Source organism: Chloracidobacterium sp. (genome assembly GCA_016720705.1).
Classification (GTDB): Bacteria; Acidobacteriota; Blastocatellia; order Pyrinomonadales; family Pyrinomonadaceae; genus OLB17.
On record JADKKB010000007.1, the window covers coordinates 115,343 to 576,715 of the forward strand.

389 protein-coding genes, 7 tRNA genes, 1 other RNA gene and 2 riboswitches (2 of these 399 only partly in view) are annotated in these 461,373 nt (G+C 51.8%); of the genes, 197 read left to right on the top strand and 200 right to left on the bottom strand.

Annotated features, from left to right (window positions below):
• The 6 genes from mutL to larE all read right to left on the bottom strand — a co-directional run.
• On the bottom strand, positions 1-1,695 hold the 5' portion of the coding sequence (gene mutL, locus IPQ00_07770) for a DNA mismatch repair endonuclease MutL (GenBank protein ID MBL0240455.1). The gene continues 261 nt to the left of window position 1, outside the view; 1,695 of the gene's 1,956 nt are visible here — the first part of the coding sequence; it begins with the start codon at positions 1,693-1,695; its stop codon lies beyond the left edge, outside the window.
• Positions 1,696-1,713: 18 nt separating this feature from the next.
• Positions 1,714-3,396 (bottom strand): bacillithiol biosynthesis cysteine-adding enzyme BshC, encoded by a 1,683-nt coding sequence (bshC, locus tag IPQ00_07775; protein MBL0240456.1) that lies wholly within the window; start codon positions 3,394-3,396, stop codon positions 1,714-1,716.
• A 104-nt stretch (positions 3,397-3,500) separates the two neighbouring features.
• Positions 3,501-5,690, bottom strand: coding sequence for a hypothetical protein (locus IPQ00_07780; protein MBL0240457.1), 2,190 nt, complete (start codon positions 5,688-5,690; stop codon positions 3,501-3,503).
• Between the two features lie 259 nt (positions 5,691-5,949).
• Positions 5,950-8,403, bottom strand: a complete 2,454-nt coding sequence (locus IPQ00_07785) for a hypothetical protein (GenBank protein ID MBL0240458.1) — start codon at positions 8,401-8,403, stop codon at positions 5,950-5,952.
• Between the two features lie 306 nt (positions 8,404-8,709).
• Positions 8,710-9,999: a Glu/Leu/Phe/Val dehydrogenase gene (locus IPQ00_07790; GenBank protein MBL0240459.1), complete on the bottom strand. Its 1,290-nt coding sequence runs from the start codon at positions 9,997-9,999 to the stop codon at positions 8,710-8,712.
• 47 nt (positions 10,000-10,046) lie between these two features.
• Positions 10,047-10,883, bottom strand: coding sequence for an ATP-dependent sacrificial sulfur transferase LarE (gene larE / locus IPQ00_07795; protein ID MBL0240460.1), 837 nt, complete (start codon positions 10,881-10,883; stop codon positions 10,047-10,049).
• A 162-nt stretch (positions 10,884-11,045) separates the two neighbouring features.
• Here larE and IPQ00_07800 point away from each other — a divergent pair, with 162 nt between their 5' ends.
• From IPQ00_07800 to tnpA, 15 genes are all read left to right on the top strand, one after another.
• Positions 11,046-12,482 carry a tetratricopeptide repeat protein gene (locus tag IPQ00_07800; protein MBL0240461.1) on the top strand — a complete coding sequence of 479 codons (1,437 nt, stop codon included), beginning with the start codon at positions 11,046-11,048 and terminating at the stop codon, positions 12,480-12,482.
• Positions 12,479-13,054 (top strand): hypothetical protein, encoded by a 576-nt coding sequence (locus IPQ00_07805; GenBank protein MBL0240462.1) that lies wholly within the window; start codon positions 12,479-12,481, stop codon positions 13,052-13,054. The genes IPQ00_07800 and IPQ00_07805 overlap by 4 nt, the downstream gene beginning before the upstream one ends.
• A 4-nt stretch (positions 13,055-13,058) precedes the next feature.
• Positions 13,059-13,640 (top strand): hypothetical protein, encoded by a 582-nt coding sequence (locus IPQ00_07810; protein ID MBL0240463.1) that lies wholly within the window; start codon positions 13,059-13,061, stop codon positions 13,638-13,640.
• Positions 13,641-13,919: 279 nt separating this feature from the next.
• Positions 13,920-15,035 (top strand): glycine cleavage system aminomethyltransferase GcvT, encoded by a 1,116-nt coding sequence (gcvT, locus tag IPQ00_07815; GenBank protein ID MBL0240464.1) that lies wholly within the window; start codon positions 13,920-13,922, stop codon positions 15,033-15,035.
• A 43-nt stretch (positions 15,036-15,078) separates the two neighbouring features.
• Complete coding sequence (gene gcvH, locus IPQ00_07820) at positions 15,079-15,468, top strand: glycine cleavage system protein GcvH (protein MBL0240465.1); 390 nt, start codon at positions 15,079-15,081, stop codon at positions 15,466-15,468.
• Positions 15,469-15,725: 257 nt separating this feature from the next.
• On the top strand, positions 15,726-17,048 hold the full coding sequence (locus IPQ00_07825) for a hypothetical protein (protein ID MBL0240466.1): 1,323 nt from the start codon (positions 15,726-15,728) through the stop codon (positions 17,046-17,048).
• Between the two features lie 172 nt (positions 17,049-17,220).
• The gene (gene gcvPA, locus IPQ00_07830) at positions 17,221-18,564 is read left to right on the top strand and encodes an aminomethyl-transferring glycine dehydrogenase subunit GcvPA (GenBank protein ID MBL0240467.1); all 1,344 of its coding nucleotides are present in this window, start codon (positions 17,221-17,223) and stop codon (positions 18,562-18,564) included.
• A 131-nt stretch (positions 18,565-18,695) separates the two neighbouring features.
• The gene (locus IPQ00_07835) at positions 18,696-19,949 is read left to right on the top strand and encodes an aminotransferase class V-fold PLP-dependent enzyme (GenBank protein ID MBL0240468.1); all 1,254 of its coding nucleotides are present in this window, start codon (positions 18,696-18,698) and stop codon (positions 19,947-19,949) included.
• A gap of 5 nt (positions 19,950-19,954) precedes the next feature.
• Complete coding sequence (gene gcvPB, locus IPQ00_07840; GenBank protein MBL0240469.1) at positions 19,955-21,478, top strand: aminomethyl-transferring glycine dehydrogenase subunit GcvPB; 1,524 nt, start codon at positions 19,955-19,957, stop codon at positions 21,476-21,478.
• Between the two features lie 88 nt (positions 21,479-21,566).
• Positions 21,567-21,956: a hypothetical protein gene (locus tag IPQ00_07845; GenBank protein ID MBL0240470.1), complete on the top strand. Its 390-nt coding sequence runs from the start codon at positions 21,567-21,569 to the stop codon at positions 21,954-21,956.
• A gap of 246 nt (positions 21,957-22,202) precedes the next feature.
• Positions 22,203-22,784: a TVP38/TMEM64 family protein gene (locus tag IPQ00_07850; protein ID MBL0240471.1), complete on the top strand. Its 582-nt coding sequence runs from the start codon at positions 22,203-22,205 to the stop codon at positions 22,782-22,784.
• A gap of 304 nt (positions 22,785-23,088) precedes the next feature.
• The gene (locus tag IPQ00_07855) at positions 23,089-23,586 is read left to right on the top strand and encodes a hypothetical protein (protein MBL0240472.1); all 498 of its coding nucleotides are present in this window, start codon (positions 23,089-23,091) and stop codon (positions 23,584-23,586) included.
• A gap of 285 nt (positions 23,587-23,871) precedes the next feature.
• Positions 23,872-25,452 carry a Re/Si-specific NAD(P)(+) transhydrogenase subunit alpha gene (locus IPQ00_07860; protein MBL0240473.1) on the top strand — a complete coding sequence of 527 codons (1,581 nt, stop codon included), beginning with the start codon at positions 23,872-23,874 and terminating at the stop codon, positions 25,450-25,452.
• A complete protein-coding gene (locus IPQ00_07865) occupies positions 25,449-26,843 on the top strand; it encodes an NAD(P)(+) transhydrogenase (Re/Si-specific) subunit beta (protein ID MBL0240474.1) in 1,395 nt (464 codons plus the stop codon). Before IPQ00_07860 ends, IPQ00_07865 begins: the two co-directional genes overlap by 4 nt.
• Before the next feature lie 135 nt (positions 26,844-26,978).
• Complete coding sequence (gene tnpA, locus IPQ00_07870; protein ID MBL0240475.1) at positions 26,979-27,416, top strand: IS200/IS605 family transposase; 438 nt, start codon at positions 26,979-26,981, stop codon at positions 27,414-27,416.
• Positions 27,417-27,689: 273 nt separating this feature from the next.
• Here the strand turns inward: tnpA and IPQ00_07875 are convergent, their stop codons facing one another.
• Positions 27,690-28,196, bottom strand: coding sequence for a ferredoxin (locus IPQ00_07875; GenBank protein MBL0240476.1), 507 nt, complete (start codon positions 28,194-28,196; stop codon positions 27,690-27,692).
• Positions 28,197-28,208: 12 nt separating this feature from the next.
• Positions 28,209-28,610, bottom strand: a complete 402-nt coding sequence (locus IPQ00_07880) for a (2Fe-2S) ferredoxin domain-containing protein (GenBank protein MBL0240477.1) — start codon at positions 28,608-28,610, stop codon at positions 28,209-28,211.
• Positions 28,611-28,698: 88 nt separating this feature from the next.
• Here IPQ00_07880 and IPQ00_07885 point away from each other — a divergent pair, with 88 nt between their 5' ends.
• The gene (locus IPQ00_07885) at positions 28,699-30,351 is read left to right on the top strand and encodes a trypsin-like peptidase domain-containing protein (GenBank protein MBL0240478.1); all 1,653 of its coding nucleotides are present in this window, start codon (positions 28,699-28,701) and stop codon (positions 30,349-30,351) included.
• Positions 30,352-30,384: 33 nt separating this feature from the next.
• Here the strand turns inward: IPQ00_07885 and IPQ00_07890 are convergent, their stop codons facing one another.
• Positions 30,385-32,061, bottom strand: coding sequence for an MFS transporter (locus IPQ00_07890; GenBank protein MBL0240479.1), 1,677 nt, complete (start codon positions 32,059-32,061; stop codon positions 30,385-30,387).
• Positions 32,061-32,942 (bottom strand): 1-acyl-sn-glycerol-3-phosphate acyltransferase, encoded by an 882-nt coding sequence (locus IPQ00_07895; protein ID MBL0240480.1) that lies wholly within the window; start codon positions 32,940-32,942, stop codon positions 32,061-32,063. Before IPQ00_07895 ends, IPQ00_07890 begins: the two co-directional genes overlap by 1 nt.
• 210 nt (positions 32,943-33,152) lie before the next feature.
• Between IPQ00_07895 and IPQ00_07900 the strand changes: the two genes are divergently transcribed.
• Positions 33,153-36,089: a VCBS repeat-containing protein gene (locus IPQ00_07900; protein ID MBL0240481.1), complete on the top strand. Its 2,937-nt coding sequence runs from the start codon at positions 33,153-33,155 to the stop codon at positions 36,087-36,089.
• A 71-nt stretch (positions 36,090-36,160) separates the two neighbouring features.
• Here IPQ00_07900 and IPQ00_07905 read toward each other — a convergent pair whose 3' ends face one another.
• The 3 genes from IPQ00_07905 to IPQ00_07915 form a co-directional block, all read right to left on the bottom strand.
• Positions 36,161-37,291, bottom strand: coding sequence for a saccharopine dehydrogenase NADP-binding domain-containing protein (locus IPQ00_07905; GenBank protein MBL0240482.1), 1,131 nt, complete (start codon positions 37,289-37,291; stop codon positions 36,161-36,163).
• A 107-nt stretch (positions 37,292-37,398) separates the two neighbouring features.
• Positions 37,399-40,944, bottom strand: a complete 3,546-nt coding sequence (metH, locus tag IPQ00_07910; GenBank protein ID MBL0240483.1) for a methionine synthase — start codon at positions 40,942-40,944, stop codon at positions 37,399-37,401.
• A gap of 48 nt (positions 40,945-40,992) precedes the next feature.
• Positions 40,993-41,067, bottom strand: a riboswitch (SAM riboswitch).
• A gap of 42 nt (positions 41,068-41,109) precedes the next feature.
• A complete protein-coding gene (locus tag IPQ00_07915; protein ID MBL0240484.1) occupies positions 41,110-42,789 on the bottom strand; it encodes a M1 family metallopeptidase in 1,680 nt (559 codons plus the stop codon).
• A 276-nt stretch (positions 42,790-43,065) separates the two neighbouring features.
• Between IPQ00_07915 and IPQ00_07920 the strand changes: the two genes are divergently transcribed.
• Both IPQ00_07920 and IPQ00_07925 read left to right on the top strand, forming a co-directional pair.
• Positions 43,066-44,337, top strand: coding sequence for a VWA domain-containing protein (locus tag IPQ00_07920; protein ID MBL0240485.1), 1,272 nt, complete (start codon positions 43,066-43,068; stop codon positions 44,335-44,337).
• 106 nt (positions 44,338-44,443) lie between these two features.
• Complete coding sequence (locus IPQ00_07925; GenBank protein MBL0240486.1) at positions 44,444-46,333, top strand: radical SAM protein; 1,890 nt, start codon at positions 44,444-44,446, stop codon at positions 46,331-46,333.
• A 2-nt stretch (positions 46,334-46,335) separates the two neighbouring features.
• Here the strand turns inward: IPQ00_07925 and IPQ00_07930 are convergent, their stop codons facing one another.
• From IPQ00_07930 to glmM, 3 genes are read right to left on the bottom strand one after another with little or no spacing between them, the layout of a single operon-like run.
• Complete coding sequence (locus tag IPQ00_07930; GenBank protein ID MBL0240487.1) at positions 46,336-46,743, bottom strand: hypothetical protein; 408 nt, start codon at positions 46,741-46,743, stop codon at positions 46,336-46,338.
• A 43-nt stretch (positions 46,744-46,786) separates the two neighbouring features.
• Entirely contained in the window at positions 46,787-47,938 is a 1,152-nt protein-coding gene (aroB, locus tag IPQ00_07935; GenBank protein ID MBL0240488.1) for a 3-dehydroquinate synthase, read from the bottom strand.
• 23 nt (positions 47,939-47,961) lie between these two features.
• Positions 47,962-49,314, bottom strand: a complete 1,353-nt coding sequence (glmM, locus tag IPQ00_07940; GenBank protein ID MBL0240489.1) for a phosphoglucosamine mutase — start codon at positions 49,312-49,314, stop codon at positions 47,962-47,964.
• A gap of 212 nt (positions 49,315-49,526) precedes the next feature.
• On the opposite strand from glmM, the gene IPQ00_07945 reads away from it, so the two are divergent.
• The gene (locus IPQ00_07945; GenBank protein MBL0240490.1) at positions 49,527-50,786 is read left to right on the top strand and encodes a hypothetical protein; all 1,260 of its coding nucleotides are present in this window, start codon (positions 49,527-49,529) and stop codon (positions 50,784-50,786) included.
• A 75-nt stretch (positions 50,787-50,861) separates the two neighbouring features.
• On the opposite strand, the gene IPQ00_07950 is transcribed toward IPQ00_07945, so the two are convergent.
• Positions 50,862-51,422 carry a hypothetical protein gene (locus IPQ00_07950; protein ID MBL0240491.1) on the bottom strand — a complete coding sequence of 187 codons (561 nt, stop codon included), beginning with the start codon at positions 51,420-51,422 and terminating at the stop codon, positions 50,862-50,864.
• A 57-nt stretch (positions 51,423-51,479) separates the two neighbouring features.
• Here IPQ00_07950 and IPQ00_07955 point away from each other — a divergent pair, with 57 nt between their 5' ends.
• Positions 51,480-52,046: a hypothetical protein gene (locus IPQ00_07955; protein ID MBL0240492.1), complete on the top strand. Its 567-nt coding sequence runs from the start codon at positions 51,480-51,482 to the stop codon at positions 52,044-52,046.
• A gap of 171 nt (positions 52,047-52,217) precedes the next feature.
• A complete protein-coding gene (locus tag IPQ00_07960; GenBank protein ID MBL0240493.1) occupies positions 52,218-52,823 on the top strand; it encodes a hypothetical protein in 606 nt (201 codons plus the stop codon).
• An 81-nt stretch (positions 52,824-52,904) separates the two neighbouring features.
• Here IPQ00_07960 and IPQ00_07965 read toward each other — a convergent pair whose 3' ends face one another.
• Positions 52,905-54,131 carry an acyl-CoA dehydrogenase family protein gene (locus IPQ00_07965; protein ID MBL0240494.1) on the bottom strand — a complete coding sequence of 409 codons (1,227 nt, stop codon included), beginning with the start codon at positions 54,129-54,131 and terminating at the stop codon, positions 52,905-52,907.
• A 119-nt stretch (positions 54,132-54,250) separates the two neighbouring features.
• Here IPQ00_07965 and IPQ00_07970 point away from each other — a divergent pair, with 119 nt between their 5' ends.
• The 8 genes from IPQ00_07970 to uvrA (IPQ00_08005) all read left to right on the top strand — a co-directional run bounded on the left by IPQ00_07970 (position 54,251) and on the right by uvrA (IPQ00_08005) (position 62,855).
• Positions 54,251-55,600: a M24 family metallopeptidase gene (locus tag IPQ00_07970; GenBank protein ID MBL0240495.1), complete on the top strand. Its 1,350-nt coding sequence runs from the start codon at positions 54,251-54,253 to the stop codon at positions 55,598-55,600.
• Between the two features lie 3 nt (positions 55,601-55,603).
• The gene (locus tag IPQ00_07975; protein ID MBL0240496.1) at positions 55,604-56,821 is read left to right on the top strand and encodes a molybdopterin molybdotransferase MoeA; all 1,218 of its coding nucleotides are present in this window, start codon (positions 55,604-55,606) and stop codon (positions 56,819-56,821) included.
• A 5-nt stretch (positions 56,822-56,826) separates the two neighbouring features.
• On the top strand, positions 56,827-57,558 hold the full coding sequence (locus tag IPQ00_07980) for a methyltransferase domain-containing protein (GenBank protein MBL0240497.1): 732 nt from the start codon (positions 56,827-56,829) through the stop codon (positions 57,556-57,558).
• Positions 57,555-58,034: a cyclic pyranopterin monophosphate synthase MoaC gene (gene moaC, locus IPQ00_07985; protein ID MBL0240498.1), complete on the top strand. Its 480-nt coding sequence runs from the start codon at positions 57,555-57,557 to the stop codon at positions 58,032-58,034. The genes IPQ00_07980 and moaC overlap by 4 nt, the downstream gene beginning before the upstream one ends.
• A 75-nt stretch (positions 58,035-58,109) precedes the next feature.
• Positions 58,110-58,898, top strand: a complete 789-nt coding sequence (locus IPQ00_07990; GenBank protein MBL0240499.1) for a M50 family metallopeptidase — start codon at positions 58,110-58,112, stop codon at positions 58,896-58,898.
• 3 nt (positions 58,899-58,901) lie between these two features.
• On the top strand, positions 58,902-59,663 hold the full coding sequence (locus IPQ00_07995; GenBank protein ID MBL0240500.1) for a hypothetical protein: 762 nt from the start codon (positions 58,902-58,904) through the stop codon (positions 59,661-59,663).
• Complete coding sequence (locus IPQ00_08000) at positions 59,639-59,911, top strand: hypothetical protein (protein MBL0240501.1); 273 nt, start codon at positions 59,639-59,641, stop codon at positions 59,909-59,911. The genes IPQ00_07995 and IPQ00_08000 overlap by 25 nt, the downstream gene beginning before the upstream one ends.
• An 88-nt stretch (positions 59,912-59,999) precedes the next feature.
• Positions 60,000-62,855, top strand: coding sequence for an excinuclease ABC subunit UvrA (uvrA, locus tag IPQ00_08005; GenBank protein MBL0240502.1), 2,856 nt, complete (start codon positions 60,000-60,002; stop codon positions 62,853-62,855).
• 2,459 nt (positions 62,856-65,314) lie between these two features.
• Here uvrA (IPQ00_08005) and IPQ00_08010 read toward each other — a convergent pair.
• The 5 genes from IPQ00_08010 to IPQ00_08030 form a co-directional block, all read right to left on the bottom strand.
• On the bottom strand, positions 65,315-66,382 hold the full coding sequence (locus tag IPQ00_08010) for an IS110 family transposase (protein MBL0240503.1): 1,068 nt from the start codon (positions 66,380-66,382) through the stop codon (positions 65,315-65,317).
• 85 nt (positions 66,383-66,467) lie between these two features.
• Complete coding sequence (locus tag IPQ00_08015; protein MBL0240504.1) at positions 66,468-66,773, bottom strand: DUF2695 domain-containing protein; 306 nt, start codon at positions 66,771-66,773, stop codon at positions 66,468-66,470.
• Positions 66,774-67,128: 355 nt separating this feature from the next.
• Complete coding sequence (locus tag IPQ00_08020; protein MBL0240505.1) at positions 67,129-68,391, bottom strand: MFS transporter; 1,263 nt, start codon at positions 68,389-68,391, stop codon at positions 67,129-67,131.
• A 7-nt stretch (positions 68,392-68,398) separates the two neighbouring features.
• The gene (locus IPQ00_08025; GenBank protein MBL0240506.1) at positions 68,399-69,727 is read right to left on the bottom strand and encodes a hypothetical protein; all 1,329 of its coding nucleotides are present in this window, start codon (positions 69,725-69,727) and stop codon (positions 68,399-68,401) included.
• Positions 69,728-69,735: 8 nt separating this feature from the next.
• Complete coding sequence (locus IPQ00_08030; GenBank protein ID MBL0240507.1) at positions 69,736-71,031, bottom strand: putative DNA binding domain-containing protein; 1,296 nt, start codon at positions 71,029-71,031, stop codon at positions 69,736-69,738.
• Between the two features lie 231 nt (positions 71,032-71,262).
• Between IPQ00_08030 and IPQ00_08035 the strand changes: the two genes are divergently transcribed.
• The 5 genes from IPQ00_08035 to IPQ00_08055 all read left to right on the top strand — a co-directional run bounded on the left by IPQ00_08035 (position 71,263) and on the right by IPQ00_08055 (position 76,634).
• A complete protein-coding gene (locus tag IPQ00_08035) occupies positions 71,263-73,569 on the top strand; it encodes a tetratricopeptide repeat protein (GenBank protein ID MBL0240508.1) in 2,307 nt (768 codons plus the stop codon).
• A gap of 191 nt (positions 73,570-73,760) precedes the next feature.
• Positions 73,761-74,306 (top strand): 2-amino-4-hydroxy-6-hydroxymethyldihydropteridine diphosphokinase, encoded by a 546-nt coding sequence (folK, locus tag IPQ00_08040; protein MBL0240509.1) that lies wholly within the window; start codon positions 73,761-73,763, stop codon positions 74,304-74,306.
• Positions 74,307-74,344: 38 nt separating this feature from the next.
• On the top strand, positions 74,345-75,205 hold the full coding sequence (gene panB / locus IPQ00_08045; GenBank protein ID MBL0240510.1) for a 3-methyl-2-oxobutanoate hydroxymethyltransferase: 861 nt from the start codon (positions 74,345-74,347) through the stop codon (positions 75,203-75,205).
• Positions 75,206-75,212: 7 nt separating this feature from the next.
• Positions 75,213-76,067, top strand: coding sequence for a pantoate--beta-alanine ligase (locus tag IPQ00_08050; protein ID MBL0240511.1), 855 nt, complete (start codon positions 75,213-75,215; stop codon positions 76,065-76,067).
• 60 nt (positions 76,068-76,127) lie between these two features.
• Entirely contained in the window at positions 76,128-76,634 is a 507-nt protein-coding gene (locus IPQ00_08055) for a TlpA family protein disulfide reductase (protein MBL0240512.1), read from the top strand.
• Positions 76,635-76,647: 13 nt separating this feature from the next.
• Here IPQ00_08055 and maf read toward each other — a convergent pair whose 3' ends face one another.
• Positions 76,648-77,220, bottom strand: a complete 573-nt coding sequence (gene maf, locus IPQ00_08060) for a septum formation protein Maf (protein MBL0240513.1) — start codon at positions 77,218-77,220, stop codon at positions 76,648-76,650.
• 69 nt (positions 77,221-77,289) lie between these two features.
• Here maf and IPQ00_08065 point away from each other — a divergent pair, with 69 nt between their 5' ends.
• Genes IPQ00_08065 through gatA form a run of 4 tightly spaced genes read left to right on the top strand, consistent with a single transcriptional unit; the run spans position 77,290 to position 79,899 of the window.
• Positions 77,290-77,754: a DUF721 domain-containing protein gene (locus tag IPQ00_08065; protein MBL0240514.1), complete on the top strand. Its 465-nt coding sequence runs from the start codon at positions 77,290-77,292 to the stop codon at positions 77,752-77,754.
• 10 nt (positions 77,755-77,764) lie between these two features.
• The gene (gene gatC / locus IPQ00_08070) at positions 77,765-78,046 is read left to right on the top strand and encodes an Asp-tRNA(Asn)/Glu-tRNA(Gln) amidotransferase subunit GatC (GenBank protein ID MBL0240515.1); all 282 of its coding nucleotides are present in this window, start codon (positions 77,765-77,767) and stop codon (positions 78,044-78,046) included.
• 36 nt (positions 78,047-78,082) lie between these two features.
• On the top strand, positions 78,083-78,499 hold the full coding sequence (locus tag IPQ00_08075) for a DUF3828 domain-containing protein (protein ID MBL0240516.1): 417 nt from the start codon (positions 78,083-78,085) through the stop codon (positions 78,497-78,499).
• Between the two features lie 5 nt (positions 78,500-78,504).
• On the top strand, positions 78,505-79,899 hold the full coding sequence (gene gatA, locus IPQ00_08080; protein MBL0240517.1) for an Asp-tRNA(Asn)/Glu-tRNA(Gln) amidotransferase subunit GatA: 1,395 nt from the start codon (positions 78,505-78,507) through the stop codon (positions 79,897-79,899).
• 14 nt (positions 79,900-79,913) lie between these two features.
• On the opposite strand, the gene IPQ00_08085 is transcribed toward gatA, so the two are convergent.
• Together IPQ00_08085 and IPQ00_08090 are read right to left on the bottom strand one after the other, a co-directional pair.
• Positions 79,914-82,139, bottom strand: coding sequence for an EAL domain-containing protein (locus IPQ00_08085; GenBank protein MBL0240518.1), 2,226 nt, complete (start codon positions 82,137-82,139; stop codon positions 79,914-79,916).
• Between the two features lie 335 nt (positions 82,140-82,474).
• Entirely contained in the window at positions 82,475-84,607 is a 2,133-nt protein-coding gene (locus tag IPQ00_08090) for a S9 family peptidase (GenBank protein ID MBL0240519.1), read from the bottom strand.
• Positions 84,608-84,752: 145 nt separating this feature from the next.
• Between IPQ00_08090 and IPQ00_08095 the strand changes: the two genes are divergently transcribed.
• The 5 genes from IPQ00_08095 (at position 84,753) to IPQ00_08115 (ending at position 89,691) form a co-directional block, all read left to right on the top strand.
• Positions 84,753-84,995, top strand: coding sequence for a hypothetical protein (locus tag IPQ00_08095; GenBank protein ID MBL0240520.1), 243 nt, complete (start codon positions 84,753-84,755; stop codon positions 84,993-84,995).
• 138 nt (positions 84,996-85,133) lie between these two features.
• Positions 85,134-86,288, top strand: a complete 1,155-nt coding sequence (locus tag IPQ00_08100) for a type IV pilus twitching motility protein PilT (GenBank protein ID MBL0240521.1) — start codon at positions 85,134-85,136, stop codon at positions 86,286-86,288.
• A 354-nt stretch (positions 86,289-86,642) separates the two neighbouring features.
• Positions 86,643-88,862, top strand: a complete 2,220-nt coding sequence (locus IPQ00_08105; GenBank protein MBL0240522.1) for a 30S ribosomal protein S1 — start codon at positions 86,643-86,645, stop codon at positions 88,860-88,862.
• Between the two features lie 42 nt (positions 88,863-88,904).
• Positions 88,905-89,183: an integration host factor subunit beta gene (locus IPQ00_08110; protein ID MBL0240523.1), complete on the top strand. Its 279-nt coding sequence runs from the start codon at positions 88,905-88,907 to the stop codon at positions 89,181-89,183.
• A gap of 16 nt (positions 89,184-89,199) precedes the next feature.
• Positions 89,200-89,691: an HIT domain-containing protein gene (locus IPQ00_08115; GenBank protein MBL0240524.1), complete on the top strand. Its 492-nt coding sequence runs from the start codon at positions 89,200-89,202 to the stop codon at positions 89,689-89,691.
• Positions 89,692-89,739: 48 nt separating this feature from the next.
• Here the strand turns inward: IPQ00_08115 and IPQ00_08120 are convergent, their stop codons facing one another.
• Both IPQ00_08120 and hflX read right to left on the bottom strand, forming a co-directional pair.
• Entirely contained in the window at positions 89,740-92,163 is a 2,424-nt protein-coding gene (locus IPQ00_08120) for an HDIG domain-containing protein (GenBank protein MBL0240525.1), read from the bottom strand.
• A 7-nt stretch (positions 92,164-92,170) separates the two neighbouring features.
• Positions 92,171-93,910, bottom strand: a complete 1,740-nt coding sequence (gene hflX / locus IPQ00_08125) for a GTPase HflX (GenBank protein MBL0240526.1) — start codon at positions 93,908-93,910, stop codon at positions 92,171-92,173.
• A 113-nt stretch (positions 93,911-94,023) separates the two neighbouring features.
• On the opposite strand from hflX, the gene IPQ00_08130 reads away from it, so the two are divergent.
• The 3 genes from IPQ00_08130 (at position 94,024) to IPQ00_08140 (ending at position 96,959) form a co-directional block, all read left to right on the top strand.
• Entirely contained in the window at positions 94,024-94,653 is a 630-nt protein-coding gene (locus IPQ00_08130; GenBank protein ID MBL0240527.1) for a hypothetical protein, read from the top strand.
• Positions 94,654-94,788: 135 nt separating this feature from the next.
• The gene (locus tag IPQ00_08135; GenBank protein ID MBL0240528.1) at positions 94,789-96,228 is read left to right on the top strand and encodes an NAD-dependent malic enzyme; all 1,440 of its coding nucleotides are present in this window, start codon (positions 94,789-94,791) and stop codon (positions 96,226-96,228) included.
• Between the two features lie 62 nt (positions 96,229-96,290).
• Positions 96,291-96,959, top strand: coding sequence for a hemolysin III family protein (locus IPQ00_08140; protein MBL0240529.1), 669 nt, complete (start codon positions 96,291-96,293; stop codon positions 96,957-96,959).
• On the opposite strand, the gene IPQ00_08145 is transcribed toward IPQ00_08140, so the two are convergent.
• Positions 96,941-97,624 carry a response regulator transcription factor gene (locus IPQ00_08145; GenBank protein MBL0240530.1) on the bottom strand — a complete coding sequence of 228 codons (684 nt, stop codon included), beginning with the start codon at positions 97,622-97,624 and terminating at the stop codon, positions 96,941-96,943. The genes IPQ00_08140 and IPQ00_08145 overlap by 19 nt on opposite strands.
• Before the next feature lie 42 nt (positions 97,625-97,666).
• A complete protein-coding gene (locus IPQ00_08150; protein ID MBL0240531.1) occupies positions 97,667-99,475 on the bottom strand; it encodes a HAMP domain-containing histidine kinase in 1,809 nt (602 codons plus the stop codon).
• A gap of 271 nt (positions 99,476-99,746) precedes the next feature.
• On the opposite strand from IPQ00_08150, the gene IPQ00_08155 reads away from it, so the two are divergent.
• On the top strand, positions 99,747-101,006 hold the full coding sequence (locus IPQ00_08155) for a hypothetical protein (protein ID MBL0240532.1): 1,260 nt from the start codon (positions 99,747-99,749) through the stop codon (positions 101,004-101,006).
• Positions 101,007-101,060: 54 nt separating this feature from the next.
• Here the strand turns inward: IPQ00_08155 and recQ are convergent, their stop codons facing one another.
• The 7 genes from recQ to IPQ00_08190 all read right to left on the bottom strand — a co-directional run bounded on the left by recQ (position 101,061) and on the right by IPQ00_08190 (position 107,577).
• Positions 101,061-103,232 (bottom strand): DNA helicase RecQ, encoded by a 2,172-nt coding sequence (gene recQ, locus IPQ00_08160; protein ID MBL0240533.1) that lies wholly within the window; start codon positions 103,230-103,232, stop codon positions 101,061-101,063.
• On the bottom strand, positions 103,229-104,212 hold the full coding sequence (locus IPQ00_08165) for an NAD(P)-binding domain-containing protein (GenBank protein MBL0240534.1): 984 nt from the start codon (positions 104,210-104,212) through the stop codon (positions 103,229-103,231). Before IPQ00_08165 ends, recQ begins: the two co-directional genes overlap by 4 nt.
• Positions 104,205-104,456: a hypothetical protein gene (locus IPQ00_08170; GenBank protein ID MBL0240535.1), complete on the bottom strand. Its 252-nt coding sequence runs from the start codon at positions 104,454-104,456 to the stop codon at positions 104,205-104,207. Before IPQ00_08170 ends, IPQ00_08165 begins: the two co-directional genes overlap by 8 nt.
• Positions 104,457-104,530: 74 nt before the next feature.
• Positions 104,531-105,436 (bottom strand): hypothetical protein, encoded by a 906-nt coding sequence (locus IPQ00_08175; protein MBL0240536.1) that lies wholly within the window; start codon positions 105,434-105,436, stop codon positions 104,531-104,533.
• A 46-nt stretch (positions 105,437-105,482) separates the two neighbouring features.
• The gene (locus tag IPQ00_08180; GenBank protein ID MBL0240537.1) at positions 105,483-106,076 is read right to left on the bottom strand and encodes a uracil-DNA glycosylase; all 594 of its coding nucleotides are present in this window, start codon (positions 106,074-106,076) and stop codon (positions 105,483-105,485) included.
• A gap of 8 nt (positions 106,077-106,084) precedes the next feature.
• Positions 106,085-106,837 carry a pyridoxine 5'-phosphate synthase gene (locus tag IPQ00_08185; GenBank protein ID MBL0240538.1) on the bottom strand — a complete coding sequence of 251 codons (753 nt, stop codon included), beginning with the start codon at positions 106,835-106,837 and terminating at the stop codon, positions 106,085-106,087.
• Positions 106,834-107,577, bottom strand: a complete 744-nt coding sequence (locus IPQ00_08190; GenBank protein MBL0240539.1) for a glycosyltransferase family 2 protein — start codon at positions 107,575-107,577, stop codon at positions 106,834-106,836. Before IPQ00_08190 ends, IPQ00_08185 begins: the two co-directional genes overlap by 4 nt.
• 124 nt (positions 107,578-107,701) lie before the next feature.
• On the opposite strand from IPQ00_08190, the gene IPQ00_08195 reads away from it, so the two are divergent.
• The 8 genes from IPQ00_08195 to IPQ00_08230 all read left to right on the top strand — a co-directional run bounded on the left by IPQ00_08195 (position 107,702) and on the right by IPQ00_08230 (position 114,186).
• Complete coding sequence (locus IPQ00_08195) at positions 107,702-109,336, top strand: S41 family peptidase (GenBank protein MBL0240540.1); 1,635 nt, start codon at positions 107,702-107,704, stop codon at positions 109,334-109,336.
• 77 nt (positions 109,337-109,413) lie between these two features.
• Positions 109,414-110,499 carry a 6-phosphofructokinase gene (locus IPQ00_08200; protein ID MBL0240541.1) on the top strand — a complete coding sequence of 362 codons (1,086 nt, stop codon included), beginning with the start codon at positions 109,414-109,416 and terminating at the stop codon, positions 110,497-110,499.
• 45 nt (positions 110,500-110,544) lie between these two features.
• Complete coding sequence (locus IPQ00_08205; protein ID MBL0240542.1) at positions 110,545-111,015, top strand: transcription elongation factor GreA; 471 nt, start codon at positions 110,545-110,547, stop codon at positions 111,013-111,015.
• A 21-nt stretch (positions 111,016-111,036) separates the two neighbouring features.
• Positions 111,037-111,681 carry a CDP-alcohol phosphatidyltransferase family protein gene (locus IPQ00_08210; GenBank protein MBL0240543.1) on the top strand — a complete coding sequence of 215 codons (645 nt, stop codon included), beginning with the start codon at positions 111,037-111,039 and terminating at the stop codon, positions 111,679-111,681.
• Positions 111,678-112,106 (top strand): hypothetical protein, encoded by a 429-nt coding sequence (locus IPQ00_08215; protein ID MBL0240544.1) that lies wholly within the window; start codon positions 111,678-111,680, stop codon positions 112,104-112,106. Before IPQ00_08210 ends, IPQ00_08215 begins: the two co-directional genes overlap by 4 nt.
• 2 nt (positions 112,107-112,108) lie before the next feature.
• A complete protein-coding gene (locus IPQ00_08220) occupies positions 112,109-112,396 on the top strand; it encodes a hypothetical protein (GenBank protein MBL0240545.1) in 288 nt (95 codons plus the stop codon).
• A complete protein-coding gene (locus IPQ00_08225; protein ID MBL0240546.1) occupies positions 112,397-113,890 on the top strand; it encodes an acetyl-CoA carboxylase biotin carboxylase subunit in 1,494 nt (497 codons plus the stop codon).
• A gap of 86 nt (positions 113,891-113,976) precedes the next feature.
• Positions 113,977-114,186, top strand: coding sequence for a hypothetical protein (locus IPQ00_08230; GenBank protein MBL0240547.1), 210 nt, complete (start codon positions 113,977-113,979; stop codon positions 114,184-114,186).
• 72 nt (positions 114,187-114,258) lie between these two features.
• Here IPQ00_08230 and IPQ00_08235 read toward each other — a convergent pair whose 3' ends face one another.
• The 5 genes from IPQ00_08235 to IPQ00_08255 form a co-directional block, all read right to left on the bottom strand.
• Positions 114,259-114,957, bottom strand: coding sequence for a C40 family peptidase (locus tag IPQ00_08235; protein ID MBL0240548.1), 699 nt, complete (start codon positions 114,955-114,957; stop codon positions 114,259-114,261).
• Between the two features lie 388 nt (positions 114,958-115,345).
• Positions 115,346-115,702, bottom strand: coding sequence for an iron-sulfur cluster assembly accessory protein (locus IPQ00_08240; protein ID MBL0240549.1), 357 nt, complete (start codon positions 115,700-115,702; stop codon positions 115,346-115,348).
• A 322-nt stretch (positions 115,703-116,024) separates the two neighbouring features.
• Positions 116,025-118,031: a hypothetical protein gene (locus IPQ00_08245; protein ID MBL0240550.1), complete on the bottom strand. Its 2,007-nt coding sequence runs from the start codon at positions 118,029-118,031 to the stop codon at positions 116,025-116,027.
• 695 nt (positions 118,032-118,726) lie between these two features.
• Positions 118,727-120,598, bottom strand: a complete 1,872-nt coding sequence (locus tag IPQ00_08250; GenBank protein MBL0240551.1) for a S8 family serine peptidase — start codon at positions 120,596-120,598, stop codon at positions 118,727-118,729.
• Between the two features lie 373 nt (positions 120,599-120,971).
• The gene (locus IPQ00_08255; GenBank protein MBL0240552.1) at positions 120,972-122,054 is read right to left on the bottom strand and encodes an Mrp/NBP35 family ATP-binding protein; all 1,083 of its coding nucleotides are present in this window, start codon (positions 122,052-122,054) and stop codon (positions 120,972-120,974) included.
• A 468-nt stretch (positions 122,055-122,522) separates the two neighbouring features.
• On the opposite strand from IPQ00_08255, the gene IPQ00_08260 reads away from it, so the two are divergent.
• Entirely contained in the window at positions 122,523-123,653 is a 1,131-nt protein-coding gene (locus IPQ00_08260; protein ID MBL0240553.1) for a hypothetical protein, read from the top strand.
• Positions 123,654-123,708: 55 nt separating this feature from the next.
• On the opposite strand, the gene IPQ00_08265 is transcribed toward IPQ00_08260, so the two are convergent.
• The 6 genes from IPQ00_08265 to IPQ00_08290 form a co-directional block, all read right to left on the bottom strand.
• Complete coding sequence (locus IPQ00_08265) at positions 123,709-123,855, bottom strand: hypothetical protein (protein ID MBL0240554.1); 147 nt, start codon at positions 123,853-123,855, stop codon at positions 123,709-123,711.
• Between the two features lie 135 nt (positions 123,856-123,990).
• Positions 123,991-124,833 carry a hypothetical protein gene (locus tag IPQ00_08270; GenBank protein ID MBL0240555.1) on the bottom strand — a complete coding sequence of 281 codons (843 nt, stop codon included), beginning with the start codon at positions 124,831-124,833 and terminating at the stop codon, positions 123,991-123,993.
• The gene (locus IPQ00_08275) at positions 124,820-125,446 is read right to left on the bottom strand and encodes a hypothetical protein (GenBank protein MBL0240556.1); all 627 of its coding nucleotides are present in this window, start codon (positions 125,444-125,446) and stop codon (positions 124,820-124,822) included. Before IPQ00_08275 ends, IPQ00_08270 begins: the two co-directional genes overlap by 14 nt.
• A 95-nt stretch (positions 125,447-125,541) precedes the next feature.
• Positions 125,542-126,285, bottom strand: a complete 744-nt coding sequence (locus tag IPQ00_08280; GenBank protein ID MBL0240557.1) for a hypothetical protein — start codon at positions 126,283-126,285, stop codon at positions 125,542-125,544.
• A 369-nt stretch (positions 126,286-126,654) separates the two neighbouring features.
• Positions 126,655-126,951, bottom strand: coding sequence for a hypothetical protein (locus IPQ00_08285; GenBank protein ID MBL0240558.1), 297 nt, complete (start codon positions 126,949-126,951; stop codon positions 126,655-126,657).
• A 277-nt stretch (positions 126,952-127,228) separates the two neighbouring features.
• Positions 127,229-129,412: a winged helix-turn-helix domain-containing protein gene (locus IPQ00_08290; GenBank protein ID MBL0240559.1), complete on the bottom strand. Its 2,184-nt coding sequence runs from the start codon at positions 129,410-129,412 to the stop codon at positions 127,229-127,231.
• Positions 129,413-129,521: 109 nt separating this feature from the next.
• On the opposite strand from IPQ00_08290, the gene IPQ00_08295 reads away from it, so the two are divergent.
• The 3 genes from IPQ00_08295 to IPQ00_08305 are packed head-to-tail and all read left to right on the top strand — an operon-like array spanning position 129,522 to position 131,724.
• Positions 129,522-130,304: a hypothetical protein gene (locus tag IPQ00_08295; protein ID MBL0240560.1), complete on the top strand. Its 783-nt coding sequence runs from the start codon at positions 129,522-129,524 to the stop codon at positions 130,302-130,304.
• Positions 130,305-130,319: 15 nt separating this feature from the next.
• A complete protein-coding gene (locus IPQ00_08300; protein MBL0240561.1) occupies positions 130,320-131,144 on the top strand; it encodes a hypothetical protein in 825 nt (274 codons plus the stop codon).
• Between the two features lie 10 nt (positions 131,145-131,154).
• Positions 131,155-131,724 (top strand): hypothetical protein, encoded by a 570-nt coding sequence (locus IPQ00_08305; protein ID MBL0240562.1) that lies wholly within the window; start codon positions 131,155-131,157, stop codon positions 131,722-131,724.
• A 138-nt stretch (positions 131,725-131,862) separates the two neighbouring features.
• Here the strand turns inward: IPQ00_08305 and uvrA (IPQ00_08310) are convergent, their stop codons facing one another.
• From uvrA (IPQ00_08310) to IPQ00_08370, 13 genes are all read right to left on the bottom strand, one after another.
• Complete coding sequence (gene uvrA / locus IPQ00_08310) at positions 131,863-134,766, bottom strand: excinuclease ABC subunit UvrA (GenBank protein ID MBL0240563.1); 2,904 nt, start codon at positions 134,764-134,766, stop codon at positions 131,863-131,865.
• Between the two features lie 52 nt (positions 134,767-134,818).
• A complete protein-coding gene (locus IPQ00_08315; protein MBL0240564.1) occupies positions 134,819-135,760 on the bottom strand; it encodes a putative sulfate exporter family transporter in 942 nt (313 codons plus the stop codon).
• Positions 135,761-135,769: 9 nt separating this feature from the next.
• The gene (locus tag IPQ00_08320; protein ID MBL0240565.1) at positions 135,770-136,447 is read right to left on the bottom strand and encodes a DUF4197 domain-containing protein; all 678 of its coding nucleotides are present in this window, start codon (positions 136,445-136,447) and stop codon (positions 135,770-135,772) included.
• A 42-nt stretch (positions 136,448-136,489) separates the two neighbouring features.
• On the bottom strand, positions 136,490-137,110 hold the full coding sequence (locus tag IPQ00_08325) for a hypothetical protein (GenBank protein MBL0240566.1): 621 nt from the start codon (positions 137,108-137,110) through the stop codon (positions 136,490-136,492).
• 69 nt (positions 137,111-137,179) lie between these two features.
• A complete protein-coding gene (gene gpmA, locus IPQ00_08330) occupies positions 137,180-137,926 on the bottom strand; it encodes a 2,3-diphosphoglycerate-dependent phosphoglycerate mutase (GenBank protein ID MBL0240567.1) in 747 nt (248 codons plus the stop codon).
• A gap of 3 nt (positions 137,927-137,929) precedes the next feature.
• The gene (locus IPQ00_08335; GenBank protein ID MBL0240568.1) at positions 137,930-139,147 is read right to left on the bottom strand and encodes a bifunctional folylpolyglutamate synthase/dihydrofolate synthase; all 1,218 of its coding nucleotides are present in this window, start codon (positions 139,145-139,147) and stop codon (positions 137,930-137,932) included.
• A gap of 66 nt (positions 139,148-139,213) precedes the next feature.
• A complete protein-coding gene (locus IPQ00_08340; GenBank protein MBL0240569.1) occupies positions 139,214-139,657 on the bottom strand; it encodes a DinB family protein in 444 nt (147 codons plus the stop codon).
• Positions 139,658-139,659: 2 nt separating this feature from the next.
• Positions 139,660-140,526, bottom strand: a complete 867-nt coding sequence (locus IPQ00_08345; protein ID MBL0240570.1) for an acetyl-CoA carboxylase carboxyltransferase subunit beta — start codon at positions 140,524-140,526, stop codon at positions 139,660-139,662.
• Positions 140,527-140,919: 393 nt separating this feature from the next.
• Positions 140,920-141,684 (bottom strand): inositol monophosphatase, encoded by a 765-nt coding sequence (locus IPQ00_08350; GenBank protein ID MBL0240571.1) that lies wholly within the window; start codon positions 141,682-141,684, stop codon positions 140,920-140,922.
• Between the two features lie 128 nt (positions 141,685-141,812).
• Positions 141,813-142,262, bottom strand: coding sequence for a hypothetical protein (locus tag IPQ00_08355; protein MBL0240572.1), 450 nt, complete (start codon positions 142,260-142,262; stop codon positions 141,813-141,815).
• Between the two features lies 1 nt (position 142,263).
• Positions 142,264-143,154, bottom strand: coding sequence for an esterase family protein (locus tag IPQ00_08360; protein ID MBL0240573.1), 891 nt, complete (start codon positions 143,152-143,154; stop codon positions 142,264-142,266).
• A 16-nt stretch (positions 143,155-143,170) separates the two neighbouring features.
• Positions 143,171-143,461, bottom strand: coding sequence for a zf-TFIIB domain-containing protein (locus tag IPQ00_08365; GenBank protein ID MBL0240574.1), 291 nt, complete (start codon positions 143,459-143,461; stop codon positions 143,171-143,173).
• 29 nt (positions 143,462-143,490) lie between these two features.
• Positions 143,491-144,399 (bottom strand): DUF2270 domain-containing protein, encoded by a 909-nt coding sequence (locus tag IPQ00_08370; GenBank protein ID MBL0240575.1) that lies wholly within the window; start codon positions 144,397-144,399, stop codon positions 143,491-143,493.
• 166 nt (positions 144,400-144,565) lie between these two features.
• Between IPQ00_08370 and IPQ00_08375 the strand changes: the two genes are divergently transcribed.
• The 10 genes from IPQ00_08375 (at position 144,566) to IPQ00_08420 (ending at position 152,225) form a co-directional block, all read left to right on the top strand.
• A complete protein-coding gene (locus IPQ00_08375) occupies positions 144,566-145,000 on the top strand; it encodes a nucleoside deaminase (GenBank protein ID MBL0240576.1) in 435 nt (144 codons plus the stop codon).
• Between the two features lie 50 nt (positions 145,001-145,050).
• Positions 145,051-145,140: transfer RNA gene (locus IPQ00_08380), tRNA-Ser, on the top strand.
• 107 nt (positions 145,141-145,247) lie between these two features.
• Positions 145,248-146,000, top strand: a complete 753-nt coding sequence (gene aqpZ / locus IPQ00_08385; protein MBL0240577.1) for an aquaporin Z — start codon at positions 145,248-145,250, stop codon at positions 145,998-146,000.
• Between the two features lie 48 nt (positions 146,001-146,048).
• Positions 146,049-146,139 (top strand) — tRNA-Ser (locus IPQ00_08390).
• A 5-nt stretch (positions 146,140-146,144) separates the two neighbouring features.
• Positions 146,145-146,243: signal recognition particle sRNA small type (gene ffs / locus IPQ00_08395), an RNA gene on the top strand.
• Between the two features lie 159 nt (positions 146,244-146,402).
• Positions 146,403-147,716 carry a dipeptidase gene (locus IPQ00_08400; GenBank protein MBL0240578.1) on the top strand — a complete coding sequence of 438 codons (1,314 nt, stop codon included), beginning with the start codon at positions 146,403-146,405 and terminating at the stop codon, positions 147,714-147,716.
• 179 nt (positions 147,717-147,895) lie between these two features.
• A complete protein-coding gene (gene dnaX, locus IPQ00_08405; protein ID MBL0240579.1) occupies positions 147,896-149,812 on the top strand; it encodes a DNA polymerase III subunit gamma/tau in 1,917 nt (638 codons plus the stop codon).
• Positions 149,813-149,866: 54 nt separating this feature from the next.
• Positions 149,867-150,769 (top strand): TPM domain-containing protein, encoded by a 903-nt coding sequence (locus IPQ00_08410; GenBank protein ID MBL0240580.1) that lies wholly within the window; start codon positions 149,867-149,869, stop codon positions 150,767-150,769.
• A gap of 3 nt (positions 150,770-150,772) precedes the next feature.
• On the top strand, positions 150,773-151,489 hold the full coding sequence (locus tag IPQ00_08415; GenBank protein ID MBL0240581.1) for a nucleotidyltransferase domain-containing protein: 717 nt from the start codon (positions 150,773-150,775) through the stop codon (positions 151,487-151,489).
• A 46-nt stretch (positions 151,490-151,535) separates the two neighbouring features.
• Positions 151,536-152,225 (top strand): LemA family protein, encoded by a 690-nt coding sequence (locus tag IPQ00_08420; GenBank protein MBL0240582.1) that lies wholly within the window; start codon positions 151,536-151,538, stop codon positions 152,223-152,225.
• 92 nt (positions 152,226-152,317) lie between these two features.
• Here IPQ00_08420 and IPQ00_08425 read toward each other — a convergent pair whose 3' ends face one another.
• The 7 genes from IPQ00_08425 to IPQ00_08455 all read right to left on the bottom strand — a co-directional run bounded on the left by IPQ00_08425 (position 152,318) and on the right by IPQ00_08455 (position 155,101).
• Positions 152,318-152,647: a hypothetical protein gene (locus tag IPQ00_08425; protein ID MBL0240583.1), complete on the bottom strand. Its 330-nt coding sequence runs from the start codon at positions 152,645-152,647 to the stop codon at positions 152,318-152,320.
• A gap of 2 nt (positions 152,648-152,649) precedes the next feature.
• Positions 152,650-152,937 carry a EutN/CcmL family microcompartment protein gene (locus tag IPQ00_08430; protein ID MBL0240584.1) on the bottom strand — a complete coding sequence of 96 codons (288 nt, stop codon included), beginning with the start codon at positions 152,935-152,937 and terminating at the stop codon, positions 152,650-152,652.
• 9 nt (positions 152,938-152,946) lie between these two features.
• The gene (locus IPQ00_08435) at positions 152,947-153,222 is read right to left on the bottom strand and encodes a EutN/CcmL family microcompartment protein (protein ID MBL0240585.1); all 276 of its coding nucleotides are present in this window, start codon (positions 153,220-153,222) and stop codon (positions 152,947-152,949) included.
• A gap of 27 nt (positions 153,223-153,249) precedes the next feature.
• Positions 153,250-153,528 carry a EutN/CcmL family microcompartment protein gene (locus IPQ00_08440; GenBank protein ID MBL0240586.1) on the bottom strand — a complete coding sequence of 93 codons (279 nt, stop codon included), beginning with the start codon at positions 153,526-153,528 and terminating at the stop codon, positions 153,250-153,252.
• Positions 153,529-153,585: 57 nt separating this feature from the next.
• Positions 153,586-153,864 carry an ethanolamine utilization microcompartment protein EutM gene (eutM, locus tag IPQ00_08445; protein ID MBL0240587.1) on the bottom strand — a complete coding sequence of 93 codons (279 nt, stop codon included), beginning with the start codon at positions 153,862-153,864 and terminating at the stop codon, positions 153,586-153,588.
• 48 nt (positions 153,865-153,912) lie between these two features.
• Positions 153,913-154,713, bottom strand: coding sequence for a class II aldolase/adducin family protein (locus IPQ00_08450; protein MBL0240588.1), 801 nt, complete (start codon positions 154,711-154,713; stop codon positions 153,913-153,915).
• A gap of 70 nt (positions 154,714-154,783) precedes the next feature.
• Positions 154,784-155,101, bottom strand: coding sequence for a hypothetical protein (locus IPQ00_08455; protein ID MBL0240589.1), 318 nt, complete (start codon positions 155,099-155,101; stop codon positions 154,784-154,786).
• A gap of 528 nt (positions 155,102-155,629) precedes the next feature.
• Between IPQ00_08455 and ruvA the strand changes: the two genes are divergently transcribed.
• The 5 genes from ruvA to IPQ00_08480 all read left to right on the top strand — a co-directional run bounded on the left by ruvA (position 155,630) and on the right by IPQ00_08480 (position 161,925).
• The gene (gene ruvA / locus IPQ00_08460) at positions 155,630-156,241 is read left to right on the top strand and encodes a Holliday junction branch migration protein RuvA (protein ID MBL0240590.1); all 612 of its coding nucleotides are present in this window, start codon (positions 155,630-155,632) and stop codon (positions 156,239-156,241) included.
• A gap of 10 nt (positions 156,242-156,251) precedes the next feature.
• On the top strand, positions 156,252-157,013 hold the full coding sequence (locus IPQ00_08465) for a CPBP family intramembrane metalloprotease (GenBank protein MBL0240591.1): 762 nt from the start codon (positions 156,252-156,254) through the stop codon (positions 157,011-157,013).
• Positions 157,014-157,033: 20 nt separating this feature from the next.
• Complete coding sequence (ruvB, locus tag IPQ00_08470; GenBank protein MBL0240592.1) at positions 157,034-158,056, top strand: Holliday junction branch migration DNA helicase RuvB; 1,023 nt, start codon at positions 157,034-157,036, stop codon at positions 158,054-158,056.
• A 76-nt stretch (positions 158,057-158,132) separates the two neighbouring features.
• Entirely contained in the window at positions 158,133-159,785 is a 1,653-nt protein-coding gene (locus IPQ00_08475; protein MBL0240593.1) for a hypothetical protein, read from the top strand.
• A 397-nt stretch (positions 159,786-160,182) separates the two neighbouring features.
• Entirely contained in the window at positions 160,183-161,925 is a 1,743-nt protein-coding gene (locus IPQ00_08480) for a carboxypeptidase regulatory-like domain-containing protein (GenBank protein ID MBL0240594.1), read from the top strand.
• Positions 161,926-162,002: 77 nt separating this feature from the next.
• On the opposite strand, the gene gyrA is transcribed toward IPQ00_08480, so the two are convergent.
• Positions 162,003-164,543, bottom strand: a complete 2,541-nt coding sequence (gene gyrA, locus IPQ00_08485) for a DNA gyrase subunit A (GenBank protein MBL0240595.1) — start codon at positions 164,541-164,543, stop codon at positions 162,003-162,005.
• Between the two features lie 602 nt (positions 164,544-165,145).
• On the opposite strand from gyrA, the gene IPQ00_08490 reads away from it, so the two are divergent.
• From IPQ00_08490 to IPQ00_08510, 5 genes are all read left to right on the top strand, one after another.
• Positions 165,146-165,676, top strand: a complete 531-nt coding sequence (locus IPQ00_08490) for a PilZ domain-containing protein (protein MBL0240596.1) — start codon at positions 165,146-165,148, stop codon at positions 165,674-165,676.
• The gene (locus IPQ00_08495; protein ID MBL0240597.1) at positions 165,571-166,350 is read left to right on the top strand and encodes a PilZ domain-containing protein; all 780 of its coding nucleotides are present in this window, start codon (positions 165,571-165,573) and stop codon (positions 166,348-166,350) included. Before IPQ00_08490 ends, IPQ00_08495 begins: the two co-directional genes overlap by 106 nt.
• 244 nt (positions 166,351-166,594) lie before the next feature.
• Positions 166,595-167,350 (top strand): PilZ domain-containing protein, encoded by a 756-nt coding sequence (locus IPQ00_08500; GenBank protein MBL0240598.1) that lies wholly within the window; start codon positions 166,595-166,597, stop codon positions 167,348-167,350.
• 70 nt (positions 167,351-167,420) lie between these two features.
• Positions 167,421-168,320, top strand: a complete 900-nt coding sequence (locus IPQ00_08505) for a PilZ domain-containing protein (protein ID MBL0240599.1) — start codon at positions 167,421-167,423, stop codon at positions 168,318-168,320.
• A gap of 41 nt (positions 168,321-168,361) precedes the next feature.
• Positions 168,362-169,009, top strand: coding sequence for a 1-acyl-sn-glycerol-3-phosphate acyltransferase (locus IPQ00_08510; GenBank protein ID MBL0240600.1), 648 nt, complete (start codon positions 168,362-168,364; stop codon positions 169,007-169,009).
• Between the two features lie 18 nt (positions 169,010-169,027).
• On the opposite strand, the gene IPQ00_08515 is transcribed toward IPQ00_08510, so the two are convergent.
• From IPQ00_08515 to IPQ00_08525, 3 genes are all read right to left on the bottom strand, one after another.
• The gene (locus IPQ00_08515) at positions 169,028-170,719 is read right to left on the bottom strand and encodes a serine/threonine protein kinase (GenBank protein ID MBL0240601.1); all 1,692 of its coding nucleotides are present in this window, start codon (positions 170,717-170,719) and stop codon (positions 169,028-169,030) included.
• 117 nt (positions 170,720-170,836) lie between these two features.
• Complete coding sequence (locus IPQ00_08520; protein ID MBL0240602.1) at positions 170,837-171,328, bottom strand: hypothetical protein; 492 nt, start codon at positions 171,326-171,328, stop codon at positions 170,837-170,839.
• A gap of 155 nt (positions 171,329-171,483) precedes the next feature.
• The gene (locus IPQ00_08525) at positions 171,484-172,377 is read right to left on the bottom strand and encodes a Fe-S cluster assembly protein HesB (GenBank protein ID MBL0240603.1); all 894 of its coding nucleotides are present in this window, start codon (positions 172,375-172,377) and stop codon (positions 171,484-171,486) included.
• A 135-nt stretch (positions 172,378-172,512) separates the two neighbouring features.
• Between IPQ00_08525 and IPQ00_08530 the strand changes: the two genes are divergently transcribed.
• The 4 genes from IPQ00_08530 to pgsA all read left to right on the top strand — a co-directional run bounded on the left by IPQ00_08530 (position 172,513) and on the right by pgsA (position 178,360).
• Positions 172,513-173,529: a VCBS repeat-containing protein gene (locus tag IPQ00_08530; protein ID MBL0240604.1), complete on the top strand. Its 1,017-nt coding sequence runs from the start codon at positions 172,513-172,515 to the stop codon at positions 173,527-173,529.
• Between the two features lie 212 nt (positions 173,530-173,741).
• Positions 173,742-176,042 carry a DUF1800 domain-containing protein gene (locus IPQ00_08535; protein ID MBL0240605.1) on the top strand — a complete coding sequence of 767 codons (2,301 nt, stop codon included), beginning with the start codon at positions 173,742-173,744 and terminating at the stop codon, positions 176,040-176,042.
• A gap of 5 nt (positions 176,043-176,047) precedes the next feature.
• Complete coding sequence (locus IPQ00_08540) at positions 176,048-177,553, top strand: DUF1501 domain-containing protein (protein MBL0240606.1); 1,506 nt, start codon at positions 176,048-176,050, stop codon at positions 177,551-177,553.
• 111 nt (positions 177,554-177,664) lie between these two features.
• Positions 177,665-178,360: a CDP-diacylglycerol--glycerol-3-phosphate 3-phosphatidyltransferase gene (pgsA, locus tag IPQ00_08545; protein ID MBL0240607.1), complete on the top strand. Its 696-nt coding sequence runs from the start codon at positions 177,665-177,667 to the stop codon at positions 178,358-178,360.
• A 59-nt stretch (positions 178,361-178,419) separates the two neighbouring features.
• Here the strand turns inward: pgsA and IPQ00_08550 are convergent, their stop codons facing one another.
• Entirely contained in the window at positions 178,420-179,400 is a 981-nt protein-coding gene (locus IPQ00_08550) for a hypothetical protein (protein ID MBL0240608.1), read from the bottom strand.
• Between the two features lie 227 nt (positions 179,401-179,627).
• Between IPQ00_08550 and IPQ00_08555 the strand changes: the two genes are divergently transcribed.
• The 4 genes from IPQ00_08555 (at position 179,628) to IPQ00_08570 (ending at position 186,082) form a co-directional block, all read left to right on the top strand.
• Positions 179,628-179,703: transfer RNA gene (locus tag IPQ00_08555), tRNA-Thr, on the top strand.
• Between the two features lie 155 nt (positions 179,704-179,858).
• On the top strand, positions 179,859-181,502 hold the full coding sequence (locus IPQ00_08560) for an NAD(P)-binding protein (protein ID MBL0240609.1): 1,644 nt from the start codon (positions 179,859-179,861) through the stop codon (positions 181,500-181,502).
• On the top strand, positions 181,499-185,071 hold the full coding sequence (nifJ, locus tag IPQ00_08565; protein ID MBL0240610.1) for a pyruvate:ferredoxin (flavodoxin) oxidoreductase: 3,573 nt from the start codon (positions 181,499-181,501) through the stop codon (positions 185,069-185,071). The genes IPQ00_08560 and nifJ overlap by 4 nt, the downstream gene beginning before the upstream one ends.
• A gap of 12 nt (positions 185,072-185,083) precedes the next feature.
• A complete protein-coding gene (locus IPQ00_08570) occupies positions 185,084-186,082 on the top strand; it encodes a dihydroorotate dehydrogenase-like protein (GenBank protein MBL0240611.1) in 999 nt (332 codons plus the stop codon).
• 15 nt (positions 186,083-186,097) lie between these two features.
• Here the strand turns inward: IPQ00_08570 and IPQ00_08575 are convergent, their stop codons facing one another.
• The gene (locus IPQ00_08575) at positions 186,098-187,369 is read right to left on the bottom strand and encodes a hypothetical protein (protein ID MBL0240612.1); all 1,272 of its coding nucleotides are present in this window, start codon (positions 187,367-187,369) and stop codon (positions 186,098-186,100) included.
• A gap of 429 nt (positions 187,370-187,798) precedes the next feature.
• On the opposite strand from IPQ00_08575, the gene IPQ00_08580 reads away from it, so the two are divergent.
• The gene (locus IPQ00_08580; protein MBL0240613.1) at positions 187,799-188,578 is read left to right on the top strand and encodes a hypothetical protein; all 780 of its coding nucleotides are present in this window, start codon (positions 187,799-187,801) and stop codon (positions 188,576-188,578) included.
• A 75-nt stretch (positions 188,579-188,653) separates the two neighbouring features.
• Here the strand turns inward: IPQ00_08580 and IPQ00_08585 are convergent, their stop codons facing one another.
• Positions 188,654-191,272: a hypothetical protein gene (locus IPQ00_08585; protein MBL0240614.1), complete on the bottom strand. Its 2,619-nt coding sequence runs from the start codon at positions 191,270-191,272 to the stop codon at positions 188,654-188,656.
• Between the two features lie 345 nt (positions 191,273-191,617).
• On the opposite strand from IPQ00_08585, the gene IPQ00_08590 reads away from it, so the two are divergent.
• From IPQ00_08590 to IPQ00_08610, 5 genes are all read left to right on the top strand, one after another.
• Positions 191,618-192,496 (top strand): hypothetical protein, encoded by an 879-nt coding sequence (locus IPQ00_08590; protein MBL0240615.1) that lies wholly within the window; start codon positions 191,618-191,620, stop codon positions 192,494-192,496.
• Between the two features lie 17 nt (positions 192,497-192,513).
• A complete protein-coding gene (locus IPQ00_08595; GenBank protein MBL0240616.1) occupies positions 192,514-193,083 on the top strand; it encodes a hypothetical protein in 570 nt (189 codons plus the stop codon).
• Positions 193,084-193,131: 48 nt separating this feature from the next.
• Complete coding sequence (locus IPQ00_08600) at positions 193,132-193,905, top strand: hypothetical protein (protein ID MBL0240617.1); 774 nt, start codon at positions 193,132-193,134, stop codon at positions 193,903-193,905.
• 105 nt (positions 193,906-194,010) lie between these two features.
• The gene (gene sucC, locus IPQ00_08605; protein ID MBL0240618.1) at positions 194,011-195,171 is read left to right on the top strand and encodes an ADP-forming succinate--CoA ligase subunit beta; all 1,161 of its coding nucleotides are present in this window, start codon (positions 194,011-194,013) and stop codon (positions 195,169-195,171) included.
• A gap of 189 nt (positions 195,172-195,360) precedes the next feature.
• On the top strand, positions 195,361-197,640 hold the full coding sequence (locus IPQ00_08610; protein ID MBL0240619.1) for a hypothetical protein: 2,280 nt from the start codon (positions 195,361-195,363) through the stop codon (positions 197,638-197,640).
• A gap of 363 nt (positions 197,641-198,003) precedes the next feature.
• Here the strand turns inward: IPQ00_08610 and IPQ00_08615 are convergent, their stop codons facing one another.
• The 13 genes from IPQ00_08615 to IPQ00_08675 form a co-directional block, all read right to left on the bottom strand.
• The gene (locus tag IPQ00_08615) at positions 198,004-198,624 is read right to left on the bottom strand and encodes a hypothetical protein (GenBank protein MBL0240620.1); all 621 of its coding nucleotides are present in this window, start codon (positions 198,622-198,624) and stop codon (positions 198,004-198,006) included.
• 591 nt (positions 198,625-199,215) lie between these two features.
• The gene (locus IPQ00_08620; protein ID MBL0240621.1) at positions 199,216-200,514 is read right to left on the bottom strand and encodes a DUF5009 domain-containing protein; all 1,299 of its coding nucleotides are present in this window, start codon (positions 200,512-200,514) and stop codon (positions 199,216-199,218) included.
• Between the two features lie 109 nt (positions 200,515-200,623).
• A complete protein-coding gene (gene bstA, locus IPQ00_08625) occupies positions 200,624-201,151 on the bottom strand; it encodes a bacillithiol transferase BstA (GenBank protein ID MBL0240622.1) in 528 nt (175 codons plus the stop codon).
• A 21-nt stretch (positions 201,152-201,172) separates the two neighbouring features.
• On the bottom strand, positions 201,173-202,534 hold the full coding sequence (gene dnaB, locus IPQ00_08630) for a replicative DNA helicase (protein MBL0240623.1): 1,362 nt from the start codon (positions 202,532-202,534) through the stop codon (positions 201,173-201,175).
• 170 nt (positions 202,535-202,704) lie between these two features.
• On the bottom strand, positions 202,705-203,253 hold the full coding sequence (locus IPQ00_08635; protein MBL0240624.1) for a 50S ribosomal protein L9: 549 nt from the start codon (positions 203,251-203,253) through the stop codon (positions 202,705-202,707).
• A gap of 86 nt (positions 203,254-203,339) precedes the next feature.
• Complete coding sequence (locus IPQ00_08640; protein ID MBL0240625.1) at positions 203,340-203,600, bottom strand: 30S ribosomal protein S18; 261 nt, start codon at positions 203,598-203,600, stop codon at positions 203,340-203,342.
• Positions 203,601-203,648: 48 nt separating this feature from the next.
• Complete coding sequence (gene rpsF, locus IPQ00_08645) at positions 203,649-204,047, bottom strand: 30S ribosomal protein S6 (GenBank protein ID MBL0240626.1); 399 nt, start codon at positions 204,045-204,047, stop codon at positions 203,649-203,651.
• A 107-nt stretch (positions 204,048-204,154) separates the two neighbouring features.
• Positions 204,155-204,718: an aminoacyl-tRNA hydrolase gene (locus IPQ00_08650; protein MBL0240627.1), complete on the bottom strand. Its 564-nt coding sequence runs from the start codon at positions 204,716-204,718 to the stop codon at positions 204,155-204,157.
• 16 nt (positions 204,719-204,734) lie between these two features.
• Entirely contained in the window at positions 204,735-205,379 is a 645-nt protein-coding gene (locus IPQ00_08655; protein MBL0240628.1) for a 50S ribosomal protein L25, read from the bottom strand.
• 66 nt (positions 205,380-205,445) lie between these two features.
• Entirely contained in the window at positions 205,446-206,402 is a 957-nt protein-coding gene (locus IPQ00_08660) for a ribose-phosphate pyrophosphokinase (GenBank protein ID MBL0240629.1), read from the bottom strand.
• A 58-nt stretch (positions 206,403-206,460) separates the two neighbouring features.
• Positions 206,461-206,535 (bottom strand) — tRNA-Gln (locus tag IPQ00_08665).
• 32 nt (positions 206,536-206,567) lie between these two features.
• The gene (gene ispE, locus IPQ00_08670; protein MBL0240630.1) at positions 206,568-207,464 is read right to left on the bottom strand and encodes a 4-(cytidine 5'-diphospho)-2-C-methyl-D-erythritol kinase; all 897 of its coding nucleotides are present in this window, start codon (positions 207,462-207,464) and stop codon (positions 206,568-206,570) included.
• A 96-nt stretch (positions 207,465-207,560) separates the two neighbouring features.
• Positions 207,561-208,142 (bottom strand): CAP domain-containing protein, encoded by a 582-nt coding sequence (locus IPQ00_08675; GenBank protein ID MBL0240631.1) that lies wholly within the window; start codon positions 208,140-208,142, stop codon positions 207,561-207,563.
• Positions 208,143-208,152: 10 nt separating this feature from the next.
• Positions 208,153-208,229: riboswitch (cyclic di-GMP riboswitch) on the bottom strand.
• Positions 208,230-208,349: 120 nt separating this feature from the next.
• On the opposite strand from IPQ00_08675, the gene cadA reads away from it, so the two are divergent.
• Positions 208,350-210,659, top strand: coding sequence for a cadmium-translocating P-type ATPase (gene cadA / locus IPQ00_08680; protein ID MBL0240632.1), 2,310 nt, complete (start codon positions 208,350-208,352; stop codon positions 210,657-210,659).
• A gap of 126 nt (positions 210,660-210,785) precedes the next feature.
• A complete protein-coding gene (locus tag IPQ00_08685; GenBank protein MBL0240633.1) occupies positions 210,786-211,715 on the top strand; it encodes an isoaspartyl peptidase/L-asparaginase in 930 nt (309 codons plus the stop codon).
• A gap of 201 nt (positions 211,716-211,916) precedes the next feature.
• Here IPQ00_08685 and cphA read toward each other — a convergent pair whose 3' ends face one another.
• From cphA to IPQ00_08725, 8 genes are all read right to left on the bottom strand, one after another.
• On the bottom strand, positions 211,917-214,559 hold the full coding sequence (gene cphA, locus IPQ00_08690) for a cyanophycin synthetase (GenBank protein MBL0240634.1): 2,643 nt from the start codon (positions 214,557-214,559) through the stop codon (positions 211,917-211,919).
• 8 nt (positions 214,560-214,567) lie between these two features.
• Positions 214,568-215,422 carry a cyanophycinase gene (locus IPQ00_08695; protein ID MBL0240635.1) on the bottom strand — a complete coding sequence of 285 codons (855 nt, stop codon included), beginning with the start codon at positions 215,420-215,422 and terminating at the stop codon, positions 214,568-214,570.
• A gap of 95 nt (positions 215,423-215,517) precedes the next feature.
• Entirely contained in the window at positions 215,518-218,748 is a 3,231-nt protein-coding gene (carB, locus tag IPQ00_08700; GenBank protein ID MBL0240636.1) for a carbamoyl-phosphate synthase large subunit, read from the bottom strand.
• Positions 218,749-218,822: 74 nt separating this feature from the next.
• Entirely contained in the window at positions 218,823-220,640 is a 1,818-nt protein-coding gene (locus IPQ00_08705; protein ID MBL0240637.1) for a tetratricopeptide repeat protein, read from the bottom strand.
• A gap of 67 nt (positions 220,641-220,707) precedes the next feature.
• Complete coding sequence (locus IPQ00_08710; GenBank protein ID MBL0240638.1) at positions 220,708-221,739, bottom strand: UDP-N-acetylmuramate dehydrogenase; 1,032 nt, start codon at positions 221,737-221,739, stop codon at positions 220,708-220,710.
• Between the two features lie 18 nt (positions 221,740-221,757).
• A complete protein-coding gene (locus IPQ00_08715; protein ID MBL0240639.1) occupies positions 221,758-223,593 on the bottom strand; it encodes a tetratricopeptide repeat protein in 1,836 nt (611 codons plus the stop codon).
• Between the two features lie 215 nt (positions 223,594-223,808).
• Entirely contained in the window at positions 223,809-224,591 is a 783-nt protein-coding gene (locus IPQ00_08720; GenBank protein ID MBL0240640.1) for a class I SAM-dependent methyltransferase, read from the bottom strand.
• 115 nt (positions 224,592-224,706) lie between these two features.
• Positions 224,707-227,745 (bottom strand): VCBS repeat-containing protein, encoded by a 3,039-nt coding sequence (locus IPQ00_08725; protein MBL0240641.1) that lies wholly within the window; start codon positions 227,743-227,745, stop codon positions 224,707-224,709.
• 316 nt (positions 227,746-228,061) lie between these two features.
• On the opposite strand from IPQ00_08725, the gene IPQ00_08730 reads away from it, so the two are divergent.
• On the top strand, positions 228,062-230,167 hold the full coding sequence (locus IPQ00_08730) for an elongation factor G (GenBank protein ID MBL0240642.1): 2,106 nt from the start codon (positions 228,062-228,064) through the stop codon (positions 230,165-230,167).
• A gap of 153 nt (positions 230,168-230,320) precedes the next feature.
• On the opposite strand, the gene IPQ00_08735 is transcribed toward IPQ00_08730, so the two are convergent.
• The gene (locus IPQ00_08735) at positions 230,321-230,812 is read right to left on the bottom strand and encodes a hypothetical protein (GenBank protein ID MBL0240643.1); all 492 of its coding nucleotides are present in this window, start codon (positions 230,810-230,812) and stop codon (positions 230,321-230,323) included.
• A gap of 237 nt (positions 230,813-231,049) precedes the next feature.
• Between IPQ00_08735 and IPQ00_08740 the strand changes: the two genes are divergently transcribed.
• The gene (locus tag IPQ00_08740; protein ID MBL0240644.1) at positions 231,050-232,015 is read left to right on the top strand and encodes a DUF2911 domain-containing protein; all 966 of its coding nucleotides are present in this window, start codon (positions 231,050-231,052) and stop codon (positions 232,013-232,015) included.
• A 72-nt stretch (positions 232,016-232,087) separates the two neighbouring features.
• On the opposite strand, the gene IPQ00_08745 is transcribed toward IPQ00_08740, so the two are convergent.
• From IPQ00_08745 to IPQ00_08775, 7 genes are all read right to left on the bottom strand, one after another.
• A complete protein-coding gene (locus tag IPQ00_08745) occupies positions 232,088-232,678 on the bottom strand; it encodes a cytochrome c3 family protein (protein ID MBL0240645.1) in 591 nt (196 codons plus the stop codon).
• A 179-nt stretch (positions 232,679-232,857) separates the two neighbouring features.
• Positions 232,858-233,829, bottom strand: a complete 972-nt coding sequence (gene bla / locus IPQ00_08750) for a class A beta-lactamase (protein MBL0240646.1) — start codon at positions 233,827-233,829, stop codon at positions 232,858-232,860.
• Positions 233,830-233,862: 33 nt separating this feature from the next.
• Positions 233,863-234,891, bottom strand: a complete 1,029-nt coding sequence (locus tag IPQ00_08755) for a gluconolaconase (GenBank protein ID MBL0240647.1) — start codon at positions 234,889-234,891, stop codon at positions 233,863-233,865.
• Positions 234,892-235,020: 129 nt separating this feature from the next.
• Positions 235,021-236,157 (bottom strand): citrate synthase, encoded by a 1,137-nt coding sequence (locus tag IPQ00_08760; protein ID MBL0240648.1) that lies wholly within the window; start codon positions 236,155-236,157, stop codon positions 235,021-235,023.
• Between the two features lie 343 nt (positions 236,158-236,500).
• Entirely contained in the window at positions 236,501-237,559 is a 1,059-nt protein-coding gene (locus IPQ00_08765; GenBank protein ID MBL0240649.1) for a hypothetical protein, read from the bottom strand.
• 248 nt (positions 237,560-237,807) lie between these two features.
• A complete protein-coding gene (locus IPQ00_08770) occupies positions 237,808-240,435 on the bottom strand; it encodes a carbohydrate binding family 9 domain-containing protein (GenBank protein MBL0240650.1) in 2,628 nt (875 codons plus the stop codon).
• A gap of 125 nt (positions 240,436-240,560) precedes the next feature.
• Entirely contained in the window at positions 240,561-242,468 is a 1,908-nt protein-coding gene (locus tag IPQ00_08775) for a DUF4097 family beta strand repeat protein (protein MBL0240651.1), read from the bottom strand.
• Positions 242,469-242,676: 208 nt separating this feature from the next.
• Between IPQ00_08775 and IPQ00_08780 the strand changes: the two genes are divergently transcribed.
• The 6 genes from IPQ00_08780 (at position 242,677) to IPQ00_08805 (ending at position 249,200) form a co-directional block, all read left to right on the top strand.
• Positions 242,677-243,897: a hypothetical protein gene (locus tag IPQ00_08780; GenBank protein ID MBL0240652.1), complete on the top strand. Its 1,221-nt coding sequence runs from the start codon at positions 242,677-242,679 to the stop codon at positions 243,895-243,897.
• A gap of 63 nt (positions 243,898-243,960) precedes the next feature.
• A complete protein-coding gene (locus IPQ00_08785) occupies positions 243,961-245,160 on the top strand; it encodes a glycosyltransferase (protein ID MBL0240653.1) in 1,200 nt (399 codons plus the stop codon).
• On the top strand, positions 245,153-245,767 hold the full coding sequence (locus IPQ00_08790; GenBank protein MBL0240654.1) for a hypothetical protein: 615 nt from the start codon (positions 245,153-245,155) through the stop codon (positions 245,765-245,767). The genes IPQ00_08785 and IPQ00_08790 overlap by 8 nt, the downstream gene beginning before the upstream one ends.
• Positions 245,768-245,911: 144 nt before the next feature.
• Positions 245,912-247,267, top strand: a complete 1,356-nt coding sequence (locus tag IPQ00_08795) for a glycosyltransferase (protein MBL0240655.1) — start codon at positions 245,912-245,914, stop codon at positions 247,265-247,267.
• A 10-nt stretch (positions 247,268-247,277) separates the two neighbouring features.
• Positions 247,278-248,096 (top strand): hypothetical protein, encoded by an 819-nt coding sequence (locus IPQ00_08800; protein ID MBL0240656.1) that lies wholly within the window; start codon positions 247,278-247,280, stop codon positions 248,094-248,096.
• 3 nt (positions 248,097-248,099) lie between these two features.
• Entirely contained in the window at positions 248,100-249,200 is a 1,101-nt protein-coding gene (locus IPQ00_08805) for an ABC transporter permease (GenBank protein MBL0240657.1), read from the top strand.
• A gap of 81 nt (positions 249,201-249,281) precedes the next feature.
• Here the strand turns inward: IPQ00_08805 and IPQ00_08810 are convergent, their stop codons facing one another.
• Entirely contained in the window at positions 249,282-251,192 is a 1,911-nt protein-coding gene (locus IPQ00_08810; protein ID MBL0240658.1) for a lysine--tRNA ligase, read from the bottom strand.
• 88 nt (positions 251,193-251,280) lie between these two features.
• On the opposite strand from IPQ00_08810, the gene mfd reads away from it, so the two are divergent.
• On the top strand, positions 251,281-254,805 hold the full coding sequence (gene mfd / locus IPQ00_08815) for a transcription-repair coupling factor (GenBank protein MBL0240659.1): 3,525 nt from the start codon (positions 251,281-251,283) through the stop codon (positions 254,803-254,805).
• Here mfd and IPQ00_08820 read toward each other — a convergent pair.
• On the bottom strand, positions 254,802-255,455 hold the full coding sequence (locus IPQ00_08820; GenBank protein ID MBL0240660.1) for a hypothetical protein: 654 nt from the start codon (positions 255,453-255,455) through the stop codon (positions 254,802-254,804). The two genes, mfd and IPQ00_08820, sit on opposite strands and share 4 nt — an antisense overlap.
• A 189-nt stretch (positions 255,456-255,644) precedes the next feature.
• Between IPQ00_08820 and IPQ00_08825 the strand changes: the two genes are divergently transcribed.
• Entirely contained in the window at positions 255,645-256,697 is a 1,053-nt protein-coding gene (locus IPQ00_08825) for a peptidyl-prolyl cis-trans isomerase (GenBank protein ID MBL0240661.1), read from the top strand.
• Between the two features lie 73 nt (positions 256,698-256,770).
• On the opposite strand, the gene IPQ00_08830 is transcribed toward IPQ00_08825, so the two are convergent.
• The 7 genes from IPQ00_08830 to IPQ00_08860 form a co-directional block, all read right to left on the bottom strand.
• Positions 256,771-257,223, bottom strand: a complete 453-nt coding sequence (locus IPQ00_08830) for a hypothetical protein (GenBank protein MBL0240662.1) — start codon at positions 257,221-257,223, stop codon at positions 256,771-256,773.
• A gap of 9 nt (positions 257,224-257,232) precedes the next feature.
• Positions 257,233-258,072 carry a hypothetical protein gene (locus IPQ00_08835; GenBank protein ID MBL0240663.1) on the bottom strand — a complete coding sequence of 280 codons (840 nt, stop codon included), beginning with the start codon at positions 258,070-258,072 and terminating at the stop codon, positions 257,233-257,235.
• A 41-nt stretch (positions 258,073-258,113) separates the two neighbouring features.
• Complete coding sequence (dusB, locus tag IPQ00_08840) at positions 258,114-259,205, bottom strand: tRNA dihydrouridine synthase DusB (protein MBL0240664.1); 1,092 nt, start codon at positions 259,203-259,205, stop codon at positions 258,114-258,116.
• 60 nt (positions 259,206-259,265) lie between these two features.
• Positions 259,266-259,790 (bottom strand): DUF4920 domain-containing protein, encoded by a 525-nt coding sequence (locus IPQ00_08845; protein MBL0240665.1) that lies wholly within the window; start codon positions 259,788-259,790, stop codon positions 259,266-259,268.
• A 283-nt stretch (positions 259,791-260,073) separates the two neighbouring features.
• Positions 260,074-261,585, bottom strand: a complete 1,512-nt coding sequence (locus IPQ00_08850; GenBank protein ID MBL0240666.1) for an amidohydrolase — start codon at positions 261,583-261,585, stop codon at positions 260,074-260,076.
• Complete coding sequence (locus tag IPQ00_08855) at positions 261,582-263,237, bottom strand: amidohydrolase (protein MBL0240667.1); 1,656 nt, start codon at positions 263,235-263,237, stop codon at positions 261,582-261,584. The genes IPQ00_08850 and IPQ00_08855 overlap by 4 nt, the downstream gene beginning before the upstream one ends.
• 7 nt (positions 263,238-263,244) lie before the next feature.
• The gene (locus IPQ00_08860; protein MBL0240668.1) at positions 263,245-264,159 is read right to left on the bottom strand and encodes an energy transducer TonB; all 915 of its coding nucleotides are present in this window, start codon (positions 264,157-264,159) and stop codon (positions 263,245-263,247) included.
• 78 nt (positions 264,160-264,237) lie between these two features.
• Here IPQ00_08860 and IPQ00_08865 point away from each other — a divergent pair, with 78 nt between their 5' ends.
• The 3 genes from IPQ00_08865 to IPQ00_08875 are packed head-to-tail and all read left to right on the top strand — an operon-like array spanning position 264,238 to position 266,965.
• Positions 264,238-264,732 (top strand): hypothetical protein, encoded by a 495-nt coding sequence (locus IPQ00_08865; protein ID MBL0240669.1) that lies wholly within the window; start codon positions 264,238-264,240, stop codon positions 264,730-264,732.
• Complete coding sequence (locus IPQ00_08870; protein MBL0240670.1) at positions 264,732-265,454, top strand: hypothetical protein; 723 nt, start codon at positions 264,732-264,734, stop codon at positions 265,452-265,454. Before IPQ00_08865 ends, IPQ00_08870 begins: the two co-directional genes overlap by 1 nt.
• On the top strand, positions 265,451-266,965 hold the full coding sequence (locus IPQ00_08875; protein MBL0240671.1) for a hypothetical protein: 1,515 nt from the start codon (positions 265,451-265,453) through the stop codon (positions 266,963-266,965). The genes IPQ00_08870 and IPQ00_08875 overlap by 4 nt, the downstream gene beginning before the upstream one ends.
• 4 nt (positions 266,966-266,969) lie before the next feature.
• On the opposite strand, the gene IPQ00_08880 is transcribed toward IPQ00_08875, so the two are convergent.
• From IPQ00_08880 to IPQ00_08895, 4 genes are all read right to left on the bottom strand, one after another.
• A complete protein-coding gene (locus IPQ00_08880; GenBank protein ID MBL0240672.1) occupies positions 266,970-267,791 on the bottom strand; it encodes a hypothetical protein in 822 nt (273 codons plus the stop codon).
• A 5-nt stretch (positions 267,792-267,796) separates the two neighbouring features.
• Complete coding sequence (locus IPQ00_08885) at positions 267,797-268,429, bottom strand: sigma-70 family RNA polymerase sigma factor (protein MBL0240673.1); 633 nt, start codon at positions 268,427-268,429, stop codon at positions 267,797-267,799.
• A 102-nt stretch (positions 268,430-268,531) separates the two neighbouring features.
• On the bottom strand, positions 268,532-269,137 hold the full coding sequence (locus tag IPQ00_08890; protein ID MBL0240674.1) for a hypothetical protein: 606 nt from the start codon (positions 269,135-269,137) through the stop codon (positions 268,532-268,534).
• A 73-nt stretch (positions 269,138-269,210) separates the two neighbouring features.
• Positions 269,211-270,203 carry a hypothetical protein gene (locus tag IPQ00_08895; GenBank protein MBL0240675.1) on the bottom strand — a complete coding sequence of 331 codons (993 nt, stop codon included), beginning with the start codon at positions 270,201-270,203 and terminating at the stop codon, positions 269,211-269,213.
• A gap of 11 nt (positions 270,204-270,214) precedes the next feature.
• Between IPQ00_08895 and IPQ00_08900 the strand changes: the two genes are divergently transcribed.
• Both IPQ00_08900 and typA read left to right on the top strand, forming a co-directional pair.
• On the top strand, positions 270,215-270,673 hold the full coding sequence (locus tag IPQ00_08900) for a tRNA (cytidine(34)-2'-O)-methyltransferase (protein ID MBL0240676.1): 459 nt from the start codon (positions 270,215-270,217) through the stop codon (positions 270,671-270,673).
• A 67-nt stretch (positions 270,674-270,740) separates the two neighbouring features.
• The gene (typA, locus tag IPQ00_08905) at positions 270,741-272,552 is read left to right on the top strand and encodes a translational GTPase TypA (protein ID MBL0240677.1); all 1,812 of its coding nucleotides are present in this window, start codon (positions 270,741-270,743) and stop codon (positions 272,550-272,552) included.
• A 56-nt stretch (positions 272,553-272,608) separates the two neighbouring features.
• Here typA and IPQ00_08910 read toward each other — a convergent pair whose 3' ends face one another.
• Entirely contained in the window at positions 272,609-272,785 is a 177-nt protein-coding gene (locus IPQ00_08910) for a hypothetical protein (GenBank protein MBL0240678.1), read from the bottom strand.
• Between the two features lie 44 nt (positions 272,786-272,829).
• Here IPQ00_08910 and IPQ00_08915 point away from each other — a divergent pair, with 44 nt between their 5' ends.
• The 6 genes from IPQ00_08915 to IPQ00_08940 all read left to right on the top strand — a co-directional run bounded on the left by IPQ00_08915 (position 272,830) and on the right by IPQ00_08940 (position 279,011).
• The gene (locus IPQ00_08915) at positions 272,830-273,678 is read left to right on the top strand and encodes a 5'-nucleotidase, lipoprotein e(P4) family (GenBank protein ID MBL0240679.1); all 849 of its coding nucleotides are present in this window, start codon (positions 272,830-272,832) and stop codon (positions 273,676-273,678) included.
• Positions 273,679-273,687: 9 nt separating this feature from the next.
• Positions 273,688-274,014, top strand: a complete 327-nt coding sequence (locus IPQ00_08920; GenBank protein MBL0240680.1) for a hypothetical protein — start codon at positions 273,688-273,690, stop codon at positions 274,012-274,014.
• 6 nt (positions 274,015-274,020) lie between these two features.
• Entirely contained in the window at positions 274,021-276,333 is a 2,313-nt protein-coding gene (locus IPQ00_08925) for a S9 family peptidase (protein MBL0240681.1), read from the top strand.
• A gap of 105 nt (positions 276,334-276,438) precedes the next feature.
• The gene (locus IPQ00_08930; GenBank protein ID MBL0240682.1) at positions 276,439-277,377 is read left to right on the top strand and encodes an SDR family oxidoreductase; all 939 of its coding nucleotides are present in this window, start codon (positions 276,439-276,441) and stop codon (positions 277,375-277,377) included.
• Between the two features lie 4 nt (positions 277,378-277,381).
• Positions 277,382-278,368: a GDP-mannose 4,6-dehydratase gene (locus IPQ00_08935; GenBank protein ID MBL0240683.1), complete on the top strand. Its 987-nt coding sequence runs from the start codon at positions 277,382-277,384 to the stop codon at positions 278,366-278,368.
• Entirely contained in the window at positions 278,361-279,011 is a 651-nt protein-coding gene (locus IPQ00_08940; GenBank protein MBL0240684.1) for a carboxypeptidase regulatory-like domain-containing protein, read from the top strand. The genes IPQ00_08935 and IPQ00_08940 overlap by 8 nt, the downstream gene beginning before the upstream one ends.
• A 590-nt stretch (positions 279,012-279,601) precedes the next feature.
• Here IPQ00_08940 and IPQ00_08945 read toward each other — a convergent pair.
• Complete coding sequence (locus tag IPQ00_08945) at positions 279,602-280,027, bottom strand: hypothetical protein (protein ID MBL0240685.1); 426 nt, start codon at positions 280,025-280,027, stop codon at positions 279,602-279,604.
• Positions 280,028-280,183: 156 nt separating this feature from the next.
• Here IPQ00_08945 and IPQ00_08950 point away from each other — a divergent pair, with 156 nt between their 5' ends.
• Positions 280,184-280,465 (top strand): hypothetical protein, encoded by a 282-nt coding sequence (locus IPQ00_08950; protein MBL0240686.1) that lies wholly within the window; start codon positions 280,184-280,186, stop codon positions 280,463-280,465.
• Here IPQ00_08950 and IPQ00_08955 read toward each other — a convergent pair.
• The 3 genes from IPQ00_08955 to IPQ00_08965 are packed head-to-tail and all read right to left on the bottom strand — an operon-like array spanning position 280,462 to position 283,386.
• The gene (locus tag IPQ00_08955; GenBank protein MBL0240687.1) at positions 280,462-280,755 is read right to left on the bottom strand and encodes a Smr/MutS family protein; all 294 of its coding nucleotides are present in this window, start codon (positions 280,753-280,755) and stop codon (positions 280,462-280,464) included. The genes IPQ00_08950 and IPQ00_08955 overlap by 4 nt on opposite strands.
• 7 nt (positions 280,756-280,762) lie before the next feature.
• Positions 280,763-281,905, bottom strand: coding sequence for a hypothetical protein (locus IPQ00_08960; GenBank protein MBL0240688.1), 1,143 nt, complete (start codon positions 281,903-281,905; stop codon positions 280,763-280,765).
• Entirely contained in the window at positions 281,902-283,386 is a 1,485-nt protein-coding gene (locus IPQ00_08965) for a hypothetical protein (protein ID MBL0240689.1), read from the bottom strand. Before IPQ00_08965 ends, IPQ00_08960 begins: the two co-directional genes overlap by 4 nt.
• Positions 283,387-283,656: 270 nt before the next feature.
• Here IPQ00_08965 and purH point away from each other — a divergent pair, with 270 nt between their 5' ends.
• The 3 genes from purH (at position 283,657) to IPQ00_08980 (ending at position 287,676) form a co-directional block, all read left to right on the top strand.
• Positions 283,657-285,342 (top strand): bifunctional phosphoribosylaminoimidazolecarboxamide formyltransferase/IMP cyclohydrolase, encoded by a 1,686-nt coding sequence (gene purH / locus IPQ00_08970; GenBank protein ID MBL0240690.1) that lies wholly within the window; start codon positions 283,657-283,659, stop codon positions 285,340-285,342.
• A 157-nt stretch (positions 285,343-285,499) separates the two neighbouring features.
• Positions 285,500-286,504 (top strand): nuclear transport factor 2 family protein, encoded by a 1,005-nt coding sequence (locus IPQ00_08975; protein ID MBL0240691.1) that lies wholly within the window; start codon positions 285,500-285,502, stop codon positions 286,502-286,504.
• Between the two features lie 224 nt (positions 286,505-286,728).
• Complete coding sequence (locus tag IPQ00_08980; protein MBL0240692.1) at positions 286,729-287,676, top strand: nuclear transport factor 2 family protein; 948 nt, start codon at positions 286,729-286,731, stop codon at positions 287,674-287,676.
• Positions 287,677-287,740: 64 nt separating this feature from the next.
• Here the strand turns inward: IPQ00_08980 and IPQ00_08985 are convergent, their stop codons facing one another.
• The 8 genes from IPQ00_08985 to IPQ00_09020 all read right to left on the bottom strand — a co-directional run bounded on the left by IPQ00_08985 (position 287,741) and on the right by IPQ00_09020 (position 298,993).
• Entirely contained in the window at positions 287,741-287,890 is a 150-nt protein-coding gene (locus tag IPQ00_08985; protein MBL0240693.1) for a hypothetical protein, read from the bottom strand.
• Positions 287,891-287,912: 22 nt separating this feature from the next.
• Positions 287,913-290,480 (bottom strand): ComEC/Rec2 family competence protein, encoded by a 2,568-nt coding sequence (locus tag IPQ00_08990; GenBank protein MBL0240694.1) that lies wholly within the window; start codon positions 290,478-290,480, stop codon positions 287,913-287,915.
• Between the two features lie 124 nt (positions 290,481-290,604).
• A complete protein-coding gene (locus IPQ00_08995; GenBank protein ID MBL0240695.1) occupies positions 290,605-290,835 on the bottom strand; it encodes a helix-hairpin-helix domain-containing protein in 231 nt (76 codons plus the stop codon).
• Between the two features lie 143 nt (positions 290,836-290,978).
• On the bottom strand, positions 290,979-293,462 hold the full coding sequence (locus IPQ00_09000; protein ID MBL0240696.1) for a DNA translocase FtsK 4TM domain-containing protein: 2,484 nt from the start codon (positions 293,460-293,462) through the stop codon (positions 290,979-290,981).
• Positions 293,463-294,605, bottom strand: a complete 1,143-nt coding sequence (gene prfB / locus IPQ00_09005; protein MBL0240697.1) for a peptide chain release factor 2 — start codon at positions 294,603-294,605, stop codon at positions 293,463-293,465.
• A gap of 262 nt (positions 294,606-294,867) precedes the next feature.
• Positions 294,868-296,406: an apolipoprotein N-acyltransferase gene (gene lnt / locus IPQ00_09010; protein MBL0240698.1), complete on the bottom strand. Its 1,539-nt coding sequence runs from the start codon at positions 296,404-296,406 to the stop codon at positions 294,868-294,870.
• A 642-nt stretch (positions 296,407-297,048) separates the two neighbouring features.
• Positions 297,049-298,839, bottom strand: a complete 1,791-nt coding sequence (locus tag IPQ00_09015) for a tetratricopeptide repeat protein (protein ID MBL0240699.1) — start codon at positions 298,837-298,839, stop codon at positions 297,049-297,051.
• Positions 298,840-298,918: 79 nt separating this feature from the next.
• Positions 298,919-298,993: transfer RNA gene (locus IPQ00_09020), tRNA-Glu, on the bottom strand.
• 194 nt (positions 298,994-299,187) lie between these two features.
• On the opposite strand from IPQ00_09020, the gene polA reads away from it, so the two are divergent.
• The 4 genes from polA to IPQ00_09040 all read left to right on the top strand — a co-directional run bounded on the left by polA (position 299,188) and on the right by IPQ00_09040 (position 304,906).
• Complete coding sequence (polA, locus tag IPQ00_09025) at positions 299,188-301,926, top strand: DNA polymerase I (protein MBL0240700.1); 2,739 nt, start codon at positions 299,188-299,190, stop codon at positions 301,924-301,926.
• A gap of 47 nt (positions 301,927-301,973) precedes the next feature.
• Positions 301,974-303,218 (top strand): MFS transporter, encoded by a 1,245-nt coding sequence (locus tag IPQ00_09030; GenBank protein MBL0240701.1) that lies wholly within the window; start codon positions 301,974-301,976, stop codon positions 303,216-303,218.
• Positions 303,215-303,649 (top strand): hypothetical protein, encoded by a 435-nt coding sequence (locus IPQ00_09035; protein MBL0240702.1) that lies wholly within the window; start codon positions 303,215-303,217, stop codon positions 303,647-303,649. The genes IPQ00_09030 and IPQ00_09035 overlap by 4 nt, the downstream gene beginning before the upstream one ends.
• A gap of 155 nt (positions 303,650-303,804) precedes the next feature.
• A protein-coding gene (locus IPQ00_09040; GenBank protein MBL0240703.1) for an IS3 family transposase occupies positions 303,805-304,906 on the top strand; the annotation gives its coding sequence in 2 pieces (ribosomal slippage) (positions 303,805-304,067 and positions 304,066-304,906; 1,104 coding nt in all).
• A 30-nt stretch (positions 304,907-304,936) separates the two neighbouring features.
• Here IPQ00_09040 and IPQ00_09045 read toward each other — a convergent pair.
• The 3 genes from IPQ00_09045 to IPQ00_09055 form a co-directional block, all read right to left on the bottom strand.
• Entirely contained in the window at positions 304,937-306,253 is a 1,317-nt protein-coding gene (locus tag IPQ00_09045; GenBank protein ID MBL0240704.1) for a hypothetical protein, read from the bottom strand.
• A 447-nt stretch (positions 306,254-306,700) separates the two neighbouring features.
• Positions 306,701-307,048 (bottom strand): DUF86 domain-containing protein, encoded by a 348-nt coding sequence (locus tag IPQ00_09050; protein MBL0240705.1) that lies wholly within the window; start codon positions 307,046-307,048, stop codon positions 306,701-306,703.
• Entirely contained in the window at positions 307,038-307,325 is a 288-nt protein-coding gene (locus IPQ00_09055; GenBank protein ID MBL0240706.1) for a nucleotidyltransferase family protein, read from the bottom strand. Before IPQ00_09055 ends, IPQ00_09050 begins: the two co-directional genes overlap by 11 nt.
• Positions 307,326-307,507: 182 nt before the next feature.
• Between IPQ00_09055 and IPQ00_09060 the strand changes: the two genes are divergently transcribed.
• Together IPQ00_09060 and IPQ00_09065 are read left to right on the top strand one after the other, a co-directional pair.
• Positions 307,508-308,617, top strand: coding sequence for a tetratricopeptide repeat protein (locus IPQ00_09060; protein MBL0240707.1), 1,110 nt, complete (start codon positions 307,508-307,510; stop codon positions 308,615-308,617).
• Positions 308,618-308,683: 66 nt separating this feature from the next.
• Positions 308,684-310,477 carry a peptidase M14 gene (locus IPQ00_09065; GenBank protein ID MBL0240708.1) on the top strand — a complete coding sequence of 598 codons (1,794 nt, stop codon included), beginning with the start codon at positions 308,684-308,686 and terminating at the stop codon, positions 310,475-310,477.
• Between the two features lie 49 nt (positions 310,478-310,526).
• Here IPQ00_09065 and IPQ00_09070 read toward each other — a convergent pair.
• From IPQ00_09070 to IPQ00_09090, 5 genes are all read right to left on the bottom strand, one after another.
• Positions 310,527-310,602: transfer RNA gene (locus tag IPQ00_09070), tRNA-Ala, on the bottom strand.
• Positions 310,603-310,669: 67 nt separating this feature from the next.
• Positions 310,670-310,924 carry a hypothetical protein gene (locus IPQ00_09075; GenBank protein ID MBL0240709.1) on the bottom strand — a complete coding sequence of 85 codons (255 nt, stop codon included), beginning with the start codon at positions 310,922-310,924 and terminating at the stop codon, positions 310,670-310,672.
• A gap of 56 nt (positions 310,925-310,980) precedes the next feature.
• On the bottom strand, positions 310,981-311,349 hold the full coding sequence (locus IPQ00_09080; GenBank protein ID MBL0240710.1) for a hypothetical protein: 369 nt from the start codon (positions 311,347-311,349) through the stop codon (positions 310,981-310,983).
• Between the two features lie 56 nt (positions 311,350-311,405).
• On the bottom strand, positions 311,406-312,623 hold the full coding sequence (locus IPQ00_09085; protein ID MBL0240711.1) for an endonuclease/exonuclease/phosphatase family protein: 1,218 nt from the start codon (positions 312,621-312,623) through the stop codon (positions 311,406-311,408).
• Positions 312,624-312,705: 82 nt separating this feature from the next.
• Positions 312,706-313,938 carry an ATP-grasp domain-containing protein gene (locus IPQ00_09090; GenBank protein ID MBL0240712.1) on the bottom strand — a complete coding sequence of 411 codons (1,233 nt, stop codon included), beginning with the start codon at positions 313,936-313,938 and terminating at the stop codon, positions 312,706-312,708.
• 126 nt (positions 313,939-314,064) lie between these two features.
• Between IPQ00_09090 and IPQ00_09095 the strand changes: the two genes are divergently transcribed.
• From IPQ00_09095 to IPQ00_09140, 10 genes are all read left to right on the top strand, one after another.
• On the top strand, positions 314,065-314,763 hold the full coding sequence (locus IPQ00_09095; GenBank protein MBL0240713.1) for a site-2 protease family protein: 699 nt from the start codon (positions 314,065-314,067) through the stop codon (positions 314,761-314,763).
• 3 nt (positions 314,764-314,766) lie between these two features.
• Positions 314,767-315,870, top strand: coding sequence for a tryptophan--tRNA ligase (gene trpS / locus IPQ00_09100; protein ID MBL0240714.1), 1,104 nt, complete (start codon positions 314,767-314,769; stop codon positions 315,868-315,870).
• Between the two features lie 33 nt (positions 315,871-315,903).
• Positions 315,904-316,296: a hypothetical protein gene (locus IPQ00_09105; protein MBL0240715.1), complete on the top strand. Its 393-nt coding sequence runs from the start codon at positions 315,904-315,906 to the stop codon at positions 316,294-316,296.
• 168 nt (positions 316,297-316,464) lie between these two features.
• Positions 316,465-316,662, top strand: coding sequence for a hypothetical protein (locus IPQ00_09110; GenBank protein MBL0240716.1), 198 nt, complete (start codon positions 316,465-316,467; stop codon positions 316,660-316,662).
• Between the two features lie 146 nt (positions 316,663-316,808).
• A complete protein-coding gene (locus tag IPQ00_09115) occupies positions 316,809-317,321 on the top strand; it encodes a DUF3060 domain-containing protein (protein ID MBL0240717.1) in 513 nt (170 codons plus the stop codon).
• Positions 317,318-317,731: a DUF2237 domain-containing protein gene (locus tag IPQ00_09120; protein ID MBL0240718.1), complete on the top strand. Its 414-nt coding sequence runs from the start codon at positions 317,318-317,320 to the stop codon at positions 317,729-317,731. The genes IPQ00_09115 and IPQ00_09120 overlap by 4 nt, the downstream gene beginning before the upstream one ends.
• Positions 317,732-318,036: 305 nt before the next feature.
• Positions 318,037-318,666 (top strand): hypothetical protein, encoded by a 630-nt coding sequence (locus IPQ00_09125; protein ID MBL0240719.1) that lies wholly within the window; start codon positions 318,037-318,039, stop codon positions 318,664-318,666.
• Between the two features lie 55 nt (positions 318,667-318,721).
• On the top strand, positions 318,722-319,492 hold the full coding sequence (locus tag IPQ00_09130) for a segregation/condensation protein A (GenBank protein ID MBL0240720.1): 771 nt from the start codon (positions 318,722-318,724) through the stop codon (positions 319,490-319,492).
• A gap of 184 nt (positions 319,493-319,676) precedes the next feature.
• Complete coding sequence (gene scpB / locus IPQ00_09135; protein MBL0240721.1) at positions 319,677-320,186, top strand: SMC-Scp complex subunit ScpB; 510 nt, start codon at positions 319,677-319,679, stop codon at positions 320,184-320,186.
• A gap of 84 nt (positions 320,187-320,270) precedes the next feature.
• Positions 320,271-321,020, top strand: coding sequence for an rRNA pseudouridine synthase (locus IPQ00_09140; protein ID MBL0240722.1), 750 nt, complete (start codon positions 320,271-320,273; stop codon positions 321,018-321,020).
• 7 nt (positions 321,021-321,027) lie between these two features.
• On the opposite strand, the gene IPQ00_09145 is transcribed toward IPQ00_09140, so the two are convergent.
• Positions 321,028-321,465, bottom strand: coding sequence for a CoA-binding protein (locus IPQ00_09145; protein MBL0240723.1), 438 nt, complete (start codon positions 321,463-321,465; stop codon positions 321,028-321,030).
• A gap of 163 nt (positions 321,466-321,628) precedes the next feature.
• Here IPQ00_09145 and IPQ00_09150 point away from each other — a divergent pair, with 163 nt between their 5' ends.
• The 16 genes from IPQ00_09150 (at position 321,629) to IPQ00_09225 (ending at position 333,938) form a co-directional block, all read left to right on the top strand.
• The gene (locus tag IPQ00_09150) at positions 321,629-322,774 is read left to right on the top strand and encodes an acyl-CoA dehydrogenase family protein (protein MBL0240724.1); all 1,146 of its coding nucleotides are present in this window, start codon (positions 321,629-321,631) and stop codon (positions 322,772-322,774) included.
• Positions 322,775-322,949: 175 nt separating this feature from the next.
• Positions 322,950-323,420: a DinB family protein gene (locus tag IPQ00_09155; GenBank protein MBL0240725.1), complete on the top strand. Its 471-nt coding sequence runs from the start codon at positions 322,950-322,952 to the stop codon at positions 323,418-323,420.
• Positions 323,421-323,516: 96 nt separating this feature from the next.
• A complete protein-coding gene (gene meaB / locus IPQ00_09160; GenBank protein MBL0240726.1) occupies positions 323,517-324,461 on the top strand; it encodes a methylmalonyl Co-A mutase-associated GTPase MeaB in 945 nt (314 codons plus the stop codon).
• The gene (gene mce, locus IPQ00_09165) at positions 324,458-324,856 is read left to right on the top strand and encodes a methylmalonyl-CoA epimerase (protein ID MBL0240727.1); all 399 of its coding nucleotides are present in this window, start codon (positions 324,458-324,460) and stop codon (positions 324,854-324,856) included. Before meaB ends, mce begins: the two co-directional genes overlap by 4 nt.
• An 86-nt stretch (positions 324,857-324,942) precedes the next feature.
• Entirely contained in the window at positions 324,943-326,427 is a 1,485-nt protein-coding gene (locus tag IPQ00_09170; GenBank protein MBL0240728.1) for a peptidylprolyl isomerase, read from the top strand.
• Positions 326,428-327,282, top strand: coding sequence for an MBL fold metallo-hydrolase (locus IPQ00_09175; GenBank protein MBL0240729.1), 855 nt, complete (start codon positions 326,428-326,430; stop codon positions 327,280-327,282). It abuts the gene before it with no gap.
• Positions 327,279-327,794, top strand: coding sequence for a hypothetical protein (locus tag IPQ00_09180; GenBank protein ID MBL0240730.1), 516 nt, complete (start codon positions 327,279-327,281; stop codon positions 327,792-327,794). Before IPQ00_09175 ends, IPQ00_09180 begins: the two co-directional genes overlap by 4 nt.
• Before the next feature lie 9 nt (positions 327,795-327,803).
• Positions 327,804-328,673: an S-methyl-5'-thioadenosine phosphorylase gene (gene mtnP, locus IPQ00_09185; protein MBL0240731.1), complete on the top strand. Its 870-nt coding sequence runs from the start codon at positions 327,804-327,806 to the stop codon at positions 328,671-328,673.
• Positions 328,674-328,727: 54 nt separating this feature from the next.
• Entirely contained in the window at positions 328,728-329,183 is a 456-nt protein-coding gene (bamD, locus tag IPQ00_09190; protein ID MBL0240732.1) for an outer membrane protein assembly factor BamD, read from the top strand.
• A gap of 131 nt (positions 329,184-329,314) precedes the next feature.
• Entirely contained in the window at positions 329,315-329,716 is a 402-nt protein-coding gene (locus tag IPQ00_09195; GenBank protein MBL0240733.1) for a VOC family protein, read from the top strand.
• Between the two features lie 240 nt (positions 329,717-329,956).
• The gene (locus IPQ00_09200) at positions 329,957-330,892 is read left to right on the top strand and encodes a bifunctional hydroxymethylpyrimidine kinase/phosphomethylpyrimidine kinase (protein MBL0240734.1); all 936 of its coding nucleotides are present in this window, start codon (positions 329,957-329,959) and stop codon (positions 330,890-330,892) included.
• 69 nt (positions 330,893-330,961) lie between these two features.
• Positions 330,962-331,180, top strand: a complete 219-nt coding sequence (locus IPQ00_09205; GenBank protein ID MBL0240735.1) for a hypothetical protein — start codon at positions 330,962-330,964, stop codon at positions 331,178-331,180.
• Positions 331,152-331,721 (top strand): hypothetical protein, encoded by a 570-nt coding sequence (locus IPQ00_09210; protein MBL0240736.1) that lies wholly within the window; start codon positions 331,152-331,154, stop codon positions 331,719-331,721. Before IPQ00_09205 ends, IPQ00_09210 begins: the two co-directional genes overlap by 29 nt.
• 40 nt (positions 331,722-331,761) lie before the next feature.
• Positions 331,762-332,526 carry an enoyl-ACP reductase gene (locus IPQ00_09215; GenBank protein MBL0240737.1) on the top strand — a complete coding sequence of 255 codons (765 nt, stop codon included), beginning with the start codon at positions 331,762-331,764 and terminating at the stop codon, positions 332,524-332,526.
• A complete protein-coding gene (locus tag IPQ00_09220) occupies positions 332,526-333,335 on the top strand; it encodes a TIGR00730 family Rossman fold protein (GenBank protein MBL0240738.1) in 810 nt (269 codons plus the stop codon). The genes IPQ00_09215 and IPQ00_09220 overlap by 1 nt, the downstream gene beginning before the upstream one ends.
• 78 nt (positions 333,336-333,413) lie before the next feature.
• Complete coding sequence (locus IPQ00_09225) at positions 333,414-333,938, top strand: hypothetical protein (GenBank protein MBL0240739.1); 525 nt, start codon at positions 333,414-333,416, stop codon at positions 333,936-333,938.
• Positions 333,939-334,003: 65 nt separating this feature from the next.
• Here IPQ00_09225 and IPQ00_09230 read toward each other — a convergent pair whose 3' ends face one another.
• The 10 genes from IPQ00_09230 to IPQ00_09275 all read right to left on the bottom strand — a co-directional run bounded on the left by IPQ00_09230 (position 334,004) and on the right by IPQ00_09275 (position 347,465).
• On the bottom strand, positions 334,004-334,303 hold the full coding sequence (locus tag IPQ00_09230) for a divalent-cation tolerance protein CutA (protein ID MBL0240740.1): 300 nt from the start codon (positions 334,301-334,303) through the stop codon (positions 334,004-334,006).
• 17 nt (positions 334,304-334,320) lie between these two features.
• On the bottom strand, positions 334,321-335,310 hold the full coding sequence (locus tag IPQ00_09235; GenBank protein MBL0240741.1) for a M48 family metallopeptidase: 990 nt from the start codon (positions 335,308-335,310) through the stop codon (positions 334,321-334,323).
• A 276-nt stretch (positions 335,311-335,586) separates the two neighbouring features.
• Complete coding sequence (locus IPQ00_09240) at positions 335,587-339,678, bottom strand: SBBP repeat-containing protein (GenBank protein MBL0240742.1); 4,092 nt, start codon at positions 339,676-339,678, stop codon at positions 335,587-335,589.
• 105 nt (positions 339,679-339,783) lie between these two features.
• Positions 339,784-340,782, bottom strand: a complete 999-nt coding sequence (locus tag IPQ00_09245) for a hypothetical protein (protein MBL0240743.1) — start codon at positions 340,780-340,782, stop codon at positions 339,784-339,786.
• 25 nt (positions 340,783-340,807) lie between these two features.
• On the bottom strand, positions 340,808-344,032 hold the full coding sequence (locus tag IPQ00_09250) for a VCBS repeat-containing protein (protein MBL0240744.1): 3,225 nt from the start codon (positions 344,030-344,032) through the stop codon (positions 340,808-340,810).
• A 510-nt stretch (positions 344,033-344,542) separates the two neighbouring features.
• Positions 344,543-344,674, bottom strand: a complete 132-nt coding sequence (locus IPQ00_09255; protein ID MBL0240745.1) for a DUF4339 domain-containing protein — start codon at positions 344,672-344,674, stop codon at positions 344,543-344,545.
• Between the two features lie 30 nt (positions 344,675-344,704).
• Complete coding sequence (locus tag IPQ00_09260) at positions 344,705-345,100, bottom strand: hypothetical protein (GenBank protein ID MBL0240746.1); 396 nt, start codon at positions 345,098-345,100, stop codon at positions 344,705-344,707.
• Between the two features lie 10 nt (positions 345,101-345,110).
• Entirely contained in the window at positions 345,111-345,668 is a 558-nt protein-coding gene (locus IPQ00_09265; protein ID MBL0240747.1) for a hypothetical protein, read from the bottom strand.
• A 225-nt stretch (positions 345,669-345,893) separates the two neighbouring features.
• Positions 345,894-346,256 carry a hypothetical protein gene (locus IPQ00_09270; protein ID MBL0240748.1) on the bottom strand — a complete coding sequence of 121 codons (363 nt, stop codon included), beginning with the start codon at positions 346,254-346,256 and terminating at the stop codon, positions 345,894-345,896.
• A 24-nt stretch (positions 346,257-346,280) separates the two neighbouring features.
• Complete coding sequence (locus IPQ00_09275) at positions 346,281-347,465, bottom strand: hypothetical protein (protein ID MBL0240749.1); 1,185 nt, start codon at positions 347,463-347,465, stop codon at positions 346,281-346,283.
• A 154-nt stretch (positions 347,466-347,619) separates the two neighbouring features.
• Here IPQ00_09275 and IPQ00_09280 point away from each other — a divergent pair, with 154 nt between their 5' ends.
• Positions 347,620-349,716, top strand: coding sequence for a PD40 domain-containing protein (locus IPQ00_09280; GenBank protein ID MBL0240750.1), 2,097 nt, complete (start codon positions 347,620-347,622; stop codon positions 349,714-349,716).
• Here the strand turns inward: IPQ00_09280 and IPQ00_09285 are convergent.
• The 4 genes from IPQ00_09285 to IPQ00_09300 form a co-directional block, all read right to left on the bottom strand.
• A complete protein-coding gene (locus IPQ00_09285; GenBank protein ID MBL0240751.1) occupies positions 349,708-350,913 on the bottom strand; it encodes a class I SAM-dependent RNA methyltransferase in 1,206 nt (401 codons plus the stop codon). The genes IPQ00_09280 and IPQ00_09285 overlap by 9 nt on opposite strands.
• Positions 350,910-351,236 (bottom strand): hypothetical protein, encoded by a 327-nt coding sequence (locus IPQ00_09290; GenBank protein ID MBL0240752.1) that lies wholly within the window; start codon positions 351,234-351,236, stop codon positions 350,910-350,912. The genes IPQ00_09285 and IPQ00_09290 overlap by 4 nt, the downstream gene beginning before the upstream one ends.
• Positions 351,237-351,307: 71 nt before the next feature.
• Positions 351,308-351,997, bottom strand: coding sequence for a hypothetical protein (locus IPQ00_09295; protein MBL0240753.1), 690 nt, complete (start codon positions 351,995-351,997; stop codon positions 351,308-351,310).
• 8 nt (positions 351,998-352,005) lie between these two features.
• Positions 352,006-352,683, bottom strand: a complete 678-nt coding sequence (locus IPQ00_09300) for a hypothetical protein (protein ID MBL0240754.1) — start codon at positions 352,681-352,683, stop codon at positions 352,006-352,008.
• A 152-nt stretch (positions 352,684-352,835) separates the two neighbouring features.
• On the opposite strand from IPQ00_09300, the gene IPQ00_09305 reads away from it, so the two are divergent.
• The 11 genes from IPQ00_09305 to IPQ00_09355 all read left to right on the top strand — a co-directional run bounded on the left by IPQ00_09305 (position 352,836) and on the right by IPQ00_09355 (position 367,593).
• On the top strand, positions 352,836-354,431 hold the full coding sequence (locus IPQ00_09305) for a methylmalonyl-CoA mutase family protein (protein ID MBL0240755.1): 1,596 nt from the start codon (positions 352,836-352,838) through the stop codon (positions 354,429-354,431).
• A 1,001-nt stretch (positions 354,432-355,432) separates the two neighbouring features.
• Entirely contained in the window at positions 355,433-356,500 is a 1,068-nt protein-coding gene (locus IPQ00_09310) for a type IV pilus twitching motility protein PilT (protein MBL0240756.1), read from the top strand.
• A gap of 243 nt (positions 356,501-356,743) precedes the next feature.
• Positions 356,744-359,509: a CHAT domain-containing protein gene (locus tag IPQ00_09315; GenBank protein MBL0240757.1), complete on the top strand. Its 2,766-nt coding sequence runs from the start codon at positions 356,744-356,746 to the stop codon at positions 359,507-359,509.
• A 106-nt stretch (positions 359,510-359,615) separates the two neighbouring features.
• Entirely contained in the window at positions 359,616-360,905 is a 1,290-nt protein-coding gene (locus IPQ00_09320) for a S8 family serine peptidase (protein ID MBL0240758.1), read from the top strand.
• Positions 360,906-360,984: 79 nt separating this feature from the next.
• Positions 360,985-361,539, top strand: a complete 555-nt coding sequence (locus IPQ00_09325) for a sigma-70 family RNA polymerase sigma factor (protein ID MBL0240759.1) — start codon at positions 360,985-360,987, stop codon at positions 361,537-361,539.
• Positions 361,540-361,615: 76 nt separating this feature from the next.
• Positions 361,616-362,197, top strand: a complete 582-nt coding sequence (locus IPQ00_09330) for a carboxypeptidase regulatory-like domain-containing protein (GenBank protein MBL0240760.1) — start codon at positions 361,616-361,618, stop codon at positions 362,195-362,197.
• Positions 362,198-362,406: 209 nt separating this feature from the next.
• Positions 362,407-362,889, top strand: a complete 483-nt coding sequence (locus IPQ00_09335; protein MBL0240761.1) for a Rieske (2Fe-2S) protein — start codon at positions 362,407-362,409, stop codon at positions 362,887-362,889.
• Between the two features lie 12 nt (positions 362,890-362,901).
• Complete coding sequence (locus tag IPQ00_09340; GenBank protein ID MBL0240762.1) at positions 362,902-364,428, top strand: cytochrome b N-terminal domain-containing protein; 1,527 nt, start codon at positions 362,902-362,904, stop codon at positions 364,426-364,428.
• Between the two features lie 119 nt (positions 364,429-364,547).
• Complete coding sequence (locus IPQ00_09345) at positions 364,548-364,826, top strand: c-type cytochrome (protein MBL0240763.1); 279 nt, start codon at positions 364,548-364,550, stop codon at positions 364,824-364,826.
• A gap of 64 nt (positions 364,827-364,890) precedes the next feature.
• The gene (locus IPQ00_09350) at positions 364,891-366,345 is read left to right on the top strand and encodes a hypothetical protein (GenBank protein MBL0240764.1); all 1,455 of its coding nucleotides are present in this window, start codon (positions 364,891-364,893) and stop codon (positions 366,343-366,345) included.
• 84 nt (positions 366,346-366,429) lie between these two features.
• Positions 366,430-367,593: a hypothetical protein gene (locus tag IPQ00_09355; GenBank protein ID MBL0240765.1), complete on the top strand. Its 1,164-nt coding sequence runs from the start codon at positions 366,430-366,432 to the stop codon at positions 367,591-367,593.
• Positions 367,594-367,675: 82 nt separating this feature from the next.
• On the opposite strand, the gene IPQ00_09360 is transcribed toward IPQ00_09355, so the two are convergent.
• The 3 genes from IPQ00_09360 to IPQ00_09370 form a co-directional block, all read right to left on the bottom strand.
• Positions 367,676-369,088: an insulinase family protein gene (locus tag IPQ00_09360; protein MBL0240766.1), complete on the bottom strand. Its 1,413-nt coding sequence runs from the start codon at positions 369,086-369,088 to the stop codon at positions 367,676-367,678.
• Positions 369,088-370,494, bottom strand: a complete 1,407-nt coding sequence (locus IPQ00_09365) for an insulinase family protein (GenBank protein MBL0240767.1) — start codon at positions 370,492-370,494, stop codon at positions 369,088-369,090. The genes IPQ00_09360 and IPQ00_09365 overlap by 1 nt, the downstream gene beginning before the upstream one ends.
• 94 nt (positions 370,495-370,588) lie before the next feature.
• Positions 370,589-370,927, bottom strand: coding sequence for a winged helix-turn-helix transcriptional regulator (locus tag IPQ00_09370; GenBank protein ID MBL0240768.1), 339 nt, complete (start codon positions 370,925-370,927; stop codon positions 370,589-370,591).
• 235 nt (positions 370,928-371,162) lie between these two features.
• Between IPQ00_09370 and IPQ00_09375 the strand changes: the two genes are divergently transcribed.
• The 4 genes from IPQ00_09375 (at position 371,163) to IPQ00_09390 (ending at position 378,051) form a co-directional block, all read left to right on the top strand.
• On the top strand, positions 371,163-371,354 hold the full coding sequence (locus IPQ00_09375; protein MBL0240769.1) for a DUF2892 domain-containing protein: 192 nt from the start codon (positions 371,163-371,165) through the stop codon (positions 371,352-371,354).
• A gap of 91 nt (positions 371,355-371,445) precedes the next feature.
• Positions 371,446-372,777 (top strand): TolC family protein, encoded by a 1,332-nt coding sequence (locus IPQ00_09380; GenBank protein MBL0240770.1) that lies wholly within the window; start codon positions 371,446-371,448, stop codon positions 372,775-372,777.
• Between the two features lie 12 nt (positions 372,778-372,789).
• On the top strand, positions 372,790-373,989 hold the full coding sequence (locus IPQ00_09385) for an efflux RND transporter periplasmic adaptor subunit (GenBank protein MBL0240771.1): 1,200 nt from the start codon (positions 372,790-372,792) through the stop codon (positions 373,987-373,989).
• A gap of 3 nt (positions 373,990-373,992) precedes the next feature.
• Entirely contained in the window at positions 373,993-378,051 is a 4,059-nt protein-coding gene (locus tag IPQ00_09390; protein ID MBL0240772.1) for an efflux RND transporter permease subunit, read from the top strand.
• Between the two features lie 51 nt (positions 378,052-378,102).
• Here the strand turns inward: IPQ00_09390 and IPQ00_09395 are convergent, their stop codons facing one another.
• The 3 genes from IPQ00_09395 to IPQ00_09405 are packed head-to-tail and all read right to left on the bottom strand — an operon-like array spanning position 378,103 to position 381,945.
• Positions 378,103-380,526, bottom strand: a complete 2,424-nt coding sequence (locus IPQ00_09395) for a S9 family peptidase (protein MBL0240773.1) — start codon at positions 380,524-380,526, stop codon at positions 378,103-378,105.
• Positions 380,527-380,540: 14 nt separating this feature from the next.
• Positions 380,541-380,936, bottom strand: coding sequence for a hypothetical protein (locus IPQ00_09400; protein ID MBL0240774.1), 396 nt, complete (start codon positions 380,934-380,936; stop codon positions 380,541-380,543).
• A 4-nt stretch (positions 380,937-380,940) separates the two neighbouring features.
• Complete coding sequence (locus tag IPQ00_09405) at positions 380,941-381,945, bottom strand: serine hydrolase (protein MBL0240775.1); 1,005 nt, start codon at positions 381,943-381,945, stop codon at positions 380,941-380,943.
• A gap of 75 nt (positions 381,946-382,020) precedes the next feature.
• On the opposite strand from IPQ00_09405, the gene IPQ00_09410 reads away from it, so the two are divergent.
• Together IPQ00_09410 and IPQ00_09415 are read left to right on the top strand one after the other, a co-directional pair.
• Positions 382,021-383,337: an amino acid permease gene (locus IPQ00_09410; GenBank protein ID MBL0240776.1), complete on the top strand. Its 1,317-nt coding sequence runs from the start codon at positions 382,021-382,023 to the stop codon at positions 383,335-383,337.
• 193 nt (positions 383,338-383,530) lie between these two features.
• On the top strand, positions 383,531-383,944 hold the full coding sequence (locus tag IPQ00_09415; protein ID MBL0240777.1) for a hypothetical protein: 414 nt from the start codon (positions 383,531-383,533) through the stop codon (positions 383,942-383,944).
• 40 nt (positions 383,945-383,984) lie between these two features.
• Here the strand turns inward: IPQ00_09415 and IPQ00_09420 are convergent, their stop codons facing one another.
• The 8 genes from IPQ00_09420 to IPQ00_09455 form a co-directional block, all read right to left on the bottom strand.
• On the bottom strand, positions 383,985-385,016 hold the full coding sequence (locus tag IPQ00_09420; protein ID MBL0240778.1) for an NAD-dependent epimerase/dehydratase family protein: 1,032 nt from the start codon (positions 385,014-385,016) through the stop codon (positions 383,985-383,987).
• Positions 385,017-385,155: 139 nt separating this feature from the next.
• Positions 385,156-386,562, bottom strand: a complete 1,407-nt coding sequence (locus IPQ00_09425) for a glycoside hydrolase family 47 protein (GenBank protein MBL0240779.1) — start codon at positions 386,560-386,562, stop codon at positions 385,156-385,158.
• A gap of 8 nt (positions 386,563-386,570) precedes the next feature.
• On the bottom strand, positions 386,571-389,393 hold the full coding sequence (locus tag IPQ00_09430; GenBank protein MBL0240780.1) for an insulinase family protein: 2,823 nt from the start codon (positions 389,391-389,393) through the stop codon (positions 386,571-386,573).
• A gap of 71 nt (positions 389,394-389,464) precedes the next feature.
• Positions 389,465-393,886, bottom strand: coding sequence for an AMP-binding protein (locus tag IPQ00_09435; protein MBL0240781.1), 4,422 nt, complete (start codon positions 393,884-393,886; stop codon positions 389,465-389,467).
• 97 nt (positions 393,887-393,983) lie between these two features.
• On the bottom strand, positions 393,984-394,502 hold the full coding sequence (locus tag IPQ00_09440) for a hypothetical protein (protein ID MBL0240782.1): 519 nt from the start codon (positions 394,500-394,502) through the stop codon (positions 393,984-393,986).
• Positions 394,503-394,531: 29 nt separating this feature from the next.
• A complete protein-coding gene (locus IPQ00_09445) occupies positions 394,532-396,133 on the bottom strand; it encodes a DUF2088 domain-containing protein (GenBank protein ID MBL0240783.1) in 1,602 nt (533 codons plus the stop codon).
• A gap of 23 nt (positions 396,134-396,156) precedes the next feature.
• Entirely contained in the window at positions 396,157-396,603 is a 447-nt protein-coding gene (locus tag IPQ00_09450; GenBank protein MBL0240784.1) for a hypothetical protein, read from the bottom strand.
• A complete protein-coding gene (locus tag IPQ00_09455) occupies positions 396,600-397,274 on the bottom strand; it encodes an HAD-IB family hydrolase (GenBank protein ID MBL0240785.1) in 675 nt (224 codons plus the stop codon). Before IPQ00_09455 ends, IPQ00_09450 begins: the two co-directional genes overlap by 4 nt.
• A 159-nt stretch (positions 397,275-397,433) precedes the next feature.
• Between IPQ00_09455 and coaD the strand changes: the two genes are divergently transcribed.
• Both coaD and IPQ00_09465 read left to right on the top strand, forming a co-directional pair.
• The gene (coaD, locus tag IPQ00_09460) at positions 397,434-397,928 is read left to right on the top strand and encodes a pantetheine-phosphate adenylyltransferase (protein MBL0240786.1); all 495 of its coding nucleotides are present in this window, start codon (positions 397,434-397,436) and stop codon (positions 397,926-397,928) included.
• A gap of 207 nt (positions 397,929-398,135) precedes the next feature.
• A complete protein-coding gene (locus tag IPQ00_09465) occupies positions 398,136-399,338 on the top strand; it encodes a pyridoxal phosphate-dependent aminotransferase (GenBank protein MBL0240787.1) in 1,203 nt (400 codons plus the stop codon).
• An 81-nt stretch (positions 399,339-399,419) separates the two neighbouring features.
• Here IPQ00_09465 and IPQ00_09470 read toward each other — a convergent pair whose 3' ends face one another.
• The 6 genes from IPQ00_09470 to IPQ00_09495 form a co-directional block, all read right to left on the bottom strand.
• Positions 399,420-400,916, bottom strand: a complete 1,497-nt coding sequence (locus IPQ00_09470; protein ID MBL0240788.1) for an ABC transporter ATP-binding protein — start codon at positions 400,914-400,916, stop codon at positions 399,420-399,422.
• Between the two features lie 5 nt (positions 400,917-400,921).
• Positions 400,922-401,980, bottom strand: coding sequence for a BMP family ABC transporter substrate-binding protein (locus IPQ00_09475; protein ID MBL0240789.1), 1,059 nt, complete (start codon positions 401,978-401,980; stop codon positions 400,922-400,924).
• Between the two features lie 6 nt (positions 401,981-401,986).
• Positions 401,987-403,300 carry a thymidine phosphorylase gene (locus tag IPQ00_09480; GenBank protein ID MBL0240790.1) on the bottom strand — a complete coding sequence of 438 codons (1,314 nt, stop codon included), beginning with the start codon at positions 403,298-403,300 and terminating at the stop codon, positions 401,987-401,989.
• Positions 403,301-403,382: 82 nt separating this feature from the next.
• Positions 403,383-403,868, bottom strand: coding sequence for a 2-C-methyl-D-erythritol 2,4-cyclodiphosphate synthase (locus IPQ00_09485; GenBank protein MBL0240791.1), 486 nt, complete (start codon positions 403,866-403,868; stop codon positions 403,383-403,385).
• Entirely contained in the window at positions 403,865-404,545 is a 681-nt protein-coding gene (gene ispD / locus IPQ00_09490) for a 2-C-methyl-D-erythritol 4-phosphate cytidylyltransferase (protein MBL0240792.1), read from the bottom strand. Before ispD ends, IPQ00_09485 begins: the two co-directional genes overlap by 4 nt.
• Before the next feature lie 26 nt (positions 404,546-404,571).
• Complete coding sequence (locus IPQ00_09495; GenBank protein MBL0240793.1) at positions 404,572-405,720, bottom strand: TRAM domain-containing protein; 1,149 nt, start codon at positions 405,718-405,720, stop codon at positions 404,572-404,574.
• A 270-nt stretch (positions 405,721-405,990) separates the two neighbouring features.
• Here IPQ00_09495 and IPQ00_09500 point away from each other — a divergent pair, with 270 nt between their 5' ends.
• Entirely contained in the window at positions 405,991-409,011 is a 3,021-nt protein-coding gene (locus IPQ00_09500) for a glycoside hydrolase (protein MBL0240794.1), read from the top strand.
• 43 nt (positions 409,012-409,054) lie between these two features.
• On the opposite strand, the gene IPQ00_09505 is transcribed toward IPQ00_09500, so the two are convergent.
• Together IPQ00_09505 and IPQ00_09510 are read right to left on the bottom strand one after the other, a co-directional pair.
• Positions 409,055-409,129 (bottom strand) — tRNA-Val (locus tag IPQ00_09505).
• Between the two features lie 6 nt (positions 409,130-409,135).
• Positions 409,136-409,615: a prepilin-type N-terminal cleavage/methylation domain-containing protein gene (locus IPQ00_09510; GenBank protein MBL0240795.1), complete on the bottom strand. Its 480-nt coding sequence runs from the start codon at positions 409,613-409,615 to the stop codon at positions 409,136-409,138.
• Between the two features lie 253 nt (positions 409,616-409,868).
• On the opposite strand from IPQ00_09510, the gene IPQ00_09515 reads away from it, so the two are divergent.
• The 5 genes from IPQ00_09515 to IPQ00_09535 all read left to right on the top strand — a co-directional run bounded on the left by IPQ00_09515 (position 409,869) and on the right by IPQ00_09535 (position 414,905).
• Complete coding sequence (locus tag IPQ00_09515) at positions 409,869-410,867, top strand: MoxR family ATPase (protein MBL0240796.1); 999 nt, start codon at positions 409,869-409,871, stop codon at positions 410,865-410,867.
• 41 nt (positions 410,868-410,908) lie between these two features.
• Positions 410,909-412,345 carry a DUF58 domain-containing protein gene (locus IPQ00_09520; GenBank protein ID MBL0240797.1) on the top strand — a complete coding sequence of 479 codons (1,437 nt, stop codon included), beginning with the start codon at positions 410,909-410,911 and terminating at the stop codon, positions 412,343-412,345.
• 69 nt (positions 412,346-412,414) lie between these two features.
• Entirely contained in the window at positions 412,415-412,990 is a 576-nt protein-coding gene (locus tag IPQ00_09525; GenBank protein MBL0240798.1) for a sigma-70 family RNA polymerase sigma factor, read from the top strand.
• The gene (locus IPQ00_09530) at positions 412,987-413,859 is read left to right on the top strand and encodes a zf-HC2 domain-containing protein (protein ID MBL0240799.1); all 873 of its coding nucleotides are present in this window, start codon (positions 412,987-412,989) and stop codon (positions 413,857-413,859) included. The genes IPQ00_09525 and IPQ00_09530 overlap by 4 nt, the downstream gene beginning before the upstream one ends.
• A gap of 20 nt (positions 413,860-413,879) precedes the next feature.
• Positions 413,880-414,905, top strand: a complete 1,026-nt coding sequence (locus IPQ00_09535) for a hypothetical protein (GenBank protein ID MBL0240800.1) — start codon at positions 413,880-413,882, stop codon at positions 414,903-414,905.
• Positions 414,906-414,909: 4 nt separating this feature from the next.
• Here IPQ00_09535 and IPQ00_09540 read toward each other — a convergent pair whose 3' ends face one another.
• Entirely contained in the window at positions 414,910-415,206 is a 297-nt protein-coding gene (locus IPQ00_09540) for a hypothetical protein (protein ID MBL0240801.1), read from the bottom strand.
• Positions 415,207-415,329: 123 nt separating this feature from the next.
• Here IPQ00_09540 and IPQ00_09545 point away from each other — a divergent pair, with 123 nt between their 5' ends.
• From IPQ00_09545 to IPQ00_09555, 3 genes are all read left to right on the top strand, one after another.
• Positions 415,330-417,972: an SMC family ATPase gene (locus IPQ00_09545; GenBank protein MBL0240802.1), complete on the top strand. Its 2,643-nt coding sequence runs from the start codon at positions 415,330-415,332 to the stop codon at positions 417,970-417,972.
• 4 nt (positions 417,973-417,976) lie between these two features.
• Complete coding sequence (locus IPQ00_09550; GenBank protein ID MBL0240803.1) at positions 417,977-418,435, top strand: ribonuclease HI; 459 nt, start codon at positions 417,977-417,979, stop codon at positions 418,433-418,435.
• Between the two features lie 124 nt (positions 418,436-418,559).
• Positions 418,560-420,482, top strand: coding sequence for a hypothetical protein (locus IPQ00_09555; GenBank protein ID MBL0240804.1), 1,923 nt, complete (start codon positions 418,560-418,562; stop codon positions 420,480-420,482).
• Here IPQ00_09555 and IPQ00_09560 read toward each other — a convergent pair.
• The 5 genes from IPQ00_09560 to IPQ00_09580 form a co-directional block, all read right to left on the bottom strand.
• Positions 420,479-421,348 carry a 50S ribosomal protein L11 methyltransferase gene (locus IPQ00_09560; GenBank protein ID MBL0240805.1) on the bottom strand — a complete coding sequence of 290 codons (870 nt, stop codon included), beginning with the start codon at positions 421,346-421,348 and terminating at the stop codon, positions 420,479-420,481. The genes IPQ00_09555 and IPQ00_09560 overlap by 4 nt on opposite strands.
• A 38-nt stretch (positions 421,349-421,386) precedes the next feature.
• Positions 421,387-422,292, bottom strand: a complete 906-nt coding sequence (gene era, locus IPQ00_09565) for a GTPase Era (protein ID MBL0240806.1) — start codon at positions 422,290-422,292, stop codon at positions 421,387-421,389.
• Between the two features lie 48 nt (positions 422,293-422,340).
• Positions 422,341-424,131 carry a hypothetical protein gene (locus tag IPQ00_09570; GenBank protein ID MBL0240807.1) on the bottom strand — a complete coding sequence of 597 codons (1,791 nt, stop codon included), beginning with the start codon at positions 424,129-424,131 and terminating at the stop codon, positions 422,341-422,343.
• Between the two features lie 174 nt (positions 424,132-424,305).
• On the bottom strand, positions 424,306-424,653 hold the full coding sequence (locus IPQ00_09575) for an STAS domain-containing protein (protein ID MBL0240808.1): 348 nt from the start codon (positions 424,651-424,653) through the stop codon (positions 424,306-424,308).
• Positions 424,654-424,739: 86 nt separating this feature from the next.
• Positions 424,740-425,150, bottom strand: coding sequence for an ATP-binding protein (locus IPQ00_09580; GenBank protein ID MBL0240809.1), 411 nt, complete (start codon positions 425,148-425,150; stop codon positions 424,740-424,742).
• 74 nt (positions 425,151-425,224) lie between these two features.
• Here IPQ00_09580 and aroA point away from each other — a divergent pair, with 74 nt between their 5' ends.
• From aroA to IPQ00_09620, 8 genes are all read left to right on the top strand, one after another.
• Entirely contained in the window at positions 425,225-426,517 is a 1,293-nt protein-coding gene (gene aroA / locus IPQ00_09585; GenBank protein MBL0240810.1) for a 3-phosphoshikimate 1-carboxyvinyltransferase, read from the top strand.
• A gap of 6 nt (positions 426,518-426,523) precedes the next feature.
• Positions 426,524-427,039 (top strand): shikimate kinase, encoded by a 516-nt coding sequence (locus IPQ00_09590; GenBank protein MBL0240811.1) that lies wholly within the window; start codon positions 426,524-426,526, stop codon positions 427,037-427,039.
• 174 nt (positions 427,040-427,213) lie between these two features.
• The gene (locus IPQ00_09595) at positions 427,214-427,687 is read left to right on the top strand and encodes a BON domain-containing protein (GenBank protein ID MBL0240812.1); all 474 of its coding nucleotides are present in this window, start codon (positions 427,214-427,216) and stop codon (positions 427,685-427,687) included.
• A gap of 18 nt (positions 427,688-427,705) precedes the next feature.
• A complete protein-coding gene (locus tag IPQ00_09600; GenBank protein MBL0240813.1) occupies positions 427,706-428,080 on the top strand; it encodes a LysM peptidoglycan-binding domain-containing protein in 375 nt (124 codons plus the stop codon).
• 98 nt (positions 428,081-428,178) lie between these two features.
• Positions 428,179-429,762 carry an L-aspartate oxidase gene (gene nadB / locus IPQ00_09605; protein ID MBL0240814.1) on the top strand — a complete coding sequence of 528 codons (1,584 nt, stop codon included), beginning with the start codon at positions 428,179-428,181 and terminating at the stop codon, positions 429,760-429,762.
• 43 nt (positions 429,763-429,805) lie between these two features.
• Complete coding sequence (locus IPQ00_09610) at positions 429,806-431,398, top strand: long-chain fatty acid--CoA ligase (GenBank protein ID MBL0240815.1); 1,593 nt, start codon at positions 429,806-429,808, stop codon at positions 431,396-431,398.
• 45 nt (positions 431,399-431,443) lie between these two features.
• Complete coding sequence (locus tag IPQ00_09615; protein MBL0240816.1) at positions 431,444-431,800, top strand: cytochrome c; 357 nt, start codon at positions 431,444-431,446, stop codon at positions 431,798-431,800.
• Between the two features lie 86 nt (positions 431,801-431,886).
• On the top strand, positions 431,887-432,780 hold the full coding sequence (locus IPQ00_09620; protein ID MBL0240817.1) for a TIGR01777 family protein: 894 nt from the start codon (positions 431,887-431,889) through the stop codon (positions 432,778-432,780).
• Between the two features lie 88 nt (positions 432,781-432,868).
• Here IPQ00_09620 and IPQ00_09625 read toward each other — a convergent pair whose 3' ends face one another.
• The 7 genes from IPQ00_09625 to IPQ00_09655 form a co-directional block, all read right to left on the bottom strand.
• The gene (locus IPQ00_09625; protein ID MBL0240818.1) at positions 432,869-433,666 is read right to left on the bottom strand and encodes a cyclase family protein; all 798 of its coding nucleotides are present in this window, start codon (positions 433,664-433,666) and stop codon (positions 432,869-432,871) included.
• Entirely contained in the window at positions 433,666-436,605 is a 2,940-nt protein-coding gene (locus tag IPQ00_09630) for a hypothetical protein (GenBank protein MBL0240819.1), read from the bottom strand. Before IPQ00_09630 ends, IPQ00_09625 begins: the two co-directional genes overlap by 1 nt.
• A gap of 65 nt (positions 436,606-436,670) precedes the next feature.
• Positions 436,671-438,059: an FAD-dependent monooxygenase gene (locus IPQ00_09635; GenBank protein MBL0240820.1), complete on the bottom strand. Its 1,389-nt coding sequence runs from the start codon at positions 438,057-438,059 to the stop codon at positions 436,671-436,673.
• A gap of 35 nt (positions 438,060-438,094) precedes the next feature.
• Positions 438,095-440,770 carry a formate dehydrogenase subunit alpha gene (fdhF, locus tag IPQ00_09640; GenBank protein MBL0240821.1) on the bottom strand — a complete coding sequence of 892 codons (2,676 nt, stop codon included), beginning with the start codon at positions 440,768-440,770 and terminating at the stop codon, positions 438,095-438,097.
• Between the two features lie 43 nt (positions 440,771-440,813).
• Positions 440,814-442,079 carry a kynureninase gene (gene kynU / locus IPQ00_09645; protein MBL0240822.1) on the bottom strand — a complete coding sequence of 422 codons (1,266 nt, stop codon included), beginning with the start codon at positions 442,077-442,079 and terminating at the stop codon, positions 440,814-440,816.
• Between the two features lie 118 nt (positions 442,080-442,197).
• On the bottom strand, positions 442,198-443,136 hold the full coding sequence (locus IPQ00_09650) for an alpha/beta hydrolase (GenBank protein ID MBL0240823.1): 939 nt from the start codon (positions 443,134-443,136) through the stop codon (positions 442,198-442,200).
• Positions 443,137-443,151: 15 nt separating this feature from the next.
• A complete protein-coding gene (locus IPQ00_09655) occupies positions 443,152-443,754 on the bottom strand; it encodes a molybdenum cofactor guanylyltransferase (protein ID MBL0240824.1) in 603 nt (200 codons plus the stop codon).
• Between the two features lie 135 nt (positions 443,755-443,889).
• On the opposite strand from IPQ00_09655, the gene ric reads away from it, so the two are divergent.
• From ric to IPQ00_09670, 3 genes are read left to right on the top strand one after another with little or no spacing between them, the layout of a single operon-like run.
• Entirely contained in the window at positions 443,890-444,621 is a 732-nt protein-coding gene (gene ric / locus IPQ00_09660; GenBank protein ID MBL0240825.1) for an iron-sulfur cluster repair di-iron protein, read from the top strand.
• 20 nt (positions 444,622-444,641) lie between these two features.
• Positions 444,642-445,457, top strand: coding sequence for a YwiC-like family protein (locus IPQ00_09665; protein ID MBL0240826.1), 816 nt, complete (start codon positions 444,642-444,644; stop codon positions 445,455-445,457).
• A 43-nt stretch (positions 445,458-445,500) separates the two neighbouring features.
• The gene (locus IPQ00_09670; GenBank protein ID MBL0240827.1) at positions 445,501-446,874 is read left to right on the top strand and encodes an aminotransferase class V-fold PLP-dependent enzyme; all 1,374 of its coding nucleotides are present in this window, start codon (positions 445,501-445,503) and stop codon (positions 446,872-446,874) included.
• 5 nt (positions 446,875-446,879) lie between these two features.
• Here IPQ00_09670 and IPQ00_09675 read toward each other — a convergent pair whose 3' ends face one another.
• The 8 genes from IPQ00_09675 to IPQ00_09710 form a co-directional block, all read right to left on the bottom strand.
• Positions 446,880-447,887: an amidohydrolase gene (locus IPQ00_09675; GenBank protein ID MBL0240828.1), complete on the bottom strand. Its 1,008-nt coding sequence runs from the start codon at positions 447,885-447,887 to the stop codon at positions 446,880-446,882.
• A 40-nt stretch (positions 447,888-447,927) separates the two neighbouring features.
• Positions 447,928-448,128: a hypothetical protein gene (locus IPQ00_09680; GenBank protein MBL0240829.1), complete on the bottom strand. Its 201-nt coding sequence runs from the start codon at positions 448,126-448,128 to the stop codon at positions 447,928-447,930.
• Positions 448,115-448,573, bottom strand: a complete 459-nt coding sequence (locus IPQ00_09685; protein ID MBL0240830.1) for a hypothetical protein — start codon at positions 448,571-448,573, stop codon at positions 448,115-448,117. Before IPQ00_09685 ends, IPQ00_09680 begins: the two co-directional genes overlap by 14 nt.
• Before the next feature lie 174 nt (positions 448,574-448,747).
• Positions 448,748-449,272: a 3-hydroxyanthranilate 3,4-dioxygenase gene (locus IPQ00_09690; GenBank protein MBL0240831.1), complete on the bottom strand. Its 525-nt coding sequence runs from the start codon at positions 449,270-449,272 to the stop codon at positions 448,748-448,750.
• Positions 449,273-449,287: 15 nt separating this feature from the next.
• The gene (locus IPQ00_09695; GenBank protein ID MBL0240832.1) at positions 449,288-450,412 is read right to left on the bottom strand and encodes a WG repeat-containing protein; all 1,125 of its coding nucleotides are present in this window, start codon (positions 450,410-450,412) and stop codon (positions 449,288-449,290) included.
• A gap of 3 nt (positions 450,413-450,415) precedes the next feature.
• Positions 450,416-450,943, bottom strand: coding sequence for a DUF1697 domain-containing protein (locus IPQ00_09700; GenBank protein MBL0240833.1), 528 nt, complete (start codon positions 450,941-450,943; stop codon positions 450,416-450,418).
• Positions 450,944-451,044: 101 nt separating this feature from the next.
• Positions 451,045-452,097 (bottom strand): NAD(P)-dependent alcohol dehydrogenase, encoded by a 1,053-nt coding sequence (locus IPQ00_09705; GenBank protein MBL0240834.1) that lies wholly within the window; start codon positions 452,095-452,097, stop codon positions 451,045-451,047.
• An 18-nt stretch (positions 452,098-452,115) separates the two neighbouring features.
• The gene (locus IPQ00_09710) at positions 452,116-452,535 is read right to left on the bottom strand and encodes a RidA family protein (GenBank protein ID MBL0240835.1); all 420 of its coding nucleotides are present in this window, start codon (positions 452,533-452,535) and stop codon (positions 452,116-452,118) included.
• 130 nt (positions 452,536-452,665) lie between these two features.
• Between IPQ00_09710 and msrA the strand changes: the two genes are divergently transcribed.
• Positions 452,666-453,280, top strand: a complete 615-nt coding sequence (msrA, locus tag IPQ00_09715) for a peptide-methionine (S)-S-oxide reductase MsrA (GenBank protein ID MBL0240836.1) — start codon at positions 452,666-452,668, stop codon at positions 453,278-453,280.
• A 74-nt stretch (positions 453,281-453,354) separates the two neighbouring features.
• Here the strand turns inward: msrA and pepT are convergent, their stop codons facing one another.
• Complete coding sequence (gene pepT / locus IPQ00_09720) at positions 453,355-454,587, bottom strand: peptidase T (GenBank protein MBL0240837.1); 1,233 nt, start codon at positions 454,585-454,587, stop codon at positions 453,355-453,357.
• Between the two features lie 212 nt (positions 454,588-454,799).
• Positions 454,800-456,260, bottom strand: coding sequence for an aldehyde dehydrogenase (locus tag IPQ00_09725; GenBank protein MBL0240838.1), 1,461 nt, complete (start codon positions 456,258-456,260; stop codon positions 454,800-454,802).
• A gap of 186 nt (positions 456,261-456,446) precedes the next feature.
• Between IPQ00_09725 and IPQ00_09730 the strand changes: the two genes are divergently transcribed.
• Genes IPQ00_09730 through IPQ00_09740 form a run of 3 tightly spaced genes read left to right on the top strand, consistent with a single transcriptional unit; the run spans position 456,447 to position 459,737 of the window.
• On the top strand, positions 456,447-456,881 hold the full coding sequence (locus IPQ00_09730; GenBank protein ID MBL0240839.1) for a hypothetical protein: 435 nt from the start codon (positions 456,447-456,449) through the stop codon (positions 456,879-456,881).
• Complete coding sequence (locus tag IPQ00_09735) at positions 456,881-458,335, top strand: M48 family metallopeptidase (GenBank protein ID MBL0240840.1); 1,455 nt, start codon at positions 456,881-456,883, stop codon at positions 458,333-458,335. The genes IPQ00_09730 and IPQ00_09735 overlap by 1 nt, the downstream gene beginning before the upstream one ends.
• Positions 458,325-459,737, top strand: coding sequence for a hypothetical protein (locus tag IPQ00_09740; protein MBL0240841.1), 1,413 nt, complete (start codon positions 458,325-458,327; stop codon positions 459,735-459,737). Before IPQ00_09735 ends, IPQ00_09740 begins: the two co-directional genes overlap by 11 nt.
• On the opposite strand, the gene IPQ00_09745 is transcribed toward IPQ00_09740, so the two are convergent.
• Positions 459,730-460,899: a P1 family peptidase gene (locus IPQ00_09745; GenBank protein MBL0240842.1), complete on the bottom strand. Its 1,170-nt coding sequence runs from the start codon at positions 460,897-460,899 to the stop codon at positions 459,730-459,732. The genes IPQ00_09740 and IPQ00_09745 overlap by 8 nt on opposite strands.
• Positions 460,899-461,373, bottom strand: partial view of a dCTP deaminase gene (locus IPQ00_09750; protein MBL0240843.1) — the 3' portion only. The gene runs 119 nt beyond the window's last position; the window shows 475 of its 594 coding nt (coding positions 120-594); its start codon lies off the right edge, out of view; its stop codon occupies positions 460,899-460,901. Before IPQ00_09750 ends, IPQ00_09745 begins: the two co-directional genes overlap by 1 nt.

The window sequence follows — 461,373 nt, forward strand, 5'->3', positions numbered from 1 at the left end:
GGCTTCATTGGCTGGCAGGTCGGTCGGAACGCTCTTGATCGCGACGGTTCGGCCGGACAATCTCATCATCCCGAATCCCAGTGATTCGAGGTCATTCTCGATCAACCGATATGCTTCAGATTGAGCAGGAGACAGGTCTATGGTCTCGGGCAAAAGCAGATTTTGCGACTCGATACTGCGGTCCGCCTCCATTCGTCGATATTTATCAAACAATATACGCTCGTGTGCTACGTGCTGATCGATCAGCAGCAGGCCTTCGTTGTCGACGGCGATGATAAAACTCTCGTGAAGTTGCCCTATGGGCTGTATTCCCGCCGACGAGAGGTCTTCGACGTCGATCTTAACAGGGATCTTGATCGCCGAGTCCACCGGTGGCAGTTCGGCGTATCCACGAGGCTGAGACGCAGGCATTGTTTCATTGGCGACTGCCGCGATCCTTTCAAGATCGGAGGAGTCGGCCGCGTCAAATAGCGGAACTGCGTCGTGCTGACCGAATGTATCACCGGATATTTCGGGCGTCACTTCAATAGATGCCGGCCGATCGCTCCAGCTTTGCGGTTCGTTGATCTGGTGATCCGAAAATTCGATCGTCGACTGTACGGCGGGCACCTCGACCGGGGCGTGAACCGTTTCGATCTCCGCTACCGATTCCGAGTCGGACGGACGTTCGATCGCCTCAGGCACGATTCCAGCCCTTGCGAGAGCTTCTCGTACGGCTTCGGCTACGACGTCCTTGACGGCCTCGCCACGACGAAATCGGACCTCGGTCTTGGCCGGATGGACATTTACATCGACCTCGTCGTGCGGGATGTCGATAAATAGGAATGCGACCGGATATACGCCGTGCGGCAGGACTGAGCGAAAGCCTTCGAGCAGTCCGCCTGTGATCGTCTTGTCGCGGACAAATCGATTATTGACGAAAAAGTACTGTGAATCGCGACTTGTCCGCCGCTCGCGGGGAGCAGAGACAAATCCGCTCACCTTTGCCACATACTCACGTCCGCCGCTAACGGGCAAAAGGCTATCGAGCAATCCGGCACCAAATATCTGAAACGCTCTTTCGCGCAAGTCTTTTGCGGCGGAAACGCGCATTACTTCACGGCCGTTGTTTGTAAGTTCGAAAGCGATTTCCGGATGAGCAAGAGCGTAATGCGTGACGATCGCCGTCAGATGGTAATTCTCGGTCGCCTCCGATCGCATAAATTTGCGGCGGGCCGGCGTATTAAAGAAAAGGTCACGGACCGTGATCGTCGTACCCCGGTCGCGTGCGGCATCCTTAACGTCGATCAATTTTCCGCCTTCGACTAAGACCTTCGAAGCCTCGACCGCCGACTCTTGTTTTGTCAAAAGCTCGACCTTGGCGACCGACGCTATCGAAGCCAGTGCCTCGCCGCGAAACCCAAGTGTCGCGATCGCCGCAAGGTCTTCGAGGCATCGGATCTTTGACGTCGCGTGGCGTTCGAACGCCAATATTGCGTCATCGCGACCCATTCCCTGACCGTCGTCCACGACACGCATAAGCCTTCGGCCACCGAGTTCGATATCTACGTTTATTCGCGTTGCTCCGGCATCGATCGAATTTTCGACCAGTTCTTTAATGACGGATGCGGGACGCTCTACCACCTCACCGGCAGCGATCTGGTTTGCCAGATTATCAGGCAATATCTGTATTCTGTTTAGCGAGGTATCTGACATTTTCGAATTGGTGGGGGCCTAAAGCCGAATGACCCGGTGTGCCCGATCATCAAGATCGACTGCATTGTATATCCAATCAATAAAGTTCAGTCCGAAACGATCCAGAAAATACGTGATATTTAGGGCACGCTCCTGCAGATGCTTGTGCGGCAGAAGGGCCGTAAAAAGGCCCTCGATCTGCTGCCTGATCACAGCATCCTTGCGAACCTGCACATTATAAAACTTATTACGTAGCGCTCCGATATGGTATATGATCTTTCGCCTGCGTTTCGCGAGATTTTCAGCGAGTGTAGTGTCGATCTGCGATAGATCCTGGTCGAGCCGGTTCAATTGCGTATTTATCGCCTCTTCGACCTCAGCAAATACGCGGGCCGAGTCCGAATTTAGATATTTCTCGACGATACCGGGCAAAAGCTCCTCAAATCCCTCAAATAGCCTTGCCAATTGCAACCCGTATTTCGAGAGCGTTTTGGCGTGCTTTGATTCGACAAAAGTGAAGCTCTGGCGGTGGAGGATAAGCGTCGGAGTGCGGTCCAAAATACGATAAACCTCGCCACTTTGTGCAAAATATGCGATCTCCGCCGCCCCGCCAAAGTAACATACGGTCGGCAAAATATAGTCCTGAGCGACCGATCGCAAAACCACACTCGGACTAAACCGTTCCGGTTCCGATTCGGCGATCTGAGCAAGTTCCTCGAGAGTAAACTCACGCGATCCGTCCTTTTTACGGAATGTCCCCGCGTCGGTCCGCTTCAGGGCATTCCGTGTGTCATTTTCCGCTTGCCAAAAAAGCGGAAAGTAATCCTCGCCGACCAGAACCTGTGCCGCGTAGCCACTTTCAACAAGTTCGTCACTGCGCTTGCGCAGTGCATCGACTATCTCCGCCGAGCTCCGGATCGCTTCCACATAAATAGGTGCCGCGAGGCGTTTCAATTTAGGGTGTAGCGGGCAAAGAATGATCAGGCCGTAATCACCAAGCAAATGTGTCAGCAACTTGCCGAATGCATCGCCAAAATAATCGTCCGGACGCCAACTGTCCTCGATCAAATGTCTGACTTCGGCGGTAAACTCCGTCGGCGAAAGAGCAGCAATCAGATCGGCGATTCCCTCTTTGATGCTGGAGTCAAGCTTTACATAGCCGACCGGCAGATCCTCGTAGCAATGACTAGGTTCGGTCTTCGATTCATAAAGCTCGCCCTGACGATCGATGACGTAGGTCTTCGAGACTTCTTCGAAATCGTGGTCCTCGGTTGCGACCCAGAAGACCGGAACCGCGTTGACGCCTTGCTCCCTAAGCCTCTCGACCTGCCGGATCGCCGACATCGCCTTGTAGATCGTATATAGCGGCCCAGAGAATAGTCCCGCTTGCTGGCCTGTCACAACTGCGACTGTGTCCGGCGAGCGTAGTGACTCGATATTTTTAAGCGTCTTGTGGCCGGCACCAAACTTGATATTTATTTCCGCAAGGGCATCAGCCAGCACATTCCGGTCAGCTTTATGATTTGCAAGTACGCCCGGAACGAGTGAAGCAATATCATCCTGAGACGCGATCGCCTGCGGATAGTACTTTTTCAGCGACAGTGGATCCGTCTGGTAATCAATAAAGAGCCGCGATTGTCCCGGAAAGTCTGAGAAAGGTATACTCTCAGCTCGCAGGGTGACGGCTCCGCTTCGGCTCTGACAGGCGATTTCTTGCTCCATTCTTGTATCTATCAGATTATAGATTCCCGATCGCCACTTTCCAAACATAAAACGAAAAGAGGCGGCCCGAAAGCCGCCCTCTTTGTATCCGGATAGAGAGCTATCTAATTATTAGTGATCCGCGGACGGTCACCCGGGGTCGATGCGGCAGCACCCGCCTGTCGTGAAATGCGATAAACGCCCGACGAGTGAGTCCCTGCAAAAATACGGTTCGAATCATTCGGGTCCATCGTCATCGACCACACACGGCGACTAGGCAGTTTCATCTCCTTGGTATCGATGCGGCGCCACTTATCGCCGGCGGTAGTCGTCTGATAGATGCCGCCGTCGGCCTCGAGTGAGCTCGATACGATCACCTCGTCAGTATTGTCAGGATTAATCAGAATGCTGGTGTAATTGCCAAGCGGTAGATTGCCACCGCGACGGGTCCACGTCAAGCCGCCGTCACGACTGGCGTAAAACGTCTGCGAAGTGCCGACATAAATATAGTCGGGTCTTTTGGGATCTGAGTTGATAGAACTGATCGGCACTATGTCCGCTGCCCCACCCGCCTTTTGCCACGTCTTGCCGTCGTCACGCGACACAAGCACGCCCGAAGTCGCGGTACCTACCCAAACGACATCAGGCCGCAACGGCGACGTGTGAACGGCAAAAATATTTTCATTTATACCCGCACCGAATGCCATTTTTTCCCAGCCCTTCGTTAGATCGTAACTGCGATACAGTCCCTTGTCCGTGCCTGCTAATATTCCGTTCTTGCCATCCTCTGTAAAGGCGAGCACCTTCACCTTGCCAATGATCGCGGGAACTAGCTTTCCGGTTGCTACGGTATCAACCGACGGGATTGCATTTGTAGCCTTGGTCGAAGCCGTCTTTTTCACGACTTTTTTCGGCGCCGGCTTTTTAGTGATCGGGCGTGCAGCGGGCTTTGCAGCCACAAGTTGCGACCAGTTGGCTCCCCGATCGAGCGAACGGAATATTCCCGCGTTGGTACCGAGGTACATCAGATTCACGTTGGCCCGATCCTGAAGTAGAGCAAACGGGACGATCCGGCCTGAGTCCAAATTTTTCGCCGGAGCCCAAGTGCGGCCTGCATCCAGGCTCGTAAAGAAGAATCCACCGCCGGTCGCGGTATTTTGCGTCGTAGCGTAAAGCCTGTCCGATGATTTGTTGTCAGCGGTCACGGAATATGTGAATCGGCTGCTGAACCGATCGTTGGTAGGCGCAAAATTACGGCCGCCGTCATTCGATACCATCACGCCGTAATTGTTAGTTCCGATAAAAACTCTATTGGGTTCAGACGGATGGACTGCGATCGAGTTGATCTCGAGATTTCGCTGAGTCGTAAGTGCCCAGGACTTGCCGCCGTTCGTAGTCATCCAGAATCCCTCAGTCGTAGCAGCATAGACTGTACCGGGAATAGTCGGATGTTGCAGAATGTCACGCGTTCGGCGCGACTGTGACGGGATTCCCTGTATCTTTGACCACTTCTCGCCACCGTTCTGCGATTCGTAAATACCGCTGCAGGCCGAGGCAATAATATTCTCAGGGTTTCGCGGATTAATGGTGATCGCAAATACGTCGGAATCATCGATCATTCCGTCCTTGATCAATCGCCAACTCTTGCCGCTGTCGACCGTCTTATAAGCACGCCACCAGGTGCCGGCATACATCGTATCGTTACTTCGCGGGTCGATGGCCAAGGAATCGATGTTAACCGGTGCCGTCGATGATTTAAGCATTTCCCAACTCTCGCCTGAGTTCTTTGAGATCCAGACACCGTGCGTGGTGCCGACCGTAATGATATTTGGGTCGGTTGGCGACTGCGTCATCGCGTGAATGGATTCCTCCTTGAGTTCCTTGGACTCTTTCCAAGTCGAGCCTCCGTCGATCGAACGAAAGAAACCGCCCGGGGCCTTGTGCCTGTGGCCCGACGTATAAATGATCTTGGAATCACGCGAATCGACGAACAATTGATCCAGGATAAGTTGGGGCTTGTTAAGATTGACTAATAGCGACCACGTTTTGCCGCCGTCCGCTGAAGTGTGGATCTGGCCGTCGAGCGTCGTGATATACAACCTGTTCTTATCTCTGGGGTCAATTGCTACTACACGCACGTCGCCGCCGTCAGGTCCCATAACGGACCAATCGTCAAACTTCTCAGTATCGACCGGCGTATCTGCGGCACGAACCGCTGATGTAAGCACAGTCGAATTGACCACGAAAGCGAATGCAACAATTAAAAGCAAGGCACTATTTTTCCGCAGATTGAACATATTATCCTTAATTCCCATAACGAGCTTCTTTGGCGGGCCAACAAACAGATAAACCGGGCGATCCTGCAGTCCTTGAATTGGATGCGGATTTGTCGATGACGGTTGGCAACATCCAAAATGCAAACATTGAATCGTCGACTTGGCTAGTTTACCGAAAAGATCCTCGTATTCCAAATATCACACCAAGGCGCGGAAAAAACGGCTGAGGTCTTGTGATGGAAACCTCAGCCGTTTTGAAATGTTCACACACCTTGCGGTGATGCGAAGCTATGCGTAATTAGGGAGCGTCAGCACCAGCCGGCACGAGCCAGAACTTGGTGTTGATTCCCGCTCCAGTATTATTGCCGTCGACAAACGTAACACGATTAACATCGTACTTACGGAAGTTGATAGCCTTCATGATCTGGGTTTTACGCTTCTTGATCTCTACCGGCGTACCTTCGTTGACGATGTAGCCCTGAGCACTCGGATTGTTGTTCAACTGGATATAGAAGTTGTCAACACGAGCCTTGACGTCATCATCCGGAGCCTTGCCGAATTCATCGATAAGTGTCTTGGACGGTTTCGGAGCAACCGGAGCACTTTCACTTGCAGTGGTCACACAATTACAGGTCGGATCGATTCCGCCCACCTCAGCCGTAGCTGTGATGTTCGAAACACTACCGTCTGCAGGCGTGCGAACCGTGATCGACGATGTTCCCTGTCCTGATTCGATCGAACCGGCAGATACTGCCCAGTTGACCGAGTTAGAACCGGCACCGCTCAAGGTAAAGGTCATCGTTGCACCAGGATCGGTCGTTCCGGCCGGTCCGCTGACCGACAATGTCGGGCAGGAGCAAACCTGAACACAATCTGCACACTCTTCGATAGTTATTGTCTTGGTTTCGGTCTTGCCGCAAACGCCGCAACCATCATCAACACCTGTTGTGATCGTGTACGTTCCCTTGCCAACTCCCGAAAGATCCCACTGAACGTTTGCACCGCTGCCGACAATGCGTCCGCCCGAAACTGTGTAGTTATAGGTAAGGACATCATTTTCTGCATCGCTTGCACTCGTTGCAACGTTGACCGTACGGTTGTCGTTACAAGCACCCGATCGTGATTTGAATCCAGGAGCACATCCAAGCGTGATAACCGTGTCACTGATCGTGACCGAGTTAACTACCGCCGGGATATTGACAATTTCCGTCTGACGCTTCGTGCGGCGTCCCAACGTCAACTGTGCAATGTATCCGTTTCCATCACTCGATGTGACAAATCCATTAGGAGCTCCAGTCCAGCTTGAGGTGATAATAACCGGATTACAAACCGTATTGCCTTCACCGCCTACTGTGCCGCCACCAGTTGTAACTGAGCGGCAAGGAATCGTTACGTTACTAGAGAAACTAGCGTTCGGATCAAAGCTATCCAGATCCTGCTGGTTAAAGTTGTAGCGATATGCAAGTCCGAGGCTGGCCCAACGTACCGGGAAGATCCTGGCACCGATGATGCCGTCCATCGGGTGATTCTCAAACGCGTTCGGAGTGCGTCCGCCTACATAGTAGAGCGAGCGGAACTCAGCGATCGGCTGGAAGAACTTGTTAAGCGGGAAATCGACACCGATCGACGACTGGAGTTCATCCGGTCGGTCGAGAGCTGTGAATGTGCCGCCCGGCAGGTCCATCTTGGTCTTGCTGGTATAGCGGTAGCCAATGTTGGCCGACAGATTAGCCCACTTGGCGAGACGTGCGTCCGCAAAGAAGGTCAAGGCAACGTCGCCCATATTGCCGCCTGCACTCGCACCACGCTGCAACTGGTTAAATCCGGCAGCATCGTTAGCGTTGTCAGCATAATAGGTGTATGAAGCAACGAGGCCGTATCCGACCGCATTGTGAATGTTGTTCATTCTCCACTTGAAACCAACGTCAAATGAGTTGAACGCTGATTCGCCGTAGCCGCGATTAATGAACGGAGCATCCGGAAGGTATGACGGAGCCTGTGAAAAGACCAGCGGGCCTTCGCCAGCAGGGGCACCGGTAACACCTACCAAAGCCGTGCTTCTAAGCACAACGCCCGGGAGGATGCTGCCATAGACAGAACCGATACCCGGGAAGAGCGACGCACCGTTACCGCCAGCGGCGGCGCCATATGTCGCATTCGTGCCAGCTGCAAATCCGAATACCGGACCCGAGAAGAACGGCGGCAACAGTCCGAATGTGCCGGCATTGCCGCCGACGAACGGATATGTCACATACGGAGCACCCGTTGGGCGATAGACTGCCGAATTAATGAAGGGGTTAGCACCCGGTCCGCGCGGAGCCAAAACGATTGCCGGTGCGCGAGTCAAACCCGGTCCAGGAATAAAGAACTGCGAGTTCGGCAGATAGTTGCTCGAAAGGTTACGCCGTGAGTTAACCTTGATCGCACGATAAGCTTCTGTATTAAAGAAGAGTTCGACCTTATTGGTCAAACCGATCTGGAAGCTGGCCGGCACCGACGTAAAGTCCGCATCACCGGGATCTCGATCGTAGTTGCTCATTGCCAAGCTTATGGTGTATTCACCCTTGCGAAGCGTCTGGCCATCATAAACAGTAAATAAACCGGTAGCGCCGCCAACCGGACCGCCCGTTCCCACGGTCGGTGCAGTGTTACGCGGATCTGAGTCCGGTCTGCCGTTGCTCTGGGCCATCGCCGCAAAAGCAAGAGTTAAAAGTAAAAGTGTCGCAATGTACACCTTGTTAGCGAGTTTCATCACATTCCTCCGCCGAAATAAAAAAATTAAATTCAAAAGGCCAGCAATTGAGAACAATTAAGTTTCTAAAATCCACTTACCTCAAAGCTACCCAAGTATTACATACGCCTAACTGCTTTGCCAACCGCAAATACGCACAAATCAAGCTATGTGCTAATCGTTAGTTCTTTAACTACAATAATTTGTAGGGGAAAATCCGTTCAAAGTCAATTTGACCGAAATCAAATAGAATTATCCCCGCTTTAGACGATACCGCAATCGAAAAACAAAATCAAGTGTTTTTAAGCTTGCGGTAACGCCACCAATTTATGCATAAATACCGCGCATCCGCGTATCGTATGCAACTCGATCGATCGCAAGCATATAGGCTGCAGTGCGAGTATCCACGTCGTGCTTTTCAGCATAGTGGCATAATTCGTTAAAGCTAGCCACCATTTTGTCCTTGAGGCGGGCGTTGACCTCGTCCTCGGACCAGAAATATCCCATACGATCCTGCACCCACTCGAAGTACGAAACCGTTACACCGCCGGCGTTTGCAAGAATGTCCGGAATTACGAAGATTCCCTTGTCGTGCAATATCTTGTCAGCTTTCGGGGTCGTCGGGCCATTTGCTCCCTCAGCCAGGATCTTACACTTGATGCGGTCAGCATTTTCCGATGTGATCTGGTTTTCGGTGGCACACGGTGCAAGCACGTCGCATTCGAGCTCAAGTAATGCTTTGTTATCGACGAACTCGACATTCGGATAGCCGTCAAGCGTTTTGTGCTCTCTTAAATAGGCGAGAACGGCAGGAATGTCCAAACCGTCCTTATTATAGATACCGCCGCCGACATCAGATATGGCGATCACCTTGTATCCGTGTTGGTGCATAAGTTCCGCACCGATACCGCCCACATTTCCCGACCCCTGAACAACGACTGTCGTCTCTTCGGGAGTCAGGTTAAATCTCTTGATCGCCTCTGACATAGAAATAAGTATGCCGCGGCCCGTTGCTTCACGTCGGCCGAGCGAGCCGCCGAGAGCAACCGGTTTACCGGTGACAACCCCAGTGACGGTGTGGCGTGCGTGCATTGAGTACGTGTCCATTATCCACGCCATCGTCTGCTCGTTGGTCCCCATATCCGGGGCGGGCACATCCTTGTCGGGGCCAATGAAATCGATCAATTCCGACGTATATCGACGAGTCAATCGTTCGAGTTCGCCGACCGACATCTGTGACGGGTCGCAAATAATGCCCCCCTTGCCGCCGCCAAAAGGAACGTTGACGACCGCACATTTCCAGGTCATCCAGGCAGACAATGCCTTGACCTCGTCTAAGCAAACATCGGGAGCGTATCTAATACCGCCCTTTGCCGGACCGCGTGCAAAGTTGTGCTGAACTCGAAAGCCCTCAAAAACCTGTATATGCCCCGTGTCCATTCGGACAGGTATATAGACCTTGATCTCGCGACTCGGTACACGCATCAATTGGTACAGATCCTCGTCCAGACCCAAAAGGTTTGCGGCGCGGTCAAAGCGCTCACTCATTGCCTCAAACGGATTCTTTTCGTCACTTCCCTTAAATCGACGCATTTCGTCAGCCATTGGATTTGCCATTTTATACACTCTCCAAAAAAATAATATTAACTAACCTAATTTATATACTAATTCATCGACCCCGAACGAAAGCCTTCGAGATCGAGCGTAACGTACTTAAAACCAACACTCCGAAACTCACGCCGAACCCGGCCCACCATCTCCGGCGAAAGGATCGAGTCCAGCTCGGCCGGAGCGATCTCGATCCTCGCGAGTTCGCCGTGCACCCGAACACGAAATTCCTTGAAACCCAAGCGCCGCAAAGCATCCTCGCCGCGCTCAACCTTGGAAAGTCGGTCGATCGTAACGGGTACGCCGTGGGCAATTCGCGACGAAAGGCACGGACTGGCCGGCTTATCCCAACCGTCAATGCCGTTAGCAAGGCTAAATGACCTGATATCGTCCTTGGACATACCGACATCCGCCAGAGGGCTCACGACCCGGTTTTCGCCCGCCGCGATACGCCCCGGGCGATGATCCGAAAGGTCGTCTGCATTGGTGCCGTCAAGCACGAACGCGACCGCCATCTCATCGGCCATCGCACGCAATCTCGTGTATAACTCACTTTTGCAAAAGTAACACCTATTCGAAGGGTTTGCAGCGTAATTTGGATCCAATAATTCGTCGGTATTTGCCTCGATCAGATTCAAACTGTTTTCTGCGGCGATTCGGCGAGCCTCGGTTCGCTGAAACTCGGAAACGCTTGGTGATATCCCCAAGACGCACACCGCGTCCTTGCCAAGTTCCTGCGTTGCAATGACCGCGAGATAGGAACTGTCCACTCCGCCGGAGAACGCTACCAACACCTTTCCCATTTCACGCATCATACTCCGCAGTCCATCCTCTTTAACATCGCGTATCTCGACGTCCGGCGATGCAATGGTTGGTTGGGGATATGAACTCATTTTATAGTGATTTGGCTGGGTAGGCCTGTTGTGACCCGTAAACAAAATGGTAGCCTACCAATATGAATGAAGCAAATGTTTGAAACCACATTGTAACTTCTTAAACGCTAAATAAATATGGACTCGAAATGGCTCGAGTGATAATATTCGGAACAATACTTAATGCTTACTTGTAGTTCCCGTTTTACCGGTTTCATCGCCCTCAAGATCGGCATCGCCATTTTAGCGGTCATTGTGATCGTGTCGAACGCAGTGCCTCCAGCAAATGCTCAGGAAATAGATGACCCCGCCGAAGACGCGGTCGCTATTTTTAACCAAGCTCAGGAACTTCACGAGCAAGGAAAGATCGCCGATGCGATCGAACTTTATAAGAAAGCTATAAAGGTTTTTCCGGAATTTCCGGAGGCTGAATATCAATGCGGCACGGCACAACTGAGCCTTGGCCGCACCGCCGAAGCAGAAAAGGCATTCAGGCGGGCGATCGAACTGCGGCCCGATTGGACGTTGCCTATGACGAACCTTGGGACACTCTTGCTTACCAAAGGCGATCTCGCGGAAGCCGAAAACGTTCTGTCCAAGTCGATCGAACTCGACGACCAGAGTTTCCCTGCCCTCGCGGCAATGGCTGAATTGAAGTTACGCACAAAGGCCTCGGCGGCGGTCCTTTCGGAGCTTTTAACAAAAATAAGTGCTCTTACCGGAAAGGCGAAGCCCACTGCATCGCTCTGGACTGCCCGCGCGGCGCTCGAGAATGCCCTTGGCCGAACGCAGAATGCAAAGGCCAGCCTGAGCAATGCTCTCGCTATTGACCCGAGTAACCGCTTTGCTCTTTCAGAATTGACTGAGATCGCTCTTGCCGAGGGTGACACTCTAAAAGCGTCGGAAACGGTCGCTTTGCTGGAGAAGATAGCTCCCGTAACCGTTGAAACAAGGCTTTTACGAGCGAGGGTGTACGCGGCAAACGGCAATAATAACGACGCACTCAAGACCCTTGAGACGCTACCAGCTCCGCTTTCGGCAGAAGCAGCCGCATTTCGCACACGCCTGCTCGCCGCGACATCCGATAACGCCGGCGAACTGGAAAAGCAATTGTCCGCGACTCCGGGTGACGCTGCGATTCTAGGCCGACTGTGCTCGCTCTACCGTGTCGATGCTCCGGCGAAGGCCCTCGATTATTGCCGCCGGGCATCTGAGGCCGAGCCCAATAATATCAATCACGTCGTCGGCTTGGGCGCCGCATTGGTGCAGGCAAAAATGTATGAGCCGGCGATCGGGCTTTTTCGCAAGCTCCTGACGATCGCCCCCGACAATTCAACAGTGCACGCAAATTTAGGCACAGCTCTATTTCAGTTAAAGCGTTACGCGGAAGCAAAACAGGAATATGGATGGTTGGTCTCAAAACAGCCTGACCTGCCGATTGCATACTTTTTCCTTGCTATATGTCACGATCAGCTTGCGGAGTATCTTGACGCTATGGCAAATTACCAGCAATTCCTTCGAATAGCCGATCCTTCGAAGAGTCAACTCGAGATCGACAAGGTCCAGTTGCGAATACCGATACTCCAAAGGCAGATAAACGAAAAGAAGGGAAAGAAATGAAGCTTTTGCGGAACAACATCATCGGTCGAAAACAACCTTGGCATTCCTTCGGCAGGATTGTCGGCGTGGCTTTTGTTGCGGTTGTCGTTTTTACGGTTTCATCGCCCTTTGTCAAAGCACAGAGTGATCCCGACGAATCTGCGCCACCGCCCGTTCGTGCCGTCTCACGTGACGAAGGCATTGCCCTAAAGCGGGAAACGGACGTAAAGTCGAGAACGCTCGTAGCTTTGGATCTAATGAATGCGCGTATCAGTGCAGCGGAGAAAGCCGCCGCTCTCCAAGAATTCGAACAAATGTACACTGAGCTTGGCGGCTTTTTGGGCGTTATCGACAATACGATCGAGTTTCTCTCGAACAGTGACAGTAACAACAGCAAGGTTCTCGGCAATTTCAAGCGTTTTGAGATCGGATTGCGAGGATTTGTACCGCGCATCGAATTGATTCGCCGCGAGTTGCCGCTCAGATACGAACCTTTTGTAAAATCAACTATCAAATATATCCGCGACGCGCGTTCGCGAGCCCTCGAACCGCTCTTCGGCGACAAAGTCGTTAGAGAACCTCGAATTAATTAGCTTTATGCCGTTTTTAGTAGCTATCTTTACCGCCGCAGTCTTTCTCCTGTCATTCGCACCGGCAACGGCTGATGCTCAGCGCCGCGATTACCTGACCGACGAGGAGATCGAGATGGTCCGTGATGCCCAACAGATGGATGAACGCATCAGCGTACTCGTCCACGCAGTTGACCGTCGAATGGCCGTGATCGGGATCGCAACTGCCCCGGCCGGAAAGGTGGTGAAGGAAAAAGATACGTGGGGTCCGACGCCGTCAGGCTCACGCATCGAACTGCTCAGCGATATTAAACGGATCATCCAAAAGGCAATCGATGACATCGACAATCTAGCTGCCCGGCCGGATTCGGGGTTCATTGATCAAGACGAAAGTAAAAAGCCACAGGATCCGAAAGCAATATTTTCTAAGGCGGTTCGAACCTTGGGATCTGCCGCCGACCGATATCGACCGCTATTCAATAACGAACTTTCAAAAACGGAAGTTACGACTGAACGCGGTTTGTTGCTCGACATTATCGAAAGCTGTGACCAGATCATCGAGGCCGCTTCGAAAATACCGGCCGAGGTCAAAAAGGGTAAGAACGAGTAACTGATCTGCTCCGAAAATTGGGAAGTAAGCGGGCCGCGATGCCGTTTCAGACGAGTTCGGCTCATCAACCCCTCAAAGAGCCGGCCTCGAACTCACACAGAATCGCGACCTCACCTACTTAATGTCATTTTTTCGAAAAACATTACATTTCTGAACGGTCTTTTTTACACAAGTTTAGATGTTGCTGCCTCAACGAACCGAACGGCGAGTGGCCATTGCCACCAAACTATACCCGGATGACTTGTAGCGCGCCGCAAATGTACCTTACACTCACCATATATGACAGCAGAAGCTTTGAAAAAGACACCATTGAATGATGTTCACCGCACGCTGGGCGGACGGATGGTTGATTTTGGCGGTTGGGATATGCCCGTCCAATACACTGCCGGCGTTATCGAAGAGCATATGGCGACCCGAACACACTCGGGACTTTTCGACGTGTCGCATATGGGCGAGATCTGGGTCGAAGGGCCGGACGCGATCAGCTTCGTCAACGGATTGACCACAAACGACGTTTTGAATCTGGTTGACGGACAAGCTCACTATTCGGCAATGACCAACGACGAGGGCGGCATTGTCGATGATCTGCTGGTATATCGATTCAGTCAGGAGAAACTTTTGCTGGTGGTAAATGCCGGCACGACCGAAAAGGACTGGGCCTGGATCACCTCGCATAAAAAAGATGAGCGGGTCGAACTGTTAAATGCCAGTGCGGAATATTGTCAGATCGCGGTTCAGGGGCCGGACGCGACGGCCATCGTGCAGAAACTGACGGAGACCGACCTTTCCGCGATCAAGTATTATCATTTCACCACGGGCCGCGTTGATGGCGTCGATTCGATCATTTCGCGTACGGGTTACACCGGAGAGGACGGTTTTGAGGTGTACGCGGCAGCGGACGCGGCCATTCAACTCTGGAACAAGATACTCGAAACCGGAAAATACGGAACCGACGGCGGAATCATTCCCTGCGGCCTGGCGGCGCGCAACACGCTGCGACTGGAGTCGGCAATGTCGCTCTACGGCCACGAACTCGGCGACGACATCTCGCCGCTTGAGGCCGGACTCGGTTGGATCACCAAATTTCAGAAAGGCCCATTTACAGGCTCAGAGATACTTGCTAAACAGAAGGAAGTCGGAGTTACCCGCAAGATCGCAGGCTTTGAAATGACCGAACCGGGCATCGCACGCGATGGCTGCGACATTTATCTGGATGGCGAAAAGATAGGCGTTGTCACATCGGGAAGTCCTGCCCCGTTCCTGAAAAAGAACATCGGACTTGCATTTTTGCCTCCGCAATTTGCAATTGTCGGTCAAGAAATTAAAATCGATGTTAGAGGTCGCCAGATCGCGGCGAAAGTGGTTTCGACGCCATTTTACAAGCGGTCAAACTAGTTCAAGTTTTCGAACAATTTTAATGAGGTCAGTTTCATAACTTATGTCAAACATTCCTGAGAATCTACGCTACAGCAAAGACCACGAATACGTGAATGTCACCGGTGACGTCGCAACGCTCGGTATCACCGATTACGCACAGCATAATTTGGGTGATGTCGTGTATGTCGATATGCCGCGTGTCGGCGACAAATTTGGGGCTCACGAGTCATTCGGGTCGGTCGAGTCTGTAAAGGCCGTTTCCGAGATCTTTACACCTGTGGCAGGTGAGGTCGTCGAGGTCAATGACGGTCTCAACGACACCCCGGAAGCGGTCAACAATGATCCGTACGGCGCAGGTTGGATGGTAAAGGTCAAAATGGACAATCCGGGCGAGGCCGACGCTTTGCTGTCCGGCGAAGAGTACGAGGAATACCTCAGCACGGTCGGCTAGTAACTATCAGTTTAATGACGATTTGATCTAATGTGCGGCGTCTGCCGTTAGATGTGGTCGGGTTTTGGAAGGGTCCGGGGATTTTCTCCGGACCTTTTTGCGTTTATGCTACAAAAGATAGTTTTGGTGACGCTAGATATTAGTTAAGCGGTGATATCTCGCATATAATAATGTTGTCAAACTCCGGCGCATTTTGTTGAATTGTGGTTCCAGTAGATCTGGATTAACAGGTTCTATTTCGACATTCGGGAGGCAATATGAAATCAGTTGCGACGCTATTTTTCGCTTTAGTTGTGATTTTGGGCAATTCCCTCGCCACTCCGGCCCAAAACTACAAGATCAAACAGACAACCTCGCTAAACGGACAGAACATCACGTCCACCATTTACGTCAAGGGTTCGCGTAAGCGATCCGAGAGCAGTGGAATTATGGGAATGACGGCCGATGTCGCGACAATCGAGCAGTGTGATCTGAAACGCACTGTTCAGTTAAACGACAAACGGAAGATGTATTTTATTGAACCGTTTGCCACCGACGAAACTGCGGCAACGCCTCCGGTCAAGCCCGTTAGAACGCAACCCGGAAATGTGACCAAGGGCGGCACGGTCACTATAACCACCTCGATCAACGACACCGGCGAGCGAAAGCAGATGTTCGGCCTGACAGCCCGTCATATCAAAACGACTATGACGTCCCGATCTTCGCCTGACGCCTGCTCAAAAAGCGATATGAACATCGAGACCGACGGTTGGTATGTCGACCTTCCGTTATTTTCCTGTCCGGTATCAGTTCCGCGAAATCCGATGGGTGCGACTAGCCAACCGAAACAGGGTTGCCAAGACCGTATGATCATCAAAACCTCGGGCGGTGGCAAACTGGGCTTTGCTCTTCAGCTAACGACTACGATGAAAAGCGGTGACGGCGACGGAATGGCTTTCTCGCAGTCCCTCGAAACCGTTGAATTTACCAGATCGGTGCTTGCCGATGCACTATTCGATCTGCCGGCAAACTATACTCCGGCCAATTCTGCTCAGGACCTATATAGCCGTCCTGACTATTCATCGATCATGCGCGGCCAGGACAACCCTCAGCGTCAGACATCGCGCACCGAGAGTACAGTTCGATCGCAGTCCCCGCCGCTGTCGCAGGTAAAACGACCGGGGACGATCCGGATCGGTGTGCTTGCTCCGACGAACAGATCCCAGGAGAATTTCTCTTCGGACCAAATGCAGTCATTTTTGGTCGGGAAACTAACGTCCGGTAATACCGAGGGATTTGCTGTAAGTAGCGAGGCCCAAGCCCGTGAGGCGGGATGTGATTATATTCTGTCCAGTGATTTCTCAAAGTTGAAACAATCGACGGCGAGCAAGATCGGAGGTATCTTCGGCAAGGTCACAAACACTGACACATCATCCGCTCAGAAAATTGAAGCTCAGGTCGATTTTAAGTTGGTCTCGCTTAAAACCGGCCAAACAATGCTCCAAAACAAGGCTGCGGGCAAAACTGAAAGCAGTGTGGACGGAGCGGTCGAAGGAGTTCTGGCGACCGAAGCGATTTCCGTTCTCGCCGTCGCCAGGTAACGTTTGCGGTGACGAGAAGTCTTGAGGGCGTGGAAGAGTAATTATTGCATTTTCACGCCCTCTTATTTATGCATAAGCTCAATTTCTTTAATCGCTTTTCTTTTTCAGATAATAAGTTTGATATCATCGTGTTTTCGCAGTACTTTTGTATTTACGGCACTTAATTAACCATATTCCAATGAGATATATACCCAATTCACCCGAAGAACGTGATGAAATGCTGGCTACGGTCGGCCTTTCCAGTGCAAAAGACTTGTTCCGCTCGATACCGGAGGATGTCCAGTTAAATCGTGCACTCGATGTGACCGAACCTCTGGCCGAATCCGAGGTGATCGCAGCAATGGAGGCGATGGCCGCGAAAAATACCGGAATATCAAAACCGTCATTCCTCGGCGGCGGCGTTTACTCGCATTATTCGCCGACGGTCGTCGATCACCTGATCCAGCGATCGGAATTTTTTACATCTTACACACCGTACCAACCGGAAATATCACAGGGCACGCTTCAATATATTTTCGAATTTCAGACACTGGTCTGCCAACTGACCGGAATGGAGGTGTCGAATGCGTCAATGTACGACGGATCGACCGCGATGGCCGAGGCGTATCTGATGGCACAGCGTGTAACACGCCGCGACAAGATCGTTGTCGCCAAGAGCGTTCATAAGGAATATCGCGAAGTTGCGACGACCTACGCCCAACACGGTGACACGGAGATAGTCGAGATAGATTTTGATGAAAGCACCGGTAGGGTTGCCGACACATCCGCTCTTGATGACAAGACGGCGGCTTTGGTCGTCCAGTCGCCTAACTTTTTCGGCTGCGTCGAGGACCTCGAATCCTTGGCCGCTGCAGCCCACGCGGTCGGTGCACTCTTTGTAGTGGTCGTGACCGAGGCTATATCTTTCGGAATGCTGAAAACTCCGGGGGCTTGCGGGGCAGATATCGTCGTTGGCGACGGACAGTCGTGGGGTGTTCCGATGAGCTTTGGCGGCCCGCATCTCGGGCTATTTGCAACCCAGGATAAATTCGTGAGGCAAATGCCGGGCAGACTCTGCGGCGTGGCTTACGACAAGAACGGCAAGCGCGGCTTCGTGCTGACGCTTTCGACCCGCGAACAGCACATCCGCCGCGAAAAGGCGACGTCGAACATCTGCACGAACCAAGGCCTGATCGCCCTCGCCGCGACCATTTATATGGAAACAATGGGTAAAAAGGGCTTGCAGGAAGTCGCAATGCAAAACGCCCAAAAAGCTGCATACGCAAAACAACAGATCGCCGCGATCGAAGGTTACTCGATTCCCTTTTCATCGCCGACATTTAACGAATTCGTCGTCCGCGGTCCGAGATCCGCTGACGAGATGCTCGAGGCGGTGCGGGGCAACGGCGGCATCATCGGCGGGATTTCGCTGTCGAAGTATTACGCCGGGCGGCCAAATGAATTCTTGGTTTGTGTAACCGAAACCAATTCGAAAGCTCAGATCGACGCACTTGTCACCGCCTTGGCGGCGGCATAACGATTTCTATCGTTTACGTATGTTTTTCAGACCCGTTTGAGAGGCGATAAGAGGAGGACAGTGGCTTGGACATTTCAACCGCATTCGATCGCAGGCGATTTCTAGCGTCGGCCGGCAAGGGTCTCGGCCTTATGGCTTTGTCATCCACTGTCGTCGGTTCGCTTTTCGAACAGGTCAATGCTGCGGGTCGAAGGATCAACCACTTGAGACCTTTGGAAGCGGCGATGGACGAAGATTATTGGGCAACGATCCAGCAGGCGTTCTCGGTGACGCGGAGTATGGTCAATCTCAATAACGGCGGCGTCTCGCCGAGTCCGCGAATGGTGACCGAGGCATTTGTCCGCTACACCTGGCAGCAAGAGGATGCGACAGCCTACATAATGTGGCATATACTCGAGCCTCAGTCCGAGACCGTCCGAACCGGGCTTGCCGAGATATTCGGATGTTCGCCGGAGGAGATAGCGATCACGCGCAACGCCTCGGAATCGCTCGAGATCGTGATGATGGGGCTGGATCTAAAGTCCGGAGACGAGATCCTGACCTCGACGCAGGATTATCCGCGAATGCTCACGACCCTTCGCCAACGCGAACTACGCGAGGGCCTGAAACTTAATCTCGTAAAGATCCCGATCGCACCGAAAAACGTTGATGACATCGCCGCCGCATTTGAGCGTGCCGTGACACCGCGAACCAAGCTTATTTTGATCTCACAGCAGATCAACCTGACGGGACAAATACTGCCGGTCAAACAGATCTGCGATATGGCCCGATCAAAAGGTATCGAAACCGTGGTCGACGGCGCCCACGCCTTTGCTCAGTTTGATTCCAAACTCTCCGATATCGGTTGCGATTATTACGGCACCTCCCTGCACAAATGGCTGTATGCTCCGAAGGGCACGGGGATGCTCTATGTAAAACGCGACAAGATCAGCAAGATCTGGGCACTAATGGCGTCGGAGGACAGGAACAAGAACGACATCCGGAAGTTTGAAGAGATCGGAACACATTCGGCAGCGATGCGACTCGCGATCGGCGAAGCGATACTGTTTCACAACGCGATCGGCGGCAAACGAAAAGAGGAACGCCTGCGTTACCTCTCGCGATATTGGATGAACAAGCTGAAAGATATACCAAAGGTCGGATTTAACACATCTTTCGACCCGCAACAATCGTGCGCGATAGCTAATTTTAAGATCGACGGCATCGACCCGGTCGCGATCGGCAGTTATCTGATGTCCAAGCACAAGATCATCACGACGCCGATCGTTCACGATGAATTTACCGGCATTCGCATTACACCGAATGTTTACACAACGCTATGGGAACTCGACCGATTTTGTGAGATCGTCGCGGACATAGCCAAAAAGGGATTACCCAAAGCCTAAGTTATATGAGCATCAAAAAAGTTACACAACACCCGACTCAGAATGAAGGATTGATCTTCGAGCGTTCGCAAACCGGACGTATCGGATATCGTTTGCCAAAGCTCGATGTGGTCGCCATAGATCTTGACGAAATAATGCCGGCCGCATTGCGCCGCGACGATGACCTGAATGAGGTCCCTGAGGTGTCTGAAGTGGACGTTATCACGCACTTTACACGCATCTCGACGTGGAACTATTCGATCGATCTCGGTATGTACCCTCTCGGCTCTTGTACGATGAAGTACAATTCCCGGCTTAACGAAAAAACGGCTCGGATCGGCGGTTTTGCAGGGCTTCATCCGATGGCTCCCGAATCCGAATCGCAGGGCGCATTGGAACTGATGTACCGTCTGCAACAGGATCTGGCCGAGATCACCGGCCTACCCGGTGTCTCGCTCCAACCGGCTGCGGGAGCACAGGGCGAGATGACGGGAGTTATGCTGATTCGTGCCTTTTTGGATCAACGGGACGGCGAGGCATCCAAGGATCGCCGGGTAATGCTTATTCCCGACTCGGCCCACGGCACCAATCCGGCTTCGGCGGCCATGGCCGGATTCACGGTCAAGACCATCCACTCGACGCCCGAGGGGTTCACGGATATGGACCACCTCCGTCAGCTTTGTGACGAAGGCGGTGTCGCCGGATTGATGTTGACGAATCCAAATACGGTCGGCATCTTTGAAAAAAACATTAAAGAGATCTGCGATGTGATCCATACGGCAGGCGGGCTGGTGTATATGGACGGAGCAAATATGAACGCTCTCGTCGGTATCGCACGGCCGGGCGATATGGGCGTCGACGTGATCCATCTCAACCTGCACAAAACATTTTCGACACCGCACGGCGGTGGCGGTCCGGGCTGCGGGCCTTGCTGCTGTTCGGCTGAGCTGATGCCGTTTCTGCCAGTTCCGCGGATCGAAAAGATCGGCGACCAATATGCCTTGAACAGTGATTACCCCGCTTCGATCGGACGAGTAAAGGCGTTTTATGGCAATTTTGGAATGATGGTCAGGGCACTTTCGTATATTTACACGCACGGTGCCGAGGGGCTCAAAGAAGCGACCGAGGCGGCCGTATTGAATGCCCGATACATTTCTGACAAACTTGCCGACGCATTTGATAAGCCGTTTGACGCGGATTGTATGCACGAAGCTATCTTTTCGCACAAAAATCAATCCAAACGCGGCGTCGTGACGCTCGACATCGCCAAACGACTGATCGACTATGGATTTCACCCGATGACCGTATATTTTCCGCTCGTGGTCGAAGGAGCGATGCTTATCGAACCGACGGAGTCCGTCGGACGTGTCGAGCTTGATGCGTTTGTGGACGCTATGATCGACATCGACCGCGAGGCTCAGGAGGATCCTGAACTCGTGATCAATGCTCCGCATTCAACCCGTATCGGCCGACTCGACGAGGCATCAGCGGCGAGAAAGCCGGTTCTGCGTTGGAGGCCGGATATGGAAACGATGAGTCAAAAGGCCTAAGTGACGAGCGTTTGCCGAAGGTATTCGGTGGCGAAGATATCGGATCGGTTCGCCGGGCGCTTTAGAAACGAGCAATTGAGTTATGTTTATGAAAAAGAGAATTTTTATCATTCTCCCGCTACTTGCGGTTGCACTTGTTGCCGCGATCTCGACGCAGGCTGACGGCGTTACGAAACGCATCAAGTTTGCAAAGGGCAAGCACTCTGCAACCGTTTCCAACAGCGTCATCCGCGGAGAGGTCGATACTTATATCGTTGGCGCAAAAGCCGAGCAGATGATGACAGTTCGCGTAACCGCGATCGAGAACAACGCAGCATTCACGGTTCAGGGACCGGACGGCGAGTATTTGCAAGACGCCGGTGAAGAGGACGAAGCTCGGCAGGTAACCAACACCTTGCCGTACAATGGCGATTACAAGATTATTGTCGGAGGCACGCGAGGCAACGCAACCTATCGTCTGACCGTAACGATCCGCTAACACGGATTAACACCTCTGGCCGGAAAATTAGAAGCAGTTCCCTATCGTTGAATTCAGCCATACTTGCCAAAACGGGATCGACATCAACCTTGTAAACGGTGACGCACTTATCGATATGGGCCGCGAACTCATTCACTGTCTCCCCTTATTCAGCCAAGCTCCAGGTTTCACATCGCTTTTCTATCATCTTATTGCTGCAGATTTTCCGGGTTCGCTCGACTAGAACTTAAACGCTAATTTCCACTTATGAAAAAGCCGGTCCTGATCGTCAGATGGATCCTTATCAGTGTCTGGCTCTCGATACCGATCGGATTTCTATCGTTCTATCTTTACGATCCGCCGGCGTTTTCGGCTGAGGGTATCACAGAGTTTTTACACAACTTCAAACACGGAGTTTGGTTGATCTATATCGCATTGTCCGCATTTCGCGGCTTTACATTGCTGCCGAGTACGCCTTTGGTGCTAGCGGGCACGATGCTATTCCCATCGCACCCATTCGCAGTCTTGGCGGTGTCGATGGCAGGAATACTTTTGTCTTCGACGATGATCTACTATTTCTCTGAATTTTTGGGCTTTGACGATTACTTTGAGGAACACAAACCCGAGCTTTCACACAATATCAAACAACGCTTGGAGCAGCCTTTTGGCTTTTTGATCGTCGCGGGATGGGCGTTTTTCCCATTTATCCCGACCGACCTTGTCTGCTATCTTGCGGGGACGACCCGTATGCATTTCGGCAAATTCATTTCGGCGGTCGCAATCGGCGAATCGATACTCTGCTCGATCTACATATTTTTTGGCGGCTCGATCTTGCGTTTTTGGAATTAGCGAAAGGTGCCGATAACTTTTCCGTCAGACTGACGTATAATGCAGACTCGGTTAAATCTTGATGTCGCATTTTCGTAGGCCAAATGTTTAGCCGGAGCGATCGGCCATATTTTTGATGCAAACTTACCGTCGTCACGTGAATTTGTGGACTTTTGATTGCGTGGCAGTATTTTGATGTATATAATTTCGCTCGATTGCACCTCTCCCTTTGGTTTGTACGTTAAGAATATTTTTTGAGATCGTCGGCGCGTCGATGATTTGCACTCCCTAGAGCAATATTGTAATTATACGGAGATCTTTTGTAATGAAACTTATCGGGATTTTGGCGGCGTTCACTGTCGCATTGGTTGTATTTGGCGGGTCGCAGCTAACGGATTCATTTTGGGCATCGGCCGCCGCGGTCGATCCTACTGCGATGCCAACCCCGGAAGACCCTCAGCCTGTTTACACGTCGTATAAAGGTGTCACGGTCGGGATGTCACAGGACGATGCCCGTGCGAAACTGGGCGAATCAAGTCAACGATCAAATTCCGGTGACTTTTACACGATCTCCGACACCGAATCAGTCCAGGTACTCTACGATAAGTCGCAAACGGTCAAGTCGATAACCGTAAACTACTCGGGAAGCCTCAAAATGGCTCCGACCACCAAAGCTGTTCTTGGCGAGGACGTCAAGAAAGAATCTGACGGCTCTATATATAGACTCGTGCGCTATCCGTCCGCCGGTTTCTGGGTTTCGTATAATCGTACTGCCGGCGGTGATGCGACGATCATTATCACAATGCAAATGATCCCCAAATAGGGAGCATTTATGCGGATAGGCCAAAAGACGAAATACTTTTTCTAACAAAACCGGATTTCTATTTCAAACTGTGATTAGCGTCACATAACGAGCCCCGCATATCGGCGACTATATTTAAGTACGCTACGAGCGGGCGGTCACTTTGGATGGAGGTAACTCCTATTTTCCAAGTGGCATTTGTCGCATACTGAGACGCGGGCGGCAACGGATATTTAGCACGGTACAACTGAAAGTCAGGCGGCGTTTTGCAGGTGCCGTCGATGTTCTATATATTTAACTCTTATTATGACCACAATCGGTATCCCCAAAGAGATCCATCCCGGCGAAAAGCGCGTTGCTGCGACGCCGCAAACCATTCTTAAGCTAAAAAAGCTCGGATTTGAGGTCGTCGTCGAGTCACACGCCGGACACGGCATCAATTGCATCGACAGCGAATATCGTGAGGCCGGAGCGACCGTAATTGATGGTACCCGGGAACTCTGGGCAGCCTCAGACCTGATAATGAAGGTTCGCCCACCGGAACAAAATAAGGAACTTGGTGTCCACGAGGCAGATCTGATCAAAAAGGGTGCGTGGTTGATCGGCTTTATCTGGCCGGCGCAGAATCGCGAGGTACTCGACCTGCTGGCAAAGCGAAAGGTGACGGTATTCGGTATGGACTGCGTGCCGCGCATATCGCGTGCGCAGAAAATGGATACGCTCTCGGCAATGGCAAATATTGCCGGCTATCGAGCGATCATCGAGGCGGCAAACAACTTCCCTCGTTTCTTTACCGGACAGATAACTGCCGCGGGCCGGATCGATCCGGCCAAGGTCTTGGTCATTGGTGCGGGCGTTGCCGGACTCTCGGCGATCGGTGCCGCCAAAGGACTCGGAGCGATCGTGCGGGCATTTGACCCGCGATCAGCCACCAAGGAACAAGTCGCGTCGATGGGAGCCGAGTTCCTCGAGCTCGAGGTCAAGGTCAAAGAAGAGGGTGAGGGCAAGGGCGGATACGCCAAGCAGATGTCCGACGACTTTCTCAAAGCGGAAATGGCACTATTTGCCGCCCAGGCGATGCAGGTGGACATCATCGTCACCACCGCATTGATCCCCGGAAAACCTGCACCCAAACTCATCACACAGGGTATGGTCGAATCGATGAAGCCCGGTTCGGTGATCGTCGATCTGGCGGCCGAACAAGGCGGTAATTGCGTTTTGACAAAGCCCGGCGAGATCGCCAACCATAAGGGCGTGACGATCGTCGGCTACACGGATCTGCCATCAAGAATGGCGAGTATGTCGAGCCAATTGTATGGTGCGACCATAGTCGCCCTGCTCGGAGATCTGACCAAGGGCGAGGAGATCCACGTTGATCTCGATGACGAGGTCGTTCGAGGTGCGATCGTCCTCCACGAAGGCAAAATGATGTGGCCTCCGCCGGCACCACCGACACCGCCGGCACCGCCTGAGCCCGGCGTGCCGACCAAGAGTATGGCAAGCGTCGCCGTGGCCAAGGCAACGGCCCACGGGCACGGCGAAGGCGAAGGTATCAGCCCGGTTACGATGATCTTCATCGGACTCGTATTACTCGGTCTCGGCCTCGTGGTCCCTGAGGGCAAACTATCACATTTCACGGTGTTTATGCTGGCGATCTTTGTTGGATTCCAAGTCGTTTGGAACGTCAAACCGGCATTGCACACTCCACTGATGAGCGTAACCAACGCCATCAGCGGCATTATTCTCGTTGGCGGAATGCTCCAGCTTTCGGGTACCACATTTAACGCGACGGCCGTGCTCGGTGCGGTCGCTGTTTTGCTCGCCTCGATCAATATTGCTGGCGGCTTTTTAGTCACCAATCGCATGTTGGCGATGTTTAGAAAATGAAAGAGAGTTTAATCACAGTCGCATACATCGCCGCGAGTGCGTTGTTTATCCTAAGCCTCGGTGGCCTTTCCAGACAGGAAACCGCTCGCCGCGGAAATATATACGGCATCATCGGTATGTTGATCGCTCTGGTGGCGACGGTCTTTGCCATTAAGGACGGCAATTACATCCTGTTGGCGGGAGCCCTGATCCCGGGCCTTGTCATTGGAGCCGTTTTGGCTGCCCGCGTTCAAATGACGTCGATGCCTCAGCTCGTCGCAATGCTGCACAGCTTTGTCGGCCTCGCGGCCGTGCTGGTCGGTTTTGGCACGTATCTGGGCACGACCGAGATCGCTAAGGACGAGATCACGGTCCACCTTGTCGAGACATTTATCGGAGTTGCGATCGGTGCGGTTACGTTTACCGGATCGGTGATCGCATACTTAAAACTGCAGGGCACGCTCTCCGGCAAACCTTTGATGATCCCCGGACGCCATTTTATAAATCTTGCGATGCTTATCGCAACGGTCGTCCTCGGCGTACTTTTTGTAACGTCGCCGGACACCGCAGGCCTCAATTACCTGATCGCCGCGACGGTAATTACGTTTATTCTAGGACTCCATTTCGTAATGGCGATCGGTGGAGCCGATATGCCGGTGGTCGTTTCGATGCTCAACAGCTATTCGGGTTGGGCGGCGGCGGCGGCGGGCTTTATGCTCAGCAACGACTTGCTCATCGTCACCGGTGCACTCGTAGGGTCAAGCGGAGCGATCCTCAGCTACATTATGTGCAAGGGCATGAACCGCTCGTTCGTCAGCGTAATGCTCGGCGGATTCGGCACTGAGGGCGGCACCGTCGCGACAAAGAGCGGCGAACCCGTCGGCGAAGTTCACCCGATCGAATCCCCCGGAGCATCCGAACTACTTCTGCAGGCTCGCAAGATAATTATCATTCCGGGCTACGGACTCGCTGTCGCACAAGCACAGCATTCGCTCGCTGAAGTCTGCAAGATCCTTAAGGAAAAGAATATCGAGGTCAAATTCGCGATCCATCCGGTCGCCGGCCGTCTGCCGGGACATATGAACGTCTTGCTGGCTGAGGCAAATATTCCGTACGACATCGTATTTGAAATGGACGAGATTAACGAGGAGTTTAAGGGCACTGACGTCGCTTGGGTCATCGGTGCCAACGACATCGTCAATCCGTCAGCTCTCGACGATCCGGGTTCGCCCATCGCCGGAATGCCGGTCCTCCACGTTTGGGAAGCCCGCGACGTGATCGTTATGAAACGCTCGATGGCCAGCGGCTACGCCGGCGTCGATAACCCACTCTTCTACAAAGACAACACGCTGATGCTCTTCGGCGACGCTAAAAAGGTCGTGGATGAGATACTGACGGAGATGCGGAGTTAAGGGTTAAAAGGAGCTTTCCTCTCAGAAAGTCTGCGGAGCAGACGAAATAACTTTAGCTACACATGCAGCCGAAGGCGGAATGTGTGGTTGGGCAAATATACAACCCCAAGCGTGTGGAACACGCGAGATCGACATATGTCGCACACTCATTTCCTTTACCACATCGTTTTTGGAACAAAGGATCGCATACCTTTGATCGCGGAATCCTGGGAGACCGAACTACACAAATATCTCGGCGGCATCATTAAGAATCATGGCGGCGAAGCGATTGAAATTAATGGAATGCCGGAACATGTTCATCTGCTTGTACGTTTGAAACCTCTACCGCCTTTTCCTGACTTTATGCGGGAACTAAAAGCAGGCTCCTCTAAATGGGCGAAAAGACACCAACCTAAGTTTTCATGGCAGAGGCGTTACGGCGGATTTACCGTTAGCGAGTCCGCATCCGAAGCTGTTCGAAAATATATCAGAGATCAGAAAGAGCATCATAAACACAAGAGTTTCGAAGTCGAATATAAAGAATTGCTTCGCCTGCACAATGTCGAGTTTGACGAGCGGTATTTATGGGATTGAGGTATGTATGCCGCGTGTTCCACACGCTCGGTCGATCTCCGGCCATAAACCCCACGTTTCGCTTCGCTCCACATGGGGCTAAAGTTATTGGCGTCTGCTCCGCAGACTGAATCCATCTCGCTTGCTCGGCGGTCATTACGGCGCAATGGGCTTCGTCCGCAAATCCGCACGCAAATCCGGCCTCACCAAGAAAAAGAAAACCCCGTAGTTTTCGATACCTATCGTCGTTGATAATACCGAAGTTGGTGTATTATCAACGACGTTTCGCATTTACTAATTGGACGTTTGGAGAACTTTGTCCGTTCCCGTGTCACTGATTGCTCCTACGGGGCAACCATTCATCGCCTCCCGCAAGTCGTCAACTTCTTTGGGGGTTTCCGGCTGACGGTAAACGTACGCTGTGTAATTCCCGTCATAGTCTTCTCGACAAATATTGTTCGGAGCTTCGTATGAACACGAATCACAGGACACACACGTATTTGCATCTATCCAGTATTTGCCGGGGACTTGCTTCGGATGGAGCGTTGGCACAAATATCGACTCGTAAGGTTCTGCTTTTATGCGCCAGCCTTTGCGACAAATCACATATGCGGCCCCTGCGGAAAGCGGTGCGGCAAGCACTCCGAGAAATAATCCGATCTCAGTACAACCAGCCTGAGTGAAGAAGTCCGGTTTGCACTGGCCGGAGTAAAGAAAAGGTGCCACTAAAACGCATACACACAACGTCAGTAGCACCGCTATCGCCGCAATCACCAATGAACTCAGCACAGATCTTTGCATTTCCCACTCACCTCAGTCTTGATCTGTTGGAATTTCCATCAACGCCAGCCTTTTGACCACATTTCCCTTCTCAAGATGTTCTTCGATGATCTCGGGGACGTCTTCGGGCATTACTTGTCCGTACATTGTGCCGTCGGGGTGGACCATAACGGCGGTGCCGATCGAGCAGAATCCGATGGAGCCGCATTCGGTGAGGACGATCTCGCCCATCGGGTTGCGACCTTTCGATTCTTTGCCGTTTCGCAAGCTTTTTTCGGTTAGGATCCGATCGAATTCCGCCATTACCTTCTGTCCGCCGACTGCCGAACAGGATTTGCCCGTGCAAACAAATACCTGCCTTTTGATCCGAGCCTTGAGCATCGGGGCGAGCTTTTCGAGTTGCTCGCGGTCTTCAATAAATTTCGGTTTTCCCATACATATTTATTTTGCCACGCCGTACGCAAATTCACATCCGACGCGCGTTCAATTATGTTAGAATTTCATCAAAGCGGACGCGCGGAAAATGGCTGTCGGAATTATCATTCACATCGCTGTCGGGACAGAAAAACGCACAGAATTTTTCTCCCAAGATAGGATCAGGATCGGGTCAGACGAAACCTCTGATCTGCAGATACGTTCGCGCCTTTCGGATGCGGCGGCGGTCTGGTTCGAGATCGAAAACACCGACGGCGTGTACCGCGTCATCGAGTTTGACCCTTTGCTCGAACTTTCGATCAACGACAAACCCATCCGGCGTTATATTGCCGTAAGCGACGGTGACATTGTGAAGGTCGGCGAATCAGACGTATCATTTGCTTTCTTTTCGCTCGAAAACAAATCGGCGCTGATCACGACCAATCGGGACCAACCATTTATCTCACGCTTTATCGAGGACGCCGCGATGGAGTCGGCATCTTCGGCTAAACGCGATGACGCCAAGGCTTTCTTACGCGAATTCTCGCGTGAATTGATGCGTGAGGTGTCGGTCACCACTAAGCTCATCACGCTCGTTCTTATCGTTGCATTTCTGACGGGGCTCTTTTACATCGGCTTTGCCGTGAATCGCGAACTCCGTGAGAGCCGCAAACAGTCCGAACAGCAGAGCGATATCATCCGAAAGCTTGAGGCAAAGCTCGGCCAGACGAACGACCAACTTGGCCAACTCGATAAGACCAATAAGGACCTGATAAAGACCGTCTCGCTAGCCCCGAATCTGAGGGTCGAATATGGTGGCGCGGTTTGTCTGGTCGTCGGCGTCTATGACCTCGTTGATAAACGCAGCGGCAAGGTGCTGCGTTATGCCGATCCGCAGGCCTTTCGCCCCAATCCATACGAACCGAACCAATCGGAAGACCCGTCGGCGCCACCGATCTCGCCCGCTATCGGGCTGACGACCGAAGGCAACGGTTCGCCGGTAGAATACGACTTTATCGGCACGGGCTTTTACGTCGGCGGCGGATATATCGTCTCAAATCGCCACGTTATGCAACCGTGGGAAGAAGACGACCAGGTCAAGCAGATGATGGCTATCGCAAATGGCCGTGCTCGTGTAAAGCGCCTTGTCATCTATTTCCCAAATATCGCCCAACCCTTTCCGTTAAAGGTCAAAGAACTTGGTAATCGTGAGGATATTTCGATCAGTATGATCGATCCGACATCGCTTCCGGCCGCGTTTCCGGTGATCCCGATCGACGTCGATACCGATTCGGCGGCGATCGGCAAAACGGTGGTGACGATGGGATACCCGAGCGGACCCGACCGCCTGCTGGCGATGGTCGATGACGACGAAGCTAAGTCGATAAATTCACGATTTGGCAACTCGCGGCAAAATCTGATCAACTTTCTGGCTCAGTCGCAAAAAATAGTACCGCTCACAACGCAAGGTGCGATCACCGACCTCGACGCTAAACGCATTGTCCACGATGCCAAGACGGCCGAGGGCGGTTCCGGTGCTCCGCTGTTTGGGCAATCAGGTAAGGTCATCGGTGTGAATTTTGGTATTTTTACTGAAAACACTGCAGCGAATATGGCTGTACCGATAAGGTACGCGGTCGAACTGCTCAGAAAGGCGGGTTGGAAAACACCCGAAGAGATCCAGAAGGAAGCCGACTCTGACTCGCACCCCACATCAACGGATTCAAATGCGAATACCGCCGCGTCCGGAAAGCCACAATAGAAGTGTCGCAGTTCGCACTAATCGCTTTCTCGATCAGGGCTGTTCGCCGCCACTACTTCTAACCGGCTTCACGCTGACCTGATTTCTGGAGTTAATTGTCGTCTGCTCGGCCATTAAGAGTGTCTCGCCGCAATTTTCGTCGGACTCACTCTCAGCATCTTCGGGTCGATGACCCGGCAAGAAAAAGACGACAAACAACCCGACGACACACACGCCCGCACCAACTATAAAGACCGGTTGCATCGCCGCCGCCATAGAATCTTGGAGAACGATCAAAATATCGTCGGGTACGCTAGCCCTTGCGGCCGGGTCGATCAATGCACTCGGATTCGACGCAAAGCGTTCGGCCTGTTCGGCGGTCAAAAGGTGCTCAGCACCGCTGGCCGCGGCCCTTAGCTGGGACGCAAGCCCTGCCGTCAAAACTGCTCCCATTACGGCAACTCCGATCGCTCCGCCGATCGCCCTGGTAAATTGGTTTAGTGATGTGGCGACTCCCAATTGCGTACGTACGACGGCCTGCTGTACGGCGATCAATAGTGTCAGCATCGTCAGCCCCAGCCCGGAACCGATCATCATCAGGTAGATATAGAGCCAAAAAGTGGCCGTTTCGCGATGAAATGTGGAGATCAGCACAAATCCGGCGGTCATTGTCAGAAAGCCTGCGATCACCATTACACGATATCCGACCCGCAAGAGAATTCGGCCGCCGATGATCGACATCAGGACCCAACTCAGCATCAGCGGTGTCAGCAGCGAACCGGCCTTGGTTGCAGTCATACCGAGTGCTCCCTGAGCAAAAAGCGGTATAAATGAAATTCCGCCGAACATCGCAATACCGGCTAAGAATCCCGCGGTGATCGAAACAGATATCGTTCGATTGCGAAACAAACGAAACGGAATGATCGGATCCGTCGCCCGCATTTCGAAGAAAACGAATAGAGCAAGCAGGCTAATGCCGCCGGCTATCGTCAACAAATTTAACGGTGCAAGGATGGTCTCGAGTGTCGACCCGCCCTCGACCAGTGACAGCATCAATAGGCTGATCGCCCCCATCAGGGTCGCCGCACCGAAATAGTCGATCGATGGCCGTTCTTCGAGTTTAGGTTCTTTAAGCGACAGTCCGATGATGAGTGCAGCCAGGATCCCGACCGGGACGTTGATAAAAAACACCCAACGCCACGATATCTGGTCAGTAACAAATCCACCGACCACCGGGCCGACAATGCTTGAGAGTCCCCATACACCGCTGAAATAGGCCTGCATCTTGGCTCGCTCTCTAAGCGTGAAAATATCACCGATGATCGTCATCCCGAGCGGCACCAGAGCTCCGGCGCCGAGCCCTTGGATCGAACGAAATATGATCAATTGAGTCATCGACCCCGCGAACCCGGAAAGCAGTGTACCAAGCAAAAAAATGCCGATGCCCACCTGATAAAGCAATCGGCGGCCGTACAGATCCGACAATTTGCCCCAGACCGGAACCGTGACCGTCGAGGTGACCAGATATGCCGAAAATACCCAACTGTAATAACTGATCCCGCCCAGTGCGGCGATAACGGTCGGCATCGCGGTCCCGACGACCGTAGCCTCGAGAGCGGCGATCGCCATACCGGTCATAACACCGATCGTCACTGCCCAACGCCGACGAGGAGACATCTGCAGACGCGGGAGGTCGTTATCTATAATTTGCTTTGAATATTTCGCCGGCATTAGTTTGGTACTTCAAATTCGGCCCGATCTTTGTCAGCAAGCTCGCTTATCTTGGCCATCAGTCGGTCCGATATCTCTTTGTGGGTTCGCAATCGGTCTGTTTTGGCGTAAAACTCGCTGAGATCCACTTTTTCACCAAACCAGATACGCACCTTTTCACCGCCGGTCCAGTTTCCAAATATCTGCTTCGGGAGATCGTTGCCGAGGCCCGCGATAAATACGGGTATCACTTGCGGTCTGGCTGAGTAAATAACCTTGCCGATACCGGGTTGTGCGGGCAAAAATTCGTATGGCCCGCCGGTTAGGTTCCGCTTCCCTTCGGGGTGAAAACCAATGACGTGGCCGGTGCCGCTCTGGCAAAGCTGAACGAGCCTTCGCATCGAGTACTTGTCGAATTCGCGTTTAACTGCCTCGCGTTCCTCACGGAAAAACGGAGGATACATCGAAAACCAGCCCATAACGAGGTTAACAACCCAACCGAGCGGGCTGGTATAAAAGAATTTGGCCCTGACCGGAAAATACAGCGTGATCGGGCGCCGCATTCGTCGAAAGAGCACGCTCGACACCGTGTACATATCAAAAAATGAACGATGATTAGCGACTAGCACCAGCGGGACTTCGGGATCGGCATCTTCCACGTTTTCGAGGCCGAAAACGTTCATAAGATTGTAGGTCGCAAGGTAGATCCAAAGCGATCCGATATGTCGCTGACCGAATGTCATCAACCGTTTCCAACGGCCAAGATTCATACGGTGTGTCAACCAAAACCCGGCACGATCGACGGTACCGATCGCCCCGATCTCGGCCGGTTCCGGCACAAGCGGAGCCATTTCGGCCGCAGGCATCTTTTCCAAACTGGTATTTTCGCTGATCGGAGCCATATGCAAAGCGTAAGTTTAGCACCCTTGAGGCTGACAAAAAACCCGATACCCATTGATTTTTGTGGACTTTTTACTCAGATTCTAATACGATATTCCGATAATTAATTTTGACACTACAATCTACAAAGCTCTAGTAATCAGAACGTTTTCGCCATCCTCCGACTCGAGTGTCGGCATTGTTACTGCAAAATCACTAGCTACTTTAAATTTATGAAGATTATGAAATTCGGCTCTGCCTCGCTAATTCTGGCAGCGATCCTTACATTTACGAGCTCGATCTTTGCGGTCGAACCGGTCTCGGCCGACAAGGTTTGGACCAAGATCGACGACTCTCCGATCAAGCTAACGGGAGCCAACCGTCCGGTCGAGATCAAATCGTATGGGGCATTCAGTGTCAACGCCTCCGCATTAAAGAGTATTCTCAAGAGTGCACCGGAAGAGTTCTCGAGTGCACCGTCGGAGGTCATTCTGACCTTGCCGATGCCCGACGGTTCGTTTCAACGGTTTCGGATAGAACATTCGATGGTCGTCGAGCAGGGTTTAGCAGATAAATATCCTGAGCTTACTGCGACATATCGCGGACAGGGCGTCGACGATCCGACCTCGACGGTGCGCTTCGACATGCTGCCCACAGGATTTCACGCTTATATAATGACACCTCGAGGTTCGATAGTGATCGATCCGTATTCGGTAGGCGATGCTGAAAACTACATAAGCTACCGCAAGAATGATGCCCGGTCGACGGAGCAATTCATCTGCGAATTTGTAGGCAAAGATTTTGACCAAGCGATCAGGCCCGGCGACTTTGACGCGACACAATTTATGTCGTCAATGGCTCCGGAGGTAACTTCCGGAGCAACCCTTCGCACCTATCGACTTGCTCTGGCAGCAAATTGGGAATACTGCTCTGCCGCCGGTGGTAACACCGTCGCGGGATGCCTCGCAGCTCAAGTTTTAATAATGAATCGCGTAAATGGCGTATATGAGCGCGACCTCGCACTGCGAATGGTCGTTGTCGCAAATAACGACCTGATCGTTTACGCAGGCAACAACACAACTTGCCCGGTCGCTACTGGCGGCACTGCGTGCACGTCTGCAAATGACCCGTACGCCAACTCGTCGTCGGACATCGACGTCAATACCGGAAACCTTAACACAGTCATCGGCACGGCAAATTACGATATCGGCCATGTTTTCACCACCGGCAGCGGCGGTGTTGCACAGCTTAACTCACCGTGTGGCGGATCAAAGGGAGCGGGAACGACTGGCTTGCCCAATCCGGTCGGTGATCCTTTTGCGATCGATTATGTTGCTCACGAAATGGGCCACCAATGGGGCTCCAATCACACCTTTAACGGTAATGTCAGCAGTTGCGGCGGCGGCAACCGGAGTAACTCCAATTCATTTGAGCCCGGCAGCGGAGTTACGGTGATGGCGTACGCAGGCATCTGTGGCAATCAGAACCTGGCCGCGCACAGCATCGACACGATGCACGTCCGCAGCCTGGAAGTCATCGTTGCATTCAGTCAGGTAAACAATGGTAACGCTTGTTCGGTACAGACACCGACGGGCAATACGCCTCCGACCGTGACCATTCCTGCCGGCACCACCTATGACATTCCGAAACAGACGCCTTTCTCGCTAACGGCCGCCGGAGCTGACGCGAATGGCGATACGCTCACGTACGACTGGCAGCAGTACAATGCCGGCGGAACCACGGGAGCTGCATCAACTGTTCCGAATAGCGATGCCGACGGCATTGCTCGCCCGCTTTTCCGCAACTACGATCCGACAACCGACCCGACGCGTTACTTCCCTTCGCTCCAGTACATTCGGACCAATGCAAACGTACCGCCGAGTACGACCGGCGGATATTTGACCGGCGAACTGATGTCGGCGATGACGCGTTCACTTACGTTCCAGGTCGTTGTCCGCGACAATCGTGCCAACGGCGGCGGTATCAATACAGCAACCGCAACCGTCAAAGTTGACGGCAATTCCGGACCGTTCAACGTCACTGCCCCAAATACAGCCGTCACTTGGGCAGGAGGTTCATCACAGACTGTAACGTGGAGCGTTAGCAACACGACTGCCGCTCCGGTCAGTGCCGCTACGGTCAAGATCTCTTTCTCGACGGACGGCGGCCTGACATTCCCCACGACCATTCTAGGCAGTACCGCCAATGACGGCACGGAAACCGTCACAATTCCAAACGTGACGACGTCACAGGCCCGAATAAAGGTCGAAGGTGAAGGTAAGATATTCTTCGATATGTCAGACGTTAACTTTAGCGTCAATGCGGCGACGAGTAACCTCAAGGCTCCGTTTGATTACGATGGCGATGACAAAACGGATCTCTCCGTTTTCCGTCCGGGCCCGGGCGAATGGTGGTATCTGAAATCATCGACGGGCGGCAACGCTGCCGCGGCTTTCGGCACGTCCACTGACCGCATCGTCCCCGGCGACTACACCGGCGACAACAAGACGGACTTTGCATTCTGGCGTCCATCCACCGGACAGTGGTTCGTACTGCGCAGCGAGGACTTCTCGTTTTACGCCTACCCGTTTGGCTCGAGCACGGACACACCAGTTCCCGCCGACTATGACGGCGACAACAAGACGGACTCGGCGGTCTTCCGCCCGTCAACCAACACCTGGTACATTCAGAAATCGACCGGCGGCACAGATATCATCGGATTCGGCGCCTCGGGCGACAAACCCGCGATCGCGGACTATGACGGTGACGGCAAAGCCGACATCGCCATCTTCCGTCCGGCTTCCGGCCAATGGTGGATCAGACGCAGTTCGGATCTGACTGTAGTTGCATATGCATTCGGTAGCTCGACCGATCGGCCTGTTCAGGGTGATTTCACGGGTGACGGAAAGGCAGATGCGGCATTCTTCAGACCGTCGACAGGTGAATGGTACGTTCTCAGAAGCGAGAATTTGACCTTTTACGCTTTTGCGTTCGGGTCCACCGGTGACTCACCGGTACCGGGAGACTATGACGGCGACAACAAGATTGACGCCGCCGTTTTCCGCCCATCGACCAACACGTGGTACGTCAACCGCACCACGGCAGGCGTCCTGATCCAGGCCTTTGGTATCGCCGGTGACCTCGCGACACCTAATGCATATATCCCGTAGGCGGGTCTCAAAAGCAGAAAAGCGGGGCGAATCAGATTCGCCCCGCTTTTTTATTTCACTTAAGCCAATGGTTACCCGTATATCTTCGACACGAACTTGCCGGCCATAAACGCCTTTGGATCGATCTGACTTTGAAGTACCACGCCCTTGTATTCTCCGGTCAGCAACATCATCGCTGATTGACAGAGCGGCGCCGCGGTAGTCGTCTGGATCGCTCGCAGATTGTGACCGTTTATCTCGAGCGGTTCGACAAAGTACGCCTTCTCGATCATTCGCCGTCTGCCGGTTACATCAAAACCGTCAACGGACGCGTGAACAAGAACCAGATCATCCTCGACCGACGGAACCGCCTGCATCATCGCCTCCTGCAAACGGTGCGGGAGGTCGGTGTCCTTCGGAAGCGTCTCAATTATTGATTCGACCCATCCGTAATGCCCAACATATCGGAGCGTCTTGTAATCCAATTGCCGGGCTTTCCCTTCAAAAAAGTCCGGCAGATCCGCCGCTCCGCCCGATGTCAGATCCGCCTCGTATGTTCGGGCTCCGATAATGATCAATTCGCGAGACGAAAGAGCGGGACGCTCTGTGATCGCAAAATCGCGGATCACTCTTGAGTTTTTAACATACTCCGTCGCAACGCCTATCGGCGACCACGTAAATCCGTAAAAGTGCGGTGTGTGGGCGTGGGCCGTAAGGGCTCCGACCTTCATTCCAAGGCGTTCGATCTTTTCGTTTTCAAATTTAGCAACGAACTCATTATAGAGTTCCATCGCCTTAACATTGATAAACCCAGGTGCTAGGCCCGTCTGCAGGATAAATCCCGTGTCGGCATTTTTAGCCAGGTTGATGATCTGGTCAGTTTCGGCAACGTACTCAGTCAGATTGGCATAATGCATCTTGAATTCGACAGCATAGCCCGCCATCCGCGGAGCCTGTCCACCCGGTGAGCAGTCGAGCAGGACATCTGCCCGCTCAAATGCCGATCGCATCTCGTCATTCGTCCCCTCTCGGTCCATCACGACGGTTTCGACCGCAGTCTGCTTTTCAGAGTTAGCCGTAACAAAATCCCGTGCCTTTCGCAGGTTGCCTTGGTCAACGTCGCCAAGAATGACGGTGGTCTCAAAATCGCTCCACTCTCGCAATAAAAGTGCAGCCGCCTCACCGATCCCTCCGGAACCGGCAATAAATATCGTCTTTTTCATAATCGAATATTGAGAATTAAATTTAGAAGAATACTGTAATTCTACAATGCAAATGCCGGCTTGGCTACTATGCCATGCCGGCTATTTTTTCGATCTGTTTCGGAGCCTTAGTCGATGTTAAAGTACTTGGCCTCAGGATGGTGAAGGATGATCGCGGAGGTCGATTGCTCGGGATGCATCTGAAACTCCTCGCTAAGTTCGACACCGATTTCTTTGGCGGGGATCAACTGAAATAGTTTTGCCTGATCCTCGATATCGGGACACGCCGGATATCCAAATCCGTATCGCGATCCCTGATATCCCTGATGGAAAAGCTTTGTTAATGCGGGAGCGTCATCACCGGCAATTCCTAGTTCTTCTCGGATACGCTTATGCCACATCTCGGCCAATGCTTCCGCAGACTCGACCGACAGTCCGTGAAATAGCAGATAGTCCGTGTAGTTGTCGGCCTTAAACAACTCTGCTGAGTGCTCGCTTGCTTTGCGGCCCATAGTGACCAGGTCAAACGCTACGACATCGATCTTGCCGGACTCAACCGATGCAAAATAGTCAGCGAGGCATAGATTCTTGCCTCCCCGTTGCTCGACCGCCTGCCGCGGAAAGGTAAATCGCACGCGTTCTGTCTTTTCATCATCCTGATAGATGATCAGATCATTGCCTTTCGACTGACACGGAAAATAGCCGTAAGCTACTTTCGCCTCAAGCAGTTTTTCGCGTATTGCCTTGGCTTTGACCTCCGCAAACTTCGGATAAACCGTGCTTTCGAGGATTTCGTCGTACTCCTCTTTCGACTTCTTGCCCTGTTTGTACTGCCATTGGCCCTTGAACAAGGCGGTCTCGTTGATAAAATCAAACACTTTGGTCAGATCGGTTATTTCAACTATCTTCGAGCCATAAAACGGAGCCTTGGGGATAGCGACATCAGTGGAAATGGCCGACCGGGTCGTATGTGTCGTGTCTCCGGCCGATCGCGTCGAAACTCGGGCGGCGGCAGTGCCTAACTTAGCATCATCACCGACGAGGTCCTCGACATCGACAACGGTCTGGATCGCATCGTCGGGTTCCGACGACTCACCAATCGCAACTGATTTGACCTCGACATCAGACCCCGACGACTCTAAACTCGTTATACCGTCCATCGCGTGCAAGCCGTCAAAGGCGTCACGAGCGTAGAAGAGCTTTCCGTTATAAAGCGGGATCAGGTCTTGATCCACATATCGGCGATTGAGTGCGGCTCCGCCGAGGATGACCGGCACTTTTATGCCGCGTTCATTCATTAGCTCTAGATTGTCACGCATAACGAGCGTTGATTTGACTAAGAGTCCGCTCATACCGATCGCGTCGCCGCCCGTCTCCTCCCACGCACGCAGAATGTCGTCTATCGGTTGTTTAATGCCGAGATTGACGACCTTATAGCCGTTATTGGTAAGAATGATGTCGACCAGATTCTTACCGATGTCGTGGACATCACCTTTTACCGTTGCGAGGACGAGAACGCCCTTGTTCGAGCCCTCGGCCTTTTCCATATATGGCTCCAGGAACTTTACGGCTGCCTTCATCGACTCAGCGGACTGCAGTACAAATGGCAACTGCATCTGACCTGAGCCAAAAAGTTCGCCGACCGTCTTCATACCGTCTAGCAAAATGTCGTTGATGATCTCAAGCGGCGGATATTTTTCGAGAGCGACTTTCAGAGAATCTTCGAGCCCGATGCGTTCGCCGTCAATTATGTGGTGCTTTAGCTTTTCCTCGATCGGCAGATTCGAGATGTCGGGTTTGATCGACTGCGCCGACTTGCCCTCGAACATCGTCGAAAATTCGCCGAGCGGATCGTAGATGCAGATGTCACCCTCAAATTTTCGCCGGTCGTAGATAAGGTCGCGAGCGACATCGATCTCGTGTTCGTTAAACCGCATCAGCGGCAGGATCTTAGACGCATTGACGATCGCCGAATTCATCCCGGCCTCGACGCACTCGTGCAAAAACACTGAGTTTAGTACCACGCGTGCGGCCGGATTAAGGCCGAATGAAATGTTCGAAACGCCGAGAATAATATTTGCCTCCGGCATCTCGGCCTTGATCTGTCGGATCGCCTTGATCGTCTCGTCGGCATTCTTTCGGTCTTCTTCGATCCCGGTCGATATCGGCAATGCCAAGGGGTCAAAAAAGATGTCATGCGGCGAAATACCGTTTTCGACCGCCTGCTTGTAAGCACGGTGAGCGATGCGCACCTTGTCCGTCGCGAGCCGCGCCATCCCGTCCTCATCGATCAAGCCGACAACGATGCCCGCACCGTATCGCTTGGCGATGTCGATGACCTTCAAATAACGCGGTTCGCCGTCCTCGTAATTTGTCGAATTTAAGAGTGACTTGCCCCCGGCGTGCTCGAGGCCCGCTTCCATTTTTTCCCACTCGGTCGAGTCGAACATTAGCGGTATCTTGACCGCCGTCGCAAGCCTCGACGCGAGTTCGTGCATATCGGCAACGCCGTCACGGCCAACAAAGTCGACGTTGACGTCGAGGATGTGAGCTCCCTCTTTTTCCTGCGACTTGGCGAGATTGACCAGGCCGTCCCAATCCTCAGCGTCGAGCAGATCCCGCATTTTCTTGGAGCCCGATGCATTGACGCGTTCGCCGACGATCAGGAATGACGCGTCCTGCGTGTAAGGTTGTTGAAAATAGATCGACGACGCGGAAGGGATGAGTTTCGCGTTCCGCTCTTTTGGCGAAAGCTGTCCGACACGCTCGACTACCTGCCGCAGGTGTTCAGGCGAAGTGCCGCAGCATCCGCCGACGATATTTGCCCCGAAATCACGTGCAAAGTGCTCAACCTGCTTGGCAAAGCTCTCAGGCGACTCATCATAATACTGTGCACCGTCGCGAACCTCCGGCAATCCGGCATTCGGCAAAACGCTGACCGCCATCGGAGCATTTTCGCAAAGATAGCGAAAGCTGTCGGTCATATGCTTTGGACCGGTTCCGCAGTTCATACCGATCACGTCGATCGGAAACGGTTCGAGTGCGGTCAATGCCGCTCCTATCTCAGTACCGTTGAGCATCGTGCCGAAAACCTCGATCGTCACTTGAGCGATGACCGGGATCTTGATCTTCTGCGCCTCAAAGAATTCGAATATTGCCGCAAGTGCCGCCTTGGTCTGCAAAAGGTCCTGACAGGTTTCGACTATGAATATGTCCGATCCGCCGTCGTAGAGTCCGCGAACTTGCTCGCGATACGCGTCTTTTAGAGCCGTGTAAGTGATATGGCCGAGAGTCGGCAGTTTTGTGCCCGGCCCGATCGAACCGGCGACAAAGCGTGGCTTGTCATAAGTGGAATATTCGCGGGCGAGACGCTTAGCTAACTCGGCGGCCTTGAAATTAACGTCGTACGTCTTATCTGCAATTCCAAACTCCTGCAAAACGACTTCGCCGCCACCAAAGCTGTTGGTCTCGATCACATCGCATCCGACATCCAGAAAGCTTCGGTGCACCGTTTCGATCGCATCGGGACGCGTATAGAGTAGATTCTCCGAACAATTCTCAAAATTCGGTCCGCCCCAATCATCGATCGTCAGGTCGAGTGCCTGCAGGTTGCTACCCATCGCACCGTCAAAGACGATGATCTTTTCCTTAAGTAGATCAAGAAATTCTGTCATAAAAATAGAAAACTCTGTGCTAACTAAGCACAGAGTTTAGATAAAACTATCGTTTCCACTCTTGCCGTTTAGCGGGTTATTTTACGTGGCCGCAAGTTGCAATAACTCACCACTCAACACAATTGAAGTTTATAATCTCAATACGTGTCGGTCAACACCGCTCGGTCATTTGAGATTTTCCGTATCTACAAGATAATTGCGGTTAACCTCGACCGAGGTGATATCTGTAGGATACGACACCGACTGCATCGACTCCGTCGGCGTCATCACCACTTCCTTGCCATTGACCGAAACCCGCAAAGGCATCGCAAACCCATTCACAACCCGTTCGTACTTGAAAGATAATTTATTGTTCTCGATCTTGTATTGAAACAGCGGTATCTTAGTCCCGCGCAGATACTGGTCAAATACCTTGCTCAGGTCAATACCTGCGTGCTGCGAGATGTACGTTTCGACCTGATTCGTTGTGACCGTCTGATGCCAGAGATCCTTGTTCAGTCCCTGCAATATCGACCGCCATTTTACATCGTCGCCGACAACCTGACGGATAGTGTGCAGCATATTGCCGCCCTTGTAATACATATCGCCCGAGCCTTCACGATTGGCACCATAGGTGCCGATGATCGGACTGTCGTTACGAATGTTCTTACGACTGCCGATGACGTAATCTTCGCCGCTCTTTTTGCCCCAGTAATACTCGACAAATAGATTCTCAGAGTAATTGGTAAAGCCTTCGTGGATCCACATATCGGCGGCGTCCTTCATCGAGATATTGTTGCCAAACCATTCGTGCCCGGATTCGTGGACGATGATGAAATCAAACTTAAAACCAATGCCCGTAAAGCTGACATCGCGGCCGCGATAGCCATTGCGATACCAGTTACCATAGGTGACCGAACTCTGATGCTCCATCCCGGCATAAGACACAGACACGAGTTTGTAGCCGTCCTCATACCAAGGGTATTTGCCGAACCAATACTCAAAGGCCTTCATCATTCGCGGAACTTCCTTGAATTGCTTCATCGCGACCGCTTTCTGATGTGCAAGAACCCAATAACTGAGATCGAGCGGCCCTGCAACGCCTTGATATTTTTCCGTCCAGGTCACGTAATTGCCGATGTTGGCATTTACCCCATAATTATTGATCGGGTTGACGACCTGCCAGTGAAACGTCTTTGTTTTGTTCTTAATATCGTGATCGACCCCTTTGAGACGGCCGTTCGAAACTGCGACGAGGTTGTCCGGGACGGTTATATTTATCTTCATACCGCGGTCGGGTTCGTCATAACCGATGTCCTTATTCGGCCACCAAATGCTCGCCCCGATCCCCTGACAAGTCGTCGTAATGTAGTGCTCGCCGAGATCGTCGCGGCCCCACGTTACACCGCCGCTCCAGGGCGGATTGGTGCTGGCCGTCGGCCTTCCACCATATGAGATTTCGATCTTGCTTTCGACGCCCGCCGGTATTTCATTAGCAAATTTGACCCAATAGACATTCCCTTCACGCTCAAATTGTAGCTCTTCGCCGTTGTAAACAACCTTGGTGATCGCAAGCGGCGTCTGCAGGTCGATCTGCATCTTGCGTCCGGGCTTCAGCGATTTGAACGTAATGACGTTCGAACCCTTGATCTCCCGGGTGTCAGGCAAGAACTGCACGGAAAGGTCATAATGCAGTAAGTCCCACCATTCGCGTTCAGGCGTGATCGACCCTCGCAACATCGCCTGGCGGGTTATCGGAGCAGTTTGTGCCACACCGCGTCCGGCACAAAGCAAAAGGATCACGACACACGCGGCAAAACCGATTACGTTAATATGCCCTTTCACGAAACTGATGAGATTATTCATAGCATTAATTGCGCGCTGGACGATCGCGGATCTTGTTCAACGTGCGGGAATGGCTCGTTGATATTGCCCATTTTACGGATCATCCCACACTTCGGACTCTAAACCTCTACTGAAAGTCTATCGAAACTTTATTCAAAAACCGCGCCTTTGTCGAGCAATGGTCAGGCCCCATCCGACCGACCTATCGAGCCGGCCAAGTATTCATCTTGATTTCATCCAACCAAAAGCGGACAATCGGTGTCTAAAGTATTGTTGTTCAGCACAAAGGCTAAATCTATGAAAAGTCGGGCTTATCGCACTTTCGCCACTTACTTGTTCCTGTTTTCGTTGCTGTTCTCGGCCACCGGGGGCGTTGCCAACGCGCAGTCAAAGCCGCAAAAGCCGGACCCGAACACCGGCGGTGGAAAAAAGAATACTCGACCGACTCCGCCGACTGAAGAAGAACTGAAAAAAGCAGAAGAGGAACGCAAGATCCGTGAGGAAGAAAAAAACGCGATCTTTGACGATACGATCGAAAAGGTCGAGACCAACGTCGTTGCTGTTGACGCGGTCGTCCTCAACAAAAAGACGGGTCAGATCATCAGCGGCCTAAACAAAGCAAATTTTGCGATCTTTGAAAACGGCGTCAAACAAAATATTTCGAGCTTTGCGACACCAGATTCACCGATCACCGTCACGCTCGTTGTCGAATATAGCAAGTGGACGGAGATACTCGGCTCGGCCGGCGGCGGACAGTTCGACCCGGGCACGTATGAGGTGATCCGTCCCGTTGCTCAGTTTATGACCAACTTCATCAAGCCGCCAAATGATTACGCATCGGTGATCGCATATGATATCCGACCGACGCCGATCACAGATTTTACAAATGATCCGGGCCGCATCCGCGCGACGATCGACCTGTTACTCCGCAATCGACCGGCATTTCGCGAAAACGCTATGTTTGACGCCCTCAAACTCGCTCTTGTCGGCGGCCGGGCAGATTCGGTGGTGCTTGAAAAATCAAAAGAGGAAAAGTCGGATTATGCCGGAATGGTCGCGGTCAAATCCAAGCGAAAGGCGATAATCCTGGTGGCATCAGGCATCGATACATTCTCCAAGATCGGCTATGACGAAGCCCGGCGGATCATCCAGGAAGCCGGCGTACCGATATACATTATCAGCACCGGCAATCTATTCTATAAGATGTACGAAGGCCGTCTGGGTGCGACCGACGACCTCAGTGGCGGTCCCGGACGGCTGACATTCCTGATGGCTCAAAACATTATGAATACGCTTGCCCGTGAGTCGGGCGGACGACACTTCCCGATGACGTTCGAGGCTGAGGTTCCGAGTTATCTGCAGTCTATTAACGCTCTGATGCGCAGTCAATACAGCTTGACCTACGACCTTGCCGAAAAAAAACCGCCCGGCACGCGTTCGAAGATCGAGGTCAAAGTCGATGTTGACGGTGACGGCGTTTACGATGACAAGGTGTATCAGGTACAGCATCGCCCGTTTTACGTCACGCCGGGCGGCGGAAAGCCCGAGAAAGAAAAGAAAAAGAAGTGATCTATATCGCTACCAGCATTGAGTGCGGGCCGCAGTTTCAAATTGCAGCCCGCACTTTTATATTGGCAGCGGCAAACTGTTCTGCTATCCTTTTACGTTTGACCCTATGAGTAAGCGCATCGTCGAAAGCTATAAACGGAAACTCAGTGTCGAGGAGCACTATGTCGTAAATCGCGGCGGAGCACTTCGTATTGCTCTCTGCTACCCCAATATTCACTCGATCGCGATGGCCAATCTCGGGCTTCATACGATGTATGAGCTTTTCAATGCGATACCGGACGTGGTGTGTGAACGCGTATTTTTGCCCGATCGCAACGAACTTGCCGAATACGAAAAGACCGGTGCGACGTTAATGTCGCTTGAGACACAATCTAAGGTGAAGAGCTTTGACGTGATAGCCTTTTCGATCTCGTTCGAGACCGACTATCTCAATATGGCGCGGATGCTCCAACTTTCCGGGGTGCCGGTATGGTCTAAGGAGCGCACCAAGGGCCATCCGTTGGTAGTGATGGGCGGTGCAGCGTCGTTCCTCAATCCGGAACCGATCGCTGACTTTACCGACGTGATCGCGGTCGGCGAGGGTGAGGTGCTGGCCTATCAATTGATCGATGCCATACTCGAAAATGACTCGAAAGAGGACATTTTGAGGCAATTGGCGCTGATCGGCCGCGGATTTTATGTACCGGCATTTTACGACGTCATCCATAATGAGGACGGTACAGTTTCGGATTATGTTCCCAACGAACCCGGCGTTCCGCGTCGGGTCGGACGAGCATTGGCCTCGGTCAACCCCAAAGAAGGTACGCTGAGGCGAGCCTTAAAGCGTGGCGAGGCGGAATTGGCGGAGTTTTTGGTCAATCAGGATACGTTTTGCCCATCCACATCTGTCTGGTCGCCGGGCGCCGAAATGGGCGACCGCCTTTTAGTCGAAATATCACGCGGCTGTTCGCAAGGTTGCCGATTCTGTTGGGCAGGCTACAACTATTACCCACCACGCGTCGTTCCGGCCAAGGACATACTTGCCAAGGCTCGCGAGTGGCGGCATAAGACCAACAGGATCGGACTCGTTTCGACCGCGGTCTGCGACCACCCGGAAATTTCAACGATCTTGAGTGAGTTACGGGCGATGGACTATCGGATCTCGGTCTCAAGCCTTCGTCTCGACCAGATTTCGGACGAGTTGCTGGACGCTCTGGTCGAGTCGCGTGATCAGCAGATCGCCGTTGCCCCTGAGACCGGTAGCGATCGGCTTAGACGCGTGATCAACAAGAATCTGACTAATGACGAGATCGTAGATATTTGCGGCTCGGTATTTGACCGCGGGATGCTGACCATCAAACTCTATATGATGGTCGGCCTGCCAACGGAAACGACAGAGGACCTCGACGAAATATTTACTCTGGTCGAGCGTGTCAAGGACAGGATGCTGCAGGCCGGCAAGCAGTTTGGCCGTGCCGGCAAGATCATTGCCTCGTTGAACGGCTTTGTCCCCAAACCAAATACGCCATTGCAATGGGACGCTATTTGCGGTGAAAAGGATCTGAAGCAGCGTATTAAATACGTTGCCAAAGGACTCAGCAAGATCCCAAATGTCGAGGTCCGCTTTATGTCGGCACGGATCGCTCACGAACAGGCACTGTTCTCATCCGGCGACCGAAGCGTGGCCAGAGTGATCGATCTCGCGGCCCGTTACAAGGACGATCTCAACAGGGCATTGCGCGAGACCGGGATCGACCCGGCTTTTCATATTTCGCGTGACCGCAGCTATGATGAGTTTCTGCCGTGGTCGATAGTCGATTCCGGTTTGTCGTTTGAGTTTCTTAAGACCGAACACGAAAAGGCCAGGGCATCTCAGTCGAGTTTGCCCTGCCCTGCAGTCGAAAAGTGTACTACCTGCGGCGTTTGCCCCACCACCTGGCTTGCTGACGCACCTGAGAGCCTGATCCAGATCCAACCGCTCAAGGTCCGCGCAGCGATGGCCGCCGCCACGGCCTAGGACTATTGTTTCAACAAAAATCCGGTCGGCGTTGCGGTGTGATCAAACACATATTTATAGGTGTATATACCAAACGGAATGATCGGAACCGGCTTTATAAAATAGACACGCGCCTGAATCACATTGCCGGTCTGTGTGACATTTAAGGTAGCGTCTGCCGGTACCGCGTTCGAGATCATAGCCTTTTCGATCCGTCCCTTGACGTTGTCCACCGGGCTCAATTTGCCCGATAGTGCCAAACCTTGGGTTACGGCAGTCTGCATTTCGGTCTTAAGGCTTTCGGCCTCGTAGGCGACCGGAACGTAGTTGTAGCCTGCATGCCCTAAAATGGCGACGACCGCGAGGAAGATCGCAAACTTGACACCGGCGCTTCCGCGCTCGGACGAGCGTTCGTGAAAAGCGTTTTTCATTGTATGAGTTACTCCTGAAATCGCCGGCGGATCCGGCGATATACTATCGGGCAATAAGGCGTTTGAGCGCAGATAAATGGGCGGATAGCGGGATATCATCACCACTAATGATCACTGGCTTGCCGATACCCTGTAAAAGAACCATTTGTAGCGAACCGGCAACCTGTTTCTTGTCAAATCTAAAAGCCTCAATGACCAGTTTCGGATCGATGTTGTCCAACTTCGGCAAAGTGCCGGATCGATGCACAACATCGTTCAACAATTTTACAACGTTTTCGTCACTTAACGCAAGTTCTTTTGAAAGCTCCGCCGCGTATATGATCCCATAGCCTACGGCCTCACCGTGCCGAAAGTACTTATAGTCGGTCACCTTTTCGAGTGCGTGGGCGAGCGTATGGCCAAAATTGAGTATCTTTCGTGATCGTCGGTCACGCCTTGCCGCTGATTCACGCTGATCACCGCTCACGATCCCCGCCTTGAAAGCGACCTGATCGGCAACGATCGCGGCCAGTGAACGTCGATATTTAGGATCACCGAAATGATCCGACAAGTGTTCGATGGGAAATTTCTCAAGTAATGCCGCAACTTTACCTAAGAGGTCGATGCTGCCGATGGCACCTTGCTTTATCGCTTCACAAAATCCGGCGGTCATCTCTCTCCGGTCGAGTGTAGCGAGCAGATCAGGGTCGATCAGAACACCTTTGGGCTGATAAAACGCCCCGATCGTGTTTTTGCCAAATTTTGAGTTTATTCCTGTCTTGCCGCCCACCGAAGAATCGATCATCGCCAGCAAAGTCGTAGGGATCTGCAAAAAAGAGATGCCGCGAAGATATATCGAAGCGGCAAATCCCGCAAGGTCACCGACAACGCCGCCGCCGAGGGCAACAACGGCGTCAGTTCGTGTAAGTCCGGCCGCGGCGAATGAATCGAGTGCCGCATCGAGCGATCTGAGGTCCTTAAATCTTTCGCCGTCTCGCATTTTCCAGACTGTGACCGCAAAACCTGCGTCCGCCAGGCTCCGTTCAACCGTCTCGCCGTATAGGCCGAAAACCTTGTCATTCGAAACAATGACAACTCTTTGTGCTGAATGGCCCAGACACTTTTGAGCCCATTTCCCGCTCGAAGACAATGTGTTGCTGCCGACACTAATGTTATATCGGTGTTGCTCTTCGGTGGTTTCGATCTTGATCAACATTTCGTTAAATAATACCGCGTCGGCTAATCGTCAAGGCCTATCTCGGCTCGAATGACGTCGGCGATACGATTTGCCTGAGTCTCGACCTGAGCCTGATCCTTGCCCTCGATCATCACACGAGCCAGATTCTCGGTGCCAGAATACCGCAACAGCAACCTACCCTCGCCCATAATTTCGTCTTCGACCGCTTTTGCAGCCGCGGCGATCGCCGGAACCGACTCAAAGGGCAACTTTTGGCTCACCTTAACATTGACGAGTACCTGAGGATATCTGACAAAGCCGTCAGCCATATGGGACAGCGTGACACCCTTTTCCACCATTGCACGCAGCATAAACAGAGCGGTCATAATGCCGTCACCGACCAGGCTATGCCTGGCAAAGATAACGTGGCCTGATTGTTCGCCGCCGACCTCCGAATCGGTCTCAAGTAATTGCTGCAGTACATACTTGTCACCGACCGCCGCCCGGATCAGTTCAATGCCGATCGAACGCATCGCGATCTCAAGCCCGATATTACTCATCACGGTCGCCACCACCTTGGAGTTTTGTATTCGGCCGTGCCCTTTTAAGTACTGTGCCATCGCCCACAATGTCGCGTCGCCATCAACGATCGCACCGTTCTCATCGACAAAGAGAGCGCGGTCCGCGTCGCCGTCAAATGCGACGCCGAGGTCAGCGCCGTTTTCAATGACCGCCGCCTGGAGATGTTCGAGATGCAGCGATCCGCACTTTTCGTTGATGTTGCGTCCGTCAGGCTGATGATGGATCGGGATCACGTCTGCCCCCAACAACCGAAAGACCCGCGGCGCGATCTCCGACGCGGCACCGTTTGCACAGTCCAGGACGATCTTGATGCCTTCCGCACGAAGTCCGGAAACGGCATTTGTCAGATGGGCGACATAGTCGTCAACGAAAACGTCAGAGGCTACAGCCGGCAAACGGTCATCATTATGCTGAATGTCGGAGATTGAACCATAAATATCACGTTCCGTTTCGCGCTCGATCGATTCCTCGATCTTTTTGCCCGACGGCAGAAATATCTTCAGACCATTGTCGTGAAATGGGTTATGCGACGCACTGATCACGACGCCGGCGTCGAACCCTTCGGCCTTGGTCAGAAATGCCACGCCCGGCGTCGTGATCACACCTGCCGAAACACACTCTGCACCTGCGGATTCGGCTCCGCTGCAAAACGCTCGTTCGATAAACTCGCCCGACTCGCGCGTGTCGCGGCCGATCACGAATTTCGGCGGTCGCTGAAGAGTTTGGCCAAACTGTCTCGCCAGCGAACGCCCGATGACGGCTATCGTTCTACTATCAAGCGGAAATTCATTTGCCCGTCCGCGAATGCCATCTGTCCCAAAGAGCTCTTTCATATATAAATGAAGTAAACAAAGGAGAAAAACCTTTTATACATTAAGTATTAGTCCAACACAAACGTCGTCTATCCATAATGATTTGTTGTATATAATATAAATTTTTCAAAATCTGTTGACAACCACTGTCGGAATGAGCGAATCTTAATCGTGTGACTTGCCGGCGCAATTTCCTGAACACTATCTGTAAGCGATTCCGTATCAACAAATCTATGAAATTTAGCATTACCTCGATCCTGCTCGTCTTCGCAACACTCGCAATCGGCAATCTAGGCAGCGTTCAGGCGCAGACTGCTCCTACTTCGTCGCGAGTGATAGTGACAAGCACTCTGCCGCCCGCCAAGGCCATCGCGACACCGGCACCCCGTCCGGTACAAACGCCGATCGTCGTGTCGAGTGCACCGCCTAGCGTTCAGGCCCAACAGGCAACTAATATCAATCGGTCAGGATTGAGTTTTGCGCAGATCAAGGCCAAGATCGCCGAGGCCCGCCGTATTATGCAGGTTCGCCCGCTAACGACTGCGTCGGCTGAAACTACGGTTCCGATTTTTCAAAATAGCTTGATCAGGATCGCGTTTTACGACTGGCGGACTCGCCAGATCGACAATGTTGTTCTTTCCAAAGAGCAGTTCCTGACCGCCTCCGTGCCGTCCACCGCGGTTGCCGCATCGGGCAAGCAGTTCGTTGTGACTACAGTTCGGGCGAACGGCGTAAATACGCCTGTTACGATCGCCGACGAAAGCGGCCAACAGCAATTGCCACTGGTCGTCCAGTATCCCCGTGAGAATAATGGTGTTTTTCAGGAAATGGCATATTATGTTTCGACGCACGCCGGCCTGATCACCCCTGAGGTCGTAAATGCGGGACAGTTTTACGTTAGAAATGTGATCGAGATCGCCCGCGAACGCCTGAGTGAACGCGGTATCACTATACAGCCTAAGGTCGCTGACATTGCCGAGCGGCTTGCGACCGTCGAGCACGTTGATCATCTGAGATTTAGGACAGAATATCACCCGAACATTTATAACGACATATTTACGCTCTATGCTCTCAATGAGGGCCAGACGTACCGTTACTCTGTGAGTTCGGCCGGTGCGGGCGGGATGGTTCAGATGATCCCGTCGACATATAGGATGGTGCGAGCCCGATTTCCGGGAGTTTACCTAATGCCCGATTTTGTCGAAGGGATGCGGGACCACGTTAATGCGGCCAAGGTTATGTTGCTATATATGCAAATGACCTGGAATGATCTGACCGCGAGTCCGACCGTTGCGAATGCATTGCAGACGGGCATTGCTACACCCGAGCAACTAATGGCCGCAGGATATAACTCAAACCCCGCTAAACTTCCCGGATACATTAATCGCGGCGGACAGAACTGGACCACACTTATTCCGAGAGAGACCAAGATATATCTGCAGATATATGAATCGCTCGAGCGAGCGGTCCCGATGAACTCCAGGAACCGGTAGATCGAAATATTTATTTTGTAAGGAAATGGCCGCACCGATAACAGTCGGTACGGCCTTTTTTTGCTCCTAACGATGCTATTCGTCCGGGCTGTCCGATGAGTTGGCGAGTGTCGCCCCGAGCCTGGCGACCTCAGCCTGGATATCGGTAAAGGTCTTAGTGACGAGGTCCGGGCCTTCAAAAAACTCATTGCCGGTCACCTCAAACACAGCAAAAGGCGGCGGCTTAAACTGGAGCATCTCGTCTAGTGTCGCAAAATCGACCCTAAACGTATTCAGGCCCCAGAGTTTGCCTAAGAATACGTCAAACGCAAAGAGGTGCCGGTCGTATTCGTGATAGAAACGGTTCTTGCGGACCTCCCGGCCGTGGTGAGGGCGAAATATCTCGATCTCAACGGCATTGAGGTGCATCTCAGCGAGTCGGTTAACGCCCGGGCCGTCATCCTCCGCGTGTATCCGTTGCTGGAGAATGTATGTCCAAACTTTCGAATACGGATCGCGAATCGATCTGGTACGCATTCTTGTCCCTTGAATATAGTTGTCGTAGATCTGCAGATGACTGCTCGCACGTGTCAGCGGCTCAGGCAGAGCGTCTATGAGATATGTCCTGTGGAGTTCGAGTTGGGCAGTTTTGTTCATTGTTATTAAATTTATTATACTCTTGAAATTGATATCAACCGGAAAGATTTATTAACTATGCGATATTTTCAACCACTTCTAGGCTCAGTTATCGGACTTGTAATTTTAGCGGCAGGCTGCGGCAATTCGCCCGCAAATAATGCCGTAAATTCAGGAAAAACAAACACCGCAAACACCGCCAACGCGACAAATGCGGTCAACGCTCCGGCTAATGCAGACAATGCAGTAGCTACGACCGCAAAACCCGAAGCCGCGACGGAGAATAATGCTCCAACCATCACGCCCGTTGTTCATACCTATTATGATGCGTTAAAGCGAAAGGATGATGCTGCACTTCAGAGTGTTTTGTCTGCGGCATTTATCAAGTCGGTACAGGACGATATGAAAGCCGAGAAGAAAACCGGAATGGCCGCATACCTTGCACTTTATGACACCATCCCCGAAAAACCGGTCGAAGTTCGCAACGAGAAGATCGAGGGCGACAAGGCAGTTGCCGAACTCAAGGGCGGAGCATATATAAAATGGACGGCGTTTTCGTTTATAAAAGAAAACGGGGCGTGGAAGTTCACCGGCGGCAGTCCGGAAATCGATAGCGTAAAGCAAGGCTCGACAACCGGAAAATAACGACAAATTCAACGTCTTCGAACTCTAAGGCCCGCCCGGTGATCGGCGGGCTTTTTCATAGGGAAGACTTGCATTTATTTGCAAAACTGTTAGCATTTGCAGTTTGGCGTTAAGCCGCGAACGGCGAACGGCCAATTTTTACAAAAGTCTTTGAAAGGATTTCGATATATTATGAAGAACAAATTTATTTTGACTCTGGGCGTTGCTGCTACCGCCGCCGTCTTTTCGGCCTGCGGAGCACCTGCAGCCAATACAACAAATTCAAACGCCAACAAATCGGCGAACACCAATACTGTTGCCAATACCAACGCTGCCGCAAATACTGCTGCAAACACGGCAGTTGCTCCGGCAACGGACGGAACTGTCATCAAGCTTGAAGAAGCGGGCATTATGATGGTCGTGCCTAAGGGCTTCAAGTTTAGCAAAGACGGCGAATACACTATCATTAAGACCGACGACGAAGGCGTCGACATCCGTTTCTCAGTTCCGAAAGACGGCGACTACGCAAAAGTCCTCGCTGATGCAGCGAAAGAGATCGATGACTACCTTGATGATGTAAAGGTTGAAAATAAGGGTTCGAAGATCGAGATCGACGGAATGGAAGCAACGTCACTCAGCGGCACTGCAAAAAATAAGGGCGAAGAACTCGTTTGGGATCTTACCGTTATCAATGCACCCAAAAAGCCGGTTCTTGCAAACATCTACGCTGAGAAATCGAGCCTCGACAAGCACGAGGCGGATGTCAAGAAGTTCTTGGAAAGCGTCAAGAAAATGTAGTTTGGTCATATGATCAAAGTACAAAGGGCTTGAGAAACTTTGCGGTTTCTCAAGCCCTTTCTCTTACGGAAATGTGCCGAATTATCCGGCTGCGTTGCTCGACTCGGCCGGTTTGTACGGCGGCAATACGACGCGTGCGGTCTTTTCTTTCTTCATCCCGAGTGCCCAATCAGCTTGCATCAGCGTATGAATGTCGCGTGTTCCTTCATAGATCACCGCGGCCTTGCAGTTGCGCAGGTAACGCTCGACCGGATAGTCGTTGGTGTAGCCGTTGGCTCCGTGGATCTCGATGGCCATTGATGCGGCGGTTTCCGAACGAATGGTCGCCTGCCATTTAGCAAGACTCGCGGCCTTGGCGGACGCCCGTCCATTATTTTTGAGCCATCCGCATTTCAGCCACAGCATATGCGCCATCTGGTAATCGGCTTCCATATTGGCGATCTTTTGCTTGACGAGCTGGAAATTAGCGATCGTCTGGCCCTGCACCTCGCGGGTGTTGGCATACGAGACCGAGGCGTCACGCGACGCTCGGATCACGCCGGTTGCACCCGAGGCGACCGTGTAACGGCCATTCTCAAGCGAGAACATCGCGATCTTAAATCCTTCGCCTTCGTTGCCGAGCATATTAGCGTGCGGCACGCGGACATCCTGCAGCGAAAAGTAGCCCGTGTTGCCGGCCTTGATGCCGAGTTTGCCGTGGATCGTACCGCTCGAGAATCCTGGCATCGTCCGTTCGACGATAAAGCACGAAATGCCGCTGTGGTCACGAACCTTCTGTTTTTCCGGGTCGGTCCAGCAAAAGAAAAGGAAGTTGTCAGCGACATCCGCCAGCGAGATCCACATTTTTTCGCCGTTGAGGATCCAGTCGTCACCGTCACGCGTCGCGTACGAACGCATTCCAATAACGTCAGATCCGGCATTGGGCTCCGTCAATCCGAATGTAGCAAGCTTTTCGCCCTTTGCCTGCGGCACCAGATACTTCTGCTTTTGCTCCTCAGTTCCCCAACTGTAAACGCTCAGGCTGTTAAGCCCGACGTGCACTGACATCGCAACACGCAGGAATGTGTCACACGCCTCGAGTTCCTCGCAGACGAGCCCAAGCGAAATGTAATCAAACCCGGCTCCGCCGTATTCTTCCGGAATGCAGACTCCCAAAAGCCCGAGGTCTGCCATTTTGTCAAAAACCGAGCGGTCGAACTCAGCTTTTTCGTCCCATTCCTTGATATATGGAGCAATTTCACCCGCACAGAACTCTCGAACTGTTGCCTTTAGGGCCTGATGGTCTTCTGTCAATTCAAATTCGATCACGGTTGTCTAATGTCCTCACTTATTAAATATATGCTAAACTTTTGCTCGTAAATCCTTATTAGAAGTTTAGCATTTTGCGAATTTTTCCGCGAAAGCGCCTTGATTCTTTGACCTCATATATGTCGACAAGAAAGCTAATAATAGCGTCCATTTTCGCCTTTTCTGCCTTCGGTTCGCTGATAAGTGCTCAGAATCGCTCGAATGAACCGATCCCGGCAATGCCCAAGATGCTGACGCAACTCGAGCAAATGAATGTCCGCGAGCAGTGGCTCGAAAAGCGACTCGGCGGCATGCTCTTGCCGATGATGAAGCGTCACGGCATCGAGATGTGGATCGTGGTCAACGAAGAATTTCACAGCGATCCTGTGACCGAATATATCGTGCCGCCGATACCTATGGTCGGGCGGCGTGACTTTTTTATCTTTATCGACCGCGGGACACGCCTCGAGCGGATCGCCGTCGTACGGTATGTCGAAGAGCGTTTGAAAAAGCACTATAAGGTTCTCAATCCGCCGCGTGCCGAGCTCGCCGCAGCGATCAAACGGATCGTGGACGAACGAGCCCCGAAAACCATAGCTCTTAACTACGGCGGCAGCCGAGGCCAGCAGAACGGATTGACGCACGACGGCTACCAATTTATGGCCGAAGCACTCGGCCCCGAAAACGAGAAAAAGTTTGTTTCCGCCGCACAACTGCTCACTGACTTTTTTGACACCCGAGTTCCCGATGAACTGCCGCATTATGAGACTGCGGTATTAGCAACCGACGTCATTACTCGGCGGGCGTTCTCAAACGAAGTGATCACTCCGGGCAAGACCACCGTCGGCGACGTACGCTGGTGGATGATGGAACAGGTCAATAGACTTGGCCTCGGTATCTGGTTTCAGCCGGATATGCGTGTCCAGCGACAGGCAAAATCAACTGCTGCTGGGGAGCAGTTTCTGGACGTTGCCAATGAGTCGTTGGTGCTCGAGCGAGGCGATCTGATACACGTTGATTTTGGCCTGATCTATATGGGCCTCAGCACCGACTGGCAAAAGCACGGTTACATTCTCAAATCCGGCGAAAAGGACGCTCCGGCCGGATTTAAGGCCGCTATCAAAAACACAAACCGCTTGCAGGACATCCTTTTCAGTTTCGGCCGGGCCGGAATGACGGGATCCGATCTGTACGAAAGGACGATGGCGGAATGTAAAAAGCAGGGCATCGACGCGATGATATATTCACATCCGATCGGTGCTCAGGGCCACGGCCTCGGTGCCTCGATCGATTTTCGCAAGAGCCTCGGCGGCGACGAAGACCGCTTCAGACTCGGGTCATTTACATCGATCGAGCTCAATACGTCGACTAATATCCCGGAATGGAACGGCCAGAAGGTTACGATCATGGCGGAGGACGATGCCGTGATGACGTCTGCCGGATTTAAGTTCATTCGCCCGCGACAGACCGAGTTGTATCTGATCAAATAAAAAATGATATCCGTCTCCGAAGCTACCCAAACCATCCGGCTCAGATCCGCGCAACGCGGCACTGAGAGTGTGTCACTGACCGACTCGGTCGGTCGTGTTTTAGCCAACGATATCGTGGCAGACACCGATCTGCCGCCGTTCGACCGTTCCCAGATGGACGGATTTGCCGTTATTGCCGCGGATGTCGAGAGTGCCCCGGCCGAACTTACGATCGTTGGCGAATCTGCTGCCGGTCACGGATGGCACCACAAAATGAGTGGCGGCCAGACCGTTCGCATTATGACGGGAGCACCGGTTCCGCCGGGTGCAGACTCCGTTCAGAAGATCGAACTGACGAGCGAGGCGTCGATGGTAGGCGACAGCGGCGCAGACTCCGTCACGATCCTGCAAAGCGTCAAACTCGGAGCTAATATCGTCCTAAAAGGCGCAGAGATACGGTCAGGAGAACGTGTGTTTCAGTCCGGCGAACGCATATCGCCGGCGATGATCGCATCCTTAGCCGCTTTTGGCTACTCTGATCCCGAAGTGTTTCAGAGGCCAAAGGTTGCGATCCTCGCGACTGGCAGCGAGATCGTCGATATCCGAAGTTCGCCCGGAATTGACCAGATACGTAATTCAAATGCCCCGATGTTGTCTGCATTGGCGGAAAAGTGCGGTGCCGAATCGCGAATTTTGCCGCTGGTCGATGATGATCTGGACCGTCTGGTGGATACGATCGGAAAGGCATTAGAGGAGTGCGATGTTTTGATCATCAGCGGCGGTGTTTCCGTCGGCAAATATGATCTGACCAAGCCGGCCCTGAGCAGGTTGGGGGCGACATTGCACTTTGAAAAGGTTCGCCTCAAGCCCGGTAAACCCGCGGTCTTTGCGACACTCGGCGCCAAGCTGATCTTTGGGCTGCCGGGCAATCCGGTATCGGCGGCCGTGACCTTCGAACTTTTTGTGCGTCTCGCCCTGTGGGCTCTGCAAGGTGCTCGCGATACCGAGATGCGTCGCGGCACTGCCCTTTTGGGCACACCGGTAAAGGCGGCGAAGGGACGGGACACTTACCTGCCGGCGTCACTTAGTACCGATGATAAAGGCCATTTGATCGCCACGCCGACGCGTTGGCAAGGCTCGTCGGACTTTATCGGATATTCGCGGGCCGAAGCATTGATCGTCGTCGAGGCAGATGCTCGGCTTGAGAGCGGTGACCCATCGACTGTGTTATTTTTGATATAAGACCAATGACCGAACCTGTAGCACTCGCCCACGAAGCGATCCACGAAACCGTCGAGTCGATCCTCGCCGGCGGCGGCGGTCGCCTGCTTGATGTGCCCGCCGGCGAGGGAGCTCTGGCACAAAGGCTAAAGCGTGTCGGCTACGATGTTTCGTGTTGCGACCTCTACCCTGAGATATTTCAGCTTGACGGTGTCGAGATCCGCTCGGGCAATCTCGACACGCGTCTGCCGTATGAAAGTGGCGACTTCGAGACGATCGTCTGCGTTGAGGGCCTCGAACATATCGAAAATCCGGCAAATGCCATTGCGGAATTTGCCCGACTGACCGTCGCGGGCGGCCGATTGATCGTCTCAGTGCCAAACATTATGAATATCGAGGAGCGCCTTAAATGGCTCTTTTCCGGATACACATCGCATTTTAAGCCGCTGTCGCGTCCGGCGCTGGACAAGATTAGCCGTGAGTTTCCGGGTATGGAGGAGATCGCCCTGCACGTCAATCCGATCGGGTACTCTGAGGTGAGATTTCTGCTCGAAAAATACGGCTTCGAGATCGTCAAGATCTATCGTGACAAGGAAAAAAAGAACTCGTGGGCGTTTCGCCCGCTCGGAGCGATCATTCGGCTCGTTTCGCGATTTTCCTCGGCCGCAAAGCGTGCTGAGCGTTGGTCGGACGAATTAAATTCGGACGAAGTGTTGTTCGGCGGCAACACATTAATATTTGAGGCAAGGAAGATATGAGCGAACTTTCGCATTTTGACGAGGGCGGTAAGATCAGGATGGTTGACGTTTCCGGCAAGGCCGAGAGCGTGAGGCGGGCGGTCGCGTCAGGCTGCGTTCAGCTTTCTGCCGCGACGCTGGCGACTCTTCGCTCGAACGCAAACCCAAAGGGTGACCCGCTCGAGATCGCACGAATTGCGGGCATAATGGCGGCGAAACGCACGTCCGAATTGATCCCGCTCTGCCATCAGATCAATCTATCCAAGGTGAATATCACCGCCGAATTCAGGGACTTCGGCATATATCTCGAAGCCGAGGCAATCACAGCAGCACAGACCGGCGTCGAAATGGAAGCTCTCACCGCCGTCTCGGTCGCAGCACTGACGATCTACGATATGTGCAAGGCGGTTCAGAAGGACATCGTCATTAGCGACATACGGCTAGAGAGCAAAACGGGCGGCAAGAGCGACTATCAGCGTTTAGTCGAAAACCAATAACCAACGACAAGCATCGAACTTTCGGTTAGAATAAGCGTATTCGGTCATAGATCCGCAAAGGAGTGTTTTTGAAGTATGGGATATAAGTTAGCCGAAGATGCCAAGCCTCAGGTCATCCTTTTGATCATTGCGACCGTCATCACGATAGTGTTGTGGTTTATACCGTTCGCCGATTATCTGGTTTATCCGATCAGGCTTTTTGTGACATTTATACACGAAGCAAGTCACGCCCTGATCGCGGTTTTGACCGGTGGTTCGGTTCAAAGCCTGACCATCGCCTCAGACGGCAGCGGAGTCGTGTATTCTGCACCATCGAGCTGGTTCGGCGCTATGCTGACCTCGAGTGCCGGTTATCTTGGGACCACGGTTTTCGGCGTGATGATGCTTGTGCTGATCCGCAAGTCCGTTTCGCCGCATAAGGTGCTTGTAGGTTCGGGCATATTTATCGGCACGATGACGGTTGTATTCGGCATTTTGAGCCCGATATTTCACTTTCTATCGCTCAATGTCGCGTTTTCGAGCGTTATATTCACTGTCGGTGCCGGGCTTTTGCTGACCGCCGGGCTTCTCGCTCTGGGCAAGTTTTCGAGCTATCGCGTGGCAAACTTCTCGGTTGCGTTCTTAGCGATCCAGTGCCTGCTCAATTCCCTGTCCGATCTCAAAACCGTATTTTTCATCAATGCCCCGCTCGTTGGGTCCGACTTGGCCAATGACGCCAAGAATATGGCTGACGCCACCGGTTTACCGGGCGTGTTTTGGGTATTTCTCTGGATCGTGATCTCCGTGGTTATGATCTCGGTCGGTATGCGGTTTTACGCCGTTGCCAAAAATAAAAACTCGTCGGTTTCTGTCTTTGAGGACTGATCTATGAAACTACTTCGCACGTTGATATGTATTCTCGCACTCGCTTTTGCCGCTTCTGCTCAGATCAAAAAGGCAGAGCCGCCGGCGGTTAAGCCGGACTTCGGCAAGTCGCTGCAGATAGTCGTCGTCGTTACAAAAGACTGGAACGCCATCGAAGGCCGCGCACGGATGTTCGAACGCAGTAATACGTCATCAAAGTGGAAGGCTGACGGCGAAGATTTTGCCGTTGTGGTCGGCCGCAGCGGCCTCGCAATGGCCGAAGCACGGAGCGGCGACGCTTCGGCCAAGGTCAAAAAAGAAGGCGACGGTAACTCGCCGGCAGGTATGTTTCCGCTAACCGAGTCTTTTGGCACCGGATCAAAGCCGAACGCCGTCGAACTGCCTTACACCAAGCTTGTTGAATATACCGAGTGCGTTGACGACGTCCGTTCCCACTTCTACAACCGCATCGTCAACCGTATGCAAGTCGGCAATTTTGACTGGTCGTCGTCCGAAAAGATGCTCGCGATCGGTGAGCAGTACAACCTCGGTATTTTTGTCGGATATAATAGTTACCCTGTCGAAAAGGGCCTCGGATCGTGTATCTTCCTTCATATATGGAAAAGTCCGACCGACGGCACTGCGGGATGTACAGCAATGGAACGCCGCAATCTCGAAACTCTGGTTGCCTGGGCGGCTCCGTCTAAAATTCCATATCTCGTACAGTATCCGGCGGACGTGTACGAAAAAAATCGCAAAAAGTGGAATCTGCCCAAGTTCAAATAACGCTCGGCCAGATGCAGGTCGGATCGCGTCTGCTCGTCCGCTCTCGGGTGGAGTGGCGGCACGCGTCCATCAGCAAACTCGCTGACGAAAAGGTCGTTATCACTGTGTGCTCGCCGGGCGGGCGTACCTATCGCCTTCGCCGCAAGGCCGACGCTGAGGTCAGCCTCAGCGGACCGATCGCTATTCTGATCGCCGACTACGGCGACGATTGGCATTCGAACTTTAGTAACTACGACACTCGCTGGTGATCTGCCGCGTCATCCCCCAACCCGCTTTTGTTTACCCAAAATCCATTTGGTAAAATAAACTTTTGTCCAAATGCCGGGAACCGAATCTATGCACGCCGCCACACCGAAAAAGGAAGATCAGATCGAGGTTCGCGGTGCGCGCGTCCACAATCTTAAGAACATCAACGTCTCGATCCCGTTCAATAAATTAACGGTCATTACCGGCGTGTCCGGTTCGGGCAAATCGTCCCTCGCCTTTGATACGCTGTATGCCGAGGGACAACGCCGTTACGTCGAATCGCTCTCGGCCTACGCCCGCCAGTTTCTGGAGCGGATGGACAAGCCCGACGTTGATGAGATCACCGGCATCGCCCCGGCGATCGCGATCCGGCAAAAGAATTCGACCAAGAATCCGCGCTCGACCGTCGCGACCCAGACCGAGATCTATGATTATCTCCGGCTGTTGTTTGCCCGGGCCGGACAGACCATTTGTCACAAATGCGGACGTGAGGTCAAAAAAGATTCGCCCGAATCGGCTGCGGACGAGATCCTGGCGGAACTGCCGGACGGCACTCGATTCTATCTGCTGTTCCCTATTCAGGAAGAAGTTTCTCGTGAGATCGTCCGAACTGCAAAAAGAGGCAAGCCCAAGGCCTCGTCCAAAGATCTAAGTACGTCAGCATATCTCATTTCCCTGCTCCAACAGGGGTTTTCGAGGCTGTTTCGCGGCGGCGAGGTGATCGAACTCCAAAAGCCGGAGGATTATTCTTTTGACGATTTTGACGAAACGTTCGTCCTGATCGACAGGCTCAAGGCCGGCAGTGATATTCGCCAGCGGCTCGTCGATTCGCTCGAAACCTGCTTTCGCGAGGGCCACGCGGCCATTGTCGAAACCGCCGTACGCTCCGGCGAAACGGACGGCGTTCCGGCGATCCTAAAGTTCTCGGACCGCTACATCTGCAAATACGACGGCACGCGATATGAGGAGCCGGAACCGCACCTTTTCAGCTTTAATTCACCATTCGGGGCGTGTCCGACGTGTCAGGGTTTCGGCAACACGATCGGCATCGACTACGGCCGGGTCATCCCGAATCCGTTGATCTCACTTAAGGCCGGTGCGATCGAGCCGTTTACGCGGCCTCAGCACGCTTGGGCGCAGAAAGAACTCGTTAAATATTGCGCGGCGGCAAATATCGATATGACCGAGCCCTATGCGGATCTGCCGGATTTCCAGCAAAACTGCATCATCTACGGCGACGAAGGCTGGCGCGGCATTAAGGGCTTTTTTGAATGGCTCGAAACCAAGAAATATAAGCTCCACGTCCGTGTCTTTTTGGCTAAATACCGCGGATATACACGCTGCCCCGATTGCGATGGCCAGCGACTGCGGCAAGAGGCACGCGACGTCAAGATCGGCGGCCGTTCACTGCCGGACATTGTCGAAATGTCGATCAGCGTCGCTCACGAGTTTTTCGGTCAGTTGGTGCTCGATAACGAACGTGCTCAGATCGCCGATAAACTGCTGACCGAAATTCGCCGTCGGATCAATTTCCTGGTCGAGGTCGGGCTCGATTATCTGACGCTCAACCGCCTCGCGGCGACCTTGTCGGGCGGCGAAGCTCAGCGGATCCAGCTTGCGACCAATCTCGGTTCGCTGCTGGTCGGCACGCTCTATGTCCTAGACGAACCGAGCATCGGACTGCATCCGCGTGACAATTCGCGTTTGATCAGGATCCTGGAGAATTTACGCGACATCGGCAATACGGTCATCGTCGTCGAACACGACGAAGAGACGATGCGATCAGCCGACCACGTCATCGATATCGGGCCGCACGCCGGTGAGCACGGCGGTGAACTCGTATTCGAGGGTGATTTCAAGCATTTGCTAAAGAGCAAGGCCTCGCTAACCGCCAAGTACCTTCGCGGCGAAGCCGAGATCAAAGTACCGCAAAATCGCCGGCCTGTAACCAAGCGAAAGATCGAGATTACAGGTGCTCGCGAGCATAATCTCAAGGACGTCTCGGTCACTATACCGCTCGATATGCTCGTCTGTGTGACCGGCGTCTCCGGTTCGGGCAAATCGACGCTGATCCACGACGTGTTGTACGCCGGGCTGAAAAAGCAACGCGGCGAATGGAATGCCCACGTTGGATTTTTTAAGGAGATCACCGGCGGAGACCTGATCGACGACATCGTCCTCGTCGACCAATCGCCCATCGGGCGCACTCCGCGCTCTAATCCGGTGACTTATATCAAGGCGTACGATGCGATCCGAGAGGTTTTTGCAGCGACCAATACGGCCAAGTCGAAAGGCTATAATGCATCGCACTTTTCGTTCAACGTGCCCGGTGGGCGATGTGATATTTGTCAGGGTAGCGGGACCGTCACGATCGAGATGCAGTTTTTGGCCGATGTCGAACTGACCTGCGAGGACTGCCGCGGGATGCGGTTCAAACAAGAGGTCCTTGACGTCAAGTTTAAGGGCAAGAATATCCACGAAGTATTGCAGTTGACCATTCGCGAAGCGATCCTTTTCTTTAAGGATACTGCCAAGCTGACCTCGAAGCTGAAGGTTCTCGAGGCGGTCGGCCTCGGGTATCTGCGTCTCGGCCAATCGGCAACGACGCTCTCCGGCGGCGAAGCCCAGCGTGTAAAGCTCGCTTCGCACCTCGCCCAAAAAACCTCTTCGCAGACGCTGTTTATCTTTGACGAACCGACGACCGGTCTGCATTTTGACGACATCAATAAACTGCTCACCGCCTTTCGTGCACTGATCGACAACGGCGGCAGCCTGCTAGTCATCGAACATAACATGGACGTCATCAAAACCGCCGACCACGTCATCGACCTCGGCCCCGAAGGCGGCATCGGCGGCGGCGAGATCATCGCCACCGGCACCCCAGAGGAAGTCGCCGAAGTAAAGGACTCTTTCACAGGACAATTTCTGAAGGCAATGCTTCAATAGGAACATCGGTCCAATACGACTCTCTCATCTCGACCCTGCTGAGTACGGGATCCGGAAAATTGGGATCAGACGTGCCTTGAGGGCTTATCCCAACATTTCCCGTCCTCTGTATGCCCAAACGACCTTTTGCGCCTAACACACGCCACAAACCACCGTCAGAACCGGGAGAGATAGCGACTGGGTTCTTTCCCTTTCCGACGCTCCGAGCCGAAGACGAAGGCTTGATGGCACGACCGGCCGTTTCCAACTGACGAATCGGAAATGAGTCGATCAGGTTTCATGTAGCCAGCCGCTCGATCGAAGCTGTGCACGAATAGATGATGGCATTCGCTAATTACAGCGGTGCAAGTTTGAAAAGAATCTAACTAAAAACGGAGGCGCCGGTTGTTCTCTTTTGTCACCCAATCAAATGCTCCGATCGCATCCCAAAGATGCTATATTACCCGTGCGCTTGACTTCAGGGGGTTGCTTCATAGATGACCCCGATCGCTAAACCTTGGGATCGGTGCAGGAGGTGGCTTTTCAGCAACTGTTACCAACACAACCATTTTTGGACTACTCAATATCCGGGAAATGTTGGATCCCAAAGGACGACCATGTAGTCAGCAATAATACTGAAAAATGTTTGAAGATAATCAAAAAAGACAAAGAATTTTCCGCAAATTGTCGTTCATAACGGTATTTTTAGCTTTTGCTTGGGGATTGCTTGGATTCTATATTTTCGCCACCGCTTCGCGGTTTTCAGACTCGGCGAATGGCAAAACACATCATATCTACTACAAGTCGACGGAATTTTATGTTTCGGATATTCAATATTACGTCTTCATTGGGCTTATGATAGCGGCATTTCTGAGTATCCCATTTTTTACGATGATTACCTCACCTAAAGTGGGTTTGTTTAACTATGACGACTAAAATAAGAGCGATCGGGGTCACACTTGCGATATTGCGGTTCTCTATTCTGATTCATACTACTCGATCGTGAGAGCGATCCTGGTTGCCGTGTCGATGCAGCGATACGGGGCACGACTTCGCTATTATGATTCTTCATTAAACTTTGCCGGACATTGCCCTTCTCTTTCGATGCGATCGAGCGAGCGATGTCTTTTGGCTCTTCGCCGGTCGTGGGGTTTTGCGAGGCGGCGATAGCGTCATTTTGTACCTGTTGCGCCTTGGTGTCAATACAATTTTGGGCGATACGGTGACGGGTGACAAGTGGCGGGAGAGATCAACGAAGAGTTCCCTAACGCGGGGATCGTCTGAGTGGTCGGCGGCTCATTTTGATTTAACGAAGAACTTAAACGCAGATGACGCAGATGACGTAGATAAGGGCGGATCTTAAGATCATCTCTTATAGATCGATCCGAAATATCGGCGTCATCCGCATTCAAATAAAGCCTTCTCGTGACGTTGCATCTATGCGACAGAAACGTATCGTTGCAATCCGTATTACAATTTAACCAGTCAATTGATCTTTGAAAACTAACGAATTATGCGAGTCCGAATCGAGCATCAATGACACGCTGCGCGCGCTGAGGTGTCGGGACATGGGACAGTTTGGTCAATACAGAATTTAGAATATCGAAGGTAGAGTTTAAGACGCTCAAACGTCTGTGTTTATCGCCAAACCAACCTTGTGTGCGCGGTGAGGTGGTGGGACTTGGGACAGTTTGTTCAATTCAGAATTTAGACTATCGAATATAGAATAGGCAGATCAAAATACTCGGATCTTTCAAAAACACCTAAAACGTAATTTGAAACAGCTCAAAGCCACTAAATGCACCAAACACACAGGTTAGGACATTTCTGAGCACATTTTTGAATGAACCCGATGGGTGTAAAATTAATTTGAAACAAAATCGATAGCTAAAGTCGCCATTCAAAGGGCTTAATTTGTTTCAAATTGTTTGAAAACACAAAATTAATTTGAAACACTTTTCGTCCGTAACGCACAGCAAACGCACGGTTTAGCGTTACAGAACGTGTAAGCTGACTGTTTCAAATTAAATTGACCTAATTTGGGACACTCCGAAGCGGACAACCGATCGAGATCCGTCTCAGTTTAGCTGCAGGCGATCTATTGAGTGAGACGATGTTACCGATTGCGATAGGAGTTACAACGCCTGACCGCTTTTTCGACAACGACCTACTAAGACGGTCTCGTGCGATCTGCCCCGACGACTTCGTAACGCAATTTGAAATGTTTAGGGTCATCTATGAAGTAAGTACTCAAGTCAAGCGCACGGGTATTGTGGCATCTTTTGGATGCGGTTAGTGCGTTTGATTGGGTGACAAAAGAGAACAACCGGCGCCTCCATTATTAGTTAGATTCTTTCAGATACGCACCGCTGTAATTAGCGAATGCCATCATCTATTCGTGCACAGCTTCGTTCGAGCGGCTGGCTACATGAAACCTGATCGGCTCATCTCGAACTATATCGAGATGGCTGGTCGTACCATCAGACCTTCAGAGACTGAGCGGGTTTCCCCGTCACCTCTCCTGACCCCTCGTACAAACCAACTTCGCCCCGCCGTGTAAACTCCTCGTAGCTGATATTGTCACGAAGCATGACATAACAGTTAATGAGAAGCTTACGGGCCGCTGCAACTTTTGCTTTCGGGCGGCCTCTACGACGGCTAACCTCGGAATAGAACTTCCGTATCTTCTTATCGCGACTTGCCTGGGCTGCCTGCCCGAGCAGGTACCTTGCGAGCCGCGAACCTCGCTTGCTGATCGAACCGATCCGCCTCGTCTCGCCCGAGCTTTTCTCCAACGGGTCGAGTCCTACAAATGCCACGACCTCTTCCTTACGGCGAAAGCGTCGAACATCGCCGAGCGTGTGAACAAGTGCCATGGCGTTGATCAGCCCGATGCCGGGATGCGTCATTAGCAATTGAGCACGCTCTTCCTTATTCGCCTCTTCCTCGAGCCTCGCCTCCACGGCCTTGATCTGGCGTGTCAGCTCGTCGCAAAGAACAAATCGAGAGCTGACCAGAAGCCGCTCGACCTGTGTCGTCTCAACCTCCTCGATCTTCTTTCTCGCCTTTACCGCCGGCAAACGGAACCGTGGCAAGCCCTTCGATCGTGCGAACGCCTGCAGCTGATTCACCACCGATGTCCGCTTGCTCACCAATGAGTGACGATAGTTCAGCAGATCGAGCATCTCTCGGCTCTGCTCGTTCCTCGGCGTGATCGCCGGAAATGTCCCGCGCATCAATAGATCCAGGATCGTCTCCGCATCCCTGTGGTCGTTCTTGTGTCTCGATAATGCTGCTCGACGGATCATCCTAGGGTCTCCGATCTTGAGCGTCATTCCATTGTCAAAGAGCAACTTCTCAAACCACCACAGCGATCCCGTGGCCTCCGTTCCAATAACCGCGTCCTTTCCGCACTTGCGGTAAAACGCCTTTATCCCCGCCTTATCGCTATGAAGAAACCGCTTATATCTGATCTCTCCATCCGCTTCATCCACAAAAGCAAGCGTCTGCTCATATGGATGAAAGTCAACCCCAATGTATACTGCCATTGTTGATCTCGCGGGTTGTTATTCTTTTGTCAGAATTCGAGTTTACACAAAAACTCGACTCCCGCGAGGTCAACACTTCATAGCATCAGTCATCGCCAAACTTGGCTCGCCAGTACGGTGCGACCTGCTTCATTACTTCGCAGTCACAGTAGCCGCCATTCTCGTTGAGCCAGTTGGTGATCTTCGGAAAATTGAGTCCGCGCTCCATCATATAACGCATCGAGTAACGCAGTGTGTGATCGCACTCTTTGTCGTAGAGTTCGTCTTCGACGTAATCGAGCAATTCGCTCATCGATTCCTGCCCGGCAGGCATCGCGTTAAGAAATGCGTCGAGCTGTTCGCCATTCATTTGTTCGAGATTCTCGATCTGTCGTTTACGTAAGATTGCCATAATATATGTCCATCAAACTTTAGTTTGATGATCTTGCAGCGAGGTCATTGAAGGCCAAATGCATTCTCCTGTCAACCGCGGTGTCGTCAAAATATGTCCATCAAACTTTAGTTTGATGATCTTGTAGCGAGGTCATTGAAGGCCAAATGCATTCTACTGTCAACGGCGGTGTCGTCAAAATATGTCCATCAAACTTTAGTTTGATGATCTTGCAGCGAGGTCATTGAAGGCCAAATGCATTCTACTGTCAACCGCGGTGTCGTCAAAATATGTCCATCAAACTTTAGTTTGATGATCTTGCAGCGAGGTCATTGAAGGCCAAATGCGTTCTCCTGTCAACGGCGGTGTCGTCAAACTAAAGTTTGTCGGACATTTCCGCTCGTTGGGCTTCTTCGAGTTCGCGATGCTTGACGCCTTCTCGGCCGTCGTAGGTGGCGAATTTCGGCAGGAACACCGCCGCACCCAATACGGCGACCACACATAGTATGCCGCCGCTGACGATCGCCGACTTAACACCGAACTTTTCCGCGACGATACCCATTTTAGCACTACCGAGCATCGGGCCGGTGAGATAGCTCATCATTTCGATACTGGCAAGGCGGCCGCGGAGGTAGTTGGGAATAGTTTGGTTCCATATGGATCCGCGAAATATGCCGGAGATCATATCAAAGAAACCGGCGGCCGCGAGGAACAACAATGCCGGCACGATGCTGTCAACCAGGCCGAAGAACATAATAGCCACGCCCCACAACACGGCAGCTATTGTCACCAACAGGCCGTGACGGTTGATATTTCGCGTCCAACCGGAAGTGAGGCTTGCGACGAGTGCCCCGCCAGCGATCGCCGCGGGGAAAAATCCGACATATTTCTCGCCGTATATGACAGCAAGCGCCGGATAAAGTGCCTGCGGCATCGCAAAGAACATTGCCGCAATGTCGATGAAATACGTTCCGACCAGTTCCTGGCGACTGAACGCATATTTCCACGCACGCTTGATCGATTGAAAACTCGGTTTTTCGGCGTTCGCCGGCGGCGGCACCGCTCGGATCATAAACACTGCGATAAGCGACGCGATAAACGTGAGTAGGTCGAATGCGTAGGCGATCGACGAGCTAAATTGCGTCGCGATAATGCCGGCAAGTGCCGGACTGACAATGGCACCTAAACTGTAGCGGATCGAGTTGAGTGCCATCACGGCAGACATCATCTCGACCGGAATTACTTTCTGAATAAACGATTCAAATGCCGGTCGCTGTATAGCCGCGAGGCCCGCGTGCAGTGCAACAGCTACGAACAGCACCCACACCTGCGGTTGTGGCAAAAGTGCATTTACCAGAAGGATCGCGGTCACTGTGGTTTGGCCGATCTCGGTGACGCGGAGCAGTTTGCGTTTGTCGAAAAAATCCGCCATCGCACCGCCGACAAAGGCGAGTATGACCATCGGCACAAATTCTGCGAGGTAGATATACCCGACCATCGCGGACGACCCGGTCAATTGATACATCTGCCACGGCACGACGATAAACGTCATCATCGAGCCAAAAAACGACACCAACTGGCCGGTAAACAGCAGTCGATAATCGCGAGATGCCCGCAGCGGTGAAAGGTCGAGTAGCATTAAGTGTTTAGGGTTTCAGATAATCAGTCCAGTGAAATAGCCACGTGGCGTATATATTCATCACGAACGATGTAACGAAGAGCACCCATTCACCGGGCGACACGCGTTTCGGCATAGATTCGAGCATTATCAGGAATAGCCACGGCAGCAATATCATCGCGTACCGATATCCGAACTGCCAGCCGCCCGAGTTGCCGTGGATCCAGAGCAAGAATGTGAGTATTATCACCGCCGCCCACGATGCATACTTTAGCCAACGATCACGCGACCCGAATCGAAGTGCAAGCAGTAGAAACGGACTGCTGAAAAGTATCGAACTGCTAAATCCGTCGGGCACGAGATATGGAAATGTGCTCTTTACATTCCACAGCTTGAAAAGCATTTCCCAAGCCTGACGCGAGAGATAATATGTAGAGAAGATCCCGTGATCGTACCAAGGTTCGCGCAAAACTCCCGGGATCCGTGCGTAGCCAAAATCTGTAAACGAATGAAACCGCACATAGTTATAGACAAGCGTCGCCACACCCAACACGAACGGGATCGCGCAAAACTTCGCAAGTGTTTTCACGAAAGGGTGGCCAATGCCGCGAGATGGAGGTTTAAGATCGGTTAACGAAACGTCAGGATCTAAAACGTCTTTAGCTTTACTGACCCGATTCCCTCTCTGCGTCTCTGCGACTCCGCGGTTTACATCCTGTCGCAGCAACAGGTACATAAACACGGGTGCCGTGAGCAGGTTTTCCGTCCTGTTGCCGAATGCGAGTGCAAACAAGAAACCTGCGAGCAACGGGCGGCGGTCAAAGACCGTGAAGTAGATCGCCCCAAGTTGTCCGACCATCGCAAATCCCAGAGCGAGTTGCCACGCTCCGGCAAATGTCAGATTGGTCCACATAAACGTTCCGAAAAGGATCGCCATCGTCAAAAGGATCTGACGCGTACGTGAAACGTCGTAATGAGATGCGATCTTTAGCAGCAAAAAACAGATCACGGCCGCGTGGATCGAGGCTATTATCCGGCCCGGCGAATCGGCGATCAACCCAATATTTTTGACCAAAGCTGCGGGCATCATCGAGATCACCGCACCGAGCGGAAAAACGGAATAATAGAAACCCTCAAAAGGGACAAATTCGTTGAGCCAGGACGGTCGCGGTTCGCTAAAACCTGTCCTGCCCATCAACAATTGTCCGGCGACGCGAAAAGTATAATCGTAATAGTTCTGCGGATTAGGATTTGAAACGCAATAGACGACGGCCGCCGCCAAAGAGATCAGTGCCGCCACTAGATTTGTGATCGTAACATTTTCTGCCGGTTGCTCCGGCCGATCTGATTCGGTCATCGGTCGTATCACGCGGCGAGTATTTTTAGCTTAAATTCGTCGTTTGCCAGATAGATCTCGGGTTTGCGACCCGAAAAACGCGTTGACTGTCGCAGGATCATCGGCAGACCGCCGTGTGGGGCGTTTATGCCGTACTCACGTCGGGTAAATATCGCCGCGATCTGTGGATTAAGTCGCTGGGTAATTCCGTATCGGATGGCCCGCGATGCCGGCGGCGAGAAGCCATTGGTCCGGCGTGGATTGATAAACTCGATCGAATTGTCGTAAATATTTATCCGTGTCCTGATCTCACGCAATGCGAGATCCCGGTGTATCAGAGCATTTATCACTGCCTCGGAAACTGAATAGTAGTGATAGTGTGAGCGTGCCTTAACGACCGATTCGGTCACCAGTTCGAGTTTGCGTTTTGGCCGCTCTTTGGCGAGATCAGTATATCGTTTGATGAACTCGATGATCGCTTCATATTGCGAATGCATATTACCCTTGAGTTCAACCGCCTCGATAAGTTGTGCCGTTGCGTTGTCGCCGGAGAATCGGGCGACCGTCACATTCGAGCGCGGCAGGAGTTCAGGCACGCGGTCATTCTTGCCAAACAGCAGAACGGCCGCCACGGTCGGAAAAAACTCGTCAGCGTTGCCGACCGCAAGCAAAAGGTCCTTGCGCAAAAAATCGCTGGTTTGATAAAGGTTAATGTTTGGTGCGGTATCGTCGAATCCGCTGGCAAAACTCCACAGCAATCCATCGTCAAAATCGTCTTCGGTCACGGTTTGCAGAGGAATATTCTCGAACCCTACCGGACGCAGTTCGTCGAGCCAGTTCGACAGTTCGTCACGTGTAACCTCACGTTTTTCGGCACCAAACCGCATATAAAACCGCCCATCGCGAGTGCGGTACGGCTTTCGCTTACCGTCGATGTCAAGAGCAACGATCCGCTTTCCGCTGTCAAATGCCAGCGTATCGATCAGCGGCACGAGCGATGGCACGATCTCTTCGCGGCAGATCCGGGTCAATTCTGCCTGCACCCATTCCGGATTCGACACACCCTCGATCCGTAGTTGGTCGTTGACACCGAATATGATCGTTCCGCCGTCAGTATTGGCAAGTGCGACGATGCCCTGCGCGATCTTCTCGCTGTTCGAGAGCTTGACCTTGAGTTCGAGATAGGTGTCTTCCCCGCCGCGGATCAACCGCAGAAGTTCTGTACGAGTGGTCGTCTGTGCGGGTTGATTTAGTAAGTACTCTTGAAACGACTGGTCGCTTGGGGAGTCAAAACGCTGGGTGTGACGAAATTTTCTTCTCGGCATCAGGTTTTGTCGCGGGGGACTTGTGTAACGACGAAGCCGCTCATCTCCGCCCGAATGTTGCTGATAATACTGCTGGCATTAATTAACAATTCAATTGAAACATCGGACGCCCGAAATGTAAATAACGGGAGCTTTCAAACGGCGAGAACCAGAATACGACATCATAAGATCCTCGTTGACATACACAAGTCAATCAATTAAATATTAATGGACAGTCCTGATGATATAAAAATGAAATTCTCGACAACATTATTCGCCCTTTTCTTGTCTATTATCGTTATCGTGAACTCGCCGGCACAAACCAAGGCTCCGACGCCGACGCCTAAACCTACTCCGACCGATATGTTCGACTTGTCCGACCTTGGCGATTATCTCGGGACGATCAAAGAAGGATCATCCGCGTGGGACATATTTAAAGTTACGCAGTTGATGGAGGAGCGTAAATACGACGATGCGATCAAAATATTTAACGAGTCCCTCAAAGCCGACGACACCAACGCCTATATCCGAGGTTATCGGGCGCTTGCGTACTATTACAAAAGGGATCTCGATAAAGCCCTGATCGATGCTGCGGCCTCGCTAAAGAAAGATCCGATCGAAGTGCGTGCCCTGGATGTCCGGGCGATGATCGAGAGAGATCGCGGAAAGAGTGAGGCAGCTAAGAAAGACTTCGAACTCGCGATCGAAATTTCTACCAAAGCTATCAAGGCTCGGCCGGGTTCGATGGACGATTATTTCGCACGAGCTGAGACTTACAGGCTTATGGGCGAGAATGCCAAAGCTGCCGCCGACTACCGTAAAACACTGGAACTGTCGCCTGCCTACAATTTTGCTGACACGCATCTCAAACTCGTCACCGGCGTCCAGCAACCAAAAATCGGCGTTCGGCAACCGCCTATCGTCGATGATGAGACGGAATTTCAGGCCCACGCGAAAGAATTCGAACGTCTCGCACCGCTACTTGAAGAGGCGGGCGATAAGGCGGATGCGTACGAGAACGCCCTGAAATTCGATAACAAGAAAAACAACCGCAACGCATATTTTCGTGCCGCCGCCGACAATTCGATATGCAAAGCGCTCGCGGATTACGATGCTCTTTATGATCTCGCGTCCGCCGAAGCTAACGCAATGGCTGACATGGTCCAATCGGGAGCCTTCGAAAAAACATCAGATCTCGCGGTCAAAGCTAGCGACGCCGAGAACACTATCGAGGGCCTCGGCGGAGACATACTGACGCGGCAGATGATCTGGAAATGCGTCGCCGAAAAAACGGGAACAACGACAGTCTCGCCTCCGCCTGTGACAGATCTTAAGAGCCGAACAAAAGCCGCGATAGATAAAAAAGATTACGACACGATCCTCAGCGAACTCAACGGACTTATCACAAAGGATAAAAAGAACTCAGAAGCTTTCGCACTTCGCGGCGATATATATTTGGCTCAGACCAAGACCGAACTTGCGCGTGCGGATTATAACCAGGCGATCAAACTCAGCCCGAAAACCTCCGCTTACTATTACAAACGCGGGATGTCGTTTCTCGAAAATCCGGCGTACAGCATTCTGACCGCGATGGCCGATTATAGTAAGGCGATCGAGCTCGACCCGACTAATTCCGACGCGTATAAACAGAGAGGTTTGCATTACATGATGGACCTTCAATTTGCGCCGGCAAAATCTGATTTCCTTGCGGTGCTAAAGCTAACTCCAAATGACGCACAGGTTAATTACCGTCTCGGACGTATATATGTGAAAGAAAATAACGCTGACGCAGCTATTGCTTGTTTTTCTACGTCGATAAAGGCAGATCCAAAATTTCCATGGGTATATGCAGAACGCGGCGAGGTTTACGAATACCTAAATAAAAATAATGAAGCGATAGCTGACTATTCTCAGACCATCAGATTGGAGCCGAATCTTCCGGCCGGTTACTATGACCGTTCGAGGCTGTATGTAAAGCTTAAAGATTACGCACTGGGCGTGGCAGATATGACCAAGATCATCAGTTTCACTGATAGAAGTTCTGGCGATTATCTGCGGCGCGGCGATATCTATGTAGAATGGGGAAAATACGACGAAGCTCTCGCGGATTACCAGTCAGCGATCTATATGTCCCCAAATGATCCCGCGCCGAAAAAGCATTATAACGATCTCGTCCCGATCATTAATGCTGCTCGTGCAACGGCTCCGACGATGAGTGCGATCTATAATCCCGCTCTCGCAGCCTACACACCCATCGAAAAAGAACTGTCAACGAGGGTGGATACATATCTGAACCTCAAAAAGAGTAAAGATGCGTCTCCCGCAACCGGCAAGAGCCCGCTGTGCAATCACATCCCCTATTTGATCACTCTCACTGACAAGGCACTCGTAGCAATTAACCCTATCCAATTGCTGTTCCTTAAGGGCAGCCTCAAAGGCTTTTCCGAACAGATCGACTTTATCGAAGACCGCGAGAAAAGGCTCGAAAACACTAAAAAGATGCTCGAAAAAGATATAAGCACCTTTAGCTGTCAGACCAAGATCTATTATGTCGAGTAAACTGTTACTTGCGGCTTAGTAGCTTTGCGGGAGATCATCAATTAATAGCCAAAATCGCACCAAACGATTGGGCATAAACCGCCTTTTGCAAGGTAGCTTTTACCGGACAAAGGCGGTGTCGGTTAAGCTTTGGCTAACAGATCCGCTGCCTTGTTGACTTCGAACTAAGATTCGTCTATCTATTGTTTTCGATGAGCTATTTGGATAAAACAACGACTATCGCTTATTTGGGTCTAGGATCTAATCTTGGCGACCGGGCCGGAAACCTTCTGATGGCCGTACGTTGTCTAATCGAGGCGAGCTTTGTCGTTCAGAGACTCTCGTCCATCTTCGAGACAGAACCTATCGATCTTGATACTGACCAACAGTTTTTGAATATGGTCGCCGAGGTGCGCGTCTCCGGGATCAGCCCCACCCAAATGATGGCCAGACTCCTGCGGATCGAGTATCTGCTCGATCGCAAAGACAAATCCGTTAAGTCGTCTAGAACAATAGACCTCGACATTCTTACATACGGTAATTTGCAGGTGGACACCCCGTTTCTAACTGTTCCGCATCCGCGCCTGCATTTGCGAAAATTTGTACTCTGTCCGCTTGCCGAAATATCACCTAGTTTTGTACACCCGGTCTCAAAACGTGATATCGCGGCATTGCTTTCGACGGTCGACGACAATAGTGCAGTTACGCGCTGGAATCCGAACCACGCAATCGCCCGCGAACTTGCCGCGAAACATTAGACTTAACCTCAACGAAAAGCTAGACTTGTACCAACTTTATGGCATATCTTCAACCGGACAAAGAAGGAAAAGTTTACTTACCCGCTATCAGAGCCGCCAAAGAAAATGGCGAAAAATTAGTTTGCCTCACCGCGTATGATTATCCGACTGCCCGGATCGTCGATGAGGCAGGCGTCGATATGATCCTGGTCGGCGACAGTATGGGAAACGTGATACACGGTTATGGCAACACTATTCCGGTCTCGCTTGATGAGATCACTTCGGCCTGTATCGCGGTGAAACGCGGAACTGAACGCGCGATGGTGATCGCCGATATGCCGTTTGGGACCTACCACGTTAACGAAGACGAAAGTGTAAAGAATGCTCTACGTCTAATGAAATATGGCGGGGCCGAGGCCGTTAAACTCGAGGGCGGGCGAAACCGCGTCGAACTCGTCCAGCGACTAGTCAACGAGGAGATACCGGTCGTTGCTCACATTGGCTTGACCCCACAATCAGTTTATAAAATGGGCGGATACCGAGTGCAGGGCCGTACGGCAGAACAGGCCAAGAGATTGATCGAGGATGCCAAAATGCTCGAAGAGGCTGGAGCATTTGCGATCGTTCTGGAACTCGTTCCTCGTGAGGTGGCCAAAATGATGACGAATGAACTCAAGATCTCGACGATCGGGATCGGTGCCGGACTCGATTGCGATATCCAGGTGCTCGTTCTTCACGATCTCGTCGGAATGACTTTCGGCAGGCAACCGAGATTTGTGCGTCAATATGCAAATGTACGCAACGTAATGACCGAGGCAATACAGAACTGGACGAAGGACGTAAAATCCGGTGCGTATCCCGCCGATGCGGAATCGTATGGGCTGACCGAAGAAACACTGTCCGAACTGAAAGGTAAATAGGATCCGAATGGAGATCATCAATCGTCGTCAACGAATGTTCTCGATCGCCCGAATGCTCAGACGTGAGTCTAAGACAGTGGCGTTTGTGCCCACGATGGGGGCACTGCACGAAGGACATCTCACACTTGTACGCGAAGCACGGGCCGCCGCAGATGTGGTGATCGTTTCGATATTTGTAAACCCGACCCAATTTACCGATCCGGGTGATCTAGAACGGTATCCGCGCGACCTTACGGCCGACGCAGCATTGCTCGCCGAATTTGAAGTTGATTACATATTTGCTCCGGAACTTCACGAGATCTATCCAGCCGGATTTTCGACTTACGTAACCGTCGAGGGATTGACGGACTCCCTTGAAGGAACTTCGCGGCCTGGCCATTTTCGCGGAGTTTCAACTGTTGTGACGATCCTATTCAACACCGTTCGGCCTGATATGGCGTTTTTTGGCCAAAAGGACGCTCAACAAGTCGCAGTGATAAAACGGCTTTCGCGAGACCTTGGATTTGAGACCGAGATCATCGTAATCCCGACCGTGCGGGAATCGTCAGGTCTTGCGATGTCGTCCCGCAATGAACTCCTGCTCCCGGAAGAACGGCAAAGGGCAGTTATCATTATCGAGGCACTCCGCGAAGCAAAAGTCGCATTCAAAAAGGGCGAACGAAATGCGTCATCACTAGCTCAAATTGTAAGTAGGAGAATCGCAACCGAATCGCTTGCCCGGTTAGACTATGTCGCCATCGTTGACCGTGATTCCCTGCAACCAGTTGAAAAGATTGGGGATAGCGAGACACTGATCGCGGTTGCCGTCGAAATTGGCCGAGTGCGATTGCTCGACAACGTTCTTCTTAATCGAAAGCAGTAGTTTGGTATCAAACTTGCATCCAACAACTGTGAGAACGCATTATTTGGTTCTTATAAAAGTATGAATACACTAAGAGGTTTCATCACAATTACGGCAATTACGATGGCTTTCGCGTTAAGCACGCTCGGTCAGACGGTACTCACGAAACTAGATGGCACCCGCGTCGATGTCGAATCGCAAGGCGGCAAGATCGTGGTTTTGGCGATCGGGGCAAGTTGGCTACCGCTTTCGGATAAACAGGCGGAATATACCAATTCATTAGCGAAGCGGTACGCGGGCAAGAATGTAGTTTTCTATTTCGTTGTCACAGATTCGACAAATCCTCGGTCAAAAAATTTTGCCAGTAACGAGACTGTTGCTAAATTTGCCGCCGATCGTAAACTGACGATGAACGTACTTCGTGACTCGGACGGACTGCTCACGACTAAAAGTTTTAAGATCGAACAAGTCCCGTCATTTGTGATCTTAAACAAAAACGGCGACTCGACGACCGAACCCTTCGGCGGCATTGACCCTAAATACGATTTGACAGGTCCGATCTCGAGGGCGATCGATAGATTGCTCTAACCTTAAAGCCCGGTCAGTTGCCGGGCTTTTTCATTACCAGATCATATACGGTTTTGACCGGCAGACCGACGACGTTCCAATAATCGCCGTCGATCGCCTCGATAAATAACGCTGCCTGAGCCTGAACAGCATATGCTCCGGCCTTGTCCATCGGTTCGCCCATGGTTGCCAAAAACTCGACTTCACTATCCGTCATTGGTGCAAACTTTACCCTTGTCGAGTCCACCGCCGAACGAGTTTCACCGCTTTCACAAATTGCCACCCCGGTAAGCACCTCGTGCCAATTACCGGCTAACATCGACAGCATTCGCCGGGCATCTGCCATATCGACGGGCTTTCCGATGATCTGACCGTGAATGACAACTGTGGTATCCGCCCCAAGTACGATCGACCCAGGATATTCGGCGGCCACGACCTCAGCTTTTTCGATCGCCAGGCGGCGAACATAGTCTTGCGGCAGTTCGCCCGCAAGCTCCGTCTCATCAATATCCGCTGGGTGCTTAATAAATTTCCAGCCAACAGATGTTAGTATTTCAGTTCGCCTCGGGCTTCCTGAGGCGAGGATCAATTCGGGTAATTCGATCATGATACGTCTAGTTTTCGCATTTGTGTTCAATCTCGTCTAAAATGATAGTTTATTGACGGATATTCGCAAATGGAGCAGTTATTTGGCGCATTGCCCGCAGTTTTGGAACAGATCGATGTTGATCCGTCCGTTCGGGGAGTCATCGTCCTTGCAGCGTGGCGTCGCATATGCGGTGAACTGATCAGGGAGCGCACCGCACCCATTGGGTTCGCGGGACATCGACTCGTTATCGGGGTCGAAGATAAAACGTGGCAGCGGCATCTCGAAGACCTTTCACCGCAGATGGTCGGCAGGCTTAACTCGGCTCTCGGCGACGGAAGTGTTCGCTTCATAGAATTTGTTATCGATGCTTCAGCGGTAGCGGCTGTTCGCGAGCGAACTGCGGCATCTGACGAAATTGATTCTGCCGCCGAGATCGACCCACGGCTGCGATCGGCCGCCGAAGCGATCGGCGACCCAGGTCTGAGAGAGTCGTTTCTAAAAACTGCGGCCGTGTATCTGGCCCGGCAACGAAAAGAGAGTTCAGGATCTTGATAAATAAATTATGGACGTACGAAAGATTGCAAAACTAGCACATCTAGAGATATCTGACGAAGAAGTGGCGATCTACACGCCGCAAATGTCAGATATCGTTAAGTACATTGAGCAGCTCAACGAGCTTGATACAGATTCGGTCGAGCCGATGTTGGGCGGACTGACGCTTGAGGGGGCAACAACGGAAACCATCCGAGCGGACATTCCTACCGGATCGCTTGGTCAGGAGGCCGCTCTTGCCGAAGCCCCGTCCGCCGTCTCGGGCCATTTTCAAGTGCCAAAGGTGTTGTAGATGATCGCAGACCGTATATTTTCTATAAGTAGGACAATGATCGTGTCAATTTTGGCCGTGATCTGTCTTATAAATGCGGGCTGCAGTATCCCGACCCTTGAAACGTCAGATTGCACAGTTGCAAGGGAGAGCGTAAAACGATTCTATTCGTTCCACTTCGGTAATGATTTAACCCCTTCGCCTGAAAATCTAACGATGCGAAAGGATTTCTTGACTCCGGAATACTACCAACGGTTGACCAATTCGGTCGAAAGTAAAACCGACGTCTTTACGCTCACCGATAATTATCCGAAAGCGTTTCGCGTCGGCGAATGCAGGTCGGCTGACGCCGGAAAAGCAATTGTGCAGGTCTTGTTGTTTTGGCATACCGACGATCAAAATGTGCAAAAGCAGATCAACGTGGAATTGACCCGCGCCGGGGACAAATGGCTTGTCGAAAACGTATCTAAATAAATCTTATGTCAGTAGTTTCGAAAATTGAGAGTGTCTTGGCTAACGCGGAAAAACTAAATCCGCAACTCAACTCGTTTCTGTCAATCGAACACGAGCATTCACTCCGACAGGCCATCGCGATCGACGACCGCGGGGCGACACCTCTCGCCGGGCTTGCCGTAGCAGTCAAGGACAATATATGCACCAAGGGGATACGGACGTCGTGTGGTTCGCACATATTGGAAAATTATAAGGCTCAGTATGATGCTACGGTCATCGAGAGACTTAACAAAGCCGGGGCGGTAATCATCGGGAAGACCAATATGGACGAGTTTGCAATGGGCTCGTCAAATGAGTCTTCGGCCTTTGGCGCCGTACGTAACCCGTGGGACATCGAGCGGGTGCCGGGCGGAAGTTCGGGCGGTTCGGCGGTAGCGGTCGCCTCCGGTGTCGTGCGTGCCTCACTTGGTTCTGAGACTGGTGGTTCTGTTCGTCAACCGGCCGCCCTTTGCGGTATTGTCGGCCTAAAACCTACTTACGGTCGTATATCACGCTACGGTCTAGTTGCCTTTGCATCTTCGCTGGACAACATTGGCATCTTTGGTCAAACTTCCGCGGATATTGCGGATGTACTAGGGGCGATAGCCGGCCGTGACCCACTTGACGCCACATCTGCCGATGTCGAGGTACCAGACTATAGATTTGCACTCGGTGCAGATGTTGCGGGCAAAACCATCGGAATTCCGCGGGCACTTTTTGGTGATGGGTTGGATGACGAAGTTCGAACGTCGGTAGATTCCGCAATCGAGAACTTTCGTTCACTTGGAGCTAAAGTGGTCGAAGTCGAATTGCCACACGCACGATACGGAATCGCTGTTTACTATATTATTGCGACGGCCGAAGCGTCATCTAACTTGGCCCGATACGATGGTGCCCGTTATGGATTTCGTGCCGACAATGCCCCAGGCTTGCGGGAAATGTATTTCAAGACTCGCGAAGCCGGATTCGGCCCGGAGGTCAAGCGGCGTATTATGCTCGGGACGTACGTACTTTCGAGCGGATATTATGATGCCTATTATTCAAAAGCCCAAAAGGTTCGCAACCTGGTCAAACAGGATTACGAAAACGCTTTTACCACCTGTGACGCAATTCTGACGCCAACTTCACCATCGACCGCGTTTAAGATCGGTGAACGATCCGACGATCCTTTGGCGATGTATCTGAGCGATATATATACGGTTTCCGCAAACCTCGCCGGTGTGCCGGCGATAAGTGTTCCGTGCGGTCTGTCGCAAGCGGGCCTGCCGATCGGATTGCAGCTGGTCGGAAATTTTTGGTCCGAAGATGTGCTATTGAATCTGGCCTCGGCCTATGAGACGGCATTTCCGCTCGGTTCGGATCCGAATATTTTCGTCGATTGATTCCCCCAAGGAGCTTAGGCGATGCGTAGTTGGTTAATGTCTTGTGGCGTAGTCTGAAATAGCGGCGTTGAGTGTGAAGGTAAAATATTGGTCCAACGCGACCGTTCTTGCAAAAGCTTTTCAATCTCAGCAACCGGAAGCGGCTTTGAAAACAAATAACCTTGACCAAATTCGCACCCGAGTATTCGCAGTTGATGGAATTGATGTATGCTCTCGATGCCCTCGGCAACGACCTTTAAGTTTAGAGCTTTCGCCAATGCGATAACGGTTCGGACGATCTCACCGTTTTCGGAATTATCTTCCATTGCACTTACAAATGAACGGTCAACCTTGAGAAGGTCGATAGGAAATCTGTGTAGGTAGCTAAGACTCGAGTAACCGGTCCCAAAATCATCAATACTGATCTGAACACCGGTCTTTTTGATCTGCTTTAACATCAGTATCGCCGTTTCAGCATTTTCCATGACAGCACTTTCGGTAAGCTCGAGCTTTAGCGACGCCGGCGAGATCCGCGTTTCGGCTAAGACAGCACTGATCTGATCGACTAAATTGGGGTGAGCAAAATGCTTGCCGGAAAGATTGACTGCAACACTTAGAGGCGGTCCGGCGGGATTTTGAGCTTGCCAACGTGCGACCTGGTTACACGCCGATTGGAGAATCTGGATCGTCATCGGCACGATCAACCCGGTATGTTCGCTGATCGGAATAAATTCATTAGGCGGCACGAGTCCGCGTGTCGGGTGATTCCATCTGACCAAGGCCTCGAAGCCGACAAGATCCGCATTTTCAAGTCCAATGATCGGTTGGTAATGGAGTTCAAACTCTTTGCGTTCAATAGCGTATCTAAGGTCCGTTTCGAGTTGCATTCGGGTAACTGCCCGGATATGCATCTTCTGGTCGAATATCACGTGATTTTCGTTATTGTCCTTGGCGTAGTACATCGCGATATCGGCGTCCCTAAGGATGTCTTCCGCCTCGGCGTACCGCGAATTCCCAAAGGCGATACCGATCTTAACATTGGTGAAAACCTGACGGCCTTCCAGCGTATAAGGCTCAGCTACGCGTTTATTCAACCTATCCGCAAATGCCATCGCCTCATCGCGAAGCGTTAGATCGCTCAAAATTATGCCGAATTTGTCCCCGCTGAAACGCGCCACCATATCTTGTTCGCGGATAATCTGCTCCAGACGTTTTGCGACGCTCCGTATCAAACGATCGCCCATTGAATGACCGAGACTGTCATTGATGGTCTTAAACCGATTAAGATCAAGCAGAAGGATGGCAAAGTTAGCCTCTGTATTGTCTTTGCTCTCCTGAAGCGTCAATTTCAGACGATCGATAAAGTAGTTTCTGTTTGGTAAACCCGTAAGTTCGTCGTGATAAGCAGCGTGGCGAAAATTCTCGTGACTTTCCTGTAAGTACTGGGTCATCGTCTCAAGTTCACCAACGTATCTTTCGAGTGATTCGACCTTACCTTCGGCTGATTCGGCTCGTGCCCGTTCATTTGACCGAAAACGTTCGGCGGTCGAATCAATATTCGACATATATCGTCGATACATATAGATCGCAAACGCGAAGAATGCTATAACACCTGAAACCGCGTAGGTATTGGTCTGCAGAATACCCGAGATCAACAAACCGCCGGCGATACCGACCAAACCAAAGATCAATAGCGAATCGAGTAGGTACTTTTCAAAGCTCCATCGCGAATCGGACGTATGGCCAAATTGAACGACCGCAAAATTGAGGAGTGCAGACGTCACGTACATCGCGACGGTCGCAACCGATACAAACCAAACGAAACTTGTCATATCCGACCGCTGTGCAACCAGGTCGACAGATCCAAACATAGAACCGACAGCCTGTGCTGCCGCCGTCGATGCGGCGATGCCTATCGACGCCGAAACCACGCGGCCAGTAATCGCGACGGAGTTAGAACGACCGGTGGAAATCATCGCAACCGCCGAGAAATGAATTGTGGCCGCAATAACGCCGATCTCACCGCCGTAGAGATACAAGACGGCCAGGACCGTGGCATTTCCGATCACGATCTGAAGGTCATAGCGCTCAATATGAGCCTTGAGGAATGTACCGACCGCAATCGATACTCCGACAAGCGTAATAAGTGCAATATCTATACGTGACGGATTCAGCTTAGAACCTGCCACGCCGACACATACGAGAGCCATTGCCCCGATTAGCACCGTCAAAATGATAAAGGTTGAGGATCGTTTTTCCATTAGATGGACCGAGTTGCTGTAGAAGGTCTGACCGGTAGGATAAGGCACACAGAAAACATTGTTTAATGTTTGCCTAACCAATATTAACTCAAAGCATCGACGTTTGACAATGATTTTTTTCGCTGAAACTTTGCTCGCTCCGGCGTTGCCCGTGGTGCAATACTCGTGCCGTAGCCGATACCGGTCGAAATGCCTTGTTTTCCCAATCCCGGTTTCCAGCATTAGGTCAATTCCCCCCACCGCATCGGTCACATTGACTGGCAGAATCGTCAAAATGCAAAAAAAGCGGTGCCGAATTTCTCGGCACCGCAAATACGATCAAATTAGTTATTGTCTTACTTCGTGATCCCGACTTGAGTAAGAGCATACGCATAGTCGAATGCGACTTCCTTCAAACGGTCGTATCTGCCGGATGATCCGCCGTGTCCCGCTCCCATATTTGTTTTCAGCAATACGATATTTTTATCGGTTTTCATCTCCCTTACCTTCGCCGCAAATTTTGCACCTTCCCAATATGGGACCTGGCTGTCGTTAAGCGATATTTCGATAAGCATATTCGGATACGCTTGCTTTTTGACGTTGTCGTATGGCGAATAAGAATACATATAGTCCCACGCCTTCTTGTCGTCGCGAGGATTTCCCCATTCGACCCATTCCTCGGTGGTCAAGGGTAGTGTTTCATCGATCATCGTATTCATCACGTCGACAAACGGCACCTGAACGATCGCTGCCTTGAATGTCTTCGGCGATTGGTTCATTACCGCACCCATCAACAATCCGCCCGCCGAACCGCCCTGTATCACGAGTCGGTCGGCCGATGTGTATTTTTCGCTGATAAGCCACTTGGCGGAATCGACGAAATCGTTGAACGTATTTATTTTCTTAAACATACGACCATCTTGCCGCCATTTTTCGCCGAGTTCTGATCCACCTCGAATGTGAGCGATCGCGTAAACCATTCCTCGATCGACCAGACTTAACCTTGCGGTTGAAAAGTTCGGTGTCATCGACGCTCCATAAGACCCATACGCGTATAGCAGCATCGGGGCCTTACCGTCGAGTTTCGTTCCCTTTTTCCAAACGATCGACACAGGAACCTTGACGCCGTCGCGTGCTACTGCCCACACGCGTACAGTTTCGTATTGTGATTTGTCATAACCGCTAGGGATCTCTTGCTGTTTTATCAATACTGATTGTCTTGTATTCAAATCGAATTCAAAGGTTGATTGCGGCGTTATCATTGACGAATAACCATAACGTACGACTGACGTGTTATATTCCGGATTAAACCCGAGATCCATCGTGTAGACGCTTTCATCCGTCGGTATCCGAAAGGACGCCCGCTTGCTTCGCATATCCATTACGCGGAGATATTCGAGTCCATTTTCGAGTTCTGAAACGACCGAATAGTCCTTAAAGAAACTTATGCCTTCGATCTTTACTGCCGGATCGTGCGGAATAAAGTCTTTCCAATTCTTTTCGCCCGGCTCTAACAGAGGTGTGTGAACTACTTTGAAGTTTTCGGCGTTCTTATTTGTGCGAATATAAAATTCACCGTTATTAAAATCCGCACTATATTCGTGGCCCTCACGGCGAGGTGACAAAACACTAAACTTGCCGTCTGCGACCGCATTGGCAGAAAGGTATCGATATTCAGTCGACGTTTTGGCAAAAGAGGCAATGAAGTACATTTGCCTATCACGCGACCGACTCACCCCGACGTTAAAGTACACGTCCTTTTCTTCAAAGATCAGCTCATTATTGTTCGTTCCGACGGAATGACGCCAAACCTTGTCGGACCGCTTTGAGACCGCATCTTCCTGTCCAACAAGGAGATATTTGCCATCCGGCGACCACTCGATGCTGGTAACACGTTCTATCTTGTCCGGAAGCATTTGGCCCGTTCGGAGATCCTTGATCTGTAGCGTGTATTGACGATATCCCGTCGTATCGGTCGCGAATGCAAGTAAATTGCCATCGTCACTCGGTTCGAAGTTCGAGATCGCAAAGTATTTGAGGCCCTCCGCCATTTTGTTTTGGTCGATAAGGGTTTCAGGGTTCGCACCATCGCGAGTCTTGCTGCGAAGGTAGGTTGGATATTGCTTTCCCTCCTCGACCCTGTTGAAGTACCAAAAATTGCCAAGTTTGTACGGCACGCTCAGATCGTTTTGTTTGATACGGCCGAGCATTTCCTTGTAAAGAGTGTCGGTAAGACCCTTGTGCGGTCCCATATATGCCTCGGTGTATGTATTTTCGGCATTGAGGTGCTCAATTATCGCAGGGTCCTTTTTGTCGTTGCGATCTCGGAGCCACGCATAATTATCGGTGATCTCGTAACCGTGGATCTTCAAAACCTTTGGGACTTTTTTTGCTACCGGTGTCTTCATATTTGACTGGGCAACGATCACGGTGTTACCGATAACGATAATGATAAAAACGACGACTATACTCATCAAACCTTTGATCATCTGCTTGCTCCTAAAATTGTTGTAGAATCTTAATTCTTACTACGGATAATCATACGTTTTGTTTCCGGTTAGACAAAATGCCATTGAATTCGCTCCGCAAACGTGCAAGATAGCAGTGTCGCCGGTAATTCGGTAGACTGCGGGTATGACCAAATACGATGTTTACGTCCGATGTGACCACTGTTCACAAAATCATTCGGTACACGTTTCTCTACAACTGGAAGACGATTCGCTCGATGGAACGCACTTAATGGATCACATCGCCGAAGACAAATTCCCGACCTCGATCGCATTTATGCGTTCGAACAAATACCGGTGTCCACATACATCCGAGCTATATGCTGCCGACGACATCGCTAAGATCGTTCTTTTTGCAGCCGTAAGGTGATAGTTCACCTCGATAAAAAAATACGTTGACCTCGCTGATTCGCAAGAGTTAAAATCTATTCTGAACCGTCTTGGCGCGTATAGTGCTTTCTGTACATTTTCTATTCCGCATTCGCCTGATTTTCTAGGTTCATTAATTATGTCAACCCGAATAGATGATCTACTGCGAATGGCTATGAGCTTCGGCGCCTCTGATCTCCATTTGCGTGCGGGTTCGTTTCCGGTGATACGGGTCACCGGCGAACTAAAACCGTTGACCGGTGTCAGTCGGCTAACACAAGATGAAACGCTTGAAATGGCGTTCTCGATGATGTCGAATCGTCAAAAGCAACATTTCAAAGAGGCTTACGAAGTCGACATCGGTTACGGTGTATCGGGGCTTGGCCGATTTCGCGTAAATATCTTTCAACAGCGAAATTCGATCGGCATCGTTGCCCGGGTCATATCCGATTCGATACGTGGATTTGCCGAACTAGGGATGCCGCCGATCCTGAATAAGATCGCCGACGAGACCAGAGGGTTGGTGCTTGTGACAGGTACTACCGGTTCAGGAAAATCAACAACACTGGCCGCGATCGTTGACTATATCAATCAAAAGCGGAACTGCCATATCGTTACGATCGAAGATCCGATCGAATTTTTACACAAGAATAAAGAGTCTTTCGTGACCCAACGCGAGGTTGACGTAGACACGCGAAATTTCGCCGAGGCACTCCGTGGTAGTCTGCGTCAGGACCCTGACGTGATCTTGGTCGGTGAAATGCGTGATCTCGAGACTATCGAAACCGCACTCGTAGCGGCGGAAACGGGTCATCTCGTACTTTCTACGCTGCACACACTCGATGCGTCCGAAACGCTATCCCGAATAATTACGGCTTTCCCGCCGTATCAGCAAAAGTCCATAAGGATCCAACTCGCGGGACTCCTAAAGGCAGTAGTCTCGCAGCGGCTGATGAAGTCCGCCAAAGGCAATAGTCGTATTCCTGCCGTCGAGGTCCTTATGTCCACGCCGTTGATCCGAGACTATATTCTTCACGACGACAAAACCCAAAGCATTCGCGATGCGATCGCGGCGGGCACATCACAGTACGGGATGCAGACGTTTGACCAGTCGCTATTTTACCTATACCAGTCCGGCCTTATCACGCTGGACGAAGCCCTTCGAGGAACTACCAATCCGGACGAATTCAGGCTGCGGCTTGCCGGCATCAACACGACCTCTGGAATCGCAAAGGAAGAAATGGAGAGAACCAGCGGGGTCGGCAACGTAAGTGATCTCATCGTCAGAAACTAGACATCACGGTTGTCAAGCATTTTAAGAAGGCCAAATGCAACGTGACCGCACGTCTAAATATCGATTTTGCAACGATTTTCGGCGAATTACCCTTGACAATTTGACGACTTGAATTATATATTTTAGTTTTACCAAGTCACACGGAAGGAGCTGAATTTACTACTATCGTCATTGCCCTCCGATGCATTCCAAAATGTAGAATGCGAACGATGGGACGATTGGTAGATAATTGGGTTTAGGGTGCGACCGGCAAGCATTTGCCCCGTCACACCAATTTGGTGATCTGAGAAAAAAATTGCCGGACTGCACGAGCAGGTACGGTATCCAAACAATAAGGAAGTAAGAAACGCGTAAATGACAAACGAGGTTACAACAGGAACTGAAGAAACGACCGCTGCAGAGACTTCAGTTGTGGATCAAACAGCAGCTTCAACAACACCGGCGGATATTACCGCCTCAGCCGAACCCGCCGCTCCGGCGACGGATGACGTTCAGAATGCGGGGGACATCGATTTCGGTGCGATCCTAGAGCAATTCGAACAGGAACAGACGATCTTCCATCCGGGCGAACTGGTTGAAGGTAAGGTCGTTGGTATTTCTGATCGAGGGATTCTGATCGATTTTGGCTATAAGTCAGAGGGTATCGCTCCGGTCGAAGATTTCACCGGCGAAGACGGCAATTTGACCGTCAGCGTTGGAGATTCGGTCGAGGTCGTGCTTCGAAGCATGCATTCGGGCGACGGTCCGCCGCAATTATCACGGCACGATGCTCTCGCACGCAAGGCGTGGGACGTTGTTGAAAGGGCTTTTAACGAAGAAGCTACTGTAACCGGAATTGTCCTCGACAAAACCAAAGGCGGCCTGAGGGTGGACCTCGGCGGCATCGAAGCGTTCCTCCCCGGATCGCAGATCGACTCGCGTCCGATCCACAGTCTTGACCAGTACAAGGGTCAGGAGATCGAAGCAAAGATCATCAAGTTTAGCCGACGCCGAAATAACGTCGTTCTTTCGCGTAAGGTACTCACCGACGAAGTCGTTGGAGTGCAGAAAGGAGAGACTCTAGCCCGTATCGATATCGGGTATGTGATCGAAGGCACGATCAAGAACCTTACCGAATATGGTGCGTTTGTCGACATCGGCGGCATCGACGGCCTACTTCACGTAACAGATATGTCGTGGGGACGTTTGCATCACCCCGGTGACCTGTTCAAGGTCGGCGACCACATTCAGGTCAAGGTATTGAAGCTTGACCGTGAGAAAGAAAAGATCTCGCTTGGTTACAAGCAACTCCTGCCCGATCCGTGGTCAACGGTTATCGAGGTATACCCTGTTAACACAAAGGTTACGGGTAAAGTTTCGTCGGTCACCGACTATGGTGTTTTTGTAGAACTAGAAGCCGGCGTCGAAGGCCTAGTGCACGTTTCCGAAATATCCTGGTCGCGTCGGGCTCAAAGTCCGAAGCGGATGTTTAATCGTAACGATGAGGTTGAGGTTCAGGTTTTGGGTGTTGACACGGTCGAGCGTCGCATCAGCCTTGGAATGAAACAGTTCCAAGAGAATCCTTGGGCAACCGTGGACATTCGCTATCCGATCGGCACTAAGATCCACGGACGCGTACGCAACATCACTGATTTCGGAGCATTTGTCGAACTCGAGGAAGGTATTGACGGACTCGTTCACGTTTCGGACATTACGTGGGCCAAGAAGATCAAACACCCGAAAGACGTACTGAAGAAGGACCAGGAAGTTGACGCGATCGTTACCAGCATTGACAAGCAGGGCCAGCGGCTCTCACTTTCGATGAAGGATCTTACGCCCAGTGCGTGGGAAGGCTTTGTCGCAACTCACCGCCCCGGTGATACGGTCCGCGGCAAGGTTTCACGCTTCACGAATTTCGGAATCTTTGTTGAACTTGGCGAAGGCCTCGAAGGACTCTGCCACATTTCTGAACTCTCTGACGACCGTGTCGAGCGTGCGGAAGACGTAGCTCAACTCGGTCAGGAAATGGATTTCAAGATCCTCCGAATCGAGCAGGCAGACCAGAAGATCGGACTTTCGGCACGTGCGGTCGGCAAGGAAGATGAACCGGTCGTTGATTCCAGAATGTACTCGACCGAAGCAAAGGGTGGAATGGCATCGCTCGGCGAACTTGCCAATTTGAGATTCGGCGGCGAGGCTGACGCATCTACTGAGGCTAAGGTTGAAGAAACGCCTGAAGAGAAAAAGGCTGCCAAGGTAGCCGCCAAAAAGGCGAAGGCCGAAGAGTTTGCGGCACGCGAAGCAGAAGCTCAGGTTGCAGAAGAACTTGCCGCCGCCTCTGCGGAAGATGAACCCGCCGTCGAAGAAGCAGTTGCTGAAGTATCTGCCGCAGATGAAACTGCTGAGGAAACGTCGGTTGCGATAGAATCGACCGAGGAAGAGTCAACTGCCGAGGAAACATCAGTTGAGACTCCGTCGGACGTATCGGCAGCGGTGGATTCGGAAGCGGCGGTTGATACGGCGGTCGAAGAAACGGTCGCCGAAGTTGACGCACCACCTGCCGAAGTCGAAGATTCAGACTCGCAGAAGGCCTAGTTCAAGGGTATTTGGCAATAACACTCTGGAGAGCTATAGAAAATGACAAAAGCTGATCTGGTAGAACGCGTCGCTCGCGAGGCGGATATGACCAAAAAGGATGCCGAACAGTTAGTCGAGATCATCTTCGACAGCATAACTGGAAGCCTGAATCGGGGCGAAAAGATCGAGCTTCGCGGGTTTGGTAGTTTTCGGGTTAGACAGCGTAATTCACGAAAAGGCCGAAATCCTAAGACCGGAGCGGCGGTAGAGATTCCGGCAAAACGTGTCGCATACTTCAAACCGGGCAAGGACCTTAAAGAACTTATCAACAAAGCATAGTTTAGGGAGTTAAGTCGTGGATGTACTCTGGAGTCCGTGGCGATATGATTATATAACAAAAGGCACGGTCCCAATTTTAGAGGGCTGTGCCTTTTGCGGTATTCTTCACAACTCGGCCAGTGATGACGATAATTTTATTCTTCATCGGGCCGAGTTTAATTTTGTCATCCTCAATATATACCCGTATACGTCAGGCCATTTGATGGTCGTTCCCTACGCTCACCTTGACGGTCCGGACATCGCGGAAAGATGTTCAACAAATGAAATGATGGATCTCGTAAATCGATCCGTCACCGCCATAAAATCTGTCTATCGGCCTGATGGAGTAAATCTCGGTATGAATCTCGGTAAAGCCGCCGGTGCCGGCGTTGCCGAACACTATCATATGCACGTTCTCCCGCGTTGGGTCGGGGACGTCAACTTTATGACCGCAATCGGACAGACGCGCACTATACCCGAGGCACTTACCTCCACCTTTGAAAAGTTACGGAATAAATTTGGCGAGTAAACGAATCGACTACATCAGTACCGATCAGAGCACTTTGGTAGGACTGTTCTAAGCAGGTTCAACAGTCCTGTCGATCGCTTCATCTTCGATCTCGCCGCCGAGGCTAACCGGAATATCTGCCGGATTCGCGTATTTGAATCCCCGCTCCTCACTATCGATCTCAGCCTGTGGAAATTTGAACTGGCCCGAATTTGGCGGCACATAACCGGGATAATCAACCCGCGAATGATAGATCGCCACAAGTGACCTTATCATTGATTCTCGTATCTGTGTCAGTTCCCTCAATGTCAGATCGCATTCGTCGAGTTGATCGTCCTGCAGGATGGCATCAATGATCTTGGTCACGATAAATCTGATATTTTCCGGTGTCGGCTCAGCCAAACTCCGTGCTCCGGCCTCGCACGAATCTGCGATCATCATTATTGCCGCCTCTTTGAACTGCGGTTTTGGGCCGGGATATCTAAAGTCGTTTTCGGATATATCAGCATCGTCGTGCGCCTCCGCTTGTGCCTTTTTCAGAAAGTAATGCAGGGTACGTGTTCCGTGATGTTGCGGAATGAAGTCGATGATCCGCTGAGGAAGCCCCATTTCCTTGCCGAGCTTCATTCCATAGGTGACGTGACTGATTATGATCTTGGCACTCTGTGTTGGCTTCAACCGGTCGTGCGGGTTCTTAGCGAGTTGATTTTCGACAAAATGTTCAGGAGCCGCGGTCTTTCCGATATCATGGTAGAGGGCACCGATGCGTGCCAGTAGTCCATTTCCGCCCACCACACGGCAGGCTTCTTCGGAAAGCTGTCCGACGGCGTGCGAATGCTGATTAGTCCCCGGAGCACGCATCGCTAACTGGCCGAGCACCGGCAGGTCCGCATTCGATAATTCCAGTAACTTTACATCGGTCAAAATGCCGAACGACGTTTCGCATATCGGTAATAAAACGGCAGTGACTGCTGCCGTCATTATACCGCTGGCCAGGGCACAGGCGGCGGCTAAGAGGATGGTATTCAATACGATAGGCTGTTGGCTAAACGCGATCAGTGCCAACGCAAGCCCGACGCTTACAGCACCGACGAGCGCTCCCGCTATCGTAACGGTTTGGCGGCTTCGATATCGTCCGATCCCATATACTGCCACCGAGGATGCAAGTGCTGCGTAAACTGCAAATTCCAGCCCTCGCGGGGCAAGGAATCCCGCGATCATGGCAGTCATAAGTCCGGTGAAGAGTGCCGTTGGCCGATCGGCCAAAAGTGTCATCAAAAGACTGCCGGTTGCAAACGGCACCGCGAACGCCCATATCATCGGGTCATTTAGCGGAGCCTTGATGTTCTGTATGGCCGTAAAATCGACGAGGCGAAAGAAAACTGCCATCAATGCAGTTTGAACAAGAACCACAAATCCAAGTAATGCAAAAGTCTTTCGCGGTGAAAGGGCAAGACGCGGCACGATTCCCCGGTTCTGAATAAACTTCCACGCGACCCAAAATAGTCCGGATATCAAGATCAGAACTCCAACAAATCGATTTAGCTGTCGTGTAGAAGTTGCGTAATTCCGGATCGCGGCGATCTTAGACAGCATCGGCTGGGTAATTATGTCGCCCTCGTCAACGATCTTTTGACCACGCTTTAATGAAATTGTCTTCGGCTCGACGCTGTCGGCCGCGCTGTTTCGAGCGGTTTCAGTAGCGACGCTGTCATATGCCACGCTTGGCTCTACCAGGATCTCCGCCGCTATATAAAAGGCGTCGACCTCTTTAGGTGCCAAACTTTTGATCGACGTTAGCCTTGTCTTGAGCTTTTCGCGGGCGGCGGACAGTGGGGTCCAATTACTTTCCGGCATTTTTACGGTCGACTGCTGATTTGGCTTGGCCCGATCAAAAACAAAGACCTCGCTTTGAAAATACTGTCTGTCGGAGTCATCGAAAATATATCCCTCGGAGGATTCTTTCAGCGCACTTTGAACAGCTTCGATCTCGTTTCGGCTATACGTTCTCGCAGCTAGAGTTTTCCCGACCTCCGGGCCTCCCGCACCTGACCAATGTGTTTCTGATTTAGCATCAGAGTTTGAGGGTTTAGTCTTTACCGGTTCGTCTCCGTGCCTTTGCAACTTCTCCCACGAGGACAAGAACCTTTGTACTGCCTGATCTGATTTATTTGACTCGTACCGAAAGATCGGTTTAACGGCATTCCTGGCTTCGATCCGTAACCTTTCGGACTCTTCTACGTCGGCGAAGAAAACATCGGCCGGTGCGATGATACTCTCGCGTGCGATCTCGCCTTCTTTGTAAGCCTGCTCACTTGACGCTCGCCAAAGCGGGTTGTGAATCAAAAGCGTTGTAAATAGACATAGACCTACAAAGCCGGCCCAGAACTGCTGATCCGCAGAAAGTCGGCCGAACGGCTTCGCTAAAAGTGCGACGACCTTTTCACGGCGCCGTGCGAACGGCGTTTTCATATCCTGGATCCGCTTACTCATTATCGTTCTATGCTTCGACCCCGATCGGTTCCGGAATGCCGGATTCCTCACTAACCGGTTCACCGTATTGGGGCCGCGGTACCGAAATTATGTCACCGATGGCCTCGACCATTGGCCGCAATGTTTCACGACGAATAGCTGAAATTGCCACGCTATGTTTACCACTTTCAAGTTCGATCTGTCTTGCCAGTCGTTCGATCTCTTGCTCCGGCAGCAGATCTGACTTATTCGAGACGATAAGTTGTGGTATCTCGTTGTAGTCGAGATCGTTCAGTATCTTTCCGACTGAATCGATCTGCTGACGTACTCTCGGATTTGACGCGTCGACCACGTGTATCAATAGATCGCTGTCCGAAATCTCTTCGAGCGTTGCCCGAAACGCTGAGACCAATGCCTCGGGCAGATCCCGAATAAAACCGACGGTATCATTTATGATAACTTCCTGATCATAAGGAAGCCTCAGGCGTCTTGATGTCGGATCAAGTGTCGCGAACATCTTTTGTTCAGCAAATACGGAGCTCTGGGTCAGGCTGTTGAGCAACGTCGATTTACCTGCGTTAGTATATCCCACGAGCGAGATGATCGGCAGATGTTTCTGTACCCGCCTTTTACGTCTTTCTTGCCGCTGATGGCCGAGGTTATCAACCTGTCTTTCCAATTGAGCGATACGGTCGCGAACACGCCTTCGGTCAGTTTCGAGCTTAGTCTCGCCCGGTCCGCGGCCGCCGATACCGCCCGCTAACCTCGAAAATGCCGAGTTTTGCCCGATGACCAACCGAGGCAGAAGGTATTTCAACTGCGCCAATTCCACCTGTAGCTTGCCCTCACGACTCTGTGCACGCTGCGCAAAAATGTCCAAAATTAGCTGTGGTCGGTCTATTACCTTCAATTCGGTTGCATCACTCAGGCTACGTACCTGTGCCGGTGAAAGCTCGGTGTCAAAAACCAAAATATCTGCCCCGAGTCGCATCGATCGAATCAGAAGTTCGTCCAACTTGCCTTTTCCGAGAACGGTTTTCGGGTCGATCCGCGGGCGGCGCTGAATGATCGTATCGAGGATCACGACATCGGCGGAAGCGGCAAGTTCATTCAATTCGGCGATCGACTCCTCCGCTAATTCGACGTCTCCGGTAGTCACCCCAACAAGGATCGCTCGATCGCGGCCAGTTTGGCGTGTCCGCGCGGTTAACCGTATTCGGGCCATTTCATCCTCGAGTGAGTTGATCAGAGAGATGAAATCCGTATCGAGTAGTGACGGGATATTCGGTTCGAGAAATTCGTAAGGTAGCGATTGAGCCTCAGCCTCAAGATTCTCAGCGTTCGTCGGCACAAGGTGAGCCGAGTAGACCAAACCAGGCAGTCCGCCCTTTCGTTCGACCTGGATTATCGACATCAGATCTAACCGTAGAAGTGCCAAGTCTGTGAGATCGTCCTGCGTAAGTTTTTCGCCAAGCAAATGTGTATGTACGCATCGCAGACCTCGGAAACGGTCTTCCGACACTCGGGCACGTCCAAAATCAGGTAATTCGATCCCCTTTGCAGTACCAACCATTACATATTCGATCTGTCCTTTTCGATTGATGAGAACTCCAACCTGCCGACCGGTTTCGTGCGATATCTCCGACATTTGCCGCGCGAGTTCGGGTGAAACGATCGCATCAGGCGCGATCCGACGGGTACCGAGCTTTTCGATACGTTTTAATTGATTATGCTTGAGGCCGCGAGTAAAGCCGTGAACTATATTAATATCGTCAAAAACCTCCGTCCGAATGCTGATTATAACATTCACGAGTCAGCTTTTGTTTGGGAGCAGTGCCTTCCGATAATAAATGTCGCATCGTCGATGTTACAATTCACGGTATGCAGGCTCGGACGCGTCGACAGCGGGAGGTCCTCGACTTCATCAAAGGATTTATTGATTCGCACGGTTATCGGCCATCATATGCCTTGATCGCACGAAATTTCGGCTTGAGATCGCGGTCCGGAATCGTCCGAATAATATCCGAACTTGAATCCCAGGGGCTTCTATCCCGTGAACGGTCGGACGGCCATTTTTCGATCGAGGTCGGAGCGTCAGATCGTAACCAAGTCCCGTCAGGAGGAGTCCAGATCGATTGGTTGGAGGCACCCTTCGAAGGTCATCGTGAACCGTGGGAAAAGCGGCCTGTGGTCTTGCCGGAGTTTATGCTCGGATATCAAACGGCATCGCGTATACGGGCATATCGTGTCCTTGACCGCTCACTTGAGGCTTCCGGTATTAAGGAAGACGATATTGCTCTGATCGAACTTCGTAAATTCGTTCGCGACGGAACTATCGTAGTCGCAGTTGTGGACGGCACTACGACCTTCCTTCGCAAATACTATCGAAAGGGCTCGGACATCGAACTTCGTTCAGCAGGGTTTGGTGGGGAGGACGAGAGTATACGCCGGCCGGCAGACCACGTCGAGATATTAGGCATTTACCGGACCCATATCAGGCCGATCACTTAGCAAGCACAATTATCCCGTCCCCAACCCTTTCATTGCCCACCGCTAGTTTGCCCTCGAACGAGTTTTTCGTCATACTTTTCAATTCGCAGTCTAACGTTTCCGTTTCACTTTGGAACGGAGACCCAAACGCATCATATGAGCCACACACCAACACCAAACGCAAGTTACAGTCTTACCCTCCGAGTTCGCATCCAAAACCGTCCGGGAAAGCTCGGCGAGATAACTACCGCTATCGGACACGCCGGCGGAGATATCGAGGGCATCGACATTGTCAGCGTCGGAAAGGACTTCTTGATCCGGGATATCACTGTAAATGCCGCAAGCGAAGCACATTCTAACGAAATAGTTGATTCGGCCCGCGTTATCGACGGCGTCGAGGTCGTTCACGTATCTGACCGTACGTTCCTTATGCATCTTGGCGGCAAGATCGAGATCACATCTAAGATGCAGTTAAAGACGCGTTCCGACCTCTCGATGGCCTATACGCCCGGCGTTGCCCGCGTATGCCAGGCGATCGAAAAGGATCCGGAAAAGGTCTACAATCTCACGATCAAAAAGAATACGGTCGCGGTTGTTTCGGACGGCACTGCCGTACTCGGCCTCGGCGACATTGGGCCGGCTGCCGCAATGCCTGTAATGGAAGGCAAATGCCAGCTCTTTAAGGAGTTTGGCGGCGTCGATGCGTTCCCGATCTGCTTGAATACGAAAGACCCTCACGAGATCATCGAGACCATCAAGAATATCTCTGTTGCATTTGGCGGAATAAACCTGGAGGACATTTCAGCCCCAAGGTGCTTTGAGATCGAGGATCGCCTTAAAGAGGAGTTGGATATTCCGGTCTTTCACGACGACCAGCACGGGACTGCTGTCGTCGTGCTTGCCGCTCTCATAAATGCATTAAAGATCGTGGGCAAAAAGATGGAAGACGTCAAGGTCGTCGTTAATGGAATCGGCGCCGCTGGCGTCGCGTGCTCTAAGATCGTGATGGCGGCCGGTGTCAAGAATATAATTGGCTGTGACACGACCGGAGCCATTTACAATGGTCGAAAAGAAAATATGAATTGGGTTAAGGACTGGTATGCCCGAAATACTAATCCGGAAAATGAGAAAGGTACGATCCACGAAGTGATCAAAGGTGCAGACGTCTTTTTAGGACTGTCGGCCCCAGGCGTCATTGACGAGAGCGATCTGGCCGAGATGGCCAAGGACCCGATCGTTTTTGCGATGGCCAATCCGACCCCCGAAATAATGCCGGAAGATGCCGTAGGGCTTGTCGCCGTAATGGCAACCGGCCGTTCGGATTATCCGAATCAGATCAACAATGTTCTGTGTTTTCCGGGCATCTTTCGCGGGGCGTTGAATTGCCGTGCATCGCGCATCAACGAAGATATGAAACTAGCGGCAGCACACGCCATCGCGGAGATCATCGGGCCAGATGAATTGCATCCGGACTATATTATTCCGTCTGTGTTTGACCGTCGCGTTGGCGAGGCGGTAGCGGCACGTGTAGAGGAAGCCGCGTATCGCACCGGTGTAGCACGGCGGCACCGATCGGCAGCAGACTCCGAATTTTAGTCCGCCGCGACAAAAGTCTTACATTCAAACGAGTAATTGTCTGATATCATCTTTGAAGTAGGATGACGAAGCGAATTAAAACCCATCTTTTCCAACTTCCGGTCGAAGAGTTTGCGAACACGCTGACTCACGGAGTCGGCTTTTTGTTGAGTCTGCTGGGTTTTTTCGCTCTAGTGGCACTCTCTTGGATCCACGGAGATCCGATCGTAATTTTCGGAAGCGTTGTTTACGGCATATCACTGGTCGTCCTCTATGGTGCCTCAACCGTTTATCATAGCGTAACCTCATACCGCGCTAAAAAAAATCTGCAGATCGTTGACCATTGCTGTATTTACTTGCTTATCGCAGGAAGCTATACGCCGTTTGGACTTGTGATCGCCGTTGATGATTTTGGGCGAAATCTTTTCCTGGCGGTTTGGGCCTTTGCCGTGATCGGAATTGTGATCAAGCTAATCATCCGTGACCGTTGGCCGGCTTTGAACGTAATATCCTACTTGGCTATGGGTTGGCTCGGAGTCTTTGCAGTGCAGCCACTATGGCAGATTCTGGGGGTAATGCCTGTCGTTTTAACCATTGCTGGCGGCGTTGCTTACTCGCTTGGTGTTATCTTTTTCCCTTGGAAGAGTATCAAGCATCACCACGCCATATTCCACATCTTCATACTCGCGGGCAGCATCATCCATTTTGCGGCGGTCATCCTGTACGTGATACCTCACGCCGCGAACTTATAGCCGAGACCGTGAACTGTCTGGATATAGTGCGGGTGGCGCGGGTTTTCCTCTAGTTTTTGACGTAGCCAGGCTATATGAACGTCGACCGTGCGGGTGGTCGGCATCGCGTCGTAGCCCCATACCGCGTCCAGGAGATGATCTCGCGAATGAACGTTACCACGATTTTCGATCAAATAATGCAGTAGTTTGAATTCCATCGCGGACAGGTCAACCCGAGCTTTGCCCTTCGACACCTCGGCACGCTTAAAATCGATCGTAACCGTACCGAAACGAAATACGTCTGCGGTCGTGCCGTTTGTCTGATTGGGTGACCTTCGTAAAAGAGCCTCAATTCGCGCCAGCAACTCGATCACCTCGAAAGGTTTGGTCAAGTAATCATCGGCTCCGAGCTTGAGCCCGAGTACTTTATCGATGGTCTCGCCTTTAGCCGTGAGCATCAGGATAGGAGTTTCCACGCCCTTTTGCCGAAGGTCGCGGGCGACGTCGTACCCATTTTTCTTCGGCAACATTACGTCGAGGATCATCAGGTCGAATTTTCCGGCAATTGCGGTTTCAAATCCGGCCTTGCCGTCGGCGGCCGAAGTGACGTCAAACCCCTCGCTCACCAATCGGTCAGTGAGCGTCAAAATCAATCCGGGTTCGTCTTCGACAAGGAGTATCTTCATAAATGATGCAATACTTCTGCACTTGATGATCACGTCCGAAACTTAGGAAAACGGTAATTCGATCGTAAACCTGCTTCCCTTTCCTAATTCGCTGGTTGCCGCAACGCGTCCGCCGTGTGCCTCGGCTATCTGCTTTACCAAACTGAGCCCAAGGCCGTTTCCGTGGATCTGTGCGTCTACGACCTGTCTCGACCTGAAAAATGGTTGGAACGCCTGCCGCAGATCGGATTTCGACATCCCTAGCCCTTTATCCTCGATTGAGATCCTAACCATTCCGCCGACGCTTTCGGCAGAGACCCCGACCCACCGTTCTCTGTTGCCGTACTTGACCGCGTTTACGATCAGATTTTGAATTGCTCCGGCAAGTGCATTCGTGTCGCCCATCACGGAGGGCAGCGATGTGGCGACATCCGCCCATACCGCGATTCCCTGTTCGTCGAGCATCGGCTGACATTCGGCGATAGCTTCGGCTATCAAATTGTCAATAGACACGTCCGTGAAATTGTATTTTTGACGCCCTGAGTTCGCACCGGCAAACTCCAGTATCTGTTCGACCATTGTCGATAGTTTTCGGCTCTCGGACTTGATAAGATAACCGTACCGTGACACTTGCTCCGAATCGTTGGTCACGCCATCAGCCAGATTCTCGCCCGCCGAAGATATGACCGCCAACGGAGTTCGAAATTCGTGTGAAACGCTGGAAACAAACTCGACTTGACGTTGTGCCAGCAGTTTGGCACGCCACGCCGAAACAATAATGGCGATCACGGCCGCGGCAAGCAGGAATAATAAGCCAAATCCAACGGCCATATTTCGTCGAAAAGTATCGGTCAGAAATGTTGCGAGCGAACCCGACGAATGTTGAACACGGAGACGCCACGGCCCGGCCGCGGGATCTTGTGCTGAGGCCGTTGCGGTAAAAATTGATGTGCTGCGCTCGGCATCCTGATTAACCTCGATCTTGATCGAACGATCGCCGGACATTGACTGCGGCTCCTGAGTCATCGAATGGGTCTCTATCCTTGAACTCATCACAACGTTCGGCCGCTTTTCAGCCTCAATAGACCGAGCAAGGTCGCGATTGGCAAAAAAGATAAAATTCTTGGGCGAAAGGTCGATCAGCGGCACCTCAGCATCGACGGCATCCCCGTTTAGGCTTCGAAAGACATTGTTTCCAGACGCATCGACCACGGCAGCGTTAAACTCACCATCGCCGAAATACTTAGCGGCCAGATCAGTAAGCAGTTTTTCCTTAACCGTCGACGGATCAAGCCTGATCAATAGATATCCGAATTTCGGCGTCATCTTCATTGCAGGCTTAGCCGCCGGGCCCGTCGTGCGAATCATTATCCGTTCCGACGTCGGACCGACGTCGTGGATGGGCAAAACGAATGAAAATACATCGCTGAGAACAGGTTTGAAATTAGAATCGTCGCCAAACTCTGCCCGTAACTTCCGGAGTTCATCGGTAAGTTCCGCCGGAACGAAGGAACGCGACTGCCGATCATAACGAATGGGCGCATCCTGCTCATTGTTAGCAAAGAAATAAAAATCCCGGATCAGGTCGGGGTACGAAGCCTTTTCGCGCCAAAAGTCGTAGCGCTCATTGAACTGAGCCCAATCGCCCGTTCGCCAAGTCGCGGCGTCGGTCTGAAAATTAAAATAAGAGCCCTGTATCTCACGATTAAAGTCAGCCGCGAATCGTTCGGCCTGTTCAGAAACGCGTTTCCGAGCTTTTTCGCCATCTGATTCATTTATCCGGCTCAACCATCGATACTGCAATCCGCCGATCACCACCAATAGGCCGGTGAGGCACACAAAAAGAACCAGATTGCTCCAAGAACGCTTCATATTGATCTGGGATGCGATGACGGCGGCAAATCACGGCCTACAAACCCTAAGGGCATTATGCAACTAACGGCAATTCACAAACAATACACTTTACGCTCATTTTACATCCTTAACAATTTCTTTGCTTTGTCTTAATCACCCGAGCCAGCGATATCGATATGATTCAAAATGTCGAACGAGCATCGAAGACGCAATTACGTGCTTTCTCCAAAATGAAGTATTATTCGGTTTGATTTCGTTCGCCTATACTCAACGGTTCTGGAGGCAAGTTATGAAAAGGTTTATCATCACGATCTTATGTGTTTCAGTATTTTTTGTGGGATTAGGGGTATTGATCGAAAAGGTTGGTGCAAAATTCAAGTCGGACGAGAAAGCTCTTGAGTTGGTTCGAAAGGCCCGGATCGCCATCGGCGGCGAAAATGCCATCACCGCCGTGCAAAGTATGCTGATCGTAGGCAAAACGACAAAGACATTCAGCGTCGATGGCTTTGCCCGGAGCGAAGAAGGCGAGTCCGAGATCGCATTGCAATTGCCGGATAAGCTCATGAGAATGATGAAGCTCGGCAAGCACGACGGCAATACGGTCGGCGAAGTTCAAATGACGAAACAACTCGATGTCGTGGTGGTCAGCGGTTCGAAAGATAAAATAAACGTTACCGTTGATGCAAATGGTACCGGCGGCGAACGGCAAATAATTATCAAGAAAGATGATGGAACGGTCGAGGAATTGACGGGTGCCGAGGCAGATAAGGTCGTCGCAATGGACGGCGGAGATACCGGCGACAACTTCAGACGGATCATTATTAAAAAGCCGGACGGCACCGTCGAGGAGATCAATGGAACCGAGGCCGGTAAGAAGATCGCGATCGCGAAGGAAAGTGGAACTGCGGAATTCCCCACAACGGACGGCAAGGCGATAATCGTTCGGCGTGCCGACGCCGGAGAAAACATCAATTGGGTCGGCGATGGTAAAAGCGTTGTGTTCGACAGAGAGACCAATGGCGGACTCCACGGTGGGATGCGACAAAATGAGATGCTGCGTCTGACGCTCAGCCTGCTTATGACTGCGCCGCAGGGTATGGACGTCAACTATACCTTCGGAGGCGAGTCAGACCTTGACGGCACGGCGTGCAACATTGTCATAGCCGAATTTGGCGGCACCTCGTTCAAGATATTCCTCAGCAAATCCTCGAACCTGCCGGTGATGATGAACTACACGGGACACCAAATGCCGCAGGTGATGAAATTTAGAACCGAAGCCCGAAACTCCGGCGAGGCACCAAAAGACACAATGGTGTTTACACGGCGAATGGAAGGCCCGGATACGGCGATGGCTGATTATAGTGTTAAGTTCTCAGACTATCGCTCAGTCGGCGGAGTTCAATTGCCTTACAAGTGGACGCAGACGGTCGGCGGAAATGCTGATGAAACGTTTGGCGTAACAAGCTATGAGATCAATCCGGCAAATATCGCAGAGAAATTCCAAAATCAACGCGTTATGGTAAGGGCAACCAAAGCGGATAAGCAATAGAAATCTCTGCTGTCACAATTTGCGGCGAAGGCTCCGAAAGAGTCTTCGCCGTTCTTATTTTTTCCGGCAAAGCTCGGCCGCCACCGCTCGGATCTCAGCATAAGAGTAGTCATCGCCCAACAACTGTTTTGCCGGACCGATCGCGCCATTTGACGAGGTTTCGATAAGTGCTTTGCAGATCGTATCGATCTTATTCGCAACGACCAACTCCTCGATCTTGATGTCGCCGGTTTCGATAAAACGAACCAGGTGTCCTTCGATCGTACTGATGGCGAGGCCCCGGGCAACGGCGGTTTCCTTAATGGAACCGCATCGTTGGAATGTTTTCAGCGACACCGTATACGTATCGTCTCCACGCGACCCTCGCTTCGTCCGTTGCCGGCGTTCACGCTTCGGTGATTTAAGATCGATCCGTGTTTCGAAAGCATTTCGACGACAGTAGTCTCTGATCTCGTGTAGAAAGTCATTGCCGTATTTGGCAAGCTTGAGATCGCCAATGCCGGACATTTTCCGTAGATCGTACAGGTTCAACGGCAAAAATGTCGCCATTTCGATCAAAGTCGCGTCCGAAAAGATCACGTATGGCGGCACATTTTCGCCGCGAGCGAGCACTGACCTTACACGCTTAAGGTCGTCAAAAAGGTCGTTGAGATATTCGTATTCGATGCTGCCGACTAATGACGAACCCTTATCTTCGCGAGCTTTGACCTTTATCAACTCGACCGTTTCATTTCCGCGCAATATCGCATCGCTCTTGTCGGTAAGGACGATCACCGGATATTGACCTTCGGTCTGTGACAGATAGCCCTGAGATATCAGATCTTTGAAATAGTCGTACCAATTCTCCTTTGATATTTCAGAACCGATTCCATATGTCTTCAGATTTTTATGCTCGTCACGGATCGTCTTTGCCCGCGAGCCCCGCAGCAGATCGATCAAATAGCTGACACCAAAGTGCTGCCCCGTACGAACGACCGCACTCAATGCTTTCTGGGCGATGATGGTACCGTCGAACCGTTCAAATGTCGTATTACAATTATCGCAATTGCCGCAAACATCCGTAGTTTCCTCTGAAAAATAGTTGAGCAGGAATTTTCGCCGGCACGTCGTGATATCGCCGAACTTGCCCATCGTATCAAGCTTTCGTAGCATTATCGCAGATTGTTCCGGATTGCCCTCGACCGCCGCAAATCCCTTGAGTTTGATCACATCGCCCCAACTGAAAAACAGCAAAGCGTCACTCTGAAGACCGTCGCGGCCAGCACGGCCGGTTTCCTGATAATAGCTTTCGATATTCTTAGGCAGGTCCATATGCACGACAAAACGCACATTCGATTTATCAATTCCCATTCCAAAGGCGATCGTCGCCACAACTATCTTCGTTTCATCAGAAAGAAACTTGCTCTGATTCTCATCGCGAGTCTCCTTTCCCAATCCGGCGTGATACGGCAACGCCGAGTAACCCTCATCACACAGGTCCGCAGCGAGAGCATCGACGGACGCCCGGCTTAGGCAATATATGATCCCGCTGTCGTCTCGTCGTTTGTCGAGATAAACCAGTAGCTGGCTGTAGGAATTACGTTTCGGCTCAACCGCGTAGAAAATATTGGGCCGGTTAAAACTCGAGACAAACACTTCGGCCCGCAAAATATTAAGCCGCTCGACAATATCCCGGCGGACGAGCTTATCCGCCGTGGCCGTCAAAGCGATTATAGGAATATCGGGAAAGCTCGACTTTAGCCGCCCAAGCTGCATATACTCGGGTCGGAAATCGTGCCCCCAACTAGAGATACAGTGTGCCTCATCGATCGCAAACAGCGATACGGTGATCGACTTAAGAAAATCAATGAACTGGTCTCCGCTCTGCAGTAGTCGCTCCGGTGCAACGTAGAGCATCCGTAGACGGCCGCTTCGGACGTCCTTGAAAACTTCGACCTGTTCCTTGGCCGTTTGCGTCGAATTAAGGTATGCGGCCGCGATGCCGTTATTCCGTAGTGCGTCGACCTGATCTTTCATCAGGGCGATCAATGGCGAGATCACAATCGTCAAACCATCGAGGATCAACGCCGGAATCTGATAGCAGAGCGATTTACCACCACCGGTCGGCATCAGCACCACGCAATCATCGCGGCGAAGGACAGCCTCGATCGCCGGCTCCTGATTCATCCGAAATGAATCGTAACCGAACTGGTGTTTTAGGATTTCGCGTGCACGTGCGATCGTCATTTCGCTACTGATTGAATTCGCGAGGCAAGTTTCGGTATCAACTGTTTCGCGGCGTCGATCGCTCCCTTGATATGGCGTTGATTGGTGAAATGTCCAGCAACATAAATTCCGGGGACATTCGTCTCGAATGTCTCCTCATTATATACCGGAACTTCGCCGTATTTCCCGGAGATCGTCTCGACCCCAAGGTTCCTGAGCATCGTTAGATCTGCATCCGAGCCGATGAGGACAAAGACAACATCGTTTGGAAGAATTACTCGTTCGCCGTCCTCCGATTCAAGTTCCACTTCGCCTTCGCGAATCTCGATAACCTTACCTAAAAAGAATAAGTTAAGGCATTTATGTTGAAGTTCTTTCTCGAGTGGCTGTTTAACCCAATACTTGATGCAGCCTTGCTTCGGATCAGTGTTCTCCCAATCCTTCCGAAAGATCGCAAGCGTGGTTTCAGCACCTTCCTGAGCAAGGAACAAAGCCGCCTCTCCGGCGGAATTCCCTCCGCCGACTATCATTGCACGCTTTCTAACCCACGGATAAGTTTCGCGAAACTGCAAATGCACTTTGGGCAGGTCTTCGCCTTTTACGTTAAGACGATGAGGGTAATCCATTGAGCCAATTGCAAATAGAACGTTGCATGCGAGATACTCGCCCTTGTCGGTCGACACCTTAAAGTGATCGTTGACGACATCCACTTTGGTTACAGATTCCTCTGTCTGAACATTAAGTTCGTTGTCTAAGACGATGCGAACGTAATACGATAGGAGTTCCTCGCGGGTCGGCTTTTCACGTGCGGGATCGATCCGGCCTTCGCCGATCTCGAGTTCGTTTGTTGTCGAAAATACTGTCAATCCCACCGGATAATTATAGATCGTGTTACCGATCAGGCCTTTCTCAATAACGAGGTGAGACAGTCCGTTCCGTTTAGCCTCGTACGCCGCAGTGATGCCCGCAGGACCGGCCCCGATAATGATAAGATCAAACATTTTCCAGCCTTTTCAGTTCTTCGGTAAGTTTCTCGATTTGTAGGTGCGTTGTTTCAAGTGCACGCTTTGACTCGAGATATTTATGCCACTCGCCGGTATTTGCAAGTGCTTTTAGGGTATCTTCGTCCAGAGCGTGGGCCATCACAACGAGTAAATCGCCGAGGGCTTCGTGGCCTTCGAGAAGTGACTGAATGATGGTGTACGCAAGTTTTGCGTTGGGCAGATCAATGTCAATGTCGTCCATATATGATATGAACGATTTTACCACAGTGAACGAGGAGTTATTGACTCTCTGTCTCTGGCGAGACGACCCTTATATCAAAAAGGCAAAGCGGTAACGGTCGCGGCGATGCCCCCGGCGACCAGTTCAGTTCCCGGCTCGAGGTAATCATAGCGAATAAATGCCAGAGCGATCGTTTTGCCAATCTTTGGAGAATACGTCAGTGATTTGATACGACCGGCATTCTTACCGTCAGTGGATGTAAGTTCGAGGTCGGCATCCTGCGTAAATATTGCATCTGCAATACTGTCCAGAACGAGGCCCGAGAGACGTTTGGCCACGTGACCCCGGAAATAGATCCTTGCAATGATCTCCTGACCGATGTAGCAGCCTTTGTTGTACGAAATAAGACCATCCAGTCCCAGTTCCGGAACGATCGTATTTTCGTCCATATCTATTCCAAATTTAGGGATTCCATTCTCAATCCTAAGTGTTTCATTTAATGCCGCAGAGATCTCGACCGCCTTCATTGCCGTCAAGGCATTTGTGAACTGACCCAATGTCGCAACGTCAACAACGTGACACGACGATCTTTCCGACGCAAACACAAAGTGGCTGTTTGATCGAACAGTTTCGGAGGCATCGCCGAAAAGTTCAAAGAAACGATATTGATCCGAAACGTCCTCAACATAGAAATCCCCGGCAAATGTGAATCTAAACAAATTCTGGAAAACCTTTTCCCGGGTGGCGGCCTCAGTTTCAAAAAAGAACCGGTCACCTTGTCGTAGCACTCGGACTACCGCAAGCAGACGACCCTGGGCATTTGGAAAGGCAGCTAACATTTGTGCACCGTCCCCGAGGGTTTTCATATCGTTTGAGATCAGCCCATCGAGAAACTGCACCGATTCTCGCCCCCAAACACAGATTAGTCCGCGTTCCTGCTCGAAATAACCTGCACCCTCAGATTGGATACTCTGGTAGTCGCTAATATCTTTCGGTTCCATAATTGTAAGACTGCTCTATTGTTTGACGAAATCGTTTGTGCAAATGCTATTCTCCGACCAACCTTAGCGCCTGAAAATGCTCCAGTTGCAGCCCTAAACCACGCTGCATCGCTATGACTTGTGGGCTCGGATGATAAAGCGGTACGAGTTTACGCCCATTCCAGTCATTGACCGTGCCTGCGTTCGTTTTCAGCTTTAGTGCGTGACTTTCAATTGCCTTTAGGGCTTCGAGAGCGACGCTGCCGAGGGTCGCCACCACCGACGGATCGATGATCTCGATCTGGCGGCGAAGGAACGACGAACAATTCCTGATCTCGGCTATCGTCGGCTTGCGATTAGCATCGGTCGTCGAACGCGGGCTACATAAGACGGAATTAGTAATAAATATTTCGTCACGCGATAGCCCGATCGAGTCCAGCAATATTTGGAGATTCGCCCCTGATTTGTCGCCATAGAATGGGCGACGCGTCCGGTCCGCACCCTGCCGTCCGGGAGCCTCAGCCAAAAATAGTACCCGAGGCATCAGTGATCCGTTGAGTTCACTCAGAACCGCAGTTTTGTCAGCCAAGTCGGGACAGATACGGCACATCCCTGCCCTCGCACAAAGTTCGTTGAATCTATCAGTAAGTGAGATTCTCACAACCACAACTAGCTACCGATATGAATGGCGTCGATCATTTCGCGGACAGCCTGGTCAAGGCCGACAAATACCGCACGCGAAATGATGGAATGACCAATGTTAAATTCGGTAATCTGCGGGATTGCGGCAAGTTCGCCGATATTTCGACACGTTAGGCCGTGGCCGGCAGCGACGATTATCCCGAGCGTTTCGGCAAATTCGGATGCGTGCCTGATGCGTTCTATCTCGGTCGCGGCACGCAGTTTACCTTCACCGTGAACCGCTCGGGCACTTAAAGTCAATTCCGCATACTCCGCCGTACACAACTCGACCTGCTGTGCTCCTGCCCGATGTGCGGCATCAATCTGTTCAGTAACCGGGTCGATAAAGATACTAACAAATATACCTGCCGCCTTTAATGAACTGATCGCCTTTTGGATGACTTCGAAATTACCTACAACGTTTAACCCGCCTTCGGTAGTGATCTCATTTGGGTTTTCCGGAACTAACGACACCGCATCCGGTTTAGTTCGGACTGCAATTTCGACCATTTCATCGGTGGAGGTCATTTCCAGATTCAAATAGGTGGTTACAACATCGCGCAAAAGCTCAATGTCGCGACCTTGAATGTGGCGGCGATCACCACGGAGATGAACCGTGATGCCGTTTGCACCTGCTTGTTCACAAATTACGGCTGCAGCGACAACACTGGGCTCGATGGTTTTGCGGGCTTCGCGAATCGTTGCGACGTGATCAATATTTACATTTAACTTTGCAGTCATTTCAGGTCATACGCTCCCCTTTTTGCATTTCGCCGGATCTGATTGAGTTCGCTGAACATCCGCCGCGTATCGCGAAAGACACTGACCTTGGAACCGGCTACGTCGTTCCAACGCACCGGTATTTCCGCTAGTCTTAGTCCGTGATACTGGGCGACGTAAAGAAATTCGACGTCAAAACCAAAACGGTCGATCGTCATCAAATCGAGCAGCGGACGAAATTTCCGCATATTAAAAGCCTTAAAGCCGCATTGGGTATCGAAAAACTTCAAGCCTGACATTTTCTTGATGATCAGATTCATTACGCGGCCGCCCTGTTCACGTCGCCAGGGCTGATGAGTTCCAATAAGGCTACGATCAATAGCACGCGAACCAAACGTCACGTCACATTCGCCTGATCGAATCGGTGCTACAAGTTTATCGATCTCGTCGATCGGCGTTGAAAGGTCCGCATCACTGAAAACCGCGATATCCGCGTTCGCCGCGAGCAGTCCCGTCTTAACTGCGTAGCCTTTGCCGCGGTTTTCCTTATAACGTATCACTCTCGTCGTGATCAATGGAAAACTTGCCGCCGCCAACTCTGCGATCTCGGATGTTCGGTCGGTCGAACCGTCGTCGACGACGATCAACTCGGTTCGCTGAGCATCGTCGGCACTCAAATATTGGAGAATTCTCTCAATTGACGCCCCAAGTCGGTCTTGTTCGTCGAATGCGGGTACAACTATGGATACGTCTGGCTTCATCGTAATAAAGACTTTATGTTAGTTGGTAGACAGTTAAATGTAAATTCACGGTTCAGGCACCTACCCGTTGTGATTTGCTAAGTGTCCGCTATGGTATAATTTGTTTTTTTGCGATAGCAGAACAATGGATAAGAAATTTCCTTTAATTGCAGTCATCTTGATCGTGGCCGGTTCGATTATCGGCGGCCTGCTCGGCCGTATGCCATCGATCACCTCTGCTGATTCGGCGATCACGCCCGAGCGTATCACATCAGAATATTCCGAAGCGTTTGATGTAGTAAATTCAAATTTTGCCGGGAAGATCGATAGTGACAAGATCTCAGACGGTGCAATACAGGGAATGCTTTGGACGCTTGATCCGCATTCATCCTACTTTACACGGGACGAATTTCGAAAACTTTCGGAAGAACAATCTTCGCAATTCTATGGTATCGGTGTTTCGATCCTGCAGCATCGTGACGGCGTTTACGTCCAGTCCGTAGTCCCCGGGACTCCGGCGGAAAAGGCCGGTCTTCGCTATGGCGACCGATTTGTGAGCGTCGAGGGAAAGGATGCGAAAGAGTGGTCGAGCGGCGAGGTTTCCAAAAATGTCCGAGGCGAGAAAGGTACTCCGGTTAAGATTCGGATCGAACGCGTTTCATCTGCAAATCCGATCGACCTCGAGATCGTTCGCGGCGGAGTTCCGCTTCCCTCGATCAGAAACTATTTTATGTTGCCCGATTCTGTCGGCTACGTCGGATTGACTGGTGGTTTTCAGGAAACAACGGCTGAGGAATTAAAGCAATCGATCGCCGAACTAAAGAAACAGGGAATGAAAAGTCTCATCCTTGACCTCAGAGGCAACCCTGGCGGAATTCTCGAACAAGCGGTTCAGGTCGTAAGTAAATTTGTACCAAGCGGTAAGACCGTTGTTTCAGTAAAGGCCGCCCGCGGTGCTGCGACTAGAGAATTAAAGACCTACGATGTCGGATACGAGACTTTGCCACTAGTCGTTATGATCAATGGCGGGTCTGCGTCGGCGGCAGAGATCGTTGCGGGAGCAGTGCAGGATTACGGGCGGGGCTTGGTGATTGGTAGTGACAGTTTCGGGAAAGGACTCGTGCAGAGAGTGTTTCGCTTGCCATTCGGCACGGGCTTAACGCTAACGACGGCACGATATTACACTCCGTACGGCCGTTCGCTACAACGCGATTATTCGAGCGGCTCGATCTACGACTATTACACGCATCTGGCGGATTCACCTGATCAGGACCAATCTGACGTTGCCCCCAAACCTGCGGGTAGCCCGGTCAATATGCCGGATGGTCGTGTTCTCTATGGCGGACGCGGAATCGAACCGGACGTTCGGATTCCGGCGGCGATCGGTAATCCGTTAAAAGCCCGTATTAACGAGGCTGCATTCTTTTTTGTGCGACAACTGGTCGCGGGCAAGATCAGCGGGCTAGAGACCTATCGGACCGAACGTCAGAATTTTCGGGCTAATGTTGCTGCCGGCGAATTTGCCGTCAATGACCGGTTGCTTGATGCTTTTCGCGGGTTCACCTCAAATGAAAAGGCCAATGGACTGACCTCAGAGAATCTTAATAGCCAATTGGATTACTGCCGCACGCGTATCCGCGAAGAATTGGCAACGGCCAATTATTCGACCGAGGCGGGCGTTCAGGTATTGCTCGAGACGGATCCGCAGATCTTAAAAGCAATCGAGTCAATGTCACAGGCCGCAAAGCTGACCGAGACCGCATCGGTCATGAGGTCATAACCGAATCCGTTAACCAAATTTCGAAATAATAAGTTCCTGAAGTAAACTTATTGTTTGCTTTAGGAACTAGTTTTTTTATGTATAAGCAGATTGGAATTTTAACCGGCGGCGGCGATGCCCCGGGTTTGAACGCAGTGATTCGTGCGGTCGTGAGAACCGCGATCGGCGAATATGGAATGAAGGTGATCGGCATCGAGGATAGCTTTGAAGGCATTCTCGGTGAACCGCGAACTATGAGCCTGACGACTAAAAGCGTCAGCGGCATCCTTCCTCGCGGCGGCACAATACTAGGCACGCGAAACCGCGGCAGTTTTATGAAGATCGTTGATGGAAAGATCATCTTCCCTGAACTTCCTATCGGTGAAGCCTTGGCGAATCTTGATATCCTTGAGATCGAGGCCTTGATTGTGCTGGGCGGCGAAGGGACGCTTGCCATCGCCGAACAATTTCATAAACGCGGCTTTCCGGTAATCGGTGTGCCAAAAACGATCGACAATGACCTCGCAGCAACCGAACTCACTTTCGGATTTATGACCGCGATCGATATTGCAACCGAGGCTCTCGACCGATTGCACACGACCGCCGCGTCCCACGATCGCGTGATGATTTTGGAAGTTATGGGGCGAAATACCGGCTGGATCGCACTGCACGCCGGGCTTGCCGGCAGTGCTGACATCATTTTAATCCCCGAGATCCCGTTTTCGTTCGATTCGGTGGTGCGAAAGGTGTTAGAGCGTGAAGCAAGTGGCTCGCGATTCACAAATATTGTGGTTGCCGAAGGCGCAAAAGAGGTCGGAAAAGGTGAGATGTACTCCGATTCGAATGAACTGAGATTGGGCGGTATTGGTAACTATGTTCGTCACCGCGTACAAGAGTTGACCGGCAAGGAATCCCGATGCGTGGTCCTGGGCCATCTGCAGCGTGGCGGGAGCCCCAATGCGTTCGACCGAATGCTCGGCACCAATTTTGGAGCGTGTGCGGTGCGGGCACTGGCAAGCGGTGAGACCGGAAAGATGGTAGCTTGGCAGGCGGGAACGGTCGTCACCGTGCCGATCTCCGATGCCTGTATGGCGATCAAGACGGTTGCAATTGACGGACAGTTGGTCAGATCTGCTCGCGACATCGGCATCTCGTTTGCCGCACCGCGCGAAACGGACCTTTAGCGGTGTGATTCGATAGGGATATTTGAATTTTTGAGGTTAAGTCAGATGCAAGAGATCAAAAAGAAATTGCGGGCAGAATTGGATGCTTTGGAACACGACCTGCATTTTAAGCTGCCAAAGATGATTCAGCACGCTCGCGAATTTGGAGATCTGAGCGAGAACGCCGAGTACAAGGCGGCAAAGGAACGCCAGTCTATGGTGCAGGCTCGGATCAGTATGCTGCAGCAGCGATTGATGGAGGTCGATTCGATCGACATATCAAAGATCCCGAGGGACAGCATTGCTTATGGCTCGACCGTGGTACTTTTTGATCTGGAAAAAGAAGAAAAAGTTACGTATCGGCTCGTCACTTCCGAGGAAAGTGCTCCGGAGAAAGGGTTGATCTCGACCGTATCACCGATTGGACAAGCTTTGATGGGCAAAGAAGAAGGTGACGAGATAAAGGTCAAAACGCCGACTGGCTGGCGAAACTTCGAGATCAGCCGACTTACAACGATCCACGATCAGGAGAAATAGTCCGAGAGCAAACATAACCATATGCTGGGAGCCGGAATAGGACGAGGAGCAATGCGGATCATCAACGCGATGGTCCGAGCTCTTGCTTCGGCCGGAATTTCGCCGAATATCCTCACGACGATCGGAGTCACGATCAATATTGGATGCGGAGTTCTCTTTGGTCTAGGCGAGTTCTTTTGGGCAGGTATCGTGCTGATCGTTGCCAATCTCTTTGATATGTTGGATGGTAACGTCGCACGTCTATCGGGCCGCGTGACCAAGTTTGGCAGTTTTCTTGATTCATCTCTCGACCGGCTTTCAGATATGGTCGTTTTCGTCGGGATAATGATCTTTTATGCCGGCAATTCACCGCAACACTCTCTGCTAAACGTTTTTCTCGCAGGTGTCGGATTGATGGCTTCCGTAATGGTAAGCTATACGACGGCACGCAGCGAGGGGCTCGGAGTCAAGGCGAATGTCGGGTTTCTTCAGCGCCCGGAGCGTGTCGTATTGTTCATCATCGGTTCACTTTCGACTTGGAATTGGGAATCGACGGCCTATTTTGCCAATCGAATGCCTCAGGTGCTTTGGGTTTTGGCCGTGGGTTCGGTATGGACCCTGATCCACCGTATGTATTATATCTGGCTCGAATTCCGAAAACTAGAGGGTCCGCCAGAGCGAAAATGAGTGATTGGTTCAACGGTTTTTGGGCATCAATTACGCTTGGCAATGTATTGCTGGGTGTATCACTCTTTTTGGTCTCACTCACCCTAAGTTTTGCGGCGATCGGCATCGTGATGGTAAAGATTCCTCCTCGTTATTTTGCGGCTCACTACGAGCGCGACTTTTTACCCGGTAGTCCGTGGCTCGTAAGATGGGGAGCAGTAATTCTTAAGAACATATTTGGGGTGTTTTTGATTCTATTGGGAATCGTGCTGTCGCTTCCAGGCATTCCGGGCCAAGGCATTCTGACCATTTTACTCGGATTGATAATGCTTGATATTCCCGGAAAACGGCCGATCGAGGCACGGATCATCCAGAGGCCCACGGTATTAGCGGCAATAAACAAGCTTCGAGCGAAGTATAATAAACCGCCTTTGGAAATGGAATAATAATGGGCTTTCTCGATAAGGTACTCAGGAAAAAGCGAATAACGCCGGATGAGTGGCGACGGGAGCTCCTTGCCTACGGCCGTATCACCGACGGTGTCATCATTGATACATTTGTCGATAGCAATGGGTTCGAGGTCGCTCTCTACTCTTACACGCTTAATGGCGTTGATTTTGAATCTTCGGATAATCTGACCGAGGATCAGCAAAAAGAGCGCATCAAATACGCGCCGGGAGCAAAGGTTGGGATCCGGTACGACCCCAAAAATCAAGGCAATTCAGTAATTGAATAAATGTTTAAGAAGATCTTAATAGCAAATCGGGGTGAGATCGCGTGCCGCGTCATTCGAACTTGCCGGGAAATGAAGATCGGAACCATTGCGGTATATTCGGATGCCGACAAGGACGCTCTGCACGTGCGAATGGCGGACGAAGCCTACAATATTGGGCCACCAGCATCAGCACAGAGTTACCTTAGCGCGGAGAAGATCATCGAAGTTGCCATACGGGCGGGAGCCGAGGCGATCCATCCGGGATATGGCTTTATGTCCGAAAATGCGGAGTTTGTCCGTGAAGTGACTAAGGCCGGGATAACGTTTATTGGCCCGCCGCCCGAGGCGATGGAAGGACTGGGTGGCAAAATGTCTGCCCGCAAGATCGCGATCGGGGCCGACGTGCCGATCGTTCCCGGAACAACCGAACCGCTTGCTTCATTTGAAGAAGCAAAAACTACTGCGGCCGCGATTGGCTATCCGGTAATGCTAAAGGCATCAGCCGGCGGCGGCGGCAAAGGAATGAGGCTTGTTTTTAACGAGTCTGAGCTGAAATCCGCGCTCGAAGGTGCACAATCTGAAGCACTCGCTGGATTCGGCGATGATGCGGTCTATGTTGAAAAGGCGGTAGTCCGTCCGCGCCATATTGAGATCCAAGTATTTTCGGATACGCACGGAAATCACGTATATCTTGGCGAACGCGAATGCTCTATACAAAGGCGGCACCAAAAGGTCGTTGAGGAAGCACCGTCACCTATTAACTCAGCAGAGTTGCGAAAGGCAATGGGTGAATGTGCTATCAAAGTCTCAAAGGCAGTAAATTACGTGGGTGCGGGAACGGTCGAATTCCTTGTGTCGGACCTCGACAAGTCTTTTTACTTCCTTGAAATGAATACGCGTCTGCAGGTCGAACACCCGGTGACTGAGTTGGTAACCGGCTTTGATCTCGTACGCGAACAGATCAATGTCGCCTGGGGCGAAAAGCTTTCGTTTACCCAAGATGACGTTTCGATCCGCGGTCACGCTATTGAATGTCGCGTCTATGCAGAAGACCCGGAAACGAATTTTATGCCGTCGCCTGGCCGGATCGAACGACTTCGACTGCCGCACGGCCCCGGCGTTCGTGATGACGGTGGTGTTTATGAGGGTGCCGATGTGTCGATCTATTACGACCCGATGATCTCAAAACTCGCAGTCCACGGACGGACGCGACACGAGGCTATCGACCGGATGCGGCGTGCTCTAATGGAATATGAGGTCGGCGGGATCAAAACAACTCTTCCGTTTTTCCGTGCCTTAATGGAAGATGAGGAGTTTATCGCCGGCAATCTGGATACCGGCTTTATTCCAAGATTCACCGAACGCCGCAAACCGGCAGAGATATCCGAATCAGACAAGGATCTGGCCGTGATTGCTGCCGCTCTTGCCTATCAAATGCGTGGTGCTCAGGTCACAAGTGATGTTGGCCAACAGAATGTTCAAAGCAGATGGGCAATGTCAGGACGCCGATCATAACATTTTTCGAGACGCCGGTTGTGCTGGGCTCCAAACCCATACTTCGGGCCATCAATATTATCAGTTGATCTGGAGGGTTTTACTAAATGGAAGAGTTATTGCGAAGCTTAATGGGTAAAAGCGTTGATGTCGCCTGCGGAGCGAGTGCTACGTTTCGCGGAGAGGTGATCGACGTCAAAGGCGGAGTGCTATATTTGCGGGACGAATCCGCAGAAGTCGCATACGTTGCGGTCGACAAGGTCGCCGTTGTTTACGAACGCAAGGATCTGCATTCCCGGCCCGGCTTTATCGTTTGATCGGCTTTTCACACAAACAAACGGGCCGGGCATCATATGATGCCCGGCCCGTTTCTGATATTTATTAGGAAATTACCGATCCGACATATCGGCAGACGAGCTTTGCGGCATCAGCTTACGAAAGCCTACGATGCGGCTCGACCAGTATCCCTTAAACGGTGAGTACGTGATCCCTTTGCTCGACGAAGCGTGATAGAAACCATTCTCATCCGCGACGATCCCCATATGACCCAATCCATTCAAGAATACGAGCGTTCCGAATTTGAAACGATCATCGCCATATACCTCGACCGAACTTGCCCATAAGCTACGAGCACTCGCACGTGTAAACGGAACCCCGGCTTCCGTAAATACGCTCCAGACAAAGCCCGAGCAATCATATCGATTAGGTCCGGTCGAACCGTATAGGTAAGGAATGCCGTATCGGGCCTGGATGCCCGCCATTATCTTGGCACTGACTCCCGAACCGTACGCCGTCTTGCCTGCCGCAAAGCCTGAAGTCGACGTCGCCATAGCGGTCTTCTTGACCAATGGCTTTTCAGCAGCGGGTTGACCGACAACAACGATTTGATTAGTAAGGGTTGGGCGTGATGAAGAAGTCGTTCTCGAACTGTCTTGCGGATTCGGCGTGTAAACCGGCGGTTGGTTGGTCGGTTGGCTGGATGTTGTCTTAACGACTCGATCCCGCTGCTGTGCCGCTACGGTTCCGTCAAATGCAGTCACGGCAAGCAACGTGCATACCGCTACGAGGAGCGTCTTCTTAAAATTCATCAATTATTTCTCCGTTTAATTAGATCGAGAACGAGGACAGTGTGGACGGCGCCGATCTGGCCACCTAACCTATATAAACGACAAATAGTCGCGTTGCACCAAAAATGCACCGCTCAAATATATTACCAAGCTACTTGTCGATTATTCGTTCTACCAAAGCTGTGCAATATTGTCGCTCATCAGCACCCATATTGCAAACGCAAGCAAAACGGGGCCTGCCGATCAGTTGATCGACAAACCCCGCTGTTCTCCACTTCGCCCTCAGTGTCCCTTCAGTTGTCCTGTGATAGTTCAAGACACACGCAATCGCGGCGGCATTCCAGATAAAAGGAAAAACGGCCGGAAAATAATTCCGGCCGTCGTTTAGAACTGTTTCGCGATTGGCAAACTAGGCCGAGAATGAGGTACCGCAACCGCAACCGCCGGACGCATTCGGATTTTCGAATGTGAATCCAGCCCCCATCATATTCGACGTGTAATCAACGACAACACCATCGAGATACTGTGCCGAAAACATATCAACGAAGAGTTTGATGCCGTATTTCTCAAGTACAAAATCACCTGTACGTGATTCTTCCTCAATATTAAGGCTGTACTGGAATCCGGAACATCCACCTGGCACGACGCGAACCCTAAGCCCGGCCGTTTCCGGTAGATCGTCTTCCGAAGCCAGAAACTTTTTGATTTCGACGGATGCGGCCTCCGATACGTTCAAATCACAACTTGGTGCTGCAACTGCTGACATAAAAATGAATAACTCCTTCTTTTAATAATGACGATTCGACAGACCGAATCCTTACATTAAAATCAATATTACCGATTTCCACTTCATATGACAAGTATCAATTACGACATTTGCATTTCAAACATTTATTTATTGATGCTGATAGACGTACCAGAAATTAAACACTCTGCCTAGCTTATCAATATGAAATAGTCCGAATATATTGACGTTAAAATCTGATTCCGACGCCGCTAACTGTTTCGAGCGGCAACTCGGGTAGCCATCTCAAAAAAGCCCCCGCCTGGGTCAGGCGGGGGCAACAAGTTAGTCAATTTAACCGGCCCTACGGTCCCGCAATAAAATCAAGGCCGTCTACAGCATCCTCCAGCAATACCACTCTGGGGGTATACACTGACTGTTTTGAGGCAACAGAAATGACGTAAGACATTCCCACCTCAACATCACTAAAGCTGTAGTAACCGAAAGCCGAAGTTCTTGTCATTCGAACGTTACCTTCCGGGTCACTTAGGATCACGACAGCATTTCTAACTCCCATCAATTGTGACGTCATCACGCGTCCACTTATTGTGACGCCAGCCGCCGTCGGCACAATGTAGTTGATCACGGTCGGATCTATGGTAGAGTTCGTTTGGAACGGATCTTGAACGAAGCTACCAACCGGAGCGGTCACATTGCCGCCCGCACCGCTATAAACCACCGGAGGGTCATTATTATCGATGCTGTCAGACTTGATACCCAAAGTCGGGACATTAGAGCCCGTCCCGATCGTCTGATTCTCGATAACGGCGGCGGGCAGTAGCATCTTCGCATCAAATGTGATCGTGATTCGACCGTTGTACGCGAGTTGAGCTCCCGATGCCAACATATTGGTGTTTCCGACACCGTTAAATAACGGATTCGCCGTTGCGTTGGTCGACGCACCGGCCGCCGTCACCACTAACGATCCCGCCTGATACGCCATAAGATTCGAGATCGCGTCCGTGATCTGGAAATTCACTGCCGGAGCCAGGCTTCGATTAATGTAGGTGACCTCCCAAGTAACGATATCATTCTGGCTCAGTCCTACCGGTGCCACGTCAGTTTTCATTCTAACGGATTTATAACCCTCGACCTGAGGCTGAGCGAGTTGCGAACAGGGCCGCGTGACAGGCACGAAGAGCGTGTTTAGGATCATACGCTTTCCGTTGATGTTGTTAAGATCGGTTGCGGTGCCTCGATCGTAATCGTGACCACCGAGTGCAAAGACATTTCCGCCTTCGCGTCCGACATTGCCGACCTTTGATACGGTTGCGACATTTGCCGTTCGATTGGAGCCGCTACCATTGTCGTGACGGGCCGCGATCAAAGTACCGTTCTGATACGCCGAACCGCTCGCCAACGAGAAATCGGTTACAGCACCGTCCTGGTTTCCGTTCAGGGCTCCGACGAACTGATTGAAGGGCATATATCCGTTCGGATAAATGAGCGTACCGGAAACATCAGAACGAGGATTATCGTTCGTCCCAAAGACAGAATATCCATTCGTGGTCTGATAATGACCGTTTGCGACATTGTTCTCAAAGGTATTGATCGATGCACATTCGAGCAGCAGGTTTCCTCCGTTCTGGACAAATCCGCTGTAGCTACTGACCCACGTCGTCACGACCGAGTGTGCTTGGGCAGCCAGAGTGTAGCATGATGTGGGCTGCATCGAAGCGTCTGTTACCGACGTGTAATTCGGGATCAGTGCAGCGGTCAGCAAACTTTGATACACGCCGGTTCCGAAATTACCGCCATCGGGTCCGATCGCCACCAGCGGCTTATGGGTGATAGTGTAGCGAATATCCGTCACCGTCGCAGTAGTGACTCGATAGACCGTCACGTCGTTTGAATCAGGACTTATCGAGTTATTAAACGCCGTGATCAGCGGCTCCGCAAGTGTCCTGAACTCGGGCGGGACGATAAACGGCCCACCGGAAAAATTTACAGTGCCATTCGCGACACCATTCGGCCCGGCGATCCTTGTTACGACCGCCGAGAGATCAATATCGTCTTTTCCCTTGTTGTACTTGATCGCCCACTTGAGCGGAATATTATTCTGGAGAAGGTTATTTGCAAGACCGTATGCACGAAGATTAAACGTCGTACCGCTAGCGTTGCCCTGATTCACGTTGTCCATTGGTATAACAAGCGAATTCACGGGAACGGTTTCGGCATTCTGAGCCCCAGGCTGGGCCTGAGCCCAGGTATTTCCATAAAACGAGGCCATTATCATCACGAGTATCACTAGTGACTGAGTTGCATACAATCTAAACTTATTATTCGATCGCGTTGAGAGTAATATATTCATTTGTTTTATCCTTAATACTGCTCCTCTAATGGAACAAGAATTGCCAATCACCGTCATCCACCTTTTGAAATTGCAAGAAATGGTTAATATAAGACAAATTCCATAATTTCCGAAGGCAGACGACCAGAAACTTGCACGTGCCCATCGGAATAGTTGCATCAAGAGCGTATATACTTACTAAACAAGCTTCTTAACGGAATGTCAAGAAACTTTTTCACAAGTCGGAATTCGTTTTCCATTTGCGTTGGCGAAAAGTGTTTGTTCTCGATTTACTTTCATTGCCAGATAACGATCCTGAAATGGCTTAAGATCCAATAAAATTACCAGTTTGTGCCAGACATCAGTGAATATTGATTGCGTCTGAGAACACGATATATCCAATGCCGATCTATTTCCTTAAAATGGAACGGAAGATCAACTAATTTTTGCAAAAGTTAGTAAAAATTGCGCACAAATGCAAAACTGCCTCGGAGATGGCCGTAAACGTTCGGACGAAAAATAGATTGGATTCGGATGACGCTAATGAATTGGGGGAGGCGACCACCTCGACCCGTAATCCGTATCCTGCGACGACATACCGTAGGTGGCGAGGGACAGTTGCTGCGTGCGATCGAAATAAGAAAGAGGAAGTGCGGGATCGACTCCGGCACTTCCTCTTATTTTCTGTGGCTTGGGGCCAATACTTATGAATATCGCTAGTTGTCGGCGATAAATTCAATATCAGACACGTTGTCGTTTAACGTAAGTAACCTTGTACTGTTTGCAAAGGTGTACCGCTTGTTCGAATACACGACCAACACATACGACTGCGAGGCTGGTAGATCGACTAACGTAAAATACCCGAAAGCGTTTGTGCGAGCATTACTTACTGATCTGCCATTGGAATCGAAGATCGAGAGTGCGACCCCTCTCGCACCGATACCATCGGCTGACAATATTCGTCCACTTACTGATACGTTCGATGCGGTTGGTGCTTGTGGCCCACTCGTGAATGTGCAAGTGATCGACTCGCCCGACTGGGCAATGATATTTGCCATATGATTGGCCAGATCAACCGTTGTGTCGGGGATCGAAGTTCCACCGACCGACTCCTCAGCACACTCTATTGAGACAAGCTGCCAACCCAAAACCGGGACTTCAGATACCTGGATCGAAGTTGATGAGCCGTTGGTCTGAACGTTCGCGTCGACGTAATCAGTGTTGCTCGCGAGCACAAAACTCGATGCCGCCAGATTCGTTGCGGAATAAGGGAACTCCGTGATCGACGACGTTCCGCTGTCGTTCACAACTCGTTTCCTCACCCGTACAGCCGACGGCGCGGGCGACGGAGTTGGCGTGGGCGATGGAGTCGGTGTCGGTGTCGGGGGCGGACCCGAATTTAGCAATGAGTATAGTAATAGATTGGGCGAGACTGTGTCGTTCAATGTCAGTACACCGCTCGTTGCGGTGCTCTTGATCGCCTGTGAGACCGTAGCTGGGCTTGCGGCGGGGTTTGACTGCAGATACAATGCGGCGACCCCTGCGACCATCGGCGACGCCATTGACGTCCCGCCGAGGGTGGCTGTCGCGGTGTCGCTAGCGATACCGAGCGACAATATAGCAGTGCCGGGAGCAAATACGTCGACACAGGCTCCATTGTTTGAATACGCCGCACGTGTATCGGTCGCGTCGGTCGCACCGACCGTGAGAGCGTTGGGCGTCCTCGCCGGCGTGAAACTGCACGCATCAAAGGCACTATTACCTGCCGCCACCGCATAAGTTACACCCGATGCGATCGAATTAGTGAGCCCGTTCTCAAGGGCTGATGAGCTGCCGGCGGCCGTGATGCTTATGTTCGCGACTGCAGGGCTTGCGTGGTTAGCAGTGACCCAGTCGATCCCTAATAATAGATTGGAGATTTGCCCGTTGCCCGTGCACGGCAGTACCCGGACGGAATGCAACGTCACATTCTTGGCCACTCCGTACGTCGAGCTTCCGATCGTCCCCGCGACGTGTGTTCCGTGTCCGTTGCAGTCGTTACCGTTCTGGCCGTCATTGATATTATCGTAAACGGCGTTTGCCCGACCCTCAAACTCTGAATGTGTCCATCGAATCCCGGTATCCAGGATGTAGGCATGAACGCCAATTCCACTCGACGTGTAATCATAGGTCGTGCTCAACGGCATACTTCTCTGGTCCGCACGATCCAGATTCCAACCGGCGTTAAACTGGGTCGACGAAACCGAGATCACACCGTCCTGCTCGACGAACGCAACTCGATCGTCTTGACTCAATGCGGATGCTTGCTCGTCCGACATCTCCGCTGCGTAGCCGCGTAGAGCACTGGAGTAGACCCCGCCCACCTTGCCGCCATAGACATAGGCTAAGTAATTTGCCTCAGCCTCTACTACGGGAGCGACCGCGTCTTCGCCTATAGCCTCGTCGTTAAGAACGACAATATAACGTCCGGGAACCGGGTTTTCCGACATTCGCAGTTTGTACTTTTGACCCGACGTTTTGGACGGAAGAAAGGACCAGACCGAAAGGCCGATGATAACGGTGACAAGTATTAGGTAGGATCTCTTCATATATGCGAATTCCCCGATCGACGAGGATTTTCTGACGTACTGACACAAGTGATGATTCGAGATTCAAAAACCCAGAATTAGAGAAAGGTTGTGTCAATCAGACGTCGGTCTCCGGTACCCTCGGATACATAGAGCTTGTTTTTAATGCCGCACATAACAAGGAATCGGCGCCGGCTTTGTCAGACTCAGTTGCTATGGCAAAACGTCGGAGAGACGCTCGCCCGTAATTGTATAACATTGTTTATATTTAATCAACATTTTTGTGCTCACGTCTTTTTCGTCCGGAGCCACTGCAAGTTTGCTCGTCTTGAACGTCAAAAAAAGCCGGTATTCCTTTCGGAATACCGGCTTCGATGTTGTTTAGTGTTTGGTTTTACTGAGCCCGCGACATAATCACTAACTCCGGCTTCATCGCTTCGATCGACACCTGACGGGCGACCTCTTCGGCAACCTTTCGGAATGCGGCCGCCTGTGGTGAATCAGGAAATGACACTACGACCGGAACTCCACTATCTCCGCCTTCGCGGACTTCCATACCCAAGGGAACTTCGCCCAAGAGATTGAGTCCGTATTCGTCACAGATCTTCTGCCCGCCGCCTTTCCCAAAGATCTCGTATTTGTTACCCGTGTCCGGGGCAATGAAGTACGACATATTCTCGATAACGCCCAGGACCGGCACATTAACGGTCTCAAACATTTTAACCGCACGCCGCACATCTGAGATCGATACGTCCTGCGGTGTGGTGACGAGTACGGCTCCCTGTACCGGCACCAACTGTGCAAGCGAAAGCTGGATATCGCCCGTTCCCGGCGGCATATCGACGATCAGGTAATCAAGCTCGCCCCAATTTACATCCGATAGAAACTGGCGGACGACCCCGTGTAACATCGGCCCGCGGAGGATCATGGGCTTATCTCTAGGCACGAGAACGGCCATCGAGATCATTTTTATACCGTGAGCGACGATCGGCCGAAGTTTGCCATTCTCAACCTCGGGCTGGTCGTATCCTGACCCAAGCATCATCGGCACATTGGGGCCATAGACGTCTGCGTCCATAATGCCGACCTTCGCACCATTCATCGCGAGTGCGATCGCCATATTGACCGCAACCGTCGACTTCCCTACTCCGCCTTTGCCCGACGAGACCGCAATAATGTTTTTGACACCGGGAATAGCGACGTTATTCGCAATGCCGCGTCCCTGCGGTACCTCGGCGTCCATCTTGACTTTGACGTTGTCAACGCCGTCGAGGCCTGAAACGATCCTCGTCGCTTCGGATTCCATCTGTTCCTTTACGGGACACGCGGGCGTTGTCAGCATTATCGTAAACGATACGTCACCGCCGCTGACCTGAAGGTCCCGGATAAATCCGAGCGTCACGATATCCTTTAGCAGATCCGGGTCGATGATCTGCTTTAACGATTCTAAAACTTGTTCTTGTGTAATTTTACTCATTTTTTGTAATAACCTGACAATACGGTTTCGGTCAGTATATCAAAACTTGATCGACTTCTGCTTGGATCGAGACCGGTCCGTCCGCCGATGCGAGAGTTGTAATGATCCCGTGTGATATATTTATGGACAGCGACCGACGTTATTTCAGTATCGAAGTTCGAAGTTGGCGTGTTACGTCATAGGAGGTCGCCGTTGCAAATTATTCGTCCGCTCTTTCAATGAGAAATCTATTCCTCGTTAGTTACCGTGGCCGATTGGACATAAATATTCCACTCTGCATTTTTTCAATTGCGAAACTCACGGTTAACGAAATTATCGATTCAGTCACAAGCCGGCGAGCACCGATCGTTACTTTCGCACAATATTAAACTGGCCACATGCCGAAGACTACTCCGAGTATTTGCAACGACAAAGTTTGCTCACAATTGCTATTATTTTGCATAAGTTCAATAGTTTCGAACACAAAAAATGAAATCATTATTAGCGTTGATCTTGGCGGTTACATCTCTGATCGCATTACAATCTATTCAGCTTCGGGCGCAAAGCAGTCCGGAGATCGAACGCTTAACCGCGGCCATAGCGAAGACTCCTGACAACGACTTACTCTACATCGAACGCGGTAAGCTCTTTACCTGGAATAACAAATGGATCGGGCCGAACGTGGCATATACGGACATTGGCAAAACGATCGACGACAATCGTCTCAAGTCTCTCGCCGACGCCGATATGGCGATCAAGAAAAATCCGCGTAGCTACAAGGCATATGCGTTTCGTGCCTATTTGATCGGGCAGATCGGCGGACAGGTCGGACGCAAAGGAGCAGAACAGGACCTCGAAATGGCTGCGACCCTGCGCAATGAATCGAACATCGTAGCGAACATCTTCAAATATGATCTCTCGGGCCAGAAGATGATCAATCCATCGCTAAATGCGTCAGTCCCTGTATTGAACGTGATCTTCAAAGGCGAAGCGATCGGCCCGAAGGACGGTTTTGATTCGCTCGCTAAGGCTAGAGAATTTGGTAAAAAGCGAAAACAACCTCACGTGCTGATGCTCAATAAGGCCGGCAGTAAATACTTTCTATACGACGCCCACGTCACCGAAAACATCTACCCTAATGCTCAACTCGCCGAGACACCATTTCGCAAGGCGTTGTACGGCAAGTCAAATATTCCGCTCACCTACGAAGCTCTCAAGATCGACGCGGAGTACAGCGTCTGGCCGTTGCCGGCCGATGCCGCACTTGATAAGCACAAAGACTTAGGGTGGCAATTTATCGACGTTCGCGATGGCGAAGGGCTGTCGCTGATCAAAAACCCGACGTTTGCTCTCCTCAACGGCAGCAAAGGTGTCCGGCTATTGTTTGACAACGAACTCTCAAAAGGAAATTTTGACGAAGCCCTCAAGATCTACAATTGGTACGACAAACGAAACACCGCAACGGGCTCCAACGATCTCGACGTCGTCAAGATCACACGTAAAACAAACCTCTCGAAGATCTATCAGTACGCCGTACCGCTCCGCCCGTTCGTCGAAAAGGAAATGACAAAATGGAATTACGCCGAACCCGATAAAAACGCCGTCCGAGGTACCAAATAAGGAAAGCCAAGATGTTGCCATCCGCGATGAATCTACCCTCGCCGCCCAGTACGCATCAACCGTCAAGCTGGTCGATTCCCGCAACGACCTCGAATTCGCCCTGCTTGAGATACAGGACGCGGCAGAGACAACCGCCGACGAACTCGACAAAACCGACCCCGCCGAAGCCACCTGGATTCGCACCCTCTTCTACCTCGACCAAGACCCCGACCCCAAATAAAAAAAGGCCGCATCAACGACCTTCCATTCTCATTTCTCATATTCACTGCTCGTCCCCCGCAAAACAACCGCCGCCAAGAGCTACCGTATCTCGCCCGAAGAAGGCAAGATCGAGGAATTAAGGCTTAGAAGAAACGACGTCCTTCGGCGAAACGGCAGTTTTTCCAAGTGCCTCAGCGAGAGGTCGATGGTCCGAAATGTTCGTTGTCAGGATATCAGCATCAGCCGGACAGAAAAGTGCGAAGACAGCGTCACCTAGATTCTTACAGTCCTTGTCCTTCATCTTAAAATTTTTGCGCACTGCTAGGTCATGGAGCACTCTCTGACGCGGAGGGTTCTCGCGTTTCGCTGGCTCTTTCTTGATGGTGGTTACGAGTTTGTTTAGTTCAATCGAGCGGTCACGAAGTTTGGAAGTCATACAGCAATCTTCGGTTTTGCACGTTGTTGGTTGAAGATTATATCGTCCATTTCTCCGAACTTTCGGAGCCACACGTTCATAGCAGACGAGATCATCGACAATTTCGGTCGTCAAAGTGCTACACCTTAGCCAAGCCTTCAAAACCAGAACCTTCGATTCATAAACAAGTGAAGCGTAGATACGTTTATCGGCTTCAGCAAGCGAACCGTATTGAGTCACGAGACCAGGAGTCTGCGGTTGATTCACTATTTCATTGTGAAGCTCGCTAAGAAGTCGCAGACAGGTGGCAACACGATTGGGCTGCTTAACTACCCGTGAAAGAGCCATGAGTGTTGCGGGATACGACCCGCAGTCGAGCAACTTGGTGTTGAGATAGCTTACGTAGGCCAGCGGTCCAGCCTTAAATTCTTTTATTGCGTAAACCGGCAGTAACGTGTGTTTGTATCGCCTCAGGGCATCCTTTGCCGCATCGGATTCGCTTCCAGTCTTTATGAGGACATCTGCAAGAATAGCAGTTTCTACGTAGGCCTTAAGCTTTATCATTAGAGTGTGCGAATTCGGCCTGAAATGCTTCCACTAGATCGAGAAATCCACCGAGCGTGGGGGACTCGACAACGAACCCTGATTCTTCGAAGGTCATGATTTGGGCCACTGCTCCCTCGAAGGTCATGGCGGGTTCACGGACGAGGGATTTTAACAGTTCATCTACGGCCCCCAAGTCTGTCGCATTTAGGGGCATACCTTTCCTATTGGCAAAAGCGTTCTGGGTGGCGTTAATCACCGCTCCAAAACTGTCGCTGACCGTACGAAGGCAGAAGAGCTCGGGCAAGTATTCCCGAAACCCCATAACCTTCTCATCGGATTCGAGCACCCGCCCATCCAAAAGCAGGCCTTTCGCTTCTGCGATCAATGTTCGTCCTTGGTCGAGCAGGTAAATTGCACGACGTAATTCGTTTGAAATTGGTTCCCGCTTGAAATAGATGGAGGCCCGCTCGACTGGCGCATCCGTCAACGAAGTTCCCTCAAAGTCTTTACGGTGCACATTATTCACGTTGATGGGTACACCTATCAAAGCTCCGCCGGTTTGTTCGACCGCAAAGGCTGTCGGTATAACACGAACCCCACTTGTGATGGTGGCCTCGGTCTTGCTTACCATTTTATCTAATCTTTGATCCGAGTAATACGTTCTCCGAAATATGTGATCCGTCTGATCGCCGACTTCTATTGTTGTTAGGTTGTCGCTATACATGATTATTTACCAAAGAACTTGACGCCGTCAGTTCGAACCGCGTCGTATGCCTGTTCTAACCATTCAATTACGATAAGCTCGCCCGTAAGCAAAGGCGCTGAAGTAAATACGTCAACATCAAATACAAACTGATTATAGATTTTTTCAATAGTTTCAGGGTAGTCACTTGTATGAGCCAAAATAGGCGGCAAGTCGACTGATAGCTTCCCGGTATTTCCCATCAGCCTGTAGACCATTGCCTTCTGCCCATCATTGTACCCAACTGAGTAAGTCGGAATTACCGGCCTACCGCTCTCAGCTAGGGTTAGCCCGTCAGGAACCGAAACATACGGCAACTGTAAAAACTGCTTTGCGACCGACATTGGATCGTCAAAATCCATCGAATAAATTAGACGAAAGCCTACTCTTGCAATATTCTCCGTTCTGAGATGGTCAATATATGCGGAAAAGACTTTCGCTGCCGTATGGAAATATTCTTTTAGATCTTTTGAAGGAAAGAACTGTATAACGCTAAATCTGTCTGAGGCTACACTCAGTTCCAATGATTTTCCCAGTCTCGCAACAGATGCCGCTTCCTGAAATCCGTACACGATAGAAACCTCAAGCGTCTTTTCTACCGTATCCCAAAAGTCGGCGACCACAGCAGGAAGGTGCCCTCGATTGTACGAACGCACTTCAAATATTGCCTGCTCAAGCTTGAGCCCGGAAAAAGTTAAGGTTTTATTGATCGTCTTTTGTTTGGGCATTCGCTGACTCTCTCGCGGTATCCAAATTGGTCGCTATGCTAGTATTACACCACAATAATTAATAAATAGTTAATTATACTAAATCCCCGCGGAAAAAAATCTTAAGGTGTCAGCGTTTCTTCTTCGCCGGTGTTTTGACGTAGGTGGCGGATTTCCACGAACGTCAACGCGTCGGCGAAGACGTTTTCGATGATGTAGCCGGAGGTGCGTTTTCGTTGCATTGTGTCGTTCATAATTTTGCAAAGCTGGCGGAGTGGTTTAGGCTCCGCCGATTTTGTTAAGTGTTAAGAACCCGGTCGCTGCTTCCACCACCCCGACATTCGGTCACCCCTCCTCAGGCGGGGGGGGGGCTTGCGGTTCTGACAGGAACTACGGCGTTGGGGGTGCCGGAGGGTCTTTTTTCTTGGGCGCTTTTTCTACGTGGGAGGCGGCGAGCCAGGCGGCTAGTCTGCCGGGGTTGGTGGCGTAGACGTTGCGGGCGATGCCGTCGAGGGTGCGGACGATGATCTGGCAGTCGCGGACCTCGGCTTCAATATCGGCGCGGGCAGCGATGTGTTCGGCGACGGCGCTATCGACGGAGGCAAAGCTCGCGTCGAATGCATCGGCGTCGGCCATCTTGCGGCGAAAAAGGAATTTGTCGCTGATACCGTCAAACGCGTATTCCATAGATATTTTTATATCTCCTTAGGGTCGACTCCCGGTCGGTTAATTTTAGTGATTTAGGGGACAAGTTAAAGCTTTTCCCCAATAATACACCATAAGTGCCCTTTAGCAAGTGGAAATCCGGGCGTCGGTAGCTGAACGTTGGCCTGCGGATTTGTTGCTTTGGCGTTCGATCTTGGGGATCAGGGCTTCGCGATCGATGAAAAGGCCTTCGGCTGCGTTTTAACTCGCTTCGTCTGACGTTTGCAGGGCTTCGTCCGAAGTTTTATCAACGCCGCGGCTAGTGTGAAGCAAAATTTGTCAGCAGAACCACATCACGAAGCAGTTGGCCGCGCGAAATAGCGAGTTTTTGACCATCGCGAGACCAAGCCAAGCCGAAGATATCGTCCTTGGGAAGTTTAAGGACAACAACCGGTTCCGCTTTGGGATCTAGCTTCTGCCTCATAATTCGAGCACCTTCGGGCGTATGAACGACGTAATCGAAAGCGTTTTCGCCGAGTCGCCAGGTGAAAAACTCGCTCGCCACCGGCAACACGAAGGTCTTGACCAGCGACGTATCTGAAGTATCGATCACACCGATCTTTATCTTGCCGGCTCTCAGTTCCGGATCGTTTTTATTCGCCAATATCTGAAATGCAAGATTGCGATCGTCGGGCGACAGGGCGAGAAAGTTGTCGGGCGCGTATATCGGCGTGGATGACAGTGCGACGTCACGGCCGTCGGCCAGATCGCGTTTTGCGATCACCGTTGAACCTATCTTTTTCCGCAGGAAATACATCGCCTTTTCGTCGGAAGTCACCTGCGGAAAGAATGCCGCCTCGGTGGCTGCGTCGGTTACTTGTTTCAGATTTTCGCCCGCCGCATTGACCTGCCAGATCTGAGTGTCATCATTACGATTCGAACTGAAATAGGTAACGTCGCTGAGCCCTGAGGCCGATGGGAAATCGTTCTGAACAGTCTTATCGAATGTGATCTGCCGTCTGGATCTGTCCTTATAGTGAACCGTCCACAGATTCCAGTCGCGAAGGCCTTCGGCGTTGGAGGAATAGACGATCCGGTCGTCGTCGAGCCACGACAGACCTTTTAAGCCGTCGTTTTTGGAACTGCCGACAGTCAACTGGCGAAGGTCGTCGAGATTCTCCTGAGATGCCACCCAGATGTTCGAGTAATACGTTCGCCGACGCGCCACCAATTGCGTGCCATCGAGCGTCGTCGATATGCCGAGATATGAGTCGAGGTCATTCGTGATCGCACTAACCTCCCCTGACGGCGTGGCGATACGCCAAAGTTGGAAGCTCTCGCCGGCACTCGCTGCGGCGATAAAAGATCGTTGGTCACGTGCCCACACTATCTGCTCGACATTCCTAAATGACGGCACACTGATCTGTTCCTCGCTGCCGCTAGCGATATCGATGATGGTTATGCGGACGAAGTGCTCCGTGTATGTGTCGACGACGAGGGCAAGCTTTTTGCCGTCGGGCGACCAAGCGGGGTAGTTATTCCAGTAATACTGTTCCGGCAGCGTTCGCTCAGCCAACGCGATCTCAGATCCGTTCAAAAGATCTTTAACTATTACAACTGTGCGGTTCTCCGCGGGAAACTTTCGCGTGAACGCTAAGAAATTGCCGTCCGGCGACAGGCTGAAACCGCTCCAAACATTTTCAGCGACGAGCTTTGCCGATCCGCCCATTCGCGGAACCTGAGATATCTTGCCAGAGGCATTTTCCAGATATGATCCGAAGAAAATATTCGCGTTATCGGCAGAAAACTGGAGGCAGCCGATCTTTCCCTGATCTCCCGTCTCGACCCTGATCTCCCCACCGGATCTAAGGTCTTTAAGGTAAAGGTCGGACGAGCGGGCGTGAGCGGAATATTCACCGTTTGGCGAGATCACAAGGTACGCGACGTCGCCGGTGTCCGTCAGCTTCTGAAATTTTATCTCACCTTTCGCGTCATCGCCCCCCACATCTCGAGCGACATTCTGTCCTTTATAAAGGACAAGGACGAGCACCATAATGATCAGTACCGACCCGATCGCCAGGGGCCAAACGATCGAACTGCGTTTTCGAGGAGCGATCGGCGCCGGCAATGGAGTTGGCACCGCGTTTTCGCTTGTCGATCGATCCGTTATCAACTGCTCATCATCTTTTACCAGAATTGCCGGCGTGTTAAACCTGTAGCCGCGCTTCGGTACGGTCGCGATGTGGTCGTTCGAACCCAAGATCTTTCGGAGGAGCGAGATCGTGTAATTGATATTGCTTTCTTCTACAAAGGTGTCGCTCCAGACGCTTTCCAGTATTTCAGCTCGCGAAACGACCTCGCCCCCGCTACTGACCAGTAGACTGAGAACCTCCAGAGCCTTCGGCGGAATGGAAACTGGAACTCCATTTCTTACAAGAGAAGGCCGTTCCACGTAGAGCCGAAACTCGCCAAATTCATAAAAATGCTGATGTTTACGAGACATTTGGTAAACCTAATAAAAACCTAACGAATTCCAAAGGACAACTCCTCCCCCGCAGACTTATACCTGTTAACAGCAAATTGCGAATTTTGAGGAAAAATTAAGGAGATCAATGCAGAAAAGAAAATTTATTATCGTGGCTCCCTTGCTCGTAGTGTTGATGATGAGTTTAGGTGCTTTGGCGTCGATGGGTCAACCGTCGGTCGCGCAATTAAAGAAAGATCTGATGGGTCCAAAGACAGTTTCGATCACATTTGGCGCGCCTGGCACGGTAGCTTGGAGCTCGACATATAAAAAATATACGTGGACGAGAAACTTCAAGGCGAAAGTGCGAACCGATACTCCGGGCGAATTCCTCATCGTTGAGGGCTACGCTGCGTATGACGTTGTGGGCGGACGGTATCGTTTTTGGAGGTCGTTTACATCTTCGAACACCTACGAGGGCAAATCCAATCCGACCATCGCCGAGATAAACCAGGCATTTCAAACTGCTCAAATAAGTGAATTCAATAACGGCAATTCGATCATCGGCGAATACGAAAGCCTCCGGCTCGCACCGGATCCGGACTGGGAATGGCACGCTCCTAATTCTGTTTCGTTCAATGTCGTCGGAGTCTTCCGAGCGATCTATTTTGACGGATCTTATAATGGCGAGCCGATGCATAGCTCGCCGAGCGGATACAAAGCGGTTGACAGGATCGAGGCTGTTCGCCGAATTCGCCTGTATCGCGACGGGCCCAATCTGCCCTGGAGCAGCGTTGGCGTTTCTAATCAGATCCGCAATGAGGCCGGGTATCTTGTCCGCTCGCACAAGTTGCTGGATAGAAAGGAATATCGGCAAGAAGAGATCTATACCCTGCCGCGAATGACGCGAATTCCACTTCTGACACAGTAATCACAAGGAGACAAAATGAAATTAACACTATTGATCGTAGCAATCGCCCTACTATCCGGTTGCGGAATAACATCTAAGCTTGGCGGCGGCGGAACACCCCAGGTTGGTGAAACGGTGCTGTTCAAATCAGGACCGATCACTTACAGCGAAGGCAAAATTGAAAAGATCGAAGACGGAAAATTTGAGATCCGTGCCGGCACCAAGATCGCGAAGGCAGACTCAGCCGACGTCTATGCCATTCCGGCGAAGGGACAAAAAGCGGACGTCAAACCCGGAGACAATGTCGTCGCCTTCAACTATGAGATCTATTGGGAAGGCGGTGAAGTAAAAAATGTCACGGCTGATCTCATTGAGGTTGAAAAAGCGTCCGGCGGAAAACTGAACGTTGCTCCCGATAAAGTGATAAAAGTATCACCGACGGCCACGGCCATCATTAAACAAACTATTGAGACTCGAGCTTTTGACGACCTCGGAAAGTCAAAGAAGCCTGTCCTGCCAAAGGATTGGAAACCGAAAGATGGCGAGAAAGTTGCGGCCCAGTGGTCATTTGGAAGTTGGCACGTCGCGATAATAAAGCACGTGAACGCTAACAATATTGACATCGATTGGCAAAACGGTTGGAGCGACGGGACGGTCGGCTTAGACAAAGTGGCCCCATACCCCACGGCAACAAATCCGTTCCCCGCTGTCGGAGACTACGTGATACTAAAACCGCAAAGTGACACCGAAGAATGGAAATTTGCCACCGTGACCGCAGTAAACGGAGCTGAAGCAGACGTTAAGCTCGCGGACGGGAAAACTAAAAAGGTCAAGAATTTAGACTTCATACCACTAGGCTGAAGCATATACCATGAAAAATAATAGATCGATAATATTCCTGATGTTGATTGCGATATTCGGATCGATATCCTGCTCCAAGATCTCAAAGTTGACCGGCGGCATCGAGGTGGCGAACAATGGCTCCACCTCGATGAAGGAAGTATGCAAGCTGATCGACGACCCGATCTTTGAGACCCGTGTTCCGTACAACGGGGACTCTTGTAACGCGACGACGAAATTCTCCGGAAAGAATACTCCGGCATCTTCGTCCGGTATGGGACCATCGTTTGTTTTTATGGCCGGTGGCAAAGACGATAAGTTAGAATCCGTAACATTCAGCCTGTATAACCGAACGGATGTCGCCGGGTATGAGTTCTTTGCGATCGAAGTCGATGTCGTCGCTCGAATGATAACCGGGAAAGCCTTGCCGGAGGAGATACGTAATGCCATTTCCAAACCATTCGTCCCTTCCGGTAAAAGATCATATCCCCTAGGCGTCAGCACTCTTTCTTTGTCGGGCTCTAATGTTGACCCGAAGTCGCTATCGTCAAAGGATATGATCTCCGTCACGATCGACGTACCGCGATCCGCGGTCAAATAGCGGGGGACGGTGGCGATCTGCCACAAGTGCGAAAGAGATTAGTTCGTTTGCTCTCAGGTTGATCTGGTAAAACTCATTGTTCGTAACACCAAGATATGCCATATCTGGGGCTGGGGTATTTCCGCCGACAAGGAGATTTTATAATACGGTTTTCAGTGCCTGACCGGTATAGGACTTTTTGACCTTTGCGACCTCTTCGGGAGTGCCGGTGGCGACTACGCGACCGCCGCCGGAGCCGCCTTCGGGGCCGAGATCGATGATGTAATCTGCACTCTTTATCACGTCAAGGTTATGTTCGATGACGATGACCGTGTTGCCGGTATCGACGAGCTTTTGCAGAACATCGAGCAGTTTATGAACGTCCGCGAAATGCAGTCCCGTGGTAGGCTCGTCGAGGATGTAGATGGTCTTGCCGGTTGCACGTTTCGACAGCTCTTTAGCAAGTTTAATTCGTTGTGCCTCACCGCCCGACAGTGTCGTCGAGGACTGGCCGATCTTGATGTAGCCGAGGCCGACGTCGAGCAGCGTTTCGAGTTTTTGACGGATCGCCGGTATATTTTCGAGCAGTGGCAGAGCGTCTTCGATCGTCGTGTCGAGCAGATCGGCGATCGACAGGCCTTTGAATTTGACTGCCAGCGTTTCGCGGTTATATCGATGCCCGCGGCATACGTCGCAAGTAACGTAAACGTCCGGCAGGAAGTTCATCTCGATGCGTTTCAGACCGCCGCCTTCGCACGCTTCGCAACGTCCGCCTTTAACGTTGAACGAGAACCGCCCGGCCTTGTAGCCCCGCGTTCTCGATTCGGGTAGCATCGCATATAGTTCGCGAAGCGGCGTAAACAGCCCGGTAAACGTAGCCGGATTAGAACGCGGCGTACGGCCGATCGGCTTTTGATCGATCTCTATGATCTTATCGACCAGTTCGATGCCCTCGATGCTGTCGTGTTCGAGCGGTTCGACCGCAGACTTGTAAACGTGCTTATACAGAGCGGGATAGAGGATCTCTTCAACAAGCGTCGATTTACCGGAACCTGAAACTCCGGTCACCACGGTCAGAAGTCCAAGTGGAAACTCGACATCGATATTCTTTAAGTTGTAAGCCTTTGCGCCTTTGACCTTGATGCGGTTGCCGTTTGCGAGGCGGCGAACGTCAGGCACCTCGATCGAAAGCTTTCCGCTCATATATTGACCGGTCAATGACGACTTGTTTTTCCGGATCTCCGCGGGCGTTCCGGTCGCGACAACCTCCCCGCCGTGAGTACCGGCGAGCGGGCCTAGATCGATAACGTAATCTGCGTGCTCGATCGTTTCTTCATCGTGTTCGACAACTAAAACGGTATTGCCGAGGTCGCGCAGTTGATGAAGCGTGTCTAGTAGTCGTCGGTTGTCCCGCGGGTGAAGCCCGATGCTCGGCTCGTCCAAAACGTATAGAACGCCCCGCAGTTGCGAGCCGATCTGCGTTGCAAGCCGTATTCGCTGGCCTTCGCCACCGGAGAGCGTCGCCGATGACCGGTCAAGCGTAAGATAGCCGAGTCCGACCGCGTCGAGAAAGGCAACGCGATTGCACACCTCTTTTAATACGAGCCCTGCCACCTTCTCATCGCGTGGGCCCAGTTTGATCGCGTCAAATCGCTTGACGGCATCCGCGATCGGGAGTTCGGTATAATCCGCGATCCCGAGCCCGTTGACCTTGACCGCGAGGCTTTCCGGCTGTAGCCTCCGTCCGTTACAGCTTGGGCAAGGCAGCGGTGCGATCAGTTCCTCAAGCGCGGCTCGTATCTTTTCGGACGGTGGATCTGCGATGCGTTCACGCATAGCCCGCACGGCACCTAGCCAGTCCCGCTCAAATTTGTAATCGCCGTGCCGAAAAGTCACACGCTTTTTCGTACCATTAAAGAAAGCTTCACGCACCTCAGCCGGTAAATTGGCAAATTTGATGTCCAAAAGGCTCTGAACCTGTTCGTTGTCATCCGGGCCGCCGTCCTTTGCTTTTTTGCGGCGGGACTTTTTCGGCTTTTCTTTTCCGGTCGGCGGTTCGAGTTTGTCGCCGCCCGAGAATTTTTCGATTATTGCCGCAAGTACGGAACGCAAAAATGTCGCCCCGGATGGGTCAACGCCGCTTAGAAAATCAACTTTTCCGGCGGCAACGCTTTGATCCGGAACGATCTTATCGATATCGATCTCGAGTACGGTGCCGATACCCTGGCACCGTTTGCAGGCACCGTAGGCTGAGTTAAATGAGAATGAACGCGGTTCGAGCGTGGCTATGTTGATGCCGCAGTCCACACACGCCATCTTTTCCGAATAGAGCTTTTCGTCACCATCGACGACCGAGACGAGGACAGCACCGCCCGTGAGTTTCAGTGCGATCTTCACCGATTCGGCCAGACGCTCACGCACGCCGCTTTTCATCAACAATCGGTCAACGACAACTTCGATGGTGTGATTTTTACGCTTGTCGAGCACGATGTCCTCATCAAGCTGACGCAATTCGCCATCGATGCGGGCACGCAGAAAGCCGTCTTTGTGAAATTTCTCTAGTTCCTTCTTAAATTCGCCTTTGCGGCCGCGGACGATCGGAGCGAGTATCATCACGCGCTCGCCTTCGGGCAGTTCGTTCACGCCGAAGATGATCTGATCAACTGACTGGCGGGTGATAGGTGCATCGCACTTGTGGCAATGCGGTTGGCCGATCGACGAAAACAACAATCTCAGAAAGTCATAGATCTCAGTGACCGTGCCGACTGTCGAACGCGGGCTTCGCGAAACGGTCTTTTGCTCGATGGAGATCGCCGGACTGAGTCCTTCCACGCTGTCAACGTCCGGCTTTTCGAGTTGGTCCAGGAATTGGCGGGCGTACGCCGAGAGCGATTCGACGTATCTACGCTGCCCTTCGGCATAGATCGTATCAAAGGCGAGCGACGATTTGCCCGAACCCGACAGTCCGGTGATCACGACGAATTGATCGCGCGGTATATCGACGTCGATGTTCTTTAGATTATGTTGTCGAGCTCCGCGAACGGTTATCTGCTTGATACTCATTACAGATCAGAATCCTATGTAAAGCCGAAACGAGTATTTTAGCAAATGTGGGCTATAAAATGCGAAGCACGGCGAAGAGTGCGGTCACTGAGATAACGATCCACAGCAAAACGCCCTGCAAAAGCGGGCGAATGCCGACGGATTTGATCGTGGCCCTGGTCAGGCTCGCACCGATCAGGAAGAGCGTCACGGTCATTCCGGCTTTGGCGAGATTGACGAGGGCGTCAAAGACGCTCGGCACCATGATCGTCACGGGTGCATAACTCCGCACGATGGTTGCTCCGAGAAATAGAAAGATAAACCAGGGGATCGCGACCTTTGCCTTCGCTGTCGAATCCTTTTCGCGGTAAACATACGCGAACATCAGAGCGACGGGCGCGATCCATAGAGCACGGGCGAGTTTGACGGTCGTGGCGATCGCGAGTGCCTCAGGACCATACACGCCGGCGGCACCGACGACCGAACTTGTGTCGTGGATCGCGATGGCGGCCCAGACACCAAACTGGTTTTGCGAGAGGTTTAACGCGTGACCGAGGATCGGAAACAGAAACAACGCGACTGAATTAAGCACGAAAACGATGCCCAACGACACCGACATCTCGTCTTTATCAGCGTTGATCGCGGGCCCGACAGCGGCGATGGCACTGCCGCCGCAGATGGCAGTGCCGGACGAGATGAGCGTAGATGTCTTCGAACGAACTGCGAGAAATTTACCGACCAATGCACCGAGTATCAACGTTCCGAAGATCGTTGCGATGGTAAATAGAATGCCGTCCTTGCCCGCCTTAAAGACCTCACCGAGATTCATCCCAAATCCGAGCAGCACGACCGACGCTTGCAGAAGGTACTTGGTCGGCTTACCACTCAACTCCGGAAACGGATTACCGATCGTGAAAGCCAGCACAAGCCCCAACGCCAAAGCCAACGGCGGCGAACCCCACGGCGAAAGGCAAACCAATATCAGGAGAATAAATAGAGCTTTTTGCCAGGTCATCTATATTAGTTATCGCAGGACACCGAAAACCTTTTTGAGCAGGCTCGTTGTTCGTCCCAGAGGATTTTTGCGGATCTGTTTTTCTTCGTCGGCCACCAGCAGAAAGAGGCCGTCGAGGGCTTTTTGGGTGACGTAAGCGTCGAGGTCGGTCGCGTCTTTGCCCAGGAACTGGGCGGCGAATCCGGCTTTGCCGATCATCGCTTTGTATTTCTGAGTGACGCCGGTCTTGGCGGTAAACTCCTCGACTATCGGGCGAAACTTTTCACGCAGAGTCTCTTCGCTGGTTTTGCGAAAGAACTGCGTTGCCGAATCACTCTGTTTGCTGAAAAGGATATTGCGGGCGTCGTCGAAGGTCATCTGTTTGATCGCATCGACAAACACATCGACGGCAACGGGAACGGCCTTTTCGGCTGCGTGATTCATCGAGGCAACAAATTCGTCAACCGCCTTTCCCTGCCCCGCAACACGCACGACCTTTTCGATCTTTTGCAGCGAGTTCGGCAGAGGTATCTTAACGCGGACATTGCCGAGAAAGCCATCCTCTTTGCCAAGCGATTTGATCGCTGACCCGACGCCCTTGGACAGAGCCTCTTTGAGTCCGCCGGCAATATCGTTGTCCGAGACCTTAGTCGTCGAACGCTGTGCCGCCGCCGCCGAAACGAATATCGTGCCCAAGAGCACGAACATCAATGATCGATAGAATATTTTCATTTTGGGATCCTTAAGTAATTATCGACCGATCTGCTTTTTAGCCCTAAAGGGAGTAGCGAGTTTGTCGATATCAAATGGCTTATCACTAAACTGCAACGTCGACATAACGGCCGAAAGTAAAGTCACGTAACGATCGAGCTTGTCATTTTTGGCGATTGGCGAGTTTAATCCAAGCACGTGCGACCCTACGACCGCCGTGACGAAACAGTCACGATCAAATTCTTCAGAATATTTCGGACGAACAAAACTCCAAATATTGACAGTTTGGCCTGCAATGGTCTTGAATTCGGAATTAACCTTTAACTGTGCTTCAAATGGCCCGGACAAATAATCCGATTCCCATTTGCGATGAAGGTCGAGCACCCTTTCATCAGAAAGCCCTTTGACCGGCGTACCAAACTCCTGGGTATCGGCAAAAACCACCTGCACTAAAACGCCGTCCACCATAAAAGCGGGATTCTCGCCGCTGGTTTGGGGCTTTACCTCTTTGCCGCGGATCTCAAAGGTGAACGACCGGACCGGGTCGTTTTGGACAAATAGAAACCCATAATCGGTCTTGATCGAAAACTGCTGCCCTTGAACACTCGCAACTGCGAAAACCGCGAACAAAGATGTGAATAGAAAGAGGCGTTTTAACATAATGATTTCTCCGCAACCACCAATCTCGATACCGAGAACAAATGACTCACACTAATATACGTGACTAAATTACTTCGCTTTGCCCTGGCTTGCGACTGCGTCTTGTGCCGCCTTGACGGCATCGGCGTCGCCAAGATAGTAACTCTTGATCGGCCTTAGATCAGCATCTAGTTCGTAAACAAGCGGAACGCCGGTCGGGATATTTAAGTTTACGATATCGTCGTCTGCAATATTATCGAGATACTTTACCAGAGCCCTAAGGCTATTCCCGTGAGCCGCGACTATCAGGCGTTTTCCGGACTGGATCTTTGGCAAGATCTCAGACTGAAAGTATGGGACCACGCGGGCCACAGTGTCCTTGAGACACTCGGCACTCGGGAATCTTCCCTCACCGATCGATCGATAGCGCGGATCGTTACCAAGATAGCGTTCGTCCGACAGTTCGAGAGGATGCGGCGGAATGTCGAAACTACGTCGCCAGATCAGCACTTGCTCTTCGCCATATTCAGCCGCTGTCTCCGCCTTGTTGAGCCCTTGCAAAGCTCCGTAATGGCGTTCGTTGAGTAGCCACGATTTTGTTTCGGGCACCCACATTAGGTCCATCTCATCGAGAATGATCCAAAGTGTTCGAATCGCTCGTTTTAATACTGAGGTGTATGCTTCGTCAAATTCAAAACCCTCTGCTTTCAGGAGACGGCCTGCGGCGTGAGCCTCGTCCACGCCCTTTTCCGAAAGGTCAACGTCTTTCCAACCGGTAAACCGATTTTCCTTATTCCACTGACTCTCACCGTGACGAATTAAGACTAATTTATACATGATTCAATTATTCAATATTTTCTTGGCTTCGCCAACAAGGTAGAGCGAGCCCGTGATCAATATGATCCCATCATCCGGCGTCACTGCTAACGCCCTTTCGATCGCCGCCGAAACGTCGTCCGTCACTGACACGACATCGAACGGCATGCCTGCGGCAAATTGCGATGCGAGTTCGCCCGGGGGCATTGATCGTGAATTATTTGGGCTCGTAAGGATCAGCTTCGACGCCCTTGGAAATAGTTGTTTTGCGACGGCATCGATGTCTTTTTCGCGCATTGCTCCAAAGACTATGGTGATCGGCCCGGCAAACTCCTCATTCAAATACTCCCTTAAGGCGGCGGCTCCTGCTGGGTTGTGAGCTCCATCTAATAGAAATCTACCGATCCGCTCAAGTCGGCCCGGGTTTCGGGCGTCGATCAGCCCGCTGACAATATCAGCCGCCGATATCGGGAAATGACTTTTCAGAGTTTCGGCCAGAAGTATCGCGACCTTGGCATTCTCGAGCTGATGTCGGCCCGTCAGACCAAGGCGTGCGACTTCGTAAATATCGCGTTTGGTTTGAAACCGAACGGTCTGGCCGTCACTGAAAACGCTAACGTCGTCGCTGAGACTCGCCTCGAGTCCCAGATCGGCAATGCGCTTTCGGATCAGATTTCCAGCTTCGTGGTTCTGACCGCCGACAACTACGGCAGATTCCGCGTGAATGATCGCCGCCTTCTCCGATGCGATCTCGGACAAGGTTTGTCCGAGATACTCCTGATGGTCAAAATCGATCTGCGTGATCGCAGCGATCTCAGCATTTGCGGCGGTCGTTGCATCGAGTCGACCACCGAGGCCCGTTTCGAGAATGGCGACTTCGCACTTTGCCTCAGCAAACGCGAAAAGAGCGATCGCTGTGATCTGTTCGAAAAAGGTTGGGAGATATTCGAGTTCACCTGATCCCAGCAGAATCTCAGCCGTCTGACGGACAACCGTCGCGTGCCGCGCAAATTCAACTTCGGTTATGTCGATGCCGTCTATACGCACTCGCTCGGTTATCGAAATGAGATGGGGCGAGGTAAATGCCCCGGTTTTGATGCCCGCCGAGACGCAAATCGAATCAAGAAATGCGCAGACTGAGCCCTTGCCGTTGGTGCCGGCGACCTGGACTTTCAGATATTTTGATTCGGGACTGTCGAGCGCGGTGAGCAGCGTCATGATGTTCTCGAGTCCGAGTTTCATTGTCGAAACCTCGTTGCCGAGCGACAGTAGGTAGGATTCTGACTCGCGAAAATTCACTTTGGTTAATTATGCCATCAACCGCCGATGGTAATTGATCTGCCCGAGATGGTAATCGAGATGAGTAGCAAGATGTACGACGAAAAACTCGGTCGTCATCGGATGGCCGAAAACATTGATCGGGTATTGTTTTTCGAGGTCGGCGGGTGTCAATTTCGAAAGTGTATCATTAACGGCCAACGCCGTTTCGTCGATCGCGGCAAGCAATACATCACGCGAAACGTCAACATCTGCAAACTCAAGATCACGGTCGCGAACATACTCTATACCGCCGAGAACTGCACCGATAAAATGCTTGAGATTGCCAACAAGGTGTAAGGTCAGGTTGCCGGCCGAATTGGAAATTTCCCCTTTCTTCTTCCAAAGGTCCTTTTCGTTTGAGTATTGCCGAACCTCAGCTTGCAATTTGCCGAGGTCGCGTTCGAATATCTGTGCAAGAACGTCAGTTAGCATATTCAGCCTGTCACTGCGGGATTCATCATAAAATCCAGCATTCGTACGATCGTCGCCTTCATTTCGCGGCGGTCAACGACGATATCGACCATACCGTGTTCGAGCAGGAATTCGCTGCGTTGAAAGCCCTTTGGGAGCTTCTGCCTGATCGTTTGCTCAATGACACGCGGCCCCGCAAAGCCGATCAGAGCCTTAGGCTCCGCCAGAATGACATCACCGAGCATCGCAAAGCTCGCCGTAACACCACCGGTAGTCGGATCTGTAAGAACGGAGATGAAAGGCAGCCTTTCCTCGTGTAGTCGGGCAAGTGCGGCGGAGATCTTGCCCATTTGCATAAGGCTCAGAGTGCCCTCCTGCATTCTGGCACCGCCCGAAGCAGAAAAGATTATTACCGCACCGCGATCCCTAACGGCGTACTCGATCAGCCGCGTTATCTTCTCACCGACGGCCGAGCCCATCGAACCGCCGATAAAGGACATATCCATTGCACCGGCGTAAACAAGGTGTCCACCGGCAAGGCCCTTGGCAGATATGATCGCCTCGGGCAATCCGGATGATGCGATCGCCTGATCTAGACGATCTGTGTATGGCTTGGAATCGACAAATCCGAGCGGATCGCCTGACGCGACCTCCTCGTCTAACTTTTCAAAACGAGCATCGTCGAAAAGATCGCGGAGTCTCCCCTCGGCGGTATACCGAAAATGGTAATCACAATGCGTGCAAACCTCGTGTGATTCCGTAAGTTCCCGCTTATAAAGCGCACTATCGCACTCCGGGCATTTAACGAAAATACCCTCGGTCTTTACTACCCTTTCTCCGTCGACCCCTTGGCCGTCTATCCTCGGACTGTCTCGGCGAAACCATGACATATATATTTGATTTGAACCAATTTCAAAGGTTATCACACGTCATTAAAGCGGTAAATGATTCGAATAGAAATTGGGACACTCGAGGTTAGTAAAAAATATATGAATGAGCCAACGTCGCCGATACGCGACGTTTAATTTACGTCTCGACTGGATTGTCAACTTGGCACCTGAAATTGCTTTGGAGTTCGAAAAGCAAATACGTGTTGTTTTCGTTTGGAACTGTCGGCGACAAGCCGATCGCCGAGGACTATGATGCCGACGGAAAGACTGATGTCGTGTTCTTTAGCACTTAAAACACGACGTGGCATTTACTAAATGGATTCACATCGGCCATTTTCAGCAGGGCAAATGATACACCGCTTCCCGATGCGTATCTCCCGGAGCCGTGTACTTTTATGAAAGTACCTTCAGCATTTGCGAATGTAGCAGGCCGTTGCTGGCGCAAATAGGCGGCGAATAGATGCTGAACGGCTTGCCGTCGTAATAGCTCAGTTGCCCGCCGGCCTCTTCGATCAGGAGTACGCCGGCGGCGACGTCCCAGGGATTTAACCCCTCTTCCCAGAAACCGTCGAATCGGCCGCACGCCACATACGCCATATCTATCGCCGCCGAGCCGTCACGGCGCACCCCTCTTGACGACAAGAGCATTTCCGTCAAGTGGCGGGCAAAATCGTTTCGATGTTTGATGTCGTAAGGAAAGCCTGTGACTATCAGAGCATCACCGAGATCCTCGCAATTCGACACACGGATCGGTTTACCATTGAGCGAAGCTCCGCCGCCGCGTTCAGCAGCAAAAAGCTCATTTCGAGTGGGGTCGAAGGTCACGCCAATGACGATCTCGCCGTCGTGCTCAAGTGCGATAGTTACGCAAAAGCACGGATATCCGTGAGCGAAATTTGTCGTCCCGTCGAGCGGGTCAATGATCCATTTCCACGTATTTTCACCGCCGATCACCACTGCGTTACCCGACTCTTCGGCCAGTATCGAGTGCCGCGGGTAATAGGACTTGATGCGTTCGATAATTAGAGCTTCGCTCGCCAGATCGGCTGCGGTGACGAGATCGATATCACCTTTTTTATGAACCGCGATGCCGCGATCAAATTTTTCGAGAAGGATTTGCCCGGCCTCGCGAGCAGTTTCGATGGCAAAATTTAGCATCCTCTAATTTCATCATTACAACACTGAAACTTCATACGTGATGCGAAAAGATCAGCGGTATGTAACGCGATGATCGCAATCACAACGTCTTTGGATTCCAAGTCAATATGACAATGCTGAATCACATTCTACCGCATAAAAATGTCAACATAATCAGCGGCGACATCACACGGATTATCTATTTGCTGCATACGCCAATATTTTCGTTTTCCCGTAATACGAAAGATCATCTCGCCCTTTCGCTCACAAGCAACCCCACCGTTGATATGGCTAATCTTGGTGATAATAGTTCCGTCGAACGTAAATTCCTTTGCCGAAATCGACGTGATAAACCCGTCAACCGTAACAAAATCGTTATTCTCGCGGCTCTTTTGCTCGCCTTTGACCGAATAGACTCCCTTATTTACCTTGACTACGGCACTTCCAAAATAGTCCCAACTGATCCACTGCAACGCGAGTTTGTGTTTTCCGGCCAACAACCTCGCGGCTGACGCACTTTTGACGGTTGTCTTTTGCTGAGCAAAGACTCCGGCCGTTAAACCTAAAATCAACAAAAACAGCACTGCAAATCGTTTCATATTATTTCCTCAGCCTACGGTCGGCTACTGCCAAAAACTCTCGCACCTGGTCATTCCAAAATACCCAATCGTGTATTCCGGGATGCTCCCGATATTCGTGTGCAATTTTTTTCTCATTCATTAATGCGAGAAATTCACGGTTGTTTGCGATCAGAAAATCTTCTGTCCCGCAAGACTGATAGATAAACGGCAAGCCCTTTATGCGTTCCGAGGTAGATTCGCGGACGATCTTGAAGATATCGTTTGAGTTGCGTGTCTCGCTACCGTCGGCGCCGTAGATCAGTTCCAGAGGCTTCCCGATATTCGACCCTGCGGTTTTTTCACTCCAGGTCGCCGCACCGAGTGCCCCGCTAAAGCTTCCGACAAGCGAGAACATTTCAGGGTACTTGAGCCCCAACTTTAATGATCCGTAACCACCCATCGACAATCCCGCGATCATCCGATGGTCGCGGTCGCCGACTACCCTGAAGTCTTTTTCGATCTCAGTGATCAATTCCTTAATAATATAGCTTTCAAATTTATCGTTAGGCACCGTGGCACTGTCGGTGTACCATCCGTTGTTGCCCTCGGCCGTGACGATCACAAAGTCGTAACCGAACGAGAACTGCTCGACATCGGTTTTGTCGATCCAGTTCTTATAATTACCGGTCAGGCCGTGAAGTAAATAGATCACCGGAAACTTCTCATTGGGCTTTGTTGAGTAATTGGCCGGTAAAATCACACGATAAGGCATATCGCGAGCCATCAGTTTACTCTTAAGCTGACGTTCTTCGACTTTATTCGATCTGGCCGCGACGACCGCCTGAGCAGTTGCCGAATTAACGAAAGCTCCTGACGCACTCAAAATAAGCGTCAGGCTCACAATAAAGTTCAACAAATGTTTTGCTCTCATTTCGCTCCCCGAATAATTATGTAAATAGCTTGCCGAACCATCCGGCGTCCTTCTCTTCGTGATCGACGATCTGTGTCAGTTCACCGGCATCAAGCCAAACCCCTGAACATTTGTCGCAAACGTCGATCTTGATATTCTCAAAATCCGACTCGACCAGCGTACCGTCGCATTTTGGACATTTGATCGCCAGATTTTTCGATTTCTCGAATTCCAGCTTTGACTTCATCTTGGCGATCAGTTCTTTTTCCTTACGATGAAAATACTCGGTTTCATACGCAGTACCGAGATCTTTTAGAGGGTTGGTCATAAATAAAGGCTTACTCCTAAAACAAAATTCTATACTTCAGTCTTGTGCACACTTCGCATCCTTTGGCGGGCCCTTTTCGATCGGCGGATCGTATTGCGTCGCTTAAGATTGTTTTCTGCCCAATCTGAAACTTGCTTTAGCGGGTGCCATTCAAAATCTTCGAGCGGCAGAACCTCGCTTGATGAATCACGAAGGATGAGCGTGCTGAAAGCGACAAAGATGACAATGAAATTGAACATCAGCACAAACGTCATTACTATCCATCCCGGGGCGAATCCAACAGATGCTCTGGCAACAAACTCCGAAAGAGTGGTCGGCGGCCCCGGATGAATATACACCTTTAGTAGCCAACTGAGTCCGAGCAATATGAAGATCCAGAGATAGTTAGCCCGCAGTCGGCGACCGACGGCTTCCCATTCGCTGATCGTAAAGTGCGGCGAGATAAGATCGGACGAAATATGTTCGGCCCATTCCGTATCCGGCGGTATCGTCCGCGACGACAGCATCGGGGCGAAATAGCCTGTCTCAAGCACACGCACGCGATTGGCCCAGACCTCGTAATAACGATAACGGCGGGCCTCCATAAAAAGGAAGATCGAGACCAGTATCGTATTTATCGGAATCGCAAAATGGGGATTTTGCGGGGAACTGAAAACAAATGAGAGCGTTGCTCCGGCCGTGATAACCGCCCAGTTGGTCGTCGCATCCAGGCGACTACGCCATACATTCGATCGCTGGACCTCTCCACGATAGAAATGGACCATTGCGGTATTAAATTCAGCCGGCTGCAGCTTTTGTGCGATCGTTATCGGCGTCGATTTCGGTGTTTGGTTGCGCCGCCGCACTTCATCCGCGAACGCCCGAAAGGATTCGGGGACGCTGGTCGTGTGTATGTCGTCGTCTGTGGTCTGCGTTCCGATCCGGACATCTTCATTCATAAGCTGAACGGGCTGAACAATTGGGGTGAGTGGTCAAATCCCTGCAAGTATATGGTTTAACATTTTCGGTTGATGTATGCAAGAAATATTGCTCGTTGGTGCGTAGTTCACCGGCGGGATATTGCGATAGAATATCGCTGTGCTAGATGAAGATGACGAAAAATGGATGATGCTCGCGCTTGATGCCGCCCGTGCGGCTCAGGATATCGGTGAAGTGCCGATCGGAGCCTGCATCATCAGTAACACCGGCGAATTACTTTCTTCCGGATTTAACCGTACGATAACGGACTGTGACCCTACTGCCCACGCCGAGATCGTGGCTCTTCGCGCGGCGGCAACAGTTGTCGAGAACTACCGCTTAACGGGCGTGACGCTCTATACGACTCTTGAGCCGTGCGCAATGTGCGCCGGGGCTTTGGTCACCTCTCGTGTGAAGCGGGTAGTTTACGGTGCTAACGACGAACGGTTTGGGGCTATTGATACTCATTTTGGGATCGGAAAAGGTAGCGAACTGAATCACCGGATCGAATTTACTTGCGGCGTCTTAGCGGACGAGTGCCGCGAATTATTACGATCCTTCTTTCGCTCAAGACGAAAATAGTTCGCGAACTTGATATTTTCGAACCCAAACACTTATTATTGAAAGTTCGCGGAGAGGTGCGAGAGTGGTTGAATCGGGCAGTCTCGAAAATTGTTGTACCTTTGCGGGTACCGTGGGTTCGAATCCCACCCTCTCCGCCATTACATTGTCAGACCATTAGAATGTAACAGCACTTACTTGGTTTAAGCACTAAGGCTATATCTAACCTCATACAGCGATCATAAATTAATCGGAGGGCTACAAAGTTATGCCATTGACCAAAAGATTGACAGCCGAGTTTATCGGCACACTCTGGCTTGTACTTGGCGGTTGCGGTAGTGCGGTGCTTGCCGCAGCGTTTCCAAACTTGGGTATCGGGTTTGCCGGAGTTGCACTAGCTTTCGGACTTACGGTTCTAACAGGTGTCTTTGCTCTAGGGCATATTTCCGGAGGGCATTTTAATCCGGCGGTTTCGATCGGTCTTTGGGCAGGAAAGCGTTTCGACGCCAAAGACGTGCTGCCTTACATCGTGGCTCAGGTATTGGGGGCGATCGCCGGAGCTGGAATACTCTATATTATTGCCAGCGGCAAAGCAGGTTTTAGCTTGGTTGGCGGGTTTGCTGCCAATGGATTTGGTGAGCATTCACCGGGTAAATACGAGATCCTTGCGTGTTTTGTGTCGGAAGTGGTAATGACGTTCTTTTTCCTGATCGTCATCCTAGGTTCCACTCATAAACGTGCTCCGAAAGGGTTTGCTGCGATCGCGATCGGATTGTGCCTTACTTTGATCCATCTGATCTCGATACCGGTGACAAATACTTCGGTAAATCCTGCCCGCAGTACCGGACCCGCAGTATTTGTTCAGGGATGGGCATTTAGCGAATTATGGCTATTCTGGCTTGCCCCGATCCTCGGTGCATTGTTAGCCGGGTTTGTTTTCAGTTGGTTGGGCGATGACGGGAACGCATCTGATTCGGTAATCGTCGAGGAAACGGTTATCATTGAAGAATTGGCAGGTTAACGTTTCGGCCGTGTGAGTTCGCGGCTTCTTTGAAAATTAGTTTAGTACGGAAAGGTGCAAGAGCGGTTGAATTGGCTACATTGGAAATGTAGTGAACCTCAAAAGGGTTCCGTGGGTTCGAATCCCACCCTTTCCGCCATATGGTCTCAGGCTCCGCACAAGGTTTGAGTTGTGAACTCCGCTAGGCGAGGAATCGAGCAACGGTAGCGATTTCAGCTTGTGTTGCGGTAAAGTCTGAGACCACCAATATTTAATAGCTAATAGCTTGTGTCGCATAGCGACGAGGATGATTGATCGAAAGAGGCGATAGGATGTTTCCCGATGGGGATTCCCTTTCGCCTTTTTCGCTTTTCTGTTTTGTGTCATCCAAATGTTATAAATATTACGTTCGATCACAAATATATGAAACGTATCTTTAGTTGCACGCTTGCGGCATTTGTAATCCTCTCGTTTTCGGGTATTGGGACGCTGGCACAGACGATCGGCAACGATGCCGCACTCGTCGCCAAGGCGAAAAAGATCCACGCACAGGTGATCACACTGGACACGCATAATGATATTGACACCCGAAACTTCACTGACAGTGTCAACTATACGCAAGACCTCCCAAATCAGGTCAACATCCCCAAAATGATCCGCGGCGGACTGGATGTCTCCTGGATGATCGTTTATACGGGCCAGGGCGACCTCACCGAAGAAGGCTATAGAAAGGCATATCAGAATGCGATCGAAAAGTTTGATGCGATCCACCGACTCACTGAGAAGATCGCTCCGGACAAGATCGGGCTAGCACTCACGTCGAATGATGTGCGACGCCTCCATAAGGCCGGCAAGAAGATCGCAATGATCGGGGTCGAGAACGGATATCCGATCGGCACCGACCTTGGCAATATACGAAAGTTTGCCGATCTCGGTGCACGATATATGTCTCTGGCACATAATGGGCACAGCCAACTTGCCGATTCCAACACAGGCGAGAGTGATAACAAGTGGCTTTACAACGGCCTTAGTGATCTAGGCAAAAAAGCGATCATTGAGATGAACAAATGGGGAATCATCGTCGACCTCTCTCATCCCTCCAAGCAATCGAATATTCAGGCGTTGCAGCTGACCAAGGCTCCCGTCATTGCGTCACATTCGGGTGCCAGAGCTCTTTGCGATCACAGTCGCAATCTGTCGGATGAAGAACTGGAACTGATCAAACTCAATGGCGGCGTTGTTCAGGCCGTTGCATTCCGAAGCTATGTCAGCAAGGCCAAAAGCGAGTTGCGAGCTGCCAAGACAGCCGAGATCTCAAAGGAATTGGCAGAAAAGGAGAAGTTCACTATCATCCCGAGAGCCGATGTAATGAAAATGTCTGAGGCCGATCGTAATGGCTATATGACACGCATCACCGCATTCCGAGCCAAGACAAACCCGATCATTAAGGAAAGGCTCAAGGAAATTGCACCCGATGTAAATGTTAAGGATTTTGTCGATCATATCGATTACCTTGTCAAAAAGATCGGTATCGATCACGTTGGCATCAGTTCGGACTTTGACGGCGGCGGCGGCGTCGAGGGGTGGGACAACGCAGGCGAGACGTTTAACGTCACCCTCGAACTCGTTCGTCGTGGCTACACCAAGCAGCAGATCGGAAAGCTTTGGAGCGGCAACCTCCTACGTGTTCTCGATGATGTCCAAAAAATTGCTAAAAGACTGCAATCTGTGAAATAGCAGATGCCCCCTTACGGCATAGAACCGAATCACTCTTAGACAGAATGCCCGCCAATTCGGCGGGCATTTTTACATATTCATCAAATCTATTGCAGCGTATTACCACTGCCGTTATAGAGAGCTCTTCGTCTGTTCGCGTTTACTAATCCGGCGTAACGAATTACAATTCAATATTCACAATGAGCTATCAGGTAATCGCCCGAAAATGGCGGCCACAAACATTCGAAGAGGTAACCGGTCAGGAGATCATTACGCACACTCTGCGCAATGCTCTCGAACACGACCGTTTGCACCACGCGTACCTGTTTTCCGGTGCCCGCGGCGTCGGCAAGACGACGACCGCACGACTGCTCGCCAAATCGCTCAATTGCCATAAGACATCAGGGCCCAATCTGACGCCGTGCTCCGGAGCGAATGAGGCAATGTGCCCTTCGTGCCTGGAGATTTCCGAGAGCCGCTCGATCGATGTCCTCGAGATCGACGCCGCATCTCATACCGGGATCGATGACGTTAGAGAAACGATCATTGAAAGTATCAACTTCAATCCTGCTCGCGATCGTTACAAGGTCTTTATTATTGACGAGGTCCACCAGCTTTCTAAGCCGGCGTTCAATGCTCTGCTAAAGACGCTCGAAGAACCGCCCGAACGCGTGGTCTTCGTAATGGCGACGACCGAACTGCATAAGGTGCCCGATACCATCCTGTCGCGTTGTCAGGAATTTCAGTTTCGAACCATTCCGCTACAGAAGATATACGATCGTCTGAAATTGATTGCCGATGCTGAAAAGATCAACATTGCCGAAGATGCCCTTCGCGAGATCGCCCGATCAGGTGAGGGTTCGATGCGTGACGCACAGTCAAACTTCGACCAGGTCATCAGTTTTTCCGGAGAGGCGATCACTGCCGCCGATGTAGCGAGTTCGCTTGGATTTGCCGGCGTTGAGATAATGACCCGCGTTATCACGGCGGTCACCGCACGCGACGCCAAAGATATCTTGTCGGTCGTCGATGACCTTGTCGGACGCGGCCACGATCTTCGCAACTTTTGTCGCGACTTGCTCGGGCTTTACCGCGATATGCTGGTCTATAAGGTCGTCGGCGACGATCCGAAATTCTTTGAAACTGCAGTCATCAGCCCGGAAATGATGAAAGAGTTGAGTAGCGGTTCGACTGAGGCCGACATACTTAGAGCTTTCAACTCACTCGCCGAAACCGAAACGAAACTTAAAGAAGCGACACATTCCCGATATGTGATCGAGATCGGCTTGATCAAACTCATTGAACTCAGACGGGTCGAACCGGTCGAGGATCTGCTACGGCGGCTCGAATCGATCACCGGCGGTAGTTTTGTAGCCACGCCACCTGCATCCTCACTGCATGCCGCCCCCGAAGAAAAAAAAACTCTTAAAATAGCCAATCTCGCCGCTTCTGTTCTTGCGAGTCCGCCTCCCGCAGAGACCGTTGAAGTTGCGGTTGCCGTAACGCCAGTTGAAGTGGAAACGGCGAAACCGCCCCCAAATGCCGTTGCCCCGAATGGGCAAGAACCGGAGTTCCCTCCAGACAACGACATTTTTGAAGAGCCGCCTTTCGATCCCGGATTTGAAGTTTTCGACACACCGCCGATCAACGTTGCTCCGATTGCTCCGACGCGGGAAGTTAGATCCGATCCGTCCAAAATGCCTGTGCGGCGGTTGCCGCCACCCACCGCGGACGAACTCGCACATTTCGACGATAAGAATCTTGATGCTTACTACGAGTTCAAACTACAGGTGACCGGCGACGATCTGCTTCCGATCCGTCAAAAATCGGAAATTATTAAAGCTTTATTGGATGAAGAAACGGTGATTCCCCGACAAATCCCGCGTCCGGTAACGGCACCGAAGATCGCGGCGGCGGTGGCCTATGACCTCAGCGATATGATGTCAACTGTCGAAGACGATATTTCGCCCTCAGAAATGCCAAAGTTGGGAGTTAGCCCAACCGACGACGAACTCCAGGCTTACGCAGCAGTCCATCCCGCTGTGCGTCGAGTTGTAAATGTTTTTCGCGGCAAGATCGTCGAAGTGAGTGACAATCGTCCGAAACCCCGAACATAGCTCGGGCACCCATCGTATTATTTTGATATAGTTATTGGGATCGTTACATATTGAATGAGAAGAACCTCTTTAATTGATCGGATCGGCTTATTCGGGGCTGTTTTGGTTTTGTTTTGTGCGGCTATTCCTGCATTTGGCCAGGACCAACCGTGGTCGCAAAACACTTCACCATTGCCGGCCCCTACCGGATTTGTCAATGATTATGCCGGTGTCATAGACGCCGTGACCAAACAACAACTCGAAAGCAAACTCAAACAATTTAAGGAGACTACCTCACCGTCAGTCGAGATCGCGGTAGTGACGGTTAAGTCGACCGGTGATCGAGCGATCGTTGATTATTCGCTGGCTGTTGCTCGCGGATGGAAGATCGGATCAAAACTCGACGACAACCCAAGTGCCCTTTTGCTCGTCGCCGTAGATGACCGAAAGTACTTCACGCAGATCAGTAAGGACCTCGAGGATGAACTCCCGGATGGGGTTGCGGGCAGCCTACAGCGTCAATATTTAGTACCTGAATTCCGAAAAGGCAATTACGGAAAAGGTATTGCGGATACGATCGACGCATATATTGAGACGATCAGAAACAAGGGAAATGCACCTGTACAAAAGCCGGGTGCGACGCCGACAGCGTCACGCGGAGGCGACGGATCGCCCGGCGGCACTTTGTTTTGCTGTCTGATGGTCATAATTCTTTTCATAATCGTTGTCGTCGCTTCGCGCGGAAAGGGCGGTCCGACCAAGGGCGATAAAGGGCGTTGGGGCGGAGGCGGATTTGGCGGAGGCGGCGGAGGCGGATCGGGTGCCTTGCCGTGGATCATAGGAAGTATCCTTAGCGGTGGCTCAGGTGGATCTTCGTCTTCGTCAGGTGACTGGGGTTCGTCATCGGGCGGCAGTGATTGGGGCGGATTCGGCGGCGGCGGTGATTTCGGCGGCGGCGGGTCCGGAGGAGATTGGTAGAAGATGAAGCAGCACTTTCAGGCATTTATTGACGATCTGGTATCGACCCACGGCAGCAACCTGGCCTCGGTCATTCTCTACGGTTCTGCGGCGGCAGGTGACTTCGTCCCTCGTCAATCGGATTTCAATATTCTTATCGCATTGAAAAAGATCGGTCCCGAGGAACTTCGCAGTGCTCACGGGTGCGTACGTGAATGGCGGCGAATGGGAAACCCTGTTCCTGTATATTTCACCGTCTCGGAATTGCAGAACGCGGCGGACGTCTTCCCGATCGAGTTTTACCAGATGAGTATCGCCCACAAAGTGCTTTATGGTACCGACGTGCTGGCAGGACTTAACATATCTGACAAATTTCTGCGGCATCAGGCCGAGTACGAGCTTCGCTCAAAACTCATCCAGCTTCGACGACAGTATATACCAGCGTCGATGTCGGTCGAGGGCCTCACGGCACTAATGGCCGAAAGTCTTTCGAGCTTTGCTGCTCTATTTCGTGCCGTATTGATCATCAAGGGAGTAAACCCGCCGGTCACAAAACACGAGATCGTTGAAATGACGGCTCAGCACCTCGGCGTAGACATTACGCCGTTTGAGAAAATATTCAATATCCGTGAAAATAATGCAGCCGGAACATTGAATGAGATTTCTGCAAACGCCCTCTTTGGCGAATATATGGAGCAGATCGAGAAAGTAATCGACGCAGTGGACGCCGCCGGACAGTGACAAACCGCGGTTTATTGGCAAATTTATCACTATCAGGAGATCTAATATGAAAAGAGCGATTTTATTATCAATAGTTTTGTTTGCGGCATTCGGCCTCAGCGGATGCAGTTACAATGACCTTACGGCTAAGCAGCAGCAGATCAAGGGCAAATGGGCGAACGTCGAAAGTGCGCTCCAAAGACGTGCTGACCTCATCCCCAATCTAGTCGAAACCGCCAAAATGGCGGGTATTCAAGAGCAGGAAGTATTCGGCCAGATAGCAGATGCCCGTTCGCGTCTATTGAATGCAACCGGCGCGGCACCGACGACGCCAGGAGGCGACAAAACACCGGAGCAAAAGCAGGCAGTGATCGACGCCAACAACAGTTTCGGCGGCACTATCGGACGCCTTTTGAGTCTTCAGGAAAACTATCCCGTGTTGCGATCGAACGAAGCATTTATGAAGGTGCAGGATGAGCTTTCGGGTACGGAAAATCGGATCAACACTGCTCGCTTGGATTTTAACGATGCAGTTACGTCCTATAACACCACTCGCAACTCGTTTCCGGCCGTGCTCACCGCAGGCTTGCTTGGCTTTAAGGAAGAACCATTTTTCCAAGCTGACCCGGCAGCCAAGACTGCTCCGAGCGTAGGTGATGCTAATTCAATGCGTAAGACGCAACCTGCGGCACCCGTTGCTCCACCCGTACCGGCGGCACCGGTAGCACCGGTGAACGCGGCACCGACTAAGCCGTAGTTGACTTGTGCTCAGATCAAGAAAGGACACGAAACAGATCGGGATCATCCCACCTTGTTTCGTGTCCTTTTAATTAGTTTTGACGTGACCGGCTAAAATCCTCTTGAATTACACATCGAGCAATGATCGCAGGGCTTGTTTCCGGGTTCAAAACCGCAAGTCGCCCCGTCTGGTTCATTTGCGAATACAGTATCCGCCAACGCTTCGAGCATTTTGAGTTTTTGCAGGCTTGGGTGCTTCTGGGCAGAAAGTAACGATCGTCGTTGGTCGTTCGAATGTGAAGACTCCAGTGCGTCGAGGCGTCCGTTTATCGTATCGAGTAATGTTCTGATCGCTGCGAGGTCGCTCGGATTCGAGTCGGCAGTGATAAGTTGGGCGATCTGTGAAGCCAGGTCTTTGATATTGCCGCTTTCCATTTCCAAAACTATTTAGTAACTCCCGGCAAAAGATCAATGTAGTCCACAACCCCAACTATCGCCGAATCAATTGCGGCACCGGCCTGGCCCGTGGACGCGGTCGATGCTCCCCAACCTTCCTGAACGATTATTACCGTGTCACCCTCGCCGGCATTGACAGAGTCCAGAGCGATGCAAGTGTACTCCATATCTTCGCCCTCCGGAGTGATCTGGCGGCAAAGCATTATACGCGTGCCCTCGTAACGCTGATTTTTCTGCGTTGCGACGACGTTGCCGATAACCCTTGCCAAAAGCATTTAATTTATCTATCCCTGAAAAACGTGGGCCTCAGAATCGATGATCCCGACGATCGTACAGTCAGTCGGCGTCTCGTCGCGTTTGAATGGAAACGAAGCCTCTTTTCCGCGACACCAAAAGACCAACTCACCCGTACCGGCACCGACGGCATCAAGTGCGATCATCGGCGAACCCTTTGGGTTGAGATCCGCATCCAGCGTCTGCACGATCAGCATCTTTCGGCCCTCGAGCGTCTGATTTTTGACAGACGAGACAACGGTTCCGATTACACGAGCGATCTGCATTTAAGTATTAACGAGGAATCTGTAGAATTACTTCCCGGCGGCGGTAAAATCGATCTCATCGATCACGCCGATGATGGCCGCATCGACCGGACAATCTTTGTTGCCCTCAGCGAGTCTCGCCGATGAACCGGAAACCACCATCACCTTTTCGTGGTAACCCGCACCGACAGTATCGACCGCCACCGTGTAGCCGCTCTGATCCGAGCCATCCAAATTGATGGGCTTAACAATGAGCAATTTCTTGCCCAATAGCCGTTCATCTTTCTGTGTGGACACAACAGTGCCTAAAATGCGTGCGATTATCATTTGTGCGTTGCTGGTTGCCCGCAGTTGCGATAGATTTCACCGTCGAACCGCAATCAATTACTTTTTGACGATCGGTAAAGTTTCGTCGACGCTTGCGTGCGGACGCGGGATAACGTGAACGCTCACAAGTTCACCGACGCGTCTGGCGGCTGCCGCCCCGGCATCAGTTGCCGCTTTTACAGCGGCGACATCTCCGCGGACGATCGCAGTGACAAATCCGGCTCCGATCTTTTCGTATCCGACGAGCTGTACGTTGGCAGCTTTGACCATTGCGTCGGCCGCTTCGATCATTGCCACGAGGCCCTTACATTCAACCATTCCCAATGCTTCTTGCATTTAGTTTTGCTCCTAAAATTACTTGTAGAACTCTACGTTTTGTTAAGTCTAACTCAAGTTGGCCGCTTGGCTCAAAAGCTCTATCAATTCTTCTCGCGTCAGCGACACTTTCGCACCATTTCCGCCTGTCTCTACGTTCGGCTCACTCTTAGAACCGCACACGATCCCATTGTCATGTAGATACCCGCACGACTGACATCGTGCGGCATCGGTCAGGTATCCGGCTTTCTCTCGGATGTTAATAAGCTTTTCGATAGCGTCGGCCGGCAGATCGACGGCGCCCCCGAGTGTTTTGGCGAGTATCGCGATCTTGGCCGTGTGTTCGAGAGTCTCCAGGCGGTCAAACGCCTGCCAGAGGTCTTCGCCGTATGCGACCGCACCGTGGTTTGCCATCAGAAGTGCATTGTGGTGTTCGACATACGGTTTCATAGCCTCGGTCAACTCATTTGTGGACGGTGTACCGTAATCGGTCAAGGGCACACAACCGAGAGTCAGTATGACTTCCGAAAGAATCGGCTTGTCGATCGCAAGGCCCGCGACGGCAAAGGCGGTTCCGTGCGGCGGATGAGCGTGACATACGGCTTTTATATCCGGACGCATCTTGTAGATCAGCAGGTGCATCGCGAGTTCCGAGGATGCCTTTTTGTCAGTCAGCGGCTTGCCGTCCATATCGGTCAGAGCCAGACAATCCTCCGTCATTCGTCCTTTGCACGTCATCGTCGGAGTCGCAAGTACCGTATCGTTATCAAGCCGAAAACTTACGTTGCCGTCCGAGGACACAACGTAGCTTCGTTCGTAAAGTAATTTGCCGATCTCAACGATCAGTTTTCTAGCCTGAGATTCGTCCATAAACAAGGAATCCACAGATTAACATAACAACTCGGTGCCAGTTAACCTGTGGAATCGAATATCGAAAATTCTAACGGTGAACGTGATGTGTCGCCGGCGGGGGAACGTGGCCGAGTGGCAACTCTTCCATACTCCTCAAATCCGCATCCGTTGAAACTGCCGGCAGATCTTGCTGAAGTTCTCGGATCTGGCTCTTCAATTCAAAGTTCTCCTGCCGAAGTTGCTCCATTTCGACACGTATCTGGCGTTTATATTCCCGATTCATTCCCCTATGGCGGTTGCCGAATCGTCCGCCGCCGATAGTTACGAAAAAGCTCGCAATAAACAGCCCCAACGAGAAAGCCCCGATGAACGGCACAATACGTTTAATAAATCCCTTCGTGTCCATTTAATTAAAACCTCAATACTACTATTCGATCACTATAAAGGAAATACGTCGGCATCACCCGATCGGATTCAAAAAAAGACGGTTAACACACAACCGTGGCGGATACCGTAAAACACCAAAGCTATTCAATGGACGACATCCGCTACATCTATCATATAACTTCGAACGGCTCGTGAAAAGCCTTTTTCATCGCGCACCTAAATTTCACCAAAATTCTTCCTGATCTTGACCCGTGAGTGGTAAGGATCGGCACTACGGTAAAGTTCAAGGTTGCAAAATCATTTGTCGTAGTTAAATGACGCCCAAGTCTACAAACGCACCAATAATCACGACGCGTTGCTCACGATCAAGACTCGGAATAATAGTAAGATGATAGCGGAGCGACAATACGTTGTATCAAAGAAGACGAGTCGTACAAGGCCGAGGACTCATCGACGGGTAGACCGATCAAACTCGAAAAACGCTAACTGCATCGTTGCCGATACCGATATTTTGATCTAAACTCAGCGTTTTACCGAGCAATACACAATGATCGCTTACCTGTCCGGCAAACTCTTAGAAAAGCACGCTAATACTGTGATCATCGACGTCGGCGGCGTCGGGTACGAGGTCTCGATCCCGTTGTCCACCTTTTACGAGTTGGGTGATATCGGTACCGAAATTAGTTTGCGGATCTTTACACACGTCCGCGAAGACGCCATTCAGCTATTTGGGTTTAAGACGCTGCGCGAACGTGACCTTTACCTTCGTCTGATTTCAGTTCAAGGGATCGGTGCAAAATCAGGTATTACGATGCTGTCGGGAATGAGTGCGGACGAGATCATTCTGGCTCTTCGCACCGACGATCTGGCACGTCTGACATCGATCCCGGGAGTTGGACGCAAAACCGCCGAACGGCTTGTGATCGAACTCCGCGACAAGGTCGGCGAACTTGTGCAGGGCGGTAACTCTGCTTTGGATAACGTCAGCGGAGCTCAAATTCCGGCCGACGATATATTCGAGGACGCTGTCTCAGCACTCACCAACCTGGGGTATCAAAGGCCTTTGGCAGAAAAGTCTCTCAAACAAGCGGCACAGGAAGGCGTCGAAATGTCGGTTCAAAAACTGCTTCGTCGCGGCCTGCAAATTTTGGCAAAATAGACGCCCTCAAATGCTCGAGATCGCCCGACATCTACGCAACGACCTTGCTCGCCTTGACCACAAAGCACTTTTTGCACTGGTTTATGCCGCCATCGGGTTGACCTGTATCACATATTTCAAAAATCCCGACTACCTCGCAGCGATACTTGCGAATACGCGGTTTGCCGCGATTGGAGATGAGGCTGCACGTCCGACCGCCAACAATTTATACAGTCTGATCTGGTGGGTAGCGGTTTCGATGACCTTCTACTTTGTTATTCCCGTATTGTTCGTAAAATTCGTACAAAAGCGGAATTTGAGTGACATTGGGATCGCATTTGCCATCGAGAAAGGCTTCTTGAAACTACTTTTCTTTTGCATCGCTGTTATGTTGCCGATAGTTTACTGGATGTCGCTGACATCTAGTTTTTCGGGTAAATATCCCTTTCTTAAGGTCTATAACGGTGATCCATACCTTGGTTCGACACTGATCATCTGGGAACTCGTATATTTCCTGCAGTTTTTCGGACTGGAATTTTTCTTCAGGGGTTTTCTGGTTCATAGCCTAAAACCTTCGCTTGGTTTTTATTCGATCCTCGTGATGACAGTGCCGTACTGTATGATCCACTTTCAAAAACCGATGCCCGAGGCGTTTGCTGCCATTTTCGCCGGCATCTTTTTAGGATGGATCAGTTACAAGAACGGTACGATCTGGCTCGGGTTAGTACTTCACTGCACCGTTGCCTTCTCGATGGATATTTTGGCTTTGTACGCTAAAGGGCTATTATTTTGAAAGTGGATACACCTGAGGCAATAGACCTTCGCAATACCGGCTCAGACGAGGAGACTCAGTTTGACACATCACTGCGCCCGACGCAGTTGGGTGACTACATCGGACAAAAGAAGGTAAAAGAAAACCTTCGGGTGTTTATGAAAGCAGCCTTGAAACGCCGCGAAGCACTCGACCACATTCTGCTCTCCGGCCCGCCCGGACTCGGCAAAACCACTCTATCAAATATTGTCGCGAACGAAATGGGCGCGGCGCTCAAATCAACATCCGGCCCGATCATTGAAAAGGCAGGTGACCTGGCGGCGATCCTGACAAATCTGGACGAGGGCGATGTGCTATTCATCGACGAGATTCACCGCCTAAATCCTGCGATCGAGGAGATACTGTATCCCTCGATGGAGGATTACAGCCTCGATATTATGATCGGTCAAGGCACCGCCGCCCGCTCGATCAAACTCGAATTGCCGAAATTCACTTTGATCGGTGCGACCACACGACCGGGAATGTTGACGGCCCCGCTTCGGGGGCGATTTGGCATTGTCTTTCATCTTGATTTCTACGGCACCGAAGACCTGCAAACCATCTGCGAACGCTCAGCCGGAATTTTGAACGTCGAGATCGACGCGAGTGGATCGCTCGAGATAGCCCGCCGCGGGCGTGGAACGCCGAGGATCGTCAATCGTCTACTCCGGCGTGTTCGCGACTTTGCCGAGGTCGATCACGACGGTCGGATCAACGAGCACGTCGCCGGCGACGCTCTCGACCGAATGGAGGTCGACAGCTTTGGACTTGATGAGATCGACGCCAAATTGCTAAAGACCATCATTGAGAAGTTTGACGGCGGCCCGGTTGGCCTGAGCACGATCTCGGCCGCCATTCACGAAGAAAAAGAGTCGATCGAGGAGATCATCGAACCATATCTGCTCCAGATCGGTTTTCTGAATCGCACTCCGAGAGGTCGAACTGTCACCCGACGAGCCTACGAACATTTCCGAATTCCCCCGCCGCCGTCGGCGGGCATTGCTGCCGGATTGTTTGACGAATGATCATTTGCCCATATTTCTAAACTTCGACGGATCAAATATTGCCGATATAGATCGATTACGCGATAATTAGGTCATTATGAAAATGACTGCAATGATCGCCGTTACCATTCTGGTATTTGCTGCCTCAATTTCAGCTCAAAATCGGTTCGATGGATATAACGTTATCGTCGATGCCGCTCGGACGCACACAAAAGCGACTTGCGCGGTTCGATATGTACCGCCTGCGACGACCATTACGATCACTGACCTAAACCCATCGACAGCGATGAAGGTTTCGTCGTGCGGCGGTTCCGGGGCATCGCTGATACAAAAGACATCCACGACTGCACAAGTTCGTGCTGCCGACACCGACTACAAGTGGTGCTTTCAGGGCGAGGACAAGGCATATCGCATTTCATTTCAAGGCGATCAGTATTCGGGCCCAATAACCTATATCGTTGCCGCAAAATCCGATGAGCGGTCGCGCGGATTTTATAATATCCGCGATTTTGGTGCTGTCGGTGACGGCCAGACCGACGACACGATCGCGTTTAAGAGTGCGATGGCCGCGTTGGCTACGGATAATGGCGGCACGCTAACGATTCCCGACGGCGACTATGTGATCACCTCGCCGGTGACGGTCCCTTCCGGCGTGATCATTCAGGGAACGAACGGTCTCCATTCGATGGCATCGACCAGTGATCTGACTCGCAAGAACCCAGCCCGAATTACTCTACGCGGTGCAAAAACGTCGCTGTTCCGCATCGGAGAATGCACTGAAAACGTGTCATTCAGGGATATTGAGCTTTTTTCCCAAAGCAACGATGACACTAACGGCTTCGAAGCCTACGGTGCATTCATCTCATCCCAGGGCTTTAATTTTGATCGGGTCACATTTCAGAATTTCAATCGTGGCATTAACGCCTATGGACTACCGCAGACAAACCTCGCATGGCAATTTGACTACGTCAAGATCAACGCTTGTCGATTTATATTTAACCGGGACACAGGACTTTTTGTGAACTCCCGCAATACTGACTGGAAGATAACGGGTAGCCTTTTCGTCAATCCGCGAAAGCAGAACGGACAAAATGCCAACTCGATGCACTTTGAAAGGGTCGGAATGGTATTGATCGAGGACACCTTCAGCGGAGGCTTTTCAAACGCACTCGGCGGTACCTTTATCAACATACTCGATAGCGGAACAACGACGATCATCGGGTCGCAAGCCGAGGCGATGACCGCTTCGATCGTGTACAACGCTGTGGAAAATCCCAATGCGGGCGACTATTCTTATCCGATCACGATCGTTAACTCGATCTTTGAGGATCCGATCATTTTCAAGGCTCGCCGCACCCTCGTCTCAACCGGCAGTTTGTATGGAGCTAAGACGTGGTCGGCCGATAATCGCGTCCGCGTTTATTCGACCGGCGACCGATTCTGCTACGACGGCTACATTCTAGGTTGTCGCGGTTTAGGCAAGTCCAATTTTGATCGAGCTACCGTCGTCTTTATGACCGGCCAACCGTCGGAAGGCCAGGTCCAAGGCCACCCGACATTCTTTGGTACCGACGTCCAGTTCGGCTCCGGTGTCCAGTTCCCCGCAATGCCGGTCAACACTCTGCCCGCCGGCAAACCAAACGGAACAATGGTCTACTGCTCCGACTGCCGCCGCTCAACCACCCCCTGCCAAGGCAACGGTAACGGAGCCCCGGCAATGATGGCGGGGAATCAGTGGAGTTGTTTATAGTAGACACCTACAAGGACTGTCGCCAAATGCTCGGATTTGGATACATAGTTTACTTCTCCCCTGCAGAAAACCGGAGGTGAATATGTTTGTATTACGTAATCGATTGACGTTGCCTGATAAGTCTAGAAAGCGGGCATCATTCTGGGTCGTGCTTTTGCCGTTTGTCGCAATCGCTTTTTTTGCTACTACACTAATTGCCCAGAACACGCGCGCCATTAAGAAAAAACAGGTTGTTAAACCAACAATTTCGGGGCGCACGTCTGCAAACTCGAGCAAGATGAGGATAAAGGTTCGCAAGAACGATGTGTCTAGATTTGAGGTTCGAACAGGGACCCCTTCAAGTCCAGCGAGTTTCAATGACGACACTCGTTCGCTTTCGGACGAAGTCACAAACGAGATGAGACAGTTGTTCAATAGTCGCCCGGAATTTGAGTTCGAAACACCTAAAACGGGAAAGACAGAGATCGTACCAACAGACCGAACCTTGGCCAGGCCGGACATCATTCCGCTCGCGCCGATGCCGACCCCTGCACTTACCTTCAATGGGATGAATCTTACGGCAAACGGAGCAGGTTGGCCGCCCGATACGGTTGGCGATGTCGGGGTAAATCACTATATTCAAGCAGTAAACTCGTCAGTTCGAATCTTCAATAAGGCCGGCACGACACTGTCTACATTCACGTTTGCATCCTTATGGGCGGCAGCGGGATCGGGGACGCCTTGTGATACGGGCAATAAAGGCGACCCGACCGTTGTGCATGACCCGAACACCGGCAGGTTCGTCGTGGCCGACTTTGCATGGAGCAATACTAAGGACGGCCCCTACTACGAATGTGTAGCCGTATCAAAAACCAGCGATCCAGTCGTGGGTGGTTGGTGGCTTTATGCTATCCGATCAGATGACGCTACACATCCATGGCTACCGGATTATCCCAAAATGGGCATTTGGCGCGACGCACTATATATGGGCACCAATATGTTCGATTGCACAAATTCATCATGTTCGGCAGCGACGTACCAAGGGGCCCGAGCATACGCCTTCAATTTTGCAAAAATGGCAGCCGGACTAACTCTTACTGCCAATGATGTTCAGGTAGTAGATATGGGCTCCAGCCGATTTACCGTAATCCCTGCTAATTATCGCGGCACCCTGCCGCCGCCGAGTACTCCAGCCTACTTTGTGGGTGAATCAGGGTCGCTATACGCATTCGAAGTGTTCAAGTTTAGTGTTAATTTCACCACACCTGCACTTTCTACCTTCAGTGGACCGACAAATGTAACCCAGTCGAGTTACACGGTCGGGTCCGCCACCTCTCCAGTTCCGGCAGGGGGGAGCGGTTCGATCGAAACGCTTAACGAGCGGATGATGATGCAGGCACAATATCGAAATATCAGCGGCGTCGAGTCCGTGTGGGTTAACCATTCGACCGGCACGGCTTCCACCAGCACTCCGGTTAGCATTCAATGGGCCCAGATCAATGTTACAGGCGGCACTGTGGTAACAACTCCCGTCCAACAGCAAATTTTTAATAATGGAGCCGACGGCGTAAATAGGTTTATGGGATCTCTTGCAGTTGATCGATTAGGAAATATGGCGATCGGATATACTGCCGCCAGTTTGACGTTGGCTCCGGATATCAGATATGCAGGCCGGCTCGCGAGTGACACGCCGGGGACATTGCCGCAAAGTGAGGTCACATTGCTACCGTCCGTGGCTCGCAGTGTTCAAACGACCTATACGCGATGGGGTGATTACAGTTCTATGTCGGTGGACCCTGTGGATGATTGCACGTTTTGGTATACCAATCAGTACTACGCCGCTGTAGGAACGGACTGGAATACTCGTGTCGGTAAATTTGTCTTCCCAGGATGTAGCTCTCCCACCGCAGGAAATGTTATTGTATCCGGTCGCGTTTTACTAGCGAACGGAATCGGTGTAAGCGGAGCATCCGTCACAATCGCCTCCCCTGACGGGTCAACCAGAAGCGTGCTGTCGTCACCGCTTGGTTATTACAGTTTTACCGGCATCGAGTCAGGCCAATCATACATCGTTCAGGTTTCGTCCAAACGATTTAGTTTTACATCGAGAGTCCTGACGGTAGACAACACAATCGAAAATCTAGACTTCGTCGCACAATAATAGCTCAAATGGAGCAATAAAAAAGAGCCTCGCCGATCGGCGAGGCTCTTTTTACTTTCTACAGGTCGGCTATCCGACTAATCGTCTTCTTCGTCCATCGCTAGCAGCGAGGCTGAGGTTACGAGGTCGTCTTCGCCGCATTTGATGAGCGTGACGCCCTGGGCACTACGACCAGTTTCGCGGATCTTGTCGACGCCCAAGCGTATCAATTTGGCCTGTTGGGTGATGATCATGATCTCGCTGTCGTCCTCGACCGGAAATGCCGCAACGACCTTGCCGGTCTTTTCGGTCGTCTTCATATTGATGACGCCGATGCCGCCGCGTTTCGTCAGGCGATAGCTATCGACCGTCGTCTGCTTGCCAAAGCCCTTTTCAGAAACCGAAAGGATCTTTTCAGTCCCCTCGGGTGAGACGGCACATACTGAAACAACGAAGTCACCTTGCCTGAGATTTACGCCACGCACGCCGCGTGCGACGCGTCCCATCGGGCGAACGTCAGACTCGTTAAACTTCACAGCCATTCCGTCGTGTGTTGCGATAAATATCTGCCGCTTTCCGTCGGTGCGGATGATATCGAGCAGTTCGTCACCCTCGTCGATGTTGATCGCATTGATGCCCGAGGCACGAATGTTCTGGTAATCGGCTAATGACGATTTCTTGATAATGCCCTGCTTGGTGACCATCGTCAGATAGATCTCCTCAGCAAAGTCGCGAACCGGCATAACTGCCACCAGTTTGCGTTCTTGGGAGAGTTGTACGAGATTTACCACGGCCTTGCCGCGTGCTGACGTATCGCCCTCAGGGATCTCGTGGACCTTCATCTTAAAGACCTGGCCATCATCGGTGAAGATCATCAGATAAGCGTGTGTCGAGGCAATAAATAGATGCTCGACAAAGTCTTCATTCTTCGCCTTAGCCCCGAGACGTCCCTTGCCACCACGTCCCTGACGGGTGTACGCCGTCACGGGCGTACGCTTGATGTAGCCGGCATTGGTGACCGTGATCGCCACGTCTTCGTCGGGAATCAGGTCCTCGATACTCAGTTCGACTCCGGCATCCACGATAACGGTCCGCCGTTCGTCACCAAAAAGTCGTTTGACCTCGATGAGTTCATCCGTAATGACCTGACGTAAAACGCTTTCGTTTTGGAGAATATTTTCGAGTTCGGCAATGTACTTGATGATCTCGGCATATTCGTCGAGAATCTTCTGACGTTCGAGCGCCGACAGGCGACGCAACTGCAGATCAAGGATCGCCTGCGCCTGTATGTCTGAAAAGTCCAGACTCGTGATGACCTTATGCAATTCTTTGACGAACTGCTCTTTCGACTTGTCGCCGGTGACACCGCGCCACGATGCTATTTCGCCTGCGGTCGCGAGATTTGCGGTCAGCCACTGCCTGGCTTCATCCACCGAACGCGAGTTGCGAATTGTCGGGATTATGTAATCCAGTGCGTCGATCGCCTTATTCAAGCCCTCTAAAATATGAGCCCGTGCCATCGCCTTTCGCAGATCAAACTCGGTCCGGCGCCTGACCACTTCGCGGCGAAATTCGACAAAGGCCTCGAGCATCTGCTTGAGCGTCAGTACCTTTGGTTGGCCGTCGACGATAGCGATGCTGATGATGCCGAATGACGACTGCATCGGCGTCAGTTTGTAAAGCTTGTTGAGGACGACCTGCGGGACAGCATCGCGCTTTAGCTCAATGACGATGCGCATACCTTCGCGGTTGGATTCGTCGCGGATCTCGGAGATACCGTCGAGGCGCTTTTCGTGAACCAGCTCCGCGATCTTTTCGATCAAGCGTGCCTTATTGACCTGATACGGCAGTTCGGTGATGACAACCGCGTCCTTCACCCTATCGCCGCGGCCGATCTCGTCAACTACCGCCCGTGCTCGAACCTGAATAATCCCTCGGCCGGTCTTATATGCACGGTGAATTTCCTCGCGGCCATAAATAAATCCGGCGGTCGGAAAGTCAGGCCCCGGAACAAATGTGATCAATTCGTCGATCGTTATCGCCGGGTTGCGGATCAGTTCGATCGTCGCTTCTAATATTTCAGTTAAGTTGTGCGGCGGTATCTTTGTCGCCATTCCGACCGCGATGCCTTCGGAACCGTTAACGAGTAGGAGCGGTATTCGCGTCGGCAAAACCTTTGGCTCAGACAGCGACTCGTCGTAATTCGTCTGGAAATCAACGGTCTCCTTTTCGATATCATCGAGCACTTCGCCCGTGATCTTCGCAAGGCGAACCTCGGTGTAACGCATTGCTGCCGCATTATCGCCGTCGATCGACCCAAAATTACCCTGCCCGTCAACGAGCGGGTAGCGCATTGAAAAGTCCTGCGCGAGTCTGACGACCGTATCGTAAACAGCTGTGTCGCCGTGCGGATGATATTTACCGATCGTATCGCCCACGATACGAGCACTTTTCTTGTACGGCTTGTTGTGGGTATTTCCAAGCTCGTTCATCGCCCACAATACTCGGCGATGAACCGGCTTTAACCCATCGCGAACATCCGGCAGTGCTCGGCCAATGATGACCGACATTGCATAGTCGAGATACGACCGCCGCATCTCGTCTTCGATATTGATCTGATTACGTTCTAGTGCGTCCATGTTCAGTAATATTAGGAAACTAAGAGTCAAAAGTCCGCTAGATTTTTATTAAGCGAATCAAAAGTTAACAGCCGAAAAAAAGTGTGGATTAAGATCCAAATCTAATGTATTATCAAGTCTACAGGCTTGATAGCCTGCAACGCAACACCCTGAGACGTTCGCACTCAGTATCTCATCCTTTAGCATGTTTCATTTCAATCGATTTCTCGTGATATGCAGTTATGCCAGCCACTAAAACCTCGATTGAAAATCGTAGCTATTATCATTATTCGCTTAGGCTCGTCGTTCTGGCCAGGGTGAAATCTGGGCGCGGCGTAACATGGGAGGAATCAGCATAGGCCAAAGATGCTTCCGCGACCGGTGTCTGCTCTCACATGCGAAGGCCCATCAGGCGAGGCAGGATAGTACTGCTGTCGTTAGAGTTACCACCTGATATGCGCAGGTTTGACCAAGACAAAAAGGAGTACGCGGTATGGGTGATCGTTCGTCGGTGCATTCGTATCGCGGTTGGCACTACGGAATCGAAATACGCAACTGCGTGCGCGTTTGTCGGCAAATCGCCGCCTTCAGGATTTGCTGAACACCCGACACGCATCTAAAGCATCTCGCGAGGTAAGTTCGGTCCCGATGGATTTTGTCAGGTAATTGATCCCGGTAGCCGGTTTCAGGGAGGTTCAGGCAGGGCCGAACGCCGAAAGGAAACTCGTTTTCCGATTCCGGAGGATCTTGTCCTCGAGGTACGGGACGAGTCACACGACAGTATTTCGACCGAGGCCACAGTTACGACAAATATCAGTTTAGGCGGGGCGGTCGTTTTTACCCAGTTCGATTCGGAGCTTGGGTCGTTTGTAAGGGTCAAGAGCAAAAGGCACGACGTTGAGCTGCTTGCTATTGTACGTGGCCGACGCGAAGGTCCAGGAGACTCTTCCCGCCTTATTATCGAGTTCGTTGACCGGATATTTCCATTGGAAGGTATCGGTGAGAGGAACTTTGATGTGATTTCAATGCTCGGATTTAAGCTCCCGATATGGCCAGAAAACAAAAATCCAAACGAAACCGTACGAAACAAACAACTGCGCGACCGTCGCCGTCCCTCTGCCGCGTTTGCATCCGGGAAACATTTGATGAGTTGAGGTTCGAAACCACCGAAGTGAGAATAGTGTCTCGGTTTGGCGCTTCTTTCGACTTATCCCGTGAATGCCGCGTAGGCACATTAATACAGCTTGAGCTCCCGCTCGAGCGAGAGCTTCGTGCTTTCAGTCACGATGACGAGTTATATAAAGTTATTGGCCTGATACAACATTCTCAAGTAGCCGCGAAAGGATCGAAATCCCTGTACGAAGTGAACGTGATGTTTATCGGAAGACATTTCCCTGATAGCTATTTTTCAAATCCGCTTCAGGCATATCGGTTACAGCGCCAGAATGACGACGGCACATGGGATTTGACCGAATGCTCCAGCCAATACAAACATCGCCGTTTCCCAAGGATCAGGATCAAACTACAAGTTGAGATCGGCCTGATCCAAAAAAACGAGCGGACGATTTTGAAAGAAAATACCGTGACCTGCGATATCAGTTCCGCCGGCGTGGCCGTAATCTCCAAGTTACCGGCGGAGGTCGGGGACAAGATCAAATTCGCTTGTGCAGACATGGACTTCTACGCGATCGCTGAAGTCCTGCGCCGGCGGAATCATTTTGGTCTCCAAGATATTCTTCATTTGAAATTCGTCGATTTTCACTTCCCGGTCGAGAGATTGATTTTCAGCCGGGTCGGGATGACGGCTAAGTCGGCAAGTGCCGCGTGATCGAAATACCGCGACCACTGCTTCGCAACAAAATACAAGCTTAGGTTCGCACCATTCCACGGGAATCTAATATCGAAAATTTTTGTAGTAATATTGTTCGATTTTGTATATCATTAGGTTTAGTAGGTGAAGATCCTACCATCAGATTTCTTAACTACCCAAAAGAAAAGAACCCTACTTTTGACTCCTCGCTGGGTTCTCAATAAAAACCAAAATATATCGAAACCTATTAGAGGACCGAAGAATGGAACCAAGCGTCGCAGAAAAAGAGAATAGACGAATTCAGCGAATTTCGCTTCCGTTGCCCGTTAGAGTTGAGGTACTCGTCGACGGCACGGTCAATTGGAATGAGATCACGAGGCTTTCAGACGTTTCTGCTTTCGGTGCCGGTTTCAGTCTCAAACGACCAATCAAGCGCGGCCGCCTAATGTTGTTGACGATCCCTATGCCGCGACAGTTGCGGTGCTTCGATTACGGCGAAGCTCAATATCGTATCTGGGCATTAGTACGCCGGTGTATCGCGATCGAACAACGCTCGGGCGAACCACTATTCTCCGTAGGCGTCGCATTTGTAGGCAAAAAGCCGCCCGAGGGCTATCACAGCCACCCAGCTCGGCTTTACGATACCACTCATCAGGAATCCGAAGGTCTTTGGCACCTTGTCGAGGCCGACCTTAATAAAGACGATAGTGACCTCCCAAAGGATCTAAGGCGTCAGACAAGATTTCACATTCCGGAATCGCTCATTCTCGAACTGATGGACGAGAACGGTGACGTTATAAAGTCGGAAACGACTGTCACCGAGAACATCAGCCTTGGCGGAGCCGCAGTGTTCACCCAATTTGACGTAGAGGCCGGATCTTTCATACGTGTTACCAGTCTGCGTCATAATATTCAGATAATCTCAGTTGTGCGAGGAAAGCGCGTCGGCCCGGACGGCATTACGCGACTGCACATTGAGTTTATCGATCGATTTTTCCCACTCGAGGGTATCGAATGATATCTTTAAGAAACTAAACCCACAATGCCTCCCCAACCCCTTCTCCAAGGCATTATTTATGAGAAGTAAAATGGAACATCCCAACAACGAAAAACGCACGGCCGAAAGGTCATCAACCCAACTCCGAACCCTTGTCCAAGTTAAAGAGGCCGATGATGTTAACTGGAAAGAGATAACGAATGTCACGACCGTATCCCGAAACGGGGCCGGATTTACATTATCGCGACGGTGTAGCGTAGGTAGATTGATCTCCCTTGTACTACCGATGCCGGTCGAATACCGAGCGTACGACCATAAGGCAAAGGTGTATCCCGTATTGGGATTGGTCCAATATTGCAATGCCGTCGAAAAAGACGGTTTTGAAACGTTCCATATCGGTGTTGGATTCATCGGAAAGGATGTTCCCGAAAGTTATAAGGCCGATCCACTCCAGGGATACCGTATAACCGGGGTAACTGATTCCGGGCTCTGGAAATTCACCGAGTCAGAATCCGCATTCAAACCGCGTCAAACACCGCGACTATGGGCTTCGGTCGATGTCACGATCTCACTTATCAAGAAGGACAGACTCCCATCAGACAAGGAAACCGCTGTCACCAACAACATAAGTGCGAAAGGCCTTTCGGCCATCTGTAAACTGTCCGCCGAGATCGGTGACCGGGTGAAACTTGCGTGTAAGGAATACGATTTCTACGCGATCGCGATCGTTCGAAACTGTAAGCCCGCGGATAACGGCAATTCGATCCACCTTGAGTTTTTAGAAAACAGCTTTCCGATGGAAAAGCTTTACGCGGAGCGAGCAGCGGCAATTATGCAAGCACGTGAGGCCTTGGCCGAAAGTGCGGAGCCGGTTGCAGAGGCCAAAGTCGAGGAGGCCAAAGTCGAAGAACCCCAAGACGAACCCGCCGACGAATCGACACCGATCGCAGCTGATTATTCAAGTGCAGGGTTTGAACTTCTGCGGTATTGACCTTAACCTGATAGGTCGGAGACCAGCACCGACCGATTCTAGTGACCTTCAGAACACCCGATCGATATCCACCGCAATTTGCAGTGGATCTCGTGCGCCTGCTCGCCTATCTGATCAGCAAACCGCTATGGTTTGTCAGATTTAACGGAAAGGAGAATATTCCCGCCGCGACCGACGGAGGATTTGTGATCGCGTCCAATCACCAGACCTACGTCGATCCCGTTTGGATATGCATTCCGATGCGCCGACACATACGTTATTTGGCGATCGAAAAGGCTTTCGATTGGCCGATTATTGGCCGCCTGATCAGGTTTCTCGGGGCATTTCCTGTAAAGCAGATCGACGGACTAAGCGTGTCTAAGATAAAAGTCGCCCTCAGATCACTCCGCGATGGTGCCGCGGTAATTATCTTTCCGGAAGGTGCTCGTGAGTTTGCCGATGGCAAGATGTTGCCGTTCAAAAATGGTGCAGTACGCCTCGCACTTCAGGCGGGCGTCCCGATTCTACCCGTAACTGTAAGCGGCGGCAACCGAATCTGGCCGCGATCACAGAAATATCCTAACCTTTTCACAAAGGTCACGATCACATACCATCCATTGTTGGAGTTTTCTCCTCACCCCGACGAGTCAAAAGTCCATCTGATAGAGCAGTGGAATGAATTGCTCGAACGGACGATCGAACGTGGCTAGTACCGACGATCCGAAAGCTTAGTATGGCGGGCGGGACGGCGGCCGAGTTCGCGTTGGGTTACCATTGGCCCGGCGCATCACATCCCGCACTTTTCGCCGTTGGGCAGGTGTCAATTTGCTCATATCGACGCCGTTTATCATCGGAACATCGTTGATCGGACCTGTAGGACTTCCCTTGACCGGTTGCTCGGGGTTTCTGATCCGCATTGTGGTTGTGGATCCATCAGGATTCCTACTGTTGATCACCACATTTCCCGGGAGATCTTCATCATCGGGTGCCTGAATATCAATTGTCTCGCCGCCCGGCCCAACGGTATCTGCTGACTTTGATGATTTCGTCCCGCCCGTCTGTTTCCCTGCCACATCGCCGGACTTATCTCTCTCACTCACGACAGGATTCGGATTAACCGTTGAGTCGTTCCGAACGTTGCTGTCGATCGCTGTATTTCCGATAGTACTCTCCGATGAATCGGCGTTTGCGACGGTCTTACCCGCTGCGATATTAGTGTTTCGACTGGATTGTCCGGACGCGCCACCAGACCCGAAGATCGCCGGATCGTAGATATATGCTCCGGCGGTTGCAATTCCGATCATCGCTAACATCACCACCGCCGCCGTTGCGACAAGGCCGCCCCGCATTTTGGGCGTATCCATCGCTACTCCGTTTGCCGAACCTGCCGAACTAACTGAATGAGGTCGCTCCGAGGAAAGTACCCCGGAAGTGATTTGAGAAACTTCCGACGTCAATACTTCGGTTTTAGCGTCCGTTGGCTTTTGACCTCCCGTACTCGTCCGGGCCGGCATCAATTGCGTTGGTTGGGCAAATACGTTGGCTTCCGTGTGATCGACCGCATTTTGATCTGAAACTGCGAGAAACGCGTAGTTGCTGTTATTTGCAAGCATCTGCCGCATCTCACGTGCCGTATGAGGTCGCTCGCTCGCGTTAAGGTCCAAAGCTTTTCGCAATAGACCTGCGACGCCGGCAGGAATCTCCGACCTAAGGGCGTTTGCCGCGATAAGGGGATCCGGTTTCTGGCTGAGAACTGCCATCGCCCTGGTCAGAGCATCTTCCGGCACGCTCCCGGTCAGTAGATGATAAAGAGTCGCTGCCAGCGAATAAATATCACTTCGCGGATCTGTCCCGGTTCCCTGTATCTGTTCGAGCGACGCATAGTTTCGCGAATAGCCAAAAATGCTTTTCGCCGCCGTGTGGTGCCCGGCGTCGGTCGGATTTCCCTTAGCCAGTCCAAAATCAAGCAGGACCACCTGCCCGTGCGGCGTGACCTTCAGATTCTGCGGCTTGATGTCGCGATGGACGACAGGCATCTCTTGATTGTGCAGAAAATCGAGTGCGTCCAATAATTGGTCAGCCCATTTCAATACCTGATCGATCTCAAACGGCTTCCCTTGAGTCTCGAGGATGCAAAACAGATCTTCCCCGGGAATAAATTCCATTACCAAAAATTGACTGTCATTCTCCTCGAAATGATCCGAAACGCGCGGAAGTGCTATATGCTTCAAACTATTGAGCAGTCGGGCCTCGCGTTCGATCGCCTTTCGAAAGTTGTCATCCATACAAAGGGTCTCTTTGATGGCGACCATACTATTGAAACGCTCGTCTGTTGCGACATAAACCGCGCCCATTCCACCCTGGCCGATCTGTTTATCGATCCGATAGCGATTTTGTAATGTCTTTCCGGTCTCGATCATCAAAACTATCTACGCCCTTGAATTTGCTTATGATACTACAAAATGAGATTGCGATTATAGAAAAATGACAGGCACCTGATGCCTGCCATTCGAAACGTAACGGCTTGGATCAATGTTCTAACCGTAGATCATCGCACTTACCTTCGGCAGATTGTAGATGTCCGCGAGTGTGTTAAGTTCATACCTCACCCGACTCCAATTTCCTTCGGTCACCGATCCGAACTTATTACGCTTGACGCTAAGGTCGATGTCGCTCGCGATCTTCAGGCATTTCCTGACTTCGTCCTTATTTTCGCCCCACTTGTCACGCCGCCCAAACTCTCTGGAAAGTTCGTCGGTTGCTGCCTCGAGATCGCGTGCCCGTTTCATCAGTTGATCTTCACGTGACGATCCGTCGAGTCTGCTCCGGTCGAGCGACTTATCAAAGTTCTTTACAAAATTGTCGACACGGTCTTCGACACGGTCGATCACCGTCTTGACCTGTCGCTTGGTCATTGCTCGTCCGCGTGCTTCTCGTCTGGGTTGAGCACTACTGGAGTCAGCGATGCCGAGTAAGATCACAAATGCCGAAAACGCGATCATCAAACGTAATAGTCTATTCTTATTCATAATTTCTCCTTTTTATTTCACATTTATCATTCCGAGCGAACACCTCGCCTCGTAAATATGACGAGTGACCAATGTGAAAAGTCGAAGAATTATCACTTATTTTTTATTTTGATTCTTAATGCAAACTATTAAGCAAAAACGACTTACGAGATGCGTCAAATAGGATTTGCCTGATTCTCTTCAAACCAGTCCTCAGTCATATCGCACCAGATCGCAAGGCCTTGCCATTCGGCATATTTTTGATAGTGACGCTCTATCTTGATGTCCTCACACCTCTTACCGGCGTTATGTTTTGCATAGTAATGAGACCGCAACCACGAATCGAGTGCCAGTCCATCGTATCGCCCAACGAGCTTTAAGAGATTTTCAGCGGCATAGTCGCCGACGCCTTTGACCCGTTTCATCAACTTCTTTAGGTCAATCGTCGGGAGGTCGGATGTCAACCAAGCCTCAGGGTCCAACTCGCCCATAGCGACTGACAGTGCAAGTTCTCTGAGGTATGGAGATCTGTAGCCGGCTTTGACCTCATCTCGATAAAACGACTCCGGTACCCCGGCCATTGCCGCCGGCGTGGGAAACGAGTGCGTACCATCATTTGTTTTAACACCGAGTTTCTCAACCAATCGTTCGACCATTATTCGCGTTAATGACCATGAACAGTTGGTTGTACAGATAGTTTTCACAAGGTCTTGCCAAACGGTCGTCGATCTAAGCAACCGGCCGGCTCGATGCTTTTGGACCCAGATAATTTCCTTGCTCTTGTCCAACCGAGAATAGAAATCGGCAAAGTCCTCATCGATCCGCAGAATATGTCGGACATCTCTACCTACGCTTTCTGTGTCGATATCCTTCGACGACACTTCGATCTCAAGTCCATCGGGATGTTCGTAGATTCCCACATTTACCGGACAGCCGTGCGGCCCTCGATCTGCAACAAAATTCAATCGAGTCCCGTCAAACTGAAACGGCGCTAAATCGTACCAACCGTGACTACGCACGGTAAAATAAAACGAAAAATCGGTAGGTACGTCAATTGTGAACTTGGTCATTTGGTAAACGATAGAAAAAACGCCAATATTGAGTGAATTCTGAACATAATATAGCTTCTCAGCAATACTTCAATGTGGGATTGGAACTCAAATTTACGAACTTCATATCAATTGTCGTTCACTGGATCAATACTTTTGTCCTTATCCTTAGGATTGGTACTTATTTCCTCAGTCGTCTGCACCGCGACCGACCGGAGTGTTTTATACGATTTTGACGGCGACGGCAAAACAGATATTGCAGTCTACCGAGAGGGCGACTGGACTCTCACGGAACGCGGAGCGTCTTATTTTTACTATTATAGTAGCCTTACCGAACAAATTATCGCCCAGCCCTGGGGTTCCGGCGGGGACCGACCGGCTCCCGCGGACTACGATAACGATGGTAAAACCGATCTTGCAATTTTTCGGAGTTGGGAATCAACCTTAAAATTCCCTTGGGAAGCCAGTGACTATTGGATCAACTTTTCGACTGGAGGCTTTTCGGTCACCTATCACAAGGGCTATGGAAACATAAATAGCCGGAATTTTGTCGGCGGCCCGGAGGCAGATCTCACCGTTTATTCGTCTCGGACAGATAGGTCCGACCCTAATGAGCCTTGTGATATTTACGGAATTGTGGTCAAAGACGGTGAGAATCTCTTGCAAAAGGATGTGATGGATCGTTGTGACGAGGAGTCGACTCGACGGACACCTGCTTTCGGCGATTACAACAACGACGGTTTCAGCGATATCGCCGTACATATCCAAACTTCGAATCAACAACGCAGTTCACGATTTGAGATTTGGACTTCGCCAATGACGGGTGGATACACAGAACCCGATATCGTCACATATTTGGATGTCGATTTTCCGATCCCGGGCGACTATGACGGCGATGGAACGACCGATGTCGCCGGCGGTCGATTTATTGGCGGCCGACTTATTTGGCGGATCAGATACAGTTCTACCGGGCAAATTTCTGAGACGGTCTTTGGCGTCGACGGCGATAAACCTGTCCCGGGCGACTACGACGGCGATGGTAGAACCGATATCGCGATCTTTCGTCCGATCGATGCGACGTGGTTCATTTTGAGGAGTTCGGACGCGAATTGGTGGGTCACGCGGCTCGGGGTTTCGACCGATATTCCTATTACGCAGCCGAATGCCTTTTAATTTCCGACATCGTTGTCGCTTTTATTCGACCAAATTGATCTGAACTCCATCTAACGTCATTATCGACCTGCGATAGCAACAAAAAAAACGATTGAATTGTTGCCGTCGATAGTGTAATCTCATTAGGTAAAACATTTTTAAACGGCGCCATCCCCGCCGCGCCCGACCGTCAATGAAGACAGTTCTTTTTCAGTTCTTAGGAGGAAACGGTTATGTATAGCTGGATCACGAGTTCAGCGAAGCGTATGACGGCGATAACCCTTGTGTTGTCCGCATTCGCCGCCTTCGCATTCGCACAAGAAGACCCCGACCCCAATTCGCCGACGCCGGTGCTTATATCGGAATCCGCGTCAACCAGAGCCATTGCTACAGATGTGGTTTTAACCTCGTCCGCAGATGTAGCAAAGACGGACTCGAAGGCTTTCGCTCTTGGGTCACGGGTCGTGATCTATGCGACCAACATAAGCCTTATGCCGGGCGAGGGGGCAAATGCATTTCGCGTCTACGGCACCGACAAGAACGGACGCCAATATCGATTTCCGGTTGTCGCGATCGAGCAGATCACGAAAGGCACATCCGGCATTTTCGCAATAACCGCAGACCTCAATGACGAGATCGGATATTGGTCCGCACCACAACAGGATGGTGATATCTTGATCCAGTTGACTTGGCGGGGACTTGGCAGCAATCGAGTGCGTTTGGGAATTGGTGAAGTCGGCGGGAATGTTGCCGACGATCCCGGATCGGTTCCGACACCCGTGGATTACAATGGCTCGCGTAGCAGCAAGAGCACTGTCCAGGCCCCGAATGCTCCTGATTTTGTCGGTTATCGTTGGTCAGGCGACCGTATGCGCTTTCTCGAACAAGCGACGTTTGGCCCGACCACCTCACTCGATGCACGGATCCGAAGGATCGGCATCCGGACCTGGCTTGCCGAACAATTCTCTGCAGGCTATCCGTCTGACGAGAACCCGTATCCGAATCAGCCGCTAAAGCCGGCCAATCAAGGCACCGATCTGCTCTGTGATGGCGGTGTCGACGATGTTCCGGTTACTTGCGTTCGCGACACGTACACGATGTACCAACCGCAGACGTGGTTTTTCCGAGAGGCTTTTTATAGCGATTTCCAACTTCGCCATCGAGTCGTCTGGGCACTGAATCAGATCTGGGTCACTTCCGGCGTCGATGTCCAACAGGGTCGCCATATGGTCGAGTACCATAAGGTGCTTTCGAAGAATGCGTTCGGCAATTTTCGCAACCTTATGAAAGAAATGACGCTCAATCCTGCGATGGGCGGCTATCTCGATATGGCGATCAGCACCCGTACAAATCCGAACGAAAACTATGCTCGCGAAATAATGCAGTTGTTTACGGTCGGGCTATTTATGCTCAACCCGGACGGCACATTGATGCTCGATGGCAACAACCAACCTATACCGACCTATGATCAGACCGGCGTAAACAATATGACCAAGGTGCTGACCGGATGGGGATTCTGCCAGACGCCTGCTATGTGCCCAAATCTTGCGGTTGGAACGGTCAACTATATAGATCCGCTCCTGCTTAACAATGGTGTTACCACCGTCGGAAATAATAGGCACGACCTGACCGCAAAAACTTTGCTCAGCTACCCGGGTTCGACGACGACAAATGTCGCGGCGTGTACGAACTGCACAACGCTTCCAAACATCGAGATCTACGCCAATAATTCGATGAATCAGGCTCTCGATAATATATTTAACCATCCGAATGTCGGACCGTACATCGGCAAAATACTGATCCAACACCTTGTCACAAGCGATCCAACGCCCGCATACGTCGGCCGCGTTGCTTCCGTTTTCAACAATAATGGCTCAGGGGTCCGGGGGGATATGAAAGCCGTCATAAAGGCCATCTTGCTCGACCCCGAAGCCCGTGGAGATGTCAAAACGGATCCGAATTTCGGCAAGCTCCGGGAACCGGTGTTATTTGCAACCAACATACTTCGTGCCTTCAATGTTCGATCAGCGGACGGCTTGGCTCGATCCGATGGATATCTTGTCGGTCGTGGAGAATTTACCGGAATGGCACAAACGCCATTCCTCTCACCCACGGTGTTCAATTATTATCCGCCTGATTACAAGGTGCCCGGGACAACGCTCCTCGGCCCCGAGTTTGCGATCTTGACAACCGGTACATCGATCACCCGAGCAAACTTTGTCAACCGTTTTGTGTTTTCGACACTTCAGATCCCTAGCCCAACTAGTGCACCGGTTACGGTGAGTATTCCGAATTCGCCAAATGGCACAACTTTGGATTTTGGTGACCTGATCCCTCTGTCCGCTTCGGACTCGACCGGAAACCTTCTGGTTAACGAACTCAATCAGCGATTGCTGCACGGAACGATGTCGGCTCAGATGAAAACGACTATCCTGCCGGCAATTACGAGCATCTCGACCACCGACAATCTCGGGCGTGTTCGACAGGCAATTTACCTTGTGGCGACATCGTCACAATATCAAGTACAGAGGTGACATCAATGAAAGAAACAAGACGTGACTTTTTGAAAAAATCAGGCGGTTGTGCCCTTGGGATGGTCGCACTTGCGACCCAGATGAATCACCTCGGAGCGATGAGCGCTATGGCTCAACGCGCGATCGACAGCGAATCTGTCGGCGGAGATTCGTACAAGGCACTTGTGCTATTGTTCTGGTCCGGAGGTAATGACGGTAATAATCTAGTCATACCCAATCACAGTGATGCCACCGTCAGCAATTATGCTGCGTATTCAGCGGCGCGCAACACCCAGGGCCTCGCCATACCGCAGGCTCAACTGCTACCGATCACGGTTCCTCGGATCAGTAATTTGACCTACGGCCTACATCCGTCGCTCGGGCCTCAAACCATTAACGGGACGACGATCGTTAATAACGGCATTCACGAACTTTACGGTTTGGGTAAACTGGCGATCGTTCCGAACGTCGGCAATTTGGTCCGGCCGTTGACCAAGGCTCAGTATCAGAGTTCGGCATTCCAAAAGCCGTATCAGCTCTTTTCGCATTCGGATCAGGTCAACCAGGCTCAAACGAGCATTTCCAATACACAGGCATTTACGGGTTGGGGCGGAAAGATCGCGGATCGAATGAACAGTGCAAATAATCCGACAGGATTGATACCGATGATCACGTCGATCGCCGGTTCGCAGTTGTTTACCGCGGGTCAGACGACACTTCCGCTTGCTATCTCCGATTCGAATACCTCATTGGCCAATGTGTTGAATCCCGCAGGATTTGGAACAAATCCGACTGGTTCGACCCTTGCTAGATTAAACGCGTTCAACGCGCTTAGACAACAGGATCTGTCGTCAAATTATATTGCTGCAGCCAGCCACGTCACCGACCTTGCAATGCAGGCAAATTCTGCACTTCAAACTTCGCAAGAAGTGACGGTCACGTTTCCGACGACGAGTATCGGCCGTCAGTTCAAGCAGGTCGCACGCTTGATCAAAAAGCGTATGGATCTCAATGTAAATCGTCAGGTCTTTTACGTCCAGATCGGTGGATTTGACACCCATACCAGTCAGTTGACGGGTCAGGTCAATCTATTTACCCAGTACAGCCAAGCTATGCGTGCCTTCTATGATGAAATGGCCGTGCAAGGTGTAAGTAATGACGTCACGACATTCACATTGTCAGATTTCGGGCGGACGCTTAATCCGGCGGGTTCCGGAGCGACGGTTGGCTCTGACCACGCTTGGGGCAACCATATGTTCGTAATGGGCGGTTCGGTGCAAGGTGGTGATTTTTACGGCAGTCTGAGACCGGATGGCACAGGATCATATTTTCCGACACACGTTCAGGGTGGCAGCGACGATACCGATAGCGGATCGGCACCGCGAGGGCGTTGGATCCCGACAACGTCGGTCGATCAATACGCCTCGACGTTTGCTCGTTGGTTTGGCCTTTCTCCGGGTGACCAAGCCGCGGTATTTCCAAATCTGATCAACTTCCCCGGGACGTTTTCGCAGCTTAATTTTCTTCCGTAGTAATTTGCGAAACTCGATATAGAAAGGGCGGCCATCGGCCGCCCTTTCTCGGTCTTTGGTCTCGAATTCTTGAAGTTTCCCACCAGTCGGCTTACACTCTTGGTAACTGTTGTGAATCTGCCAAATTACATTTCGTTGGGCCGAATAGTCATTGTACCGCTACTGGTTGTCGTTTTGTTGACGCCGGTTGCCGAGCATTGGTTTGGCATTAGCGGCTACGCACTTGCCGTCGTGGTCTTTTTGATCGCATCGTTGTCGGACATCCTTGACGGACATCTGGCTCGACGCAGAAATCAGGTCTCGACCCTTGGCAAGTTTCTGGACCCGATCGCCGACAAACTGCTGATTTCTGCCGCACTGATCGTTTTGGTCGAAAAGCACTTGGCACCGTCGTGGGCGGTCGTATTGATCCTCGGACGCGAATTTATCATTACCGGCCTTCGGTCGGTCGCGGCCAGCGAAGGCGTCGTGATACAGGCTCAAAATCTGGGCAAGATCAAAATGTGGGCACAGTGTGTCGCGGTCGTCGCACTCCTGATCGCAGCGGCCAACGGAACACCTCCGGTGTCGAATTTTGGACTCGACTATCCCGCGATGTTTTGGCAGGTCGAGGAGGTACGGGTAGCATTCAGCAATCTGACCACCTTATCGATCTCGGCAAACGACTGGAAGGTATTTGGATATCTTGTCGGTCGCGGTGCATTGTGGGTCGCCGTCATCACATCGATCTGGTCGATGTGGGACTATTTTTCATACTTTTTTGTCGAACGCAAAAAGCTCGCTATGCAGGCTCAATCCGAAAGATAAAAAAGCGGGCCGCATTTTAAGTACGACCCGCCGTCATTGGCCTCAAACTCAAAAAGCCTTTATTGTATCTCGACCCAATCGCCCGTGTGGATCTCTTGTGCGGTTCGCGTAATTACGATCGTCGCGGTTCGCTCTTTAACGTTCAACACAACCGCTTCGCCCACGACTTTGCGTATGTCAGGTCGCCCCAACTTCGCTTTTGCCGTAGTGACGACGCGCCCATTGGCCTTGTCGCCATCACGCCTTTGGGCCTGATTTGAGAATTTGCCGCCTCGATACACATCGCTCTGAAAGCTCTCGTCACGAGCACTTACTGCCTCTTTTTGCGGGATTTGTGTAATATTTCCATTTCCGAGCGGACGATAGACCGTCAAACGGTCGCCGACCTGCGTGTTGTCATCCATTCCTAGATCAACGTATGCGATAAAGTCACGTCCGAGCATTTCGACACCGTCACGCGACATCAGGATCCGCCCGCGAGCCTTTCCGGACGCGTCAGCGAATAGATCGAATTCACGGCTCATATCGGCGATGGGACTGACTCGATTCGCCGTTAGTTGAACGATATCGCCTAGATGAATACTGTCGCAAGATACTTTGATACGGGCGACCGAGTAATTGCTTTTAACGCGGACCACTTCCACCACACCGAGTTCCTGGACGTAATAACCGAGTTCGGCCTTGCTTGACCAACGACTGTTTACCTCACCTCGTGGGCGAACCACCGAGAACATATCGCCGACATTTACGCCCTTATCGGTTCCCATATTGACGTATATATAGTCCTTTTCATCATAATTATACGTTTCCGCTTCGGTACTGCCGCCGATGATCCGGTTGCCCGTTGCCATCGCACTCTGTTGTATGTAACCGGCACAATACAGATTTGTATTACCCGCAACAGCTTTTGGTTTAGCCGCGTCACGCATTACGACCGTTGGTGTCGCTCTCGGCGATTGACCAAATACGATGATCGCCGACGTCGCGCCGATGATACACGCAGAAAAAAGACTTCTCTTGCAAAATGTTTGGAAATTCACGATTTTCTCCTTTTGACTACTCAGGTAACAGGTGAGTCGATTTAGCTTAATATGACCAAAGAGTGCGGGCGAGGTCGAAATATTGACCGGCAAACTCTTTAAATCATATCAGTTTAACGACTCCGCGGTCAACATCTTTTTTCATTGTTCAACATATTTTCATTCAGTTTCGTTTGGACAGTTTTACGACTTTTTGCTATCCTTTTCGCTTGCGGTCATCCGCAAATGCCGGTGTAGCTCAGTTGGTAGAGCAGTTGATTTGTAATCATCAGGTCGTAAGTTCGAGTCTTATCACCGGCTCCAGTTTATTTAGAGGTTCGACGGGGTTGTCGGGCCTCTTTTTTTGCGCGGGAGCGGGATAAAAGATCGGTGAGATGCTGTTTTAATTAATTTTCTATATCTGAACGTGACCTGAATCACATTGATAACGGCTGAGAACGGCTATCATTTTGGATAAGATGACTATATTAAAGACAGATCTGACGACGAAAACGGATTTGGCGGGACATAGCACCGGGACTGGGCCGATCAGGACGCAGCGGCCGGAATACGTGGATTTTCTTCCACCGTGTAACAGTGCGTGTCCGGCGGGCGAAGACATACAGGCCTGGCTCGACCTAGCTCAAGCGGGCAAATATCAGGAAGCTTGGGAAAAGTTGACGGATGAAAATCCGCTGCCGGCGGTCCACGGCCGCGTATGCTATCACCCGTGCGAAACTTCGTGTAATCGGACATCACTTGACAGCCCGGTGAGCATTCACTCGATCGAACGATTTCTGGGCGATATGGCGATCGAAAACTCCTGGGAGTTCTACAAGCCCGCATCAATTAGCGGAAAACGGGTTCTGGTTATCGGCGCCGGCCCGAGCGGATTGTCGGCTGCATATCATCTGGCCCGACTGGGCCACGATGTCAGCGTCTATGAGGCCGGACCGATGGCTGGCGGGATGATGAATTTTGGCATCCCTGCTTACCGTCTGCCGCGAAACATACTCCAGGCTGAGATACGGCGGATAGAAAATCTAGGCGTTAAGATAACGCTCAACCGAAAGGTTACCGATATCTCAGCTGAAATGTCAGAGGGCAAATTTGACGCGTCATTTATCGCGATCGGTGCCCATATCGGCAAAAAGACCGCGATCCCGGCTCGAGATGCCGGAAAGATCCTCGACGCAGTGAGCTTCCTGAAGGACGTCGAATTGGGTAATGCCCCGCATATCGGCAGAAGGGTCGCGATATATGGCGGCGGGAACACAGCGATGGATGCCGCACGCACCGCCAAGCGGCTAGGAGCCGAAGAAGCGTTGATCATTTACCGCCGCGACCGCGAACATATGCCCGCACACGACTTTGAGGCAGACGAGGCCCTCAGCGAGGGCATCAAGATCCATTGGCTACGAACGATAAAGAATCTCGAATCGACGTCCATCACCGTTGAAGAGATGGAGATACGCGATGGCAAACCGTTCCCGACCGGCAAATTCGAGACGTTGGAAGCCGATTCCGTAATCCTCGCTCTAGGCCAGGACACCGATACGGACTTTTTGCGTGAGGTTCCCGGCATTGAATTTAAGGACGATGGGACGGTCGTTGTCGACAGATATATGATGACGGGACATCCGGGCATATTCGCCGGCGGCGATATGGTTCCGAGTGAGCGAACCGTAACTATCGCGACGGGGCACGGTAAAAAAGCCGCCCGAAATATCAATTCTTGGCTCGCCGGAACGGTCTATCAAAAACCGGCCAGTAATCCGCTGGTCACCATCGAACAACTTCACGTATGGTATCGAACAATCGCCGAAACCAAGCAGCAGTTGCATATTGAGCCTGAGGAAGCAGTCGCTGGTTTCGATGAGATCGTTGCCGGATTGACTCCTGAAGAAGCCCGTTTTGAGGCCGAACGCTGTCTGTCGTGCGGAAATTGTTTCGAGTGCGACGGATGTTTCGGGGCTTGCCCGGAACACGCCATAATAAAGCTCGGGCCCGGCAAGCGATACAAATTCAATTACAATCTTTGCACGGGCTGCGGCGTCTGTTTCGAACAATGCCCGTGTCACGCTATCGAGATGACCGCTGAACCGGAGGCGTCAAACAAATGAACCTGCAAGATCAACAAATCGTCACTCTTGACGGCAACGAAGCGGCGGTTTACGTCGCGTATCGCGTCAATGAAGTATGCGCAATTTACCCGATAACACCGTCATCTGCGATGGCAGAGTTTGCCGACGAATGGTCGGCCAAGGACGTAAAGAATATCTGGGGAAACGTCCCGGAAGTGATCGAAATGCAGAGCGAGGGCGGCGCCGCGGGCACTGTCCACGGTGCACTTCAGACGGGCTCGCTGACGACGACATTCACAGCGTCTCAGGGCTTGATGCTGATGCTACCGAATATGTACAAGATCGCCGGCGAATTGACTGCAGCGGTATTTCACGTCGCTGCCCGTTCGCTTGCCGCACAGGCATTATCGATATTCGGCGACCATCAGGATGTTATGGCCGCGAGGACGACCGGGTTTGCAATGCTCGCGTCAGCCAGCGTTCAGGAGGCCCACGATATGGCCCTGATCGCTCAGGCTGCAACGCTGCGGTCCAGGATTCCTTTCATTCACTTTTTCGACGGATTTCGGACCTCTCACGAGGTCAATAAGATACGGTTCCTCAATGATGAACAGATCCGCCAAATGATCGACGACGAACTTGTTATCGAACACCGCCAACGTGGTCTCGATCCTTCCAGGCCGTTCATCCGCGGTACTGCTCAGAATCCGGATGTTTATTTTCAGGCCCGCGAAACAGTTAATGAGTTTTATACTGCTGTACCCGGGATTGTTAGGGAGGAAATGGAAAAATTTGCCGGACTTACGGGCCGGAGATACTCGCCCGTCACGTATTTCGGCTCACAGGACGCAGAGAGCATAATTGTCGTTATGGGTTCAGGCGTTGAGACCGCCGCAGAAACCGCGGCGTCTATGTCTGCCCAAGGCTCGAAAGTAGGCGTTTTGCAGATCACGCTGTACAGGCCGTTTCCGGCCGAGGACTTTCTGGCGGCGCTTCCGGGAGCAGTTAAGAGCATCGCTGTCCTCGATCGCACCAAAGAATCCGGTGCGTCTGGCGAACCGCTTTATCAAGACGTGATGATAACGCTGATGGAGGCCGTTTCCGCAGGCGTTCGTCCCGAGATGCCGGTCATTATCGGCGGCCGATACGGGCTCTCATCTAAGGAATTCACGCCGGCGATGGTAAAGGCTGTATTCGACAATTTGAACTCTGAGACTCCGAAAAATCATTTTACCGTCGGCATCACCGACGACGTTAGTCACACAAGCATCCCCGTCGATTACAGCTTCAAGCTAGACGAGTCTGATTGGACACAGGCGTTATTCTTTGGGCTCGGTGCCGACGGCACGGTCGGTGCAAATAAAAACAGCATCAAGATCATTGGCGAAAATACCGACCTGTCGGCACAGGGATATTTTGTCTATGACTCCAAGAAATCAGGTGCAAAGACTGTTTCACATCTAAGATTCGGCAAGAAGCCGATCAAGGCTCCGTATCTGATCAGTTCGGCGGACTTTATTGCGTGCCACCAGTTCAACTTTGTCGAAAAAGAGGAAATGCTCTCCTTCGCCCGCGACGGTGCAACATTTCTACTCAACAGCACCTACGGACGGGATGAAGTCTGGGATCACCTGCCGCTTTCGGTGCAACAAGCATTGATCGACAAGCACATAAAATTCTATGTGATCGACGCGACGGAGGTTGCCCAGAAGACCGGGATGGCCGGCCGCATAAATACCATTATGCAGACGTGCTTTTTTGCTCTCTCGGGCGTTTTGCCGCCGGATGACGCGATCGCTCAGATCAAAAAGGCGATCGAAAAGACCTACTACAAGAAAGGCCAGTCGGTCATAGATAAAAACTTTGAAGCAGTAGATCAGACTCTCGAGAATCTCTTTGAGGTGACGGTGCCCGAGTTAACCACCGCCGAACTCCCGACTTTTGCGGGTATGCCCAGTGCGGCACCTGACTTTGTCAAAACGGTCACCCAAATGATGATCGACGGTCGCGGCGACGACATCCCCGTCAGTATGCTGCCGATCGACGGCACTTACCCGAGCGGCACTTCCAAATGGGAGAAACGCAACGTCTCTAACCGCATCGCGATCTGGGAACCCGACTCGTGCATTCAATGCGGAAACTGCAGTTTTGTCTGCCCGCACAGTGTGATCCGTTCTAAGTTTTATCATCGCGACAATCTGGCGGCGGCACCAGAAGGATTTCAATCTGCACCCATCAACGCCCGGGGCTTTCCGGAAACAAAGTTCACTTTGCAGGTGTATCTCGAGGATTGCACCGGGTGTAGCCTTTGCTACGAAGTTTGTCCGGTCGAGGACCGTACGACCGGAAAACGTGCCATCAATATTGAAGAAAAGCCAAAGGAACTCGCTCCGGAGCGTGCCAAGATCGCATTTTATGAGGATCTGCCGGCAAACGAGAAGACCGATGTCAATTTTTCGACCGTTCACGGTGTTCAGTTTCTTGAACCGTATTTCGAGTTCTCAGGAGCGTGTGCCGGATGCGGCGAAACCCCATATATCAAGGTTTTGACACAATTGTTCGGCGACCGTCTGCTCGTTGCAAATGCCACGGGTTGTTCCTCGATCTACGGCGGCAATCTACCCACGACGCCCTGGACCAAGAATGCACAGGGTCTCGGGCCGGCGTGGTCAAATTCCCTTTTCGAAGACAACGCCGAATTCGGCCTCGGGATGCGTATGACAGCGGACAAGCAACTTAGTACCGCCCATCAATTGCTTGAGGAACTGAAACCGCACCTTGGTGACCAACTCGTCGATGACCTTATTCACGCGCCGCAACATCTCGAGAGTGAGATCAACGCTCAGCGAATGCGTGTCGCGGTATTAAAGGAAAAGCTGTCGTCGCTTGATGTTCACCAGGCTAACCATTTATTGTCGATGGCCGACCAACTTGTCCACCGCAGCATCTGGTTGATAGGTGGCGACGGTTGGGCATACGATATCGGTGCCGGCGGACTTGATCACGCCCTGGCGACGGGGCGCAACGTCAATGTCCTGGTTCTCGACACCGAGGTCTATTCAAACACCGGCGGCCAGATGTCCAAGGCAACACCGACTGCGGCATCGGCAAAATTCGCGTCGGCCGGCAAGCGAGTGGGCAAAAAGGATCTCGCGTTGCAAGCGATCTCGTACGGCAATGTTTACGTCGCCCAGATCGCGATGGGAGCCAATCCGCAGCAAACGCTCATCGCACTTCGCGAAGCTGAAGCATACGACGGGCCTTCGCTAATTCTCGCGTACAGCCATTGCATCGCTCACGGTATCGATATGGAGAAAGGGCTGAACCAACAAGCATTGGCGGTTGCAAGCGGCTACTTCCCGCTTATTCGGTACAATCCGGAGCTCCGCAAGAACGGCAAGAATCCGTTCGTGCTCGATTCGCCCAAGCCGACGATCTCGTTGCGGCAATACGCCTATAATGAGCTTCGTTACAAGGTCTTGACGCAGACTCAACCCGAAGAGGCTGAGCGGCTTATGCAACTCGCTCAGGAGATAGTCGACCTCCGTTGGAAAACATATGAGGATATGGCCGGTTACGGTGCAAGTTCATTTCAGCCGGTTTTATAGGAAACAAAAACAATGCTCGATCTAAGCACACGATATATGGGACTTAACTTACGTACGCCGCTGGTGGTGTCCGCAAACCCTTTGTCCCAAAAAGTTGATAATATCGCCGCGATGGAAGACGCCGGTGCCGGTGCTGTCGTCTTGTTTTCGTTATTTGAGGAACAGATCCGCCGCGAGGCTGACAAGACCGATAAGGTACTACGGGCGACCACAAACGCATTTGCCGAGGCAGCGGACTTTTTTCCGGACCTTGAGGAGTTTTCGGTAGGTACTGGCCAATACCTTGAAGTTATTCGTAAGGCTAAGGAGCGCGTCGATATCCCGATCATCGCCAGCCTGAATGGAATCACGGCGGACGGATGGATCGAATACGCACGCGAGATCGAGCAGGCCGGTGCGGACGGGCTCGAAATAAACGTATATTTCATCCCGGCCGACCTCAGGCTGACGTCCACTGACGTCGAATTGCGTTATCTCGATATCGTGCAATTGGTACGAAGCACGGTCAAAATACCGATTGCCGTCAAACTCAACCCGTACTTCTCGTCGGTCGGCCATATGTGTCAGCAATTGACGATGGCAGGAGCTGATGCATTGGTACTTTTCAATCGATTCTACCAACCCGATTTTGATATCGATGAGCTTAAAGTGTTGTCCAACCTTGAGTTAAGCGTTCCGGCTGAGATCAGACTGCCGCTGCTATGGATCGCGGTACTTTATGGCCGGACTCCGGCATCGCTCGCCGCGACAACCGGCGTTCACGGTGCTAAAGAGTTGATAAAATATCTGCTCGCCGGTGCGGATGTAGCGATGGTTGCGTCAGCTATCCTCAAGCACGGCATCGGTTGGATCGCCGACATACTCGAAGATCTCGATCGATATATGACCGAAATGAAATTCGTCTCTATCGACTCATTTAAGGGGGCGATGAGCCAACAACACGTGTCCGATCCGGCGGGTTACGAGCGCAGCAACTATATCCAAATACTCGAAGAAAAGAATTGGCGGTAGGTCCGTTGGAATACCTCATTGCTGGATATTCAACTTCGGCTTGAATTTTCTAAATCCGGTATGGTGCCTGATCACCTCAGACAACCGCATCGTGCCGTCCGCGTCATACAGCGACAGTTCGATGACGGCACTACCGCTATAGTCCGTCTTGTTGCCAAGCAAGAGGTTGCGGCTTTCCCTGCGGCTACCGCCTGACGCGAGCAGACGGACTCGTAAGATCCCGGCACCGCCACTACCGTTCCTAAGAAATCGATCCAGTTTCTCGGCCCTGACCATACTTCTAAACTCGGTTGCGTCTATCTTTTCCGACGGAGTTTCCGGAAAGATGTCGGGCGTAATCGCAAATGACATCGTCGCGAGTTGTGTTTTCACAATTTTGGCAGATGCCAGTAATCGAGCTAATTCATCACCGGGTTGGCGGCCTTCGACGAGCCTTTTATTTGAGTCGATAAAATAATCAATATATGCATTGGCGGCCTGTAGCCTTGCGAGAGTGTTGTAAAACGAATTGTCGTCGCTGATCCCGACGTCATACTCTGGCACGAACTGCTCCGGATTGTACACCAGCAGACCACTGTTTGAGCTAAGCATACGACCCGCGATGACTGCACTAACCGCTCCCTTCCTGTCGATCGTATCCATTGATTCGGTGATCGTTTGGTCGGTTCTGAAAAGCGAAATAAGCTCAGCAACGGATCTGATCGTGGAACCGGCGATCGACGGCAGACCGAGAGCGGTGATCAGGCCGCCGCTGCGAGTTTCGCTAACTGACTCGATACCGACCGACTTTTGCCCGCCACTTCCGGCGGCGTCATTGACGGCCTTGACCAATACCTCATAGTTCGCGAGGGCAAGTTTCGCCTGTTCGCGATATATTCGATAACGGGAAAGAGCTAGAAAATCGGGTTCATAAAACAACACCAGGCGGTCATAGCGGCCGATATGCGGTCTAAGGTGCTGATCGACCTTCGTTGCGACTTCATCGAGTGCTTCATAACTCAATGATGTCACCTCGATGACCGGCGTCTGATCGGGCGCGGTAAAGGTGGTCTTACCGCCGCTGTTTTCCCTGTTCATACCGCTCGCGCCGGTCGCCTCATTGTATGCCTTGAGGTACTCGATACGGGCCTTGAGCAATTCGGTTTCCCTTTCGATCAATTTCTTCTGCTCAGCGATCTGATCGATCTTCGACAAGGGTGTCGGAGTCGGAGTCGGGCTTTCAGTTTGTGCCCAGGTTCCAAGAGTTATTAAAAGTAAAGCGATGGCTGACCTAATTATCTGTTTCATTCAACACCTCCCGGGCGTCGCAGGCAATATGCTCAAATTGAACCGAATTTATACAATCCACAACTAACTTGTTTCATATTTTCGTGGTTAATTCAAGGAACATTAGCACACCGTCAGATCAAATTGGGCGGTAGCTCCAAGACATTGGTCGATGCTCTTCCACAATGGTTTACGCTTACACCTCAAAGTTTTCCACATGTGGAAAACTTTGAGGTGTCTGTTATCCTCACAACCTCGCTGTAATCAACCATCTACGGTTAGTTATTTAATTTACAACCTTAGGATTTTTTTGTATTATTTAGGCAGAATTTGCACATCTCGCAAATATTGCAACTAAACGCCCCTGATTTTCATCTGTTTTGCGGTTAACTGAGGCTTGCCCGATCCAGTCTTAAAAAAGGGTCGAAACTAGCAACTGCTGGAGAAAATATGTCATTTAGCTCAAGATCTATCAAAACCGCTATATCAGCCGCACTCATTCTCACGATGTCCGTCGTGGCCTTTGCCGATACCATTCGGTTAAAGGACGGCAGCATTCTAAAAGGTCGCATCGTCAGCTTTGCCGGAGGTAAGTTTACGATCGCCATCGGCGAAGGGTCGCGAATGAAACAGATGACCTACTCGGCTTCCGAGATCGATTCCATCCAGTTCGACGCACCTGACAAGATGCCTATGACGACGCCCTCATCCTCAAACTCCGGCAAACCGACGATGGTCAATACCAGCACGGCATCAACGCCAAAGGTGGTCACGACCGACAACGTCCGCATCGGGGCAAACGCAGGTAATACAACAACGCCGGTCACGAAGCCGATCGGCGGCACGATGAAGCCGATCGTCTGGAATGTAAAAGTGCTCGCGGACAACACTGCTAATGGTTGGACCAATTCAGGTTGGGTGCTGAAAAAGGGCCAAAAGATCCGCGTTTCGGGCGATGGCAAGATCTCGCTTGGCAAGGGTAAGTCATCGACCGCGTCTGGTATTTCTGAACTCGACGACGCTCAAAAGCTGCTCAAGAATGTTCCGACCGGTGCTCTCATCGCCGTGATCGGCGATGACAACAACGATTTCATATACATCGGAGCCGAACGTGAATTTGTCGCGACCCGCGATGGTGCCCTTTTCCTCGGTATAAACGAAGGCTTTCTTGATGACAATTCGGGTGCTTTCAACGTAAAGGTAGAGATCATTCCCGATGGGTCTAACTAAAACTCGAGATATCTGAAATGAGAGACGGTGGGCTTTTTCGGCCCGCCGTCTTTTGCTTTTGTACCGCGGTTAGATTTACGGCTTCGCCGCTTTCAAGGCTACTTCCTGCGACGCGAGCCACTGCATCGCACCTGCATTATTCTTAAACTTGGCCTTGAGCATATCGATCGCCTCTTGGCCCCGTGGATCGCCAAGTTTGACGATAGCGACAATTCCGTTCTGGATTCCCTGAATATTGCCCGAGTCGAAAGCCGATTTGAACTTTTCGAAGATCAGACTGTACGCCCTTGGGTCGCCCTTGCCTGTCTTACCGACCACGACCAGTGCAGCGGTCCTGAGTCCCATCGACTGATTCTTGTCCGTCGCGATGCTATAGCTGGCGTCAAACGCTCGTTTATCACCAAGCTCGCCCAGAGCCTTTAGTCCCGCGATCTGGATACGGCCCTTCCACGACGGCGTTTTCGTCAGCTTTATCAGAGCGTCATAGGCACGCGGGTCTTTGACACGAGCCAGTGCCATCGACGCCTGGCCGATAATCCGATAGGACGGGTCGTTCAGATTAGCCACGAAGATATCGGCATACTTCTTATCGCGGGTCTCGCCTAGTAATTCCATTGCGTCGCCCTTGATCTGAAGTTCCTTGGCCTTGGTCAGACGAATTACCGCCGCCTCGACGTTGGCGTCTAGCTTAATTGCCGGGATCTCCTGCCCGGGCATCGCGTTAGGCAGGTAGATATTGGCGATCTCTGCGAGAGCGTCACGGCGAACCTGCCAAAACGGATCATTCTCCGCCGTTTTGATCAAAGCAGTGATAAACTTTGCCTTGTCGGCCTCGGAGGTGCTCTTGCTGGCAAGTTGAGCCATTGCCCAATGGCGGCCGACCGGATCCTTATCGTTGGCCATTTGGTAAAATAGGTCTTCGGCCGATTTTTCAAAGGTCATTTCCTTGAGCAACGTACCCTCGTAATCAAAATTGACCAGTTTCGGCTTTGTGGCTGACTTGAATGTTAGAACATTCTCCTCTTGAGGCTTGAGCCAGACGCGTTCGACCTTGTTGTCGACGGCGACATCGACGTATGTCTGAAAATATTTGGTCTGCGGGTACTCGTTGTTGAGATCGAGCTTTTGGGTCTGTTTTACGTTGAGCGTCAATTCTTTTTTAGCTTCATCGTAGTTTTGAGTGATCTCAAAAACGGGATGGCCCATTCGGTAAAGCCACTGGTCGAAAAACCAATCCATCGACTGCCCGGTCGTTTCCTCGATCGCGATCCGCAGTTCTTCGGTCGAAACAGGTTGGTGGGCGTTTTGGGTCAAATAATGCTTGAGTGACGCATAAAACGCTCTGTCGCCGAGGTGCTTCCGCAGCATATGCAGCACCGAACCGCCGCCGGGATACGCATACGTGTCAAACATCGCATCCTTATTGGCATAGTACTTCGTCACGATCGGTCGGCGGTTGCCCTGCCGCCAAGCTCCGATCGTCGCATCCTGGTTATTGCGGATCTCGGTGTAGATAAACTCATCGTGGCCTTTTAGCTTTTCGGTCCACATAGCTTGCATATACGTCGCAAAGCTCTCATTGAGCCAGATCTGTCCCCAGTCGCGACAAGTCACATAGTCGCCGAACCACTGGTGTGCGAGCTCGTGCGATTGCAGTGACTCGCTATCAGTATCGAGCAGTTCACGTTCATCGTGGATCATTTCCTCGATCTGCGTGGTGGCCGAAATATTTTCCATTCCACCGCCAAACTCCTCGACGAATGCCTGCGAGTATTTGGCGTACGGATATCTGACACCGGTGATCTGCGAGAAGAAACGCATAGTCGCCGGCAAGTTCCTGACCGTTGCGGCAACCTCCTTGGTCTCGTTGGGGTAGCCGTAATTATAGACCGGCACACCATCAAAATCCTGAATGACCGGCGTCGTCTCGCTTACGACTATTGAGGTCAGATAGTTTGAATAAGGCTGTTCCATTTTCCAATGAAACGTGCGCGTGCCGTCGGCATTTTCTTTGGTCTCGACCAGTTTACCGTTGCCTACGACCGTAAATGGTTTGGCAACCGTGGCCCTCATATCCGTAGTGCGAAAATCATTGGGCGTATCGTATGACGGAAACCAGTAGCGGTTAAATTCCGATTCGCCCTGCGACCAGATCTGACGCGGTTTGTTCGGATCGTCCGCCGTCGGCTTAATAAACCTCAGCCCACGTCCAAAACTGCCGATCGCCGTCTCATTATCATCTACCTTATTTACATAGTTGGTCGCATAATCAATGACGACCTTAATGTCCTCGCCGGCCTTGTAAACGCGGTCGAGCGTGATCTCGAGATTGTCATTACCTTTCGCGGCCTCGTAGGCATATTGCAGGTTTCCGCCGCCTGCGAGCTTTACCGAATTTATGGTCATCATCGCCGCGTCGAGCGCAAATTTGTCAGTATCTGCAAATGGAGCAAACGTTACGGCCGTCACGCCAAAAGCCTGTTCCTTATCCCAGTCGAACCTCAGATCGATGTCGATGTGCTTGACGTCGATCGTGCGGCTTCTGATCCAGTTTACGGCCGGCAGCGGGCGATTTTCGTCTTCGACTAACGGCGAAAACGACCTTAGCGGCCGAGCCTGCAATATCGAACCGCACGCAAACAACACTACCAACGATCCCGCGGCAAGCCGCCGGGCGAATTTTACATAGCTCATAGATTCCTCAAAATAATATTTAATTAAGCGAGATAGAATTAAACTGCTCTTTGTTCTTTGACGTTACGAGCGGACCAACTGCGATGTTTCATATTTCACGCATACCGTCCTGCGGTCTCGCATATCACACAGGCCCTCGTCGATAAATGTAGCGGGCAATGGGACAGTATTACAAAGGCCTGACCGAGGATTAAGAAAGCAGAATTTAATACGGCTGGCTTAACGGAGCAGGGACGTCGGCCTGCCCGGTCTTTTTCGGCATTATGGGCCTTTTGGCGGCAATTTGTTTGACACCGCAGGCACAATCTTGTCTAATCCACTTATCTCGGCGTAACAGGGTACGGTATGGATCGCAATTTGATCAATTTGGCGTTGGTTATCAGCATCCTTTTTCTGATAACGGCCTGCGTATGCCGCTCGGACCGCGATCAGGAGTCGGGTTCCTCGACGCCCGAGAAAAAGGTTGCCAATAGTTCCCCGGCCGATGACAAAAGAGCCAACTCGCCTAAGAACTCAATCAAGGACGAAGGCGATTTTCTGGTGGAACACGTGGCCGTGACAAACCGGAAGTACGCTGAGATCGACAGCCAAGTCCGCAAGGAACGCCTGATGGAGAAGGCCGCCGATCAGTTGAATAAGGCACTTGTGTTGCCGCACGACATCACGCTCCGAACCAAAGACTGCGGCGAGGTCAACGCATTTTACGACTCTAATGACCAGACCGTTACCGTGTGTTACGAGATGATGGAGCATTTCTATCAGGTGTTTCGCTCAAGCGGCATCTCGGATGAGAGGGCGTACGAAAAGATGTTTGACGCGGTCCGCTTTGTCTTTCTGCACGAGATCGGACACGCACTGATAGACACATATAAGTTACCGATCACCGGCAACGAAGAGGACGCCGCCGATCGAGCCTCGGCCTATATCAATCTTGAGGAACTGGGCGAAGAGGGCGTGAATGCCGTATTCGCCGCTGCCGATGCATTTGCGATCGAGTCCAAACGGCGGACAAACGGTCGTCAGGATCTGGCGGACGAGCATCTTTTGCAGGAACAGCGATTTTATAATTCGCTGTGTATGATCTACGGATCGAATTCGACTAAATACGAAAACATCGTGCTTAAAGGCTATCTGCCCAAGGAGCGTGCCGTCCGTTGCGAGAGCGAATACCAGCGGACATCCGACAGTTGGAGAAACCTGCTTCAGCCGTGGCGCAAGGATTGAGGCGACGACATAAACTTATGAAGAAAATTTTTAATGAGATCCTATTTGGCAAAAATGCGTTGATCAGCGGACTGATCGCACTCGCCGTCGTGGGCAGTATCGCCCTCGGCTGCAACTGCAACAAGAGCTTTGACCTTTCGAACATCGCAAAGGACACCGAAAAGTCGAGAGACACGCCGATCGACACCGAGAAGCCTTCAAATGACGTTCCGTCAGACAGCGTTGTCGAGGGACTGGTGAAGGATTCGGTCGCACAGTTTGCTGAGGCGATCCAAAGCGAAGATTTTGATGATCTGCGCTCCAACGCGTCTTCGGACTTTCAGAGCACTTATAGCGCTGATGAGATGCGCACGGCCTTTAAGTCGTACATCGGCAAAAAGTCGCTTGTCGTCCCGATACTTAGAAAGGTTAAGGATGCCGATGCCGATTTCACTTCGGCTCCGTCGCTCCGCAGCGAAAAAGGCCTCAAGATCCTCGTGGCGACCGGTAAGTTTCCGACAAAGCCCTATGCAGTGCGATTTGATTTTGAATACGTGATGCGAGGCGGTGAGTGGAAACTCTTAAAACTCGTCGTAAATATACCGTAATTGTCGGCCGGCGGTCGTGTAAATATTTCATTTGCAAAACGGAGCACTATGAACATAATTGACCTTTACAAAAGCAATAGCTCGTCGCCTTCACTCATATTTGCGTTGGGCATCCTCCTGATCGTCGGTCTAGGCTGCGGATCAGGCACACCGCCGCCGTCCGGTTATGTAGGGGTTTGGCAGGGCGATGACGGTTCGACCATCACGATCAGAGCTGATGGCGGCGGCGATTATAAGTCGGGCTCCACGACCATCACCGGCGGCGGCGTTGCGGTCGATGAAACGGCCAAAACGCTCAAGATCACGATGGCAAGCCTCGGGCCCAGCTTTACCATCGACAAGGCTCCTGTGGGCGATAAGATGACTCTCAGCGGCGTTGTCTATAAAAAGACCGGCGGCGGTGGTTCAGATACGAGCACCAGCGACGTCAAACCCGTGATACCGTCGGACGAAAAACTCCAAACACTCGTTAAATCCACATTTTTTGATTTCGGCGATGCTGTCCAGTCGGGCGATTTTGGGGATTTTCACAAAAAGACGGCCAAGGTCTGGCGTGATTCGTCCACTGAGGATGAAATGCTAACGGCATTTCAGGATTTTGTCGACGACAAGGAGAATTACAATTTCAAAAAGGCCATCGCCTCGCTCGACGCAACATTGACGCCCGCACCGACCATCGAAAAGGTCTCGGGCGTCGATGCCCTGATCGTCAAAGGCCATTATCCGACCAAGCCCCAACAGGCGAATTTTGAACTCAAATATACGATGGATGACGGCACCTGGAAGCTGATCGGCATAAAGATCAAGACCACATCCAACTGATCACAGTGGCTTTCCAAACATCGAGGCCGGGCCGCAAGAGGTTCGGCCTTTGATTTTTGAACGCCCGGAAGTTAAACTCTTTTTTACGCTTTCGTTCAAAATTCTATGAAAATTCACGAATATCAAGGCAAGGCAATCCTGAAACAATACGGCGTTCCGGTGCCCCGTGGCATCGTCGCCCGTACCCCGGAAGAAGCCGAGGCAGCGGCCAAGGAACTCGGTACCGACATCGTAGTCGTCAAGGCCCAGATACACGCCGGTGGTCGAGGCAAAGGCGGCGGTGTAAAGCTCGCAAAATCGCCTGCAGAGGCTAATCAACTTGCATCTGAGATCTTGGGAATGCAGCTTGTCACTCACCAAACCGGCCCCGAGGGTCAAGAAGTAAAAACTATCCTCGTCGAAGAAGGCTTGCCGATCGACCGCGAATTTTATCTCGGCATCACGTTAGATCGTGTGACGGGCCGCAATGTGTTTATGGCCTCATCCGAAGGCGGAATGGACATCGAAAAAGTTGCTGAAGAGACCCCGGAGCTTATATTAAAGGAAACGATCGATCCGTCCGTCGGTTTGCAAGGATTTCAGGCTCGCAAGCTCGCTTTCGGGCTCGGTATTCCGGCTGAATTGATCGGCCAAGCGTCGAAATTCATGCTCGCACTTTATAAGGCGTACGAGGGCATCGATGCGTCGCTCGTCGAGATCAATCCGTTTCTACTGACTAAGGACGGTCGCCTGATCGCACTCGACGCGAAGGTCACCTTCGACGATAACGCGATGTTCCGTCACAAAGATTTTATCGAATTACGCGATCTTGCCGAGGAAGAGCCGCTTGAGATCGAGGCGTCCAAGCACGACCTCAACTACATCAAGCTCGACGGCAACATTGGCTGTATGGTCAATGGTGCCGGCCTCGCGATGGCGACGATGGACATCATCAAGCTCGCGGGCGGTGAGCCTGCGAACTTCCTCGACGTCGGTGGTGGTGCTAGCCAAGAGCGTGTCGAACAGGCGTTCAAGATCCTGCTCGCCGATAAAAATGTTAAGGCAGTGCTGATCAACATCTTCGGCGGCATCGTCCGTTGTGATATGGTCGCCAACGGCGTGGTCGCGGCTTACAAAAATCTCGGCCTAACCATCCCGATCGTCGCCCGTCTCGAAGGCACAAACGTCGAAGAAGGCCGCCGCGTCCTAGAGCAATCCGGCATCGGTATCCTAACCGCCCAAGGCATGCAAGACGCCGCCGAAAAAGTAGTAGCCGCCGCGGGCTAAACCGGCGCAGCCACAAACAGTCGCGTAAAAGCACGATTCGGACGCGATCCGGTTCGTGCTTTTTTTAATTCGCGACAATGTCCGGTCTCAATGGTCGGTTAATTGGCGCCAAAGCAACCAATTTACACCTTCGAACCATCCTTTAGCGTGAAACGGCAAAGACTTTGTAAAGCAAGGACACCTAAAATAATGAGAAAACAGATTATTTCCCTTTTGATACTCGTGTGCTCCATCTCAGCTCAGGCCCAGGTTAGGGGAGTTCGTCGGACACCGCCGCTGGCCGGACCGGCGTTGACCAGCAATGGCAAGCCCGCCAATTCCCTGCCGATCCGTCGGGTGATCTTGTATTCGAACGGCGTCGCTTATGTCGAGCGCCGCGGATTTGTCACGGGCAATGCCGAGGTCGATCTGCCGTTCAAGCAATCGCAGGTGGACGATGTACTCAAATCGATGGTCGTGCTCGATCTCGGCCAGGGCAAGATCGGAGCGGTGAGCTATAATTCGTCGGCACCGATCTCGTCGAGGATGGCGGAGATCCCGTTTTCGGTTAATCCTGTCTCGGGTGACGGCGGCGGCATATCGTCGGTGCTCTCGCAGTTACAGGGTGCCAAAGTGATCGTATCGTCAACGAAAGGCACGGCGACCGGTTCGATCCTGACGATCGAACGCAAACAGATCAAGACCGAAAAAGAAGTACAGATCACCAGCGTTCTCGTGATCGCGTCGGACAGCGGCGAGATATCGAGCTTTGACCTCGCAGACGTCCGCAGCGTCAAACTGCTCGACGAAGGCACCCGAAAGGACATAAACGAGTTTGCCAACGCCACTGCATCGACCCGTCGGCTTGACGCCAAGACCATCACTGTCACCAGCACCGGCACCGGACAACGCGAAATGGTCGTAAGCTATACCATCGCCGCCCCGATCTGGAAGACAACCTACCGCGTCGTGCTCGACGCCGACGGCAAGCCTTTCTTTCAAGGTTGGGCGATCGTCGATAACGTCAGCGACGAGGACTGGAGTGGAGTACAGATGTCGCTCGTATCAGGTTCGCCGATCTCCTTTATTCAGAATCTACAAAAGCCCTTCTATCGATATCGCCCGGTCGTTCCGATCCCGTCGGATCTACAGCTTGAGCCACAGATATATGAACCCCAGAGCGGAATTGGAACCGGTTCGGGTTCTGGAAGTGGTACGGGTGGTACTTCGATCGGGACTAATGTGACAAACGCACAGATCGGGAACCTTCCGAAAAGTGGGCAATTTACAAGTTCATTAAAGGTTGTGCCCGGCGTGCGACCGGAGGCCTTGGCGGGCGGTTTCACGGTGGACGGAGCGTCAGGAACCGAGAATACGTTTGTTATAGACGGACAGGAAGTGACAAATTTTCGAAGCGCGGGGTTAAATTCGAATAACAGCATGGTTCTCAGCACTACGAAAGTAAGCGATGCCCTTACAGGCCCGAATTCAGGCGTTTCGGCCGTTGCCAGCGGTGAAGAGGTCGGTGACCTGTTTGAATATCGTATCGAGCAACCAGTCACGGTCGAAAAGAATCGCTCCGCTCTTATTCCGATCGTTCAGACCAAAATGGACGGCGAGCGGGTTTCGATCTATAACGAATCCGCCCGTCGGGATCGTCCGTTCAGCGGTGTTTTGCTCAAGAATATGACAAATCTAACGCTGGAAAGCGGTAGCCTCACGGTCATCGACGGTAACGCTTATGCGGGCGAAGCCCTTATGGAACGCCTAAAGCCAAAAGAGCAACGGTTGATATCTTTTGCCCTCGATCTCGGCACGCACGTCCGTGTCCGCCAAACCGGCGATCGCGAACCGGCCAAGTTGGTCAAGGCCGTCAACGGTGTCCTCCAAGTCCATTACTTCAGGGCGGAGCAGAAAACGTACGACATATCCAACCAGACCGACCGGCCCAAAGTGCTCTATATCGAATATCTAAAACGCGACGATTGGGAACTGTCCGAAGATACGCCAAAACCGGATTACGTAACCCAAAAATACTACCGTTTTCGTGTCGAGCTCGCCCCGCTTGAGGAAAAGCAGCTCAAGCTATCGGTTCGTCAGCCACTGATGGACACCTATCAGCTCTCATCGCTTTCAAAGACCGATCTCTCGCTCTTTGTCACCCGACGCTACATCGATGAAGCGACACGGGCACGACTTGAAAAGCTGATCGATCTGCGGACGAAACTCGCCGAGATCGACAACAAGCTCGAGAGTTTTGACGATGAGGTCGAAAAGATCGAAGCTGACCAAAAACGCCTCCGCGAGAACATCGAGGCACTCTCAAAAACCGCCGAGGCAAAGGCTTTGATAGCAAGGTACATCGCTAAGGCTGGCGAACAGGAGACCCGGCTTGAGGAGATGGAAAAGGAAAGACGCGATCTTGCGGGGCAAAAAGAACAGCTTACACGGGAACTCGCCACTGAGATACGTGCATTCGAGATCAAATAGAATGTCCGTCAAACGTTAGTTTGACGAGCCAACTTAGCACGGGGGTCGTGTTGAGTACCAAGGTCGACGCTTTACAGATTACTCGCTGCGAGCGACAAACTGAAGTTTGTCGGACTTTCAATGTCCGTCAAACTTTAGTTTGACGAGCCAACTTAGCGGGGAGCGAGCATTGAATCCCAATGTCAACGCTTTACCGAAATCTGGCTGCGGCCGACAAACTGAAGTTTGTCGGACTTTCAATGTCCGTCAAACTTTAGTTTGACGAGCCAACTTAGCGGGGAGCGAGCATTGAATCCCAATGTCAACGCTTTACCGAAATCTGGCTGCGGCCGACAAACTGAAGTTTGTCGGACATTTTGACGTTTAACTGAAATCGAATCCGGGGTCGTCTTGTAATCGCTTCGCGAGATAATTTCCCGGCCATTCCGTCCAGTGGCCGACTAGTTTTGCTTTTACAGGATTATTTAGCGTGTATCTAATCGCCTTTTGCAATCCTGCACCGTGGCGAATGACGTGATCGAAGTTCTCCGCTTCCCAAAACGAACCGACTCGATCTAACAACGTATTGCATTGCCGAGCGGTATTTCCCTTAATGGACTGCATAATTTCGGCGAGCGTGTCCTGTTTGGACTCAAAACGTATTCCTTTTGAAGTTCTTATTTCGGTCATTTCGCGTTCGTTAAGATTAGGCTGTAAAACGACGTGAACGTGATTCGACATTATGCTGAAGGCGTCTAACTGATATTTCGGGCCATCGCCGTCAAGGAGTTTGTCGCTGACGATCTTCCGAATGTTCGGGCTCGACAGCCACCTCGGACCTGAGGCGGCCATGTCCATAATTGCGTCAAATCGCGAGAACCATTTCCGGTGAAAATCGATCACGTTTACCGATTCTATACTGGTCCTATCTCCGGTCAGATCGCTTTCGACGGCCTTTTCGATAGCTCGTTCGTGGATCATCCGCTCGTTCTTGTATTTTCTCACCAGTTCTTGCGGAATCGACCCAGCTAACCGGAATGTTACAAACAGTGTCGCTCCGGGTGGATGGATGTGGGGTCGTTTCCGTCGGTAAACTTGCTTGTAACCGAAATGATTCATTGGTGTCCAACAAACTTTTGTTTGTTGAGTCGGCCTGGTCAAGGGACGGCGTTGAGCACCGTCGCACAAGTACCACTTTGTCACGCTGAATTTCGTCAAACTGAAGTTTGTCGGACTTTCATTGTCCGTCAAACTTTAGTTTGACGAGCCAACTTAGCTCGTAGGTCGCGTTGAGTACCGATTTCTATCCGACCCGGCAATGACACTTCGAACGACAAACTGAAGTTTGTCGGACTTTCATTGTCCGTCAAACTTTAGTTTGACGAGCCAACTTAGCTCGTAGGTCGCGTTGAGTACCGATTTCTATCCGACCCGGCAATGACACTTCGAACGACAAACTGAAGTTTGTCGGACTTTCATTGTCCGTCAAACTTTAGTTTGACGAGCCAACTTAGCTCGTAGGTCGCGTTGAGTACCGATTTCTATCCGACCCGGCAATGACACTTTGAACGACAAACTGAAGTTTGTCGGACATTGTTAAACTTTTATAAAGATTTTCTTGCGGTACAAGAGCCACATCAGGAAAAGCCATAGAAGAATAAAGCAGATCGCGTAGAGCAGCGACGCGTCGACGGGTTGGGCAATCGCCAGGAACACGTTATCAAAGATCCATTTTTGGATCACGACGGGTTGCCCCTCTGCACCTATTACGCGATAGGCACCGATCATTCGGGCAAATATACCCGAAAAGACAAAGAGCGGCAGAGCGTTTACGCCGAATATGACGAACGGCTTGGCCCACTTTTTGTAGCCTTTGATGTCGATCAGCCAGTAGCACGCCCCGAGCGTGAGCAAGGCAAGGCCCGATGTGACCAGAACGTACGAACTTGTCCATAGAGCCTTGTTGAACGGAAAATAGCTATTCCATATGTATCCGGCGGCAAATAATACGACGCCGAAGAAAAACATTCCCGTTGACTTCTGTAGCGTGTCGCGTTTGGAGATCAGCCAAGTTCCGGTCAATACGCCCGAAATGGTAGTTGCGATCGCGGGAAGCGTCGAGAGAATGCCTTCCGGATCGAAGACCTTAGCGGATCGCCAGATATGATCTTCGGTCAATATAGTTCGGTCTAGCCAGGCGGCCAGATTACAGGCTTTGTCGCCGATCGAGGTGACTTCACAACCGGGAACCGGGATCAGGGTCATCATCGCCCAATATCCGAGCAATATCGCGATGGCGATACCAAGTTGTTGCTTCCAGTTTGTATGAAGAAAAATGATCGAGACGACCAAATAGCACACCGCTATTCGCTGCAGCACACCCGAAATCCGCATCGTGCCAAAATTGTATGGTACGACATTGTACCCGCCCAGATTGAGCCCGATAATGCCCGCGATGCTCAAACCTAGCAAAATGCCGGCGATCTTGAAATTGCGGAGTAGCAAGAACAAAAGGCCGCCCGCCATCGCCATCCAGATCAGCATCTTGAGGCTGTCCGGTGCGTCCGTTGCCGCAAACTGAAAAAATGGAATTACGGACATCGAAAGCCCGAGTCCGAATATCATTGCCGATCGCGAGACGATTTTGGAATAGACTCTTCGCGTGACGCCCTCGGCGATCCTTTTACCGAGAGCGATCGAGATCGCAATGCCGACGATGAATAAAAAGAAAGGAAAGATCCAATCCGTCGGCGTCAATCCGTGCCACGGGGCGTGCTCGAGCGGGTCGTAGATATGCGACCAGGTACCCGGGTTATTTACGAGCACCATCGCCGCGATCGTCATTCCGCGGAAAACATCCAGTGATATCAGTCGGTTTGATGGTGCTTCGGTCATAAGCTATACCTTTGCATCAACCGCAGATACACGCCAATGGTCGCAGATCAGGACTTCTATTTACCTAGTTCATATCTGCTTTTTTCGCGTTCATCTGCGGTGAAGATTCCTACCAGCCATTTCGCTCACGCAAATGCGTAATGTGTGCCGTGTGATGCTCGGAGTGCCAGGCGTAAAGAGCCAACGCACCTTCGAGCGGCCAGTTCCCTGTTTCGGGATGAATAAAGCTCTTCTGGAAATCATTGTCGGACATCGATCGGAGAAGTCTTTCCCAGCGCACGTGGATCGCACTAAGCATCGCTATCGATACGTCGATCGGAAGTTTACTATCAGCGAGTTCGGCCCAACGCTCTTCGAAATATGTTTTGATAGTCGGCGGTGTATCCTCGGTCAGAGCCAATTTGAACCGCGTCAGCGAGTTTGAATGGCTGTCGGCAAGATGATGTACGGTTTGACGCACGGTCCAACCCTCCGGGCGATAACGTGTATCGAGTTGATCATCATCCAGTCCGCTAAGCGCTGCGGCAAGCTTTGCCGGGAGTTCATTAATGACCTGGATCCTCGATGCTCTCGCTTTCGACGAGACCTCGTAGTTCCGGTCAAAATCACCTATCGGAAACCGCAAGTCATCTGTCATAAGCTGCCTCCACAAAACGATCTAGCCGCCGTAATAATTCTCGAATCTGGTAAATTCTTTAAGAAATGCAAGCTTAACCGAACCGGTCGGGCCATTACGCTGTTTTGCGATGATCAATTCGGCAAGTCCCTGGTTTTCGTCTGTCGGTTTGTAGTAATCTTCGCGATAGATAAACGCAACAATATCGGCATCCTGCTCGATACTTCCTGATTCGCGAAGATCTGACATAAGTGGTCTGGGAGGAGTTCGAGCCTCAGGAGCCCGCGATAACTGGGAAAGTGCGACTACCGGAACGTCAAGTTCCTTGGCGAGGGCCTTGAGTTCTCGCGAGATCTGCGAAACTTCTTGCTGCCGGGACTCCGAACGCTTACCGCCGGACATAAGTTGGAGATAGTCGACGACGATCAGGTCAAGTTGTTTCTGCTCAGCAGCCAGACGGCGGCATTTTGCACGCATTTCGAGTACAGAGATTCCGGGAGTGTCGTCGATGAACAGTCGAGCCTCGCTCAACTCTCCGATCGCTTGCGATAGTCGTTCCCACTCGGTTTGGACAAGGTGGCCTGTTCGAAAACGATGAGCGTTGATCCGCCCTTCGGAGGCGAGCATACGCGTTACCAACTGTTCCTTCGACATTTCGAGTGAGAATAAAGCTACGACAGCATTCGATTGCAGTGCAGCGTTCTGCGCCAGTGTCAGACAAAGAGCGGTCTTTCCCATCGACGGGCGGGCGGCGACGATCACCAGATCGGTTCGTTGCAGTCCGGACGTCATTTCATCGAGTTCAACAAAACCGGTCGACAGCCCCGTAATGCCGCTGTTTCCTCCTGCCTGATGTTCGCGAACCCGTATCAGGACGCGGTCAGCTATCGGAGCGATCCGCGAAAAACTCTGATTCGTTCTGGCTTCTGCTAAGGCGAAGATCGCCTGTTCGGCACGATCGAGCACGACATCCGCATCTTCTTCTTCGGCGAGTGCCTCACTCGTGATCGAGTTGCACGTGCGGATGAGATTTCGAACGACTGCCTTTTCCCGAACCACATTGATGTACTCTTCTACATTTGAGAAATGATGTAGGCCAAATGTGAGATTAGTGATAGTTGCTGTGCCGCCGATCGATTCGAGCGAACCTTCTTTCTTCAGTTCTTCGCCGATCAGGATCGGATCGATCTGTTTTTGCTTTTCAAAAAGGGCGATCATCGCAGCGAAAACCCGGCGATTAAGCGGCGAATAAAAATCCTCCGGCTTGAGGTGCTCGACCGCCTGAGCGATCACCGAATTATCCAGAAGAATAGCGCCGAGAATTATTCGCTCGCTGTCCTCACTGCTTGGCAACGGTTTCTCTAAAAATTGTTCGCGTCTTACGTCGGGAAATGCACCTGCCATTACGTGTAACTGCTCCAGATAAATGAGTTAAAAAACCGTTTGGATCGTGAGATGGCCACAACGGATGAAAAAAGAGACCGCAAATTTAAGTTTGCAGCCTCTAATCTTACTCTCATACGGATTCCCTTTCAAAGAATCCGAAACGATTTATCCAACTCACATTAAATGGCTTATGCCGCGTCGGTTTCCGTCGCTTCAACAGCCTCAACTGCAGGTTCAACTGCCGGTTCGGCGGCCTTAGTTTCTTCCTTGACCGGAGCTTCTCCACCTTCTGCACTAACTGTTACCGGCACCGAAAGAGTTACTTCGCGATGAAGTTTGACGTTTACCGTGTATTCTCCGGTTTCTTTGATCGCGTCTTTCAGTACGATTCGGCGACGATCGATCTCATATCCCTTGCCCTTTAGAGCCTCAGCGATATCCATCGATGTGACCGAGCCAAACAGCGTTCCGTGATCGCCTGCTTTGCGCTCGAACTTGAGTGCAATGCTCGACATTTGCTCGAGCTGAGCTTCAGCCGTTGCCTTTTCGATCGCAGCCTTTTTCAAAAGTGCCGCACGCTCCTGTTCGATCTGCTTAACGTTGCCTTTGGTGGCGAGCGTAGCCAACGCCTGAGGCAACAGGTAGTTGCGGGCGTAACCGGCCTTGACCTTTACGATCTCGCCGCGGCCGCCGACATGTTCGATGTCCTCGCGTAATAATATTGTTGTATTTGCCATGATGTTCAATCCTCTTGGTAATGGACCGCGTCGTTGAGCTAAATATTAGCTCTATGCCGAAACAATGATCCGATTAATAATTCCTACTAGTCGGCAACGAACGGCAGCATTGCCATCGAACGCGCTCGCTTGATCGCAGTTGCGATACGACGCTGATCTTTCGCCGAAATGCCCGAAATGCGGCGCGGCATGATCTTGCCACGCTCAGGAACGAACTGCCTCAAATAATCGACATCCTTCCAATCGACATAATCCGGAACCAACTGTCGCGGTCGGCGACGCTGAAAGCGGCGGGGGCGATCACCGATCACGTCCTCACCAACACCGAAACCGCCTCTATCGTCCATCAATTCAATCTCTTTCTCTGCCATAACTTTCTCCTTGTCGGGCGACGCTTAAGCCTCGGCTGACACCTCCGTCGATTCTTCTGTCGGGCGGAATTTTGCGCGTTTCGCAGCTTTCGCCTCACGCTTTGCCAAGCGTTTGTCTGCGGCCTTTCGATCCTCATCGACGCGGACCGTGACGTAGCGCAAGATCAGATCGTTTACGCGCATACGGCGTTCGAGCTCGAGGATCTCCTGACCGGTTCCATTGACCTCAAACAAGACATAGTGGCCTTCCGTCTTTTTCTGGATCGGATAAGCCAGCGTTCTAATGCCGACATTGTCCAAGCGAACGACTTCGCCGCCTTCTTTTTCGATCAATTTACCAACCGCTTCGTTTAGCTTCTCGATCTTCTCGCCTTCCGTCTCCGGATTGACGATATACATAACTTCGTACGTTCTATTTGCCATTTATTTCCTTTCTCCTTTCGGCTAACCAACCTCATTCTCATTTGGAATGAAGTAAGGATCCTGCTGCTCGGGTCAATCGCCAATCGGCCGAACCCCGATATTTCAAACTAATTAAATTTCGCCATCGCGGCATCAACGCCATCAGCGATTATCATTTCGACTGCATCCGCCGCAGTATCCAATATCTCGTCGAGCTTTTCGATATCGCTTTTATAGAAATTCTCCAGAACGAAATTCGATGCACTCGATATCGGGTGTTCCGGTTGGATTCCGATCCTGACCCGGATAAACTCCTGCGTTTTCAAACAATCGATGATCGATCTCAGCCCGTTCTGTCCACCGTGCGACCCTTTTGGCCTGATGCGAATCTTGCCAAACGGTAATGCCAGATCATCTGACACGACGATGAGTTGTGAACCCACTCTTTCGGGCTTTGCGACGAGACAGTTGACTGCCTCACCGCTGAGATTCATAAACGTCTGCGGCTTTATCAATTCCACCGCGTTATCGCCTACTACCCCTCGCCCGATCAATGATCGGCATTCCGCTCTTGAGACCCGTGTCTGAAGTCGGGCGGCGAGACGGTCGACGAGCATAAAACCCGCGTTGTGCCTCGTCCGATCGTATTTGTCGCCCGGGTTACCGAGCCCGACAATGAGCCATTTACTCAACGTCTAACGTCCTCGATTAAGCTTCGCCGCCATCACCGGGCGTTTCACCGACCACTTCGGGTTGTGCTCCGGCTTCGAGCTGCGGTTCAAGCACGACCTCGCTAACCGTCACGATCGTCGCAACTACGGTCTCCGGAGCTTCAAGCAATTCGATTCCGGCTCCGACACTGAGGTCCGAAACGTGAATAGAATGTCCAGCCGCCAGATCGGTCACATCGACATCGATCGACTCAGGCGTGTTCGCCGGTTCGCACAAGACCTTGATCTCGCGCAGAGCCTGCGTCAAAACTGCTCCGGCATCTTGCAATCCGGCCGCTTGGCCTGTCAAGTGGATCTGGACCGTCATTTCGATCTTTTCACCCTTAGAAAAACGGCGAAGATCGGCGTGGATCAGACGACCCCTGACGGCGTCGATCTGACGAGCCTGGAAAATGACATCATTGACGCCCTCTCCCTCAATATCGAGTGAGAAAACGGTGTTGATGCCCGAGTCCGAACGGATGATCGCCGCAAGGTCCTTTAACTCAGCGGTGGCCGCAAGGCTTTCCGATCCGCCGCCGTAAACAACGACCGGGATCTTGCCCAAAGCACGGAGTCGACGGTTTTCGTTTTTGCCGCGCGTATCACGCTTCTCTGCTTTAATTACTATTTTTTCTGCCATAACTCTTTCCTCTGTCCCTGATCGACGTTGCCAATATTGCCGCTTACATCGATGCTTCGACGAATACTAAATAAATAACGAAGAGACACTCGTCTCATCGTGTATCGATCTGATCGCTGACGCCAACAGCTTGGCGACGCTTAAAATTTCGATCTTGCCACCTTCGACCAGCGGTTTACCGTTGTCTTGGATCGGGATCGTATTGGTCACGATCACCTTTTTTAGATGCGAACCGCTAATATTCTCAACTGCTTTGCCGGACAAAACACCGTGCGTAAAGCAAGCAGAGATCTCGTTGGCCCCGGCTTTATGCAATGCCTCTGCAACCTTGCATATCGTACCGCCCGTATCGCACATATCGTCGATAATGAGGCAGTTCTTGCCGTTCACATCGCCGACGATGTTCATCACGTCTGCCACATTGGCACGTTCGCGGCGTTTATCGCAAAGAGCAAGACCGGCATCTAGCCTTTTCGCGTAGGCTCTGGCACGCTCGGCACCACCGGTGTCCGGGGATACAACTATAAGATTCTCGATCGGATTCGCCTTAAAATACTCAACTACGATCGGCGCCGCATAAAGGTGGTCGACCGGAATATCAAAGAAACCTTGTATCTGCGATGCGTGCAGGTCGATCGTCAAAATTCGCTGAGCTCCGGCGGTTGTAAGCAAATTAGCTACCAACTTTGCGGCGATCGGCACTCTCGGCCGATCCTTTTTATCCGAGCGGGCATAGCCAAAATACGGAATTACCGCCGTCACTCTTTCCGCTGACGCCCGAACACAAGTGTCGATCATTATCAGCAGTTCCATCAGGTGCCTATCACTAGGAGGGCACGTCGGCTGCACAATGAAGACGTCTGAGCCGCGGACATTCTCGCCGACCTGGAAATTAAACTCACCGTCCGAAAACCGGTCGGTCGTCGCTTTGCCCAATTCGCAACCAAGTTCCCCGCAGATCTCCTCCGCGAGTTCCTTGTGGGCAGTGCCCGAAAATACTTTGATCTTTCCAGTGACGCTCATTTCAATAAAAAAACGGACGATCTTCGTTAAGAAAGATTGTCCGTTTCGGAATCGAAATTGGCTGGGGCGGGAGGACTCGAACCTACGAATGCCGGATCCAAAGACCGGTGCCTTACCACTTGGCTACGCCCCATTGCGAATTTTTAGAAACTGATCGGAAACAACCTAACACCGAAGTGCTTCGCGGTACTGTGACCCCGAAATAGTTGCTACGGCAAACTTTCGCCAGGTCGATTCGTGATCGAGGGCTTTTATAGCAGCTTGCCGTGTCTCTGTTTTGTCAAATATTGCGAAGACCGAGGCCCCGCTGCCGCTCATTGCGGCATTTACTGCACCTAGCTCGAGCAATGTATCTTTTACACGCTTGACCTCAGGGTAAGCGTCGAAAACGCTTGCTTCAAAATCGTTTTTCAACTCCGAACTAAACAGATCAAGAAGATCGGCCTGGTTTCGGCAAACAGTAAGATTATGTTTTTGATCGTCGGATGTCAAGGTTGATGCATTTAATAATGCAAATGCCCTTGCAGTCGCCACATTTACGTTCGGTGTCACGACAAGTAGGTTTTCAGAGCCAATTTCCCTAAGTAAGGGTGAAACCACATCACCCCGCCCAATACCTAACGCTGTCCCGCCATTCAGAAAGAACGGCACATCCGCACCGAGGTCTTCCGCAATGAGCAATAAGTCCCTTTCTGGTATAGGCCCAAGGCCGCAGAGTTTAATAAAGCCTTTAAGAGCTACTGCGGCATTAGATGAACCGCCACCGAGACCGCCGGGCGACGGAATCCTCTTTGTGAGGTGGACTCTGCCCGTCACACGCTTTCCAAAATGTGTCTCGAGAGCCGCGGCCGCTCGTAGAATAATATTGTGACCGTCGATTGGCACGTTGCCATCGTCGCAAGAAAGTTCGAGTTTGTCGCTTGCTTCGAAAGCGATAGTGTCGTGTAGCGATATAGTCTGAAACACGGTGCAAAGCTCGTGAAACCCATCTTCACGTCTGCCCAATATACGCAGGATCCAATTTATTTTTGCGAATGAAGGCAATGAAAACGGATCTTGCATCGCTAAAGAATAAAGCGAGGCGGACTGAAAGTAAATGAGCGTGCTGAAGTCGTTTGACTTGGGCACGCTCAGATTCGAAAACAGTATTTCAGTCGATTATTTTCGAGTCAGAAACACCTGTGTAAAGTAATATGAACCGTCATCAGCAACCGCGATCCCGACGGCGGATTCGCTCCAGTCCGATTTCAGCAAATTTTGCCGATGTGACGGCGATTTGAGCCATAGCTCGACTGCGACCTCGACCGGGTCCTTGTAGCCGCGATTGAATGCGATATTCTCCCCGATCGATCGCCATTTCTTCAATCCTGAACGATCCGCTCGATCACTCACCATCGAATCGTCAAGCCCGCGATGTCCAAAATACTTGAATTCGGCCATATCGAGCGAATGTTGGCGCGCGATCTTGGCGACGTCTTCGCTCCATTCGAGCTGTTTGAATCCATTCTCGACACGCTTCTTATTGATCAGATCAAAGGCAACGTGCTCGATCGACGCAGTATTTACAATTATCGACGCTTTGACTGCTGCTGCCTTTTCCGGGATAACCCGCGGCCGTGTGAAATCAGAAGGCGCTGAAGTATTTCTAGCGATCTGTTCCTGTAACTTGTCTGTTTGAGCTGAGGCAGAAACCGCTATCGCGAATATCAAACCTATAAAAAGGATGGTTCTATTCTTCATTGGACCCCACTTCGGCAGCCTGACTTTCCGCATCTCCGCGGCTCTAGGCTTTGCGTTCACTCAATTGAGCGATTGCCTTTTCGGTTAAGGTGACAGATCTCATAGATCTATCTACTACTAGAAAATGTCAATTTGGGTGTTTTTCCAGGCTTTTTCGGCGGAATGCGATAAAATGTTTCTATGTCACAGCCAACGGTTCAGTTGGGAATGCGAAAGCCCGACGAAACGGTCGTTGAACCGCACGTCGATCCCGTTTGTAAAATGCTCGTGCTTCCCGATTCGGCGGCGGGCAATTTTGCGTATCATGGAACGGATTACTACTTTTGTGCGATCGGTTGCCGTGACCGTTTTGCGGCAAATCCGGAAAAATATCTGAATCCGCAACCCACCGAGGACCTTCCTCTCGACGTAGAATACACGTGCCCGATGGACCCCGAGATCGTCCAGATCGGTCCGGGAATCTGCCCAAAATGCGGAATGGCACTCGAACCAAAAGAGATCTCGCTGGACGACCGTCCGGACCCTGAGTATTTAGATATAAAACGCCGCTTTACTATCGCGGCAATTTTCACACTGCCGCTGTTCGTATTGGCAATGGCGGAAATGTTTGTAGATCTGAACCGGCTGTTTCCGACATTGCCGCACGGGCGGGCGGCAGTCATTTCATTATGGATACAATTCGTCTTAGCTACTCCGGTGGTTATTTGGTGTGGCCTTCCGTTCTATCAACGAGCGATCGCCTCGATCAAAAATGTCAGCCCGAATATGTTCACGCTGATCGCGATCGGCACGGGAGCAGCGTACTTATTGAGCATCGCGGCATTATTTGTCCCGGGCGTTTTTCCTCCGGCAATGATCGACCCGCACTCCGGCGTTGTGCCGGGATATTTCGAATCGGCCGCAGTGATAACGACACTGGTACTGTTGGGTCAGGTGCTGGAACTCCGGGCTAGATCACAAACGTCAACCGCGATCAAGGAATTGCTCAGGCTCGCACCGGAGACTGCAACGGTGGTACATCACGATGGTAAGGATGAGGCGATCGATCTAAAGCTCGTTCAAGTCGGTCAGTTACTGCTCGTCAGAGCGAATGAAAAGGTGCCTACAGACGGTCGTATAGTCGAAGGCGATACCACGATCGATGAATCAATGGTCACGGGCGAATCGCTCCCTGTCGAAAAGCACACCGGCGACGGTGTTATTGGCGGCACGATCAACGGCAATCGATCGTTTACGATGCGTGCAGAAAAGGTTGGCAGTGCAACTCTGCTCGCTCAGATCGTCAAAATGGTAGGCGAGGCACAACGTAGTCGGGCACCGATCCAAAGGCTGGCAGATGTCGTCTCGGCATATTTCGTCCCGGCAGTAATAATCGCGGCGATAATCGCGTTTATCGTTTGGATCGCCCTAGGCAGTCTGGCCTACGCGATAGTCGCCGCCGTTTCAGTGCTGATCATTGCCTGCCCTTGTGCCCTCGGTCTGGCAACCCCGATGTCGATAATGGTCGGTACCGGACACGGAGCAAAAAACGGCGTTTTGATCAAAAAGGCCGAGGCTTTGGAAACGCTTGAAAAAGTGAACACCATTATTGTGGACAAAACAGGAACTTTGACCGAAGGAAGGCCGAGTGTACAAAGTGTTGTCGCGACTCAAGGATATATTGCTGCAGATGTCGTTAAACTCGCGGCGAGTCTGGAAAGAAATAGCGAACATCCTCTCGCAAATGCGATTCTCGCCCAAGCCGATCTATTGAGCCTTGAATTATTGCCTGTAATACAATTCGAATCAAAAACAGGGATAGGCCTGAGCGGTTTTATTAATGAGCAGATAGTAACGATCGGCAAAGAATCTGGAGAGATCGACGACCAATTGAATGAGACCGTCGGCGTGATGCGGGACGAAGGACAGACCGTTGTATTTGTTACAGTCGGCGGCCAACTTTCCGGCGTGATAGGCATTTCTGACCCGATCAAACCCTCGGCAAAGGCCGCGATCGACGAACTCCATCGCCGAAATATCGAAGTGGTGATGATGACCGGGGATAATCGAACAACCGCCGAGGGTGTCGCGAAACAACTCGGGATCGACCACGTCTTCGCCGAAGTAATGCCCGAGGACAAGGCAGCCAAGGTTAAAGAATTGCAATTACAAGGCAAAATAGTCGCGATGGCAGGCGACGGAGTGAATGACGCTCCGGCATTGGCACAAGCAGATGTCGGCATTGCGTTCGCCAGCGGTACCGACGTTGCCATCGAGTCTGCTGATATTACACTCTTAAAGCCCGAACTTCACGGCATCTTAAAGGCTAGAAACCTGAGTCTGGCAACGATGAAGAACATACGTCAAAATTTGTTCTTCGCGTTCGCCTACAACATTATCGGTGTTCCGATCGCCGCCGGGGTGCTGTTCCCGGTCTTTGGGATCCTGCTTTCACCGATGATCGCGAGCCTTGCAATGACGTTTAGTTCGGTGTCGGTGATCACGAATGCCTTACGATTGAGAAATGCCAAGCTTTGATGGGAGACCTTAGCCGCAGATGGACACAGATCGCTCAGACCCGAAAATAAATGTTTATCTGCGTCATCCACATTTTTTTGTGGTTAAAAACTCCCCGGCTCGGAGTCTTTGCGGTAAAATCTATTTATGAGCAAACCTGCATTAGCTGTTCACGGTGGAGCCGGTACGATTTTTAGATCCGAAATGACGCCCGAACTCGAAGCCCAGTATCGATCCGGCATCGAGAATGCACTGCGTGCCGGTTGGGCAGTGCTTCAGGCAAACGGGAACTCGCTGGACGCGGTTGATGCCGCAGTGCGTCAACTCGAAGATTTCCCGCTTTTCAATGCGGGCCGCGGTTCGGTTTTCACGCACGATGGCCAAAACGAGATGGACGCGGCGATAATGGACGGCCATTCGAAAAAGGCCGGTGCGGTCGCTTTCATCCGCAATGTCAAAAATCCGATCGGGCTCGCCCGTCTCGTAATGGAGCGAACGGAGCACGTACTGCTCGCGGGTGAAGGTGCGATACTTTTTGCGGAAGAAATGAATGTCGAACTTGCCGACAACGCTTATTTTTATACTGATAACCGTTGGAAACAGCTCGAACAAGCGATCGCCGCCGGTCGTGTCCAACTCGATCACGCCGGTGCGGTGCATCCCAAACCCATCGGCACGGTCGGTGCCGTTGCCTGTGACGTAAATGGCCATTTGGCTGCCGCAACATCGACGGGCGGAATGACCAACAAAAAGTTCGGCCGCGTCGGCGACACTCCGATCATCGGGGCCGGAACGTATGCTGACGAATTTTGTGCCGTTTCTTGCACGGGGCACGGCGAATATTTTATGACCAACGTAACGGCTTTCGATGTTGCCGCACGAATGAAATATAGCGGCTTGAGCCTAGAAGATGCGGCTCAAGAGTCGATCGACCACTTGACCAAACTCGAGGGCGAAGGCGGCCTCATCGCGGTCGATGCTCAAGGCAATATCTCGCTGCCATTCAATTCCGAAGGAATGTATCGCGGCTCAGTAAATTCGAAGGGTGAGACGGCGATTGCCATCTACCGTCAATAGAAAAAAGGAATGATGCATCAAAGCATCATTCCCCCAACCTTAAAAGCCTTAAAATTATCTCCTCAGGCTCGCTTCGAAATGACGGGATCTTGTCATTACGATTCTGAAACAACTTCATCCTAATTGCCCGCGAGTCCCGCACATCTCTGATTACGTCAATCGGCAGTGTCACCGCCGAAACAAACCCCTAACAGACAATTTCTACTCGGCCGCTTTCTTTTCATTTACGATGTCCCGATATTCCTGAACGTAGGCGATATCCTTTGGCACGAGGTCGGCGAGCGTAACGACCAATTCGCCCTTTCGAGCGTGTTTGATCGCGTGGTGTATAGCGGTCCGGCCATCAGGAATGATCCTCACGGTCGGGGTTGCTGTGCTCTGTGCAATCCCCTCCTGAAGCAGCGTATGAAGTTCCTCAGGATCGCGGCCCCGAAGGTAATTGCCCGTGCGGATCACGATGCGGTCAAATGTGTCGCCCGCGATCTTACCAAATTCGCGGATATCATCGTCGCGACGATCACCGGTACCATTTAGAACAACAGTTCTGTATTTATTAGGTAGTTTTAGGACGAAGTCAGCCAAACCTCTGAGGCCGGCGGGATTATGGGCATAGTCCATAAGTACTGTCACATCGCCGATCTCAACAAAATTAAGTCGGCCCGGCGTTTGCGCCGTTCCCGCATTGAAAGTCGTCAGTCCAACACGCAGGTCTTCGAGCGAAACGCCGTGGACAAAGCACGCGAGTGTCGCGGCCAGCACGTTCTGGATCATAAATTCGGCACGGCCGCCGTATGTCAACGGTACGTTTACCACTTTTTCGATCCGAACCTTCCACTTGCCTTTCAGTATCGTCACATAGCCATTTTCGTAAACACACGAAACGCGTCCGCGTTCGGCTCGTCGTTTGATATTCGGGTGGTTTTCGTCCATCGAGAAGCAGACGACCTTCCCCTCGACCATTTCCTTCATCGCATAGACGAGGTCATCTTCGGCATTAAGCACCGCGTATCCTTTCCTCGAGACCGCACGCGGCACAACGGACTTGACGCGGGCAAGATCCTCAAGTGTATTTACGTCCTTTAACCCCAAATGGTCGGCGGCGACATTCATCACCACACCAATATCGCAGTAATCAAATCCAAGCCCCGAGCGAATTATACCGCCGCGGGCAGTTTCCAATACCGCAATATCCACGGTCGGATCCTTAAGTACGAGTTGAGCCGAGACCGGGCCCGTATTGTCGCCGGTCACGATCTGCTGATTGCCGATATAAGTACCGTCGGTTGTCGTAAACCCTACATTTCGGCCGCTATTTTTTAAGATATGGGCGATCAGTCGCGTCGTTGTGGTCTTGCCATTCGTGCCCGTGATCGCAAAGATCGGGATCCTTGCCGGCGTCCCGGGCGGAAATAACATATCGATGACGTGTTCAGCCACGTTTCGAGCAATTCCCTCGCTCGGAGCCAAGTGCATTCGGAAACCGGGAGCCGCGTTCACCTCGATGATCCCGCCACCGTTCTCCCGTAAAGGCTCACTTACATTTGGAGCAATAACATCCACGCCGGCAACATCCAGCCCGATAATCTTAGCGATCCTTTCAAACAAGAAGACGTTTGCCGGATGCACCTCGTCGGTACAGTCGATCGCTGTCCCGCCGGTCGATATATTTGCTGTGGTCTTAAGGTGAAGCACCTCGCCGGCCGGCATAATGCTTTCGAGTTCATATCCGGCTTTTCGGATGCACCGCATTGTTTGGCCGTCGATATCGATCTGAGTGAGAACATTTTCGTGCCCGTAACCGCGACGCGGGTCCGCGTTAGTTTTGTCGATCAGATCTTGAATCGAAGTATTACCATCGCCTATGACGTGTGCCGGCACACGCTCGGCGACCGCTATCAAGCGATTATTTACTACCAAAGCCCGAAAATCCGAACCGATCAACTGCTTTTCAACAATAATGTATCGTGAATATTCTTTGGCCTTTTCAAAAGCGACCTGGGCTTCTTCGAGCGAATTGACCCCGACCGTTGCACCTTTGCCGTGATTACCGTCTAGCGGCTTGATAACAACCGGAAAACCAACGCTGTCGAGAGTATCCTCAAGATCTTCAATATCGCGGATTCGATAGCCTTTCGGAACCGGCACGCCCATATCGCCGAGTAGCGTTTTGGTAGCGTGTTTATTCCCCGCGATATCGACCGAGATCATATTTGTATTGACCGTTGTCGTCGCCTGAATACGCTTTTGATAGACGCCGTATCCAAGTTGGACAAGCGATTGATCATTTAGACGAATAAACGGAATGTCGCGATTGTCGGCCTCTTCGACCAATGAACCCGTCGACGGGCCAAAGCGTACGTCTTGGCGGATCTCTCGCATTTCCTGAATCTCTTTTGCGAGTTCATCTTTGATTTCCTGAGTGGACCGTCCTTCGGCAAGATCCAAAAAGAGCCGTACCGCGGCACGACCGACGTATCGACCCACTTCCTCCTCGAGATAGCTAAAAACGACGTTATAGATTCCGCGTTCGTCTGTTTCCCGCGTACGACCGTACCCGGTATCCATCCCTGCGAGCGTCTGCAGTTCCAACGCGAAGTGCTCGATCACGTGTCCGGCCCAAGTGCCTTCCTCCACGCGCTTCAGAAATCCGCCCTCTTCCTGATAACTACAACCGTGGGTCGCAATTGATGGCAAGACATCCCTGAGCCTGTCGTAAAAGCCCTCGATCTTATCGGTCGGCCGTTCCTCATAGTCAGCGATGTCTAATCGCATTATGATCAGCTTTTTCCAATAGCCGCTCCAGTAGTTAGGGCCGCGAAGTGTGCGAATTTCGAGTATTTCCATTGTTTCAATTAGCCAAGGTCAGGCAGCAAGAATTCATTCGGCGGAGGCATCGGATACCGATCGAGATAGTTGTAAACGAGCCCATCACGTAATACGTGAAACTGGACACCACAGATGCTAAACGCTTCGTTATCACCGACTTCCGCTATCTCGTTGAAGGTAATCTCTGAACCGTCAACGATCGTTGTTGACCCCTGCCCGAAGACCTCAAGTATTCCTTTACCATCAAGAATGATCGCAGTATTTTCATCAATGCCGATGCCTAGGTTGTACGGATTGTATGACACTGCGGTTATTAGACGACTGATGCGTCCGCGTTCGCTGAAGTGCTGGTCGATGATGATATTTTTCAGAAAGCCTAGCCCGGGACTAAGCTTTACGGCATTCTTATGGGGATGTGAACTTGCATCGCCGCGGACGATCATCGATGTGCTCATTGCCGCCGCACCCGCGCTCGTACCCGCCATTACAACATTGGTGTCGCGCACCATCTTGCGAAGTTTCTCAGCAAGTTTTGTCCCACCTAGCACCGACACAAGGCGCATCTGGTCACCGCCCGTCATAAATACACCGGTTACGCCGTCCGTAAGCTTTTCGACATCCGCTTGGACAACATCCTGTCGCGAGGTCGCTCGCAAAACCCGTGGATTTGTCACACCGAGATTTCTGAAGGCCTGCGTGTACACGTCTGCAGCAAACTCGGGGAAATCCGATGCAACCGGAACGATCAATATTTCTGCCTTGTCGCCGCCGGCTAGTTCAAGAAATTTCTTAAGTATACGACGCTCATTATACTTATCTTCCGCCCCACCGATAACGAGCAGATGCCCGCCGATGATCTCACGGTCATCTGATTCACTCATTTGTTATTATGGAAAACTATAATTTAGAAAACTTTACACTAAGTTAGTGTAAAGTTCAGGATTGGTCAAGAATTCGATGGGTTTTATGTAATTGATCATCGTATCTCATCCGCCGTCACACTCTTTTCGGCGTGTATTTCTTGCAGACTTCTGACCGTAAGAGTTTCTGATGTGAGTTTTGTCCCTATCGCCTCGATCAATGCTTCCGCTCCCGTGATGGTAGTAACACACGGAACATTGAATTGTAGAGCGGCCTTTCGGATCGCTTTCTCGTCAAAATGTGACACTTTACCAAGCGGCGTGTTGATGATCAGTGCGATCTCGCCTTGCCGGATCAGATCGGCGATATTGGGACGGCCTTCGTTGACCTTAAAAGTCGTCTCGCACTCTAAACCGACCTCGTGTAGACGTTTGGCAGTCCCGAATGTCGCCACTAGATCGAATCCGAGGTTACTCAACCGCCTTGCGAGCAACACCGCCTGCCCCTTATCTACCTCGTTGACCGAGATGAACGCTCGACCGCTTAGCGGCAACCTTAAGCCCGCACCTTCCATCGCCTTTCCGTATGCCTCGCCAAATGTCGCCCCGACTCCCATAACCTCACCCGTCGAGTGCATTTCCGGCCCAAGTATCGGATCAACTCCGGCAAACTTCTTGAAAGGAAAAACAGGTGACTTTACAAATATCTTGGGGACCGGCAGGACATCCGGAAGGTTAAAATCGGCCAGACGCTTGTGGCCCGCCATCACCAATGAAGCGATCTTTGCGATCGGCACGCCCGTGGCCTTCGCGACGAATGGCACCGTCCGGGACGCTCTCGGATTGACCTCAAGAACGTAAACGCGGTCGTCCTTAATGGCATATTGAATGTTCATCAACCCTTTGACCTTGAGTGCCTTCGCCAACAGATTAGTATAATGGCGGATCGTTGCAAGGTGTTCCTGGGCGATCTTCTGCGCCGGTAAGACACTCGACGAGTCGCCCGAGTGAATACCCGCTTCCTCGATATGGCCCTGTATCCCGGCAATTACCACCGTGTCGTCATCGGCGAGTGCGTCGACGTCCACTTCGGCAGCACGTTCAAGAAATTTGTCTATCAGTATCGGTTTTGCCGGCGAAGCATCAACCGCGGAGCGCATATATTCATCTAGTGACTCATCATCGTAAACTATCGCCATCGCTCGCCCGCCGAGCACAAAACTCGGCCTCACGATGATAGGATAACCTATTTTGTTTGCAACACTTTTCGCCTCATCAGCTGATGTGACACTCGAATTATCCGGACACGGAATCTTAAGTTCTGCAAGTAACGCCCCAAACCGTTCACGATCCTCAGCCAGATCGATCGAGTCGGGCGAAGTACCTATGATCGGCACACCCGCGGCGTGCAACCTGTCGGCGAGATTCAAAGGCGTTTGACCACCGAACTGGACAATGACACCCTCCGGTTTCTCGACCTCGACGATATTCATCACGTCTTCGTAGGTCAGGGGCTCAAAATATAATCGGTCCGAAGTGTCGTAATCCGTCGACACCGTCTCCGGATTACAATTGACCATTATCGTCTCGAAGTCCGCTTCTCGCAGTGCAAAACTTGCGTGACAACAGCAATAGTCGAATTCAATGCCCTGGCCGATCCGGTTGGGGCCAGAGCCAAGGATCATTATCTTACGACGCGACGTCGGCTCTGCTTCGCACTCCTCTTCGTAGGTAGAATATAAATACGGCGTAAAGGATTCGAACTCCGCTCCGCAAGTATCGACCCGCTTATAGACCGGCCTTATCTGCAGTGTTTGCCTATAGTTACGAACCTCTACTTCAGGTGAGTCCGTAAGAAATGAGATTCGCCGATCGGACAACCCACACTCTTTCAGACTCAACATTAGGTCACGCGATATCTCCTGTAGCGGAATAGTTCCCATCGCGTCCTGAAGATCCATAACCTGTTTGAGTTGGTCCAGAAACCACGGGTCGATCCTGGTCAGACGGTGTATCTCTTCGAGCGAATATCCAATTTGGACAGCGTACGTCAAATAGGAGAATCGCTGCGAATTCGGCCGAGCTAGTTTGCGTTGTAATTCTGCATCCGGAACATCTACTAAACGCAACGGTTTAACCGCTTCGAGCGAACGTAACCCCTTAAACAGCGATTCCTTGAACGTACGCCCTATCGCCATTACTTCCCCGACCGATTTCATTTGTGTTCCGAGTACGTCTTCGGCCCCGGGGAATTTCTCAAAAGCCCATTTAGGTATTTTAGTTACGACATAGTCGATCGTCGGCTCGAAGGATGCCGGCGTCTTCATTGTAATGTCGTTTGGGATCTCGTCGAGTGTGTAGCCTACCGCCAATTTCGCAGCGATCTTGGCAATCGGAAAGCCGGTGGCCTTAGACGCCAGTGCCGACGATCGCGAAACCCTGGGATTCATTTCGATAATACGAATGTCTCCATTCTCAGGATTAACGGCGAATTGTATGTTCGATCCGCCCGTCTCGACACCGACCTTGCGAATGCAGGCGATCGACATATCACGCAATCGCTGATACTCAACATCCGTTAACGTTTGCGCCGGTGCGACTGTGATCGAATCACCCGTATGGACGCCCATCGGGTCGAAGTTTTCGATCGAGCAGATGATAACGACGTTGTCTTTGAGATCACGCATTACCTCGAGTTCAAACTCTTTCCAACCCAAGATCGACTCTTCGACCAGTATTTGCGAGTTAGGCGAAGCCATTAGTCCGCCTCTGGCGATCTCTTCGAATTCCTCCGGATTATAGGCAGTACCGCCGCCCGTGCCGCCCAGCGTAAAACTCGGCCTGATGATCGCAGGGTAACCCGTCTCTTCAACGATCTTCTTAGCCTCTTCCCACGTGTGAGCAAACCCGCCTCTTGCCGACGGCACACCGATCTCGTCCATCGCGGCCTTAAATAGTTCGCGGTCCTCGCCCACCTTGATCGCGTTGATATTGGCCCCGATCAGCTTTACACCGAATTTATCCAAAACCCCGCGTTCAAACAATTCGACGGAGAGATTAAGTCCGGTTTGTCCACCGACGGTGGGTAATAGTGCATCGGGACGCTCTTTTTCGATAATTGCAGTTACGGTCTCAACGGTTAGCGGTTCGACATAAGTGCGGTCGGCGATCTCGGGGTCCGTCATTATCGTTGCCGGATTTGAGTTGACCAATACGACCTCAAACCCCTCTTCTTTGAGCGCCCGACAGGCTTGCGTTCCCGAATAGTCGAATTCGCACGCCTGACCAATGACAATCGGGCCGGAGCCGATTATTAGGATCTTATGTATATCAGTGCGTTTTGGCATTTGTAAACAACCGATTATACAAAAAAAGTGCGGTCTATATAACCGCACTTTTCAAATTCGATGATCGGGATCGTTTAGAATGGGATCCTCGGAACCTTTGGGATCTTATTTTCGATCTTTTGCTTAGCAGCATCGACTACGATCTTCCCTGATAGTACATTATCGAGTCGTGAGGCAAGCACGGGATTAAGCTTTCTGAGCTTGTCGTTGATCTTTTTAGCTTCTTTTTTGTTCCCGCTCGCATTGTATGCCTCGCCGAGATTAAATAGGCCGAATGAGTTCACTCCGTCCAGGTCTACGACCCGCCGGAATGTCGCCACCGCATTTCCGAGATCATTAAGGCCGCGATAGCCGAGACCGAGCTGATTTATCGCTATCACCCAATTTTGTTTCAGATTTACCGCTACGTTCAGTGCGGTCACTGCTGCCTGATACTCGCCCAGTCCATTATGCGTCGAGCCGAGATTCAAGTACGCTGCATCCAACTTTGGGTCCTTCTCGACGGCTTTTTGTAGAAATGACTTGCCGAGTTCGAAGTCGGCCTTGGCACCTGCCTCGTCTTTGGCCTCCCTTTTTGCAACACCCGAATTATAGTAGGCCCATCCCATATTTGAATCGTCGACTGCCGTCGGGCTCAATTCCCGTGCGGTTGCGAGCCTGGCAACGGATTTATCCCACTCGTTGGTCTTCCCGAGACAGAATCCCCACTCGCTGTAAAGCTCGGGTGTCTTGATCGTTTCCGAGGCGATCTTGTATTCGGCATTTGCGTCGGCGAATCTTCCAAGTTGCCGATAGCAACTTGCGAGATTAGCGTGAGCCTGTGCGTTTGAAGGGTCGTTACGGATCACTGTCTCGTAGGACGTAGCCGATTTAGTGTAATCGCCTGCATTGTAGTACCACACGCCAAGTTCAAATGCCGCCGGCGTAAATTTGGGGTCAATGTCCAGTGTCCGCGTATAAGCGGCGACGATAGCATCATTTTGGCCGATCCGATTCAGTGTATGCCCGCGATAATAGTTTGCCATCAGGTTCCTGCTGTCGAGTTCCAGCACGCGGTCAAATGCGGCGAGGGCGGCGGCATTGTTATTTTGTTTATAAAGCACCAATCCTTTCAGATAACGCATCTCAACGCTGTCCGAACCCGCTGATTCGGCCTTGGCCAGACACGCCTCCGCCTTTGCCAGCTCGCCCGCATCAAGGTACGCCAGGCCTAGTGCGGTATTTATATCGCCAAGGGTCGGATCGATCGCGAGAGCCTTTTCATAGTTGAGTATCGCTTTTGCGGTCTGCTTTTTGCCGTCATAGATCGAGCCCAATTTCGCATAAGCGACGTCATTTTTATTGTCGAGCTTTATCGCTTCGTCAAAGTAGACAATGGCCGATTCGCTGTTTGCATCACCGGCCGCCGCAATGCCTTTTTCAGTGAGAGCATCGCTAAGGCCGTCGCTTGCACGCTTGTTTCGGGGGTTCTGAACTAATGCGGCACGATAATTCGTGATCGCAAGATCTGTTTGTCCGCCGTCGAGATTGGCCTCTGCCTTAGTTGTCAGAGTATTAGACAATGCGATCTTTTTATTTGCCGCCGCTATAGCGGCTTTCTTACGTGCAGCGATCAAGGACGCTCGCCGCCTCTTGGCCGCGGCCGCGATCTGGGCATTGGTACGTTTTGCATTGGCTCCGCCACCCGCGGCCTCACCCAAAAACGAATAAGCCGAGCCGAAACTCGCCTGCGGTTTCTTGCTTCCGTTACGAAATACGAATGCACTCCCGCCACCACCTATGCTCTCAGTGGCAACAAGGTCCTGTGCACGCACCGCAGTCGCTTGCGGCATCAGCGAAAATAGGACAGCAACAACGATCGACGATCTTAATATCGGGGAACGAAATACCATAATAAACCTCAACCTAAACGTAGATTATACCTAAGAAGGACGTAGTTCGGTAAAAAATTTGCATAAGCTAAAAACCGATAAATATGGGTTCAGGCTCAAGCACAATTCCAAATTTTGAACTGACGCTATTTTTGATGAGTTCTTTCAGTTCAATAATGTCGTTTGAACCGGCATCGCCGTTGTTGACGATCGCGAGGGTATGATTGGTCGAGATCCCCGCCCGTCTAAGCTTAAAGCCTTTCACGAAGCCCGCTTTTTCGATAAGCCAGGCTGCCGGAATTTTCACCTTTTCGTTATCTGCCGGATAATTTGGCATATCACCAAATTGTGAAATCAACTCCCGAAATTCCGCTGCGGATATTACCGGATTCTTGAAAAATGACCCTGCACTGCGTGAATTTACATCGGCTGGGTCGATGACCATCGATTTCGACCGGCGGATCGCCAAGATCGCCTCACGAACCTCGCTCAGCTTCGGATCACGGCCCAAAAATCTTTCGATGAGTTCCGTGTACGCTAATTTGGGCACGCCGTCACGGATCAATTCAAATTTGACGTTCGTTACGATGTAGCGGTCTCGGTGGGTCGAGTTAAAAATGCTCTTGCGGTATGAGAATGAACAATCTGCATTCGCCATTTCGATGATTGCACCCGACAGCCTATCCAGACATCGAACAGATACTATCGTCTCACTCACCTCTTGGCCGTAGGCTCCAACATTTTGGATGGGAGTGCCGCCTACCAGTCCCGGTATGCCGCTCAAACACTCGACGCCCGTCAATCCTCGGTCAACTGCAAAAGCGACGAAACTATCCCAGTCCTCGCCCGCACCGACCGAGAGTTCGACCCGCTTCCCTTCTCGTGCGGTCTCGATCATGCCCTTGATCGCGATCTTGACGACCAGTCCGTCAAACCCGCTATCTGATATCACGACATTGCTGCCGCCGCCCAAGATAAACAAGTTAAGGTCGTTTTCTTTCGCGAATCCAAGTGCTTTTATCAGTTCGTCTTCAGAAGATACCTCGACGAAATATCTAGCCGCGCCGCCGACCTTCAGCGTGGTCAACGGGGCGAGCGGCGTATTTGATCGCAATTTGATAGCCGGTGGCACAGAAGACTATTTCTTTACCGCTCCCATCGAGATCAGCTCAAGTTGACCGGCGAGATTCTTTTGACCCATTTTGACAAGCTTCTGATACGCCTGTTTTGCGCCGCTCAGATTGCCGTTTCTAAACTCGGCCTCGCCAAGATTGTAGATAGCGCTTACAAAATTGGGGTCCTTGTCGATCGCCTTCTTAAAGTTATTGATCGCATCCTTATAGTTATTCAGCTTGCGATAGGCGATCCCAAGTTCGTTTAATGCAAAGACCCATTTCGGCTCCTTCCTCACAACCTTAGTCAATGCATCGACCGCACCGCTATAATCGCCGAGATCGGTTAGCGTCATTCCAAGATTAAGCTGAGGTCCCTCAACGAAAACCGGATTTGCCGCAACCGCCTTTTCGAGATTTATCTTTGCTGATTGCAATTTTAACAGCCGATCCGACTCTCGCTTTTCATACTGATCGATACGTGCAGCGTTGTAATACGCCCAACCGAGATTGGCAAAGTCGGCCGCATTTCCGCCGCCGAGTTCGACCGCCTTTTCAAGTGCCTTGATCGCCGCAGGCCATTGGCAAGGAACAAAATTCCTTTGATTGACTTCACATTGACGCCCGATCACGTACCCGACCTTGCTATAAATATCGGCGATCTCATCCTTACCAAAATCTTTACTCCGCGACATAAAGAGCGTCGCCAGGTCATAATTGGATTGCGCTTCGGTAAAATTGCCCATCATACGGTGGGCGTCACCCAGTGCGGCAAAAACTTCGCCGCTGTCGTTCTTGAGTCGAGCGGCTTGCTTATACGCGATGACCGCATCGGCATACTTGTCGGTGCTATAAAATGCCTCGCCGAGGCTAGTCCAGGCCTCAAGGTACTTCGGCTTAAGGCTAACCGCTTTCTGGTAATCGGCGATCGCCTCATTGGTTCGGCCAGTCCGCATTAACGCTTCACCCGAGTTGAAAAATACCTCGGCATTGTTCGGGTCGAGTTGTTTTGCACGTTGAAAGGCCGCCAGTGCCTCGGGGTTTCGGTTTTGCGAAAGTCGGATCATACCGAGAAACAACTGGGTCTCCGCCATATCCGGTGCGATCGCAAGGGCTTTGGTCAATAATTCATCGGCCTTTGCGATCTCGCCTTTTTGGAAATAAAGCACACCTAACGGCAGATATATCTCCGACAGTGCCTTGTCGTTAGCCAGAGCCTTTTCATAACTTGCGATCGCAAGATCGGCCTGATCGAGATCGTTATATACCTCACCGAGCCCAAATAATGCCGCTGCGTTATTAGCATTAAATTTTAGGCCCTCAAGAAAAAACGCCTTTGCCGTCGATGACTGGTCCTTGATAAGAAGGTCGTTACCCTTGGCGGCGAGAGCGTCGCTCAGTCCATCAGCGGCCTTCTTATTTTTAGCGTCAAGCGTGACGGATTCGCGGAAAAACTTCATTGAGTTTTCGAGGTCATTCTGATCAATATAATATTCACCGACGCCGGCAAAAAGACGCGATGCCTGATCCTTGGGCATCGTCCGTACGCTTGGCGGCAGATTGTCCGGATCGACGACCGTCGACCGGGCTCTGCGAGGCTGTACTTTAGCTAGTGTCTCGTATTGGATCTTGATCCGTTTAACCGTTTCCAGGCGTTGAGCCTTAGTGCGTCCTGTGCGCGCGGCAGGCGAGTATTTTTTTGAGGTCTTGGCAGAGTTTCGGAAAACGAAAACGCTTGAACCACCCGTAATGTCGCTCACCGGCACAAGATCCTGTCCAAAAACCTGAATACAAGCTGACGAGACCGACAACATCAACACTATCGATATAGCCGATCGAAAGACACTTAACTTTTTCAACATTAGATTTCCTCTCGCAATCGCGAAGCGATGTAAATAACGGAACGTTTTGCCGAAAGGTTCGATGACCTTTCGAGTGGTAGACGTTTTCCGCGTTTTGTTTTTGCCGGAAGATTAAAGCCCTGAAGCGAATTTTAACACGGAAACGCGCAGATCGGGCCGCCATTTTTCAATTCAGCGGCCCCGTCGATGTTTTTCGATAAACCTGTTTGCAGCCGTTATTGGCTAACGTTGGTTCGGCGAACTTTGATCAATGCTCTTCGCAAAAATCCAAATGGGAATCGGGTGGCAAACCGGCGATATTTGTCCACGTCCTGCAGTGAATAAAGATAAGCATTGTGATTGTCGACCAATCTCTCCATCACTCGTGGGTGACGGTGGATAGGAAAATCACCGATCTCTATGACAAAGACCAGATTCGGCAGGATGTATCCGTGAAACTTGGTCCCATTATCCTGGAGATATTTTACCGCAGTCGCAATGCCGTTATAGGTGATCTGCGAATCGTGAAACATTATCGCCCCGTTTTCCGCCAAGACATCGAGGCAAAATCTAAAGTCGCGAAACACCGCCTCATCGGTGTGCTCGCCATCGATAAAACAAAGATGCATCTTGCCCTCGATGCTTCCCGGCTTGATCGTCGCCGTGTCGCCGTCGATGGTCGTGATCTTTTCGATATTTCCGGCCGCTTCTTTCAAAAGCTCGAGCATCCGCTCGGTCGAGTTATTTTGGTATACCCAATCATAACCACGTGCGTCCGGCTGGCTCTCAGGCCGCTTATCGATCGAAACGACGCGTGAGCATCGGTCATCCAGCAGGTATGGCTGAATACTACCGCCGAGATAAGATCCGATCTCAAGGTAATTGAACCCCGGTGTAAGTTCGCCTACCGCGAGTTCGCACGCGAGCAGCGATGCCCTGTCGTGATCGGTAGATTGGCTCGGGATCTTATCAAAGAGTCCGATATCCAGATTGTTAAGTCGTTCCTGAAAATCACTCATAAAGGAAAAATAGAAAGGCTGATAATACCACACCAACGCAATTGCAGCGGAATTCACACAAAAAGAAAGAGCAGCTTTCGAGGACTGCTCTTTCTAACCCCGATGACACCGACTCCTACGGAATAAACGCATTCTCAGTCGGAATATCAGTGCTGATGCCAAATTGGAATCCCGTGTAACCGGATGTCGACCTCAATAGATGCCAAATCCCGGTTGACGGCCTGAATATCGCGATGTCGGCCTTTCCGTCGCCGTCGTAATCGCCCGCAACGGGCTTATCGCCCGGCGTACCGAATGGGCCGATCAGGAATGAACCATTGTTACTATTGATGATGTACCAGACACCGGTTGACGGACGAAATACAGCAAAATCGGTCTTACCGTCACCGTCAAAATCAGCTGGTGTCGGTATATCACTGTCGATTCCCCAACGGGTCGCCCGCTGAATATTGTCGACACTGCTCTGCCACCACCAATTTCCGTCCGACGGACGATAGATCGCGATGTCGGATTTGCCGTCACCGTCAAAATCACCGGTCACAGGTTTGTCGCCTGCGAGCCCGAAATTCTTGTTGTCGGACGAACCATTAGAGCTACTCATCCTTAGCCACTGATTTGTCGACGGTCTAAATACGATGTAATCGGCCCGGCCGTCGCCAGTATAATCAGACGGTCTTGGAATGTCGCCTGCCGCTCCCCAATGTGCATACTTTTGACCGCCGTCGAGCGTACTCAGCGACCACCAATCGCCGCTCGATGGGCGGAATATAGCGATATCCGTCTTTCCGTCACCGTCATAGTCCGCTGGCACGGGAACATCGCCGGCGATCGCAAATATCTGCTGCGTCAGTCCAAAGTCACTGCTTCGCAAAACGTACCACTTGTTCTCAGACGGCCTGAATACCGACACATCCGCCTTACCGTCGCCGTCAAAATCAAACGGCGTGACCCGCGCGAACAGTCCAGGTATGACCTTTGCGATACCTGCCCTTGTCGAACTGTCGATCCGCGAAAAATCACCGCCAACGACCACATTTCCATCCGGCAAAGCGGCCAGCGTCCGCACCGCCCCGTTTGCACCATACTGCATGAACAATTGATCTAGCTGACCGTCCGCACTCAGCCTGACAAAGTAATTTCGCGATGCCCCGTTGACATAATTAAAGGTTCCGCCGATCAGGATACTGTTATCGGACTGCACCGTTAGAGCTTGGAGCCTGAGGTCTGAGCTATTGTTCGAAGTAAATGTCGGTGCAGCAAAAGTAGTATCCGCCGTACCGTCTGAATTTCGTCTAACGATCGCTGATGGCCAGCCGAAGCCAATAAGACAAAGGAATTTGCCGTCTGCTAAAACTCGTATCGTGTCGACCGATGTGATAGATCCGGGATTGAACGCTTGATCGATAGTCCCATTGTTGTTTAACCGAACAAGATTCGACCTGTTAAAACCATCAACACCGGTAAATGACCCGCCGACGAGATATTTGCCGTCATCTAACTGTACCGCCGCGTAGACTGTACCGCTCGAGATCACGGCCGTGAATGTCGTGTCGAGCGTACCGTCCGAGTTTAGTCGAGCCACACGCTCACGGGTAACACCGTTAACCGTCACGAATCCGCCCGAGACGAGTAATTTCGAATCGCCTTGAATAGAAATGTCATAGACGGAATTGATCAAGGGCACAAATGCCGTATCCAGCGTACCGTCCGAATTGATCCTGGCAAAACCGGCTTTAGGCGTGCCGTTATAACTCGTAAAATCGCCGGCGACGAGTAATTTGCCGTCACTTTGTAACACCATCACGCGAGGAATGACGTCGAAGCCAATTCCCGGATCAAAGCTGTTGTCGATTGTGCCGTCCACATTGATACGCGCAAATGATGGACGCAAAGTGCCGTTCATCCGTGTGAAACTGCCTGCAACGACAAATTTACCGTCACTTTGTCGAACGATCGTCGAAACCGTGCCGAATATGCCGGCGTTCGGATAAAACGAGGCATCGACATTGCCGGCCGAGTTTAGACGGAAATATCGGTCGGTCGAAACATCCGATTGTCCAAAGAATATTATCCGGTCAAGCGGATCGACTGCCCATTTTTTATAAACTAAATTAACGGTGGCGGGATGAATGAACGATGCGTCCGCCGAACCGTCGGAATTGAAACGCATCAGCTTACCGCCCGACGTGATCAGGACCTTGCCGCCCGTTACGACGCCAACTTGTTGAACCGACGAAGTCAACGCCGGCGGGTTAAACGTGAGATCGACATTTCCCGCCGGCAAGATCCTAACAAGATCTTTTTTCGCGACACCGTTAACGGTATCGAACCGTCCGCCGACCACCAAAGCCTGATCTGTCTGCAGGATGATCGACTGGATATCCAATCCGCTTCCAAATGCGCCGGTAATATTCGGGGCCTCGTATGAACTGTCGTTAGTTCCGTCTGCGTTCAGACGGCGCAAACTCGTTCCCGAAGAGCCGCCCGAATAGGTGGTAACCGCCCAATAAATCTTTCCGGCGACGTCGATCGCAATCGACCGAAGGTTTCCGAATATCGTTCGCCCGCCATCATAGCCCGCCGGAGTAAAGGTCGTGTCGGTCGAACCGTCAGAATTAAGACGAACTAGATATCCGGCGTGAAATCCACTGCCCACACTGCCGGCGGTTGTAACCAGTAGTTTGCCGTCCGGCTGCACTGCAAAAAACTCGGATGCAGAGTACACAAAAGCCAGGGTGAACGCGCTATTGAATGAAAGATCCTGACTTCCATCCGTATTTAGCCGAACCACCTTGGACTGTGAACTAAGCGAAGTTCCGGCGACGATCAATTTCCCATCCGGCTGCAGGCCAACATTTGTAACCCCGCCAAGCAGACACCCGCAATAAGCAAAGGATGTATCGACACTGCCGTCGACGTTCAGTCGAGCGATCTGTCCTTTCGCCTGAGCGTCGACCGCAAAATTTGCACCCCAGATGATCGTTCGCCCGTCCGTTTGCACTATGAGCCCGATCGAACTCTGCGATTGCAATATCCCGGCCGGTACCGGAACGAATCCGGGATCGACGTCCCCCGTCGCGAATGCGACCTGCGAATACAGCAACACCGAGGATAAAACGATAAGAATGGATGCGAATCTATTTCGTAAAGGCATTGTATTTCTCCCTGGGTCTCCTGCCGGATTATTAAACAAGCTATTGCGGTCGGATCACCTTCGTATATCGATATTATAGCCCTTCTTACGCCCGATACGAAGTTTTTACCGGTTCCGGACCTGCTCAAATTGTGTAAAAATGCCACACGCCGACCGCTGTCTTGCTATCTCCGTTATTGTTGTATAAATTACAAATTACACACAACTGATTTCTTCGGGTTGTTGTTGAGGGTTTGCTGTCTTCGCCACAGCCTTGACGATCGCAGGGCGGCCCAAAAATTCCGCACTTTTACAACGAAAGGAGAACTTGCCGAAAATGAAAGCATTTACAACTGATAACATCAGGAATCTCGCTGTCATTGGACACGGCGACGCAGGTAAAACCCAGCTCGTCAGTTCGATGCTCCACGTCGCCGGTGCCGGTGGACGATGGGGTAAGGTCGACGAGGGCACCACGGTCACCGACTATGACGAAGATTCCATAGAACGCAAAATATCCCTTAATAGCAATTTCGCACACGTCGAATACCAAGACACGAAAATAAATTTAATAGACACGCCGGGCTATGCCGCTTTTGTATCACACGCTCGCCCCGCGTTACGCGTCGCCGACTGTGCCCTTGTGGTCGTCGATGGCGTCCACGGCATAGAGGTACAGACCGAAAAGACCTGGAATTACGCTAACGAGTTTATGCTGCCACGATTTATGGTCATCAACAAGATCGACAAGGAAAATGCCGATTTTGACCACGCGATCGAGACCGCAACCGACTCGTTTGCACGTTCGATCGTGCCGTTCACGCTACCGATCGGCAATCAAGTCAATTTTCGCGGCGTCATCGACGTCGTGCATCAAAAGGCGTACGAGTTTGACGCTGATGGCAAGGCCAAGGGGATCGCGATCCCGAGCGAGATGACTGCGGTGCTCAATTCGACACGCGAACGCCTGATCGAGATCGTCGCCGAATCGGATGACGACTTAATGGAGAAATATTTTGAGACCGGCACTCTTCCCGAGGAAGACATCGTGCCGAATCTTGCTCGAGCGATCGCCGCGAGTAAGCTATGTCCCGTTTATGCGGTATCGGCGACCAATCTGATCGGCATTCAGATCCTGCTCGACCACTTGGTCGAATTTGCACCGAATCCGGCGACGCACGAGGCCGAATACGGATTTACGGACTATGATATGAAGGGTGACCGCGTCTCGCGCAAATATAGCAGCGACGAGCCATTTTCCGCATACGTTTTCCGCACGATCGCTGACCCGTTTGCCGGGCGTATCAACGTAATGAAGGTGGTCAGCGGCAAGGTCACTAACGATGCCACCGTCTACAACTCGACGCACGATACAGTGGAGCGCCTCGGTGCACTACACGTCATCGCCGGCAAAAATCTCGACAAGGTCAATGAAGCGGCGACCGGCGACATCATCGCTGTCGTCAAATTAAAGGACACCCAGACCGGCGACACGCTCTGCGACAAAGCAAACCCGATCGTATTTCCGCCCGTCGAGTATCCCGAGGCGGCGATCGCATTTGCCATCGAGCCGAAGTCGCGTGCCGATGAGGACAAGATCTCGTCGGCACTTCACAAGATACTCGAGGAAGATCCGAGTTTGCACTTTGATCGTGACCCGCAGACCAAGGAGTTTATACTCTCGGGTTCCGGTCAGTTGCATATCGAGACCGTAGTCAAAAAACTCGAGCACCGCTATCACGTCGAGGTTACGCTTCATCCGCCTAAGGTCCCCTACAAGGAAACCCTTACGCAAAAGGTGGAAGTACAAGGCCGACATAAGAAGCAGTCCGGCGGCCGAGGCCAGTTCGGCGATTGTAAGTGTATCTTTGAGCCGCTCGAGCGCGGAGGCGGATTTGAGTGGGTCGATAAGATCTTTGGCGGATCCGTTCCTCAAAATTTCCGCCCGGCTATTGAGAAAGGGATCATCGAAGCCGCTGCAACCGGAGCGATCGCCGGCTATCCGCTCGTTGATTTTAAGGTCACATTGATCGACGGCAGTTATCATGCGGTCGATTCGGACGAACACTCGTTTCGGGCGGCCGGCCGTAAGGCGTTTCGCAATGCCATCGACAAGGCAAAGCCGACATTGCTCGAGCCGATAATGGACGTAGAGGTTTTTACACCCCAGGAAGTCTCAGGTGACATTATGGGCGACCTCAACAGCCGACGCGGCCGAGTTGCCGGAATGGAGACGCGCGGTAAGCAGCAAGTGATCAAGGCCAAGGTGCCGCTCTCTGAAATGCTCGACTACCAGTCGAAGCTTAACTCCGTCACGCAGGCTCGCGGGTCGTATCATATGCAGTTCTCGCATTATGATCCGCTGCCCGGCAATCTGGCCCAAAAGGTCATTGACGAAGCGGTCGCCGCAGGTCGTGTAAGGGCACACGAAGAAGATGAATAGGAACTGAGCAGTTTCTAATGACAAAACAAGCACGGGGCGAACAGTAGTTTGCCCCGTGCATTTTTCTAATCTTTACGATCCGGCGATCGTTCGACCTAACAAAAAAAGAGCCCGGAAATAACTTTCCGGACCCCTTGCGGCGTGGGTAAACTGTTAGTTGCCAAATATATTTCCGAAGATGCCGCCACGGTTATTGCGGTTGTTGTTGCGGTATCGATCCATTCCGTCACGGTAGCCTCGGTTATAGCCGTTTTGATACGCTTGTTGAATTTGTGAGCCATATCCGCCGCCGTTGTAGCTTCCGTTACCATAGCGGCCATTGTTGCCGTATTGGCCGTTTCGACGGTTACGGGCATCCATTTTAGCTTGTTTAATTCCCTCTTTGTACCCGCGTTCGTACGCCTTTTTTGTAGCTTTATAATTATTATTCCCACGACCGTTGTACTGTGGGTTGTAATTTCCGTTGTTATAGCGATCCTGGCCATTGTTATAACGATCGTCACGGCGATTATCGTTTTGGCGATTGTCCTGACGTCCGCGGCCCTGAGCACTGACGTCCGTTCCCGTGAGCAGGATGAGGCCGAAACCAAATGCCGCCACCAGCGAGAGTCCCTTCAATGTGCGTTTGAGATTAATATTTTTCATGACTATTTAAGTCCTCCGGGATTTGCTGTCGCAATGCCCGTGCCACGCGACCGATCACGCCATTTGCTGAGCAAAGTGCCGATCCGCCTAATATGCAGACACCATTTGGGATGGCCGTTCAACCATATCAGCCGTTTTTCCGGATGATCGAATGGAGATCTGGCATCTGTAAGTTGAAACTCGCCTACGCGGGCGTCATACTAAGTACGTAACAATACCTTTAGGAGACCAGTAATAATGTCGATGAAACAAATCTTCAATACTATATTTCTGTCCGCTGTCGCTTTAGTGTTTGCTGCGACTATCGCGTCGGCCCAGGCCGGCGCTTTGAAAATGCCTAATGCCAGTCAAAAGGCAAGCGTGACGCAAACGATCGGTGTCACGGATGTGACGATCAATTATTTTCGTCCGGGCGTAAAGGGCCGAAAGGTCTGGGGCGACGCTACGGCCGAACTAAACGCCAAGGGTGAAGCGACGCTTGATAATGGCAATACGCGGGCCGCTGACGCACCGATGGTGCCCTACGGTCACGTTTGGCGCACCGGGGCTAATGATGCGACGCAGTTCATCATTACTGATGATGTGATGATCAACGGTCAACCGCTCGCGGCCGGAGCATACAGTCTGCATACGATCCCGGGCAAGACCGAATGGACGGTTGTCTTTAACTCCGTTGCCAATCAGTGGGGCAGCTTCAGTTACGATGCCAAGAAGGACACACTCCGTGTCAAGGCAAAGCCCCAATCCTCACCACACAGTCAGGAATGGATGCTATTCACCATCGACCCCGTGACCGAGAATTCGGCAACGGTCAATATCCTTTGGGAAAAGATCTGGGTACCTTTCACGATCTCGGTCGATGTGCCGGTAGCGACGCTCAAGAATGCAAAAGCGGTGCTCGCTTCGGCTAAATCCGATGATTGGCGTACGCCGTTCAGGGCGGCACAATACGCGTCGCAAAACAAGCAAAACGACGTTGCCTCAGCTTGGTTCGAACAGGCGCTAAAGGCCGCCGACGAGTCGATCAAAGCTAAAGAGACGTTTGGCAATCTTTCAGGAAAAGCCAACATCCTGTTCGCAATGGGTCGCAGAGAAAGTGGCCTCGCTGTGGCTGATGCCGCGATCGCTAGAGGCAAAGCAGATAAAGCAGACACTGCGTCATTCGAGAAGCGGATCGCTGACATTCGCGCCGGAAAGAATTAGTCCTGCACTCTGAGAAAACGAAAAAAGGGACGGGCGATATTGCCCGTCCCTTTACCTTTGATCGTGTACTAGCTATGCCGACTTCTTATGGCACATCGTGCACTGTGTGGTCGTCGGCCCTTTGGTCGTCGGCACCGTCTTTTTGACCTCAGTGTGGCATCCGGCACACGTTCGATGATATGCCTGCTGATTGTTGAGCGAAATTACCGCTGCGCTTCCTTCGTGTTTGACTTCAGGGATCGCATCCAGCAACTTCGGCTTATCACCGGTGCGTGCGTGACAATCTCGACACGCATTTGCTCCGGCACCGGCAGGATCCTTCGCATAAAGTTCAGCCGTCAATGTTGTCGTTCGATCCGCAGGCCAAGCGGTCTTCAGCGGCGGAAATTTCACGATGTCGGCCGCCGGACGTGCCGTGTGGTGGCACGCTATACACGCTATGGCTCCACTCTGATCGATAGTATAGGTACCACCCGTATGTTTCTTATGGTCGAATGTGACCTGACCGAGCTTTGCTTCTTTAGCTAGCGTAATTACGTCTGGCATAGGCTTTGGATCTGCTTTCTGTGCACTTATCCGAGATCCGGTAAGTCCACTGACCACAAATACAAAGCCGCCTGCCAAAACTACTGCAATGATCGTTAAGATCGAATTTTTCTTCATCGACATATCCTCCAGCCTGATCGAAATTATACTGATTAAACAGTTGACTGCGCCGCCTACACTTCTAGAAAGTTTTCATTTTCATAATACACCGACCTAGTTGGATGTTGAAATGGCCCTGTATGTTGACCCGATAAATCTGAAATGAATCTTGATCTTTGTGACGTACCCGAGTTTCTCTAATTGCTCCAACGATCGCACGCCGCCTTAGCGATCTTTGCGATCACAGCCTCCCTGGTCTTTTCGTCCGCGGGCGAGTCAGATACGAGAACGGCGATCACGATATGTCGGCCGTTGGGCATTGTAATAATGCCGATGTCGTTAGTTGCGGCCGTAATACCGTCCTTTGTCGACGACGTTCCCGTCTTATGTGCAACCACATTTGCCGGCGGCAAAAGACCTTTTAGCCGTTTCGCACCGGTGCCGGTGTCGACCATTAACTTTAACAGCAGCTCACGATTTTCGGCCGAGATCCCATTCCCCTCGTGCAGACTTCTAAGCAATGTTACTGCCGAATTCGGCGTAATAAAATTCAGATACTGAGCTTGCGGATCGCTTGCTAACTCCTTTTCAGTACTGATCACCGCCAGGTCCTTAACGCCGATAGCAGACAAATAAAGCTGGATCTCGTCAGCACCACCGATCAGACGCATCAGGACATCGCTAGCCGTTCCATCGCTTTCGGACACCGCAGATCTGATCAACTCTGAAACGGTGAGAGCGGTTCCGTTGGGAAACTTGTCGCGGATCGGCGAATGCTGATCCGGGCCGACCATATCGACCGGCGTGACGCCGATCTGCTCATCGAGGGCAAACTTTTCGGCATCAACTGTGTATAACATTGCCATCGCAATCGGCAACTTATAGACGCTCTGCATCGGAAACCGCTGATCGCCGTTCAGCGAAACGCTCCTGCCGGATTCAAGTTCGACGGCCGCAACCCCGACCTTGCCCTTTGCCTCGGCAGCGATCGACTCGATCTGCTTTAGCAGTTCCGGGTCAGGCTTAAATTCGATATTACTTAAAGGTTTAGTCGGTGTCACCACTTCGGGTGGAGGCGTCGGAAAGCCCTTTGCGAGCTTCTCTGCCCGCTCACAAGCGGGAACAGCAAGGCACGTAGCGATCAACACACAACTTAGAAACTTATGCATACGCCAAACTGATCACCGGATCCGCAAAACCTCTTATCCAAGCAACACGCCCTCAATTCCGCACGGGATCGAGTAGACGCTGTCATTTGTCGCGACGATCATCTCGCCTTTTCGCGTAAAGCAAAGGCCGACAACATTGTTTCCAGCGACGAAATGCTCGCCGGCAGAGCCATCCGGTAAAATTCGTGTGATGCCGTGATGGCCCCTGTAACAGCCTGCAACGTAGAGATTTCCCGCTTTGTCGAATGCCAGGCCTTGCGGGCGACCGAGCCCGCGGAAAAATCGCTCGTCAAATCCCTCGTGGTCGATCACGTGAACAGCATCAAAACTAGCGAGTCCGGGTGCCGAGACATACAACTGCTCATCCGGGCCAAAAGCCAGATGATATGCCGCAACAGACGGCTCAATAACGGCGAAAGTTTCGACGATACCTAATTCCTTAACCCTATGTATCGTCCCTGAGCGGTCGCCGACATACATCTCGCCGTTTTTGTCGAAGGCGATCCCCGTCGCTACCCCTAACCCGGTCGCGTAAACCGAGCTAGTCCCATCACGGTCCATCAGATAAACCTCGCCGCGGGCTCGATTTGTCACAAACATTCTGCCCTCGCGGTCAAAAGCGATACCGGTCGGATTAAGTATCTCGTAGGGCATATCATCGAGAAATCCATCCGGCTCAAGCCGAAACAGTGTTTCATCGAGTTGTTGGCCGCGAGAACCTGAACGCGTAAGTATTAGTGCATCATCCAGCGGATCAACGGCGGGATTGGCGACTATATGCATCCCGCCGGCTAGTTTCTTGCCGATCACAATTGGGAATGGTTCGCTTTGCCTGCCCTCGACCTCTAAATGGATCTGAGTATGTATCGACCCGACAATGTCGGGAACGACGGCCAACACCCTGGACGATGATGCCGCAACAATCCGGCACTTTTCCCCTCCGACAAATACTCCATTGCCGCCACGCATATTTGCCGAAAAACCATCGATTTCGATGGCAATCTCCGCTCCAGGTATCGCGTATTTAGGCTCGACCGACTTGATTGTTCCTGATTGATTCATTTTATAAACTGATTTTACGCTGACCGGGAACGTGTGTCGAATTACGCTCCGCAGCATATTTGAGCAAAAAAGCACGGCAACCCGTGTGAGGCTGCCGTGCTCCTGACTTCTGCAGTCTGACGTTAGTTATTATCGTTCGGCGATCGGTACGTATTTGAGATCGCGTGCTCCAATATACTCAGCACGCGGCCGAATGAGTTTGTTATTAGCGTACTGCTCGAGAATGTGGCCCGTCCAGCCTGAAATTCGGCTGACGGCGAAGATGGGAGTGTACATATCGAGAGCGATCCCCATCAGGTAATACGTCGATGCCGAGTAAAAATCGACATTCGGGTGCATTCCCTTTTTCTCAAGCATAAGGTGCTCAATCCGCTGCGACATCTCGTACCACTTCATCTCGCCCTTTTTCTCGCCCATATGACGCGAATATTTGCGAAGCCATGTAGCACGCGGATCTTCAGTCTTGTACACGGCGTGTCCGATGCCCATTATCTTACGTTTCTCTTCGAGTGCCTTGTCGAGCCATCCGTCCACGGCTTCAGGGCTGCCGATCTCGAGGAGCATCTTCATAACATTGGTGTTGGCTCCGCCGTGCAGTGGTCCGGCGAGGGCGGCGATGCCTGCAGTCACAGCACCGTACATTCCGGCCAGTGTTCCGGAAACGACGCGTGTCGTAAATGTCGAAGCGTTTAGCTCGTGATCGGCGTGGAGAATGAGGCAGACGTCGAACATCCTTTCTTCATCGGCGTCCGCACGCTCACCGCGGGTCATATACAAGTAGTTGGCCGCGATGCTAAGGTCGTGATCCGGCGCGATTACTTCCTTTCCATTACGGATCCGATCCCAGGCCGCGGCGATGGTTCCGATCTGCCCGGTAAGTTTGGTCGCCGCCTTGGTCGCTCTCGCCCGGTCGGTCCCGTGTCCGTCCTTGTCGTAAAAATCCAGCGCCGAGACCACCGTCCGAAGTACGTCCATCGGATCAGCGTCTTTCGGAAATTGCTTCATTAACGCGATAACCTCAGCCGGAGCCTCATAGTTTGCTCGCAGCTCGGCTTTCAGTCCATCAAGCTCATCCTGTTTCGGCAGTCTTCCGTGCCACAAGAGATATATGACCTCTTCGAACGTTGAGTGTTCGGCGAGATCGTGTATGTCATAACCCTGATATATAAGAATTCCCTTCTCGCCATCCACGTCGCCGATGGCACTTTGAGCTGCCACGACTCCGCGAAGGCCGGCGGTTGCTGATGATTCGGTTGCTGTACTCATTTTAATATCGACTCTCTATTAAATTTGCGTTTTTATCCAAACAGTCATTTTATAATGAGGTTGGCCGTTGTTACAAGTAAGGCGGGGGCCTACCGTAAATTTGCGAGAGCTGATGTCAGTACTTCATCACCCCAAAGAGCCGAAATTTCAAAAGCACCAATTCCCGTGTGAAGATCGTTTCCGCTGTCGACCACGTTGAGGAAGTATAAAAAAATTACCCACGATTCGAAGCAAGCCTCCAAAGGAGAACCACACAAGGCTTGCTTCGAATTCGTGGATAAAACCTTACAAAATAGAGATGCTCTTACACTCACAAATGGTTTGCCGGTAAGTAAAACTTTATCTATCTGATCTGAGTTTCGTACGCGGTCTTGATACGCAGCTGTTGATTTCGATTCAACTTGATGTGCTTTCCGCGCTCGATAACGACGGCTCCGACACCAAAAGCTGCTCCGAGCCCTGCTCCGACCGCCGCACCGACCGGCCCTGCCACTACTGCACCGACGACAAGCCCCGCACCGGTTGCCCCGCCGATCTTGATGCCATCGCTCTTATATGAGCTCTTGCCCACGGCCGTACCTTCAGTGTTAACGACCTTGATATTGTCGCCCTTGACCGGCATTACTTCGGTAAGGGTCGCATTAAAGTTGCTCCATCGCGTTTCATTTAACAAAATGCGGTCGAATGAAAGCTGTAGCTCTGAACGCCGTTTGATCCTACCCGGAGATTTGATCCTCGACACACGCCCCTCGATGATCGCTCCTGCGATCTCGGACGGCGACACGACCTTTGCCGTAAATTTCTCCCCCTCACGACTTTTGTCGGTGCTAAGATCCTCTTGCAATTCGAGCAAAAGCTCGGTGTCGCGCGGAATGATCACTATCGCTCCGCTTTGTGTCACAAAGGTATTAACGGGCGAATCACTGACAGCGTAGTTAACTTCGGTCTGGGTTGCGGCAGTTGTCGCGACACGATTCTCTGCAACATTGTTTTCAGGGATCACGCTATTGCTTTGCGAACCGGTCGGGATCATCCCTCGCTTTTTGATATTCGTAGGCAAGGCTGATTCAAATGAACGCTTTTCAAATCCCGTGTTATAGCCCGACTCAAACCCCTGTTGGTATCCGTCGCGGTAATCCTCGACCGTTCCATAATCGCGGTTAAACGCCCGGTCGGCCTTTGTGTAGTCGGCGTGACGCGAATAGTTTTTGGCGAGGCTGTCGATCGTGTCACGGTAACCGGACATATATCCGTCAGAATAACCTGTCCGATATCCACGCTGGAGGGCGATGTTCAGATCCTTGGCCTGTGCGTTTACCGGGGTGACCAGAGCCAATGCTAGTAAGACATTGCTTAAGGCCAATCCCAAAAACACCACGAGAATACTCTTTGCGATTTTCATAAGAACTCCTTTGCTTTTGTTGTGGTAGAGAACGTAAACCAATTTTTCTAGAGTAAGTTATACAGCAATACTTGAATTAATACAAGAGATTTTTTACAGAATTTTATCGATTTTTTCCACAGGCATACTTAAGAGCTCGCATAACGTGTTATGCGTATTTTGTGGATTCTTAGGCCGAGGTTGTACAGCACGAAAAAGGGCGACAGGAAATTTGCCCTGTCGCCCGACCTATCGATGTTTAAGTTAGATCAAAAGCTTTTACGGAAAAGGTACGATGCTCGTAAGAAAAATGTCCGGCTGTTTCTTTCAAATCCGGGCTCGAACTGCCCGGTAAATGGGCTGTATCCCTTGTAGTTGAAGTTATCGTTATACCCGACGTAGAAAGCCGTACCCGGATTCGGGTTCCAGCCAAAGAGAAACTGGCCGCTGGCATTCGAATTTAGCGTGTCGTAGTCCCAACGTGCCTTGACATAAATAAAGCGAGTGAACTGATACGTAGATCGCACGGTAAAGATATTCGTATCGTATGCCGTTTTCTTATTATCATTTCGCGTTAGACGACTCTTAGTGTAATCCATCGAAATTCTCAGCGGTTCAGACGGCTTATACTCAAATCCCACGTTTGCATCAAATTGCCATCCGCTACCCGGATCAAGTTGTGGCGGTTCGGCAAAATTCGGATATGGATTGTTTATCGGATCCGCTTGGTATGCATAAAGCCCGGCGATGTAGGTCTGATATTCGGGGCCGCCTAGATAAGTCGAAAACGCGGGACTCGAACGCGGATATCTCGGTCCGGCGCCAAAATCGTAGTCGAACGCGTTGAAGATAGACCCAACAAATCCGTAGATCGAAAACTGCTTACTGACCGTCTTGTTGGCGTTTATGCTGACATAAGGCTGAGTCGCTGAACGCGTAGGATCACCAAAAAATGCACCGAGCCGATTATTTGCTGGATTTCGAGTTGGACCAAATTCGTGCTCATAGATTTTTTCATATTGAACGCCGAATTCGGCGTGAATTGACATATTGCCCTGCAAACTCAGATCCACATTATTTCCGACCAACCCGAATTGCGTGCGGCCCTTCCAGTCCAGTCCATACTTCGCGAACTGAACCCAATTGGCTCGGATGATGGTCGCATTGGGGTTGGACTTTGTGCTAACCCGATTGGCAAAAAAGAACGAGTTTGTATCGGTGCGGCTCGTAAATCCGGCATCCGTACGATAATCAGCGGTGGTGCCTTCGGCTTCGAGGAACCAACCGTGACGGTCGGTCGTGTAATCGATATTGAATGAATAGCCAAACCCATTTCCGGTCCGATATTTTGCTCGATCGAGATTTGGGTCATAAAAGAATTTTCGCGAATGGGTCCCGAGAACCTGAAACTTCATGACCGTCTTCGGATCAAGCTTAAAGGTGCCGTCGAAGCCACCGGTAAAGTTCCGATTTTTAGGGAATGTTCGAGCTGTCGCATAGAATCCGACGTTGTTTTCTTTCCCAAAATCACGCTTAAGGCGAAGCACGCCGAAAAATGCGTTTTTGTCGATAAACTCTTCTATGCCACATCGGCGTTTATTATTCGGCGGATCAAACTCTCTCGCCCGTTGGCAGTTCAGCAATTCGCCGCGCTCATCATCCGAGTAATTGCCGGGGGCATTGTCCGACGCCACTAAAATGCCAAATGTGTTGCGTCCGATCTTGCCAGTTAGTTTGGCCGCCAGATCAGGGTCGACAATTGTCCGCGAATAAAATGGTTGCAGCGGCGAACTGAAAATATCTTTACCTTCGAGAAAAAAAGGCCGCTTTTCCTCAAAGTAGATCGGGAAACGCTGGTTGGCCGAGACCACAGGTGCGTCAGCCTCGATCTCGGCAAAGTCAGGATTCACAGCGGCGTCGAGAGTCACATTCGGCGAAAGATTGTACTTAAGGTTTACGCTTAGGTCGGGCTTGACGGGATCATTGACGAAGCGGCCTGGATCGCGGATGCCGATCGGGTTAAAGACCGGATCATACGGGCCCAGAGTCCCAAATCCTGCATTGTTGATCGTCCTTTTTCGATTTCCGGTTTGGGAAACGGTGATGCTCGGAACGACCTCGAGGGTACGTTCATATTTGACCTCATCGAGCCCTGTGATCTTGCCGTGCTTGATCAACGTACCCGAAATATTTCGATCATCCGGCATCCATTGATCAAATTCGTCGTTAAACCGATCTATGTTACGGGCAACATTAAAGCCCCAATACTTACCCTTTCCTGCGGAATACCTCAATGATTTGAAGGGTATCTTAGCTTCGACCGACCATCCCCAGTCGAGTATCACGCCCTTCGACTCCATTACAATATCGACGGTAAAATCAGCCCCTGAACCTTCGGTAAAAATGCCGTCCTGCTGGATCCCAAGCGGATTAAACCCAAGGATGTATGCCCGTCTTTGATCGTCGTAGGTATCGAGCCACATTCTCACGTTGTCTTCGTTAAAGACATTGTCCCGTTTAGCAAGCGTCGCCCTGATCTTGTCCGGTTCATCCCAGCATCGAAAAGCAACGTACAGATTTTTTTCGTCATACATCATCAAAACCTCGGTCGGTTTTGACGGTGCTGTATTATTGCCGGGGTTTGTCTGATAAAAGTCCTTAAATACAGCCGCTTGTTGCCAGGCCGCGTCATCGACCTTACCGTCGATCACGATCGAAGCGGCATTTCGAGGTACGACAATGGGCCTTGTCTTTTCGGCGGGAACCTCGATATTGCCGACTCGCTTCCCCGCTCCGGCAGTCGTTGATGAAGGCCCAGAAGCTGATGTCGACGTCGTCTGCCCGATCGCTAACTGCGAGAATAATAATATTGCAAATACTGCTGCGTAAGATCTCATTACTATATAGGGGATAAAATGCGGTGCACTTCACGCGGCACGTTAATATTAGGCACTGTCTAAAACGATTTGTCAGTCGGAAAGTTTCAATTTTGCGACGGCGGAATGTCTTGTGAGAACTTTATCTATCTTGCAGCACGCAATTCGTTTGAATTGCGGAGGATGATCGCCCCATCAGTGGTGACGGTATAGGTAGGGCCACCGCTACCGATGCGTAGCCGTTTTGACGATTCGCTGCTGCTGAGCGTTGTGGCCAACAGGCCCTGAAGCTTGATCTCCGGTGACTTGGCGTCGATATCTGCGTTTGAAGCGTCAGATAGTGTGACGGTTATGCTTCCCGAATCACCCCGCGCGGTCAATTTATCAAACGAACCTTCGAGATTCAGATCACCATCTTTGGTTTCGGCTGTAAGTTCGCCCTTGAATCCGATCACACGGACGCTGCCGCTCGTATTGCTAAAATGGAGTTTTCCCTCGACATCGCGGACGTTGATAGACTGCTCATCGCCCTTTAGGTCGATCTCACCGTTGATGCCCTCGAGCCTGATCTCACCATCGGTTGAGAGCTTGATCGCGGCTTTTCGCGGGACAAATATCTCGACGATTGAACGCGTAAGCCCACCTTCAAAGGGCCAACTCTCGTTTACCGCTTCATTGAGATCGCGAACCGTAAGCTCTAACCCGGAATCGTCATGTCTTTCGCTGATGTCAAGTAGCTTTCGGCTGCGGGCGCTTGAGAGTTGCGAGATCGAGTATTTGATCTCATCCCGATCCCACCCGGTGATCTTAACGGACGCCCCGCGTACATCGACGATCAGTTTCGGGGTTCCTTTGACCTTGAATGTTTCACTCTTTTTTTCGACCTTCGGTACCGATCGCTCAAACGATGCATCTGACATTCCGGTTAAAATAGCTCCGGCCCGGTCGAGATTTCGTCTGAGTTCATTCTGCACATCGGCCGATTTCATCGCTTCGGTTATTGCCTGCTCGATCTCGGGCCGTGCCTTTTCCATTTCGATTCGGGCCTCCTCTAAGGCCGCTTTCGAGACTTTGGCCGAATCTTTAATTGCTTTTCCGATCTCTTTGTTGACCTTTGCCGTATTGACACGGGGCATCCCGATGGCTCGGTTCGCATCGCTATCCCAGGATTCATCGTCTTTATCCTTCTCCATCAGCAAGTTGGTCGCCGGGCTGGACGTTCGTCCGTCATTCTGCCGCGACACTTTCAGATCACCATTGACGCTGCTCATTTTGACCTTGACGTCACCGCTGCCGATCTTTCCATAAAGATCGCGGCCGACATATTTGCCTTTGTTGACGGGCAAGCCAAAGTCATTCGATATATTACCGTTAAGCGACTCGGCCCTGATGGTCGCACTCGCATCGGACGGTATCCTCAGATTGGCACGACCGTTGACTGTCTCAAGTGAAATCCGGCTTCCGGCGTCCAGCGTTGTAAAGTCGGCATCGACTTCGCCGTTTACGGTTGACAGTTCCGCGGTGCCGCGTAGATTCGTCGCCTTCACCGTGCCGTTGACCGCTGAGACTTTGGTGATATTCACAAAGTCCGAAACGGTAACCGACCCGTTCACCGTTTCGATCTCATTCAATACAGCACCGCGCGGTATCATTAATTGATAGTCAACGACGAGCTTATCGCTATTTTTCCAGCGTTCCCCGCCCTTTTGTTTCCAGCTATCGTATTTGGTTTCGATCGTGATCGAGTCGGGCTTCGCGTCGACCTTGATCTCGACTTCCGAGAGCCTTTCCTTTGAATTGGCGGTCTTTAGGGCCACCAGTTTGAACTCGTCGCGATCCCAAGCCTCAGCGACGATCGATCCGTTTACATTTGAGACCCGGACCTGGCCGTTCGCGGAAAGCGGATACGTCTGTTCAAATCGCTCCGTTTCGTCCTGCCGGGTAGCGTTTGCCGGCGACTCAGGACCGGCCTGGTCAGGTGCCGGAACATTTGTTGTGCTGCCGTTTGAAGAAAATAGTAAACCTGAAAATATGATAGTAAAAATCCAACTCATAATAGCGTCTCCTTGTCCGAATCAATCTGCCTTCTAGACACAAAACACCGCAACCGCAAACTTTGTGACAACTTTTTCGGCTAAAGTTGCACCATTATAAACACAACAGGCGAAGCGTGGTTCGGGACGCATAACGATTGCCTTTACCTGTGTTATTTGTTAGCGTTATATCTTTACGGGGTAGTTATTTCGGCCTCAACTTATGGATTTGAAACGAACAAAATTGAATATTCTCCGAAAAAAGCAGGATCTTTCTGATCGTGCAAAGACCGGCGTTTCTCTCCATTGCCACACCGAATACTCAAAGGAAATGTTGGACTTCGTGCCGCATTATGCCTCAAAATTGCCGATCATCGCGTATTTCTGGCGGAGGGAGCGCGATCGTTATCTCGAACGTGAAGGCCACAGCGTTGACTTTTCATCGGCATATTGGTCACCGCCCCTCACTCCGCAGATGGTTTACGATATCGAGTCCGCACAGATAGGCGACGCCAATCTGGATTCCTTTGTCTCGTTGACGGATCACGATCATATAAATGGAAACTATTCGATCACAGACGGCGACTCGGGCAAATTGATCCCCATTTCGATGGAATGGACCGTCCCGTACGAGTACGGCTATTTTCACCTCGGCGTGCATAATTTGCCTAAGCATTCGGCGACCGAGATCACGAAATTGCTCTTGGACTATACATTTAATGTAGAGGTTCAGAATACGGAACGCCTGAATGAGCTTTTTTCGATGCTTCACGATCTGCCTCACGTTCTGGTGATCTTAAATCACCCGATCTGGGACATCGAGATGGCCGGGGCCGAACGCCACGACCTGCTCTTAAAGGATTTTCTCCGTGTCCACGGGCGTTGGATCCACGCACTTGAGATCAACGGATTCCGCAGTTGGTCAGAAAACAAGGCCGTTATTGAAATGGCGGAGGCTCTCGGCATTCCGGTTGCAACCGGTGGTGACCGCCACGGTTGCAAACCAAATACGGTTATCAATCTGACTCGCGCGGAAACATTTGAAGAATTTGTCGAGGAGATCCGAATTGATAAGCGGAGCGAGGTCGCTCTGATGCCGGAGTACGAGCAACCGCTCCACTCACGGCAATTGCAATCATTTTCGGAGATACTGAGTCACTATCCCGATTTTGCCGAACATCGGCAGAGATGGTTCGATCGCGTGTTTTATGACCGAAATGATGGCCAGGGCGTTGTGCCGCTTTCGTCCCACGGATGGGATCGTGGCGGGCCGGCGTGGCTTCGCATCGCGGTGAAAACTCTGGGCTTTTTCGGCAGCCCGGCGGTTCGGCCGGTATTTAGAGCTGTCCGAAAGAAAAAGGACCGTATTCCGTCGAGTCCCGAAGCGACCGAGTTTGAGATTCCTCAACTCGACGATATTTCCGGCGAATTTTCTTCGGAACCGGTTTAGCAAGACATTTTAATTAAATTCAACGGCAGGCCTTCCCGCCGTTGATCGTTATCAGGAATATTTGTGAATGAAATTCCGCGTGTCGCCTTCTTCCCCGATTCCTATTTGGAAGTGAACGGAGCGGCTATGACCTGCCGAAGGCTGGTTGAGTACGCCCGCCGAAATGAGCATCCATACCTCTGCATCCACGCCGGCCCCGATCCCGGCATTAAGGTGGACGGCAGCGTTACGCATTTAGAGCTAAAGCGGTCGCCGCTGTCATTTAAGCTTGACGAAGAGCTTGCATACGACCCACTATTCCAGCGGCATACTCGAAAAGTCCTGCAACAGCTTCGTGAATTTAAGCCCGACATCCTCCATATTACAGGCCTGAACGATGTAAGTATCGTTGGATCGTACCTTGCTTGGAAGCTTAATATCCCGATGCTGGGCTCGTGGCATACCAATATTCACGAGTTTGCGGCCAGCCGCATTACACGTCTGTTACGTTTTTTGCCTAACGGATTCGTAAATCCCCTCGCAAGTTTTGCTGAGCGCAAAATATTTCAGGGTTCGGTATTCTACTACAAGATGCCGAAGGTGATCCTTTCGCCAAATCAGGAATTGGTCAACGAACTTGGCCGGCGAACAAAACGTGAGTCGCGCCTGATGGGCCGCGGTGTAGATACCGATATATTTAGTCCGGCCAAACGTACCGTCAGCGACGGCGTGATCCGCTTCGGTTTTGTCGGACGGCTTCGTGCCGAAAAAAACGTCAGGTCGCTCATCGAGATCGAAAAAGCACTGATCGAGTCTGGGCGAACAAATATTAAAATGCTGATCGTCGGCGAGGGCAACGAGAGAGAATATCTCCAGCAGCACCTTAAGAACGCGGAGTTTACCGGTTTTATTTCAGGTGACGATCTAGCCGAGGCTTACGCGAATATGGACGTATTCCTATTTCCTTCAGAAACGGATGCGTTTGGAAATGTGACGCAGGAATCACACGCGTCGGGTGTGCCGGCGATCGTGTCTGACAAGGGTGGACCTAAATTCATTGTACGCGAGGGCGAGACCGGTTTTGTCGCAAAGTCGTTGGACGATTACGTTACATACGCTTCGATGCTCTATGATAGTCCGGACAAGCTTTTGGAAATGAAAAAAATGTCTCGAGACAGTGCAATGTCAAGCTCGTGGGACTCGATCTTTGAGGGCGTGTACGATGGTTACCGAGAGGCAATCCGATTAACCGACGCGTCGAAGAATCCGGAGGCAAATGCCTGAATCTACACAAGCCGCCGTCGTGGTCGCCCCGCAATTTGAGACAAGTGTCCTCAAGGTTTTATTGAGTCTGCTCCGCCATCCGTTCCAATCACTCATTTTACGTTGGAATTGGAAGGCGGCGGTTCTGAGTGCTCTTCTGCGAGCTCCGATATTCTTTTTTACATACGTTTTTAAGAAGGATGGCCTTAGATTGGCAATTGGTGCCGCTCTAACACAATCATTTTTTCGTCTGATCTTTGGCGGCGTAAACGGATCTATAATTCAATCGTTCAGCCGTGTCGAACCACCTTGGCACGCAGTGCTGACGGTTCCGCTAGTCCTTGCCGCATTCAGCCACGTAGTCGAATATTTTGTACAGACCGCTTACGATCAACAGACCGGAGTCAACGGCAAGGGAAAGGCGATCTCGATCTCGGTACTCGTCTCGGCGATTTCGGCAGTTTTCAATCTGTTTGCAATGCGCCGTGGTGCATTGCTTGTCAGAGACGAGAGTCAGCAGTCACTCTGGCGAGACCTTACCCGGATGCCTTGGATCGCTTTTGAGTTCATTTCATTTCCGCTAGTCTGGCGCCGTCGCCGCAAAGCCCGCAAGGCGACTGATTCCTAGTCCCGCGATCTCTGACATTCACTAAACCGAGCGCCCCTCCGGCAATTTGTATAGATTCACAGAATCTCGCTGCATTGCCGCGTTATTGGCTGCGTGATAGACTCTCAGTTTATCGTTTTTGACGATTTTCACTATATAAACTGAATGCCGCTGAGATCCGTCCACATCACCAATTACTATCACAAGAACTCGGGCGGGATCAGTACGTCGTACAACAATCTACTCGCCGCCGCAGAACGGCATAAGCGATACATACGTCTGATAGTGCCGGGAGAGATCGACGCGGTTGAGGACGTTAACGAATACGCAAAGATCTACTACGTTCCCGCAAAGTACTCGCCTGTTTTCGATAAACGCTATCGAATAATGATGCCGTGGCAGTATATGTTGGCGGATTCGGCGATCCGAAAGATCCTGTTGGACGAAAAGCCCGATCTGATCGAGGTGACCGATAAATACACGCTGAGCATGATCGGCGTAATGGTCCGCGGACATCATTTCCAACAGATTGGCCAGCCCGTAATGGTCCATTTTTCGTGCGAGCGGATGGACGATAATATTGGATCATTTCTAGTCGGCGGCAAGATCGGGGAATGGATCGCACGGCGGGTTATGGGCAATTACAACTTGCCTAGCTTTGACTATCACATCGCAAATTCAGCGTACACGGCCGACGAATTTTACCGTTCGTATCGTGCGGAGGACAATCCGAAGCGGTCTGAGTGGTTTTTTAACAAATGCTGGCAGTTTTTCGGTGCTCCGCGAGTTCCGGTCAAAGACCGGATCCTGGTGTGCCCGCGTGGTGTCGATATTTGGCAATTTTCGCCCGACCGCGGCTCCGACGAGATCGGCATCGAGATGCGACGCAAAACCGGTATCAGCGACGACGCCGTTATGATGCTCTACGCCGGGCGCATCTCACCCGAAAAGAATATTGGCCTGCTCGTAGAAATGATGAAACTGCTTGCCGTTGACCCGGACCACGACTATCGTCTGCTGGTTGCAGGTGCCGGGCCGCAGTCAGAATGGCTGCAGCAGCAGAGCGACAAATATTGTCCGGGACGGATCATCCAACTCGGGCATCTCGATAAAAGTGTTTTGTCCGGTTACTATGCCAAGGCAGACATTTTTGTGCATCCGAATCCGCGTGAGCCTTTTGGCATTGCACCGCTTGAGGCGATGGCATCCGGCGTGCCGACGGTCGCCCCAAATGCCGGTGGAATTTTATCGTATGCGACCAACGACAACGCCTGGCTGGTCGAACCGACGGGCGAAGCTTTTGCCGGAGCGGTTCGCGAAGTCGTTGCCGACCCGGAACTTCGTGCCCGTAAGACCGAGCTTGCTCTTCGCACCGCACTTGCTAACACTCGTGAAGCGTCCACGGACAATCTGATCGCAACTTATGACCGGATATTTGACGATTTTCAAAGCCGTAAAGACCTGTTTACCGACTCAGCAGATTCGAAAAAGTTTAATTACGTCGAACTGACGAAAGATTAAGAACGCACAAATGACCGAGATCGTAATTCAAGAGGCTCCGGCCGTAACGACACCACCGACCATCCGCGAGGCGTGGCTGGCGTTGCTGCACGAACCGAGCTTGTTTATCCGTCATTGGAACTACAAAGGTGCGATACTGAGCTCTGCGTTTCGAGCTCCGATCTTTTTGATAACGTATCTCGCTGCCCGTGAGAGCCTCAAGCTGGCGCTCGCGGCGGCGGCCGTACAGTTTGTTTTTCGATTTCTATTTGCGGGGCTGACGGGATATCTAATACAGGCGATGCGGCGGGTCGAGCCCGCGTGGAAGGCGGCCGTATCGATCCTCTTGGTCGTGCCGCTGGTCAGCCATTTATTTGAGTACGGAGTGCAATCGGGATTTGTCCATTTCACGGAAACGGCCGATTATACTGACAAAGCCATAGTCCGCTCGATCTGCTTTTCGATCTTTTCGTCGCTTTTTGCATTCTATATTATGCGGCGAAACGTGCTGATCGTCGGCGAGCACGAGAGCCGTTCGCTATTTAGCGACATCTCAAGGCTGCCAAAGCTCGTTTGGGATTTTATGGCTTTCATTCCCGACGAGATCCTGGATCTGCTGCGACGCGGAGCCTTTGGGGCGGCGGCGATCGCATTTGTTGCCTGGGGTGTCTTTACTCAAATGGTTTGTTGGGCCGTCGCAAATAGGTCGATCTGGACATACGGCGGCGGAAAGGATCTTGGGATCCTGAAGTACTGGGGGATCGACGGCGTGATCCTGATGATGCTGGCCGTGGCTCTGGCCAAGGTGCGGTATTCGTATCGTGAACGCCGCGGGATCAAGAATATTTAGACAATGCTCGAATTGGTTTTTGCAAACTTACGTGTTCGGCCGTTTCGCACCCTGATCAGCGTGATCGGAGTGGCACTCGGCGTCGTTCTTGTCGTTCTTTTCACGGGTCTCGCCCGCGGAATGACCACCGATATGGCCAAACGGGCGACCAACTGGAAGGCCGAGATCGTGTTTTCGCGTGCCGGCGGGATGGAGTTTACGAGTTCGAATATGAACGTCGATACTGCATACGTCGAGAAATTGCGAGGTATCGACGGCGTCGCGTCGGTCGTTCCGGTCGGGCGATACATAACGCCGAATACCAAAGGCCGCTTTGGCGTTTTGCAGCTCGATGGTGTCGATTGGGAACCGTTTGCGGCGATGAACGATATGCACCTGGTCAGCGGACGTGGGGCAGTTGCGGTGGACGAAGTCATACTGGACAACCGTCAGTTTCGCGAAGACAAAGTATCGCTCGGCGACGAGATCGATCTCTTTGGCGGTAAAAAATATAAGGTCGTCGGCGTTTTTGAGCCGCCGTCAGGTTCGCGGATCAAGATGTCGCTCGCAGCGATGCAGGCCGCACTCGGGGCGGCCGACAAATGCACATACATTCTCGTCAAACTAAAAGACGGCTCGGACACGGACGCTGTCGCCGCGGCGATCAACGCCAAACTTCCCGGCAACAAGGTCAATCTCACACGTGAACTCGTGATCGACGCTCAGGAACGCATTCCGGGCCTCAACACGTTTCTGCGGGTCCTGGTCGGGCTCGGGGCATTTGTCTCGACCATCTTCGTGCTGCTCTCGATGTACACGACCATCACCGAACGCCGGAAGGAGATCGGCATCCTCAAATCGCTCGGCGCGTCCAAGAGCTTTATCATCAAGGTGATCGAGGGCGAGGCGTTTATGATCGGGTTGCTGGGCACGATCCTGGGGTTTGCGACATCGTTTATTGCGTCGTGGGCGATCGGTTACAAATTTGAGCTGCCGTTTCAGTTCAATGCTGGTTGGATGATCTCGGCGGTCGTGATCGCCATCGGCGGTAGCCTCTTCGGTGCTCTCTATCCTGCCTGGCGTGCCTCGATGATCGACCCGGTAACTGTAATGGTCAACGAGTAGCAGTAAGGTAAAAGAGATGTGAGCAGATCAGGGTAAATGTGCATTATCCTGATCTGCTTTTTATTGAGCTATCAAATGCGTTTAACTTTCTTCTTCCCTCTTTTCGGGCCGAAGGTGCGGAAAGAGAATAACGTCGCGGATCGAATGTTTGTTAGTCAAAAGCATCACTAAACGGTCGATCCCGATACCGATGCCGGCGGCGGGCGGCATTCCGTACGACAGGGCACGGATATAGTCTTCGTCCAGCACCATCGCCTCTTCGTCACCACCCTCGCGGGCCGTCATCTGATCCACAAAGCGTTCATATTGCTCCTTAGGATCATTCAACTCACTAAAACCATTCGCGACCTCCATCCCATTAATGAACAGCTCAAAACGCTCGGCGATGTTCGGATTCGCAGGCGAGGCTTTCGATAGCGGCGAGATCGACTTTGGGTAATCAACGATAAAAGTTGGTTGAATCAAATCAGGTTCGACGAACTCTTCAAACAGATCAACTAATCCAGTCAGTTGTGCTGCTTCCAAGTTTTTAAATTTCCGCAGAATGCTATCAACTGAAATTTCCCATATCGAATCAGGAACTCGAAACCCCGCTTCTTCGGCTGTCGGCATAGACGTTTCAAAAAGCTTTGTCTTCTCCCAGAGATCAAATCTTTCTTTCTTAATTTTCTCTTCAGCGGCGATGCGGTTCTTTTCCAATTCCTCATCTGACCAACCAGATACATGTAATGAATTAAATTTCCGGACTTTCAGTTCTCTAAGAGCACACAATCGCCTAAGAAAACCTATATCTTCAAGCCAGACTCTTTCAACATCTGAAGACCCATATCTTTTAGCATCACCTGGTAAAACCCGTGCAATAGATTCATTCATCGAAATCCGCTCGAATTTACTGAAGTCGATCTCGTTCCGCTCGTAATTCACGGTCAGGCCGCCAGTCGCTTTCTGGACGCTTTCCTGCATCATTTTTTCGCAGAAATTCATCATTCCCTCGACGTCCATGTAGGCACAGTAGAATTCGAGCATCGTGAATTCGGGGTTGTGTTTGTGCGAGATGCCTTCGTTGCGGAAATTGCGGTTGAGCTCGTAAACCTTTTCAAAACCGCCGACGACGAGGCGTTTGAGGTAAAGCTCAGGCGCGATGCGGGCGAATAGCTTGATGTCGAGCGCGTTGTGATGCGTCTCGAAAGGCTTTGCCGCGGCACCGGTCGCCTTTGGCGTAAGCATCGGCGTCTCGACCTCGACGTAGCCCGCGTCTTCGAGATATCGCCGCATCGAGGAGATGATCTTCGCCCGGCGTTCGAAAACTTCGCGCGTCGTTAGCCCGTCATGCTCGACCATAAGCGACGATCCGATCAGATCGTAATAACGCTGGCGTTGGCGGATCTCGGCGTCCGCGATGCCGTGCATTTTATCGGGCATCGGGAGCATTGCCTTGGCGAGGAATTGTAGCTTTTCGATGTGAACGCTAAGCTCGCCGGTGTTTGTGATAAAGAGATAGCCTTCGACGCCGATAAAATCGCCGTGATCGAGCAACTGCCAAGCCGCCCAGCCGTTCTCAGTATCGATCGTGTCGCTGCCGTCGTTTTTAATCAGCGCCGCACCGCCCTTTTTATCGCAATAGACCTGCAATTTGCTGATGCCGTCCGTCAAATGAACAAAATTCCCCCGCGTCGGCGTCGTCAAACGGCCCGAGATGCGGACGTTTCCAAACTCTCGGAGACGCGCGTTCAGAGCATCCTTAATCTCTACCGGCGGACGTTCACGTTCGGCGAGCGTCGCCACGACGGCCTTGATCTCATCCACGATCAAGGCGACCGGCTCAAAGGCCTTAAGAGCGGTGATCGTGTCGTCGCTTCCGCTCACTTTTGAACGGTCAAATTTGTTTGGGTACACATTGCCGACCAATTCACGCAATTCATTTAGCGACGCTAGCCGTGCTTCGGTCTGGTCGTTGGGGACGATGATGTCTTCAAATGCAGTAATGCTCATAATTGAATATCTGATTATAGTTAACCGCCTCGACGACAGCAAACTTCGACCAAATATGGCAAAATATAAATTCCGCAGGAGAACGCATATGCCGGGCAAGCGTTTTCTGCGGATACCTGTGTTTATGGCGGACCAACTCGACGAACTTCAGCGGCAGATCGAACGCGGATCTCGTGTGATCAACCTCAGCGGCGTCACATCCGCGGCAGCGAAGGCGTCAGTACTGGCCCGTCTTCGATCTGCAACGGGCAGAGTTTTTGCAGTCGTCACTAATTCAAATAGCGATATGGAATCGTGGCTCGGCGACCTTTCATATTTCTGCGGTGCTGATGTCAAGGTCATTTCGCTACCCTCATTTGAGGCCGATCCGTATTCGGGCACCTCGCCCCACGCCGAGACTCAGGAGCGAAGGGCTCTAGCTCTCTGGCAAATGCGTGAGCAAAACACGGGATTTATCGTTCTGCCCGCACGTTCGCTGATCCAACGGACGGTCACGCCCAAGGCGATCGCCGGGATGGGCTGCGTGCTTCGCCGTGACGCAGACTTTCCGCCCGAGACCTTGATCGAGACACTGTTTGCCGGCGGCTATGTTCGTGAGGAACCACTGTTTGGCCCCGGTCAATTCTCCGTCCGCGGCGGCATCATAGACGTTTGGTCGCCCGACGCCGACGCTCCGGCCCGGATCGAATTTTTCGGCGACACGGTAGATTCCATCCGAAACTTTGACGCTGACACACAGCTTTCGATCGGCCAGATCAAAGAGGTTGCGATCGCCCCGATGCGTGAGGCCGCCGTCACGCCGCAAGATCTGATCGACTGGGCATTTTTTGCACGCGAACGGTTTTCGGATGATAAATACTTTAGAAACCTAAAAGATCGAACGGATTTTGCGGCCGAGGGCGAAACGTTTTCGGGCTGGGAATTTCTGATGCCGCTCGTAAAACCACTCGACGGCACCGTCTTTGATCATTTACCGGATTGCATACTTGTTATAGACGAACCGTCGTTGATCGAGCTCACGCTCAGTGAGATATACGATCACGTCAACCTCAATTACGTCGCGACCCACGAGTCCGGCGATATCGGGCTTGAACCGAGCGAACTATTCCTCAATGCCGACGAACTGAGGTCTCGGCTAGAGCGACACGCTCGGATCGAGCTGCGGGCTCTCGGCCGCACGGCGGCGGTAATCGACGAGGAATTTGCCGTGGGCGAAGCGGACGCTTCAAAACCGCTCTTCCTATTCCCCTCGGTTGAAAAAGCCGTCGAGATCGAATTGATATCCCGCACAACGCGCCGATTTCACGGCGATATTCCGGCATTTGTCGGGCAATTGACCCTTGCGAATGGGAAAGGTTCAACCAACAAGGCAACCGAGATCGTCGTACTGACTCCCGGAATGGCCGAGCGCGTTCGCGAGATACTTTACGAATACAATTCGCCTCTGCCGCCGGATGCGATCCGCGTCGGCAGGATCTCGGGCGGCTATGAGCTTCCGGCGTTCGGAACCGTCACTTACACCGAGAGCGACATTTTCGGCGAAATCGCGGGCGATGCCGCTTCGGCGGCGGTCACTAAATCCTCGGCATCACGTAAATCAAGGCTTGGTGCCTTCATCTCAGACTTTCGCGACCTCAAGGCAGGCGACTATGTCGTCCACATTGATCACGGCATCGGCCGTTTCGAATCGCTGCAGACCATCTCGTCACAGGGATCCGAACGCGAATTTATGCTTTTGATCTACGGGGACAACACAAAACTGTTTGTGCCGGTAGAGCGGATGGATCTCGTTTCGCGATATTCATCCGGCGAGGCGACATCGCCGACACTCGACCGCCTTGGCGGCATCGGATGGCAAAAAACCAAGGCCAAGGCCAAGCGTGCGATGCGCGATATGGCCGACGAATTGCTCAAGCTCTATGCCGAACGCAAACTCGTGCGGGGTCACGCTTTTCCGCCCGACGCACCTTGGCAGCACGAGTTTGAAGACGCGTTTCCGTATGATCTGACCGTCGATCAGGCGTCGGCGATCGCAGACGTTAAGGGCGATATGGAATCGGAAATGCCGATGGATCGTCTGATCATCGGCGACGTCGGGTACGGCAAGACCGAGGTTGCAATGCGTGCGGCATTTAAGGCCGTGATGGACGGCAAACAGGCTGCAGTTTTGACGCCGACCACAGTGCTCGCGTACCAGCATTTCGAGACGTTCAAGAAACGCTTTGCCGCATTTCCCATCAAGGTTGAGTTGCTTTCACGATTTCGTTCCGGCAAGGATCAAAAGGCGGTCGCTGAACTTGCCGGCAAAGGCGAGGTCGACGTCGTCATCGGCACTCATCGGCTACTTTCTAACGACGTCCAACTGCCAAAACTCGGGCTCGTGATAGTTGACGAAGAGCAGCGGTTCGGCGTCGGCCACAAAGAAAAGCTCAAGCAGCTTAAGAAAAAAGTCGATGTACTGACGCTTTCGGCGACTCCGATCCCGCGTACGCTAAATATGTCTCTGCTCGGAATGCGGGATATGTCGGTGATCGAAACGCCGCCCCGCGACCGTCTGGCGATCAATACGCAGGTCGTACAGTTTTCCGAAGGCGTCATCCGCTCGGCGATCGAACTCGAACTCGCTCGCAATGGCCAGGTCTTCTTCATCCACAATCGTGTCGAATCGATCGAAGCGGTCGCCGCACTTATCAAAAAGATAGTGCCGTCGGCCCGCGTCGCGATCGGCCACGGGCAGATGAATGAAAAGGAAATGGAGGATGCAATGCTTGATTTTATTGATTACAAGTACGACATCCTCGTCGCAACGACAATTATCGAAAATGGGATCGACATTCCGAGGGCGAATACTATCATCATCAATCGAGCGGATAATTACGGCTTGTCACAGTTGTATCAGTTGCGTGGACGGGTCGGCCGCTCGAATCGCAGAGCGTATGCATATCTGTTGATACCGAGCGAACTTGAACTTACACCGATCGCCCGCCGGCGACTTGCCGCGATCCGCGAATTTTCGGATCTCGGCGCCGGCTTTCGGCTTGCCGCTCTCGACCTTGAACTTCGCGGTGCAGGCAACATACTCGGCGGGCAGCAATCCGGACACCTCGACGCACTCGGTTTTGATCTATACACCAAAATGCTCGAGCGAACGATCGCTGAAATACGCGGCGACGACATCGCCGACGAAACCAACGTATCGATCAATCTCGGTGTCGATGTCTCGATCCCCAAGGATTACATCTACGAGACAAGTCAGCGTCTGCGTACTTACAAGCGGATCTCGTCCGCCGAATCCGAAGATGAGATCGGTCGCATCCATCTCGAGATCGAGGATCGGTACGGCCGCATTCCGCGTTCGGTCGAGAACCTTTTTGCATACGCCCGGCTGCGAAAATTGTCCGAGCAGATGGCGATCGTGTCCGTCGACCGAACGGCGGACGGCGTCGCGATCAAACTCGGCGGGACGGCCAAGATCGCACCGGAGAGATTGCTTCTGTTTATTGATGAGAACGAAGGTTCGAGCTTTTCGCCAAGCGGCATTCTGCGGGTGACGGTCAAAAATGCGGATCCGATCGAGACGGCACGCAAAACGCTTGAAAGCGTCCGCGGCTAACGTGTCGTTTCCGTGCAGTCGAGAGCCTCGTTAAATTCGCATACGAATAAGATCGGTACGACTTCGCGGGTCTGATTTCGAGTATTATGCCAGACCGGCGAGTCGCGGTAATATTCACGGGTCCATCCGAGCTGCTCTCTATTTTTCCAGACAAATTCATACGCGTCGTGCTCGTCCTTTCCCTGCAGATGCTTGGCCTCGTGCAGTAGGACCGCGGCACGCTCGACGTCGTCTCGAGGATACGCAAAGAAATCATCGTACAACGTCATTATTTCAAACGGAAAGTTGGTCGCGGCATAGGCGTTCTCTTTTGGTACGGACGCGTTAAGCCAATTGTCCTCGGCCCGGTATGCCGTAACGTGTTCAAGCAAAAAGACCTCGTCCGTAAAACCGCGTTCACGGAGCACGTCGATCGCTCTCGCCACCGTCTGTTTTTGTACAAGCGTCAATCTTTTTGCAGAACCGATCAGTGACAGATAGAATCCGCCGATCACGATAATGATCACCACGACACAGATCCACGCCCGCCGCACTATTGCTCGCCAAAACGTTCGAACACGCGTGGCGGACGGCAGCCCTGCCCCGCACCGGACGCATATCTCCAGTTGCGGGTAATTTACCAGTCGGCAATCAAGGCATTTTTTTTGCATTAGCGGTTAGAGCGAAGTCGGGTACATCCCGTTAATATATAAAAACACCCAATCCGAGCGGATTCCAACCCTTTTATCATCCGAAAGCTATAAATAAACCTTTGCCGCAGGTTCGGCATCAAACCCGACAGTTTGCAAATTCTTGCTTGGAACGATATAAGAGTCTTTGGCATTTTTTAGGAGTCATTAATGAAATTATTCAGGATCGCAGGTCTGATTTGTATGGGCCTGTTGCTTTTTGCTGGGATAACGCCTGCTCAGGAAACTGAGACTAAGGTGATCGACGAGGTAGTCGCTCAGATAAATGACGGCGTGATCACGCTGTCGGGTATCAAGCGCGAAACCAAGAGCATTATCGAACTGGAACTGCAAAAAGGCACCAAACGCGAAGATGCCGAAAAGATGGTCGCAGAAAAGAAAGGCGAACTTATCGCCAATCTGATCAACGAAGAACTGCTCGTCCAAAAAGCAAAGGAACTCGGACTCGAATCCGAGGTTGAGGCGGCGATCAACGCTCGTTTTGTTGACATAATGAAACAAAACGATATGAAGACGCTCGACGGAATGTACGAAGAGATGCGCAAACAGGGCGTCGATCCGGCGGACATTCGCGAAATGTGGCGAAAGCAGATCACGCGTGAACGTGTGATCCAACGCGAAGTGCAGGGCAAGCTCTATTGGAGTTTTAACGGTAAAGACATCAAGGATTATTACGAGAAGAATAAGAGCAAATTTACCAAACCGGAAATGATCGGTCTGAGTGAGATTTTCCTGTCATTTGCCGGTCGTGATCCTGCTACCATTCGCGAACGTGCGAAAAAACTGGTTGCCGAGGCACGCGGAGGGGCGGACTTTGGCAAACTAGTTGCCGCAAACTCGGACCGTCCTGATGCGGCTAAGACATTGGGCAAGTTTGATGCTCTTCCGGTTCGAGACCTTAATCAAGTGTTCGCAAAAGTTTTGGCAGGCGTAAAGGCCGGTTCGATAGCCGAACCGGTCGAGGGCGACGAGACAGGAATCAGTATTCTCCGTGTTGACGAACGAACAGACGCAAGTACTGAGGCAATGTTTGACGAGGGTGCGGTCAGACTCGCGATGACCAATGAAAAGATCGTTGACGAGCAGAAAAAGTTTATGAAAGAGCTTCGCGAGGATGCGTACATCAAGATCAGTGAAAACTATCGCCCGATCGTCTCCCCGATACTTTTCGCGGACGAGCGAACGGAAAAGCCGGGCAATTAACGCCTATCACATTAGCCAAAAAGAGGGCGTATCCCGCAAAGGATACGCCCTTATTTTATTCCGTTTTAGACGATCAACCGAGGATCTCTTTGACCGCAGCAGCATAAAGCTCGACCTTACGCTTCATACGCTTCACCTCGGGATGATCGGCACTGTAAGATCTCAATAGACGCGACAGTTCAGTCTCAAGCTCGACCTTTTTCAGCACCAATTTACCAAGTGCCGAGGTTAGCTTTGTGGTCTCGGACGGCCGTACTGCAAATATCTTGTCGATCTCCTTGTTGAGGGCTGCAAGCTCAAATCGAGCATCGACGACCTTGGGGTTCTGTTCGGTATAGTCGATCAGGAATGACTCGACGTCCGACTGTAACTCCGTTTTACGGAGCAATATCTCGGCATAAGCTGCAGACGAACGGATCGGCCCGACTTCCTTGCCGGCAACTTCGGTCTTGCCGCCTTCCTGAGCCATTATCGACCCCGCAAGTATCAAGACCGCTGTAAAAATAGGGAACAATCTACTGGACATAACCGGTTCCTAAGGTGCCTTAAATGTCGAGGCTTCGAGCTTCTGATTTGCAGCAAACTCGGTCAACGTAAATTTCCACTCGATCTCGGTCGTTCCGCGCTGTCCGCTGGTGGAATAGACGATCCGATAGGTGTGCGGCAGCGTCAGACCGGATTCGGCTCGAAAATCGCCAAATTCCTCTATGATCTTAAATCGTGTCTCGTCATACTTGGTCGAATCTTCGGGCCTGAGGCCGATGCCGGCGGACGACATCCGTTTATACTCCGTCCGAACGTGTCGAAAAGTATCCTTGTCGAAATATAGCGACACATCCACATCACCGCCGCCCTTTTTGGAGTAGCCGAGCACATAAGCCTCTTTACCGTCGATCTTTTTGGTGCCGTCAAACGACAGCTTTCCTTTATTCTCGGCAATATTAGCTATCACCCATGCGGTCGAAAGCGAACCGCCCAAGAGGCCTTGCTCGAGCGTCATCTTGTTTGACTGAACAAAGTTTCCGAGTGCTGACCGATTCCCCTGCCGAGGCAGTCCAACCGACGAATTACTGCCATCAAACGTGTAAAGCTCGTCGGCAAATCGGTTTGATGTTGACTCCAGATTGATCCCCAAAAAGAACTTAGTGCCCTCTGAGGCGATCACGATGCGCCCGTTCGACTGCAGATCGGCATTCGAGAGAAACTTGGCAGTTCCCGTTCCGACAGCGATAAGCGTCTTGGCCGCCGCACGAGCCTCGGGCGTCCCGATCGACTCAAGATTCTTGGCGGCAACTTCCTCCGGTTTCAGCTTTTGCGCGTTAACGAATGCGGTTGCGACCACGACCACCAAGAGGCCGAAAAGCATCGATCTCATAAATTTCATAGGACACCTCATTTTAAGCATATTAACGTAGTTCACGCGTTTGCCGCACTCGTGTCGGCATCGCGGGTCGGGATGACCATTCCGCCGTCACACGAATCCATTTCGAGGTCGCGATCAGCCTCGGTGACGCCGTCGCCAAAAGTTTCGCGGTTTGAGAGCGTTTCAAAATAAATTGTGATGTTATCCAGTATTTCTGCGGCGGAGTGTGAATGGTAGAGCGTCTGTCTAAATTGGGCTCCGCCGACCAGGCCTTTTGTGAACTGTCCCGCGAGTTGCTTCATTTTACCGAGGCTCACGATCTCAGGCATTTCTTCGCGGCACATCGAAAAGAATTCGAGCAACACATCCTTTTTCTCCCGCAGATCGGGCTGATACGGTTCGCGGCCGGCCAGAGCGTCGGCGAACTGTCGAAATATCCACGGATTTTGCATCGCACCACGGCCGATCAGAATGCCATCGACGCCGGATTCGGCCCAACGGTCCATACCGTACTTGATAGTTGTGATGTCGCCGTTACCGGAAACCGGGATGCTGACCGCCTCCTTTACCTGACGTATCAGTTCCCAGTTCGCAAGGCCTTTGTAGCCCTGATCGCGCGTTCGGCCGTGCACCTGGATATGCTCAACGCCGCATTGTTCGGCCATTTTTGCGACGTCCACGACATTTATCGACGATTCTGTGTAACCGGTCCTTAGCTTTAAGGTTAGCGGGATGGTGATGGTCTTTTTAATCTCTTTGAGGATGGTCTCAAGCAATGCCGGTTCGCGAAGCAAGCCCGAACCGCCGCCATTCTTGACGACCTTCGGGGCCGGACAACCACAATTGACGTCGAGAATGTCGGCGCCGACCTCTTGAGCCATTTCGGCGCCCATCGCCATTCGGTCAGGCTTACCGCCAAAGATCTGCACGGCATATGGACGTTCTTCCTGATCGAAACGCATCTGCCGTTTTGATTTGGGATTATGCCGCGTCAGGCCCTCGACCGAAATAAACTCAGACACGACCAGACCAACTCCGCCGCGCCGCTTGATCAACCGGCGAAAGGTATAGTCCGTCACCCCGGCCATAGGCGAGAGGATGAGGGGCGGGTCGATGAGAATATCTCGGATCTTAAACGGTTTCATACAAAAAAAGAGAATCGTATGCGACGAACGTGGTTCCGCCTCATACGATTCTCAGTAAAACTACTTAGTTGCTTTCTTCAGTTCGATCCCGGTAGCCTCAAACGAGACCTCCACGACCGTACCGTCAGCATTACGATTATCAAATTTCGCGCCGTCCTCTTCGATCATATGATCGACCTGTGCCTTGGACAGTGTCTTAACAGCGACAGTGCCCTCGATACGAGCCGACGAACCGGCAGATTCGAGCGGGATGAAAAATGAGTGATCTTTCATCTTGATCCGTAGGCTCTTGCTTTCCTTATTTTCAGCAACCTCGGCCCAACAACCCTCGGACTTGCACGACCGAACTACGACGCCCTCGATTCGTACGGTTTTACCCGTAAATTTAGCCGGGTCTTTCATCAGCTTGTTCAATGAGACCTTTTTAGAATTACCGATCGCCGTTCCGCGTTTCAGATATCCGTCGGACGGAATCGCTTCGGTCTTATCCTTATCCGTGGGCGTGGCCGCCTTTGCACTTTCCTGGCCCATCGCCGAGAAAGTAAATGCCGCAAACAATCCAATAAGTGCAATTAATTTTTTCATAATTTAAGTCAAACTCCGATCATTTTCTAGGCCGGCAGATCTTGCGGCCGTAACGTTGCTCTCTACAAATATTCCCGCCGCTTTGACCCGGTAGGAACCTCAATTTTCCGACCGCCTCCGTATTAGATCGTAAGACCCGCATATCGACGTCAGAATATATCATTATATCGCCTACTTGTCCGTTTGCCATCAACTGAAGTCGTATTCTTATATTGCCGCCCTTCTTGATATCCGGAGATCCGCAATTTGGATTCGGTCGGCCATACTCGAACCCAATTTCGGATCATCGCGGCTCGTCGGCCTGATAAACGATCCTGCCGCCGACTATTGTCAATATCACCTTTGATTCGCGGATCTTTCGCGGGGCAATACTAAAGATATTATCCGAAAGCATAACTATGTCGGCCAGTTTGCCTAATTCGATCGTCCCCTTTACGCTCTCTTGAAACTCAGCGTATGCGGCACTGACCGTGTATGCTCGCACTGCCTGATCGACGGTCAGTCCGCTCTCGACCGCCGCATAAATACCAAGCAAAGGGTTGAGATCGGTCATCGACGCGTCGGATCCGAAAGCCATCTGAGCACCGGATGCGAGCAATGTTCGAAATTCAGAATCTCGCCGTCCGGGCTGATAAAAAAGCCAGGGCTGCATCGACGCGATTATCTTCGAGCGTGCAAATCGCGGCAGATCGACTGCTCTGGCCCGGTAAACGTGCTCTATGCGAAATCGACGATCTCGCAGGCCGTTTTTGGCAATGACACGTTCGAAGATCGTAAGTATCTCGTCATTGGCGGCTGGCCCCATTGCGTGGATCATCACTTGCAATCCCGCCTTATCCGCACCCGAAATATCTTCGAAAAGCTCTCGGATGCTTATTTTGTCCCCATCCGAATAGTGCTTGAGACAACCTGTTCGGACCATCGAAACGCCCGATGCGGCCTGAACGCCCTCGTTTGCCAATTTGCGCCAACTCGACAGCGGTACGCAGTCGTAGACTCGTGTTTTAAGCTCACCGCTGGCATCGAGTTGGCGATAGATGTCCCACAATTCGTCCGAATGGACGTCCTGAACGCTTGTCACGCCTAGCGACGCCGCGTAGTTTGATGCCGTCCGGATCAGGTCAGGCCACTGCTGAACGTGTGGCTGCGGTATTTTTCGTGAAAGTACATCGATGGCTCGGCCGCGAAGAATGCCGGTCGGTTCGCCCTGTGCGTCGCGTTCAACGTCCGCCGCAGTTGCGGACAAGCTGCGGATCGGTACCATTGCCAAGGCGACGCTGTTTACCAAAACCGAACGGCCGTCGGCGTTGTAAACCAGCACAGGGTTTTGGGGTGAAATGCTGTCGATCAGAGCCTTGGTCGGTGATGTAGCCGGCGTCCAATTCTGTTCATTCCAACCACGGCCGAGTATCCAACGGCCGGGAGGCATCACTTTCGTGATCAATTCTATTTCGCGGGAAAACTCCTCGGGCGACCGCACTTTCGACAGATCGACCGAGGAGAAAATATTGCCGATCGCTGTAAAATGAACGTGCGAGTCATTAAAACCGGGCAGGACGATTCTCCCGCCGGCATCGATCGTACGAGTATTGGGACCGGCCATTGCGGATATCGCAAGAGTCGTGCCGACCGCCGAGATCTTATTGCCCGAAACCGCGACTGCCTCGGCGACACGGCCGTTCTTATCCAGCGTTCGAACCTTTGCGTTGACGATGATCAGATCAGCAGGCATCTGGGCGAGGTGCTGACTGCATAAGATCAGCACCAACGCCAAACTTCTGCTAAGTAACCTCATTTTTTCTCAAAGACCACGCGGCCGTCCACGATCGTCATCAGCACCTTCGCGTCCTTGATCTTTACCGGGTCGATCGTAAAAATATCGTCTGAAAGGATGACCATATCAGCGAGCTTGCCGATCTCGAGCGTGCCTTTGACGTTTTCCTGAAATTCGCCGTACGCCGAACCCCAAGTGAATGCCCGCACGGCCTCATCGACGGAAATTTTCTGTTCAGGGATCCATCCGTTCGGATTCTTATCATCAAGAGTACGGCGAGTAACGGCGGCGTAAACACCGAAAAGCGGATTTAACGGTGCAACAGGCGAGTCCGACCCAAACGCCAGTACCGCCCCCGTATCGAGCAGAGTGCGAAACGCATATGCACCCCGCAGGCGCTTCTCATCGATTCGCTTCCAAGCCCATCGGCCATCGTCGATGATATGAAACGGCTGCATCGACGCAACCACCTTCAGGCTGCCAAATCGCTTAATATCCGCTTGCCGCAAATGTTGCGAATGCTCGATTCGAAACCGGCGGTCGCGCGGGCCGTCTGCGGCCGCGGTCCTTTCATAAATATCAAGAACTGTCGCATTTGCCTTATCGCCGATCGCGTGAATATTGACCTGTAGCCCGGCTTTATCCGCGGCCAAGACGAGTTCGGGCATTTTGGCTATCTCATCGCTCGGCAGGCCGGTCGATTTGGGGTCGTCGAGATACGGTTCGAAAAGCCAAGCGGTTGTCGAACCAAGGCTGCCGTCTGCAAAACCCTTCAGACACCCGACACGCAGCATCGCGTCGCCAAACGCAGATCTGACACCGGTACGCTCCCAACGTTTATAGTCGGCGAGCGTCGAACAACCATAAATGCGTGTCTTGAGCTTGCCCTGCCGCATCAACTGCTGATAGACGCCGATATCGGTACCTGCCGAAACGTCAGTCACGCTCGTCACGCCCAGTGATGCGGCGTGTTCGGTCGCCGCTATGGCGGCATCCGATCTTTCGTCGAACGAAGGATCCGGGACGACTCTATTGATGTACGACATCGCCGCGTCCTTAAAAACGCCCGCGGGATTGCCCGCCGCGTCGCGAACTATCAATCCGCCATCAACCTCTTTCGTGTCTTTGTTTACGCTCGCCAGTTTCATTGCGAGCGAATTGGCAAGTGCCATATGGCCGTCAAGCCGATCGATAAAGACCGGATTGTCCGGCGTCGCCGCGTCGATCATCGCTGCGGTCGGCAATGTGTTCGGCTTCCAGTTCTCGTGATCCCACTTTCCGCCCAATATCCAGCGGCCTTTCGGCAGTTTCGCCGCAAAATCCCTGATCCGGCGGACAAATTCCTCAGGCGTCGGGGCATCCCGCAGCTCGACCAGCGATAGCTGTTGTCCCGTTTCCAAAAAATGGACGTGAGCATCGTTAAACCCCGGAATGACGGTTCGCCCTTTGGCGTCGATAACTCGCGTTTTCGCACCGATCAACGGCTTGGTGTCCGCCTCCGAACCGATCGCAACTATCTTGCCGTTCACCACCGCTACCGATCGTGCGACTGTCCGTTTGGAGTCCATCGTACGAATGTTGGCATTTGTGATGACTAGGTCCGCACTAATACTTTGTGCGAAACCCTGCAATACAAGTACGAAAAATAAGATGGCTGATGTAAGTAATTTCATAAATTAATTAAAAGATAAGAAATGAATATTCAACGGTTTTGGTTACTGAAATCGGTTTGCCGTCAGATTGTTGAGGTAGAAACTTGATTCTGATAGCGGCAAAAAGCGTTTGGCGTAGAAGCCCGCCGTCGAGCTTTTCATAGAGCGAAAGATCAGAGATCCAACCCTCGTCCGAAAATTTTGCGCGAACTCTGATATTCCCCGTTACGCCTTTTTGACGGGCAGCGTTGGTATATGATGGAATCTGCCTATTGACGATGACGAGCTTTTCAATTCCCGTTCCGGAGCTTGTTGTTGCCACCGAGGATTTTGCGTTTGCGGCCGGTTTATCGTCTAAGATCTCGACACGAGGTTCGTCCTGTGGCAGAGACGACATTGCAATGGTCTTATCTGCATCGGGCTTCGTTTTTCCCGGTGTGAACTGGACGGAATCGAGAAAACGCCGCATCGTGGGAGTTTCGCCCGTTCGGGATGCCGCGGTGAGAATGTAAATCTGATCTTTCGAGTTAAAATATCGACGGATCATATAGAATTCGTCGGCTTTCTTTGTTATCTGACGAATTGTATAGCCGGAGGCTTTTGTCTTGGAGGTTACGATGTCGGACTTTCGTAAAGAGTCTCTGTCATAGATCGCATCCAGTGCACCCTCAAAAGCGTTATAAGACTCGACGCTGACTAATGTTCCGTCCGCAAACGCATTGACTAAATTCATATCGGCCATAACGAAGGAATCGCCGAAAGATCTGCCGAGCGTAAATCCGGTTTTGTTGCCGTAGTGCTTGTTCTTTTTAGGAACTTCGATATTGAACTCGCCGTTGTCGCTTCGAACCCGAATCCATTCGGTCGAGGCGGGCTGCGGTGGTTGGGTGGCAACCGTGGCTACCGCAACAAAAAAGAGTATCGGAATTAGAAGTATTCTCAAACGCATTGGACCTGTGTGACGAATGGCAATCGCGAACAAAAAAAGTATAGACTTGTAGTTTACGAAAGGATTATACCAATGAAAGAAAAGTATATCCACATTTCAAGCTTCGCGATCGTCATCTGTGGCTTGGTGCTTGTTGCCTTTCTATACTGGACCGAGCCTAGATCGCTGGCGGAGGTGTCGACCAAGGGGCAAGTCGCGATCGGGACGTACAGCATCGATAAGGCCGAATTCGAACACGGCGTGATGGCATTTCGTACGGAAGACTTTGCCGGAGCGCGTGCCGCACTTGATCGTGCCGATCCCGAAAAACGCGATGCGGCGACACAGTTTTATATTGCGTACAGCTTTTACCGGCAAGGTTGGGGCCGGTTTTCGAATGACGATGCTCTTTTTTCCCAGGGCCTTTCGGCCGCAAACCGCGTTGTCAGCATTGACCCGAATTTTAGGTCGTCTGACGCCGCTTTGGGCTTAAAGACCGCTATCGAATTAAAGTTGGAATTTGACGAAGGCCTAAAACTCACGCCATCAGACCTAAATCCGTTAAAGCTTATGCGGGAGCGAAAATAATGCACGACGACCAACCGGACATAGACGCTGCCACACTCATAGGCGAATCCGACGACGTCCATACGATTGTCGTCGCGCGTCGTTCGCCACTGGCGGTTCGCCCCTCGGCGATGAAGATCTACGTCTTTCTGCCGATACTGTTTTTGGCGGTCACGCTGCTCGGCGGACTTCGACTGGGGGCGGTCGACAGTGCATTTGTATTTCTGAAGCCCGCCCTGATCTGCCTCATTTTTGCGTCGGCTCTGATGATCTTGATCATCCGGGCCGGACTGATTGATCTCAGCGGTTGGTTTTCCGATGATATTCCGACGCTGCAAAATATAGCCAACGGCGGTGTTTTGGTGACGATGTTTGCGGCAACCGTGCAGATCTTCAATTCGCTGATACCGGAAAAGGGATTGCCGTTTTGGGTGATCGGATTTTGCTTTTTGTGGACTATTTGGAACAACCTTTTCCTAGATCTTGACACCAAAAAGCTTTTGCGAAGCCTCGGCGGCCTATTTGCCATAGCGTTTATTGCAAAGTATTTGGTACTCGCTAATCTTACCGCGACCGGTGATGCCGGTTGGCTACAACGATTGATCCAGGACCCGGCGAAAGAAGCCTTTACCTGGCTGCTTGATCTGCCGCGATATTCGGCGGGTACCGGATATCTCCAATTTTTTGCGATCGCTCTATATTTCTTCGGCTTATTTTTGACGCCGCGTCGTACTGATAAATGAAATTTTTAATATCGTTCTCGCTCGCCGTACTACTTTCCGTCGCGGCGTCCGCACAATCTACGTCCGCCGTGCTCAAGCAGGCCGAAAAGGCTCTGGGCAGTCGAAAAACACTTCTGGCGGTTAGCACGACCACGCGTACCGGCACGATCAAACGCGTCTCCGATGGTGTCAGCGGCAAATACATTTATCGATCAGCCCAGCCGAATCTGCTGAATATCGCATACGACCTCGACGGCTTTGAGATCGAATCAGGCTCAAACGGTCGTTCCGGGTGGAAGCGAAATTCGCGTGACGGCCTGCAAACTCTGACCGGGGTCGCGAGCGTTGAATTTCAGGCAAAAGCGGCATTTCGCGGTAGCCTCTGGCTTAACGCCAAGAAAGAAAAATCTAAGATCGTCAGTGGCGGACGCTCGAGCGTGGGCGGCAAGCAGGTTAATGTCGTTAACATCACGACCGCCAAAGGCCTCAATATAAAGCTGTATTTCGATGCATTGTCCGGCCTTTTGCTCCGCGACGAAATGCCCGCGGGTGACGCGATCGAGACGACGGATTATAGCGATTATCGAGCGGTCAGCGGCACGATGCAGCCATTCGAAATGAAGCTTTCATCGGGCGGCGAGGCCTTCGAGATCACGCTGGCCGACATCGCCGTCAATCGCCCGATCGATAGGGCCGAATTTGATTTCCCCACCATTTCCGGTGCACCGCTGCCGGATATCAAGGCTCTTTTGGATGATCTCAGATCTAACGAAGATAGGGTCGAGGAATTGCTCGACAGCTACTCGTACACGCAAAAGAGCATCAAACGCGAACTCGGAAAAGACGGCGTTCTGCGTGAGACGGGCTCGGAAACCTACCAGCTTTCATTCTATAAGGGCAATCGGATCCGCCGTCTGATCGAAAAGAATGGTCGGGCCTTAAATATAAAGGAACAGGCTGATGAGGATAAAGAGGCGGGCAAACGCGTCGAAGAGATCGAACGCGAGATCGCAAAACAGGACGCAAAGATGGGCAAACAGGGTTCCAACGGCGCACCGTCCGAAGAAAGCCGGCGTATTTCTACCGCCGAGGTGCTCAGGGCGTCAAAATTGACCAATCCGCGCCGTGAGCGGTTTCGCGGACGGGATGTGATCGTGTTCGATTTTGAGCCCGACCCCAATTTCGACTTCAAGAACGCCAAGAGTATGCTCAAATTTTTTGGCAAGACTGCGGGCGTAATGTGGATCGACGAAAAGGACAAGCAGGTCGCTCGCCTTGAGGCGGTGCTTGCCGACAGCTTTAAGGTCGGCGGCGGTGTGCTGGCAAAATTGCGAAAGGGAGCGTCGTTCACACTCGAACAGGAACGCGTGAACAACGAGATCTGGCTACCCAGCCAGGCCGATATCAACCTATCTGTTCGCGTACTGCTGGTAAAGGGGATCGAGGTCAATCAGTTGATCCGATCTTATGACTATCGGCAATTCCAGACCGAGGTCAAGGACGCGACTGTCAACGACACTCCCAAGCCCTAGCGGTTTATTTCCGGATCAGGTCGATGACGACGGTCTTGCCCGCTCGTCTGACCTTGATCGAGCGTCCGACAAATTTGCCGCTAAATGTCGTTTTTTCGACAAGTGTCTGATCATTGATCGTTTCGATCACGTCGCCGGGCAGAATGCCGGCATCGCCCGCCTTGCTGTGGTCAGCCACCGATTCGACAGTCCAATTTGACGCTTGATATCGGGCCTTTACGCCGATGACCGTAAGGACTTCGTCAACCGGGATCTTTGTGTTTGTATCAAAGTCACGCGGCCGAATGGGTTGTGCGGCGTTGGGGTCGATGCCCCTCGGCAATATTCGCTTTCCCGGTCTGACCGCCTCGACAAATGACCCGCCACCGGACGTATCCGCGTCACGGCCCGACAGAGTTTCCGTTGGCTTGGGCAATGCCGTATTAGACTTTGGCGGAAGATTATTGGCCCGCGACTCAGTCGGTAGGATGGCTGCAACGGTGTTAGATATCTCAACCGAATTCGCAGGCGGCGGCAGCGGCGTTTCGGCAACCGCTGTTCGGGCTAAGTCCGGATCGCCGGTTTCAACCGGTCGCGTATATCTATCCACAGCAACGTATCCGCCGATCGCGGCCGCTAGCACCAATGGAACAGCGTATCGGGCCCACGATGGCATCCACGTCGCCGCAGACGACGACGGCCGGCCCTGAGCGATCCTGGCTCTGACGCGAACGTCAAAATCCCCCGGAGCTTCGACCTGCTTGAGTGTGCCTAGCAGATCGGAGACTCGTTTCTCGTCGTCAGACAGATCGGGGAACCGTTCTAAATTTTTATTTTCGTTGCTCATCTCACCTAAAAATAATGTTCTAACTTCTCTTTCAACAATCCTCTACCGCGGCTGATCCGTGACTTGGTCGTCCCGAGCCGAAGTCCCATTATCTCAGCGACCTCATCATACGATTTGCCCTGGATATCCCTCAGGATGATCGGCACTCGATACTTTTCGGGCAGTGCCGCGATCGCCTTGGCGATGGTCCGGTCGCGTTCGTCATCGACCAGTTGCGAGTCCTGCAGTGCGGCAGTGTCGGCCGGTTGATACTCGACGTCACTGTCCTCATCGGACTGGAAAAGCCCGGTCAGTGACAATAGTCGTCGCCGCTTACGCCGTCTGATCTCGCTGATCGCCAGATTGGTCGCGATCCGGTAAACATAGGTCGAAAACGCATATTGCGTATGGTAACGGTCGATCGCAAAATAAACCCGTACGAACGTCTCCTGTGCGAGATCGACCGCTTCTTCGTAGTCGTTCAAAAATCTATAGAGGTAATTTGTTAGCGGATTGCGGTAACGGGCCACGATCTCGGCAAACGCATTTTCGTCACCGTTCTTGGTCGCCTCGATCAGTTGGTGGTCCGACAATTTCTCTTCAGCCACGGTGTTTTTTGATCCCCCCGCGTCCAATGAGCCGATATTGTCCTGAGCCATACATTCATACGTTTTACAATACAATCACGATCAAAACAAAACTAACCCTCGTTTTATAACACGCCGGCGGCGAAATTTAGTTCCCCGAATTTCGTTAGATAGCTACCGGGCCGCCCTAACGGTCAGTATCAAAAACAGAGTTGAGTTATTTTTCGGCAGCGAAAGCGAACCGAGCACGATCGGCTGATCTTCGGGTATTCCGATCCTACCGGTATTCAGACCGATCCACTCATAATTGAATATGGGTACTGACTTGCCGCTTTCTGCGACAAGGCCCGTCGTTTTCACAGCGATCCGTGAGCCAAATCGAAATGACTGAGCATAAATACCTCCGCTACCCATTCGGATACCGTTGAGTGACCACTCGAAGAATGTCGGTGGTTCGCCGTCGGCTACAGGCAACAAACTCTCGGATATGCTTTTGTATTCAAAACCGCCGCTGGTCGAAGTACGGCCGACGTAGGTGCCTGCGAGGCGAAGATTTGCGATTCTGAGCTCGGCTTTTAGGTGCTTTGCGATCGGCAAAAGGTTCGCGGGAATGTCGTTTGTTGCGACCGGATCAGTGGTTGCGGTCAGTACCTGCAGAGTAATATCGAGATCTCTGTCCGGTGTTGGTCGTGTGTCCGACTGTGCTAGTCCCGTGGCGGCGAACATCGCAATCATAAAAAATGACGTCAGCAGCCTTGGCAAAAAAATGGACCGGTTCATAAGTGTTCTCCTTGGCAAATGTCGTTTGCAAGGAGTAACACCAACCGGTCCATTAAAAAGTTGCAAAAAAAGATTATCGGGTTTGTTTGAAAAGCTCTTCGTCGACCTTTTGACCAAATGTGACCGTTCCGATCTCGGTCTCTTCGACCAACTTTTCGTTGGCGGTCAGGGTCGTCCGGTATGGCACCAAAGTCCCTTGGGCGTAATTGTAGTTATAAAACCTACGCTTATAGCTGACGCCACCCTCTTCGTACGTTAGCATCATCACCCGAAAGGATTTAACGCTGACATAATAGCGCGTTTTACGCTGCTTTTTGTCCGTGACGTCAACAAAATAAAATTCAACACCGTATACTTTTTCTTTGCCCGCAAGTTCAATCGTCGACTCGTTTTCTTTGTAACGCAGCATTCCCTCGAGGCCGCGGTACATCGAATTTTCGAATGAAGTGGCAAGGTCCGCCCGCGGAGGAAATACCGTATTGTTAAAGATTCCAAAGATATTGCCCTCGTTATAAACGAGCGAAAATCTCGATCCCGGCGTGTCATAATCGATCCGGACCTTTTCCTTATCGAGTGATTCGCCACGTATGATCCAGCGGTGATAGGTGCCGACATCGAGTTTGCCTTCGGCATTTGCCGCCGTCATCTTGCCGCGCTCCAATGTGGTCTTGCGGATTTGATTAAGCGTCGGCCGCCCTGCCGGAAAACCGTAGAACACGATCGCAGATTCGACCACTTGCTCGGCGGTAACCGGCTTGGTCGGATCACGCGTAACCAACGGCGGAGGCGGCGTGGGCGTGGGCGTGGCTTCGTCCTTTTTGTCAGGCGTTGCCTGACTAAACGCAATGGATGTCGCCATCAAAACGGTCAAAGTGAAGAGAAATAATGATCTTACGTGCAACAACACCAGATAGGTCTCCTGTTTTTGGATCAAAAATCGCAAGAACGGATTGTAACACAAGACGAGCTTATCAGCATCGACAAGGGTTCCAAACACTTTCAATGGATGAGGTTCGTCGGCGAAAGGATGCACATAAGCGTTTTGCCGAGACGCCCGGTACGGCATAAGATTACGATATGTTGCACGTCGCTCTGGTCGAACCGGAAATACCGCCAAACACCGGAAATATTGCACGTCTCTGTGCGGCGGCCAACACATCGCTGCATATCGTCGGCGTTACGGGATTTAGAATGGACGACCGCACGCTCAAGCGCTCGGGGCTGGATTACTGGGAATTTGTCGACCTGCACCGCCATATCGACGTCGACGAACTCTATGCCGCCCTTCCCACGTCAAGATTTGTTTACCTTACTACCAAGTCCGATATCCCCTACTCTTCTTGGCAGTTTCAGGACGGCGATTGCCTTGTATTTGGCCCCGAAACGCGAGGCCTGCCGGAAAGCATACTAGACGCAAATGCCGCCTCGTGCCTGACGATCCCTATGGCAAGCCAAAACGTTCGCAGTCTCAATCTCTCTACGAGTGTCGGCATTGTTCTTTACGAAGCTATACGACAGATCAACCTTTATAAGTAAGGCATTTTGCGTTTCTGGCTTTAATAAGTCATTATACTCGTTTCCTTTTTGGCTCGGGATTACAACTATGATCAGTAAAGAATTTATTCGCAACATCGCAATCATCGCTCACGTCGACCACGGCAAGACCACACTCGTCGACGCGATGTTGGCACAATCCGGCACACATCGCGACAACGAGACGGTCGTCGATCGCGTTATGGACTCAATGGATCTGGAACGCGAACGCGGTATCACGATCATGGCGAAAAACACCTCGGTCCGCTATGGCGACTATAAGATCAACATCCTTGACACGCCGGGCCACGCCGATTTTGGCGGTGAGGTGGAACGAGTTCTGAAGATGGTTGACGGCATTGTGCTGCTCGTTGACGCCGCTGAGGGATGTTTGCCGCAGACGCGTTTTGTGCTGCGAAAGGCACTGGAGCTCAAACTTCCCTGCATCGCTCTGGTCAACAAGATCGACCGTCAGGATTCGCGGCCCGAAGAAGTGCTCGACGAGATCTACGACCTGTTTATTGACCTCGGGGCAAATGACCACCAGATCGAGTTCCCGGTTCTTTATTCGATATCGCGCGACGGCATCGCGAAAAAACAGCTTACGGACGAATCTAAAAATCTAATCCCGCTATTTGACCAGATCATCGAGACGATCCCTGCTCCGCACGCCATTCGCGCCGACTCACTACAATTGCTGGTGGCGAATATCGACTATAATCCTTTTGTCGGACGCTTGGCGATCGGCCGTATTTTCTCAGGCGAGATCTCCAAAAATCAGGAAGTTGCGGTTGCACGCCGTGACGGTTCGATCCAAAAGACGCGTGTCAAAGAGCTTTTCGTTTTTGAAGGCCTCGAACGTAGGACCCAGGACAAAGCAGGCACCGGCGAGATCGTTGCTCTTGCCGGGTTTGACGATATTGAGATCGGCGAGACGATCACGTCGGTCGATAATCCGAAGGCTTTGCCTGTTATTAACGTTGACGAGCCAACGATCGCGATGATCTTTGGTGTCAATACCTCGCCGTTTTCGGGCATCGACGGCAAGTTTGTCACTTCTCGTCAGATTAAAGAACGCCTCGACCGTGAATTGCTTGGAAACGTCGCCCTGCGTGTCGAACAGACCGAAGCCGCTGAACAGTTTAAGGTTTCAGGCCGCGGTGAGTTGCAGCTCGCGATTCTCATCGAAATGATGCGCCGCGAAGGTTATGAGGTTCAGGTCTCAAAACCTGAGGTAATCACCAAAAAGGACGAGAAAACGGGTCAAACGCTCGAACCGATCGAGCTGGTCGTCATCGACGTACCTGACGAATTTATCGGCGTAGTCACCGAAGCGATGGGCCGCCGCAAGGGCCAAATGACCAAGATGGTCAACAACGGCTCGGGCCGCGTGCGTTTGGAATTTGAAGTGCCGTCGCGTGGTTTGATCGGTTTTCGTGGTGAGTTTTTGACGGAAACAAAGGGAACGGGATTGCTCAATACGCTCTTCCTGCGTTTTGACAAACATCAGGGCGAGATGAAATCGCGTCAGACCGGCTCGCTCGTCTCTGATCGTATGGGCGAGACAAACACATACGCCCTCTACAACTTACAAGAACGCGGCGTGCTGTTCGTCAAGCCGCAGATCAAGGTGTACGAAGGCATGATCGTCGGCGAAAATGCCCGTGCGGTCGATCTCGACGTCAATCCGATCAAAGAGAAAAAGCTCTCGAATATGCGTACGACCAGCGCCGACGAAGCTATGCGCCTCGTCCCGCAGCGTGAAATGTCGCTCGAACGAGCCCTCGAATTCATCGCCGATGATGAGTTGATCGAAGTCACGCCGAAGGCTATCCGCCTGCGAAAGCGGGTGCTAAAGGCAAACGAACGGCCGAAGAAATAGAACTTTTTCGAATATTGAGTCTGAAGCGGCAAAGGTTGCGTGATCTTTGCCGCTTTTTATTCTTCGCCGTCCTCGTCTGCTTCGTCTGCCTCCGCGTCCGGATCGTAGGCCTCGTAGCCGTACGCATCATCATAGTAATAACTGCGCTTCCGCTGGTCGGTTTCCCACGTTCGGTCCGCTTCACTCGAATCCGTCTCTTCAATTTCCGTTTCCGTTTTCGTCAATTCGGGCATAGCTAACTTATAATCTTTCCAACCGGCGCAGACAAGAGGTAATTATGAGAACAAAGAAAATTCTGAATACATTCGCAACGATCACACTATCCGTGATATCGACGTATTTTCTGCTTGGCATCCCGGCGTCGACGCAGGGCACCTCGCCGCAGACGAATGCGGTGCTCCAATACCAGGTCGGCGGCACGCTATATATGCAGAAGGCCGCCGAGTACCGCTCGCTCGCATATCAGGCGTTCAATATAGCTCGCCTACGGTTCGACGCCACCCTTGAGAAGAAAAACGTCAAGAAACTGCCTAAAGCCGAGCGTAAGATGCCGCGTGCTATCGTAGTGGACATTGACGAGACCATTCTCGATAATTCACCTGCTCAGGCATACAGTATCGCTAATAACGCGCCGTTCAACCTTAAAGATTGGTACGCCTGGGGCGATATGCGCAAGGCAAAAGCGATTCCCGGAGCCGTTGATTTCTTGAATTACGCGGTCTCCAAGGGTGCCAAGATCTTTTACGTATCAAACCGTGATGGAGTGCAAAAACCGGCCACCATCGACAATCTAAAAAAGGTTGGACTTACCGACATCGCTGACGATAACGTCATCCTCAGGGCATCCGAATCCGGTAAAGAGGCTCGCCGCACAGCCATTGCCAAAACTTTTCGCATCGTTATGCTGATGGGCGATAACCTTGACGACTTTTCTAACGTATTTGAAAAGAAATCGATCGCTGACCGCTTTGCCGAGACCGATAAAGCCCGAGATCAATTCGGCGATCGCTTTATCGTCCTGCCCAATGCAATGTACGGCACCTGGGAAAATGCGATCTACGACTACGGCCGCCTGACCGAGGCTCAGAAAGCAGAAAAACGTGCGGCAGCATTGGAATTGCCGTAAAATAGAGGTATGAAACGAACACCGGAAGAGAAACTTCTCAACCCGCGGCCCGGCAGCAAAATAGCCGAGGCCCGAGATTTTGGGATCGATCTGACCCAGATAGTTGAGAATCTACGTTTGTCTCCGGAAAAACGAATCGAAAAGCTCCAGAATGCAATGATCGGTTTTGAAGATGTTTTACGTGTATCTGAAAAATGGAAAATCTATGACTATGATGTCCAAATTCTTTCGATCGATGGCTTGATCTCCGCAAAGGAATCAGCCGGACGTGAAAAAGACCAACCCGGTCTAAAAATTCTATACGCGCTTCGCGAAGCAAGTCTCGACGAAGAATAATAATCAATGAAATATAACTGCGGTCTCGAACGAGTATTTCCCCTTTTTTCCTTTGTCTTTTTTCTTGTTTTGGGCGTGCAAGCTCAAACCCTTACCGTGCCGCAGATCATGGCTGAGCCTTCGATCGCGGGCACGCGGGTCGAGGGCGAAAAGCTCTCCCCCGACGGGACGTTGGTCATTTACCTTTGGAACGCCGAGGGAAAACTGCCGCGTGACCTCTATCTGTCTTCGACCGCCAGAAATGACGCTAAGGTGATCTTACGGGTCAGCGATCTGCCTAAGCCTGCGGCCACGCCGACACCGGCTAACAAACTCGATTACGGCCTGATCGTCAAAGACGATTTCGTCAAATCCCGCGAAAATCAGCTTGGCAACTTTGAGTGGTCGCCCGACTCCAAGCGGCTCTTGTTTTCGCAGGGCGGCGATATGTATGTTTTGACGCTTGGCGAAAAGGTCCCAAAACGCTACACCAAAACCCAGACTGCTGAGGTTGGAGCACGCTTTGTCGATAACAACCGCATTCTTTACCAGCAGAGCGGTAACCTATTTATTCTCAACATTGCGGACGCAACGACGGTGCAGTTGACCAAAGAGGCCAATCTTGCTCAATACATCGGTGTCGGTGGTGCTGCGGTCTCTAAGGACGGTTCGATGCTCGCCTACACGGTGTCCGATACTTCGAAAAATCGTGCCCTAGTCGTCCCAAATTATCTGGATGAATTTACGGCCGCAGGATCGGTCCGCCGCGGATGGGCGGAGCAGAAACTATTTGTCACGCCGACGGACGGCAGCCGCGACACGCCTTTTGAGGTCAAATTGCCTAAACCGGAAGGTGTCGGCAATTTTCGCCGCTCGGTGTGGGCGGCGGACAACCGCAGTTTGATCGTTGATCGCGTCGACAAGGACACCAAACGCCGTCAGCTCTTTTACGTCTTTCACGCGGGCAGCAAGGACGAACAGATCATCCCGGTCGCAGACGAGACTGATGATAAATGGCAGGCTCCGCTCTCGGCTATTATTGAGGCAAACCCGACGAATGCCGGCCAGCTACTTTTCTGCTCCGAAAAGGATGGCTACAACCATATTTATCTCGCAACGCTCGAAAAGCGTTCGGCTGAGCCCAATCCGTCGGGTGCGGTTCGTCAGGAGAATCCGGCCGATGCCGGTTATACGACCAATGTAAACGTAAAGCAGTTGACCAAAGGCAATTGGCAGGTCGAGTGGGCAAAGTGGACGGCTGGCGGCGATATTGCGTATTCGTCGACCGAGCAATCGGCTGATGAGCGTCAGTTCTACATTTACGAATCCGCGAAAGGCGAAAGCTGGAAACTGACATCTGCCGAAAAAGGAATGAAAACCGGCCCGCAGATGGATGAGAAAAACGCAGTTCCGACACTGATCTACGGCTTTTCGCAATGGGACACGCCCGACGACCTCTACTCACAGCGAGTCTGCTCCGACTGCCGCGAGGGCGAGGCGATCACACGCTTGACCAACACCGTTCCCTCAGCGTTTGCCGCCCGCAAATGGAATGTCGCTCATTTTGTTGATATTCCGTCCCGCGACGGTAAAAAGATCCCGGCGAAGTATTATCTCCCCGCGGGTTTCGACTCCAAGAAAAAATATCCGATGGCCGTCTTTGTCCACGGTGCCGGTTATCTGCAGAACGTCATAAATGGCTGGAACAACTATTACCGCGAGTTTATGTTCAACCAACTGCTGACGCAGAAAGGTTATGTCGTGCTCGACATCGACTATCGCGGCTCGGCCGGTTACGGGCGGGATTGGCGAACCGATGTGTACGATTTTCTCGGTGGCAAGGATATGGACGACCACGTCGATGCGATCGACTTTATGGTCAAAAACTATGCGGTCAATAAGGACAAGGTCGGTGTTTACGGCGGGAGTTACGGTGGGTTTATGGCCGGAATGCTGATCACGCGCGCCCCCGACAAGGTCGCAGCCGCGGCGGCACTTCGCCCCGTTTTCGACTGGAGGAATTACTACGCGTCATCGCCCGGTTACACCGCACAACGCTTAGGATTTCCTGATAAGAATCCCGAGGCGTACAAACGCAGTTCACCGATAACATACGCCGACAAGCTCGAACGCCCTCTGCTCATCCTGCACGGAATGTCCGACGACAACGTCCACGTTCAGGATTCCGTCCAGATGATCGAAAAGCTGATCCGGCTCGGCAAAACGCGATATTTCGAAACGATGCTTTATCCGTCGGAAAATCACGGCTTTGTCCGCCCCGAGAGTTGGACTGATGAATACGAACGCATTTTGGCTTTTTTTGAAAAAAACTTAAAATAAGACTTACTCACCACGGAGACTCAAAGGGCACCGAGAACGCTCTCAAGAATTTGTACCGTAGGTTATTACGCTCTGTGTTCTCCGTGACTCTGTGGTGAAATCAATATGAGAATTCTCGTCACCGGCGGCGCCGGTTTTATTGGATCGCACCTTTGCGAAAGGTTGCTGAACGAAGGCAATGAGGTCATTTGCCTCGACAATTTTTTTACCGGCCGCAAAGCAAATATCGCCCACTTGATGGACAACAAAGCGTTTGAGTTGGTTCGCCACGACGTGACCGAACCGATCTTGCTCGAGGTCGATCAGATCTACAATCTGGCGTGTCCCGCTTCCCCGGTCCATTACCAGTACAATCCTATCAAGACGGTCAAGACCAACGTGATGGGAATGATCAATATGCTCGGGATGGCAAAGCGCGTCAAGGCTCGTATCCTGCAGGCATCGACCAGCGAAGTTTACGGTGACCCGTTCGAGCATCCGCAGACCGAGAGTTACAACGGCAACGTCAATCCGATCGGCCTCCGCAGTTGCTACGACGAAGGCAAGCGTGTCGCTGAGACATTAATGATGGACTATCACCGGCAAAGCGGCGTCGATACGCGTATAGTCCGTATTTTCAATACTTACGGCGAACGAATGCTTGAGAATGACGGTCGGGTCGTGTCAAACTTCATCGTCCAGGCTCTCCGCGGACAAAAGCTGACCATCTACGGTGACGGCACACAGACGCGTTCCTTTTGTTATGTCAGCGACCTCGTTGAGGGCTTTGTCCGATTAATGAATACCGAGGGCGACGACATCCATATGCCGGTCAATATCGGCAATCCCGGCGAATTTACGATGAACGAACTCGCCGCTGAAGTCGGCCTGGCAACGCGCAAGACTGTCGATGTCGAACATCTGCCGCTACCGCAGGACGACCCTAAACAGCGAAAGCCGAATATAGAACGCGCCAAGACTTTGCTGGGTTGGGAACCGAGAGTTCCGCTTCGCGACGGACTGCTCAAAACGGTACAATATTTCGAACGAACTCTCGCAAACTAAGACTATGAAGATACTCATCACCGGCGGCGCCGGATTTATCGGCAGCCATCTCTCCGACAAACTCATCGCCGAGGGCCATCAGATCACCGTCATCGACGATCTCTCGACCGGACGATATTCAAATATCGCCCATTTAGAAGACAAACCCGGTTTTCGCCTGATCATCGACTCGGTGCTCAACGCCGGCCTGATGGAACGCCTGATCCGCGACACCGACCGCGTCTATCATATGGCAAGCGCCGTCGGCGTCCGCCTCATAATGGAGCAGCCCGTCAAGACGATCGAGACCATCTTTCACGGTACCGATGCCGTGCTCAAATATTGTTCGCGGTACCGCAAACGAGTGCTGATCCCCAGCACATCCGAAGTTTACGGCAAGGGCCTTACGATTCCCTTCAGCGAGGATGACGATCTGCTCACCGGCGGCACCGACAAGCACCGCTGGGCATACGCTTGTGCCAAGACGCTTGACGAGTTTCTGGCTCTCGCCCACTGGAAGGAAACGCAGCTTCCGGTCGTCGTCTGCCGACTCTTTAACACTGTCGGCCCGCGTCAGACCGGACAATACGGGATGGTCGTCCCACGATTTGTCCACGCTGCCTTGCGTAACGAGACGATCGAGGTCCACGGCGACGGCAGCCAGTCGCGCTGTTTCGGCCACGTTGCCGACGTCATCGAGGGCCTGACCAAGCTTATCGAGACTCCGGCGTGCTTCGGCACTGTCGTCAATCTCGGCAACAGCGAGGAAGTTTCGATCCTTGGGCTGGCACAGAGGGCCATCGACCTGACCGGCAGTACGAGTGAGGTCAAGTTCATTTCCTATGACGAAGCCTACGGAGCCGGCTTTGAGGATATGCAGCGTCGCGTGCCGAACCTCGAAAAAGCGGAGCGCCTGATCGGCTATCAGCCAACCCGAACACTGGATAACATCATCAATGATGTAGCCGCCGAATATCGCAATGATTCGGCAAACTCTGTTGCCAATGCATAAAGTTAGTAAATTTCAGTTTCGCCCCTCGCTCAGCATTTTGACGGTATTCGCCGCCATTTTGATTTTTGCCGCCTCAGGACTCGCTCAGAGCAGCGGCGGCATCAAGGGCAAAGTCCGTAGTACGCGCGGCGGCGGCATTGCCGGTGCGACCGTGACGGTCCGCCTAGACGGCAAAGACGTTAAGTCCTCAACCGCCAATTCGAAAGGCGAATTTACCATCGATGGCCTTACAGCGGGGGTCTATAATCTAGTTTTCGAGGCCAAAGGCTATTCCAGCGGCGTTCTCTACAAGGTAAATATAAAAGGCGGCAGTATCGGCGACCTTGGTGACAAACTCATACTCTCGCCCGATCAAGGCTCGCTCGTGATCGTTAAGGGCAGCGTATTTTTTAAGGACGGCACCAGCGTCATCGGCGCCAAGGTGGACATCGAACGCGTAAATTCTGACGGTTCGGTCAAAAAACTCGGTAGCGGAACTACCAACATCAGCGGCGAATTTACCTTTCGCCAACCCGAAGGCTCCGCCACAATCCGAATTACCGCCAAATACGAAGGCACCTCCGGCTCAAAAGAGATCGAAGTCGCCGAACCCGCGATCTACCGCCTGGCCATCACCCTCGACCGAAACAGAAACGAGAAATAGCGATCTGCCGCATCCCCGGAAAAGCAAGGGCCGTCGCCCGGCACACGGTCCGCCCGCGAACGCAAGCAACCTCGCCAGCATACGCCCTTTCTCCGGCATAGCGGAGGCTGTGAATTCGCATGCCAACAGCCCAAAAACGTTCCCATAAGCCCGCGAATGCGGGCGGCAGCATAAAGCAACGGGTGACGCCAACGGCGAACCCGTGGTGCTGATTCCGGAATCATCAAACTCCACTCCTTGGTAAGGAGGGGAGTTTTTCGGATCTCAGTTACCTTTACGTCGAGCCTCGTTGCATCTATGCAATGTTGCTGTATCGTTGCAATTTATGATATAATATAAATTAACCAATCAACGGATCTTTGAAAACTTACGACGGAGTCAACAAATACAGCGGTTATGGGATTTCCAAGCACATTTTGTGAACCTGAGGGGAAGGAAATTAATTAGGGACACTTTTCGCCCGTAACTCACAGCAAACGCACGGCTTAGCGTGACAGAGCGTGTAAGGCAACTGTTTCAAATTAAGTTGCCCTAATTTGGGACAGCAGGGGACGATTCGGACAGGCCGGCAAAGCAACTTTGTATGGCCGTTAGTTTATCGTCTCGGAGATCTCGTCCGCCGGGCGCATCGATTCCATACTTGCCGAATCGGCGACGATCAGGGGAAATTCGTCGATCACGCCGCCATTGGCGATCGTCTGGACCCAATATGTGCCGGCATCGGGGAAAACGACATTGACGAAAAAGCTCACGTTATCGGTAAACCCTCCGGCGGCGAGTTCGATGGTCGTCGGTTGCGATGTGACAACGACGTTCGAGCGGTCGGGTGAGAGAATGCGGACCTCGGTCTGGTGATTGCCCTCGCCCCTCCAGTGATTGATCACGGCAAATTTGATTAGTGATACCGGCAATTTTTCGACCATTATGTTTTGAAAAATGCCCATCAGCGATATCTTATTGCCCATCTCGATCCGGACGTCATCGCAGAGCAGTGTGTAATCGAGTGTTAACGTCATTGTTGCCATATCTTAAAATTTAGAAAGCTCTTCGCCGTCTGTTGCCGGTAGTCTTAAAATTCGTAAGCTAATTCTTACTTTTCCTAGTACGGCGGGTCAAGGTTATAATTGTGTAAAGATCAAGTTATAGGAAATTGATCGAGGGGTGATTGCCAAATGCTGATGTATGCTCTGATCGGCCTGCTTTTTGTGCTGATCGGATTAACCGGATTTCAGTTTGCTTATATATTCTACTTTGACCGGATCGACCGCGAACGCAAAAAACACGTCCGCACTGTCGAAAAGCGGGCTTCCCGTCTGGCCGGCAGGCTCGAACGTGCCGAGGCGACCATCGCCAAGCAGAATGCCCTGTTGGCGATATATGAGCCGTCTGCTGATCGATCCAAATCCGCTGACGCCGAAGACGAATCGTGGGCCGAGGTGCTCGATGACGCCTAGTCGAGCTTGAGTTTGACGATGGTCGCTCCCCAACTCCCCGAGAACTCCGGTGCGTTTTTGAATGATTCGACCACGACGGACTCAGCAAGCACGCTGCGAACTATCTCACGCTGGACGCCGACACCCTTGCCGTGAATTATGCGTACGATCGTAAACCTTTTAAGGTGTGCCTCGACCAGATAAGCCTCGACGACCTTTTTCACATCCTTTGGGCTGAACGAGTGCAGATCGATCGAGTCCGTGATCTCGATCTCGAATGGCTCGGGAAACGGGCTTTCGGCGTCGTTCATAGAGTAGTTACTTCGTCTTGGTCTGATACTGAGCAATATCCTCGGGCGGAGTTACCCTCATCCGCGATTTATCCTTAAAGACGACGAATTGTTTAGTATCCATTCGGCCCTCGGCGTTGCGTATTTGTAGAGTGAATGTCTTATTGTCGCCCTTACCCTCGACCTTTAGCGGGAGCGATCCCCACACCTCGGTATTCGGAGCATTGCGCCACACGGTGTAATAACTCTGATCGTACTTGTCGAATGCGAGTACAAGGATGCCGTCAAAATCGGGCTCGACACCGTCGATCGGCTTAACGGCATTAGTCCGGGTCAGGATAACCCAACTGCCGGGAGTCGAACCGCGGCCGACCGTGCCCTTATCGGCAGTCTCGGCGTCAAGCCTTTGCCACGTAATGAATTTGCGGTTGTTTTGCTGGAAAAATACGATATCGCTCGGCACTTGCAGTTCGACCTGGCGACCGAAAAGCCATCCGGCCGGTGCGGGTGAGATCGACGGATCGAGTCTGACCTGATACCAGATGTCGTACTTGTCCTCCAGTTTATCCGGTTCGCCTGCTTCTTTAGCGGATTCGATCTCACTGTTTTTCGAACGCTTTCCGGATTTCTGCTGGCCTTTCGGAGCGTCATCGACATCGGGGACTTCCTGCTTAGGCACGAATTTCCACGACATTATCTCGAAAGTAGAGCCATTAGCTAGTCTGAACAGCACGTTTTCCGGATTCATATCCGGTGCGGATCTGAGGTTTGAAGCCGAACGAATAATGCCGGACGCCTGCGGCGTAGTATTTTGAAACTCTTCCGCCAGCTTTTTAGATTTGCCCAGAGTTTCGCTGGTGATCACATTCTGGGCCTCGATCCAACCCTCGGTTTGGGCTTCGTCGTGGGCACGGACGCGAAACCACGGAACCTTTTCGAAATCGATCTGATCGACGATGTCGAGTTGGTCACCGCGTTTGACCTCGAGCAGATCCGCCGCAACGACGGCGTACGATGTCCGTATCTGAGCAGTTTTGGCGATCACCGTTGCCTTGTCATTGGTGCCAAGCACATTGGTGACGCCGCTTACGGTCGAATCGATAAATGTACAGCTAGCTGTACCTAACGTAAACGCGGCAAGGAGAAATAGGATTGTTAACTTCGTTTTCATTTAAGATTCCCGGTCAGTTTTCGCCAGTTATTATAACCCAACTTGTCCAAGATTTCCTTTTGTCGGCCGGTTGGGGCGGACTTGACCGAAAGTTTTGTCAGCGGAGCGTCGCCGATCGCTTGGATGCCGGCGGCATCGAGATCGGTTTGCCACTCGATGGCTTCCCGGCCCGTTATATACCGATCGATCACCGGTCCGAGCTCTTTTCGGTTTCGCATTATCGTCAGGATCGCCGCATTGCCGTCCACTCTCGGGCCGTCAATGGGATACTTTATGCAGATTTCGCGGATCAGCGATTCGACCGACGCCTTGCCTTTGGCCGATCGCATAAGAGTGATGTCGATGAGAAAGGCAACGAGCATGCCCCGAGCGTACACCGTCGTATTGCCGCCCGAGAAACGCAGCATCGAGGCCTCGATCAGCGACCGACGCTCGGGTTGGATACGGTCAATATTGTAGGCCTGAGCAAGAGTCGAAAGCATATCGTCAAATCGGATCTGATTGGTCGCCACACCGGTCTTGAGCGCCGCGTACTGAGCAAATCCCTCGTAAAACCAGTCGTAATTTCCGCCAAGATTGACGCCATTCGGCAACCAGAGGTGAAACAGCTCGTGCCGCAGTTGCTCGTGAAGCCGCTGGATCGACTGTGCCTTAAACGGCATATCGGCCGACAAAATGGTCACGCTCCGCCCGCGCGTATCGGCCTCCCAGGCTCCAATGCGGGTAGGCACCGGAAATTTGCCTACAAATACGCGGCGCGGTGCTGTGGTCAACTGACCGAATTGACGGCTGTAGGAATCGAAGATCGATCCGGCCATATTTGCGGCTTCGGCGTCGGTAAAGAGCCATTCACCCGAAAGAGCGAGATCCAATGGAGTATCGCCGCCTTGTACGCGTTGACTCCGAAGCTTCGGCCCGATGTAAAAGACCGATCTCTCGACATTATCGACGGCGTACACGCTCGGGGCGATCTCGCTTTCGGCCGCAAACGCCTTCCAGTCCGTCGGCAGTTTGAGTGTGATCTGGGACTTTCGTCCGATCGACTGTGGCAGCAAGTCATCGAGCATCAGCACGCCGCCGCTCGCGTCGGCCCACGATGTATGAGCAGGAGCAGAAGCCGGTCCAAGCGGAGCCAGATCGATCGAGTATCGGAAGCCGCCGATGATATCGCCGTGAACACGCACCGTGCCGTTAAAAACTTGGTTTGCGATGAGATATCCCCACGGATCATAGATCGCGACCGACGAACGCCGCCGAAAAAGGTCTTTGACGCCGGCAATATCATCGAGAAACCACATTTCGCTCGTGGTCTTTGGTTCCGCTGGCGACGAAAATTTACCGCGGATCGTGGCAACGAGACGACCGTTTGCCGCAAGATCGACATCGATCCGGGCCTCCTGAGCAAAGGAAAATGTAAAGAATTGTAAAATCCCTATGGTTGCGGCTAAAATGGCTGGAATTGAAGGGATATTTTTTGACATCGCCAAATGTACGAGACTAAAATAATATTTTGGTTACTTTGCGCGGAACGCATCACTTTAGCATAAAGTCCATTATGAGTCTTATCAAGGTCATTATCTACGCAATGGTTTTCTTGTTAAGCCTGCTGTTACTCGGACGCTATATCTTTTAGGTCCGTGAGCGTGCACCGAGAATACCGATTAGATTTTATACAAAACCGCGTTCTACATTGGACGCACAGATAATATTTTGGGAATAGCGGCGGTCAAAGTGGCCGCTTTTTTGATTTTATGAGCGAATTACGCAAGATCAAACGAGCTCTCTTGAGCGTTTCGGATAAGCAAGGTTTGGCGGACTTTGCCGCATCACTGGCTCGTCACGGCGTCGAGATCGTATCGACGGGCGGCACCGCAAAGACGCTCCGCGACAGCGGCCTTAAGGTAATTGACGTATCGGAAGTCACCGGGTTTCCGGAAATGATGGACGGCCGTGTAAAGACTCTGCACCCCAAGATGCACGGCGCATTTCTCGCTCTTCGCGATAATGCCGGTCACGTTGCGTCAATGAACGAACACGGCATCGAGCCGATCGATATGGTGGTCGTCAATCTTTATCCGTTTGAAGAAACGATCGCAGATGATGGCGTCGATCTCGAAGTTGCGGTCGAGAATATCGATATCGGCGGCCCCGCAATGATCCGCTCGGCTTCCAAAAACTGGCGTGACGTCGCGGTCGTCACGGACGTCCGTTTGTATGACGAGATCATCGGTGAAATGGACGCTAACGAAGGCTCGATATCACTTGAAACGCGTTCGCGGCTCGCGGCTCTCGCATTTACGCGGACGGCCAGCTACGATCTGGCGATTTCATCGTATCTTGCCCGTCAGCTCTCAAACGAAGACCTTGAGCTCCTAGAACCACTCAATCCGCTCGGTGGCCTTATGTTCATCGAAGCCGATGACGAAGAGTCAGAAGCTCCTGCCTCCGTTAGCGGCCAGACATCGGACAACAGCGGAATGCCCGAATTCCAGATCATCGAACTCGCCAAGGTCGCGGACCTGCGTTACGGCGAAAACCCGCATCAGCGTGCCGCATTGTATGACGACGGCACCGGCGGCGGCATTGCCGGAGCGGAGCAACTGCACGGCAAAGAGATGTCGTTCAACAACTATGTCGATGCCGAGGCGGCGTGGAATCTCGTCGCCGATCTCGACACACGCGGCGTCGCGATCATCAAGCACACCAATCCGTCGGGCGTAGGCATCGGCAACGCAAATATCGACGCTTACCGACGGGCGCTCGCGACCGATCCGGTCTCGGCATTCGGCGGCATTGTCGCTTTTAATCGAAAGGTCGACGCGGAAGTTGCACGCTCGGTCATAGAAGTTTTTTCTGAAGTCATCGTCGCCCCCGACTACGATCCCGACGCCCTCGAATTATTCAAGAGTAAAAAGAACCTACGCGTGCTGCGAGTGCACGACTGTAACGGAGTTCGCAGGGAGTATGGCTCAACTCTCGAGTACAAACAGTTGGGTGGAGGATTTCTCGTACAGGACGCCGACGTTCATCAATTAACTACGGCCGATCTTAACGTCGTCACCGATCGACGACCGACCGAGTCAGAATTGATCGCGATGCAATTGGCCTGGACGGTGTGCAAGCACGTCAAATCGAACGCGATCGTCTTTGCCAACGGTGAGCAAACGCTTGGCGTTGGTGCCGGTCAGATGAACCGTGTGGATTCTGTGAGAATCGCCGCGATGCGTGCCGAGCGGTTCAATTTGCCGCTCAAAGGCTCGGCACTCGCGTCTGACGCGTTTTTTCCGTTTCGCGACAATGTCGACGAAGCCGCCGCTTTCGGCGTCTCAGCCATCATCCAACCGGGGGGTTCGATCAAGGACGACGAGTCGATCGCCGCCGCAAACGAGCACGGCATCGCGATGGCATTCACCGGCATCCGGCACTTCAAGCACTGATCGCAGAACTTTCTGCTTGACAATATGTTGTGGCAGTGTTAAAACTATACCCAATTAGGACGACTGAAGGAACGCTCAAGGGGTTTTTGTTACCAAAGATCTTTTGGGCTTTTGTGTTTTGTTAGTTTCTTCGCCAGAAGATTTCAGGAGGACGTTTATGAACAAATTGACCTATACGCTATTAGTCGCAACGATCGCGATGATCGCCGCCGCCTGCGGGGCACCCGCGGAGAATAAGCCGGCAAACGCCGCTAACACCAACGCCAACGCCAACCTGGCGAAACCCGTCGCAACCGCGCCGACCAAGGAAGCCCTGTTCGATATGGACAAAAAGGCGAACGAAGCTTGGTTCAAGGGCGACAAGGCATATTTCGAGGCCAACCTATCCGACAAATTCGTCTCGTTTGAGCAAGGAATGCGTATGAATAAGGCCGAGCTGGCCGGAATGATCGGTTCCGTAAAATGCGACGTCAAGACCTGGAACATCGAAGATCCGCAGATGTTCAAGATCAACGATGACACGTATGTGACGACCTACAAGGGTACCTTTGACGGCAGCTGCACAGGCCCGGACGGAGCGACGATGAAACTGCCGAGCCCGACGCGAGCCTCCAGCATATACATCCGCGACGGTGACCAATGGAAGGGAGCGTTTCACAGCGAGACGCTGATCATCGACCCGAAAGCACCACCACCGGCACCCGCCAAGCAAGAGGCGAAGAAAGTAGAGCCTAAGAAGGACGCCGAGACCGCCGCTAAGGAAGAAGCCAACAAACCGAAGCCGAGCCCAAACACCGACGCCATCGTCAAACTGCATACCGCCGGCTGGGAAGCTTTTAAGAACAAAGATGCCAAGGCGTTCGGCGATATAATGTCAGCAAATATGGCACTCATCGATCCGCTCGGCGGCTATCTGTCGGGGAAGGAAGCGGTCATCAAACAGTGGACTGAAACAATGAAGTGCGAGGGCATCAACAAGGTCGGCGTTGCCGACGGATTTGCCACCGCTCTGTCGCCGACGGTCGAGTTGCTTACGCTCAAGGGTACCGCCGACGGCACTTGCGATGGGCAAACGAACGGCCCGATCTTCCAGTCCGCCGTTTATGTCAAAGAGGGCGATGCCTGGAAACTCGCTTTTATGTTCGAGTCGCCCGCAATGTAACCATTGCGATGCACCCGTAATACGGTAAAGCCGGGGCCATGGGGCTCCGGCCTTTTTGCGCTGTGACTATCGTCGGACCGACACGGAAGATAATTTTCCTTGACTTCCCACATCAATCGGACAACAATTAGCCAACTCAAGCCAAACCAGCTTTACGCCTTACGAGGATTGACTCGAGAACTTTAGGTTTTTCGGATTTCACTAACACATATAGGAGACGATCTATGACCAAGTTCACAACTTTTGCATTGACCACAGCGGCAGCTTTCATCTTGACGGCCTGCGGCGCACCTGCGGGCAACAATGCCCCGGCGACTAACGCCGCACCAAACCCCAACGCCAACACTGCTAAACCGGTCGCAGCAGCACCGACCAAAGAGGCCCTAATGACAATCGAAAAGGCCGGTTGGGAGGCATGGAAAACAAGGGATCCTAAATGGAACCAAGACAACCTTTCGGACAAGTCCGTCGGTTTCAGCATGAAGGACGGCCGTCAGGATAAAGCCGGGATGATGAAAGCCTTCGGCGAAGCGAAGTGCGAGATCAAGAGCTATTCGATGTCGGATGACACAATGCGCATGATCGGCCCCGATGTCGCAGTCCTGACCTTCAAGGGAACTCAAGACGGCACATGTGACGGCACGAAGGTCCCTGCGGCGGTATGGTCTTCGAGCGTTTATGTCCGCGAAGGCGAAAAGTGGAAATCATTGCTCTACTTAGAGAATGAGGTCGTTGACCCCAAGGCAGCCCCGAAACCGGCAGCTGTAGCTAAGAAAGAGGCGGCCCAGGCTGCCGAAGCCAAACCTGATGCTCTGACAGAAGCCCTGATGTCGGTCGAAAAGGCCGGCTGGGACGCATGGGTGAAACGTGACGCTAAAGGCGTCGAATCGGTCATGGGCAAGGACTTTGTTTACCTGTCCGGCATGGGCCCTCTTGATCGTGCCGCGGCATTAAAGAACTGGTCCGAGCCAAAATGCGAGGGTCTCGAATATACATTCAGCGATCCCAAAGCGGTTTCGCTCACCGCAGATGTCGCTCTCGTCACCTACAAAGCCGACGCGAAAGGCAAATGCGACGGCAAACCCGTTACACCTTCCGTCTGGGTCGCTTCGTTTGATATGAAAGAAGGCGATGTGTGGAAGAACGCGTTCTACACAGACATTCCCCGCTAACCGTCTAGGATCCACTTAATAACGAAAGGGCCGGAGTTTCAAGCTTCGGCCTTTTTATTGGCGCTCACCGCACAATGGTTCCGACCTTAAGATCCTTTCCATCCGTCGAGAACGATATCAAAGAAGGCGATGCCTGGAAACTCGCCTTTATGTTCGAGTCGCCCGCGATGTAGATCCGGCGGGTCCGCGAACACGCACCAAAGGGCGTGAGCATCTTAGCTCCGGCCCTTTTCACTTTATGGAATAAACGTTGCGACCTTTAGCTCCCGTCCGTCCGTCGAGATCGAGATCATTCCACGTTCGCCGGTGGTCATCACACCGACACCCGCCGCCTGCCATCGCTCGACGACGTCACGATGGGGATGCCCAAAAGGTGAGCGTCGCCCGACCGAGATCACCGCTTGTGAGGCTTGAACGGCATCAATGAATTCCTGCGTCGAAGATGTGCGGCTGCCGTGATGCGGGACCTTTACGACATCCGCCCGGAGCGTCCCACCGCCGCCCAATAGTTGCCGCTCGGCCACTGCCTCGATGTCGCCGGTCAATAAAAATGAACGGCTGCCCATCGAGATCCGAAGTACTATCGACTGATCGTTGCCCCAGGGTTCATTCAGCCTTTCGTCCGCAAAGGGCAGAAGTACCTCGACCGCCACATCGCCAAAGCGGAACGCTTCCCCGCGTGAAACAAATTCGAACGGGATGCCGCGTTGCCGCACCTTGTCCGCAAACGCCTTAAAATCGGGATCGTCAGAGGGCCAGCGGGCGATCAGTGCCTTACTGACGTGGAAATTGCGGGCAATATCGGTAAGCCCTTGAATATGATCGGCGTCAGCGTGAGTCGCGACAATATAGTCGATATGTGAAAGTCCCTTCTGCCAAAGAACTTCGGAAACGACCGCTTCGCCAATACCGCGTATATCCGGTTCGAAATCGTCGCCCTCGCCGTCCTTTCCGCGATAGTCGAGCCGCCCGCCGCCATCCACCAGCATCGTCGTTCCATTTGGAAACGTCACCAGAGTCGAGTCGCCCTGTCCGACATCCAAAAAGTCGACGTGAAGCCTCCCATCGGGCCTATCCGAACTAAATGGATGTGTGATCAACAAGATAGCGAGCAGTGCGACAGCCGCACCCGCCGCACTGAAAACATTTACGTCGCGTGATTTCGGCGATCGTGTCGCCATCGGATTCCATACCGCAAGCCCATACGCCAAAAGCACGATCGGCACAAAATATATAAAATAGATCACGGTGCCTGTCCCGGAATACGCAGTTAAACGGAAACTTGCCCAGCCATTTTCCGCGAAGATCTCCGGAGCCGATTGCAAAACCACATTAGTTAATTCCGCAGTCTTGAAAAATGGAACCGCTAAGAGCCTGCCGATTGCGAGGAATAGAGATCCAAGTACTGCCGATAAGCTCCCGATCGCGATCCAAAAACCTACCCAAAGATTTAGAAATACCGCCGAGACCGTAACTCTATGAAAGTAAACAATACTAAGCGGCAGCATACATATCTGGACTATCAACGAGACGATCACTCCCTCGGAAATGTAACGTAACCCCCGCTGCAACCCGCCTCGAAGCCACCACTCAGGAAGTTCGGAACGGTAGAGCGAGGCAGACCAAACGTGTTGGTTTATCTCGACCGACCACGCGTCCGGATTCCAAAATACGATCTCGCACGTCCTTCGAAGCCACTTAGGAACATTTGGGGGGAAAGGTGCGTCCTGCGTCGGAGTCCAACTACCGATCTGCCTCAGCTTTTCGATCAACGGATACGCTAAAACGACGATCGATCCCACGCTAACGAATGTCAATTGAAATGATGGGTCAAATAGATCCGATGGCCGCAACACAAGCAAAAAAAGTACACACCCGCCCAGAGAATTCAATGGCGTCCCATTTCTATGTATTACATATGCAAACAGCAATACGGTGAACATTATCGCCGCTCTCGTCACCGGCAGATCGCCCCCGACCGCAAGTGTGTACGACCATATTATGGACGTTGTCACGACAAACTGAATCCAGCGATTTCCGGTGAACAGTCTCACGAAAAACAGCAACAATCCGCCGAAGAATGTGATATGCAGACCTGAAATAACCAGAATGTGAAACGTTCCGCCTTCACGGAAAAGCTCGGCGGTATTTTTGTCGAGAAAATACCGATTGCCGAGAAGCGAGGCGATCATTACTCCTGCCGTGGGTTGCGTCAACTCCCTTTGAAAGATCCTGATCAAATTGGAGCGTACGTCGTAGATCCATTTCAAAGGCAAAAAGACACTCTCAACTGACACCTCTTCGACAAGGAGATCGCTTTTGACGCTACACGTCGCATCGATCCCGATTCTGTCGAGCATTTCCTTTCTGTTCCGAACACCGGGGTTTTGAAACGCATCGTCGCGGGAAATACGGCACGTCACGCGTATTCGCGAACCATAATTCAGATCCCGGATGCTCGATATCGGCTCAGACGTCTGCGGCAGATACAATCGGACACGACCGGCAACCGATCGGTCGGATCCACGATAGATTATATTTGATGTATCAATATCCACGACCATCCCCTCGGATTGAGGTTCCGGTGCCCGAAAAACTACGCCCTCCAATTCAACCGGTGAATCGGTTGCAACTAGGCCGTTGTCGATCAGGCTTCGAATTCGGTTTGATCGGACACCGCTGTTTTCGACTTGCACGGAAATCATCCCGGCCGTGAAAAACGCAATCAGGACTATTGCTGTTGCTATCGGTTTGGTTCGGAGAATAATAGCGGCGATTCCGCTAACGACGCAGATCAAAATCAAAATTGTTGTCGGGAACGCAAAGGAGTTGGCAAACAGGATGCCAGAGACCAAGGCAAAACTGAGCCATAGTAATGGCTGGTGATTGAAAGTTGGAAATCGACGATCGTCAGGCATCGAAAATCGCTCACTCAGTTTTGATCGAATCTCGCAGAACCTTGAAACGGGATTCACTCACCCCGCGGACCTGCAGTATCTGCTCAACGCGACGAAACGGCCCGTTCGCCGTTCGAAACTCGACGATCGCCTCCGCCGTTTTACGACCGATATACGGCAGTTTCTCGAGTTCAGCCACCGTTGCCGTGTTTATGTTTACCGCACTCGGCGATTGAGGAATTCGGTTGGAAGCCTGCTCCACTACTACTCTCGGACTACACGCAACGAGAGATGAAACGAGTATCAACCAACCTGAAAGCCTAAGTAGCATTTCCGCTAATAATAAGTACTATTCAGAGATCCGCCAAGTGCATCAATTGTTTTTTTGGCTTTGAAGGGCGCCGGCTACTGCTCATTCTCCATTTCCGAGAGGTCCTGGAGGTATTCGTAGGCCTTTTCGAGGATCGGTCGGGCACGGGTCGAGCCGTCCATTTCGCCGATATAGCCCTCGCGGACCATTGCGTCGAGTATGGCAGCGGCACGGCCGTAACCGACCCGCAGATGGCGTTGGAGCAAGCTGGTCGAACCGCGTTTGGCCTGGACAACACACTTGAGGGCGTCGTGAAAGAGCGGGTCGCGGCGTCCGGGCAGTTCGCCATCGTCCTCGATTTCCTCCTGTGAGACGGTAATCGTCCGGTCGTATTCGGGGCGGCCCTGTGCCTTGGCAAATTCGACCACCTTCCCGATCTCGTTTTCATCGACATAGGCACCGTGGACCCGCGTGACATTGCTGTTGCCGGGCGGCAAAAATAGCATATCGCCCTGACCGAGCAGAGCCTCAGCCCCATTGCCATCGATGATCGTCCTGCTATCGACCTTGCTGGAGACGCGAAATGAGATACGTGCCGGAAAGTTCGCCTTGATCAGTCCGGTAATGACATCCACCGACGGACGCTGGGTCGCGAGCACCAGATGGATCCCCACCGCGCGAGCCATCTGTGCAAGACGCGTTATCGATTCTTCGACCTCTTTACCGGCAACCATCATCAGATCGGCGAGTTCGTCAATGATGATGACGATGTATGGTAGCTTGCGGTAAGGTTCGCCATTATCATCGAGCCGGCCCTCGGCCTTATATAGCTTGATCTTTTCGTTGTAGCCGTCGATATTACGGACCGCGTAGCCGGCAAGGTCCTTGTAACGGCGTTCCATCTCGGTCACCGCCCAACGCAATGCCGTCGCCGCCTTTTTCGGGTCAGTGATGATCGGCGTCGACAGATGCGGAATGTCGGCATACAGCCCAAGCTCGAGCCGCTTGGGGTCGACCATTATGAACTTTACTTCGTCAGGTTTCGCCTTGTAGAGGATCGACATCACCAGCGTATTGACGCCGACCGATTTGCCAGCCCCGGTCGCTCCCGCGATCAAAAGGTGCGGCATCTTCGCGAGGTCCGTAACGTACTTCGCCCCGTCGATCGTCTTGCCGAGCCCGAGCGTGAGCAGTGACTTAGAGTCGGTAAATTTTGTCGACTCGATCACTTCGCGTAGAAAGATGGTCTCACGCTTGATATTAGGCACCTCGATTCCAACGTACGCCTTGCCCGGGATTCGATCGATACGTATCGACGGAGCTCTCAGAGCCAGACAAAGATCATCCACCAGTCCAGTAACGCGTGAATATTTGACGCCAGCATCAGGCTTGAATTCAAATGTCGTCACGACCGGCCCGGGAGCAATGTGTACGACCTTGCCCGGAACGTTGAACTCAGCCGTCTTTTTCGCAAGCAGAGTCGCAACATCCCGAAGCTCGGATTCCTTATGGGTCAACGCGGGCGGGACTTCCGAGAGAAGCTCCGAACCGGGCAGGATGTAGTTCTCATAGTCCTGAGCCGCCGTCGGCTTGCCCACCCTGGCCACGTTTTCTTGCTCCTCAAATGTGGGATCTTCGTTCGGCTCATCGCGGGCCTTTTTCGCCTTGATAGGAATATTTTCGATCTCGGGGTCAAGTACTTTACGCGTCTCATACTGCTCTTCGCGGGTATCGATGGTCGGGATCGAGTCGATCGGTTCGTCCGCAAACAGCGGCTCTTCTCGCAACGCGGCGGCGGCGGCTTGTGCCTTTGCCATTGCCTCGACATCGCCCACAGAGATCGTCGGTGGCACCGCATCACCGATATGCTCGCGTTTTTCGCGTCGCTTGTCCGCACGCTTTCGTGCCGAATCGTCCGCCGGCTCGCTTGCTCTGCGGTTTGCCCGCCATTCATCAATACGAATTCGCAAGTTTTCCCAAGCAACATCGAAATGGCTAAGGAAACCGTTTAACGTAAAATTGGTGATCAGTAAAATCGAACAGATCAGCACCGCCGAGAGCAATATGCCTGCCCCGATCTTACTGATAAAATATGCAGTGCCGAGAGCCGCCGCCTCGCCGATGATCGCTCCGTATCCGCCTACAAGCGAGATCAGCCCCGATAGCGAGACAGCAAAGAAGATATAACCTGCAACTCGCGAAATACTCGGCACGAGCGTGTCTGATAAAAATACACGCCAGGCCATCAACGTAATGAGTATCGGGATCAGATAAGCCGTCCACCCAAAGCCACTCAACAGAACGGCGGCGATGTTTGCGCCGACGACCCCGACCCAGTTTTTGGTCGATGGCAAACCGACACCGGTCGAGATCAACGAACGGTCATCCGGACTGCTGGTCACCAGTGAAAGGAAAATGAGCACCGCTAAAACCCCGACGATCACCGCGACAACCTCATTGAAGCGCGAATGCTTTGCAGCCTTACCCCCCTTTTTCTTGAGCAGAGTGGTGCCGTCCGCGAGACAAAAATTGATGTCGTCGTCCTTGTAGGTCTCGTTACATGTCGGGCAAACTTTCATTTATTTCGACGTGGATCCACCTTTCTTATACATTAAAAACTCTTTGATAAATTCGTCGATATCGCCATCCAGTACCGCGTCGACGTCCGACGTTTCGTGCTTGGTTCGCGTATCTTTGACCAAACGGTACGGGTGAAGCACGTAATTGCGTATCTGCGAGCCGAACGAAATATCTTGTTTGGTAGCCTCGAGTTCCGACGCCGACTCGCGACGTTTTTCGAGTTCCAGCTCATACAGCTTCGACCTCAGCACCTGCATCGCGACCGCACGATTTTGTATCTGCGAACGCTGGTTCTGACACGTTACCACAATATTGGTCGGAAGATGCGTGATTCTTACAGCTGAGTCTGTAACATTGACGTGCTGGCCGCCCGCACCGGAGGAGCGATATGTGTCTATGCGGAGATCTTTGTCCTCGATATTGACCTCGATATTCTCATCGATCTCAGGGCTCACGAACATCGAAGCGAACGAAGTCTCGCGGCTGCCGCCCGAGTTGAACGGCGAAATCCGCACCAGCCGATGAACGCCTGCTTCGGTTGCGAGCAATCCATAAGCGTAATCGCCTGCGACGCGAAATGTCGCCGACTTCAGGCCCGCCTCACTTCCCGATTGCTCGTCGATGATCTCGGCCTTAAATCCTTTCTTTTCGCACCAACGCAAATACATCCGGAGCAGCATCTGTGCAAAATCCTGAGCGTCCGTGCCGCCCGCACCGGCCTGGATCGAGCAGATCGCGTTGTTCGCGTCCGTTTCACCGGAAAGAAGGCTCTCGGTCTGGGCGAGATCGACGTCGGACTCAAGCTTGTCGATCAGTTTTACAAGTTCGATCGCCGAATCGGGGTCTTCGGCCGCAAATTCGAACAAAACCTCAGCGTCCGAAACGCCCGTCTCAAACGCCGCGTGCCTGGACAGAGCCTTTTCGAGCAGACTCCGCCGCTGAACGACTTTTTGGGCAGTCGCCTGATCGTCCCAAAAACCGGGCGCGGAAATTAGTTTTTCGGATCGCTCTAACTCAGCAAGCTTTGCAGGTGCGTCAAAGAAACCTCCCAAGTTGTGTAACTTTATCTTTGATGTCGTCGAATTTTGTTTGTAGGTCTGTGAGTTCCATTCTTTGTTTTTCTCAGCGTTCTCCGCGGTCACTGCGTTTAGAATATATTTTAACGCAGAGATTGCTGAGGTCGCAGAGTCAATACTAATTTATTTGGTTAGAAATTCGACACGAAAGTATTTGTGATCAATTGCCATCAATGGTACGAAGATTTTCCAATATCCATTTTGCGGAATGTCGACAACTTCGTAGTAACAACCGTCAGCCTCGCAAGGCGATGTGTTTCGCATTCGAACAATTATGTAACTGCCCAAATACAAAACGACGATTGTGAAAATGACGCAAAATGTCCACTCAAACCGTCGGTTGTCGTCGTCGAAAAATCGCATATCCCAATAATCCAAATGTCGCGACGGTACACAACCACGCGAACCAGTCGCCGTATTTTACATAAAACGTCTGCGAGCCGTCCGATTTACTAACGCTCCAGACGCGGGTGGCTTCGGTGTATGTCGGAGCCGGATCGAGCACCTCGCCGCGTTCGGTTATGTAGGCGGTGACGCCGACATTCGTCACACGCAATACCGGTCGATTTGTCTCGACAGCGCGGAACACAGCGTTTGCCAGGTGCTGCCGCAATACAGGTGTTGGGCCGAGATAGCCGTCGTTGGTCATTTCAATGATCACGTCCGCACCATCCGCCACATATCGCCGTGAAAGCTGTCCGAAATGCGATTCGAAGCAGATCATTACGCCGGCTTTGGCATCGCCGACCGGCAAAATATCGTATTCGCGTCCATACGAAAAATTCCCGACAAATCCCGGTAAAATGCCTTCGAGCGGTGCCGGAACCGCTTCGCCAAACGGCAGAAGGAAGATTTTATCATACTGCGCCGCCTCTTTGCCGTCAGGCCCGACCATCACCGCCGAGTTAAAATATTTCCCATTCGTCGCGTCCGGCTCGGCCGAATTAAACAGCACACTCACATTATTTCGGCGCGCAAAATCCCCAATAAATTGCTGAAACTCACGATCGTCGTTGTACATAAAGTTCATCGGCGATTCGGGCAGAATGACGGTTACCGGTAGCCAATTGTCGGTCGGCAGTTTATTGATCTCGGCTTCGGCGAGGTTGATCTGATGTTGGCGGAGCCGCTGATAGCTCTGATAATCAAGGCCCAACATCGGGACGTTGGGTTGGATCGCCACGACCGTTGCAATACCCCGCGCTCGAGAATCGAGCATCGGTGGATACGCTACCACGTATAGCCCGACCCACAAAAGAAAGCTAACGATTAGGCAACCTAAAAGTAGGTAGGATCGTCGAGTTCGCGTGACAATGGGAAGTATAAATACAGCACTTATAAACAAAATCAAGAAGCCGACAAGCTCCTGCCCGCCAATTCCGACCAACGACTTGGTCAAATCTCCAACTAAAATTACTGCTGAATTGCTACTGAAAGTGAACGCCTGCGAGTACCCAATAGCATTCCAATTGTTCCCCGTCACCCAATACCGCAAAAACTCGCTAAACACCCAAACAAACGGAGCCGCGAGAAATGCCCACGACCCGAATCGTCGTAAAAGTACCGACAATATCGCCGCAAACAAGCCTGGAAACACCCCGACGATGAGTGCGATGAAGACCATCCCCGAATACGCTAGCCACGGCGGAAATCCCGCGTAATGGATCGGCGCGAAAGTCAGCCACCAGCACGTGCCGAAGAAAAAGACCGTCCCAAATATCCAACCAGTGACGAACGAACGAACCACCGAAGCCTTTTCGCGATCAACCGCAAGCATCAACGGGACGAGGGCGAACCACGCCATCCACCACAATTCGAAATCCGGAAAAGCTAGAATCAGAATAATGGCTGACGTGGTTGCCATCATGGCACCTTTCCAACTTGGGAGTATTCGCTTAATAAGCCCGAATGTCATTCAGGTATTCTAGCAGGAATTTGCTTCGGATTTGTGATGCGGGAGGATACAAACACTTGGAAATCAGTTTGACCGTTCATTTTGACTGATAAGACAAATTCCGTCAGCCTCGTAGTGACAAAATCTGTCAATACGACACAGGTGGTGACAAGATTTCGGTCAGACTGCTTGAATGCTGAACGCAGGTCTAATATTGCATTGAGCGATTCAGTTCAGAATGAACGATTACCGTGTATTTATCAGGGCCTCAATGATTTCGGGTGCTTAAACGAAGGAAAGCCCGGCCGATTCGGCCGGGCTCTTAATGGAAGGACAACTGAAGGAACGCTCGGAAGGTGTTCAAGCACAGTGGCAAACTATGCTCGGAGAAGTGATGGCGGCGGGGTCTTGACTAAATTATCAAGCTAGCCGATTTACTCTAATGCATATGGCGTGCCACAGAATTCGCCATTCAGCCAATGCCGAGATATTTAATACTCGCACAATCACAAAAAGCCCATATTAATTGGGCTTTTGGAATATAAATAATTTTGGAATTTCGCAAGTCTTACAACTTGGGCACCTTCCGAAAGTCAATGAAGCGGTAAACGCATACTATTTCGAGCACCTTTCTGACAAACGTTGTAACCCATTGGCTTCTTGATTTTCCGCGTCTATCTCCAACGCAGAGGCGGCATAGTTTTTTGCCTGTAGGCAGTCGCCCTTTTCTACGTAGATCTTGCCAAGCGAAACGTGCGCCTCAATAATACGATTGTCCCAGAATATCGATGTCTTGAACGAACTGATCGCCTGGTCCATATCTCCGCGCCGAAGATGGATCTTCCCGAGCAACAGATAGCTTTCGGCGCTCATCGGTTCGCTTGCCAAAACCCGCCGCAGAACGGCCATCGCCTCGTCGTCCTGACCATTTTTGACCAGCGTTCGTGCCTGGGCAAGCAGTGTGTCGGATTCGTTCATTTGCGGTTGGACGGCCGCGCCCTGCTTGCGGCTCAAGATAACCGCAACGAAATCCTTGCGCGAAGGCTGTTCCACCCTGAGCGGTATTCCTGTTATGGATCTGGATTTGGCCCACTCTGTTTCGAGCGTGGCAAATCGGTTATTGTTTGTCAGGTAGCGTCGAGCCTGGTTGTCCATATCACCCGCTGTCGATTCTTTAAGCTCGCCCAGCGTCTTAGACAAAATATAATACGCTTCACCGTCTCTTGGATTCGAAACTATTGCCGAGCGAAATTGATTTGCAGCATCCTTCAGATTACCGCTTAGGTATAGCGAAACCCCATAATTGAATTTAACATTGCCATCGTCCGTCGCAGCTTCGGCGGCCTTCTTTAGCAATTCGACGCCTTCGTTAAGCAATCCGGCGGCTCGCGCCGGATTCTTCTTTTCGGCCCGCGAGGCTTGAACGACGATCGCACCGAGCGCGTTGTAAACGCTCGTCAATTTCATATCCTCGGCCAATGGTCTCAACACGGCAATTGATCTTTCAAAATTAAACTGCTGTAAATGCACGAGTCCTATATAGAACGATGCTTCGGCATATACATCGTCATTACACTGCGGCACTCGATTTTCGGCCTTGGCCTTGTCACGACATTGTTGCTGGGTATTTATTACTTGTTCAAAGTAATTAATGGCATCAGGAAATTTGCGTTGGCCCAGATACAGATGGGCGAGTTCGAGTGCCGCGTCAGAATAGGTTCCATCCGACGACGCCTCGGCATAAAGCCGGATCGCGTTCTTTAAGAAGTTTTCTCGAGCCTCACCCGGCGGTGTCAGAAGTCCTTTAATATAGGCCTCGAACGCCCGTGCCGGCACCTTGCTAGCTGCTTCGATCAGCTGATTTTGTGAAAACGGAAGCGACTTATCACGCTGGTAGAGTATTTGGTAAGCGATCTGGCCCTGAACTGATTGAAGGTTGCCGAGGGCATCGTTTAGGTTGATGTCCCGTGTGATTCGCCGCCCGTCCGGCATCTCTTCACTCATAAATCGACCCTCATTCACGCGGACGATCTTCGCCGTAACATTGATCGTGGCCGCAGAATCGCCCTGTGCAGGAATGATATTGTAACGGCCGGAAACCAGTATAGTGGCGTTTGTTTCGCGTGCGAGTTTCAGTGACGTCGCGAGACTCGGCAATGTGGTCAGAGGAATCCGAAGCTTTGACTGTACCATCTTTCGCTGATCGTTAGAGATGACGTTCAAATTCGGCACACGCAGAAGATTGGATAGTGAATCAGCAAAACTCTCACCGACCCAATTAAATTCAGCTTTGTCTGACGTATTCTCAAATGGCAAAACCAAAAGAGTGTCGACCTTTGACTGGGCCGCAATTTGGCACCACGCAAACAGAATAAAGCTCAGAACTAACGCGTATCTTTTGACCATTTGACCCCCAAACTAAAAAATTCGCCGATGTGCGGCGAATTCTATTAAAGTTTTAAGATGCAAAACTTTCAAATAAGGATGGTATCCGGTACGGGATTTGAACCCGTGTTGCCGCCGTGAAAGGGCGGTGTCCTAACCCCTAGACGAACCGGACACAAACACTATCGCCCTACTTCAGGCGAACGTAAAGAATAACTCACGTCATAAATTGTGTCAAACGGCCAGCGGTACGCACCCTTTCCGGCTTGAACGGCGATGCGAAGTCGCCATTAGGGAGCGAGGCCCCAGACTCGCAGCAATGTGTAAAACTTGTGTCAACAGGTCGCTTTATATTAAGGTTAAGCCACAATGAAAAGAGTATTTCTGATCGACTCGATGTCTCATATATTCCGTGCTTTCTTTGCTCCGATGGGTATGCGTCAGGAACCTATGCGGAATAGCAAGGGCCAGGTGACCCAGGCGGTATTCGTGTTTACAAATATGCTCCGAAAGCTTTTGAATGACGAAAAGCCTGACTACGTTGCGGCCGTCTTCGATACCGCCGCCCCAACGTTTCGTCACGATTCGTTCGATGCATACAAGGCTAACCGCGAGGCAATGCCCGATGATCTCGCTTCACAACTGCCCTTTATTGTTCGCGTTTGTGAAGCATTTAATATACCGATCCTGAAAATGGACGGATTTGAGGCCGACGATATTATCGGCACGCTTGCTAACGAATGCGCGGCCAAGGGAATGCAGGCTGTCATCGTTTCCAACGACAAGGATCTATGCCAACTCGTACGCGACCCATATGTGGTCGCAATGCGGCAAAACTCACAGAATCTTAAACGCAAAGTGCCTGTTCCACCGATCGAGTGGTGCGACGAAGCTTGGGTCAAAAATAAGTTTGGCTTGCCTCCGGATAAGATCGTCGACCTTCTCGGCCTGATGGGCGATGCGGTCGACAACATTCCCGGTGCTCCGGGAATCGGCGAAAAGGGAGCCCTAAAGCTTGTGCTCGAATACGGCTCGGCACTCGGCGCGATGGAGAACGCTGAAAAGATTACGCACAAGACCTATCGCGAGAGTCTTCAAAACAATCAGGACATCATCCGACAATCGCTCGAGCTAGCCACCGTTCACACATCTGTCCCGATCAGCCTCGACATCGAGGCTCTAAAAGCCCAGAAGCCTAACCGAGATCTCGCGTACGAACTGTTTCGTGAACTCGAATTCAAGACACTGACTAACGAGTTTTCAGGTCCCGACACCGCGTCAAGGATCAAGGCAGCCACGAGTTCTGATGGTGGTCTTTTTGATACGCAGCCGAGGAACTCCTCCGACGTCAGCAGCAAGTATTTGGTTGTGAATAGCAGTAGTTTGTTGGACGAGATGATCGGGCGGCTTATTGAGACGCCGCAATGGAGCTTTCACGTAAATGATTCGAATGCTAACGAAAAAGCCAGTTGCTTTGAAAAACCTGCTCCACACGGGATCGGATTCGGCCTCGGAAACGGCGAGGCATTTTACGTTGATCTTGACGGATTTGCCGGCGGCCGGATCGAAGCTCTCCGTCAGCTTAATTATATTCTGACAAGCGAGAACTACATCAAATCGGTCTATGACGAAAAGCGGAATTTCGGCTCGCTTCTTGGATTGGGGATTCGCCCCGCAGGAGTAAAGGATGACGTTCTGATCGCGGCATATCTACTCGAATCGACGCGGACTAGCTATCCGATCCCATTTCTTGCTCAGATATATTCTGATATCGACGCTCAACATACGGTGCCCGAGGGATTTGACGAGGCCGCATTCCGCACTGCTGAAAATGCGGACTTCGTGGCCCGACTTGCACCGATCCTTAGCGAAAGACTTCGCGAGAACAGCCTCGAAACATTGTACAAAGACGTCGAATTGCCACTGATACCGATCCTCATCGACATCGAACTGACAGGTATGAAGATCGACGGTGAGAGCCTTACTATCTTTTCGGAATTTATTTCGAAAGAGCTTGAATCGCTTCGCGAAAAGATCACGACGATCGCCGGACGCGAATTTAATATCGGATCGCCCAAACAGGTCGGCGAGATATTTAGTGAACTCAATATCGAGACTGGCCGCAAGACCGCGACCGGACAGATTTCGACAAGTCACGACGTCCTCGTCGAACTCGCTGAGACGTACGAGATCGCCCAACACATCATTGATTACCGCGAACTCGATAAACTCCGGGCGACCTACGCTGACGCATTGCCTAAAATGATCGCGTCGGACGGCCGAATTCACGGCTGTCTGAATCAAACCGTGGCCGCGACGGGCAGGCTTAGCTCGACCGAACCCAACCTGCAGAACATTCCTGTTCGCACGGAACTCGGTCAGCGAATTCGCAAGGCGTTTATTCCCGAAGCAGGCAACAAGCTCATCTCCGCCGACTATTCGCAGCTCGAGCTCCGCATCCTTGCCCACATCACGCGAGATCCGCGAATGCTGGAGGCGTATAAGAATAACGAGGACATCCACTCGCAAACCGCACGACTCGTTTTTGGTGCAAAGGACGAAAAAGAGTTAAAAGAAAAGCGTCGTCTGGCTAAGATCGTCAATTTTGGTATAGCTTACGCGGTCGAGGCTTTCGGTCTGTCGCAACGTGTCGGTATCAGTCGATCTGAGGCGAAGCAGGTCATCGCGGACTATTTCGAGACCTACAAGGGCATTCGCGAATATATGGATCGAACCCCGTTGGAAGCTCGTGAAAAGGGATACATCACATCGCTGTTCGGTCGCCGGCGGCACTTCCCTTCGATCAACGACCGCAACTTTGCCGTACGCTCGCGTGCCGAACGCGAAGCCATTAATATGCCCATCCAGGGCACGGCCAGCGACATCGTCAAGATCGCGATGATCCGTGTCGCCGCCGCTCTGAAAGCAGAGAAACTCGCAACAAAGATGATAATGCAGGTTCACGACGAACTTTTGTTTGAGGGCCCGGCCTCGGAGGTCGACGCCGCTAAGGTCTTGATAAAACGCGAAATGGAATCCGCCGCCACCCTCGACGTCCCGCTCGTAGTCGAGATAGGCGTCGGCGACGACTGGATGAGTGCTAAGTAGTACTTAGGTCCGTACAGCTAACACTCGCTTTTGCGGCCAAATTTCGTATGACCCAAACCCCCGTCAAATATCGCTGGGCGATCGTCGTGGTCGCAACGCTCGCTCTCGTTGTCAGCAACGGCCTGGCGATCGGCGGCCTGCCGCCGTTTTACAAGCCGATTCGCGAAGAGTTTGTCGCCATTGGTGCGATCGATGCTGCACGAGCCGAAAGCTTTATCGCAAATGCCGCGAATATCACATTTCTGATGTCGGGCGTCTTCTCTGTGATCGGCGGATGGCTGATCACAAAGTTTCGGCTGAGGCCGATGATGCTGGTCGGTTGCGGATTGTTGGGCACAGGCTTGATCGTTCATTCGCAGGCGTTTACGGCAGAGATGGTGTACGCCGCAAGGCTTCTGATGGGCGCATCGCTGGGGTTTGTCGGCGTTGCACCGTGCGTCGTATTGGTTTCAAACTGGTTCGACAAGGGCCGCGGAACCGCTCTCGGAATTGTGTTGACCGGCACGAGTCTTGGTGGGTTTTTAATACCGCTCGTAGCGGCACCGCTGATCGCCAACTATGGTTGGCGATATGCGATGCTGGCCTTTAGTTCGCTAGTTTGGCTAGCTCTGCTTCCGGCGATCATTCTCTTGGTCAAAGAGCCCGCCGCGAATGCTCAGGTCTCTGACCAAGCAGTTAGTGCCGACGGAATGACTCTTGGGGAAGCGGTACGGACGCCCTTGTTTTGGGCGTTTGCGGCGTGTGCGGCACTTGTCTTTTATCCGATCTTTGCGACCAGCCAGCAGTTTATCTTGTACCTGCAAACGCCGAAGATCGGGGTTTCGGCGGAGACGGCAGCGTTTGCACAGTCGGCATTGTTTGCCATAAGTATCGGCGGCAAATTCCTCGCCGGGTACCTGAGCGATAAGTTTCGTGCGGTTCGCGTTATAGTCGCGTGTTCGCTAGTGATGTTTGCGGCATCGCTGGTGCTTCTGGGATTGACGGCGGCAAACTCGATCTTCTTTTTGCTACCTTTTGCACTCGGTTATGGTGGTACATTCGTGCTGCTCCAACGCCTCGCCGCGGACTTTTTCGGCCGCCGTGAGATCGGCAAGATTCTCGGGCTGATTACTCTGATCGAAGTCACCGGTGCCGCCATCGGAGGCCGCATTACCGGCTACCTCGCCGACCAAAACAACGGCGACTACACCACCGCCTTCTACGGAGTAACCATCGCCGCCGCCCTCGCTTTTATCATGACGATCGCGATTTATTTCTTAAGTAACAATCGTGTGCGGGAGTCAAAATCGTGAACGAATTGGAAAGCTCGGACTGCACTAGTCAAAAGACAAAGGTCGAATGGATCGTCGATTACGTTGCCCTCATCATTGCGGGCACAATGTTTGAAACTAAATGCGCGGCTTTGACGGCTTGTGTTAACGACCTTGAGACAATGACCGGCGAGTCCGCCGCGTTCACCGCCGAAGGCCGCAGTGCCACCGACGCCTGCGACGCTTTCGAAGCGGCATTTGGCCAACAAGACTCAGCCGTCGGCAGCCGCGTCGGCAAAAACGCCGAGATCAACGCCAAAATGGCCGAATTCGTCGCCCTAAAAGCCACCGTCACCAACATGGCCCCAAACTTCTGCTTAGGCGATAAAGGCGCCATCGCCGCCTGGCACTCCGCCGCCCACATCGAAGAAGCACCAAAGAATAAGGATCCACCAACGCCACCAACCCCTTAACCCATCTAAAACCACGCACAAAAAAAGGCCGCACCCGCGGCCTTTTTCCTAATATAAAACTCACTCGACTGTGACCTTGTAAGGATCCCTTAGAATGTAACCACTGGTAAGTGGAGATTTCGGCCTTTGAGATAGGATAGAGAAGGAGGCTGAAGATGAAGAGGAGTAAGTTTAGTGAAGGGCAGGTATTGGGGATATTGAAAGCGGTGGAGAACGGTCGGAAGGTGGCTGAGGTATGCCGCGAGCATTCGATCTCGGATTCGACGTATTTCAACTGGAAGGCGAAGTATGGCGGGATGACAGCGAGCGAGATCAAGAGGCTGCGGGAGCTTGAGGAAGAGAACGCAAAGCTGAAAGCGATGTACGCGGAGATGAGTTTAGAGAACCGAGCGTTGAAAGGACTGATCGAAAAAAAGGCTGGTGACGCCGTTGAGGCGAGAGGCGGTCGGGTATTTGAAAACGGAACATGAGCTTAGTGAGAGGCGTGCGTGTGAAGCGGTGTTGATATCGAGACGGGTGTATCGGTACTCGCCGCAACAAAGGGACGACGCGGCGTTGATCGAAGCTCTGGGCAATCTCGCCAGAGACCATCCCGATCTCGGATTTGGGAAGTTCTACGATCTGCTCAAAGCCGACGGGCACGGTTGGAACCACAAGCGTGTGCACCGTGTTTACTGCGAGATGAAGCTGAACAAGCGTCGAAAGTATAAGCGGCGTGTTCCGACGAGGCATCCTGAGCCATTGACGGTTCCCGTCAGTGCGAACCAAAGCTGGTCGGCGGATTTCATGAGCGATGCATTGGGTGACGGACGTCGGTTTCGCACCTTTAACGTGATCGACGACCACCGACGCGAGGTGCTGGCAATCGAGATCGATCTCAATCTCGGAAGCAGAAGGGTCATCAGAGTGCTTGACCGGCTCGCCGAAACGAGAGGCCTGCCGCAGCGGATCCGATTCGATAACGGACCGGAGTTCACGAGCGTAGCAGTCGCGGACTGGGCCGAGCAGAACCAGGTCGAGCTCGCGTTCATCAAACCCGGACGCCCAATGCAAAACGGCTACGTCGAGCGTTTTAACAGGACATATCGTCAGGCGATCCTCGATATGTATATCTTTGAAAGTTTGGACCAGGTACGAGAACTAACGGCCAAGTGGATCGATTTCTACAACCGCCGCCGGCCGCATGATGCTCTGGGAGGCATGCCTCCCAGAGCATCATGCGGACACGTTCTCCTTAACCCGAAAACTCCAATTTAGACGGGTAACAATCAGGGGAGGTTTACAACCTCATTTGTCGGACTTGGCTATTTTGGCATAAATAAAAATCTTCGCTTCCTCTTCGTCCTCACGAATTTCAATATCAAAGTCTACGTTGATAGGTTTATAGTCTCCAGATTCATTTAATTTTGTAAACCATGCTCTAACTAGATGCTCATTGAAAACGTCGCCCACCTTTAAGGGGAACTTCTTAATTAGATTATCCGCATCTTCTTTCGAGAGTCTGGCGAATTCTACTCGATCAAACTTAAATAGACGCCCCTCGTCGATCAGGATCCTGATATTTATCGAAGGATCCATTCCTTTAATCGGAGGTTGCACAAATTTCGGCTCGAATTCAGAACTATACTGAACATAGCCTTTTTCAGTATATTTATCGGCAAGTTTTTCATAAATAAAATCCTGCAATGCTTTACCGTTAAAAATATCTCCAGTCGAATATCCAAGAAGCTCAAGGATTTCTTTTTCCTTAAAAACCGTTGCTCCTTCTACCGTAATTTCTCCGAACGTATATCGAATTCCTTCGTCGACGTCTATGAGGACCTCAAAACTGTCGCCTGCATATCGTCGGGATATACTCTTGATCTTTAACTGTGCGAAACCTTTTGAGAACATAGCTTCTCTAACATATTTCATCGTACAGTATTCGATCTTTCGCTTATCGTACGTTCGCCAACCATCTCCGAGACATGTTATTAAAACGTCAGCAAGTTCTTCATTGGTAAAATATTTCAAACCTCTAAAAACAATGCGAGAGATCTGCGATGGAAAACCCTTTTCAATCGAAAAGATGAGTTTCATCTGCTCACCTTGCAGCTTTTCACCTAAAACGACGACATTGGCCGCGATATATCCCCGCTCGGAGAGAAATTGTTTTGTGGCTTTCAACGCATTTCCAACGCTTTCAGCATCGAATAGCTGACCCGCCTCAATTAGACATCGATTATCTCGTAGATATTTGAGAAGGTCAGTAATATGAACGGGTCTATCATCTGAGTCTTCAGGGTTAAGATAGTCGTAATCTATACCGGGAAAGGTTACTTCAGCTATCTTAGTCTTGTGATCGATGAAGTCCTGAGATTTAGAGAATGGAATAGGGGTGGAAGTGATGCTAGTCGGCTTGTTTACTTGAGCGTAAAGACTGGCCGCCAACAATAATAGTGTAATGGCAAAAAGACTTGTTTTTAAATATCCTGACACCTTCACAAGATTACGATAATTCAATTCGGTTAAATATACTACTGTGTCTGTGATGCATGGATGGGCAAGTTGAATGCTCTGATCGACAGTTCTACCAAACCCCAATTCGTCGTATAATCGCTTCATATTAAATCATTGATGATCGCGGTCGGGTTGGCTTTTGGCTTTTATGAGTAGTATTTATTCGCAGAGTACGACTTAAAGGCAGCTGAACATTGATACGATCATATTTATAGTGCTTTTTTTAGTGGGAAGTATCTTTCTGTTTCGGTCGTCGAATGATGAAGAAGCAATGAGGTCGATGGGAAGGCCCAAAGACCCTGTAATTGCAAAACTCTTGGTCAGAACTATCGCCTGGATCATGCTTGCACTCGTCGGACTTTATCTTTTCATTACATTTTTACGATTGATTCCAAGTATTCCCTAACCTAAACCCCCTTCAAGTTCTACCAAACATCAATTCATCGTATAATCGCTTCATATGAAATCACCGATGATCGCGGTCGGGTTGGCTTTTGCTTTTGTGGGTAATATTTATTCGCAGAGCGATACGGGGAAGGTGCCGGCGGTGACTTATTCTTCTATTTTCTCGTAGATCGAGGCGATCTGGGGTCGGAGTGCGGGTAGGTCGTCGGTTGCGGTTTTCCAGACGACGTCGAGATTGATGCGAAAGTAATGGTGAGCGATCTTGTCACGCATGCGTGCGATCTGGCTCCAGGCGATGTTTGGATGTGCGTCAGTTATCTCTTGCGATAGATTCTTGACAGCTTCGCCGACGACTTCGATGTTTCTCACGAGAGCGTCCTGAAGCATCGGATTCACCTGATAATCTTCTTCGCGGACGCCGTTTATATAATCTGCCACGCGGTCGCAGCATTCGATGATGTCGTAGAGGTAGAGGCGGTCGTGCCTACTTTTCATAGATGACTTGCAGGTCGGCGAGGACATTCTGACGGATCAGCGGGTGAAGCGACGCTTCGGTGGCGAGATCGACGTTGCGTCCAAAGATCTCTGTGAATGTATCTTCGAGGGCGATGAATTCGACAAGGCCGACCGGTTTCGAGAGCCGAATAAGCAGATCGACATCGCTATTCGCAGTGTCTTCCCCGCGTGCGACCGAACCAAAAACGCCCAGCATCGCAATATCTTTGGCGTTACATGCTGCTCTTAGCCTGCTCATTACCGGTTCAAGATTCATATTGTTCCCCGCGTTCATAGTAGCATACCCCAGACACACCCCAGCAGTTCTGACAATCCCGGATTAAGCGTATAATTACATTAAACGAGGGTGGGCAGCACAATCTGCTTGCAACGTGCTGGAAGATTAATCTATCAAACTGCTTCTGTCGATCAAGGGGAATTAAAAACACTAAAAAACTTATGAAACGAACTATCAAGGGGATCTTTGCGTGTGTGGTTTTGGGGATGATGCTGATGTGCGTCGTCTCGGCACAGAGCGTGGTCAAATCGGAAAATGCGCAGGATACGTGCATTGTGAAATATACGGCGTTGATCGCCTCAGCACCGAGGAATGACGACAACTACGCCGAGCGTGCGCGTTGTCACTACTTCAAAAGCAATGAATTAAGAACGAGTTCGAATGGGCACACCGCCGCATCCGATTCGGAGATCGAACTCGCTCTCGCAGACGCACAAAAGGCGATCGACCTAAACCCAAAAAACACGAATGCCTTAAACGTTCGCGGCATCGTTAAGAGTTACAAAGGCGACGAGATCGCAGCGAGGGTCGATTTCGATCGTGTGATCGAGCTAGACCCGCGAGCGTTCAAAGCGTACATGAACCGAGGCATAGGGAAAAATCGGCTAAAGGATTACGCCGGAGCGATCGCCGATTACACAAAAGTCATTGAGATCGCCACACCGATGTCCGCGACCTATTCCGAACGCGGCATCTCCTATTACAACCTCAGCAAGAAAAACGAAGCCATCGCCGACTTCAACAAAGCCCTTCAACTGGACCCGAAAAATAAACAAGCGACTGACGCCCTCGCGAAGATAAACAGCACCGCAACGACCACGCCCACGCCCACCCGGAGAACCCCAACACCCGCAGAAATTAATGAGCAAGCACGCCAGATCACGCCGGAAATGCGTAAGAAAACGGAGGAGCTTCAGAGATCTACAAAAGCCTTGGGAGATGCGGCGGACAAACGTTATCCTGATTCTTCAACCCCTAAAACCGACGCCGAGTGGGAAAAGATCGCCGCTGACTTTAAGCTGAAGATCGAAGACGCTGTTGAGAAGAAAAAAGATGATGAACTGGCGATAAAGATTTACGGAGAGTTTGACCGGGCAACAGAAAGAGGGCGCTTTCAACAACCGGTAAAGTATATTCGCCGACAGATCTTGCGAGTAATGTTTCAGAAAGGCGGCTTAAAATTACCCTCATTTGTATTTAAAGAAATGGATAAGCTGAAATACACCAAAGAGGACAGGTACGTAGTCTTGAACTCAGCGATATATGTCTGATGCCAAACTCTCTTCTTTTCAACCGATGTATGAGATTCCGCATTGTTCCGTCGTATAATTGCATCTATGAAAACACTGTCGGCTTTGTTCGTGTTGGGATTTTTGTTTATGGCTAACGTTTATTCGCAGAGCGAGACGGGCATATTGCCGCCAGCGTGGCAGACGACTGCGGAGAAGACGAATTACGCGAAGACGAGCACCTACGACGAGGCGGTGGCTTACTCAAAGAAGCTGGCGGCGGCTTCGGGTGGTTTGATTGTTTATAAGAGCTACGGCAAGAGTGGCGAGGGGCGGGATATGCCTTTGCTGATCGCTGCAAGCGGCAAGGCTTTTACCCCGGAGATCGCGAGCAAGCAGGGCAAGGCCGTTGTGTTGATACAAGCCGGAATTCACGCGGGCGAGATCGACGGCAAAGACGCCGGGCTCGCACTGCTTCGCGATATTGCGATCACCAAGACTAGACTCGACCTGCTCAAAGACGTCGTCATCCTGTTCGAGGTCATCTACAACGTCGATGGCCACGAAAACTCAAATCCGTTTATGCGTATGAACCAGAACGGCCCCGACGAGATGGGCTTTCGTGCCAACGCTTCGAACCTCAACCTCAACCGCGATTATATGAAGGCCGACGCCCCCGAAACGCGTGCCTGGCTCGGGTTGTGGAATCGTTGGCGGCCTGACGCATTTGTTGATTGCCACGTTACCGACGGTGCGGACTTTCAATATAATCTCACATACGAATACGCACATTTCCAAGAGGTCAACCCGGCGGTAAAGAACTGGATGGACGAGCATTTCGACGGTGTCGTCGTGCCTAACGTAGCAAGTGAGGGCAATCTCCTGACGCATTACATCGAGTTTGCCGGACGCGAAGTGACGAGTGGTATCGCAACTTTTATTGCCACACCAAGATTCGCGACCGGTTACACCCCGCTCCGAAACCGCGCCGGTCTGCTGATCGAAACGCACGTCTACAAACCATACAAGTCTCGAGTTCGCGGCACCTACGACACGTTGCGATATTTTATAGAGGAGATCGGCAAGTCCAAGGCTTCGCTTTTTGCCGTAAACAAAACAGCGGACGACGAAAGTTCTGCTCTGGGTAGGACCTACGACCGGAATGCTAAATTCCCTATAGTACTAGGTGTCACTGATAAAGCGACTGAGATCGCGTTTAAGGGATTGGACTACAGGATCGATGACTCGCCTATATCCGGCGCCAAACGATTAGTTTACGGCACGATACCAACTGATTACACGATCAAAAAGTTTGACGACGGCAAGGTCGTCACGGCAGTTGCACCGCCTCTCGCCTACATCGTCCCACCGCAATACAAAGACGTCATCGACGTGCTAAAGCTGCACGGTATCAAATTCACTATTTTGAAAAAGGCTCAGACGATGGACGTTGAAAGCTATAAGCTGACCGAACCAAAATGGTCTACAAACTCATTTGAGAACCGCATCACACTAAGTTGTAAACCTTTGCCGATAGCCGAAACGCGAACATACGCCGCCGGTTCGGTTGTTGTTAGGCTCGATCAGGACACTGCAAACGTCGCGATTCACCTGCTCGAACCCGCCGGACCAGATTCATTCGTCTACTGGGGATTTTTTAACTCTATATTCGAACAAAAAGAATACGGCGAAAGCTATCAGATAGAAAAAGTCGCTGTCGAGATGCTCGCAAAAGATCCGAAACTTAAAGCCGAGTTCGAAACAAAGTTAAAAGACGAAGGGTTCGCCAAAAATCCGAGAGCACGCCTCAATTTCTTTTACGAACGCTCACCTTATTACTTAAATCAGAAGATAGGAGTCTATCCGGTTGGTCGGATCATAAGTCATAACCACCTGCAGTAACGGGTGGTTATGAAAAAAGGCTACCTCACGGCTCGCCCTCTGATTTTTTTGGTGGAGATGAGGAGAGTCGAACTCCTGGCCTCTGCATTGCGAACGCAGCGCTCTGCCAACTGAGCTACATCCCCAAGATGGCTGTCTTCCTACAACTGAGAATCGAGATCATCGGTAACGTCAGGGCAAATTCTCGATCGTTCAGTTTATCGCTCCAGCGGGCAACAACGAACCTTTCGGATCTGAAGCGTACGCATATCCGTCCTCGATCTTGCCGATGATGCCGTGAAACGTGATATCCTCGCCGCCGAGCACGACCACAACGTCGCCCGGGCTGACCTGTTTTTCGTTCACTGCAAACTTTATAATGGTGGCGTTCCCGTTTTCTGCGGAAACCGATTCGTATTCGAATGAATCAGCATTAAAGCTGAGCGTCTGACAAAATGAAACTTCCATAATCCCAAGTCTATCGTTTTGTTAACGCATAGTCTAAACGACCCCGTGCATAAAGATTAACGCCATGCACAAACCTTAGCACGATCATTCTGCCAACACGCACCATTGCGCGTGAGCGTGCCTAGCGGAGATTGGGCGTGGGTGGCCATTGGATCTTCGTTCCAATATCCCTCAGCGCTGTTCCCGTTTACATTGACGTATGCAAAATACCCGTGTTTCTTAAGATCATAGACCTGGAACGAACCGCCCTTTGCGAGATCGACCCGGCAGCTACCGGAAATATATTTTTTTCCATCAACTTCGAGAAGACAACGGCCAGGCTTCAACATACTCGGTTCGCCGACTTTCGACCTCAAAGGCTTCGACGCAAATGCAACACTGCAAGCCAACACAAATATTAATGCAACAAGAATTATTGATTTCATAATTTAACTCACTTCCAATCCTTATTAGAGTAAAAACACCCGACCTTTTTAGCATATTATTCAGCCGCTTTCAAGATTCGAAAATCAACCGAGATCGCGTCGTGATCTGAGAGTGGAACTCCATTGCTATCGGTCAATTCACCGATGGTTTTCGGCATTGTACCCGGTACGATCTCAATGCCCCGGGCCGCGAACCAATCAAGCCGGACCGACACCTTTCCTCCCACGCGCCCGGCAGCCCAAAATATGAACGGAAAGCACCATTCCGGTACCCAGTCGCGCAAGTTCGTGTTCTTTTCGATGCTCTCGATATGATAATGCAGTGTTCCCGCCCCGATCTCGTTTAGTGACTTGTATTCGAATCCGCGTGCCTCTAGCATCGAAAAAAGCGGTCGTTCAAAAAATCGCTCCGGGTGCGGCAGATGATTGAGTGCCACGTTTTTCGGCCCCATCGCGACACGGCGAAAATAGCCGAAGATCGCTCTTGTACCGCTTTGCGAATTAAATCCGGTCGTATTCCAATCGCCGCCGATAAGCACCGGCAATTGATCGAGGGTCTCAAGGTGGTCGAGAACTATCTTGATCTGCATCTTTCGGTGAGCACGTGAGCAATGTGCGTCGAGATGGATCGTCACCGCCCGAAACTTTCCTGCCGGATGTTCGATGTCAGCAAAAAGCGCACGGAGACTGCCGAGACGCTTTTCTTTACCCCACATCTTGTCCTTACCGTTTGGCAGAGGTACCGCGTGGATATTAGACATCGGGTAACGCGAAAACATCGCAAGCCCGTGTATCGAAAGCGTGTTATCTCCATCCACCGCCGATTCGACGCCGCTTCCCTTTTGAAGAGCAACGTAAACCGGCGCAAATGCGTAGTTCATTTTCAGTTCTTGTGCGATCTGCTGTGCCACAAAGCGATTGCCGCTTCGGGCCATCCCGTGATCAAGTTCGGTCAGTAGCAGCACGTCTTTATTTTTTAGCTCTTTGTGATGTTTTAGGGCATCGACGATGCCGTCGAAGATATTCCCGCGTTCGATATTCCATGCAAGAGCTTGAACATTGCCGGCATCTGCCGCATCGGAGGTGTGCTCGGAAAAATTCTCGCCGACAACGGCATTCAGCACACGCTCCGCCTCGTCTCTGATCTCGGCCCAGATAGGCGAAGCGTGCATTTCCCTTGTCGATTCGAACTTCAAAAGCTCGGGAAAATGCTTGTTTAGATCGTGGTCGAGCATCGATGGCGGATCTATCTGATGGGCTGTTTGCTCTGGCATAAAAAGACCTAGAATACGCGAGCCTCCTGCAAAAGAAAAGGACGGTCACCAACCGCCCAAAGGTTTAAGATTGATCGTTTCATCAATCGTCGTATCTTTCCTTTACCGGTGCAACAGCGAGAAAATCGTTGGTGATCCGCTTAGTGTATTGCCCCATCAGTTCGTAAACGCGCTTCTGATCGTCGGAGCAGAAGATCAGGCCGACGTGCTTGGATTTATTTACTCGATAGACGATCTCGGGATCCGAGTAATGCGACGTGTCCGGCGCGTCAGTGTTAGCGAGTGCGAGTGTGATGCCGGCAAAGTCCCGTCGGAGCTTCGGCAGTTTATACGGCCGTTCATCGGTGGCGGTCTCAAGTTTTGCCCATTCTCGCCAGAGGTTGAAGTTGCAGGCGTGTTCGAGCACGTTGGCGATATATGCTCCACCGACGCGACAGGCGACTTCCAGTAGATAAAATTCTCCGGTGTCGTCGCTCTGCAAAAATTCAGCGTGCGTCACGCCTCGGTCGTATTCAAAGGCCATAAGCAGTGCTCGATTCATTACTTCGAGTTGCTTTCGCTGTTTCGATCGGTATGGGACGATGGATGACGTAAATACTCCGCCATAATGCGAGACTTCAAATGGCGTTGTCCCGTACTGGCTGACGCCGCAGGCGACCACCTTGCCATTACAAACCACCGAATCGATGTGAAAAACGTGGCCTTTGATAAATCGTTCGATCACAAACTGTGAAGGATGATCGCGCCAGTTATTGCGATTATCGAGGTCGTTAAGCACATCCCAAACCTCTTCGGCGGTGTCGCATTTGCGAATGCCAAATGCTGAGACCTCGTGCCGCGGTTTTACGACCCAAGGGGCAGGCACTGTCTTTAGAAACTTATCTATTTTTTCGGTGTTGAACGCACCAATATATTCCGGACACGGTATTCCCGACTTTGACGCCAAATTACGCATCGTCAACTTGTCCCGAAATCGCCTAAGGTATGAACTGCCCATACCGTCGATCTGTAGATGTTCGCGGGCAAGAGAGGCGGTTATCACGTCAAATTCGTCAAGCCCGACAATACGGTCGATCGGCCTCGAACCGGCTAGATTGGTCACGGCCCTGACATAATCAACTGGTTGAGCGTTATCCTCGACTGTCGTGACCTCATCGATACAGGACCATACCCAGTCGTGATCGAGCAGTTGTTCCCGTGTCACGAGCGTGACGTACCAACCTGCCTTGTGAGCCTCTTCTAAAAATTCGTTTCCCTTAAACTCACTCGCGATGCATACAATATGATCCTGCATAAATTCCGTCGGTAAAACCATTTATACACCGTCAGTTTCTGAGATGCTGATTTTATTTTGAATGAAAAGAATGGCACAATCTAGCCTTAATTTCAACGTATTTTGACCGCGTCCGTTTTCACGCCGACAAGGAAGTTTAGCAGTATTATGGGTGATATCGATCTCGTCAATTTAATCAGTCACTTAGTCGTTTATATGGTGGTCTTGCTTCTGGCGATTTCCGCCCACGAGGCCGGACACGCCTGGATGTCTTACAAATACGGCGATGACACCGCATTTATGCTCGGCCGAGTCACGCTCAACCCCGTCAAGCATACTGACCCTATCGGCACACTTTTGATTCCTATACTGGGATTTGTCTTAGGTTCGGCGGGAGGTGCGTTGGGTAGCATTCCACTAATTGGGTGGGGCATACCGACGCCTGTAAATCCGCGAAAGTGGACAAAATACAAGCAGGCGAATGTAATGGTCTCGATCGCGGGCATCGGTGCCAATCTAATACTTGCGACGATCGGATTTGTGATATTCAAGTCACTTCTTGAGTTTCACGTCATTACTGCTGAAAATATCGATTCGGGCTTAATGAAGCCACTGATCATTTTCCTGCAATATATGATCATGCTCAACGTCTCGCTCGCGGTGTTCAATCTTCTACCGTTTCCGCCGCTTGACGGCAGCAAGGTCTTATCGACATTTTTGCCTGCGAGTTTTCAGCCGGTTTTTGCGTTGATGGAGCAATATGGTTTCCTGATCCTTATGCTTTTGGTTTACTGGGGCGTGATCGGTGTCATTATTCGGCCGGTCTTTAGCCTTGTGCAATATTTGCTCCTCACTCCCTGGTTTTAGTTTATGAAGAAACGCATTTTCAGCGGTGCTCAGCCGACAGGTGAGCTACATATCGGGAATTATCTCGGCGCTCTCAAGAATTGGGTGGCATTGCAGGACGAGTACGAATCGTTTTACTGCATTGTAAATCTCCACGCAATAACCTTACCGCAGGACCCACAAAGTCTCAGGCAAAAGACGCTCGACCTCGCTCGAATATATCTCGCCGCAGGTGTTGACCCTAAAAAGGCGACGATATTTATCCAGTCCGACGTTCCCGAACACGCCGAGTTGACCTGGGTTCTATCGTGCATTGCCCGAATGGGCGAGCTCGAGCGGATGACGCAGTTCAAAGACAAAACTAGGAAATATAGGGATGAATCGGGTTCAGGAGATGGAAAAGGTTCGGGTTATGGAGGTGGTCACGGTTCAGGCGGGGGATACGGTGATGGAACCGGAGATGGTTCTGGAAATCGACACGAGTCGGAAATACGGGCGAAGCAGAGGGCCGGTGTCGGGCTGTTTACTTATCCGATCTTGATGGCTGCCGACATTCTGCTTTATCAAACCGACCTTGTGCCGGTCGGGCAAGATCAAAAACAACATCTCGAACTAAGCCGCGATCTGGCAATACGTTTCAACCGCGATTTTGGCGATACATTCAAAGTTCCGGAGCCTTTCATCCCAAAGGCGGGAGCGAATATTAAATCCTTACAGGATCCTGCGAAAAAGATGTCGAAATCAGACGAGAATCCGAATGGTTCGATATTCTTGCTTGACGATGCCGATACGATCACGAAAAAGATCAAAAAGGCCGTTACAGATTCGGGCACCGAGATCAGCTTTGACGAATCTAGACCGGCGATCGCCAATCTTTTAACGATCTATCAGTTACTTACCGGAAAGTCCGCCGAGGATTGTGTTGCTAATTTCGAAGGCAAAGGCTACGGCCAGTTCAAAGGCGAACTCGCCGAGGCAACTATCGAATTCCTACGGCCTTTCCAGGAACGCATTAAAGAATATGACGACGCCACGCTCGGCAATATCCTCAAATCCGGAGCCGAAAAAGCCCGTTCGATAGCAGCGGAAACATTGAAAGATGTCTATTCTCGTACCGGAATTCGTTAGTGTTAATGGCGAGATTTGTAAGTAAGGTTCAAAATGAAAATGAAACTAACTTTCCTGACAACATTGATCCTGCTGGTCAGTTTCGCTTGCACCAGCTACGACGCGTTCATGACCGAATATGACAATGTCTCCAAAGAGACTGCCCAGATCATTGATAAAGAACCAAACAAGGGCGGACTCGATAAGGCGGATGAGTATCTAAAGGCACAAACGGTGATGCTAAAGAAAAAGCTTGCCGAAACGACATCGTGCGAGGTGCTCAAAGAGCAAAAGAAGAAATATTCGCCGCTTCTCGACACGACTTCGGCCAGATTTTCCGATTTGGGTAATAAACACACTGCGATCAGCAAAGAGATCGGAAGATTCAGAACACGAATGATGGTGATCTTGGTCGAACACTATCGTTCAGCAGACAATTGCCAATAATAATATTATAGAATGCCCAACATCATCGTTTACGAAAAACCTACCTGAACGACCTGCCGCAATCTTGCGACGCTGTTTCGTGAAAACGGCATAGATCACGACAAGGTCAACTACTTTAGCCAACCGTTTACCGAGGATGATCTCGGCAAACTGATCGCCAAGACGGGCTTGCGTCCGTTTGATGCACTTAGAAAGGGCGATGCGGCGGTCAAGGAATCCGGCATAACTGTCGAAACGCCTGACGACGATGTCATAGCTCTGATGGTAAAGTTTCCCAACACCCTTCAGCGTCCGATCGTCGAGGTCGGGGAGCGTGCCGTTCTTGCCCGTCCGATCGAAAGGGCATTGGAACTGCTAAAGAAGTAAGAGAAGATTTACCACAGAGTCACAGAGGTCACAGAGGGCATTAAAACAGCGAACGTCCTCGCGATCTTGACTAAACAGATCCCTCTGTTCTCTGCGCTCTCTGTGGCTCTGTGGTGAATCCTAATACTTGTGGTAAAAATATTCTTATGAAATGGATATCGATCGCATTGCTGATTTTGGTGACGCTAATTTCGTCGTGCGATATGCGTAGCGATACGGCAAAACGCGAGATGGAAGATTTTTCGGGCACACCGACGCCGACGATTTTACCGGTACCGACAGAGGCTCCGGTCGATCCGGCAGATGTCGTCAGCATTGACGCGACCCGCGAAAGCGTCGCAATATCGGTCAACGGTTACAAACAGACTATCCCGGCAGTTTGCAAAGCCTTCGAACGTCTGCGGATAAACGGCAACGAAAATATCATTACCGTCAAAGGTCCTTGCCGCCAGATAATGCTCAACGGCGATCGCAATAAAGTTACCGCCGACGCCGCAACCGAATTTGTCCTCAACGGCACCAACAACGCCATCACATATTCTCGCTACGTCAATGGCAAACGCCCGATCATCAACGACAACGCGGACGGCAATACTGTAGAAAAAATTTCGACCAACGCGGTGACATCAAATCAGCCAAAGCGTACCATCATAAAATGAGCTATACCAACGGAAATGGAAATGGAAACGGCAACGGACACGCTCCGAAGCCTAAAAATGTGCTCGGCGGTGTGCTCGAAAGCTGCTGCACTGATCCGATGACCGGATTTTATCGCGACGGATATTGCCGCACGGGCGTTGACGACACGGGACGCCATACGGTCTGTATCGAGGCAACGACCGAGTTTCTAGCTTTTTCAAAAGCAGCGGGTAATGACCTTTCGACTCCGATGCCGCAATATCAGTTTCCCGGCATTGTTGCGGGCGATAAATGGTGTCTGTGTATGCTCCGCTGGCGTGAGGCACTAAATGCCGGAATGGCTCCGCGAGTCTATTTACGGGCTACGCACGAAGCGGCCTTGACCGTAGTTTCGCTCGAGGATCTGAAAGCTCACGCCGTCGATGAATAGATAAATACCGCCGGTCGTCCCCGCTTTGCTTTTTTCCCGCGTCGTTTTGAATTCATTGATTCGTCGGCTCGATATTTTGCGCGAACTCGGCGGATCCGGTCTCGGGCCACCAATGACCGACCATACCCTCATCTTCTCCGGACTTAATCGGTTTGATCCCGTGCTGGTCCAAGACTATCTCTTCATGTGGCTTCTGCAAAATCGCCGGTGGGCTACGTCAATCCAGCAGACGGCACTTTTCGGGTCTTATTCACCGAATAACGGACCATGACCTTTATAAACGGCAAGGGAGGATTAGAACGACGATGTCACTTGAATCTGTAACGCAAGAATGGATGCAACAACTGACGCGGGTTGGGGGAGTTTATACCCTCGCCGCAATTTCAAAAGCGGGTCTGCTCGATGCCTACTATGGTGGGATCATTTCCCTATATGAGGCAACTCAGGGGGGATTGATGTACACGGGTGCAGCGACGGGATCGTTTGCATTGACAGCGGGTTTGCCAGTCGTAACTGCTGTTGGCGTTTGGGTCGCCTTGGGCTCCGGTTATTACCAGGCCCGACAAGAGGCAAAAAGCGAGGAGTCAATGTCCGGATTTTCGCAGGGCTTTGTAATGGCGATCTTGGGCTGGAGATGGAACCAAGTTGCTACTCGTTTTAGTCGGCCTTACATAAGTATCAATGCCTTCGATAGCGAGATGGACTCGATTCGGGTAAACTCATACCACGCTGGTCTCAAAGCAGGGTTTCTTGCCGGCGTAGCTCTGCCAAGCGACGGTAAGAAGTCATTTTCGCGGGTCCTTCGAAAAGCGGGAAATGTTCACGGGCCAAAGGAATGGAGTCGCGATTCGGATATCTCGAGGAATCAGCAAATCAGCTACGTTATAGACATGGCATCCGCAGGGAGGAGGTACAACTTGATCAGATCGGAATGACCGGACATCGAGCAATTGGTTTTGGGCCATTTTGACACCGATCCGTCACTGAGAAATGCAAACAACACCGGAAAAATATACATTTGATTTCGGGAATGAAACAGCGCGGATCGGCGCGGAGTCCGGCGATAACATTACTGTTTCGATAGGCGATTTTGCCGGCCCGCTCGACCTGCTTCTGTTTTTGATCAAACAAGAACAAGCAAATATCTTTGACATCCCGATCGCCCGCATTACCGAAAAGTACCTCGAATATATTCGGCTGATGAAGCGGCTCGACATTTCGGTCGCCGCCGACTTTTTGGTAATGGCCGCGACACTGATCGAGATCAAATCGAAGTTGCTGCTGCCCCGCGATCCTCTGGCCGCCGAGGACGAAGAGATCGACGATCCGCGGCAAGAGCTAGTCGACCGTTTGCTCGAATACGAAAAATTTAAGACCGCCGCCGGAATGCTTTACGAACGCTCGACCATTGAGCAAGCCATCTTTACTCGCGGGCCGATCGAATCAGATGATAATAATGCCGAGATCGACGCGACCGTCTTTGATATCCTTACGGTATTTCAAAAGATAGTTGCCCGGCACGTCGACGAAGTAAAAATGGAGATCGCCCGCGAAGAGATCTCGCTCGCGGATATGATAAAAACGCTCCATCGACGGATAACCGAGACGGGCGAAATAAACTTGCTCAAGTTCTTTGAGGAAATGCACTCGCACCGCGAACTTGTCACCGCATTCATCGCGGTTTTGGAGATCGTCCGGACCGAAGGCGTCAAACTGCTCCAAAGTAAAACATTCGGCGAAATCATTTTGAGAAAAGTATGAACCGCAGAGACGCAAAGGCGCAGAGGAAGATTTCAACCTGGTCGTTTCTTTCTATCTATGTCTACATACGTCCATTTGCGGTTAAATTTCTTTTCCTAACTCTGCTAACAAGTGACTCTGCGGTAAAATTCACGCTATGGAACTGGATGTAATAGAAAAGCAGCTACGATCGCCTGCAGAGCTTATGGCTCTGGTCGAAGCGTTGATATTTGTCGCCGACGAACCCATCACTGCCAAGCTGCTTGCTGAGGTTTTGGACGAAGAACGTGAGAGCATCGAGGCAGCGATCGAAGAAGTCGTCCGAGAATACGCAGAACGCGGCAGCGGCCTGCAACTTCGCGAGATCGCCGGCGGATGGCAACTCGCCACCCGTACGGAACTGCACGACGACGTGCGAAAGTTCCTACGCACACGGCCGTCTGCCAAACTTTCGCTCGCCTCTCTGGAGACGCTTGCGGTTATCGCATATAAACAACCCGTGACCGTGCCGGAGATACTTGAGATCCGCGGCGTCCAATCTGCTTCGGCGATCAAAACCCTTCTCGACAAACGTCTCATCGTCGCCAAGGGCCGCAAAGAAGCCGTCGGCCGCCCGATGATGTATGGCACGTCCAAGGAATTTCTGGTTCAATTTGGGCTGAAAGATCTGTCTGAACTGCCGAGTATCGAGGATTTCGAGGATCTGGTTCAGTAAATTTCCACACCGTGATCACCATATAACAGAGATTTCTAATTGTTTTCTTTGTATCCGCTGTGCCTCTGTGGTGCAATGTCTTATATGCAGGAGAGATTGAACAAACTTATCGCTCAAGCCGGGATCGCTTCGCGGCGGGCGGCAGACGAAATTATTAAGTCCGGCGACGTGACTATCAACGGAGAGATCATCACCGAACTCGGCACCAAGGCTGACCCCGAAAAAGATCACATAAAGGTTCGCGGCAAGCTCATTAATACAAAGATCCAGTCCCGCGTCGATATCTACGTGCTATTAAATAAGCCAAAAGGATATCTCTCGAGCTCTGCCGACCCGGAAGGCCGCAAACTCGTCACCGACCTTGTTAAAAGCCGAGCGAAACTCCATCCCGTTGGCCGACTCGATTACAATACCGAGGGTTTGATCATCCTCACTAATAATGGGGCTTTCACTAATTATGTGGCATCGTCGAAGATGATCCCGAAGGTTTACGACGTCAAGGTCAAAGGACTGCCCAATGCCAACGCTATAAACAAGCTTCGCCGCGGCATTCTGCTCGAGGATGGGTTTAAGACCGCCCCCGCTGAGATCACTGAGTTGACCGCAACCGAAAAGAACGGTTGGTTTGAGGTCACGCTATTTGAGGGACACAATCAACAGATCCGCAAAATGTTCGATGCGATCGGTCATTCGGTCGTAAAATTAAAACGTATTTCGATCGGCCCGATCTCTGACAAGTACTTGCCCGTAGGCGAATCGCGATTGTTGACCGAAGAAGAGGTCCAGTCGTTTCGTGATAACCCGACCGGAAAAAAGAAACCCGCGAGACGATAGGAAATATTTACATCAACGCCCTGTGCTCGACCATCAAGCATAGATCCTGAACAACTTTGATGCCCGCCTGCGCAAGTCGTTCGGCGACCTCGTCGTTCCGAATTCCGAGCTGAAACCATACATACTTTGGCTTTTTGGCAATAATTTCGAGCGTGTGCTTGCGAATGTCGTCCGAACGCCTAAATACATTTAACAAATCGATATCGCCCGGCACCTTACTCAGATCGCGAACTACCGGTTCGCCCAGTATTTCCGTCACGTCGGGATAATAGACCGGCACCGGAATGATCTTGAAACCCGCGTCCTGCATATATTTCGCCACATAAAATGCCGGCTGGCCCGAATGCGATTCAGGCTTGATGCCCAACACCGCGATCGTTTTGGTGTCGCCAAGCATTTCCCGGATCTGCTCGTCTGTTGTTAGCAAGTTCTCTTTCCAATCCATTTCACAATTATACACCTAGCAATCATCGCGTATCGTTAAATTCTTTCGTCGAGATTATCGGTAGAAGTCGAAATTAGTGTGTCGCCCCACACCAATAGTTTCCCCGATTGCCTCAAAACAATTGATTATGCGATGATAACTGTTTGTTATATATATCAACATTATGAACTTTGAACTTTCCGAAGAACAGCTCCAGATCAAATACAGCATTCGCGAATTTGCCGAAAGCGAGATCAAACCCCACGTAATGGAATGGGACGAGACCCAACACTTCCCTGCCGAACTGCGGCCTAAACTTGCTGAATTGGGACTGATGGGAATCCTTTTTCCGGAAGAATACGGCGGTTCCGCAATGGGATATGTCGAATACGCAACGATCATTGAGGAACTCGGACGCGTCTGCGGTTCCGTTGGGCTTTCCGTCGCCGCACATAACTCATTGTGTTCGAATCACATATATATGTTCGGATCCGAGGAACAAAAGCAGAAATACCTAGTGCCGCTGGCAACCGGCGAGAGTTTTGGTGCGTGGGGATTGACCGAATCGCAGGCAGGTTCTGATGCCTCAGGCACCCGAACAAACGCCGTCGGTGTCGATGGCGGTTGGAAGGTGAACGGATCGAAGAATTTTATTACTCACGCGATCGCTTGCAACACTCTGGTCGCCGTCGCTGTGACTGACAAAGATAAAGGCAACCGCGGCATCTCGGCATTTATCTTCGACAAATCGATGGAAGGTTTTCGCTCGGATAAAAAAGAAAACAAGCTCGGAATGCGGGCATCGGAGACTGCGTCGGTGATTTTCGAAGATTGTATCGTCCCCGACGAAAATCGTCTCGGCAATGAAGGCGATGGATTTATGCAGGCAATGAAGGTACTCGACGGCGGGCGTATCTCGATCGCCGCTCTCTCTGTCGGAATTGCTCAGGGAGCGTACGAAGCTGCGGTAAAATATGCGAAAGAACGCGAGCAGTTCGGAAAACCTATTGCAAAGTTTCAGGCCATTCAATTCAAACTCGCGGATATGGCGACCCAGATAGAATGTTCTCGACTCTTGACTCTACAAGCTGCGGCAACCAAAGACGCCGGAAAGCCCGTCACACAAAAATCAGCGATGGCGAAGCTTTTTGCTTCGGAAACCGCAGTCCGCGTTTCCGAAGAATCCGTTCAGATCCACGGCGGTTACGGCTATACGAAAGATTATCCGGCAGAAAAGTTTTGGCGTGACTCCAAGCTTTGCACCATCGGCGAGGGCACCAGTGAGATCCAGAGGGTCGTAATTGCCAAGAATCTCTTGAGTTCGTTTTAGCCAGTTAAATTAAGATAACTATAAGCAGGTGAAAATTTTCAACGTGTCGTTGCATTGATGCAACGCTGTGTTACAATCGTCCTCTGATTTAATTACGAATAAGGAGTTAACACATTTTATGAGCACAAGCACCTCCGCCGGTCCGGGCCGACTGGCAAAAGCATTTTTGGGAGAATTGGAGAACGAAGCGAAGGTCACCCGCCACGTTCTCGAGCGAGTTCCGGCCGACAAATTTGGCTGGAAACCACACGAAAAATCGATGGCGATGGGCAGACTGGCAGTCCACTGTGCGGAAATGTTCGGCTGGACCAAAGAAACACTCAAGAGCGATGCTCTGGATTTTGCCACAATGGACTTTACGCCATTTGAGCCGACTTCTAATGAAGAGCTTCTCGCGTTCTTTGACGATCATATTGCCAAGGCAAAGCTCATTATCAGCGAAACGTCCGACGAGACATTTCTGACTGACTGGACGATGAGAAATGGCGATCAGGTCTATATGACAATGCCAAAGGTCGCTGTGATGCGATCTTTTGTGATGAATCACATTATTCATCATCGAGGACAGCTTTCCGTCTATCTTCGCCTTAATGATATTCCCGTGCCGTCGATGTACGGGCCATCGGCGGATGAGGGCGGAATGTAGTCAGCGAAAGATCGGAATTTTGGGACAGGGCCGCTGTTGCCCTGTCTTTTTTTGCATTCGCCCGAAAGAATGCGAAACTATCAATTTGGTATTGGAATGATGTCGGAACAAGATCTTATACAAAAAGTATTGGCGGGAGACACCCGCTCCGTTGCACGGGCCATTTCGCGAATCGAACGCGGCGCCGAAGGCTCGGCGGCAATGATGAAGAATATATTCCCAAACACCGGTAAGGCGATGATCATCGGCGTGACGGGTTCGCCCGGTGCCGGCAAGTCCTCGCTGGTCGATAAACTCGCTTTACATTACCTCCAAGAGGGCGAGCGAGTCGGGATAATTTGTATCGATCCATCGAGTCCCTTCTCCGGCGGTGCCATCTTAGGCGACCGTATCCGAATGGGCACGATCGGACTGAATAAGAATATCTTCATTCGTTCTATGGCGACGCGGGGCAATCTCGGCGGCCTTTCGCGAGCGACTGTTGACGCAGTCGCCATCCTCGACGCAGCCGGATTTGAAAAGGTCATAGTAGAAACCGTCGGAGTCGGCCAAGATGAGGTCGAGATCGTTAAAGCGGCCGATGTATCGGTCGTCGTACTTGTACCGGGAATGGGCGATGACATTCAGGCGATAAAGGCGGGCATAATGGAGATCGGCGACGTTTTCGTAATAAACAAAGCTGATCGCGACGGTGTCCTTCGCACGAAAAAAGAACTCGAGGCACTGCTCTCCCTCGCACATCGCCCGGATATGTGGCATCCGCCGATAATTCCGACTGTCGCCACTGAAAGCAAGGGCATAGATGAATTGGCAACGGCCATTGCATCGTATTACGAATACCAGTTGCAAGGTGAATCGAGCATCTTGCGCCGTCAGGCAATTGCAAAATGGCGGTTGCTGGAACTTTTACAAGAACGGCTATTGAGTGATCTCTTGATGCAACCCGGAACTACCGAGAAACTCGAAGCACTTTCGCTCGCGGTCGCCGAAAAGCGAAATGATCCGTATTCGGCAATCGACGAGATCATCAAAAAGATATGAAGATCAACCATCTAGGTATTGCCACAAACGGCATCGACGAAGCTCTGAAGTTCTGGCAAGATGCACTCGGACTTGAAAATATACATACCGAGATCGTCGAAGATCAAAAGGTACGAGTCGCGATGCTCCCGCTCGGCGAGAGTCGCATCGAGCTCCTCGAACCGACCAGCGAAGATTCGCCAATATCAAAGTTTCTGGAGAAACGAGGCGGCGGCATTCATCATATTGCGGTCGAGGTCGATGACATTGCGGCATCGCTCGCGAAACTAAAATCGCAAGGTATGCGTTTAATTGATGATGAACCGCGTATCGGTGCCGAGGGTTGTCTTGTGGCTTTCGTTCATCCGACGACGACGGGCGGCGTTTTGCTCGAACTGGTGCAAACACGCCATTGACCGTTTTCATTAGTTTAATTCCCGGCGTTTTGATATTATATCCGTTTGAATTTCATTTGATTTTTTGTAAGTGAGGACTTCGCGAATTGAGCAATTTAACTAAAGGTCTTATTTTAGTCGGCGTGATCATTGCGATCGGTGCTGGACTCGTTGTTTGGAAAAAGAAGGTCGGCGGGCACTCGACCGAATCGTTTAATCAGATCAGCCGCGAAGAGGTCGAAATGTTGCTGGCCGATGTCTCGAAACAGAATCCGGCGATCTTGAAGCGTTTGAACGAAGATCCGGAACTTAAAAAGCAGCAGCTTGAGAGTCTCAGGCAGTTATTGGCGTTTGCCAGCCAGGCCAAGGCTGACGGTTTAACCGCGGAACCCAACAACAAACAGGAACTCGAAAATATTAAGGCTGAGATCACCGCGGTCAACTATGATCGCGAGATGAACAAAGACAAAGGCCCGATGCCGCCGTTTGGGTTCATTACTGAGGATATGATCAATCAGTATTGGGGTGAGGACAACAGCCCCGCAGCACCTACAGGCGGCTTTGCCGGCTTGATGGAGAAGTTGGGACTCGGCACGCCGGCCGAAAGCCGTACTCACGCTGCAGAATTTGAGGATTTTCTGAATACCAAGGTCGCACTTCTCAAGGCCGGTAACCCCGAAATGGCAAACCGCGAGATATCGGAAGAAGAGAAGACTCAGGCCAAAGAAGTTTTCGCTAAGATCCGCATTTATAAGAAAGAGTACGACACCAAGGCCGCAGCCGGCGAAGTACCTAAGGAATTGGTCGACCGCATCAGCCTTCAGGTAAAGCTCCAGCAGGCACAGTTTCTTGCCCGTATCTACTCTGAGACGCTGACAGACAAAATGAAGGTCACGGACGAGGATATTGATAAATATATCGCGGAGCACCCTGAATTGAGCCCAACTGAAAAGCGCAACAAGGCAATGGAGATACTGAACCGTGCTAAGAGCGGTGAGGATTTTGCCGTACTTGCCAACGAGTTTTCCGAAGATCCCGGCAACAAGGGCCCCGAGGCCGGAGCCGGTAAGGGCGGTCTTTATGCCGATGTGCCAAAGGGCCGAATGGTGGCACCTTTTGAAACTGCGGCTCTTGCACTCGAACCCGGACAGATAAGTGCGGAACTAGTTGAGACCGACTTTGGTTTTCACATCATAAAGCTTGAGCGAAAGCTGGGCAAAAAAGATGCAGCAGCCAAGGACGAGACATACGACGTTCGACACATCCTGATCTCAACCAACTTCAAGGATCCCGAAAAGCCGAACGCTCCTGAAATGCCGGTCAAGGAATATGTCCGAACCAAGCTCGAGGCCGACAAGGAAAAAGAACTGGTGGACAAGATCGTCGCGGCAAACAACGTTCAGGTCCCGACCGATTTCACGGTCCCGCAGGTTACCGACGAACAGATGAAGCAGATGCAGCAGATGCAGCAGATGCAGCCGCCTCCGGGATCGGAACCGGGTGAGCCGGGTGAACCTGGCAAACCGGGCAAAGACGGAAAGGAAGTCAAGCCTGCTCCGCCTGCTCCCAAAAAGCCGGAAGTTAAAAAGTAAATGAACCTAGGCGATTACCGCGTCGAGATAATTCCCGACGCGGAGTTCAAATTAGACGGAGGGGCGATGTTCGGAGTCGTCCCTCGCGTCGTTTGGGAACGCGTTTGTCCGGCTGATGATCTGAATCGGATCCGGCTGAATATGAACTGTCTGTTCATTGAAACGCCGAATGAACGCATTTTGATCGAGACCGGCATCGGCGAAAAGTGGACAGATCGCGAAACGGCAATGTACGGCATCGACCGCAAACGGCCGTTTGCTGACTCGCTTGCTACGATCACCGGATATCGGCCCGACGACATCACGATCGTCGTTAATACCCATTTACATTTCGATCACGCCGGCGGAAACACTATCGGCACGAAACTGGACGGCTTTCGACCGCAATTCCCCAACGCCCGCTATTTATTATCGAGGAGCGAGTTCGAACACGCCGAGCACCCGCACGAGCGCGACCGAGCAAGTTATCTGTCTGAAAATTGGCGGCCTATGCAGGAGTCCGGCCAACTCGAGCTAATGCCCGATTCGTACGAAGTCGTCGAAGGCCTCAGATTGGAGCAGATCCGCGGACATTCCGAAACGATGCAGACAGTGAGATTGGATCGCGGCGGCCGCACGCTTTACGGCTTTGCCGATCTGATCCCGACGCGGCACCATTTGCCGCTCGCTTGGATCGCGGGCTTTGACCTTTATCCGGTTGGAACATTGGAATTCAAGAAAAAGATCCTCCCGCAGGCCGTGCGTGAAAATTGGCTTTGTCTTTTCTATCACGACACGCAAGAACCACTTTGCACGCTGACCGAAATAAATGGGAAGATAGCTGTTAGAAAATCGACACTTGGAGCAAATATATGATGAAAACGTTAACTATTATTTCCGTGTTGTTTTTGGCGAGCATGACGGCCCACTTTTCGGTCGCACAAGATAAACCAAGTGATAGAGAAACGCTAATAAAAGCATCCCAAATATTGGAAGTCGAACCGTTTGTTGATAAGGCAAAGGACTTTCGATCGTGGGCGATGCGGTATGTTATCGAAACCGACGATGTCAGCGTCACGATCTGTACGCAAATGTTTTCGGCGACGATGGACAAAAAGAATAAGAACGCCGACGAACTCCTGGCCCAATACACGATTGCGATGGCGGCGTTTAAGCTTAGTGATCCTGTCAAGGCAAAGGATGACAATGCCGCACAATTGGCCGGAATGGAAAGTATGCTTCGTGCCTATGAAAATATGGTCAAGGTTAAGCCCAAAACGAAATTCGCCGCCCTTGATGAACTAGTCAAGAGACGTGATAGCGGCGAATTGAAGAAATTTGTAGAGGGCGCAGAATGCGGCAAGGGCGAGACTGCGCCTGTAAAATAGAAGGGATAAATGGAAAACGTAAATATTGGAATCATCGGCGGCAGTGGTTTGTACCAGATGCCGGAACTCGAAAATGTCCGCGAGATCGCGGTTGATACGCCGTTCGGCAACCCGTCGGATTCGTTTATCGTCGGCGAGTTGGACGGGGTGACTGTGGCCTTTCTGCCGCGGCACGGACGCGGGCACAAACTGACCCCGAGCGAACTGCCCTATCGGGCGAACATCTACGCGATGAAGATGCTTGGCGTCAATTACATCTTGTCGGTCTCGGCGGTCGGATCGCTGCAGCTGCAATATGAGCCGACGGATTTTTTGATACCGGACCAGTTCTTTGACCGCACATTTGCCCGTGCAAAGGAATCGACCTTTTTCGGCAACGGCATCGTCGGGCACGTGACCTTTGCTCACCCGGTCTGCAACGAACTCGGCGACATTCTCGAGGCCTCGTGCCGCGAGGTGGGCGTGACCACCCACCGCGGTGGAACATACATCTGTATGGAAGGCCCGGCGTTCTCGACCAAGGCCGAATCCAACGTTTACCGCCAATGGGGAATGGACGTGATCGGGATGACAAATCTGCAGGAAGCCAAACTCGCCCGTGAGGCGGAGATCGCCTACGCGACGGTTGCTCTAGTCACTGATTACGATTGCTGGTATGAGGGCCACGACGACGTCACCGTAGAGATGGTCATCGAATATCTAAATAAGAACGTCCGCAACGCTCAGCTAGTCCTAAAAGACGCCGTCAAACGCGTTGCCGCTAAAGAGACGCCGAATCAGTTTTCCGGTGCGACCAAGAACGCGATCTTTACGGCCCCCGATCTATGGCCTGCCGAAACGCTGAAAAGCCTCGAGGCGATCATCGGGAAATATCGGTAAGGCCCCGAGATCGTTGGGAAACTCATCGCCGTTTCGCGTCATCTGAAATAAGTTATGAAGACAAAGTCTCTCTTATTCGCCGTCATTATTCTCGGAACGCTAACACTCGGGACGTTTGCCCAGCGCAACGTCACGCCGGCGATCGACCGTGATCCGCTGATGGAAGCGGACGCAAAGCACAATCTCGACGTTGCCTGGCAGGCATTCGGCCCGGCCCGCAAGGCCTACAAGCAGGTTCTGCTCCGGTTCGAAGAGACGTTTGCCGCGTACCCCGAGTTTTCCAAGATCGACGAGTTTCTGTACCTTGCGGGTATGAGCAGCTATTATCTGTCCGAAAACAAAGGCAAGCAAAAGATCGATTACAAATCCGAAAAGGAAAAGGTAAAATTTGCACCTGCCAAACTGCGCGAGGACGCGGTGATGTATTTCGGAATGCTCGTCGAAAAATACCCGCAAAGCAAATACAAGGCCGATGCGGAAACGACTTTGACGGTCTTGAAATCAAAATAAGTTAACCTTAACTTTAGCTAGTGGTCAGCTTGATTCAATAGATCGGGCTTCAGCCCAAATAAGATTCGGCTGAAGCCGGGTCTTTTTAGTTTCCCTGCCACTAGCTAAAGCTAGTGGCAATTAATAGAGCAATGGATCTCAACCAAGTCACAATATACAGTGATAGGACGACAGAGATGGTCGAGTTTTTCGAAAAGCTCGGTCTCACGCGAATCGTCGATTCCTTACCGCGATACGCTAGGCTCGAATGTCCCGATGGCAAATCGACTCTGTCGGTCAGCGAGGCAGAAACGCGAGTGTCAACAAGCGTGCCTTCTCTTAGCATCGTTCTTTATTTCGAATGCGAAGACGTTGACGCCGAATTCGACCGCCTCACAGCCCTCGGCCTTGAATTCACCGAACCACCAACGGACCGACCTTGGTTCTGGCGTGAGGCTTACCTGATGGATCCGAATGGCAACAAGATCTGCCTCTTCACCGCCGGCGACAACCGCAAAAATCCGCCCTGGCGGATCAACCAGGAGCGGAGATAGTCTAAGCACACTCGTCGAGGTTCTTGCGACACGGTTCCCTATACCCAGACGAAACCTACCCAGTTTCTGCCGACCGTGCTTTCAGCGTACACGAAACGTCTTTTTATTGACGTAAATCGCTAAAATTGCACGACGCGTGTAAAATGGTGACAAGTCAGAGACCAGATGCGAATCGGCGGAAGCTAGAATGTCCGCAGTCGCTTCTGAATTCCGAATTCTGACTTCTAGATTCTATACATTATGTCTTTAACTGTAGTTGGTTCGATCGCGTTTGACGGGCTGGAGACGCCGTTTGGTCAGCGTGACAAAATATTGGGTGGTGCGGCAACGCATTTTGGGTTGGCGGCGAGCTTTTTCACACAGGTGAACGCGGTCGGCGTAGTCGGCGGCGACTTTGGCGACGAAGAATGGTCGGTATTTAAACGTCACAATATCAACACTGACGACATTCAAGTCGTGGCGGATGGTAAGACTTTCTTTTGGAAGGGTCGTTACGATTATGATATGAATACGGCTCACACGCTCGATACGCAGCTCAATGTCTTTGAGACGTTTGAGCCGAAGCTAAGCGACAATTCTAAGTCCGCCAAGTTGCTGTTCCTCGCAAATATCCTGCCGATGCTGCAAAAGCAGGTCCGCGAACAGATGCCTGACGCCAACTTTGTCGCGATGGACACGATGAACTTTTGGATCACGTCGATGAAGGACGCCCTCATCGAGACCATCAAGGTCGTCGATTGCATTATTATAAACGACGCCGAGGCACGGCAACTTACGGACGAGCCTAATATTCACAAGGCCGCAAGAGCGATAATGGACCTCGGCCTCAAGGCCGTCGTTATCAAACGCGGTGAGTACGGGGCGACCTTGTTTACCAAGGACGGCTACTTTGCTACGCCGGCATATCCGCTAGAGAGCGTTTTTGACCCGACAGGTGCGGGCGACTCATTCGCCGGCGGCTTTATGGGCTATCTCGCCAGTCACACGTCGATCACTGACGACATTCTCCGACGGGCGATGATCTATGGTTCGGTAATGGCTTCGTTCAATGTCGAGAAGTTTGGCACCGAACGTGTCGATGGTCTCGATTATCCCGAGATCAATCAGCGTTTTAAGACGTTCAAGACAATGACGCACTTTGATGATATTCCATTTGAAAGAGCGACGAACGCGTAGACCTAGATCGAAAAACGGCGATAACACACACGCCTTTTACCGCTCCGGATTGGGGCACGTCGCTTAAGAATGGACAAAAACGTCGAAAATCCATTAGCTCGTTTCGAACGCCGTTCTAATGGCTATGCACTTTTTATTGCCGGCACCATCGCATTCGTCTGTCTGGCGATCGGAATCGGGAGTGCCGTCCAGGCCGGCATCTGGCCGGTCGTCGGGTTTATGGTCGCCGCGGTAGCGTCAATTTGCCACCTTTTTCGTGTTGAGCGTCAACCGAAATCGACGCCTTGATGCCACGAGCGACCGGCGTTTGGTCAAGTGGGATGCGGCAACACCTGAGCTGCAACGTCAAAATGTAAACCTCGAGGTCAAGGAGCTATCACGGCTCCTCGGTGTTGACGACGATTCATTGGGCGACCTTCTTTCGGCATATATCGTTGCCGAGGATCTAGCTCTGCGGCAGATACAGCAGGAGGAAAAGTTGCCGCTGCTCCGCCACGTTCAACTCGGGAGCACGCCATTTGATGCTATTTTGATCGAACAGGATATGATCACTTGCATCGAAGTATCGTTTTTAGTGGTGCCGGATGTGCGTCAGGACAAGATCGAGTCGATGCTTAAAAAGATCAGCATAGCCAAGAAAAATCTTGCGGATATGAAACTCAGGTTGAGGCTCAAGCTGATGCTCGTGCTCGTGACCCAACTCTCGCTTGCCGAAGAGGAAGCCTTGCGCGGGATGCTGATCACAAGACGATTTACTGATACTCCGGTCGATATCGACATACGACTTTTAGATTTTGAATCACTACAGAGAACTTACGTTACGGATTGAGTGCCCGGTCGCGACCTGCACTCGCCGATAGAGAATACTTATGATGCTTGAAAATAAAGTTGGAGTCATTTTTGGCGTTGCCAACAAGCGTTCGATCGCTTGGGCTTGTGCTCAGGCTTGCGCCGCTCAGGGGGCAAAGATGGCATTTACATATCAGGCCGACCGTTTGAAGGAAAACGTCGAGGAACTTGTCGACACCCTTGATGGTTGTATCGTCGTGCCGTGTGACGTGGCGGATCAGTCAACCGTCGATGCTGCATTCGACGCCATCGGGAAAAAGTTCGGAAAGATCGATTTCATAGTCCATTCGATCGCTTTTGCTCCAAAAGAGGCACTCGAGGGCGAATACGTCGCCACCACCCGCGAGGCATTTCGCACGGCACTTGAGATCAGCGCTTTTTCGCTCTCGCAGGTCGCTCTAGCGGCAGCACCGTTGATGAATGACGGAGGCAGTATCGTGACGATGACCTATTACGGTGCCGAAAAGGTCGTTATGAACTACAACGTGATGGGCGTCGCAAAGGCCGCTCTCGAAGCCTCGACACGGTATCTCGCAGCTGACCTCGGCGCCAAGAATATACGTGTCAACGCGATCTCGGCCGGCCCGATCAACACGCTCTCGGCCCGAGGCGTCAAGAATATGGGGTCACTCCTTAGCTACATCGGCGAACGCTCGCCACTCAAGCGCAATGTGACGGCCGCGGAAGTCGGCAATACAACGATGTTTCTCGTCAGCGATCTCGCGAGCGGAATCACCGGCGAAACGATTTACGTGGACTGTGGCTACAACATTATGGGGGTCTAATGGCAACATCTAAATCAAACAAAGCAAAATCATCAGCACCGCGAAAGAAACCCGCGGTCCCGAAAACCGTCGCTGACGTTAAGAAGCGTCAGGAAGAACCCGGCTACTGGCACCTCACCGACGACGAGGTACTTTTGCGTTCTCCTGAACTCGAGGACGAATATCGGACCTCAGACTCGTGGCGCGTTTTTCGCATAATGGGTGAGTTTGTCAACGGATTTGACCATCTGGGAACGATTACTCGCGGCGTGTCGATCTTCGGTTCTGCCAGAACTCGCGAAGGTGAACCGATGTACGAAGCAGCCCGCGAAACAGGCTACCTGCTTGGTGCCGCCGGTTTTGAGATCATCACGGGCGGCGGGCCCGGAATTATGCAGGCTGCCAATCAGGGTGCTCATCAGGCCGGTGCGGTCTCGGTCGGCTGCAATATCGAATTGCCGTTCGAACAACAGGCAAATCCATACCTTACGAAATCACTGACATTCAAGTATTTTATGGTCCGCAAGACCATGTTCATCAAATACAGTAACGCCTATATCATCTTCCCCGGCGGTTTTGGCACAATGGATGAGCTATTTGAGGCACTTACCCTAATTCAGACGCGCAAGATCCGAAACTTCCCCGTGGTGCTCTTTGGTTCACAGTACTGGCAGGGCCTTTTGCAGTGGCTGACCACGATGATGATCAATGAAAAGATGATCAACGCCGAAGACATTGGCCTAATACATCTGACGGACTCGCCTCGCGACGCTGTCGATTTCATCATCAAAACCTGTTATGCGGGGATCGATAACGACTATAAAAGGTAAATTGCGGGTTTTGGCGGCTTTTTGATATACACATACCCGCTATATCGAAAATAACAAACTCATTTAGGAGAACGATCTATGAAATTTCAATTTTCACCGTATGCACTGATCGCATCGGTGGTATGCGGCGGAATCGCCTTGCTTTCTGCCTGCGGTGGTACCGCGACGCCTCCGTCAAATGGAGCTAATGCTAAGACGGTAAACACCGCGAATTCAAATGCGGCGACGAATCCGAATTCAAACTCGACGGTCGCGACGGTTTCCGACAAGCCGCCGATCACGACGACTGCCGACAACCTCCAACTCTCCTCAGACTGGATGGATGCCACCGAGTTTCCGGGGCGGACGATCACCGTATCCGGCTACATCAATCATGCTAGCAAAGATACGCTAAATGTAGGCTATAGTTACGGATCATCTGTCACGGGAAACGGCATTGAATGCAAAGGGGACTTTTCGCAATATCCGGGAATCGAGGATAGAGTTAACGGCCTTGCAAAAAGCAATAAGGCTCCAAAAGCAACCGTAAAAGGCACCTTTACGATCCGCGAGGACAAGACAATGACGCTCGAGCCTTGCGTATTGGTTGATATCGCAAAATGATCGGAAGTTGAAATTTAGACTGAACTTGCGGACGGCAGAGAGTTTACTGCCGTCCACTTTTTTAGCTAGTTTTGTAGTGAGCGGCTGATCCATTCGAGATATGGGCCGGCGACCTTTTCCGCATCGATCGCGACGATTTCAGGTACGTCATAGCTGTGGTTTGCGGAAATGAAATCTCGGACTTCCACCCATTTTTCACGGGTTGTCTTTATCAACAGCAGATGCTCGCTTTCCTTTTGCACTTCGCCCTCCCAGATATACACGGACATCATTGCAGGCAATATTTGGACACACGCCGCAAACTGCCCGGTGACGAGTTTTTCTGCCAAGACGGTCGCGTCAGACTGGCTTTCAACGGTTGTCATCACGATCAACATTGACCTTAATGTTCATTCATCACGCGTTCGTAATCGCCTGTTTCCACCCACTGCAGGATCTCCGAGACCCGCCAGACCGGAAATGGATGCGAGAGGCCGGCGTTGATGATGTCGGCCCAGAATTTGTCGAGTTTGTTCTCGTCGTAATTCGTTTGAAATTCGCGAGCTTGCTCCAGAAACTGGTCGTAATCGACCTTTGACGCGAGCGTGCCTCCACCGAGTTTCATCATTGTACGGCCGATCACGTGCGGATCCTGCGTTACAAGCAGTGCGGCCCTATCACAGGAAAGCTCGGCACGCCGTGACCACGCGAGTAGTGCACTCGATATGCCTGCTGAAACTATAAATTTAATTATGTCGCTTCCCGGTATCAGTCGGGCGACCGACAGGTTTGCTAAAGCTTCCATCAGGCGTGCAGCCGTCAAATAAAGTACGTGTTCGGCGTGTATGTGACCCACTTCGTGAGCAATTACCGCCAGAGTCTCTTCATCCGTAAGGCGTTCTATCAGCGCCGAATGGAGGACGATCACCGGGCGTTCGACGCCACCGGTGAATGCGTTGACCATAGGATTTTGCTGGATGAACATATCCGGCATATCGACGCCAAGCGTCGTGCAGGCGATCTGGAGCTTTGCATAAAGGTCCGGACACTGCTTGGGTGTGACCTTGATCGCGGACGCCATAAATGACACGCGGATCGCGGACTCACCGGTAACGGCCAGAAGCTTCTTAAGGGCGGTGTCGATGCCCGGAATAGCTCGCAATGCCGCAAGTGCCTTGCTGTCGGCCGGGTGGATGTATTCGTGCTTGTTGAGGGCCGCGAACTTCTTATGCGGTGCGTTCGACAACGGGAGTTTGCACTTGCCGCATACAGCGTCGCCGTTTACGTATCCTTCCTTTACTGCATTCTTCTGTCCACAATATCTACAGCGCACGGAAAGGCTCTTAGTTAAAGTGGTCGATGTTTCTTCACCGTCGGGTTTCTTCTTTGCCATGAATAGATTTTATTAATTGGTACAAGCTTTAGCTAGTGTAATGGAAGGTTTTTAACCCCGGCTTGAGACTAAATGCTTTCAATTCTGATATCAGTACGATAATACTTGCCTATTGTTCGGCTAAAGCTGAAAATATTGAAAATTCCCCCCCCCTAGATAAAGCCGGTCGCAATTCATGACTCCACGTTTCGAACTTTCGAATGGCGAAGAAGTGTCTCAAATCATATGAATATATGATTTGTCTAAAATAGTGGGAGTTTGTAGGCAACATCCCCGCTATTCCGGAGTGAAATCGACACCGGTCAACTCCTCGTACGGATTAATAACTCGAGTAGTAAACACGTAGCGTTTCGACCGGACCGCAACGACATACGATTCGCCGGCGACGATCTCGTCGAATCGGAAATAGCCGAATGAACCGGTTAGAGTACTTCGGACACTGCCGCGTGTGTCGGTGATCGACACGCTCGCATTACGCAAGCCAAATCCGTCCGGCGAAAAAACCCTGCCTGAAACCGAAACATTAGCTGCGGTCGGAGCAAATCCGCATGCCGAGTAGATGACGTCATTAAAGTCGTCAGTAAAATACAGACATTTTCCGGGCAGGCCGTCACGCCGAGCACCGAAATCGAGATCGGTCACACCGCGGGCGTTGAAGTTTTCCATCCCATCCGTGTAATTATTTCCGATTCCGCTAATAAATGTGCTCGAAACGGACGACGCATTGCCGCCTGCTGCAGTCGCAAGGATAACGCTTGATCCGGCCGAACAGTTGCCGCCGGACGAGAATACGTCGCCCGCTATCGGATTGACCGCACCATTGGAGAGAATGTAACTCGAACCAAGTGTACGCATGTTCGATCCCGTCAGATAATTGAAAGCGAACGGCGTCCCGTCAATGTGTCCGGTCGTGTCGATCTCAAACTCGCGCGGCGTTCGTCCTTCCGGTGCGTCCGAATAGACGACGTAGTCACCGTCCGGCTGGATACCGAACCGGTCGCCAAAATTCGCCGAGTCATTGAGGTAGCTTCCGAGGAATGTTGCTCCAGTTCCCGCCGTGACACGGTAAAAGCTGTTCGGCGAACCGTACTGCATCATTATTAGATTGCCGCCTTCGTCCGCCTCAAGGCCGTAACGTACGGTGTCGAACCCAACGTCCGCGTTGAAGACCGCAGCCGGCCCGCCCGCAGGATTAATGCTGTAAATCCTGCGGTCGGTGCCGACCGTGTAGAGCAATCCGTCTACTGGATTCAGTTCGAGGTTTACGAGGGAACGATGCGGGATCTGATAATTTCCGAGCAAGTTAGTATTGCCGTTAGGAAGAATTCGGAAAAGGTCGAAGCTCCATTGGACGGGCTGCGCACCGCAACTATTTGTCAGCCCGGTCGGGGGCTCGATAAAGTTGTTGTCGGTCGCAACAAACACGGTTCCGTCGGTGTTCGAAGCTGCGATTCCGACGATATGCCTGTTCTTAAGCGAGCCGGGAATGCTAACGATACCAAGCGTGTAACCGGTAGTTTGTACCTGCGGCTCGCCGTTGTCGTCAATATTCAACGTCGCCGCACTTGTACCAAGCGTCGCTCCGCCGGTCGGATTGCTGAGCGTAAGGTTGAGGTCCTCAATGCCCTCGGTCAACAGGTCGTCCCGCACGAAGACGCTGAACGTTCTCTCGGTCACGCCGGGAGCGAACATCAACGCGCCGCTCGAAGCAATATAGTCGCTGCCGACGACGGCCGTGCCATCCGACGTTGCGTAATTCACCGTCACCGTGGAAGAGATCGTGCCTATATCGCGCCAAACACGAATCGTCGTCGCTCCGCCGGATTCGTTAGCTGAGAAACTATCCGCAGCGAACGAAATATTACTCCCGCCGCCGCCGCCGCCCGGAGCACCGCCGGCGACAAAGAACAAATTACGGTTATCATCTAGAACGGGCAGGTTAAACAACGATGGATTGAACACGGTTCCGGCCCGCGAAGCTGATACGGTGTAGGAACGATTTGGGAGAGCATCAAGAAAAATGAAGTTACCCGCCGCATCTGTAAGTTTTGTCTCCGAACTCGACCCACTGAGCGCGATCATCGCATTTGGAACAGCAACTCCTGTTACATCGACGGTGCGCCCCTTGATCGCAAAGTTTCCCAACTTCGAAACAAAAGCATCATAACCGCCTGCATAATCGGTTTGAAAAGCATTCGCCGTCGTCGGAAATTCCGAGGACGTAGTAAATCCCGTCACGTATACATTATTGGCGGCATCCAACGCGATGCCCCTTCCCGTATCACCCTGCGAGCCACCCAGAAACGTTGAATACGTGAGTCCGCTACCGGCCGGATTCAGTTTCGATACAATCGCATCCCAACCGCCACTTACAACGGGATCGAACGCATTTGCCGTAATCGGAAAAGTGTCGCCACCTAGTCCGGTGACATATGCGGCGCCAAAACTATCGACAGCGATGTCGTTTCCGTCTTCTGTACCGTTCCCGCCGAGGTAGGTCGAATACGACAGCGTATTGCCAGCAGGTGACATCTTAGTAACGAAAATATCGAAATTACCGCTGCCGCCGTACGTGTTGTCATAAGTTCCTAACGTAACCGGAAAGTCCACGCTGGCTGTATTACCGGTTGCATAGATATTTCCGAGTGTGTCTAACGCTATAGCAAATCCATTATCATAGCCAGATCCTCCAAGAAATCCCGAAAACACGAGTGCATTTCCGGTCGGATTGATTTTTGTCACGAATGCATCGGAGCCTCCGTTATAAGTTGCGTCAAATGCTCCGACGGTAGTTGGAAACGAGCCTATTCCGTTTCCGTCAGGCCCGCTTTGAGTAGAGCCGGTGGCAATTGCGTTTCCGAAATTATCAATGGAAATCGCTCGGGAGAAATCAGAGTTACTTCCGCCTAGAAACGTTGAATATACTAGGGCAGAGCCGCTCGGATTCAATTTGCTCACAAACCCGTCAAAGCTGCCGCCATTGTATGTCGTGCTGTAGGCTCCTGGCGTCGTGGGATAGTTACCGTTAGTATAGCCGGTGACAAGCGCATTTCCGGTTGAGTCGACGGCGATTCCTAGGCCAAGCTCGTAGCCAATATCACCGATAAACGTCGAATAAATGAGTTGATTTCCGGTTGCGTTCAACTTGGATACGACGACATCAAGAGTGCCCCCGGTCAAGACTGCATCGTAGGCTCCGGCGGTGGTGGGATAATTTACACTTCGTGAATCCCCCACCACGAAAATGCTACCCGATGCATCTATCGCCATAGAAGCTACTTCTTCGGTGTCATCTCCTCCGATGTAGGTTGAAAAAATTACGTTGGCGCCATCTGGGGTCATTTTCGATACGAAAATGTCACTACCACCGTTATATGTTGTATCGAAAACACCACTCGTTGTTGGAAATAGGTCAGACGAAGTCGTGCCTATGACAAATACGTTGCCCGCTCCGTCTACGGCGATATCGCGGCCCGAATCACTGCCCCCTCCGCCGAGAAAGCTAGAAAAGGCGAGATTGTTGAGAGCAGGATCTATGACGAGTGGTTTTGAGCGGTCGTATTCTCCGAGCCGAAAACGAACACTTGTCGTTCCGGTCAATTCGTAGCTGCTTGCAATGGCGTACTTGGCTCCGTTTGTTTGCTGATAGCTGAACGGGCTGGATTGCTTGATCGTTCCGGCGGCAGTGTTTATCAGCAAATCGCCGGTTTCTGAGTCAATATTGATCGAGTCGGCTCCGGCAAAATCCAATTCGATCTGCGAAGCATCGGCGTTAGGCTGGACGATAAAATCGTACTGGCTTTTGTTTTCGGCATTCCCGTAAAACTCAAGGTCGATATCTTCGTAGATCTCTTCGTACCGAACCCGCGAAAACGCGGGAACGTCGGTCAGCCAACGCGACGGATCGTTCCCGCGAAAATAGTTTGCCCGCGTCGCGAGTTCGCCATCACCCGAAACCTCAGCCGCCGGATTCGCACCGACAAACTGCATCCTCAGTGCGAACGCCTGACGTGGAGACGCGGAGACATCTCGCCCAAGCGGCTCTATTTCGTCGGGCCTTCCTATCTCCCTGTCTCCCTGTCTCCCCTTCTCCCCATCTCCTGCGAACGGCATCGGCAGCACATAAACCGCCTCGGTCGCGGCCAAATACATCGTACTGCCCGCACCACGCGAGATAAATTTTGCGCGCTCGTCAACCTGACCGCGATTCTGCTCGAAGTAGATCTTCGATCTCACATCGCGGCTAATCGGCGAGGGTGTTGCCGATACGACTACCTGCCGTTTGTTGAGTACAAACGATAAAATCAGGCCTACGGTAACTAACAAAACGATTGATGTTCGCAATATCTGAACCTGTTCTTTTTTCAATTGGACCCTCCGTATTTACCTTGTCGGCTAAGTCTTGCCGATCAGCATCCTTAAGTTATGTTTATGAAGTATTCTTTGGGAGTTGGCTAAACTTCTCTTCTTTGCTCATTTACCCGTCGGACAGCCAATTACCGTGATCCGAGCACTCGAGCGATACACTTCCGGGCTGTACCGACCGCCGCCCGCATAATCTTGTTTGACGCGGACGCTCGCGACGCGGCAATAAGGATGGTCATCGCTCGAATCGCGATAGTAAATATTAGCGTTCTTATAGCGATAAGACGGCAACAGGCCATAGTTGTCCTTTTGAATTTGCCAGCCAGCGTTCTCGACACCGATGCCGTGGACCTTGATCGTCGCCCGAGTCTTGAAAATGCCCATTGCCTGCTTCTCCGCGGCTGCATCTCGAAACTTGAACCACGAAGGTAATACCTTATACAAGGGTATTTTTTTTGCGGCGGAAGCGGCGAGAGCGTCAAGCAGCGGATCGAGCGTCGGCTTAAATTCTTCAGAATCTGCGAGCCATTTAGCTCGTTCACGTTTCGAAACAGCGTATAGAAGATAGTCGGCGGTTGAAGCACTTACTAGATAATTGCGTTCGGCGGGGTCGTAGTCATCCACCTCCTTTTGCATTTTCTTGATGTCCTCTAAATACATCTTCATATAAACGCTCTCGGACGATCGCCGCGTTTGTTCTCCGCCGATCGCGCAGGGCATATATTCGGCGAGATTACTAATGATCTCTTCCCAGATACCCGGATTGTATTGGTACGACTTGCCCGTGTTCGGACGCGACTTGAGCTGGCTTTTCAACTGCCGCCCGATCTCGGCAAGCTGCGGCTGTTCTTCCAACAAAGCAGCCTTCATCTCCTTGCTGTCTTGGAATCCGCGCGCTCGAAAGGCTCCGTCGGTTACTTTGAGAAGTTCCAGATTGTGTTTTTTGGCGTAGCACGCGAGATATGGCTTTATTAACTCATTGTTGCCCCACTTTATGCGGTCAAAGGCTCCCGTGTCGTATGGCTCATCGTCTGTCTGCGCCGAAGCTTGAACGGCAAGGAAGCAAACGATCAGAAATGTAAACTTTAAGATTGGATGGTAATTCATAATTCCTCGCGTATTTAAATGTGATCTATGGAACAAAAACATTTGGGACCGGCAGATCTCCGGCGATTCCAAATTGTTGAATCAACGTTCCTGCCGTTGACCTTTGTACAAACCAATTATTGGATGATGGACGAAAAACAGCGGGATCGGACTTCCCGTCTCCGTCGTAGTCGCCGGAAAGTGGAATATCACCGTTTGTTCCGAATGGAAACGCGTAGAATGAAAGATCCTCGGAACGCAGGATGAACCAGTTCCCGTTCGAAGGTCGCCAAAACGCGACATCTGCCTTGCCGTCGCCGGTATAATCGCCTTGCATTGGCTTATCTGCCGACGTGCCGAATTGGAGGGCGTATACGCTACCGTTTGAACTGCGGCGGATCCACCATTCTGAACCGACTATGCCATTTGGTCGAAAGATCGCTATGTCGGCTTTGCCGTCGCCGTCATAGTCGGCAATAACAGGTTTATCGCCCGCCGCTCCGAAGCTAATAATATCTGTCCCGCCTGATGACTTTTGAATAAACCAGGTTTGGCTACTTTGGCGGAAAACAGCGGGATCGTCCTTTCCGTCGCCGTCGTAGTCGGCCGGAACAGGCGTGTCACCATTTGCACCGAAAGGAAACGCAAAAAAGGAATTGTCTTCGGAGCGCAAGATATACCAAAATCCCGTGCTCGGTCGCCAAAAGGCAACGTCAGCTCTACCGTCGCCGGTATAATCGGCAGGTACGACCTTGTCCGCCGCCGCGCCAAATTGAAACGCGGCATTTCCGCCGTTAGAGGATTTTAGATACCACCACTCACCGAGATTTGGTCGGAATATCGAAATGTCCGTCTTACTGTCACCGTCGAAATCGAATTTCGTCCGTACCGAACTGTTCTGCAGTCTGATAAGACCGAACATTCCGCCGGCTTCGCCAGCTACTACGGCTCGGCCCAACGAATCTAGAACAATCGCGTTTCCGATATCGCTCACGAAAATATTAAGAATGACTTTACCGGCAATACCGTATGACGAATCGAGCGAGCCGTTGGAATTGAATCGGACGATCGCGAAATCACTGTTTGTTCCACTATCAGCAAAACCCGCGACTAATATTTTTCCACTAGGTTCGATTACAATTGAGTTTGCACCATCAGAACCTACACCGATTGAAATGAATGCAAAACCGTCGCCGTCGAATGACGTGTCGAGCGAGCCGTTCGAGTTGAATCGAACTAATGCGAAATCAGATGGATTGTTGGCGGAGCCTGCAACGATGATCTTACCGTCCGATTGGATCGCAACTGACTTACAGTCGCCAAAAGTAATGGTGCCGGCCGGTGTAATGGCCTTTCCATTTATGCCAAATGAACTATCGAGGGAACCGTTCGTCGTGTACCGCGAGACACCAAAAGCCCCGCCAACCTTTCCAGCGACTACGATCTTACCGTCTGATTGAATCGCTACCGTTTTTGCAAGATCCTCAGCCGCGTCAAAATCAGTGGTCAGTTTGCCATCTCCGTCGAAAGAGCTGTCAAGGGTGCCGTTCGAGTTGTAGCGCACGACGGCAAAATCGCTATCATTTCCGGGCGAAACCGTATAGCCTGCAACAACAATTTTGCCGTCTGACTGTATGGCGGTCGCGGTCGCAACAGTTTCGCTCGTCCCAACGACCGTAGCGACGCTTATATCGACCGAACCATTCGAGTTATAGCGGGTCATGTTGAAGCCCCCAATACCCGCTAGATAACTGACCGTAACAATTTTGCCGTCAGGTTGAATTGCTAGTCCGTTGTTCTCGAACGAAGACACTCGTCCATCACCGTCAAACAGATCGTCAAGCGTGCCGTCACCATTGAAACGCATCAATCCGCCCAGACCAGCAGCGACGATCTTACCGTCAGGCTGTATCGCAAGAGATTTGGCTCTCGCTGTCAAGCTACCAAAGTCATCAACTCTTTTTCCGTCCGTATCGAATGTCGTATCAAGCGAACCATCCAGATTGTATCGGGCAAGAGCAAAATCATCGCTGTTGATCCAAGAGTAGCCGACCAAAGCAATTTTCCCTTCGTGATATGTCGTAGCGTTCGCAATGTCCGTGGAAGAACCAATCGGAGTGGTGACTCGACCGTCACCGTCAAAAGTGGTGTCGAGCGAACCGTTCAAGTTCAATCGAACGAGCTCAAAGTCATATTGCCCTTCAATATTACTGCTAAAACCTGTCAAAATTACTTTTCGCGTTACACTTCCGCTTGCCTGAATCAGCATCCCGGTGGCTCCCCCGTAGGATGAACCGACCTGTACAGTTACTTTCCCATCGCCGTCAAAAGAGGTGTCGAGTGAGCCGTCCAAATTGTAACGGGCGGCCGCAAACTTGTTGGTTTGACTAGATCCACCAACGACGATTCGATCGGGAACTCCTGTTCCCGGATTTCCAGGCAGAAGTCCTACTGCTGTCGCGTAACTTTGCAAGGAACCACCCTCAATGTTAGTTATTACAATGCCGTCAGTATCAAATGAAGAATCAAGCGAACCATCGGAGTTATATCGGACAATGGCAAAGTTAGCGAGCCCGATCGGACGAGCGGTGCCTACGACCAGAATCTTGGTTCCCTGAAGCATTACTGCAGAAGCTCTATCAGTCCCAGCACTAACTGTGGTAGTCACTACGCCGTCGGTGTCAAAAGTGTTGTCAAGCGAACCGTCTATGTTGAGGCGAACGAGAGCAAAAAACTCTCTAGTACTGGTAATACGCGATCCCGCAACAATGATCTTCCCATCTGGCTGTATTGCCATTGAGCTAGCAACTAAGCCAGGAATGATCGATGTAGTCATTCGTCCGCCGAACCCAAATGAAGAGTCCAACGAACCGTCCGTATTGAACCTAGTCACGGCGAAGTCACTCACAATCGTGCCTGCGACAACAATCTTGCCGTCTGTTTGAACTTTCACGGCGGCGATTTCGCCCCTCGACAAAAATACGTCAAAACTTCTTCCCGATGTCCAGATCGAGGTGTCGAGCGAACCATCGGTGTTGTAACGCGCCACTACTGCACCGTTGCTACTGGTCCCGGCGACAATTAGTTTGCCATCCGGCTGAACCGCAACAGCGTATGCTCCATCGCTACCACCGCCAAAACCCCATCGTGCTATGCCTCCTTGAGCAAAAGTCGTATCAAGGTCGCCCGGCACAGCTCTGACGCTTTGCCATAGACTCATCGTGGCGAAAATAATTGCGATAGTTGTAATGATCTTTGATTTCGTATTCATTGCCATATATCCGTAACCCTTGATTCGACGATCCGCAAAAACTGCTTCCTATTTGTTCAAACAAGTCGCCTTGTTGTTCTGTCGAAAATTCCGATAGTTGCCAAAATCAATCGAAAATAGCGATGAAGATAAGGACTAGTTTTGTGCGAAAGAGGCTTGAGTCTATTTCCGAACAAGTTTCGCTCGACCCTTGCATTATTTTGGTATTTTTACTGAGTTCCTCCGCCTTTTCGGTTTCTCTAGAGGTTCCTTTAGCCAATTCATACTCTTTGTAAGATAGCTCTGCTATTACCCTTGCCTTATCCGCATTTTCGCAAGCCAGGCCTTTTCTTCCGCCGTCGAAAAGAATCGATTTAAGCGGCAAAAACCCTCCACCACAAACAGAAGACATCCCAAGAGCAACAGTCCGGTTCCAAATGCTTTTCGACAGCCACCATTATTTGCAACAATGTTAGCCGACGACGCTAGCGACACCGATGGATTCAAAGTCGGAAATAGATCGCCTAACGGCTACCACAGACTTTCACCAGTTCTAATCCCTTTATCGTTCGGTGACAGCTGACCGTTACGGAACATGTCCAGAACCTGAGCCACTTCAAAAGGCCCAAGTTGCCGACCGTTTTTATGAATGTAGATCGGCATTAAGTCTTCCGCCGAGGCACAGCTACCGTGCTATTCAGTAACGACTTTGCACGATTTCAGCGCGACCGACATATCGTCCTCGAAAACACCCGATACAGTCACGATCGAATCGGCCGTGATCTTTGCAAATGCCGCTTTGTCTGCATCGCTGAATTGACAACTCAACATGAACATCAAGTCTCCGCCCTTTTGGCTTAGCGACAAATATCCGGTTTCCGTGGGTCCTTTCGGCATTAGCGGAGAGCTTCCGACCCAACCTTTTACAATAATTGTTTTGCCTGAATACTTGGCCTTAGTTGCGTCCTTCGATTGCAAATACTCGGCACGCAATTCACCAACCGGAATTGCCGTTTCGGTAGCTGTCTTTGGGGAACCGCACCCAGCGATCGCGAAAATGAAAACGAAAAACAAAATGTAATTTCTCATGTTCATTCCCCTAAATATCTACAAAGTCGCCGCCCTGCCTAGCCCGTTCCTGAACACGAACATTTGTCGGTCTGGTGCTAGGAACGATATCGCCCACGACCTTCGCAAAGATCTTGCCCATTTCAGCAATGAGGGAGCCAACAGCATTTGCCGGAGGAGGCAGTTTCTCGACAAGCTTTCCGAGACTTTGCATCGCAGTTCCATAAGCCTTCGCCGCTCCCACCGGATCCGTTCGAGGATCAAAATTCCTGATACGCCTGATGTCGTTGACTAACTTATAGCTGTCGTCGTACAAGCTTGCGTAAGCGAGCGGCGTCGAGATAGCGTTTTTGATCACGCCGATCTTCCCCCTCAAAGCTCGTACTTTGTCTGCGTAAGGCCCGAATTCGGTCGCGAATTCGACGACCGAGAGTGAGTTGTCCAATTCGTCAAGCTCGCCTTCAAGCATCTCAAGCGTTTTTTTCGCTGAGTTGCTCACTGGGCCGCATATTGCGTGTCCGGCCAATCGCGGATCTTTACAAATCGTCCAACTGATCGGTTTGAATACTTCGTCTGCTAGATCGCCCATAAAATTCTCCTCCCATGATCACGAATGTTGACTAAAACCCAGCCGACCGATTCGTGTAATATGCTTCCGATTTCGGAGTCGCAGATTGGCACATAATATTCGTGGCCCACCAATTGTGGGTCTTTGCAGCTCGTGAAAACAACCGATCTCGCTAGCACTCCAGTCAAAACAAGTTCCGAGCAAGGACAGCGTTTGGTGCAACGAAAATCCTGAAGCCTCGGATCATCACTTAGTAATAACGACTCCGGTGTTGTTAAAATCGTAGAATTCTAAATTGATTTTCTCGCTACCTTTGTTCATCTCGACATAGTAGCGGTCGCCCGACTGGTCAAATTTTCCCAACTGCCAACCCTGTGCTTTGAGAGCGTCGGTGTAATTTTTCGTAACTGTCTTTTTGTCGTCCTTGTGAACGGCTCGAAACTCATTAGGCTCGCTTTTCCAAACGACGGTGTTTTCTTTGACCGGCAAGTTCATCGCCGACCAAGGTGCTGTCATCGGCACGGCCGTGACCTCGGGTTTCCAGCCGCAGCTGAACATCAATAGGGTGAAGAGGGCGATTCCCAAATTTGTAATCAATATTCTTTTCATAAAATTCCTCCTGGTTGGTCCGGTCTAGAATCCTGTCAAGGAATTTCCGTAAAATGCGTCCGACTTGGGTGTCGCGGCGTTCCATTTATCGACCGATCCCATAACTTTCACCGGCACAACGATCCTGAAATTTGTAAGGAACATCTGATCGGACCAGACATTTCGAGCGATCCATCCTTTACTGTCGATTGTGAAATTCAGCTCACGCACCTGCGTGCCGCGGTGAAATATCTTTGCGGTGTATTCGCCCGGCTTGTCACGGGTGAAAAATGATTTGGGAAATCGTTCCCTCTGCGATTTTTCGTTCTCGACCATAAACTTGTCCCAGTTGAAAAGCCATTGCCTGTATTTGCAGACCTCGGGTTTTTCATAACAGCCCTCGCCGCGTTCAAAGAGAGGAGTGATCGCTCCGCCGTCGTCCGTCGAGGCAATCTCCTGATTACCGAAATAAAGCCGAGCCTCCATATCCTTGCCGTCTAGGTTTCCCTTAAACCACATGTAAACGTTCGGTTTCAGCGCACTCTCAAAACTGTCGTTATATTGAAATCCGACATACCCGGTCGGTAGCAGCCAATCGTTATCCGTATAGAAAAGAAACGAATTCTTGTATTTCGGGTCACCGGGGAAAAGTGGATGTTTGGCTATCTTGAATTTGCCCTGAAAAATGATCTCATTGTTCTTTGTATTGACGATCTTTAGACCGTACGTTCCCGTGGTTACAGTCGAGGTTTTATCAAAGTCCTGTGAAAAGTCACTCGAAATGCGGACAGTTTGATCGGCTCCTCCGCTGCCGAACCGAAGTGGTTCAGTGAACCAAGGCGTGCCATCCGCATTTGTCCACTCGGCGTTGTAACGCAGATTTACGCTGTTATCGAAGAAAACATTGAATTTCACGGTCGGAATCCAACTGCTGTAGTTATCCTGCTTGGGAAATTTCCAATATCGGCTCTCGGTTCTAACGTTGATCTCTAGCGAATCGCGCAGTAAGCGTGGGATGGAATCAGCCTTGGGAGGTGAGAGTACATCAAATCCGCCAACTGCTCGGCCTGTGCTTTGGTCCTTTTCAGCGGGATTCGGTGTTTGTTCCGTCTTTGGTTGCTCTTTTTTTATCTTTGGTAGCTTAATTGTAAACTGGGCCATTGAAATGCCGCAAAAAGATAGCCAAACCAGCACAACTAAGGGCAGTAAGCCGACAGATCTTTCTCTCATATTTCTCCTTATACATACACGAAATCCCTATTCAGAACGGGCTAAGTCGTGTTAGAATCGTCCGATAGCAAAGTTAAAATAAGTGTACGGCCGTTATATGTATCCAGTCCTTTGAACGCGGCGAGATATTTCTTAGAAAGTTATTAGACGTTGTATGTCGTTGGGAATAAACAGCTTTCAGTTCGGTGAATTTACTTTAGACTCCAGTGAGCGAATTTTATTTCGAAATGGACGGCCGGTTGCACTGACGCCAAAGGCGTTCTCGCTATTAGTAACGTTGCTCGAAAGCCGCGGGCACCTTGTCGAAAAAGAGCACCTTATGGAGGCCGTTTGGGCTGGCAGTTTCGTCGAACAGGGAAATCTGACGTTCACTATTAATCAGCTACGAAAAGCTCTTGGCGATAATTCACAGAACCCCCGTTTTATTGAAACCGTACCGCGTCGTGGTTATAGATTCATTGCTGGGGCGAGCACAAACCTGGAGCAAGATGGAATTGCGAACCGAACGGTGCCGCCTGCGGCAATACATGGGACAAATCGGCAAGCATCACGCAAACGGCGTTCAGGGGTCTTTGCTCTCTGCCTTGCATTACTGATCACTCTTGCATGGTATGCGGTTGGCAGTCTCGGAAAGGCCGATCATCTGGACCCGATCATGTCGGCACCTTTCAAATCCGAAGCATTTTCAAGATCCGGAAACGTTCGTCACGCCGTGATCTCACCTGACGGTAAGTTCGTTGTTTATTCACGTGAAAGCGGCACGAAACAAAACCTATGGGTACGGAACCTCGCGACTGCCGAAAATATACAGGTGACACCCCTGTCAGACGATCATTATTTGGGACTCGCTTTCTCGAGAGATGGTTCATACGTATATTTCGTACGAAAGGCGGCGGCGGACGATGCTCAGACAGCGATCTATCGGGTTGGGGCGTTTGGTGGAATTCCCTCGAAAATTGTCGAAAAGACCGAGGGTTGGATAAGTCTTTCACCGGATGACCGCCAAATATCGTTTGTCCGCTGCCTTTACTCAGACGCCGATTTTTGTTCTCTTTTTGCTGCAGATATTGACGGCACTAATGAACGCAAGATCGTATCCAGGCCACGTCCAAATCGCATCAGCGCTAATCAGTTTTCACCCGACGGCAGATCTATCGTCTTTGCATCGGGGCAATCTAATAACGGCGTAGGAGATTTTCAGCTCTTTCAAACTGATCTGTTTGCCGGTGATGAGCGGGTTATAACGAGTCGCGGATTCTTTAATATCAAAAGCATTGTATGGCTGCCTGCCGGTGATGAATTGCTGTTCGTGGCAATGGAAGCGTTGGATCGAAACGCCAAAATATGGCAGCTGTCCCCGAAAACGCGAAGTGCCAAACCATTGACAAATGATACGGATAACTATGGAGCGATCAGTCTCGATAACAAGACATCGCGGATGGTAGCCACTCAGGTCACAAATAGCTTTCGGTTAAGTCGAACAATTGGGGGACAGACAACCGAACTTGTTGCGGCCCGTGCATTTGGGTTCTTTCCTAATGGAGACATTGTCTATCAGGCAGACGACAGTAATATTTGGTCAATTAATGGTCAGGGCGGAAGCCAGAGCCAGTTGACTAGTGATCCGGCAAGTGACATTTTCCCGCGGGTGTCCCCCGATGGCAAATTTATCTACTTTTCGTCAAACCGTTCCGGATCAAACCACTTATGGCGAATGAACTCGGACGGGACCGATCAGATCCAGTTAACTCAAAACGAAGGCGGCCAGCCCAGTTTTGTGTCACCGGACGGAAAATGGGTCTATTATGTCTCAGCCTTTCGATTCAATCTGTGGAGGGTTGCCAGCGAAGGAGGCGAAGAAATGCTTGTGAATGAACGGAAGATCGTCGAACCCGCACTCTCCCCGAACGGAGAATTGGTAGCATATTTCTTTAAGGACAAAAAATGGCAGATCGGTATTCTGGATATCCGTAACAACCGGCAGATTAAGGTTCTCGACTACGCCGAAGGAAAATCGCGTCCGGTCAAACTCACTTGGTCTGTAGATGGACGCTCGATCAACTATGTCTCATTTGTAAACGCGAGGAACTCCCTTTGGCATCAATCCTTTGATGAAAGTAAGCCCAACTTTCTGGCTGATCTCGGCGAGAAAGAAATCACTGATTTCTCGCTCTCACCCGATGGAGTCGGGTTCGCCAGTATCGGCGGTAAATGGGTTTACGACGCCGTCCTGATCGAAGGGCTAAGATAACTTCTGACTTTTGGAATCCACGTGGAGCCGAACTACGGACTCGACGTGGTGTGTCTGGGGAAACAGGTCAAGCCCGACGATCTTGTCGATCCGATAGCCTGCATCGAGCAATATTCTCAGATCACGAGCCAATATCGACGGTTCACAGGAAACGTACGAGATCTCCTTCGGCCGCAGATCGGCAATCTTTTCGATCGTGCCCTTTTCCGCTCCGGAGCGTGGCGGATCGATCAATATGAAATCGGTCGATGCAAGATTGCTAGAGTTCAAAAAGTCACGAACCCCTGCTCGCCGAATCTCGATATTCTTACGTCCTGCACGGGCCGCATTCCTCTTGGCAAACCCGACGGCAACGGAATTGTCTTCGACCCCGATAACATTTCTAAATTTTCGCGCGAGCGGCAATGCAAAAAGACCTACGCCACAATAAAGGTCAAGTGCCGTTGAACCGGACGCTCCGCCGACTGCGAACTCAATAAGTTTGTCGGCGAGAAACCGGTTTGCTTGAAAGAAACTCCGCGCGGAAAATGAATATTCCTCCCCGGCGACCGTCGCGGTTATTTCTGATGTCGGCTCGGCCATCTCATTCGAGAATGTCGATGATTGACCACCGTCCCCGCAGACAGCATCCATCTCGGCCGTATCATCCCAAAGCATTGCCCAGTCGATCTGTTCAGTAATTTCTTCGAGCAATAATTGGGTTTCAGAGGTCAGGATCGGACATTTGTCGACATTTACCACATCGTGCGAGTCGCGGCGAAAATAACCAACAGCTTGTTCGATTCGGTCAAGATGCCATTTTGCCCTGGAGCGATATCCGAACTCTTGCGGGCTCGCGATAACATCGATACTTTCGATGTCGATCTTACCGATGCGGTGCAGACAATCACGAATTATATCCGACTTGGCCTGGAGTTGTCCCGGATAAGCGATCTGCTGAAAGTCGCATCCGCCGCACACGCCAAAATACTCGCATAACGGCGATACGCGGGTAGCTCCCGGAACGATAACGGATACGATGTCCGCAAACGCCGTTTTGTGCTTAATATGGCTGATCCGAACTCGCACTTGATCGCCCGCCGCCGCTAGCGGCACAAAGACTGTCAAATTTTCCGCAAATGCGAGCCCGAAACCGCGAGGAACGATCTTCTCGATCGTTACGTCGAGTTCTTCACCTAGATTATATTTATGACTCAAGCTACGTTTTCAACCTCGATCTCGATTCCGCCGACAAATCCGGCGAAGAGATTATAGATAAGTGCCCCGATAGCACCACCGACGAACGCCATCAAGGTGTAGATCACCGGCAACGCGATCATTACGACGATCCCCATAACGATCCCGCCTCCGCCAAGCATCAAGCCGGCATCGCCCCTTGCACCGGCAGCTCCAATGAGCGAAAAGATAATTATAAACAGCCCGTACGGTACCGCTATTAGTAAACTAATGACAAATGCCATCGCTGCATACATTTTTGCGACCGAAAGGACGCCAAGCTTTTTGATCCTAAGTGTGCTCATTATCGAGGTCTCCTTTTGTGATTTTTTAAAACTCGATTTGATTATCACACGAAACTATCGAAATGGACTCATTAACGCTTTAGATCGAAATTTCCCTCTTCCAGAATACGGCGCAGAGTAAATAGGTCCTCATCACTCGTGTACGAAATCACAAAACAGATCGCGTGCCCGTTGCGGATCATTGCGTACATTCGCTTTTTACCCTCGATCGATGTCGTATCAAGAAACGCGAACTGAGCGGCTCCAAGTTGTTCGGCGTCAGTTTCGGAATACTGAAAATCAGGCGGTAGTTTCATCGAACGATAAGTCGCACGGATCGCGTCAATGTAGTCGACGGCGTCCTTGATCTGCGGATTCGGCCTGAGATCCTCGGTGGATATGCGGACTATGGAGTTGCCGTCGGATCCGGGCATTGACCGATACGCCGTCAAAAGTATTTTGACGCGCTTGAGTGCGTCATTTACCTTGGCCTGGCCCATTGGCGTAAGAGTCGCCGGGGCCTTCAAACTGAGGTCAAATCCCTGGGCTTTCATTGTCTGCTCGAAATCGTCGCCCGGAATGAGCCAAGACATCGGAAATTCGACCTCGAATCGGTAGGCGGTGTTGGTGTAGGTTCGTCCGACGACCGAACCTTTTTCATCATCCGGCTTTTTGCTTTCATCGGACGGAACGGTCGCCAACGGCTTTCGCGGAGTCGGTCGCGGTTTGATCTGCGCGAGTGATGTGACGGCAAACGCTGCAATCAGGACGAAAATAGTCAAAATTTTAATCATAAATAAAACAAGCCGAACCGTGGTATACCCGATTCTTCGCGTAATCGTTTGAGGAGCATTAGCTCGAACATATTGGCATATGCCTCTGGTTCCATACTCTTTTTATACTCTTTGAGTTGGGTAGCGATCTGCTTTTTCAAACTGTTTAGATGCTCAGGATCCCAATTTGTCACCATCGAACGTTCGAGTAATTTTTCTATATCCAAAAGCGTGCCGTCGATCGCCTCGAATTGATCGGTCAGATTGCCCTTTAATTCTTCGAGTCGGTTGATCGATCGCTCGATATCCTCAGTTAAACCGGGCGTGCGGCAGGCACAAAGGGCGGCGATCGCATCAGCGATATGGCCCGCGATCTGTTCCATCGAAAACATTTCATCGGCACGGCTAGTCGCCTCACCGACAGTTTTTCCCGCCTGGGAGCGTGACCATTCTGCAAACTGAATTTCGACCTCCTCGCGACAATAGAAAAGACTCTTGATCGAACGCGTACCCGCAGGTTGCTTGTCAAAGACATTAAACACCGATTCGATCGACCTGATAACGATATGCAGTGGGATGCCCCGTTCCTGCCAGGCCTCGATCAGAGCCCAATCCAGCGGACTCAGGAAAAGATTCTTTGCCCGCCGCCGGATAAACGTGTCTTCGATCTCGGTATAGTAATTGTAGTAGTTCAAGAAGTTGCTGCCTCGGTCAATGTGAGCTCGCGGGCGATTTGTCGCCTTTTAAGTCACACTAACTATTCGATCTTTACTAATTAGTTGAAATGCTACGCAAGCCAAGGGTCGAAGTCAAAAATCACTCCGAATTATGCTAATCTAAGGCCAGTATGGCAGAGCGTCGCGACAAATTTGAAACCTCGTCGGGCATTGAATTGCCCAATGATTTTAACCCTCAGAATACGACCCCGATCGACTATGAAGCTGATATTGGCCGTCCGGGCGAATTCCCCTATACTCGCGGTGTCCGTAACAATCTCTATCGCGGCCGATTTTGGACAATGCGCCAATACGCGGGTTTCGCAACGGCTGAGGAGTCGAATCATCGTTACAAATATCTCCTTTCGCAGGGCACGACCGGCCTGAGCGTCGCTTTTGATCTGCCGACGCAGATCGGACTCGATTCCGACGATCCGCTTTCGAAGGGTGAGGTCGGAAAGGTCGGTGTAGCTATCGATAGCTTAGACGATATGCTGACGCTCTTTGACGGTATTCCGCTCGATCAGGTCTCGACCTCGATGACGATCAACGCGACGGCCTCGACGCTCTTATGTCTTTATCTGGCGGTCGCCCGCAAGCAAAATGTCGCCTTTGACAAGGTCAGCGGAACGATCCAAAACGACATTCTAAAGGAATACATTGCCCGCGGCACGTATATTTACCCACCCAAACCGAGTCTCAGGCTGATCACGGACACATTTGCCTTCTGTGCGGCCGAGGTACCGAACTGGAACACCATCTCGATCTCGGGCTACCATATCCGAGAGGCAGGCTCAACGGCGGCTCAAGAGATCGCATTTACACTTGCTGACGGCATCGCCTACGTTCAGGCAGCGATCGATGTTGGGCTAGACATCGATGATTTTGGGCCGCGGCTTTCGTTTTTCTTCAACGCTCATAACGATCTGCTCGAAGAGATAGCTAAATTTCGCGCCGCCCGTCGACTGTGGGCCCGAATAATGAAAGACCGATTTGGAGCTAAGAACCCCAAGTCGCTGATGCTCCGCTTTCACACTCAGACCGCTGGTTCGACGCTTACCGCTCAACAGCCGGAGGTAAATATCGCACGGACCACGATCCAGGCACTCGCCGCTGTGCTGGGCGGCACCCAGTCACTGCACACTAATTCGATGGACGAGGCACTTTCGCTGCCAACCGAGAGTGCCGCCCGTATCGCCCTGCGTACACAACAAGTTATCGCAAATGAATCCGGCGTTGCCAACACGGTCGATCCGCTGGCGGGGAGTTACGCCATTGAGCAACTCACGACCGCACTGGAAAAGATCGCCGTCGATTACATCGAAAAAATAGACACAATGGGCGGAATGCTCCGCGCCATCGAAACGGGCTATGTCCAGAGCGAGATCCAAGACGCGGCCTATGATTACCAAAAGGCCGTCGAGTCAGGCGATGCGGTTGTTGTCGGTGTCAACCGATTTCAGATCGACGAAAAATCGCTGATACCGATCCTACGGGTCAACGAGCAGATCGGGCGCGATCAAGTTGAACGCCTTCAAGCTGTCAGGGCTAAACGTGACAGCATTGCCGCGGACAGATCACTGAAACGCATCGCGGAGGCCGCATCGGGCGAAGAAAACCTGTTGCCGCACATTCTTACGGCCGTCGAATACTTCGTTACAGTCGGCGAGATCAGTCACGCTCTCCGTGCTATCTGGGGCGAATATCGCGAGAATCTCACAATTTAGTTCGCTGGCCCAAAATCCCTTTTTTACTTCAGCAAAATTTTCTGCTGACAAACTTCGTTTAACTGTGTTATTCTCACAAATGGCCGTTTTGTTCGGCTTTACGAGCGTATTTTCTATCGACTTCCCACACAAGGCGTTCTGTACGCAATATGGACAAAATCAACGAATTCCTCAAATCACTACTCTCAACCTGCAGCGAAGAACTTCATCTGGAGCCCGAGAAGAATCCATATCTCGTCTCTGTCTCCGGTGCCACGGACGTGACAAATGTCCCGCTTTTGGGTACGCAGATCAGTATGATGGTATTTCCACTGATCCCGCCCGAGACCAAGGCGGCTTTGCCGCACAATACCGAGGTCGAATTTGTTTACAGTAACGAACTCGGCAACTTCGGGTTCCTCGTTCAAAAGTCGCCGGCGGGATTCAACGTCACCATCCGGCCGATGCTCAGTGATGTGTCGCCGAATATCACTATGCGGGACACGCTTCCGACTCAGGCACCGACGATTCCGATGCCGGCCGAAGTGCCTTTTCCGGCTGTTGAACCGCAAACTCAGATCGCCCCGGAACCAAACGCCAGTCAATACGTTTTTGAAAGTGCATCAGCTGGCGTCGAATACAATCCTGATGTGTCAGTTCTCACTGACATCAGTACCGAACTGGTCCTAGACGATCCGGTCGCTCAGTCCGCAGACAATATCGTGTTTGACTCACCTAACATTGAAGTCGTATCAGTTAGCGATCCGGAATACACGACAGTGTTCTCTGACTCTGCGGGTTATGAACCTCCCGCTCGCCGCGACGATTTTACGGGTGAATACATCCCGCCAACATTTGATCAGCCGGCACCGGCAGCGATCGAGCCACCTCAACCCCCTGTGGCCGCCGTTCCGCCGCCGTATGAACCGCCGCCGCAAATGCACCCGCCAACCCCGCCGCAGCCTCCGCCGAGCCAGATCGGGTTCGCACCGTCAGTAAGCGATCCACAAATGGCCGCCCGGATGGATGCCCTTTTCGTCAAAATGTCCGAGGTTGGTGCGTCTGACCTGCACATGTCTGTGAGCGTGCCGCCAATGGTGCGTCAAGACGGCAAGATGAAGCCGCTCGAATCCGCCGAAACAGTTTTGACCCGCGAGACGATGCAAGCGTTGCTGATGTCGATAATGCCTGCGAGAAACCAGCAGGAGTTTGCCGAACGCAGTGATACCGATTTCGCTTACGAGATTCCGGGACTTGCCCGCTTCCGCTGCAATATCTATATGGATCGCAAAGGAATGGGTGCGGTGTTTCGCATCATTCCGTCTAAGATCCTGACCGCCGAGCAACTCAACTTGTCCAAAGCAATAATGGATCTGTGCTCGCTGTCTAAGGGCCTCGTAGTAGTAACCGGTCCGACGGGTTCCGGAAAGTCGACGACCCTGTGCGCAATGGTCGACTCGATCAACAAAAGCCGCGAAGACCACATCATCACCATCGAGGACCCGATCGAGTTCGTTCACGAAAATCAAAAATGCCTCGTCAATCAGCGCGAGGTGCACAATCACACGGACTCGTTCAAGAATGCCCTGCGTGCCGCTCTCCGTGAGGATCCGGATATCGTTTTGGTCGGTGAAATGCGTGACCTCGAGACCATCTCGATCGCGATCGAGACTGCCGAAACGGGCCACCTCGTATTCGGCACGCTCCATACTACGACTGCCGCATCCACGGTGGACCGCATCATCGACCAGTTCCCTGCCGATCGGCAACAACAGATCCGCGTTATGCTGTCCGAATCGCTTAGAGGCGTAATTGCCCAGACATTATTGCCAAAGAAGGGCGGCGGCCGTGTCGCAGCACTCGAAGTTCTGATCGTCACGCCGGCGATCAGCAATCTCATCCGCGAGGGCAAGACGTTTCAGATACCGTCAGCGATGCAGACCGGTAAAAACCTCGGAATGGTTATGCTCAATGACGCCCTATTCGAACACGTCCAAAATGGCTCGGTCGAACCAAGGGATGCATACGTCAAATCAGTGGACAAGGCAAGTTTCGAAACGATGCTGACGCGAGCAGGCATCTCGCTTTAAGATGACGATGTGATCAGCAATGGGCACAATTACGTCGTTCGGACAACTATATTCCACCGCGTCGACACTAAGGTGTAAATAGTGCGGCATCGCTTGAGGCCAAACGGCGCGTTTCTATAAGATTCGCCCTCATCAGTATATTCCGAATATTTCGGCCGCTATTGCATTTATACAAATCGTTAACGAGAGAGGACGATCGACGTTATTGTCAGTCGGCCATTTTTTGGGATTACATTGTAAGCAATGAACTTGGTCGAATTTGCCCGAAAACTTGTCGAATCTCCGGCAGAGAGCCGGCAATTGATTTTGCTCGCTCAGCCCGCGAGTCCCGCCCAGATGGCGGCGGCACTTCAGGAAATTTGTTACGAGGCTTGGACACACGACCCGCAAAAAGTAGCATCCGTCGTCGATGTGCTTGATGAATTGGCGACGGTTTCGGGCGAAAAAGTCGTTAGTGCTTATGCTAGTTGGGCTCGAGGCATTAGTTGTTTGGTCGACGGACGGCTCGAATCAGCGATCGAGCGGATCAATGAATCCGAGGCAGTCTTTATGTCGCTGGAGATGACCGGACTTGCCGCGGGAACGCAAACAGGCAAACTGTATGCCTTGGCGATGCTCGGTCGATACGAAGAGGCGGTCCAGTGCGGCGTGTCCGCCCGCGAGATATTTGTCGAACACAACGATCAATACTCTGCCGGCAAGATCGAACACAATATCGGCAATCTGTTTTGGCGACGAGACCTCTACCGGGAATCCGAACCGTTTCTCGAATCCGCCCACCAACGGTTTACTTTGATCGGCGACCAGAGGCAGCTTGCTATGGTCGAAAATTGTCAGGCATTTGTGCATTCCCTTCAAAATCGATTTCGCGATGCTGAGCGACTATATAGCCAAGCCCTGACCCGTGCGGAATCACTCGGGCTGACCGTCACAGCGGCGGAGATCGAAACCGGCCTTAGCAATCTCTACCTGCTGGAGGGAAAGTATGACCTTGCACTCAAATATATGGAGTGTTCGAGGCAGAAGTACGATTCGCTCGGGATGCCCGCGCAGTCGGTAAATTGTGAATTGGAGATCGCAGACATATATCTCGAACTAAATCTGCTCAACGAAGCGACAGCTTGCTATGGCCGCTGTGAAAAAAACTATACGGAGTTAGGTATGCAGGCAGAACTTGCCCGGTGCCTTAAAAACCAGGCGGTTGCCCTTTTTCGTTCCGGACAAATCGCAACGGCGCAGCAGAAATTGGAACTCGCTGAAGTGCTTTTTGATCGAGAAGGCAATGACGTATCGTTGGCGTCGGTCAATTTGGCCAAAGCAGCGATCGAACTTGATCTTGGCGAATTTGAACTGGCCGAAGCTAATGTCAAGACGGCTCTTGACGCGTTTCGTCGCGGTGAGAATTTTCGGCTCGAACTTAATGCCCGTTGGCTATTGGGCGAGATCATGCGATCTTCCGGGCGAGATGCCGAATCACTCCTTGAATTGCAAAATACGCTTCAGGCGGCAACCGGAAACTCAAGGCAGGTCGAGTACCTTTGCAGAACGTCGATAGGGCGATTAACCAAAGATCCGACGCATTTCGAGGCTGCAGTCGAAATCGTGGAATTGTCACGCTCATCACTGAATTGCGACGAACTGAGAACATCATTCTTTGCTGACAGGCTCTTGCCATATGAGGGTTTAGTTGAGATCTGTCTTGCTGAGCGAGACTATTTGTCAGCATTTCGATGGCACGAGAGATCTCGCGGCCGCTCGCTTGCCGACGGAGTCCGCTCGCATGACGATACCGAAAGTAGCAAACAAATGCTTGTGATCCGCGAGGAGTTGAACTGGCTCCACGCTCGGCTAAACCGAAGTTCGCTGTCTGGGGCTGAGGAGCGAAAGCAGATCGGCGAATTGCGTCAATTGACCGCTCGCCGCGAAAACGAATATGCCGAGCTTCGGCGACGAACATTTTCAAGCAATGAAACGGCTATGTCCTCGGGCACAAATGTTGACATTCGCCGATTACAAGAACAACTTGGCGATTCGACTTTTGTCGAATTCGCTTCGATCGCTGGCCGGATCACCGCATTTATTGTGACGAGTGATGGGTTCGAAGCGGTCGCTAATTACGCCGACGAAAATAAGATAAATGAGCTAATTCGGCAGTATCTGTTTCAGTTAAATACCGGCAGGATCATCGACAGGCTCTCACCTGCAAGTCGTCGAATGGCTCAGGAGCGAGCGGATAGGATCGGCCATCTATTGTATCAAGAGTTGCTTGGTCCGCTGGGCAACCTGACGGAAAAAGGTCAACTGATACTTTCTCCGGCAGGAATGATGCATCGACTGCCTTTCGGAGCTCTGATGAAAGACGGGCGATATCTGACCGAATCCCAAATCGTTTCGTACGCGCCAAGTGCTTCAATTCTTAGCCGGTGCCTTGAAATGGCGTCCGCGGATACGCGAAGTGCTTTAGTGATCGGTGTGCCGAGTATAACGACGCCCTTGGTGGCTGCTGAAATTGAGGCCGTTTCGTCGTATTTCGAAAAGCATCAATTGCTTTTCGGCTCCGATGCCACGGTCGAAGGCGTGAAGGCCAATATTCTGGGGAGCGGAGTCATTCACCTTGCGTGCCACGGAAAGTACAGAGCGGACAATCCGCGTTTTTCATCTTTGGTGTTGGATTGCGAAGAGTTATTTGCTAACGATATCGAGGACCTCCCTCTTGCGGGCTGCTTGGTCGTATTGAGTTCGTGCGACAGCGGAATCAATGAGATCGTCCGCGGCGAGGAGATGATTGGACTTACACGTTCATTTTTTGCGGCCGGCGCCGGTTCGCTGGTGATGAGTCTTTGGCGAGTTAATGACGGGATAACCACCAAGCTAATGACGTCATTTTACAGGCATCTTCGTGCCGGGAATGGAGTCCAATCGTCGCTTCGCTCATCCCAACTGGAGTTGCTCGACGGGGGCTTGCATCCCTATTTTTGGACACCGTTCATAGTGTCCGGCCGGCCATAAGAAATTATTTTGTGGCAGATGTATTTTTTGAATCAATTTGAGGACTAACGTAAAAGGGACTAATCTATTCAGAACGACATTCTCCCCATTACGAGGAAATCGGCCAATGAGACCTAAGTTATTTAGTAAGTTTTCGTCCATACTGGTATTGATTCTGGCGGTCTTTATCGGAACCGGCAACGGGCAAGATGACCTATCGCCGGTCTCAAACAATGAGATTATTGTAAAGCTAGGCCAGGCCGGAGATATTCAAGCGATCTTGACCCAATACGGGCTGTCGCTTCCGCAGCACGGGCAGATTGGCAACAAACCGATTTTTAGATTACGTGCAACTCAGGGTATTACTGTTAGCGAATTAATACCCCTGCTTCTGGCAGATCCGCTTCACCGTGTGGTGTTGGCTGAACCAAATTACACCGTCGGGTCTCCGAATGTAAGCAATTTACCCTGGAGTCTCGGCGGATCGTGGAGCATCGGCGGATCGTGGAGTATCGGTTCAGGCGTTAAGGGTTATTCCGTTCAGTGGATGCGCAGCCGGGTCAACCTCGATGTCGCTCACGCTGTGAACCGTGGACAAAATATCAAGATTGCGGTTATCGATACCGGAATCGACGTTCAACACCCTTTGTTTGCCGGAAAATTATTGCCTGGTTACGATTTTGTTGACCGCGACCACGATCCGTCTGAGGTTGGACTTCCGCATGTTGGAGCATTCGGCCACGGTACACATGTTTCTGGAATAATTGCGATGGTAGCCCCTGCAGCGAAAATAATCCCGATCCGGATATTGGATCAGGACGGAATGGGCGACATCTGGCGATTGGCCAACGCACTGATCTTTGCCGCAAACCCCGATGGCGACAACGCAACGGACGATGGTGCGGACATTATTAATCTAAGTCTTGGCACCACGCAGCAGGCACCACTGATCCGCAAGATACTTGACGCGATAACAAATGATGGACGCAATTCGGATGATCCGGACCTGCCGATGATCGTCCATCCAGGTATATTGGTCGTCGCCTCGGCCGGTAATACCGGCAACAACACACGCATCTATCCTGCCGCCGAAAATGACCTGCACGGGCTTATCGCCGTCGGTGCCAGTACGGCCGCCGACACCGTAGCCAGCTTTTCGACGCGCGGGTCATGGGTCGAACTTATGGCACCGGGTGAACGAATCGTAAGTTCCGTTCCGGGCGGCCGTTACGGTGTCTGGCGAGGCACGTCGATGGCAGCACCCGTCGTTGCTGGAATTTCAGCATTAGTCCGGAGTCGATTTTCGTCGATGTCGCCGAACGCAGTCTTCGAGCACTTACGTTCAACCGCAGCGACGTGCAACGGTGCGATCACCCGTCGAGTAGACGCAGGTGAAGCCGTGACCAATAATCCGTAACATTCATTTTTCGCGATCATAAATTCAGAGCCTTAAATTTGATTTGCAACCTCCGTTCGGGATCTTTCTGGGACAATAGATGATGCTCACCGACGAAGAATTGGTGATGGCTTGTCGCAACGGCGACGAATCCGCCTGGGAGGCCATTACCCTTAAATATCAGGCACTTCTATTCTCGATCCCGCGCAGGGCTGGTCTAAGCCGCGATCTGGCCTCGGACGTGCTTCAGGAAGTTTTCATTACGCTTTTCAAAAAACTTGACCAATTGGAAAAGCCTGAGTTTCTCAAAGCGTGGCTCGTCACGACTACCCGACACAAAACCATCCATCTGATCAAACGCGAGACACGAGGCCGTCCGATTTCCATCGACGATGACCTGCACGAGCAGGCCTTTGAAATACCTGACAAGTCGCCATTGGCCGACGAGACCCTGATCCGACTCGAGCGCGAAACACAGATCGAGGCCGCGTTTACGCATTTAGATGACCGGTGCCACCGACTATTGATGATGCTTTACTTGAATAGCGAGATTATTCCTTACGCCGAGATCGCCGAACACCTCCAACTGCCGTTGGGGAGTATCGGCCCGACAAAGGCACGGTGTCTGCAAAAATTATTAAAATTCATTCCATAACGATGCTACGGGTGTATTTTTTGACCAGTCAAAATGACTTAACCAATGAGATCGGAATTTCGCATCCGGCAATTGTATGAGGCACATTGAATTACCACAATTTTTGGACAGTTTCGACGGCGTGTCGCCAGCGACATTGAATAATAGCATTGCCGACCATATAGCCCTCTGTCCGGATTGCAGCGGCACGTATCATAAGTTAATTGATCTATACGCATATCCCCGCCCGGTTGCCAGCGAGATCGTCCCGCAGGCCGCAACCGCAAGGATCTTAAATATTTTTCAGCGTCGCCCTCAAAGCCAAGAACCGGCAAAGCTCGTAATCAATATCGCTTCTCTTATATTCGACGATTGGCAAACACTTGTGCACGAAAGATTTTCAGGTTTCGATTCCCGACAACTTTTGTTCCAGGCAGGCGAATTCGAGATCGACATTCGGATAGACATTAGCGGCAGCACTTGTGCACTTGCCGGGCAGATCTTTCCGGAACTCGCAGATGCGTTGATAAAGGTCGAATCAGGCCAATATGTCCGTGAGGTTCAGACCAGTAGTTTTGGCGAATTTTATCTAGACTCGCTTCCAGTTGGCGAGTACACGCTGAGTATCACTGCGGGTGATGTCAGCCTGCGGATCGAAAAAGTCCCCTTGACCCACTAGAAGCGAGCGGCATCTCGGATAGTATGCCGCTCGTATTTTTTCCGCTAACTTCACTTCGGTAGATTCCGCCTAAGAACTGTATTTGACGCGGCGCCCAGCCGTGCTCCCAAATTGATGTAACAATATTTTTGTGTATTGTTGTATTTTCTTAAACACTTCCGTGACTTAACCTTAGAGCGGAACGTTTGCGATCCCGCCTATTCAAACAAATGAAAAAAGAAGATAAAGAGACCATTCGCAAAGATCGCCGCACCTTTTTGTCGATCTTACCTGTCGGAGTGATCGGAATCGTCGGAGCGTCGATGACGCTTGCTGCGAAAAGATCACTGGAACCTGCCCACGGTACGGTAGCTGAGGAGTCGTGGAAGACCTTAAGCGAAGCTGCTGAATTTGCCGGTGAAGAACCGATCGAAAAGACGATCTCGGTTACTTGTCGTTCGGGTTGGAGCAAAACCGTCGAGGATGTATCCGTCTATGTGCTACCGCAGCACGAGAACAAGGTACTCTCGTCGGTCTGTCCTCACGAGGGTTGCCCGATCGTTTGGGACGGCGAAACAAAAAATTTTCTTTGCCCATGTCACGACAGCTTTTTTAGCGATAGCGGACAGCGTCTCACCGGCCCGTCGACCCGCGACCTGACCGAATATGAATCGCGGATCGAGAACGGCAAACTTCAGATCAAAATAAAATAAGAGGAGACCAGAATGGCTGCAGAGTTCAATATTCAGAATTCGTGGTTCGGTCGGTGGATCGAACGTGAGACCGAGGTCAAATCGCTGATCTTCCGCATTTCGGGAGAGCCGGAGGACGGGGCGAAGGCCTGGGCACGCACTACGAGCGGCGTCCTCGCAATGTTGCTGATGATACAGATGATCACCGGCATTCTACTGGCATTCCATTACGTGCCGGCAGTAACGACTGCCTACACTACGGTCGCATTTATCGAATTGGCGGTTCGCGATGGGGCCTGGATTCGTTCGATGCACTATCATTCGTCGATTCTTTTGCCGATCGCCACCGGTTTGCACCTCCTGCAAATGATCATACGAGCAACGTACGCAAGCCAGCGAACGGCTTGGATATTCGGCATTGCTTTGTTGGCCCTCGCACTTGCCGCGGGAGCAACCGGCTATGCGTTGCCTTGGGATGCTAGAGCGATCAACGGTGTAAATATTGCCGCGAGTCTTGCGGGAAATGCACCGTTCTTTGGTGAGACCGCCCGGGCGTGGCTTATCGACGGTACGGCGATCTCGACGTTGACCTTGTCCAGATTTTACGGCCTGCACGTTTACGTGATCCCGACAATGGTCGTTGCCGCCGCGATATTGCGAGTCTTTGTTTTTGCGAAAGCCCCAACGAATGTAGACGAGCGAACGGTCGCCAATTGGGCACGCGGCCAATTTGCCAGAAATATGATCGTCGTCGGGGTCGCCTTTGCTGCGATGGCACTCTTTTCTAGCTCATACCCCGCCCCGTTCGGACCGCCGATCGCCGATACCGCAACATATTTACCCCGTCCCGGGCCACAATTTTTGTGGCTGTTCGAGATGCAGAAATATACAGACGGTTCGCTCGCGGCAGTTCTGGCGACGGGATTTCCGGCGTTGATCATCGGCGGGCTGATCGCGATACCGATTTTGATAACACGCCAGATCCGTTTACAGCGAATAGCGTTAATCGCCCTTTATGTCATCGGAGTCGGTGTTGCGACAACACTTACGGGCATTGCAATGTATCAGGACGCAAGCGAGCCTCGCATAGCCGAACAACTTGCCAAGCAGGAACGCGACGAATCTGTGTTTCGGGCCTCACAATTTCAGCCGCAAACGAATTTCGAATCCGGCCCCCATCACACAACGTCACCCGAAAACTCCAATATTGAAACAGCAAGCATGGATGTGATGGCTGAAAGTTCGCCGAATGCGATTCCGCCGGTGTATTCAACGAGTTGTGCGAAATGCCACGGTGCCGCCGGCGAAGGCACCAAAAAGTTCCCTGAGTTGATCGGCGTCACCTCCCGCGACGAAGATCAACTGACACCCGATCTCGTGCTTGCGATAATTAACGACCCAAAATCCGTCGGCCGCAGCACCAAAATGCCTGCATACCACGACAAACTTAGCGAAGCTGAGAAACAGGAACTCGTTTCCTGGATCAGATCTTTGAAACCCGAAACCGACAGCGAGGTGGAGCACACTGTGCAAACCGCCAAGGTTGATCAAAACAAATAAACAAATACAGGAGAAATCAAAATGCAAAACCCATCTCTAACCGGGTAAGACTAATTGTAGCCTCAGTTCCATTTATTATCATTCTCGCGGTGGTATTTGCGGCGGTTCCAAACGCCAAGATGGCAAAATACGCACCCATCGAGTCCAGTCCGATGATGTCAGACGGTGGTTCCGACTACGCGGCATCGTGCTCCAGGTGTCATGGCTCTGATGGGCGTGGCCAAACTGCCAAAGGTCGGCAGACACACGCAGGTGACCTGACAAAAAGCAATGTTACTGATGCAAAGGGCATAAGGATGATTAGCAACGGAAGCGGCGAAATGCCGGCATTCAAGAGCAGTATGACCCCGACTCAGATCCGTGAGGTTATGGCTTACTCACGCGGATTCCGGCGGTAACCGCTCGGATCACTTCAGCAATGTCACACCCGACAAGGAGTACTCGGACAGGAGGATTTATTTTATGAATTTCAATATTTTCAGGATCAAGTTGGTAGTTTTAACGTTTTTTGCCGGATCTGCGATCCTTGCATTTACATTTGGCCGAGACCTTGTCAGCACGACCAACGCTTCGATATCAGGACCGCCTGCCTCCCGCACGAGTGCTCCGGGCGAGCAAAACTGCACGTCCTGCCACAATCCAGGCACCGGAGCGGGTCAGTTTTCGATCACGGCTCCGGCCAGTTACACGCCGGGCCAAACTTATACGATCCAAGTTAGACATATTAACGCGGATACCACCAGAAAACGCTGGGGCTTTGAGCTAACTTCCCTTGCAAATAACGCGATGGCCGGCACGTTTGCGAATATCGCTGCAACCACCAAGATCATCGCCGGCAGCGGCCGAAGCTATATCGAACAGACCACTGCCGGTACATTTCAAAATCAGCTCGGCGGCGCAACCTGGACATTTAACTGGACCGCACCAACCACGAATGTCGGAGCCGTCACCTTCTATGCCGCCGGCATTCAGGCTAATAATGACGGCAGCGAAAGCGGCGACCAGACCTATACGACCAACACCATCGTACAGGCACCGCCGGCAGTCGTGATCAGGCCGCACGTATTCTCAGACTTTGATGGCGACGGCAAATCCGACGTCGGTGTATACCGAGCAGCTGACGGAATGTGGTACGTCAACCGCAGTGCGAATTCGCAATTTAGTGCGACGCCATTCGGGCTCGGATCCGACACGCTGACGCCGGCGGATTTCGACGGTGACAATAAGACGGATGTCGCTGTCTGGCGATCGGGCCCCGCCTTGACCGCTGGATTCTACATACTCCAGAGCACGACCAGCACGGTCCGATTTGAGCAATTTGGCCAAACCGGCGATGACCCATCAGTGGTCGGCGACTGGGACGGCGACGGCAAAGCGGATGCTGCGGTCTATCGCACTGGCGGTGCCGGTTCGCAGAGCTATTTTTACTACCGCGGATCGCTCAACAATCCGGCTGGAAACACGGCCTATGTTCCGTGGGGCACGTCGGGCGACCGTCCGCTGCGGGCTGACTTTGACGGTGACGGCAAGCAGGATGCATCCGTTTTCCGACCGTCAAATCAGGTTTGGTACATCCTCCAGAGCTCGACATCGACCGTTCGATTTGAGAATTGGGGCGTCGCGATCGACAAGATCGTCCTTGGCGACTTTGACGGTGACGGCAAGACCGACCCGACCGTTTACCGCAACGGCGTCTGGTACATCAAACAAAGCTCGAACGGCTCAGCAGCTTACGTGTCCTGGGGGCTCGCAACCGATACGCCGGTGACCGGCGATTTTGACAGCGACGGTAAATCTGACGTCGGTGTCTATCGGTCAGGAACGTGGTACCTGCGGCTAAGCAGTACGAGCACGATGTCGGCACAGCAATTTGGTGCCGCCACCGATACCGCACTTGCCGGACTGTTTACCCAATAGTCCGTATTCACCGGTAACGGAGCCGCGGGGATCTACCCCCGCGGTTCCGTCACCACGATCTTAGCCTCGAAACTGGAGAACAAAATGGACAGACGATCCCGACAGTCAATCGCAATTATTTCATTTGCCGCAATGGCAATACTCTTTGCTCTGCCGGCCCTCGGCATTGCTCAAACAGCCGAAACGCCGAAGCCGGCGGCCGATGACGTCAAGGTCACCGTCGACCCGAATGATCCGACGATGATGATCATCGAATCCAAAGGCGAACGCCTCCGGGTAAATACGGTCACCAAGGCCGTCGAAAAACTCTCCGCCGTTACGGCAAATGCTGCTGCTGACGAATCTGCCCCGACAACGGCAGCCGTAGCCCAGGACGAGCCGAAAGAAGATTTTTACGCGTACGAGCCGGGCGACGAACCCTTCGACACGAGGCTCGTCAACGTGCCGACGCCGCGCAAGGTGCCAAAAGGCACCTGGAACATGAACTTCACGCACCGCTTTTCAAAGCCGATCCATCCCTTGTCCGAAAGCGGTCCGCTGCTGCTCGGGTTCGACAGTATGTCGGCATCGTCGTTCGGCGTCAGCTACGGTATCACCGACAAACTCTATGTAAGTGCATATCGCTCGCCGCTCTGTATGCGAGGATTGTGCCGCACGATCGAGGTCGGGCTCGGCTACCATTTCACGGACCAGACCAAAAGATCGCCGGTCGCTTTCTCGGCGTATGCCAGCGTCGAGGGGAACCACAATTTCACGCAGGAATATACATATAATTTCCAAGCGATGATCTCAAGGCGACTTGGTAAACGGCTGTTTCTATTTTTCTCGCCGGCCATCCATCTCAATTCCAATGGCCAGCACCGTTTCAACCCGCGTCCCGAGGACTACTATCCCGAGGCAACGATCGCCAATTCGTTTAAGTTGCCGACCCACGGAGCATCGTTCGGTATGGGAGTGTCGGTACGGATTACGCCGAGCCTGATGGGAATCTTTGATTTCACACCCCGCACCGGATTTAAGCTCGGACGGATCGACACGCTCTATGACGATAATTTCAACGTCATTGGGTTCAAAAATGTATCGCAACCGTCGATGGGAATCGGATTTCAATACTCGGTCGGCAAACACTCGTTTACGCTGACGCTGTCGAACACCCAAGCGACGACGACCAGCCGTTACAACTCAAGCAATCTGGTGCTGTCACCGAAAAACCTGATCATCGGATTTAACCTGTTTCGCCGCTGGTGACCAAGCGCCGGGTCACCAATTGCGATCAAATGAAAAAGGGTACCCGATGCGAGTACCCTTTTTCAAATTGATGATGTACGGTCTAATTACCGTAAGGTTTTAGCTGTTCGTCGATCTTCGAGCGGTCGCCGACGACGACGAGGGTCATCTTGTCAGCGGACAGATACTTCTTGGCCATAGCCGAGACATCGGCCGGAGTCACGGCGGCGATGTTCTGGACGTAGGTATCGAGGTAATTCTTGCCCAATTCGTTGTAATTGCCGCTTTCGATCTGGCCGATCACGCCGGTGCGGGCCGAGTTTTGCAGGACGTAAATTCCGACAAGGTAATTCTTGATACCCTGCAGTTCGGCCGCAGTCGGTGGCTCGCTTTTGAGACGCTCGATCTCGAAGAGTATCTCCTTGACCGATGCTCCGGTGGCCTCGGTCGTGACATCTGCCGTTTCGATCCAGTAGCCGGTCTTGAAGCGGTTCCACATCATACTACTCGGCGAATAGGTGTAACCCTTCGCTTCGCGAATATTGGACGTGATACGCGATCCGAACGAGCTGCCTAGCAGAGAGTCCATTACCGTAAACTTGATAAAATCTGCATCTGACGGCGAAACTGCCGGCATCCCGAGGTAGATCGTTGATTGCGGGGCTCCCGGACGATCGATGACCGTCATAGATCGCTTGGCTGCAACTGTTGGAATACTGCGGATCGCATCCGGCCCTTTTTTCCAACTGCCGAATGCCTTTTGGATCGCCGCTTTTACATTTGATGGGTTAAATTGGCCGACGATGTAAAGGTGCGTTCTGGCCGCCCCGAACTGGGAACTGTAGAACTCCTTGACGTCGTCCAGTGAGTAACCCTTGATCGTGTCATCCGAGGCGAATATCTCACCGTACGGATGACCGGGAAATATCGTCTGACGAAAGTTTTCCCAAGCGATGTTGCTCGGTTGCGCACGCCCAATGGCGTTTTCGCGGAGTTTGTTTTCACGATTTTTTTCGAGATCAGAGGCTGAGAATTTGGGATCACGTATGACATCAGCCATTAGTTCGACAAACCGTGTGTCAAACTCCGAAAGAACCTCGCCGCCGACCGTCGTTTTGTCCGTCGATGCCGACGTAAAAATGCTGCCGCCCATATCGGCAGTCTCACGGGCGATCTGCTCGGCCGAGCGCGTCGCCGTGCCTTCCTTCAGCATCGTCGCGACGATATCCGAGATCCATCGTTTGCCTGCCTTTTCGTTAAGCGAACCGGCACTGATGACCGCTTGCATCGCGACCTTCGGCACCGCTCCGTATTGGACGAGTGTCACGGTCATTCCGTTCGGCAGTTTGTACGTGTCCTGTTTTGGAAATACAAAAGCCTTTGGCTGGCCGCCCGCCGGCGGAGTTTCCTTTTGGGTATATCCCGCAACCGAGAATAATCCCAGAATTACGGCCGCGACGCATAGACGCTGAGATCGGAAAAGCCTTTTTTTCATTTCAAATATAGAATTCTTCATTACTGTTGACCTCCTGCGACCGCCTTTTCGATGTTAAGTATCACGACGGTCCGGTTTGTTTTGCGGAGGTACTCTTTGGCGGTCTTTTGGATCAGTGCAGACGTAACTTTTCGGAAGTTTGCCTCGATCTGGTTGATATTGTCCGGTTTGTCGTCAAAGAGGGCAAAGCTCGCGAGCAGGTCGGCCCGGCCAAAACCGCCGAACTGAGTCATCGTATCGTAGAGTCCCGATCGCAGTTTGACGATCGCCCTATCGATCAGAGCCTGCTCCACCGGTTTGTTCTGAATACCAGCTATAACGGCATCGGTCGTCGCCAGTATCTCCTGCGGAGTAAATTTGTCATCGTGGACCAGATTGACGTCGAACAGCATCGGGCCATTGTAATTGAACATATTTCCAAGTGCAGAATTGATACCGCCGGAGACGCCACTCGAGTAATTCTTGTCTTTGACCAACGCCTGATAAAGCATACTGTCCTCGCCTTGGACGAGGATCTGGTCGATCAGGCCCATCGCGTAATACTCGGGCGTACCGCGTTTCGGCATCTGATAGCCAAATGCGATCGCGGGCTTTCTGGCGAGTTTGTCGGTGCGACTGACCGTCTTTTCCTTTTCCTGACGCGGTTCGGTCAGATCGGGCATAGCTTCCGCCTTTTGCGAGGGAATATTGCCATAATACTTTTCGATCCAACCCTTCGCCGAAGCCTCGTCAAAATCACCGGTCACGACGAGTACGGCGTTTTGTGGTTGATAGAATTTACCGGCGAACGTCTTGGCATCGGCCAACGTAGCGGCCTCGATATCCTTGAGGTCGCCATAAAAATTGTGCGAATTATACCAGTTGGTAAACGCCGCCATCGGGAGGTCGATCCAGGGGAATCCGCCGTACGGCTGATTGAGCACGTTGACCTTGACCTCATTGCCGACAACACCCTGTTGATTTGCCAGATTTTCCTGAGTAATGTCGAGTCCGCGCATACGGTCCGCCTCGGCCCATAGCAGCGTCTCGGTCTTATGCGACGGCATTACGGCAAAGTAATTGGTGAAATCAAATCGCGTCGAACCATTCAGCACACCGCCATTGCTCTCGACGAGCCTGATAAACTCCATCTTGCCGAGATTCTTTGAGCCCTGAAACATCAAATGCTCAAAGAGATGTGCAAACCCCGTGCGGTCCCGCGGTTCAATCCGAAAACCGATGTTGTAATAGACCGCGACGGTCACCAGCGGTGCCGAATGTTCGGGCGAAAGTACTACCTTCAGCCCATTAGAAAGTTTGTAATAGGTCACCGGCACTGTGATGCCGCCTGCCGATTTAGCAGCCTGGACCGGAATCGCTCCGACCAGTGACAAACTGATCGCCGCGATCAACGCGGTCAGCGAAAATTTCCGAAGAAATGCCTTCATAATCACTCCTGTATGAGAAATGCGAAAAATAGTTACAAGTGTATTCGAAATCGGCGCGGAAAAGTTTCACAATTCGGATCTACGGTGTAGGAAACTAGCTTCGAATGGTCGCGAGAGCGTCACGATGCTGGTCGAGTTGGTGCTCAAGCCTAGAACAGACGACATCGCACAAAGCAAAGATAGATTCATCCGAAACCCTGTAAATGGCTCTCAATCCGTCCTTGCGGCGGGAAACGACACCGGCATCGAGCAGAATACCGAGATGCTTTGACACATTTGCCTGATTGGCACCGGTCACTTCGACGAGTTCGCCTACGCTCAACTCAGTATCGCCAAGGGCGTGCAGGATCTTTAGCCGCATCGGTTCTGCCAAAAGCCGAAAACGGCTCGCGATCAGTTCAAGAGCACCATCATCTATCTCGTTTCTAACCATCTCGGGCTGTTCCTCTACGGCAAAGCTTTTATAACAAAATCTATTGCTGTTGACCGTTATTTCCATATTACTTCAAAGTGATACATCTCTCTAAGTGAATGACCGGCATAATGCTCGACCCGCCAGAACGCCGCCCACTACCGATGTTTTTGTGCTGCACCAAAATGCATCGAGCTGGGTTGACTGTATCACTATATCGTTATACAGTAAAGCTTGATTGATAGGAGAAATTGAAATGACACTTGATAGAATGCTTCATTTGATCGCGGGTAGCTTCATTTTTATAAGCGTCGTCCTTGGCTTTTGGGTCAGCCCGTACTTCTTTTACTTTACGGGATTCGTCGGACTCAATCTGGTTCAGTCGGCATTTACCAAATGGTGCCCGATGATCTCGATACTTCAGGCGGCGGGCTTTAAGAATAATTGACCTGCCAATACTTTGCAGCAGCTAGGACGAGGAAGCTTTCGCCGTGATGAACTGGTCAAAACCTATTTTTAGCAGATCGAGGCTCGCCATTATGGCATTGGTCATCGTGGCCGGGGCGTTACCGCTGTTTTCACAGGACCGGACGCCTGTAAAGCTTGATCTAAAAGATGCGGTCGAAGCCGCACTTACAAAAAGCATACAGCCTAAGATAGCCGAATCCGGTGTAAAGATCGCCGCGGAAAAAGTCAACGAGGCGAAGTCCGGACGGTTGCCATTCGTGCAATTCAGCCAGTCGGCGATCCGCAGTAACAATCCGGTCTTTGTTTTTGGATCGTTGCTCGAACAAGGGCGTTTTGGAGCGGCGAATTTTCAAGTTGACCTATTGAATCACCCCAACGGTATTTTCAATTTTCGCTCGCTCGTCGGTGCACAGATGCCGATATTTGATCAATATCAAATACGTTCAAGGGTGCGTCAGGCGGTGGCGGCCAAAAGCCAGGCTGAATTGCAGACTGAGGCCATCAGGCAGAAACTAAGATTCGACGTCATTAATACATACTACGGCGCGGTACTCGGCACCGAAATGATAAAGGTCCGTAGTGAAGCGATAAGATCGGCCGAGGCAAACCGCAAAAAGACCAAGGATATGGTCGATGTCGGTATGACGACTGAGGCTGACCTGCTGGCTGCTGAGGTCGAACTAGCTAATGCCACCCAGAACCGGCTTGAGGCAGAAAACGATCTGGTCACTACTCTCGCGACACTCAATATAACGCTGGGCGATAAACCGGAAACTCAGCTTGAACTGACCGGTGACCTCCGCGAAAAGTACTTTCCAGTCGATGACCGTGACGCTCTGATCCGCATCGCTCTCGAGAATCGGCCTGACTATCAGAAAGCAGAATTAGCGGTCGAGAACGGCCGTATCCAAACGCAGGCATTGCGTGATCAGAAACTCCCGAGGGTCGACGGCTTTGGAAATTTTGGTTATAGCTCGCCGTACATTGCAAACGGCAGTTCGGACTACACGGTCGGAGTCAATCTGACATACACGATCTTCGACGCCGGGCGAAAGTCCCGGACGCAACAGGCCGCGGAAGCGGTTTCGATGGCAGAACTTGAAAAGCAAAATCTGGCCGACGCGATCCGGCTCGATGTCATACGCTCACTACAAAATTACAGCACGGCACGCGGCAAGATACAGGTTTCTATTAAGAGCACAGCGTATGCGGAAGAGGCTCTGAGGATCGTCCAGGACAGATATAAGTTCGGCCTGACGACATTTAACGAAGTCTTGCGTGCCGAGTCCGCCGTGGTCGCCGCAAAACAGAATATTCTAAAGGCCAGATACGACTATTACGTTAGCTTTGCTTCGATCTTGCTCGCGACTGGACGCCTGAGCGATGTCAGGCTCTTTGATTAAACGGTGATGACAATGAAGAGAAAGTTTGCACTTATAATTTCGCTCGGGGCGGCCGCGATGTTCGCCGGCGGCTGCGGCAAGGCGACGGAGACGACCAAACAGCCCGAGACGGCCGTCGATGCCCGCAACGTAACGATCACGAAAGTGACAAAGTCCTCGATCGAGGATTTCTATGAGGCCACCGGCACCGTTAAGGCAAAGACCACGACGCAGGTGTCTGCCAACATAATGGGCCGCATCGTGTCGTTTCCGGTTGCCGAGGGAGACACGGTATCGAAGGGACAGGTCTTGGTCGAGATCGACAATCGCGAGAGCCAGGCACAATTTCAGAAAGCCCAGGCGGGTATGAGAGAGGCTCAGGCCGGGCTGATCGAGATCGACAGATCCGTTGAGGCGGCTAATGCAGCCGTCCAGACGGCCGAGGCGAACCGGCAGTTAGCACAAGTTACCTTTGACCGTTACAAGGAACTATTTGAACGCCGTTCGGCAACCGCCCAGGAATTTGACGAGGCTCAATCCAGGCTCAAAATGGCTCGGTCCGAACTCGACCGGGCTAAAGCCGGCGTGCAGGTCGTACTGTCCAAGAAAAAGCAGCTCAACGCTCGCATAGACCAGGCTCGAGCCGACATTTCGAGTACACAGGTATTCCAAGGCTATTCGCGTATCTCATCGCCGGTTTCGGGCGTCGTGGTCAAAAAGTTTGCAGAATCCGGGTCAACCGCGGGCCCCGGCGTACCGCTTCTATCGATCGAGGACAATTCACAATATCGACTTGAGGCTGCGGTCGAAGAATCGCGTAGCAAACTGATCAGGATCGGCAATCGTGTCAATGTCCGGATCGACGCGATAGGCGAGGGCGAGTTTATGGGCACGGTCGCTGAGATCATGCCAACCTCCGACGCTGCTAGTCGTAGTTATACCGTCAAGATCGATCTTGCAGCCAACCCGCTACTCAGGACCGGCCTTTACGGAATGGCCCGCTTCCCCGTCGCCCAGAAGGAGGCGATCACCGTACCGCTCACTGCGATAGTCGAACGCGGCCAGTTGACGGGCGTCTATGCGGTCGGAGCGAACGGTATCGCCCAGTTTAGGATCGTCACAACGGGCAAGACTTCCGAAGGCAATATTGAGGTATTGACCGGCGTTTCAGAGGGCGACGACATCGTTACGTCAGACGTCAAGGCAATAAATGACGGCACAAAGGTCAGGTAAGCAATGAACGAGATCGGTATCGCCGGCAAACTTGCCGGAGCATTCATACAATCCAAACTAACGCCGCTGATCATAGCGGCGGCTATCCTGCTCGGTATCGGTGCCGTCGTGATGCTACCGCGCGAAGAGGAACCGCAGATCATCGTGCCGATGATCGACGTGATGGTCCAGATGCCCGGTTCCACATCAAAAGAGGTCGAGGAACGTGTAACCAAGCCGATGGAAAGGCTTCTGTGGGAAATTCCGGGTGTCGAGTACGTCTATTCGACCTCATCGCCCGGAATGTCGATGGCGATCGTGCGTTTTAAGGTCGGACAAAACGAAGAAGATGCGATCGTGCGGCTCAATCAAAAGATGTCCGCCAATATGGATATGATCCCGCAAGGGGCAAGTCGGCCGCTCGTCAAACCGCGTTCGATCGACGATGTTCCGATCCTGGCATTGACGCTTTCGAGTAATAATTACGATCATTTTACGCTCCGCCGCGTCGCCGCGGAGGTGTCGGAGCAGATCAAGCAGATCGTCGATGTTTCTGAAGTAAAGATCATCGGCGGTCAGCGGCGGCAGGTTCGCGTTTTGTTGGATGACGCCAAAATGTCATCCAGAAACATTGCTGCGGCCGCCATTATCCCGATGTTGCAGCAGTCGAACCAGCAACGAACATCGGGAACCTTTTCTAATCGAAACCGCGAAACGATCGTCGAAACCGGCTCATTTATGACGTCGGCTGAGGATGTCGGTAACGTCGTCGTAGGTGTTTTCAATGATCGGCCCGTATTCCTCCGCGATGTCGCTGATATCAGCGACGGTGCCGAAGAACCGGCGGACTATGTAATGTACGGTAAGGTTGCCGCAAACGATCACGAGGCCAAGGGCGAGGTCAATTCTAACGCGATCGAACCGGCTGTTACGATCGCCGTAGCAAAACGTAAAGGCACCAACGCAATTGAGATCTCGGAACACATACTTGAAAAGGTTGAGTCACTTAAGGGCACTTTCATTCCCGGCAACATTCGGGTAACGACCACCCGAAACTACGGCGAGACAGCCGCTGAGAAATCCAACGAGCTACTGTGGCATATGATGATCGCCATTGCCTCCGTATCTCTGCTCATTTTGCTGACGCTCGGCATTCGCGAATCGGGGATCGTAGCGATCGCCATTCCGGTAACACTTGCCCTGACGCTCGCCGTATTTTATTTCTACGGATATACGCTCAACCGCATCACGCTCTTCGCTCTAATATTTTCGATCGGAATTTTGGTCGATGACGCCATAGTTGTCGTCGAAAATATGACACGCCATTATGCCTTGCCGGAGAATAAGGGCAAACCGCTCGTCGATATTGCGATCCGGGCAGTGGATGAGGTCGGCAATCCGACCATTCTTGCAACATTTGCCGTTATCGCCGCGATCCTGCCGATGGCGTTCGTTAGCGGCCTGATGGGGCCGTATATGCGTCCGATCCCGGTCGGCGCCTCGGCAGCGATGATCTTTTCGATGATCGTCGCCTTTGTCGTAACGCCGTGGGCTAGCCTCAAGATGCTAAAGCGGGACGTCAAGCACGAGCACGGGCGAGAGGGTTTTACAACGCGTTTGTACCGCAAGGTGATGCACGCGATCATCAGCATTCCGGTATGGAGATATGCATTTCTCGGCGGAGTCGTCCTGCTGCTACTCGCATCCGTATCGCTCATATTCCTCAAGTTCGTCAAGGTCAAGATGTTGCCTTTCGACAATAAGAGCGAGTTTCAGGTGATCGTCGATATGCCCGAGGGTTCGACGCTTGAGCAAACGGCCGCCGTCACCCGCGAGCTTGCTGATTTCGTCGGCACGGTGCCGGAGGTGGTCGATTATCAACTTTATGTGGGTACGGCATCACCATATAATTTCAACGGTTTAGTTCGTCACTATTTCTTGCGGCGCGGGTCGAATGTGGCGGATATTCAGGTCAATCTACTTTCCAAGGATGACCGATCAGCACAGAGCCACGACATTGCCAAGCGCGTCCGCCCCGCCCTTAACCAGATCGGTGCCAAGTACGGCGCCAGCGTCAAGGTAGCCGAGGTGCCGCCGGGGCCACCGGTTTTGCAGACCATCGTTGCCGAAGTTTACGGCCCCAATTACGAGCGACAGATCGAGATCGCTCAAAATATACGCGACATATTTACGGACACGGACGGTGTGGTCGATGTAGATTGGTTCGTTGAGGACAATCAGGCCAAATATAACCTCAAGATCAACACTGAAAAGGCGGCGATCAACGGTATCACCGCCGAGCAGATCGCCCAAACAATGCAGGTCGCGATCAGCGGTATGAATGTCGGACTGGTGCATTTGCCAAACGAGAAAGAAGACGCGTATATCAATCTTCGTTTACCGAAGGAAGGCCGTTCCACACTCGCGGACATTCAGCGGATCAAGGTCGTAGGCACGCGGGGCAATCTTGTGCCGGTCAGCGAACTCGTCGAGATCCGCGAACTTAAAAACGACAAGAGCATCTATCACAAAAACCTGATGCCGGTCGTTTACGTCACCGCGGACGTCGCCGGTGCGATCGAGAGCCCGGTTTACGCGATCTTTGGCCTGAACGACAAGATCGAGGCGTTGAAATTACCCGAAGGGTATGCCCTCGAACGATTCGTCGCGTCACAGCCGTTTCTGACAAACAAATACTCGATGAAGTGGGACGGCGAATGGCACATCACATACGAAGTCTTCCGCGATATGGGCATCGCGTTTGCGGCCGTGATGGTGCTCATCTACATTCTCGTCGTGGGTTGGTTTCAGTCGTTCAAGACGCCGCTAACGATAATGGCGGCGATCCCATTCTCACTCGTCGGCATACTGCCGGCACACGCTCTAATGGGGGCGTTCTTTACGGCGACGTCGATGATCGGCTTTATTGCCGGGGCGGGCATCGTGGTACGGAACTCGATCATTTTGGTTGACTTTGTCGAGTTGCGGATGAAGCACGGAATGTCGCTGGTCGATGCAGTAGTCGATGCGGGTGCGGTACGGTTTAGGCCCATGATGCTGACGGCCGCGGCGGTTATCGTCGGCTCGGCCGTGATGCTGTTTGACCCGATATTTCAGGGGCTCGCTATCTCGTTGATGGCCGGCGAGGTCGCCTCGCTCCTGCTTTCGCGAATGGCCGTGCCGGTGCTCTTCTATATGAGCGAACGCAAGAAGCACGTGGGCGAAGAGATCATTTCGACCGACAAAGTCGTGCTCTGCCCGACCGACAAGAGCCCGCAGTCATTCGCCGCATTAAAGTTTGCCCATACTATCGCGAAGGCGGTCGGTGCGAAGTTGACCGTGCTTCACGCCCGCGACGCAAAACTGCCGCCGTATTTCACATCGTCGCAGATCGACGACATCGGCCGCCAAGAGCGCGACGCTGACGATGCTCAGCGGGCCGATCTCAATGACTACATCAGCACGGCCTTTGACCCGGATGGTGACGTGAATGCCGTGGTGGCAAACGATCCACCGATCGAGGCAATACTCGACGAGGCGGCCAAGGCCGCCACATACCTGATCGCCCTCGGCACGCACGGTCGCGGCGGCATCGAAAAGCTCAGATTCGGTTCCGTGGCAGAGGCCGTATTGCGTGAAAGCCGATCGCCTGTTCTCACGGTCAATCCGCAAGTCGAGGTTCCGGACAAGGTCGTTATCAATTCGATCGTCTGTGCGGTCGAGAGTGATGATGATTCGCAGCGGACAATTGATTTCGCCCTGGAACTCGCGAACGGACTCGCGTCACAACTGACAGTACTTCGGGTGGTGGGCGAAGGCGAGAATCCGCGAGACGACCGATGGTTTGAGGACCTTTGCGAGCGAATCCCGGCCGAAAAACGCGATAGCTGCAAACTGGACGAGATCGTCCGTCGCGGCGATTTCCTCGAACAAATATTCGCAGAAGCCGACGATCTGGTCGCCGACATTCTTATCATTGGTGTCAGCCACGATCTTTTCACCGACGAATCATTGGGCAACCGCACCACCGAGATCATCAAACGTTCTCACTGCCCCGTGATCACCGTTCCAATTGCAAAATAAAAGAGCCGCCCGCAACAGCGGGCGGCCCATTCGTCTTCAAACTGCCGACGACTAGCGGGGTTTCGCGTTTTTGACGTATTTGTCGAACCACTGAACCATCTCATAGAGCGTATGCTCGGTCGATTCCTGGGCGGCATAGCCGTGGGATTCGAGCGGAAGCATTACGAGCCTTGCCGTGCCGCCTAGTCCGCTTATGGCGGCAAAGAGGCGTTCGGACTGGATCGGGAATGTGCCCTGATTATTATCGGCTTCGCCGTGGATCATCAGGAGCGGCTCATTTATCTTGTTCGCGACAAAAAAGGGCGAGACCTTAGCGTACAGATCCGGAGCTTCCCAGAACGTACGGCGTTCCGATTGAAATCCGAACGGCGTCAGCGTCCGGTTATAAGCACCACTACGGGCGATACCGGCCCGGAAAAGGTCGCTGTGGGCAAGCAGGTTTGCCGTCATAAAGGCACCGTAACTGTGGCCTCCGACGCCGACCCGATCGCGGTCGACGACACCCATTTCGACGCCCTTATCGATCGCGGCAGCGGCCGAATCCACGATCTGCTTGACGAATGTGTCATTGACCGTCAATGGGTCGCCGACAACCGGCATCGTCGTGTCGTCGAGCACCGCGTAACCTTGCAGTAAAAAGAATAGGTGCGAGATACCGCCGATCTGCGTAAAGCGGCTCGTCGAGCCCGTCACTTGCCCGGCGGTGGATGAGTCCGTGAATTCGAGCGGATACGCCCACACGACGGTCGGCAGCCGAGTTCCCTCTTTGTATCCCGGCGGTAGGTACAACGTAAACGATAGATCGACACCATCAGCTCGCTTGTATTTGACGAGCTGCTTTTTGATGCCGCGAAGAATGGGGACTTGATCGGTAAATTCGGTCAATTTACGGTCGGAAACGGCCAGGCAATTGGTGTCCGGCGGGCAACGTTGGTGCAGATAGATATTAGGCGGTTCGGACGGCGACTCTTTGCGCGTCATAAATTGCGATCCGTTATCATCGACTATCGCGACAAAGCTCTCATACTCGCCCTTGTTCGAACGAAAGATCTCATCGGTCTTAAGTGTCTTTAGATTCATCCGGCGAAGGAACGGCCGATCGCCATCCGGCGACGCTCCGTTGCCGGAAAGAAATATCTCGTCACCGAACTGACGAATTAGATTGGTGCCGTTGGGCATCATCTTCATCACCGGTTGGCCAATGTCGTTGTAGCGGTCGTTGACGTTATTATCCGATACCAACTTGATCGACGTAGGGTTGCGAAGGTCGGTCATAAATATGCGTCGACGTTGGGCATCGCGGTTGTAATCATAAAACAGCATCAGACCGTCCTTTTCACCAAAGGCACGTCCCTGATAGCGATTTTCAACCTTGAGCACGTCCGTCGCGGACCCCGTAAACGGCGCCGACAGCTTGACCAGTTTGTCACGCGGGCTGACCTTTTTACGCGGGTCGCCGCCGTCGAGAGCCTCGGCCCACATCAATGTCGAAGACTCGCTCGGTATCCAGGCGATGCTTCGCGGCCCGGTCTGGACGCCCTGAACCGGCAGATTGTCCTGCAGCGGAACGTCAGCGATCCTGGCGACCTGCTTGCCGTCGGTATTCCAGATACTGACCTTTTTCGGAAAACGGCCGGACGGATACTGATATGAGAACGGCCGCGTGATCTCAGAAACGAGAATATATTTGCCGTCCGGCGAAAATTCGGCATCATCATAGATACCCGGAGCACCGATCTCCGTCACCTTGCCGCCGATATCGATCCGGGCGATCTGCGACGTGCAGTAATATTCGAATAGACGCTCGTCATTGGGCGACTTTAACAGATCCTGAAACGTCTGAACGGCTCCCGTTCGGCCCGAAGTTTCCTGAATGTTTGGTTCGGTCGGCGTGAGGTTTTGATATGCCGGTGCGGCACCGCGGGTGCGAGAAACGATCTGGGCAGAGATCGTTCGGTCGTCTTCCCATCCAAATCCGCCGAACGCGGTATTGAGCATTACGTTATTTATTTTGCGCGCACGAGCAGTTGTGGTGTCGACGATCCAGAGTTCGACACCGGTCGCAGTAATGTTACCGACGGCAATATTCTTACCGTTCGGCGACCATTGCGGAGAGATTATTTTAGCCCCGGCCGGCAGAACAACCGACATTTCTTTGCCGTCGTACACATTCTTGATCGTAACGCTGACAGAATACGGCTGACGATGCTGGCCGTTGGTATTCGGATTGATGCGCAGACCGGCAATGCGGAGCATCGGTTGAGCAAGTTCCGAGATCGGCGGATAACGTAACGGCGTTAAGAGTGCCATCTTATCGCGTGTCGGCGAGATCGAGGTGGACGGCGTCGTCGGTGCGTTAAGCACGTCCAAGATCTCTTTGGGCGGCTTTTTATAACTGCCCTGAGCCAATGCGGACACGCTCATCAGTGCCGTCGCCGCCAATACCAAAACAATACGAACGATAATCTTTTGCATTTTGTACCTCAGATCTATTGAACTGTAATTTTTAACTTAAATGTCGTCGTCGCTCCCGGACGCCGTGCCCCGGAGCGCATCATTCCGACGCGAACTACATAATCACCCGACGATGCCAATTCACCCGAATATTGATCGGTTTCTGCGGCCCCGTCTACATTTGAACCGTCGGGGGCAAATACGGTCAGAATGGTCGATGAATTGGTCCCTTTAACTGAGACCGTCATCGTCTGTCCGGCACCCGATCCGACTATATAGTCGCGATAGGCAAAGCCCTTCACCGTTGCAGTAACCGTTGCCGAATGCGTCCCGCGGGCAAATCTGACACGTGACTTCATCTGAGCCGACGCATCCTGAGCAAAAAAGTTAATACACGCGGCAAACGCCGATAATATGAAAAGCCTTTTCATCTTGTTATTTCCCTTTACGCAGGCCGTCGATCACACCGGACGCGATCGCCGGGATCGGGCCTTTTTCATTTGCGTGATTTTCAGTGAATATTACGAGCACAAACTTCTGGCCGTCGACGGTCTCGATGTACGCCGCGTCGTGCCGCGATTTGCTCGTCCACCCGGCCTTTGACCAAAGCATCGTATCCATCATCTTGCGGTCGATGATCATTTTTCCGGTAAAGCCGTGTGCCTGGTCGCCGTCGTCACTGGTCGCGGCAAATGGGTCGCGTTTCATTAATTCCATCATCTTGGCGGTGCCCGATGGTCCGGCAATCCGGCCCAACACGATCTCAGCCATCAGGCGTGCGGTCGCATTGGTCGTCAGCATATTACGGTTTTCGCCCTTATATTTGCGAGACTGTTGTTCGATGCCGTAAGCGTCCTCGCAGAAGGTTTTCTGATTGACGTTGATGTCGGTGTAGCCCATCGACGAAAAGTAGCGGTTGACACGGTTCCGTTTGTACTGCCACGCAGCAAACTCCTTGCTCGGCAATTCAGAACCGCTCGATGTGCCCGTCAGGACGTCGAGGATATACTGCGTCGCCTCGTTGGACGAATCGACGATCATATCCTTGACGCCGCGAGCGAGTTCGGGCGACATTATCACCTTGCCGTCCTCGAGTTGCCGTTCGAGTGCGGCCAGATAATACATTTTAACGACGCTCGCCGGATATAGTTTAAGCTCGCCATTATACTGAGCACCGCGGATATTCATCGGATCGCGAACGTCGAGTAGCGTGGCCGAGAGTTCGCCCGGTTTGTACACGACCGATGGAAACTTGGCAAGCATCGCCTTGATCGACGAATCGAGGATCGCTCCAAGCTCAGGCGACTCGTGAACTACCACCGCCTTATAACCCTTTTGCGGAACGATCTCGGACTTTGCCGCTACCCGCTGCGCAGATCCGACTGACGAAAATAGAAACAATATTCCAAAACAAACGCCGATAGTCAGCAGCTTCTTCATCTAATTTTTCTCCCGCAAATCTTTACGCAATGTGTTTTTCAGAGTATAAACGAAAAGCAGTTCTAAAAAAATCAGATGATAGAAGAAAAGCTCGTCCGCGGTATCGGTCGTTGGGATTTCACGGCCTTGGTAGTCAATACGATCATCGGAGCCGGCATATTTGGCTTGCCCGCAAAGGTGTTTGCACAGATCGGGTCTTACAGCCTTTTGGCGTTTGCCGCGTGTGCCCTGATCATTGGTTTGATCGTGTTGTGCTATGCCGAGGTCGCAAGTAGATTCTCGGCGACGGGCGGTCCGTATCTTTACGCAAGAGAGGCTTTCGGGTCGGCGGTCGGCTTTGAGGTCGGATGGCTGTACTGGGTCGTGCGCGTCGCGACATTTGCGGCCAACTGTAATCTGCTTGCCACATATTTGGGGTTCTTCGTTCCCGGTGCCGGCGAAGGTACGCCGCGTCTCATCATCGTCTGTTCGGTGGTGCTGGTGATCACTATCGTTAATCTGTTGGGTGTACGCGAATCGGCAGTGATGACCAATATTTTTACGGTCGGCAAACTAGTGCCGCTCTTGATCTTCGTGGTTATCGGGTCATTCTTTGTCCAACCGGGGAATTTCAGTTTTGGGAATTTACCGGAATACGGTTCGTTCTCTAGTGCAGTGCTACTTTTGATCTACGCTTTTGTCGGTTTCGAAGCATCGGTCGTACTATCGGGCGAAACCAAAGAACCGCAAAAGACGATCCCGTTCGGGCTTTTTGCAGCTCTCAGCGGCGTTGCGATCCTCTACATTCTCGTCCAAATCATAAGTATCGGGACACTGCCGGGACTTGCGGCCTCCGAACGTCCGATCGCCGATGCGGCCGCGACGTTTCTTGGCCCGCTTGGAGCCGCTCTGATCACGGTCGGGGCTTTGATCTCGATATTCGGCAACCTCAATGTGGGTGTTTTAAGTTCAACCCGTCTGCTCTTTGCGATGTCAGAACAGCGCGATCTGCCGGCGGTCTTCGAAAAGACTCACACCAAGTTGAAAACGCCGTATGTCTCGATCTTGGCAACATCGGCCGTAATTCTGATCCTCACCATTCAGTCATCATTTTTGACGGCGGTTGCGATCGCAACGATCACGCGCCTGTTGGTATATGCCACGACAATAATCGCGTTACCGATATTTCGTCGGCGACAGGAAATGCCGCCACCGCCGTTCAGTGCTCCGCTAGGAATCATTTCTGCCGTCTTGTCGCTGGCGTTGATCATTTGGCTTTTGACCAACGTTGATTTTCTCAAAGAGGGCATCACCGTGGGAATAATGGTTGGAATTGGCCTGGTGATCTATATCGCAAATAGATTGTGGCAGCGTCGGAACGCGGGTTTAGACTTGTCCGGCCGGGAACTTTAGAAGCTCGTGTTGTTCACAATAATTGCACCGATTTGTTTGGGCTGAGCGTCGGTCAGTGCTCTATGACGGAATGGTATAATACATTGCGTGTGGCGACGGAAGCGACATATCTGTGGCCAACCTTCGGCACTCCCCGCGGGAAATATCGCCAGGCCGCGACGCAAGAATTGCACAGCGACGCGTTCATTGTTTTATGAAAAGACCAATACTCATTTTGATCGCAATATTGGCATTTGCGGTCTGCATATCGGCACAAACTATCGAGGACAGCAGTCGGCGTACGATCGGTTATATTTCGTCAAGCGGTACAGTCGAGGACAGTAGCCGCCGCACTCTGGGCTATATCGGCTCGAACGGCAGGATCGAGGATGGCAGTCGGCGAACGTTGGGCTATCTTAACAATAACGGCACTGTTGAAAACAGTAGTCGGCGTACGTTGGGCTACATTAATTCGAACGGCACCGCCGAAAACTCCAGCCGCAACACCCTTGGTTATGTCAATTCGAACGGGACGGTCGAGGACAGCTCCCGCCGGACGATCGGATATGCAAAGAATGTGGACCAGCGGTATACTGCTCTCTTTTTCTTTTTCTTTTTTAGGAATTGAATTTATTTTCAGACCGATCGCTGACGGTCCAAACCGTTGCCTAGTCAAATACGCCTTCGCCGAGAAAATTGCGACGCAAATAGGCGATCGTGTCCTGTAGCGTCTCTTGCGAGTCACGAGGTGCAAATCCAAGTTCAGTGATCGCCTTTGACGAATCAAAATACCAGAAACACTCGGCCTGTTCGACCTCAGAAGGCATTACGGGCGATGTTTTGCCCCAATTGTTGTAAAACGAACTAATGATACTCGACCCGGCCATTGCAAGTTTTTTCGAAACTTTCAGCATCGGTGCCGCCACGCCCGAGAGCCTCGATAGTCTGCCGAAGAATTGCTCAAACGTCATATTTTCGGAACCGAGCAGATACTTTTCCTGATGTCTGCCTTTTTCTAGAGCGGAAATAAATGCCGCCGCGGCATCGCGGGCATCAACAAAATTCAATCCGCCGCCGGGACTGTAAGGCACCTTTTTTCCTAGAAAATCGAGCACGGGTTTGGTTGAACTCAGACGTTCGTCGTCGGGCCCGAGCAAGAGCGATGGATTCATTATGACAAGCCGCTGGCCGTCACGATTAAAATTTTCGATCGCTGCCCGCTCCTGAAAGTATTTTGAAGCGTAGTACGCCCAACGCAGGATGATATCGACCGGCGGTGGGTAGGTTTCATCAACGATCTGGTCGTCCTCGGTGACCGCGATCGTCCCGCTCGATGACGCGAGAATCATATTCTGGACGCCCGCCTCCGTCGCCGCTTCACACAAGACGCGGGTGCCTTCGAGATGGATCCTGTTCATCGCAGCAGCATCGTTGTTATCCCGCGACACTTTGCCTGCGAGATGAAAGATCGCCGAGACGTTCTTACAAGCCTTTGCAACATCGTCGCGATTCGTTACCGAGCCTTCGACCGCTTTGACGCCCGCGTCTTTCATCCACACCGGAACGCGTGAGGCCATCACTTTTAGATTTGTTTCGCCGGCATCCAGAAACTGTCGGACAATGTGCGTACCCAAAAATCCGGTACCGCCGGTAATTAGAATACGCTTTTCAGTTTTAGCAATTGCCTTAGTTTTGACCATAAGAATAATTTCACCACAATACTGCGAAGCACGCAGCGAGAGTATTTCAATTTTGTTGATCACTCATTTGGATTCCAATCAAAGTTGCTCAAAATGGCTTTTCAAAATCTCGGTGTACTTTGTAGCTGTCCGGGTAATCTCACTTCCACGTCTTTTGTATCGGATGTGCTTCCGTATTAAATACTATTTTCTTGAGATCCAACGTCTTATCCGGAGCAAATAATAGATAAAAGTACTTGAAGGTCTCGGCCAGCACAAAGCTGTGCATATAATCGGTCTTTTCCTTGGTGACAGTACTCTTGAGTCCCGCATACGCGACATCTGTCCGACAATGTTTCACGAAATCGTCAAACATAATCTTGCCCATCGCAAGGTATTTCGGATCCTTGGTGTACTGGTAAAGGACGTAAGTCGATTCGACGATCTCGGGCCGTAACGGATAACCGGCGGCAACGGTCTTGCCGGACTTATAGTCATAAACCTCGGGCTCGATGCCATTGACCTGCCACATCTTAAACATTGAGTCCTGTAGTGCACGGGCTCGATTAAGATCGCCGTCCAAGGCGAGTAGGCCGGGGAAAAACGCGTCCAATGCCCCGGTTGTCGTTTCAGTTCGTTTACCGGTGTTCATATCAGCGTGGCCGTACCAAAGATCGGCGACAACCTCGCGGCCCTGCACATTCGGCTTGGACATTCCGGGACCTTCGTCAGCGAGATAGGAATGGACCTTGGCTATTGAGTCTTCCCACATATTGCGGCAATCCTGATCATCGAACAGTATCGCGGCCTTGAGCAAATACTCATAATACGAGTCTATCTCGGCACTGATGTGACTGTCGGTGTTGGTCCATTTGCCTGTCTCGACGTTGATATTGGTTCCGACCAGGCCGATGGGTGAGCGGCGTTTATAGGTCTCGACCAACGCACGTTTCGCCTTGTCGTAATAGATCTGCTTTCCTGTTAATTTCGCTAATGTGCCAAATTCGATAAGTAGCGTGCCGGTCTCAGCCGGGTTTGATATTTCACCCGAGGTTTTTCCTGTTTTGAGATTGACGTTTTTATACGGCAATCCCGTCGGCGACTCGAAAACCGGCAGCAACCGCCGCCCGAGGTCGTCCGCCAGAGCTAACAGCCGTTTATCATTTGTTATCTGATAGCTAGACAAAAGTCCGCCCAAGATACGGATCGTGATCTCAAAGTTTTGAACAGTTATGTCCTTGTCGAATGAGAGATTTTTGGCAATATACTCGCGCGTCTTGTCAGCCTCGTCCTTAAAACCAAGTAAATAAAGTGAATCAAGCGAATCGACCGGCGTCATCAGTATCGACTCGCCATACCAATCGCGACAGGTCTTCGTAAGGGGTTTGAGATCGTCGTGACCCCAACAATATTGCTTATAGCCATTCCAGGCGTGCAAAAACTCGGCCTTGACCTGTTTGGCGGCGGCTTCGCGGTCGATCTTGAGCGGCGTTTGCGCAACGACCGTAAACGCCGACCACGTCGCGAGTATTAGAGCAGGCGCTAATATGAGTTTTCGTAATGCCATATCTCGACCTACATATTCAGAAGGATCGGATCGCCGAAACCCAGTTCCTTGAGCCGTGGCAATTGCGTCTTAGCGTCGCCAACGACTAGCCAGATCATCTTGTCCGCATTAAGATATTTCTGCGAAAGATCCTTGATCTGTTGAACGGTCAGACTCTTAACGATCTGCTCGCGGCCCTTCACATAGTCCGGTTTCCAACCGTACTTTCCAATGTTTTCAAGCATATTCAGCTTGGCAGCGGCGGTTTCAAATGCTCTTGCATTGCTCTTGATAAGGAAACCCTTGGTCGTTTCCATATCTTTCTCCGTGTAGTTTTTACCGTAGTCGAGCAGAATGCTTTTGACCAACTGGGCCGACTCGAGAGTGACGTTTGTCCTCACACCGCTGCCGATCAGAAATGCCCCGGGGCTGCGGGTCCCGGCAAAACCCGAATTGATGCCGTAGGTGTAGCCCTTGCCCTCACGGAGTTGCTGCGTCAACTGCGACGCAAAACCACCGCCGCCAAGGATGTAATTCATAACTGTCGCCGGATAGAAATCATTGTCCGTTGCCGCAAGTGCCGGATAGCCAAATCGCAGGACCGACTGTTTGGCATCGGGGACATCATAGAAATACACCTGTGACTTTGCGGGCGGTTCCGGAGTTTTGTAGCTCGGGACACTGACGCTCTTGGCCTTCCAAGCCTTTGCAAGGCTCTTCAGCGATCCGACGACCATGGCCTTATTCAACGCGCCGACCACGTTCATTCGGGCGATCGAGGGCGAAAGGTTTTTGGCGTAAAACGCTTTTAGGTCGTCGATCGTGATCGAATTTACCGTCTCGGCAGTCCCCAGAATATTATGTGACCGGATGTTGTCCTTTCCGTAGATCAGCAGGTTGAAGTTGTTCTGAGCGATCTCGTTCGGGTTTGCCTGCTGCTGTCGGATCTGGCTTAACACGCCTTGTTTTGTCAGGTCAAACTCCTTTGCGTCCCAACGCGGTTCGAGCAGTATCTCCTGAACGAGAGCGAGCGTCTCGGTGTAATTCTTTGCAAGTGTATTTACCGAAACCCGAATATCCTCCGTGCCCGCACTAACATTGATAACGGCTCCGAGTTGCTGGATAGCGTCCTCAAGTTCCTGTGGCGTCTTGCGTGCGGTCCCCTGTGTCATCATGCTCGCCATCAGGTTTGCAACGCCGACCTTATTGATGTCCTCCATCAAAAGGCCACCTTCGATGACGATCCCGAATTGAGCAAGCGGAACCTCACTATTTTCGATCCCGAAAACCCGCATCCCATTTGAAAGCTTTTGTTCCCAGACGGCAGGTACTTTCACTTCAGGAGTTGGCCCGTACGGTGGTTCGACGCTACGGTCGAATGTAGATGGTGTCCGATCATACTTTGCCGCGGCATTTGGATCCACGGCGACCTCCGCTCCCTGAACGATCTTTTCTTCGACGACCTCCGCCTTTTTAGATCCCTTTATCGCAAGATCCAGTTTGCCCTTAGGCACAAAGCTGGTCGAAACATAATTCTTCCCTTTGATGTACTTCTGATAAACCCGCATCACATCCGCCGGCGTGACCGCGAGAATACTCTTGATGTCCTTATCAATAAATGATGGGTCGCCGGCAAATATGCTGTATTGAGCGAGTTGGACGCCTTTGCCCAGAACGCTCGATAGCGAGTTGTAAAACTGGGTCTCTTGACCCGCCTTGATGCGTTTTAAGTCCTTTTCGGAAATTCCCTCTTTCTCAAATTTGGCAAATGCCTCGTCGATCGCCTTTGAAACATCATCTAGGTCCTTATCAGCAAAAGCCCGGACCGAAAGCTCCATTTGACCGGCCAATTCGGCGGTGTCGTTAGACATTCTGACATTTGACGTAAGTTTATGGTCCTCGACCAACACTTGATAGAATGGGGCCTTTTTGCCGCGTGTAAGGTAATCCGCGAGCACATCGAGAGCGTATGAGTCGGGATGATATTGCTCAACGACCGGCCAAGCCCGGGTCAATTGAGGCACGTTTGCGAAATTGTCCTCGTGATACAGATCTATCGTGGCTTTCACGATTCCGGGACGCTTTTCGATCGGAGTGATATCCGCACCGCGTTTGATCTCACTGAAATATTTCTCAACCCACTTTTTTGCCTGGCCAGTATCAAAGTCGCCGGCGACGACCAGCGTCACGTTGTTCGGCACATACCAGCGTCGAAAAAATTCTTTGACGTCTTCTAATTTAGCGTTTTGCAGATCCTCAAGCGATCCGATCACCTGCCAGTTGTATGGATGATCGGCCGGATACAGATTCTTATCGACCACGTAGGAGGTGTGACCGTACGGGTTATTGTCATAGCTCTGCCGCTTCTCATTTTTGACGACCTGCTTTTCCTTGGCGAGTACGGGGTCCGTGACCGTATTTATGAACCAGCCTAACTTATCAGCCTCGGCCCAGAGCATTTTTTCGAGAGCATCCTTCGGCACGGTCTGAAGATAATTGGTCCGATCGCGACTCGTTGAGCCATTTGCACCCGAACCGCCGATCCTTGCGGTCATTGCGTCGAGGCCGCCTTTACCTAAATTTTCGGATTCGAGAAATAGAAGGTGTTCAAACAGATGAGCAAATCCGGTTCGACCGGCCTTTTCGCGTGCCGAGCCAACGTGGGCCGTCAGTGAAACCGCGACTACAGGGTCCGAGCGGTCTATGTGAAAAATCACCTGCAGGCCGTTCGGCAGCACAAACTTTTCATAATCGACTTTGAATGTGGCGTCATCAGCTACTTTTTGGGCAGTAACCGATATCAATAAAACGGACATAATTGCGATACAAACAACGAATTTTAGGATCTTCATATTAATTTCCGGCGGATCTGACCGCGGAGGAGTTTACGCGTCCGCTTAAATACTAGTTTTTAATTGCCTGCCTAATTATCGATGACCGGTTCCTGTTTGCGGGACTTTCGGCGTTCAGCTTTCCAACTTTTTCTGATCGCATCGACGTCAAATTTATCACGCGTTCCGTCACGCATATTTTCGATCTCGTGCTGAACGCGGGCCGCAACCAGGCGATATGCCTCAGTATTCGGGACGCCCTCGACCATCTTGGCGAGCTCGTCATATTCGAGAAATCTGCCGACCTTGGCACCGATCTTGGCTCCGATACTACGGCCCTTCGGGATGATCGTGCCTTTGGGAAACGCATCATATGTGCCCCAAATATATATCGGTAAAATGCCGATCTTTTGATTTAGCGAAAGGTACCCGATGATAGGCTTAAACTCGGTTATCTGGCCCGACTCCTGCCTGCCGCCCTCGGGAAAGATGAGAGCGTTGTAGCCGTCATTCAGTATCTGCGTGACGTGCCGGAGCGATTGCCGCAGGCTGCCCGTCCGCTCGATCGGTACGAGCGTCGTGAAATTATTCATATACGCTCGCTTGTATTTGGTGTCGAACCAATAATCGGCCGCTGCGACCGCTACGGTCTGCTCGGCAACGTCCTTGCCGAGTGCCTTTTTAACGAGACCTGTATCGATGTGCGATGTGTGATTTGGAGCCACGATAAAATTGACGTGCTGCGGCACATTTGCTTCGCCCTCGATCCGGGTGTTTAAGACACCTTCATATAACGTGTCCTGGGCAAAATCCACGATCGCATTTCCCACACGGCGCACGATCGACGGAATGACTATTTCCTCTTCGTCCTTCTTTTCCTCGACCCTTGGCTCATCGGCGAGCTTTTTGGATTTATCGACGCGTTGAACCGCTGTGAGCAGTTCGCGGACCGACTGGACCTCGCTCAACGTGTCGGGCGATGCGACCCGGCCGCCGGCATCCTCGACCGCCGCCTGAAGCTCGACAAACATCAGCGAATCAAAGCCGAGATCGGCAAGTTTGTCTTCCATTACAACGTCCGATAGCGGTCGGTTTGAGACGCTCGCGACGATCTTTCGTATCCATAGAGCGTTATCGTCGCCCTTTGATTCGACGACGGTTTTGGTCTTGGACTTGGCACGATCCTCGAGCGTTTGGATCATCTCGACAACCTCGGGACGCTTGACCTTTCGGGTCGCGGTCCGCGGCAGTTCGAACGGCGTGATGTGAAGCACCTTGACACGTTTGGCGAACGGCAATCCGGCCGAGACCTCACGGAAATGCTCCTCGACCTTCTTGTTTGCGTCAGACCGCGTCAATGCGATATCAAACTCATAATCCGGGACGACCAGGGCGGCGATCTTTTCGCCGCCGTCATCGTCGTGCAAACCGACGACGCTCATCTCCTTGATAAAGGCGGATTTGCTGTAATGATCTTCGATCTCGTCCGGATAGATATTCTTGCCGTTCGAGTCGATGATAACGTCCTTTGATCGGCCGACGATGTAGAGATTGCCGTCTTCGTCGAGTTTGCCGAGGTCGCCGGTCTTTAGCCAGCGATCGTGGAGCACTGCGTCGGTCGCCTTATCGTTGTTATAATAGCCGAGCATCACATTTTGCCCGCGGGCGAGCACCTCGCCGACGCCATTTTCGTCCGGCACGTCGATCTTGACCTCGACACCCGGCAGAGGTTTACCGACGCTGCCGCGAAGCAATTTATTGCCCGGGCGAGCGACGGTCAGTACCGGCGACGACTCAGTCAGGCCGTAGCCCTCGAGCACTGTAAAACCAAGTCCGTGGAGATCTTTCTGCACCTTCTCAGACAGTGCTGACCCGCCCGAAATGAGGTAGCGCATCTTGCCGCCTAAACCCTGATGGATCGGGAAAAATACGATCGGGCCGAGGTTGAACGGCGTGTTGTCCCGGATCCAAGCGTTAAAATCAATGACATTGTCGGCCAGATCTGCAATCCAGTCGCCGCGCTCGCGCAGACGGGTCTTGATACGGCGGTGCAGCATTTCCCATAGTGCCGGCACGCCCACCATACCCGTAACGTGGCCGTTTTCCATCGTCCGAGAGAGGTCCTCGGCCGTCAGTTCGTTAAGGTAAGTGATCTGCGTTCCGTTTGAGAATGGCGTCAGGAATCCGGCGGAAAACTCGAAAGTGTGATGCATCGGCAATACGGAGAGGACACCGTCTGTAATGTCCATATCGAGAACGCTCGACAGCATCGAGATCATATTCACAAAGTTTTTATGCGAGAGCATTACTGCCTTTGGCGTACCTGTGGTACCCGAAGTGAAGATAAGCGATGCCACCGCACTGGAATGTACCTTGGGCGGCAAAAGAGCATTGCGGTTCGCCTCTTCGATCTCGGACTGGATCTCAAAGACCGCATCGAACGTCCAGACCGCGACTTCCAGTCCGGCTTGTTTAAGCTTTTCAGCGATCTCAGGATGTTCTTCGGCGAGCTTCGGAGAAACGACGACCGCCGAGGCCTCGCCCGCCTTGGCAAAGGTGACTATCTCCGTTACCGAGCTGGCCGGATCGATAGGAATTGCCGTCGCGCCCGTTTTGAGAATGCCAAAATAGGTCATTCCCCATTCGGGCATATTGTTGGAAAACAGAATGACGCGGTCGCCGCCCTTGATGCCGTTTTTGGCCAGATAGCCCGCCGCACGCATCGTAAGTTCGCTCACGTCTTCAAACGTATATTGCTCCTTACGTCCATTTCGCTCGATTCGCATCGCCACGCGAGTCGGAAAACGTTTGACCGAGGTGTCGAAAAGATCGAGCAGATCTTTGTACGTATAAGAACGCTTTTCGACTGCCTTGAGCTCTTCTTCGAGTGTTGGCAAAACCCATTTTCGCATTCCGGGAAAATGGATGTTGAGCCAGTAGTCGTACCAATCAATACGCTCCGGATACCACGGCAAAAGGTTTTTTTCTTTTTCCCTAATGACCGCGTGCAATGCCCGCAGGTTGTCCGAGCGGTATAAATAATCGTTGTCGATCATAAACGGCTTGAACATCGCAAACGCATCCATCGTCTCTTTGGTCGTCTGCTCGAATGACTCGACCGACTTTCGCAGGTCCGAAACGATATTTCCGATCCTGCCGCCGCCCCAACGCGGGCTGGCCTTGTCGAGCATCTTATCCGCCTGTTTGGCCAACTTGTTGAGCATCGGCGCCGACGTTAGCTGATACGTGCGGTTAGTAACGGTCTGCGTCTCGACCATTCCTGCGAGCTTATTGACTAATTTGTTTCCGGTTTCCTTGTCCTCGTAATGCTGGCGTTTATAAAGCCCGACGAGACCGACGATACGTTTCATATCGTTTGGGTTGGAGTCGCCCGAGGATGCCTGAAATACAAGCGGCGGATTCGGATCGACCAGTGCGTTCATTGTCGCCGCCAAGATCGCCCCAGAGACCATATCTACCGGAATAATGTCTAGGACGAGCTTCTCGTTGACCGGAATGATCGGTTGGCCGCGCAAGGCGATCAGTATAAGCGGAGCGGTCGTCGTAAAGCCTTCGTTCCACCCCGGAAACGGATATGCCTGTGACGATTCGACGATCGACGGGCGCAGAAGCACCTTAACAATATCGTCTTGCGAAGCAATGATCTGCTCCGCGAGCGACTTCGAGTAGGTATAAATGTTCGTCCAGCCCCAATACTCGGCACGCTCAGAACCGAGTTCGGTCGTGCGTTCGCGGATCCACATTTTGCGTTCGCGGAAAATCGCCGATTTCAATTCGGCTTCGTCATCGGGATCGCGGCCTTCCTCGATAAAGCGGTGGCGAGCTTGTTCGCGAAACTTCGCATGCTGCACCGCGTCGTCGGCCTCTTGCCTCGCTTGTTCCGACAAACGCGCACAGTCCTCGACCTCGCGGTTGACGTCAAAGGTCGTTCCGACGAGTTCGTCCTTTCGCGGGAAATATCCGACGACCGGCTCATTTTCCCAGATCGGCCCGCTGCGTTTACCTGCCACAAAACACGTCGAAACGTGCACCAGACGCGGTTTTTTCATCATCCGGGCCATTTTGATGATGTTGTTCGAACCATTAATATTCGTCCGCAAAGCCGACTCAAGCGGCGGGTTGAACGTCACATTACCGGCACCATTGATAATGATGTCGGTATCACGCATGATTTTCTTGGCTTCTTTTTCATCAAGCCCAAGATACTCATTCCCAACATCACCATTCACGGGAACGACCTTAGACTTAATAAACTCCTCAAACCCATCGCCATACTTCTCCCGCAGCGGATCAAACGTCGGCGACGTCACGATCGAAGTCCAAAACCGTATCTTCGACTCATTCGCATCTCGTGCACGCACGGTTGCATATACCTTCCCGATATCCGGAAAATTATGCAGCAGCATCGACAACGTGACCTTCCCTACAAAGCCCGTACCGCCGATAAAGAAGATCTTCTTACCCTTAAATATTTCTGTTGGTGATAATTTCATTTGGAACGCCGACATTCTTGTCCGCTACTTCTTTGTTCAAAACCTTTTTTCGCTTGCCACCGACCCACAAAGGCCTAGAAATCTTCCCGTGAAGTCGTTACCGCCCGCACTGATCCTTATTGCCGAAATTGTCTGGCTGGCGGCTCCAACCAGTTTGGCCGCGGCGGTTTTTGACCTTTACCCACCAGACGTCGATGGGTTTGCGGGTCTCTTTGAATAACACGTCGTCGTTCGGATCACCCTGAAAGATGCGGCCTTTGTACCATATCTTGCTAAAGCCCTCGCCGAGGTACGTGAGTAGATAGAGGTTGTCACCACGTCTGAGTTTGACGTTGTCGAGCGTCGTGTTTTTTAGAACGCGGACGATGCCCGCACGCGTCGTGATGACTGTGCCGGTGACGCCCGTGACCCGTTCTCCCTTTTTCATTCGAAAGGCGACTGGCGACGAGTCTCTCATTTCGCGACGGGCAACGGTCGGCTTGTCGACCGTCCACTCCCGATAGGTACAGCACTCGAAAGGGCACGCTCCGTTATCTACGTACGGCATTCGTGGACCGTTCGATTGGGCGTGGGCTCCGCCGATAAAAACCGCCGTCACGAAAAAAATAGCAGACATCACTTTGCGCGTCATAAATTCTCTCGTTTCTAATCCGTCACACTACACAGACCGATCATCGGCTGATGCAGCATTGTGATCTCGGCGTTGCGGCCCATATAGCTTCGGCCCATAGCGATCGCTTCGGTCAAGTTATCGGCACGTTCCCAGCCGAGCATTTCGGGAACGTGGGCATTTTCGGCACCCGCGACGATGACTTTGCCGATGTGCTGACGGCCGTTTTCGCCCCAGTACCACATAAAGAACGGATGAGCACCGTGATACGCGTTACCGCGACGATACATCTCGATGTATGCGGGGTTCGAAGCAAATTCACGTTCGTATTTTTCGCGTAGATAAAAGGCGTCACGTGATTCCGGCAGCAAACGGTGGAAAAACTCGATATAGGGAGCGTGAAATTTATGGTCAAACTCGTCAAAACACGGGTGTGTAATGATCATCACGCCGCCCTTCCGCAGCAAAGGCTTGTTTCGGTACATATTAAAATGGTAGCCGAGAGCCATTACCTGAACGAGCAACGGATTGAGCGCCGAATACACGTTGTACGGCGAAATGTCCGGAATGCCTGAGATCAGGATGTCGCACTGGCCTTTGACCGGGATCTCGTACTGCTGATAATTTTTTTCAAGTATCTTGTCGTGTACGGGTTCGGTCTTGCCGGCGTAACAGGCGATCAATTCATAATGTGCCGGATTGGCGTGCAACATCTTGCGGCGCAGAGCACGGGGCATCTTAGAGAATGTCATAGCCATCGCCTCCCATTTGAGACGATCGGCGAAGGAAAATTCGTCCTCATTCCGCGTCAGGATGTCGTAGCCATCTGGAAACATCTTGTTATTGATCGCAGTCTCGATGTGAAACACCTTGCACTGTTCATCGACCAATTTACCGAGCCGGATCACTTTATGATTAAGCTCCGACGCCGGCGGGTCCATATACGAGTGCGAATCGCGGATCGTCTGCGGCTCGTGGTGAGCACGCAGAGATTCGTAATCGCACAGGCCGACGGCGACCGATTTATGACCGCCATCCATCGGGACGAGATTAATGTTGAGATAGATCAGCAGGTCGCTCTCGATCGCACGCTTGTTGACCCGCAGCGGTTCGTTATGCCGCGTGACACCGAGCGTGACCAGATTGTCGTCGTCCTCGGCGTCGTGGTTGTAATAGCGGTCGGGATAATACTCGTTATAGATGTCAGTGCCGACCATTCGCTTCATTTCCCAAGCCGTCATCTTGCGGTGGAGTGAGTTTGCGATGATCAGATGAATGTCATCGACGCCATTCGCACCGCACATCTCCAGCACGACCTCTAGCATCGTCTGCCGCAGATCCGGCGTCTGCATCGGCGGTAGCGGCAGCGAGATGTCGTCCATCGCGATGGTCACCCGCATCCCGGGCTCGAGCAGAGCATAGAGAGGCTCCATTTCGATCGGATGATTGATCGCATACCGTATAGCGGCTTCCCTGTTCGGCAGGCCCTTGATCGGCGGATTTGGATATATCACCCGCGTACCGACCGGGACGTCCTCAAGGATAAAATCCTCGCCAAACGGCATTATCCGCGGAGCGGAGTCTTTGTCGATGTAAACGATGGATTCGTGTGTTTTTCTGCGTAGTTCTAAAGCCATAAAATTATTGAGTCGGTATAGGTTTAATCACACATTCGAAACCCTACACCTGTCGAATCATTCAAATCTGAAAAAACGTGCATACTACAGAGCCTAAAATCTGGCGCCCATTCGAGTTCAACATTTATTTTCTTTCCGTTTCCAGACAAATCTCGGGAAGAAAAATTATCATCTCTAAATACCGAAGGATCGTAGGAGCAAGTTATATCAGGCCCCCATTTTATCTCCGAATCGATCCCTTTCAACACACTGGTTATAGATCGCATTTGCCCAACAAAATCGTCTCGAGCGATACCTTTCCTAGTATCTATTGACGCCTCTAAATATATTTCATCAAATTGTTCCGCTATTATCCTTTGTCTAAGTTTCTCCACAGCTAGTTCATTTTGGTGACGGTATCCAATAAAGCCACACCCCACAAGCAAACAAGCCGAAATAGTGAAAAAGATTCTGCGCCGTTCAATCTTCATTTAAGATCCAAAATCGCCCAGTCATGTTGCAACGCCGTCTGCTTCAGCCTGAAATCCGGACAAACCGCGACCGGATGCCCGACGATCGAAAGCATTGGTAGGTCTGAAATCGAATCAGAATAGGCGTAACTATCAGACAAATTGATCTGCTCGCGTTCGGCGTATTCGCGGATCCATTGGGCTTTGGTCGCGGATGCCATTACTGGTGGCAGGACGCGCCCGGTGGCATATCCGTTGACGAACTCGAGCCTATTGGCTACATAATCGTCGATGCCGAGATACGTCATCATCTTTTCGATCGTGAAATCAAGAGCCCCAGTCAATACGACCTGGCGTTGGCCGATCTTTTTACCTTGAGCGATCAGCTCGAGCGTTCCGGGAAAAATTGCCGGCTTTAAGACCTCTTCGAATAGTTCCTCAGAGAAATAACGCAGACGATCCTGGGAAAAACCCGAATAGCTACGAAAAAACACTTCGTTAAAGACGTTTCTCGAATATAGATCAGTGACGCCAAAGAACGGCAACTTGGCGAGCGTGCTGACGCTTTTTTTGGCGGTTTGCCATAGGCCCTGCTGACGCTTTGCGTAGAATGCGAGCGTATGGACGAGGTTAGTACTGACCAATGTCCCCTCGAGGTCGTAAAATGCCGCGGCTTGTCCGTTTTTGTTCATGTCCGGTCTTATGCTATGTTATTCACGCCAAACGGCGATATTTTCTTCTTAGAATAGGCAAAATACTAGCACCTTTTGCAAGGATTTGGTAGGTGGTCGAGGACCAAGTTACAAATTAATTACAAATTGTAATTACATTGTGACTACGGATTTGTGGCAATTATGCGGCGAGCTATCTTCCCGGGGTCTTTCGACCCGTTAACCAACGGACATCTGGACATCATCAAGCGTTCTTCGCCGCTTTTCGACGAGATCGTGGTCGCAGTACTCAATAATGCTGATAAGCACCCGATGTTTTCGGTCGAGGAACGCTGCTCAATGATACGCGAGATTCTGCCGACGATCGATACCGACGGCTGCACACTGATCGTCGACAGCTTTTCGGGTTTGACCGCTGATTTTGCTAAGAAAAGTGGTGCCACCGCGATCGTTCGCGGCATCCGAGCGGTCAGCGATTATGAATATGAACTCCGAATGGCCCTGATGAACCGGCGTCTCGAACCGACTATCGAGACGGTCTTCCTTATGGCCGGGGAGGAATATTCGTATGTGTCCTCGACACTGATGAAACAGGTTTTCGAACTTGGCGGCCGCGTCGAGGGCCTGATCCCGACATTGGTCGAAGAAAAAATGCGGCAAAAGACCACGCTCTGACCGACCTCATACCGATTGGCGGCCTTGCCGCACCGAAGTTTCGCTGTCCGTGGATTAAGGAAACTCGCTTGGCACCATATCCGATGTGGGAGAATCCAGGCTTAGCCGAACGTCAACGACGCAAAAGGGTCCTTAGTCGCGTCTATTGGCTAAAAACTTAACTATCCACTCTCTGACTCTTTACCGCTCTGGGGTAAACTACTACTTATTATGACTTTCCAGGTATCTGACAATGTTTCTGCGATGAAGGGCTCATCAACACTGATCGCGGCGGCAGCAGCAGCCGATATGCGAGCTCGAGGAATCGATGTGATAGATCTCTCGGTTGGCGAGCCTGATTTTGACACGCCCGAGTTTATCAAACAGTACGCTTGGGAAGGCCTCCAAAAAGGTCTCACCAAATACACCGCAACTGCGGGAACTGTTGAATTTCGGCGGTCGATCGTTGATTTCTTTGCGGATCGCTTTGGTTCGCAGTTTGATCAGTCAAATGTCGCCGCTGCGTGCGGCGGCAAGCAGGCTCTCTTCAATGCCGCCTGCTCGCTTCTGAATCCGGGAGATGACGTCCTTATTCCCAAACCGTACTGGGTCACATTCCCCGAGATCGTGACGTTTTGCCGCGCAAACAATGTCTTTATTGAGACAGAATCGACGGAATTTGTTCTAACAGCCGATCAGGTCGCGGCCGCGATAACTGATAAGACGAGACTTTTGATCATCAACAGCCCGAGCAACCCGTCGGGCCGTGTCATTCCGCCGGATGAATTGATCCGGATCGTCGAGGTTTGTGCCGCGAATGACGTTTACGTTTTAAGCGACGATTGCTATCTTTTCTTTGCGTATCCGCCGGCCGAGCCATTTTCGCTCACGACTCTTTCAGAGGAATTGCGTCAATACGTTTGCGTCGCAGGCAGTTTCTCGAAAACATACGCGATGACCGGTTGGCGCATCGGTTATACGGTCGCTAATGCTGAATGGACACAGGCAATGGTCAAATTGCAGAGTCACTCAGCGACGCATCCGACATCTTTCGTGCAGTATGCGTGTGCCAAGGCATTGCAGGACCGCGATGCAACATTGTCGGCGGTCAACGAGATGACGGCGGAATACGAGCGTCGGCGAAACTGGCTGATTCCGCAACTCAATACGATAAACGGATTCAGGTGCCCGATGCCCGAAGGCGCATTTTACGCTTTTGTCGATGTCAGAGAATTGCTTGGTGAAAAGTTCGCTTCGTCAGATGATGTGGCGACTGCCCTTTTGAATGAATGCAAGATCGTCGTAACCGACGGAGCGGGATTTGGTGCGGACGGCTTTCTCAGAATCTCTTACGCGACTTCGATGGAAAATCTGGAGCGGGCAATCACGTCGATGAGACAATTGTTCGGCACTAGATCCGCCACGATCTAATTAGGAATTGCCAATTGCAAAACTGCGGGTGAGTTGGATTCGGACTTAGATCTTCTTATTAGTATATTCGCGACGATTTTTTTAATTCCCGCCCGTCATCATCAGTCCGATCTCTTCGATCGAGGTGGTCTTTGGGTCGACCTCACCGACTATCTTTCCTTCGCGAATAACGAGTAATCGGTCCGCGAGCGCGGTGACTTCTTCGAGCTCGGCCGACACGAGCAAGACGGCGGATCCGGCGTCGCGTAGTCCGATCAGTTTGCGGTGGATGAACTCGATCGCGCCGATATCGACACCACGCGTTGGTTGTGAGACCAGAAGTAGCTTTGGGTCAAGCTCGAATTCGCGGCCGATGATCAGTTTTTGCTGATTTCCACCGGAAAGCGATTTGGCTGACAGAGTCGGGTCGCCGGGCCGAACGTCAAAATTCTCAATGATCTCGTGGACGCGCTTGTCGATCGCGGCGTTATTCATCATCCCTCCGCCCGACGTGATCGGCGGGCGGTAATGAACGCCGAGTATCGAGTTTTCAGCCAGATCCGAATTGAGCAGCAGCCCTCGCTTATGCCGATCTTCGGGAATGTGAGCAACCCCGAGCTCCTTAAGCTCACGGGCGGACCGATCAGTAATCTCCTTGCCGTCAAATTCGACACGCCCGCCAGACGTCCTTGTCAGCCCGGACAGAGCTTCGATCAGTTCGGTCTGACCGTTGCCCTCAATGCCGGCGATCCCAACGATCTCGCCTGAACGAACCTTAAATGAAACATCCTTGACCGCGGGGCCGCCCTTACCCGTAACCAGAAGGTTTTTTACCTCGAGCACGGTCGCCGCCGGATGGGCGTCGGACTTTTCGACGCGGAGCAGGACGTCGCGGCCGACTATCAATCGGGCGAGATCCTTCGCACTCGTCTCCGAAGTTTTTACATTTCCGACGGAACGGCCGTCCCGCATAACGGTAACCTCATCCGACACGGCGAGCACCTCATCCAGCTTATGCGTGATAATTATTATGGTCTTGCCCTGTCCTTTCATCCGGCGCAGAATGCCAAACAACTCGTCGACCTCCTGTGGCGAAAGCACAGCCGTAGGTTCGTCGAGGATCAGTATTTTTGCGTCGCGGTATAGAGCCTTGAGGAGTTCGACCCGCTGTTGGGCACCGACCGAAAGGTTCTCGATATAGGCACGCGGATCAACGTCGAGTTTGAGTTCGTTCGAAAGTGCTAGGATCTCCCGGTTTGCCGTTTCCAGATCAAGGCTTGCCGTCGAACCGGTTTCGGCCCCGAGAATGATGTTTTCGGCGACCGTCATAGTGTCGACAAGCATAAAATGCTGGTGAACCATACCGATCCCTAGAGCGATAGCGTCGTGTGGGTTACGGATATTTACCGGTTGGCCATTGACAAGTATTTCGCCGCTATCGGCCTTGTAAAAGCCATATGCGATCTTCATTATCGTCGATTTTCCGGCACCGTTCTCACCGACAATAGCGTGGATCGTTGCCGTTTTAACGGTGATCGATACGTCCTCGTTCGCCACGCAATCGCCAAAGGCTTTCTTGATATTTCGGAGTTCTAGCATCGATTTTAATTTGCCATTGCATCGGTGACCTTGATATCACCGGCGACTATCTTCTTTTTAGCTTCTTCCACCTTGAGGATCACGTCATCGGGGATAATGCCCTTGTTATTCTCATCCATTGCGTACGCAACGCCGTCCTTTTCGAGTCCGAAGGAGTGGAATCCGCCCTGAAACTTGCCTTCTAGCACTTCCTTCACGACGTCATAAACGGCGTTATCGACGCGCTTGACCATTGATGTCAAGACATAACCGGGCTTCACCATATTCTGATTAGAGTCGACCCCGATGACAAATTTGCGGGCCTGGCCGTTCTCATCCTTACCGTATTGCTCAACGGCGTCAAATGCACCAAGTCCCGAGTTTCCGGCTGCGGTGAAGATCACATCGGCGCCCTTTTCGATCTGCGCGAGCGACAGCTCCTTACCCTTGCCCGGGTTATTCCACGCACCGTCCGTAACGCCGACATAATTATCGATCACCCGTATGTTAGGATTAACCGACCTTGCCCCTTCCTCGTATCCGGTCTCAAACTTGTGAATCAGTGGAATGTCCATTCCGCCAAGAAACCCGAGAACGCCGGTCTTCGATTTATAAGCCGCGATCATCCCGACCAAGTACGACCCCTCGTGTTCGCGAAAGACGAGCGAAGCCACGTTTTTCATCGGAGTTTTGCCGTCAGTGTCAAAAATGACTCCATCAACGATCGCAAATTTGATATTTGGGTAATTTGCCGCGACCATTTGCATGATCGGCCCCTGGGCAAAGCCGACACCAATAATGAGATCAAAATTCTTTTCAGCAAAGGCTCGCATCGCCGGCTCGATCGAGGTCGGATTTCCGGGTTCGACATCGTAGAGGCAGATATTCAGATCCTGTTGGGCACGCTTTACGCCCTCCCAGGCCGCCGCATTGAAGGAACGATCATTCTTGCCGCCGATATCAAAGACGATGCCGACCTTGATCTGACAGCCCTCACGCCGGGCTTCGGCCTGTTTGGTGCAAGATGTCGCCAACAAACAAATTGAAAGTGTCAACGCTGCCGATAAAAAAATTCGAAGCTTCATTGATTCTTAAACCGTCGCTCTGATCAATTTAGGTATATCGGGGATTTCCTCGGTTATTTTATACGCACTCTGTAGTATTTCGCTAATCGAATCAGCCTGGTTCTGCGTACGGCAGTAGATTATACCGAGCGGATCGCCGATTTCAACTTTATTGCCGATCTTCACCGTACATTCGAGTCCGACGGCATGATCGACCCCATCTTCGGCCTTGATCCGCCCGCCCCCGATATCGCAGATCGCACGGCCGACGGCAAACGTATTGACTTCCGCAACATAACCGCTTGTGGCCGCACCGAATGGAATGCGTTTCAGCGTCGGATCAATGAGTGATTCCGGGTCATCGCAAACTGATGGATCGCCACCCTGAACCTCGACATTTTCGCGAAATTTTGCCAAGGCCTTGCCCGAGGCAAGGGCTTCATTGATCATCGTCTCTGCCGATGACATCGAATCTGCGATACCGCCAAGCAAAAGCATTCTGGCGGTCAACTCGACCGATAGGACCAGCGTAGCGGACATCGCGTCATCGCCTTCGCCGCGGAGCAACTTGATACACTCGTAAACCTCTAAAGCATTTCCTACAAACTTGCCGAGCGGTTGGCTCATATCGGAGACGACTGCTTGTGTGTTTACCCCAAACGCTTTGCCTGTTTGCACGAGAGCCTCAGCCAAACGCACCGAGTCTTCGTATTTTTGCATAAATGCGCCTGATCCGGTCTTAACGTCCAGAACGAGGGCATCGAGGTCTTCGGCAAGTTTTTTGGACATTATCGAGGCAACGATAAGCGGAATATACGGTACGGTCGCCGTGGCGTCGCGTAGAGCATAGAGCTTTTTATCCGCAGGTGCTATCTCACCGGTCTGGCCCGCCATCGCGTAACCGTTTGTGGCAAGCAGTTCGGTAAATCTCGTCATTGACAGCCCAACGTCAAAACCCTCGATCGATTCGAGTTTATCGAGAGTCCCGCCGGTGTGACCGAGCCCTCGCCCCGAGATCATCGGAACGGCCAGACCGCACGCCGCAGCGACGGGAGCGATTATAAGCGAAGTCTTATCGCCGACGCCGCCCGTCGAATGCTTGTCAACAACGGGACGGTCGACCGAGGCGAGGTCAAGCACTTTGCCGGAATAGACCATTGCTCGTGTCAGTTCGTCCTGCTCACGCTGATCGAGTCCGTTGATGAACATAGCCATAACGAGCGCCGATATCTGGTAATCGGCCCAAGCCTCGGTGCAAACACCGTCGATAAAGACGCCGATCTCGGCATCGGACAGAGAGTTTCCATCCCGTTTCCTTGCGATTATTTCCTGAGGACGCATAAATTAAAAAGACCGCTTTCGTAATGATTACGAGAACAGTCTAACCGATTTAATGCCTTTATTTACAGACGCGAAAGCCGTTTTATTTTAACTTTTGGACCAATACGACCGCCTGCGCCATTACAGCCTCACGTTTTCCGACAATGCCGACCGACTCGCCGGTTTTAGCTTTCACACTTACTTGTTCGTTGGTGACCCCGAGTAACGCGGCGATATTCTCTCGCATCGAAGTGATATAGGGCCTCAGTTTTGGTGATTCCAAGTCAACGACGGCATCGACATTGACCACGCCGTAACTTTTTTCGCTAAGCGATTCCACCGCGTGACGCAAAAAGACCAAGCTATCGGCACTACTCCAGCGCGGGTCGCTATTCGGAAAATGAACGCCGATATCACCTAAGGCGAGCGAACCAAGAAGGGCGTCGGTGATCGCGTGGAGTAGCACATCCGCATCCGAATGGCCATCCGCGCCCAGATCCGACTCGACCTCGATACCGCCGATAATCAGAGGGCGGTCAGGTATCAAGCGGTGAACATCCGTGCCGAATCCTATTCGAAAATCGCTCATTCTGCCGCTCCTCTAATGATCGCCTCGGCCATTATCAGATCTTCACGATGGGTGATCTTGATATTCCCCGGGCTACCGTCCACTGTAGTCACGATCACCCCGGAACGCTCGACCAAAACGCATTCATCAGTCGCATTCTCAGCATTAAAGCGCTGTTCCAATGCACGTTTCAGCACATAATGGCGAAAGGCTTGCGGGGTCAGTGCCCTTCGTAGAGTCGTGCGGTCGATCGTGGCCACGATCTTGCCGTATTCGACAGATTTGATCGTATCGACGACCGGTGCGGTAAGACAGGCCGCCCCGTTTTCCTCTGCGCACTTTACCGTTCGGGCGATCTCATCAACGGTTACGAGTGGGCGGACACCGTCGTGTACGCAGACGACAACGGTCGCCAGATCGACAGCATCAAACCCATTTTTGACCGACTCACTTCGCGACGCACCGCCGCCGACGACCGCTCTCAATTTGGTGATCGATGCTCCCGCAATTATGCTATGCAGCCTATCGATATGCTCATTTCCGACAACGACGATGATCTCGTCGATAACAGAGCTGTCCTGAAAAGATTGGAGCGAATGAAGTAAAACGGGCTTGCCCGCTAGGTCCAGGAACTGTTTGGGGGATGCCGAATCAAATCGGGTGCCGCTACCGGCGGCAACAATGATGGCTGTATTCATCGTCCGGCAACTATCAGATCGTCGGGCTATTCGACTTCTTCAATAATGGTGTTCTGTCTTAGATCGCGGGTCGCTTTGCGAAAGCCAAGTGACCGCGAATCGTGGATCGCGACGTGACTATCATTTGACTCATCTTTCTCTTCCCACATCCGGCCAAAGATCATCTTGCCGGCCGTTGTCTGCAAGACGCTGGTCACAGCGATGTCCGCGGTTTTACCGATCAACCGTCGGGCATTATCGACGACGACCATTGTGCCGTCATCGAGATATGCAACGCCCTGGTTATACTCTTTGCCCTCTTTGAGGATAAAGACCCGCATCGCCTCACCGGGCAGTACGACCGGCTTGAGAGCGTTAGCAAGTTCGTTGATGTTCAGGACGGAAACGCCGCGAAGCTGCGAGACTTTGTTGAGATTAAAATCATTGGTAACGATGACAGCGTCGAGTTGCTTTCCGAGTTCGATCAGTTTCAGGTCGACCTCTTTGACTGCCGGAAAATCGGTTTCGACGATCTGTATATCGAGAGTGCTGTTATTGCGTAACCGCTGGAGCATATCCAGGCCGCGTCGTCCGCGTTGGCGTTTCGAGGAATCGCTTGAGTCAGCAACCTGTTGCAATTCAGCCAAAATGAAATTAGGAATGATCAGCGTTCCGCCCAAGAATCCGGTCTCAGCAACGTCCGCAATGCGGCCATCGATGATGACCGACGTGTCGAGGATCTTATAGTCGCGTTTAATATTCTTATCGCTAAATATCCCGCCCAGAGCAGACAGATCGATATATTCGCCTTTCGCGGCACCAACCATCAGCCCAATGTAGCCCATAAAAAAGGCAAGGGCGATCGTCAGAAATGTTTTTAACTCACCGGGAACTGTATTGATATCTTGCGAACTTATGAGCATTCCGATCATATATGCCCCGATGATGCCTAAGATCGAACCGACCGCCGCTCCGATCAAGGTTTTGAGTGACGCACGTCGGGCTCTCACCTCAACACCAATTATCATCAGCGCAATGATGGCGCCAAACAGTGCAGAATAGGCTTGCTTTGTTCTCACGCTGTCGCCCACAAGTTCGGTCAAATGACTGCTTTTCGACAACGGATTGAGAAAGTACCCGCCAAGGGCAAGTAACAAAACAAATCCTAGTCTAATTATCAGTACGTCCGGCTTCATCGTTGAAATTTTACCACGTCACACGCTCGTTTTGGCAAACGGCTTACTGCTACTAAAGAGTATATGTCTATTTCTGGACAAATTTCGAACAAAGTTTTGCGATTCGCCGAAGAAAAGTCGCAATGGACCCCTTCAGCAACCGGAGGGTTTCGATGTACCTAAAAACCATAAACTCTGCTAATCTCCTTGATTATTAAGCTTAGGAGAAAACCAATGCCGCTAGGACTGAAAAAGACTGCACGCGTCTTATTTTTTACCGTTTCGTTAGTGATGATGGTCGCCGCAAGTGCATCGTTGCTACAGGCCCAAAAGGTCGATGCCTCGCTTTATCAGAGTATGGAATGGCGAATGATCGGGCCTTTTCGTGCCGGACGAACCGTCGGAGCGGTCGGGATCCCGTCACAGCCGAACGTTTTCTATATCGGCCTGAATAACGGCGGGGTCTGGAAAACAACGGATGCAGGACGCACTTGGAAACCGATCTTTGACGACCAACCGACCGGATCGATCGGCGATATCGCTCTGGCCCCATCAAATCCGAATGTGATCTATGTGGGTAGCGGCGAGGGATTGCAGCGGCCAGATCTTGCCACCGGCGATGGGATGTACCGCTCGCGTGACGGCGGCAAAACGTGGGCTCATCTCGGGCTCCGAGACGGCCAACAGATCGCCTCGATCGCAGTCGACCCTAAAGATGAAAATCACCTTTTCGTCGCAGTTCTCGGGCATCCATACGGGCCGAACGAGGAACGCGGCATCTATCGCTCGACCAATGGCGGAGACACCTTTGATCGCGTGCTTTACAAGGACGAGAATACCGGTGCTATGCAGGTAGAGTTTGACCCACGCAATTCGCAGATCGTGTACGCCGATCTCTGGGCCGGGCGGCAGGGACCTTGGGAAAACGGTGCTTGGCAGGGCAAGGAGAGTGGACTATTCAAATCGACCGACGGCGGTTCGACCTGGACGAAACTAACCCACGGCCTGCCGACGATCGAACAAGGGCTCGGCCGGATCGGTTTTACTATCTCGCGATCGAATCCGAGCAAACTCTACGCGACCGTCGATGCAAACCCCAAGTTTGCCGGCATTTACGCATCTAATGATTCGGGCGAAAACTGGAGTCTTGTAAACGGCGATCCGCGTCTCTGGGGCCGCGGCAGTGACTTTGCCGAACTGCGAGTGCATCCGACAGACCCGAATACGATCTTTGTCGCTAACGTCTCGTCACACAAATCGACCGATGGCGGTAAAACCTTTACGAGCTTTAAGGGGGCTCCGGGCGGCGACGACTATCATCGGATCTGGATCAACCCTGACCATCCGGATGTAATGCTATTTGCGACAGATCAGGGCGCGACGATCACCGTTAACGGCGGCGAGAGTTGGTCGAGTTGGTACAACCAACCGACTGCCCAGTTTTATCACGTAAATACTGACAACCGATATCCGTATTGGGTGTGCGGCGGCCAACAGGAGAGCGGTTCCGCGTGTGTAGCGTCACGCGGACGCACCGGTGCGGTCGGCGCCTGGGATTGGGAGACTGTCGGCGTCGAAGAATATGGCTACGTCGCCCCCGACCCGCTTGATCCTGACATCGTTTACGGCGGTAAACTCACGCGTTTTGATCGGCTCACACGCCACGTGCAAAATATCGCCCCCGAGGCGGTTCGAACCGGCAAGTATCGGTTTTTGCGAACGGCACCGGTGATCTTTTCGCCGGTTGATAATAAAAGCCTGTTTTACGGCGGTAACGTCATATTTAAGACGATGAACGGCGGTAATAGCTGGGATGTGATCAGCCCCGACCTTTCGCGTGAAAAGTGGGATGTACCGAAAAGCGTTGGTATTTACGCCACCACGGAAATGGAAACGATGTCGCGACGCGGTGTGGTATACACCGTCGCCCCATCGTATAAGGACATAAATACGATCTGGGCAGGCACAGACGACGGTCTTATTCACGTCACCCGAAATGGTGGAAAAAGCTGGTCGAATATTACGCCGCCCGAGCTTAAATCCTGGGCCAAGGTGTCCCTGATCGACGCTGGACGCTTTGACGCAAATACCGCATACGCGGCGGTCAATACATTTCGGCTAGATGACCTTCGCCCACACATTTACCGCACGCACGACGGTGGAAAGACCTGGAAAGAGATCGTCAAGGGCATCCCGGATGGCGGAATCGTAAATGCCGTGCGTGAGGATCCAGTGCGAAAGGGATTGTTATATTGCGGTACTGAGCAAGCCGTTTATTTTTCGACCGACGACGGCGAAAATTGGCAGCCGCTAAGGCTGAATATGCCGGCGATCTCGATCCGTGATCTCGTAATCAAGGATGACGATCTCGTAGTCGGTACGCACGGCCGCGGGTTCTGGATACTCGACGATGTCACACCGCTGAGGCAACTAGGTCCGTCGATTGCGTCATCGAACGCAACTCTCTTTACGCCCCAATTGGCGACCCGCGTGAAACGAAGCCTACACACGGATACCCCGTTTCCGCCGGAGGAACCGGCCGGCAAGAATCCTCCTGATGGAGCGATCATCAACTATTACTTAAAACAGCCGTCAAAATCACCGATCGTGCTCGAGATCACCGACGCTGCCGGCAGATTTATCCGGAAATTCTCGAGCGATGATAAACCGCTCGATGTCAGCAATTCTAAGATAAACCCGCCGTCGTATTGGATCCGGCCGTTTCAACCACTCAAAAATGAGGCCGGAATGCAGCGATTCACTTGGGACCTGTTATACCCTAATCCGTCGGCAAACAGCTACGACCTGCCGATCTCCGCGATCTACAAGGACACGCCGTGGGTACCGCAAGGACCGGCAGTTCTTCCGGGAGTTTACAATGTTTCACTGACTGTCGACGGTAGAAAAGTTACGCAGAAATTAACCGTGCGTATTGACCCGCGGGTGAAAACCTCGGCGATCGGACTAAAGCAGCAGTTTGATCTTTCAATTGAAGCATATCAAGGTATCGGCCGTTCCCAACGCCTCGTCCAGCGCATTCAGCGAGAGATCGCCTTGCTCGAACAAGCTAACCCGTCTAGCCCGAAGATCGTCAATTTGAAGTTGTTGCTGAACGGCTCACCACCGAAACCCGGCACATCCCCGGAGATCGCCGACTTACCCCTAAACCGATTGGCCGGAGCCTTCACTCAGTTGCTCGACCTGCTACAGGACGCGGACGTTGCCCCGAGTACCCAAGCTGTCAAAGCGGCACGTGACCTTCAGCTTGCGCTCACAAAAGCTGTAAATTCTTTGCCGCCGGACGATATATAAACCAAAAAAGGCGTCCGAAAGGACGCCTTAGTTTCACTTAAAATGGTGCCGTCTATAAGATTCGAACTTACGACCTATCGCGTGTGAAGCGAGTGCTCTACCACTGAGCTAAGACGGCTATAATTTAGATCGACGGATCGTCAGCTTTTGCGGGCCGATTTTCGTCAGTGCCCTTGATACCGCTGAGGGACGAATCCGTGTAAAAATGCCGCGTTCCCGTTGAAGTGACACCCTCGGCGACCTGCGGGTCGGCAGTTATAGAGTAAAACGACGGCCTTGTGGCAGACGCCGGTTCGACAGTAAGTTTGAAAATATAACCGTTGACGACCGGACTTTCACCCTTAAATTTTTCGTCGAGGCTGACCTTGGCGATCAGTTCGTCAAAGGTGGCAAAATTGCCCTTGTTACGCGTGGCATACTGGACTTGAAATTTGCGAATATTATCGATCGACTGTGCCGCGGTGGTTTCGTTGCCCGAACGGATGACCGCCGACCAAGCTATACTGCCGACACCGATCAGCAAACCGATGATCGCGATCACGATCATCAACTCGATAAGGTTAAATCCGCGTTGATCACGCATTTTGAGTCGAAATTTGTTCATATAACCAGTTCCTTCCGTTATCGGTCTATCACGAAACGGCAGCGGATTTGTTTCAAAAGTTTAGACGCTTTCCATTGTCTTTTGCAAGCTAGTGTATGTCCCTGATCCTGAAGTTTGGCAAAATAACGCAACTTGCTCGACGGATGTTATGTGGAAACAACTGTGCGGCAACACAAATTTACTGTCGCAATCGCCGGCCGTAATCTTGTAAGATGTAGTTGTGGAAAAGTTTTCCGGCATTTCGACAACAAAGATGAGAGATTGGATCACAACTGAGTCAACAACTCCGGCGGGTTCGGCCGTTGCAAGTTTTGACGCCGCCGGCAAGATCGCTGAACTGCAGGCGTCGATCGAACGCGTCATTCGTGGAAAGACCGATACGGTAAGGCTCGCCCTGATCGCGATCCTCGCCCGGGGCCACATCCTTATCGAGGACGTGCCCGGTATCGGCAAGACGACTCTCGCAAACGCACTCTCTCGGGCCCTCGAACTTTCTTTCCAGCGTGTCCAGTTTACCTCTGACCTACTGCCGTCAGACGTGATCGGGCTCTCGATCTATAATCAGAAAAACAGCGAATTTGAATGGAGATCGGGGCCGATCTTCTCCAATATCGTCCTCGCGGATGAGATCAACCGGGCAACGCCGAAAACGCAGTCCGCATTGCTCGAGGCAATGGCCGAGGAGCAAGTAACGGTCGAGGGCGTGTCGCGGCAACTGCCGCTGCCCTTTATCGTGATTGCCACCCAAAACCCATCCGAGCATCACGGGACGTATCCGCTGCCCGAGTCACAGCTTGACCGCTTTATGCTGCGGCTACATATGGGATATCCGAGCACCGATGACGAACGCCGCATCCTTCGCGACCGTGAGAGCGTCAATCCGCTCGAATCTGTCCGTCCGGTTATGTCGCGTTCCGACGTAATTGAACTGCAGCGTCTGGTCGCCGAGGTCCGTGTTGACGACGCCCTGCTCGATTACCTTTTGAAGATCGTCGAAGCCACCCGCAACAGCGATTCACTCGAACTCGGCATCAGTCCCCGCGGAACGCTCGCACTATTCCGATCGGCACAGGCATCCGCGTTTATCGAGGGCCGCAATTACTGTATCGCCGACGATATCAAACGCCTGGTCGTACCGTGCTTTGGGCATCGAGTGATCGTCAATTCGAGGGCAAACTCGCTCCGCCAACGCACCCGCGAATCCGAACAGGTTCTGCAAGAATTACTTACGAAGATAAGCGTGCCGATCTAGGTCCGACGCGGGGCATATCGGGGCCAAAAGCCCGCCAATACGTGAGACTGTCAACACTCCGACAACTTTTCAGCTTTCGCGACCTCCGGAACGCGCTCGTCGGCATTGCCGTTGTATTCGGCGGGATCGGGCTGTCACTCTTTACGCTCTATGCTCATCAGGCCGGTGATGTCAGGCTGGCCGGCATCTCGGCCGCTATCTCACTTATTTTCGTCCTGCTGATTCTGATATTTGTCGTGCCGCCGCTCGCCCGCAACGCGAGCCGCGAAGCTTCGCAGATGAATCTGCCGTTCGAGTTTACGACCGGCGGGGCCGTGATGCTAGTTTTGCTGACAGTCGTCGGTTTTTCGGCGTGGAATACCGGCAATAACCTGCTGTTTCTCGTGCTCTCATTCCTGATCGCCGGGATGATCGTCGGTTTTTTTGCCGGCAGTATCTGCCTCAAGCGCCTTGACGTAAAAATGCGATTCCCCGAAACGATCTTTGCCGGCGAACCGACACCGATACTGATCAGCGTCACCAATCGAAAACGTATTTTCCCAAGCCTTTCGGTCGTCGCCCAAGTTCGCGGTACTGAACGCGAGCGTTCGATCGCTGCCGATGAGCTCAAGGCATTACTGCCGCGTTTTCTGGCGGAACGCCTCAGCCGCCCACCGATGATCCGCAAAACGCTCGACCACATTGTTTATATCCCTCGACGCCAATCTGTCGAAAGTAGGTCTGAGCATATTTTCCTGCATCGTGGACGCTTTGTCATCAAGGACTTTGAACTGTCAACACGTTTCCCCTTCGGATTCTTCAGGCATCGCCGTCGATTGCCCGCACGCGAGACCGAACTCATCGTGTTTCCGACACCGTTGCCCTTTGACGATAATATTGACGACCTGCCGCTCGACGCCGGTAAATTTGTCGCTAACAAACACGGAATGGGCCAAGATCTGCTAGCCCTGCGCGATTACCAACCCAACGACGACCTTCGGCGGATCGATTGGAAAGCCACCGCGAGGTCGAGTCGGTTGACGGTGCGAGAGTTTGCCGCCGAGGACGAAAAGCGTGTGACCGTCGCCTTTGACACGCAGGTTCCCGACGAGAGGGACGACAGTTTGTCTCTGCGTGCGAGGATCAGTGCCGAGCAGAGCGGAAAGCCGGTGGTCGCCTCCGACCGGTTTGAGGCCGGAGCGAGCCTGGCCGCCTCCATTCTGCTGCATTTCGCCGAGCAGCAGGCCGAGCTAAAACTAGTGATCGACGATGACGAAGGCGAATTCGGCATCGGCCGCATCCATCTCTACGAAATGCTGAAACGCCTCTCGATCATTGAACCTAGTTTTCCAAAAATGGACCTTCCGCCCGAACCTGCAACCGATCTCGAACGTATCCTCAATAGTTCGGACGACAGTCATTGGTTCCTGGTTACCGCGTCCGCAGATCGCGACCTGTCTCCCGAAACGCTCCAACGATTGATAATAATTGGGTTTTAAGGTTAAATTCTTGTCATATTTCAGCGGCCCGCGGTGTCTTTCTGTTGAAGAGCATTTTTAATGCTGAAAATGAACGAGAGTACACACATATTTGTGGACATAATGTCCGAACAATCAGCTACGGCGGCAGCGACAGGTAGGATCGAGTTTGAAGAGGCTTTCTCGCTTCATCACCGAACCGTCTTTCGCGCGGCACGGTCGGTCGTGCAGGATCCGGCCCTGGCTGAGGATGTAACGCAGGAAACCTTTCTGCGGCTCTATCACAATCTCGATTCAATCACAGATGAAGAAATGCTTCGCCCGTGGTTGATCCGTGTGGCGATAAATGTTGCCCGCAATACTATCCGCGGTACGATTAGGGCGAACACGCGCAACGAAAATTACGTCAAAGAAACAGGCACACTAGCGGCGGCGTCGGTCGAGACCGATTATGAAGAGAACGCCGGTGTGAGCGATATTTATAAGGCTCTCAACAAGATCAAAGAGCCGCTTAGGAGCTGTCTGATATTGAAACAACAAGGGCTGTCATACAAGGAGATCGCCCGCAGCCTTGAGCTTAACGAATCGAGCATCGGCACATTTGTCGCACGTGCCAGACAGGAATTTAGCCGGTTTTACGGGAAGATCGGTAAGGATACGTTATGAAGCAGGATTGTTTAGACATTGGCATAATTCAGGCCTTTTTGGACGGCGAACTGGATCACGGCCAGTCGGCTAGAGTCTCCGGACACATCGCTCTGTGCGATTCGTGTACGTTGATGCTCGCCGATGCTGAGGATGAGTCCGCGGTCGTATTTTCGGCGCTTGAACGAGAATTTGCCACCTTGGTTCCGACTCAGCGACTTTGGAACAAGATCAACGAATCGATCGAAACCGAAAAGCAGAGTGCACCATTCTGGCAAAAAGCTTGGGCGTTTGTAATTCTCAATCTCGCTACGCCTTCGTTCATCGCCGCGGCCGGTATGGTAATCGTCTTCGGACTTACCGCCATTCTTATAATAAACCGCACATCAAGCACGCCGGAGATCGCCGGTGTCCCAGAGGAGACCGTGGCGACATTTCAGCAAACTACATCGCAGCTATCCGGCCCGAATCCGATAGAGACCGTAGTGTCAGATATGCGTCAGGCTAAGCCGATCGCTTTTCAGCACGTTTCATATCGCTCGAACGAACGGCATGTCGTAGGTATCAGCACTGCAAGAGGTGTTTCGACCGCGTCGCCCGATGTCGCTAACGTTTATCTGCCGGGCGAAGAGAACTACGTGAAGACTATAAGTAGCCTTTCGCGTTCGGTCGATTCATTAAAGGAAGATATATTTCGTCCGGGCGAACGCATTGCATACGAGCGCGATATGGCAGTCGTCGATGATGCGATCGCCAAAATGCGTGTCCAGATAAATAAAGATCCGAAAAACGACACGGCCAAACAAGTGCTGTACTCTTCATACCAGAACAAGATCGACCTGCTTAATTCGGTTTCGCAAAAAGAGGAGTTGGTGGCGAGCCTCAGATAAGCGCCCCAGAATACATAAGAATGACAGCATCAGGCAGAAAATTGATATACGGGGTTGTCCTGGTGGGATCGCTCTTGGCGTTTTCGCTCTTGGTTGCCGGTCAGGCTGCTCCGGCACCGCCCGCCACTCCGGCACCTTTTCCCAAAAAGCCTGTGGAATTACCGGTGACGCCTCCGTCGTCGACTGGCTCGGTCGAACGTTCGATGAAGGTCGATCCGGCTCTTAATTTATCATTATGCGTATCCGAGGCGTCATTAAAAGTTAATAGTTGGAACCGCAACGAATTAAGGGTCTTCGTTCGCGACGGCAGCGATTTCGAATTCAAGACCCAACAGACGAGCCCGAAGACGGGCGAACCCGTCTGGATCTTGATCAACGCAGTTAATAGCCGATCCAAACTTAATACCCGCTCCGAATGCATCAATGGCGGCGAGATCGAAATCGATCTACCGGCTAACGCATCCGTCAACGTGAAGGGTCAGGAAGTAACATCTAACATCGACGGTGTTCGAAAGGTGAGCGTGAAGATAATAGCCGGCAACACTTTTATTCGAAATGTGACCGAGGGCATCACCGTTTCAGGCGGGCAGGGCGGGATCGCAGTCGAAAATTCATACGGTGCAATGTCGCTCGACAGTACGACGGGCAATATCGTCGTTTTTGAAGCCGGGCCGAGCGATATCGGTGATACGTTTAGGGCGAAGACCAATGGCGGAGCAATATCGCTGGAAAAGATCAGCCACCGTCAACTCGAGGTTAACTCCATCTCCGGTTCGGTCAATTATTCGGGAACACTTCTAAAGGGAGGTTCATACAGTTTTGGGACTTCGAATGGATCGATCCGACTAGCTCTTCCTCAGGATACTTCCTGTACTGTCTCGGCGACCTATGGATTTGGTAAATTCAACTCCGATCTGCCGGTTGAAACATTGACTGAGAATATTAGCGAAGGCCCCGTCAAGATCACCGTCGGTCGCATCGGCAGTGGCGACGCGATCCTGCGTGTCACGACTATTAACGGCAGCATCTCGATCAAAAAACCCTGATAGATCAAAATTCGCCTAATTCCCTGCCCGTCCGCTGGTTAAATTGCTCGGTCATCGAGGGTATGCCGTGACCCGACTCGTCGCGCGTCACGCGCTCTACGCGCCACATCGGAAAGAAATAGTCGGTCATCGGCAAATGCTCTTCGCCTGCTGAGATCGAACGCACCCAATCGTCAAAATAACCAAGATCGATCGCACGTATATGTATGCCGGCTGGCCCGATCTCGTTTACTATACCGATCAATTTTTCACGCGGACTATGCAGCACGACCAACGCCGTTTCGCCTGTTTCGATTTTCATAATTTTCTATAAATTCCTGACAACGAATACCACGAATGGACGGGCATTGCTATTTGCTTCGGATTCTTTTTCTTTGACGTCGTTTCAATTAGAATCTAGTTAGTAATCGATAGCCCGTTTCCTATGCATATCTCCAGGCTCGAGCTTGAGAATATCAAATCTCACGCATCATCAACATTTGAGTTTGCCAAGGGCACGACCGCCATCACCGGCGAGAACGGCGCGGGCAAGACGACGATCATCGAGGCGATCGCGTGGGCACTGTTTGACCTGCTTGAATACAAAAAAGAAGATTTTGTTCGCCGCGGCGAAAAAAAGGGCTGGGTCAAGGTAACTTTTGAAAGCGGTCTCGATGAACGCGAATACACTGTATATCGCGACACCGGCGCCGGTTACTACGTCACTGACCCACGGCTGCAGACGAGGATCGCGGAGAAGAAAGAAGAGGTATTTCGTTTTCTTTGGCAGCATCTGGGCCTCGAACCGGGAACGGACCTGCGGTCACTTTTTCGTCAGGCGATCGGCGTACCTCAAGGAACGTTTACAGCCATTTTTCTCGAAGGTGCAACGGAACGCAAGGTCGCATTTGACCGCCTGCTCAAGGTCGAAGAGTATCGTCAGGCGGCCGAGAAACTTCGTGAGACGTCGAGATATCTTGACTCGCAGGTGACTGGCGTTCGGGAGGGCATTGCCCGTGCAGAGGGCGAACTGGCACGCTCCGAGATCGTCGCCACCGATAACAAGGCACTAGCCGCAAATAATCGAGAGTTGGCAGCCGAGATCGAAATATTAACATCGGATCTCGCGAAATTGCGTTCGTCTGTCGCGGCGCTTGACGAACGGGAGCGGAGCATCGTCGGGCTTAAGACCGTTTTTGAAAGATCATCATCTGAGCTCGAACGCTCCCAACTTGTATTTCGCCAGTTGGAACAGTCAGTCGAAAATGCCGCCGCCGCCGCCGCCAAGGCTGCGGCCGCCAAGCCTCTGGCCGATCGCCATGTCGAGATATTGGGCCACCTGCGCGAGTTTGAACGTGAACGAATCGAACGCGATAGACTACGCAATGAACTCGCAGCCACGGATGCCGCTATCGTCAATGTTCGTGCCGACAGCAAACGCCTTGTCGAAGGCCTTACGGCTGCCGAAAATGCTCACAGCGAGATTGCCAAGCTTCGCCCAAAAGCAGTTGAGCAAGACGGCATAGAAGTCGAGGTCCGACATTTGCGTGAGGCCGTGGCCGCCGCTCGTGCGGCAAAAGCGCAGATCACAAGCCTTGACGATAAACTCACGCGAATGCGTGATGGTTACAAGGCGACCAGCGAACTTTTGAAAGAGTCAGAAGCTCGATCAGTTGCCGCGACCGGTCTGGTCAAACTCGAAGAGCAAAACACTAAATTACTTTACGACATTGCGGCCTCGCGTGCCGCGCTTGAACGTGATGAGAGATTTCAACAGGAGATCAAGAGCGGCCTCTGTCCTATCCTGTCGGAAAAATGCCTCAACCTGAAGGAAGGTGAGACTCTGGAGAGTTTTGTTTCGGGCCAGTTTGTCGAACTGCGGTCTCGGATCGCATCGCTCGAAACCGATCTTGTGACCGTTGGCACGTCGCTTCGGGCCGCCCGCGACGCCGCCGGTCATTTGACTACCGTTGAAACGCACCGCCGTCGGATCGCCGAACTTACCGAAGAAGGCAAACGGCTTAACGCGGAAAAGATCGAACTCGACAAACTTGCAGACGCCCTCGAAAAATCAGAGAGCGATCTGGCGGCCGCCGAGGCACGCTTGGCGAAACTGGATGACCCGCGAACACGGATAAAATTTCTGGAGGTCGACGCCGGACGCGAGCGAGAGATCTGTGAGAGCCTCTCCAAGATCGAAAGTAATCTCGAACGCCTGGAAAATGACCGCAACATTACAGTAGAAAAGCTCGAATCTTACCGAAATCTCGACACCCAATGGACGGCGTTTTCGGCAGAACGCGACTCAACCGCTGATGCACATCGGACATACATTGCAAATGAGGCAGAATCTGCCGCACTTGCCGAACGCCGCGAACAATTGGACAAGGCGAACGCCGAGTTGGCTCTGATCACCCAACGATCGGCAGATGCCGAAACGCAATTAACATCTGCATCAGCGTCATATAACGGCGAACTGCATCTATCGCAGCGTGCAGAGCTTTTGCAGGCCGAACGCCGGCACGCACAATCTGCGGCAACTCTCGAGGCATCTAAGCATCGTGAAGAGCAACTCGCCGCCGAGCTCAAACGATTTGCCGAGATCCGGCGGTCGCTGGCCGCGGAGTTTAAGGAAAAGGAACGGCTCGAAAAGGTGGCCGAGGCAACCGCATTTATCCGCGACACGCTTAAGGAAGCGGCTCCGAGGGTCGCTCGCAATTACGTATTCCACGTTTCGCTCGAGGCTAATCTACTTTTTCGTGAGATCACCGGAAACGCAGAACGGACACTGCGTTGGTGCGAGGATTACGCCATAATGCTTGAGGAAGACGGTTACGCAAGGCCGTTTCAGAGCCTATCGGGCGGCGAACAGATGGCGGCGGCCTTGTCCGTGCGCCTTGCGTTGCTCAAACAATTGACCGATATTCGCATCGCATTTTTTGACGAACCGACGACCAATATGGACACCGAACGCCGCGAGAACCTCGCAATGCAGATCAGCCGGATCACGCATTTCGATCAGCTATTTGTTATCTCGCACGATGAGACGTTTGATAGTTATGTAGATAATGTAGTGTCGGTAGGTTAGCAAGATGAAAAAAGTCACAATAGTCTGCGACGGTTCGAGCCTCGGCAACGGCAAGGGTAACCCACGCGCCGCGGCGGTCGCTGTGCTTGGGTTTAAGGGCATTTGGAAGGCGGTCGGCGAGTATCTCGGAGCCGCGACGAATCAACAGGCCGAGATCGCGGCGGCGGCAATCGGGCTCGAGAATTTGAAAGAAGAGTGCACTGTCACGTTAATGTCCGACTCAAGATACGTAGTCGAGACGATGGGCGGGACTTGGAAACGCAAAACCAATCACGAGTGGTGGAAACGCCTCGATGCGGCCGCAAAACGGCATCACATATCGTGGAAATGGGTCAAGGGCCACAATGGCCACGACGTGCAGGAGGTCGCCGACTCGATGGCACGCAAGATGGCCGAACTCGGCTATGTGGATAATGCACTTTTAGAGGAAGCGGTCGTCGATCTAGGGACCTTAGAACTTTAACCGCAGAGACGCTGTGGCGCTGAGATCTGTTTTGAATATCGGGCAAGAATTACGATCTTACGAGTTGAGAGGCCGGCACAAAGTGCCCGCCTGCTTGGCTCTGCGTCTCTGCGCCTCTGTGGTAATGCTCTTCCTAGCGGCTTCGTTCGCCGGTGCCCAGCGGACCGCGCTTGGCTGGGTCTGGCAAAATCCGCTTCCTCAGGGGAATCCGCTATATTCGATCCACTTTGCTAAGGACAAACAGAATGGATTCGCCGTCGGCTCGGACAATACGATCCTTCGAACGAGGGACGGCGGTTTCAGATGGGAGCGTCAGGAAGCTCCAACGGATGTGACGTATTCGGGCGTTTGGGCTCGTGACGCCGAAACGGCGATCGCCGTCGGATCACGTGGAACCATCGTTTCGACGATAAATGGCGGCAAAGACTGGAAACGCGTGGCGGTCGACGCACGCGACCATTTTTATAGCATTGCGTTTGCCGGAACCGACGCGAATGTCGGCTGGATCACGGGCACATACGGCCGGATACTTAAGACGACGGACGGCGGCACGACCTGGCACAGTCAATCCGTTGATACCAAAGAACATATCCTAAAGGTAGCGGCGTTTGACGCAGACCACGCGGCGGCGGTAGGACTCGGCGGCACAGTACTTTTCACAAACGACGGCGGTACAAACTGGGTCGTCACCGGTCCGTGCAAGGGAGCGGTCGTCTCAGGCGTCGCGTACACCGCGGCAAATGCGATCGTCGTAGTCGGATATGGCGGATGCATCGCACGTTCTAACGACTCAGGCTCGACGTGGGATCTTGTAAATATTTACAGCCGTGCCGATCTGCTTTCAATAAATTTTTCGAGTGATAAGACCGGCACCATCACAGATGCCAATGGCCTCGTGTGGCTAACAGGCGACGGCGGTATTACCTGGCTGCCATTCAACATCCGCACAAATCCGAAGCTCGTCGCGACGTATTTTGCAGATAGTTTTACCGGATGGGCTGTCGGCGAAAGTGGATTGATACTGCGGACCGATGATGGCGGGACGAGTTGGCAGCGTCTGAGCGAAGGCGGCCGCGAGGACGTCAACGATATGGCGTTTCTGGATAGCGAATTGGGCGTCGCGATCGGATCAAAAGGCAGGATCTGGCTGACCAACGACGCCGGAAGATATTGGTTGCCGGTTTTTTCGGGTACTAGCGAAAGTCTCAACGCTGTTCACTTCTACGACGGGCAAAAAGGCTGGGCTGTCGGTGATAAAGGTACGATTCTCCGAACGATAAATGGCGGTGCAAGTTGGGGCAAGGGCGTGTCCAACGTCACCGAAGACCTGCTTGCCGTCAATTTTGTCACGGATAAGATCGGCTTTGCCGTAGGTGCGAATGGGACGGTTCTTCGAACCGATTCGGCTGGAGCGTATTGGGAACAGTTCGAGTCAGGAACACGTCTGTGGCTCGAGGATGTACGCTTTTTTGACCAAAATAGCGGCGTTGCGGTCGGCGATATCGGTACTATTCTGACTACCGGTGACGGCGGGCTGACTTGGGCAAAGATCAAGACCAACCTCCGCGACAATCTTTATGCATTGAGTTTTTTTGATACGAATATTGGCTATGCGGTCGGCGCGGGCGGCGTTATTCTCGGCACCACGGATGGCGGGAAAACGTGGAAGGACCAAGAGTCGCCGACGAGATCCAATCTCTTTGCCATACAGGCATTTGGAAAGGACGGCGCCGTCGCGGTCGGCGAACTCGGAACGGTGCTTGTGACCGAAGATGCCGGACGCTCCTGGCAGATACAGCCTAACATTACCGGAAAAGTGCTGCAGGCGGTCGTCTATCGAGGCGGTAAGAATGTTTGGGCGGCAGGCCGCGGCGGGACGATACTCAAGCGAACCGAACCGCTTTCACCAAAGCCGCTTTCCGGGCCCAAAACGCCGCCCACGTTAACCGGTGCCGCACCTCGGTTGCGGCCGAAGTACAGACAACCGCTCGTCACGATAACCGACGACGGTGATATTCCGGCCGCGGTACCCATCAAAAAGCCTTAGTTTCGTTTGACCGTTACCGAGATCCATTCACCGGCAGAGTTGATCGAATATCGCTCAACTGCTCTGGTCTCGAGAGCCTCCGTGATCATATCCGTTTGAGTTCCAAGGATTCCCGACAGCAGCAATACTCGCTTTGTTTTAGCAAGCAGCAGATCGATCATCGGCAAAATGACATCGATCGTCAGATTGGCACAAACAAAATCGAACATATCAGTTCCATCGCCGATCTCGCCGAGAAAGAACTCAATGTCGCCCGTTCCGTTCATCTCGCCATTCTCAATTGCGATCTTCACCGAATCTTCGTCGACATCACACGCGACGATGTGCCGTTTGCCTAGTTTTGCTGCAGCTATCGCGAGAATACCGGTTCCCGTACCGACATCGAGAAAACTCTCGCCCGGAGCGAGTTCTTCGCCGATCGCCGAGACACACAACTGTGTCGTTTCGTGCGTGCCGGTGCCGAATGCCATATTCGGTTCGATGCGGATCACCATCTTGGACTCATCGTCCACCGTTTCCCACGGGGGTGCGATGATAAAATCGCCGATCACCGTCGGGCGCCAATGCTTTTTCCATTCGGCCAGCCAGTCCGTCTGTTCGACCGAACGCGTTGCGATACTCGTGACTCGCTCGGGAACGTAGTTATAGATCCGTAGTGCCTCCCGAACGGTCTCGTGGATGTCCGCGTCCTCCGGCAGCTTTTCAAAGTATCCCGACACCCGCAACGGTTTGTCCGTCGGCTTAAGAAAACTGTCGATCTCGGTTCCGAGTGCACCGAGTTCGTTTAGTGCGAATTCGATCGCCTCTGTCGCAATCGCATCGGTTTCGATGTCGACGGCGAACCAAAGTTTTTTGTCATTGTTCATTATGATCTGTAGAGTAAGATACCCTCGGCACGCGTGATCTAACGACTCTTTTCGAGCCCGATCTCGTCCAGCGAGGCTTCGCGGTTGCGCCAGTCTTCGACGACCTTGACGAAGAGTTTTAGATAGACCTGACGCCCAACAAGATTTTCGATATCGACGCGCGCTCGAGTACCGATATCCTTTATGCGTGATCCCTGTTTCCCGACAATTATCTTCTTTTGCGAGTGTTTTTCCACGTAGATCGCGCAAAAAATGCGGAGAACGTTCGGATCCGTATCATCATATAGCTCAGTGACGACCGCCGTCACATACGGCAGTTCTTCCCCGGTGGATAACAGTATTTTTTCCCGGACCATTTCCGCCGCGATGCTCCGCACCGGCTGATCGGTCATCTCATCCTCGCCAAATATCGGTTCGCCCTCGGGCAAATGTTTTACGATCTGGGAAAGTAAGTTGTCGATAGCGTCGCCCTTAAGAGCGGAAACCGGAATGATCTCGGCAAAGTCATACTCTTTCGAGTACATATCAATTAGCGGCAGCAACGCAGCCTTGTCCCGGATCTTATCTATCTTGTTGAGGACGAGCACGGTTGGCTTGGCAGCCTGCTTGACGAGCTCGAGTACAAACCGGTCACCATTTCCGGTCGATACGCTCGCGTCACGCATCAGGACAAGTACGTCGACCGAGAGGATCGCATCGTGCACCGCCGACATCATCCGGCGGTTAAGCAAATGCCCCGGTTTGTGGACTCCGGGCGTATCGACGAAGACGATCTGGCCGCCGTCTATATTGACGATACCTTGAATACGATGTCGGGTCGTTTGCGGTTTGTTTGAAACGGCTGCGATCTTCTCACCGACCAGGCGGTTTAGGAGCGTAGATTTTCCCGCGTTGGGCCGCCCGACGAATGCGGCATAGCCGCTGCGAAATTTATCATCCTGCATCGAATAGACGTTAACAGATTTGGCGTGAGATTCAAGGAATCGCAGAATCTACTGCTTTTTCAGCAAATTTTGCTTGCCGGCGATTGCATCGCGGAATGCTCCGCCCGCTATATCGTCAAGCTGGATCGCCTTGTCATATAGCTGGAGAGCATAAGCATCCTCACCCGCAAATTCGTATATCCGTGCCAGTGCGACGTAGGTCAGCGACAAAAGTGCCTTGTCGGTATCCTGCTTTGCGGTCCGGAGGACATTGCTGTAGGCGACCTTGGCGTCTAGTAGCTTTTGGGCCTGGATATCCGGATCAGTGACACTTGCCGCCGCGAGGCTTGCGACGCGTCCGATCGTATAGTAGATCCGCGGCTCAGACGGATTGTCCGCTGCCAATTTTTTAAGTTCGGTGCCTGCTCCGTTCAGATCCTGCGCCTCGATCATTTTTTGTATATCGAGCAGACGTTTTGTCACCGGATTGTCCGCGGCGGTCTCGATAGCGATCGGATTTTTTCGGCGGGCCTCACGGGCCGCAAGGGCACGCTGTTTAGCATCAGCATTGCGGGCGAGGCGGTCCATCTCCTTCGACGCGTCAAATGTCGCGATCATTTCCCGCAGCGATGACGCGATATCAAACCCGGAGTTTTCGGTACCTTTTAGTTGTTCGGCAAAGTAGAACGACATCACCGCACCACGCTCGTATGCATCGGAAAGCATTAATGCGGTCTCATCAGCCAATTGGATCTTTTGGCGGTCAAGTTCGGCTGAGACCGCACGTTTTTCCGGCACGGTCTTCATCGTTTCGATCTTCACACGGGCCTGTTCGGTAGCGATCTGCGAGCGTGTAAATTCGATCTGCCGTGCATCGATCGCCGAAACGAGCGATCGCGAGATCGTCAGAAACACATCCGGCGAGATCGACGGGTCGGTCTTGCGGCGTTCATCCAAAAGCAACTTCACCTGTTCGCGGATCAAACCAATATCTTTCGAATTTTTCAAGACTAGCGGATCGACCACATACTGCAGGAATGCACGGCGTGCATCGGTATTACTGAGATCCTTGTCCGGCGGTAAAACGAGATAATAGTCGTCCTTTACGTTTAGGAAAATAATGTTGCCCGCCGGTGCAAGCATTTCCGGAACAACCATAAATCGGCGTTCATAATCGCGGGTTTCCACCTTTTGGAGAACGGTGTTTTTACTTTTTGCCCTTTGCGTCTCGATCTTGATCTTTTCGGAATAATAGATTTCAGGCCGCGTATGCAAATAGTTGAGCAGATCGGTGACCATTTCGCGGGTCGACGATCTCAGCGTTTGGTTTGCCTCAGACTGGTAGTCCTTGACGTATTCATCGAGTTTTCCGCTAATGCCGGACCGTCGGTAAAATTCGCGAGCTAGCGGAGCAAAATCGAGCACATCCAGCAATGTTCCCGGCAGGTCGGCTGTGTATGCCGGATCAGCCATCTCAGGAACCGGAGACAGCGTATATGCCATCGAAATAAATGGCGAGACCAATTCTACATCAGTCGCGGTGGGGCGGCGTTTTTTATACTGCGTGACAAAAACTGAGATCCGCTGGCGTAGGTCCTCGTTCATTCCGGCCATATCCTGAAGCAGGCGTTCGCGAAATTTCGAACCCTTTTCGGACAATGTCGTGTTGATCAATTTCACTTCCTGCCCGTCGCTATTCTTGATCCGGGCCATTTCAAGTGCGGACAGCACCACCAGCACTCGTTTGTCCGGACCGATCTTCACGCCGTAATTCGAAACGTCCATTCCCGCCGAAGCGTTTTGGCCATAACCAACTGCCGAAACTACGGCTACCAATATCAGTATTAAGATTTTTCGCATTTAATTCAGGGCCGAGCCTTAATTCCAATCAAATCGTCACGCTAGTTGCAGCCCAATTAAAAAAGATGAATTTATTTAACTCTGGGATGCACGGCAAGGTAATAAAACAAAGGATAAAGGAGAAACGAATTTCATCCTTTATCCCAATTTGCCGCCAAAAACGGAGCCTGTTCTTTAGGAAAAGCTGCTCAGAGCGTCAGCCTCGTTTTCAAAAACGTCGAAAACGGTCAACAACTTGGTAATGGCCAAAAGGTCTTGGATTTTTTCGGTCAAATTCAAGAGTTTGAGTGTCCCGCCCTCTTTATTCACGGCAGTAAAGCTCGAGACCAGTTCGCCGATGCCGCTTGAATCGATATAGCCGACGCGGCCCAAATTCAAGAGCAGTTTGGTCTTGCCTTCGCCAAGGACGCGACGAATTGTTCCGCGAAGAGCAACGCTACCCTCGCCGATCGTGACCTTGCCGTCGAGGTCGAGGATCGTCACATCACCCGCCTGCCGTTCAGTAATAGTAATATCTGCCATTTTTATCTCCTGTTTTTAACTTCGAAATTATATGAAAGCTGATTTTAGACCAACATTAATCTAAAAGTCCACGTAGCTCTCGGAATTTATCGCTTTTTGACCATTGTTACGATCAATCCGCCGCCGTCCGCATTGGACCATTCTACCTCGTCCATAAATGACCTCATAAAGAGGATACCGCGGCCATTTGCTTTAAGCAGATTTTCCCGATCGGTCGGATCCGGAATATCCTCTGGCCGAAACCCTGATCCGTAGTCCCGAACTTTGATCTCGACACCGACGGAAGTTTGGTCGAGTGTTACCTCGACGACCTTTGATCCGTCAAATTTATTGCCGTGTTTAATTGCATTCGCAACCGATTCGCGAACAGCGAGATCGATCGCAAAGATCATATCATCGGCGAGGCCCGCTGCTTTGGCAAAGCTTTCAGCTCCGGCGGCCGCTTCGTCGACGGACTCGATCCTACTAGGCAGTGTAAGTTGAACGGTTTCAGTCACGATAGTTATATGTTCAGTAAGTTACGGGCTGAAACGGCAACGTGTCAAGACAAACGCCACCCTTTCCTATTAAAATGATACTAATGTTTGTTCATCCTGCCAAAAGCCTCACCGGCACGTTACGATTGCCCGGTGATAAATCGATATCCCACCGGGCGGCGATGTTTGCCGCGATGGCCAGCGGAACTTCGACGATCAGCAATTTCGCGGCTAGCTCCGATTGCGGCTCGACGCTCGACTGTCTCGCTTCGCTTGGTTGTGAGATCACACGATCGGGAAATGATGTTACGGTCGCCGGCCGCCCATTCACACGGCCTGATTCGCCGCTTGATTGCGGTAATAGCGGCACCACGATGCGGCTTATGTCGGGCATCCTTGCCGGGCGGCAGGTCGGCGCCGCTTTGATCGGTGACGAATCGCTCTCGTCACGGCCGATGAACCGCGTAATCGAACCGCTAGAAGAAATGGGGGCGGAAATCTCATCTAATAACGGAAAAGCTCCGCTTGTGGTCACGCCGGGCAGGCCGCTATCGGGCACCAGGCACGAGCTTCGGATAGCGTCCGCTCAGATCAAGTCCTGTTTGCTACTGGCCGGAATCGGTGCTGAAGGCACGACCGAAGTCATAGAACCGGTTCCGACCCGCGACCATACCGAACGAATGCTGCGATGGTTTGGAGCCGAGATCGACACTTCGATTCCTGGGGCTATCTCGATCAAGGGCGGACAAATGCTTTCAGCACGATCTTTCTCGGTGCCCGGAGATATATCTTCGGCGGCATTCTTTATGGTCGCCGCGGCGAGTCTTGAGGGTTCGGCCTTGACGCTGGAGAGCATCGGCCTAAATCCCTCTCGAACCGGAATAATTGACGTTTTGCGACGAACCGGAGTTGACCTTTCGATCACCGACGAGCGAGTCGAATGCGGTGAACCGGTCGGCGATATCGTCGTTCGGGGTTCACGACAACGTCTAACCGCCGCCGCCCCGTTATTACTCGACGGACCGTTGATCGCCAATATTATTGATGAGATCCCGGTACTTGCGGTCCTCGGAACACAAATGGGCCAAGGCCTGGAGATCCGCGGTGCAGGAGAATTGAGGGTCAAGGAATCTGACCGCATAAGGACCGTTGTCGAAGGCCTGCGGTCAATGGGTGCCGATGTCGTTGAGTTCGACGACGGTCTCCGGGTCGCTCATTCGCAACTTCACGGAGCCCGTATCAACTCTTATGGAGACCATCGTATAGCAATGGCCTTTGCGGTCGCCGCGTCGTTTGCTATCGGTGAAACCGAGATCGTCGACGCGGATTGCGTCGATGTTTCGTTTCCCGGATTCTTTGAAACGCTTAAAAGTGTCGTAATCTCATAGTCGAGAATGAACAAGGAACAAAGAATCGTACTCACCGGTTTTATGGGTGTCGGCAAATCCAGCGTCGCCCGACACGTCGCGCACCTGATCAAGTCAAAACGTGTCGACCTGGACCACGAACTCGAATACGGTGAAAGGCGCACGGTCGCCCAGATAATCGACGCCGAAGGCGAACCGGCATTTCGCGACATCGAATCCCGCTATTTGCAGGAAGCGCTCGACAGACCTGACCTCCGAGTGCTGTCGCTCGGCGGCGGAACGTGGACACTCGAGCGAAACCGAGAAATCATCAAGAGGTCGGGCTTGACCAGCGTTTGGCTTGAATCGACTTTTGAACATTGCTGGCTAAATGTTGCATTTTCGCGAAAAGATCGGCCGCTCGCCCGCGACAAAAAGCGGGCATTCGAACTATTTCAACAAAGACAACAACATTATGCCCTCGCTGATTGGCATTTTGTGGTTCGTCCGGACAGTACGTCATTTGACGTTGCCAAACAGATCATCGAACAAATATTTTCGTAAATATTGACGGTCTGGTGTTGAAAATTAGTTTGTAATCTATCAAGATTGATTTACTAGAAAACTAGTTATCCACATCTGAATGGTGGGGAGATATTATTAGACACGATCGAACAAGTGCCGAACGCATTTGCGATTATTGGTATGCGAATATTAGACAATTTTTCTGGAGGAAAAATGAAAATCAAAGCTTTAACACTTTTCACTTTGGCCCTTGCCCTCTTTATGAGTGCTTGCGGCAAGAGCGATGCTGATCTGCAGAAAGCAGTTCAGGATAAGCTCACCGCCGACAAGGTCGTAGGCGTAACCGTGGCCGTCAAGGACGCTGTCGCTACCCTGACGGGCGAAGTCGCAGACATCACCGTAAAGACAAAGGCCGAAACCTCAGCCAAGGTCGAAGGCATCAAATCAGTTGATAACAAACTGACGCTCAAGCCGATGCCGACGCCGGAACCGCCGTCACCCGATAAAATGATCGAAGGCAGCGTCAACGAGGCACTCAAAAAGAAAGGAATTGCAGGAGTTACCGTAGCCGTTAAGGATGGCGAAGTTACACTGAGCGGAACCGTGGACAAGGCTAAGGTTGCCGAGATCATGATGACCGCTAACGAAGCAAAACCGAAGAAGGTTATCAACAACCTCAACAAATAGGCGAATAACGGAGGAATTATGTCATTACAAGAGAAATACCAAACACTTCTGGAACTCGCCAATGCTAACGGAACAACCTACGAGTTGGCCGAAGGCGACGGCGTGCTTCACGTCACGGGAACTGCTCCGAGCGACGAAGCCAAAGCACAGCTTTGGACAGAGTACGAGCGGATCGATCCTGATTTTCAGTCGAGCGATCTCATCCTTAACGTTTCGACCGGTGCCGGCGATGCGGGCGGCGGTGCTAATACGTACACGGTGGTTTCAGGCGACAGCCTGAGCAAGATCGGATCAAAGTACGGCGTTGCGTGGAAGGCCATCTGGGATGCTAATCGCGACATCCTCAATCACCCGGACAAGATCTATCCGGGACAGGAATTGAAGATTCCCTAACTCGCGGATCTTCAAATGCTAGTCCGGCCTGCTCATTTCGGTGAGCAGGCCTTTTTCTTTGCTCGCAACCTGGGCAGTAATTTAATACAATTTCGACAATGTCATTCGAAACGGATTTTATCGTCATTGGCAGCGGCGTGGCTGGACTTAGGTCATCGATCGAGCTTGCTAAAAGCGGTGCCCGGGTCACCGTCTTGACTAAGGACAAGGCCAGCGAGTCGAACACCGAATATGCCCAGGGCGGAGTCGCGGTTGTTCTTTCTGAGGACGACAATGCCGAACTCCACGAGGGCGATACACTGATCGCCGGTGCCGGACTTTGCGATCCGACCGCGGTTGCGACACTCGTCACTGAGGGTACGGTTTATATCAAGCAGTTGATCGAATGGGGCACAAGATTCGATCGTGACGGCGGCAAACTGATCTTCACCCAAGAAGCGGCACACTCGCGCCGACGTATCATCCACGCGAACGGAGATTCGACCGGTGCTGAATTTGTTCGTGCCCTGATCGCCCGTGCCGGTCAGGAGAGATCGATCGACATCACCCCATTTGCCAATACCGAGAGCCTGATCATCCGCGACGGCAGGTGCGTCGGCGTCCGCTTTCTCGATCCGATCCTGCGTACTCCGCGTGACGTTTTTGCCCGGGCTGTGATCCTATGCACCGGCGGTGCCGGACAGCTTTATCAGCACACTACAAATCCTCCGGTTGCGACCGGCGACGGGATGGCAATGGCTTATTATGCCGGTGCTGAAATGGCCGATATGGAGTTCATCCAGTTTCATCCAACGGCTCTTAATATCGCTGATGCTCCTAGATTCCTCCTGAGCGAAGCAATGCGCGGTGAGGGCGGCATTCTGCGAAACAAATTCGGCGAGCGGTTTATGCCGAATTATGACGAGCGAGCCGAACTTGCACCGCGTGATATCGTTTCGCGGTCGATCGTGGCCGAGATGCGTCGCACCGGAACACGAAATGTGCTGTTGGATATGACCGCTCTTGACGGAGAATTTTTGCGGCATCGCTTTCCCAAGATCTATGAGACCTGCAAATTTTACGGCCTCGATATAACCAAGGACCCGCTGCCCGTATCACCTGCATCGCACTACTGTATGGGTGGCATACGAACTGACCTTTGGGGCCGAACTACCGTTCCGGGCCTTTACGCGGCCGGCGAGGTAACTTGCACGGGCGTACACGGTGCCAATCGGTTGGCGTCAAACTCATTACTTGAGGGACTTGTGTTCGGCGCACGTGCGGGGCGGGCCGCTATCGAGGATTCGGCGTCGCTGTCGGGAATGAGCGTCTCTAGCAGTTTGGCGGATGAAAAGGCAGTTTCAGAGAAGCAGGCATCGCTATCGACTGCCGTGAGCAAGCGCATCAAGCGAGTAATGTGGGAGCGCGTCGGCATCCTGCGCGACCGCACCTCGCTGGAGCGTGCTCTTAATGAATTTGCCCAAATATCATCGGGAAATCTAAGTACATCATCCCGAAACTTCGTTACGCTTGCCACACTCGTAGCAACCGCCGCACTCTGGCGTGAAGAGTCTCGGGGCGGGCATTTTCGAACAGATTTTCCGGATCAGCACGATGAGTGGCGGCATCATTCGGTACAGACGATCGGCAAGCCGATCGCGGCCGCCGAACAGATGGACTTTGACATATCCTCGAAAGTGTAATTAAAATCGAGCAAACCTAAATTTCTCCGGCACCGATCAATAAATGCAAAATACGGCTACCACCTTAAATCTGGCGTCGATCGTCTCTCATCACGCTCGGCTTGCTCCCCAAAAAGAAGCGTTCGTTTGCGGCGACGTCCGATTGACATACGGCGAGATCGACGGCTTATCGAATCGAGTAGCAAATGCTCTGGTCGAAATGGGCATCGGCTATGGCGATAAGGTCGCCCTCTGCTGCCCAAACCTTCCGTTTTTTCCGATAGTGTATTACGGCATTATGAAGGTTGGGGCGGCGGTCGTGCCGTTGAATGTGCTATTCAAGCCGCGCGAGATCGCCTATCATCTCTCGGACTCGGACGCCAAGGCTATTTTTGTCTTCGAAGGAACCGATGAATTGCCGCTAGCTGATACGGTAAAGGAAGCTTTCGATCAGGTACCAACTTGCGAAAAGCTGATCGTGATGACCAAGGGCCTGATGGACCCAAGTCCGCTCGCCGACCACGAAACCCTGACCCAAATAACTTTCGACAAGTCCGAGAAATTCGATATTTTTCCGACTCGCCCCGACGACACCTGCGCGATCCTCTATACGTCGGGGACAACGGGCCAACCAAAGGGTGCCGAACTCACGCACTTAAATCTGTATTCCAATGTAACGACAACGTTTTTGATACATTTGCCGATGCTCGATTTTACCGACGGCGAGCAAAAGACGTGTCTGATCACGCTGCCACTGTTTCACACGACCGGACAGACCGTGCAGATGAACACGCAGATCTATGCGGGACACCGAATTATCCTACTGCCAAGGTTCGACCCACAGGCGACGCTCGACGCGATGGTCGCCGAACGCGTAAATTTCTGGGTCGGTGTGCCGACAATGTATTGGGCACTGCTTCGATACGTGGACGAGACCGGCTATGACATCAGCCGGATTCGCGAAACAATGAAGGTTTGCTCCTCTGGCGGTGCCCCGATGCCGGTCGAAGTGATGAAGGAGTTTCAGGAGCGTTTCGGTGTTCGCGTGATGGAGGGTTACGGCCTCTCAGAAACCTCACCGCTAGCCTGCTTTAACCACTTTGAGCGTCCGTCGAAACCTGGAAAAGTCGGACAACAGATCTTTGGCGTCGATGTGCGCTGTTTTGACGACGACGATAGAGAGGTTCCGCGTGGCCAACGCGGTGAGATCGTCATTCGCGGGACCAACGTAATGAAAGGATATTACAAACGCCCGGAGGCAACGGCCGAAGCTTTTCGTAATGGTTGGTTTCACACCGGCGACATCGGGATTCTGGACGAGGATGGCTACCTGTCCATCGTAGACCGAAAAAAGGATATGATCCTCCGCGGTGGTTACAACATTTATCCCCGCGAACTCGAGGAAGTGATCATCACTCATCCGCTAGTGTCCCTGTGTGCGGTGATCGGCGTGCCGGACGAGCGACTTGGCGAAGAAGTTAAAGCATTTGTCGTGCTTAGGCCCGGATGTGAATTGTCGGTCGCAGAATTTACCGACTGGTGCAAAACACAATTTGCCGCCAATAAATACCCGAGACACGTCGAGTTTCGCGATTCACTTCCGATCGGCGGCACCGGCAAGATATTCAAACGAGCTCTCAAGGAAGAGTCAGCTTGATCTGCCGATTGCGTTCGCGGCCGCTATGAGTGAAACTAAATCTTTATGTTTTATCTTAAGGTCGCTTTAATTCTCGTCATTTCCTCACTTTTTGCTATCGCCTGTTCTGGAACAAAACAGGAAGGCTTTGTCATCGCCGACAGTAAAACTTACGAAGCATCGCTTTTCCGGCAGCAATGCTCTATCTGTCACGGACCCGAGGGAAACGGAAAGACCGTTGAGGGCAAGGTCATTCCTAGTCTTCGCTCGGGGGATTTCAAGTTTAAGTCCGAAGCCGAGATCTACAATCAAATTGCGAACGGCGGCAACGGAATGGTGCCCTTTCGCGACCAACTTACCGACCGTGAGATCAAACTCCTCGCTGACCTGATACACAATCGTTTGAGAGAGAACTCGAAATAGCGGCAAAGACGAGCATTGCGCAATAGATCATCGTTTTTTTATCTTAATGGTATCATTCGAGCCGCTGTGAGAATAAAATAAACTATATGAAAGTACTTATCACCGGAGCGACGGGTTTGGTCGGTCAGGCCCTCCAAAGTTTATTTGCGGAAAAGGGTTACGAGATGCTCCTTGCCTCACGCAAGGATCCGATCGATGAGCAACACGTAAAATGGAGTATCGACGACGGTTTTGCGAACCCCGAGAAACTCGAGGGCCTCGACGTTGTTGTCCATCTTGCCGGAGAGAATGTCGGCGGATTGCGGTGGACCGACGAAAAGAAAAAGGCGATCCGCGATAGCCGCGTGTTCGGTACGAGAAACGTCGTCGATGCGATCTCGAAGTTAAAAGACAAGCCAAAGACGTTTATTGCGTCGTCGGCAATTGGATTTTATGGAGAGCGCGGCGAAGAAGAGGTCAACGAGACTTCGGCTGCGGGCGATAATTTTCTCGCAAGTGTCGCTAAGGATTGGGAGGTCGAATCTCGCAGGGCCGAAGACGCCGGAATTCGGACGGTTCTTCTACGCACGGGTATTGTTTTGTCCAAGGACGGCGGGGCTCTCTCGACAATGCTCTTGCCCTTCAAACTGGGCGTCGGCGGTGTGGTCGGCAGCGGCAAGCAATGGATGAGCTGGATCTCTCTGGATGACGAGGTCGCGATCATTAACTACGCGATCGAAAACGAGAACATTCGCGGTGCCGTCAATGCAGTGTCGCCAAATCCGGTGACGAATCAGGAGTTTACCAAGACACTCGGCGAGGTTCTCTACCGACCAACGTTTCTGCCATTACCCGAGTTTGCAGTCAGTATGATCTTCGGCGAGATGGGCGATGCTCTACTGCTTGCCAGTACAAAGGTGTTGCCAAAGCGCCTGATCGACGCCGGGTTTAAGTTTCAGTTCCCTGACCTAAAGGCCGCCATCGAGAACGCGGTTAAATAAAAGTACCGTATATCCAATTAGAAAAGTGCAGATGGGAGATGAATTGATTCATTCATCTCCCATTTGCGTGATCCACGTTAAGCTCTGGCTACAGTTGCTTCAACAACATCGGCCGGCTTGGGGCAGCGTCGGTGGCAAATGGCGCGATCTGGAGATTTAGGAGATATACACCGTCCGAAACTTCGTTCGGAACGTAAATGAGTTCGGTGATCGTGCTATATATACGCGTAGCCGTATGTGTTTCACGAGAGCCCACCTCAACGTTCCAAAAGATCCGGTGATTAATCAGTTTTCCTTCGTCAAAAATGCGATCGATGGACGGCAGGTCGACGAGCAGATGCTTGAATCCGCACTGAACGATATATTCCATCGAATCCGCGGTAAAGTACGGCGGAATGTTGCCCACTCCGTAGCTTCGCGTCAATTTGCTGTCATCATTCGGCAATGTCCGCACGATCAATGCCGGAGAGCTGGCCTCCAACACCCTCGTATTCGGATCAAGCCCGTAAGTAACAGCTTCAATGACCTTTTCCAACGACGATCTCACTAATACGCCGTTCTCCGGTTCCAACGTAACTAAAAAGGCCGGTACCATCACATCCCGCAAACAATCCCGAACTGAGATCCGCTCATCCGTGATATGTCCGACACATTCTGTGTGAGTGCCGTTACAATGTGGGATTAATGAATATTGTTCAAAATTGACGCTGCCGCCAAGGCGTGTATCGCCGACGATTTCTCCGGCTTGGCAGGGTTGTGCCGTCGCCGAATCTACGCCGTACGCGTTCGCCTGCGGACCGTTGAAACGAAGCGGCATCGAGATATCGATCGGAGAAAATGCGTCAAAATTCAACATCGATCCATTTAATTCTATCGACAGCATCATTAATTTATCTGTTTTATCACCAGTAAAATCCCCTTGTTTTTATCAACGCGGATCTTTGCGTCCGCCGAAAGATTCGCAGCTTTTTGTAATCCCACAATTTCGGGCGCGATGATCGAGGCCTTTGACGGGTCGATTCCCAGTGCAATCCAGTCAATATATAATTGGATATCAGCATCATTTGCAGCCCAAGTAGCAATGGACACCAAGGCAGCTCCCTTTTTGCGATAGACCGTAGCGAGGACCTTCGGGTCGTTCGTATGGACCGGGCAGTTCGGCGACCAATAGCCGAACATCTCCGTTCCCTGCATCCCAAAATCGTCCCAGACTTTCCAGATCGGCCGCGGGTCGGCATTGTCGGACCAAGGCATTCGATTGGTCATTCCGTAGATCATTCCCCGCCACGGATTACCACCTTTTTCGAGCATTTCGCCCATCAGTCCGAACGGAATGCCTGAGACCTCGGTAAGGAAAAAATCGGGTGAATTGTTTTCGTAATCAAAATACTCGCCAAACCACAGGCGATTTAAGTAAGGGAAATGCTCCATATAGAGCATCGCCGAATTGTTAAATCCGTCGTTCTTATTGAATTGATTTGCCGAGTGCAGATCGACGATCCCCGGATGCCCGCCATTGGTCAAAACACGCTTTACGCGTTTCATCGTCACGCGGTCAAATGCGACGTCATCCAGATAGATGCCGTCGATCCCGACGTTTTGCGTGAGCCAATTCATCCCCTCGACGTAGTAGTTATGCCAACGACTGACGCCGCTGTTGACGATCGCCGCGTCCTTCAGTTCGGGCACGAACCACGCCGCGATATAGTCGTCGCCGACGTGTTCTTGCAGCCACGAGAACCCGCCGCCTTTGCCGCCCGAAAAGATCTCGTGCCCGAGGCTGCGGAGTGCCGGTAGTTCGTATGCGTGATTAGAAAGCTCGCGGACGGTGTTATAGATCTTAACCTTCATCCCCTTCGAGTGAGCCTCGTCGATGTACTGCTTCATCTCCTTGTGAGCGATGAACGGGTAATTAATGTAAGGGTTGATCGCGTTGGCGTGATGGATATTAATTACCGTCGCACCTGTCTTTTTGATCTCGTCGATCGGCGTGTATTTGTGATAAAAGCGATTCGCCCACTGCCAGTCAGTGTCGATAGCGTGAAACGGCGTGATGAGCAGGTTAAAGTTGTAATACAGCACATCGCCCTTCTTCATCATCCGCGGGCCGCTATACGCCCTAACCGATGTAGTGGTTTCTGAGCTGCCGTCGATATCGATGCCGCCGTTTCCGCCGTTGCCCCACGATGCCGGCAGCAGAAGCGGTTTTTGCAGGTAAAAATTTGTATTTAACGGCCTCGCGTATTTCTCATCGCGGAGCGAGAACTGCAGTCCCGCGTTGACGCCGCCAAGCCACGCTCCGTCCTGATTTTTGGTCGCCACCTCCCATTTCCACCTCAGGAACGGCGGCGTCGCCCTGCCTTTTTCGCCGAGGCCCATCATATATTTCGCAGCGTCCTTGGCATACGGGATATTGAGACGTATGTCGCTGAGGCTAATGTCGTCGATCGCCGTGAGTTTGACCGTGTAGGCGACAAAGCCGTCGAACTCCATCGAGCCATCGACGTCCATCAGGACGTTGGAATACTTTGTCGATGCTCTCCATTTGACGGTTCCCGGCGTCTTCTCCGTAAAACTAACCGACCTCGGCATCGGGGCGAACTCGAGGCCATCCTTGTCGACTACCGAGAAGGACATCGGATGTTTGAGGACCGGCGTATAATCTGACATTGATGTCATCTCGGGACTAAATCGCGTCGCGATCGAACCGGGTAAGCCATCGTTGCTGAGGGTCATACTACGACCAAGAATACTGATCTCGTTACCCTTTACGACGATCGGCGTGTACGGCGGGATGACCGTGTTTTCTTGAGCCAGCGTCGAATTGAGCCACTTGAGCCGCGTCATTTTCTCGGGCTCATTGAAACCGCTGTTAACGGCGACCTCTTTGGCGATGTGAAAGATAAGATCCACGGTCTGCGGGGCCGAGTTGTTCGCGGTGATCGTCGCGGCGCCTTTGTAAACGCCGGTTGCTGCGGCCAACGGCACGTCGAGGGCACACCACATCGCTTGTACCTTGCCCATTTCGACAGAAACGGACGTGGTAAAAGGCTTGGCGTCATAGGAGACGCCGTCGGTATTGATACACGCGACGTTTGTCGCAGAGAGTTTCGTCCCGTTCGCGGCTTTTAGGTCGGTGAAATCGACGCGGACATTTTCGATCGATCTGAGTGCGTAAACCCCGAACTGAAAAGCGTAAAATTCGCCGCGGCGGGCGTCGCCTGAAAAACTGCTTTGCGGCCCGCGTTCGATCCAACGCTGTGGCAGGTCATCCGTCATCTTGATCGGAAACATCCGGTCCTCAGGAAACACGACAAAGTCTTTCGTAGCGTTCGCCTTTGCCAACGCGTCGGTCTCAGCGGCCGTCGCGATTACCTCCATCGGATAGAACGAATTGAACGCGTCAACCGACTGGATCTCGACGACCCTGGCTTTGTCGACCGGAGTGCCCGCAACAAAAGAATTTGCACCTGTTCCCGGTGCGGGTTTCGGATAAAAATCCTTGGGGTAATTGGCACTCCCCGATTTTGTGTACGGCAAATAGTAAATGTAATAGATACCCGGGCCGGCCAGCGGCTCGAAATATACCTCGCCGTATTCCCGGTTTATTGTTCCGAACGAAACCGTCGCCACACGTCGCCCGCCGGAGGTCGTTACAATGATCGCCTTTTCTGCCGGATCAATGTCCCGACGCCGCCATTCGATCCGGGCAAACGCCGTCTTTTCGGCGGCCTCTACATTAACGACAGCTCGGATATTGCCAAATTGGTCCGCATTCCAAGGTGCCGGAGCAACTGTAAATGGCGGCATTTGCGCAAAAAGCATCCCCGACCAAGAAAGGAGCGAAAGGCTCAGAGCGATCGCCCGTAGATACAAGGACTTTTTCATTGTTATAAGCTCCGCAGACGCTGCATTGTTTGCTCTATATCGACATCAACGACGTTTTCCACGCCGGCACATATCTCCATTAGCAACTGATCCTGTGCGTTGCCCTTTGACTTAGCCAGCGAATATGGAAGATCTTCGCGAAAGGTCACCATCGAATACTTAGAAAAATAGTCTGGGTATGTCTGTTCGAGTTTTGTCTCAAGTTCGCGCTTTCTTAGAAACACAGGGTCCGCAACTGCATCGCGCATTTCGTAGAAATTCTCCTCGGCCATATCGGCGATCGCATCAGTATTTACCTTTCGCAGTTCGCCATACTCCTCGTAAACCGTTTGCCAGTCGGTGCCGTGCTTCCCAACAAGCTGGTCGAGGATCCGCACGTCTTCGAATGCACAGTTCATTCCCTGCCCATAAAATGGCACCACCGCGTGAGCAGAATCGCCAAGCAACAGAGCCTTACCGCCGGCATTCCACGGGAAACACTTGATCGTGCCGAGATTGCCGGTCGGATTAGCTATGAAATCTTCGATCAAAGTCGGCATAAGCGGAACCGCATCCGGAAACTCACGCCCGAAAAACTCCCGAACCGAATTTTCATCCCGCAACTGTTCAAACGAATTTTCGCCTTTGTGCGCAAAAAACAGCGTACAGGTAAAGCTCCCATCGAAGTTCGGCAGGGCGATCATCATAAACTTGTTTCGCGGCCATATGTGGAGTGCGTTTTTCTCGATCTGAAACTGTCCGACAAACTTTAGTTTGTCGCTGCTAGCGTTGGGTTCGACAAACTGAAGTTTGTCGGACGGTGCGGGCGGGATATGGAGTTCCTTGTAACCGTGATCAAGCCATTTTTGCGAGAAATCAAAACGCTCGACGCCGCCGTGCTGCATTGCGTTCCGCACGGCCGATCCGGCACCGTCGGTCGCGATGACGGTGTCGGCATTGGCAACCTCACCATTTGAGAATTTCGCTTCGCCGGACTTGCAGTCAAAATCAATGCATCGAGCGTTGAAGTGAAATTTCACACCTTCATATTTTGCAGCTTCGTTGATCAACGCTATGTTCAATCCCGCGCGTGAAACCGAGTTGATGTACTCACCCTTACGGCCCGAATACGGCAGCAAACGAGTCGAACCATCGACGCTATGGATCATCCGTCCGTACATCGGGATCGCCTCGGCGAGCATATACTCATCCATCCCAACCTCGCGAAGCGCCGCGATGCCGCGATCGGACAACGCGAGATTGATCGATCGGCCGGCGGCGACCGATTCGAGGCGCATATCGCCCCGGGCCTCGTAAACATCCACTTCGATGCCGCGTTTGGAAAGGTTGATCGCGAGGAGTGAACCCGCTAGCCCGGCACCGATTATCGTTACACGTCTATTCTGTACCATTTACGTTCTGCCGGATCGCATTGGGCCTCACGCCACTAATCTGCCAATTTCTCGATCGTCACAGCCGTAACCTTGAACTCGGGCGCCTGCGTAAAGCGATCACGTGTAGGGCCGGTGAGGTAATTGAGAAATACGGCCGGGTCGTGGAATGTGGTGAAAAGTTCGCCGACTTTAACCTTATCGGTGACTTCGACCGGCATTATCGCCTCGCCGTAGTTACTTTTTAGCCTCACCGTTTCGCCGTCAGCGATCGACAATCTTTCTGAGTCTTCCTTTGAGACCATTATTAGATCGGTCGGCCGCAGTTCACGGTTCGGCGTACGCATCGTCATCGTGCCGGCGTTAAATTGTTCGAGCACGCGGCCCGTGGTCAGCATAAACGGAAATTCGTCAGACACGATCTCCTTTGTCGGCCGATACTTGATACGGCGAAGTGCCGCTGTAATGCCGCTCGAAAAGGATTCGCCGTGCAGCACTTCGGTGCCGGGGTGATCGATGTCAGGACACGGCCATTGAATTCCTTTATCGTCTAGCCGATCATAGGTTATGCCGTATCCCGGCGGCCACACGGCCCGCACCTCATCCCAGACCTCCTCCGCGGACTTAAACGAAAAATCGTCGGTGTGACCCATTGCGGCCGCAAGGTCGCAGATGATCTCAAGGTCAGAACGTGAGTTTCCACGCGGGCTTACGGCCGTTCGTATCCGCTGGATCCGGCGCTCGCCGTTCATAAATGTTCCGTCTTTCTCATACGAAGTCGTCGCCGGGAAAAAGACGTGGCCAAAATGCCTCGCCGTCTCGTTCATAAAGAAATCCTGAATTATGACGAGATCCATATTGGCAAATGCTTTTGCCGTTTCGTGTGCGTTCGCATTCGACAGGAAGACGTCGTATCCGATCGTCCACAGTGCCTTTAATTTACCGTCGCGAGCCGAGTCGATCATCTGCAATTGATTCAATCCAGGTTCGGTCGGAATCTCGGTCTTCCACACCTGCTCGAAAAGCTCACGTCCTGATTCGATCGAGATCGAGCCGGTCAAAATGCCGGGATCGCATCCCATATGGGCCGAGCCCTGCACGTTATTTTGTCCTCGGAGCGGATTCACGCCGGCACCGGGCTTTCCGATGTTTCCGGTGAGCAATGCGAGATTGACTATCGACATCACGCCCTCGGTACCCTGATAATGCTCGGTCATTCCGAGTCCGTGCATCGACATTGACGGGGTGTCGACGGCGTAGATCCGGGCGGCCTTTCTGATAAGTTGGGCATCGACACCGCAGCGTTCGGCGACCGCCTCGGGCGAGTAATCAGCGACAAACTCCTCGAATTTTTCGTACTCATCGACGCGTTCTGCTATGAACTGACCATCGACCAATCCTTCATCGATGATCGCGTGTGCCAGGGCGTTAAACATCAGGATGTTTGTACCGGCCCGAAGCTGCAGGTGGACGTCGGCCATCTTTGCCAGCTCCGTCACTCGCGGATCGATGACGATCAACTTGGCACCATTTTTGAGCACAGCCTGCTTAACACGGGCACCAGGGATCGGGTGGTTCTCGGTTGGATTCGCACCGCAAATGAGTATGGACTTTGCCTTTTCGATATCGTCGAACGAATTGGTCATTGCCCCCGTCCCGATCATCATCTTCATCGCCGCGGCAGTCGGCGTATGACAGACTCTGGCACAACAATCGACGTTGTTTGTCCCTAAGACAACTCGTGTAAATTTTTGAGCAAGATAATTTTCCTCATTCGTCGCTCGGGCCGAACCGAGAACAGCGATGCTCTCTCTGCCAAATTCACTGTCGATCGCCTTCAGTTTCGCTGCAGTGTACGCGATAGCCTCATCCCACGACACGACCTGCCAACCATCGTTTTCGCGGATCATCGGCTCGGTAACACGGTCTTCGGCATCGATGAAATCAAAGGCATAACGCCCCTTTACGCAGAGATGGCCATAGTTGACCGGTGCGTCCATAACCGGGCGAACTTGCACGACCTTGTCGTCACGAGTACCGACGTTCATTTCACACCCCGTACCGCAATACGGACAGGTCGTCTTGGTCCAAGCTGTCGGGAATCCTCGTTCGATCACAGTCTTGTCTTCGAGCGCACCGGTCGGGCATGCGTCGGAACACGCTCCGCACGATACACAAGTGCTGGTGCCAAATGCTCCCAAAGAATCGGGCAATATCCTGGACTCTTCACCCCGGCCCAATACGTGCCATACGAACTGTCCCTGGACATCGGCACAGATACGCACGCACGCATAGCAATTGATGCATCGCGACATATCGACATTGATGTATGTATGCGAGCTATCGGCGGCAACCAAGTGGTCAACGCAAAAGTCAGCAGAGGTCAGGCCGTATTCGGTGGCAAGTTTGTGAAATGGTTTGTTCGGAAAATCATTGAATGAGTCGGCGGGATAGATGCCGGCCAACATCCGCAAGTTCCATTTTCGGGCTTCTTCGATCGGGCCGCTATGGGTCTCGATCTCCATTCCGTCCGCCAGAGCGGTCGCGCACGACGCGGTTTCACGTGCTTGCCCTTTGACGTCGACCAGACACATTCGGCAGGCACCGACGGGCTTTAGCCGTTGATCGTTACAGAGTGTCGGTATCTCGATACCGAGTTCGCGAGCGGCCGCGAGAATGGTAATGCCATCGTCAAACGACGCTTCCTTTCCGTTGATCGTTGCACGGATCATATAGAATTCCCTCTTGTCTGTTTCACGATCCGCGGACTAAACGTCAATTCAATACCGAACCGAGGATCTGAACGAACTTCTGAACGTCGCCAAAACTATTGTACAGCGGAACAGGTGCGACCCTGATCACATCCGGTTCGCGCCAATCCGCCACCACGCCGTGGGCCGCAATTGCCGAATAAAGACCTTTGTCGGCATTCTTGACGCGAATCGATAATTGGCACCCGCGCTGATCGGGATCGCCGGGAGTTATCACTGATATCCGTCCGTCATCGACCGCCGCTAACAATTGTTCCAGATACGCCGTCAACTTGATCGACTTTTCTCGCAATGCGAACATCCCGGCTTCGGCAAATATCTCTAATGACGCTCTCAACGCCGCCATTTGCAGGATCGGCGGATTTGAGATCTGCCAACCTTCGGCCCCGGATATCGGGTCGAACGTCGGACCCATCAAGAATCTCGTTCCCTTATTGTGTCCCCACCAACCCGCCAATCTAGGTAGTTCAGGGCAATCTGCGTGCCGTTCGTGGACGAATGCCGCTCCGATCGCGCCCGGGCCGCCATTGAGATATTTGTACGAGCACCAGACGGCGAGATCTACGCCCCAATCGTGAAGTTTTAGCTCGAGATTGCCGGCCGCGTGCGCGAGATCAAATCCGACAAGTGCTCCGGCGGCGTGCCCGGCGGCGGTAATTTCCCGCATTTCAAATGCCTGGCCTGTGTAATAATTCACACCGCCGAGCATTATCAACGCGATCGTCGCCCCCTCCCGCTCGATCGTGTCTATGATGTCCTCAGTTCTCAGCGTCGTTTCACCGTCGCGAGGCCCGAGTTCGATCAATGCCGATTCGGGGTCGAATCCGTGCAGTTTGATCTGGGCTTCGACGGCGTAGCGATCGGACGGAAAAGAACCTTTTTCGATAAGAACCTTGAATCGATCGCCGCTCGGACGATAGAACGAGATCATTAAAATATGAAGATTGACGGTCAACGAATTCATCACGACCGTCTCGATCGGCTTTGCACCGACGACATTGGCCATTTGGGCCGTCAAGAACTCGTGATAGGGCATCCACGGATGTCTCGCCTTGACGTGGCCTTCGACACCGAGCAACTCCCAATCTTTTAACTCCTGTTCGATATACCCGCGAACACTCTTTGGCTGTAAACCAAGTGAGTTGCCTGTGAAATAGATGACATTTTCGCCGGACGAACTCCTCGGAATATGAAACTGATCTCGGAAACCCGCAAGTCCATCAGCCTCGTCCAAACGTGCCGCGACTGCCGGATTCATACTTTCTGTCATTTTGACCACTCTGTTGAATTTAGTCCAAACACGATCATTTGGAAAGCATAATAACGATCAATATGAACAACAAACAAAAACTCTGGCTGAACTTATGCTGTCCTTTGACGGATCTTACCTATTTAACAAATCCAATGATCTCGCTCAACACCCTTTCCGGCATTTCCTCTTGCGGAACGTGACCGCATTCCTCAAACACCACCAATTTCGACCCGCCGATCAATTCATTGAGCTTTCGGCCCGCCTCGAGTGGGATCAATTCGTCCTCAGCACCCCATATTATCAGAGTGGGAACCTTGATAGAGTCAATTCTATCCTCGACCGGAAGGAGTTCGAATTGAGCTCTGGCTCGGGTAGCCGACAGTTGCCCGCCCTGCGTTTTCAAAGGTTGATAATACGCAGCCACCCTTTCGTCGGAGATCTTTGAGTCATCGTAAAAGCTTTTTTCGAGCCCTGCCCGAACAAGCGAGTCAGATGTCAACGCCAAAGCCGTCAGCAGGCGGCCAACGACCGGAAGTTGTAAATACCACGGAGCAAGACTCGTCCGGCCCGCGACCTTGATGCCGGCACTGTCGATCAGTACCAACCCCGATACCATTTCAGGATGATCGACGGCGACATTCAAGGCAGTTTCGCCGCCCATAGAATTGCCGACCAACCACGCTCTTTCCACGTTAAGCCCGCGTAAGAACCGCGCGACCAGTTCGCCCTGTGCTCGCCTCGAATAGTCTCCATCGGGCTTCGCCGAAAAACCAAAACCCTTGAGATCGATGGCGATGACGCGATATCGCTTTGCGAGTTCGTCAAACTCATCCTTCCAGGTGTACGTAGATGAAGTATATCCGTGGATCAAAACCACGGGCGTTCCTTCGCCTTTATCCAAATAGTGGATCCGAAGGCCGTCGACATCGGCAAACTTGCTGTATTGCGAGTGTGGTACGGACGCTTTTTGTTGATCAAAAACGACATCGGCCGGACGCGCAAACCAAAATACTGACAGTGCAGCGACAGTAAGAATGATCAAAGCTAAACAAATTTTTAAGACTACTCTCAGCATATCTTGAGATCGGACCTACTTAACTGTCCTAATTATCGCCTCCGCCGCGGCGATGTCGGCGGGTGTGTTAAGGTTGGAAAAAAATCGCTCGGAGCCCGGCAGATCCGCGATCTCGTCGAATTCGACCCATCGGGTGTCGATCCGACGAAGCATATTCTGCACGCTCCGGTCCGATCTTTCGATGGCCTCCAGACAGGCATCAATACATACTTCGACCCGGTAAAGGCCGCATAACGGTTGCACAAATCCACCGCGGTCGCGGGGGATGACCGCAGCGTGAACATCATCACACTTGGATGCCAACTTCTCGAACAGTCCTCGGGTCAGGAACGGCATATCGCAGGCAGCAACTGCTATCCAATTTGACCGGGCGTGCTTCAACGATGAATATAGACCTGAAAGCGAACTGCGATCACTGCCTATACCGACCACGTCAGGGATCCGCTTTACGCCGGACAGTTCGCCTTCGCCGCCCGCAATATATACATTCTCGGCGACAGCCGAAAGCGCGTTGATGATCCGGTCGACCACCGCGACGCCGTCCAGAGTCAGCGATGCTTTATCAAAGCCCATTCGGCTCGAATTACCACCCGCCAAGATAAACGCATCGATCGACATCCCGTCCTCCTAAGGTATCGGCTGAGGCCGCCGTTCACCATAATTATCTTTTTTCCGACCTTATGATTCAAATCATATTTTTTTGCTAAAGAATAGACAAATATGATTATGATACAAATCTTGACTGGAGGAACAATGGAAAATATTACTACCCGGACCGTTCGTGAGATCGCCTTGGAGTCCCCGGCAACGACTAGGGTCTTCGAATCGTACAAAATTGATTATTGCTGCGGCGGCCGCAAGAATTTTATTGATGCGTGCGAACTTGCCGGAGCGGACCCAGCATCCGTGCAGAAGGATCTCGAAACGGTATTGGCGGCAAAGTCTGTCGACGACTCGCAGCACGTCGAAATGACATTGACCGATTCGATCAACCACATCGTGGATACACATCACCGATTTACTTACGACGAACTCGATCGTCTGCAACCGCTGATGGAAAAGGTCAATAGTGTCCACGGCGACGTTCACCCGGAACTCGCAAAGATGTCCGAGCTGCTCGAAGCCATCCGCAGCGACCTATTGCCGCATATGTACAAGGAAGAGCAGGTTCTTTTTCCGTACATAAAGGACCTCGAATACGCGATGCTTCGCGGAAATATGCCGCGTCTTCCGCCATTTGGCACGGTTCAACATCCGATCCGGATGATGATGACCGAGCACGAGACGGTCGGTGAGCTTTTGTCCGAGATGCGTTCGGTGTCCGGCGACTTTGCGGTTCCCGTCGGAGCGTGCCCGAGCTACCAAGGGCTCTTGAGCAGACTCGAGGGACTTGAACGCGACCTACATCAACACATCCATTTAGAAAATAATATTCTATTTCCGAAAGCGGCGGAGTTAGAAGTGGAGGCATTTCGATCTCACTGAGTTTCGAATATTCGCTAAAGATGCCCGACAGCGTACCATTGCGGCCAGTCATAAAGATCAACCGAAAGCAGATCGCGGTGCCGCCGGAACACGGTTCGTGGGGATTCTTATTTGAGCCGATCGTCGCATCACTGGCGATCGGCTTTTCACTGCCTGGCGCATTGATCGCCTTGATGACGATCGGGGCGTTCCTTGCGCGGCAACCGCTAAAAGTGCTGATAATAGATCGCACGGGTCAGCGAAACGCCGAAAGGGCTAGGGTCGCGATCCAATTTATAGCTTTATTCGGCACGATCGCGACAGTCGGATTTGCCGGAGCCATCTATCTCGCGGGCATTTTGCCATTTGTCCCTTTTTTGCTTGTACTGCCGCTTGCCTGCATCCAGATATATTTTGATGGTTCGCGAAAGAGCCGCGGATTGCTACCCGAACTTTTCGGATCCGTTACTATCTCATCCTCGTCAGCGGCAATATTATTGGCGGGCGGATTTGGCTGGCCCGCGGCACTGTCGCTCTGGCTGGTGATGCTTTTGCGATTGATCCCGTCGATAATGTATGTACGAAATCGGCTAAAACTCGAAAAGGGCAAGCCATTTTCGCGCCTCGCGGTCCTGCTAGCGCATTCTGCAGCGGTCATTATCGCAGCGGTTTTGGCGTATACTAACGGCACGTCGATCCTGGTCGCTTTGGTAATGATATTCTTGCTATATCGGGCGGCGAACGGACTGTCCCCAAACCGTAGGAAGTTGAAAGCGATGAAGATCGGCATTCTCGAGGTCGTTTACGGTGTGGTGACTGTCCTCGCGATCATTATCGGATATTACTCCGGTATTTGAGCGTATTACCGATATCCTCTGTCGACCGCCGATTACTCATAATATGCATAACGTAGACATTGACCTTGTCGAGATGTCGCTGGACGTCATCAAGTTTGCCATTGGACGCATTTCTGATACAGACCCTAAATTGGGTTTCCCGAAGACGGCTGCCGAACTTCGGTCATTAGTCGGTGAAACGATAACACCGGCCGGAATCGGTGGTGAAAAGGCGTTCGAACTGTTTCGTGACGTACTTATAAAGGCAAGTATTCCGATCGACCATCCGCGCCATTTGGCGTTTGTCCCAGCCTCGCCAACTCGTTCCGCCGTATTATTTGATCTTGTGACCTCGGCAGCGAGTGTGCACGGCGCCTATTGGCTCGAAGGTGCGGGATGCATATTTGCGGAAAATCAGGCAATGGAATGGCTCGTCAAGCTCACCGGAATGCCGGAGCCTGCCTTCGGAGTTTTCACCAGCGGCGGAACTGCGGCAAATCTCTCCGCGATGGTCGCTGCCCGTGAACATTGGCGTAGTGTCGATCCGTCAAAAGCTCGGTCACGCGGCATAGTCATCACCTCAAATGGTGCCCACTCATCGGTCAGTGCGATGGCCAAGGTTATCGACGCCGATGTGCTAATGGTCGAAACTGAGGACCGCCTCGACGGATCTCATCTGGAGACCGCTCTCAATAATATGTCGCCGATCGACCGCGAACGCATCTTTGCTATCATCGCGACCGCCGGCACGACCAACTCAGGGATCATCGACGATCTCGCCGGCATTGCGGACGTATGCGGCAAATTTGGACTATGGTTTCACGTTGACGCCGCGTACGGCGGTGCCGCGATGGCAGTCAAGTCGGTCCGGCCTCTTTTTAATGGTATTGAAAGAGCAGACAGTGTCACGATCGATCCGCACAAATGGCTGTTTTCGCCGTATGATTGTGGCGCCGTCCTTTACCGCGATCCGGCACTTGCCAAACGGGCCCACTCACAGGAAGGCTCGTATTTGGATATTTTCAGTGATGATGGTTACCGCGGGTTCAACCCATCTGATTATCAAATACAGTTGACCCGTCGCGTTCGCGGTTTGCCGCTCTGGTTCTCACTGGCGATGCACGGCACTGACCGGTACGAACAGGCGATCAGCCGGGGGATCGAACTGGCCCAGATCGCCGGACGGATGATCGTGGACGCAGAACACACCGAGTTGGTTCGTGAGCCCGCACTTTCGTGCGTTTTGTATCGGCGAAAAGGTTGGTCAGCGGACGACTATCGTGATTGGACCATTCGAAATCATAAAGCCGGCTTTGCGCTTGTTGCTCCTACCAAATGGCGCAACCCCGCAGGCGTCGAAACTGTTTCGAGGTTTTGCTTTATCAATCCTGACACGACGGAAAAGGATATTGCGGACATCCTGGATTCGATGAAATAAACGGATCAGACAAAGCGGTCACTTTCCAGTCCGAGCCAACTAAGTGCAGTTCCGCTGAATAGCTCTGCTTTAGTCGCATCGTCATACGGCATTGATCCGATCAATTTCCCGGGTTCGAGTTCGCCGAGCGGAAATGGATAATCGGTTCCAAGAGCGATCCGGCCGGAGCCAACAAGATCAACGAGATATTCAAGCGTTGCCGCGTCGTGGACCAGCGAGTCAAAGTACAGATTGCTCAAATATTTTCGCGGACCGTGTGGATTGTCCGGGAATAGATCCGGTCGGACGTTAATGCCGTGTTCTATACGGCCGATCGTTGCCGGAAATGCACCGCCGCCGTGAGCAAAGCAAATTCGTAAATTCGGAAGGCGTTCGAGCACGCCTGAAAAGATCAGCGAACAGATCGCACGCGAAACCTCCGCCGGCATTCCGACTAGCCACGGCAGCCAATATTTCTGCATATCGGCCTCGCCCGCCATATCCCAGGGATGCACAAAGATCGCCATTCCCAGACGGTCACACGCGGCAAATATCTCAAAGAATTGCGGTTCGCTTAGGTTTAATTGATTGACGTTCGTACCGATCTGCACTCCCGCCAACCCGATCTGCTTGCATCGTTCGAGTTCACGGATCGCAAGTTCCGTATCCTGCATTGGCAACGTCCCAAGCCCAACAAATCGCATTGGATACTTGCCGACGATCTCGGCAATGTGGTCATTCAGAAACCTGGCGATCTCCGCCCCGTCCGCCGGCTTTGCCCAATAGCTAAACATTACGGGTACGGTCGAAAGCACCTGAACCGTCACGCCCGATGCGTCGCATTCCTCGATCCGCTTTTCGGCTGACCAGCAATTTTCCCCAACATCTCGAAAAGCCTTACCGTCATCCCGCACCATCGTTGCGCAGCACGGTTTATAATGATCGAGCGAAATAAAACCGCCATAGCCAAACTTACCTTTCCACGCCGGAATGTCGCGAGGCAAGATATGTGTGTGAACGTCTATCTTGAGCATAAAGTCAGAACCGCCTGCGTAAGCGCTCGGCATCCGAACTCTAACGAGGACGATTTTCGATTTGAAGAGTCCCTGCTGACGATGAAGCTTTCGAATCGAAACCTTTTTTTTCAGAGCTGAACGTCGCTTGTTCCTCCGAAATCTGCTTTGCCTTCATCAAGGCCAAGCAAAGTTCGCGCAACCGATCAACGGTTTTCAACCGCCTAAGAATCGCGGCTTCCGACATGTCAACTTTCTTCATTTTCCAACCTCTCAATATCTGCAATATCTTGTGGCCGACCTGCGAGCTTTTTCATTTTTATGAGGCCATCCCGCGAAACTACTGTCAATTCCTTACCGGCAAAAGCGACCCGTTCCCTAGTTATCCAAACGTCCTCGACAAAATGAGTTACCAGTAGCAGATCGAGCGAGAGAACTTCACCCTCATCGTCAATCTTTGAAATTCGTCGAATCTCAACGGCTCTTTCCTTAAACGAAATATCGAGGCCCCGGATGTCATAACCGCTCTCTTTTCCAACTTTGTAGGCTTGTTCCAAAGACTCCGGCAGGATGAGCACATCAATGTCGAGCGTAGCACGTGCAAACCCGTGTACAGCCATCGCCAATCCCCCGCAGACAGCGTATTCGATTCCTTCACGCTCCAACGTGATAACCAGTTGATTCAATTCATCGACAAGTGTGGCCATTTGTTGCCTATTGTAACTTGGTTTTTTCTCTTAACATATCGACGCCGGACGTAAGGACTTCTTTCATAGCCGCCAATTCACCCGTTGACCATTCCGGTTCGAGGTATTCGTCTTCCGGCGACATCGCTGTCTAGCCGATACCACTGAATAAAATGCTCCCCGGTCATTGCTCATTCACTCACGATTGGCGGGCGGTTCCATCACCGTACCGCAATCTTTGCAGGTTCGTAGATCTTCGGAGCTGTAAAATTTCCCATAAACGCCCTGAAATTGCGTCGTGATGTCGTCAAGCTGAAAGTACTCTTCGTAGAGTTTTTCGTTGCAGTTCTCGCAGAACCACATCAGGCCGTCGAGTTCGCCCGTTTGGCGTTTTCGTTCGATAACGAGACCGACGGTATTCTCGCCACGAATCGGATTGTGCGGAATGCGAGGCGGGAGCAGAAACATCTCGCCCTCGCGAATTGCAACCTCGACCGCCTTGCCGTCTTCCTGGATTTGAACTTTTATATCGCCTTCAAGTTGGTAAAAAAGCTCTTCGCCCTCATCCCAATGATAGTCCTTGCGCGAGTTCGGCCCACCGACGACCATCACGATAAAATCGCCGTCATCGTAAACGCATTGATTACCGACCGGCGGCCGCAGCAATTGCCGATGCTCGTCGATCCACTGTTTGAAATTGAAGGGGAGTCGAATACCCATATGATTAAACTATGATCAATTAGTCGGATTCCAAACGATTTTACCTGATACGTCGACGTATCCCCATTTTGTTTCGTCATATGGAACGTTGCCGTCTTGAAATGAAAATTGTGCTAATCCATTCCGGAAACGATCAGCCCCGCCAAATTGAATTGGAATCACTACTTTTCCAGTTCTGTCGATGTAGCCCTTTTTACTATCTAGGCTAACCAACGCTCGGCCTTCGTAAAAATTGTCTGCGGTTTCAAATTGCGCCTCAATGACCGTTTTTCCATTCTTGTCTATGAAACCGTATTTTCCGCTTTCAAATGCAACAGGCGCTATGCCCTCCGAGAATTGACCGGCTTGTTTGAATTGGGCCGGAATGACGATCTCGCCCGATGCGTTAACGTAGCCCAACCGGTTATCGGACCAGATCGTGGCGTAACCTTCGTGAAATTCTCCAATGTCGCTTCCTCGCGGTGGAATAACAAATTCCCCTCGATTACTAATAAAACCCTGTTCCTTCCCGACCCAAACTTTGGCAAGCCCCTCGGAGAATGCCTGACCCGCGAAAAAGGTAGAAAGAGGAAATGCCATTACACCGTCTTTTTTTATGAATATGGACCTTGACCTTCGAAATTGATAGCCCAAAAAGCCCAAGCCATCGACACCCACAATTGCAAATCCTTCTGAAAAAGGCTTGGCGAAGTCAAACTTCGGTTCGATCGCGAAATCAGCAAGGGAATTCAAGTAGCCAAACTTCCCATCTACGCGAACGACAGCCATTCCGTCCCTAAATTCATCGGCGAAGTCGAATTGTGGTTCAATTACAATCTCCCCTTTTTGGTTGGCATATCCAAACAGCTTGCCCGATTGGATCAGTAGTAACCCATTGGCGTCACACCGAATATCGTCGAACTTAGCCTCGATCGCTATGTCTCCGTCGCTATCTATACACCCTGCTTTACCGTTCGTTTTTATCCAGAAGAGTTTCCTGATGCTTACTTCGTCCGTAACTCCCGATCCGTGTTTTACTAGTTTAAGAGTCGTATCACCTGATGTTTTGCCACAACCTATAAAACAAGTTGCCATCAGGATCAGAAAAAACAGATGAATCAATAACGTTAGCCGCCGCATATTCACTTCGACCCGTTGCATTCTCTAACGCCCCACTATCTTTTTAACCGTCCGCCAATTTCTTGCCGTCGTCGCGACCTTTAGCTTTTTGTCGATAAAGCCCTTGCCGACTGCACTGTCGAGGATGCTGATCTTCAATAGACAGTATATATGCCGGCCGGAAAAGGCGAATTGTTCGTTGTCGGTGGCTTGAGTTAAGCAGAGACTTTTTTGATCATCAGAAAGCTCTTCGTTGAGAAAGAATAGATGAAGGTCTTTGTCGCTCTCAAACTGTCCCTCAAACGGGTTACCGGCGATCAACTCGTCGATCTCCGCATTTGAGCGAACCATCACGGAAATATCGAACCCGAAATCCCGGGTGATAGCGTCGTGTATAGCTGTCGCCAATTTGCCGTCATCGGTCCTCGTTGTGTCAAAAGCGAGGTTGCCGCTGTTAATATAGCTATTAACATTTTCAAAACCGATCCCTGCGAACGTCCCCCGCAGAGTCTCCATCTTGATCATATTGTTGCCGCCGACGTTGATGCCGCGGAGCAAGGCAATATATCTCATTTGTTACCGTTTGTCTTCATTCGTTCTGTTTGGGACTTTGCCAGAAATTCAATTTGTAACTCTCGCAAAGTCCCAAAGTTTTAAAATAAGAAATGACTCAACTACGCATTTTTCATATCGATGACAAAACGATACCGCACATCCGACTTTATGGTTCGGTCGTACGCCGCTTCGATATAGTCGGGCTTGATCACTTCGACATCCGACGTAATGCCGTGATCGGCGCAGAAATCCAGCATCTCCTGCGTTTCGGGAATGCCGCCGATCAGTGACCCTGCGAGAGTTTTGTTGCCGAAGATCAGTCCGAATGAGTGAATTACATTCGGACTTGGCGGCACGCCGACCACGACCATTGCTCCGCGAATGCCGAGCAGATTGATGTAGGTATTGACATCATGGTCCGCCGAAACAGTATCGAGGATAAAGTTGAATGTACCGGTAAGCGGCGCAAGATTGGCCGGATCAGTCGTCACGACAAAGTTATGAGCACCCAAGGCCTTAGCGTCGGCTTCTTTCGATGGCGATGTGCTAAACACCGTAACATTGGCGCCCATTGCGACCGCGATCTTCACGCCCATATGGCCGAGTCCGCCGAGACCGACGACGCCCACATTTTGTCCCGGTCCGACTCCAAAACGCCGCAGCGGCGAGTAGGTCGTAATACCGGCACACATTAGCGGAGCAACTCCCGCAAGATCGCCTTCGGCTTTAACCTTGAGCGCGTAGTTTTCGTCAACCACGTAATTGTTCGAATATCCGCCGTAGGTCGGAGTCACGCGATCCATATACGTACCGCTGTAAGTATATGCGGCGCCTTTGTAACAGAACTGTTGAAATCCATCCTTGCACGGTGAGCATTCGCGGCATGAATCAACAAAGCAACCGATTCCGGCAACATCACCGACCTTAAACTTTGTAACCGTTTCGCCAACTTGCGACACACGCCCGACGATCTCGTGGCCAGGCACGACCGGATAAACGGTCGGCATCATAGCTTCCCACTCGTTTTTTGCTGTGTGAATATCCGAGTGGCAAATGCCCGCGTACTCGATATCGATCAGAATGTCATTTGGGCCAACTTCGCGGCGTTCGAATTCGAACGGAACGAACTTGGCGTCCTTATCATATGTTGCGTAACCTTTTGTTTGTATCATTTATTCCCCTTGTATTAATTATTCAATTGTTGCGATCACCTTTAGCTCGATAGCGATAGGCGTCGGAAGCTTGGTTATCTCTACCGTCGTTCGGCACGGCCGATTCTCCGCAAAATACTCTGCGTAAATGCGGTTATACGTTGCGAAATCATCCTTCATATTCGTCAAAAACACGGTCACATCGACGATCTTGTCCCACGACGAGCCAGCGTCCTCAACGATAAATCGAACATTCTGAAACACCGACCGGCACTGAGTTTCGATGTCGTACGAGATGATCTCGCCCGCGTCATTAAGCTCAACGCCGGGTATGGTCTTGGTTCCCCGCTCACGCGGGCCAACACCGGACAGGAAAAGCAAATTACCCACGCGTCGGGCGTGCGGGTACAAACCGACCGGTTCCGGTGCCTTGCCTGAGTTAACGATGTTCTCGATCATTGCCTTATATTTTATCAGATGTTGCACACTTGGCGTATACGGTCGCCGATCTCAGGGCAGTTAGGCAAATAAACATCTGTTTTTATTCCAAAGGCGAATAAGTATATGTAAGATTAGTAATCGTAACTTTATGCAGAGATTTTATACGAGAGCGAGCGTCACTTTGTTGGTTTTATTATCGGTTTCATCAATGGCCGCCGCGGCCGATCAGACCGCCGTCTTTGCCGGTGGCTGCTTCTGGGGTGTTGAGGCAGTTTTCGAGCACGTAAAGGGCGTCAAGAGTGTCGTCTCCGGCTACACCGGCGGATCCAGGTCAACTGCTAACTATGAGGAGGTCTCCGGCGGCGAAACCGATCACGCCGAGTCGGTCAAGATCCTTTTCGATCCCGCACAAGTCAGTTTTCAGCAATTACTTTTTGTTTTTTTCAGCGTTGCCCACGACCCCACGCAATTTAATATGCAAGGCCCCGATCACGGCCGCCAATACCGTTCCGCGATATTCTACACCGACGAAACTCAGCGGAAGGCCGCACTCGACTTTATAAAGGCCGTCGATGCGTCAAAAGCTTTGACGAGTGCGGTCGTGACCGAGGTCGTTCCGCTCAAAGCGTTTTACAACGCCGAGGAATACCATCAAAACTTTATGAGAAAGAACCCGAACGACCCGTATATTATCGTAAACGACAAACCGAAGGTCGACGCCCTAAAACAGAAGTTCCCGGACTTATATACCAATCAAAAATAGGGCCAGGACTACACGCGGACTATACCGCCGCAATTCCATTTGACCCTATTAGATGACGTACTTAGATAAGTCCGCTACTTTGATTTTTCCGCCCACACCTGCACCAAGTGCACCAGAGTCTCGGTTGATTTCTCCAATCCGTTCCGCGAGTTGAATTCTAATTTCCCGTGAAAATTGTGGCCGCCGGTAAACAGATTCGGCGTCGGAAGCCCGCGTGTCGTCAAACGCGAACCATCGGTGCCGCCGCGTATCGGACGAAGTTCGGCCTTGATCCCGGCACGCTTTGCCGCCTCGATGGCATAGTCCGTGAGTTGCGGATAGTCTTTTAGAACTTCCTTCATATTCAGATAGCCGAGCTCACTCTTGTAATCGATCTTAACATTCGGAAATTTTGCCTGAGTTCGGGAAATCACCGAACGCACGGCTTCCTCTTGTTTTGCCAGCCCATTGATGTCAAAGTTTCGCAGCAATATTTTGATGGTCGATGTCTCCTCACTCATCGTCGCGGAATACGGATGGACAAATCCCTCACGGCCCTCGGTCGTCTCAGGACGGTGCGCCACCATATCCGGGAAATTTGCCAGAAAGTCTCCGGCGGCATACGCCGAATTTATCAGGATCCCTTTAGCGGTTCCCGGATGAGTCGATTTGCCGTGAAACGTAACGGTCGCCGTTCGTGCCGACCACGTCTCGTTTGAGATATCGCCGAGTTGTTCGCCATCGACCGTGTAGGCAAATTTTGCACCCCAGCCTTTGATGTCAAATTGATCCATCGGCCCGCCTACCTCTTCGTCAGGTGTAAATGCAATAGCAATGTCGCCGTGCTTGATCGATGGATTCTGTTTGAGCGTATCGATCATCGTCATTAGCTCGGCACATCCCGCTTTGTCATCGCTGCCCAACAGAGTCGTGCCGTCCGCCGTAATGATGTCATCGCCGATCAGATTCTTGAGATCGGGGTTTTGTTCTACCGTAATGATCTGGGTTTTATCGGCGGGTAAGACAATATCGCCGCCCTGATAATTTTTATGAATGATCGGGTTAACATTTGCGCCGGAAACCGACGGCGAAGTATCCACGTGCGCGATAAAGCCGATCGTCGGCACAGCTTTATTATCGGCCAGATTGCCTGTTACCAAACCGTAAACTATGCCTTCACTGCTAATACGTACATTCTGGACACCAAGATCTTTCAATTCTTTTGCCAGTAAATTCGAAAGATCGAGCTGCTTTTTGGTGCTCGGTGACGCCGGTTGGTCCTCTGCAGATTGAGTGTCGATCTTCACATAGCGAAGAAACCGCGACATTGTTGATTCGGCCGGCGGCTTCTGCTGGGCAAACGCCTGAATTGAAAACAATAATGCGAAAAGTACAAATGCGATCTTTTTCATAATCTATTTTACGCGTCAAATGCGTTTAGGTTTAGTTTGTTGCCGAAAACTGCTTTATCCGACAGATGTTGGCGTTGCAGCAATTAGAGCTATTATTGCACGCTGAAGGCCCCGAACCTGCCGCATATTTACGCAGGCAGATCAAACAGCCGAATACAGACATTCTTTTCTTCCGTAAAGAACTTTAGCGCCTCAAATCCGCCTTCGCGCCCTACGCCCGAGTCCTTGACGCCGCCGAACGGCGTTCGAAGATCTCGCAGCAGCCAGCAGTTGATCCAGACAATGCCGCTTTCCAAAGACGCCGCAAGGCGGTGAGCACGAGACAAATTTTCTGTCCAGACCGTTGCCGAAAGCCCGTAGCGAACGCTGTTAGCGAATGCCAAAACCTCGTCCTCAGTATCGAAGGGCATAATTGTCACCACAGGCCCGAATATCTCTTCCTGATTTGTCCGGCAGTCGTATGTGAGCCCTTCGATCACGGTCGGTTCGATAAACCACCCGCCGGCACATCGGCCGTCGCCTGCCACAGCCCGACCGCCCGTCAGCGCCGTCCCGCCTTCGGCCCGAGCCAGATCAATGTACGACATTATCTTGTCAAAGTGCGGTTTCGAGACGATCGCCCCGACCGATGTCTCGGCAAGTAGCGGGTCGCCGACCTTTAGAGCTTGCACCCGCTCGATAAAGTCTCTCTTGAATCGATCAAATATCGCCCGCTCGATAAATATCCGTGAACCGCACAGACAGATCTCGCCTTGATTTGAGAACGATGACCGGACTGTGGTTGCCAGCATTTCATCATAATTGCAATCGGCAAAAATTATATTCGGGTTCTTGCCTCCAAGCTCAAGCGAAAGTTTTTTGAACATCGGTGCGGCCACGCGTGCGATCTCTTCGCCCGTCTTGGTGCCGCCGGTGAACGAGATGGCCTTAACGTCCGAATGGGCAACTATTGCCGAACCGACTTTCGGCCCGAGGCCGTGTACGATATTCAGTACACCGGGCGGCAGACCTGCCTCGATACAGAGTTTTGACAATAAATAAGCGGTCATCGGCGTTACTTCCGATGGCTTAGCGACGACTGTGCATCCGGCGGCGATAGCCGGTGCGATCTTCCAGGTAAAGAGGTATAGCGGCAGATTCCAAGGGCTTATGCACCCAACAACGCCGAGCGGTTGCCGCAAAGTATAATTGACCGCACCTTGCCCGACACTCTCGTGCGATTCGCTTACAGTGTGCATCGCCGCCGTCGCATAAAACTTAAAATTGGCGATCGCACGCGGGATATCGACGTTGCGGGCAAGCGAAACGGGTTTCCCCTGATCGACAGATTCTGCCAAGGCCAATGATTCGAGATCACGTTCGATCAGGGCGGCCACCCGCATCAGAACGTCGTGTCTTTCCTCTGCCGATGTAGCAGACCATTTTGGGAAGGCCGCCGCGGCAGCATCGACCGCCGCCTGTACATCGAGTTCGTCCGAATCCGGTATCAATGAATAAACCGAACCGTTTGAAGGGTCGAAATTCTCCAGATATTTTCGCGACGCCGGTTCCGACATTTTCCCGCCAATATAGTTCTGCAGTTGCTCCATTCTAATCTCGCCGTTGAATGCAAAGTTTCTTCCAAATTTGAATGACTTAGGATATTCTACCAATGATAACGAAATAATTTGACCGTAAACCGATCGTTTTTACGCTCTATTGATTGAAGGCTATATTTTTTTCGTCTGAACCTTCGTATTCGGAGGCACAGCCGGCAGTCTGAACTTGATAAAACTATGACAAAAGTCTGTCCCCAATGCAGTTTACCAAATCCGCCGGAAGCCGCGTTTTGCCATAACTGCGCTTCACCTTTAAGTTCTCCGAGTGTCGGAACGCAGCAAGCTCAGTCTTGGCCGCAGAATCCCGTCGCAGCACCGGCGATGGCGGGCCAGGCATTTGTCGCTGCGTCACCGACCACCCAAAAGCCGCTGATCGCGATGTTGCTTTCAATCGGCGGACTGCTATGTTGCGGCCCGCTCCTTGGAGTTCCCGGGGCCATCCTCGGGTGGCTGGAATTACAAGCAATCAAGGACGGCCGCGCGTCTGCCGACGGCAAGATGATGTCGCAGGTGGGACTCTGGGTCGGTATCGGTGCCACCGTGATTCACATTGGTCTTTGGGCACTGTGGTTATTGTTTACTGCACTAGCAGGCGGCGGAGCCGGATTCTAATGGCTAACGATCAACAAGATCTAGCGGTCTGTCCTAACGGCCATCGTCAGCCCGCACAAGGCTCGCGGTTCTGTATCTATTGCGGTACGGCCATCGCGGCTCAGGCTCACGTTCCGCCGCTGCAACCGGGCGCCCCACAACCGAATATATACGGTGGCCAGGTTCCTCCGGCCAATTTCAACCCAGGTGTTCTGCCGCCGCCTCAATTTGCGCCGCCATCTCCTAGTTGTCTCACTTGTGGCGGGGATGGCCGCGGATTAGCCGAAAAAACGATCATCTGCAAGGAATGCCACTGGCTTCGTCCGCTCGTTCCCGGCTATCGCATCGATAATTCGGCTTTTGCCTGGGCCGCAGATGCCAAGGCGATGGCCGCTCTGCGGGCAGCAAAGCCGCTGAATGCAGCCGCGAAAGCCGTGTCGGAGAAAGTCGGCCGTAAATGGATAGAGGTTTCTTTTAACGGAATACTGCTTGGTGAAAAGCAACTGCCGCGCGTTTTCGGCCAGGCAGTCCGCGCGGCCAGGATTCTGGGTATGTCCCATATGCCCGACATTTATCTATCGGGAGACAGACCGTGGGACTGCCTCACATTTGGCAGCGATAAAAATTCGTTTATTGTGATCGGTTCCGCCGTCGCCGGAAACTTTCAGGGTGTCGATATGCTCTATTTGCTGGCCCGCGAGATGGGGCATTGCAAGGCAGGGCACGCTCTGTGGAAGACGGTGATCCGATTCTTTCTCGGCGAACAAGGGCCGGCCCGAGGCTTTATGGCTGGCGGCATTTTTAACGCGATACTCAGTCCGTCAGCTCTAATTGGCGGTGCAATAGAAATGCCGCTGCTCGCATGGGCTCGTCAGGCTGAGATCACGGCGGATCGAGCGGGCCTGCTCGCTGTTGGTAACGAAGATGTCGCACGCCGTACCCTGCTGTCGTGGTCATTGAAATCTTCATTTATCTTTAAGCAGATAAATATCGAAACTTGGCTCGAACAACAGAAAGAGGACGATGGAGATATGTTACGACTCTCGGAACTCACGACAACGTCAACGCCCTATCTTGGGCCTCGTCTGAAACAGTTGAACCAATTCGCGACAAGTCCGGAGTTTCACCAGACCACCACTTGGATCAAACAGTTGCTGACTCAAAATGCGCCCCCTAAGCCGACGGCGGCCGCAACTCCGGGAGCAACTACGGTCACTCACCCGGTCACTACACCGATGGCTACCCCGCCGGCCACTCCGCCGCCAGCGGCAAAAGAGCTTAAGATCAAATGCACTTCGTGCCAAGCTCCGTTGCGAGTGCCAATGTCTGCCTTTGCGGGCAAGCCGAAACTTTCCGTCAAATGCCCAAGCCCAACGTGCGGAAAGATCACCGTTGTTAAGAAGAAAACAAAGCCGGCAGAGCCCAATGCTCATCCGGCGCAAATAAGAGAGGAGAATCAAAACTATGGCGAATGAACAGACCCCGATCACAACAACAGAGGATGACGGAACAGAATTTGAGATCACGACACTACCGGGCGACGACAGCCCTCTGGCGGGCGAGATCGTGGAAGCACTGTTCGACGACGGCACAACGCCGACGGACGTCACATACGCAGATATAGACGGTGACGGGAAACTCGATGCCGGTGCGGCTGATACCGATGGTGACGGCCAACTAGACACCGTTGCGGGCGATACGGACGGCGATGGAAAGGTTGATGCGGTCGCTGTTGATACCGACGGGGACGGCAACTTGGACGTCATAGTTATGGATACGGATGGCGACGGCCTGGTTGATGCGGCCGGCGAAGACACTGATGGCGACGGCCAGATCGACGTTGTTATGCTCGACACCGATGGCGACGGTGAATTTGATGTCACTCAAACAGATCCTGATGGAGACGGTGATTTTGAGGTAGAGGCGGCCGAGGGTTTGCCAACGGACGAAGAGTTGTCGACAAATTCAGTCGAATTCACGGTCGGCGAAGACGGCTTTCCCGTGTCTGATGCCGACCCCGTTTATACGGCCGAGTCGGGCGAGGATCTTTCCGGAGATTACGCCGGAGGCACGACATACGACCAGGTCAGCGATCCGGTTTACACAGCTTCAGCGTCCGATCCGGTACCCGAGTCGGTTGAAGATCCGACAATAGCACAACAACAGGCACACGCTGATGCCGCCGGTGATGCACAGACACGCGCGGACGAATTTGTGGCCCAAGGTGATTATGCCGCTGCGGCGGAGGCCCGTGAAGTTGCCGAGAACGAGGCCTATGCCGCGGGCGACTCGTCGATGCTCGGTGCTTCTGATTCCGGTGATATGGAGAATGCGGCCTACAAGCAGGAATTGGCCGACGATTACCGTTCGCAACAGGCCGATCACATCGCCGCCGGCGATTACGAATCCGCTAAGGAAGATGCTCTTAATGTCGGCTACCAAACGGGCGACGCAGACTATTTGGCAGGTGGATCTGACCATACCGGTCAAGCGGATCAGGATGTGTCAAATCTCGACAACGCCGTTTACGATGAAAAAAATGCGGATTACTTTGCCGACAATGCCAATTGGTACGCCGAGCAAGGAAACGCCGATGCTGCCCAGAGCAGCCTCGAACATGCCGCAGAGCATCAAGATTCGGCCGACACGTATGCGGCGGCGGCGGATCCGGTTTCGCCTATGTACGATGTCGACCCATCGTCGGGCGTAGATGTCGGAGGCGGGTACGAGATGTCTTCGGTTGATACCGGATTTGATGCCGGCGTCGATATGTCCCCACCGGTAAGCTATGATTCCGGCACAGATGATGGAACTTTAAAGATGAACTCTAAATTGATATTCGCCGGCCCGACACTCTCGGGCCGGTTTTTTATTTGAGGATCCGTCCGTAGCGTTTCAGGATATCTTTGACCTTATCGATTGGCAGTGCCTCGACCGTTTGTCCACCACCGGTAACCGTTGTCGCCCTGAACAACGAATTTAAGATCGCTTCTTCGGTTGCCTCGATCACGGCTTGAAAGAGCGGCGACATCGCATCGTTACCGAGCACGCGCACATCACGAACATTCTGTGACCCATTTATTCGGTTTGCAGTCGAAAACGCTATTGCATAATCGCCGCTGCCGTTGGTCATTGACGAACCGGTTCGGCCCAGACCGACCATAGACCGCGATGCCAAACGCATAAGTTGACGATGATCAAGCGGAGCGTCCGTCGCGATCACGATAATGATCGAGCCATCGGCCGATTGCGGAACGTTAAATTTGGATCGTTGATCGTCCGAGCTGACAACTTCTTTCAGATAATATTTATCGAGCTCTTTCCCGACAGGAACGCCGTCGATCATCAGGACACCGCCGAAGTTGGACTGTACTAACACCCCGATCGTGTATCCCCCGATCGAGTTCGGCATCTTTCGCGATGAAGTTCCTATCCCGCCTTTCCATCCGAATGCGACAGTTCCCGTCCCGGCACCGACCGAGCCTTCTGCGACGTCTTCCGATTTGGCTGTTTTTATTGCCCCAAATACGTCTTCGCGTGTGATATGACGGCCCCGGATATCGTTCAGGCCTCCGTCATTGGTCTCGGCTACCAGCGGATTTATCGACCTCACCTGCTCATTTCCGGGCAGGGCAAGCATATAATCCAACAGAAAATCGGCCGTTCGCGGAACGGCCAGCGTCGAGGTGAGCAGGATAGGCGTTTCGATCTCGCCGAGTTCGTTGACTTGTGTCGAACCCGCCAATTTTCCAAAACCGTTTCCGACAAACACGGCTCCCGGCACCTTTTCGCGAAACATATTGCCCGAATGGGGCAATATGGCCGTTATACCCGTACGGACATTATCCCCACGAATTATAGTCGTTTGCCCGACCGTTACACCGACAACATCGGTGATCGCATTTTGCGGCCCGGTCGGCAAAATACCGATCTTGAGCCCTAGATCCCGTGTCCGCGGCTTTCGCGAATCCTGGCCAGATGCCGCGGCAAATGTCGCAGCCACGATAACGATGCAAAATACTTTCCTAATGACCATCATCAAACCTTTGCGAATGTCAGTCCCGTTTGGCCCTGATACTTGCCGCCGCGATCCTTATACGAAACGGCACAATCTTCGTCTGATTCAAAAAAAAGTATCTGCCCGATGCCTTCGTTAACATATACACGGAGCGGTAGATTGGCGAGATTTGCGATCTCAACGACCAGGCGGCCGGTCCAACCTGCTTCAAGTGGGGTCGTATTGACCAAAAGGCCTGCTCGCGCATATGTCGATTTGCCTAGGGCGACGCCCGTCACATTGCGCGGCATTCGAAATGTCTCGACAGTGACGCCGAGTCCGTAATGATGTCCCGGCAAGATGTAGTATTTCGAACCGTCATCGGCCGTCTGCATATCCGGTTCGATCAGGGAATATTGGTCGTCAAAGCGTTTCGGGTCTATCTCCTTTCCGTGGACCGAGGAGAAAATACGAAAACCGTCGTCCGCCAGACGCATATCGTATCCATAGCTCGAC

Excerpts from the sequence above, each read along its gene's own strand:
- bshC (MBL0240456.1), bottom strand. The coding sequence starts at position 3,396 with ATGGAGCAAGAAATCGCCTGTCAGAGCCGAAGCGGAGCCGTCACCCTG.
- IPQ00_07780 (MBL0240457.1), bottom strand. The coding sequence starts at position 5,690 with ATGGGAATTAAGGATAATATGTTCAATCTGCGGAAAAATAGTGCCTTG.
- IPQ00_07785 (MBL0240458.1), bottom strand. The coding sequence starts at position 8,403 with ATGAAACTCGCTAACAAGGTGTACATTGCGACACTTTTACTTTTAACT.
- IPQ00_07790 (MBL0240459.1), bottom strand. The coding sequence starts at position 9,999 with ATGGCAAATCCAATGGCTGACGAAATGCGTCGATTTAAGGGAAGTGAC.
- larE (MBL0240460.1), bottom strand. The coding sequence starts at position 10,883 with ATGAGTTCATATCCCCAACCAACCATTGCATCGCCGGACGTCGAGATA.
- IPQ00_07800 (MBL0240461.1), top strand. The coding sequence starts at position 11,046 with ATGCTTACTTGTAGTTCCCGTTTTACCGGTTTCATCGCCCTCAAGATC.
- IPQ00_07805 (MBL0240462.1), top strand. The coding sequence starts at position 12,479 with ATGAAGCTTTTGCGGAACAACATCATCGGTCGAAAACAACCTTGGCAT.
- IPQ00_07810 (MBL0240463.1), top strand. The coding sequence starts at position 13,059 with ATGCCGTTTTTAGTAGCTATCTTTACCGCCGCAGTCTTTCTCCTGTCA.
- gcvT (MBL0240464.1), top strand. The coding sequence starts at position 13,920 with ATGACAGCAGAAGCTTTGAAAAAGACACCATTGAATGATGTTCACCGC.
- gcvH (MBL0240465.1), top strand. The coding sequence starts at position 15,079 with ATGTCAAACATTCCTGAGAATCTACGCTACAGCAAAGACCACGAATAC.
- IPQ00_07825 (MBL0240466.1), top strand. The coding sequence starts at position 15,726 with ATGAAATCAGTTGCGACGCTATTTTTCGCTTTAGTTGTGATTTTGGGC.
- IPQ00_07835 (MBL0240468.1), top strand. The coding sequence starts at position 18,696 with ATGGCTTTGTCATCCACTGTCGTCGGTTCGCTTTTCGAACAGGTCAAT.
- gcvPB (MBL0240469.1), top strand. The coding sequence starts at position 19,955 with ATGAGCATCAAAAAAGTTACACAACACCCGACTCAGAATGAAGGATTG.
- IPQ00_07845 (MBL0240470.1), top strand. The coding sequence starts at position 21,567 with ATGAAAAAGAGAATTTTTATCATTCTCCCGCTACTTGCGGTTGCACTT.
- IPQ00_07850 (MBL0240471.1), top strand. The coding sequence starts at position 22,203 with ATGAAAAAGCCGGTCCTGATCGTCAGATGGATCCTTATCAGTGTCTGG.
- IPQ00_07855 (MBL0240472.1), top strand. The coding sequence starts at position 23,089 with ATGAAACTTATCGGGATTTTGGCGGCGTTCACTGTCGCATTGGTTGTA.
- IPQ00_07860 (MBL0240473.1), top strand. The coding sequence starts at position 23,872 with ATGACCACAATCGGTATCCCCAAAGAGATCCATCCCGGCGAAAAGCGC.
- IPQ00_07865 (MBL0240474.1), top strand. The coding sequence starts at position 25,449 with ATGAAAGAGAGTTTAATCACAGTCGCATACATCGCCGCGAGTGCGTTG.
- tnpA (MBL0240475.1), top strand. The coding sequence starts at position 26,979 with ATGTCGCACACTCATTTCCTTTACCACATCGTTTTTGGAACAAAGGAT.
- IPQ00_07875 (MBL0240476.1), bottom strand. The coding sequence starts at position 28,196 with ATGCAAAGATCTGTGCTGAGTTCATTGGTGATTGCGGCGATAGCGGTG.
- IPQ00_07880 (MBL0240477.1), bottom strand. The coding sequence starts at position 28,610 with ATGGGAAAACCGAAATTTATTGAAGACCGCGAGCAACTCGAAAAGCTC.
- IPQ00_07885 (MBL0240478.1), top strand. The coding sequence starts at position 28,699 with ATGGCTGTCGGAATTATCATTCACATCGCTGTCGGGACAGAAAAACGC.
- IPQ00_07890 (MBL0240479.1), bottom strand. The coding sequence starts at position 32,061 with ATGCCGGCGAAATATTCAAAGCAAATTATAGATAACGACCTCCCGCGT.
- IPQ00_07895 (MBL0240480.1), bottom strand. The coding sequence starts at position 32,942 with ATGGCTCCGATCAGCGAAAATACCAGTTTGGAAAAGATGCCTGCGGCC.
- IPQ00_07900 (MBL0240481.1), top strand. The coding sequence starts at position 33,153 with ATGAAGATTATGAAATTCGGCTCTGCCTCGCTAATTCTGGCAGCGATC.
- IPQ00_07905 (MBL0240482.1), bottom strand. The coding sequence starts at position 37,291 with ATGAAAAAGACGATATTTATTGCCGGTTCCGGAGGGATCGGTGAGGCG.
- metH (MBL0240483.1), bottom strand. The coding sequence starts at position 40,944 with ATGACAGAATTTCTTGATCTACTTAAGGAAAAGATCATCGTCTTTGAC.
- IPQ00_07915 (MBL0240484.1), bottom strand. The coding sequence starts at position 42,789 with ATGAATAATCTCATCAGTTTCGTGAAAGGGCATATTAACGTAATCGGT.
- IPQ00_07920 (MBL0240485.1), top strand. The coding sequence starts at position 43,066 with ATGAAAAGTCGGGCTTATCGCACTTTCGCCACTTACTTGTTCCTGTTT.
- IPQ00_07925 (MBL0240486.1), top strand. The coding sequence starts at position 44,444 with ATGAGTAAGCGCATCGTCGAAAGCTATAAACGGAAACTCAGTGTCGAG.
- IPQ00_07930 (MBL0240487.1), bottom strand. The coding sequence starts at position 46,743 with ATGAAAAACGCTTTTCACGAACGCTCGTCCGAGCGCGGAAGCGCCGGT.
- aroB (MBL0240488.1), bottom strand. The coding sequence starts at position 47,938 with ATGTTGATCAAGATCGAAACCACCGAAGAGCAACACCGATATAACATT.
- glmM (MBL0240489.1), bottom strand. The coding sequence starts at position 49,314 with ATGAAAGAGCTCTTTGGGACAGATGGCATTCGCGGACGGGCAAATGAA.
- IPQ00_07945 (MBL0240490.1), top strand. The coding sequence starts at position 49,527 with ATGAAATTTAGCATTACCTCGATCCTGCTCGTCTTCGCAACACTCGCA.
- IPQ00_07950 (MBL0240491.1), bottom strand. The coding sequence starts at position 51,422 with ATGAACAAAACTGCCCAACTCGAACTCCACAGGACATATCTCATAGAC.
- IPQ00_07955 (MBL0240492.1), top strand. The coding sequence starts at position 51,480 with ATGCGATATTTTCAACCACTTCTAGGCTCAGTTATCGGACTTGTAATT.
- IPQ00_07960 (MBL0240493.1), top strand. The coding sequence starts at position 52,218 with ATGAAGAACAAATTTATTTTGACTCTGGGCGTTGCTGCTACCGCCGCC.
- IPQ00_07970 (MBL0240495.1), top strand. The coding sequence starts at position 54,251 with ATGTCGACAAGAAAGCTAATAATAGCGTCCATTTTCGCCTTTTCTGCC.
- IPQ00_07975 (MBL0240496.1), top strand. The coding sequence starts at position 55,604 with ATGATATCCGTCTCCGAAGCTACCCAAACCATCCGGCTCAGATCCGCG.
- IPQ00_07980 (MBL0240497.1), top strand. The coding sequence starts at position 56,827 with ATGACCGAACCTGTAGCACTCGCCCACGAAGCGATCCACGAAACCGTC.
- moaC (MBL0240498.1), top strand. The coding sequence starts at position 57,555 with ATGAGCGAACTTTCGCATTTTGACGAGGGCGGTAAGATCAGGATGGTT.
- IPQ00_07990 (MBL0240499.1), top strand. The coding sequence starts at position 58,110 with ATGGGATATAAGTTAGCCGAAGATGCCAAGCCTCAGGTCATCCTTTTG.
- IPQ00_07995 (MBL0240500.1), top strand. The coding sequence starts at position 58,902 with ATGAAACTACTTCGCACGTTGATATGTATTCTCGCACTCGCTTTTGCC.
- uvrA (MBL0240502.1), top strand. The coding sequence starts at position 60,000 with ATGCACGCCGCCACACCGAAAAAGGAAGATCAGATCGAGGTTCGCGGT.
- IPQ00_08010 (MBL0240503.1), bottom strand. The coding sequence starts at position 66,382 with ATGGCAGTATACATTGGGGTTGACTTTCATCCATATGAGCAGACGCTT.
- IPQ00_08015 (MBL0240504.1), bottom strand. The coding sequence starts at position 66,773 with ATGGCAATCTTACGTAAACGACAGATCGAGAATCTCGAACAAATGAAT.
- IPQ00_08020 (MBL0240505.1), bottom strand. The coding sequence starts at position 68,391 with ATGCTACTCGACCTTTCACCGCTGCGGGCATCTCGCGATTATCGACTG.
- IPQ00_08025 (MBL0240506.1), bottom strand. The coding sequence starts at position 69,727 with ATGACCGAATCAGATCGGCCGGAGCAACCGGCAGAAAATGTTACGATC.
- IPQ00_08030 (MBL0240507.1), bottom strand. The coding sequence starts at position 71,031 with ATGCCGAGAAGAAAATTTCGTCACACCCAGCGTTTTGACTCCCCAAGC.
- IPQ00_08035 (MBL0240508.1), top strand. The coding sequence starts at position 71,263 with ATGAAATTCTCGACAACATTATTCGCCCTTTTCTTGTCTATTATCGTT.
- folK (MBL0240509.1), top strand. The coding sequence starts at position 73,761 with ATGAGCTATTTGGATAAAACAACGACTATCGCTTATTTGGGTCTAGGA.
- panB (MBL0240510.1), top strand. The coding sequence starts at position 74,345 with ATGGCATATCTTCAACCGGACAAAGAAGGAAAAGTTTACTTACCCGCT.
- IPQ00_08050 (MBL0240511.1), top strand. The coding sequence starts at position 75,213 with ATGGAGATCATCAATCGTCGTCAACGAATGTTCTCGATCGCCCGAATG.
- IPQ00_08055 (MBL0240512.1), top strand. The coding sequence starts at position 76,128 with ATGAATACACTAAGAGGTTTCATCACAATTACGGCAATTACGATGGCT.
- maf (MBL0240513.1), bottom strand. The coding sequence starts at position 77,220 with ATGATCGAATTACCCGAATTGATCCTCGCCTCAGGAAGCCCGAGGCGA.
- IPQ00_08065 (MBL0240514.1), top strand. The coding sequence starts at position 77,290 with ATGGAGCAGTTATTTGGCGCATTGCCCGCAGTTTTGGAACAGATCGAT.
- gatC (MBL0240515.1), top strand. The coding sequence starts at position 77,765 with ATGGACGTACGAAAGATTGCAAAACTAGCACATCTAGAGATATCTGAC.
- IPQ00_08075 (MBL0240516.1), top strand. The coding sequence starts at position 78,083 with ATGATCGTGTCAATTTTGGCCGTGATCTGTCTTATAAATGCGGGCTGC.
- gatA (MBL0240517.1), top strand. The coding sequence starts at position 78,505 with ATGTCAGTAGTTTCGAAAATTGAGAGTGTCTTGGCTAACGCGGAAAAA.
- IPQ00_08085 (MBL0240518.1), bottom strand. The coding sequence starts at position 82,139 with ATGGAAAAACGATCCTCAACCTTTATCATTTTGACGGTGCTAATCGGG.
- IPQ00_08090 (MBL0240519.1), bottom strand. The coding sequence starts at position 84,607 with ATGATCAAAGGTTTGATGAGTATAGTCGTCGTTTTTATCATTATCGTT.
- IPQ00_08095 (MBL0240520.1), top strand. The coding sequence starts at position 84,753 with ATGACCAAATACGATGTTTACGTCCGATGTGACCACTGTTCACAAAAT.
- IPQ00_08100 (MBL0240521.1), top strand. The coding sequence starts at position 85,134 with ATGTCAACCCGAATAGATGATCTACTGCGAATGGCTATGAGCTTCGGC.
- IPQ00_08105 (MBL0240522.1), top strand. The coding sequence starts at position 86,643 with ATGACAAACGAGGTTACAACAGGAACTGAAGAAACGACCGCTGCAGAG.
- IPQ00_08110 (MBL0240523.1), top strand. The coding sequence starts at position 88,905 with ATGACAAAAGCTGATCTGGTAGAACGCGTCGCTCGCGAGGCGGATATG.
- IPQ00_08120 (MBL0240525.1), bottom strand. The coding sequence starts at position 92,163 with ATGAGTAAGCGGATCCAGGATATGAAAACGCCGTTCGCACGGCGCCGT.
- IPQ00_08130 (MBL0240527.1), top strand. The coding sequence starts at position 94,024 with ATGCAGGCTCGGACGCGTCGACAGCGGGAGGTCCTCGACTTCATCAAA.
- IPQ00_08135 (MBL0240528.1), top strand. The coding sequence starts at position 94,789 with ATGAGCCACACACCAACACCAAACGCAAGTTACAGTCTTACCCTCCGA.
- IPQ00_08140 (MBL0240529.1), top strand. The coding sequence starts at position 96,291 with ATGACGAAGCGAATTAAAACCCATCTTTTCCAACTTCCGGTCGAAGAG.
- IPQ00_08145 (MBL0240530.1), bottom strand. The coding sequence starts at position 97,624 with ATGAAGATACTCCTTGTCGAAGACGAACCCGGATTGATTTTGACGCTC.
- IPQ00_08150 (MBL0240531.1), bottom strand. The coding sequence starts at position 99,475 with ATGAAGCGTTCTTGGAGCAATCTGGTTCTTTTTGTGTGCCTCACCGGC.
- IPQ00_08155 (MBL0240532.1), top strand. The coding sequence starts at position 99,747 with ATGAAAAGGTTTATCATCACGATCTTATGTGTTTCAGTATTTTTTGTG.
- recQ (MBL0240533.1), bottom strand. The coding sequence starts at position 103,232 with ATGACGATCGCACGTGCACGCGAAATCCTAAAACACCAGTTCGGTTAC.
- IPQ00_08165 (MBL0240534.1), bottom strand. The coding sequence starts at position 104,212 with ATGTTTGATCTTATCATTATCGGGGCCGGTCCTGCGGGCATCACTGCG.
- IPQ00_08170 (MBL0240535.1), bottom strand. The coding sequence starts at position 104,456 with ATGGACGACATTGACATTGATCTGCCCAACGCAAAACTTGCGTACACC.
- IPQ00_08175 (MBL0240536.1), bottom strand. The coding sequence starts at position 105,436 with ATGGAACCGAAAGATATTAGCGACTACCAGAGTATCCAATCTGAGGGT.
- IPQ00_08185 (MBL0240538.1), bottom strand. The coding sequence starts at position 106,837 with ATGACTGCAAAGTTAAATGTAAATATTGATCACGTCGCAACGATTCGC.
- IPQ00_08190 (MBL0240539.1), bottom strand. The coding sequence starts at position 107,577 with ATGAAGCCAGACGTATCCATAGTTGTACCCGCATTCGACGAACAAGAC.
- IPQ00_08195 (MBL0240540.1), top strand. The coding sequence starts at position 107,702 with ATGGATAAGAAATTTCCTTTAATTGCAGTCATCTTGATCGTGGCCGGT.
- IPQ00_08200 (MBL0240541.1), top strand. The coding sequence starts at position 109,414 with ATGTATAAGCAGATTGGAATTTTAACCGGCGGCGGCGATGCCCCGGGT.
- IPQ00_08205 (MBL0240542.1), top strand. The coding sequence starts at position 110,545 with ATGCAAGAGATCAAAAAGAAATTGCGGGCAGAATTGGATGCTTTGGAA.
- IPQ00_08210 (MBL0240543.1), top strand. The coding sequence starts at position 111,037 with ATGCTGGGAGCCGGAATAGGACGAGGAGCAATGCGGATCATCAACGCG.
- IPQ00_08215 (MBL0240544.1), top strand. The coding sequence starts at position 111,678 with ATGAGTGATTGGTTCAACGGTTTTTGGGCATCAATTACGCTTGGCAAT.
- IPQ00_08220 (MBL0240545.1), top strand. The coding sequence starts at position 112,109 with ATGGGCTTTCTCGATAAGGTACTCAGGAAAAAGCGAATAACGCCGGAT.
- IPQ00_08225 (MBL0240546.1), top strand. The coding sequence starts at position 112,397 with ATGTTTAAGAAGATCTTAATAGCAAATCGGGGTGAGATCGCGTGCCGC.
- IPQ00_08230 (MBL0240547.1), top strand. The coding sequence starts at position 113,977 with ATGGAAGAGTTATTGCGAAGCTTAATGGGTAAAAGCGTTGATGTCGCC.
- IPQ00_08235 (MBL0240548.1), bottom strand. The coding sequence starts at position 114,957 with ATGAATTTTAAGAAGACGCTCCTCGTAGCGGTATGCACGTTGCTTGCC.
- IPQ00_08240 (MBL0240549.1), bottom strand. The coding sequence starts at position 115,702 with ATGTCAGCAGTTGCAGCACCAAGTTGTGATTTGAACGTATCGGAGGCC.
- IPQ00_08245 (MBL0240550.1), bottom strand. The coding sequence starts at position 118,031 with ATGAATATATTACTCTCAACGCGATCGAATAATAAGTTTAGATTGTAT.
- IPQ00_08250 (MBL0240551.1), bottom strand. The coding sequence starts at position 120,598 with ATGAAGAGATCCTACCTAATACTTGTCACCGTTATCATCGGCCTTTCG.
- IPQ00_08255 (MBL0240552.1), bottom strand. The coding sequence starts at position 122,054 with ATGAGTAAAATTACACAAGAACAAGTTTTAGAATCGTTAAAGCAGATC.
- IPQ00_08260 (MBL0240553.1), top strand. The coding sequence starts at position 122,523 with ATGAAATCATTATTAGCGTTGATCTTGGCGGTTACATCTCTGATCGCA.
- IPQ00_08270 (MBL0240555.1), bottom strand. The coding sequence starts at position 124,833 with ATGATAAAGCTTAAGGCCTACGTAGAAACTGCTATTCTTGCAGATGTC.
- IPQ00_08275 (MBL0240556.1), bottom strand. The coding sequence starts at position 125,446 with ATGGTAAGCAAGACCGAGGCCACCATCACAAGTGGGGTTCGTGTTATA.
- IPQ00_08280 (MBL0240557.1), bottom strand. The coding sequence starts at position 126,285 with ATGCCCAAACAAAAGACGATCAATAAAACCTTAACTTTTTCCGGGCTC.
- IPQ00_08285 (MBL0240558.1), bottom strand. The coding sequence starts at position 126,951 with ATGGAATACGCGTTTGACGGTATCAGCGACAAATTCCTTTTTCGCCGC.
- IPQ00_08290 (MBL0240559.1), bottom strand. The coding sequence starts at position 129,412 with ATGTCTCGTAAACATCAGCATTTTTATGAATTTGGCGAGTTTCGGCTC.
- IPQ00_08295 (MBL0240560.1), top strand. The coding sequence starts at position 129,522 with ATGCAGAAAAGAAAATTTATTATCGTGGCTCCCTTGCTCGTAGTGTTG.
- IPQ00_08300 (MBL0240561.1), top strand. The coding sequence starts at position 130,320 with ATGAAATTAACACTATTGATCGTAGCAATCGCCCTACTATCCGGTTGC.
- IPQ00_08305 (MBL0240562.1), top strand. The coding sequence starts at position 131,155 with ATGAAAAATAATAGATCGATAATATTCCTGATGTTGATTGCGATATTC.
- uvrA (MBL0240563.1), bottom strand. The coding sequence starts at position 134,766 with ATGAGTATCAAGCAGATAACCGTTCGCGGAGCTCGACAACATAATCTA.
- IPQ00_08315 (MBL0240564.1), bottom strand. The coding sequence starts at position 135,760 with ATGACCTGGCAAAAAGCTCTATTTATTCTCCTGATATTGGTTTGCCTT.
- IPQ00_08320 (MBL0240565.1), bottom strand. The coding sequence starts at position 136,447 with ATGTTCGTGCTCTTGGGCACGATATTCGTTTCGGCGGCGGCGGCACAG.
- IPQ00_08325 (MBL0240566.1), bottom strand. The coding sequence starts at position 137,110 with ATGTTAAAACGCCTCTTTCTATTCACATCTTTGTTCGCGGTTTTCGCA.
- gpmA (MBL0240567.1), bottom strand. The coding sequence starts at position 137,926 with ATGTATAAATTAGTCTTAATTCGTCACGGTGAGAGTCAGTGGAATAAG.
- IPQ00_08335 (MBL0240568.1), bottom strand. The coding sequence starts at position 139,147 with ATGAAACTCGGACTCGAGAACATCATGACGCTGCTCACCGCGCTCGAC.
- IPQ00_08340 (MBL0240569.1), bottom strand. The coding sequence starts at position 139,657 with ATGCTAACTGACGTTCTTGCACAGATATTCGAACGCGACCTCGGCAAA.
- IPQ00_08345 (MBL0240570.1), bottom strand. The coding sequence starts at position 140,526 with ATGTCATGGTTTCGCCGAGACAGTCCGAGGATAGACGGCCAAGGGGTC.
- IPQ00_08350 (MBL0240571.1), bottom strand. The coding sequence starts at position 141,684 with ATGCTAAATTTTGCCATCGAAACTGCTCGCGAGGCCGGGCAAATCCTT.
- IPQ00_08355 (MBL0240572.1), bottom strand. The coding sequence starts at position 142,262 with ATGAAACGATTTGCAGTGCTGTTTTTGTTGATTTTAGGTTTAACGGCC.
- IPQ00_08360 (MBL0240573.1), bottom strand. The coding sequence starts at position 143,154 with ATGAGAGCAAAACATTTGTTGAACTTTATTGTGAGCCTGACGCTTATT.
- IPQ00_08365 (MBL0240574.1), bottom strand. The coding sequence starts at position 143,461 with ATGACCAACCCTCTAAAAGATCTCGGTACTGCGTATGAAACCGAGTAT.
- IPQ00_08370 (MBL0240575.1), bottom strand. The coding sequence starts at position 144,399 with ATGAATGAAGATGTCCGGATCGGAACGCAGACCACAGACGACGACATA.
- IPQ00_08375 (MBL0240576.1), top strand. The coding sequence starts at position 144,566 with ATGATGCTCGCGCTTGATGCCGCCCGTGCGGCTCAGGATATCGGTGAA.
- aqpZ (MBL0240577.1), top strand. The coding sequence starts at position 145,248 with ATGCCATTGACCAAAAGATTGACAGCCGAGTTTATCGGCACACTCTGG.
- IPQ00_08400 (MBL0240578.1), top strand. The coding sequence starts at position 146,403 with ATGAAACGTATCTTTAGTTGCACGCTTGCGGCATTTGTAATCCTCTCG.
- dnaX (MBL0240579.1), top strand. The coding sequence starts at position 147,896 with ATGAGCTATCAGGTAATCGCCCGAAAATGGCGGCCACAAACATTCGAA.
- IPQ00_08410 (MBL0240580.1), top strand. The coding sequence starts at position 149,867 with ATGAGAAGAACCTCTTTAATTGATCGGATCGGCTTATTCGGGGCTGTT.
- IPQ00_08415 (MBL0240581.1), top strand. The coding sequence starts at position 150,773 with ATGAAGCAGCACTTTCAGGCATTTATTGACGATCTGGTATCGACCCAC.
- IPQ00_08420 (MBL0240582.1), top strand. The coding sequence starts at position 151,536 with ATGAAAAGAGCGATTTTATTATCAATAGTTTTGTTTGCGGCATTCGGC.
- IPQ00_08430 (MBL0240584.1), bottom strand. The coding sequence starts at position 152,937 with ATGCTTTTGGCAAGGGTTATCGGCAACGTCGTCGCAACGCAGAAAAAT.
- IPQ00_08435 (MBL0240585.1), bottom strand. The coding sequence starts at position 153,222 with ATGCAGATCGCTCGTGTAATCGGAACCGTTGTCTCGTCTGTCAAAAAT.
- IPQ00_08440 (MBL0240586.1), bottom strand. The coding sequence starts at position 153,528 with ATGATAATCGCACGCATTTTAGGCACTGTTGTGTCCACACAGAAAGAT.
- eutM (MBL0240587.1), bottom strand. The coding sequence starts at position 153,864 with ATGCAAGAAGCATTGGGAATGGTTGAATGTAAGGGCCTCGTGGCAATG.
- IPQ00_08450 (MBL0240588.1), bottom strand. The coding sequence starts at position 154,713 with ATGGACGAATCTCAGGCTAGAAAACTGATCGTTGAGATCGGCAAATTA.
- IPQ00_08455 (MBL0240589.1), bottom strand. The coding sequence starts at position 155,101 with ATGGACACGAAGGGATTTATTAAACGTATTGTGCCGTTCATCGGGGCT.
- ruvA (MBL0240590.1), top strand. The coding sequence starts at position 155,630 with ATGATCGCTTACCTGTCCGGCAAACTCTTAGAAAAGCACGCTAATACT.
- IPQ00_08465 (MBL0240591.1), top strand. The coding sequence starts at position 156,252 with ATGCTCGAGATCGCCCGACATCTACGCAACGACCTTGCTCGCCTTGAC.
- IPQ00_08475 (MBL0240593.1), top strand. The coding sequence starts at position 158,133 with ATGAAAATGACTGCAATGATCGCCGTTACCATTCTGGTATTTGCTGCC.
- IPQ00_08480 (MBL0240594.1), top strand. The coding sequence starts at position 160,183 with ATGAGACAGTTGTTCAATAGTCGCCCGGAATTTGAGTTCGAAACACCT.
- gyrA (MBL0240595.1), bottom strand. The coding sequence starts at position 164,543 with ATGGACGCACTAGAACGTAATCAGATCAATATCGAAGACGAGATGCGG.
- IPQ00_08495 (MBL0240597.1), top strand. The coding sequence starts at position 165,571 with ATGGCCAGAAAACAAAAATCCAAACGAAACCGTACGAAACAAACAACT.
- IPQ00_08500 (MBL0240598.1), top strand. The coding sequence starts at position 166,595 with ATGGAACCAAGCGTCGCAGAAAAAGAGAATAGACGAATTCAGCGAATT.
- IPQ00_08505 (MBL0240599.1), top strand. The coding sequence starts at position 167,421 with ATGGAACATCCCAACAACGAAAAACGCACGGCCGAAAGGTCATCAACC.
- IPQ00_08515 (MBL0240601.1), bottom strand. The coding sequence starts at position 170,719 with ATGATCGAGACCGGAAAGACATTACAAAATCGCTATCGGATCGATAAA.
- IPQ00_08520 (MBL0240602.1), bottom strand. The coding sequence starts at position 171,328 with ATGAATAAGAATAGACTATTACGTTTGATGATCGCGTTTTCGGCATTT.
- IPQ00_08525 (MBL0240603.1), bottom strand. The coding sequence starts at position 172,377 with ATGACCAAGTTCACAATTGACGTACCTACCGATTTTTCGTTTTATTTT.
- IPQ00_08535 (MBL0240605.1), top strand. The coding sequence starts at position 173,742 with ATGTATAGCTGGATCACGAGTTCAGCGAAGCGTATGACGGCGATAACC.
- IPQ00_08540 (MBL0240606.1), top strand. The coding sequence starts at position 176,048 with ATGAAAGAAACAAGACGTGACTTTTTGAAAAAATCAGGCGGTTGTGCC.
- IPQ00_08560 (MBL0240609.1), top strand. The coding sequence starts at position 179,859 with ATGACTATATTAAAGACAGATCTGACGACGAAAACGGATTTGGCGGGA.
- nifJ (MBL0240610.1), top strand. The coding sequence starts at position 181,499 with ATGAACCTGCAAGATCAACAAATCGTCACTCTTGACGGCAACGAAGCG.
- IPQ00_08570 (MBL0240611.1), top strand. The coding sequence starts at position 185,084 with ATGCTCGATCTAAGCACACGATATATGGGACTTAACTTACGTACGCCG.
- IPQ00_08575 (MBL0240612.1), bottom strand. The coding sequence starts at position 187,369 with ATGAAACAGATAATTAGGTCAGCCATCGCTTTACTTTTAATAACTCTT.
- IPQ00_08580 (MBL0240613.1), top strand. The coding sequence starts at position 187,799 with ATGTCATTTAGCTCAAGATCTATCAAAACCGCTATATCAGCCGCACTC.
- IPQ00_08585 (MBL0240614.1), bottom strand. The coding sequence starts at position 191,272 with ATGAGCTATGTAAAATTCGCCCGGCGGCTTGCCGCGGGATCGTTGGTA.
- IPQ00_08590 (MBL0240615.1), top strand. The coding sequence starts at position 191,618 with ATGGATCGCAATTTGATCAATTTGGCGTTGGTTATCAGCATCCTTTTT.
- IPQ00_08595 (MBL0240616.1), top strand. The coding sequence starts at position 192,514 with ATGAAGAAAATTTTTAATGAGATCCTATTTGGCAAAAATGCGTTGATC.
- IPQ00_08600 (MBL0240617.1), top strand. The coding sequence starts at position 193,132 with ATGAACATAATTGACCTTTACAAAAGCAATAGCTCGTCGCCTTCACTC.
- sucC (MBL0240618.1), top strand. The coding sequence starts at position 194,011 with ATGAAAATTCACGAATATCAAGGCAAGGCAATCCTGAAACAATACGGC.
- IPQ00_08610 (MBL0240619.1), top strand. The coding sequence starts at position 195,361 with ATGAGAAAACAGATTATTTCCCTTTTGATACTCGTGTGCTCCATCTCA.
- IPQ00_08620 (MBL0240621.1), bottom strand. The coding sequence starts at position 200,514 with ATGACCGAAGCACCATCAAACCGACTGATATCACTGGATGTTTTCCGC.
- bstA (MBL0240622.1), bottom strand. The coding sequence starts at position 201,151 with ATGACAGATGACTTGCGGTTTCCGATAGGTGATTTTGACCGGAACTAC.
- dnaB (MBL0240623.1), bottom strand. The coding sequence starts at position 202,534 with ATGGCAGGTGCATTTCCCGACGTAAGACGCGAACAATTTTTAGAGAAA.
- IPQ00_08635 (MBL0240624.1), bottom strand. The coding sequence starts at position 203,253 with ATGGCAAATACAACAATATTATTACGCGAGGACATCGAACATGTCGGC.
- IPQ00_08640 (MBL0240625.1), bottom strand. The coding sequence starts at position 203,600 with ATGGACGATAGAGGCGGTTTCGGTGTTGGTGAGGACGTGATCGGTGAT.
- rpsF (MBL0240626.1), bottom strand. The coding sequence starts at position 204,047 with ATGGCAAATAGAACGTACGAAGTTATGTATATCGTCAATCCGGAGACG.
- IPQ00_08655 (MBL0240628.1), bottom strand. The coding sequence starts at position 205,379 with ATGGCAGAAAAAATAGTAATTAAAGCAGAGAAGCGTGATACGCGCGGC.
- IPQ00_08660 (MBL0240629.1), bottom strand. The coding sequence starts at position 206,402 with ATGAGCGTCACTGGAAAGATCAAAGTATTTTCGGGCACTGCCCACAAG.
- ispE (MBL0240630.1), bottom strand. The coding sequence starts at position 207,464 with ATGCAAGATCCGTTTTCATTGCCTTCATTCGCAAAAATAAATTGGATC.
- IPQ00_08675 (MBL0240631.1), bottom strand. The coding sequence starts at position 208,142 with ATGAAGAATAGAACCATCCTTTTTATAGGTTTGATATTCGCGATAGCG.
- cadA (MBL0240632.1), top strand. The coding sequence starts at position 208,350 with ATGCGAAAGCCCGACGAAACGGTCGTTGAACCGCACGTCGATCCCGTT.
- IPQ00_08685 (MBL0240633.1), top strand. The coding sequence starts at position 210,786 with ATGAGCAAACCTGCATTAGCTGTTCACGGTGGAGCCGGTACGATTTTT.
- cphA (MBL0240634.1), bottom strand. The coding sequence starts at position 214,559 with ATGGAAATACTCGAAATTCGCACACTTCGCGGCCCTAACTACTGGAGC.
- IPQ00_08695 (MBL0240635.1), bottom strand. The coding sequence starts at position 215,422 with ATGAGTGAATCAGATGACCGTGAGATCATCGGCGGGCATCTGCTCGTT.
- carB (MBL0240636.1), bottom strand. The coding sequence starts at position 218,748 with ATGCCAAAACGCACTGATATACATAAGATCCTAATAATCGGCTCCGGC.
- IPQ00_08705 (MBL0240637.1), bottom strand. The coding sequence starts at position 220,640 with ATGGTATTTCGTTCCCCGATATTAAGATCGTCGATCGTTGTTGCTGTC.
- IPQ00_08715 (MBL0240639.1), bottom strand. The coding sequence starts at position 223,593 with ATGTTGAAAAAGTTAAGTGTCTTTCGATCGGCTATATCGATAGTGTTG.
- IPQ00_08720 (MBL0240640.1), bottom strand. The coding sequence starts at position 224,591 with ATGAGTGATTTTCAGGAACGACTTAACAATCTGGATATCGGACTCTTT.
- IPQ00_08725 (MBL0240641.1), bottom strand. The coding sequence starts at position 227,745 with ATGCCTTTACGAAATAGATTCGCATCCATTCTTATCGTTTTATCCTCG.
- IPQ00_08730 (MBL0240642.1), top strand. The coding sequence starts at position 228,062 with ATGAAAGCATTTACAACTGATAACATCAGGAATCTCGCTGTCATTGGA.
- IPQ00_08735 (MBL0240643.1), bottom strand. The coding sequence starts at position 230,812 with ATGAAAAATATTAATCTCAAACGCACATTGAAGGGACTCTCGCTGGTG.
- IPQ00_08740 (MBL0240644.1), top strand. The coding sequence starts at position 231,050 with ATGTCGATGAAACAAATCTTCAATACTATATTTCTGTCCGCTGTCGCT.
- IPQ00_08745 (MBL0240645.1), bottom strand. The coding sequence starts at position 232,678 with ATGAAGAAAAATTCGATCTTAACGATCATTGCAGTAGTTTTGGCAGGC.
- bla (MBL0240646.1), bottom strand. The coding sequence starts at position 233,829 with ATGCATAAGTTTCTAAGTTGTGTGTTGATCGCTACGTGCCTTGCTGTT.
- IPQ00_08755 (MBL0240647.1), bottom strand. The coding sequence starts at position 234,891 with ATGAATCAATCAGGAACAATCAAGTCGGTCGAGCCTAAATACGCGATA.
- IPQ00_08760 (MBL0240648.1), bottom strand. The coding sequence starts at position 236,157 with ATGAGTACAGCAACCGAATCATCAGCAACCGCCGGCCTTCGCGGAGTC.
- IPQ00_08765 (MBL0240649.1), bottom strand. The coding sequence starts at position 237,559 with ATGAAAATCGCAAAGAGTATTCTCGTGGTGTTTTTGGGATTGGCCTTA.
- IPQ00_08770 (MBL0240650.1), bottom strand. The coding sequence starts at position 240,435 with ATGAGATCTTACGCAGCAGTATTTGCAATATTATTATTCTCGCAGTTA.
- IPQ00_08775 (MBL0240651.1), bottom strand. The coding sequence starts at position 242,468 with ATGAGTTGGATTTTTACTATCATATTTTCAGGTTTACTATTTTCTTCA.
- IPQ00_08790 (MBL0240654.1), top strand. The coding sequence starts at position 245,153 with ATGCCTGAATCTACACAAGCCGCCGTCGTGGTCGCCCCGCAATTTGAG.
- IPQ00_08795 (MBL0240655.1), top strand. The coding sequence starts at position 245,912 with ATGCCGCTGAGATCCGTCCACATCACCAATTACTATCACAAGAACTCG.
- IPQ00_08800 (MBL0240656.1), top strand. The coding sequence starts at position 247,278 with ATGACCGAGATCGTAATTCAAGAGGCTCCGGCCGTAACGACACCACCG.
- IPQ00_08805 (MBL0240657.1), top strand. The coding sequence starts at position 248,100 with ATGCTCGAATTGGTTTTTGCAAACTTACGTGTTCGGCCGTTTCGCACC.
- IPQ00_08810 (MBL0240658.1), bottom strand. The coding sequence starts at position 251,192 with ATGAGCATTACTGCATTTGAAGACATCATCGTCCCCAACGACCAGACC.
- mfd (MBL0240659.1), top strand. The coding sequence starts at position 251,281 with ATGCCGGGCAAGCGTTTTCTGCGGATACCTGTGTTTATGGCGGACCAA.
- IPQ00_08820 (MBL0240660.1), bottom strand. The coding sequence starts at position 255,455 with ATGCAAAAAAAATGCCTTGATTGCCGACTGGTAAATTACCCGCAACTG.
- IPQ00_08825 (MBL0240661.1), top strand. The coding sequence starts at position 255,645 with ATGAAATTATTCAGGATCGCAGGTCTGATTTGTATGGGCCTGTTGCTT.
- IPQ00_08830 (MBL0240662.1), bottom strand. The coding sequence starts at position 257,223 with ATGTCCAGTAGATTGTTCCCTATTTTTACAGCGGTCTTGATACTTGCG.
- IPQ00_08835 (MBL0240663.1), bottom strand. The coding sequence starts at position 258,072 with ATGAGATCGATGCTTTTCGGCCTCTTGGTGGTCGTGGTCGCAACCGCA.
- dusB (MBL0240664.1), bottom strand. The coding sequence starts at position 259,205 with ATGAAACCGTTTAAGATCCGAGATATTCTCATCGACCCGCCCCTCATC.
- IPQ00_08845 (MBL0240665.1), bottom strand. The coding sequence starts at position 259,790 with ATGAAAAAATTAATTGCACTTATTGGATTGTTTGCGGCATTTACTTTC.
- IPQ00_08850 (MBL0240666.1), bottom strand. The coding sequence starts at position 261,585 with ATGAGGTTACTTAGCAGAAGTTTGGCGTTGGTGCTGATCTTATGCAGT.
- IPQ00_08855 (MBL0240667.1), bottom strand. The coding sequence starts at position 263,237 with ATGAAATTACTTACATCAGCCATCTTATTTTTCGTACTTGTATTGCAG.
- IPQ00_08865 (MBL0240669.1), top strand. The coding sequence starts at position 264,238 with ATGAAAGAAAAGTATATCCACATTTCAAGCTTCGCGATCGTCATCTGT.
- IPQ00_08870 (MBL0240670.1), top strand. The coding sequence starts at position 264,732 with ATGCACGACGACCAACCGGACATAGACGCTGCCACACTCATAGGCGAA.
- IPQ00_08875 (MBL0240671.1), top strand. The coding sequence starts at position 265,451 with ATGAAATTTTTAATATCGTTCTCGCTCGCCGTACTACTTTCCGTCGCG.
- IPQ00_08880 (MBL0240672.1), bottom strand. The coding sequence starts at position 267,791 with ATGAGCAACGAAAATAAAAATTTAGAACGGTTCCCCGATCTGTCTGAC.
- IPQ00_08885 (MBL0240673.1), bottom strand. The coding sequence starts at position 268,429 with ATGGCTCAGGACAATATCGGCTCATTGGACGCGGGGGGATCAAAAAAC.
- IPQ00_08890 (MBL0240674.1), bottom strand. The coding sequence starts at position 269,137 with ATGAACCGGTCCATTTTTTTGCCAAGGCTGCTGACGTCATTTTTTATG.
- IPQ00_08895 (MBL0240675.1), bottom strand. The coding sequence starts at position 270,203 with ATGCCGTACCGGGCGTCTCGGCAAAACGCTTATGTGCATCCTTTCGCC.
- IPQ00_08900 (MBL0240676.1), top strand. The coding sequence starts at position 270,215 with ATGTTGCACGTCGCTCTGGTCGAACCGGAAATACCGCCAAACACCGGA.
- typA (MBL0240677.1), top strand. The coding sequence starts at position 270,741 with ATGATCAGTAAAGAATTTATTCGCAACATCGCAATCATCGCTCACGTC.
- IPQ00_08910 (MBL0240678.1), bottom strand. The coding sequence starts at position 272,785 with ATGCCCGAATTGACGAAAACGGAAACGGAAATTGAAGAGACGGATTCG.
- IPQ00_08915 (MBL0240679.1), top strand. The coding sequence starts at position 272,830 with ATGAGAACAAAGAAAATTCTGAATACATTCGCAACGATCACACTATCC.
- IPQ00_08920 (MBL0240680.1), top strand. The coding sequence starts at position 273,688 with ATGAAACGAACACCGGAAGAGAAACTTCTCAACCCGCGGCCCGGCAGC.
- IPQ00_08925 (MBL0240681.1), top strand. The coding sequence starts at position 274,021 with ATGAAATATAACTGCGGTCTCGAACGAGTATTTCCCCTTTTTTCCTTT.
- IPQ00_08930 (MBL0240682.1), top strand. The coding sequence starts at position 276,439 with ATGAGAATTCTCGTCACCGGCGGCGCCGGTTTTATTGGATCGCACCTT.
- IPQ00_08935 (MBL0240683.1), top strand. The coding sequence starts at position 277,382 with ATGAAGATACTCATCACCGGCGGCGCCGGATTTATCGGCAGCCATCTC.
- IPQ00_08940 (MBL0240684.1), top strand. The coding sequence starts at position 278,361 with ATGCATAAAGTTAGTAAATTTCAGTTTCGCCCCTCGCTCAGCATTTTG.
- IPQ00_08945 (MBL0240685.1), bottom strand. The coding sequence starts at position 280,027 with ATGACGTTAACACTCGATTACACACTGCTCTGCGATGACGTCCGGATC.
- IPQ00_08950 (MBL0240686.1), top strand. The coding sequence starts at position 280,184 with ATGCTGATGTATGCTCTGATCGGCCTGCTTTTTGTGCTGATCGGATTA.
- IPQ00_08955 (MBL0240687.1), bottom strand. The coding sequence starts at position 280,755 with ATGAACGACGCCGAAAGCCCGTTTCCCGAGCCATTCGAGATCGAGATC.
- IPQ00_08960 (MBL0240688.1), bottom strand. The coding sequence starts at position 281,905 with ATGAAAACGAAGTTAACAATCCTATTTCTCCTTGCCGCGTTTACGTTA.
- IPQ00_08965 (MBL0240689.1), bottom strand. The coding sequence starts at position 283,386 with ATGTCAAAAAATATCCCTTCAATTCCAGCCATTTTAGCCGCAACCATA.
- purH (MBL0240690.1), top strand. The coding sequence starts at position 283,657 with ATGAGCGAATTACGCAAGATCAAACGAGCTCTCTTGAGCGTTTCGGAT.
- IPQ00_08975 (MBL0240691.1), top strand. The coding sequence starts at position 285,500 with ATGAACAAATTGACCTATACGCTATTAGTCGCAACGATCGCGATGATC.
- IPQ00_08980 (MBL0240692.1), top strand. The coding sequence starts at position 286,729 with ATGACCAAGTTCACAACTTTTGCATTGACCACAGCGGCAGCTTTCATC.
- IPQ00_08985 (MBL0240693.1), bottom strand. The coding sequence starts at position 287,890 with ATGCTCACGCCCTTTGGTGCGTGTTCGCGGACCCGCCGGATCTACATC.
- IPQ00_09000 (MBL0240696.1), bottom strand. The coding sequence starts at position 293,462 with ATGAAAGTTTGCCCGACATGTAACGAGACCTACAAGGACGACGACATC.
- lnt (MBL0240698.1), bottom strand. The coding sequence starts at position 296,406 with ATGATGGCAACCACGTCAGCCATTATTCTGATTCTAGCTTTTCCGGAT.
- IPQ00_09015 (MBL0240699.1), bottom strand. The coding sequence starts at position 298,839 with ATGGTCAAAAGATACGCGTTAGTTCTGAGCTTTATTCTGTTTGCGTGG.
- polA (MBL0240700.1), top strand. The coding sequence starts at position 299,188 with ATGAAAAGAGTATTTCTGATCGACTCGATGTCTCATATATTCCGTGCT.
- IPQ00_09030 (MBL0240701.1), top strand. The coding sequence starts at position 301,974 with ATGACCCAAACCCCCGTCAAATATCGCTGGGCGATCGTCGTGGTCGCA.
- IPQ00_09045 (MBL0240704.1), bottom strand. The coding sequence starts at position 306,253 with ATGAAGCGATTATACGACGAATTGGGGTTTGGTAGAACTGTCGATCAG.
- IPQ00_09050 (MBL0240705.1), bottom strand. The coding sequence starts at position 307,048 with ATGAAAAGTAGGCACGACCGCCTCTACCTCTACGACATCATCGAATGC.
- IPQ00_09055 (MBL0240706.1), bottom strand. The coding sequence starts at position 307,325 with ATGAATCTTGAACCGGTAATGAGCAGGCTAAGAGCAGCATGTAACGCC.
- IPQ00_09060 (MBL0240707.1), top strand. The coding sequence starts at position 307,508 with ATGAAACGAACTATCAAGGGGATCTTTGCGTGTGTGGTTTTGGGGATG.
- IPQ00_09065 (MBL0240708.1), top strand. The coding sequence starts at position 308,684 with ATGAAAACACTGTCGGCTTTGTTCGTGTTGGGATTTTTGTTTATGGCT.
- IPQ00_09075 (MBL0240709.1), bottom strand. The coding sequence starts at position 310,924 with ATGGAAGTTTCATTTTGTCAGACGCTCAGCTTTAATGCTGATTCATTC.
- IPQ00_09080 (MBL0240710.1), bottom strand. The coding sequence starts at position 311,349 with ATGAAATCAATAATTCTTGTTGCATTAATATTTGTGTTGGCTTGCAGT.
- IPQ00_09085 (MBL0240711.1), bottom strand. The coding sequence starts at position 312,623 with ATGCCAGAGCAAACAGCCCATCAGATAGATCCGCCATCGATGCTCGAC.
- IPQ00_09090 (MBL0240712.1), bottom strand. The coding sequence starts at position 313,938 with ATGGTTTTACCGACGGAATTTATGCAGGATCATATTGTATGCATCGCG.
- IPQ00_09095 (MBL0240713.1), top strand. The coding sequence starts at position 314,065 with ATGGGTGATATCGATCTCGTCAATTTAATCAGTCACTTAGTCGTTTAT.
- trpS (MBL0240714.1), top strand. The coding sequence starts at position 314,767 with ATGAAGAAACGCATTTTCAGCGGTGCTCAGCCGACAGGTGAGCTACAT.
- IPQ00_09105 (MBL0240715.1), top strand. The coding sequence starts at position 315,904 with ATGAAAATGAAACTAACTTTCCTGACAACATTGATCCTGCTGGTCAGT.
- IPQ00_09115 (MBL0240717.1), top strand. The coding sequence starts at position 316,809 with ATGAAATGGATATCGATCGCATTGCTGATTTTGGTGACGCTAATTTCG.
- IPQ00_09120 (MBL0240718.1), top strand. The coding sequence starts at position 317,318 with ATGAGCTATACCAACGGAAATGGAAATGGAAACGGCAACGGACACGCT.
- IPQ00_09125 (MBL0240719.1), top strand. The coding sequence starts at position 318,037 with ATGTCACTTGAATCTGTAACGCAAGAATGGATGCAACAACTGACGCGG.
- IPQ00_09130 (MBL0240720.1), top strand. The coding sequence starts at position 318,722 with ATGCAAACAACACCGGAAAAATATACATTTGATTTCGGGAATGAAACA.
- scpB (MBL0240721.1), top strand. The coding sequence starts at position 319,677 with ATGGCTCTGGTCGAAGCGTTGATATTTGTCGCCGACGAACCCATCACT.
- IPQ00_09140 (MBL0240722.1), top strand. The coding sequence starts at position 320,271 with ATGCAGGAGAGATTGAACAAACTTATCGCTCAAGCCGGGATCGCTTCG.
- IPQ00_09145 (MBL0240723.1), bottom strand. The coding sequence starts at position 321,465 with ATGGATTGGAAAGAGAACTTGCTAACAACAGACGAGCAGATCCGGGAA.
- IPQ00_09150 (MBL0240724.1), top strand. The coding sequence starts at position 321,629 with ATGAACTTTGAACTTTCCGAAGAACAGCTCCAGATCAAATACAGCATT.
- meaB (MBL0240726.1), top strand. The coding sequence starts at position 323,517 with ATGATGTCGGAACAAGATCTTATACAAAAAGTATTGGCGGGAGACACC.
- mce (MBL0240727.1), top strand. The coding sequence starts at position 324,458 with ATGAAGATCAACCATCTAGGTATTGCCACAAACGGCATCGACGAAGCT.
- IPQ00_09175 (MBL0240729.1), top strand. The coding sequence starts at position 326,428 with ATGAACCTAGGCGATTACCGCGTCGAGATAATTCCCGACGCGGAGTTC.
- IPQ00_09180 (MBL0240730.1), top strand. The coding sequence starts at position 327,279 with ATGATGAAAACGTTAACTATTATTTCCGTGTTGTTTTTGGCGAGCATG.
- mtnP (MBL0240731.1), top strand. The coding sequence starts at position 327,804 with ATGGAAAACGTAAATATTGGAATCATCGGCGGCAGTGGTTTGTACCAG.
- bamD (MBL0240732.1), top strand. The coding sequence starts at position 328,728 with ATGAAGACAAAGTCTCTCTTATTCGCCGTCATTATTCTCGGAACGCTA.
- IPQ00_09195 (MBL0240733.1), top strand. The coding sequence starts at position 329,315 with ATGGATCTCAACCAAGTCACAATATACAGTGATAGGACGACAGAGATG.
- IPQ00_09200 (MBL0240734.1), top strand. The coding sequence starts at position 329,957 with ATGTCTTTAACTGTAGTTGGTTCGATCGCGTTTGACGGGCTGGAGACG.
- IPQ00_09205 (MBL0240735.1), top strand. The coding sequence starts at position 330,962 with ATGGACAAAAACGTCGAAAATCCATTAGCTCGTTTCGAACGCCGTTCT.
- IPQ00_09215 (MBL0240737.1), top strand. The coding sequence starts at position 331,762 with ATGATGCTTGAAAATAAAGTTGGAGTCATTTTTGGCGTTGCCAACAAG.
- IPQ00_09220 (MBL0240738.1), top strand. The coding sequence starts at position 332,526 with ATGGCAACATCTAAATCAAACAAAGCAAAATCATCAGCACCGCGAAAG.
- IPQ00_09225 (MBL0240739.1), top strand. The coding sequence starts at position 333,414 with ATGAAATTTCAATTTTCACCGTATGCACTGATCGCATCGGTGGTATGC.
- IPQ00_09230 (MBL0240740.1), bottom strand. The coding sequence starts at position 334,303 with ATGACAACCGTTGAAAGCCAGTCTGACGCGACCGTCTTGGCAGAAAAA.
- IPQ00_09235 (MBL0240741.1), bottom strand. The coding sequence starts at position 335,310 with ATGGCAAAGAAGAAACCCGACGGTGAAGAAACATCGACCACTTTAACT.
- IPQ00_09245 (MBL0240743.1), bottom strand. The coding sequence starts at position 340,782 with ATGAATTACCATCCAATCTTAAAGTTTACATTTCTGATCGTTTGCTTC.
- IPQ00_09250 (MBL0240744.1), bottom strand. The coding sequence starts at position 344,032 with ATGAATACGAAATCAAAGATCATTACAACTATCGCAATTATTTTCGCC.
- IPQ00_09255 (MBL0240745.1), bottom strand. The coding sequence starts at position 344,674 with ATGCCGATCTACATTCATAAAAACGGTCGGCAACTTGGGCCTTTTGAA.
- IPQ00_09260 (MBL0240746.1), bottom strand. The coding sequence starts at position 345,100 with ATGAGAAATTACATTTTGTTTTTCGTTTTCATTTTCGCGATCGCTGGG.
- IPQ00_09265 (MBL0240747.1), bottom strand. The coding sequence starts at position 345,668 with ATGGGCGATCTAGCAGACGAAGTATTCAAACCGATCAGTTGGACGATT.
- IPQ00_09270 (MBL0240748.1), bottom strand. The coding sequence starts at position 346,256 with ATGAAAAGAATATTGATTACAAATTTGGGAATCGCCCTCTTCACCCTA.
- IPQ00_09275 (MBL0240749.1), bottom strand. The coding sequence starts at position 347,465 with ATGAGAGAAAGATCTGTCGGCTTACTGCCCTTAGTTGTGCTGGTTTGG.
- IPQ00_09280 (MBL0240750.1), top strand. The coding sequence starts at position 347,620 with ATGTCGTTGGGAATAAACAGCTTTCAGTTCGGTGAATTTACTTTAGAC.
- IPQ00_09290 (MBL0240752.1), bottom strand. The coding sequence starts at position 351,236 with ATGAGCACACTTAGGATCAAAAAGCTTGGCGTCCTTTCGGTCGCAAAA.
- IPQ00_09305 (MBL0240755.1), top strand. The coding sequence starts at position 352,836 with ATGGCAGAGCGTCGCGACAAATTTGAAACCTCGTCGGGCATTGAATTG.
- IPQ00_09310 (MBL0240756.1), top strand. The coding sequence starts at position 355,433 with ATGGATGCCCTTTTCGTCAAAATGTCCGAGGTTGGTGCGTCTGACCTG.
- IPQ00_09315 (MBL0240757.1), top strand. The coding sequence starts at position 356,744 with ATGAACTTGGTCGAATTTGCCCGAAAACTTGTCGAATCTCCGGCAGAG.
- IPQ00_09320 (MBL0240758.1), top strand. The coding sequence starts at position 359,616 with ATGAGACCTAAGTTATTTAGTAAGTTTTCGTCCATACTGGTATTGATT.
- IPQ00_09325 (MBL0240759.1), top strand. The coding sequence starts at position 360,985 with ATGATGCTCACCGACGAAGAATTGGTGATGGCTTGTCGCAACGGCGAC.
- IPQ00_09330 (MBL0240760.1), top strand. The coding sequence starts at position 361,616 with ATGAGGCACATTGAATTACCACAATTTTTGGACAGTTTCGACGGCGTG.
- IPQ00_09335 (MBL0240761.1), top strand. The coding sequence starts at position 362,407 with ATGAAAAAAGAAGATAAAGAGACCATTCGCAAAGATCGCCGCACCTTT.
- IPQ00_09340 (MBL0240762.1), top strand. The coding sequence starts at position 362,902 with ATGGCTGCAGAGTTCAATATTCAGAATTCGTGGTTCGGTCGGTGGATC.
- IPQ00_09345 (MBL0240763.1), top strand. The coding sequence starts at position 364,548 with ATGGCAAAATACGCACCCATCGAGTCCAGTCCGATGATGTCAGACGGT.
- IPQ00_09350 (MBL0240764.1), top strand. The coding sequence starts at position 364,891 with ATGAATTTCAATATTTTCAGGATCAAGTTGGTAGTTTTAACGTTTTTT.
- IPQ00_09355 (MBL0240765.1), top strand. The coding sequence starts at position 366,430 with ATGGACAGACGATCCCGACAGTCAATCGCAATTATTTCATTTGCCGCA.
- IPQ00_09360 (MBL0240766.1), bottom strand. The coding sequence starts at position 369,088 with ATGAAGAATTCTATATTTGAAATGAAAAAAAGGCTTTTCCGATCTCAG.
- IPQ00_09365 (MBL0240767.1), bottom strand. The coding sequence starts at position 370,494 with ATGAAGGCATTTCTTCGGAAATTTTCGCTGACCGCGTTGATCGCGGCG.
- IPQ00_09370 (MBL0240768.1), bottom strand. The coding sequence starts at position 370,927 with ATGGTTAGAAACGAGATAGATGATGGTGCTCTTGAACTGATCGCGAGC.
- IPQ00_09375 (MBL0240769.1), top strand. The coding sequence starts at position 371,163 with ATGACACTTGATAGAATGCTTCATTTGATCGCGGGTAGCTTCATTTTT.
- IPQ00_09380 (MBL0240770.1), top strand. The coding sequence starts at position 371,446 with ATGGCATTGGTCATCGTGGCCGGGGCGTTACCGCTGTTTTCACAGGAC.
- IPQ00_09385 (MBL0240771.1), top strand. The coding sequence starts at position 372,790 with ATGAAGAGAAAGTTTGCACTTATAATTTCGCTCGGGGCGGCCGCGATG.
- IPQ00_09390 (MBL0240772.1), top strand. The coding sequence starts at position 373,993 with ATGAACGAGATCGGTATCGCCGGCAAACTTGCCGGAGCATTCATACAA.
- IPQ00_09395 (MBL0240773.1), bottom strand. The coding sequence starts at position 380,526 with ATGCAAAAGATTATCGTTCGTATTGTTTTGGTATTGGCGGCGACGGCA.
- IPQ00_09400 (MBL0240774.1), bottom strand. The coding sequence starts at position 380,936 with ATGAAAAGGCTTTTCATATTATCGGCGTTTGCCGCGTGTATTAACTTT.
- IPQ00_09405 (MBL0240775.1), bottom strand. The coding sequence starts at position 381,945 with ATGAAGAAGCTGCTGACTATCGGCGTTTGTTTTGGAATATTGTTTCTA.
- IPQ00_09410 (MBL0240776.1), top strand. The coding sequence starts at position 382,021 with ATGATAGAAGAAAAGCTCGTCCGCGGTATCGGTCGTTGGGATTTCACG.
- IPQ00_09415 (MBL0240777.1), top strand. The coding sequence starts at position 383,531 with ATGAAAAGACCAATACTCATTTTGATCGCAATATTGGCATTTGCGGTC.
- IPQ00_09420 (MBL0240778.1), bottom strand. The coding sequence starts at position 385,016 with ATGGTCAAAACTAAGGCAATTGCTAAAACTGAAAAGCGTATTCTAATT.
- IPQ00_09425 (MBL0240779.1), bottom strand. The coding sequence starts at position 386,562 with ATGGCATTACGAAAACTCATATTAGCGCCTGCTCTAATACTCGCGACG.
- IPQ00_09430 (MBL0240780.1), bottom strand. The coding sequence starts at position 389,393 with ATGAAGATCCTAAAATTCGTTGTTTGTATCGCAATTATGTCCGTTTTA.
- IPQ00_09435 (MBL0240781.1), bottom strand. The coding sequence starts at position 393,886 with ATGAAATTATCACCAACAGAAATATTTAAGGGTAAGAAGATCTTCTTT.
- IPQ00_09440 (MBL0240782.1), bottom strand. The coding sequence starts at position 394,502 with ATGTCTGCTATTTTTTTCGTGACGGCGGTTTTTATCGGCGGAGCCCAC.
- IPQ00_09445 (MBL0240783.1), bottom strand. The coding sequence starts at position 396,133 with ATGGCTTTAGAACTACGCAGAAAAACACACGAATCCATCGTTTACATC.
- IPQ00_09450 (MBL0240784.1), bottom strand. The coding sequence starts at position 396,603 with ATGAAGATTGAACGGCGCAGAATCTTTTTCACTATTTCGGCTTGTTTG.
- IPQ00_09455 (MBL0240785.1), bottom strand. The coding sequence starts at position 397,274 with ATGAACAAAAACGGACAAGCCGCGGCATTTTACGACCTCGAGGGGACA.
- IPQ00_09470 (MBL0240788.1), bottom strand. The coding sequence starts at position 400,916 with ATGCTAGAACTCCGAAATATCAAGAAAGCCTTTGGCGATTGCGTGGCG.
- IPQ00_09475 (MBL0240789.1), bottom strand. The coding sequence starts at position 401,980 with ATGAAGCTTCGAATTTTTTTATCGGCAGCGTTGACACTTTCAATTTGT.
- IPQ00_09480 (MBL0240790.1), bottom strand. The coding sequence starts at position 403,300 with ATGCGTCCTCAGGAAATAATCGCAAGGAAACGGGATGGAAACTCTCTG.
- IPQ00_09485 (MBL0240791.1), bottom strand. The coding sequence starts at position 403,868 with ATGAGCGATTTTCGAATAGGATTCGGCACGGATGTTCACCGCTTGATA.
- ispD (MBL0240792.1), bottom strand. The coding sequence starts at position 404,545 with ATGAATACAGCCATCATTGTTGCCGCCGGTAGCGGCACCCGATTTGAT.
- IPQ00_09495 (MBL0240793.1), bottom strand. The coding sequence starts at position 405,720 with ATGAAGCCGGACGTACTGATAATTAGACTAGGATTTGTTTTGTTACTT.
- IPQ00_09500 (MBL0240794.1), top strand. The coding sequence starts at position 405,991 with ATGATGGTCGCCGCAAGTGCATCGTTGCTACAGGCCCAAAAGGTCGAT.
- IPQ00_09510 (MBL0240795.1), bottom strand. The coding sequence starts at position 409,615 with ATGAACAAATTTCGACTCAAAATGCGTGATCAACGCGGATTTAACCTT.
- IPQ00_09515 (MBL0240796.1), top strand. The coding sequence starts at position 409,869 with ATGAGAGATTGGATCACAACTGAGTCAACAACTCCGGCGGGTTCGGCC.
- IPQ00_09525 (MBL0240798.1), top strand. The coding sequence starts at position 412,415 with ATGAACGAGAGTACACACATATTTGTGGACATAATGTCCGAACAATCA.
- IPQ00_09530 (MBL0240799.1), top strand. The coding sequence starts at position 412,987 with ATGAAGCAGGATTGTTTAGACATTGGCATAATTCAGGCCTTTTTGGAC.
- IPQ00_09535 (MBL0240800.1), top strand. The coding sequence starts at position 413,880 with ATGACAGCATCAGGCAGAAAATTGATATACGGGGTTGTCCTGGTGGGA.
- IPQ00_09540 (MBL0240801.1), bottom strand. The coding sequence starts at position 415,206 with ATGAAAATCGAAACAGGCGAAACGGCGTTGGTCGTGCTGCATAGTCCG.
- IPQ00_09545 (MBL0240802.1), top strand. The coding sequence starts at position 415,330 with ATGCATATCTCCAGGCTCGAGCTTGAGAATATCAAATCTCACGCATCA.
- IPQ00_09550 (MBL0240803.1), top strand. The coding sequence starts at position 417,977 with ATGAAAAAAGTCACAATAGTCTGCGACGGTTCGAGCCTCGGCAACGGC.
- IPQ00_09555 (MBL0240804.1), top strand. The coding sequence starts at position 418,560 with ATGCTCTTCCTAGCGGCTTCGTTCGCCGGTGCCCAGCGGACCGCGCTT.
- IPQ00_09560 (MBL0240805.1), bottom strand. The coding sequence starts at position 421,348 with ATGAACAATGACAAAAAACTTTGGTTCGCCGTCGACATCGAAACCGAT.
- era (MBL0240806.1), bottom strand. The coding sequence starts at position 422,292 with ATGCAGGATGATAAATTTCGCAGCGGCTATGCCGCATTCGTCGGGCGG.
- IPQ00_09570 (MBL0240807.1), bottom strand. The coding sequence starts at position 424,131 with ATGCGAAAAATCTTAATACTGATATTGGTAGCCGTAGTTTCGGCAGTT.
- IPQ00_09575 (MBL0240808.1), bottom strand. The coding sequence starts at position 424,653 with ATGGCAGATATTACTATTACTGAACGGCAGGCGGGTGATGTGACGATC.
- aroA (MBL0240810.1), top strand. The coding sequence starts at position 425,225 with ATGATACTAATGTTTGTTCATCCTGCCAAAAGCCTCACCGGCACGTTA.
- IPQ00_09590 (MBL0240811.1), top strand. The coding sequence starts at position 426,524 with ATGAACAAGGAACAAAGAATCGTACTCACCGGTTTTATGGGTGTCGGC.
- IPQ00_09595 (MBL0240812.1), top strand. The coding sequence starts at position 427,214 with ATGAAAATCAAAGCTTTAACACTTTTCACTTTGGCCCTTGCCCTCTTT.
- IPQ00_09600 (MBL0240813.1), top strand. The coding sequence starts at position 427,706 with ATGTCATTACAAGAGAAATACCAAACACTTCTGGAACTCGCCAATGCT.
- nadB (MBL0240814.1), top strand. The coding sequence starts at position 428,179 with ATGTCATTCGAAACGGATTTTATCGTCATTGGCAGCGGCGTGGCTGGA.
- IPQ00_09610 (MBL0240815.1), top strand. The coding sequence starts at position 429,806 with ATGCAAAATACGGCTACCACCTTAAATCTGGCGTCGATCGTCTCTCAT.
- IPQ00_09615 (MBL0240816.1), top strand. The coding sequence starts at position 431,444 with ATGTTTTATCTTAAGGTCGCTTTAATTCTCGTCATTTCCTCACTTTTT.
- IPQ00_09620 (MBL0240817.1), top strand. The coding sequence starts at position 431,887 with ATGAAAGTACTTATCACCGGAGCGACGGGTTTGGTCGGTCAGGCCCTC.
- IPQ00_09625 (MBL0240818.1), bottom strand. The coding sequence starts at position 433,666 with ATGATGCTGTCGATAGAATTAAATGGATCGATGTTGAATTTTGACGCA.
- IPQ00_09630 (MBL0240819.1), bottom strand. The coding sequence starts at position 436,605 with ATGCTTTTTGCGCAAATGCCGCCATTTACAGTTGCTCCGGCACCTTGG.
- IPQ00_09635 (MBL0240820.1), bottom strand. The coding sequence starts at position 438,059 with ATGGTACAGAATAGACGTGTAACGATAATCGGTGCCGGGCTAGCGGGT.
- fdhF (MBL0240821.1), bottom strand. The coding sequence starts at position 440,770 with ATGATCCGTGCAACGATCAACGGAAAGGAAGCGTCGTTTGACGATGGC.
- kynU (MBL0240822.1), bottom strand. The coding sequence starts at position 442,079 with ATGACAGAAAGTATGAATCCGGCAGTCGCGGCACGTTTGGACGAGGCT.
- IPQ00_09650 (MBL0240823.1), bottom strand. The coding sequence starts at position 443,136 with ATGCTGAGAGTAGTCTTAAAAATTTGTTTAGCTTTGATCATTCTTACT.
- IPQ00_09655 (MBL0240824.1), bottom strand. The coding sequence starts at position 443,754 with ATGTCGATCGATGCGTTTATCTTGGCGGGTGGTAATTCGAGCCGAATG.
- ric (MBL0240825.1), top strand. The coding sequence starts at position 443,890 with ATGGAAAATATTACTACCCGGACCGTTCGTGAGATCGCCTTGGAGTCC.
- IPQ00_09665 (MBL0240826.1), top strand. The coding sequence starts at position 444,642 with ATGCCCGACAGCGTACCATTGCGGCCAGTCATAAAGATCAACCGAAAG.
- IPQ00_09670 (MBL0240827.1), top strand. The coding sequence starts at position 445,501 with ATGCATAACGTAGACATTGACCTTGTCGAGATGTCGCTGGACGTCATC.
- IPQ00_09675 (MBL0240828.1), bottom strand. The coding sequence starts at position 447,887 with ATGCTCAAGATAGACGTTCACACACATATCTTGCCTCGCGACATTCCG.
- IPQ00_09680 (MBL0240829.1), bottom strand. The coding sequence starts at position 448,128 with ATGAAGAAAGTTGACATGTCGGAAGCCGCGATTCTTAGGCGGTTGAAA.
- IPQ00_09685 (MBL0240830.1), bottom strand. The coding sequence starts at position 448,573 with ATGGCCACACTTGTCGATGAATTGAATCAACTGGTTATCACGTTGGAG.
- IPQ00_09690 (MBL0240831.1), bottom strand. The coding sequence starts at position 449,272 with ATGGGTATTCGACTCCCCTTCAATTTCAAACAGTGGATCGACGAGCAT.
- IPQ00_09695 (MBL0240832.1), bottom strand. The coding sequence starts at position 450,412 with ATGCAACGGGTCGAAGTGAATATGCGGCGGCTAACGTTATTGATTCAT.
- IPQ00_09700 (MBL0240833.1), bottom strand. The coding sequence starts at position 450,943 with ATGAGATATATTGCCTTGCTCCGCGGCATCAACGTCGGCGGCAACAAT.
- IPQ00_09705 (MBL0240834.1), bottom strand. The coding sequence starts at position 452,097 with ATGATACAAACAAAAGGTTACGCAACATATGATAAGGACGCCAAGTTC.
- IPQ00_09710 (MBL0240835.1), bottom strand. The coding sequence starts at position 452,535 with ATGATCGAGAACATCGTTAACTCAGGCAAGGCACCGGAACCGGTCGGT.
- msrA (MBL0240836.1), top strand. The coding sequence starts at position 452,666 with ATGCAGAGATTTTATACGAGAGCGAGCGTCACTTTGTTGGTTTTATTA.
- pepT (MBL0240837.1), bottom strand. The coding sequence starts at position 454,587 with ATGTCGCGGTTTCTTCGCTATGTGAAGATCGACACTCAATCTGCAGAG.
- IPQ00_09725 (MBL0240838.1), bottom strand. The coding sequence starts at position 456,260 with ATGGAGCAACTGCAGAACTATATTGGCGGGAAAATGTCGGAACCGGCG.
- IPQ00_09730 (MBL0240839.1), top strand. The coding sequence starts at position 456,447 with ATGACAAAAGTCTGTCCCCAATGCAGTTTACCAAATCCGCCGGAAGCC.
- IPQ00_09735 (MBL0240840.1), top strand. The coding sequence starts at position 456,881 with ATGGCTAACGATCAACAAGATCTAGCGGTCTGTCCTAACGGCCATCGT.
- IPQ00_09740 (MBL0240841.1), top strand. The coding sequence starts at position 458,325 with ATGGCGAATGAACAGACCCCGATCACAACAACAGAGGATGACGGAACA.
- IPQ00_09745 (MBL0240842.1), bottom strand. The coding sequence starts at position 460,899 with ATGATGGTCATTAGGAAAGTATTTTGCATCGTTATCGTGGCTGCGACA.